Source organism: Chryseobacterium echinoideorum (genome assembly GCF_007474535.1).
Taxonomy (GTDB): Bacteria; Bacteroidota; Bacteroidia; order Flavobacteriales; family Weeksellaceae; genus Chryseobacterium; species Chryseobacterium echinoideorum.
Genome location: NZ_VKNW01000003.1, coordinates 1 through 395,936, shown reverse-complemented (window position 1 = coordinate 395,936; position 395,936 = coordinate 1). Strand labels below are relative to the sequence as shown.

Sequence of the window (395,936 nt, the reverse complement as noted above, 5' to 3'; positions counted from 1 at the left end):
AGTTTTTTTACAAACCTCATACAATAATGTATGAGGTTTTTTTATGCCCTTACTTTTTTGGCTCCTCATTCAAAAAATACTCCAACTCATCATCAATTCATCATCAAGTCACAACTCATTAAGCAGAACTCGTGACCCATCTCAATTACAGGATCAGTGATCAGGAATAAATAAAAAATGTTCACTATAATGATAATTGTGATTTACATTATATCATTGTTTAAAGTAAGAAATTTGTAAATTTGCAACATGATTAAAATTGGCACTATAGAATTGCCCGAGTTTCCATTACTATTAGCACCAATGGAAGATGTCAGTGATCCACCATACAGACGCTTATGTAAAATGCATGGCGCAGATTTGATGTATTCTGAATTCATTTCTTCTGAAGGATTGATTCGAGATGCAATAAAAAGTAGAAAGAAGCTGGACATTTTTGATTATGAACGACCAGTCGGAATTCAGATTTTTGGAGGTGATGAAGAAGCAATGGCTATGTCCGCAAGAATAGTGGAAACGGTAAATCCTGATCTTGTAGATATTAACTTTGGTTGTCCTGTAAAAAAAGTGGTTTGTAAAGGAGCTGGAGCTGGTGTTCTAAAGGATATTGATCTCATGGTTAAGCTCACAAAAGCTGTTGTCAACTCTACAAGCCTTCCTGTGACTGTTAAAACTCGTTTGGGTTGGGACAGTCATTCAATTAATATTGATGAAGTAGCCGAAAGACTACAAGAAACAGGAATTAAAGCTTTAACTATACATGCCAGAACAAGAGCACAAATGTATAAAGGTGAAGCTGACTGGGAACATATTTCCCGTATAAAACAGAATCCGAATATTGAGATCCCAATTTTTGGAAATGGTGATATAGATTCTCCTGAAAAAGCATTAGAATATAAAAATAAGTATGCTTGTGATGGTATTATGATAGGAAGAGCAGCCATTGGATATCCTTGGATATTTAATGAAATTAAACATTTTTTTGCTACTGGAGAGCATTTAGCTCTGCCTACAGTTACTGATCGATTGCTTGCCGTAAGACAGCATGCAGAATGGAGTGCCGAATGGAAAGGCGAAAGGTTAGGATTGGTTGAGATGAGACAGCATTACAGTAATTATTTCAGAGGAGTTCCTCATTTTAAAGACTTTAGAAAGAAGTTTTTAGAAGTTTTTACACTTCAGGAAATGGACGCTGTTATTGCAGAAACTCAAGAGTTTTACAAAGAATATCAAGCACAGATATAAAGGAAAAGAAACCCATCGTAATGATGGGTTATTTATTAATAATCTTTTTGTATCATAGTTCTGTCAGACAATAAATTGAGTGCAGAAGAAGTGCCGATTCGCTTTACTCCTAACTGAATCATTTTTTCCGCTTCTTCCTTTGTTCTGACTCCTCCGGCAGCTTTTACAGATAATTTTCCTGCATTTTTCAGCATTATTTTGATCCCTTCTACCGTTGCTCCGTTTGGTTTACCTTCACTTGTTTCAAAAAAGCCTGTTGACGATTTTATAAAGATTTTTTCTAAAGATTTTTCGGGAAAATTAGTCTCAGCCCACTCAGATATTTTTTTTGTAAGATCAGCAATTTGGTCATTGTTTAAAGCCGCAATTTCAATAATCCATTTAGCCACTTTATGATGTTCAATACACCATTGAGTACAGGTTATGAATTCGTTTTCTACATTGCTGATTTCGCCTTTAAGATAAGCCTTATAGTTGATGACAAAATCCAATTCATCAGCACCATCTTCAATAGCTTTAGTAGCTTCAGCCAGTTTTTCATCAGTTGAATCACTCCCTTCATGAAAACCGATTACAGTGCCAACAAATACTTCTGAATTTTTTTCGGTAATCATTTTTTTTACTTCAGCAACATAATCTGGTCTTATCATCACTGCAAAAATATGATGATCTATAGCTTCCTGTGTAAGCTGTTTTACTTTCTTTAAAGTTTCATCTTCTGAAAGTCCTGATTGGCTTGGAGTTTTTAAATACGTAGAGTCTAGATATTGAGCAATATTCATATTATTACACTTTGAGTTGTCGGTAAATACCTTGTTCCAAAGATATGAAAGTTTCCGTTCTTGTCACACCTTTCATTTTCTGTAAAATTCTTAAAATCTCCATCAAGTGATCGTTATCTTTGCATAAAACCTTCAGGAAAATAGTATAATTACCTGTTGTGTAATGTGCTTCAACTACCTCATTTACCTCATTTAAAGATTTTACAACATTAGAGTAGTGACTTGGCTGATCAAGAAACATCCCGATGTAGCATACGACTTTATAGCCAATCATTCTTGGGTTTAGAATTGAAATAGCATTTTCAATTACTCCTGCATTTTCAAGTTTTTTGATTCTCTGGTGGACTGCGGTAGTGGAAATCCCTACTTGTTTAGATATGTAAGCAAGTGAGCTTTTTGAATTGTCCATCAGCATATAAATTATCTCTTTATCAAGAGGATCGAGTTCATAAGTAGTTGTGCTTGTGTTTTTCATATTTATTTTTATCTCAAATTTTCTTTTAATGTAACTAACACAGGATAATGATCGCTGAAACCTCCCAGATATCTTGTTCCGGCAAATGTTCGGAAAGGTCTTTGATCTAATCCTTTTTGTTTAACGCTTATATTTTCAGAGTTAAAAACAGTTGCTTTTTCAAATTGTAGAGAAGAATCATCCCGGAAAAAAGAATCTGATAACAAAATCTGATCAAATAACAGTCCTGATTTATAATGAAAATTAGAATATTGCCTTTTTGAATACAGTTTCTGAAAAGGATTATGCATTATTTTGTTATGATTTTCGTCGTATAAAAATTTGACCAGGCTTTCCTCGTCAGGATTTTGATTAAAATCACCACAGACCATTACTTTTTCATGATCGGAATGCAAAATTTTCAGCACTCTGCTTTTTACTTCATTCATAATGAAAGTTCGCTTAGGAAGGTTGATATCTTTCTCTCTTTTAGAAGGAAGGTGAGCCACAAAAACATTGATTATTTCGTCTTTGTACTTCAGTTTTACAAAAAGAATATCTCTTGTGGTATCATAATTATCCGGTTTATGATCTATAATTTCGAAGAAAAAAGTAATCGCCTCAGAATCTAAAATTTCAATTTTTGAACGATCAAAAAGCAAGGCAACATCTACCTTTCTTTCATCTAAAGAGTTGTAATGCACAATTCCGTACCGCGAACTGAAAGGATCAAGTTTTACCAGATCTTCCAGAACTTTTCTTCCGGAAATCTCACAAAGACCAATAATGCATGGAAGAATACCTTGTTCTTCTTTCATCAGGCGAAAAACATGAGCAATTTTTGAGAGTTTTATCCGGTATTTTCTTTCATCCCAGTTTCTTAAACCCGAGATGGTAGGATCCAGCTTATGAGCCGGAGCCGGATCAGGAAGGAATAAGTTTTCAACATTATAAAAAGCAAAAAGTTCCATCCTTATATTTTCTAATTACGATCATTTATTTAGTTGAATAAATTTATTAAAAAAATAAGTTAAAAACTAATAATCTGATAATTTTGTACAAGAAATTGTAAATTATTATTGTTATAATAAATCAAAATTGAATTTACAGCTAAAAATTATTGTAAACTTGATTATGTTATACTCAAAAATAGTTGCCTGTCATTTATTTTTTAAGTTTAATGACGGATTTTTGAATCTATCAAACTCTCAAAATATTCTTTATAAGATAATTTAAAGTCGTATGAAATAAATACTTCTAATACCCATGCAATTTATTGCTAATAATTCTTGAATGTAGTATGTTCACAAATGAAAATCAATCATAAGAATAATGATTAAAAATCTATAAAACTTGAAAGTTTAAGTGACTTCGTTACAAATTAAAAGTATTTTTGCAAATATATTTTTGAAGTAAGATAAAAGCATTTTCAATATGATTACAAGCAGTAATCATAAAATTTATTATCTATTTTAAAACCTCATCTTGAATTTTTAAAAAAACATATCAGCTTTGAGATATTTTATAGAATTTTCATACAACGGCAAAAATTATTTCGGTTATCAGATTCAGCCAAAAGACATTTCTGTACAGGAAGAACTTGAAAAAGCACTTTCTACCATTCTTCGGCAACCCATCAAAACCACCGGAGCAGGGCGTACTGATACGGGAGTTCATGCCAAGAAGATGTTTGCTCATTTTGATACCCATCAGGAGTTATCTCATCAGCTTACGCATCAGCTCAACAGTTTTTTACCAAATGATATTTCTGTCTATAAAATATTTAAAGTAAAAGATAATTTCCATGCCCGTTTTGATGCTACTTTCAGAACGTATGAATATTATATTTCATTAGAAAAAAATCCTTTCACGCAGGATTCCGCATGGCAACATTGGAGAAGACCTTTAGATATCAATAAAATGAATGAAGCCTGCAGGATTTTATTCGATTACGAAGACTTTACAAGTTTTGCCAAGCTTCATACCGATAACAAAACCAATCTTTGCAGCATCTACAAAGCCGAATGGGAGGAGAACAGAGCAGAACTAAAATTTACTATTTCAGCTAATCGTTTTTTAAGAAATATGGTAAGAGCAATTGTCGGAACTATGGTAGATGTAGGTGCAGGAAAAATTCAGCCTGAAGATCTGAGAAATATAATAGAAAATAAAAACCGGAATTCTGCGGGTACATCAGCACCTGCTCATGGACTTTTTTTGGTAGATGTAGGATATGATTTCGAATAAATTCTTATATTAGTTTATTAAAAAACTTAATCATGTTATCTATTTTTATTGTTGTCGCAGCGTACAGATATTATGCCCGATTAGCCGAAAAGTTCGGTAAAACAAAATGGCATTTCGGACTTTTAGCAATCGTTATTTATTTTGGATTTCAGATATTATTCCTTTTTTCTTACACATCTTATTTAGCTATTTCCAATCCGGATTCATTGGATGACAATAATTACGCAGGGTTTTCTTTAATGAATATGATAAGCTGGATCTTTGCCATCGCCGCTGTTTTTGGTTTTTATAAAGTTCTTGAAAATAAATTTGAAAAAGAAATAATAAAACCAAATATAGCTGAAATTGAAGAAATTGGATCTGATCAGGCTCAAAACTTTCATTAAGACACATTCACAAGGTCAATAATCATCATCTGTAATTTTCTATCCAACTTCTTCGGGCATTCAATTTATAAAGCCGTATTTTTGCAAAGATTTTTTTGATATAATTCCTTGCGAACCTTCGTACAATGAAAAAACAAGACACCTGGGCAATCATTAAACGGCTTTTTTTTATCGGAATGAAATTCCGGTCATGGTTTATTATTACCCTTCTCATTTCTATTATACTATCTGTAGTTTCTACCTATAGACCCTATCTTACAATGCAGATTGTAGATAATGATATTACCAAACTAAAAGATAAAGCTTTGATGATGAAGCATATTTATATGCTTATCGGATTGGTTTTTGCTGAAACTGTTTTAAATTTCTTTCTGGTTTATTTTTCCAATTATATCTCACAGAACGTTATCCGCGACATCCGTGAAAGGCTTTATCATAAGCTGATTTATTTCAGGACAGCTTTTTTTGATAAAACTCCCATCGGACAATTGGTTACCAGAGCCGTAGGTGATGTTGAAACCATTGCTACCGTTTATACAGATGGATTTCTGATGGTTTTCGGTGATGTACTCAGAATTGCCTTCGTGTTATTTATGATGTTTCAGGTTGATGTACATCTCAGCTATATTTCTTTGGCAATTTTACCGTTGATGGTGGTGATTACAAGATTTTTCCAAAAAAGACTTAAAAAAGCCTTTGGAGATGAAAGATCATGGACTGCCACACAAAACTCTTTTGTACAGGAAAGATTAGCAGGGATGTCTATTATTCAGGTTTTTAATAGACAGGAATCAGAATTTAAAAAGTTCGATGACATCAATGTTACCTTGAAAGGAGCATTATTGCGGACTGTATTCATTTTCTCACTATTTTTTCCTGTCGTGGAACTTATCTCATCACTTTTTATCGGATTTGTTCTGTTTTACGGCGGATATATTACCATCAGTGCAGGGGTTGTGATCGCATTTATTCAATTTATTTCAATGTTGATTCGCCCTTTGAGACAGATTGCAGACCGATTCAACAACATACAGCGCGGGATTGTAGGTGCAGAAAGAGTTTTGGGTATAATGGATGAAGATTATGCGATGACCAATACCGGAACGGTAAAAAAAGAACATTTTGCCGGAAAAATCGAATTTAACAATGTTCGTTTTTCTTATGATGACAAACAGGAGGTTTTGAAAGGAATTGATTTTAAAGTAAATCCCGGAGAAACCGTTGCTATCGTCGGCGCAACCGGAGCAGGAAAATCTACCATTATCAGTTTAATTACAAGATTGTACGACATCAATTCCGGAAAAATTCTTATTGACGATATTGAACTAACAGATTACGAACTGTACAACCTGAGAAGTCATATTGGCGTAGTTTTGCAGGATGTATTCCTTTTCCACGGAAGTATTTATGAAAATCTCGCCTTTGGAGATGAGGAAATTACTTTAGATAAAATAAAAGCGGCGGCTAAAGAGATTGAAGTAGATCATTTTATTGAGCAACTTCCGGGAAATTATGATTATGTAGTAAGCGAAAGAGGATCTTCAATTTCTCTGGGTCAGAGACAACTGCTGTCTTTCCTAAGAGCTTATCTTTCTGATCCTAAAATATTGATTTTGGATGAAGCAACCTCATCTATTGATCATGAAAGCGAAAAATTAATTCAGCGTGCAACTGAAAAAATTACCCAAAACAGAACTTCCATTATTATCGCTCACAGACTTTCTACAATAGAAAAAGCCGATAAGATCATTGTCATGGAACATGGTAAAATTGTTGAAGAAGGAAAACATCTGGAATTGTTAGATCAAAACGGTTATTATGCGACTTTATACAAAGCACAATTAAGACAGGAAGTTAATGAAGAGAAATAAAAAACGGGAAATAAAGCATGATAATTACGTAGTGTTTTGATTGTCAGTGTCTTTTGGTTTTGTTAAAGTTTTATTATTGTAACATTAAATTGATTTTTGGTTAACATTTAGTTCACATTAGCCTACTTAGGTATAACTTTTGCATATAGTAAGAGTCATTGCAATACCCCATTAATTATTTGGAAAAAATATGGTAATTTTATTTAAAATTACATCTTACCGTATATTTTAAAGGGTAAAAGTAATCATAAATCAATTTTTAATTAAAACCAATAATAAGATGAATACTACACAAGACGAATTTTCAGTTTTCAAAGAAGAGCTTAAAAAACTAAATATTGAAGTTAAAAAAATCGTGAAAATAGGAAATGGAAGCATGGATTTCCATGAGGTATTTTATAAATCACCACGATATGAAGATGTAAAAACTGTATTTGTACAGCGACACACTCTTGATAATCTTATTTCAAGATTCAGAGAATGCTACACTTAAGGAAAAACAGCGGTAAATAGTTTAACCGCTGTTCTTATTTAATGCCTAAAAACGATAACCTAAAGAAAAGCCACTTCTGAATCCTGCCCAAGGACCATCTATATTTATTTTGGCACCGGAAGGATTTGTTTCCACAGTGTAGTCTATAAAAGGAATATCAAGATTTTCAATTTCCTGTTTCAGCTGAGCCTGCATTTCAGGGGTAAGCAATACATCGCCGGTAAGCACAAAATCTCCTTTTCCTTTACCATAATGCGCTCCTGCAATCCAGAAATCCAAAACGAGATTATGCTGTCTGGTAAGGAAAAACTGAGCTCCGATCATCAATCCTCCACTATTTCCACTTGCATTTCCATTTCCTTTTAAAGGTATTGGAAATACGGTTCCCAATGCATTATAATCATAAGTAAAACCAAATGTATTGGAAGAAACTTTTGAATACCTGTAATATGGAGCAAAATAAAAGCCTTTTCCGTAACCTTCACCAATGTAAAATCTTGGCTCTATGGTGAAATTGTTAGCTTTAACTCTTACATCCTGAAAATTTTTCTCATCTTTTTCATCCAGGAAAGCATTCATAAAAGGTACTCTTCCTTCTGTAACAGTTCCAAAACCTACATTAATGGCAAACCATCTGTTGATGGATCTTTCGTATGACAGATTGATGTTTCTGAAAGCAAATCCCGTAACATTGGTTTTGATGATATTCATTTTATCTTCGGGAACAGAATTTTGTAAAGAATTTTCAAGAAGATTCTGCGCGGAAATCTCAGACATATATACTGCTGAGATTAAAAGTAGTAATTTTTTCATAATAATTAGTGAATGGTGGTTAATCCAAAGAAAACAAAAACCGTTCTAAAAAATATTCTTTTGTAAAATTATAGATCATTTTATTAATTTATTTCCAATCTAAACTTCCAATAGAATTTGTTTTAAAAACAATAAAAATCCGGCTTTGAGACCGGATATAATTTATTTCTTGAGATAAAGATCAAAGTAATCTGTTACTTTCTGCATCAAATGCACTCTGTCTTTTCCTATTACATTATGCGGATGTCCAGGGTAAACAAAATAATCTAACTGAACTCCGTTATCAACAGCAGATTTTAAGAACTTTACTGAATGCTGCCAAACAACTACATCATCCTGAGCTCCATGAATCATTAACAGTTTACCTTGAAGGTTTTGCACTTTATCCAGAAGATTGGCAGTTTTATAACCTTGAGGGTTTTCTTCAGGTGTATCCATATATCTTTCAGTATACATGGTTTCGTACATTTGCCAGTCGATAACCGGTCCGCCTGCAACTCCTACTTTGAAAACTTCCGGATGACGAAGCATAAAGCTTGTGGTCATAAATCCTCCGAAACTCCAGCCGTGAATTCCCATTTTACCTGCATCTACATAAGGCAATGATTTCAGATATTTTACCCCTTGCATCTGATCATTCATTTCAGTAGTTCCCAGATTTCTGAAAACCGCCTGCTCAAATTTCAATCCTCTGTTGGATGATCCTCTTCCGTCCATGGTAAAGATGATATAACCATTCTGAGCCATATATTCATACCAAAGGTTTCCTGATGCCGGGAAAGAGTTGGTAACAATCTGCAGATGCGGTCCGTTGTACAAATAAACAATCGCCGGATATTTTTTGGTGGGATCAAAATTTATCGGAAGAACAATCTTACCATACAATAATGTCCCGTCATCTGCTTTCAGAGTAACATTTTTAATTTCCGGACGCTGATAATTTTTCAGCGTATTTTCTGAAGTCAGAATATTGGTAGATTTTAAGTTAGCCGTATTGATGATATTGGCAACTCTTGGGGTAGTGGCGTTACTGTAAGTATCGTATAAATAATTGCCATCATTACTCAGAACAGCAGAGTGCATTCCTTCAGTATTATCTATTCTCTGTGTTTTAAAAGTATTCCAGTTGATTCTGTAAATATGTCTTTCCAAAGGTGTTTCCTGAGTAGAGACGTAATAAATTTCTTTTTTCTTTTCATTAAAGCCTAAAACATCCGTAACCAGCCAGTTTCCTTTTGTGATCTGAGCAATCAGACCTTTTTCCAAACTGTAATGAAATAAGTGATTGTAGCCCGTTCTTTGACTTTGCCAGATGAAATCTGTGTTTGAATTCGGGAAAAACATTAGCGGATGCTGTGGTTCTACATATTTGTCATTGGATTCTTCAAAAAGAGTTTTTATAAGATTCCCTGTTGCAGCATCATACTGATTCATTTTCAAATGATTCTGACCTCTGTTGAGAACTCCCACAAAAATATATTTGGAGTCCGGACTCCATGTTACGGCAGTTAGATACTGATCTTTTTCACCGTCAATTTTAAGAAAAGTAGTGCTTTGATTTTTAATATTGTAAACCCCTAAAGTTACTTCGTGGGAAGTTTTTCCTGCCATCGGATACTTGATGTTATGATTTTCAGCAGGTGTCACAGACCAGTCTATCACCGGATAATCTGCAACCATTGTCTGATCCATCCTGTAAAATGCAATGTTTTCTGAGTTTGGAGAAGCAAAAATACCTTCATTAATTCCGAATTCATTTCTGTGCACCGCCTGTCCGTTAACAATATTTTCATTTGAATCTTTTGTAATGGCAGTAACTTTACCATTTTTATTGATAAAAAGATTGTTTTTCACCGTATAAACAATCGTCTGATTATCTGCTAAAGTTTTTACGTTGGCTGTTTCGGGATCAAGTGTGTAATTTCTTTTTACTTTCCACTCGTTTCCTGATTTTTCTACCCAGAACATCTGATTATTTGCTGTGAAGTAAGCATTGCTGTTACTGATAAATTTTACAGGAGGAAGACCTTTCAGCTTTTTATCCGGAAAATTTTTATTCACCTGATAAATTGAAATCAATGTATCTTGCTTGTTGGTTTTAAGATCGGTAACTAAATACCCGCCTTTTACTCCCTGAATGTATGATTTGCTGTCCACAGACCACGAAAACTGAGATATATTTTTCACAGCTAAGTTGCTTCTCATTCCGTTGACTGCTTCAGCCATGGTAAATTTCTGAGTCTGAGCCAAAGATGTTCCGCCCAAAACTACCATTAATAAAGAAAACTGATGTAATTTCATTGTATAAACTTGAATCTGCCAAAAATAAGAAATAAATGCGAAGTGATGATCTCAAAAAAAGAATTATCACTTGAGAAACTGATGCTTGAAAGTGTAACTGTTATGGCTTTCCAGCCCGGATAGAAGCGGTTACCCCGCAGTGAGGCGGCGGAGCGAAGCGGAGCCGACCGAGCGAGGAGTATGAGCGGATAGCCGGAATAGCTGCATAATATAAAAATGATCCTCCAATTTTATTGTATTTTTAATATAAATCGTCTTTCTTATCCTAAATCAATGTTTTAGGTATCAATCTTGCGGTAGATTTGCATTATAATTAACAACAAAAAATTACTACAATGGCAACAAAATGGAATTTAGACCCAGCTCACAGCGAAATTACTTTTAAAGTAAAACATATGATGATTTCCAACATCAAAGGAAGCTTTAGAACATTCAATGCGGAAATTGAAGCGGAAGACGACTCTTTTCAAAATGCCAAAACAACGGCAACTATTGATGTAGATTCAATTTTCACCAATAATACCGACAGAGACAATCATTTGAAATCTCCCGAATTTTTTAATGCAGAAGCAAATCCTAAGATTACTTTTGAAGCAGATTCTTTAAATGATTCTGTTATCGGTAACATTACTGTAAACGGCGTTACTAAACCGATTACTCTGGATGTTGATTTTGGAGGAATCAATGTAGATCCTTGGGGAAATACTAAGGCAGGGTTTTCTTTTGAAGGGAAAATCAATAGAAAAGATTTCGGTCTCAACTGGAATGCAGCTCTGGAAGCAGGAGGTGTAATGGTTGGGGAAGATGTGAAAATTGCAGGCGAATTACAGTTTTTAAAAGCATAATCAAATAATTTAAGCCAAAAATGGCATTTAATTAAATGTTTTTTAATCGGAAAGGTTCGGATTATACTATAATCTGAACCTTTTTTTATCTAAAAAACCGATAGTATGCAAATTTCTCTATCACTATAATTTTTAGTAATATTGTGTCATGATGAAACATTTATTATTACTAGTTTTATTCTGTGCTTTTCCTTTATCGGCACAGATGATCAAAGGAAAAATCGTAAATGATCTTGAAAAACCGATTGCCAATGTGAATATCTATCTTGACGGAACTACAACAGGAACCATTTCTGCACAAGACGGAAGCTTCAGCTTGAGTTTGCCTTCAAAAAATAACAATACGCTTGTTTTTCAGAAAGATTATTATGAGACTTTCAGAATAAACAGTTCAGAAGTAGCCGGTAAAACACTGAAAGTTGTTCTCCTTAGAGTTCAGGAAATTGAAGAGCTGAAAATTATTCCGTTTACAGAAAGAGCATACAAAGATTACATCAATTATTTTCTAAGAGCTTTTATCGGAGAAGACCGAGAAAATGTAAAAATAAAAAATCAACGCACTCTGAAATTTTCCTACGATAAAGAAAGTAAAATTTTAAGAGTGAAAGCGCCTCAGACCTTAATTATAGAAAATAAAAAACTAGGCTACACTATTGATTATAACCTTCAGGAGTTTAAAGCAGATTTTGAAAATAAAACTACACTTTTCATTGGAACATCATTCTTTAGAGAAACCAAAAGCTCTGATAAAATAAAAATTAACAGACTCAATGCTTTCTACGGAAGTCAGGTTCACTTTTTCAGAAGTGTTTATAAAGGAAATACAAAGGAAGAAGGTTATACTGTAAATGCATTAAGCAAAATTCCTAATGATAAATACCCCAGTGAAGAAGAGCTTGATCGTCTGAAAAATTTCCATAAAAATTTTAAACCAAAAGAGACCTTATCACTTCCTGAAGACATAAAAGACATCAGCCAAAGAAAAGCTAATGAAATGCCGTATAAAACAGTAATTTCAAAAATGAATATTCCCGAATCAGACTACACTAAAAAAATAGATGGTGTATTGCTGTTGGATTTCAAAGACATTCTTCAGGTCAACTACCACAAATATACCTACATACTCAAAAAGGGGAGTTACGTAAAAGATGAATATCCTATAAAACAGACCTCTTATCTTCATTCTAATGACAATATTTCTGAGATTTATAGCAATGGAAACACTTCAGATCCTGCCGGACTGATGAATCAGGGAAGCTTTTCTACCGATAAAATAGATAAACTGCTCCCTCTTGATTATGAGCCGGGAGATTAATACGAAACATACTGCTGTTATCTGAACTTGTTTTTGTAAATTTGTGATTGAAATTTTTTAACAAATGAGAGATAGTGCTGTAAAAAAAATTGCAGTTTTTACTTCAGGAGGTGACTCTCCGGGTATGAATGCAGCATTAAGAGCAGTTGTAAGAACTGCTAATTATTATAACATAGAATGTTACGGAGTGAGAGAAGGCTATAACGGTCTTATTAATGATGATTTCCTCAAAATGGGACCTCGTTCTGTAAAAAATATAATCAACCAAGGCGGAACTATTCTGAAATCTGCCCGTTCCAAAGAATTTATGACCAAAGAGGGTCGCCAGAAAGCTTACGATAATTGCGTAAAATATGGAATTGATGCTTTGGTGTGTATTGGTGGAGACGGAACTTTTACCGGAGCAAAGATCTTCAACGAAGAATTCGGAATTCGTGTAATCGGGGTACCGGGAACTATTGATAATGATATTTTCGGAACAGATAATACTATTGGCTATGATACGGCTCTGAATACCGCAATGGATGCTATTGACAAAATTCGTGATACGGCAACTTCGCACAACAGGGTATTCTTTGTTGAGGTAATGGGGCGTGATGCAGGCTTTATTGCGTTAAATAGCGGTTTGGCAACAGGAGCTTTAGATATTTTGATTCCTGAAAGAAAGGACAGTATGGATGAGCTTTTTGCTACTTTTAGAAATGCTGAAAAAACTGGAAAAGCATCAAGTATCGTTGTTGTGGCAGAAGGTGAAAAGCTGGCTAATATTTATGAGTTGGCAGAGCAAACTAAAACAGAATTTCCGGATTATGATATTCGCGTAGCGATTTTAGGACACATCCAAAGAGGTGGCTCACCAAGCTGTGCAGACAGAGTTTTGGCAAGCAGATTGGGCTATGGTGCAGTAGTAGGGTTGATGGACGGACAAAACAATGTAATGGCAGGAATGCGATCTAATGATATTGTGTTTACTCCTATTGAAGAAGCCATCAAAAAGCATAACGAAATCAATAAAGATCTTTTGCTGATTTCAGAAATTTTAGCAATCTAATATTTAATATAATTTTTAAAAAATCAAAACACTATGTCAACAATTAAAGTAGGTATTAACGGGTTTGGTAGAATCGGTCGTCTTGTTTTCAGAGCAATGACGGAGAGAGACAACATTGAAGTTGTAGGGATCAACGATCTTATCAATGCAGAATACATGGCTTATATGCTTAAATATGATTCTGTACACGGAATTTTCCCGGGAGAAGTATCTGTAGATGGCAACGACCTTGTCGTAAACGGAAAAAAAATCAGAGTAACCGCTGAAAAAGACCCAAGCAACCTAAAGTGGGACAAAATCGGTGCAGAATATATTGTAGAATCTACTGGTTTGTTTTTAGATAAAGAAAACGCTGCAAAACATATTACCGCAGGTGCGAAGAAAGTAATTCTTTCTGCTCCTTCCAAAGATGATACACCAATGTTTGTAATGGGGGTAAACCACAATGAATTGACGGATGATGTAAAAATCTTATCCAATGCTTCTTGTACAACCAACTGTTTAGCTCCTTTGGCTAAAGTTATCCACGATAACTTCGGAATCGTAGAAGGATTGATGACTACAGTACATGCTACAACGGCAACTCAGAAAACAGTTGACGGTCCGTCAATGAAAGACTGGAGAGGAGGTAGAGCTGCTTTAAATAATATTATTCCTTCTTCTACTGGTGCTGCAAAAGCTGTAGGAAAAGTAATCCCTTCTTTGAACGGAAAACTAACGGGTATGTCTTTCAGAGTACCAACTGTGGACGTTTCTGTAGTAGATTTAACGGTAAGAATCGAAAAGTCTGCTTCTTATGAAGAAATCTGTTCAGTAATTAAGGCTGCTTCTGAAGGTGAATTGAAAGGTATTCTTGGATATACTGAAGATGCAGTGGTTTCTCAGGATTTTGTAGGAGACAAGAGAACTTCTATCTTCGATAAAGATGCAGGAATCATGCTTTCTCCAAATTTCGTGAAATTGGTTTCTTGGTATGATAACGAAATGGGTTATTCAAACAAATTAGTTGATATGTTGATTCATTCGGCTTCTTTGTAATTGATTAATCTTTTATGATATAGAAAAACCTTCCGATTGGAAGGTTTTTTTGATAGAATGTTACCTTTTTCATAATATTAAACTAGTCACTCATCAAAATGTTATTAAATCAAAAATGCGAATTTTTTTAAAACTTCTTTTTTGATTAATTATTTGAAAGAATATGATGAATAGCATTAATGGAGTTTTATATATAGATATTAGTTTGTTTTACGAGTTAATTTTATGAAATTATAGCCAAATCCTAAACCTAACCAAGGAATATTATTGAATTGCCAACTTCTTCTGTTACTTGTAGGAAAATCAAAACCGCTTGCAATTAAAAATGTAAAATCCTGATAATGCACTCCAAACGAAATACCTGTAGAAATTGCGGCAATACTTCCCTTGATAGAATCTTTTTTTACTGTATTACTTTCGTCAAATGATAATTTTGACATTCCAGCAAGAAGATTAAATGAAAAGGTTCTTTGATATTGGCGTACTTTTTTCTCGTGAGGTAGTTTTACAATATGTGTTTTCCCAAATTTCCAACCTCCACTAATCATCGCATTGATATCTGTTGTAACATTTCCTAACTTACTGTTCATATACCATTTCATAGGAATGGTAACCACACCCAGTTGTCGGGTTCTATATTTAAAAGAATAATTCTGTCCTTTTTCTAAGGATAGATAAACATTATTCTCTTTAAAGAATACATTAGCATCTTTTTTAGTATTATAAGTAAATGGATAAATAAAAACTTTATCATCTCTCACTTCTATACTTGCTTGTGTCCAACAATTTCCTTCCAAACCTAAAGAATTCAAAATATTATTATCTAATTCATATTCTTTTTTGCCTATCTTTTTTTGTATTTCATTGTAAGAAATAGTATCTCTGTTTTTATTAAATAATACATTGTTTTTTGCATTTACAATTATCGAATCTTTTGGTGAAAATTTAAATGATTGTTTGGAAAAACCTAATAAATGTATTCTATGTCTTTCTTTAAAATTTCCAAATTCCTGTCCCAAAACGATTCCTGCCCAAAATAGCGTAAGTAATAATAATTTTGTTTTCATAGTTATTTTGTTTATTAGTTAGTTCCTTATAAGTGAAAAAATCAACCCAACAAAATATTGATAGTCGAGTTTTCAAAGTTTATAATTTATCTCAAATTTTAGAAATTTTAACAAATAAAAAAATCACCCTTTTGGGTGATTTATAATGATACTTTAAAACAGAATCAATCCAGCGTCAAACTCTTCAGCGACCAGATTCCGCCATTGTAAATATTGAGATCAATTTTAGAATTGATTCCGTAGACAATTCCGTTTTCGGTAAATTGCCAAAAATGCCATTTGTCTTCCGGCGAAGGTTCGGGGACGTCATTGTAATTGGCAAGCCAGATCGTGTAATCATCAAATTCACCCCTTAGAAAATCTTTATAGTAATAATAATACGTATAAATAATGGGTTTTTTACCGTAAGTTTCTTCCACAATTTTACACCAGACTTTTAAATCTTCGATCAGTTTTTGTTTGGATTTTTTTCTGGAAATTTTTTCAATATCTAAAACAGGAGGCAGATCTCCGCTTTCCAGTTTTACATTTTCCAGAAAATTATTAGCCTGAATTACCGGATCTTCGTCTGCTCTGTAAAAATGATACGCCCCGCGAATCAGGTTGTGTTTTTTCGCTGATTCCCAAAACTCGTCAAAATTTTTATCTGCACTGCGGTTTCCCATCGTAGCTCTCATCACCACAAACTCTAAAGGAATGGTTTTGTTACCAATACTCAGGCTATCCCATTGTATATCTTCTTTATTCTGATAATGAGAAATATCAAATCCAAAAGTTTTATCAAGATTATCTGAAAGTATTTTCTGAATTCTTAAAGTTTCGCTTTCACTGTTTTGCAGCTTCTTATGAGTGAATTTATTAAAATACATGGCATAATAATAAGAAATAGACTGCTTCAGGTAAAAACCCGTCCCGATAAGAGCAATGATAAGTATAAATAATAAGATTCTTCGACGGAGAAAATAGTTTTTCCATCTCTTTTTGTGTACTTTTTTGGCAGTTTTTTTGGTGTATTTTCCGGAACTCATAAAGTTTTACAAAACTAGCTTTTTAAGCCTTAAAATACTAAATAAAATCAGTAAATTTGTTTACTATGGAGACACGGGAAAAGATTATTATCATTGGCGGAGGCTTCGCCGGACTTCAGCTTGCTAAATCTCTCAACAATAAAAATAAAAAAGTCATTGTGCTGGATAAAGTAAATCATCACATGTTTCAGCCACTTTTTTATCAGGTTGCTTGCGGAAGAATAGAGCCGTCCAACATTTCTTTTCCTTTCAGAAAAATATTCCAGCAGTCCAGAAACACGCAATTTCGTTTAACGGAAGTAAAAGAAATTATCCCTTCACAAAATAAAGTGATTACAGATGATGCAGAGTTTACTTATGATAAATTGGTGATTGCTACAGGATGTAAAACCAACTTTTTCGGCAACAAAGAATTAGAAACTAAAGCTTTCGGTATGAAAAATACGCAGGAAGCCGTCAGCATCAGAAATCATGTTTTGATGACTTTTGAAAAACTTATTCTTGAAAAAAGCCGCAGCGATGACGGAAACTGGAATATTGTCATCGTAGGAAGCGGACCTACCGGAGTAGAATTAGCCGGAGCTTTTTCTGAAATGAAAAAAGAAATTCTTCCGCGTGATTATCCTTACATGAATTTTAACCAACTCAAGATTATTCTGGTAAGTTCTACCGAAAAGCCTTTGGCGGTCATGAGCAAAGAAGCGCAGGACAAATCCGAACAATATTTAAAAGAACTTGGAGTAAATTTTATGAGTGGTGAAGTGGTTACCGACTATGACGGTGACAAAGTTTACCTAAGAAGCGGTAAAGAGATTCCTTCTAATAATGTTATTTGGGCAGCAGGAGTTACAGGAAATGTGATTGATGGTTTTCCTTCCGAAAATCTTGTAAGAAACCGGTATATCGTAGACCGCTTTAACAAAGTAAAAGGTTACGAAAACATCTATGCCATCGGTGATATTGCTTACATGGAAACTCCAAAATATCCACAGAGTCATCCACAGGTTGCCAATGTAGCCATCAATCAGGCAAAAAATTTGGGCAGAAATTTTCTCCGGAAAAATAAATCCGAATGGGTGGAATATGAATATAAAGATCAGGGGTCTCTGGCTACAATAGGGAAACACAGAGCTGTTGTAGATCTGCCTTTTATAAAATTTCAGGGACTTTTTGCATGGTATTTTTGGATGTTTCTCCATTTAATGCTTATTTTGAGCGTTCGAAACAAACTGGCAATATTTTTTAACTGGATGTGGAGCTATTTTAATAAAGATTCTTCATTACGATTAATAATTGCCCCCAACAAGAAAAACAGCACACAGCAATGAGAATTGATATCATAAGTGTACTTCCTGAACTGATGGAAAGTCCTTTTAAAACTTCTATTTTGAAAAGAGCAGTAGACAAAGGCATTGTAGAAGTACATTTTCATCAGTTGAGAGACTGGTCAATCAACAAACACAGGCAAATTGATGACGAACCTTATGGAGGAGGTGCAGGAATGGTGATGATGGTAGAGCCTTTAGACAAGTGTATTTCTGAGCTTAAATCTCAGCGTGATTATGACGAAATCATTTATCTTACCCCGGATGGTGAAACTTTACATCAAAAAATGGCTAATTCTTTATCCATTAAAAAAAATCTGATCTTTTTGTGCGGTCACTATAAAGGAATTGATCAGCGTGTAAGAGACCTCCATATTACTAAAGAGATTTCTATCGGAGATTTTGTTTTGACGGGTGGCGAATTAGCAGCTTGCGTTTTAGCTGATTCCATCATTCGTTTAGTTCCAGGTGTTTTGAATGATGAGCAAAGTGCATTAACAGACAGTTTTCAGGACAATCTGCTTTCTCCGCCAATTTACACACGTCCTGAATCTTACAAAGGATTGGAGGTTCCTAAAGTTCTTCTGAGCGGAAATTTTGCAAAAATTGAAGAATGGAGACATGAGCAGGCTGTCAAAATTACCACTGAAAAAAGACCTGATCTTTTGTGACATTTTTAAATTGTTAAATGGATTGTATTTCACAAGAGATTTAACTCCAGTCTTTTAGTACTTTTTTTGTAAAAAAAACTTCAATATTTTCCTTTAAATAATGTTTATTTGAAGACGAATATTTAATATTCAAATCTATTAACTTTTAATCATTCTGAGAAATGAAATAGAGAAAGCTGTTTAATAAAAAGCTTATATAGCTTCATTTATTGGTTACTTAAATTCAATTCAAGATTGCTGATTTCTCGGAACTTATTTATTTTATTAGAATGATAAATAAAATGTTTATTGGAAATTATTAATTTATAATGATTTACGATAGTTTTTTCTGCATTTTATTATGAAATAAATTGTAGATTTGCCAAAAATAAACTAGTAGCACTTTAATGCAATCTTTTTACAGAAATGGCATAAATTTCAGAATAAGGTTTTTATCAACTTTTATTCTCATTTTGTCTTTTTTTAGTGCTTCAGGACAAATTTATGTCTTTGGAAATGCAAAGATTATAGCAGCAAAGGCTACTGTTGTTACTACAAATTTAGAAAAGTCAGGTTCTTTTTCATCAGTTATAGTTTCTACATCAGAAGAAAAAGAGATCTACGATTCCAATACCAGTAAAAGTAAGGGGAGGCTTTACAATAAAAAAGTCAAGATTCTCACCAGCACCAAGCCTGATCATAAACCAAAAAAAACTAGGCAGGATAATCTTAACGCATCACAGAACTTCTGTAAAAATACTAATGATAATTATTATTTCAGGCAGTGTGATTCCTCAACAAAATCTACTGTATTACAGAATAATCATTCGAAACCTGAAATTATTGCAAAAAGCTTTGAAAGTTTTTGTGCAGTTGTTCTTTCAAAAAGAAATAAATTTCTGTATAAATTTATACCAATTCTTTCTATAAACGGAGAATGCTTTTTCACACGACCGCCACCAATACTTTCTTGAGCAGCTATCTTGATAAATTTTTTTAATATTTTTTACTGTGGAAAGTTTGTTACAAATATCATCCAAAGTAGTTTGTATTTTTCATATTAAACAAATGTAAAGCGTTCTCTTATTTCAGGCTTAAAAATTATTGCTCTCCGACATAATTTTAATTATTACTTAAAAACTTTTCCCGTCAGAATACTTTTTGATTAAAAGCAATTCTGATATTATCAATTTTATAATGAAAAACTATATTTTTAAAGATCCACTGAAATACTTCAGGCGGTTAATAACAGTATTGCTGTTAATAATCAATTATTTTACAGTTGCGGCACAACAATCCAGCTCATTTGTTTTGGCTATTCCTGGTCAGAATCTCAACTTCCTAAAATCTAACAGAACACTGATTACTAATACAGGAAATGGTGGTCTGTCTGCAGGTTCTGTCTGGCGATATGATAATCTTATTACGACCAATGGTATCACAATCTATGGGATGCTTACAATAAAAGAGCTAAATGGAACCAGTATTACTGAATTGGATAATGAAACAGTGGGACTTCCGTCAAGACTGCAACCATTTATTTCTACAAATTCCCCGGGTGGTTTTGCTCTCTTCGAACTGGAATTTTATGAAGTAACGACCAATAACAGAGCTTATATTTCGGAGTATTATTTTACTTCGGTAGATATTGACGGAGGTGAGTTTGTAGAAATCGGAGGGTATTCTACTTATCAGGTAGACGCCTCCAGCGGATTAACGATCAGTCAGCAACCGTCCGGAAGAACAAGATTCGGTGGAATTACAGGTGATTTATCAAATATAACATTTGAAAACACCGCAGCATTTATTGCCCAGTATAAATTTCCTTACACAAAGGTTACTTTTGCCTTAGGTAAAAGCAATACAGGAACTGCTCGTCAGTATTCAGTACAATTTGGTACTGCGGGAGGCACATTTACCAATCCTACAAGTGTTAGAAACCCTGTAAAATTGATGTACATCAACAAAACTGCTGATAGCAATTATTTTGTAGGAGGTGAAACGAGAAAATACACGATGGTTTTAGACAACTTAGGAAGTACTTCTGAAAATGTAACACTCACAGATCCTCTTCCAGCAGGACTTACTTATGTTCCAAACACTACGACTATTTCCGTTCCGGCTGCAAGCGTCAATGAGAATGTGGCGGATAATTTTAACTCAGTTTCTTATGCCCGTAACAATGGTACCGCTTTATGGAAAAATGAATGGGCTGAAATAGGAGAGACTACAAATCCTGCCACGGGACAAATAACAATCACAGGAAATAGACTAAATTTGGTGACATTACCCAGCGGCAGAGGTATTGAAAGAACAGCCAATCTTACCAGAGCAACAAGTGCCACACTTTCGTTTGCCTATACTCAGAGTGCTACTGGCGGAAGTTTAGATGTTCAGGTATCACCGAACGGATCAAATTATTTTTCTATCGGAACAATAAGTGGTACGGCAAGTGGTACTTTCAGTACACCCATTAACCCTTCATATTTAACAAATGATACGCGTATACGATTGGTAAATAGTGGGACGGCATGGGGAACCAGAACTGTAACTGTAGATGATATCCTTTTACAATATACTCTTTCTCAGGCAGCACAAAATAAGACCAATGCTGTTTCAGGAGGAACCTTGCTTAATGGCGTTCCGTCCAATGTTATTGTAAGCGGTGATAATATAACATTATTGCCGGGAGTAAAGGCTACAATTACTTTTGATGTTACAGTAAATTGCAATGCACAGGGTACAATTACCAATACTGCCACTGCTGCAACACCCGGACTTTATGAAGATACAATATCTGCTTCCCATACGGCTTATGTAGATCCGGTAAACGTAACTGGAGCAAGCCGCTGTGAGGCAGGAACGGTTGTTCTTACTGCATCAGGAGCACAAGGCAGCCAGCAATACCGATGGTACTCAGCTCCTACAGGTGGAAGTCCTCTTGCAACGGGTCCTTCTTTTACAACACCGAGTATTTCCGGAACTACAACTTATTATGTTTCATTCTATAATCCAAATAATGGATGCGAAACAGGTCGTACACCGGTAACTGCAACAGTTTCTTCGGCAAACAGCATTATGGGAACAGGAGTAATAAACAGTTCAACAAGTGCTAACGGTACAAATGCAAATACGGGGGCGGTAGCCGCACCTAATACGGCTGTGAATAATGCTGCTGCAGGAAATACAGGATGGGCAAACCCAGGAAATGTAGTTAGCAGCAATAATGTTAATACCACATCAGCTAATATTGCTGCAAATGGCGGAACATCACAATATTTGGAAATTCCTTTTCCTTCATTGACTATTCCTACGGGATATACAATAGTGGGAATTGCTGTGGGGATTGAAAGAAATGGAAGTGTTGTTAACAGTATAAGAGATAATATTATTCAGCTTCTTAGAAATAACATTCCGGTCGGAGCTAACAGGGCATCCACAGCAGTTTTTTGGCCAACAGCTGATGCTACAGTTTCATACGGTGATGCCTCAGATCTTTGGGGAACTACATGGACAGCCGGGGATTTTGCAAATACTAAACTCAGAATTCAGGCATTTAACAATAGTGCATCTGCTGCAACTGCAAATATTGATTATGTTACGTTTACTGTCTTTTACGCTGCTTTCGGGGATGACCAAAGTAGTGTGAATTTTAAAATAACAGGAATTTCAGGAGCTACCGGATATACCTGGACGGTTCCTACGGGTGCAACTATTACTTCCGGACAAGGTACCGATTCCATTTTAGTGAATTTTAATAATGCGGGACAAAGCGGAACTTATAATGTTTGTGCTACTCCCACAAATTCTTGTAGTACAGGAACACAGGTTTGTCGTACTATTGCCATAACCAATAATGTAAATAACGAAATTTCTGGAACTGTTTATAATGATCAAAACGGATCTGTTTCACCACAGAAGGTAGATGGTATTCCTATTTCACAGATTGGAGGACAGCAGCTATATGCGGTATTAACTTCAAATACATCTCCTTTCAACGCTATTTCATCTATAACAATAGCTCCTGACGGAACATATAAATTTAGTTATCTTCCTAATACTACAGCTAACTTTTACAGAGTCAATATTAAAACTACACCTTATGGTGATGGTATTGCGGTGCCAGCGACATCAGATCTTCCATCTGGTGCTACATTCAACGGGGCAATTGATAACGATGCATCAAACTCCTTAACAGGCGGAAATACAACTAATGGATTCCTTGCAGTAACCGCAGGCAACAATACCAACAATACCAATGTTAATTTTGGAATTCTAGTTAATAATCCTGTTGCTAATCCTGATACAGCAAATACTTTAGAAGACAATCCCGTGACATTTAATATTATATCAAATGATACGGTTCCTACCGGAAGTATTAATGCAGCATCAGTAGATCTTGATCCGTCAACAGCAGGACGTCAGGTTTCAATGACCACAGCAAACGGAAGCTGGAGTATTGATAACAGTGGAAATGTTACTTTTACACCTGTTGCTGACTATTTTGGTACTGATTCTATTCTTTATACTGTAGAGAGTAATGGAGGATTTATATCTAATCCCACTTCCATTACGGTTACCGTAGTTCCAGTAAATGATGCGCCGTCGTTCACGAAAGGAGCAGATCAGACTCATTCACAAAGCGGATCTCCGACGGTTTATACAGTTTCCGGATGGGCTACCAATATTCGCAGGGGACCTGTTAATGAATCAGTACAGAATGTTAGTTTTATAGTTACCAATAGCAATAATGTACTATTTAGTGTACAGCCTTCTGTAAATGCAGCAGGTCAGCTTCAGTATACGGTTGCGGCAAATGCGGCAGGAACTGCTGTTGTAAGTGTTAGAATTCAGGATGATGGTGGAACGGCTAATGGGGGAATTGATACTTCGCCTATTCAGACATTTTCGATTACAGTAAATTCTACACATTGCTATAAACCAGCTGTGATTAATGCAGGATCTACATATCCTGCAAAGCACGGTATAACAGCATTACCTGCAGCCGGAACCGATAACGGAAACTGGCCGATGGTACGAGAAAGTGCATGGAGCGTCATTGAGTCAAAAGAAAAGGGATTTGTAATCAACAGGGTTCCTGATACGGCATCACTCAGCAATATTACCAATCCTGTTGTCGGAATGATGGTATATGATATTCAGGCAAAATGTCTTAAAATTTATGCTTTGAAGTCTGGGGAAGCTAATCCTGCTTGGCATTGTTTTGAAAATCAGGCTTGTCCGGATTAAACTTATTTATACAATATATCCTCATCGTAAAAGATTTAAGATAATTTAAAATGAAAAATATTAAAAATATCATCACTATAATTGTTTTTGCAGCCTTTCTTCCTGCAAGAGCGCAAATTGCTATTGGGAAAAGCGAAATTTCCAAAATACAGCCGGGAAATACAATCACCAATACAAGTATTTCTTTAGAGTTTTATGATTCAGGCGATAATAAATATGGGATTGTTCTTCCTTGGACTTCTACGGTAAATAATCAACCTGTAGCATACAACACAACAACCGGAGCAGGTTATAGAGGTATGCAGGGAACCATTCAGAACGGAACTCTCATATTTGATCTTTCTGACAGCAATGTAAAATACCGAAAAGACGGAGCATGGTTTAATCTTACCAATGTAACCTACCCTGTGACGGTTACAAAAGCAGATAATTCCACCCAGACGATTACGGCAAATAATGTAGTAGATAGCTCTCTACAGGATAACAAAAGAGAAAACACCACTGCGAAAGTAGCAATCGGGACAAGTGCTGCTGCAAATACCACCAATGGTATTCTGGTTTAAACTTAGAATCCATATCTTTGTGATATGGATTCTTCTTTTCCCATCCGAAAAATAATTCATGTGGATATGGATGCATTTTATGCTTCTGTAGAGCAGCATGATCATCCTGAATTAAGGGGAAAAGCCATTGCGGTTGGTGGCGGTCATCGGGGGGTAGTTTCTGCAGCAAGCTATGAAGCCAGAAAATTTGGAGTAAGGTCTGCCATGCCAAGTAAAACTGCGCGTGAAAAATGTCCGCATCTCATATTTGTTCCGCCTAGATTTGCAAGATATAAGGAGATTTCAAGAAAAATCCGCGAAATTTTTTATGAATATACCGATCTGGTAGAACCGCTTTCTCTAGATGAAGCGTACCTGGATGTTACCGAAAACAAAAAAGGAATAGAATCAGCCAATCAGATTGCTAAAGAAATCCGCCAGAAAATTTTTCAGCAAACGGGCTTAACGGCTTCTGCAGGTATTTCGGTAAATAAATTTCTCGCCAAAGTTGCTTCGGATATCAATAAACCAAACGGGCAGAAAACAATTCACCCTGATAAAATTGAAAGTTTTCTGGAAGAACTTCCTGTCGATAAATTTTATGGTGTAGGAAAAGTAACTGCCAACAAAATGTTTAGCCTGTCAATTTATAAAGGTAAAGATTTGAAAAACAGGTCTCTGGAAGACCTAACTAGACTTTTCGGTAAATCCGGAAAATATTATTATGATGTAGTAAGGGGAATTCACCATTCTGAAGTAAAGCCAAATAGAATCCGAAAAAGTGTAGCGGTAGAACGTACTTTTTTTGAAGATCTTTCTGATGAGCAGCAAATTGATGAAAAGCTGGAAAATTTAAGTAACGAACTTCATCAGAGATTAACCAAAAACAACATGATGGGAAGATCTTTAACACTGAAAATAAAATATAAAGACTTCTCTCTTTTTACAAGAAGTTTTACCAAGGAAGAATATTTTAGTTCAGGCGAGCAATATTTTTCCACGGCAAAAAAACTTTGGCAACAACGTCCTTACGATAAAGCGGTACGATTATTGGGATTATCATTATCACACCTCAATACCGAAGAAAAAAAGCAGATCTCTGTACAGCTCAAAATCCGGTTTGAAGAATTTGAGGATTAATTATAACGACAGACTATTCACAAAATTTACTTGTAAACTATGAACCCAACTATGATTCAGTTCTTCCACTGGTACACAGAAGGTGGAGGAAAACTGTGGAAACACGCCGGGCAACAATCATCATATTTAGCAGAATTAGGTATTACTGCCATTTGGTTTCCTCCTGCCTACAAAGGGACAGATGGAGAAAACTCTGTAGGTTATGATGCTTACGATTTATTTGATCTTGGAGAATTTGACCAGAAAAACTCTGTTTCAACAAAATACGGGACAAAAGAAGATTATCAGAAAGCCATCAAAAATCTTAAAGAAAAAAATATTCAGATTATCGTTGATATTGTTTTAGGGCATAAAGCAGGAGGAGATGAGCTTGAAAAGTTCAGAGCAGTAAAAGTTGACGAAAATAACCGTGATAAAATTATTTCGGATGTTATTGAGATAGAATCTTACACCAAATTTACATTTCCGGGACGCAGGAAAAAATATTCAGATTTTGAATGGAATTTTACCTGCTTCAGTGGGGTAGATTATGCAGAGGGAAAAGATTCACATATTTATAAAATCCTTTCTGAGTATGGTGATGACTGGGAAGAAATGATTGATAATGAAAAAGGGAATTACGATTATCTGATGTTCAATGACGTAGAACATAGAAATCCTCATGTGAGAGAGGAGCTGAATAAATGGGCAGAATGGTATTTTGAACAGACCGATTTTGATGGTGTTAGACTGGACGCTCTAAAGCATATTTCATTTGATTTTTATAAAGAATGGCTTACCCTTTTGCGTTCCAACTCAGGAAAGAATATTTTTGCAGTTGGTGAATATTGGGCTCCCGGATATCTTAATCTTCTTCAAAAGTATATTGATGCTACAGAGGGTTGTATGAGCCTTTTTGACAGCTCTTTACAAAATAATTTCTTTACTGCATCAAGAGAAGGTAATTCTTATGATCTTCGAAGAATTTTTGATGAAACGCTTACACAGGCAGATCCTATGCATTCCGTAAGTTTGGTTGATAATCATGATACACAGCCTTTGCAAGACTTGGAGGCTCCTGTAGAATATTGGTTTAAACCTCTTGCATATGCACTGATTTTACTGAGAGAAAACGGTTATCCGTGTGTTTTTTATCCGGATTTGTATGGCGCCCATTACAGAGATTTTGACCGTGAAGGAAACGAGCAGGATATTTTTATGGATAAAGTAGATGGAATCGAGGGTTTATTGAAAGCAAGAAAGGAAAATGCCTACGGAATTCAGCGGGATTATTTTGAAGATGCCAATTGTTTAGGCTGGGTAAGAGAAGGGGATGATGACCATTCCGGCTGTGCTGTGGTTCTGAGCAATAAAGATGCGTATGAAAAACCTATGGAAATGGGTGAGAAATATATTGGAAAAACTTTTTATGATCAACTTGGAAGAAGTGAAGCTAAAGTAATTATTGACGAAAATGGATGGGGAAACTTCCCGGTTCCTGCAGGAAATGTAAGTGTATGGATTGCAGAATAATCTGAGAAGAGAAGATCAGTTTAATATATGATAGATGTATACAAATCATTTTGAATGAAGCGCTTCAACTGTTATTTTTTATGTGCGTTGTCAGCCGCAGGTTTTTATTCCGTTTTCAGGTGCTGCTTGAAATAGACAAAATGATACTCTATAGATTTTGTTCAAAAATTTTACTTGTGACTAATCCGGCGACTGGAAAACCATAATACAAGCAATAAACTGCCACCTTTGTTAGTGACAGTTTTTTCTTCGTGTAATAGTCTATGCTAGCTTTTATATTTGATTGAAAATAATTTATGCAATGATAAACTATATAAGGCAACAACTCCAAGAGTTATAAATGTCCTTATCCAATTGGTGATTTCCCATTCTTTTAAAACTTTAGTGAATGTTTGAATGTTGATCGTACTATTTGGGTTGAATATTATGTCGTTTCGTGGAAAGAAATAGGTAAACGTCAGCAGATCTATAATGAGAATTAAAGCAAGAGCAGAAATGTTAAAAAAACGTATTTGCTTATCAGTTTTCCAAAAACGGATCACGCAATTGATTCCAAGAATATGAATAACGATGCCAATTGTTTTAAAAAAGTCTTGCGGACTTTTTTCTGCGAAATAATTCCTTGCTATTTCTATTGATTCGGGAATATTCGCTCCCCAATTGGGTGCATCTACAATTGAATTGTAAATGTTTACGAATAACACACCACTATTTATAATAATGGCTGAATAAAGAGCGATAATTTGTATCCGACTTTTCATAGAACCAATTTTACTGGTCAAAACTCTTAAACATATCCAGAATGTATTGCAATCCGTTGGAGCCATGCAGCTCAACGGTATTTTGCATTGTGATGGCGGTCACTTCTTTGGCTCTTTCAAGCATTTTTCTTTCATAATTTTCGAAAGCAGATTTTATATTTTCGATATGTAGAAGTTCTTCGCTCAATTCCAAAGCATCAAGCATCGCCATATTTACGCCTTCGCCTGCGTAGGGCGGCATTCGATGGGCTGCATCTCCAATGATGGAAAGATTACTTTGAGTTGCCCAATATTGATCAGATGAATAATGGAATAATGGTCTCGGCACAATACTGATGTTGTCTGTAGCAAATAGTTCCTGATACATACTGTCCCAATTTGAAAAATGAGTCTCGAACCATTTCTTAACAGCTGCCAAATCCCCAAAATCAATTCCGCTTTCTTTTACCCAATTGGAATCGACTTTTTCGCCGGTATAAAAAGCAATGCTTCCATCGCCTTTAGTGCTTAAAATTATGGATTGCTCATTTCCGAATGCAAATATTTTTCCGCCTTTAAGTACGTTGAAAATATGAGGTGCGTTTTTTTCAGCGTCATAAATATTTCCTTCAATGATAGTAACACCTGAATAAATTGGCTTTATGTCTGTTAAATAGGGTCTTATTTTCGAGTTTGCCCCATCTGCTCCAATTACAATGTCAGCATCATATTCCTTTCCATTTTTGAACAATAGTTTCCAGCCCTCATTTTCCTTTTTCATGGAAACGAATTGGCTGTCCCAAACAACAGTCCCGGTTTGTAAAGATTCCAATAAAATCTTCCTTAAAGGTCCCCGGTCAATTTCCGGACGATGTTCTGCACTATGCTCATCTTTATGGTCGTCCAAATAAATTTTTCCATCATTGTCCATAATTCGTAATTTCCCTGCGTCAGGTAAATAATTAGCATAAAAAGCATCCAAAAGATTTGCTTTCCTGAGTGCGGCTATACCCGATTCTTCGTGTAAGTCGAGATTGGCACCTTGTACCCGGAAATCTTCGTTAATGTCCCTTTCGTAGACCGTTACGTTACAACCCCCTTGTTGTAAAAGTCTTGCCAAGGTTAAACCACCGGGACCACCACCAATGATTGCGATTTTTTTGTCTTTGATATTCATTACCGTAAAATTTTAATTACGGCACAAAATTATTGGTCTGGCAAAGTTGAAAATTGTATAAATCGGTCGTTTTGATTTTGTGTTAATTGTTTGGGGTTAACTCCTGCCAACTTTTTCACTTCTTTAATAAAGTGGGGTTGGTCAGCAAAGTTTTGCTCCGGGAAAAGTTGCCCATCTTTAATTTGTTGAAAGGAAGCTCTGAACCGAAGAATATTGCAGTAAGCTTTTAAAGAGATACCATATTGATGATTGAAATACCGATTGATTTGTCGGTTGCTCCAACATACTTTTTCCGATAGTTCGGCAACGGAAAAGGCTCCGTTTGAGCTGTATATTAAGTCAAAAAGTTTTTGTTTTCTGTTATCAAGTTCATTGGGGAGAAATGCTTTGATTTGTCGGGTTGCTTTTTGGCAGAATGAATTAAAATCCTTCAGGTCTATTGCGCTAAAACTCCAAAAATCATCGGGCAAATTTTCTCCTTTGTTCAGTAAGTGTGAAACACTCTTCCTCAATATATATTCTGTCGCAAGTGGTTTGAAACTTATAGCAAAAGTTGTCCTTTTAGCTCGGATTATAGACTGTTCCGGGGTTGTTCCTATTCCTAAAAGTGTAATATGAAAAGATTCGGATGCCGATTCAGTAAAAAATATATCAACTCTGCCGTCTGGTAAAATTACAACTTGTTTGTCGGTGTCGGTTGGATTGTGCAGCATCCAAAAACTTTCTACAAAGTCGCATAACGATTCGTCTGGTTGTATAGATTGATATTCAATGTTGCAACTATTCAATTTATGTTGTATTTTGTAGATTGAATGATGGTTAAACTTGCCACTAACGGAAGTGCGGAGGAAAATGAACTTGTATTCAGTTTCCAACAAAAGGAGACGATGATTTTCAGATTGACTAAATTAAATAAAAAAAAACAATATGAAAATTAGCGGTGGATAAGTTTGTATAGGTTTGTTTTTAGTGACAGTACTGGTTAGTTGATCAATTTGGTTTGATATTTTTCTAATTTGTCCCAGATGCCATAAAATGTATCGTTCCCTTTCTTGTCAGAAAAAGAAGTGTTCACGATCAAAATTCGACCAATATTATTTTTAGGATCAAAAAACATCATTGAGCCAACTCCCGGGTCGCCACCTGTGTGTCCAATAAAACCGGTGTAACCAAAGCCAATAAAAATTCCAACATTATAACTTTCGCTATAGGGGTTTTTATCGTTACGTTCGATAAAATTTTTTGCTTGCAATTGTGGTTTAAAGTATTCTTTGAAACTTTCTTTAGTTAATATGGATCCTTTACCATTGTATCCTTTGATGAGTTCAGTTAAGTACAAACTTAAATCGTTTACTGAAGTAATAAAATTTCCGTCCGGATAAGAAACCATACTGTAAAATGGCAAAACGGTTTTTGGATTTTCATAAAGATTGGAATAATTGGCAAAGTCAACATCTTCAAAATGCCAACCCGAAGCATTCATTTTTAACGGTTTCAGTATATGTTTTGTCGTGAATTTATCAAACATTTCACCTGTAGCTTTTTCAATTACAAAAGCGGCTAAAGTTGTGGCAGTATTTGAGTATTCATACATTTCACCGGGTTTGTTTTTTGTATAAATTTCTTTGGTGTTCCATTTGCCTTTTTCGGTTAATAAATTATTTAGAAATACTTCCATAGAAACGATAGAATCTTTTGGGTTAAAGATTTGTGTTTCATCAAAAACTAAATGTCTTCCCTTTAAGTCTTGATTTTCTTTCAAAAAATAGTTTTTAGATAAGTAAAAGTCATTGTCAACAATACTCGAAGTATGCGTAGCCAAGTGTCTTATGGTTATTTCCACGTCAGGAAAATTCGGATTGACGACCTTAAAAGGTAAATATTTATTGATCGGGTCGTCTAATTTTAGTTTTCCCAATTCTTGTGCTTTTAACAATGCCAATCCAACAAATGTTTTAGAAATTGATGCAATATTTTGAATTGTAGCGTCTGTATACTTTTTCTGGTTTTTAATGTCCGAAAATCCAAATCCTTTTTGATATAAAGTACCTTTATCATTGACTATTGAAACGGTAAAACCATTAAAAACATCAGTTTTGCTAACTGCTTTAATTTCGTTTGTCAATGAGTCTTTCTGTAGTAAATTTTCTTCCTGGATTGATTGTTTACCGCTTTTACAACAGGTCAAAGCCAAGATAAAAAGAGTTGCTATTAGTGCTCTTATCATGTTTATTGTTTGTAGAGTTTCACGATGTATTGTAGTTAAAGGTCTCGGCTACGTTCAGCGGGATTTTATGCCCTAACTTTTTGGTTTTACATTGTCCTTTATTTATTCGCTTTCGTTTAATCTAAAAATATAAAGTCAATTACTTATATCCTTTTATAGTGACTGGTGTTTTTATTGTCATTCATCCATTGGTGTGCAAACTTCCAATAAAAACCCGTCAATATCTCTCAAATAAGCAACTGTTTGCCCCCAAGGTTTTACTTTTGGTTCTTCTAAAATTGTTGCTCCGTTTTGTTGAGCAAGTTTAACAATTTCATCTACATTGTCCGTTACCAATCCTAATTCAGTTGCAAAAGGTTTTTGGTTTAAATTACTTTCTGTAAAACCAGTTTTTAAGTTTGAATTTGCAAGTTCAATTGAAGCAAAAGAAATTGTTGTCTGTCCTGTTTCTAATTCGCCATAGTCATTCTCTGGCGTTATAAATATTCTTTCAAAACCAAATGTTTTTTCGTAAAAACCAATTGATTTAGTTACGTCTTTTACGTAAAGGATTGTGTATTTGAATTTTACCATTTTTTTTACTGATACAGATAAATAATTTTCAACTTCTGAGTTTTCTCTCCATACACTTCAAAATCATAGTTGTATTTTTATTCTACGCTTGTATCCAATACCTTGTTAACAGCAGAATTTATTTTCTTTCAATTTTCACTAATCCTTGTCGTGTTGCTAAATATAAATTTCCTTTGTCGTCAAAAACCATTTTCGAAATATACGAAGTTGGAATGTCAGAGTTTTCATTGTGATAATTTTCCCAACCATCTTTTAGGTCATATCTTATTAAACCAGCTCTATCTGTTGAAATCCAAAGAACTTTTTCTGCTTTGTCGTAAAGTACACAGTTAGTATGATTGAATGGGATTCCTGAATTTTCAGTTGTGAACTGCTTGAAAGTTCCATCTTTATAACGAATTGCAATTCCTTCGTTATTGTTTACCTTTCCTTTCTCTTTTCTGTCAAACTCATAAAGCGTAAAAAAAAGATTGCCATTTTCATCTTCGTCCATTGAAGTAATACATTTTCCTTTCAAAACGGTATTTATGTTTTCAAAGTTTGTTATTTGGTTATTTTCGTCAATCATAGCTGTACCGCTAAATGTCCCAATCCAAATTCTGTTTTTTGAGTCTCTCTTGGCGAATGTTACTCTATTTGATGGCAGGTCTTTGAGTTTGCTTTTATTTAGATTTGTCCATTTTCCGTCCTTGTAGATTGTCAAGCCTTCATCGGAACAGAAAAATACTTCTCCGGTTTTTGGGTTATTAACAATTTCATACGCTCCATCTATTCCGATATCTGCTGAGTCATACTTTGTCCATTTAACATTATCAAAACTGTAAATGTTTTTAGTTCCATATACCCACTTAATGTTAGCATTGTCTGTAGCTAATGCATAATAAGAAAAGAATTTGCCTTTGTCAGTAATATTCTGTTCAGCATTTTTAAATTCTTTGCCGTCAAAAGTCACCAGTCCTTCATCAACGGTCAACCAAATAAGTCCGTTTTTGTCAATACTGATATTGTCGTTCATATTGTTTGGAAGATTTGAATTATTCGAATTCCAAACCGTCATTTTATAGTTCTTTAAACTTTCGTTTTTATACTCGTATGTCTTATTGTAAATCTCGGGACTGTTTGGCTTATCAAACGATTTATTAAAAGCCTTTATGTCAACCCGTTCTATTTTCCCCGAAATTTTATTTTCGTTAACTACAAAAATTAAATTGATAGAAGATTTTTCTTCATTCTTCCCATTTGTTACAGCAGGTGTCCATTTTTTAAACTTGTTAAGTTCTTCAATAATTTTTAAGGAAATTGGATTGTTCGATTGATCAGTATGGCTTAAAACACAAGCCCTGCCTTTTGCATCGACAAGAATTTGAAATTTGACTGCACCTTTTATTCCTTGTAAGTTCAACTCCTTGCTGAGTTTATCCTGTAGTTTTAAAAATTCGTTTTCATTATAACCAGCCTTTACATCTCCACAATCAAGGCAAAATCTTTCAGTTTTGCAGTTGTTTAGTTTTACCGGAAACAGGTTTTGTGCATTCGCCTGGAAAGTCACGATTGCGAAAAGGATAAAAAGTGTTTTTCTCATTTATTCTATTTGTTTATTGAAGAGTGTCGTTTTACTATTGCTGTTAACACCCAAATTTACGCATTACTTCAATAATGACAAATATATATTGCGCCAATTCTTTTATATGTTTTGCTGATTGATATTTTTTGGATAGACAAATTTTTTACTAAAAAACATACCTGGAAATTATTTCACTCATAGATTCTTATAAAGAAAAACTAACCATTCAAAGATACAGTTCTTGCTCTCAGAATTATAAAAGAACTTTTAAAAATCGCTCAGATTTTATGAATGGTTTGTTTAGGTAAGCCTCACGAAAGGATTGGTGCGGGAGTGAGAGGCCCAGTTTCCGAACTTATGTCCGGCATACGCTGTAGAATAAGTTTTAATATAATCCGGAAGATGGGTTGCGGCTAAAAAATAAAGATCATTTTCGTTAAATTTATTCTGCATGGTATTTCCTGAAAAGTCTCCGGGAAATTTTTCTATAAATGGCTGTCTGATATTTTCAATATTCATAACTCAAAGGTATTACTTAACGTGAGTTCGATTTAAGCCGCAATCCATCTATCTTCATCAATAATGTCGCCCTTGGTGTTTATTGATGGTTTTTTATCAAAGAACGAATAAGCTGCTAAAGCCGACAAAATATTCAGAATAAAGTTATCAAAACTTCTGTGATGGGTATGTTCTATTTGACAAATATTCTTGAGTTCATCGTTGACAGACTCTATCAAAGCTCTTTTTCTGAGCATAATTTTGTCTTGTAAAAGCATTAAAGAATTTTTCATATTCTTCTTTATTCTCGTGATGAGATGAACTCCATCAATAAAAAGCTGTTCAAACAAATCCTTCCCAATATAACCTTTGTCACCAAATAGTTTTCCAAAAATCCATTTATGCAAATCCATACTTTTCAGTGGTTCTCGGTCATCTACATTTCCTGTTGTTAGGATAAAATCTAAAACTTCTCCTCTGTCATTAATAATCAAATGAAGTTTAAATCCATAAAACCACCCCAGAGAACATTGTCCTTTTTGGGCAATGTTTTTAAAGGTTTTATGTACGTAGCCCTGGTAAAAGTGCTTGAGGTTTTTGAATGCACCGTAATGAAACAGGATCATAATAGTCATTACTTCACTTTGAGACAGGGGCAGATGTTCGGTTTCGGATCTTAATTTTCGGATCTTTCAGAGTATAATCTTTCAGAACACTATTAAATTCTTTAAAAAACTCATCAACAATGTAATAAATAGTTGTAATTTTATCATCAGAAATCATAGCAGAAATTCTAGTTAAAAATTTGAATTTCAATACCTTAAATATACTGATTTTTCTGCTTTTTTGTATCATAAATTTATTTATTCTTATCCCGAACTCACGTTATTTCAAATGTATTTATTTGTTTGATAAGTGTCCTTGGTCAACAAACAGTGATCAAAAGTTACACTATCATTTTATCAATGTTCCGATTTCTGTTAAGCAATTTCTTTTTTTAAATAAAATGACAAAAGTTCTCACATGCCAAATGTAGTTTGACGGCGTACAAACTAATCCATGATAAACTCTCGCTCTCTTAACCCATAAGAGAATGGTTATTTGGGAGAATCTTAATATTCATAAATTATTACCAATAATTTTAAATGTTTTGTAGATTTCGAAATGAAACTAAACCATTATCATAATAATTTCAGAATAAATTAAATTTTTATATACGAGTTGTTGTTTCTAGTAAATTGTTATTACAAATCTTATTCTTTTCAGACAATTTTTGAATTAATCTTAATGGTTGAGCGATATTTTGAACTACTTTGAATAGAAATTACAAGTGCATTAGTGAAATGATTTAATGCGAAAATCAAAAATGTAGTTTATATGAGTTGTCAACAAAGATTTTCATTATATAAATAATTTTCTATTTTAAAAAAAATTAATTTATATTTGATATTGTGTTATTTTGTGTTAATTTGATATAATTTTACAAATCTCACAACTATATAATTTATTTTCTATAAAAAAATATCGAAAATTTGGTAGTGTTAATATTTTTTAACATATTTGCACCAAATAATATTAAAATTTGTTAATATGAATGTTAAACTCAAGTTACTAAGTACTGGTGTGCTTTTTTTCTTAGGAGGTGCAATGGTAATTGCACAGGAAAAACAAAGCGATAGCGTGAAAAATGGGCAAGAAAGAATAATTGAAGAGGTTGTTGTTGTTGGATTGAAGTCTACAACGAAGAAAGAAGCTGTTATTTCGACAGCAAAAATTGAAAGTGAACAAATTAATAACAGACCCAATTCTAATCTAATGAATATTGCTCAGGGTCAGTTAGCAGGTGTTAATATCTCTACTGGAAGTGGGCAGCCTGGAGCTAAACCAACAGTAATTATTAGAGGATTTAGTACTATTAATGGTAACTCAGATCCTTTGTATGTTATTGATGGTTTTCCAACAAACGCTGATAGTTTTAGATCTTTAAATCCTAATGATGTTGAATCAATGGAGGTTTTAAAAGATGCTTCGGCTACAGCAATGTATGGTAATAGAGGAGCAAATGGTGTGATTGTTATTAAAACTAGAGGGGGTGGATTTAATTCTAGAACGACTTTTAATTATCGTTCTCAAGTAGGGGTTTCAACTTTGCAGTCTAACAGATATAATATGGCGGATGCTCAGCAGATGCTTAGGATTGAAAAAATGTTTGGTGCTGGTAGGGGTTCTACCATGACCGATCAGGCTATTAATAATTATAGTGGAACAAATACAGATTGGTTGAATTATTTCTTTAATCCGTCTCTTTTGCAAAGTCATGATTTTTCAATAACAACTGGTGCTAAAAATATAAGTTCCTACACAAATGTTCATTATTTGGAACAGGCTGGTATTTTAGCAACAACAGGTTTGAAAAGATTTGCCCTAAGAACAAATGTTAATGGAAAGTCAAATGATAATAAACTGACTTATAGAGTTGGTGTTTATGCGGGATTCTCTAGGAATAATCAAGCTGCTGGTCTGGGTACAGGAGGTGTTAATAATAATTTAGTAATCGGAGCACTTAGAGGTGCAAGATATATTTCACCAGATGAATGGGCAGCAAATGGAGAAATTTCCGCTAATTTAGTTAATTCGCCTTTATTTTTGATTGACAAAGTCAAAACATATAAGACTTATGTTGATGATTTAAGATTAGATTTAACATCTGAGGTTAATTATAAGATTACAGACGATTTGACGGCTACGATGAGAACAAATGCTCAATTACTATCGCTTGACGGAAATACTTATGAAAGACCTGAATCTTGGAATGCAAACTATTTCAGAGGAGATGGTCAGACTTGGATCGGATTTGAAACAATGTCTGCATCAAGACAGTTTAATTTCAATAATTTATATCAATTAAATTATGTAAAACGTATAGGTAATCATAAATTTGATGTTTTAGCAGGATACGAATACAATAATTATATGATTAGGACACAAAGTCTCACCCAAAACGGTTTAAATCCAAAATTATGGGTTCCGGGTGCTGGAACAGGGTACCCTGCATATGTCCCAGGAGATAATTATAATGTTCCTGATATAAGTGCAGGGCAATCTAGACTTAATATGTATTCTTTTTTTGGTAATTTAGATTATGATTATAATACTAAGTATGGTGTCGTAGCAAATGTTAGAAGAGATGCTACGAGTAGATTTAGTAAGGATAATAGATGGGGGACCTTTTGGTCGGTAGGTGCAAGATGGAATATTAATGAGGAGGATTTTATGGAGAACTTGGATTTTATTAATATTTTAAAGTTTAGAGGTTCTTATGGAACGGCTGGTAATCAAAGGGTTGTTGATGGTTCGGTTTTTGCGGGTTTAAATCCCCCATTATATAAAGATTCATTTGTAGGAGTAACAAACGTTTATAATGGTACTCAAGGTCTGAATGTGAGTTTAGGAGATCCTGATTTACGTTGGGAAACAACAAAGCAATGGAATGTAGGTTTTGACTTTGAACTGTTAAGTAGAAGATTAAGAGGTACGTTCGATGTGTACGAAAAGAAAGGGGTTGAAATCTTCTATCCATGGCCACAAAGTTTACTTGTTGGACAAGCAGCAGTAAATACAAACTCTCCTATTGATTTAAAAAACAATGGTATAGAAGTTAATTTGGCTTATGATATAATTAGAAATAGTAATGTCAAGTTTACTTTAAGAGGTAATGGAGCGTTCAATAAAGAGAGGGTGTACAATTTACCTACAGAGATTTTAATTGACGGAGAAATCCCACAAGTTTATAGCGCTAATGGTCAGCTTTATCAAGCTCCATATGTATATCACTATTTAGGAGTAAATCAATCAAATGGTAATCTTTTGTTTGAAGATGCTAATGGAAGACCAACCGAAAGCCCAACTACAGCTGATTTGAAACCTCTAAAATATGGCTTTAATCCAAGGTATCAAGGAGGGTTCGGGTTCGATTTTACTTATAAAGGTTTGTTTGTAAATACAACATTTACTTATGTGGCTCAAGTATATAGATATGATTATGACTGGTCATCAGTTATGAATCCTAGTAGTATTGGTAATTTTAACATGAGTGCTGATATGCTTAATGCTTGGACACCGAACAATACTAATACTAATGTTCCTTCTTTAAAAGCATCAAATTTAAACGCTCAAGGTCTTTCAGACAGATTTTTAGTTGATGCCTCTTATTTGAGATTAAGAAATTTACAGGTTGGATATAATGTGCCAAAATCATTACTTAGTGGTACTTTTGTAAATAGTGTTTCTATTACTTTACAAGCCGAAAATCTCCTAACATGGAGTAAATGGAAGGGGTTTGATGCAGAAAGTAACATAGCATCAGATCAAGGAAGGTATCCGACACCTAGAACATATACCCTTGGGTTTGATATTAAATTCTAATACTTAAAATTTAACTAATGAAAAAGATATTATATATTACTGCTGCAGTTTTTAGCTTAAGCTTCATTTCTTGCAGCGAAGAACTAATGGAGACTTACGCACCAGGTGCCTTGGTAGAAGAGACTGCTATCCAAAACGCAGATGAACTACAACTATTTTTAAATACAACTTATACTGGATTAACTAGTCGTAGTCAATCAGCATTTGTGTCAGTTTTTACTGATGAAGCGAGCATAGCCTTTGATAATGGAGGTCAAGGTCTAAATGATGATTATGTATTCTTTCTTAATCCTCTTTCTAATGGTCCAGAGAGTATTTGGGCTAATAATTATGCAAATTTAGCTAGAATCAATCGAATACTTATTCTAGCAGATAAATTACCTTCTACAACCGCTGTAGAAAAAAATAAAATTAATAAGATTAAAGCTGAGGCACTTACTCTAAGGGCTTATTGTCACTTAACAATTCTTTCGTATTTTACAACGGATATGAAAAATCCCAATGCATTAGCAGGAATTTTGGCTGATAGAGTTTTTGTTGTAGACGATAACGATTTTCCTAGAAATACTAATGCACAGTTCTATAGCTTAATTCAAAGTGATCTGACTACTGCAATTACATTATTTGACGGCTTGACAAGTAATCTTTTTTCAAATATTTATGCTAATAAGTTTTTTGCTCAAGGATTAAAAGCTAGAGCTTATGCTTATGCTGGAGATTATTCTGATGCTGAAACTTGGGCTAATACTGTCATTAATAATTCTGGTTTAGTACTTGCTAATTATAATAATTATCCGAGTGTTTTTCTTACAGAATCAAATAGTATTAACACTGAAGTAATATTTAAGTTTAAAAGACTAGCTACGCAAAATGCACAAGCTAGCAATCTACATAATGCTTGGTACAATGGATCACCATCTGTTGCTGGTGCACCTTTCTTTGAATTAAGTAGAGCATTATATAATAAGTTGGACCTAAACGACACTCGTTACAGAACTCTGGTGCATCCTAATTCAATTATAGATCCTAACTATGCAACATCTTCAAATGTTAGATCTTCAGATAGACTACTATTAAATAAACATGGTGGTACATTAACTTTAAATGGTACTCCTTGGGCGAGTACAGCATCTAATGCAAATAATAACGATATTAAAATAATGCGTTTATCTGAAATGTATTTAATCAAAGCAGAAGCTCGAGCTAATTCAAATGATTTAGTAGGTGTTGCTACTGCGATCAAAGCTTTAAGAGATAACAGATTTATTTCTCCACAAGTACTTCCTACTTATGCAACTGTTACTGAGGCTTGGAAAGCAATATTAGATGAAAGAAGAATCGAATTTGCTTTCGAGGGTTATAGGTTTATTGATATAAAAAGATTAGGTACTTTAGCTAATTCTGGTATAGATAGACATCCAGCAGATTATCAATCGTCAACGGCTAATTATCCTGCGGCAAATCCTTCAAATTTACCATTAAATAGCTATAAGTGGGCATTGCCAATTCCTACTATTGAGACTAAAGTTAACTCTGCGATTCAGCAAAATCCAGGTTATTAATTTTTAATATTAAAGTTTTTCTTATGAAAAAAATTCTGAATACATTATTTTTAGGCATAGCAATATGTAGTTTAAATTTGTCATGCGAAGCAGAGCAACCTTTTACAGAGGGCGATAGTGAATTACATTTTAATACAACTTCGCAAAAAGCATTAGTTACTTTGAATACGGGTAGTTCTGACAATGTAATTACTTATGGTGTAACAAAATCAGTAGATTCTGATAATACTGTAGAAATAGTATTTAACTCTTCTAAATCTACAGCCGTTTTAGGAACTGATTTTACCATTGTTGAGGGAACTGACGTCTTAAAAGCTGGAACATCTATTGGAGATTTTAAAATAAATGTTAAAGAAGCTGCAGCAAAGTCTGGTAAAAAAGCTTACTTCACAATTAAATCTGCTTCTTTACCTCTAGCAACATTTAATAGAGAAGTTGAAGTTGCATTTGATTTAGTTTGCCCGGCATCAACTTTCCCAGGAATATTTTCTGTTAAAAATGTTTTATTTGGAACATATGACACTCAAATAACACTTGGGTCTTCTCCAAATACACTTATTTTAAAAGATTATATAGAAACTGGTTTTGATATTGTTGTTAATTTTAATCCATTAACTGGAGAGGCTTCATTGCCAACTACTCCTCAACAAACTGGATATGTAAATGGTGCAAATGGAATGATCATGATTAAACCAGCTGTTGATGGTACAAAAGGAAGTATAGCTTTTTGTAATAAAAAAATGATTCTAAGACTATCTTATGGTACACCAACAGGTGCAACTTACACTTCTGGAGGAAAGACATCTTATGACGATGTTTTCACAGGTTATTAATATGTTTAGTTTAAATTAATAAAGGATTAATAACTTCCAAATAATCAATTTAAGAATCCGTCTCATAACTTTGAGGCGGATTTTTTTGTAATTCACTCTAGTAATTTGTGTGTTTAGTATTGAGAACCTGTTAGTTTTACTTATCCTATTTTGTTTTTAAAAACAAAATTTTAAACAGATGCTTTATATAGATATGGTAATACAATTTAATTATTCAATTTATTTGTCTGTAATATACTTTCTTAATACCTAACCATATTTATTTCTTATTTTTGCCTTTACAAAAAAGATTCATGAAATACTTATTTCTCATTATATTTTTCCTTAGTCTTTCTGCTAATGCACAAGTTATAAGGAATAAAACAGATTCAAACAGACTTGAAAAAAAAATGTCTGATACCTTAGTCGTAGATTCGGGTAACAAAGACTCATTGAAAATCTTTAAACCGACGATTAATGATTACCAATATCAAACACAGTTTTCTGAAAAGAAGATCTTTGATACGGTCATGACGTTTAATAAAACCTATATTTTTTCACAGTATAACAATAGAGATAATTTTGGAAGAGTGCAGTTTGCCAATATCGGAGCCGGCTTCAATCCATTATCTTACGAAGTAAATCCTGAGCAGAATCTTTCTCTTTTACCTGCTAATAAATCGTACGGGATTATTGGGATCAATGATGTAAAATATTATGATGTTAAAACCCCGACAGCAACATTTATTTATCATACAGCGATGAGAAACGGCGCTGCATTGCAGTCTACCTACACTCAGAATATTGGAAAGCAATTTAATTTTTCACTGGATTATATGGGACTTCGTTCGCAAGGTTTCTATAGAAATTCTTTGGCAGCCAATAATAATACTTTGTTTTCTGGTCATTATACCTCTAAGAAAGGAAATTATGAATTATTTGCCCATTACCTTCATCAGAATGTTAATAATCAGGAAAATGGAGGAATAATTGATGACGATCTTTTTTTATCTGGAGAAAGACAATTTAGAAACAGACAAAATGCACAGGTCAATTTGCAGTCATCAAGTTCACAGTTTTCATATCGACGATATTATTTGAGTCATCAGTTTACGCCTTTTAATAGTGAAAAATTTCCATTTAGAATCAGACACACAATATTTAACCAAGGAAATAAATACTACTACGATCAAAACGCGGTAGAGAATTATTGGTTTGAATTGCCTACAGATATTATTGGCGGATTTCCACTTTCTACAAAAAAATATTCAAACAATTTAAGCAATACAGTGAGTCTGGTTTTCGATAATGAGCGTTTTAAGCTAGATGCAGGAGTAAGATATCAAAATTTAAAATTTGGGATTACAGAAAATGTTTTACCCTCTTTAAATATACCTTCTGAAATTAAAGAAAGCAGATTGGGTGCAGTAGGAAATATCCAGATAAAATTATTTGAGAAATTCCAATTAAAATCTTTTCTCGAATTTTCAAACGGAAGTAAGTTTGGCAGTTATATTAAATCAACCAATAATGTAAAGTTTGAACCAATCAAGGATTATTTTGTTGACGCAAAAATTAATTTCCAAAGTGCATATCCGTCATTCAACTATTTAGCAAATACTTCAATTTACCGAGGATTCAATTATTTCCTAGAAGATGCAAAAAATCAATCGGTGACAGAAGTAGGAGGAAGTGTTAATTTAAAATGGTTTCAGTCTCAATTATTTGCTAATTATTTCAGAATAGATAACTATACTTATTTCAGTGCGGATGCACAGCCCAAGCAAAGCAATAACTCCTTAAATATTTCTCAGATTGGTGGTGATGCTACATTTTCATACGGTAAATTCCATCTGAATACGAGAGTTCAGTTTCAGAATGCACTTACTAATAAAGAATTGCTTCCGATGCCATCAATAATCGGAAGAGCCAATTTTTTCTTTCAGTCTAAAGCATTTAAAAATGCTGCGGAAATTCAGACAGGTTTAAAAGTGTATTACTTTTCAAAATTTGCATCAAGAGAATATTTTCCTATTCTTAATGAATATATTTTGCCTGGGAATGACTCTTTCTCTATTGGCGGACAGCCAATCGCCGATCTATATTTTAATATGAAAGTAAAAAAAATGTTTTTCTTCATAGAAGGTCAGCAGATAGGAACTTTGATTTCTCACAACAAAGCGTACGCATTTCCACATTACCCTGTATATGATTTCAGATTAAACATTGGTATAGTGTGGTATTTGTTCAACTAAAAAATCAGTGAAAGTTGAGAACAGTAAAAAAAATAGCATTCAGCGATATAGAAAGTATTCCCCAACTGATCAAAGATTTTTTGAGTAAAAATATTGATGGTTTTGAAAATGTTACCTTTTCAAAAGAAAATTTCGCCGAACAAATTAAAATAAAGCAAAATTTTTCTGAAAAGAAAAGACAGATTCTTGCAGAAACAATTGGGCAGCAGCTTTCGGAGTACAAATTTTCAGCAAAACAAACAGAGAATTTAGAAAAGCTTACATTAAACAATACTTTTACAATCACTACAGGACACCAACTCAATCTTTTTTCAGGTCCTGTATTTTTCATTTATAAAATTTTGCAGACCATCAAAACCTGCGTTTATTTGAAAGATAAATTTCCGGATTTTAATTTTGTTCCTCTCTATTGGATGGCATCGGAAGATCATGATTTTGATGAGATTAATCATTTTAAAACTGAAAACGGTTTCTACGAAATCAATGAAAAAAGTGGCGGAGCTGTAGGAAAGATAAAAATAAATGATGTTTTTTTTATTTCTGAATTCGAAAAGGAATTTAAAGACACCATTTTCGGAACTGAATTGATTTTGATGCTGAAAGAAGCTTATAAAACGGGAAATACTTTAACGAAGTCTATTCAGACTTTAGTTCAAAGGCTTTTTTCTGAATTTGGACTGCTAATTGTGGATGGCGATTCAAAAGAGCTGAAAAAACAGATGGTTGATATTTTTAAGAACGAACTTACCCATTTCAGCCTTGAAAAAGCATCCAAAGAAAAAGTAGATTTCCTTACAGAAAAGTACGGAAAAGTTCAGGTAAATCCCCGTAATATCAATTTATTTTATTTTACTGAAACACGAAATAGGATTGATTATGACGGAACAGAATATTTTATTGTTGATAAAGATATAAAATTCAGCAAAAAAGATCTTATTTCTGAACTTGAAAAGCATCCCGAAAAGTTCAGTCCCAATGCGCTTATGAGACCGGTATATCAGGAAAATATTCTTCCCAATCTGGCTTATATCGGAGGAAATGCTGAAATAATGTATTGGCTGGAATTAAAAGATTATTTTTCTGAGATCAACTTACCTTTTCCGATTTTAATACCCAGAAATTCAATGCTTTTTTTGTCAGAAAAAAAATTGGACAAGATAGAAAAACTTCATCTCAGTATTGAAGACTTTTTTGGTAATTTTACCAAACTTACGAATGAAAAGATATTATTTGGTAACGAAATTCAGGATTTGCTTCAAAGTAAAGAGGAAGAACTTCGACAACACTTTGCTGAGTTAAAAAATTCAGCACAGCTTACAGAAAAATCTTTTGGAAATTTAGTGAAAGCCGAAGAAACCCGGCAGCTGAAATCTTTCGGAAGAATGAGAAAAAGACTATTAAAAGCAGAGAAAATAAAACAAAAGGAACTTTTAGAACGTCTTGAAAAACTTTTTTTAGACATACATCCTGCTAAATCATGGCAGGAAAGAATTTATAATTTCAGTGTGTTTTATTCAGATTTTGGTAATCAGTGGGTAGAATTTTGTCTGGAAGAAATGTCTGTTGAAGATTCAAATCTAATAATAGTTGCCATTTAATTTTAAAGAAGTATTTTTGTAAACTATAATGTCAAATATGATAAAGAGGTTTTTTGTACTATCTGGTTTATGTATGTTTCTGAGTATGTCTGCACAGAAAACTCATACGGTTGTAAAAGGCGACACTCCCTACAATATTTCTAAAAAATATGGTCTTACAGTGGATGAATTGCTGAAACTTAATCCGAAATCTAAAGACGGAAAAATTGCTATCGGTGACATTCTTGTGGTGAAACCAAGTGGCAGTACAGCTTCGGGAATTTCTGCAGGTTCATATAAAAACAGTCAGCTGGCGAAAATTATTCTTCAGCCTAAACAGACTATTTACGGAATTACCAAACAATATAAAATTTCAGAAGCCGAATTAAGAAAATTGAATCCTGAATTGGATTCTCACATGAAAATTGGTGACGAAATTACGCTTCCTCTTGATAATATAAAAAAATATGGCGGTTCATCCGTCATTGCATCAGCAACACCCATAGATGCTGCATCAGCTAGTGTTACCAACAGTAAATCTAAAATAGATTCGGATAACCAAAAATCTTCTGCTTTATCTAATGATTCTTCTCAGGATGAATATGCAACATATACTGTAGAACAAGGAGATACTGTTTTTTCTATTGTGAATAAATTTGGTATTTCTATTGACGAGCTTATTGCGCTCAATCCGGATTTATCTAAAGGACTAAAGACCGGAATGATTTTGAAGATAAGAAAACTGGATCCGGCTTATGTAAAGAAAAACGGTGATGCTTTAAGTGTTGTTTTGATGCTGCCTTTTGGATATAGCACCAACGAAACACAGTATCGTTCAATGTCTGTTGATTTTCTTACAGGAGCCAGATTAGCAATAGAAAGAAACGCTTCAGGAGGTCAGAAATTAGATATCAAGATTGTGGATTCGGGGAATGAAGCTTCTTTTAAGAGTTCTCTTTCTCAAATTAATCCAAATAATACAGATTTAATAATCGGTCCGTTTTTCAAGTCGAATGTTATTGATCTTTTAGATTTTACTAAAACTCAGAAAATACCTGTTGTGGCACCTTTTGCCAATTCTGCAGAGTTATATGGATACAGCAATCTTATTATTCTGGAAACTACAGACCAAACTTATGCAGACAAAATAGCTGAAGAAGTAAAGGCTGCATATTCTGATCAGAAAATATATATTGTAGCAGATGCTAAAAAAGATAATGCTAATTATTTGAAATCAGCTCTGGAAAAGAATCTCAAAAATCCAAATGTTATTATTGTAAACTCTGCCGCAGATATACAGTTAGATAAGAATATGATGACGGGGCAGTCTGCGCCGGTCATTGCCATATTGGCAAATGATAATGAAAACGTGGGAGAGGCTTTCTCGAATAAAATGATTGCTCTTTCTAAAGAAGTCTCTGGTATAAAAGCATTCAGTATGTATTCTGTTTCTAGTTTTGATAAAAAAGTCGATGAGTTGAGCCAGGTAAATTTGGTTTATCTGATGGATAGAAAAATTGATACTGATGGAAGATTTGAAAAAGAAATTTTAGCAGCTTACAGAGAAAAATACTGTAAAACTCCCGGTAAATATGCAATTATTGGCTTTGATATCGTAAATGATATGCTGACTAGAGAAAACAAAAAAGGAGAAATCTTTAAGCAGATCAATAAAGTACAGACACAGCTTGCCACAAAATTTGAATTTGTGAGAACAAAATCTAATGGTGCTTACATCAACAAAGGTTTCCGTATCATAAGACTTGTTCCATAGTTTGGACGTATTTTTCTTAAATATTATATTTGTACTAATTTTTAAATTAATAAATGAAAGCACTTGTATTTCCTGGGCAGGGGTCACAGTATGTGGGAATGGGGAAAGAACTGTATGATTCTCGCAAAGACATTAAAGATTTGATGGAATCTGCCAATGAAATTTTAGGTTTTGATATTCTTTCGCTTATGTTTAGTGGAACCGATGAAGATCTTAAAAAAACTGAGGTTACTCAACCCTCAATATTTATACATTCTGTCGCTGCTCTAAAGGCTGTTAATGGCTTAGGTGCAGAAATGGTTGCGGGACATTCTCTAGGAGAATTTTCAGCATTGGTTGCCAATGGTGTTCTATCTTTTGATGATGGGCTGAAGCTGGTTTCAGAAAGAGCTAAAGCAATGCAGGAAGCCTGTGATGCAAACCCAAGTTCTATGGCTGCAATTTTAGGTCTTGATGATGCTAAAGTTGAAGAAATCTGTGCTTCAATCAGCGGAATAGTTGTTCCTGCAAATTACAATTGCCCGGGACAGCTTGTGATTTCTGGAGAAACAGCAGCAGTAGAAGAAGCTTGTGTAAAGCTGAAAGAAGCAGGGGCTAAAAGGGCATTACTTTTACCGGTAAATGGCGCTTTTCACTCTCCTCTGATGCGGCCGGCACAAGAAAGACTGGCGACAGCAATTGAAAACACCAGGTTTAGAAAACCTACTATTCCTGTTTACCAGAATATTACTACCACGGCAGTTACAGATCCGGATCAGATTAAAAATAATCTTATTGCACAATTAACAGGTCCTGTAAAATGGACACAGTCTGTACAGAATATGATCAAAGATGGTGCTACTAATTTTGTGGAAGTAGGACCAGGAAAAACTCTTCAGGGACTCATTAAAAAAATTGACAGCGAAGCAATGACAGCTTCTGCCGTATAAAATATTATCATGGGCGAGCTATATTCATCAGGAAAGCTAATGCTTACTTCAGAATATTTCGCTGTAGATGGAGCTCTTGTTCTGGCTGTACCCACAAAGCTGGGACAAGAGTTTTTTTTTGAAGAAAAAGCAGATGGAAAATCAATGATTTTCTGGGAAGCGTATCATCAAGATAAATTATGGTTACAAGTCAAAATTGACTATAATAATTGGCAGATTTTACAAACCAATATCTCTTCAAGTGCTGAGTTTGTTCTAAAAACTCTCAGAAATGTTCAGAAACTTTCTGAAACAAAGTTTAAAAATTCCCAAACTTATTTTCTAAAAACAAATCTTCAATTTCCGTCTGATTACGGATTAGGAAGCAGTTCAACACTGATGAATAATCTTGCAGAATGGTCGGGAATAGATCCTTTTAAATTAAATCATGTCAGTCTAGGCGGAAGCGGTTATGATATTGCGGTCGCTCATTCAAATTCCGCAGTGCTTTTTCAGAATAAACCCAATATTCATTTTGAAAAGATTGTTTACAGTCCTGAGTTTAAAAATGAACTCATCTTTATACATCTTAATCAGAAGCAGGATAGCCGTGAAGGAATTCATCTTTATCAATCAAAAAAAAGATCAAAATTTTTGGTTGATGAATTTTCTGATCTTACAAGAAAAATTTTATTATGTAACGAATTGGAAAATTTTTCTCAATTAATGATGATACATGAGCAAAAAATATCAGATTTTATTGAAATTCCGACAGTTAAGTCGAGGTTTTTTACAGATTGTCCGGTTTTTATCAAAAGTTTAGGTGCTTGGGGAGGAGATTTTGTAATAAGTACAAAATTTAGAGGTTATAAGAACTATTTTTGGGGCAAAGGTTTTACCACTATTTTTAATTGGGAAGATTTAATTGTTTGATTTTCAGAATTATAAATCTTGTATTTTTTATTTGTCATTTTCGCTTATATGTTTATATTTATCAACGTTTAACAATTAGTTAATATTAATTTGTGTAAACAGCAAAAAAGAAACAGAAAATATAAGTAAAATGAAAAACGCTAAAATCATCCAAGATTTACAAAAATTAGGGATTAAAGGAGATTACGAATTAATTTATAATCCTTCTTACGAAGAATTATATCAAGCCGAAGTTTCACCTGAAAATCAGGGTTTTGAAAAAGCTGAAGTTACAGAATCGGGAGCAGTATCTGTAAAGACAGGGGTTTTCACTGGCCGTTCGCCTAAAGACAGGTATATTGTGAAGGATGATGTTACAAAAGATACTATTTTCTGGGATGGAAAGGTAAATCTAGCTACAACTCCTGAAATTTTTGAATCTTGCAAAGATTTAGTTTTGGATCAGCTTTCATCTGCAAAAAAAATCTATGTTGTAGATACTTTTTGCGGAACTAATGCAGATACAAGACTTAAAGTGAGATTTATTGTAGAAGTAGCTTGGCAGGCACATTTTGTTACCAATATGTTCATCCGTCCTTCACATTATGAGCTTGAAAATTATGGAGAGCCGGATTTTACTGTAATCAACGGGTCAAAAACGACCAACCCTAATTGGGAAGCACAGGATTTGAATTCTGAGAATTTTATCATGTTTAATCTTTCACAGAAACTTCAGATAATTGGAGGAACATGGTATGGTGGCGAAATGAAGAAAGGGATGTTTGCGATGATGAATTATTATCTTCCTTTGAAAGGAATGGCATCAATGCACTGCTCTGCAAATGTAGGAGAAGATGGAGATGTTGCTCTTTTCTTCGGACTTTCAGGAACAGGGAAAACTACTTTATCTGCTGACCCTAAAAGATATTTAATTGGTGATGATGAGCATGGTTGGGATAACAATGGTGTTTTCAACTATGAAGGCGGATGTTATGCAAAAGTTATTGATTTATCTGCCGAAAAAGAACCGGATATTTTCAGAGCAATTAAAAGAGATGCTCTTCTTGAGAATGTGGTAGTAAATAATGGTGTTTGCGACTATTCTGATGGCTCTATTACTGAAAATACAAGAGTTTCCTATCCTATTTATCATATTAATAAGATTGTTCTGCCTTCAAAGGCAGGCCATGCTAAGAAAATTGTTTATCTTTCTGCTGATGCTTTCGGGGTCTTGCCACCGGTTTCTATATTAGATGAAAATCAGGCGCAGTATCATTTCCTTTGCGGTTACACTTCAAAGCTTGCAGGAACTGAAAGAGGGATTACGTCACCAGAACCATCTTTTTCACCAGCATTTGGAGAAGCTTTCCTTACACTGCACCCTACAATGTATTCCAAAACTCTTATTGGTAAAATGAAAGAACACGGAGCCAAAGCATATCTTGTAAATACAGGATGGAACGGAACCGGAAAAAGAATTTCTTTGAAAGATACAAGAGCGATCATTGATGCGATCATAGACGGATCAATTGAGAACGCAGAAAAAGCAACATTGCCTATCATGAATCTTGAGATTCCTACATCATTACCCAATGTTTCTGAAGGAATTCTGGATCCTAGAGATACCTATGCTGATGTAACGGAATGGGAAGAAAAAGCAAAAGATTTAGCAGCAAAATATATCAAAAACTTTGAACAGTATTGTGATAATGAAGAAGCAAAAAAACTTATTTCTTCAGGACCTCAATTACAGAAACAAACGATTTAATAATTGTAAAATCCGCTTCAGATGCTGAAGCGGATTTTTTTTGGTCAATTTCGAGTATTGTCAAATAGCGACTTGCGCAGGAAATAATGCTGATGAATTTGAATAATTAATTGATTTTCAGTCTGGTTTGTTTGTAAATTTTATACGTTTTTTATAAAATCTGTTTTATTTAGAATTGATTTAAATTTCAATGTGAATTATTTTAAAATCAATAATTCACATTGTGATTATTTAATCATATTTTAATCTGAACGATAATCTGTGATATTTACTTATTCCGTATTTTTTTAAAGCTTCCTGATGTTTTTTTGTAGCATATCCGAAATTGGTATTCCACCCATATTCAGGATGTTCTTCATGAAGTTGCATCATCAGTTTGTCACGATAATTCTTTGCCAATATGGAAGCAGCAGCAATGGATAAAAATTTGGAGTCACCTTTAATAATGCATTGATGAGGAATATAATGATAAGGGTGAAATTTATTTCCATCCACTAAGATTAGCTCAGGACGAATCGTAAGCTGGTCTAAAGCTTTATGCATCGCATGTATACTAGAATTCAGTATGTTATGTTGATCAATGAAAGAAGGTGGTAGCTCGGAAATTGCAAAGCATTTTACGTTATCCTTTATATAGCTATCCAGTTCCATTCTTGTTTTAAATGTTAATTTTTTAGAATCATTAACAAGTCTTTGCTCGAATTTTTCGTCTAAAATAACGGCTGCAGCGACAACCGGTCCGCTCAGACACCCGCGTCCTACCTCATCACAACCGGCTTCTATATAATTTTCTGACCATTTTCTTAATAATTCCATAAATTTTAACATTTGTTATTTAACATAATTCACCATGCTATGTGATAAATAATAATAATTTGAAAATTTAGCAGTTTTGTAGATAAAGTTTTTACAACTTTGTTAACACAAAATTAATATTAATTATGAAGAAACTAACAACAGGAATACTAGTTTTAGTATTATCTTCTTCTTTCGTCATTGCCCAAGCGCAAGAAACAAAATCTGGCGATAGTTTAAAAACTCAGGAAATTGAAGGTGTAGTTGTTACTGTTTTGGGAGTTAAGCGACAAGAAAAGGCAAGTTCTTATGGAAAGACAATTGTTTCAGGTAATCAATTAACAGAAATAGTAAATACAAACGCTTTCGAAAGTTTATCTGGAAAAGTTCCAGGTGTTGACATTTCTGCGCCAGCTCAGCCAGGAGCTACACCAAAAATCGTAAGTAGAGGATTTAAGTCATTGGGCTCTTCGCAACCGTTAATTGTAATTGATGGTACTCCAATGCTTAATAATGCTACTTCCAGTAAAGTAGGATTTGACAACACATTCGATTCTGGATCAACTTTAAATGATATTGATCCTAACATTATTGAATCAATGAATTTCCTTAAAGGTGCTGCAGCAACTGCGTTGTATGGTAAAGACGGCGCAAATGGAGTTGTATTAATTACCACAAATACACTGAGTTTATCTGGTGGGAGTGAAAATGCAGATGGTGCATTAACACTTAGTAATATAAACTCTGACGGAGTTTATCCTACCGATAACGATAAATTTGTTCGCCGAACAATTGGTTTTAATGGAGGTCTTAACTTTGATAAATTGAAAATAAAAGTTTCTGCTAATTATTCAAATAGAAAAACTAATGCTGTGCCAACAGGACAAGGAGATGATGCTTCATTTGGTAAAACTGTTTTTCAGGAACTAATTCAGATGCCCAATGATGTAAGTTTAGTGGATATGCAAGATAGAAACAATATCTTCAATACCCCGTCTTACTTTTTTACTCCATACGCTGCAAATCCATATACTTCTTTAGAAAACAATGTGGTAAGAGCTAATTCAGACAGACTCTTTGGAAATATCAATTTCAATTATGAGATAACGAAAAATTTATCTGCAACATTTCAAACAGGTGCAGATGTTTTGAATGAAACTGTTAAAAGATGGGGAGCTATTGTTAAATATTTACCGGGTTCACCACAAGATTTAGCTAATGCAAATGGTGTGGTTGGTGCTGTTAGAGAGCAAAAGCTCACTAGTAAAAAATATGATTCATATTTCACACTTAATCATAACGCCGAATTCTCAGACGATTGGAAATTAAATACAGCTGCCGGTATTGGATTCACAGAAGAAAGTTCAAATGCTTTGGCAGCGCAGGTAACCAATCTTGATATTCCATACTATTATGAGCTTTCCAATTCTGCGTCTACTCCTATATTGACACAAAATGATATGAAGAGAAGATATACATATGCATTTGGTTCTGCAGAATTAGGATTTAAAGATCGTTATTTCTTAACTGTTACAGGAAGAAATGATTGGACTTCTACTTTGCCACAAGGCTCTAATTCCTACTTCTATCCTTCAGTTGGGCTTTCAGCAATTGTTTTAGGTTCAAGTAATAAATTCTTGAAACTAAGAGGAAGTTGGGCACAAGCGGGAACAGATACTGATCCTTATCAAGTATATACGAAAGCTGTGTCTTCTGTTAATGATGGTTATTTTGGACAATTACTCTTTCCTTTTGGCGGGGTTAATTCATATGAAATTGGTGAGTTAGTAACTAATGATAAGTTGGTCAATGCACTTACTACAGAAGTTGAATTTGGCGCAGAGGGTAGATTTTTCAATAATCGTATAGGTTTTGATGTTTCTTTATATGACAGGTTAACAGATAATGTTATACTTCCTAAAGTTCTTCCTAGATCAACAGGCTATGCGTCTATTTTAGGTAATTTCGGAGATGTCAGAAATAGAGGGATTGAATTAATGATGGATTTTACACCTATTAAATCAAAAGATTTTCAGTGGAATCTTACTTACACATTTACAAAAAATAAAGGTAAAGTAGAAAATATTGTAGGAGATGATAATCAAATTACTGTTCAAAGTAATTATGGTGTTTCATTTAAGTTTGTAGAAGGGGAAGAACCTGGAACTTACTATTCGCTTGTGCCTAAAACTAATGCCAATGGACAATACATAGTTAATCCAGATACCGGTTTTTATGAAACGACATCACAGGAAGAAAAGATTGGTTCCTCACAAAGAGATTTTATTATGGGCTTTAGAAATGAGTTTAAATATAAAAACTTTTCGTTAACCGTAGGAGTAGATTGGAAGCAAGGCGGTAAAATGTATTCTTATACCAAGAGATTGAGTCATTTCGTAGGAAATGGTATAGAGACACTATATAATGATAGAAATCCATTTATAATTCCTAACTCGGTTATAGATAATGGTGACGGAACTTATTCGGAAAATACAACTCCGGTTGCTTATGAAGAAATTGCAAATTTTTACAATACTCAAAGTAATCCTGGAATTGAAAGAACTCATATTATAGATAAAACATTTGTAAGATTAAGAGATGTATCTTTATCTTTCAAATTTCCAAAGCAATGGCTTTCCGGTGTAGGAATAGAAAATGCTACTTTCACCCTGTACGGAAAAAACCTTTTCTTGTGGACACCTAAGGATAATCCTTATGTTGATCCCGAATCTACTACTTATGGAGCAGACGGATTAGTAAGTGAGTTTGGTGAATTTAGTGCCAATCCTACCCAAAGAACTTATGGAGTAATGTTTAAATTTAATTTCTAAAAGTAATTACAATGAAAAAAATAAAATTAGTTATTCTACACTTATTGACAGTCTTTGCAATAGTTTCATGTAGTGACTTAGATATAAATAGAGATCCTGATTCACTATTACCTGAGCAGATTCCAATGAACAGAGAGTTTCCTGGCGCAACAACAGGAGTAGCAACTTCAGCAGGCTCTTACTATGCATTAATTGGCGGGTTTTGGAGTCAGTATTTTACGCAAAGCTCTGCGGCTAATCAATATAAAACAATTGATAATTACTCAATCAGCGTTCTAGACTATAATGGTGCTTGGAATTCGATGTATGATGCAATTCTTGATTTGAGAAATATTAAGAAAAATGCGGAAGCAACGGGACATTGGGATTATTATTTAATGAGTACGGTAATGGAAGCTTATGCCTTTCAGGTGCTTACAGATTCTTATGGAGCTGTTCCTTTTACACAAGCTACTAATCCAGAAATATTGGCACCATCCTTTGATCAACCAGAAGTTATATATGATGGTTTGGTTGCTAATTTAAAAGATGCGCTTTCAAAAGATATTAGCACTTCACCTACTGATATAATACCAGGAAATGATGATCTTGTATTCGGTGGTAATATGGATAATTGGAAAAGATTTGCTAACACCATGCTTTTAAAATTATATTTAAGACAAACTAACTCAAGACCTAATGTTGCTCAACAAGGTGTTCAACAACTTTTATCGAATGGAGCTCAGTTTTTAACTTCAAATGCGGCTATCACACAGTATATTAATGAAGCTAACAGAAGTAATCCATTATATGAAACTGATAGAAGACAGCTTAATGTTGCAACAAATTTGAGGGCTAGTACAACACTTTATTCATATCTGGATACTAGCAATGATCCTCGGTTTTCCTATTTCTACGAAAATGGTTCTTCACAAGATCAGGGAGATTATGACAACTCTGCTAACAGTACTGCAGCTGTGATTAAATTATCGGCAACTGATCCTGTGTACCTTATTTCGACTGCGGAAAGCTATTTTTTACAGGCTGAAGCAGCATTAAGATATAATGCAGGAACAAATGCCCAAACTTTATATGAAAGTGGTGTTAAAGCATCTTTTGCACAATGGGGTATAATTGATAATCCTACTGCAACTCCGCCGAGTACTCCAGTATCTAATCTTTTATCAGGAGCTTATGCATATCCTAATTCAACAATGAATGATAATCTGAAAGCAATTATCACACAAAAATGGATATCTTTTTTTCCAGGTAAAGGATATGAAGCTTTTTTCGAACAGAAAAGAACAAATATTCCGGCAATTAGCAGTGTTGCACAATCTGATGCTGCCTATATCCCGGGACAGTTTGCATATTCGATAACAGGAAAAACTGGAGGTAAGTTTCCAAAAAGAATTCCTTATCCAGTGTCAGAAAGCCAGACCAATCCAAGTTTTCCAGGCATAAAACCAATTACTGAAAAACTATGGTATGATGCTAATTAAATTTAATAATTATGAAAAATATTTTAAATAAATTTTTGATATTATTGGCTACAATAAGCTTTATAATATCTTGTTCTTCAGATTCAGATACTATCGGTGTATCAAGAGTAACACAGTATCCCGATTTTAATTATAATCCAGTAGTTGCTGTACCTTTAGGAGGAAGCTTTAGCACTGGTGATGTTACTGCTTTTGAAGGTTCTACAGAATTAACAGTAAATGTTGATGGTAGCGTAAATACTAATGCTATCGGTGCATACGAAATTACTTATAGTGCTCAAAATAGTGATGGTTTTAATGCCATTGTAACTCAAACGGTTGTAGTATATAATCCAAGTGGTTCGGGAATTGATGTATCAGGAAAAATTAAAGATGTTAATAACGATAAAAGAACAGGTGTTATTTCTCTGGTTCCTGGAACTCCAAACATCTATTACTGTACTGATTTTGGCTTTGCAGGTGCTTTTCCGGTGTATTTTGAAATGAATGGAAATGTTCCTTCGGCTATACCGCAAGCATTTAATGGATATGATCCTACAACATCTGTAAGCATGGACTATAATCCTACAACTAAAAAATTTACAATAGATATTTTGCCTTATGGCTATTCTTATGGTTTCGAGTATTATGATTAAAAATTGAAAAAATGAAAAAAATATTAAATTTATTTTTGCTTTTGTTAGTCTTTGGTGGATTGTTGCTTTCTTGTGATAGAACAGGTGATGGCGATCTTTCAGATGATCAAGGTGAAACGTCTACAAAAGAAATGTCTGGAGATTGGTTTGTTACAACGAGTGTTGGAGGAACACAAGTAGCGGATTATGCTAAAATTACCACATATAATACTTCAGCCAATAATGGGCAGGAAATGTGGATTGATGATAATCACAATATTTGGGATTTTAAAGTTAAAACTCCAATAAATTATACTGCAAAAACTTTCGCAGGAAGTGGATTACAGAGTTCTGTTGACGGGTATGATATAACTGTTAATATTACCAACGGAAAAATCATTAAAGGAGGAGCTACCACTACTGGAGGGAATAAATCTGATGCCATTGAATTCGATGCTGAATTTTCTGATGATCCAGGAACAATTTATAGGATAAGTGGATATAAGAGAACTGGCTTCGCCGAAGATGAGCATTAAGCATATTACACATTCATATTAAATACCGCCTTAGTGCGGTTTTTTTATTTCCGTATATTTGCGTATCAATATAGACCTAATATGAATATTAAAAATATAATAGAACAAAAACTGGAAGAGGTTATTCTTAACGTCTATCAGCTGAAAGATATATATCTTGAAATTCAGGAAAATAAAACTGAATTTGAAGGAGACTTTACCATCGTTACCTTTCCTTTGGTAAAACAGCTCAAGAAAAATCCTGAAAGTATCGGGGTTGAACTGGGACAGGCATTGACTGAACAAACCGATCTGCTGGAAAGTTTCAATGTTGTAAAAGGATTTTTAAATGTAAAAATTAAGAACAATTTTTTTGTTGATCAGCTTAAGGATATAGCTCAAAATTTTTCAAATATAGAAAAGAAAAATGCAACAGTAATGGTTGAATATTCTTCGCCGAACACCAATAAACCATTGCATTTAGGACATATAAGAAACAACTTGTTGGGATTTTCAGTTTCGCAGATTCTTGAAGAAGCAGGATATGATGTAGTCAAAACTCAGATCATCAATGACAGAGGAATTCACATCTGTAAATCTATGCTGGCTTGGGAAAAATTCGGAAAAGGTGAAACTCCCGAATCTACCAATACAAAAGGAGACAAGTTTGTCGGGAATTACTATGTTGAATTTGATAAACATTACAAACTGGAAGTTGCAGAACTTGTAGCTCAGGGAATTTTGGAAGATCAGGCGAAGAAAGAGGCTCCTTTGATGAAGGAAGCTCAAAAAATGCTTTTGGATTGGGAAAACGGAGACGAAAAAGTAAGAAATCTTTGGAACGAAATGAATTCGTGGGTGTATGATGGTTTCAACGCAACCTACAAAAGACTGGGAGTAGCATTTGACCAGATACAGCACGAAAGCAATACCTATATTTTGGGAAAAGATCTTATCAAGGAAGGCTTGGATAAAGGAGTTTTGTATCAGAAAGAAGACGGCTCCGTTTGGTGTGATTTAACGGATGATGGTTTAGATCAGAAATTGTTGCTTCGTTCAGACGGAACTTCGGTGTACATGACCCAAGATTTGGGGACTGCTGTTGAGCGTTTCAAAGAAAATAATATTCAGAAGTTAATTTACACGGTTGGAAACGAACAGGATTATCACTTTCAGGTTTTATTTAAAATTTTAGGTAAGCTTGGCTATTCATGGGCAGATCAACTGTATCATTTATCTTACGGAATGGTAGAGCTCCCTAATGGAAAAATGAAGTCTCGTGAAGGAACGGTAGTTGATGCCGATGATTTAATGCAGGAAATGCACCATATTGCCAAGCTGAAAGCTGAAGAGTTGGGCAAGCTGGAAAATTTATCGGATGAGGAAAAAGAGTCTAACTACGAAAATGTTGGTATCGGTGCATTAAAATATTTTATGCTGAAAGTTGACCCTAAGAAAAAAATGTTGTTCAATCCTGAAGAAAGTATTGATTTTAACGGGAACACAGGTCCTTTCATTCAGTATACATTTGCGCGCATCCAGTCGTTGTTAATTAAAGCCAACTATCTTCACAGAGAAATTTCTGATGTCGAACTCAACCAGTCTGAAAAACAACTAGTGATGCAGCTCGCCAATTATAAGCCAACGGTGGAAAAAGCAGCAGAGGTTTTAAGCCCGGCTTTGATCGCCAATTATGTTTATGATTTGGTGAAAACCTATAATTCTTTCTACCAAAGCAACCCTATTTTGAACCAGGAAGATGAAAACATAAAGCAGATGCGTCTGAATTTATCTAATCTCACTGCACAAACCATAAGAAAATCATTAAATTTACTCGGGATACAAACCGTAAACAGAATGTAACAAATAATCCTCCTGAAAAATTCGGGAGGATTTTTTGATTTAGAAGTTGTTTAAATTTTTAATTTTATGATTAGTCTTAAGGAGAATGCTAAAAAGTGCATATTCTTCCAAGTGCTATCCAATGTTTCAAATCTTATCAGTAAAGCCTTGAAACCGTCTAACCATGCATTTGCCTGTTCTATTTTAAATCTGTTTTCGTACAATTTTTCATCAAAATAGTAATTATTGTCTACTGTTTTTCCATTTCGGGGATTGGTTTTGATATTGCCCATTACTTCCTCCATTTCTAATTGATGCCTTAAATTTTCACTGTCAAATCCCAAATCTGCATTCAAAAAAAGACCTTTATGAGAGATTTCTGCTTCGGACAAAATTTCAATAATCTCGCCCATAACATCTTCTATTTCATATAAATCGTGATGATTGCCGCTTCTGGGATTTCCCATCGAAAGCATTTGACCACGATTGTCGCAAAGAAAAATCATATTGCTGGTTTTCGCAGATTTCCTGCTTTGATATGCTGTTGATTCGCCGCCCATTCTGCTCCGGGTTTGGCTTCCGTCGAGTTGAACACACGAGAGATCCAACAACCTCTTGTTTCGATTCAAAAGATGAACCCAAATATTCCTGAAACTGCCGTCTTTGCTCCATTTATTGAAATAATAATATACATTCTGCCAGCTTATTTTTTCTTCCCCGAAATAGTCTTTTACCGAAATCTCACGCCACTGGCAACCGGTTTTCAGCCGTTTTATAATGGTCTGAATTATTTTTACCAAATCAAACTTCGTAGAAAACCCTCTTTTTCCTTTGCTTAAATGGGGTAAAATCCATTTCTCTATTTTATCTTTGCTGATGAGTTCCAGATTATTAGTCTTTTAAATTGCAATCCAAAATTGCTAATTTTCTCGGAACTTTTTTTTCTAAATAAGTTTAAACAACTTCATGTATTACTAACCAAAGAATCAATAGTTTTTTTGTCAGTTATGTAAAAATTATATCGCTCATATATTTTGTTTTCATCCCAATTATAATACATCCCTAATATTTTTAGTGAATCAGAATTTTCATTCTTTACACTTTCAAAAAGTTTTGTTTGTGAAAATACTTGACAAAAAATAAATAAAAGAATAACAAAAGTGAATTTGAATTTCATGTATAATAAAATGTTTATTTAAAGTTATCTGTAACAGAGAAGTATAGCCAGCAAGCCTTTAAGTAAGAATTTAAGTTAAAAGACGGAGTGGAAACCAATATTTCTATCGGACAGACTTAATCAAAAATTTGAAATGAAAGAATAAAAAGAGCAAAACAATTGTCAAGTTTTTAATCTTATAAGTAAACCCTTATTTTATATGAAAATATGAATGTGATTAATTTTTTAATATACAAGCGAGTTCTTGATAATCAGTTCTATACACCTATAAACTACAAAGGTCTTGCGTAAAACCAAATATAATTTCAGAAGGTTACAAACACACTTGTTTTAAACCACCGGAGAATGACGGAGGTCTTGCGCAACTTGCAGGAAACAAAATGCAATCGCAGAAAGTTACAAACAGGTGTGTTTATAATAAAATGCAATTGCAGGAGGTTACGAACAATCTTGTTTTAAACTTCCGGAAGACTACGGAAGTCTTAAACACCTTGCGTGAAATAATTAATCTTACCTAATTTCCAAGCAAAAAAATACAGATTGATGTTCTGTGATTTAAAGTTGTTGTTTAAAGCCGGGAGACTTTGAGTAGCGGAAGATGTTTTTAATAACATTGAGTAAACCTTTTTCGCAGCTGTAAAGTTATAGATTGGAAAATCCGCAATATTTGGGAATCCGGAACATCTTGTGTGAAATGTGAAAACCGTTCGGAAGATATGAATGGTTTTTGTTTTATATGAGCCACACGAAAGGATTCATGCGGCAGTGGGAAATTCGTCTTGAGTTTATTTAGCAGAAAGCACTTCTCCGCTAATATCCGCAACCTGAATGCTTTTAAGAGCTGATTTGGTTGAGGATGCTGTACTTCCGCCCATGATGTATAATTTATTATTATAAATTTCCGCAGCAGCATGTCTTCTGGGAATCATGTTGGATGATAACTTATGCAGCTTATTGGTTTCTGTATCGAAATATGCAAGAAAATTCTGATTATTATAACCGCCTGCAATAAAAATCTTATTCCCGGAAACCGCTAATGAATGACCGGATATCGCAGCAGGCATTGTGTATTGCTCAGTCCACTCATTTTTGGTGAGATCATACACATTAACCAAGCGGGATGATGTACCATTAAAACCGCCAATGACATAGAGTTTATCATTCACGATTTTGCCCCTTGCTTCTCTGGCGTTGGGCATATTCGGTAAAGGATGCCATGTGTCCGAAGCAATGTCATAGTATTGGAATCTATCAGAAAATACAGTGGTGGCGGCATTGTTTAGCCCGCTTCCTCCAAACGTATATATTTTTCCGTTGTGGATGGCAGAACCGGCATTTCCGGTATAAGCACGATTGACGGCTCCCTTCGTTTTCTGATGCGTTTCAAGGTCTATAATTTCAAGATTGCTGTTTCCCCAACCGTTAAAAATATAAATTTTATTACCGTAAGTCTCCGAATTGGCAAATCTCTTAGGAACAAGACTGGAGTTGATAACACTCCACCGGTTGTCTTTAATGCTGTATTTCTCAATAATCGTGGCATTACCATCCGAATCTTTATAGCCATTGCTTACATAGATATTGCCATCTGCAATAGCACTGGTTATCGCTCCTCTTTTCATCGACATATCCGAAAGGTGTTTAAAATTTAGGGTTTGTGCATTGGCTAAGCATAAACCGAAAAGTGAAAGGAGGAATGATTTTGTTTTCAAGGGTGTGGAGGTTTGGGTTGAAAAATATGTTTTAAATATAGGAAAAAATGGAGGATTGGAAATATGTGACATTTGGAAAAGTGAAAACCGCTTGTGTGAAGCGTTTTTTTTTGTTAATTACTCAAAGTCGGGAGAATCTTTGCGGAGCGGAGCGAGACGCTCGCATTATCTGGGGATTATTTTTTTATGTTTTTCTCATCCTTTATTTTCCAAAGTAATATTTCTGTATCATTTATGATTTCATATTGATAGTTTATTTTATTCCAAAAATCAATTAGAATTTCCTGATGAATCTTATCTTTTAAGACTACGACAGAATGCGTTTCAATACTATAACCAGAAGGAGAGTATATGTCAAAATCAGTATAACCCCAACCGTTAGTTATAATTTGACATAATCTATCAATATCATCAGTATTTACATATTTTCTTCTTAAAATTCCAGCTTTAATACTTTCAAAAGAGTTGATAACCCTATATTCTTCAAAAAGATTCTTAGGTAAGTGTTTGTAATAATGCTCGTTATTGGATCCAGAACCTAATATTGTATAATCTTTTTTTTCTTTATCGTAAACGATCGGTCCAACTCCAATTAGCATTCCTCTCTCATCATCCTTATCATACTTTTTGTGTTTCCAAAAAATAAATATGTAAGGTTGTGTATCATAGAGCTTGAAGATTTTATAATCGGGATGTATTTTATCTTCAATCATTTTTTGTACTAAAATTTCATCTATCATGATTATCTTATTTGAAAACCTGTAAACTTAAGAATTTGTTTTGAAATGGAAAAACCGCTCGGATGGGAGCGGTTTGTATGTTTGTGGTTACGAGCGAGACGCTCGCACCAGCGGGGGAATCTGATTAGTAAAGGTTGTTTTTTATACAAAGACCACACGAAGGGATTCGTGCGGCAGCGGGGTTTGTTTTGAAATGGAAAACCGCTCTGGATTGAACGGTTTTTATATTTGTGGGTACGAGTAAGACGCTTGCTCTAGCAGGAGATTCTTAATCTATAAGTGATATATAATATACTTTGTAGAGAATAATTTACCTTCTATTTTTGCCTCTGTTTTGTATATTTGTTGGCCAAAATTTATGTTCTTCATCTAAAAAAATTATATAAAAGACATTTTCATCAATATATCCTGCTACAACTTCTTTACTGTTGGGAGTTATATGTATTACAGCCCAATATTGCGGATTAACATGGGTCGGTGGCTTAAATTCAGATTCAGGTGGAAATCCTACTTTTGTATACTGTTTTATTAACTTATTAGCTAAAGCTTCTTGGTATAAATAATTTCCAATTTGCTGTGTTCGGGTTATGAATATTGATAAAAGCCCTTTTTCCTCCCATTGCTTGACAGTTTGCCCTTGATTTCTATCTAATTTTGAAAAACAGAAAGAAATTGTTGGCTTTTTTTCGACTGCAGATCGATTACCCTGTTTACGATTTAGCTTTGTCATAGAGTAAATCAATTAGTTGTTCCGAAATATCAATTGAATCTGCAGCTCCAAAAGTAAGCTCTAAATATTTTTTTCTGTAATCAGATGTACTTCTTACAACTGACGAATCAAAGTCCGATAAAGAGTAAAGTTCTGATGAGCCAAATTTATTTTTATCAACAAACCATATTTGATCACGCCTAAATATTTTTTTATCCAAAAGACTGGAATCATGCAATGTGAAAACAAATTGTGAATTATTATTAAACTCATGAAAAAAATTAATTATTTTTTTAGTAAGGTTCGGGTGTAACTTTGAATCTAATTCATCGATAAATAATATCTCATTGTTAACAAGAGTATGATAAATAGCTCCTAATAAGTAAATTAATTTTATGGTTCCTTGACTTTCATCATAATCTAAATCAAAGGCAACCGAGTCAATAATGAAATCATTGTTATCAAATTTGTTATGATAAGTTACAATATTGTTTTCATTATCTAATTCAACATTTGATATAGACAAAAATTTAACTGCATAACTTAGCCAAATTTTAAATTTAGAATCTTCTTTAAGTAGAGATTTTGTCAATTTTTCATAATTATCATTACTGAGGGCATTTGTGGCATTAATTCCATAAAACCACTCAAATATTTCTGAGGAAACGGGTGCATTATTCTGAGCCAAATAGCTTAAAAATAGTACATTATTATTTATATTTTTTTTGTATTTATTTCCTTCTGAAAAACTATTATTATTTATTTGAAAATCATTTAAATATCTTTCAAATAAACGGGTTTCAACCTCTTTTTTTTGAAAAAGCCATTCTTTGATAATTATATTGTTGTTAACTTGGAATCCGTATCTGTAAATTATATTGTTTTTAATAAAAACAACTTCCATTTCAATCGGAGCTTTTTCAGATACATTATTAAGTCTGAATTGAAGATCATAATCAAACCTATCTTCAGGCTTTTTTAAAGAATCGGCAAATGAATTATGAATTAACTTATTCATGAATCCCATTGCTTTTATAAAATTACTTTTACCTCCACCGTTTGAGCCATAAATAGCGGCAGTTTTGAGTAATTCAAAGTCTTTTTTAATAAATACATTGTTTTTTTTTAATTCTTTAAATGCTTTTACACTACTCATCAAAAGTTGAACTTCATCTTTATATGAAAGAAAATTTTTAAATTTAAAAGATATAAGCATATAGATTTTTTTCAAAGGTATAAATTAAACTTGATTTTTGCAAAATATTGGTAATTTTTCAATTTTATTTATGGTGTTTTGTTTGATAAATTATTAAAAAAAATTAACCGCTCCACAAAAGCAGAACGGTTAGTATATTAAATTGTCTCAGCGACACGCTGTTACATCATTCCCGGCATTCCACCACCCATTGGCATAGCTGGTTCGTCTTTTTTCACTTCAGTGATTACACATTCAGTTGTTAAAAGCATTCCAGAAACAGAAGCTGCATTTTCAAGGGCAACTCTTGTTACTTTTGTAGGGTCAATGATACCTGCTTCAAGCATATTTACATACTCGTCAGTTTTAGCATTGTAACCGAAATCTCCGCTTCCTTCTGCCACTTTAGCAACGATTACAGAACCTTCACCTCCTGCGTTGGCAACGATTTGTCTCAATGGCTCTTCGATCGCTCTTTTTACGATTTTGATTCCTGTATTTTCGTCAGAATTAATTCCTTCAAGACTGTTTAAAGCTTCAATGGCTCTTACCAAAGCAACACCACCTCCTGCAACGATACCTTCTTCTACAGCAGCTCTTGTTGCGTGAAGGGCATCATCTACTCTGTCTTTTTTCTCTTTCATTTCCACTTCAGAAGCTGCACCTACATACAATACAGCAACACCACCGGCTAATTTAGCCAGTCTTTCCTGCAATTTCTCTCTGTCGTAGTCAGAAGTAGTGGTTTCCATCTGTGCTTTGATCTGGTTTACTCTACCTTTGATTTTAGCTTCTTCACCGCCACCGTTGACGATGGTCGTGTTGTCTTTATCAATAGAAACTTTCTCAGCAGTTCCTAGCATATCCAGAGAAATGTTTTCCATGGTGAAACCTTGCTCTTCAGAAATTACCTGTCCGCCAGTTAAGATTGCGATATCTTCCAACATTGCTTTTCTTCTGTCACCAAATCCAGGAGCTTTTACCGCAGCAATTTTAAGAGAACCTCTTAATTTGTTTACCACTAAAGTTGCCAAAGCTTCTCCTTCAACTTCTTCAGAGATGATTAATAAAGACTTACCTCCTTGAGCGATTGGTTCAAGAACAGGAAGCAATTCTTTCATCGAAGAGATTTTTTTCTCTACTAAAAGAATGTATGGGTTTTCAAGTTCAGCCAACATTTTTTCAGGATTCGTCACAAAATAAGGCGACTGATAACCTCTGTCAAACTGCATCCCTTCAACAACGTCTACTGTCGTATCAATACCCTTCGCTTCTTCTACCGTGATAACTCCTTCTTTACCTACTTTTCCGAAAGCTTCAGCGATTAAAGCACCGATTGTTTCGTCGTTGTTCGCAGAAACTGAAGCCACTTGCTTCACCATTTCTGTAGAATCACCAACCGTTTTAGATTGAGATTTAAGGTTTTCAACAACTGCAGTTACTGCTTTGTCGATCCCTCTTTTCAAATCCATTGGGTTTGCTCCTGCAGCTACGTTCTTAAGACCTTCTCTTACGATAGCCTGTGCTAAAACAGTAGCGGTAGTTGTACCGTCTCCTGCAATATCATTAGTTTTAGAAGCTACTTCTTTTACCATTTGCGCTCCCATGTTTTCTACTCTGTCTTCAAGTTCGATTTCTTTTGCAACTGAAACACCATCTTTGGTAACGTGAGGGGCACCGAAAGATTTTTCGATCACTACGTTTCTCCCTTTTGGTCCTAAAGTTACTTTTACTGCATTTGCCAATGCATCAACCCCTCTTTTTAAAGAGTCTCTTGACTCGATATCGAATTTTATTTCTTTTGCCATAATATTAAAGCTTTAAGCTTTAGGCGATAAGCAGTAAGCTTTTCACCTTTAAGCTGTTAATTATTATTTAATAATTTTTTCTAAGTTGTATAAGTTTCTGTCTGATTAAATTCAGTTTAGGATTAAGGCTTTGTAAGTTTTCTTCGGTTGTGAAGCCTAGCTCGCAAGAAAGAAGAAGCAAATATTCTGTTTCATTTGTTGAACCAATACTTATTTCTAAAAATCTTGCAAATTCTTTATCGGTAGACCTTCCGCAACCTTCGGCAATATTTGTTGGAATAGAGACTGATGCTCTTCTAATTTGAGATGTTAAACCAAAAAGTTCAGATTTAGGAAATTTTTCAGAAATAATATAAATTTCTTTTACCAGCTCATGGGCAATTTTCCAAGTATCATATTTTTTGTAGTCTCTCATTGCTTACTGCTTACTGCCTAAAGCTTACTGCTTTTATCCAATTATTCCTAAAAGATCTCCTTCTTTTACAATTAAATAATCCTTTCCTTCCAATTTCAATTCAGAACCTGAATATTTCCCGTAAAGAACTTTATCACCCACTTTTACAGTTGTAGGCTCATCTTTTTTACCAGGACCTACTGCTACTACGGTACCTTCCTGAGGTTTTTCTTTTGCAGTGTCCGGAATAATAATACCTGAAGCTGTCTTTGTTTCTGCAGCGATTGGTTCTACCAAAACTCTGTCTGCTAATGGTTTAAAGTTTACTGACATAATATATTTAATTTTTTAGTTATTCTGTCTTGTAACTCTCTAATTGTATGCCACCGGTTTGAATTGTTTAAAAATGGCAGATTTTTAACCTTAATATGAAATTTTGGCACTTTTTTATTTTTGAATGAAATTAATTTATATATTTGAATTAAAATATTAAATGATGAAATACAAATTTTTACTACTTATGGTGTGTCCACTTTTATTTTATTCACAAGTGGGAATTAATACCACCAATCCAAAAGGAATTTTTCACATTGATGGAGGTAAAGACAATGCGTCCTCCTCAACTCCTACTCAGGAACTCAATGATTTCACTGTTAAATCAGATGGCAAGGTAGGGATAGGCACAACAAATCCTACGGAATTGCTTACGATGATCGGACAAGGGGATGCCGATATAGATATTGCATTATTCTCAGGGACTAATACGGCACAATCTATTGCTTACCATAATATGATGTTTGGAGGAACACCGTCCGCTCCGACAATTGTATGAAACGGCAGATCAATCTCTGCATTTGAAGGTTATGCGTATAATGTTTTTGCAACCGCACCCAATTTATTAGGATCAATGGTTGTAAGGACAGGCAGAACTGGAGGAGGTGAGCTTTGGTTTGGAACTTCACCCACCAATACAAGTAATTACGATTTTCATTATAACAGTTCAATTGATAAAAACGGAAATTTCGGTATTGGAGTAGATCCAACGGTGAGAACAGCAAAAACAAAGCTGGAAGTAAATGGAGTAATAAGTTCTACGCCTCAAACTTTGGCTGTAAATGGAGCGAATATTACCAGTACGTTGTGAATGTAAATCCTTCCAATAATGATGATGATTTTATTTTACCCGATCCAACTGCTGCACCAGGCGCAATCATTTTTATACGTAATATTTCAAATTCAAATACGGCTGAAATTATAACGCCTGTAGGAAATATTATTAATGCATCCAATGTTGGAGGAGCAAATAATTTTTATATGATTGGCTTGGATAACCATACCTCCAAAACCAAGACATTAATGTTTATCAGTGACGGTGCCAACTGGACGGTTTTTAAACCAGGCAATTAAAATTGGGTAAACATAAAAAATAAATCCCTCACAAAAATTCATTATGATTTTCAGGAATACATCTGCATCATATTATAGTTAAAATAAACTGTTATAATGCTGTTCTGTATTTCATATTGATTCTTACGGTCTCAGATCCCCCCTTTGTCTTTACTATTAATTTTCTATTTGTAATATGAAATTTTGGCAGATATTATTTTCTATGTTTTAGTGAAATAATTTTACATAAAATATATTTTCATCTCGAATTAAATGATATTTTTGCATAAAAATTAAAGAAAATTAATATAAATGAGAAAACTTTTATTATTGGCTGCGGTTGGATTGTCATCAATCAGCCTTTATGGTCAAACGGCAGTTGAGCCGGAATTTATTGGAGAATGTTTATTACTAAAACCTGATCAAAGTACATTGCTTCTGGAAAAACATATGACCCAAACCCGTTCTGCCATGAATGCGGGAATGGTGATTACCGGTTTTGGAAGTATAAAATCTAAGCTCCAGATTGAAGGTTGCTGCTCTGCAACGAAGCTAAAGTCTGGCGATGATATTCAGTTTATTGTGCGTGCTGTAGACAATAATACAGATCCTATGGCAATTATTAAAATTTTTGAATTAGACTCAAACAAAAAATTCAGAAGAGCAGAAATGGCTTCTATAAATACTTTTGGTACTACTAAAACCAATAAGCTTCATTACCTTAATTTCACAGGTAAAAAGTATGGGCAAAATTCTTATTTAATAACACTGAAAGACAAGTTGCCGGGAGAATATGGGATTACGGTTACTAATCCCAACTCATTGGACGAGAAAAGTACAATCATATCAACTTTTTCTATTTTGTAATATAAAATGGCTGATTTTAATTTAATCAGCCATTTTTTTAGTTTCACTTTCCTGCAGCCTGCATCGGATTTACTTTTCCATTGGCGCCTCCTCTTACGGTAGCTTTTTGTTTTTCTTTAAATATCTGAAATTTTGAAGTTTCGGATGCACTTCCGTTATGGCTCCAGAAGTTGTTAGAAGTATCAATATCTGCCGTTTCACGCATTGGGTCAAGCTGTATTGACTTTAATTTTTTATCAAAATAAAAAGTTTTGGACACTTTCTGTTCATTGTGTCTCCAGATCTGGGCTGATGATTTGTCTCTTAGTTTTGAGCCGTCTTCAAAAGTAAACTCAAGAATAATCGGCATAACAAGACCGCCTTTGTTAACGAAATCAATCTGATAGGCGGTTATATTTTTAATTTTATCCTGCTCTTTTTTGTCCAAAACTTCGTTCTCGTCTGTTTTGATGGTATATTCTTTATTAGTATCTACTTTTTCCTGACCACGATCATATCGGTAGTAAAAGTCCTGAAGACTTTTGTCTTTTTCTACTTCAAAGGCAATGCTCTTATCTTCTCTGTTTCTTATTTTAGAAATATCTTCAAATTCGTTTTGCAGAGGTTTTTCAACGTTATATTTAGTTTCACGTTCCTGTTGGGAAACTGCGAAGTCCGGAGTTGCAACTGTAACTTTATCAATGGCAATATCTACAGGATCTGTTCCGTAGAACCAACCTCTCCAAAACCAATCCAAATCTTCACCACTTGCATCTTCCATTGTTCTGAAAAAATCTGCGGGTTCAGGGTGTCTGAAAGCCCATCTCTTAGCATACATTTTAAAAGCTTTATCAAAAAGTTCTCTTCCCATGATGGTTTCACGAAGAATATTTAATCCTGTTGCCGGTTTTGCATAAGCATTCGGTCCAAACTTAATAATATTTTCAGAATTGCTCATGATGGGCTCCAACTGATCCTTTGGAAGCTTCATATAATCAACAATTGTCCATGCCGGTCCGCGTTTTGAAGGGAATTTGTTGTCCCATTTTTCTTCCGTTAAATATTCGGTGAATGTATTCAAACCTTCATCCATCCAGCTCCATTGTCTTTCGTCTGAATTGATGATCATTGGGAAAAAATTGTGACCTACTTCATGAATAATAACGCCGATCATCCCATTTTTTGTGCCTTCGGAGTAGGTTCCATCTTTTTCTGTTCTTCCGAAATTAAAGCAGATCATCGGATATTCCATTCCGTTGGAAGCTTCTACAGACTGCGCAACAGGATACGGATAGGGAACGGTATATTCCGAATATGTTTTTATCGTGTGTGCAACGGCTTTCGTAGAAAACTTTCTGTACAAACCATAAGCTTCTTTGGGATAAAAGCTCATGGCCATTACTTTATTATTGTTCTCCGGAATTAATACTCCCATTCCGTCCCAAACAAATTTTCTTGACGAAGTCCATGCGAAATCTCTTACATCATTCGCTTCAAAAACCCAGGTTTTTCTTTGTTTTGAATGATTTTTTTCTGCTTTTCTAGCTTCGTCTAAAGTGACAATTTCAACAGGCTCAGTTGATTTTTCTGCTTTTCTGTATCTCGCAAGCTGCTCCGAAGTCAAAACCTGTTCATAATTTTTACATTCTCCTGTACCACCCACAATATGATCGGCAGGAACATTCATCGAAACTTTATAATTTCCGAAAACTAAAGCAAATTCTCCTCTTCCTGTAAATTGATGATTTTGCCATCCTTGAAAGTCACTGTAGACGCACATTCTTGGAAACCATTGCGTAATGGTATACAGATCATTACCGTCTTCTGCGAAATTTTCATAGCCACCACGACCGCCCATTTTCATCCGGTTGGGAATGTTATAATTCCAATCAATTTTAAAAACAAACTTCTCTCCCTTTTTTAGGATTTTAGGAAGATCAATACGCATCATGGTTTTGTTGACCGTATATTTTAAAGGTTTTCCTGAAGCGTCAGCAACCTTTTCCAAATTTACTCCGTATCCGTTATCTTTTGCGGGAAGTTCTGAAACTTTGAGTTGTTGATCGTTTAAGTCTTTGGGTAAAGTGGAAGAAAAAGGATAGTCAGCCTTTTTTACTGTGGATTGCTGGTTTTCGTCTAGCTGTAACCAGATGTAATCTAAATCATCCGGCGAGTTGTTGTAATAAGTGACGGTTTCGGAACCTCGTAAATTTCTTTTGTCTTCATCAAGATAAGCTGAGATTTCGTAATCTGCCCTGTTCTGCCAATACGCATGACCCGGCGCTCCGGAAGCTGTTCTGTACACGTTCGGAGTCGGGAGGATGGTTCCAAGCTGCTCAAATTTATTTCCGTGATTGCTTCCCGGATTGTTTTGAATTTGCTGCGCAGAAATACCAAAATACAAAAATACCGAAAGGGCAGTAACCTGTAGTTTCATGAGAAGAAAAATTTAATAATTATCAAATATAATAATAAGTAGTTGAAAACTTTAAAATGTTTCGGCCTTAAAAAGGAATTCTTTCCAAAGTCATCTTTAAAGCCAAAGCAAAAACTCCTGAAGAAATAAACAAAACCCAGTCCTTTTTATTGATTTTAAATACATTTAAAAGAATAAAAAGCAGAACTAAAATTCCTAAAACAATAAGGATCTGTCCGAGTTCCAAACCAATGTTGAACCCCAGTAGTGGAACTGCAATGCTCTGGCTTTTGGCTATCATCACTCTTGCAGTATTGGCAAAACCCATCCCGTGAATTAATCCGAAAAATAAAGCCATATAATAATTAAACTGATTTTTTGTCTGATTTTTATTTTTATTGAGAATATTAGCCAAAGAAGTTAGAACGATAGTCAACGGAATTAAAAATTCTACCCAGTCTGAGGAAACTCTTACGATATCTAAAATGCTTAAAGCTAAAGTGATGGAATGCCCAATCGTAAAAGCAGTCACCAAAACCAGAATTTTTTTCCAGTCTTTGGACGTGTATACAGCAATTAAAACTAAAACAAAAAGTTGATGATCCAGTGCATCTAGTGAAATTATGTGTTCCCAGCCGAGATTGAGATAGAATAAAAAGTCCTGCATTTCTAATAATTTTAAGGAAATGCGATGATACAAAATTTATTTTAACTTTGTATAAATTTCAACATCATGATTGTTAATATAGAACTGGAAAACTCTGAGGACTTTGCGTTTATCAAGCAACTTTTAGAAAAAATAAAAGGGGTGAAGTCTGTTTCTGTGCAGAAAGAAGAGTATGAAATGATTGAAGGAGTTCCGGCTCATGTTTTTGATGCGATTGAGCAGTATGGAAAATCTTTGAAAGATGAAGATATGATTTCCCAAAAAGATTTTTTAAAATTTATTGATGAGGAAATATGCAGGTTGAATTCTCAAAAATAGCCAAACAAACATTAGCCGAAAATATTCAATTTCTAAGAAAGCTGTGGACGAATCGTGAAGTTGTAAACTTTTTGGAAGATGTAAAAAGAATTACCACTGATCTTGAAAATGGAAAATATGCTCAATTTCAAAACTCATCGCAGTTTACAAAGAGTGTTTTAATCGGCAAAAACACGTCAGAATGTACTTCCGAAAAGAAGATGAAAACCAGATAAAAGTTCTTTTATTCTTTGATATAAGGCAAAATCCTGAAAAAATTATTGATTTACTGAAATGAAAAATACAATTCTCTTTTTAACTTTTCTTTTTTTTCTTTTGTCTTTTAATAAATCAAAACATCCTTATCATGTGGGTTCGGTAGAAATAAATTACAATTCAAAATCCGAAAAATTTGAAGTTACGGGACGATTTTTTCTGGATGATTTGGAAAACGGATTATCAAAAAAATACGGAAAACCTTTTCATTTTAATGATGCTGCATACAAAACCCAACTTAATGAAGCATTAAAAAAATATAGTTCAGAATATTTTAAACTAAAAACAAATAATCAGTTTGTAAAAGCAAATTATATTGGTTACGAAGAAGATAACGAATCGGTAAATATTTATCTTGAATCTGAACAGGTGTCCAATCCTCAGAAAGTAGAAGTTGCCGTAAGTTTTTTATATAATTTATTTGATGACCAGATTAATTTGGTTCATATCATTGTCAATGGAACACGAAAAAGTGTAAAACTTACTTATCCGAACCGATATTTGTATCAGCAATTTTAAGTTATCTCTCCAATTGTAAAAGCGCATTTTCTGCTTTTGCATGCGCCATTAAATCAGAAAAGAAATCATTATAACATTTCTGAAGTATCTTTTTGTTATCTAAAAAAGCCTGAAAAACAGGAATGTTTTTATCTAAATATTTTGCTTTGTTTAAAACATTTTGAATGCTGAATTGTATTGCCCAATCTTCCCGGTAATTGAATAACCAGTCATCGTGCTCCATTTTTACGAGCATCCTTTTGAAAGCATCCGGAAAATATTCTAAATTCTCATTAAGAACTTGGTAAACTTTATGTGAATGATCTTTCCAGCTTTTTAAATCATTCAAATTAACATCTTTAGCCAAAAAATAATCCATCGAAACATCTACAAAAGCTCCGGCATACAGTCTCACAAGCGGACTGAATACTTTTTTAGCTTCATGAATTACGGGATGGGCGTCGGTAAAAGTATCAATGGCTCTGTGCATGGTAATTCCGTCCTGGATTTCCTTTGGAAAATTATACCGCTCATTGTTCCGTATAAAATCTTCTAGAAACTGCCCGACAATTTGTCCGTCAGAAAAGGAGAGAAAAGAATGGGCGAGAAAATTCATATAATTTTTATAAAGGCTTAAATTTAAAAATCCTTTATCTTTCAGACTAAGATAAAGGATTTTTTTTGATTTATTTAAAAACAAAATTTATTTTACGATAAACTTTTTGCTTGCAACAAAAGTATTTTTGTCTGTGTAAACATTTAGAAAATATTCTCCTGAAGACAGCCCTTTTAAATTGACAGTTTTTTTATCACTCGAAATAACGGTTTGTCCGAGAATATTAACGACTTTATAGGTATAAGTTTCATCATTTTTAATCCAGATATTAATTTCATCTTTTGCAGGATTAGGAAAAATGGTAAAATCTATTACATCTCTGTTTCCCACTTCAAAAGTGCCAAGGCTGGATGTAGGCATAAACTGCGATACAACACATGCAAATCTTGAGAATCCCACAGCTTCATTGGCAGGATTTGGATTTCCTACATCAACTCCGGTAGGTTCAGAATTGTAGTTGACATTCGGATTTGCCCATCTGTTGATTCTTGAACAAGAGATTCCGCTGTTGGTACACTCGTCATTATATGCCATAATTGTTCTCCAACGCTGTGATGAGGTGCTTGATGTACCTAAAAGTACAGCAGTCTGATTCACATAACCATGATGATTGCTGCATGGCGTTGTACTAGTATCCACAAACCAGTCATGTCTCAGTCCCATATTGTGTCCCATTTCGTGTGAAAGACTGTAATTACTAACCACGCAGTTAAATAAAGTTACCGAAAATGCTGCGTTAGCAGAATAATTAGTAGGGTTTGTATTGAGATAACCCAACCCGCAAGTATTGGTTGGTGTTGCTGTTACTAAAGCGCAAAGATCTGCTCCATAAGTGCTTCTTAAAATATGTACATCATCAAGTTCCCCATCGCCGTTATTCCTGAAACTGGATAAATCTGTAGAAATACTTCCTGATTCGTTATAAAAAATTTCCCCGGAATATACTAAGTTAATAAAGGTATTGGTCACTCCTGAGTTGATCAGTGCAGTATTGAAGTTGGTAATAGCCGTTGCTGCAAAAGAATTGCTTTGTGAAACACCTCCCCATGATGCTCGTGCGGCAGGGGTGTAGACAATAAGAACGTCTATTGTTGTCGAAGGACAAATAGGTGTGGTATTGAGACAGACATTAGAGTTTACCTTTTGTGAAACTGCAGAATTGTGTAAAATAAAATCCTCATCAGAATCTTTCTGAATCAATGAACCTTCGTTTACCACAGAAACGGCAAATAAATTGCTGTCTAGCTGATGAAAAATTATTTTTTCTCCGGAAACCGAAACATACATTCCTGTAATAGCATTTCCTGCTTTAGATAAAACTAATTCAGATTTTGGTTCGTTTTGTATGGTAAAAACTGAAGATTCGCTTCCGTTGCTGTATTTGAAACTTCTGGCAAATTGTGCTTTGATTTCTTTGTTTGTGGGTAAAAGTATCGTAAGATCAGTCTTTAAACTAAAAGAAGGCTGCAAGTAATATTTTGTTGAAAGATAAGTTGAGGCAAGATCTTTATTTATTTTTTGTTCTGAACTGAGGCTGTTTTCACTGATGTTGTTCTGAAATATTTTATGCTGTGAAAAAATAATGATACTGCAAAAAAGCATCAAAAAAGTAATTCTGTTTCTCATATTTGGTATTTTAATATGAATTTATATTGTTTTTTTCTTAAATCGAATTTCTTCTAAAGTTTATAAATAAAGCTTTTACAATGGTAAATATAATCTTTTTTAATCAGATCTTAAATTTTTTAAAATAACCTTTCGTGGAAATCCTCAACCTTACTTACTTCTTCAATCTTGATTCCGAATTTTCTTTTAGGGATTTTATTGAGATTAGAAACAAAAATCTTCTCATATCCCAATTTTTCGGCTTCAGTAATTCTTTGCTCTACCTGGGCAACCGGGCGTATTTCTCCGCTTAAACCAATTTCTCCTGCGAAGCAAAACTGTTCGGAGATCGCAATGTCTTCATTAGATGATAATATGGATGCAACTACGGCTAAATCCAAAGCAGGGTCATCTGTTTTTATTCCGCCTGTAATATTCAGAAAAACGTCTTTTGCTCCCAGTTGAAAACCTGCTCTTTTTTCCAGAACTGCCAAAAGCATATTAAGTCTTTTAGAATCAAAACCAGTGCAACTTCTTTGCGGTGTTCCGTAAACTGCCGTGCTTACCAAAGCCTGAATTTCTAAAAGCATCGGACGGTTGCCTTCTAATGTTACCGCAACAGAATTTCCGGACAGTTCTTCAAATTTTTTAGTGATTAAAATTTCGGATGGGTTTTTTATCTCTTTTAAACCTTGCGAAATCATTTCATAAATTCCAATCTCGGAAGTAGAACCGAAACGGTTTTTATTAGCTCTCAACAATCTGAAAAGATGATTTCTGTCTCCATCAAAATTCAAAACGACATCTACCATGTGTTCCAGTACTTTGGGACCTGCAATTTGTCCGTCTTTTGTGATGTGACCCACCAAAAATACAGGCACATTATTTTCTTTGGCGTATTTGATAATCTCATTAGAGCATTCTCTAATCTGAGAAACAGTTCCGGGAGAACTCTCGATTAACTGCGATTGTAAAGTCTGAATAGAATCAATAATGACAAAATCAGGTTCCAGTTTTTTGGCTTCATGGAGGATTTTTTCCAGATTGGTTTCTGTGAAGAGAAAGCAGTTGGGGTTTTTAATCTCCGCCAGACGATCGGCTCTCATTTTGATTTGTGAAGCACTTTCTTCCCCGGAAACATAAAAAACTTTTTTCTTCATTTTCAGGGCAAGCTGGAGAAGCAGGGTAGATTTCCCAATCCCGGGTTCACCACCTATTAGCGTTACTGAACCCAAAACAATTCCGCCTCCTAAAACGCGGTTTAATTCATCGGAAGGAGTTTTTATTCTCGGCTCTTCAATGGCTTCAACTTCAATGATGTTGATAACGTGTTGTTTAGATTTTGAAAAAGGGGGAGTTTTGGATGAGGTTTTTTCAACGACTTCTTCTACTAAAGTGTTCCATTCTCCGCAGTTTTTGCATTGTCCTGTCCATTGTGGATATTGTGAACCACAGTTCTGACAGAAATATGCCGTCTTGAGTTTTGCCATACTGCGAATTTCAATATTTTTTTTGAATTTTTCAGACTGAAAATTGCTTAAATTTTAAACATGAATATTTTTAGAGTAATGTCATTTTTACATACTTAATTTTAATGCACATATTTTAAACGCAAAGTTTTTTAAAAAATAGAAACTATATAAGGAGCAAAGATGATCAACAGGTTGATTGATGAAGCCATGTTTTCATGCTTTGCGAAGCAATTGATTTGCCTTTGCATTTTAAAATAAAATGTTTTCAAAAATAAAACTTTGCGTTAAATAATCTTCAATTCAAAGTAAACTAAATAGTAAAAAAAACAGGAGTTTTTGTGTTTTAAAAATGATTGTCTGCCTTTAATCATCTTTTTGAAAGTTCGCAAAAGAGATTGATGCTTATTATAGTTTAAAAAAAAATTTACGATGATTGATTGCAGACTCAAATTAATTTAACTTTTGTAATCATTTTTAATCTATATGATGTAAGACTTTTAAAAGAGTCGTTGCAACAATAATTTTCATATATATAATTTGGTTTAGGTTAAGGCTTCTCAGTTTTGGGAAGCCTTTATATTTATAATATTTGTCGATTAAAATCATTCTCTTTTTCATCTAAATCAAAATCTTTTATGATTATACAGTTTTTAATTATTATGTCCCGAATATATGCTTTTACTGATTTAGGCTTATTGTCTGTAATTCTTATGTCGTTTTTGAAAACTAACACTTCGCAATGAGGATACATACATTCTGTAGGAGAGTGTAAAACTCTAAATGTAAATATGTCTGAAGACCCATGGGGTGTTATTGACTCTGATAGAATATGATTTGAATTTATGCTAACTATTCCAAAATTGAGAAAATGCTCATCACAGTTTTTCGCATTAATATTGTATAAAACATCATTTGCAGAAGAATATTTTTCTCTATTACAAGAGTCATCTTTTATTGGAAAAATAATTGCTGAAATTTCTTTTTCTTTGATTTTATTTTCATTTATTGGCACTTTTACTCTTCTAAACAAGATTTCATTGTTAAAGTCATCATCAATTGGCTTTGCTTCCCAATGTAATCTTTTTGGAATACAAATTTCATCACATTTATTCATTTGTGTTAATTGTATTTTCTTCTATTACTTGTAATAGTTTAATAATTTCATCTATTGTAAAATCCCAAACTTTTCTGATGTTATTTTTGTTGTTGCGAATTAGTAAAACTACATCATTATCATAAAAAAATTCAATTAAAAAATAGTTTTCTTGATATAGAAACTCAATTAAATAACTTTCGTCAGTTTCCTTATATGTGATTCTATCAATATCTAAACTTAAAAAGTTAATATATTTAGTAATGAATTTAGCCGCAGATAAAGGTCTATTTTCTTTAGCAGGCATTCTTAAGATTTCATTTTTACCGAATTTAATCTTACCTGATTGTATACTTGCTGGAAATATAAACTTATTTCTTCTTTTTCTTCCAAAAGTAGCTTTTGAAAAAACACTTTTTCTTGCTTTCTGTACGAAATATTTTGAACTTCGATAATGTAAACTATCAACAGGAATATATATACCTTGTTTAGAAATGTAAGAAAGGTTTTGTTGTTTTCTCGAATCTTCTATGGATTTATTAATGTTTTCTCTATCTATAGTTGACATTTGATTATAAATGATATTTATAGTAAATATAATAATAAATTTATTGATGACAAAAAAATTGACTTTTGTTTCTTTTTCCCCTAACTTTGCACAAACCTAATCTAATGAGTAAAAAGAATACAAAGTACATCTTTGTGACAGGAGGTGTAACTTCATCTTTGGGAAAGGGAATCGTTTCTGCTTCTCTTGGTCTATTACTAAAATCACGCGGCTTCAACGTAACTATTCAAAAGCTTGATCCTTACATTAATATTGACCCGGGAACTTTGAATCCTTATGAGCATGGAGAATGCTATGTAACTGAAGATGGTGCGGAAACGGATCTGGATTTAGGACATTATGAGCGTTATCTTGACTCGCCGACTTCTCAAAACAACAATGTTACTACAGGGAAAATCTACCAGACTGTCATCGAAAAAGAAAGAAAAGGAGACTTTCTTGGAAAAACAGTTCAGGTAATTCCTCATATTACCAACGAAATCAAGCGTAGAATTAAGATTTTATCCAAACAAAACTACGATATCATTATTACTGAAATCGGGGGTACTGTAGGTGATATCGAATCTTTACCTTACATCGAAACTGTGCGTCAGTTGAAATGGGAATTAGGTGAAAATAACTCTATGGTCATTCACTTGACATTATTGCCTTATCTAGCTTCAAGTGGAGAATTAAAAACAAAACCTTCCCAACATTCTGTTCGTCAGTTAATGGAAAGCGGAATCATGGCGGATGTTTTGGTTTGCCGTACTGAGCATAAAATCCCGAAAGATCAGAGAGCAAAACTGGCTCAGTTTTGTAATGTTCCTTTAGATAATGTGATTGAATGTAAAGATCTGGAAACCATTTATGAAGTTCCCATGTATCTTCAAAAGCAAAATTTTGATGATGTAGTTTTAAAAGAATTAGACCTTAAAAGTGATAAAGAGGCAGATCTGAAAGACTGGAAAACATTCCTTAAGAAATTTCAGAATCCTAAAAAGTCTGTGGAAATTGCACTGGTAGGAAAATATGTTTCTCTTCAGGATTCCTATATATCTATTGCTGAGGCTTTCAAACATGCCGGAGCCGATCTGGAAACTGAGGTGAAAATCAGATGGGTGTACAGTGGAGATTTGACTTCTGAAAACATCAAAGAAACTTTATCCGGAGTGAGCGGGATTTTGGTTGCACCTGGCTTCGGGGACAGAGGAATTGAAGGTAAAGTTCTGACTGCTCAATATGCAAGAGAAAATAAAATTCCGATGTTGGGAATTTGTCTGGGAATGCAGATCATGACCATTGAATTTGCAAGAAATGTTCTTGGATATTCTAAAGCCAACTCTATGGAATTTGATACTTCTACAGAGCATCCGGTAATTTCTTTAATGGAAGAGCAGAAAAATGTAGTAGATAAAGGGGGAACTATGCGTCTTGGAGCATGGAAATGTTCTTTGAAAAACGGTTCTAAATTAAACGATATTTACGGAGCGAAAAATATTATGGAAAGACACCGTCACAGGTATGAATTCAACAGTGAGTACATCGGGGAATTTGAAAAAAACGGATTTTCCGCAACGGGAATAAACCCTGAAACAGGTTTGGTAGAAGCGTTAGAAATGCCTGGTCACCCTTTTTACGTTGGGGTACAGTATCATCCAGAGTATAAAAGTACAGTTGCAACACCACATCCTTTATTCAGAGCATTTATTAAAGCTTGTACAGGGAAATAATTTAAGTTTAAATAAAAAAAGTAATTCTGAAATTACGAACGTCATAGATAAACTCAGACTGATTATTCTCAGCCTGAGTTTATTATATAGTAACACATTATAGTATAGAGTTTTGATAAAAAAACAGTATTTTTGTCGACTCAAAAAGCATGGGATTGCCATGTTTGTTTAAATTTAAAAATTTTAATAAAAATAAAATGCAACAGAACAACGGACTCGATAAAAGTCAGATTATCAGTTTTGCGGTTTTATGTTTGGTTCTTTTCGGATTTATGTTTTACTTCCAGAAAGATCAGCAGACAGAAGAGGCTTTAAATGCCGGAAAACAAAAAACAGAGCAAACGCAAAATTCTGTAAAACCTACCCAGGCAGTCAATATCAATCCTAATGTAACCCCCAATTCTATTCAGACGGCAACACTTGCCAATAACGAACTGAAACTTGAGTTTTCAAGTCTGGGAGGTCAGGTTTCCAAAGTGGAACTTCTGAAATACAAAGCTTACGATCAAAAGACCGATAAAGCAGATCTGCCGCTGTATCTGATCAATAAAAATAATTCGAGCTACGGTTTTCAGTTCAAAGACAAAACAGGGAAAGTTATCAATACCAAAAATTTAATTTTCTCACCTGCTGTTAACGGAAATGCGGTGACTTTAACAGCCAATTACAACGGAGCAGCCATCCAGTTTATTTATACTCTAAATACGGCGGGAGAGCTGAAAGATCAGTACACTTTAGATTTTAAAGTGAGATCTCAGGGATTGGCAAATGTTTCTTCTGATAATAAAGCAGATTTTATCTGGGATTACAGTGTGAGAAATGTTGAAAAGGGAAGAGCTCAGGAACAGTCGCATTCAGAATTTTCGTATGCATTCAATAATTATAATGATTATGATTATGACGGCAGAACGACAATGGATGAAAAAGATGAAACCCTTAATTGGATTGGGGTAAAACAGCAGTTTTTCTCATCCGTTATTGAATCTAAAAGCGGCTTCACACAAAGCAAAGGAAATCAGGAAAATATAGAAGAAGGCGAATACCTGAAAAAATTAAATTTTGAAGGTTTTGTTCCAATGACAGGAAGCGAACTTAATCAGGATTTTACATGGTATTTTATGCCGCTTGATTTACCTTTATTAAAATCTTATGACAAAAATTTTGACGAAATTTTACCTTTAGGATGGTCATTTATTGGTTCTATGAACCGTTATTTCTTCATGCCGATGTACAACATCATTGCAGATTGGGGAATCGCAGCAGGCTGGGTAATTTTCTTAATGACGATTATTGTGAAACTGATCTTGTCACCCATCATGTACAAACAGCACAAGCTGAGTGCAATGATGAAGGTAATCCGTCCGGAAATTGATGAGGTGAATGCTAAATTTAAGGATGCAGATCCAATGAAAAAGCAGCAGGCTACCATGGAAGTGTACCGAAAAGCAGGAGTCAATCAAATGGCTGGCTGTTTACCGGCATTGGTTCAGATTCCAATATTTTATGCTTTATTCAGATTCTTCCCGAATTTTATTGATTTAAGAGGACAGGGATTCTGGTTTGCAAAAGATTTAACAGCGTATGATGATTTGATTAAATTACCATTCAATATTCCTTTCTTGGGTGATCACTTAAGCGTTTTTGCGATTGCGTGTACGGTTGTGATTTTAATTTATACCATAATGACTTCCGGAAATATGCAACAGCCACAACAGGAAGGAATGCCGAATATGAAAGTGATCATGTATATTTTCCCGATTACTTTCCTGTTTTTCCTTAATACGTCTGCTTCAGGTCTGTCTTGGTATTATTTTGTATCCAATGCGATTAATATTTTAATTATCCTTATCATTAAATATGTTATTCTGGATGAAAAGAAAATTCATGCACAGATTCAGGCAAATAAGGCGCAGCCTAAAAAAGAAGGCAAGTTTCAGAAAAGAATGAGAGAAATGATGGAGAAAGCACAAGAGCAGCAGAAAGCTCAGGAGCAACAGAGAAACAGAAAAAAATAATTTTTATAACACAGTCTCATCAATTTTGGTGAGACTGTTTTTTGGTACATGTTATTTATCTTTTGGCTAAGAAATCAAGCTTAATACAGCCAGTCTGTAACCATTCATGCCAAAACCAGAGATAACTCCGTCCATGTTGGCTGCTGTCACTGATTTCTGACGAAATTCTTCTCGTTTGTAGATGTTGCTTATATGAACTTCTATTTTTTGCTTCTGAATGTTTTTTAAACAATCAGCAATTGCATAAGAATAATGTGTAAAAGCTCCCGGATTTACAATTAAAGCAGCAAAATCGTCTTCCTGAATACGGTTAATGATTTCCCCTTCAATGTTAGATTGGTAATAATCCAGTTCATGAGAAGAAAATTCAGTTTTCAGATTCTCCAGATAATCTTCCATAGAAACAGTACCATAGATTTCAGGCTCTCTTGTTCCCAAAAGATTAAGATTGGGACCGTTAATGATTAAAATTTTCATGACAGGGAAGTGGTTTTTATATTCATTTAATAATGAAGAAATGATTTTGCAAATATAATGACATTCATCATTATGCTCTCAAAATAAAATTTTGAATAGTATATTTGTAGTAAAGATTTTATAATTGAAGCTTTTCATATCTTTTTTTATCATTTTTACTATGGCAATCCGTCCTGTTTTGCCGTTGATCAATTATGTGGTAAATTATGATTATATCGTAGAAAATCTTTGTGAAAACCGAGCTGTAGAAAACTCTTACTGCAAAGGGAAATGTTATGTAGCAAAAGAGTTTTCAAAAACAGAAAAACAATCTTTGAACAGCCAGAATATCAAGATTGCTGGTTTGGATGTTTTTGTTTCTAATGAAATTTTAACACTTACTGAAACTCATTTTGTAGCTTCAGAGTCAGTAAAATTATATATCAATAATTCTTTTTTATACCATTCACAATATTTTTCAAGAATATTCCATCCTCCATTGTCAGTTTAAACTCCCGCTAATCTGTTAGTCATTTTTAACGATCAATTAAAAAGCATATTTCTATAGTGAATTTTGCTTATTGGATTATTTTAATATTAAATTTGACTTCCCAACAGATTTTGAATCAAACAATTTCTAATTTAAATTTAAATAAAATGAAATCTAAAATTTTATTCACGGCATTATTGTCAATGTCACTATTTGCCTGCGCTCAGGAAACTCCGAAAGTAAAACAGAAAAAAAATAATAAGTCAGCTAAAACAGAAACTAAAAATGTAAAGTTTGCCAATGCAGTAGACCCTATCTGTCACATGAGAACCGAAAGTGATATGAAAGATACTGCGGTTTATAAAAATAAAACCTACGGTTTTTGCAGCAGCTATTGCAGAGACGAATTCAAGAAAAAACCTGAAAAATATGTCCAAAAATAAAAAGGCAGGGAATAATAAAACGAAAATTATTATTCCCATTATCATCATTGCTTTGCTTTTCTTTGGGATAGGATTTGGGATGAGTTATTTCAAAAAAAATCTTTACACGGTAATGAAAGTTCCTGATTTTGAGCTTACAGATCAAAATAATAAAACAATTACCCAAAAAGATATGCTGGGAAAGGTGTATCTCGTAGAGTTTTTTTTCAGTAAATGTCCAACAATCTGCCCTGTAATGAATACCAATATGAGAGCGATAGAGGACGAAATTAACAGTAAAGATTTTGGAATGATCTCTATTAGCATTGATCCGAAAAATGATACGCCCGAAGCATTAAAAGAACATGCGAAAAGAATAGGTGTAAAATCTCCCAACTGGCATTTTCTTACAGGAAATCGAGATTATATCGGTAAATTAGCGGATGAATTTGATATTTATGTAGGAGATAAAGAAGATGAAAGCGAAAACCTCAATCACAGCGGAATGATTGCTTTGGTTGATAAAGAAGGAAACATTCGTTGCCGGTATGATAAACATAATATGCCTATTCTTTATTATTCAGGATTGAATTATGAAGATGCTGAAGGAAAAAATCCTAAGCTCAACGGAAAATATCATCCAGACCGGGAAATATTAATTGAAGATATCAGGAAATTATTGGAATGATTTTGGAAGATAAAGAGAGTGAATATATTTAATGTTCTTTAAATAATCCCTTGATTTTCAATTTCATTTGTAACCATAAAATAATAAAGTATGAAAATTTTTAAAATCGCAGCACTTACTGCTGTTATGACTGCTCAGTTTGCATTTTCCCAGTTTAAACAGACTCCTTTGCCTTATGCCTACAATGCTTTGGAAGGGAATATTGATGCGCAGACTATGGAAATCCACTATTCAAAGCATGCGGCAGGATATGTAAATAATCTTAATAAGGCGATTGCCGGGACTCCGCAGGAAAAGCAGAGTTTATATCAAATACTTTCTAATGTATCAAAATTGAGTACAGCGGTAAGAAATAATGCAGGTGGACATTACAATCATGAATTGTTTTGGACGGTACTTACTCCACAAAAAAATACCCAGCCATCAGCAAAATTATCAAAAGCCATCAATGATGCGTTTGGAAGTATGGATGCTTTTAAAGAGAAAATGGGCAAAGCCGGAGCGGAACGTTTTGGTTCCGGATGGGCTTGGCTTTCAGTAGATAAAAAAGGAAAGTTATTTATTTCTTCAACACCGAATCAGGATAATCCTTTAATGGATGTTGTAGAAGAAAAAGGAACGCCTATTTTTGGAATTGATGTTTGGGAACACGCTTATTATCTGAAGTATCAAAATAAAAGAGCCGATTACCTTACTGCCATCTGGAATGTTACCAACTGGAACGAAATCAGCAGAAGATACGATGAAGCGTTAAGTAAGAAAAAGTAACGCTGCTTATAATTTTTAGCAAAAATTTATGATAACAAAACCTAGCAGATTTTCTACCTGTTAGGTTTTTTTGCATTGGTGAATAATAAGCAAAAAAAAGAGATTTCAAAGCACTGAAATCTCTTGTAGCCCGTAGGGGAATCGAACCCCTCTTACCAGAATGAAAATCTGAGGTCCTAACCGATAGACGAACGGGCCCTCTATCTTCCATAATCCGAAAATTACGTGTTAGATTTTGTTTTTATAAGTTTCAACTCTTAATTTAGTAGCCCGTAGGGGAATCGAACCCCTCTTACCAGAATGAAAATCTGAGGTCCTAACCGATAGACGAACGGGCCAACTATATAATTACGCTAATTTATTAACGTGCTTAGTCAATTTACTTTTCAAGTTAGCTGCTTTATTCTTGTGAATAATGTTTTTCTTCGCCAACTTATCCAATAAAGAGATAACTTTTGGCAATTGCTCGCTTGCAGCTGCTTTATCTTCTTCATTTCTCAAGACTTTCATTGCAGTTCTTGCAGTCTTGTGGTAGTATCTGTTACGAACTTTTCTAACTTCGTTTTGTCTTATTCTCTTAAGTGCTGATTTATGATTTGCCATATCGTTCAAATGTGAGTGCAAATTTATAACCTTTTTTGTTACCCACCAAATTTATTTTTAACTTTTTTTAAAATTCTTCAGATTTCCTCTGAAAGGTACTTTTTGAGCTTATCCAGTGCTTGTTGCACTTTAATATTTTCAGTTTCTTTAGCTATCTTTTTGATGATGTTTTCTAACATGATCATCGCATTGTTCCATTCTCCTGTGGAGTTGGCGAAAGTAAGTCCGTCGATGGTTACTTCAAAAACACTTCTTTCCCCGTTCCTGTAAATTCTGAAACTAATTTTTTCATCGTTGCCTGTTATTCCTTCTGTACTAGTTTTTAAATCATAACTTTTTGGGTTGGAGCGAATTTTATTAAAAAGCAATTTTGCTTCCTGAATTTTTAAATCCGGCATGATATAAAATTTTGTAGCCTGAAAAGGAGTTTAATATCCTTTAAATTATCTTTATAAAGAACGATTAAGTTACATTAACCACAACTTTATAAGTTTTGAAATTTAAAAGAACATAATACCTCCTCTTTAAGGAATTGCAAATGTAAGATATTTAATATCTCCGGCAAAAATAATTTTAAACCTGAATAAAATTTATTTGCGGCAGAATATTTTATTTCATCCGATCAGGATTTTGTTTAAGGAAACTTTCCCAGCCTGTGTAAGACTTAGTATCTGTAATAGATCCGGAATTAAAGTGATGACATACCGCAACCGCCAGTCCGTCAGAAGCATCCAGATATTTCGTAGGAAACTCTTTAAGATTTAAAAGGTTCTGCAGCATTCCTGCAACCTGTTCTTTGCTGGCGTTTCCGTTTCCGGTGATTGCCATTTTTATTTTTTTAGGAGAATATTCTGTGATGGGAATATTTCGGTGTAAACTTGCAGCCATTGCCACTCCTTGTGCTCTCCCCAACTTGAGCATTGACTGTACATTTTTCCCGAAAAAAGGAGCTTCAAGGGCTACTTCATCAGGGTGGAATTCGTCAATAAGTGCTAATGTTTTGTCGAAAATATATTTCAGCTTGGTTTCATGATTAGGATATTTCTTTAGAATCAATTCATGGATAGAAATCATTTCCATTTTACCTTTTTTCACGGAAATCAGCCCAAATCCCATGATAGCGGTTCCGGGATCAATGCCTAAAATTATTTTTTCTGCTGCAATCATTTGATGCAAAGATAAGACTTATGAATTGACAGAAATGATTATAGGATCAATATAAATTTAAAATAATTTTATACATAAGAAAATTATGCATAGATTTGTAAGGTATTAAATCCGGAATGAAAAAAAACAGTCTATATAAAGGAACGCTTCAGAATATTATTTTAAAACTGCTTTCAAAAGAAGTGAAAATGTATGGTTATCAAATCACACAACGTGCAAAAGAATTGACAGAAGGCGAACTTGAAATGACTGAAGGGGCACTATATCCTCTTCTCCACAAATTAGAAGCAGAGGGCGTGATTACCTCCGAGGTTCAGGAAATCAACGGGAGAAATCGCAAATATTATCTTCTCACTGAAAAAGGTAAAAAACAGCAGGCAACTCAGGAAGATGAAATGAGATCTTATTTGTTTAATTTGAAAACAATTTTTGATATATGATTTCACCGGAACAAAGATTGGAAATTGAACAGTTTTTAATGTCTAAAAAATTGCCTTTAGATATTTTGCTTGAAGTTAAAGATCATATGATCTTGCAGATAGAAGATTGTATGAGTAATGAAAATATAAGTTTTGAAGAAAGTTTTTCAAAAGTTGAAGTGATGTGGAGAGAAAATTTTTCTTTAACAACATATTGGATGTTTTATGGTCACGAAAAACTTCCGAAAATTGCAAAGAATATTATGAAGCAAAGGTTTAGTATTCTTCTTTATAAGTCTTTTTTATTCGGATTGTTGTTTTTTGGATTAAGCTTTTTGATGATTCGTTTCTCAGGAAATTTGGAGTCTTTCACAATATATTTTGTAATAAGTCATGCACTATTTTTATTAGCTGGAGCTCTGGTGTATATTTTCAATTTAAAGTTTAAAAACTATTTTAAAAGAGATTACCAATACAAAGGACGAGTTAATTATACACTTTATCAGCAAAATCTTACTTTATTAATGATTTGCTTTTTTGGAATGAGCCAGATAATAATGAATGGGGGCGAATATTTATATAATTTTTTTGAATCAAAACAAAACCAATCAGTAATCACTTTACTACTGTTGTCTGCTTATCGTTTATTTCTTTATTCATTCGGAATTTTTGGCATCCTGAATTTTATTGAGCATACAAAAGCAATAAAAAAACTTCAGTTATTAAATTAAAATGTCATGCAAAAAAAATATTCATTAGAAATAGAAAAATATTTGAAAAGTAAAAATCTCAGCCATGAAATATTTGATGAGTTGTATGATCATTTTGTGTTGCAAATAGATGAACTTATGAAAGAAGGCATAAGTTTTCAGGAAGCTTTTCTTAAAGTGAAAATCAGATGGCAGCATGAGTTGAAAATGGTGCGGTCAGATTGGTTTTCTTTCAAAAAAATTGCAAAAATTGAGAAGAATATCTTACAAAACAGATTCAGGAAAATTACTCAGCTATCTGTTTTAGTTTCTTTTCTTACATTACTGCTTTACTTTATTGTGCCAGAATCACTCTTATACATTGTTATTTTGATTGCGATGTGTAATGTTATCACAATGGCTTATCATTTTGTTTGTAAAAAAATAACTTTTCGTGAGTATCTATTTCTAAGTTATCATCCTTTGATTGTCAGAAATCAAATTTTAGTGTTGGTCATATTTTCTGTGGTTTATCTTTTTGATGGAAATATGAATTTTTGGGAGCCTGCTCTAAATCAGATTCTGATAGTTTTTATAATGATGATTCAGCTTCAGCTTCTTTACTTTAAAAATAAAAAGATAAATATCCTTCTTGCCTAATGAACGAATTTCAATCCAGAGAGATAAGAAATTATCTGCTTTCTAAAAATCTTCCCATGGATCTGCTGATGGAAGTTGAAGATCATTTTGTAGCCCACATCAATGAATTATCTTATAGAAAGGCAATGGGTTTTGAGGATGCTTTTGCTAAAGTAAAAGAATTTTGGAAAGAAGATTTGACTGAAACACATTATTATAACGGAAAAAGTATTGCTCAGTTTGTTAAAGAGATAAAAAACCGACAGATGAATAAAATTCTTTTTTCAAGTCTTGTCGTGACGTTTTTTTTGATTTTTTTGTTGTATTTGTTTGCATTTTCGGTTTCAAAAGAGACTTTCAGTGAAATATTAACCTATTTGATATTTGTTTTTTTATCAATAGCCGGAATACATTACCTTGTCAATTTTAGTGTTTTCCGATTTTCAAAAAACAATCCTAAAATCAAATTAAACATCTATCAGAATGGTAATATTTTGGTGTTTTTTGCAGGCTTCACATCTATTGTTTTAGGAAATACTTACAACACTTTGTCGGGAAGAATACAGGCTTTCTTTACGGGAGATTTTTCCTTAGGATTTGCATCATTTCTTCTTTTGCTGATTGTCATTTGGTTTTACATATTTGGTTTTTTAATGCAGATAAAATTTGTAAAATCAGCAAAAAAAACAATGAAAGTGATCAGGTTTTCAGAATTGTCAATTTAAAAAAAGTATAAAATCAATTTAATATGAATGAATTTCAAATACGACAGATAAGAAACTATCTTTTATCTAAAAACTTACCGATTGATTTGTTAATCGAAGTTGAAGATCATTTTATGATGCAGATCAGCGAAATGATGAGAAGTGAAGATATTAATTTTGATACTGCATTTTATCAGGTGAAAGTTATATGGGAAGATGAATTGAGTTTTCCTAAGTATAAAATTCAGTTTAATCTGAATGACGTGACTCGTTTCGTACGCAGAATCAACAGGAGTATTTTGAGACAAACCCTGAAAACAACTTTCCTTTACAGCACAGTTATAGGGGTTTTTGTATTTGGTGGAGTCTTATTTTTTAATGAAAATGTATTTAAGAATTTTTCATTTATAGTTTTTCTTGCCGTTTTTCTTGCTCCTTTGTTGGGATATTTTTTTAAGTGGAAAGATTTTCAGTTGGCTAAAAGGTATGACCGTTATGTCTTAACGTACTATCAGAATTTTATTTTGATTGTTGCCGGTGGATCAGGAGCTTTTGGTCAGATGTTGTTTCGTTACAATGAAATTTCTCCTGAATTGTATAAGGTACTCAACGGAAATTTTACGTGGGAAGGTTTATTTGTTTTTTTTAGTTGTTTTATGATGATTGTATGGTCGGTTTTTAATGTCATTTGTCAGCGCAAATATCTTGGTCAGATCAACAAAGTGAAGCCTTACCTTTATTATTTAAAAGAAAGTTCGTAATTCAGTCTAATTCTTCATTTTCCAGAATGTCTGCAATTTCTTTGATCCTTTTATGAGGATTGAAAGCTGAAAATTTACCTTTTTCTTCATCGGCAATATTAGATAAAATAATAACCGAAGTTTGGGTCTTAGGATAATAAATGTTGAGTGAAGGTGCCCCCTTTATATAACCACTGTGAAAATAAGAAACCGGCTTGTTGTCATTGATCATAATTCCTAATCCGTAACCCATCTTTCCCAGAATAGGATGCTGTCGCTCTGTACTTTTAGAAATAAATCTTTTCAGAGTTTCAGGTTTGATGATTTTTCCGGTGTACAGTGCATTGTTCCAGATGTGTAAATCATTGATAGTAGACAAAACGCCGCCTGCGGGAATTCCGATTCCTGTATTATTTAATCTTTTTGGCATACCTTCAACAGCTGTTTGCGACTTAGAATTACCAACATATGTTTTAGCTAAGTTTTTACCGGCAAATGAAGTTCCTGTTGATGAGTTTTTCATTCCTGCTTTTTTGAAAAGTTCAAGTATATTTTCATCGTACGACCTTCCTGAAATGGCTTCTATGATTTTTCCTAAAGCATTATATCCGTCGTTAGAATAATTAAATCCTTTTCCACCTTCAAACAAAAGCTTTTCATCAAAATTATTGAGTCCTGAAGTATGATTCAGAAGTTGTTGTATGGTAATATTCTCGTATTCTTTCTTCTGAAATTCTTTGATGTATGCTGATGCCTTGTCATTAAGGTGAAGTTTCCCCTGTTCTAGGAGCAGTAATATTAAAACTGATGTAAATTGTTTGCTGATAGACGCAACCGAGAAAACGGTAAGGTTGTCAATTTTTGTTTGATTTTTAAAATCCGAATATCCGTTGTCTCTTCGGTAAAGGTCAATACTGTCTTTGAAAATGCCCACACTTCCGTTAAAATGGTACGTATTGAAAACCGAATCCATTTGGATCTTATAGATTCTTTTCTTTAGAGAAAGCTGTACAGAATCTGCAAAAGCTTTTTTGTCGACTGTTTCTCGTGTCTGTTCTTGTTTCTTGCTGCATGAGAATAGTAATAATAGGAGGAGAGGAAAGAAAAAACTTCTAATCATGAATGTATTTTTAACTAAAATATAAAAATTAACTTTAAAAATTGTGTGAAGCAATAATTTTTTAACCCGGCTGATGACTAAATTATTGCCGGATGAAAGGATTTAGCTATATTTTTCTTAGATTGCAAAAAAAAATAAACACATATGTCATTGATTAGTAATTTTCTCAATTTACATCAGGGAGAAGAGGAGAGAGGGAAGGTTTTGGATAATGTAATTAAGAATATTTCCTTTCGTGGTGCCAATCTCTGGATTCTTGCATGTGCTATTCTTATTGCTTCTATCGGACTCAATGTAAATTCTACTGCCGTGATTATCGGGGCGATGTTGATTTCGCCTTTGATGGGACCAATCGTAGGAGCGGGCTTTGCACTTGCAACCTATGATTTTGAGCTTCTTAAAAAATCGGGTAAAAACCTGCTTGTGGCAACCGTTGTGAGCTTGCTTGTTTCTACGCTGTATTTTTATCTCAGTCCTTTTAAGGATGTACAGTCAGAATTACTTTCCCGTACTTCACCTACAATCTATGATGTGATGATCGCATTTTTCGGAGGAATTGTGGGGGCAATATCTATTACCAGAAAAGATAAAGGAAATCCTATTCCCGGAGTTGCTATTGCAACAGCTTTGATGCCTCCGCTTTGTACGGCAGGATTTGGTCTGGCAGTTTTTGATATGAAATTTTTTGTCGGAGCTATGTATCTGTACACGATCAACTGCTTCTTTATCGGGATTTCTACTTTTGTTATTATTAAATACCTCAAATATCAGCCAATTGTTACCGAAAACAAATCATTTGATAAAAAACTGCGCTACATTATTACCTCACTTATTTTGCTGATGACAATACCTAGTTTTTACCTTGCCTATGGTCTTTTGCAAGAGAAAAGGTTTTCGCAGAATGTTGAAGATTATATTAAAAATGAATTTACAGACAATGGTTATACTCTGATTTATAAAAAAATTAATTATAATGCAGCACCCAAAACGGTAGATCTTGCTTTTTTATCAAGAAACTTTGACAGTCTGGAAATTTCTGATTTTAATAAAAAACTTAAGCTTTTCGGATTGGAAGATACCAAACTGAACATTAAGCAGAATACTTCAGATATAAAGGCTGAGATTTTAAACGAAATCAATAAAAATACCTCAAGTGTTTCTGAGAAAGACCTCCAGATCAATCTTCTGAATAAAGAATTGAATGAATATAAAATTGAGGATAAAGATCTCATCAATGAGGTGAAAATTCTTTTTCCCGGGATCAGTGAGATTTCTTTGGGTAGAGTGAACAGTAGTTTTACGAAAAATGATTCCACATATCAGAAAACAGTTGTTCTGTATTCAGCAGACGAGTCTGTTGATGAAGAAAAGCTTAATCAGTGGCTTGTTTCGAAACTTAAAAATAAAAAACTTGAAATTCTGAAAAAGTAATTTTAACACAAATAGAAGATGAAAGAAGATTATATAAACATTTTTGAAGTCTTTACAAAAAAACTCACCAACTGGGTCAACGAACTGATAGAAAAGACTCCCAATATAATTATTGCAACAGTCTTATTTATTCTCGGTTTTTATCTTTCGGGAGTAGTCAAGAAATTGGTTGTAAGACTTTTGGAGAAAAGAAAAGTAAAACTTTCTGCCCGAATGATGATTGGGAATATCATCTCAATCATTACCGTCTCGGCATTTATTATGTTTTCACTCAATGTTCTGAGTCTGGATAATATGCTGAAAACGGTACTTGCCGGAGCGGGAGTGGCAGGTTTGGCAATTGGTCTTGCTTTGCAGGGTACACTTAGTAATACTTTTTCGGGAGTTGCCTTGTCTTTTGTAAAAGATTTAAGCATTGGTGACACGATAGACAGTAACGGTTACACCGGTGTCATTCAGGATATTAATCTTCGGGTTGTTAAACTAAAAACTCCCGATGGAAATTTAGTAATGATTCCGAATAGAGCCATTATAGAAAACCCTTTGAAAAATTATTCGAGAAACCCAATCACTATTGTTGCAGTAAATTGTGGAATAGAATATGGGGCAAATCTTGAAGATGTGCAAAATATTATTGTTGCAGCTGTAGCTTCTCATAATGAAAACCTCAGAAAAGAAGATATTGTATTTTTTTACAAAGAATTCGGAGACAGCTCTATTAATTTTGAAGTAAGATTTCCCATGCCTTCACAAAATCTGGTAGAAACAGCTGTTGCAAAATCTAAGGCAATTATTGCTATTAAAAAGAGCCTTGATCAGCATCAGATTTCCATTCCGTTTCCGATCAGAACTCTTGATTTTCCAGTTGATTTGCTTCAAAATAACAAAGAAAAATAGTTTTGATTTAAAAAAAACATCATCGTCCCATTGTCTTCCTTATATAAAATGTCTTAATTAAAACTTACAGAGCTTTTTAATAAGATTATTTTACCGTAAAAGGTTTGGAATATTTCAGAATAAAAAATCCTAGAATACCAGCTAATATTGAACTCAGCAATACCGAAAGCTTAGCTTGCGAAACATATATAAGATCATCAAATGATAATATTGATATAAAAATCGACATTGTAAAACCAATTGCAGCCAGAAAAGAAACACCAAGAATGTGAGACCAACTGCTGTTTAATGGCAATGATCCCCATTTCATTTTAACGCAGATCATTGAAGCCAGCATAATCCCTACAGGTTTACCTAATAAAAGCCCAAATGCAATTCCGAGTCCTAAAGGCTGCGTTAGTCCGCTTGTCATTTCTGTTTCCCAGGTAATATTGGTATTGGCAAATGCGAAAATGGGAATAATAAGCAGGTTGACAGGTTTTGCTATTGCATGTTCAAGTCTTTCTAAAGGCGATTCATCTGCCGTTGCATTAGTTGGAATTGTCATCGCCACCAAAACTCCGGCAATAGTAGCATGAATTCCTGAATGATGAATGAAATACCATATAAAAGCTCCCGGAATGAGATAGAGCCATGGATTTTTTACATTAAAACGGTTCATAAGCAACAGTACAATCATTCCTGCTAAAGCATAACCAAGATAAAGCAATTCGATTCCTGAAGAATAAAAAACAGCAATTACCAGAATAGCAATAAGATCATCTACAATAGCAAGTGCAGCTAAAAATATTTTTAAACCAGGAGGAACTCTTCGATCTAAAAGTGATATAACAGCCAAAGCGAATGCAATATCTGTTGCCATGGGTATTCCCCATCCCTGTGAAGAATCTGAATTTTGATTAAAAGCTAAGAAAGTAAGGGCGGGAATCAGGGCACCTCCGATGGCACAGACAATAGGAAGCGCAGCTTTTTTAGGGGATGATAATTCCCCTTCAATAATTTCTCTCTTTATTTCCAAACCTACAAAAAGAAAGAAAATAGCCATTAATCCATCGTTGATCCACATGGAAATGGAATAGTTAAGATGAATGCTGCTATTTTCAAAACCTATTTTTTTGTCTAAAAAACTTTGCAGATCTCCGGCTAAAGATGTGTTGGCAACGATAAGTGAAGCTATAACAGCAAAAAATAGCAGGAAACCACCAAAATTACTTGATTGTACAAATGTTTTGAAAACACTAAGATGTATATTTTTGCTCATAATCTGGTTTTAGATAAAAAGGAAAAAGAAAGAAAAATATTGCAGATCACAAAACTGGAAATATCTTTCCCATCATAGGTTTGATTTCGGATTATTCTTTCTTACAATTCCAGCTATTTTAAACTTTATAAGTGCTTCAAAAATAAGACCATCAAAAAGTAAAAGTGTAAAATTCTTCTTTCTCATCAAAAGGATTTTCATTTTGCGCAACTAAACTATTAAACTTAGTCTCTTGTAAATATAAAGCATCTGCTACTTCAAAAGCAAAGATATCTTGGGTGAAATTGAGGCAATCTGTATTTCGATGATTTTTCATTTTGAAACCAAATCACAAAACCAGAAAATATATTCTCCGTCTTCTTGGTTTTCATCAGATTTAGGTTTGGGATATGTTTTCTTTATAACGTCTCCAATTTCAAAACCAATCGGTTTTTTAAAAATAGGACCGTCAAAAGTGAACGTGTGAAATTCTCCGTTTTCTCCGCAAGGATCTACATTCTTGGGTAAATCTTTAATGAAACGTTCATCAATAATTCTTCCGGCAAAACTTTTATCAAGATAAGTTTCGTTAACGCTAGTTACAATTGTTTTAAATCCTAAATGCAAAAACTCATGAATGAGATCTGTTGTATTGATATTCCAAAGTGGAAAAACACCTTTCATTCCGATTGTTTGTAACTGATCTTCCCTAAATTTTCGTAAGTCTTCCAGAAAAATATCTCCGAAAATAGAATGAGTAACACCTTGAGATTTTATTTTGCTCATCGTGCTGTTCATCAATTCATAATATTCTTCCATTGACGGTTCTTTTGGGAGTTCCAGCTTAATTAGAGGGTAACCCAGACTTTCAGCCTGTTTTTCTAATAAAGAAACAGAAACACCGTGCATGGAAATTCTTTGAAATTCTTGGTTGATGCTTGTTAGCAAAGAGGTGATTTCAAGTTTTTCTTCCTGTAAAGTTTTGTACAAAGCGAGTGCAGAATCTTTTCCGCTGCTCCAGTTGAAAATAGCTTTTGGTTGCATTTGCATATTCTACCTTATAAAGGTTTTGAATCGTTTAATATTTATTATCAGATTTTCCGAAATTGTTTAGTTCATGAGGTTCAAACTTGCTTTTCATCAATTTATTTTTTAGGGTTAAAAATACGTCATGAATATTCAAAAACACAAAAAAACCTCAAAGAAAATTCCTTGAGGTTTTTTATAACTTATGAATACGTTTAGTAGTCAATAATTGTCTACGGCACAGCCGTTACATATTTCTTCTGTACTTACCACCCACTTCAAAAAGAGCATTCGTAATCTGCCCAAGCGAACAATATTTCACGGCATCCATCATTACATTAAATAAATTTTGTTGGTTGATGGCGGCATGTTGCAATGTTTTAAGAGCGGCTTCTGATTTGTCTTCATTGGATTTCTGGAAATTATGAAGCATTTCAATCTGGAATTGTTTTTCTTCCTCAGTCGAACGGATCACTTCTCCCGGACGAACCGTTGGTGAACCGTCTTTACCTAAGAATGTATTTACCCCAATGATTGGGTATTCTCCGGTATGTTTCAACCATTCATAATGCATAGATTCTTCCTGAATTTTTGAACGTTGGTACATGGTTTCCATTGCACCCAAAACGCCACCTCTTTCTGTAATTCTGTCGAATTCTGCGTAAACAGCTTCTTCAACCAAATCCGTTAATTCTTCAATAATAAATGAACCTTGAAGCGGATTTTCGTTTTTCGCCAGTCCTAATTCTTTATTGATAATCAACTGAATCGCCATCGCTCTTCTAACAGACTGCTCAGTCGGCGTTGTAATTGCTTCGTCATAAGCATTCGTATGAAGTGAATTACAGTTATCATAGATCGCATACAATGCCTGAAGAGTTGTTCTGATATCATTGAAATCAATTTCCTGTGCATGAAGCGAACGTCCCGAAGTTTGGATGTGGTATTTTAACATCTGGCTTCTTTCATCGGCTCCGTATTTCAGTTTCATGGCTTTTGCCCAGATTCTTCTCGCTACACGTCCGATTACTGAATATTCAGGATCGATACCGTTGGAGAAGAAGAAAGATAAATTCGGTGCAAAATCATTGATGTTCATTCCTCTTGACAAATAATATTCCACATACGTGAAACCGTTTGCCAAAGTAAATGCCAACTGAGAAACAGGATTTGCGCCCGCTTCTGCAATGTGATAACCTGAAATAGAAACCGAGTAGAAGTTTCTCACTTTTTCTGTGATGAAATATTCCTGAACGTCACCCATCAATCTCAAAGCAAATTCAGTAGAGAAAATACAGGTATTCTGAGCCTGATCTTCTTTTAAAATATCTGCCTGAACGGTACCACGAACGGTTGCGATGGTTTTAGCTTTAATTTCAGCATAAGCTTCCGCAGGAATGACTTCATCTCCGGTAAGTCCTAATAATTTTAAACCTAAACCATTGTTTGATGGTGGTAATTCGCCGTTATATTTTGGTCTTTCTAAACCTTTATCATCGAATTTTGCCTTTAAAGCTCTTTCAACATTCGCTTCCAATTTATGTTCAGCGATATATTTTTCAACATTCTGGTCGATGGCTGCATTCATGAAGAATGCCAACAGCATTGGAGCAGGACCATTAATGGTCATCGAAACCGAAGTCATCGCATTCACCAAGTCAAAACCTGAATATAATTTTTTTGCATCATCCAGTGTGGCGATAGAAACTCCTGCGTTTCCGATTTTACCATAAATATCTGGTGGAAGAGCTGGATCCTGACCGTATAAAGTTACAGAGTCAAAAGCGGTAGACAGACGTTTTGCATCCATTTCCGCAGAAACATAATGGAATCTTCTGTTCGTTCTTTCCGGTCCACCTTCTCCGGCGAACATTCTTGTTGGATCTTCTCCGGTTCTTTTGAAAGGATAAATTCCCGCTGTGTAAGGAAATCCTCCAGGAAGATTTTCCTGACCTTTCCATTTAATCAAATCTCCCCAATCAGTATATTTTGGAAGAGATATTTTTGGAATCTTTAAATGAGATAAAGATTCTGTTGAGGTTTCAACTTTAATTTCTTTTCCACGAACGAAATACGAGTAAAACTCTGCTTTGAAAGCCTCTTTAGTATCGTCCCAGTTTTTAAGGAAATCGATATTTTCCTGTTGAAGGTCTTTTTCAGCTTTTTGATATTCAGCGTCTAAAGTTTCGTTGGAAAGGAATTTTTTAACACCTTCAATATGATACATTTTTCTTGCTAATTCTGCTTGTTTTTCAATATTAGCATCGTATTGTCTGTTGTTTTCAACGATTTCAGAAAGGTAACGAACTCTTTTTGGAGGAATGATGGTTACTTCGTCTGTAATTTCCTGCTCAACAAAACCTTGTAGATTTAAACCAGTAAATTTATCGTTTACTTTAGAAATTAATCTGTTGTATAATTCTGTTGTGCCGTGATCGTTGAATTGTGATGCTTTTGTTGCGTAAACCGGCATTTCATCCAACGGACTTTCCCACAGCAAATGGTTTCTCTGGAACTGCTTTCTTACGGCTTGAAGTGCATCTAAAGCACCACGTTTATCAGATTTATTTAAAGCAACCAAGTCTGCATAATCTAACATATCAATTTTTTCCAACTGCGTAGAAGCTCCATATTCAGGAGTCATTACATACATTGAAACATCCGCAAAATCAGAAACTTCCGAACCAGATTGTCCGATACCCGAAGTTTCCAAAATGATAACATCAGGATGAGCTAATTTCAAGACATTTAAAGCGGAGTGAATGAACGGAGAAACAGAAACGTTGTTCTCTCTCGTCGCCATCGAACGCATATAAACTCTCGGATCATTGATCGCATTCATACGAATTCTGTCACCCAAAAGTGCACCTCCGGTTTTCTTTTTCGAAGGGTCAATCGAAATAATGGCAATCTTTTTACCAGGATTTGAACGAAGGAAACGTCTTACCAATTCGTCTGTCAAAGAAGATTTTCCCGCTCCACCTGTTCCGGTGATTCCGACGATTGGAATATTTAAGTCTTTTGATTTTTCATCAATCGCTTTTACCAATTCCGGTTTTTCTTCTGAAAAATTTTCAACTGCGGAAATGATTTTGGCAATGCTTGTAGAATTTTCAAAACTGATAGCATCCAAATCCTCTACAATCACTTCTTTTCCTGTCGGGAAATCTGATTTTTTCACCAAATCATCAATCATTCCCTGAAGACCAAGCTCACGACCGTCATCCGGAGAATAAATTCTGTCGATTCCGTAAGACATGATGTCTTCGATTTCTTCAGGCAAGATTACACCGCCACCGCCTCCAAAAATTTTGATTTGTGGGGAGTTTTTCTCTCTTAAAAGGTCATAGATGTATTTGAAATATTCGTTGTGACCGCCTTGATATGAAGTCAGGGCAATGGCGTTGGCATCTTCCTGAATGGCGGTATTTACCACTTCTTCAGCTGATTTGTCGTGACCAAGGTGAATGACTTCGCATCCTGTTCCCTGGATCACACGGCGCATAATATTGATGGCAGCATCGTGACCGTCAAATAGTGAAGCAGCTGTTACAATTCTTACTTTATTTTTAGGGGTATATTTTTGGGTTTCCATAAAAAAATTACAAAATTTCTGAATCCCAAATATAATAATAAAAAGAAGATTGTTTTTTTTGCTTCAATGGGTTGTATTTCAGTAGTTTGTGTTTTTGGAGGTATTTTTGTTTTTACAATTAACTAACGTTTGTTCTGTTTTGTATTTTGAGCTAGCCAAATTTTCTGTGACGAATTAAAATTTCTATTTTTGCACTATAAAATTTAGAATGAAAAGAGCATTAATCTATTTCGGATTAGGAACGGTTATTAGTTTTTTAATTAATTATCTCTTTATTGACGGGGAAAATATTGGTCTGGAATTATATTATGCCATTGCTTTCGGTCTTGCATGGGGACTGGCTTATTTTCTGGATAATCCTAAATTTTCTTTGTTTCAGAAAATGGGTTCGTCTTTTGGGGTGATGGCGCTCTTGGTGGCTGTTGGAGCTGTGATTTTCAATCTTGAACTGGCTATTCCTTCGATCTTGAAATTTTCTACTGTTTTTGTAGCTTATTATTTAATTGCAAGTTTCAGAGCTACTAAATCGTTACGCAATTAATGTTTTTCTTTATTTTGATTTTATCATTTTTACACTTTAAAAATCAATTGTAATTGCTTTATTAATTTGATAACTCACTTATTATCATTATTTCCAATACTTTAATTTAAATATATTTTCAGAATAGAAAAATATTCGTACCTTTGCACACCCTTTTAGGGGGAAATTATGTTTAATCTTTAACTAAAACGTGTGAATACATTAAGTTACAAAACTGTTTCAGCGAACAAAGCTACTGCTAATAAAGAATGGGTTGTGGTAGACGCTGAAGGACAACCTTTAGGAAGACTTGCTTCTAAGGTTGCAAAGATTTTGAGAGGTAAGCACAAAGCAAACTTTACACCTCACGTAGATTGTGGTGATAATGTTATTGTTTTGAATGCTGGGAAAGTTACTCTTTCCGGAAACAAGTGGAACGATAAGACTTATATCTGGCATACAGGATATCCTGGTGGTCAGAAGTCTATGACAGCTGCAGAACTTCAGAAAAAAGATTCTTTAAAAGTATTGGAAAAATCTGTAAAAGGTATGCTTCCAAAGAACAGATTAGGATCTGCATTGTTGAAGAACCTTTATTTGTATGAAGGAACTGAGCACAAGCATGAAGCTCAACAGCCAAAAACAATTAATGTTAACGAAATTAAATAATTAATTATGTCTATAGTTCACAAAATTGGTAGAAGAAAAACTTCTGTAGCAAGAGTTTATGTAAGACCAGGTTCTGGTAACATTACTGTAAACGGTAAAGATGCTAAAGAATATTTTTCTACAGACGTTATGGTTTACAAATTGAACCAGCCGTTTATCCTTTCTGAAACTGTTGGTCAGTATGACGTTACTGTAAACGTATTCGGAGGTGGAAATACAGGTCAGGCAGAAGCTATCAGATTAGGTATTTCAAGAGCACTTTGCGAAATCAATGCTGAGTTCAGATTAGCTTTGAAGCCAGCTGGTTTACTTACAAGAGACGCAAGAATGGTGGAAAGAAAGAAGCCAGGTCAGAAAAAAGCAAGAAAGAGATTCCAATTCTCAAAACGTTAAGAATTGCTATAAGCTTAAAGCAATATGCAGTAAGCTTTTTGAAAAACTTATTAAATTTTTTTATCCGCTTGAAAGCTTAAAGCTTATTGCCTACAGCCTAAAGCAAATTGCCCGTTACGTTTAGCATCCAAACGCTTCTCCCATCTAAAGAAGTTGTTGATTGTTTAAAAAACGGAAAGTAAACTAACAAAAACAGAAAACATGGCAAAAGCAAATGTAAAAGACCTTCTAGAGGCTGGTGTACACTTCGGTCACATGACTAGAAAGTGGAATCCAAATATGGCTCCATACATTTTTATGGAGAAAAACGGTATTCACATTGTAGACTTACATAAAACAGCAGTTAAATTGGACGAAGCTTGTAACGCTTTGGAAAAATTAACTTCTGCAGGTAAAAAAGTTCTTTTCGTAGCAACTAAAAAGCAAGCGAAAGAAGTGGTTGCTAAGCACGCTGCTGAACTTAATATGCCTTATATCACTGAAAGATGGCCGGGAGGTATGTTGACGAATTTCGTTACGATCAGAAAGGCTGTAAAGAAGATGAACTCTATCGACAAAATGAAAAAAGACGGTACGTTCGAAACTTTATCTAAAAAAGAAAGATTACAGGTAGACAGACAAAGAGCTAACTTAGAGAAAAACTTAGGTTCTATCTCTGACATGGTGCGTCTTCCTTCTGCAATCTTCGTTGTAGATATTATGAGAGAGCATATCGCTGTAACTGAAGCTAAGAAATTAGGTATCCCGGTTTTCGGTATTGTTGATACCAACTCTGACCCAAGAAAAGTAGATTTCGTTATCCCAGGAAACGATGATGCTTCTAAGTCTATTGATATGATCCTGAGCGTTGTTTCAGATTCTATCAAAGAAGGTCAGTCTCAGAGAAAAGCTGATAAAGAAAAATCTAAAGAAGAAGGAGAAGTAGTATCTGCTGATAAAGACGCAGATTTCGATTCTGCTGAATAATTGAAGATTATTCTTTTAAATATAAAACCGCTGAATTTCAGCGGTTTTTTTGTTACTTTCTTTTTTTGGATTTAGATAATTTTTTCTTTTGACTGATATTTTTTAAATCCCTATCTGGGTTTGTGTTTTCCTTTACTATATTTGGCTGACTGTCTTTATAACCGGGGTTATTCAAAACCATCATCAGGGTTTTACTAATTTCTTTTTTATTTTGGTATACCACATCACAGAGACTTCCCGAAAGGTTATACTCATCCTTATTCAAAACAATAGAGTTTTCTCCTTTTGCTGGAACAGGAAGATGATAAAACTTTTTCCCGGAAATTTCCAGTACTAAATTGCAGTCAGAGTTGTTCTTTATAAGCAGAATGGCTTCATTACTGCTGATATCTTCATTAAATAAAGCATTCAGCAATTTTACAGTTTTTTCTTTGTGTTGTTCAGAGTTTTCTGACATTAATTTTTTGAAAAGCAGCTCTTTTTGCTCATTATTTTTTTTAGCTGAACTTATGTTGGGCAGATCTACGAAAACAGGTCTGGCTTCCATGGGTTTGGCATCTTTTTTACCTTTTGTCCATTCAGCATTTTTTAGGGCTATGATGCGCTGTTTCAGGAGCCTTCTTTTGGGGTCTTCAGGGTGAGCCTTAGAAATATATTCTTCAATCTCATTGATGTTCGTACTTTTAAGTATTTCTTCTCTCTGACTGTTGACAGTGCAGGAAAAACTGATGAGACTGAAGAACAAAACAGTAATCCATTTTTTCTTCATCAAATTGTGTTTTTTATTAGTTAATTCTGAATTTTATATAGGTAATCGTTTTTCCTTTTGCTGAAAAGAGTTCTTCATAATGTGTCTTTATATCGCGTAAATGTGGTGTGTCCGGATCATATTCCAATGCTCCGTAAATGTCGTGATGAGCAGTGATGATTTCATAACCTGCACCCTGCAAATATCCTAACGTATAGCCATGTAAGAATTCGGAATCTGTTTTAAGATGAATGATTCCGCCAGGTTTCAAAAATTTTTTATAACGCTCAAGAAAATCAGGATGAGTAAGTCTATGTTTTGTTCGTTTAAATTTTATTTGCGGATCCGGAAAAGTGATCCAGATTTCGTCAACTTCATTTTCAGCAAAATAATAATGAACCAGCTCAATTTGAGATCGCAGGAAAGCAACATTATTCATCTTGTTTTCTACAGCTTCTTTAGCACCAAACCAAAATCTTGCACCTTTAATATCAATTCCGATGAAGTTTTTGTCAGTAAATGTTTTTGCGAGACCTACAGAATATTCTCCTTTTCCGCAGCCCAGTTCCAAAACGATTGGCTGATTGTTTTTGAAGAAACTTTCTCTCCATTTCCCTTTGAGTTCAAACCCGCTAAGTGCCTCTTCTCTGGTTGGCTGAATGACATTTGGTAAAATTTTATTCTCTGCGAATCTTCGTAGTTTATTTTTGCCCATGAATTATAAATGAAAGCTGCAAAATTACGAAAATTATGCAGCATTGAGATTTTTATTTAATGATGAGAAATGATTATTTTGGAGAGCTTCCTAAAGCAATCATTAAAGGTTTGCGAATTGTTTTTTGAGAAGCATATTGTGCACCGCAAACGATACTGGATAAAAGATAATCACCTTTGTCTATTACAATTGAATTATCTCCGTTAGCAGGAACGGGAAGCCTGTATTTCGTATGTCCTACACCTTCAATTCTTACAATGATGTTGCAGTCTGATTTGTTCTGAATTAAAACGATGCATTCTTTTGAGTTGGGATCATTGTCAAATAATGAATTGAGAATCTTTACAGTTTTATTTTTGTGTTCAATAGGATTTTCAGACATAAGCATATTAAACTCGGAGGCCTCTGTATCAGGAATTGCAACAGCCGGAGCTTTTGCTGATGCGGGAGCTGCTACATATACATTTTGTGGAGTACTTGGTGTATATACTATAGCTGCCTGTCCTACCTGAAGCTGTTGCTGATATTTCTGGATCTGTTTCTGTTTAATTATAGCATTAAATTCTTCAAAAGAAATTTTTGTAGAAGGCCCTCTTTTGAGGCGTGCCAGATTTTCCTGCATTTCTTTTACCTTTCTGTCACCAGGTGGAGCATCTCTGATGTATTCTTTCATCATCGTCATCACTCTTGGCTTGAGAACGGATCTTTTGGGGTCATCAGGATGGGCATCCCTCAGAAATGCATTAATTTCGTAAATGTTTTTGCTTTTAAGAATATCACTGTAATCCTTATTTTTTCTTTGTGCAGAATAAGATACAAAAACCAAACTGGTAAAAAGTAAAACTAACTTTTTCATTGATATTTTAAATTGGTGAAGCGAAGTTAATTTTTCAAATATTTAATTTAATCAAAATAATGAATGATTAGTTTTCATTAAAATTAAAGAAAATGTGGAAAAATACATCACTTTTAATTAATAATTTTTTCTTTTTTTTTGTGTTTTTAATAAATACTTAAATAAAACAAGTTAATTAATAACTTCCTGTAAATGTGAGTTTTTAAGTCTCCGCTGATAGATGGGCAGATATTTTTCTATGGGTAGCTTTACAGCATCAAAGTTGCCTGTTTGTACATATACTTCAATGTTTTCTGAGGTATAAACGAAGTGCAGAAAATTGTCAATTAAATTTTCAGGAATTTTAAATCTTATAAAATAGTCTGTTCCTAAATAATTTTTAATCTGTGTTACAGAATTTTGCATTCTTTCGTAAGCTACAAGTCTCTGTTTTTTCTTTCTTTCCCCAGATAGAATATCAAAAATACTATCTATACTGAAGGTAAGACCCCCATCTCGTAGTCCTGCAACCGGAAGCTCCGGAGGAGTGCCGTCACCTTTTGGTTCGGGCAAGCCGATTGCTTTTTTAATGGCAAGAGCTTTATCTTCTTTTCTGATGGAGTTTACATCGTATCTTAAATTTCCTGTAGGTCTGAATCTGCTGATGACTACTTCCTGAATGTCATGATATGCCACTTTAAGTTCAATCAGATTTTTTGAATTCATCATTTGTGACGTAATCTTAATATCTTTTCTCTCAGTAACAATGGAGGTAAATCTGATCACGTCACCCGGCTCAGCATACAATTGAAAATCTCCATTGTAACTTGTAAGCACAGTTTTGTGCTTGTTGATATTGGTAACGTAAACCTGATTAAGATACAGCACCGAATTGTCTCTTAAAAAAACTTCTCCGGTAAAAATCTGCCCGTGAATTTTACTTACAAATACCAGTAAAAAAATTGTAATGAGTTTATTCATATCTTATGCAAAAGTACATAAGATTACAGTAGTCTTTACTGATATTCTTCAATTGAAGGGTTAAAATTTTATTAAACTTTAAAATAAACTGTTAAGGAATGTTATAAATTTACCTATCCCAAAGACTATTGTTTCTATGTTTTACCAAAAGCCAGCTTGAATATTTTACGGTGGTTACGTCTCCAAGTTCTGTCCAGCTGATGAAATACCAGTAGGTTGCAGTAGGGACCGGTCTTCCTTTCATATTTCCATCCCAAGTAAATTTATTGGTGGGTGTACCTCGGAAAACTTCTGCTCCGTATCGGTCAAAAATTCTAAATTCCAGATTTTTCTTATTCATTAAAGAAGAATAATTGATTACATCATTTCTGCCATCATCATTTGGAGTAATCGTATTAATCAGGTCAATGATCACAAATTCTTCTTTTACGATTTCACATTTCAGAGAATCTCTTACATACACGTTGTACGTTCCTCTGGTTACATTCGTAAAAACATTTGAAGATTGCCAAATAAAGCCATCAAGCGAATATTCGTAAGCAGGATTTCCTCCGCTCACACCTATTGTTACGGTAGAGCCGTTAATTTCAATAGTAGTAATCACCGGTAATATAGATTCTGATACATTTACAAATTGTTTATAGACACATCCGTCAAACGTCAGTTCTACCCAATAATTACCTGCTGCTACATTTGAAATAGACTGAGTTGTTGCTCCCGTACTCCACAGATAAGCAGTAAATCCGGAACCGGCATCTAATGTTGTTTGTGTTTTTGCACAAATGATCTGGTCTGTGAGAATATCAGATTTTTTCGGGGTTTTAAGAGTGATTCTTAATGTTGCGACATCGGGACAAAGTCCTGCTTTTTCAAATCTAATAAAATAAGTATGTGTTCCGGTAAGAGTGACAGTTCCATTAATAGGAGAAACATCATTTTCTGCATCTGCTAAAGTTGCGTGATAGCTTACAGAAACCTGCGGATCTGTAGTAAACTGACTGATGAATTGAGAAAGATTGACTTGTTTGCTGCCGTCCAAGTCATCATCACAATAAGTGGTCACCAACAGGTTGGTCAACAGGCTTAGTTTGCTTCCAAACGTAAAATTTATAGGTTGAATGACAGGTGCACATCCATCAGGAGAATCTACGCGAACATATATTGTTGTATTTGTGTTAAAGCTCCAGTTATTTGGAAGTGTATTGTTGTTGCCAAGATTAGCATCCGAAAGCTGAGCATAATATCTAACGGTTGTAAAATAGGTTGGATTATTAAGAATTTGCTGAGTAATATCTGATAAAACAACATTCACTGTTCCATCTAAATTCTCATCACACTGAATTCCTATGTTTGCAGCGCTTACAACAGCTAGGGGAAATAAATTTAAAGTAATCTGAGCAATATTTTTGCATCCCGTAGGATTTTTAACAACAACATAAACAATAGTTCCTGCTGGTGCAGGATGAATAGTCGGATTGGTAATTTCTCCGGCAGCATTTTCTGTTTGTGCAGCCAGCAGATTCGTATAATAAGTTTTCACAACAGGAGTGTTCGTAGTTACATTTGCTGAAGTCAGATCAAATATTCCCACATTATTGACATTACATGCTGTTATTGTTGCATTGGTAACTGTTACCGGCTGTATGTTAATGGTAACTGTTATAGATTCACAATCAGGGAAATCGGGATCATTACCGCAGAATGTATAAGTAAAGGTATCTGTTCCCCCGGCAGAAGGGTTTGTTGCATTATAGGTAATAACTCCCGTTACGGTATTTATTGTAGCAGTTCCTAATGAAGGTGGAGCAGTTATCGCAACGGTTGAAGCAACCGGAGTTTGTGTAGAGGTACTGAAGGTAGGGACGATAGTCTTTACATCACATATATTTAAAGTTTCAGTAGTTTGTTTTAAACAATTTAGGACTTTGTATTGCGCTGTAACAAGCGGAGCACAGCTTCCCATCGTTACGGAGCATGTATAAAACCCCGATTGTGTTGGAGTAAAAGTAGGAGAGGTGGCACCAGTAATTATACTTCCATTTCGGTACCATTGATAAGCTTCGTAAATAATAGGATCTACAGTAAGGACAATTCCCGGAACGCAGTCGCCACCTGATTTTATAATAACAGGTTGCGTTGGAAACCCTGCAAAAAATCCCCCATATCCTACGGCATCACTTCCTGCATTGATTCCGGCTGTAATGGCTTTGGTTGAAGTAATTGTTATGGTTCCGGTGGTGTTTGGGATACCATAAGTAACCCAGTTGTTTGTTCCTGTCATATCGAAAGGTCCTGTTCCTGCAGGCGGAGGAGCTCCGTTTACATTTACTACGGCACCTTTTTCTGTAATTAAATTGAGCTTGGTCGGTATATTAAGAATGCCTGAAGGATTTACATTAGTATGAACAAAATTTTCATTAATGAATCCGAGCTCATCAATTTGTTTGGGAAGATAGCAGTTGAGTCCGGGAATAAAATTAAATCCGCCGGTTGCCACTTCATTTCCTGTAGTAGAGGCCCCTGCAAGCATTTGATAAACATAAGCGTTTTTGTTGCTTACAATATACATGTTGTAATGACCGTTTCCCTGCAGTATATACTTAGAATCAGGAATAACAAAATATTGTCCTGTATTGATGGTAGCAATAGGCAAGATTTCGTTGTTGACAAAGATGGTTGTATTGTCTTCCGTTGCGATAACCAGCGCACCTTCCATATTGCTTCCGATATTGCCGTTACCTTTTACAAGAGCAAAGGTATTTCCCAACTGGGCTACAGATACCGACTGATCCATCAAAATATCTGAGCTTAAAGGCTGATTCCCGGCATATTGACCATTAAAATTTCCATTGGTGACATTTATTGGTTTTGTGGAAACTATTTTGGCACCAATAAACCCATCAAAGTTTCCTGTAATATTACCGATTCCGTCCAGAATGTAGGATTGTCCTTTATTTAGGGTGAAAGTTAAAGTAGGATTGGTAATGCCGGTTGTTCCGTTAGAAAACTGTACGGTTGGTTTATAGCCTGAAATAGTAACAGTAGTATTATCTTCTGTTGCCAGTATACTGGTCATGAAATTGAGAATTCCATTACTTACCGTGATAGGAGCAGATGCCGCATAAAAAGAAGTCCCCTTTGCAGCTGTACCTTTTGAAGTGATAATTTCGGCATGATTAAACACTGAAAACCTGAGATTGGCATAAAAAGGAAAATCTGCCTGAAGATAAAGCCCTTTTGTACCTGGGGTAAATAAATCTGATTGCTGAGTCGTAATGATGTAATCTCTGAGAACATCAAATTTTTGCGGATTTGTTTTGCTGATGGTTACCGTTCCTATTAAGACGTTATTATTGTAGATACTTACCGGAAAGGGAGTTGTCCGGTTGGTAGACAAGTATAGTTTTTGATATGGATTGGGATTTCCGGTTCTATCTACCATAGGTGCAAACCAGTGTTCTCTATCCAACTGAGCCAGAGTAGTAGAGAATATATAAAAAATAAGAAAAAAAGATAGAATTTTCTTCATATCGAATTTGAGTTTATCACAAATTTAACAATAAAATGTAGTATTGTTTTTAAAATAATAAAAAAACCGCAAAAAATATTGCGGTTTTTATGTGAATAAAAATTTTAAACTGATTATTCTCTGTTTTTTACCAAGATCCAACCCTGGAATTTAATTGGAGTCTGGTTTTTGTTATTTTCGTTCCAGCTGATACTGTACCAGTAATTTCCTGTAGAAACTCTCTTTTTGCCATTCGTGGTACCCTCCCATTTGTATCCGTTTTCTTTGTTACCCTGATGAATTCTGTTTCCGTATCTGTCAAAAATATCAAACACAAGATTGGGTTTGTTTGACAGCGAAGAATAATCTAATACATCGTTTACTCCGTCAGAGTTTGGTGTAATTACATTAACGATATTTGGAATCGTAATATTAACCTCAATTGGAACGCAATTGAATGTGTCTCTTACATATACCTTTAGATCTCCTCTTGATAAATCGGTAAATACATTAGATGTTTGCCAATTTATATTGTCGATAGAATATTCGTAAGGAGCAACACCTCCCGCAACATTCACGGTAATATTATTGGTTGAAATATCAATGCTTGAAATGACAGGCTGCTCGGAAGCATAAACTTTTACCATTTGTTTGGTTACACAATCTCCGGTTTTTAGTTTTACCCAATAGGTACCTACTCCAACATTACTGATAGTTTGTGTCGTTGCACCTGTACTCCATTCATAACCGTTAAAGCCAGGTCCTGCATCCAGAGTAGTTGTAGTTTCCATACAAATTACTTTATCTTCTAAAACAGTAGACTGAGTTGGCGGAAATACAATTAAAGTTACTTTTGCAACCCGGTAACATCCGTTTGCATTGCTTACTCTTATATAGACAACACCATTTGGAGCAATATAATTGTCTGCGTTAGTTATTTCGTTGGTTTGGTTGTTAGCATCAGTTAACGAAGGATAATAACTTTTCGTAACCCCAGGCTGTATAGTCACATTTGCCTGAGTCAGATCAAATAATCCTGTAGCAATATTATCTTCAAGGAAACATACTCTTAAAGTCGCCTCATTTACCACTGGGCTTTCGCTTACTGTTAAAGTAAGAGTAATTTCCTCACAATCTACAAATTCAGGATTGTTTCCACAGAATTTATATACAATGGTATCATTACCTGCAAAACCAAAATTTGGTGTATAAGAAATCACTCCTGTGGTGGAATTTACCAATGCTGTTCCATTAGCAGGAGGTGTTACAATCTGTACTGTACTTGGAACAAATGTTTGTGATGATGTGGTGAATTGCGGGACGATATTCAGATAACCTTCACAAACTGTTTTAGTCTGCGTTGTTTCTTCTAAACAAGTAAATACTTTATATACGGGTGTTGTTGCAGGCAAACATGATCCTACAGTAATTCTTACGGTATAATTACCAGATTGCGTAGGTGTGTATGAGTTGCTGTTGGCTCCCGGAATAGGAACATCATTTCTAAACCATTGATAAGTATCATAGCTGTCATCCACTTCAAGAACCAATCCAGGAATACAGTCCCCGGTTTGTTTTGCAATCAAAGGAATTGATGAGAATCCTGCAAAATATCCACCATATCCCGCAGTACTGAATCCTCCGTTGATTCCTGCCGTAACTGCTTTATCAGATACAACCGTTACATTTCCTGTAACTCCTTCTAGACTATATGTAACCCAGTTTGTATTTCCGGTTACTGTAAAAGGACCTTGTGCCGGTGTAGGGGCAACATTGTTTACCGTTACTGTTGCACCTGCTTCAGTAAGAATATTTAATTTAATAATTGTTCCTGATGGGGTTGTACTCGTACCTCCTGTTCCGGCAGGCATTTCATTTATTTTCCCAATTTCATCAATTTTTCTAGGTAAAAAACAGTTTAATGGCGGAATATAATTGAAACCACAGGTTGCATTACTGTTATTTACAGAAACAAACTGGTATAGATATATATTTTTCGTTGAGCTGATAAACATATTGCTGTGACCTGAACCCTGATTGATATAATTACTTCCGGATATTCTGTATGACTCACCCTGATCCAAAGTAGCAGCAGGAGTTAGAGATCCGTTTAAATAAACTTGAGTGCCATTCTCTGTAGCAATAATCAGTCCTCCTTCAATATCATTAGCGGTAGCAGATCTGGTTCTTACCATTGCGAAAGTATTCCCAAGTCTGTCTAAAGGAACAGACTGATCTAGAATAGAATCCGAACCACTGGATGATCCTGTTCCGAAATTACCATTAATGTTTCCATTAGTTAAGGTAATAGGTTTATCTGAAACAATTTTTGCCCCGGTAAAAAGAGACATGTTGGAGGCGGGATTTCCTGAACCTGCAAAAATAAATGACTGACCTTTATTTAAAGTAAAGGTATGAGTATTAGTTGCCGGAGTTGCGCCAATAAATGTAATATTTGCAGTAGGGCTCCATGTAACTGTAACATTGGTATTATCTTCTGTCGCTAAAACGCCCGCTGTGAAATTGTTGCTTGAGCTGTTGAAAGGTGAAGGAGTCGTAGCCACAAAAAATTCTTTTCCGATACCAGCTTTTCCTTTACTGGTAACAATCTCAGCGTGGGTAGTGCTGCTTGCAATTCTCAGAGTACAGTAAAATGGTTTTTCACCTTTTAGATAAAGCCCTTTGTTGATTACCGCAAATGCTTCACTTGTACTTGATGCGCTAATAAACGCTTGAGATACGGTAAAGGTCTGAGGTGATCCTTTACTGATGGTTACTGTGCCACGAGCGATATTATTACTGTATATAGTAACATCGAAGGGCTGTACTGAATCTGTTGAAAGATACAGCATTCTTCCTGAATAGGAGGTAGATTCATAATAAGGCGCAATCCAGTGATCTGTATCTCGCTGAGCGAAAGCTAAATTGCTCCCTAAAATAAAAAGTAAAAAAATAAGTAGAAATTTTTTCATAATGTAGAATTAGGATTATTGCAAAAATAAAAGAAAAATTTAGATATATTACAAAATAAGTGTACAAATATTCAGTCTCAATCAAAAAAATACCACAATTGTTATATTGTGGTATTTTGAAGATTTAATTATTCAGTATCTATTCTCTATTTTTCACTAAAATCCAACCAGTGTATTTTATTGGAGTTTTCGCAGCATTTGGCTCATTCCAGTTAATGTGATACCAATATGTACCTGTAAGGATTTTTTTGTCCTGATGAGTTCCGTCCCATCTGTAATTATTAAACTTGTCACCTTTGAAAATAAGGTTACCATATCTGTCATATACTGTAAACGTAAGGTTTTCTTTATAAGCTAATTCTTTATAATCAACATAATCGTTTACTCTGTCACCATTTGGTGTGATTGCATTTACTAAGTTTGGAATTGTAATTTCAACCGAAATAGGGGCACACTCGAACGAGTCTTTTACAAAGAAAGTGTGCTGACCTCTTGATAAATTAGTAAATACATTAGAATCCTGCCAATTAGTAGTTCCGTCTACAGAATATTTGTAAGGTGCAGTTCCGCCATTTACCATTACAGTAGCGGTATTGTTTGAAATCTCAATAGATGTAATTACCGGATCTTCTGCTTTTTTAACGCTTACAGGCTGTGTTACATAGCATCCGTTACTTTGTAACATTACCCAGTAATCACCAACTCCAACTCCCTGAATAGACTGAGTGGTTGCTCCATTGCTCCACAAATAAGACTGATAGCCAGGTCCTGCGTCTAAAGTAGTTCGGTCATCAATACAGATGTATTTATTTTTTAAAACTGTAGATCTGTTCGGTGGAGTTACCACAAGATTAATTTTTGCTATTGCATAACAGTCATTAGAATTGAAAACTCTTACATATACAGCTCCATTTGGAGAAATGTAGTTGTCTAAAAATGTTGTAATTTCATTCGTACCATTGCTTGCATCTGTAAAAGTAGGATAGAATTTTTTTGTTACCGGACTTTCTGCCGTTACATTCGCTGCTGTTAAATTAAATTTACCCTTAGTTTCATTATTTTCAATAAAGCATTCTGTCAGAGTTGCTTCATTAACAACTGGTGTAGGATAAAAATCTAATGTGATTTTTGCATTTCCAACACAACCTTCAGCAGTAGTTACATTTACATATACAGATCCAGCTCCCGAAAAATAGTTGGTAGGGTTACTAATCTGATTGCTTCCGGCATTAAGGTCTGCCAAAGTAGGATAAAATTTCTTTGTAGTCTGTACTACACCATCGGTTACCGTAGCGGTTGTAAGATCAAAATATCCTTTACCGGCATACTGACAAGCGTAAATAGTACGATCGTTTACTACAAACGGCACCAGATTTAAGTTTAGAGTCACTTGCTCACAGTCAACAAACTCAGTAGAGTTTCCACAGAATTTGTAAACAATTACATCTGTTGTTCCAGGAGGATTTCCAGGATTTGGAATATAAGTGATAACACCTGTATTTGGGTTCAAAGTTGCTGTACCATTGGTTGGTTGAGTCAGAATTTGTACAGAACTTGGCTGTAATGCCTGTGATGAGTTGCTAAAAGTAGGGGTAATTGTTTTGGCACCGCAAATAAAAAGTGTTTTTGTTGTTTGTTGTAAACAGCTAAAAACTTTATAGACAGGTGTCGTAACCGGAGGACATGTACCCATCGTTACTTTCACGGTATAATTACCGGCCACTGTTGGTGTAAGTGTATGCGATGTAGCTCCTGCAACCGGAGCGCCATTTAGATACCATTGATAAGTTTCATAACTGTCATCTACTTCAAGCACAATTCCCGGTATACAGTCTCCTATTTGTTTAGCAATAATAGGAATAGAAGAGAATCCTGCGAAATAACCTCCGTATCCTGAGGTTGAATAACCTCCGTTGATCCCTGCAGTTACAGCTTTTGTAGATTCAATTACCAAATTTCCTGCTACGCCTTCTATAGCATATGTTACCCACGCTGTGTTACCTGTAAGTGGATAGGGTCCCTGGGCTGCAGTCGGAGGTGTATTATTAACTAAAACAGTAGCACCAGTTTCGGTTAGAATATTTAATTTAATTAATGTTCCGCCAGGAGTAGAACTAGAATTATTCAGCGGCATTTCATTAATAAGAGGAATCTCATCAATTTTTCTTGGAAGAAAACAGTTTAATGGCGGGATATAATTAAAACCGCAAGTTGCGCTGTTGTTATTCACAGAAACGAGTTGATATAAATATACATTTTTAGATGTTGATACCAACATATTATAATGATCAGAGGTTCCCTGTTGTAAATAGTTGTCTCCTGAAATTCTATACCATTGTCCTTCGTTTAAAGTGGCTACAGCTAGTCCGGATCCGTTTAGAAAAACCTGAGTGTTATTTTCAGTAGCAATAACGATGGCTCCTTCCAAATCAGAGGTGCTGGATCTTGTTCTTACCATTGCAAAAGTGCTTCCTAGTCTTTCTACAGGAACGGATTGGTCTAATATGGCGTCGGATCCTGCAGCAGTACTGGCACCGAAATTACCGTTCACATTTCCGTTTGTGAGTGTTATAGGTTTATCAGAAACAATCTTTGCTCCCATAAATGGAGCAGTTCCTGTTGTATTTCCGGCAAATATAAAAGACTCTCCTTTATTTAAAGTAACAGTATGTGTATTTCCAAGACCTGTAGGAGCTCCAATAAATGTAATACTTCCGTTCCACGTAACGGTTACCACAGTATTGTTCTCTGTAGCAAGAATTCCGGATGTAAATGTGTTAAAGGTAGCGGTAGATGGAGTATTAGCAACATAAAATAATTTTCCAATCCCAGCCTTTCCTTTACTGGTTACAATCTCTGCGTGTGTGGTCAAACTTACCATTCTCATAGTACAAAAAAATGGTTTTGTTCCGTTCAGATACAATCCTTTTGATATTACATTGAATGCATCTGATGCAGAGTTAGTTGCGATATAAGTATTGGGTACCTGAAAAACAACAGGGTTACCTTTACTGATCGTTACAACTCCACCAGGCAAAACAGCATTATTGCTGTAAATTGTTACGTCAAACGGTGTAACAGAATCAGTAGATAAATACAGAGCCTGTGTATATGTGGCAGAATAATAATAGGGTGCAATCCAGTGTTCGGTATCCCTTTGGGCAAAGAGAGAACTGAATGACAAAAATATTAATACTAAACTGAGTAGAAATTTTTTCATAAGTTAAAAGAATTAGGATTTCTACAAAATTAGGATAATATTTAATATATTCTTAATAAATCATAAATAAATTTGAAAAATTATTCTCTATTCTTAATTAAAAGCCATCCGGAATGAGAAACTGGTAATTTTGTATCAGGCTCAATCCATTTTATTATATACCAATAAGTTCCTGTAGATAAATTCCGACCTCCGGATTTTCCGTCACATATGTAGTTTTTCCCTGAAGATTGATAAACAACAGCACCATATCTGTCAACTACTTCTATACTGACCTGATCTTTAATTTTCAGATCAGAATAATCTAAAACATCATTTTTTCCATCATTATTAGGAGTAATGGTATTAATTAAGTTGAGAAGCAAAAAGTCTTTAGTAACCGGCTGACATCCGTCTCGTCCGATAACATATACTTTATAAGGACCTCTTGTCAATCCTGTGAAAATATTGGAACTTTGATAATCAACTCCATTTAAAGAATATTGATAAGGAGCTGTTCCTCCTGTTACGTTCACGGTGGCTGTATTTCCTGTAACCGTAACGCTGGTTATAATAGGAAGTGGGGCATTGGTTACTGTAACTGTTTGCCTGTACACGCAGCCATTAAATCCTAAGTCTACAAAATAAACACCTTCTCCTGCACTGATTGACTGCGTTGTTGCTCCTGTACTCCATGAGTAAGAAGTAAAACCTGCTCCTGCATCCAATAAAGCTTTTTGATCTGCGCAAACCAACTGATCTTTCAGAACCTCAGATTTTTTCGGGGCTTTTAAATTAATAGTTAAAATTCCTGTATTCGGACAGGCATTGTTGCTTGTAAATCTGATGTAAAATGTTGAAACAGAAGTAATATTTTGATTAGGTGTAATCGTATTTGTGCCTGATTGTGCATTAGCTAAAGTGCTGTAAAACGTCAATACAACAGAAGGATCTGTACTGAATAAATTTTTATAATCATTTAGATTAACCGTTTGAGTTCCATTCAGATCACTGTCACATACATCTGTAGTTGCATTGGTTGCCAATAAACTTATTCTGTTGCCTATTTGAAAATTGATCTGCCCAAAAGCAGGCGTACAATTGGTACTAATTCCGTCAACTCTTACATAAACTGTTGTATTTGCAGTATATGTCCAGTTTCCGGGAAGTGTATTATTGTTTCCGGCATTTACGTCTGTTTGGTTCAGATAGTATCTTACAGTAAAACTTCCTGAATTGGTAACGATTTGAGGTGAAACGGTTGAGAAATTTACATTGATTATTCCATCAAAATTATCATCGCAAAGTGCAGCGTTGTAATTAGCTGTATTGATATTAGGTAAAGGATTGATGGTTAAATTAATTTGTGCTGTTTTTGTACATCCGAAGCCTGAGCTTACCTGTGCATAAACTATTCCCCCTGAAGAATTGTAATTTGTAGGCGTTGCAATAGGAGCAGTGAGCAAAGCATCTGAAAAGAATGAAACTGTTGCTCCCGGAGTTGTGGTAACGGTAGCTGTAGTCAGATTAAAATTTGCTGTTCCGTTAGCATTGGCACAAGCAGATAAAGTAGCATTGGATGTTGAAAGCTGATCTAGTGATAAGGTAAGCTTAGCTATATTAGAGCAACTTCCTGAATTTTGAAATCTAATGTAAAATATTTGGGAGGGAGCGATGATTTGATTTGAATTAATAGCATTGGTCGCATTTTGGGCATCCGCAAAAGTGCTGTAAAAGCTTAATGTAACAGCAGGATCTGTGGTGAAATTATTTTTGTAAGTATTTAGGTTGACGGTTTCAGTTCCATCCCAATTGGTATCGCAAACTAATGTGGAATAATCTAATGTGGATAAAGGTATTTTTGATCCAACAGAAAAATTGATCTGCCCAAAAGCAGGAGAACAATTGGTATTAATTCCGTCAACTCTTACATAAACTGTTGTATTCGCAGTATATGTCCAGTTGTTGGGAAGTGTATTGTTATTTCCGGCATTGGCATCTGTTTGGTTCAGGTAATATCTTACAGTAAAACTTCCCGAATTGTTTACGATTTGAGGTGTAATCGTTGAGAAATTTACATCAATATTTCCATCAAGATTATCATCACAAAGATTTGCATTAAAGCTGGAAGTATTGATATTGGGTAACGGATTTACGGTCAGTGTAATTTGTGCAGGTTTAGAGCATCCGTAAGCAGAAGTTACATTAGCATAGATTGTTCCTGCAGGACCTGTGTAATTGTTTGGAGTATTGATCTGACCTGTCAGATTAGAATTGGTATAATACAAAACAGAAGTTCCTGTACTTGTGGTAAGATTAGCCGTTGTTAAGTCAAAAGTTCCGTTGCCTGCATTGTCGGCGCATGAAACCAAACTTGTATTATTGGTCTGAAGAACATCTGTATTGATAATAATTTTAAAATATTCAAAATCAAACGGATTACCATTTCCCTGAATATAATAAATAAAAGTATCTGTTGTATTGCTGGTTAAAGTTGAGTTGGGAGTATAGGTAATCTGACCATTTGCCGGATTTACAGTTGCTGTGCCGGAAGTTGGTTGTAATATAATTCCTGTAAGTGAAGGAACAATATTTTGAGTTGAATTGGTAAATGAAGGAGTAATCACCTTAGTGTTACAAGAGCCGATCGTGTACGTTGTTGTTGTAATTGGCGGACACAACGTGTAGTTATAAATTTCAGTCAGCTTGCTTTCGCAATTGTTTTTTGTAATCTGACAGGTATAATTTCCTGCTCCGTAAAGTTCTGGGTTAATGGAGTAAGAAGTTGCCCCCGAAATAGGGCTTCCATTTAAAAACCATTGATAAGAATCATAAGAATTATCTACCTGTAAAAGAATTCCCGCATAGCAGTCTCCGGTTTTAGAAATTGCAGGAACGGAGGAGAATCCTGCAAAGTAACCACCGTATCCAACGGCACCGCTTCCGGCTGCAATTCCTGCAGTAACAGATTTGGTAGAGTTAACAGAGATGATTCCTGAAACATTGGGTACAGAATACGTTACCCAGTTAGGGTTTCCGGTTACAGGATAAGGTCCGTTGTTGGCAGCAAGCGGATTTCCATTTAGAGTAACCACGGCTCCGGTTTGGGTAATGATATTCAGTTTTGTATTAAATGACTGTCCGCCAATCATATTGATGAAACCAATTTCATCTACTTTATTGGGCATAAAGCAACTTAAAGGCGGAATAAAATTCATACCACCGGTTGCATATTCATTGGCACCGGGACCCCCCATGATTCCGGCTAATAATTGATAAACATAAACATTCTTGCTTGTAGTGATGTTCATATTATAATTTCCGTTCCCTTGATTGATATAAAAATTACTGGGAACCATATAATATTGTCCGGTATTTAATGTAACAGCAGTTCCGGCTCCGTTGAAAGCGACCTGAGTATTGTCTTCTGTGGCAATGATTAGCGCCGTTTCCATTTCATTGGCTACGTTACCGTTTCCTTTTACCAGAATAAAATCTTTTCCCAATCTGTTGACTGGAACAGCCTGATCCATCAAAACATCATTGTTGGTAAAATTAAGATTGGTATAAATTCCGTTAAAATTACCGTTGGTTACCGAAATAGGTTTTGTAGCTTCTATCTTTGCTCCTACAAGTCCGGTAGGATTAAATTGGCTATCTGTACTTCTTGCATCTACAATATAAGATTGTCCTTTGTTTAAAGTAAATGTTTTTGTAGGTGAAGATGAGCCGTCAGAAAACACTACATTAGGATTATATCCCGAAATTACAACAGTGGTGTTGTCTTCGGTTGCTGTAACTCCAATAGTAGAGTTTACATAGGTTGCGATGCCTGTAATAGGTGCTGTGCCGGCAAAAAAAGTTGTTCCAAGTCCTGCCAATCCTTTTGAAGTAATAATTTCTGCGTGATTTTGCAGTGAAAATCTGTAATTCGCAAAAAATCTTTTAGGTCCTTTTACATTCATTCCCATAGAGTTGGGTGTAAAAAGGTCAAATTGATTTGATGTAATCAAAAAATTGTTTGGTATAATAATCTGTGCAGGATTTCCTTTGCTTATCTGCGTACTTGTATATAAAGTATTGTTATTAAATATCTGAACAGTAAAAGGAACAGTTTCATCGGTTGAAAGGTAAAGGTAACCCTCAAGTCCGTTATTTCCTGCTTTGGATGCCATTGGTGCAAACCAATGATCAGTATCAAGTTGGGCATTAAATAATAAACATAAAAATGTACCTATTAATAATAAAATTCTTTTCATACAGAAATTTCAGGGCGACAAATTTAAGTATTAATAATCAAATTTTTACGTTATTTTTTTAACATTATGTTAATATTTTTGAAATTGTAAATAATGAATCAATATTGTTATGTTATTCATATTATGTGAAATGCGATGCAAATAAAAAATCCCGATGAAAAAATCACCGGGATTATATTTTAAATCTGAAGAAATTATAAGCTAACTCTTACAAATCCTGTTACTTTAAGATCTGAGTTTACAGATTTTACGTAATCTGCAACAGAAATACCGTTGTCTTTAATGAAAGATTGGTGTACTAAAGTATTGTCTTTGTAGAATCTCTGCATTTTACCTTTCAAAATATTATCAATAATATTTTCTGGCTTACCTTCTTTAGTTAACAATTCTCTTTCAATTTCCAATTCTTTATCAATTGTTTCCTGAGAAACCTGAGTTTCGTCAAGAGCGATTGGGTTCATCGCAGCAACCTGCATAGAAACAGATTTTGCAGCCTCATCAGCTCCGTCTACTTTTGCAGAAAGAGAAGTGATAGCAGCGATTTTGTTACCAGCGTGGATGTAAGCTCCAAGGAAAGGTCCTGTAATTCTTTCAAATGCACCAATTTCAATTTTCTCACCGATAACACCTGTCTGCTCAATTAATTTCTCAGCAACCGTCATTCCGTGAAAGTCTGTAGCCAATAATTCTTCTTTAGTTGCAGCGAAAATTGCCATTTCAGCCAATTCGTAAGCCAATTCAACGAAAGCGTCGTTTTTAGCAACAAAGTCAGTCTCACAGTTTAGAGAGATGATAGTACCTAAAGTATTATCTTCGTTTACTCTCGCAATTACTGCACCTTCTGCAGATTCTCTGTCAGCTCTGTTAGCTGCAACTTTCTGACCTTTTTTTCTAAGGATGTCAACTGCTTTTTCAAAATCTCCTTCTGCTTCAACTAAAGCTTTCTTGCAGTCCATCATACCTGCACCTGTTTGGTTTCTTAATTTTGCTACGTCTGCAGCAGCTGGTGTATAAGACATAATATTTATTGTTTATTTATTTAAAATTTATGATTAACTTTAATAGTTTATTTTTAAGTTGTGCAAAGATAATGATTTTAATGATAAACTAAAAAATGACTTTTAGCGTTATAGTATTTATTTAATAAATTTTTAAAGATTAATTTGATGAAAAAATTTTTTCTTATTATATTTCTAAGTATTTTCAGTTTGGGTATTGCCCAGAAAAAGAAAAAAAGCGGTTCTAAAGCAAAAGTAGTAGCCGAAAAGGAAACGGTAATTATCTACACTTTAGAAGAAGCTGAGAGTACTTCAGAACCCAGAATTATTGCCGGCTTTATTAAGCAGAATCCTGGTCACGAAAAAACAGATGCTCTTAAAAGGAAGCTGGTGAATATTATCATGGCAGACAATTCTATTGAGGCGAAGCCTAAGATAAAGCCTTTAAGTAAAAGCAAAGTTGAAAAAATTGTCAGTAATAATGAATTTAATAAAGGTAAAAATTTGGCTGCCAATGCATCTTCTTCCGGTAAGAATGTGAGTTTAGCCTCTGCAGGGAGCAGTAAAAAATCTGAACCCAGTGAGCATGCCAAGAAAACGGCTTCCATGCTGAGTCATATTTTCAATAATGATCCCAATGATAAAGAAGCATATATTAATATCAAGAATAAATCAAAATGCAACCTCATCGTTAAAATAAGCGGAAATAAATATTACAATATAGATGTTCCGGCGAGAGGTCAGAATTTTATTATGGTAGATAAAGGAGAATATGTTTTGACGACCCAAGTCTGCGATGCAAAATATTCTTCTCTCAAGAAAATCCAGCGCGATATCCAGATTGAGCTGAATGTACCGGATTAAATATCATCAGTCAGATAATTTTAGATCAAAAAACCGGTACGCTGCTTAAGTGTACCGGTTTTATTTTTATTATCCTTTAAATTGCCCCATGGCAATAAATTTTTCCTGTCTGTGAGTTTCAAGCTCTTTTCCGGTAAATTTTGAAAAGGCTTTGATGTTTTGCAAAATCGAAGCTTTTAAATTCAGATAAGCAACTTCTGGGTCGTAATGAGCTCCACCAAGAGGTTCTTCAATAATTCCGTCGATGAATTTTTCTCTCAAGGCATCTTTCGGAGTTAGATTTAAAGCATTCGCTGCATCTTCTTTATGATCCCAGTTTCTCCAAAGAATAGAAGAGCAGCTTTCCGGTGCAATTACAGTATACCATGTGTTTTCCATCATATATACTTTGTTGCCTACACCAATTCCTAAAGCTCCGCCACTTGCTCCTTCACCAATAATGTAGGTGAAAATAGGAGTTTTCAGCATCGTCATCTCAAAAATATTTCTTGCGATGGCTTCTCCTTGTCCTCTTTCTTCAGCTTCAAGACCAGGATAAGCTCCCGGAGTATCTACTAAGGTAACTACAGGAATTCTGAATTTTTCTGCAAGCTTCATCAGTCTTAAAGCTTTTCTGTATCCTTCAGGATTCGGCATTCCGAATCTCCTGTGCTGTCTTTCTTTTGTCGTTCTTCCTTTCTGGGTTCCGATGATCATTATTTTCTGACCGTCTAAAGTTGCCAAACCGCCAATTAATGCGGGATCATCTGCAAAATTTCTGTCCCCGTGAAGTTCCAGAAAACTGCCTTTGTCTACCATTCCATTGATATAGTCCAAGGTGTAAGGACGATCCGGATGACGGGAAAGTTGTACTCTTTGCCAAGGGGTAAGATTTCCATAGATTTCTTTTTTCTTTTCTATGATTTTATCCTCGATCTGGCTGCATGCTAATTTTACATCAACACCACTTTCTTCTCCTACTAAAGAACAGGTTTGGTATTGATCCATTAATTCTTTTATAGGAAGTTCGAAACTTAAATATTCCATTCTTGAAGTAAATTAAATCTTTCAAATTTATGAAAAATTATCAAAATCTATTTAAAATTATTGATAGCATTGTTTATTCTGGAGGTAGTTTCCTCTTTTCCAAGAAGTTCCATGATCTCCGGGACATCCGGTCCTTTAAGTTCTCCTACTAAAGACAAACGTAACGGCATCATCACTTTACCCATACCCAAACCTTTATTTTCTGCGAAATTATGAACAATTTGCTTTAGATTTTCAGCATTAAATTCAGCTTCCTCAAGATTTGAAACTAACTCCTCTAAAATTGCTGAAGTTTCGTCATTCCATGCTTTTTTTGATGCTTTTTCATCATAAGAAGTTGGAGCTTCGAAGAAGAATTTTCCGTTGTCGTAGATATCTTTCGGGAAAGTAGCTCGTTCTTTCATCAGCTTGATCACTTTTAAAAGTTTATCGTCTGACAATGTTAAATTTAAATCTGAATTTTTAAGAATATTCAACAATGCTTCATCCGAAGTTTTCTGGATGTACTGATGGTTGAACCATTCTGCTTTTTCTTTGCTGAATCTTGCTCCGGCTTTATGAACTTTATTGAGATCAAATTCTTTTGCCATTTCATCCAAAGATAAAATTTCTTTATCGTCTGCAGGAGACCATCCCAAAAGTGCCACCATGTTGATGAATGCTTCAGGAAGATAGCCGCTTTCTCTATACCCTTTAGAAACATTTCCTGTTGCAGGATCTGTAAAATTTAAAGGAAAGACAGGGAATCCGAATTTATCTCCGTCTCTTTTGCTTAGTTTTCCTTTTCCTTCAGGTTTTAAGATTAAAGAAAGATGCGCAAACTGCGGCGCTTCCCAACCCATTGCTTCGTATAATAAAGTATGTAAACCTAAAGAGGGCAGCCATTCTTCACCACGGATCACGTGAGAAATTTCCATTTCGTGATCATCAATGATGTTGGCGAAATGATAAGTCGGCATTCCGTCATTTTTTACCAGAACCTTATCATCTAAAGTGTCTGTATTGACCGTGAAATTTCCCCTGATAATATCTACCAGACCTAAAGTGCGGTCAATAGGCATTTTGAATCTTACCACATACGGAGTTTTTTCATCTAATAATTTCTGAACTTCTTCTTCAGAAAGCGTTAAACTGTTTCTAAGCTGATTTCTTGTTCTGTTGTCATAAGAAAAAACATCTCCTCTGGCTTCGTATTCCGTACGGATGGCATCCAGTTCTTCAGCAGTATCAAAAGCGATGTAGGCATAATCTGTTTTTAAGATCTGTGCGGTATATCTGTCGTAGATGTCTCTTCTTTCAGATTGTCTGTATGGAGCAAATTTCCCGCCTTTTTTGGGGCTTTCATCGGCAATAATTCCGCACCATTCGAGGGCTTCCTCAATGTATTCTTCTGCTCCTTCCACATATCTTGCGGTATCTGTATCTTCAATTCTCAATACAAACTCACCTCCCTGATTTTTAGCAAAAAGATAATCGTATAATGCAGTTCTTACGCCTCCTAAATGTAAAGGTCCCGTAGGACTTGGAGCAAAACGTACTCTTACTTTGTCCATTTTAAATAAAAATTTTTTACAAATTTACTTAAATTAAATGTTTTTGATAAGCTTTAACCGAATTGAGATTTGGATTTTTAATCTTATTATCTACATTTGTAAAAATTTAGAATTCACAGATTATGCTAGAAATAGGCGAAAGACCTTGGGGGAAATATTATGTTTTGGCAGACGAGCCCAACTATAAACTGAAAAGAATTGAGGTAAATCCGGGACAGAAACTGTCTTATCAGTACCACTATAAAAGACAGGAACAATGGACAATCGTAGAAGGAGATGCTACTGTGGTTCTGGATGATAAAGAAATCCATTTAAAATATGGAGAAAGTATTTTCATTCCTTTGGGAGCCAGACACAGAATGATGAATCTTTCTCAGAAGTCGGTTGTTTTTATTGAGGTTCAGACAGGAACCTATTTCGGTGAAGACGATATTGTGAGATTGGAGGATGATTATGATCGACAATAATCTGATAATATAGTATAAATGAACTGTAAAATATGCTCTTCAGCCACTGAAACTATTTTTTCTAAAATGATACTGCTTAAATATAAAGTAGATTATCATCAATGTCAAAATTGCGGATTTATACAAACCGATCATCCTTTTTGGTTGGAAGAAGCATATAGTAATGCAATTACTTCTTTAGATATTGGGATACTAAAAAGAAATAATGAATTAGCTGAAGCGATACCAAAATATATAGATACATTTTTCCCAAAATCTCAGAAATATTTAGATTTTGCAGGTGGTTATGGTATATTTGTACGTCTGATGAGAGATTTAGGTTATGAATTTTACAGACAGGATTTGTATTGTGAAAATATTTTCTCGAAACATTTTGACATTACAGATACGGAGTTGAGACAATTTGATGTTGTTACTGCATTTGAAGTTTTTGAACATCTTGAAAATCCTTTAAAGCAAATTGAAGAAATTTTTGAGTATTCTGACAACCTTATTTTTTCTACGGATATAGTTCCACAGTCACAATCTGTTGAAGATTGGGTCTATATAGCCAATGAAACGGGGCAGCATATTGCTTTTTACACTGAGAAATCATTAAAGATTATTGCAGAAAAATTCAACAAAAATTATTACAGATACAAAAATTACCATATTTTTTCTAAAGAAAAATTTTCTCAGAAGCAGATAAATTTTGCGTTTTATGGTATTACAAAGTACAGGAGTTTTTTCGGATTGAAAAAGAGAAGGGTTAATTTCAGGATTACAAGGGAAGGACTTTTAGAAAAAGATTATGCTAAAATTCAGAAAATTCTGGAAAACAAAAACGCTTATATTCAGAAATAATTTCTGGGTATATAAAAACCAGTCAAATCCAATTGATATTTAATGAAAATATTATTAGATCCACAGATCTTTGATCAGCAAACTTACGGCGGAATATCCCGATATTATACGGAAGTTTTTTCAGTGTTGTCAAAAAAGAATGACGTTGAGGTAATTCTGCCTATTTACAGTTCTGATAATGCATATATAACGGAAACTGATTTGATGGTAAAGAATAAAAGTCTTGATCTTCTCTACAGAGTGTTAGCTTTTTTTAAAATAAGTACCAGAACATTAAGACGAAAAAAATCTGAAAAATTACTCAATCAGGCTTTTGAAAATAAGAATTATGATGTATTTGTGCCGACTTATTACAATCCTTATTTTTTAGATAAAATCGGTGACAAACCATTTGTTCTTACTGTTTATGATATGATCCACGAAATCTTGCCTGAATATTTTGTTGATGATCATTTTAAAGTTGTGGAACGTAAATTATTATTGATGGAAAAAGCAGCCAAAATTATTGCAGTTTCACACAATACCAAAAAAGATATTACCAAAATATATCCTCATATTGATCCGGCAAAAATAGAAGTGGTGCATCACGGAAGTTCTATAAAAGTGCACGCAGATGTAAAGATTAATTTACCTGAAAATTATATTTTATTTGTTGGATCGCGCGCAAACTATAAAAATTTCCAGTTTTTTCTAAGAGCGACAGTTCCCTTGCTAAAAAAGAATCAGGATTTAAAGATTATTGCAGCAGGTGGAGGAAAATTTGAGGAAAATGAAGTTGAGCTTTTAAAAGAACTTGGCGTTGAAAAACAGGTTTTACAGAGAAAATTTGATGAAAAAGAATTGGGGAAATTCTATCAGAAAGCCAAATGTTTTGTTTTTCCTTCACTGTACGAAGGCTTTGGAATTCCCGTTCTTGAATCTATGGCATGCGGATGTCCGATTGTTTTAACAAAGGACGGTTCTTTTCCCGAAGTTGCAGGAGATGCCGGAATTTATTTTGATTCTGATTCTGAAGAAGATTTGCGCACAAAAATAGAAATGCTTCTTTCTGATGAAAACCTTAGAAAGCAGTATGCCCAAAAAGGATTGGATCATGTAAAGAAATTTGATTGGAAAGATGCTGCAGAACAATGTTTGAAGGTGTATTCTGATGCTGTAAAACAATAATTTAATAATGCAATCAATGAGCATAAAGTTAACCATAATTACAATCAATTTCAACAATAAGGAAGGGTTGATCAAAACTTTTGAATCTGTCAAAAGCCAGACATGGTCAAATTTTGAATATATTGTTATTGACGGCGGAAGTACAGATGGAAGTAAGGAGATTATTGAAGAGAATTCTCAGGTGAATTATTGGATCAGCGAAAAAGATTCGGGAGTTTATAACGCCATGAATAAAGGCATTCGTAAAGCTTCAGGAGATTACATCATCTTTATGAACAGCGGTGATTTTTTCTATGATGCACAGGTTTTGGAAAATGTGCAGCATGAGCTTAACTCTGATGTAGGTATTTTCTATGGAAACTCAATATACTTTAATGATGAAGGCTATCGAAGAGAAGAAATTCCACCAAAAAAGCTAACGTTTAGTTTCTTTTATTATGGAGGAATCAATCATCAGGCTGCATTCATCAGACGTAAACTTTTTGATGAGTATTTTTATTACAGAGAAGATTTTAAAATCTGTGCAGACTGGGAGTTTTTTATTATTCTTATATGCCTGCACAATGTGAGCTATAAACACTTAGAACAAAAAATCTGCTATTATGATTATTCAGGAATTTCTGCAAAACCTGAAAATTTAACCCTTTATCACACTGAAAGAGAGATCACATTGAATCAGTATTTTGGTGCGTTTCTTGAAGATTTGGCGTTAAGTCATGAAGCTAGGGCAAGAAGAATTCAGCATGTACTTCATATCAAAAAATTTCCTGCTGCCTGGAGAATACTGAAATGGATGATCAGCCTTGTGTTGCTGTTTGTACCCAAATTTAAGATGAAAAAAGAATGATTTTTAGCTAAAATAATATTCTTTAATACAATTAATAAATAACAAAAATTGACTTACAAGCTTTCCATCATTACGATCAATTACAATAATGCAGAAGGTTTAGAAAAAACTTTGCAAAGCGTTATCAATCAGAGTTCTAAAGATTTTGAATATATCGTTGTTGATGGAAAGAGCAGCGACAGCAGCAAAGAATTAATTGCTAAAAATAATTTATACATACATAATTGGATAAGTGAACCTGATTCTGGCGTTTACAATGCGATGAATAAAGGGATCAAAATGTCAAGCGGAGAATATCTCTTGTTTCTGAACAGTGGAGACCAACTTGCAGATGGAAATGTTATCGAAAAAATTCTTCCTTTTCTGAGAAATGCAGATCTTATTTCGGGAAATTTAATTTACAGTTTAAACGACACTCCTCAAACAATTTTTACGCCGCCCCAAAAAATTAATCTGGCTTATTTTCTTCATTCTTTTTTACCACATCCATCTACTTTTATCAAGAGAAATCTCTTCGAAAAAACAGGTTTTTATAATGAAAATTTAAAAGTTGTTTCAGACTGGGAATTTTTTTTAAAAGCTTCTGTGATCTATCAGGCAAAATATATGCACATTGATGAAGTAATAAGTGACTTTGATAATTCAGGTCTTTCCAGTAATCCCGAGAATGAGCATCTTATTCAACAGGAAAAGCAGTGGGTATATGAAAGCCTTTTTCCTAATTTGAAAGAAGAAATTGAACTGATTAAATTTGCTGGTTCAAAAAGAATGCAGCAGATTCAATATATCAGTAAGAATCATTCTTTTTTGTGGAAATTACTGAAAGGATTTCTCAATATATTAAATATCTTTTCTTCACAGAAACAATCGGAAGCATTTCGGAAAATTCAATGAAAACCACATCATTTATTGATAACCTCTGTATAATAGCTCATTGTTTCCTCAATCATTTTCTTCAAAGAAAATTTTTCAACGATTGTCTTTCTTGCGTTTTGAGAAAGATGAAGGGCAAAAGGTTCATCAGAAAATATTGTAAGGATTTTTGCTGCAAAATCATCTTCTGAGTTGGCGATTAGTCCATTTTTACCATCGTCTACAATTTCTTTGAAAACTTCGATGTTAGAACACACTACAGGTTTTTCCAAAGCCATTGCTTCGGTAAGGGCTAAACCAAAAGTTTCGCCCTTAGATGGAAATATTACCGCTTCAGCTTCCGAAAGCAGCTTTATGACTTCATTTTTATCTTTTCTTCCGTAAAAAATAACTTTATCCTGAAGATGATTTTGTTTGATTTTTTCTTTCAGCTTTTCAGCAATCTCAGTTTCTCTTCCAATAAAATGCAGGGTAGATGAAGGTAGGCTCTGATTAATTTTTATAAAAGCATCCAGTGCTGTTTTTGCACCCTTTTCCGCAGAAATATTTCCAATATAAAATATAGATTTTGGCTTGGTAGGAATATTTTGCTGAGGTTTAAAAAATTCCGTATCAATTCCATTGTAAATAAGATGATAATTTTTGTCTCCAAAAATCTGTTTTACTATCTTTTCATTGCTTTCAGAAATCGTAATGATGTAATCCGCTTTTTCAAAAGCCTTTTTCTCATTGTAAATTTTGCCTTTTGAAGCACCATATCCGAAAAATTTGTGTAAAACCGACCAAGAACCGTGACAGCGAATGATATAAGGAATTTTTAAATTTTCTGTTACCCGACTCATTCCTTCCCAGTCATGAGTTTCGATTACATCAATTTCTTTATTTTTGATGAACTTTGTGAGTTCTTTTTGTAAATATTCTATTTCCCAATCATAGATTTTGTAATGTAAATTCTGCAAAAAAGAAATTTTTCCGGTAACAGACCGTAGAAGTTCTGCCAGTTTATTTTTCTTAAAATAATCTTTTACAAAAAGTAGTGAGAAGTTTTCATCTTTTTGTTCAAAAGCCTTTTTAGATGAACCAAATACAGAAACCTTTATTCCTTTTTTAATAAGACTTTCGGCAAGGTTTTGGTAGAAAACACCCGTTCCTCCGCTATTCGATTGAAATTCTGACTGAAATTCTTTTGTGACAATCAATACATGCCTGACTTCTTTCATCTGTAGCTTTTTATTGTTTTTAAAGGTCATCATTGCCAACGTTGGGCAGTCATGGTGATTTTATAAACTGAAAACAGTGTTTACCCAATGATCCAATGTGTATTTGTAATAAATTTCATCCGGAAGTTTTTCATAATCGGTTTCAAAAAAACTTTTATCAATATTGCTGAAATCTTTGTTGAGTATTAAAATATTATTAGGATTATAAAAATCGTAATTTTTAATATTCTCGTTGTCGGCAATAATTTTTTTCTCTAAAGCCATTGCTTCAAATATCCGGAAGCTCAGTCCGCTCTGGTTTTCACGCTGCAAATCCAAAATTACTTTAGAATTGCTGTAGAGCTTTGGTAATGATTTCTGAGGAATATTGGTTCTTCTGAACTTTAGAATATCAATATTATTTTGGTTAATAGCCTGACTGAAGTGATTTTTCCACCCTTTCTTACCGGCAATAATAGTCTTAAATGAAATCTGAAGCGGCTCCAGTTTTTTTATCAGCAGATCAAGCTTTTCCAGTCGCAGTTTGTCATACGAAGTAATATAAAATAAATCCAGTTGAGGATTCTGATCTTCTGCACGTAAATGGCTCAGATAATTATAGTTGGTGATTTTTTTAAATCCAAACTGTTTTACATCTTTATCATCAAAAGAATAAATTTCGTCAAAGAAATGCAGAATGTGTTCTGCAGGATTTCTTGACATACTGTCATAAAGGTAAGCAATATTTTTTACGGTATATTCTCTGATTACGTTATGTACACGTTCTTCAATAGCTTCAGGATTAATCACCAGAATCTGATCCTGCTTGCCTATTTTTTTCAAAGATTCTATAATGAAATTCTGTCTTTTTTCATGTTTTGGATTTTTACCTGTAAAAACCTTGCTCATCGTATTTTTTACTCTTGCTCCGAAATCTTTATGAGTGAAGGCTCCGATATTGATGTGATGAGCGTCTATACCTTTTTCTTTTAGTATTCTGACGATATGCTCATCATAATGCCAAAAATCAAAACTTATTAAACAAATTTTCATATAGCAAAAGTAAAGATTTTAAAGATTAAATTTCTATTTTTGACAAATAGCCATTTTTTAGTGAAAAAAAATATTTTAATAGATGTTGAAAGATTAAAATATCCTCGTTCGGGTATTGCTAATGTCTGCATTGCACTTATAAAGGGATTAGACAAAAAACCGTGCCGTTTTGATTATACTTTTTTTGGTCCCCAGCATAATATTCCTTCTACTGAGAAATTTTTCAATACTATAGACTGGCATTTTTGGCATAAATTTTTTCCGGTAAATACAGCTCAGTTTTCTCTTATTCATGTAACGCATCAGCTTTCAGATTATTTTCATTCAATTACTAAAAAGCAGAAAAAAATCGTTACCCTTCATGATTTGAATTTTCTTCATGATAGCAGCTCAGAAAAGAAAATCAGAAAATCTATCAGGAAGGTTCAGAAAAACATTGGTAATGCAGATGCAATTGTCTTCATTTCGGAGTTTGTGATGAATGATTTTTTGAAAAATAAACATTTGTTTAAGATAAAGGATGAGGTGAAATTTCAGGTAATTTATAACGGACTGACTTTTCCTGAAACGGAAGACTTTCGTTCCCGGCATCAATATAGTTTCATCAGCAAAAAATATATTTTAAACATCGGGGTACTTTTTCCTAAAAAGAATCAGGAAGTTTTGCTGGATTTAATTTCGACTAATGATCGTGATCTTGTTTTGGTCACATCTTCTGCAAAATCAGATTACAAAGAGAGATTTTTAAAGAAAATAAAAGATTTGCATCTGGAAAACAGGGTTCATATTTTGGAAAATTTGGATAATGAAGAGAAATATTATCTTTTGCAGAATTGTGAATCTTATTGTCACCCTTCATTAGCAGAAGGTTTTGGAATCCCACCTGTAGAAGCAATGTTTTTCGGCAAGCCGGTATTTCTGAGTAATCTGACGAGCCTTCCTGAAATTGGCGGAGATCTGGCTTTTTATTTTAATGATTTTTCTCCCGAAACGATGCAGAAAGTCTATAACACCGGGATTCAAAAATTTAATTCCGATAAAAAATATTTTAAAATTAAATTAAAAGAAAGAGCTTTGGGGTTTAGCTATAAAGCAATGGCAGATTCTTATGAAAAACTTTACGATGATATAATTGAGTAGGAGATTCAAACGTATTATTGTTTTGAAAGCTTTTGATATTCATAAAGCTTCATGTATTTCATAAAAGTATAAAAAGAAGCGGTTTTGGCTGCGTAGTACCCTACAAAACCATCTAAAAATCCAAGTTGGAACAGGTAAGATTTTAAAAACTGATAAACGGGCTTAATCAGAATTTGCAAAACATCAGTTCTCTTACCTCTTTTAAACATTTTTTCTGCCATCATAGAAGTATATTTATTAGACTTTTCTATGTGATGATGTATATCTTTATATGTATAGTGATTGATTTTTCCTTCTATTATGCCTTTTTGGCTAGAAGTGATAAATTCTTCATGTACAATATCTTTTGAGTATTTTCCATAGCCTTTTCTAAAAAGTCTTTCTCTTTTAATGTTTCCCCAACCTCCATAATTCAGTGTTTTTCCAAGAAAAATATTGTTAAACTCAATAAGATAAACATCGTATTCATGGTATTGTGAAGAAGATATTTCAGTAATAGAATCTTTAAGTTTTTGAGTAGGGATTTCATCTGCATCCAAAAATAGAATCCAGTTGCCATTACAGTTGTCAAGCACAAAATTTTTCTGCTGTCCGAAACCTTCAAATTTTTTCTGTATAAATTTTACTTTTGAATATTTTTCGCAGATTTGTCTTGTTTTATCTGTAGAAAAGCTGTCGACAATAACGATTTCATCTGCCAAATCATGAATGGCTTGCAGATTTTTTTCTATTATCCTTTCTTCGTTATAGGTAATTATTGCTACAGAAAGATTCATATACTTTTTATTGTAAATGCAAAAATACTGTTTATTTTAAGATTGCAGAATATGTTGTAAAACAGTTTTTCTTACAATGAAAAAGCATTCCGGTTGATAGTGGAATGCTTTAGTTTATCATCAAAATTTTAGCTATTGTATTCTAAAACTGTTTTTTCAATAATTCTTACACAGTCAAGAAGCTGTTCTTCGGTAATCACCAATGGAGGTGCTAACCTGATGATATTTCCGTGAGTAGGTTTTGCAAGAAGACCGTTTTCTTTTAGTTGTAGGCAAAGATTCCATGCGGTAGAACTTTCCGGTGTATCATTGATGAGAATAGCATTTAATAAACCTTTTCCTCTCACTTTAGTAATCAGATCTGTTTTTGCAATTATCTTTTCTATTTCGCTTCTGAATAATTTTCCTAATTCTTCCGCTTTTTCAGAAAGATTTTCTTCTTCCACAACATTCAGAGCTGCTACAGCAACCGCACAGGCAATAGGATTTCCACCGAATGTAGAACCGTGCTGTCCAGGTTTTATCACATTCATAATTTCGTTGTCTGCCAAAACTGCTGAAACAGGATACATTCCGCCCGAAATTGCCTTTCCTAAAATTAAAATATCAGGCTGTACCTCTTCGTGAAGACAGGCAATTAATTTGCCGGTTCTTGCAATTCCTGTTTGAACTTCATCTGCAATGAAAAGAACATTGTGGTTTTTACACAATTCAGAAGCTTTTTTCAAGAAGTTTTCATCCGGAACATAGACTCCTGCTTCTCCCTGGATTGGTTCCACTAAAAATGCAGCAATATTTTGAGCATCATTTTTCAGAACTTCCTCCAAAGCATTCAAATCATTATAAGGAATTTTCACAAAACCTGGCGTGAAAGGACCGTAGTTTTTATTCGCATCAGGATCATTGGAGAAAGAAACAATAGTAGTGGTTCTTCCGTGAAAGTTGTTTTCACAAACGATAATTTTTGCTGCATTTTCAGCAATTCCTTTTACTTCATAACTCCATTTTCTGGCTAATTTTACAGCGGTTTCCACTGCCTCAGCACCGGAATTCATCGGCAGAACTTTATCAAAGCCGAAAAGGGTAGTTATTTTTTTCTCGTATTCTCCTAAACTTGAATTGTAAAATGCTCTTGATGTTAATGCTAATTTTTTAGCCTGATTAACTAAAGCTTCAACAATTTTTGGATGAGAATGTCCTTGATTTACAGCAGAATAAGCTGAAAGGAAATCGTAATATTTTTTACCTTCAACGTCCCAAACAAACACACCTTCACCTTTATCTAAAACGACAGGAAGCGGATGGTAGTTGTGTGCACCGTACTGATTTTCAAGATCAATAAAATATTGTGAATTTTTTGTTTGTTCTTTTGTTGACATATCTTTTTTACTTTTGACAAATTTAATAATTCCTGATTAAATGTTATGACAGAAGATTAAGATTGAATGTTTCCAGATTGTAGAAGGATATTATATTAAAAGCTTATAAATCAGTAATGTTTTGTAAGGTGCTGACCAATGATAGTTTTTATATCTTTTTTTATTCTGATATTTTTTAACAAAAAAACCGCCTCAATTTGAGACGGTTAAATTTTATCAAAATATAATCTTAATGATTATCATATTTTTTGTCCATTACAAAATCTTCCATGAATTTTGTAGTGTAATTTCCTGAAAGATATCTTTCGTCCTCCATCAACTGTCTGTGGAATGGAATAGTGGTTTTCACGCCTTCAACATAGAACTCTTCCAAAGCACGTTTCATTTTTGCAATCGCTTCTTCTCTTGTCTGAGCTGTTGTGATCAGTTTTGCAATCATGGAATCGTAATTGGAAGGAATTGTATATCCCGAATAAACGTGAGTGTCAACACGGATTCCGTGTCCTCCCGGAATATTTAAGCCTGTAATTTTTCCCGGTGAAGGTCTAAAATCAGTATAAGGATCTTCCGCATTAATTCTACATTCGATTGAATGTAGTTTCGGATAATAATTGATTCCTGAAATCGGAGTTCCTGAAGCTAATAAAATTTGCTCACGGATTAGGTCATAATCTACAACCTGCTCTGTAATCGGGTGCTCTACCTGAATTCTCGTATTCATTTCCATGAAATAGAAATTTCTATGTTTGTCAACCAAAAATTCGATGGTTCCCACACCTTCATAGCCGATAAACTCAGCAGCTTTTACAGCCGCTTCACCCATTTTTTCGCGAAGTTCATCCGTCATAAATGGGGAAGGAGTTTCTTCTGTCAGTTTCTGATTTCTTCTCTGAACCGAGCAGTCTCTTTCAGAAAGATGGCAGGCTTTACCGTATTGGTCACCTGCAACCTGAATTTCAATATGTCTTGGTTCTTCAATAAGTTTCTCCATGTACATACCTCCGTTTCCGAATGCGGCAACTGCTTCCTGAATTGCAGACTCCCAATGTTCTTTAAGATCTTCTGCTTTCCATACGGCTCTCATTCCTTTTCCACCGCCACCTGCAGTTGCTTTGATCATTACTGGATATCCGGTTTCTTCAGCAATTTTTACAGCGTGTTCGTAAGATTCAATCAATCCGTCAGAGCCAGGCACACAAGGTACACCCGCTGCTTTCATGGTAGCTTTAGCATTAGCTTTATCTCCCATTTTTTCGATCTGCTCCGGAGAAGCACCAATAAATTTGATGCCGTTTTTCTGGCAGATTCTTGAAAAGTTGGCGTTTTCTGATAAGAAACCGTAACCTGGATGAATCGCATCTGCATTGGTAATTTCTGCAGCTGCAATAATATTTGGAATTTTCAGGTATGAATCTTTACTCATTGCAGGACCTATACAAACCGCTTCATCAGCAAATCTTACATGAAGACTGTCTTTATCCGCAGTTGAATAAACTGCAACGGTTTTGATTCCCATTTCTTTACAAGTACGTAAGATACGCATTGCAATTTCGCCACGATTGGCAATTAATATTTTTTTGAACATCTTCTTTAATTTGAAAATTAGATAATTTGAAAATTAGACATGAGTACGAAACTTAAAAGTTAGCTATCTAACTTCTAACTTCTAACTTCTAACTTCTAACTAAATTATGATGGGTCTACCAAGAATAAAGGTTGATCGTATTCTACAGGAGTAGCATCGTCTACCAAAATCTTAACAATTTTTCCGCTTACCTCAGATTCGATCTGATTGAATAATTTCATGGCTTCGATAACGCAAACTACTTTTCCGTTAGAAACTTCGTCACCAACATTTACGAAAACATCTTTATCTGGTGATGGCTTTCTGTAGAAAGTTCCGATCATTGGAGATTTGATGGTTACATATTTACTATCATCTGCAGCAGCCTCTGTTTTTTCTACAGCAGCAGGAGCCGCCGGAGTGACAGGAGCCGGAGCAGCTTGTTGTGGAGCGGCCTGATACATTGCCGGCTGAGCAACATAGCTTACCTCATTGCCTCCAAGTGGAGTTTTAATAGTAATTTCGAAATCTTTAGTTTTATATTTTACTTCTGAAACTTCAGCTTTAGATACAAACTTGATAAGATTCTGTATGTCTTTAATGTCCATAAAATTGATATTTGATTTGCTGCCAAAGATACCAAAAAAACATAAAAAACAACAAAAAACCGCCAAATTTTATCAAAATTGAGCGGTTTTTGTATTAAATTGAGCGTTTTTGATGAAATCAGCTCTTAGTTTTCTTCAGTAGTTGCTACTTCTTTTTCCAATACTACTTTTCCTCTGTAGTATAATTTACCTTCATGCCAGTGAGCTCTGTGATAAAGGTGAAGCTCACCTGTTGTAGCATCTTTAGCTAATTGAGGAACTACAGCTTTGTAGTGAGTTCTTCTCTTATCTCTTCTTGTAGACGACTGTCTTCTCTTTGGATGTGCCATTTTCTGATAACTTTTTTAATTGATGAGCGATGAGATTCATCATCTCATCATTAAACTATTTAATTTTTATTTTTTAAATTTTTTAGTGCGTCCCATCTTGGGTCACTTTTGGGTTCTTCATTCTCTTCAGGTTCTTTTGGACTGAATTTTTCAAGAATTTTTAAATCTTCTTCGCTGAGATCAGGAGATATTTTTTTCATAGGTATTGCCAAGGCTACATTTTCGTAAATAAGCTGTGCTACGTTGAAATCGTGATCGCTGGCAGGAATGGTAATCACATCCTCTTCGCTGTCATCGTACTCTTCTCCAAACTTTACCAGAATATCAATCTGATTTTCTACAGGATGGCTGAAAATTTCACTTGAAATATCACATGTCAAATCTACTGTACCATTCACCTTTATCTCAAATTCTAAAAAAGTAGTATGCTTATTAAGCAAAACATCTACTGCTACTTTAGGATTTGTAAATTCCTGTTCAGTCTCAAATAATTGAAAGAACTCTTTATCTATCTCAAATTTGAACTCGTGTTTTCCGGTTTTTAATCCCGAAAAGCTTATGTCATAGTTTCTTAACTTGTCCATAAAATGAGTGTGCAAAAATATGCATTTTTTTTAATATTACAAATAAATTCAAACAAATTATTTTATTTGTTTTTCATATTCAAATTTCTGTTTCTATAGGCAGATCTTCGTCTACACCATTGTCTGAAGGCATTCTTCTTGGTTGCAGTCTGTTGCTCATCAAATCTTTATGGTCATTTCTGTTGTTAAAGATTTTGATAGCAGTAAAAATAGCCTCCATAAAACTTTGTTCATCGGCCATGTTTTTTCCGGCAATATCATAAGCCGTTCCGTGATCGGGAGATGTTCTGATGAATGGAAGTCCTGCGGTGTAGTTTACTCCTTCTTCGTAAGCAAGCGTTTTAAACGGAGCCAGTCCCTGATCGTGATACATGGCTAAAACAGCGTCGTAATTTCTGTATTTTTCCGGCTGAAAAAAGCTGTCAGCAGGAAACGGACCGAAAGTAAGGATTCCATGGTCGGAAAGTTCTTTGATTGCCGGAGAGATGATTTCAATTTCTTCATTACCTATCACACCACCGTCTCCGGAGTGAGGATTGAGTCCTAAAACTGCAATTTTTGGTCTGGAAATAGAGAAATCTTCTATCAGGCTCTGATTAAGAATTTTAATTTGTTTCTTGATTTTTTCTTTCGAAATGTTTTCTGCAACCTGAGAAATAGGAATATGATGTGTGGATACAGCAACTTTCAAATCTTCAGTTACCAAAAACATCAAACCTTTTTTATTGAATTTTTCTTCAAAATATCCGGTGTGTCCTGCGTGTTTGAAGCCCATTTTTACCATTTCATCCTTATTGATGGGTGCTGTTACCAATACGTCAATTTCTCCTTTAATCAAAGCTTCGGTTGCGGCTTCCAGAGAATCTATAGCCATTTTGGTAGACTCCTCGGTGGGATTTCCGAGTTCTACATTCACGTTTTCTTTGGTAAGATTTACCATATTCAGCTTTCCGTTTTGAGCTTGGGAAGCTTCTGTAATATAGTTAAAATTAATATTTAACTTAAAAATGTTTTTCTGATACGTAAATAATTTTCCCGAGCCAAAAATAACCGGAGTAAAAAAATCTGTAATGGTTTTGTCTTTCAGACATTTCATAATGATTTCCGGACCGATGCCGTTAAAATCACCTATTGAAATTCCTACTTTTACTTTATGGTTTTTTGAGCTCATTTTGATTATCTTTGAAGATTATAATTTACAAATTTAGCAAAAATAATATGTTCACAGGAATTATTGAAGCAGTAGGAGTTATTGAAAAAATACATGAGAACGGAACCAACATAGATTTTACACTCAGCTGTCCTTTTACGCAGGAGCTAAAAATAGACCAAAGTCTTGCTCATAATGGATGTTGCCTAACGGTAGTTGATATCAAAGCTAATCAATACGTAGTAACAGCCATTAATGAAACTTTAGAAAAAACCAACTTAGGAAAATGGCAGGTTGGAAGCATTGTGAATCTAGAGCGTTGCACAATGATGAACGGAAGGCTTGATGGGCATATTGTGCAGGGTCATGTAGATAAAACTGGTGAGATTATCAGTATTGAAAACAAAGATGGCAGTTATTTTGTTACTGTAAAATATGATTCAGAAGGTAACTTTGTTACGGTTCCCCAAGGTTCAATTACCATGAACGGAATTAGCTTAACGGTGGCAAAAAGTGAGGATTATCAATTTTCAGTAGCCATCATCCCTTACACTTGGGAATTTACCAATATGAAAACATTAAAAGTTGGAGATAAAGTCAATCTTGAATTTGATATTATCGGTAAATACATTACAAAACTAATTGGCAGGCAGAATGGCGTTTAATATTTATAAAGGATATAGTTTAAGAAACCGGGTTTTTTTCGGTTTTTTGCTGGTTTGCCTTTTGAGTGTTGCTGCATCTTCTCTTGTTCCTTATTTTGTTTTGCGAAATAATGCGCTTCAGCAAAGTAAAATTGATATGCAGGAGAAAACCAATGCTGTAATACGTTTTCTAGATTATGCCGTAAGTTCCTCTACTATTCAGACTAATGATCTGCAAACCGTTTTAAAGAATAAAATCTTTGAAATTGCTGATATTAATCAGCATGATATTGCAATCTATGACCTTCATGGGAACTATCTTGTTTCTAATAAAGATAATGATGTAATTTTAAGAAAAAAAGTTCCGCTGAAAATCGTCAATAAGATTTTATCAAACGGGGCAAGATATGATGTCCGTGGATATGATGAATCTAAAGATGCGGTATACACTTCATCGTATTTGGTTCTTAAAAATAATGTTCTTGAGCCTATCGGTATTGTATATATTCCTCTGTATCACAATGAGTCAGCGTATTTGGATGTGCTTCATAAATATGTATTGTACATTTTGATTGTAGATCTTCTTCTTATTGTTTTTAGTATATGGCTCAGTTGGGTAACCTCTAATAATCTTGCTAAAAATATCACCAAGTTTTCTGATATGATTACAAGAATCACTCTGTTTGAAAACGAAATGCGCCCTATTAAATATTATAAAAACGATGAATTGAATGCTTTGGCGCGTGCTTATAACCGAATGATTCTCCAGATTCAGGATCAGAAAGAAAGACTTCGCTTTAAAGCATCTGAAGAAGCATGGCGTGAAATGGCGAAACAGGTTGCTCACGAAGTAAAAAATCCGTTAACACCAATGAAGCTTACCATTCAGAATTTCGAAAGGAAATTTGATCCTGAAGATCCGAATGTAAGAGAAAGAGTAAAACAAATGAGCAAAACCATGGTGGATCAGATAGATGTCATTGCAACGGTAGCTTCTGCATTTTCTGAATTTGCCAAACTTCCGGAGAAAAATAATGAAGTAGTAAATCTTAATGCAGAAATTGAAGATATTCTGAGGGTGTTTAATGATGATCAAATTTTTATTCATGCGAATAAGAACAACATCATGATGACGATTGATAAAGTTTTTCTTTCAAGAATCATTACCAACTTGGTTACCAATGCAAAACAGGCAAAAAGTGATGATAGGGAACTCATGATTAATGTTGATTTGGAACAGCATCAGAGAAGAGTGATCATTTCTGTTCAGGATAACGGAACAGGCATCCCGGAAGATGTTTTTGAAAGGATTTTTGAACCCAATTTTACATCTAAAAACAGTGGAATGGGATTAGGGCTTTCTATGGTTCGCAAGATGGTGGAAGATTACAAAGGGGAAATTACTGTGAAATCTGAAGTAGGAAAAGGCTCTACATTTACAATTACTTTACCTACGAATTTATAGTGAAGTCTTTTCGTTTTAAACAATTTGAAATTCAACAATCTAAAGATGTTTTCCGGGTGGGAACAGATGGAGTGCTTCTCGGAGCTTTTTCCGATGTTGTTAATGCTTCTCATGTTTTAGAAATTGGAACCGGTACCGGTTTGATTTCTTTGATGCTCGCTCAGAGGAATTTGTCTGCGCAATTTTTAGGAATTGATATCAACGAAGAAGCTGTAAACCTTACCGAAATTAATTTTGAAAGATCACCTTTTGCATCAAGATTAAAAAGCAAATGTCAAGATTTTAAATCCTTCGAAACGGAAAATAAATTCGATTTGATTGTTTCAAACCCTCCCTATTTTGAAGCTTCTGATTCTGAAAGAGACAAATTGGCAAGACAGACGGTCGAGTTAAATTTTATTCAACTAATATCCGGCTCTGCGAAATCATTATCTGAAAAAGGAATCTTATCGGTCATTATTCCGGTAGAATCTGGAGAGGGCTTTATAAAGACAGCAGCAGAATATGATCTACATTTAGTAAGGGAAATTAATATCCGAGGAATAAAAAACTCAAAAATTAAAAGGGTGATTCTGGAATTTTCTTTAGCTGAAAAAATATTGCAGCAGATTGATTTTACTATAGAAAAAAGTCCGAGAATTTACTCGGACGAATATCTTGAACTCACCAAAGAGTTTCATGTTTTTAAAAAAGAATTTTGAAGTTAGATTTTAGTAAGATCATAAACTCTAAATTTCTTAATTTTTTATTATTCAAATAATTCTGAAGTATCTAAAACTGAAACCTTCCCGTCTTCGCATCTTATGGCTTCTCCCGGGAAATTTTGAATCATGTGATAATCATGGGTTGCCATTACTACTGCAGCATGATTGTCTTCCGCTACTTTTTTCAGAAGGGTCATGATTTCATTAGAAGTTTCAGGATCAAGATTTCCTGTAGGCTCATCTGCAAGGATCAGATCAGGATGATTCAGTAAAGCTCTTGCGATGGCAATACGCTGCTGTTCTCCGCCTGAAAGCTCGTGTGGCATTTTGTGTTTCTTTCCTTTCATATTTACGCTGGATAGAACCTCATTGATGCGTTCGTCAATTTTATGCTTATCGTTCCAGCCTGTTGCTTCCAAAACAAATTTCAGATTTTTTTCTACCGTTCTGTCTGAGAGAAGTTGAAAATCTTGAAAAACAATACCTAGCTTTCTCCTTAGATTCGGGATGTCTGAAGCACGAAGCTTGGCAAGATCGAAGCCTACCACTTCACCTTTTCCCATTGCTAAAGGAATATGACCGTAAAGCGTTTTCAGAAGAGAGCTTTTTCCGGAACCGGTTTTGCCGATTAGGTAACAGAATCTTCCTTTTTTTATATTTAGATTCACATCGGAAAGCACCGTGAAATTTTTTTGGGCAATTTTTGCATTCTGCAGGTGGATGATGCTGTCTCCGGAGATATTTGTATGTGGCATAATCTTGTTTTTAAGAAGCTTTTCAAAAACTTTTTTTAAGATTTTAAAAGTAAAAAAAGATACTTTAAAAACCTAAATAATTAGCAAATTTTAACAACAAAAAATGCCTGAAAAAGTACTTTTCAAGCATGATTTGTATATTGTAACTAAAGAATTATCTTTTAGCTCTTGCAGAACTTACAGTAAGGCTTTTTCTGCCTTTAGCTCTTCTTGCAGCCAAAACTCTTCTTCCGTTTGGCGTAGACATTCTTTCTCTGAAACCGTGTTTGTTTCTTTTCTTTCTTTCTGATGGCTGGAATGTTCTTTTACTCATTACTATATGTTTAAATCGTAATTATCTATTATTTTTTCAGGTTGCAAAGATATAGAATTTTTTATAAGATACAAATTTCTTTACTTTTTTTTTAAAATTCTCATCTCTTTTTTATTTGAAGTTAAATTATTAAAAATGAATATTATTCTGTGTTGACGGACGATTATTTAAAACAATAGTTCTATAATTATAGAATCATTTGTAAAAGTTTTTAAGTAAAAACATCTCTTGTTTTTAAAAACTTTATCTTTGGAAACTCAAATTTAAAGAAAATGTTTACACCTGCAGAGCTTTTAGAAATCAATACACTCCTTGTTCCGAAAAATAAAATCGTGATTCTCACTCATTATAATCCGGATGGTGATGCAATTGGCTCAAGTTTAGGATTAAAGCATTATCTGAAAGTAAAAGGTATTGAAGCGGATGTAATCGTCCCCAACGACTTTCCGAAATTTCTCAAATGGATACCCGAAGCTAAAAAAAGTATTATAGGAGAATATAAAAGGAAATGGGCTTCTGATCTTATTTATGAGGCAGATGTTATTTTCTGTCTAGATTTTAATTCACCTTCAAGAATCGGACTTTTAGGGGATTGGCTGATGAAAGCCAAAGCAAAAAAAATTCTTATTGATCACCATCAGCAGCCTGAAGATTTTGATTTTGTTTATTCTGATACTGTGATTCCGGCAACCTGTCAGATGATTTATCATTTTATTGAGGCAATGGATGACGAAAAGCTTGTCAATAAAGATATTGCAGACTGTTTGTATACCGGAATTATGACTGATACAGGTGGATTCCGCTTTCGCTCTACCAGTGCGGATACACATAGAATTGTCGCAAATTTGATCGAAAAAGGAGCAGATCCTTCTGTTATTACTTCCAATACATGGGATACCAATACAGTTTCCCGACTTCATTTGCTGGCTTTGATTTTAGGTAGGATAGAAGTGGTAAACAACGGAACAGTTGCCGTTTTATACCTTACCAGAAAAGAATTACAGGAATACGGTTTTCAAAAAGGTGACACGGAAGGTTTTGTCAATTACGGTTTGAGCATTTTAGGAGTGAAAATGGCAGCTTTTTTCATGGAAGACCTATATGAAGACTTTATAAAAATATCTTTCAGAAGCAAAGATGATATGGATGTTAATCAGTTTTCGAGAAAGTACTTCAACGGCGGTGGTCACATCAATGCAGCAGGAGGGAAATCTTATGAAAATTTAATGGATACTATTGAAACTTTTAAAGAGAAAATAGAAACTGAAGAAAGTTTGTAACTGACAAAGAAAGTTGAAATATGCTGAATCAGTAAACTCGTTGATATCCTTTTTCTTCCAATTCCTTGCAAGTGTATTCGTAAACTTCCTGAAACATGACATCCAGAAATTTTTTATTAAAAAGACTGAATTTGGTCATTTTAGGCGGATCCAGAAATATGTCGCATGATTTAGCTTTAGAATAAACAGATTTGGCGATGGCAAGATGCAGGATCCTATCAAATTCTTTCATCAGACTCATGTTTTCAAGTTTGTCATAGTTGATGGAATTTACATGTGAGCCAATCAGAAAATCGCATTTATCAATGATAGGTTCTATAGGAAGATTGTCTAAAACTCCGCCGTCAACATAAATTTTCTGACCGATTTTTACAGGTGGTAAAACAAAAGGAACACTTGATGAAGCCAGAAGCGGAGCAAACAATTCTCCTTTTGAGAAAAAATCTACAATCCCATGCGTCATTTCCGTAGCGGCAATATAGATGGGTATTTTCAAGACTTTAAAATCATCTTCGGGAAAATGATCTGTAAAAAGTTTAAGGATAAATTTGGAACTGAAAATTCCGTTTTTTGAAAGTTTTAGATAAGATCTGGAAAAAAAAGTAGTTTGTTTTACGATTTCAAACATTTCGTCCGGTGTTTTACCTAACGAATAAAATGCGGCAACAATAGAACCTGCGCTCGTTCCTGAAATAATATGAGGTTTCAGATTATATTCTTCCAGAGCTTTCAGGACAGCAATATGGGCAATTCCGCGCATTCCGCCACCCGATAATGTAAGACCAATAACTGGTTTCTTTTTTTTGAAAGAGAATAATCCCATTTAAAGAATAAATTTTTTCGGAAGATGATGAAGCAGTTCTGTATTGATGATTTCAGCACAGATTGATGGTTTTTCCCAGTGACCATTGTGTCCGCAATCCAGAATATAGGATTTTATGTTGGTTCTGTCCGGAAGATTTTTTATCATTGTTTCGGTTTTGACTGCATTGTCATGTTTTCCGGCAATCACCAAAATTTTAGAATCAAGTTTTTCAAGAATCTGTTTCCTGTCCGGTCTTTCTACCATTCCTTTTACACAGGCTAAAGCTCCGAGGTTATTGGTAGAAAGGGCAGTTTCAAGAGCGGTTTCTATTTTGCCTTCAAGCACGTCTCTTTCGTTGGGATTAAATAAATTGGGAATTCCCGCTTTTGCATAATGTGTGAAAGCATCTTTTATGATACGGTAACTTTTTCTGCGCTGCTCTTTCTTTTCTTCGTCATCTGCTAAAAAAGTTGAGAAAAATAAGGTTAAAGTTTTCAGGTATTCAGGGAACTTTTCAGCAAATGCAAGGGAGACATATCCTCCCATTGAATGCCCTAGAAGATGAAAGCTTTTTATGTTTTCCTGATCCAGAACTTTTTTTACCTCATCTGCCATCAGTTCCATAGTGTGTACTTCTGCAATGGTTTCAGACTTCCCGTGTCCGGGAAGATCTACTTTAAATAAAGTAAAATCTTTGGAAAGGTTTTTTTCCAGATCATTCCATATAGAGATATTTTCCATAAAGCCATGAAGCAAAACAAGGGTTTCTTTTCCTTCTCCCTTTTTTTCAAAATTGAGCATAAGTTACAATTTAAAAGTGAATGTCAATGTAGTCTACAAATCCCGAACCGTTTACCATATCCTGCAGACGATAAGTTTTCCCTCCATTTTTAGACATAAAGGTTTTAGTCCCTTTTCGGATGTAAGGTTTACCATTATCATTTACAGAGATTTTTTGTATGATTTCTCCTGTGAAATTCATGTGTTTTGGCGAAACAACCTGAACAAAACCTTTAATATTGACCGAATTTTCTCCTGATTTTATACTTCCCGACAGGTTATAATTATCCCTTTCTCCCTCAATTTTATCAAAAGTTACAGTGCCTGAAATGGGATTGAATGCCTGAGTTTCATAAGTGAAACGGTGGTTTCCGCTGAAATCTCTGAAACGATTTTTGCTGTTGAGCATTCTGATGCTGTCATTACGTTTTGCTATATTGATTGAATCAGAAATTTTCAGGCTGTCTTTTTGTTGATTAAGGTTTTCGTTTGAACTTTTTTTTGAGCATGAAAAACTAATGGTAAAAATGATTGCCGAAATGATTATTTTTTTCATTCGAAATAAAAATTATTCTCAAATTTAAATAAAAAAAAGAGCATTCTGAAAAATGCTCTTATAATTTTATTTTATCATGTCTTCGTAAACTTTCTTTTCCCAGTTTTTGATATCGGCAATTCCGTACCGGTCTTTTTTTGCGAGCGAAATATTATCCATCATATCCACAAAATTTTTGTAATTAGCTTCATCGGTGGGTTTGACAATAATGGTGAAAATTTCTTTTTTCGGAGCATTTTCATACGCCTGAGAAATGATTTTGGCAACCTTGATGCCATTATAATCGGTTTCTGTTAAACCTGATTTTTCAATGTCCTTTTCATTGCTTTGATGATAAAAAATACGGTTGTTTTTACCGATAATAAAAGTGATTTGATTTTTATCACCAATTACATTGGTCGGTTCAACAGGACCTTTTGCGGGTAAGCCAAGATCCATCACATTAGGTTTTGTAAAATTCGTGGTAAACATAAAGAAAGTAATCAGGAGGAAACCTAAATCTACCATCGGAGTCATGTCTATACCGATTCTTTTCTTTCTCTGACGGGATTTTCCGCCTTGCTTTTCTTGGGCAATAACTTCAGCCATAATTCAGTTTTTTAATGTTAAATAAATTTTAATGAAACACAGTTTCATCTGAATTTTGAGCAAAGTTTATACCTAAATTTTATTTTAAATGTTAAATAAATGATTTTATTGAATTTTATAAAATATTTTAAGTTTAAAATTAAAAAAGCCTTATCAAATAGACTGATAAGGCTGTAAATGTGTAAATCGGAAAAATTATTTTTTATTTTTAAAATAATTAACTCCGCATTCAAGGAATTTCTTGAATTTCTCTTTTTCCATATATCCTGAAACAGGATTGTTGATCACTTTTCCGTCAGGAGTTAAAAGAACATAATGAGGCTGGGAATTGTTATTGAAATTAGCCGTCTGAAATAAGCTCCATCGGTCACCAATGGTTTTTACTTTCTTCACTTGTCCGTCACCCAAATCAATTTTGGTTTTCTGATCTTCAGGAAGTTCTTCTTTGTCATCTACATATAGCGATGCAAGAACAACATCGTTCTGTAGTATTGGAAGAATATCGGGTTCGCTCCATACAAACTCTTCCATTTTGCGACAGTTTTCGCAACCATAACCGGTAAAGTCAATTAAAATTGGCTTGTTTTCTTTTTTGGCTAATTCTATGGCGTTAAAAAAGTCATGTTCAGGCTTCATTCCCAAAATTCCGTCTTTTTCATCATGGAAATAACTTACATTCAGCGGAGGTAAAATTCCGCTCAGTAATTGTAATTTTGGTCTTTCAGCAGGAATTAATCCTTGAATGAGATAAATTACGAAACCTATTCCTAAAACTCCGATAATCTTTCTTGTTGTAGAAATTTTGGGCTTCTTGTCATCATGTGGAAATCGTATCAATCCGAATAAATAAATGACTAATCCAATTGCAATGATAATCCAGATCGCAATGAATAACTCTCTTTTGATAAGGAATGTTTTAGAAACCAAGTCAGCTTTTGATAAGAATTTTAAAGCTAAAGCGAGTTCTACAAATCCTAAAACTACTTTTACAGTATTCATCCACCCTCCTGATTTTGGAAGGCTCTGTAAAGCTTGCGGGAATAATGCCAATAATCCAAAAACGATTGCCCAAGCTAATCCGAAACCTGCCAAAGCAAACGTCAACAGCATAGGAACATTTGCAGAACCTGTAATTGCACTTCCCAGTAAACTTCCCAAAATAGGACCTGTACATGAGAAAGAAACGATCACCAAAGTAAGAGCCATAAAGAAGATACCGATCATTCCGCCTGCTTCTTCTGCCTTTGAAGATTTGTTAGCAATTGAACTTGGTAATGTAATGTCATAATATCCGAAAAAGCTTCCGGCAAAGAAAATGAAAATCAAAAAGAAAACAATATTCAGCCATACATTGGTAGAGATTTCGTTGAAAATATTTCCTGCAATTCCATCGATCAAATGAAAAGGAACACTCAATAAAACAAAAATCAAAAGAATAAAAAATCCATAGATGATGGCATCTCTTTTTCCTTTTGCCGGATTTTTATTTCCTTTGGTGAAGAAAGAAACCGTAAGCGGAATCATTGGAAAAACACAAGGAGTAAGCAAGGCAATCAGCCCTCCGATAAATCCTAACAATAAATAAGTCCAGTAATTTTCACTGATTTTTGACGAACCTGTTCCGCAATCGGTCAAAGGATTGGCAATGTCAATTGAGGAAATCTTTAATTGTTTTGGGTCGAGTTTAGCTGTTTCAATGGGAGTGATTTCCGTTGCTGCAGATTTTTCAGGCAGAAGTTCCGTTGCTACTATGGAGTCTTTTGCAGGCTCCGTTTTTTCCTCGTCTACAGCTGTAACAGCTACGTCTTTTGGAGTGATTTTTTGATTAAATTCTAATGTATTAGGAGCTAGACAAACTCTGTCGTCACAGGTTTGATAAGTAATCTCTGCAACAACATCTCCGGCTTTTGCAGGATCTTTAAGCTTAAATTTTTGCTTAAAAGCAACATTTTTAGAATAATATGCAATTTCGCCACCAAAAGCTTCGGAAAATTCCTGAATTTTTTTTCCGACTTCCACTACTTTTCCTATAGGAACAATATTCTGTCCGGACAATATTACCTCTGTAGGAATTGCTGTATCATCGGGAATATCCTTTGAATTGATATGCCATCCGCTTTCAAGTGTGGCGTTCAGAACGGCTTCGTATTGGTTGTCGCCGAGTTCGTTGATTGTAAATTTGAATTTGACAGGGTTTTTGATCTGTGCATTAATCACTGTTGCGAAGAACAGAAAAATTAATAAAAACCAGTTTTTGAATTTCATGCTACTTTTCATAAAAAATGGTGAGAATTGTCTTGGTTTTCTCGTCTTTTGCGTATCTTTTATCTTGTCTGAAAGGAATTATTCCTAATACATCATCATTGCCGTCAGTCAGAAGCCAGATTTTTTGCTTGGCTAAATTAGACAATTTTTCATCTTTAAAAAACTTGGAAACTTTCTTTTTTCCTGAAAAATGAACAGGGTAGAAGAGATCCCCTTCTTTTTTCTTTCTTAACTTAAGAGGAAAACTTATTTTTTCAGCATCAAACAACCATGTGAAATGTTTATTAATCGTCTCTGTCTCTGAAATTAGATGAAAAAGATCAATAGCTAAATCTTTTTGATATTTATTTACAGCATTGGTTAAAATGATTTCTGAATTTTTTTGTGTGTTACAATCTAGATTGATTAAAATCAGCTCATCCCTGTTGATGAGCAATTGATAATTAGAAGAAAAGAAATAGCTTCCTGTTTCTGCAGTAAAAATTTTATTTATTTCATCAGGTTTATTGAAACCATATTTTTTCAGAATTTCAAATTTTACAAAATCACTTTCTTGATGTAGTTTTTCTTTATCTAAAATTATATTTTCTTTAGTTGAAACTAAAATTTGACTTTCAATCTGCTCGATCTGCTGCTGAACAAAGTCTTTGGTTTGATTCAGATAGAATAATGATTTCTGAAAGTTTTTCAGAAAATGATGATGAGTTTGCAAAAGTTTGGGAACAATTTCATTTCGAATTTGGTTTCTAAGATAATCACTCTTTTTGTTGGAAAGATCTTCCCGAAATTGAACCTTATTCTCTTTGGCAAAATCATAAATTTCTTCTTTTGTAAAATTTAAAAGAGGTCTTATGATGTTGTTGTCATTCATTGGAATTCCGGTCAAGCCATTTATTCCAGAAGCTTTAGATAAATTAATAATAAAAGTTTCCAGCTGATCATTCAGATGATGTGCCGTAACTAAAAAATTGAGATTTTCTCGTTGTTGAATCTGTTTAAAAAAATCGTATCTCAGTTCTCTTGCCCAAAGCTGTATAGAATTTTCGGGCTTTTGATCTTTTTCTGAAACTTCATATAAATGAAATTTAATATTGTTTTGTACACAGAAATCTTCCACCGTTTTTTGATCAAGGTCAGAATCTTTTCCACGTAATTTATAGTTAACATGAGCTACCTGAAAAGAGTAGCCGGAAATTTGTAAAGTTTTAAACAGATACAATAAGACCATAGAGTCTGCACCTCCACTTACGGCTAAAAGATAGCTTCCTTTCCCGGGAGTTTTTATAAAACTCTGAAGCTGGTTTTGGAACGATAATTGTGTAAGCATAGTGCCTGGGATTTCTTTTTAAGCAAAGATAATCCTTATTATTAAAATGAATTTTGTTACCTTTGAAACCTTTAAAAAAGTTTATTTATGAAGATTTTTAAAATTTTAGCGGCTTCGGCAGTGGTGTTGGGAATGACATCTTGTGTAAGTAAAAAACAGTATGACGCATTAAGCGGAAATTACAAACAATGTATTGAAAATATTGGGGAAAGACAAAGAGAAATTCAGGATCTGAAGTCTCAGAATTCAGCTTTGACCAGCGAAAATAGTTTATTGAAAAGCCAGCACGATGCTTTAAAGTCATCATTGGATGCTTGTCTTTCAAACACAGGAAAAAGTTCTGCAAATATTGATAAGCTAGTGGGAGAAATCAATGCTTCCAATTCTTACATCAAGCAGCTTATCTCTGCCAATGCGAAGAATGATAGTCTGAATCTTGCATTATCAAACAAATTGAAAAGATCTTTGGATAATGTAGCTGATCAGGATGTTCAGGTAAAAGTGCTTAAAGGAGTGGTTATGATCTCATTATCAGATAAAATGCTTTACAAGACAGGAGATTACAATGTACTGCCTGCAGCGCAGGAAGTTTTAGGTAAAGTGGCAAAAGTAATCAACGATTATGATAAATATTCTGTTTTGATTGAAGGAAATACAGACAATGCACCTTTAAATTCACCAAATTTACCAAGAGACAACTGGGATCTTTCTGCATTAAGAGGTACGGCAGTTGCTAAAGTTCTACAGACTCAGTTTGGCGTAGACCCGGCAAGAATTACTGCGGGTGGACGTTCAGAATACAATCCTAAAGCGACAAATATGAGTGTTTCAGGAAGAGCTGAAAACAGAAGAACGGAAATTATCATCATGCCTAAACTGGACGAATTTATGAAGTTGATGGATATTACTCCTAAAAAATAATCTGCAAATTTTAAATAGTTATAAAAAAATCCCGGAAATTTCCGGGATTTTCTCTTTTCTAAAATTAAAAATAAGCTAAAAGAAATAACTGCTTTTTCTTTTTTAAAATTAATCCGTCATAAGGTTAGCATAGATATAAGTCTCTGCAATAAATTTTTTCCCATCATCTTTATTTTGTTTTTACCTCATATTGACGTTGCAGTATTGCAAATGTAGGGGCTTTTCTATTGCTAGGCAATCCGTGTTTTTACGGAATTATTTGTTCTTTTAAAGCAAACAATATTTTTAATTAATGTAAATTTGAATAATAAATACTACCATGAGTTTTTTTGAAGAAAAAAATCCTGAAATGGATCGTTATTTGGAAAATCATGCTTCTTCCGAACCTGATATTCTGAAAAAACTGAGAAGAGAGACATTTCAGAAAACAACACAGCCACACATGATTTCGGGATATCAGCAAGGGAGACTTCTTACCATGATCTCCAAAATACTGAATCCTGAAAAGATTTTGGAAATAGGAACTTTTACGGGATATGCAACGCTTTGTCTTGCAGAAGGGTTGTCAGATCAGGGGAAAATTATTACACTTGATGTAAACGAAGATCTGGCATATCTTCCGGAAAAATATTTTGCTGAAAGCAAATTTTCTCATCAGATTGAGTTTAAAATTCAAGATGCCAAAGAGTTCCTGAGAAATTCTGAAGAATTTTTTGATCTTGTTTTTATAGATGCTGATAAAGAAAATTATGCAGAATATTTCAGGTTAATCAAGCCTAGAACAAAATCTGGTTCTGTAATCATGTTTGATAATGTTTTGTGGTATGGTAAAGTTTTAGAAGAAAATCCTAAGCAAAAATCTACTCAGGTTATTAAACAACTCAATGATTTGATTGCAAAAGATGAAGATTTTGAAAATCTTATTTTACCTTTGCGAGATGGAGTAAATTTTCTTAGAAGGAAATAATTAAATATAAATGAATAAAGGAATTTGTATTGTAACAGTGGCGCCTGTGCGTGCGGAAAATTCGGATAAATCTGAAATCGTTACAGAGATTTTGTTCGGTGAAAGTGCTGATATTTTGGAGGTTAATAAAAACTGGACCAAAATAAAAATGCATTATGATGGCTACGAAGGCTGGATGGACACTAAACAGATAAAACCTGTTTCTGATGAGTATCTTGCTGACAGAAAGACGACTATTATCACAGAAGATTTTGCTTCAATAATGACCCATGACGGGAAAACGCTTCTTTCGATGGGCTCGGAAGTAGAGTATCCGGCTGTAGCCTCTCGCAGAAGTCATGATGTGAGAGAAAGTATTGCATTAACGGCAAAAGAGTTTCTTAATATTCCTTATTTGTGGGGTGGCAAAAGTTTTTTTGCAGTTGACTGTTCCGGCTTTACACAATTGGTATACAAAATTCATAATATAAAACTTCCCCGTGATGCATATCAACAGGCTGAAGTGGGAGAGCTGCTCAGTTTTGTAGAAGAAAGCCAGCCGGGGGATCTTGCATTTTTTGAAAATTCTGAAGGAAAAATCATTCATGTCGGAATTATGCTTGATAATCAAAAAATTATTCATGCATCAGGAAAAGTGAGAATTGATACGCTTGATTCCAGTGGGATTTTCAATAAAGAGCTTAACAAGCATACCCATAAACTGAGGGTTATCAAAAGTCTTATTTAAACAATGAAAACTTCGTCTCTATTATTAACGATTAATAGTATTCTGCTTATTTTCATCTGGGTTTTTATAGGTATAAACTACGCAGATTTACCGGATATAGTTCCTTCTCATTTTACAGTAAATGGAAATGTTGACGGCGAAAGCGAGAAGAAAGCAATCTGGATTTTGCCGGTAATTGCCACTTTTATGTTTTTGCTTCTTACAGGTGTTTCGAGAAATCCCGATTCACCATTGTTAAATGTACCTAATTCTTACAGAAACAAAGAAAAGTTACAGTTTTTAGCAAACACTTTGTTATTGCCAGTCTTGCTTTTTCTGGCAGATACCGTAGTAGAAAGTGTTCTTATTGCTCAGGGTAAATTACAGGAGATGAGTGATATTGTTTTTGTGCTGTTAGCCCTTGTTTTCGTAGTAGCAGCGATTCATATTGATAAGATGATCAAAGAAAGTAAATCCGAAACATCAAAAGCTTAATATTGAATTTTCTTTACAACATATTTATTCATTTTCTCATTTTCGGAATGAAGGTTTTTTCGTTATTTAATGATAAAACTAAAAAAAGCGTTGAAGGCAGAAAGCATTCTTTAAAAAGGGTTCAGGAAAAATTTTTATCATCAGATAAAGTTATTTGGATGCATGCCGCAAGTTTAGGAGAATATGAGCAGGGGTTGCCTGTTTTAGAAAAACTGAAAGAAAATTTCCCCAATCATAAAATTCTGATTACTTTTTTCTCTCCTTCAGGATATGAAAATGTAGTGAAAAAAAAGCATATGGCGGATGTTGTTTGCTATCTTCCTTTTGATCGCAAGAAATCTGTTAGTGAATTTCTATCTCAATTTGACTGTGAAATATTTTTTACCGTAAAGTATGACTATTGGTATCATCTTTTAGCTGAGCTTAAAAATAGAAATATAAAAACATTTGTCGTTTCTGCGCTGTTTTATGAGAGCCAGTCTTTCTTTACCACTTATGGAAAATGGTTTGCCAAACAGCTGAAAAAAAACATCACATGGTTTTTTCATCAAACAGAGCAATCTTATGTTTTAGCGAAAAGCATTGGTCTACTAAATTCTTCGGTGAGTGGGGATACTCGTTTTGACAGGGTAAGGCAATTGAAAATTAGGAACAATCATTTGGATTTCGTAGAAGATTTTATTTCAGGAAATAAAACAGTTGTTTTTGGAAGTTCTTGGCAGGCTGAAGAGAAAATTGCTCAAATGGTTTATGTTAAAAATAATGATGTTAAATTAATTATTGCTCCGCATGATTTAAAAAGAGTTGAAAACCTTAGAGGAATCTTTCCGGAAGCAATTTTGTACAGTAATTTAAAAAATTCGTCAATCTTAAAATCTTCCAACTCTCAAACGCTTATTATTGACAGTATTGGTTTACTTTCAAAGTTGTATTCTTATGCAGATGTTGCCGTTGTTGGCGGCGGATTTCATGATGCAGGTCTTCATAATATTTTGGAAGCGGCAACTTTTGGTGTTCCTGTAATTTTTGGGAATCAATACAAAAAAAACCCTGAAGCGGATGGCTTGATCCTGGCAAACGGAGGAAGATCTTTCGGTGATGAAAAGTCTGCTGCAGAATTTGTGTCAGAATTGCTGAACAAAGGAAAAGAGCTAAAGGAAATGTCCGAAAACGCAGAGAGATTTGTCAATGAAAAACCCAATTCCACAGAATTGATCATTAATAAGATGTTGTCACTTTAAAAATCCCTGACTTTTAATCTCTTTAATAATCAGATCAAAATGTTCCGGAATTCTTTCTACATTCAGCCAGTTAAAATCGATGCCATTGTTGATGAAAAGTTTTTCTAAATAAATATTGCCGGTGATTTTATCGTAAACTTCAGAAAGGTATTCATCAATTTCCATCCAGTAATCTTCGTCTAATTTTTTAGTTAAAATTAAAGCTTTTACCACTTTATTGATGAGATAAAGATACAGTTTATAAATATCATTAAATCTCAATCGACTGAGTTTATCGTTAAATTTTAGAATCTCAGTCACTAAAACAAGATTAAGAGAAACGTCACCAAATTTATCAGAAGTTACCTTCACATGTTCTGTAATTTCTGCGCTGATTTTTCTGATCAGAATAAGAAAATATTTTTGATTGCTGAGATATTTAGATGCATATTCAACTTTGTCTTTTACCGTTTTTTCCATTTGATCCCGCTTTTGGTCAGCGGTTTCTTCATCTATTAATTCAAAGAATAATTTTTTTGAGAGAATTTTGTCTTTTTTAAGCAATCTGAAAATAAGCCGGTCTTTTTCAATGCCGGAAAGCTGGCTTAGCGCAGTTTTAAACTCTTTAGAATATTCCATCAGTTAAATATTTTTGAATATTTCAGAAATCCGTTCAAAGCCCAGTTTCCTGTATAATACAAAGATTTTATAGTAGAGAATTTCATAAAATCCTTATAAACAAGATATTGATCTTTTACGATATTTTGTTTTTTTCTGGAAATACTTGTTGGGTGCATTCTGTACTTTGCCATGGTTTTTGGAAGAGGTTTTCCGACCGGAATTTTTTTCAGCAGGTTGAGCCACATCACATGATCTTCGCGTTTGCTGCCTTCCGGGAAAAACTCTTTTCCCACTCTTTGAGAATCATACATAGACGAAAGTAAAGAAAGTCTGCACGTTTTTAATAAATTATTGAAGGTAACTTCTTTATCTGCTTTAAAGTCTTCAATTTTCGGAATCAGATTCTCATCACATCTTGCATAATTGGAGTAGGCAATTTCGGCATTATTTTTTTTCATAAAATTCACCATCTCTTCCAAAAAATTTTCTTCCCAAAAATCATCAGCGTCCAAGAAGGTGATAAATCTCCCTTTGGCTTTTTTCAAAGAAATATTTCTTGCATGTCCTGCACCTCCGTTTTTTTCGGCAATGGTAAGCTGTATTCGCGGATCAGGAATTTTTTGGATGATTTCAACAGAATTATCGGTGGACTGATCGTCGGTAATGATCCATTCCCAGTCAGCAAAAGTTTGATTCAGAACAGAGCTGATTGTTTCCTCCAAAAATAGGGAAGAGTTGTAACAAGGTGTAATGATAGAAACTTCCGCCATGTGTTTTTTTTTGCAAATATAAGGCTTTGAATTGGCACTGATGAGTACATATTTTTAATAATTTGCAAATTATAGTTTCAAAATGTAAAAAAAATAGTGTGATTTTTAAAAAAAGTCATAATTTTAAGCCTTGAAAAATTAGATCTATGAAGAAATTAACCTTAATATTTGCCGGATTATCATTATTAGCTTTTACAGGATGTAATGATGACGAAACTCCAGAGCAGGTATTTCCCCTTGTAGGAACATGGTCTCCTACCAAAGAAGTGAGAACGCAGGTTCCTGCTGATGGTGCAGGATTTTCAGATGAAATTGCATATACAGATTGCCAGAAAGAATCAAGATGGGTTTTTAACGAAAATTCTTCAGGGCAAAGAACCAATAAAGATCTGGCGGGCTCAACTCCTACATGCAGTACTATTTCACAGCGAAATTTTTCGTATGTATACAATGCATCAACCAAAGATCTGGAAGTCAAATACCAAGGAACGGTAGTGACAGAGAAAGGCAAAATTATTTTGCTGGATGCTCAAACTATGAATCTTAAATTTGAAGATACAACAGATCCTACAGTATATAAATCTACAACTTATACTTTTAAAAGAATTGTACCTTAATATCTGAAGATATCCAACATATCATCCCGTCTTTCTGGCGGGATTTTTTTATGCTAATCTTGGTATTTAATTTTAATTCTATTTCCATTTCTTTTAAAATCATTATTTTTGTGAAAATTAGAATTGGAATTAATGATAAAATTAAATCTAATTTCTAAAGTCTAACATCTAACATCTATTATAAAAAGTGTTTTACGATCATCAGCAGATAGAAAAAAAGTGGCAGAAATACTGGGAAGACAACCAAACGTACAAAACTTCCGATAACACAGACAAACCGAAATTTTACGTTCTCGACATGTTTCCGTATCCTTCCGGAGCGGGTCTTCACGTAGGGCATCCACTCGGTTATATTGCTTCTGATATCTATGCACGATATAAAAGACATCAGGGTTTCAATGTCCTTCATCCGGTTGGTTATGATAGTTTTGGACTTCCGGCAGAACAGTATGCAATCCAGACAGGAACGCATCCTGCGATTACAACTGAGCAAAACATTACGAGATACGAAGAGCAGTTAAGAAAAATTGGTTTTTCTTTCGATTGGAGCAGAGAAGTGAGAACTTCTGACCCTTCTTATTATAAATGGACACAGTGGATTTTCATTGAGCTTTTTCATTCATGGTATAATAAAGCTACCGATAAAGCTGAACCGATTTCATCTTTGATCAAACATTTTGAAGAAAAAGGAACAGAAGGTTTAATTGCCAATCAGAATGATGAATTAAATTTCACAGCAGAAGAATGGAAATCTGCTTCTGAAATGGATAAAGAGGATATCTTATTAAATTACCGTTTGGCGTACAGAGCGGAAACGACTGTGAACTGGTGTCCTGCTTTAGGAACAGTTTTAGCCAATGATGAGGTAAAAGATGGAAAATCCGAAAGAGGCGGTTATCCGGTATTCCAAAAGAAAATGATGCAGTGGAGCATGAGAATTTCTGCATACTCTGAAAGATTATTGCAGGGTTTAAAAACTCTGGACTGGCCACAACCGTTGAAAGATTCTCAGGAATACTGGATCGGAAAATCTCAGGGAGCACAGGTGAGGTTTAATGTTGATGGTCATGATGAAATCATTGAGGTTTTCACGACAAGACCTGATACCATTTTCGGAGCGACCTTTATGGTATTGGCTCCCGAAAATCCTTTGGTTGAAACAATCACGACTGCAGAACAAAAGGCTGAGGTTGAAAATTATATAGAAGAAACTTCCAAGAAAACGGAACGTGATAGAATGGCAGACGTGAAAAATGTTTCAGGAGCTTTCACGGGAAGTTATGCTTTAAACCCTTTCAGCGGAGAAAAAATGCCGATCTATATTTCAGATTATGTTTTGATGGGCTATGGAACAGGTGCAGTAATGGCGGTTCCTGCACACGATGAGCGCGATCATAGATTTGCAAAGAAATTTAATTTAGAAATTAAGAAAGTCGTGGAAACTGACGAAGATGTTCAGGAAGCTTCTTTTGATTCTAAAGATTCGGTTTGTGTAAATTCTGATTTCCTAAATGGTCTGAATTATAATGATGCAAAAGCATTGATTATTTCTGCAATTGAGAAAAAAGGAATCGGTCAAGGAACAACGAACTACAGACAGCGTGATGCGATTTTCTCAAGACAAAGATATTGGGGAGAGCCGGTTCCTATCTATTATAAGGATGGAATGCCTTACACATTGCCGACTTCTGCTTTGCCTTTGGAGCTTCCTGAAGTTGAAAAATATTTACCGACTGAAGACGGAGATCCGCCATTGGGAAATGCAAAAACTTTTGCGTGGGACGAAGCAAATCAAAAAATTGTTGATACAAATTTAATTGACGAAAAAACTGTTTTCCCATTAGAATTATCCACAATGCCGGGTTGGGCGGGAAGCTCATGGTATTTCCTAAGATACATGGATCCGAAAAATGATGAGGTTTTTGCTAAAAAAGAATTGTCAGATTATTGGGGACAGGTGGATTTGTATATCGGAGGAAGCGAACACGCAACCGGACATTTGTTATATTCCCGTTTCTGGAATATGTTCTTAAAGGACAGAGGATATATTAATAATGATGAGCCGTTCCAAAAGTTGATCAATCAAGGAATGATTTTGGGGATGAGTGCGTTAATTCATAGAATTGATGGTACTAATAAAATTGTATCTAAAAATCTCGCAGATAAATATAAAACGCAGAGAATTCCTGTTGATATCTCAATGCTGATTGGAACAACAGATGAAATTGATGTTGAAAAGCTTAAAGTTTGGCGACCTGAATTTAATGAAGCGGAATTTATTCTTGAGGATGAAAAATTAATCACGGAAAGGGAAGTGGATAAAATGTCCAAAAGAACATACAATGTAGTAAATCCTGATGATATCTGTAACGAATATGGAGCAGACGGTTTAAGATTGTATGAAATGTTCTTAGGTCCATTGGAACAATCCAAGCCTTGGAATACTCAAGGTTTAAGTGGGGTTTATGGTTTCCTTAAAAAATTCTGGAACTTGTATTTTGACGGAGATACTTTTTCTGTCTCCGATGAAGAGCCAACCAAAGCAGAATACAAAATTTTACATACTTTGATCAAAAAGGTTGTTTACGATATTGAAAACTTCTCTTTCAATACTTCAGTGTCATCCTTTATGATTGCGGTAAACGAATTGCAAAAAATAAAATGCAATAAACGCAATATTTTAGAACCATTAGCCGTTATAATCTCTCCGTATGCTCCACACATTTGTGAAGAGGTATGGAATTTGCTGGGACATCAGTCATCAATAGAGTTTGAAAAATTCCCTGATTTGAATGAGGAGTACTTAATTGAAGACGAAATTGAATACCCTGTAAGTTTTAACGGTAAAATGAAATTTAAATTGGCTCTTCCTGCAACATTATCACCTAAGGAAATTGAAGATTTTGTTATGGCTGAAGAGAAAACAAAAGAAGTATTAGGAGAAAATTTACCTAAAAAAGTGATTATTGTACCAAAAAAAATTGTTAACATCGTAATTTAAAAAAAAATTAACAGTGATAAATTAAAAAAATTAGATAGTTATTTTTTTTAATTTTTTAATGTATTTTCTGATTGAGACAATAATTAATAATTTTTTTTAATTTAATTACAATATCGAAAACGAATTAAATTATCCTTATCAAAAAAAGGTAAAATCTTATTTGCTTCTATTGCATTTTAATTAATTTTGCCTTTATTTTACAACTTTAAAAATTTAAAACAATATAATTTAGTTAAATATGGAAATGAATGTTTCAAAAAGTGATGAGCAAGTAGTTGCTAAAAAAGCAGGAGGTCTTAACCCTGCAATTATTTTACCAATTCTTTATGTTATTGCAGTAGCAATTTACTTATTCCTATTTGGTAATCCAAGTAATTTTAAAGCAGATCCTAATATCAATGGAGCTTCTGTAGCATTTGCAGATGTAGAGTCAAAGCAATTGCATCCTGAATCTTTCATGGGAATTATTTACATGGGAGGTCCTGTAGTTCATATTTTGGTTTTGTTTATGATTACTGTAGTAGTTTTCTCTTTAGAAAGATTCTTTATCCTGGGTAAAGCAGCTGGTAAAGGTAACTTAGACAATTTTGTTGTAAAAGTAAGAAGTCTTCTTAACCAAAACAAAATCAATGAGGCTTTAGAAGAGTGCGACAGACAAGAAGGATCTGTAGGTAATGTGGTGAAAGAAGGTCTTACGACTTACAAAGCTTTATCAACAGATACTACGCTAAACAAAGAGCAGAAAATGGTGGCTTTAAACAAAGCTATTGAAGAAGCTACTACCCTTGAAATGCCAATGTTGGAGAAAAACATGATGATTCTTTCTACATTAGGTACTGTAGCAACTTTAGTTGCGTTATTGGGAACTGTAATCGGGATGATTAAAGCATTCTTCGCTTTAGGTTCTGGTGGTGGTACTCCGGATGCAGCAGCATTATCAATTGGTATTTCTGAAGCCTTGATTAATACAGCTTTAGGAATTGGTACTTCTGCAATTGCAATTATACTTTATAACTACTTTACTTCTAAGATCGACGGATTAACTTATAAGATTGACGAAATCGCTATGAGCATCCAACAGTCTTTTGCTGAATTCAACTAAGATTCAGAATTGTAAAAGTATAGTAATAAAGTTCAATTTAAAATAAGTAAAATAATGGCGAGAGTCAAACCAAAAAGACACGGAGTAGTAACCGACATGACAGCGATGTGTGATGTTGCGTTTCTTCTGCTCACGTTCTTTATATTGACCACTCAGTTTAAAAAACCTGATGTGGAGCAGATAAAACCGCCATCTTCAATCTCTGAGAAAATTCTTCCTGATGCCAGTTTGATGACCATCAACGCAACACCAGACGGAAAGTTTTATTTTCAGCCTGTTGACAATGCTACAGAAAGAGTAGAGCTGTTGGAAAAAATGGGTGAAAAATATAATATGACCTTTGACAATAGTCAAAAAGCAGCATTTCAGAGAGTTCAGGCAATAGGTGTTCCTATGAATCAGCTTAAAAGCTACTTAGCATTGCCTGAAGATGAGCAGAAAAATTTTAAGAGTCCCACTGGGATTCCTATGGATAGTGTGAATAGACAATTAGTAGATTGGGTACAACAAAGTTTAAGCGTAAATCCGGATTACAAATTAGCTGTGAAAGGAGACGTTACAACAGAATATCCTAAGGTTAAAAGTCTATTTGAGGGTTTAAGAGACATAAAATTCTTAAACTTTTGGTTGATAACGTCACAAGAAGGTAAACCTAATGAATAATATCATTTAGAAATGGCAGAAGTACAAGTACAGGAAAAAGGCGCCAAAGGCGGCAAGGTACGCTCCAAGAAGCAGAGTACCAGAGTTGATATGACTCCGATGGTGGACTTGGGTTTTCTATTGATTACCTTCTTTATGTTCACAACCACATTCTCTAAACCGAATGTTATGGATTTAGGACTTCCGGCAAAACCGGATCCAAATGCGCCTAAACCACCTCCTACAGAAATTGATTTATCGAACTCGGTAACAATTTTACTCGGGAAAGACAATAAAATTTTTTGGCACCAACAAGATCAAACTTCCCTTAATGATGAAAATCTACAGGAAACAACGTTTGACAGAGATGGGTTGAGAAATATAATAAAGCAAGCTAAAAGTAGAGCAAAAAAACAGGATTTATTTACTGTGATTATTAAGCCTACTGATGATGCGGTATACAAAAACTTTGTGGATGTTCTTGACGAAATGGCTATTACCAAAAGTGAAAGATATGGGGTAACCGATCTTAAGCCTTGGGAAAAAGCAATCTACGACAAGAAAGTTGGTAACTAATAAGTCCCAACAGCAAAGTAGTTTTAATTATAAAATTTGCAAGAAAATGGCAGATGAAAATGTTTACAATCAGAATCTTAGCTTAGACGAGATTGTATTTGAAAATAGAAATAAAGAATACGGTGCGTATGATTTGAGATTCAATTATTCCAGATTGCTGACTAAATCCTTTATCATCGGAACTTCAGTTTTCTTGGTTGCTGCTTTAACTCCTTTTATTTATATCACCATTCAGAAAATGAATGAACCGCCACCGCAAGAGGTAAAGGCTGATTTGGTAGAAATATTAGAAGATGATCCAATCATTGAAGAAGTAAAACCTGAAGAACCACCTCCACCACCTCCACCAAAAGAAGAAGAGCAGATTGAGATTATTCAGAATGTTGTTCCAGAACCGGTGAAAGCTCCTAAAATTGAGACTCCACCACCTCCAATCTCTAAGCAGATAGAAACAACAACTGGTTTGGTAGCGCAGGAAGGTATCAAAGCTCCGGCTTATACACCGCCACCGCCACCTCCGTCTACAGGAACAAAAGCTTCGACTGCTGAAGTGAAACCTCAGGTTACTAATGATGTATATGAGTCTGTTGACCAGTCAGCTGACTTTACAGGAGGCGGACTTGCCGGTTTCAGAAAGAAATTTGAGAATAGTTTTGATCCAAGTTCTGTGGAAGGAGAAGGCTCTCTTAAAACTCAAATCACATTCGTTGTTGAAAGAGACGGAACAATATCACAAATTAAGGCGACAGGTTCCAATTCTGATTTTAACAGAGAAGCTGAAAGAGCTGTAAAGAGTATTAAGACTAAATGGACGCCAGGAAAGGTTAATGGCCAGCCTGTTCGTTCAAGATTCAGATTTCCTGTTTCTATGAATTTTGAATAATAATTTATTATTACAAATTATAATAAAAAAGAGAAGCAATTGCTTCTCTTTTTATTTTTTTTGATATTTTTGTTTTATGATGTTTAATTGGTTGTCTATAATTACGGGATTGTTTTATATCGTTTTAGGGATTGTTGTGATTACCTATAAATTTTTCTTTATTGTGCTGGAAGCTTCGGTCGCCTATGCTCTTGGAGCCATATTGGTGTTTTACGGTATTTTCAGAATAGTAAGAGGTGTATTAAGGTTAAAAAAATCTAAAGATGAATAAGTTTTTTATAGCAACTATTCTGTTTCTATGCACAATAGGCTGTTCAAAAAAAGAAGAGTCTGATTCATCTTATCATAAAGGTGAGATGAACATTCTCACAGATGAGGCTTTTAAAAGTGTAGTTGAGGCTTTGGCAGATGGATATATGATTAGTTATCCGGAGACAAAAATTAATATTATTACGAAAAAAGAAGATTTAGGATTCGTAGATTTTCTTAATGATAAAGCTAAAATTGCTGTTATGTCGAAAGAATTAACAGATGAAGAGATAAAAGCGTACGAGGATAAAGTAGATTTAAAATTTTTACCTGCGAAATTTGCCGCTGATGCAGTTGTGTTTTTTGTGCCAAAAGATTCTGATAAATCACAAATTACATTTGACGAAATAAAGCAAGGATTACAGTCTGAAGAAAAAAGTTTTGTTTTTGATGGTACCAATTCAAGTAATCTTAATTTCGTTGCTCAGAAAATTAATAAGAAACCTGGCGAACTGAAATTTTCTATTATTCCGGGAAGTATCAATGTTATTGAAGAACTTAATAAATACCCTGATAAAATTGGTATAATTGGTCTTAATACAATAAGCCGCCCTTATGATAAAGATGCTGAAAAATTGAGATCTATGATCAAAATTTTACCTGTGGTAAAAGACGGAAAATCTTTTTTACCCGATGCTGGAGGTCTGCGTGAAATGAAGTATCCATTTACAAGAGTTTTATATTTTTTAACAAATGAAGGTAGTTTTAACATTGCTAACGGATTTATAAGATATTCATGCACCCAACTTGGACAAATGATCGTTGAAAAAGAGGGGCTTCAGCCGTATAATATCTACAGACGCGAAGTACAGATGCGTTAAAAATTCTTAATAATACCTTTTAACAAAAATAAAACCCTTATTTTGGTCTGAAAATTGTGTAAATATATTTCGTTCAACGAAATAAAGTTATAAATATAAATGAAAGATATAATGATTATGAATGTTAGAAAGCTTGCTTTAGGAGCTTCGGTAGTTTTTTTTACCAATTTTGCATTTGCTCAGACTTTGCAGGATGGTATCATTAGTTTAGATAGTGATAAATATGCGGCAGCCAAGAATAATTTTTCCCAAATGATCTCAAAAGAGCCATCCGCTGAGAATTATTTTTATTTAGGGAATACATTCTTGAAACAAGGTGAACCCGATTATGCCAAAGCTATAGACAACTTTAATAAAGGTTTGGCAGATGATAGAAAAAGTTACTTAAACCAAATTGGTTTGGCAACAGTTAAACTTGGTAAAGGAGATAAGTCTGCTATTGCAGAAATTCAAAAAATTGTAAGTGATTCTAGAGAAAAAGATGCGGAAGTACTGTATAGAGCGGCAGAAGCATTAACGATGTTTGAAAAAAATAACTCTCCCGATCTTGCGATTCAGTATCTTAATAAAGCGATAGAAAGAGCTAAAAAAGATATCCCTGCTTATTATTATTATACATTAGGAGATGCTTACAGATTGAAGAGAATTCCTGGTGATGCAATGACAGCTTATGATAAAGCACTTCCTTTGGCTAAAAATAAAGCATCTGTATATACAAGAATGGGAACTCTCTGGATGGCAGCTCAGCAATGGCAATTAGCAAAACAGAATATTGATAAAGCTATAGCAACTGACCCTACCTATGCTCCTGCATATAAGGCATTAGCTGCTTATGATATTAAATATCAGGAAAATGCAAAGGCTACTCAGGATTTGATAAACTATACTAAATATGCTGATGAGGATCCTTATACTCAATTGGAAATTGCAAAATTATATTTCACAAATGAGGACTATGCCAACTCTAAAATAACCTTAGATAAAATTTTTGATAAAATTGATGATCCTATCAAGTTCAAGTTGAGAGCGTATGTAAATTATGCTGATGGTCAATATGCTCTTGCTAAACAAAATATGGATACATTTGTATCTCAGGTAGAAAAAACAAGAGTTCAGCCTGCAGATCAGGGTTTAATGGGACTTATTGCAGCAGGATTAGCAAAAACAGAGACAGACGAAGCTAAAAAAGCTGCATTAAAAGCAGAAGCTCAGCAAAAAGTGGGATTAGCAAAAGCAGCTAAGGATGAGACTTTAAAATGGGATATGGAATTGATCAAGATCAATGGTGGAGGAGCAAGTCAAGCTGCTGTAGACTCAGGACCAACAAGCCCCGAAGTGGAAGCACTGAAGAAGCAAGTTGCTTCAAATCCTCAGGATTCAGATGCATTATATAAACTTGCCAATGCTTATCAGGATGTGAAGAACTGGAATGGAGCTATCTTAACCTGGCAAAAGATGAGCAACCTGCTTCCTGATTGGGCTCCTGCATATTACAGTCAGGGATACGCATATCAACAGTCAGGAGATAACGATGCGGCAAAGTTAGCCTACGAGAAGTATATCGCAACCTTAAAACCAGCCGATGTTCAAGCCAATAAAAAAACATTAGCGTACGCTTTGTTTGCTGTGGCATTTCTGGAAAAAGATAACGATGTAGAGAAAGCAAAAGGTTATTTAATAAGATCATTAGCATTAGATCCTACATATCAGGATGCTATTAATCTAAATGCAGAGCTTAACAAGTAATAGATTTTTTTGAATAATATACTTCCCATTCATGAATGTTTGGGAAGTTTTTTTAAATAACGGTTATATGAAAATAGATATACTTGCTATCGGAGCTCATCCTGATGATGTTGAATTAGGATGTGGAGGAACTCTGGCTAAATTAATTTCGGAAGGAAAAACCTGTGCAATTGTAGATTTAACAAAAGGTGAACTTGGAACACGAGGAACGGAATATACAAGGAAAGAGGAGGCTGAAAAGGCAGCTGAAATATTGGGAGTTGCAGCAAGAGAAAATTTAGGATTTAAAGATGGTTTTTTAGTTAATTCCGAAGAATATCAATTAGAAATTGTAAAAGTTATCCGTAAATACCGTCCTGATATTGTCTTGTCTAATGCGATAGATGACAGACACCCTGATCATGCTAAAGCTTCAAAATTAGTCTCTGATGCTTGTTTCCTATCAGGCTTAATGAAAATAGAAACTCAATTAAATGAGTCTAAACAGGAAGTTTGGCGACCAAAACAGATTTTCAATTATATTCAATGGAAAAATGTTGAGCCTGAATTTGTTATTGATATTTCTGAACATTTAGACAAAAAACTTGACGCATGTGCAGCCTATAGGACACAGTTTTACGATGCTAATTCCGAAGAACCAGTAACTCCTATTGCCACTAAAGATTTCTTTGAAAGCTTAACTTATAGAGCACAAGATTTAGGAAGATTGTCTGGAGTAACCTATGCAGAAGGTTTTACATCAGAAAAACTGATAGCATTGAAAAATTTTGACGGAATTGTTTTGTAGATAAAAAAATATTCCTATATTTGCACTCACAAAACGGTGATTGTAGCTCAGTTGGTTAGAGCGTCGGATTGTGGTTCCGAAGGTCGTGGGTTCGAGACCCATCATTCACCCAAGAAGTACACTTTTAAGTGTACTTTTTTTATGAATTTATGTCTCATTTAGATAAATAAAAAAGCATCTGTAAAGATGCTTTTTTTTGTTATTTCATTTAAACTTCATCGTCAGAATCTATTGTATAAGATCTGCTTTTGAAATCTTTATCGTGTCTTTCCGATATCACATCTTCACCTTTTTCATTAATAATGAAATCTGTAGATTCATTAAACATCTCCTGAAAGCTTTTAAAATCTTCTTTATAAAGATAAATTTTATGCTTTTCGAATGTAGCCTCTCCGTTTTCTCCGAAATTCTTTTTACTCTCGGTAATTGTAAGATAATAATCTCCCGCTTTCGTCTCGCGCACATCAAAGAAATAAGTTCTTCTTCCCGCTTTTAGCACCTTCGTGAAAATTTCATTTTCATGGCGTTCCTTGTATTCACTCATTATTAGATAATTTTTAATCTTGTTAAGAACAAATATAAAATTTTTCTTTTAATCACAAAATTTTTTTTATGATTTATTTAACAATTCCGAAATTTTTTGTTAAGCCGTTGCAGAATCGTCAATATCACTCAGGTTAAGTATTTTATCTGCTCTTTGTGCGCTAGATTCTCTGTGGGTTATAATGATTGAAGTGGCATTACTTATTTTTGAATCTATATTTTCGAGGATATTTTGCTCAGTTTCAGTATCTAAGGCAGAAAGAGAATCATCAAAAATAATAATATTTGGTTTCTTGATCAAAGCTCTTGCAATACAGATTCTTTGCTTTTGTCCACCAGAAAGCATTACACCGCGTTCTCCTACTAAAGTATTGTACTGATTTTTAAATTCAACAATATTTTTGTCTACATCTGCAATTTTTGCGTATTCAACAACCTTTTCATGAGAAGGATTGTCAATAGAAAAACCAATATTATGCTCAATAGTATCAGAAAAAAGATAGCTTTCCTGTGGTATATACCCAATAAACTTTCTGTAGTTGGTTAAATTATGATCTTTTAAATTTTTACCGTCAATTAAAATTTCACCTTCTGTAGGGTCAATCAGGCGACAAAGAAGCAGTGCAATGGTAGATTTTCCGCTTCCGGTTTTTCCCATAATCGCTAAAGATTTTCCGGCTTCAATTTTGAAACTTAAATTATCGAGTGCTTTAATTCCTGTATTGGGATAAACATAGGAAACATTTCGGAACTCAATATTTCCTTTTATTTCATACTCTTCAAAGTTCTTATTATAAATTTCAGATTGTTTATCTAAAAATTCATTGATTCTCTGCATAGAAGCTTCTGCTCTTTGATTGATAGAAGTTACCCAGCCTACCATAGAGAAAGGCCAGATCAGAATATTGATGTACATAAAAAAATCTGCGATTTTACCAACAGATAATTCTCCCTGAATATATTTCTGACCACCGATGAAGATCACAACGACATTTAGCAGACCGATTACAAAAAGTATGATGGTGAAAAAATAGGCTTCTGTTTTCGCTAAATCTAATGCCTTGTTTTGGTAATCACTTACTTTTATTCCGTAATTTTTTTCAATATATTTTTCTTTTGCAAAATATTTTACCACCCGAATTCCTGAAAAACTGTCCTGCACAAAAGTTGAAATTGCAGACTGGCTTTTCTGCATTACTTTTGATTTTTTATTGATGATGGAGCTGACTTTGAATATAACATACGATAAAACCGGAAGCGGAAGCAATGTCCACAAAGTCATAGAAACATCGGTTTTAATCATATAAACGCTGGTGATCAGCAATAAAACTAATAAATTGACAACATACATCACTCCTGGACCAAGATACATTCTCACGGCAACAACATCTTCGCTGAGACGGTTCATCAAATCTCCTATGGTTGTTTTCTTATAATCCGTAAGCGATAAATCCTGATAATGTCTGTAGATTTTATTTTTCAGCTCATATTCAATCCTTCTGGATGCTACAATAATAGTCTGCCGCATCATAAAAGTAAAAAATCCGGTAAGAAGCGAGCATCCCACAATAATGGCAACATATATCAAAACCTGCCTGTTGAAACCAAGGTTTCCCTGCTGCGCCAGCTCGTCTACAGACTTTCCGACAAACTGTACTTTGTATATATTAAAAAAATTACTGGCGATGATAAATAGTAACCCCCAAAACAATAATATTTTGTGCTTCCAAAAATAAGGGTTGAGTGTTTTCAGTGCTTTCATAAACTTTCACAAAATTACAAAAATTGAAGCATATCGGGAATTTAGTAAATTTTAAATTTCATATCTTTGCACCCATAAAAAAGCTCTTTGAATGTTAGGAAGAAGACAAATCCGTGAGAAAGTGGTAGAAACCGTTTATTCGTACTACCAAAATCCTTTAAAAACAGATATTTTAGAAAAGAATATGTTTGCAGGAATAGAGAAAATCTATAATCTCTATATCTTTCAGCTTAATTTTCTGGTAGGTTTAAAACAACTTGCAGAAAATCAAATGGAAATTGGTAAGAATAAATATATCAAAACAGATTCTGACGAAAATCCCAACCAGAAATTTATCAACAATCAGGTTCTGAAAAAACTTGAAGAAAATCCTGAAAGATTGTTTTTCACAGGTCAGCACAAAGATCTTAAATGGGATCTGCATGATGATATGCTGGTAAAAACATTTCAGAGAATGACTGCAGGCAAGCGTTATCAGGATTTTATGAAAGAGGAAGGCTATTCTTTTGAAGAAGACCAGAAGTTTATCGGAAAGCTTTTTCTACGCTATGTTGCAGAAAATGATGATTTCCACGATTACATCAGTGACAGAGAACTTACTTGGGCAGATGATATTCATATTGCTAATTCAATGATACAGAAAACGATTGGCTTTATGAAAGAAAATGAAGAAAGTCGTACCCTGATTAAAATCATGAAAGATGAGGAGGATAAAAATTTTGCAGGCAAGTTGTTGAGAGATACTCTTAATAATTGGGAAGCCAACGAAAAGAAACTCTCTGAACGTCTGGAAAATTGGGATCTTGAAAGAGTTTCACTGATGGATAAAGTGATTTTAACCACCGCTTTTGCCGAACTGGATCATTTTCCTTTAACACCTTCAAGAGTAATCATCAACGAATATATTGAGATTGCCAAAGTTTTTGCAACCGACAGATCCAATATATTCATCAACGGTATTTTAGACAAATATTGTAAAGATTTAAATAGAATTTAAACAAAATAAAAAATGAAAAAGACGTTATCAATAATAGCTTTATCCGTAATCGGATTCGGATTGGTTTCTTGTAAAAAGGAAGAAAAAAAAGAAGTAGAAAATGCTGAAATCATGAATGTAGATTCTACGAATGCTCCTTCAGATACAGCTTCTATGCAGCAGATGAATACTGCAAATGCTGAAATGTCTGCCAATACTGCTGTTACCGGAGATGCTGCAGCTGCAAAATCGAACCAGCCTACTACGACAGTAGCTCTTTCCGAAAGTAATTTTGATTTTGGAACCATTAAAAAAGGTAAAAAGGTAGATCATGTTTATGAAATTACCAATACAGGTACTAATCCTTTAATTATCTCTGAAGTAAAGCCTGGTTGCGGGTGTACTGCTCCTGATTTTACAAAAGATCCGATTATGCCGGGTAAAAAAGGAAAAATTACATTGAGTTTTGACTCTACCAATTTTGATGGTGCTGTTAACAAATATGCAGATGTTTTTGCTAATGTAGATAAAGCTCCTATTAAATTAACATTCACTGCGAACATTCAACCATAATATAATGAATTTACAAACAATATTTTTGCAGGCTGCGCAGGGAGGAAGCTCTTCAACCATGCTAATCATGATGGGGGTAATGTTTGTCGGGTTTTATTTCCTGATGATCAGACCACAAATGAAAAAACAAAAGCAAGAGAAGAAATTTCAGGAAGAGCTGAAAGTAGGAAGCAGGGTAGTGCTTACTTCCGGTCTTCACGGCAGAATTGCTCAGGTTCAGGAGGACGGAGTTGTTATCGAAACGCTTTCAGGAAAACTGAAGTTTGAAAAAGCTGCTATTTCAAGGGAGTTTACAGAAAACCGTTTTGGTGAAAAGGCAACGAAAGCTGCTGCAGAAAAAGCAGCTGATAAAAAAGAAATCGAAACCGAGAAAAAATAACTTTTCTTATTTTTAAGATATTCGTTTCGGCGGGATGAGCTTTGCTCATCCCGCCGAAATTTTTTTATACTGATTATTCATTAAATATAATTGTAAGATTCTTCATTTAAAGATCAAAAAAAATATCTTTGCTTCATGAATCAAAACAAAGACAAGACAGTTCTTATTTTGGGTGCTAATTCTGATGTTGCAAAAGAATGTATCAGACAATATGCTCAGAAAGGCTTTGCTATTATTGCAGCATCCAGAAACACGATGTCTTTAGAACAATTTACTCATGAAAATAATCTGAATGCAAAAATTAAGATATTATATTTTGATTCAGCAGATTTTGATTCTCATCAGAAGTTTTATGATGAGCTTCCGATAAAACCTCATATCATCGTTTATGCTGCAGGTTTTTTAGTTGATAACGAAAAAGCTTTAAGAGACTTTAAAGGTGCTCAACAGATGATGCTGGTCAATTATATGGGAGCTGTTTCTATTTTGAATATTATTGCAACGGATACAAGCAATCAGAATTTGGAAAGAATTATTGGTTTGTCTTCGCTTTCGGGGGTGAGAGGACGAAAAAGTAATTTCGTTTATGGAAGTACAAAAGCTGCTTTTACTACTTATTTAGCCGGGTTGAGACAAGAGCTGACCTCAAGAAACATCCAAGTAAATGTTTTGGTGAGTGGTTACATCAATACTAAAATTAATGAAGGATTAGATCTTAATCAAAATCTTTTAATGGAACCCGATTATGTGGCAAAACATATCGTAAATGCAGGAAATTCTTTTACCATCGTTCCTAATTTTAAATGGAAAATAATTTATTTTATTTTGAAAATTCTGCCAGAGAGTTTAGTGGCTAAATTACCTTGATTATTTATTATTAACTTTCACTTTTGGAAATCTTAAAACAGTCATTAAAGTATTATAATTATCCAAGAGTAACGATTGATTTCCGAATTGAGATATTTTAAAATCTTCTTTTGTGTTATTTACAGAAAAGACATTTCCGGAATGAGACATTTCGTGGTCTAAAAATTTGAATTTTAGTAAATTATTGATGTAATTCATTAAAGCTTCTTGTTGAGGGTTGGTTAGTAAAATTTCTATATTTCTTTTTTCTTGTTGAACTATTAAACTAACGGAATCTCTCATTTCACAATCAGCTTCAAATTTTACATAACTTAGTTTTATTCTTTTTTCTGAACGATAAACTTTAATTAATTCTTCATGACCTCCCCATTCACCACAATCGGAAAATTGGGATTTAATGAATATTGTATCTTCATTATTGTAATTTAATATATGCTCAAATGAATATTCTGGCTGATCAGAATTTGATATTTCGTGAGGTCTTTTTTCGGAACAGTTTAAAAAGAAAAACACTGTGAGAAATAAAAAGAATGTTTTCATTTTAGTATTTATTTCTAAAATTATCAAATTACTCAACATCTTCCAACAATTCCAAAGCCTTCATAATATCAATTCCTTTTCCCAAAACGGGTTTGAAAAGATCTCCTTTTTCCTTAATTCTTTCCAATGTATTATGAATGTTAAAATCAGTAGGTTTCAGATCAGGTTTTAGTTCTTCCCATTCCAAGGGCATTGAGACAGATGCTCCTTCTTTCGGTCGGATGCTGTAAACGCTTGCCAAAGTCTGTCCGGATCTGTTTTGAAGATAATCAAGATAGATTTTTTTATCGTCTCGTTTCTTTAAACTTCGTTCTAAAGTGGTAAGCTCTGGAAGCTGGTCATGTACTTTTTTCATTAAAATATGTGCAAAATCTTTTACCTGATCAAAATCGTATTGTTTTTTCATTGGTATATAAACATGAATCCCTGTACTTCCGGAAGTTTTGCAGTAACCTTTAATTTTAATTGATTTTAAAACTTCATTTACCTTTAAAGCTGTTTCTATGACATCATCAAAACTATTTTTCTTTGACGGATCCAGATCCAGAACCAGAAAATCAGGATTTTCTAAATTGGGAACAGAAGCATTCCAAGGATTAAGATCAATACAGCCTAAGTTATTGAGATACGCCAAAGTTGCTTTGTCATTACAGATAACATAATCAATATATTTATCAGTAGAATCTGAGTGTACTTTGGTTGTTTCGATCCAGTCCGGAAAAGAATCTCCGGCATCTTTCTGATAAAATCCGGATTCTTCAATTCCATTGGGAAAACGATTGAGAGAAAGAGGGCGGTCTTTCAAATGCGGTAGAATATATTTTGCGACAGACTGATAATAGTCAATCACATCGCCTTTTGTAATGCCGTCTTTTGGAAAATATATTTTATCCTGATTGGTGAGTTTTACTTTATGTCGGTTGAGGGTAATTTCTTTATCAGATTCAGAATCAGACTTTTTTACGGTTTGTTTTTTGGACATTTTTTCAGGTTTTTGTGGTTTAGTGGTTTGAAGGTCTTCAATTGTTTTATCTTCTCTGATGGCAACAAAAACAGGATGGCGGAACATCCCGTCTTTGGTGATTTCAGAAAACTTTACTTCACAGATAAGCTTTGGTTTTACCCACGTGACAGGCATATTTGTTTTCGGAACAGTTTTAAAAGGAGATTCTTTCTGTTCTATTTTTGTTAAATTAGAATGAATTTCTTTCAGTAATTCAGTATTGAATCCGGTTCCGGTATGTCCTGCGTAAATTAATTTGCCATCAATGTATTTCCCTAAAATCAAAGCTCCAAAGCCAGTTCTGGATCCTTTAGGCTCTGTAAAACCGCAAATAACTGCTTCTTCGGTGTTGGTAAATTTTATTTTCAGCCAGTCTGTGCTTCTGCTGTTTTCAGTATAAATGCTGTCTGCTTTCTTAGCGATCATTCCTTCCAGATTCATTTTTTTCATTTGATTGAAGAAATCAACACCTTTTTCCGGAACATGATCACAGTATTTGATCAGATCTGTTTCAATCAATGCTTCTTTTAAGAGTTCTTTCCGTTGAATCAAAGGAAGTTCTTCGGTTGAATGCCCATTCAGCCACAATAGATCAAAAACCTGATAAGTTAAAGCCAAATCAGGATTGTCGCCGATCTGCTGAAGCAATTGAAAGCTTGGTTTTCCATTTTCATCATAAGCTACAATTTCTCCATCAAGAATCATTTGGTGCTTCTGTGCATTAAAATCTTCGCTAATTTTTTTGAATTTGCTTAAAAAAGAAATTCCGTTTCTGGAATAAAATAAAGGTTCTTTCTTGCTGAGATCTGCAACCGCTCTGTAGCCGTCCCATTTTATTTCAAAAATCCAGTCGGGATGATCGAAGGCATCATCTGAAAGTTTGGCAAGCATCGGTTTGATGAAGCTTGTCAGCTTTTTCTCATTGCCTAAAGTATTGAATTTTCGGTAACGGGATTCACTGGTGGTTGAACTTACTTTTTTTTTATTTTGGGGCTTTTTTTTTCCTCTAAAAATTTTGAAACCTGAGAATTTTTTGCAACATTTTCCTCAGCATCATATTCTTCTTTAGCGAATTGATCTTTGTGCTTAATTAAAAGCCAGGCATTATTTTCTGCATTTTTCATTTTCACTAAGGCAAATTCTCCTTTCAGTTTTTTACCATGCAAAACAAATTTTAGTGAACCGTCTTTTAATTCTTTTAATAATTCTTTTTCGTCTGAAAGTCTGCTTTTTTCATTGATCGGTTCGTACGTTCCACTGTCCCAGATTTCCACTTGTCCCGCTCCGTAATTTCCTTCAGGGATATTTCCTTCAAAATCTTTGTAATCATAGGGATGATCTTCCACCATCATTGCCAAACGTTTGTCATCAGGATTCAGAGACGGCCCTTTCGGAACTGCCCAGCTTTTTAAAACACCTTTCATTTCAAGCCTGAAATCATAATGAAGTCTGCTTGCGGCATGTCTCTGAACTACAAAAATTAACTGATTTTCGCTTTTTTTTGTGGTGCCTTTCGGTTCGGTGGTTTTATCGAACTTTCTTTTATTGTGGTAATCTTTTAAAGCCATAATTATGAAGCATTTTTAGATTTAGACGCTTGCAGACTGGCTTTTAACTGAGCCATCAGATCTATCACTTTACCTTGTTTTGCAGGTTCAGATTTTTTGACTTTTACCGTTTTTCCTTTTGCTTTTTTCTTAATAATTTTCAAGAGTTCAGCGGAATAAGTGTTTTTATAAACAGTTGGATCAAAGGTTTCTGATAATTGTTCGATTAAATTTTTTGCCATTTTGAGCTCGGCAGGTTTGGGGGCTTTTTTAGCCGGAATTTTAAGATCTTTATAATCCCGTATTTCCTCAGAAAAACGAAGACGGTTCAAAACCAGAACCTCATCGTTGTAAGGACGGATCAGACCAATTGCTTCAGTATCACGAAGAACAAAAGTCCCGATTCCTACCATTTTGGTTTGTTGTAATGCTTTGATTAATAATCTGTAAGCATTCTCACCATTTTTTTGTGGCTCAAGAAAATAGGGGGTTTCAAAATAGACCGAATCAACTTCGGCTTCCTTTACAAAATGTTCAATGGAGAGAATTTTTGTTTTTTCCGGACTTGCCGCTTCATAATCTTCGTCATCAAGCACAATATATTGATCATCCAGTAAATAGCCTTTTACAATGTTTTTCCATTTGACTTCTTTACCTGTTTTTTCGTTGACTCTTTTGAATCTGATATTAGAATAATCCGATTTGTCAAGCATATCCAAATCCAGTTTGCTGGTTTCGGTAGCAGAATAAATTTTTACAGGGATGTTGACAAGTCCAAAGCCTATGGCGCCGTTCCAGATTGCTCTCATTATTGTACTTTTATGTAAAAGTTGCAATGATTGTGCCGTATGATTATTAAGTGAATAGTGATAAATGATTATGGATAAATGATAGGATTTTAAAACTATATATGACTGTATTTCGTTCTTTTTAATTTTATTACCTTTGTTACTTCTTTTAGGAAAGAATCACTTTCTGTTAGCATATACATGGTTTCGGTGCATATTTTGCCATTAAAAAAGACCGTAATTTTTCTTAATTCAATTTAAAACTAAAATATTTTATGAAAGAATTAAATTTGACTAATGTACAAGACAATTGGGAAAACTTTATTTCATCAGCAGTCGCAATGGCTCCACGATTGATCACGGCAATTGTATCTGCTATTCTTATATTTATTGTAGGGCGATGGCTCATCGGAATTTTGAAAAAAATCGTCAGAAAAGCTTTCATCAAAAAAGGTATCGAAATTTCTTTACAAAAATTTATGCTCAATGTTATTACATGGGCGCTGAATATTTTACTGTTTATCATTGTGGTTACTCAGCTTGGAGTACAGACCTCAGCTTTTGTAGCGATGATTGGTGCTGCAGGTTTGGCAATTGGTTTAGCTTTGCAGGGGTCGCTTGCTAATTTTGCAGGCGGAATTTTAATATTACTGTTAAAGCCTTTTAAAGTAGGGGACTACATTGAAGTGAAATCCGGAGAATCCGGAACGGTACAAGAAATTGATATTTTCCATACGCGGCTTATTACACCTCAAAATCAGATGGTGGTCATCCCAAATGGAGATGTTTCCAATAATAGTATCACAAATTACACGCATTTAGGAACCCGTCGTACTTGGTTTAATATTGGAGTTTCTTACAATGCGGACCTGAAACAGGCTAAAGATATTCTTCTTGATGTGATTCAAAACAATCAATATGCTTTTGATGATCCTGCACCACAGGTTGTGGTTACAGAATTGGGAGACAGTGCAGTAAACCTTTCTGTAAGAGCTACAACTTCTCTGGATAATTTTTGGACAATGAACGAAGAATTAATCATTAGCTGTAAAAAAGCATTGGATAATGCCGGTATAGAAATTCCTTTTCCGCAGAGAGATTTGCATGTTTATCAGCGTTCTTAGGATTTGAATTAAGATAACTTTTTAATTGTTAAAAAAGCGGAGAAAAAATCTCCGCTTCTAATTTATGATTTTAAATTTAATTTCAATTCCAGTTCATCAAGCTGTTCATCAGCAATTGCAGAAGGTGCATCAATCATTACATCGCGTCCCGAATTATTTTTAGGAAAAGCAATATAATCTCTGATTACCTCGTTTCCATCAAGAATAGCTACTAAACGGTCAAACCCGAAAGCCAATCCACCATGAGGCGGTGCTCCGTATTTGAAAGCATTCATTAAGAAACCAAACTGTGCTTCCGCTTCTTCTTTGGTAAAGCCTAAAAGATCAAACATTTTAGATTGAAGATCTTTATCGAAAATTCTGATAGAACCTCCACCGATTTCGTTTCCGTTCAACACCATATCATAAGCATTGGCTCTTGCTTTTCCCGGATCTGTTTCCAATAAATGAATATCTTCCGGCTTCGGAGACGTGAAAGGGTGGTGCATTGCATGGTAACGTCCGCTTTCTTCATCAAATTCCAGTAACGGGAAATCAACTACCCAAAGTGGCGCAAATTCGTTTCCTTTTCTTAACCCTAATCTGTTTCCAAGCTCCATTCTCAATGCAGAAAGTTGCGTTCTAACCTTATTTTCGTTTCCGGAAAGAATCAACATTAAATCGCCTTCTTTAGCCCTGAATTTTTCAATGATTTTTGCTAAGTCTTCCTCGTTGTAGAATTTATTTACAGAAGAAGTTTTTACCCCGTCATTCTGGAATTTTACCCAAACCATTCCTGAAGCTCCGATTTGCGGTCTTTTCACCCAATCAACAAGCTCGTCGATTTGCTTTCTTGTGTATTCTGCACATCCTTCAACATTGATTCCGACAACCAATTCAGCTTCATCAAATATTTTGAAATCTTTACCTTTTACTAAATCGTTCAGTTCGACGAATTCCATTCCGAAACGAATATCCGGTTTGTCGTTTCCGTACTTCTGCATTGCATCAGCAAACGTCATTCTTGGGAAATCTCCAAATTCCTGCCCCGTAATATCTTTCAGTAAAGTTTTGGTCATTCCTTCAAAAACATTCATGACATCTTCCTGTTCTACGAACGCCATTTCACAGTCGATTTGTGTGAATTCCGGCTGTCTGTCGGCTCTCAAATCTTCATCACGGAAACATTTTACGATCTGGAAATATTTGTCCATTCCACCCACCATTAAAAGCTGTTTGAAAGTCTGTGGAGATTGCGGTAAAGCGTAAAACTGTCCCGGATTCATTCTGCTAGGAACCACGAAATCTCTCGCTCCTTCTGGAGTAGATTTAATTAAAACCGGAGTTTCCACCTCAATAAATCCGTTGTCAGAAAGATAATTTCTTACTTTCTGAGCCATTTTATGGCGGAAAATCAGTTTGTCTTTTACCGGGTTTCTTCTGATATCCAGGTAACGGTATTTCATTCTTAATTCTTCGCCACCGTCCGTTTCGTCTTCAATGGTAAAAGGGGGAAGCTGAGATTCGTTAAGAACTTCTAATTTCTCCACCAAAATTTCAATTTCTCCTGTCGAAATATTTGGGTTTTTGCTTACTCTTTCAATGACGCGTCCGGTAACCTGAATGACAAATTCACGTCCTAAGTTTTTAGCATTTTCCATCAGTTCCGCGGTAGAACGATCCTGATCAAAAACCAACTGCGTAATTCCGTAACGATCCCGAAGATCTATCCAAATCATAAATCCTTTATCGCGGATAGTTTGTACCCATCCTGAAAGTGTAACTTCTTCATTAAGATTTTTCAGAGACAATTCTCCGTTGGTGTGCGATCGAAACATAATTATTTGTTTAAAGTTCAATGTTTAAGACCCAAAGTTTTGAGTCTTGAATTTTCGTCTGCAAAGATAAGATTTTTGAAGGTTTTTAAAACAAAAAAACTCCCCGAAGGAAGTTTTGAAATATTTTTTAGACAAAATGATTAAAGAATCATTGTCATTGCTGACTGTTTGTGTTCTACTGCATAGTCTTTTGCCGTTTTACCATTATTATCCTTTGCATTTTTATTAGCTCCTCTTTTCAAAAGATTTTTCGCAGCGTCCATATTTCCGTATTTTGCAGCAGTCATCAAAGGAGTGACACCGTCACACGCTTTATTTACATCAGAATTATTATTCATCAAAAAATTAGCAATATTGTTCTTCTGATATTTTATACTGTAAGCAAGCATTGTTGTAGAAAGTTCTTTTACACTCATGCATTTGTCATATTCTGCTTTTGTGAAAGCTTTTTTGAAGGTTTCTACATTGTCTGTCTGAATTGCTGCTCTTTGGTTTTTATTTACTTGCTGTGCATAAGTTAAACTTGTAAAAGCAATTAATCCGAATAGCAACGTTGAAGTCAATATTTTTTTCATGAATTTTTATTTTTAATTTTATACAAATCTAAATAATTTTTTTGCAAAGTTTATATAATATTGTATAAATTGTGTTCTAAAATAGAATTTGAGAATGTAAATGTTATTTAACTGAGTATAGTTTTCTGCTCCGAAGCTGAATAAATTTATTGATGCGAAAATAATGAAAGGAAAGGAGAACAATTTTGGAAGAACTCATATTTTATGAGGATATATGTTGGGTTTATGAAATTTTTAACAAAACAGTTTTGGTTTTTTAAATACTTCTTTATAATTTAGTCATCAATCATCAAAAGAAATTTTTTATTATGGGAAAAGGAGACAAAAAATCAAAAAGAGGAAAGATCAACAATGGGAGCTATGGTAAAAGAAGACCAAGAAAAAGTACAAAATCCCATAAACCTTCTGAAAGCGAAAAAGCTTAAAAAACAAAAGACCGAAGATCAAACTTCGGTCTTTTTATATATTGTGGGCTAATTTATTTGAAGAGTCCTCCAAGTAAATCGCCAATTCCGCCACTTTGCTGTTTCTGCTGTCCGCCGCCGAGTACGCTTCCTAAAATATCATTCAGAGGATTTCCTGAAGACTGCGATTGACCGCCACCCAGAACACTTCCCAAAATATCATTTAAAGGACTTGATTCCTGTTGCTGAGCCTGATTTTGTGCGCCGCCTAAAATTCCGCCTAAAAGATCGCCAAGACCACCTGCTCCGACATTATTTTGCTGTTTTTCTTTGCCAATGTACCCCATAATGACAGGAGTAAGCATTGCTAGAATCGGTCCGATTTTGTCGATAGAAATTCCTGTGTTTTGAGACAATTGGTTTTCAACAGTCGACTTTTGGTTTCCGAAAATGTGTGATAGAATAGAGCCTCCTTCATTTTGTCTGGCTTCAAGCTGTGCGGTGTCATCCAGAATGCTTCCGTCATGATCTTTATCCAAAGCATTATTAAGCGCTTCGGCTTCTTTGGCATCCTGAGATTTGTTTCTCAGATAAGAGATGATCAAAGGTGTAGCTACAGCCAAAAGTGCAATAATCTGGTTTTTGCTGATTCCGAATTTGTTTTCAGCCTGTTGTGCTACCTGATTTCCTGTGTTTCCTGTTAAAAGGTCAATTAAACTCATTTTGTGTTTATAATTTATTTGTTAGAAAATCAAAGGTATAAAATTTAATTCATTAAAATTTAAATATAAAAAAAACTGCGTTTAATTTTTCAGGATAGGAACATTAGAACAGGCTTCGCCAAACATCAGAGATTTTACGACGGGCTTTAATTTTTCTACCAATTCAATGTATGCATTTTCAGGAATAAGCTTGTCTGTGCATCCTTTTACCAAAACCCGTTTTCCGTTCATTTCAGAAAAATCATAGTTTTGTATGGCATCGTGCATGAGAATGGTTTCAAGATTTTGTACATCTCCGAATACCATTTTTTTTGTAGTATCTGCAAGTTTTGCCGTGATAAGAAAATATGCCCAAAGAGGCACAATAGCATCTGCAGAATTATAGATGTAAACGTAGCTGTCTTTATATTCTTCTAAATTAATGGCGGCTACTTTTTCGCGGAAATCTTTTTCTTTTAAAACCATCTCCATAAAGAGAAAATCTTTTAGGTCGATACCTTTTCTTGCTCCTTTTGGAAGCAGATCAGCAATATCAAAATTGATCAGTCCGCTTTCTGCAACTTTGTTTCTGATTTCAAATTCTTCTGCCATTTTTATCATTATCTTTGGAACAAAATTAATTAAATATAATTTTAAATCTGAAGTTTGATAGTCAGAATTGATAAAATCACTTATCAAGCATCACTTATCTTTATGAAATATTATATCATTGCCGGTGAAGCTTCCGGAGATTTGCACGGAAGTAATTTGATGAAAGCTTTAAGAGAGAAAGATCCTGCTGCCGAATTTAGATTCTGGGGCGGAGATCTGATGGAAAAACAAGGCGGAACTTTGGTAAAACATTACCGTGATCTGGCTTTTATGGGATTTCTTGAAGTGGCAATGAATCTGAGAACTATTCTTAATAATATTAAATTCTGCAAAGAAGATATCAGAAGCAGCCAACCTGATGTCTTAATTTTGGTAGATTATCCCGGCTTCAATCTGAGAATTGCAAAATTTGCCAAAGAACTGGGAATCAAAGTGATTTATTATATTTCGCCTCAGCTTTGGGCATGGAAAGAAGGTCGTGTAGAAATCATCAAAAAATATGTGGATGAAATGATGGTCATTCTTCCTTTTGAAGAAGAATTTTATAATAAACACGGCGTAAAATCTCATTTTGTAGGACATCCGTTATTGGATGCGCTTTCTTCGCTCAAGGAAATCAATACAAATGATTTTAAAACTGAAAACGGCTTAAACGAAAAAGAAATTATTGCGCTTTTACCAGGTTCCAGAAAACAGGAAGTAGAAAAAATGCTGGAAATAATGCTTGCTGTTCGTCCGCATTTTGAAAATTACCAGTTTGTAATTGCAGGAGCGCCTAGTTTGAATAAAGATTTTTATCAGAAATATGTGGATGAAAATGTGCATTTCGTTTCCAACAAAACGTATGATTTGCTGAGGTGTTCGAAAGCTGCTTTGGTCACTTCGGGAACGGCAACTTTAGAAACTGCTTTGCTGAATGTTCCGGAAGTCGTTTGTTATCGCGGAAGTACAATTTCTTACGCCATTGCCAAAAGGCTGGTGAAAAATATCAAATATATTTCTTTAGTCAATTTGATAATGGATAGGGAAGTGGTGAAAGAATTGATTCAAAATGACCTTACTACACAAAATCTCACCAACGAATTAAATTTAATTCTGAATGGAGAAAAAAGAAATCAGATGCTCAAAGATTTTAATCTTTTACGAGAAAAATTAGGAGGAAAAGGAGCGAGTGACAATGCTGCCCAAGTAATTTTGAATCTTAAATGAAAAAACTGTTTTTTGTTTTCATAAAAAATTTTTAATTTAGTTTATTCAAACACAAATGATTTGAACAAACAGCCATTTCTCATTGCGGTTTTCTGTTTTATTCTTGGGATTTTTTTTCAGGATTATCTTTTTCTGCGGGATAAGTATATTTTCTTTATTGTTTTTATTGCTGTTGCTCTTGCAGGATTATTTTTTATCAATCATTCTACTCTTTTTAAAATAAGAACTTTCATTTTTACGGTCTTCTTCTTTTTGGCAGGAATTGTTCTTCATAGTTTTAATATCCATTATTCTCAGTCTTATCAATTGGAAACTAATGAGTTAATTGTGTTTAAAATATCTAAAAAGCTCAATTCAAATCAAAAATATAAAAAATACGAAGTCTTAGCTGAGGTTGATAATCGTTCATTTAAAGCGATTGTAAATATTAAAAAAGAGTTAAATGATTTAGATTTCAAACATTACTATAAAGCTCAGGCTTATATTGTTCAGCCTCAAAATCCGGAGCATTCTTTTCAGTTTAACTACAAAAAATATCTTAGTCGCAAAAATATTTTTCAGTTGTGTTATTTTAATGAAGAAATTTCTGTTGCTGCAAGAAATGACCTGAATTTTGCTGAAAGATCAAAGCAGAAAAGACTGGAAGTTTTGCAGAAAATCAATGCATCTGACATATCCCCCAAGAGCCGTGAATTTTTAAAAGGAATTATTCTTGCTGACCGCACCGAAATTGATGCTGAAACGGTTCAGGATTTTAACCGTTCAGGGTTGGTACATTTACTGGCAATTTCGGGAACTCATATTGCAGTTATTTTTGGGATTTTTTATTTTCTGCTCACTAGATTTTCGTCTGTTAGTCTCAGGAAATATGTGGTTCTTTGCAGTTTAGTCTTTATATGGATTTTTGCTTTTTTTATTGGTTTTGGAAACTCGGTAGTTCGATCATGCATTATGCTGAGTATTTATTTCATTTATGTAATTCTGCAAAGAAAGCCTGATCTGCTTCATTCTCTTTCGATTTCGGCTTTCATTATTTTGATTGTTGATAGTTATCAAATCTTTGATGTTGGTTTTCAGTTGAGTTTTCTTGCAGTTTTAGGTATTTTTTGGCTCAATCAGCCTATTCTAAAATATTTTCCCAGACAGGATTCTTTTCTGAAAAAGTTATTATTCAATACTGTTTCTATTTCTTTGTCTGCACAATTGGCAACTTTACCTTTGGTCTTGTATTATTTCCATCAATTTTCGTTTGTTTCTTTTCTTGCTAATGTTGTCATCGTTCCTTTTTCTCAGGTAATTATTGTATTTTCTTTTATTATGACGGGCTTAATTGCTGTTAATCTGGAGTTTTCTTTATTAGACATTCTTTATGACAGTTTGATCAGAATTTTATTGAAAGTCATCCATTGGTTTGCAGAATTTGATATGGTTTTTTTTGAGAATATTTCTTTTAACCTTGCAGAAGTTTTTGCATTTTATTTATGTGTTTATTACGGAAGATTTTTTCTAAATAAAACGAGTCTGAAAAATCTTTATCATCTTGTTTTTTCGATTTTTATTTTTCTTTTTGTGAGAATTTCCTATGATATTTATGGTGATTTTCAGAATGAAATCCATACTTTTACATATAAAGAAGCAAAAGTTATAGGAATCAGAAATGGTGAAAATGCTGTTTTTCTGATGAAAAATTCTGCGGAAGAAAAAAAGATCAGGCAGTTTATTATTGATCCTTATCTTTCATCCGAGAGAATAAATAATTTTGAAATAAAACATATTCGTGATTCCATAAATAAAGTTAAAATAGGACATGATTTGTACGAAATAAATTAAACACACTGTTTTCTGATCTGTTCATTTCACGATGTTTTCTTCTTATTTAGAAAGATTACAAACTGTCTAATAGTGAGATTTCTCAGTTTCTTGTATTGTTAACATTTCCTAATTTTGTGGAAAATCAAATTTAAACTTAATATGGCAGGTTTAACAAGTTCTACAATTGGTAGAAAATATGCAATGGCATTGTCAGCAATGTTTTTGCTAATATTTCTGGTAATGCACCTTTCTGTAAATCTATTATCGGTTTTCGGGCAGGATGCTTACAATAATGCTTCTCAGTTTATGGGGTACAATCCTCTGATTCAGTTCTTAATGCAGCCTATTTTGATGTTTGCTGTGATATTCCATTTCGTGATGGGGTTTGTATTGGAAATAAAAAACAATAAAGCACGTCCTGTAGGTTATAATGTAAACAACGGATCAGCAAACTCTACATGGATGTCCAGAAATATGGTGATTTCAGGAGCTGTAATTTTAGCTTTTATTTTTCTTCATATGTATGATTTTTGGTTGCATGAGATGAATTATAAGTACATCAACGGATTGCCTGTAGAAGAGACACGCTTTTGGGGAGATTTGCACGCTAAGTTTGCTGATCTTTGGAGAGTGGTACTATATGTAATTTCTTTTATTTTATTAGGATTACACTTAGCTCACGGTTTTCAGTCTTCTTTTCAGTCGGTGGGAGCGAGACATCCAAAATATACTCCGGTAATTAAGGCTTTCGGAAACTGGTATTCTATTCTGATTCCGCTAGGTTTTATTTTTATTGCAATTTTTCATTACGTAACTCAATAATATCACTATACTAATATGAGTAAATTAGATTCAAAAATTCCAGCAGGTCCTCTAAAGGATAAATGGAAAAATCATAAAGACCATATGAACCTCGTTGCACCAAACAACAGAGATAAGATTGATATTATTGTTGTTGGAACAGGTTTGGCAGGTGGTTCTGCCGCAGCTACTTTAGCTGAGCAGGGGTATAACGTAAAAGCATTCTGCTATCAGGATTCTCCAAGAAGAGCGCACTCTATTGCGGCTCAGGGAGGGATCAACGCAGCTAAAAATTATCAGGGAGACGGTGACTCTACCTACAGATTATTCTATGATACCATCAAAGGTGGTGACTATAGAGCGAGAGAGGCCAATGTTTACAGATTGGCTGAAGTTTCTGCAAATATTATCGACCAGTGTGTTGCTCAGGGTGTTCCTTTCGGACGTGAGTATGGAGGTCAGTTAGATAACCGATCATTCGGTGGAGTTCAGGTAAAAAGAACTTTTTACGCAAAAGGACAGACTGGTCAACAGTTATTATTAGGAGCGTATTCTGCAATGAGCCGTCAAATCGGTAAAGGTAGAATCAAAATGTACAACCGTCACGAAATGATGGATCTTGTAATCGTAGATGGGAAAGCAAGAGGTATTATCGCAAGAAACTTGGTGACAGGTGAGATAGAAAGACATTCCGCACACGCAGTTGTTATTGCTTCTGGAGGCTACGGAAACGTATATTTTCTTTCTACGAACGCAATGGGTTCCAATGTTTCTGCAGCCTGGAAAATTCATAAAAAAGGAGCGTATTTCGCAAATCCATGTTATGTACAGATTCACCCGACTTGTATTCCGGTGCACGGCACACAGCAGTCTAAATTAACTTTGATGTCTGAATCACTAAGAAACTCAGGAAGAATCTGGGTTCCTAAAAAGATTGAAGACGCAGTTGCTATCCGTGAAGGAAAACTCAGAGCGGAAAACATTAAAGAAGAAGACAGAGATTATTATTTGGAAAGAAGATATCCTGCATTCGGAAACTTAGTACCCCGAGACGTTGCATCAAGAGCTGCTAAAGAAAGATGTGATGCCGGTTTCGGAATTGAGAATAACGATACTCAGGAAGGGGTTTACCTTGATTTCTCTACCGAAATTATGAAAAAAGGTAAGGAAGCCGCTATCGAAAAACATATTCATAACCCGACAGATCAGCAAATTTATGATTTGGGTAAAAATTGGGTTGAGGAGAAATACGGTAACTTATTCGTAATGTACGAAAAAATTACAGCAGATGATCCTTATAAAACACCGATGAAGATCTATCCTGCAGTTCATTATACCATGGGTGGAGTTTGGGTTGATTATAACTTGCAATCTACCATTCCGGGATGTTTTGTGATTGGTGAAGCAAATTTTTCTGACCACGGAGCCAACAGATTGGGAGCTTCTGCCTTGATGCAGGGACTTGCTGATGGATATTTTGTACTTCCTTATACTATTGCAGACTATCTTTCTGCGGATATCAGAACAGGACAGATTCCGACCAATTCTGCAGATTTTGAAATGTCTGAAAAAGAAATTAAAGAAAAAGTTGATTTCTTCTTAAATAATAAAGGAACACATTCAGTAGATTATTTCCACAAAAAATTAGGAAACATTATGTGGAATAAAGTTGGAATGGGTAGAACTCCGGAAGGCTTGCGTGAAGCGATTAAAGAAATTGAAGAAGTAAGAAATGATTTCTGGAAAAACGTCAATGTTCCTGGTGATAAAGAAGGAATGAATACTGAGCTTGAGAAGGCTTTCAGAGTTGCAGATTTTCTGGAATTAGGACAATTGATGGCGATTGATGCACTGCACAGGAATGAATCTTGTGGTGGTCACTTCCGCGAAGACCACTCAACTCCGGAAGGAGAAGCAGAAAGAGATGACGCCAATTTCAAATATGTAGGAGCTTGGGAATATAAAGGTGGAGACATTAATCACGAAATTCTTCATAAGGAAGATCTGATTTATGAAAACATCGAAGTTAAAACAAGAAGTTACAAATAATCTCCAACCTATAAATATATCATTATGAGTGCAAAAAAAGGATTACATCTTACACTGAAAATTTGGAGACAAAAAAATAATAAATCTAAAGGTCAGTTTGAGACTTATAAAATATCGGATGTTTCTACAGATTCTTCATTTTTGGAGATGTTGGACATGCTTAACGAAAATTTAATCAACGAAGGTAAAGAACCTATCGCTTTTGATCACGATTGTCGTGAGGGAATCTGCGGAATGTGTTCTCTTTACATCAATGGTAGAGCTCACGGTCCGGATACGGGCATTACAACTTGTCAGCTTCATATGAGAATGTTCAAAGATGGAGAAACCATCGTTATTGAACCTTGGAGAAGTGCAGCGTTCCCAGTGATTAAGGACTTAATTGTTGACAGAAGCGCTTTCGACAGGGTAATGGCTGCAGGTGGTTTTATTTCGGTGAATACTTCAGGAAATACCTTGGATGCTAATGCTATTCCGGTTCCGAAAGAAGATGCAGACAAAGCAATGGATGCTGCAGCTTGTATCGGATGCGGAGCTTGTGTGGCTTCGTGCAAAAACGGATCAGCAATGTTATTTGTAGGCGCTAAAGTCTCTCAATATGCCTTATTACCACAAGGTAGAATAGAAGCGAAGAGAAGAGTTCTGAATATGGTGAAAGCTATGGACGAGGAAGGTTTCGGAAACTGTTCAAATACCGGAGCTTGCGAAGTTGAATGTCCTAAAGGAATTTCTTTGGAAAACATCGCAAGAATGAATAGAGAGTATATGTCGGCCTTTGTTGACAGAGGATAAAATTATTTGTCAAAGTTAAAGCTTTGACAAAAGTATATAAAAATCGTCTTCACAAGCTGGAGACGATTTTTTAGTTAAATCTTTCATAAAATCAAACATTGTTTGGTCATTAATATAGTATAAAAACCTATTTTTGCTAAATTATTTAAATTAAAAATGAAATCTAAAATTCAGTTATTCAAAAAAAATATTAATACAATAATGATTAAAAAATATCTTTTGTTGTTTGGCATTGCACTATTTGTAATGTCTTGTTCAAAAAAAGTTGAAGTAAAAGGAAAAATTGCAGGAAGTTCTCCATTAGAAAGGATAGAATTTGTAGAAGCTTCAGGAGTAGCAACTTTACCTCTTATAAATATGAGTCTTGATAAAGACGGCAATTTTGCAGGTGAATTTGAAGCTCCTAAAAACGGGATGTATGTGATGAACTATGCAGGAAAGCAGAATCTTATTTTCCTGAAAGGCGGTCAGAAGGTAAACATTTCCGGTTCTGCAATGACTTTCCCGAATGAGTATGTTGTAACTGGTGATGCTAAAAATGATAATGACTTCTTTCAGGCAAGTCAGAAATTCCTTACCAGTTATGGGCAGACTCTAAATATTCAGGAGCTTATCTCTGGAGATGAGGCAAAGTTTGTAAAAGGAATGCAGAAGATTGAAGCAGATATCAATAAAAATATTGATGAAAATGTAAAAAAATTCAATCCGGGAAAAGAAGTAATAGACTGGAAAAAAACAGATGCGAAAGTAGCAATTCTTAATTTGATGGTAAATTATGAAATGAGTAAAAAGCAGACTTCAGGAAATCCCTCTTTCAAAATGGGAAAAGCGTTTACGGATTATGAGAACAAGCTTCAGGAAAATAAGGATGAGATGATAAAAAAGAGTCCTTTTTACAGACAGTATCTGTTGACAAAAATGAGCAGCGATTTCCAAAAATTTGCAGAATCTAAATCAAAAGGAAAAACAGATATTACTACTTCAGAGTTATTCAGTCAGTTTTTAAAGGATAAAAAAGAGGTTTCACAGACAGAAAAAGACTATTTGCTGGCTTATGTGATCGCTCAGTCTGATATTCATCCGCAAACTCCTGCAAAGACATCGGATAAAATTAAAAAAATTATTGAAGAGGATATTAAAGACTCCTCAATAAAGTCTGATCTTAAAAAAATGCAGTTCACGATCAACGGATTTAAAGTTGGAGACGATGCTCCTGAAGCGTCATTGGCAAAACAAGACGGGAAATCTTATAAACTTAGTGAGAACAAAGGCAAACCTTATATGTTGGTTTTCTATGCATCATGGAATCCTTACATTGCTGAAGGTACAGTTCCTGTGCTAAAGGAAGTAGCAGATTTTTATAAATCAAAAATGAACTTCGTTTATGTGAATCTTGATGATACGAAAGAGCAGTTTGTAAAAACAAGTAATGCAATGCTGAAAGGAATTCCGGGAACCAATGTATATGGAGAAGGAGGTCTGAACTCTGATATTGCTAAGAAGTACGGGATTTACGGTTTTAAACTACCTAACTTTATTATCGTTGATAAAAATGGTAAAATTGCGAGCAGACCATTTGTAAATCTTGGCGATCCTGAATTGGTAACTATTCTGGATAAGCAAACAGGTCTTTCTGCTCCAAAAGTAGAGCCGCAGGCACAGCTTCAGCTTGATCCGTCAGCTTTTCAGCAGGGTCCGGAAACAACAGAAGCTCCAAAAGCCCCTCAGACAAAATAATTATTAAAATGCTATAAACAAAAACCTTGTCTTCGGATAAGGTTTTTTTTATTGTACTTTTGCAGTCAGTTGAAAACTGATTTTTAGTTTAAAATTAATTTATTTAAAGTAGGTTATAACCTGATATCATCAATGAAAAGAAATAAAAAGAACATCATTCTTGAAAATATACAATTAGTTTCTGCAGGCGCAAAAGGAATTGCCATCGGAAGAACGGAAGAAGGTAAAACGGTAATGGTTTCCGGAGCAATTCCTGGAGACATTGTGAATGTAAAAGTAAAAAAAGCAAAATCAAAATATTTTGAAGGAGAAGCTTCGGAAGTTATTCAGCGGTCTCCTTACAGAGTTGAGCCTAAGTGTATCCACTTTGGGACTTGTGGAGGCTGCAAATGGCAGAATATGAGCTATGAAAAACAACTTGATTTCAAACAGGAAGAAGTTTACAATAATATTAAAAGAATTGGCGGAATAGAGAATTTTGAGACTTTACCGATTTTAGGTTCAGAAGAACAATATTTTTACCGCAATAAGATGGAATTTTCATTTTCTAATTCACGCTGGCTTACACAGTACGAAATCAGCTCTGAAGAAAATTTCGGAAACCGTGATGCGCTTGGTTTTCATATTCCCGGAATGTGGAGCAAGATTTTAGATTTAAAAGAATGTTTTCTGCAGGAAGATCCTTCCAACGCCATTCGTTTAGCGGTAAAAGAATACGCTGTTAATGAAGGATTAGATTTTTTTGATGTAAAAAATCAGAAAGGTTTTCTCAGAACTTTGATGATGAGGCAAAACTCAAAAGGAGAATGGATGGTTCTTTTTCAGTTGTACAGAGAAGAAAAAGAAAACAGAGAAAAATTTTTTACTTTTTTGCTTGAGAAGTTTCCGCAGATTAAAACATTAGTTTATGCCATCAACCCGAAACAGAATGACTCCATCTATGACTTAGACATCAATATTTATTTTGGCGAAGGCTTTTTAATGGAAGAAATGGACGGTTTGAAATTCAAAATCGGACCTAAATCTTTTTTTCAGACCAACTACAAACAGGCTTTGGAACTATACAGAAAAACGCTTGAGTTCGCTGATCTTAAAGGGGATGAAGTAGTATATGATCTGTACACAGGAACCGGTACAATTGCGCAATATGTTGCAAAAAATGCCAAACAGGTAATCGGCATCGAATCGGTGCAGGAAGCCATCAATGCGGCAACAGAGCACGCACAGTTAAACGGACTCACTAATACAACATTCTATTGTGGAGATATGAAAGATGTTTTCACCGAAGAGTTTTTGGCAAATCATCCAAAAGCAGATGTTTTGATCACCGATCCGCCAAGAGATGGGATGCATCAGAAAGTAGTAGAGCAGATTTTAAAGCTGGCTCCTGAAAAAATTGTCTATGTAAGCTGTAATTCGGCAACTCAGGCAAGAGATTTGGCACTGATGAAAGAGCAGTATACATTGGTCAAAATTCTTCCGGTAGATATGTTTCCTCAAACGCATCATGTGGAAAATATTGCGTTGCTGATAAAGAAATAATTTAATTAAATTTGACTTTAATTCCAATTCAAAAATTACATATATGACCCAATTCGGCAAAACTATTTTACTTTTTGGTGCTTTATTGTTTTGTCAGCAAAATGTTTTTTCACAAACTAAAGATTCTGCTGCGATAAAAAGCGATACAACTAAAGTAAAAAAAGATGATAAAGACAAAAAGAAAAGTCCTGTAAAACCCTTCAAAGAGATTATTACTGATAAAGCGGTTTCGGATCAGGGAGTTTTTACAGTACACAAAGTAGATGATAAATATTATTTTGAAATCCCTGATGCTATTCTGAAAAAAGAATTTCTGTTGGTAACAAGGCTTACAAAAGCAGCTGCCGGAATGCGTTCCGGTACTTCAGGATATGCAGGAGACCAAATCGGTCAGCAGGTTATAGCATTTGAAAAAGGTCCGAAAGATAAAATCTTGCTGCGTTCAATTTCTTTTGTAGACTATGCTAAAGATTCCACATCAGATATGTACAGCTCAGTAACAAGAAACAATGTACAGTCAATTATAAAATCTTTTGATGTAAAAGCTTACGGAGTCAATAAAAATTCATCGGTAATTGAGGTGACAGATGTATTGAATTCTGATAACGAACTGACTTCTTTCTCTGTTTACACAAAAGACAACTATAGAATTGGTGCTTTTCAAAAAGAGATGTCATTCATTAATTTTGTGAAATCTTTTCCTACAAATGTAGAAATCAACACGACCAAAACTTTTGCCAGAACGGCAGGCAAACCCAATCCTTTAGTTAAAAGTCCGCCTAAAGTAAGCGGAAATTATACCGTAGAGATCAATTCGTCTTTTGTGCTGTTACCAGAAAATAAAATGCAGGCAAGGTATTTTGACCCGAGAGTGGGTTATTTTACGGTTGGTTACACAGATTTTGATTTGGATCCTCAAGGGGTGAAAAAAATTTCCCTGATTAAAAGATGGAGACTGGAGCCAAAACCTCAGGATATTGAAAAATATAATAAAGGTGAATTGGTAGAACCAGCCAAACCTATCATTTTCTATATTGATCCCGCAACTCCTAAAAAATGGATTCCTTATTTGGTGCAGGGAGTGAATGACTGGCAAAAAGCTTTTGAAAAAGCAGGCTTTAAAAATGCTATTTATGCTAAAGTTCCTGATCCTAAAGTTGATAAAGAATGGAGTCTGGAAGATGCAAGATTTTCTGCCATTGTTTATAAACCTTCGGATGTGCCGAATGCTTCCGGACCTTCAATTTCAGATCCAAGATCCGGAGAAATTTTGGAAAGTCATATCAATTGGTATCATAATGTTATGATGCTTTTGAGAAACTGGTATTTTGTGCAGGCATCTCCAAACGATCCAAGAGCCAGAAAAATGGAATTTGACGAAAAACTGATGGGCGAGCTGATTCGTTTTGTTTCTTCACATGAAGTAGGGCATACTTTGGGGTTAAGACATAATTACGGTTCCAGCTCTACAGTTCCGGTTGAAAAACTGAGAGACAAAAAATGGCTGGAAAAAAACGGACATACCCCGTCAATTATGGATTATGCACGATTCAACTATGTGGCGCAACCGGAAGACAACATCGGTGACTCAGGAATTTTCCCGAGAATTGGAGATTACGACGATTGGGCAATTGAATGGGGATATAAAAGATTTCATCAATTTAAAAATCCTGATGCTGAGAAAGAGTTTTTAAACCAGTGGGTGATTAAAAATCTTAAAAATGAAAGATTATGGTTTGGAACTGAAACTAATCCTTTAGATCCGAGATCACAAAGCGAACAGGTGGGAGATAATGCCATGATTGCAAGTACATACGGAATTAAAAACCTGAAAAGAATTGTTGACAATCTGAATGACTGGACAAAAACTCCGAATGAGGATTACGACAATCTGGGAATGATGTACGATCAGGTAACTACACAGTTTAGAAGATATTTAGGTCACGTTTCAAAATATATTGGCGGGCAGATGGAAACACCAAAAACCGTTGAGCAATCTGGAAGTGTGTATGAAGTGGTAGCAAAAAAAGATCAGCAGGAAGCGATGAGATTTTTATCGGAAAATATTTTTGTAACACCCCAATGGTTACTCAAAGATGATATTTTTGAAAAAACAGGTAAAACTCCAGTAAAAACTGTTGAGGAAATTCAAAATGGGGTTTTGGGAAGGATTTTGAATCCTATGGTGCTTCAAAGTCTTTATCAAACATCGGCAGTTGATGCAAAAGCATATTCATTGATTGATTTGTTTTCGGATCTGAATAATTCAATTATCAAAAAAGAGAATCTTGATATTTATGGAAGAAATCTTCAAAGAAACTACATAGAGCATCTTCTGAAATATTCAGATTTAAAGAACATGGATAAGTCTGATATCTCTTCTATTGCAAGAGGGAATTTAAATGCCATTAAGAAAGATCTTTCAGCTAAAATCTCTTCAGGTGATTTGGTTAATCAATATCATTACGAAGATTTGATTTTTAGAATAGAGAAAGCTCTGGATCCAAAGTAGTCAATTGTCGGTTTATTGGGTAAACCAAAGAAAAATTTTGTATTTAAGTTTATGAAATATTTAAAATTTATCATATTGTTTTGTGCTTTTACATCTATGATTTCCTGCGGAGGAGATGATGACATCTGTGAAAGCGGGGAAGGTACGCCTCGAATGAAAATCATGTTTAAGACAGGCGGAAAGATTACCGTTGTAGATTCCATAAAAATCTTTGCAGATCTCGGAACTGCTGTTGTGGATTTTGGATGGAACAGAAATGTGGATTCGGTTTTTGTACCTCTCCGGGTAGATGATTCTCCTTTTACAGATATTTACATAAAAACTTCTGCCAAACAAGACTCATCAAAAATCAGGGTAAATTACACGACCAAATCTATTTATGTTTCTCCGGGGTGTGGTGTTAAAAGAAATTATGAAAATCTGAACTCCGTATTATTATTGCCAAATTCAGTAACTAGTGTTGAGCAGGGACAAAATTTTATTCAAGATGAAGAAAAGACCAATTTATATCTTAATTTTTAGCATTTTAGGTATTTTCAATGCTTTTGGGCAGGAAAAAGATGAAGCTGCAAAAGCAAAATGGAAATATGAACCCAACTTTATGGTCGGGGTGGATGTTCTGAATACAGGAGTTTCTTTTTTCTCAGACAGACAGCTTTTTCAGGGATTTATTTCATCAAAAGTTAAAGATAATTTACACGGTATTATTGAGGCTGGTTTTGAAAAAAATGTTTATCAGAATAATGGTTACGATGCAAAAGCGAACGGACCTTTTATGAAAATCGGAGCATTTTATATGTTGGCTCGTGATCGTGAAAATGATTTTAACGGCTTTTACGGAGGAGGGAAAATTGGAGGATCTTTCTATAATCAGGAATATATGGCGATACCAGTTCGTGGTTTTGGAGGAAATAGTTCATCGGTTTCTATGCCTGCATCTTCCCAGTCTTCTTTCTGGCTTGAAGCCAATTTAGGAGGTAGAGTACAGCTGTTTGAAACCAATTTTTATATTGATGTGAATATGCAGCCACGTTATTTGGTATATACAACCAAACAGGACGAAGTCGTACCTATGATAGTTCCGGGATTTGGAAGAAGCTCATCAAAATTTAATATGGGCTTTGCCTGGAATATTGCCTATAAATTTTAATTAAAAAATAAAAAAGAGCAGTTTTTAATTGCTCTTTTTTGTTTTTATCAGCTTTTTCAATTCAGAGTAGAGATTTTTTAGTTCTGCTGGAGGATTTCCTTCATCAAAAGAGGCAGATTCAAATTCTTTATCTTCCTTACCAATCTGTATGATAGACGCTAAAGCAGCATCAGTAAATCTTTTGGTTGTAGGAGCTTTGTAAGTAGATATTTCTTCCAGATTAATTGTATTGGCAGCTTCTGCTATTTTTTTCCAATCGGCAGAAGATATTTTGTAGAAAGACTTGTTTCCGTTGAGCGAAATTTCTAAATTTTCATTGTTAATGATGAAAACTCTTTGCGTGCCTCTCGTTCTTTCAGACAGGGTAATATTGTCAACCATTTGATGTTTTTTTTGAAGATTGTTTTTGCAGCTTATAGAAGAGAGTGCGATGAATAATGCTAATAATGATTTCATTTTGAAAATTAATATTTTATGTATTGTAAATAACAAAGTAAAGATTTTTTATGAAATTTTAAGATGATGTTCCTTAAAAAAAACTTTATTTTTGGAAACTTTAACGAAATATATCTAAAATGAAAAAAGTAATTACAACTTTATTTTTCAGTATGCTTGGAGTTGGCACTTTTGCGCAATGGACTCCAACTACTGTAAAAAGAGATGTTGAAGGCTCATTTACTTCCGAATCTTATTATAAACTTGATTTGAATAAGATAAGAAATGATCTTAAAAATGCACAGGAAACAGGAACCAATGCAAAAGCTGTGGAAATTTTGGTGCCGACTTTAAAAGGTAAACTTGAAAAATTTGCTGTATATAGTTTTCCGGTAATGGCAAAAGATCTTGCGGATCAATATGAATTAGGATCTTATGTAGGGGTGGGAATTGATGACCCATCTAAGCAGATTAGGTTTTCGGTTGCTCCGAACGATTTTCAGGCAATGGTGATTAAAGACGGAATATATGAATTTATTGATCCTTTAGCTTCAGATAAAACCATTTATGCTGTACATCCAAAAACAAATAACACCCATGGTAAAAGCTTTGTTTGTAGTACAGAAGAGGGGTCTCAAATGGCAGAACAAATTGAAAAGTTAGCAGAAAAGGGTAATTTTTTCAGTAATCAGTCTAACAATTATGCAAAAAGTTCTGATAGAAAATATAGAACAATGAGATTGGCTATCTCTGCAACAAGTTCTTACGTATCTTATACGGGGGGAACTTTGGCAACAGCTTTAGCTCAGATTAACGCAACAATGACCAGAGTAAATGGAGTATTCGAAAAAGATTTTGCGTTGCACCTTAATATTATCAACGCCCCTGGAATTATATTTGTGAACTCTGCTACCGATCCTTATCTTACTTTGCCAGGATCGCTAAACTCAAAAGTTCAGCAGGTTCTTACAACAAATGTAGGGGATGCGAATTATGACATAGGGCATGTGTTTAATGCAGCGGGTAATAATGGTAACGCTGGTTGTGTAGGATGTGTGTGTATCGCTCCTACATCTTCAGCACCTTTGGGTAAAGGTTCCGGATTTACACAAAGTACAGCTCCTTCGGGTGATGCTTTTGATATTGATTATGTAGCCCATGAAATGGGGCATCAATTGGGAGCTAATCATACTTTTTCATATTCTATTGAAGGATCAGGTGTAAATATGGAGCCAGGATCAGGCTCAACAATTATGGGGTATGCAGGTATCACGAATGCTAATGTACAAATGAATTCTGATGCTTATTTTCATGTGGCAAGTATTGTTCAGGTTCAGCAAAATTTAAATGCAAAAAGTTGTGATACAGAAGTTTTAGTGGCAAATAATCCTCCGGTAATTGCTGCGCTGCCAACTTATACAATTCCAAAAGGGACTGCATTTGTTCTTACGGCATCAGCAACCGATCCTGAAAATGATCCTTTAACATATACATGGGAGCAGTTTGATGATGCAGGTGCTATTGTAAATGGTCAGATTACAGGAGGAACAATTACATCTGCTAATTTAGGAAACACTACCTATGGAGCTTCGTTCAGATCACTGATGCCGTCTACAAGTCCTACACGTTATTTTCCTAAACTTTCCTCAGTATTGAATGGAGTTTTGAGTTCTGGTTCACAATGGGAATCTGTTTCTAACGTTGCAAGAACATCACGTTTTGCAGTAACGGTTAGAGATAATAATCCTAATTCAGATCAGCAGCAAACTCAATCTGCTCTTCAGATAATTAATGTCGGTAATAATGGTCCGTTTAAAATTAATACACAGTTTGCCAATATCACTGCGCCAACTCCAATACAGTGGGATGTTGCAGGAACTACTGCAGCTCCCTACAGTGTTGCTAACGTAAAAATTGATTATACGACTGATAATGGAAATACATGGACATTGCTGGCTGCGTCAACTGCAAATGACGGTTCGGAAAATTTTACTTTTCCAGCTTCTATGAATGGACAGGTGATAAAAGTCAGAGTTTCATCAATTGGAAACGTATTTTATGCTATTAAAGCGGTGACTGTTACTCAATTTGGAAATTGCGGATCTGCTCCAACAGGAATTACGACGGCTAATATTACTTCAAGTTCTGCTGATGTTTATTGGGTTCCTGTGGCAGGCGCTTCATCCTATGTAGTAAGATATAAAAAAGTTGCAGATGCATCTTGGCTAATTATCAATACAAATAATAATAGTGTGGTTCTTCCAAATTTATTAGATAATACAGCTTATGAAGTGCAGGTTGCTGCAGTTTGTTCTGGAGTAACCGGATCTTTTTCTTCTTCATCTAATTTTAATACAACGCCGATGGCTACATATTGTCCTGTAAGTTCTGGAAACGCATCGGATGATTATATTTCTAATGTTACCCTAGCGAATGTAAATAATTCTTCAAGTGCAAGTACGTACACAAGCTATGTTGCCAACCCTTCTTTACAGATTAATCTTAATGCAGGTGCTAGTTATACCCTTTCTGTTTCTCGTGCTTATTTGTCAAGCCCAGGAGGACCTTATCCGGCTGCAACTTCAGCTTGGATAGATTTTAACAGAAACGGAGTGTTTGAAGCTTCCGAGAGAATTTTAACTTCTCCCGTTGCAAATGGAACTCCAAATCCTGTTACCATTTCATTTACAGTTCCTGCCAATGCCGTTCAGGGGCTTGGGCTAAGAATGAGAGTGGGAATGCTTTACTCCACTAGCGCAGGAATTTCTCTAATTGATGGCTGCGGTAATTATATAAATAACTTGGGTGAATTTGAGGATTACAATGTGGTAATATCAGCTGGTGCTTTATCTACCAATGAAAATACCACAAAAAATGCTGAGATCAGTATATTCCCTAATCCTGCTACAGATGTATTAAATATTACAAAAGTATCAGATAAAGCTAAGTATGAAATATATAACGCTGTGGGACAATTGGTGAAAGTTGGCGAAATCAAAGGAAATCAGGTAAGAGTAAATGAGCTTGTAAAAGGCACATATATAATTATTATTAAAGACAAAGAAATTTCAGGAAACTTTAAGTTTATCAAGAAGTAATCTTTTTGTTTAATTTCAATTAATCCCCAGAATCATTCTGGGGATTTTTTTATATTAAAAAAGAATATTGAAATTCATGAGATTATAACAAAAAAATAAATAGATATATCTGAATAATTACAAAAAATTATTAGATTTGTATTTAAAATAAAAATTTAATCTGCCTATGAAGGAATTTTACATTATCAACACATTGTCTGTGTTAAAATATAATTATTCTTTAATAAATCTTTTAAATAGTATTTGTGGAGTTAATTATAAATACTTGTAATTTAGTTATTTAAATGATAAAATCAATGAATTTGAATTTAATTTTAATTGTATAATATGAAAAAAATATTACTGATTTGGGGCTTACTTATCGGTTTGTTAGTTCATGCACAGGTAGTTCAGATAACTACTGGGACAGCAGGAACACCAGCCTATAATGCCGGTCCCATTTATCGATCAAGCGCATCTAGTTCTTATGATGCCAGCAGGTATTCTTACCTTTATACTGCGAGTGAACTTGCAGCAGCAGGTATAACCTCTGGAACGATCATTAATGATTTAGGCTGGATAAAGGATAATAATGCTACTACTAACGGCGGAGGAATTTTCAGAATTTATATGAAAAATTCTACTACTGCTACGTATGCAAGTGCTACAGAAACTTGGGCTAACCTTAATACCGGAACAACTCTTGTTTATGAGAATTTAAACCAAACAATCCCCGCAACACAATCCCCTAATTATATTGTTTTTACACTCAACACACCTTTTACATATACAGGTGGTTCCTTAGAGATTTCTGTTGAATGGGATATTAATCAAGTAAGCGGAAATCCTACAACTGGGACTTTTAGTTGGTTGTGGAGTACGGTTCCAAATACTATTTATGGTACTGGTCAAACAAATTTAGCGGGAAGCGGTACTCTGTCATCAACTACTAATTCTATTAGTACAATTGATGATAGAAGACCTTTTTTACAAATTGGATATACACCTGGGACAGCTTGTTCAGGTAGTGTAACTGCAGGTACAGCTTCGTCTACTGCTTCAGCGGTTTGTGCAAATATTCCTTTTAATTTAGTGCTTACCGGCGCAACATCCGGAGGAGGAATAACTTATCAATGGCAGAGATCTCCTGCCGGAGCAGGTACGTTTACGAATATTCCGGGAGCTACAACTTTATCTTATTCTGTAACAAATCATACCGCAGCGAGCGATTATAGATGTGTCGTAACTTGTACCAACGGAGGTAGCACTCAAACTTCTAATATTGTTACTGTTGGTCTAAATACAGGTGCTCAATGTTTAAATTATTGTACTCCTATTTATGTATACAATTGTGGTAGTGGAGATGATTTGAACAGTTTTGTAATTACCGGAGTAGGGGGTTCTACAATCAGTGATCTTAATACCGGTTGTAATGGAGCTTATTACGACAGAACAACTGCATTTACTCCTGTAGATCTTTTGCCGGCTCAATCTTATCCTGTACAGATTAATACAACTTATTCGTCACCTGCTACTGAAAAAGCAAGTATATGGATTGACTTTAATGATAATGGAGTATTTGAGGCTTCTGAGAAACTACTTACGGATCTTCCGTTACAACAAAGTCCTGCTTTTGCAACTGCAAATATTGCTATTCCGTCTACGGCACCTGTTGGTGTTCACAGAATGCGTGTTCGTGTAATATACAATACTTTAAATGTTGACGCTTGCAGCTCTGCAAGTTATGGGGAGACTCATGATTATAACGTGAATATACTTCCTCTTGCTCCATGTACTACTTCTGCTCCTACTGGAGTTACAGTAAGTAACGTAACGCCTACAACTGCGGTTGTATCGTGGGTGCCGTCTATTGGAGCTACTTATGTTGTAAGATATAGAGAATTACCAAGTGGTGCATGGATTACTGCAAACGTTACCACTCCATTGGCAAGTAGCTATACAATTCCAGGTTTGGTTGAAAGTACTCAGTACGAAGTTGAGGTTGCTACCATATGTGGAGGAACGCAAGGTGCTTTCTCTACGGCTGTACCATTTACGACTCCTGCATTAAGTTACTGTACTTCAAATCCTACAAGTACAACTGTTTATGAATACATTTCAAATGTTACAGTTAATCCTACAGGAGGAACTCCTATGGTAAGTAACTCGGCAACTCCGCCTCCTTTTTATTCAGATTATACAACTGACCCTGCAAGACTTATTACATTGTATAGAGGTACAGCTAATAATTCTATATCTGTAACAAAAACATATCCGAACTCGCTTTGGAATGCTTCCGCAAGAGCATGGATTGATTTTAACAGAAATGGTGTTTTTGAAGACAGTGAAAGGATTCTAGATACCCCATCTAACCAGACAGCACTTGTGAACGGTACTTTCTCAGTACCAGGAACTGCAGCGCAGGGTGCTTATATGGGGAATCTTCCGGTTAGAATGAGAGTAATCTTGAGAGAAAGCGGTCTACCTGATCCTTGTGGAACTTTCAGCTATGGAGAAGTTGAGGATTATAATGTTAAATTAGTTGATCTTCTGCCTTGTACAACAGCTGCGCCTACTCCAATTACTGTAACAACTCCAAGCCACAATACGGCAGTAGTTTCCTGGACACCTACTTTAGGAGCCAATTATGTTATCAGATGGAGACTGAGTCCAAACGGACCATGGCTGCCATCTGCAACGGGACAGGCTTTACCAACAGGAACTCCTACCGGTCAGAGTTCTTATACAATTACAGGACTTACCGAGCAGACGGCTTATCAGGTTCAGGTTCAGACGATCTGTAACGGAACAACGGGAGCTTTTAGTCCTTCTGTCAACTTTACGACTACGCCAATATCTTACTGCCCAATGGTAGGAACAGGCACCAATGATTATATTGCTAATGTAACGGTAACGCCTGTTAACTTCCCAGTGGTAAGCAATACGACACTTCAGACCAACTATGCAAGCTATACTACTCCGGTGATTAACCTTGAAATAGGTTCTATCGGAAACCAGATTTCTGTTGGAAAAGGGTGGGACGGCACCACTTACAGTGATGCGGTAACGGCATGGATTGATTATAACAGAGACGGAGTTTTTGCCAATGATGAAAGAATTTTAATTTCAGCAGCAAGCACTACTACTCCTGTAACGGCCAACTTTAATGTTCCCAATACAGCTTATACGGGACCTTACACGACTACCATGCGAGTTGCGCTTCGACGTACGAGTGCTCCGGTTATGTGTACAGGACCTGTTAATGGAGAGGTAGAAGATTATGCGGTAAGACTCAGACCATGTAGCAACGCTACACCCGGAACGCCTACTTTCAATACGATTACGCATACTTCAGCCAATATTGTATGGACACCTGCCACCAATAACCTAAGCTACGTTATTCAGTACAGACCTGTAACAACTCCTGCTTCAGCATGGACTTCAGTGAACGTATCTTCAATCAACGGTATTCCTCCTTATCCGCTGACAGGTTTAACGCCTGCAACGCAGTATGAGGTACAGATCGCAGCTATTTGTAACACTTCAGTAGGAACTTTCACGCCAATCAGAACCTTTACCACGCGTTGTGATCCTACCCCTCCAAATGTAGTGGTGAGCAATGTTACCGCCAACTCGGCAGTGGTAACTTGGAATCCTTTAGTAGGAAGTGCGAATTATATTTTAAGATACAGAGAGGTGGGTACAGGAACCTGGATTACGGTTTCAGCTCCTACATTGCCACAGCCACCATTGAACTCTTACACCATTACAGGTTTAAGTTCATTTGTAACGTATGAAGTACAGGTAGCGAATATCTGCGTTGGAGAAACCACACCAAATAACTTCTCCAATCCACAGGTGTTTACTACGGTAAGATTGTGTGAAGTACCGCCACCGGGACTTACCATTACCCAGCTGAATCCTACCAGTGCAGTTGTAGTTTGGGATGCATTTACAGGACCTGGAGCAACAAACTCTTATATCTTCAGATACAGAAAAGTTGGAATTCCTGGTTGGAATACGATCACGGTAAACACCAATACGTATACCATTACGGGTCTTCTTGAATTGACGAAATACGAGATGCAGGTAGCCAATGTATGTAGTGGTACACCGGGTAATTTTACCCCTCCATACTACTTCACAACACCAACGGTTACTTACTGTCCGATGCAGTCTGCTAATTCAACGACTGAATATATTTCACAAGTTACAGCCAGACCAACGGGCAAACCTGAGATGACTAAAGTTTCTTTGGCATCCACGTATACAAATTATACTAATGATCCTGATGCTTTTATAGAAATGGTTCAGGGTTCAGTAGGTAACCAGATTGTGATCAATAAAACTCAGGCGTCTGATTCCGGTGTAGCCGTTTGGATTGATTTCAACAGAAACGGAGAGTTTGATCTTAATGAAAGAATTCTGGCAGACGGGCCGAACTCTAATCCTACAGCAAGTGCTACATTTACGGTTCCTGCTGATGCGTTTGTGAGCATGACGGACTACAAGTATGTGGTGATGAGAGTGGCAATGTCTAAAGGTTCTATACCGGTAAACTGTACAAGTTTTGCAGACGGTGAGGTAGAAGATTATACCGTAAGAATCTCTAAATTACCTGTAGACAATGCGGTAAACCAGACAGATATTCTTATCTATCCGAACCCTGTAAGCACCGTACTGAATGTTAAGAACATCAGCAAGAAAGCCAATTACAAGATCTACAGTGCTTCAGGTCAGTTAATCTCCAGCGGAATCATCTTAAACAATAAGATCGACGTAAGCAGACTGATCAACGGGCTGTATGTAATAGATATTGACGATGTAAAGGGCACTGCTCAGAAGAAATTCATCAAGGAATAAAATATATTATTCTTCATTTGAATTGAAATATAGAATAAGCTCTCAGATATGAGAGCTTATTTTTTTTAAGAGATGTATTTGTTACTTTGATCATAAATTATAAGTAATTTTGATAAATTATTAAACTGATTTATAGCTTATTATTTAATTAAGTTAAAATTTGAGGATTAAATATTTTGGATATATATAAAAACACTTTATATTTGCACCACTGAAAACAACGATATAATCGAAGTTTAAGGAGAGTTGGCAGAGTGGTCGATTGCGGCAGTCTTGAAAACTGTTGACTGTAACAGGTCCGGGGGTTCGAATCCCTCACTCTCCGCCAGTTGGGAAACCAAAATAAGCTAAAACGCTGTAAACATCAATGTTTACAGCATTTTTTGTTTTAGCTCTGTATCAAAAAAAATCAAAATAGGTCACGATTTATATGACCTATTCCGTGACCCATCCTGAAAATTTGAAAATGGGTCACGAAAAATCAAGGAAACCCCGACCAATAGGTAGTCTAATGATTGTACATCTTGCAAAAAGTGGTAACAAAAAGTAAATTATTAAACCATTAAAGTTATCACACAATGAACAAAATATTCCATCTGTTATTCAAAACACAACTCCCCAATCATTGATTGACATTTCTGTAGAAAATTTAATTATAAAACATTGTCTCATGATTTACCATTCACACTATCGTGGACTGAGTATATACAATTGCTTAAAACCGAAAAGGATGACGAAAGAAACTTTTATGAAATAGAAGTTTCTCAAAACAACTGTAGTGTAAGATAACTGACCATACAATATAATTCTGCAATTGATGAAAGATTAGCACTTAGTAGAAATAAATAAGGCGTAAAACAGTCAACATCAGTTTCATATTTTTGGCTGGGAATATTAATCGTATTAATTCTATTTATTGGTATTTCTGAACTTATCTGTCGTAACAACTATAACTCGAAATTTTAAACATCACATATTTATTGTCCTGCTGTCTTTTTTATAAATGGATCGAAAGACAGACCTAAATTCACATAGAATGCTGTCTGTGGTTTTGCCTGGAAAATATATGAGCCATACGATGCAGATTTCTCGAATATCCGGCTCCTCATCATACTTTTCGCTCCTCCTTTCAATGTTGCAACAAAAGAGTTTCCAAGATAATGTTCATACATAAGTCCCGAATTGATCTCTATTTGTCGGAATTCATATTTTTTTTCTTTATCGTCGATATTGTAAAGATATAAGGAGGTCATGTCAAGCTCGCTACCGATGGAGAGCCTGCTGTTTTCAGTTATTTTTTTTCTAAGGTAAACACTCTTTGGTAAAATTATGTCGGCAACTAAACCTTTACTGAATCTATGTTCATATGTGAATGTCGGAATCACCGGTGTCTGAACGGTAGGATCTATAGCAACCAAAAGTCCCACGGTCATTTTGGTCTTTGCATTGACTTTCAAAATCATCGTTGCGGTTGCGATCCCACGTAGTCTTTCAAAATGCTGCTCACTTCCGTCCAATAAAGCACTCGCCGAATAGATCATCATCCTGCCAAACAATTTTGAAAAATAAGTTAAGCTCAAACTCTCCGAATGATAGTGATAGTCTTCGTTGCTCATGAAATTTAAAGGAGCTATAGAACCGTTCATTTCAGTGCCTGCAGAAATGTAACGGTAATTAAGGTTTGTGCTGAGTACCCATTTCTGTTTTTTGATTAAATTGAGATTAGCACTCATCTTTGCACGATAGAAATCTTTTACTTTTGCTTGCGGTAGTTCCTGATCCCTTAATTTTGAAGAAAAAGCGTAAGGGCTTAACCGGTTATACTCTACATTCAGGACACGTGTAATTGGAAATTTCTCAGCAATATAAGCCATCGTTTTTGTGGATGTGCTATCCTTTACCTGTGAAAAATTGACTGTGTTGATGATAACTGTTGCTAATAAAGTTAGTTTTGCTTTCAAAATATGAATGTTTATTTAATGATTTGTACCTCTGATCGTAAGAAATCAAGGCTGAATATTTTATCATAGATGTTATCCGGTGATTTATTTTCAATAATATCTCTGAACAATTTGAGCTCTTGAGATGCAGAGTCGATGATCAGAACAAGCCATAGCTCTTTTAGTTGCTCAAGTTTTTTTATTTCAGCCAGACTAGCATTGAAATAATATGCACTTTCTGAAGATCGGTCTGTATGATCGCAAAAGATAATTCCTTTATTCGTTCCGGAATGGTTAATAATAGTGAACTTATATCGCATCCAATTGATGATCTCAATGGATGGATCAAAGGACTGTATAAAACGGCTCAGATCTGCAATCTTTTTGATCATCTCTTCTTGGTGCTCGACCGGGAGATAAGAATCCTCTATTTCTTCTACAACTTTTAAAAAACTTTCAACCTTCATAGATCATGATTTACACAGCAAAAGAAAGGTTTTTTGATCTCCGTTTTTGTTTTTTTATACCAAACACCCATGAACTTCTACCAAAATCCGGTTATTTTTTTTGGTAGCCTAAAACATTTGTTTTGTATAAATTTTTAAAAGGACTATTACAAATGATCTATTTTTGTAATGAATAAATTTTTTATGGAAACCTATCAGTACAATAAGACCAGTGGCATTATCACTTTTTTAGTAGATGCACGATATCGCTTTTTCAGACACATTCTACTTTTGCTGTGGCTGTTTTTGCTATTGGCCAATGTTAACTTTATTTCTGAATTTACTCAAAACTCAAGGTATTTTCTGTTCCTAGCGGTATTTTTAACCTTTGTGATGATGATTTACATCAACATGTATGTTATTGTCCCTTTATTTTTTTTCAAGGGAAAATACATGGCCTATCTTTTGACCGTATTCATGCTCTGTATCCTAGGTCTTAGCTTTCTTATTTTCATTATTGGAAACCTTTTTAATGATTATCACATTAATAATCTACACAAGTCTTTTGAAATCAGTGAATATTTTGGAAGTATGAATTTTGTTATGCTATTCATTTTATTGACCACGACCATAAAACTTCTCCAAAGATGGATTATGGACAGTACCAGAATGTCTGAGCTAAAAACCCTGACAATGAATCTGGAACTAAACGAATTAAAAAATCAGATTACCCCGCATTTTTTGTTTAATATGCTTAATAATATAAAGGCACTGATCAGAAACAATCCTTCAAAAGCCACTGATATTATTATACGGTTATCGGATCTGCTGAGATATCAGTTGTATGAGAGTAGCAATGAGAAAGTAAGATTAACTTCCGAAATCAAATTTATAACCAATTTTTTAAGCCTGGAGAAAATAAGGAGAGACCACTTTGATTTTACAATTCAAACAAATGATAAATTGTCAGATTTGAGAACAGTTGAAATACCTCCCAATGTCTTTATGCCATTCGTAGAAAATGCGGTCAAGCACAGCGCAGATATTACAGAAAATGAGAGTAATATTAATATACAGTTTTCCATCACCGAAAAAGAAATATTTTTTTGCTGCATCAATTCTGTATCTTCAGATAAAGAGAAGATTCAAAACCTCTATGGCGGTCTGGGACTGAAAAATATTACCAGAAGACTACAGCTTTTATATGCTGATAATGAATATAAATTTGAGATATCATCGCAGAACCATCAATATACTGTTAAATTAAAAATCCCCATATGAACTGTATCATAATAGATGATGAGCCATTGGCCAGAGAAGAATTACAGTCTATGTTACAAGAAATTTCCGGTCCTAAGGTCATCGGAAGTTTTTCAAATACATTGGCTGCAGAAAAATTCCTTTCAGAAGGTGAGACAGACGTGGTATTTCTTGATATAGAAATGCCTAAAGTGACAGGATTGGAATTTGCTGAAAAAATACCCAAAAGCAGTCTTGTTATTTTCACGACAGCATATCCTCAATACGCATTGGAAAGTTATGAACTGGATGCCATAGACTACCTTCTGAAGCCTTTTAATAATGAACGGCTTAAAAAAACAGTTGACAAAGCCCAGCATTACTACGATTTACTGTCAGATAACAAAGAAAACAGCCTGGAAAAAAGTACATTTGAGTTTCTGATTATAAGATCTGAAAAGAGATTTTATAAAGTTAATTTTGCAGATATCCGATATATTGAAGGTTTAAAAGATTATGTTCTGATCCATACCACATCGCAGAAAATAATAGCCTCAATGAATCTTAAGACTATCCATCAGAAAATTCCTTTGCCAGGTTTCATAAGAGTCAGTAAGTCATATATTGTAAATAGCGATCATATTATCTCATTTGACAGTTATTCAATCAGCTTGCATGATGCAGAGGTTCCAATCGGTGAGATCTACAAAGACAATTTTCTTAAGATATTTACAAAAGGAATGTTATAAGGACTTTTCACTATATTTAGTTTCACGAGTAGGTTAGTATCATAAAATAAATACTCTTTTAAGTTTGCTGGTCTAAATGAAATTAATTAATGAAACCGATAATGAAAAAAATATAAATTATTGTCTATTGGAATTGTAGACTATTTGTTATAAATTTGCACCAGATTCTCATGTTTAATTTGAGTTTTCATGGTTATTAGTTTTTATCCTCGACTTTGTCGGGGATTTTTTATTCGCATCAGTCCATTCCAAGATTAGCTACTAATATTTTTGACACTATTATTAAATATTGGATCTAAATTGAGAACATAGTTCTTACTACTGATACCCGTTCTCAAAGTTGAGTTTTAGTATTATTTCGATGAACAATAATAACTACCTTTGCATTACAATTTTTTCATCCATTGAACAAAATCCTAATCATAGACGACGAAGAAAAAATCAGAACACTGCTTTCCAGAATTATTTCTCTGGAAGGATTTGAAGTGTTCCAGGCTTCTGATCTGAAGAATGCCGGAAAAAGGCTTGAAGTTTCAGAGATTGATGTCATTATCAGCGATGTGAAGCTTCCGGATGGCAGCGGTGTCGAGTTTTCTAAAGTCATCAAAGAAAATCATCCGGCTTCGGAAGTGATTCTCCTGACAGCTTTCGGGAATATCCCGGATGGTGTGCAGTCCATAAAAAATGGGGCTTTTGATTATATCACGAAAGGCAATGATAACAATAAAATCATTCCACTGGTGTATAAAGCTTTGGAAAAAGTAAAGCTTAACAAGCGTCTTGTCCAACTGGAAAAGCAGTTGGGCGACAAGCATTCTTTTGACAATATCATAGGGAAATCTTCTCCTATCAAATCGGCGATTGATTCTGCAAAAAAAGTAGCCGTTACCGACGCTACCGTTTTATTAAATGGCGAAACAGGAACCGGAAAGGAAGTTTTTGCACAGGCGATTCATAGTGCCAGCAACCGCAATAAACAGAATTTTGTAGCGGTCAACTGTTCGGCTTTTGGCAAAGAACTACTGGAAAATGAACTGTTCGGACACAAAGCCGGAGCATTTACGGGTGCAATGAAAGATTCTAAAGGGATTTTCGAGGAGGCAAATAATGGAACGGTTTTCCTGGATGAGATCGGAGAAATGCCTTTGGATTTGCAGGCTAAGCTCTTGCGGGTTTTAGAGTCCGGTGAGTTTATGAAAGTTGGTGACAGTAAACCAACGAAAGTCAACGTGAGGATTATTGCAGCCACAAACCGGGATTTGCAGAAGGAAATTGATAACGGAAACTTTCGGGAAGATCTGTATTACCGGATTAATATATTTAATATCATTCTGCCGTCTTTGCGGGAAATAACTTCTGACATTGAGGAACTTGCAATTTTTTTCCTTAGAAAATTTGCAACCAAAGTCGGAAAAAAAATAACAGCCATTTCCGATGAATATCTGAATGTACTCAAAAAACATTTCTGGAAAGGCAACATCCGCGAACTTAGAAATATCATAGAGCGAAGCGTTATTCTGGAAGACGGTCAGGAATTGACGGTCGACAGTCTGCCATTTGAACTTCAGCAAAATAAGGAATCTAAGGATTCCGATAGTAAAATCTTATCCGCTTTCTCAATGGCAAGTGCAGAAAAACTTCACATTCAGAAAATTCTTAATTACACCAAAGGCAATAAAGCGGAAGCGGCACGGTTGCTGGAAATCGGCATTGCAACACTTTACCGCAAAATTGAAGAATACAAAATATCATAAATCAGCTTATCATTCTGATAACGAGCCTATCATTTTGATAGGCTTTTTTATTTGCTTAAATCTCTTTTTTTAATATATATAATTGAAAATCAATTTATTGTATTCGATTTAATTGAATCGGAATATATCTTGGCATAATTGATTCAAATAATTAAAAAATGAATCATCGTAAAACATTACCTCAAATCACAAAATTTACACCTCAATCTTCTCGAAAAGAGACTGAAAATCAATTAAAAATTGTTCCGTGGAATCTGCTAATTACATTTTACGGAATGATTATCTGTTTTGGAATTATTTACAGAACATTCAATCCATAAAATGATGATACTTGTAATCACCTTATCGGGAATTTTCCTTTTTTATCATCTTTTTTAACGATTAAATATTTAAAAAAAATATGACTGCATTATTCATCATTGCCATTGCCGTATTTAGCTATATGTGCTATGTGCTAGTAAAACCAGAAAAATTTTAAGAGAATGAAAAGTAGGAATGAGCGTGCCACTTTTTACCTCTTACTTCTCAATTCTGACTAATCCTCTAACTCAAAAAAAAAATGAATACAGAAATTTTAGGAATTATCCTGATGTTTGCCATCACCATTTCTCTGGCGATTCCGTTAGGAAAATACATCGGCAAAATATTCACCAATGAAAAAACTTGGCTGGATAAAATTTTAAATCCTGTTGATAAGCTTTTTTATAAGCTTTCAGGCATTGATCCGGAAAAAGAAATGAATTGGAAACAGCATTTGGTTGCTTTGTTAACCATCAATTTAGTCTGGTTACTTACCGCAATATTTGTATTAACCAATATGAGCTGGCTTCCTTTGAATCCTGACAGCAATCCCTCAATGAGTAGTGATCTCGCTTTTAATACCGCTGTAAGCTTTGTGACCAACACTAATCTGCAGCATTATTCCGGTGAATCAGCTTTATCCTATCTGGGACAACTAACCCTAATGTTGTGGCAGTTTATTAGCGCAGGTTGCGGAATTGCCATTGCAGCAGTAGTTTTTATGGCGATGAAGGAAAAAACCACTGATAAAATGGGCAATTTTTATTTCTTCTTCGTGAGAAGCTGCACAAGAATTTTATTGCCGATTGCTATTTTGGTGGCTTCATTACTGGCATTGAACGGTGTACAGATGACCTTTGAAGGAAAAGATACAATCACCAATTTGCAGGGCGATAAAGTAGAAGTCAGCCGTGGTCCTGTTGCCGCATTCGTAGCGATCAAACAGTTAGGAACCAATGGCGGTGGTTTTTTTGGTCCTAATTCTACACATCCTTTGGAAAACCCCAATTATTTTACCAACATCGTGGAAACAGTGTCTATTATGCTCATTCCTATAGCATTGGTTTTTGCAATGGGACACATGATCAGAAGAAAAAGGCTCTCATGGACGATTTTTGGAGTAATGACCGTAGGATTTTTATTATTGTTAACCCCGACAGTTTTCAACGAAATGAACGGAAATCCCGGAATATCAAAAATGAATATTTCTCAGACAATGGGAAGTATGGAAGGAAAGGAAGTCCGTTTTGGATCTGCAGCTTCAGCGTATTGGGCAATTAATACTACCGTTACCAGCAACGGATCAGTCAATTCAATGCACGATTCTCTCACTCCGCTTTCAGGAATGAATGCAATGCTCGGAATGATGGTTAATGCTTTTTACGGAGGAGTTGGCGTAGGATTTCTTAATTTTTACATCTTCATCATTCTGGCGGTTTTTATCAGCGGATTGATGGTCGGCAGAACACCTGAATTTCTAGGAAAGAAAATAGAAGCCAAAGAAATGAAAATTGCGATGATGATTGCATTGCTTCATCCCTTCCTGATTCTTGCAGGAACAGCTATTGCGAGTTATACTTACACCAATGATCCTCAAACTTATGCCAGTTGGCTCAATAATCCGGGCTTCCACGGATTTAGCGAAATGTTATACGAATTCACCTCATCCAGTGCCAATAACGGAAGTGGTTTTGAAGGGTTGGGAGATAATACGCCGTTTTGGAATATCGCTTGCGGAATCGTGATGCTGATGGCGAGATATTTACCAATTATAGGTCCGGTTGCTATTGCAGGAAGTTTGGCAGCTAAAAAATACATCCCGGAAAGTGCAGGAACTTTAAAAACCGATACTTCTACTTTTGGACTGATGATTTTTGCAGTGATTGTCATTGTAGCAGCACTTTCATTTTTCCCAGCTTTGGCTTTAGGTCCTATTGCAGAATATTTTTCACTTTAATTTTATTCATAATGAAAGAAAAAAACAACAATTTGTTTCAACCTGAGCTGATGAATGAAGCCTTGAAACAATCTTTTATAAAACTGAATCCTGCCAAGATGTTCCATAATCCTGTGATGTTTATGGTTTGGGTTGGCACCTTGGTAATGGCAGGTGTTTGCGTCTGGATTGTGTTGGGAGAACAAAACCAAGGAAGTTTGGTGTATAATCTTGCCGTAACATTGATTCTTTTTCTCACTTTATTATTTGCCAATTTTGCGGAAGCCATTGCGGAAGCCAGAGGGAAAGCGCAGGCAGATTCTTTAAGAAAAACGAGAGAAGAAACGCCTGCAAAAAAAAGTAATGGTGTGAATACTTCTGATTTTTCACTTATCACATCCAGCCAACTCAGAAAAGGTGATATTTTCATCTGCGAACCGGGAGACATTATCCCAACAGATGGCGAAATTATTGAAGGTTTAGCTACGATTGATGAAAGTGCGATTACCGGCGAAAGCGCTCCCGTAATTCGTGAAGCTGGTGGTGACAAGAGTAGTGTAACAGGCGGAACTAAAGTTTTGTCGGATTTTATCAAAGTTAGAGTAACCACAGAGCCGGGCGAAAGTTTCTTAGATAAAATGATTGCTCTGGTAGAAGGCGCTTCCAGACAAAAAACACCCAACGAAATTGCTTTGACTATTCTTTTGGCAGGTTTTACTTTGGTTTTTATCATTGTGACCGTCACTTTGAAACCTTTTGGTGATTACGCTCATACGCCAATTACCATTGCAGCATTTATTTCCCTTTTTGTTTGTTTGATTCCAACGACGATTGGCGGTTTGCTATCCGCTATCGGAATTGCAGGAATGGATAGAGCTTTGCGTGCCAACGTCATTACCAAAAGCGGTAAAGCTGTAGAGACAGCAGGAGATGTGGATGTTCTTTTGCTAGACAAAACAGGAACAATCACCATTGGGAACAGAAAAGCAACACATTTTCATCTGGCAAAAGGCGTAGAAGAAAAACATTTCATAAAATCTGTAGTATTGAGTTCTATGGCAGACGAGACACCTGAAGGAAAATCAATTATAGAATTAGCTGGCGTTAATCCATTGAATTATGAAGTCAATAATCCTGAATACATCACTTTCACAGCAGAAACAAGAAGTTCAGGTATCAATCATGACAATATCAGGATCCGAAAAGGTGCTTCTGATGCCATCAGAAATATTGTTGAAAAAGCGGGAAATGCTTTCCCAAAAGAAACAGAGGAAGCAGTAAGAATTATTTCCAGCAACGGCGGAACGCCTTTAGTGGTTTCCGAAAATGAAAAAGTTTTAGGGGTTGTAGAATTGCAGGATATCATCAAACCGGGAATTCAGGAGCGTTTTGAACGTTTGAGAAAAATGGGAATTAAAACTGTAATGGTTACCGGTGATAATCCGCTTACTGCGAAATATATTGCAGAAAAAGCAGGAGTGGATGATTTTATTGCGGAAGCCAAGCCTGAAGACAAAATGAATTACATCAAAAAAGAACAATCTGAAGGAAGATTGGTCGCAATGATGGGAGACGGAACCAATGATGCGCCTGCTTTGGCTCAGGCAGATGTAGGCGTAGCGATGAACAGCGGAACGCAGGCAGCCAAAGAAGCAGGAAATATGGTGGATCTGGATAATGACCCAACCAAATTGATTGAAGTGGTAGAAATTGGGAAGCAATTATTGATGACCAGAGGTACACTTACAACATTCAGTATTGCGAATGATGTGGCAAAATATTTTGCGATTGTTCCTGCATTGTTTATCACCTCAATTCCGGCTTTGCAAGGATTGAATATTATGAAATTAAATTCACCAGAAACTGCTATTCTTTCGGCTGTTATTTTTAATGCGATGATCATTCCTATGCTGATTCCACTAGCGTTAAAAGGTGTAGCTTATAAACCAATAGGAGCCAGTGCATTGCTCAGAAGAAATCTTTTGATTTACGGTTTAGGCGGTGTTTTAATTCCTTTTGCCGGAATAAAAATTATTGATTTAATCGTGTCTAATTTTATTTAGAGTAAAAAGTTTGTTGATAAACTTCTCACCTCTAACTTACAACCTAAAAAAAAAAATGAAACAAAATATTTTATCAGCAATCAGGCTCACTGCAGTATGTTTGCTTCTATTTTCAGGAGTTTATACGTTAATTATTTTTGGGATCGTTCAATTTTCCCCAAATAATGGAAAAGGCGAAGTCATAACTGAAAATAACCGAAAATACTATGAAAATATCGGTCAAAAATTTGACCAAGACCAATATTTCTGGTCTCGTCCATCCGCAGTAGATTACAATGCTGCAGGTGCTGGAGGAAGCAATAAAGGTCCATCAAATCCAGATTATTTAAAAACCGTAAAGGAAAGAATTGATAATTTCACCAAACATAATCCTGGTATTAAAACATCTGAAATTCCTTCGGATCTTGTGACAGCAAGCGGAAGCGGTCTTGACCCGAATATTTCTGTTCAGGCAGCAAAAGTTCAGGTGGAAAGAATTGCGAAAATCAGAAATGTAGAGAAAACAAAAATTGAACAGATCATTGTCTCAAACACAGAAAAACCGCTTTTCGGACTTTTCGGGACAGAAAAAATAAATGTGCTGAAACTCAATATTGCTTTGGACGGCTTGAAATAATTTAAACTAATTGAAAATGAAAAATACTATATTAATGGCTTTATTGATGCTTGGATTATCGAATATGATCTTAGCGCAGGAAGTAAGTAATCCACTTAAAATCAGTGGATATGCAGAAGTTTACTATCAATATGATTTTAATAATCCTATTAATAATAACAGACCTTCTTTTACCTACAGTCATAACCGAAACAACGAGGTCAATCTCAATCTGGGACTAATCAAAGCCAATTATGAAACTGAAAAACTGAGGGCAAATCTGGCTTTGGCAGCCGGAAGTTATATGAATGCCAATTATGCCGCAGAACCAGGTGTGCTGAAAAATATCTATGAAGCCAATGTTGGAATCAAAATTTCAAAGTCAAAAAATCTATGGATAGATGCGGGAATTTTACCCTCTCACATAGGTTTTGAAAGTGCTGTCAGCAAAGATTGTTTTACCTTAACCAGAAGTATGTTGGCGGATAATTCCCCCTACTTCGAAAGTGGTGCAAAGATCTCGTACACCAGCGAAAGCGGAAAATGGTTCATTAGCGGACTGGTGCTGAACGGATGGCAGCGAATCCAAAGAGTGGATGGTAATTCTACGGTTGCCTTCGGACATCAACTGACTTATAAACCAACTGAAAAAATAACACTAAACAGCAGTTCGTTTATCGGGAATGATAAGCCGGACAGCATAAGACAGATGCGGTATTTTCATAATTTGTACGGTATTTTCCAGCTGACAGAAAAATTTGCTTTGATTACAGGTTTTGATATGGGTGCAGAACAAAAATCTAAAGGAAGTGAGCAGTATAATGTCTGGTATTCGCCGGTAATTATCGCTAAATACAGTGCTACGGAAAAGATGAGTTTTGCAGTACGAGGAGAATATTATCAGGACAAAAACGGTGTCATCATAGCCACCGGAACAGAGAATGGTTTTCAAACCTTCGGATATTCGCTGAATGCCGATTACTGGATTCTTCCGAATCTTGTTTGGCGAACAGAAATCAAGAATTTGAGCAGCAAAGATGCCATTTTTTTCAACCAGGAAATGAATACCCGACAAAATGATTTTTCTGCGGTTACATCACTGGCTGTTAGCTTTTAACACTTTTCACTTCTGACATCTCACCGCTTACAATAATGCTATGGACGAGAAAAAATCTGCACAGGATTTCCTCAATTTGATTAAAAAATCAAGAAAGGGAAAATTCAAGATCTACATCGGGATGAGTGCCGGCGTAGGGAAGACCTATCGTATGTTGCAGGAAGCGCATTCACTTTTATCAAACGGAATTGATGTAAAAATCGGCTATATCGAAACGCATCATCGAAAGGAAACACACGCTTTGCTGGAAGGCCTGCCAATCATTCCCAGAAGAAAATTATTTTACAAAGGAAAAGAGTTGGATGAACTGGATGTACAGGCGGTAATTAATCTTCGTCCGGAAGTGGTGATTGTGGATGAACTGGCACATACCAACATCGAAGGCAGTAAAAACCAAAAACGATGGCAGGATGTGATGGAAATCCTGGAAGCCGGCATCAATGTCATCAGTGCCGTGAATATTCAGCATATTGAAAGTCTGAATGAAGATATAAAAGAGATTACCAGTATTGAGGTGAAAGAGCGGATTCCCGACAGTGTTCTGGCTCAGGCTGATGAGGTGGTAAATATCGACCTTACTGCTGAAGAACTGATTGACCGTTTAAAAGCAGGTAAAATTTACGATAACTCCAAAATCAATTCTGCGCTGAGTAATTTTTTTAAAAGCGAAAATATCCTTCAACTCAGAGAATTGGCGCTGAAGGAAGTCGCGTCTCAGGTTCAGCGAAAAGTAGAGACCGAGGTTTCGTCTATCAAAAATATCAGGAAAGAAAAATTTCTCGCCTGCATCAGCTCCAATGAAAAAACAGCAAGAAATGTCATCCGTAAAGCGGCAAGACTTGCAAATTACTACAACAGTCAATGGTATCTGCTGTATGTTCAGATTCCAAAGGAAAAACCCGATAAAATTGCATTGGACAAGCAAAGACATCTCATCAATAATTTTAAATTAGCCACTGAGCTGGGCGCAGAAATCATCAAAGTGGAAGGCTCAAATGTTGCCCATACAATTATGGAACAATGCGAGGAACGGAAAATCACAACCGTCTGCATCGGAAAACCGCATCTCAGTCTCTGGAAAATTATTGCTGCAACGGATACGTTCAACTCTCTTCTGAACAAATTATCAAATGAAAATATAGATTTGGTGATATTAAGTTAGAAGTTAATAAAAGTAAAAAGTGAGAAGTTTGATGAAAAATATTTAATTTTACTTCTAAAATTAATCCCTTATTTCTTACCTGCAATTTCTCACTGCTTACTCCAAAATCCTTTCAAATGAAAATAAAAACAAAACTCAATATTGGTGTAGGCTTACTGTTTATGATGATTTTTGTATTGTCGGTTTTGAGCGGCTGGTACATCAATCAACTGAAAAAAGACACCAACAATATCCTGAAAGCCAATTACAACACGCTGGAATATTCACGAAATATGCTTTTGGCTCTGGAGGAAATCAATACCGATCCGCTTGCATTTGATGTGTTTGAAAAACACCTGGAAAAACAACGCAGAAACGTCACCGAGCCTGGAGAAAAGGAAGCCACGGAGAATATTGCCGTGCATTTCCAGGCTTTGAAAAAAAATGATTCAAATATTTTGCTTCAATCGTCCATCAGAAAAGACATTGCAGAACTGATGCAGCTGAATATGAGTGCCATTGGACACAAAAGTGCTATTGCAGATTCTACTGCTGAAACTGCGATAATGGTAATTTCCATCACGGGAATGCTGTGTTTCATTGTTGCGTTTATTCTTTTGGTCAATCTGCCTTCCAATATTGCAGATCCTATCAGAACGCTCACGGGAAGTATCCGACAGATTGCAAATCAAAATTATAAAGAAAGAATTCATTTCGAGAGCAGAAGCGAATTTGGCGAACTGGCAAAATCCTTCAACACAATGGCGGAAAAACTTCAGGAATATTCCGAAAGCCGTCTGGATAAAATTATTCGCGGGAAAAAGCGTATCGAAACTTTAATAGATAATATGCACGATCCTGTGATTGGGATTGATGAGAACAGAAAAGTACTCTTTGTGAATGATGAAGCCTTGAAAATCACAGGACTAAAAAAAGAAGTTTTTGTCGGAAAACTGATTCAGGATGTGGCCGTAACCAATGATCTGATAAGAGATTTGATTAAGGAGCTGATTCAGCCTGCAACCATTGATCCGCATAAAGAACCAGTGAAAATCTATGCTGACGGAAAGGAAAGTTATTTTGAAAAAGAAGTCATTGACATCAATGTAATCCCAACCGGCGAACAGGAATCCCGTTTTATAGGACAGGTGATTATGCTGAGGAATATCACGCCTTTCAAAGAGCTGGATCTGGCCAAAACCAATTTTCTGGGAACAGTTTCGCACGAATTCAAAACACCCATTTCTTCCATCCAGATGGGATTGCAACTCCTGGAAAACCAACACATCGGAAATCTGAATGATGAACAGAAAAATCTGGTCAATGGAATCAAAGAAGACTCGAACCGCCTGCTTAAAATCACCGGCGAACTTCTGAATATCACTCAGGTTGAAAGTGGATCAATACAGCTTAATATAAAACCTTCGGACATCAAAACAATTATAGATGATGCCATAAATGCCAACAAGTCTGCAGCAGAGCAGAAAAATATTCATATCAATATTGAAATTGATGATCATATTACAAATGTATTGGCTGATAGTGAGAAAACCTCCTGGGTTTTGAATAATCTGTTATCCAATGCGATCCTTTATTCTTATGAAAACTCCGATATTGATGTTGCAGTGTACAGCGAAAGCGATAAAGTCAAATTCTCTGTGAGAGATTACGGTTGTGGTATTGAAGAACAATATCGGGAAAAGATTTTTGACCGTTATTTCAGAATTCCGGGAACAAAAAAGGAGGGAACGGGACTGGGATTGAGTATCAGCAAACAGTTTATTGAAGCACAGGGTGGAAAAATTACTGTTGAAAGTGAATTAGGAGCGGGTACTATATTTTATTTTTTCCTGAAAAATGATCATGCGTGATTGTTTTATTGACCCAAATAATAACTTTACAAACCTCAGATTATTTAGGTATTTAGAGTAGTTTCTAATAGTTTTACTTTGTTCATTCTATTTTTATTTAAAAAAATTTTAAATTAGCACTACTATTACCCTATATGATCATATCTGAGGAACTTTTGCTTAAATATGGAGCAATTATGAAATGCTACCAAGAAAACGAAATTATTTTTAATGAAGGCGGCAGTTCAAAATATTATTTTCAGATAAAGGAAGGAGCCGTAAAAATATGTAATATGTTTGATGAAGGAAAAGAATTTGTACATGGTTTTCCTTTTAATGGTCATTGTTTTGGCGAATCGTATCTGCTGACTGATAAACCTTACGCAATTTCTGCTATTGCACTTACAGATTGTACAGTTATTTTGTTATCAAGACAAAATTATCTGGAATTAATTGACAATAATCCCAATATTTTGATTAATGTAAATCAGTACACAGCCGATCGTCTTCACTTTCGGTATCTTATATCATCTTTTTTGGCTGTAAGTGATCCTTCAGTGAGGATTAAAAAACTTTTGGATCATCTCAAAGATTATTTCGGACACATTGAGCCTTATACTTTTCAGGTTCCCTTTACACGTTATCAATTGGCAAGCTTAGTTGGTCTGCGTGTAGAAACTGTGATCAGAATTATCAAAAAAATGGAGGCTGCGAAGCTGCTTAAAATTAATCAAACCAAGATTTATTATTGATAATGCCTTTCAGGGAACATTAATTGCACTACCATTTTTACATTCATAAAATAATAATTATGAGTTGTGCATTGAGGTATAATTATTAAATCACAAATAGTTTGTTATTAGAGTGCACATCTAATGGTAACCTGTTATAAAAAATTATTATGGAAAATTTGTTTTTTGATAATTGGGAAAGTCTTGTCAGAACTTTTATACTGGGATTATTAGGCTACTTCGCATTGATATTGATGCTTAGAATATCCGGTAAAAGAACATTATCGCAAATGAAAGAATTTGATTTTATTGTTACCGTTGCTTTAGGTTCTACATTGGCAACAGTTTTATTAAGCAAAGAAGTTTCACTTGCAGACGGTATTTTAGCTCTTGTAATGTTAATTTCATTACAATATCTTTTGGCATACTTGTCTTTAAGATCCAATAAAGTTTCTAAACTCATCAGCTCAGATCCAACATTATTGTTTTACAAAGGAGAATTTCTTTGGAATGCTTTAAAAAAAGAAAGAGTAACTGAAGCTGAGGTGCGATCTGCCTTGCGGAGCAATCAAATTATTTCCTTGGAGCAGGTTGAAGCTGTTGTTATGGAATCAAATGGTAAATTTACAGTAGTAAAAACTGGTTCGCTCTCAGATAAAGATTCGCCTTTATTTAATGTCAAGAGAATTGATTGATTGTAGTATTTCCAGAAAAAAACAATTTTGTGATCATAGATAATTTAAGTTTAAATCATTATGGGTAAAAATATATTCAAGTCTGTGAGAACGATATATAAAAATATTACCAACAGTATCGCATTTATTCCCGGAACGGTAGCATTTGCGTTTTTAGTGCTTTCGTTTTTTATGGTTCAGTTTGATTTTTCTGATGCAGGAAAAGAAATAAAAAGTAGTGCGCATTGGCTTACGTTAAAGGATGCGAGTACTGCAAGAACGATCATTTCCACCATCACAGGAGGAATTATATCTCTGACTGTTTTCAGTTTCAGTATGGTAATGATTTTGCTCAATCAGGCGGCATCGCAGATGAGCAACCGTATTTTAGACAAACTCATAGGGAATCGTTTTCAGCAGACCATATTAGGATTTTATATCGGAACAATTGTATACGCACTTTTTTTACTGAGTACTATAAGAGATATCAATTCGGGTATTTATGTACCCGCTATCAGTACTTATTTTTTGATTGCTCTCACGGTTGTAGATATTTTTTTATTTATATATTTCCTGCACTATGTTACTCAATCAGTGAAATATGATACGATTATCCATAGAATTTATGATGCTACATGTAATTCATTGAAAGAAAATTGTGTTTCGGAAGATATCTCCGATCATAGCTTCTCTGTAAATGACTACTTGCCAATCAATGCGTATAAGTCCGGTATATTTCAGGGATTTCTGCGTGACAGCATGTTGAGAATCTGTGAAAAAGAAGATATCATTATTGCCTTTAATTATCCTGTAGGAACCTTTGTTATACAAGATACACCATTGATGAAGGTTAACAGAGACGACATTTCTGAGGATTTGCTGAATGAGATCAATAGTTTGATAGACATTCATCGGGGTCAGAATATTGATTCATCATACCATTACGGATTCCGGCAGTTAATGGAAGTTGCCATCAGAGCTTTAAGTCCGGGAATAAATGATCCGGGAACTGCTGTTTTGAGTTTACAATCACTAAGTCAGTTGTTAGCATTTCGGTTGAAAAACAATCCGTCAAATCAAATTAAAGGTGACAATGGTTGGGTAAGAATTATAACCAAAGAACGTTCGTTTACTGATCTTTTTAATGAATATATCTATCCTATATGGGATTATGGTAAAGATGACCGTCTTTTGATCAGCGAGATGCATCACATTCTAACTCAGCTGCAAGAATTGCACGATACAAAAGCAATACGTGAACTTTTAGCGGTTGTAAAGGAGGCTAAAATTAAAAAGGGTATTTAGGCCGCTCGCAATAAAAATTACACAAGCCGTTACAAAATAATTTTTTTTGAAAATAAAAATTCAGACAGAATTTAAAGTCTGTTAAGAAAAATATTGGATATTCCATTTAACTTTTTTGTTTTTTCCTCATAAATTTAGTCAATGAATATTTTAAAAAAATATAAAATAAGAAGCACTCTCAAAAAAGGGATCATTGTTCCCAGTATGATTTTTATTGTCGGAATCTGCCTGATTTCGGCAATATATCCTAAAATAACAGACGGTTTATTAACAATCGTCAAAAATTTTATCTTTGTCAATCTCAACTGGATTTACGTTTGGGCGGTGACTATATTTGTCATCTTTCTGGTTTATATCATGACAAGTTCCTACGGAAACATCCGTCTCGGAAGAAACGACAGTAAACCGGTTTATAGCTTTTTTTCGTGGCTCTCTATGCTTTTTGCGGCAGGAATGGGAATAGGTTTGATGTATTTTAGTGTAGCAGAGCCCATGCAGCATTATTCTAATGATATATTTTCAGGAAAATCTGCAGTTCAAAGAGCTCAGAATGCTCAGCTTTATACTTTTTTTCACTGGGGTATTCATGCTTGGGCAATTTATGGTGTTGTGGGGCTGGCTCTTGCTTATTTTTCCTACAGGTACAGGCTTCCATTGTCACTGAGAAGTTGTTTTTATCCATTACTGAAAGATAAAATTAAAGGGAAGTGGGGAAATGTTATTGATGTTTTTGCATTATGCAGCACTTTTTTCGGAATTACGACAACTCTAGGCTTTGGTGTGGTTCAAATTAATTCTGGTCTTGTAATGCTTAATATTTTGCCTGAAACCAGCTTTTTATATCAAATTCTGATCGTAGCTGTTTTGGTTTCACTTGCCATATTATCTGCGGTAACAGGTTTAGATAAAGGTGTTAAGATTTTAAGTAATATCAATATTATTTCTGTCGTAGTTCTGTTGATTTTTGTATTAGCATTGGGACCAACGGTTTATCTGATCGGAAGTTTTACGGAAGGAATAGGAACGTATATTAATAGCTTTTTCAGCCTTACGTTTAATACTCATGTTTATGAAGAAAATACACAGTCATGGTTTTATGATTGGACGATTTTGTATTGGGCGTGGTGGATATCATGGTCACCATATGTGGGACTTTTTATAGCAAGGATCTCAAAGGGAAGAACGATAAGAGAATTTGTTTCTGCCGTGCTGATTTTGCCGACTCTTTTTAATTTTATATGGATGTCTGTTTTTGGTAATAGTGCGATGTGGTTTGATGCCAATGTTGCCGATGGATTCTTAAGTAAAATGGCAAAAGATCCGGACGGATTGATGTTTCAGTTTCTTGAATATCTCCCTTTTACAGAGTTGGTAAGTTTCTTGGTGATAGGTATTATTATTATTTTTTTCATAACATCTGCAGACAGCGGAATTTATGTGATGAACAGCATTGCTACAAAAAATTCCAGAGTTTCGCCGAGGTGGCAAACAATTGGTTGGGGAGTGCTGCTTGCAGTGTTATCATTAATGCTTCTCAATGCTGGTGGACTTTCTGCTTTGCAAAGTATGACACTCATTACTGCGCTTCCTTTCTCAATTATTATGCTTTTATTTATCATAAGTCTTACAAAAGCGTTGATCATTGATAAAAATTATTATGAAAAAGATTTCTCGTCAACTACGGTTCCCTGGTCGGGTGAACACTGGAAGGAAAGATTGAAACAGATTATATCATTTAATGATTCTCAATCAACAGAAATGTATATTAAGACCACTGTACAGCATGCTTTTGATGAGCTTTTGTCAGAATTTGCCGTGAATGGAGTAGAGGCAAAGATCAATACAGAAAATATCCCACAGAGTATTGAGATTGAAATTAAATATGATATCATCAACAACTTTATCTATGGTGTAAAGAGTGAATCTAAAATTGTTTCGGAATATCTGCTGAACGAAGAAAATCTTCCCGGTTCTGAAGAAAATCTAATTTATTTTCCAAAGTCATATTTTGGTGACAACAGGGAAGGGTATGATGTAAAATTATTTACAAAGAATGAACTTATTTCGGATGTTTTAAAACATTATGAACGTTTTATAGAAATAATTTCCGAAGAGAAAAATACAATGTTTATCAGTAGTGATGCAAATCACCGTTTTAAATAAAAATCTGTCAAAATAAATTTCTAATTCTATAATCTTTAATAACATAAACTAATACCATTTCAAATAATTATTTTAATATGTATTTTTATTAATGAAAAAAATGTATATCAAAACAGATTATATATTATACCTTTGTCCGAAACCATATATTAAAATATTTCGTATATGATATAAGTTGTCGGGCAATTTTATGTTTAGATATTTCTATTGCACTGCTGACCAATATTCAGTTCAATTGATATATAAACAAAAATTTCATGGCTATATTCATTTTCATTATCATTCATTGGTATACATCACTTTTTTTTCAGTCAGTATTTCACCACAGATATGCAGCGCATAATCTTTTTACAATGTCAAAATTTTGGGAGAGAGTATTTTATTTTGGCTGTTTTATAACGCAGGGATCATCTTACATCAGTGCGTATACTTATGGGCTTATGCACAGGCTTCATCATGCTCACACAGATAAGGCAGAAGATCCGCATTCTCCGCATAATGATCCGAATCCTTTTTTGATGATGTGGACTACAAGAAACAACTATTTCAATTTACACATCGGAAAAACCGGCGCTGAAGATAAATACAAAAAAGACCTTCCTGATTGGGAAAAGTTTGATAAAATCGCTCACAACTATATCACCAGATTTGTCTGGATCGGCATTTATATTTTTATTTATTGGCTTTTAGCCACAGCTTGGTGGCAATGGTTGTTTTTGCCGGCTACAATTATTATGGGTTCTCTTCAGGGAATGGCAGTTAACTGGTGGGCTCATAAATTTGGATACGAGAATTACAAGATGAAAAATACTTCAAAAAATATTCTTCCATTTGATTTGATTTTCTGGGGTGAGGCCTACCATAACAATCATCACAGACATCCGCAGAGACCCAATAATGCATCAAGATGGTTTGAATGGGATATGGGATTTCAGACTATGGTTATTCTGCACAAACTTCGTGTGATCAGAATTAAATAATTTTCAGACTAATAAAATTAAATAAAAAACCTACTGAAATCCAGTAGGTTTTATGGTGTTAAATCAATTAATTAGAAACTGATTTTGTTTTGTTGATCAGATTTTCAATTTTTACCAGAACATCATCAATATCAAATGGTTTACCGATAAACTCATCTGCTTCACAGGCATTGATTACTTGTTCGGCTTTAGCATGCGCACTGATAATCATTACAGGAATTTCAGAAGTAGCGGGATCTTGCTTTATTTCATTGCATAAATCTGTGCCTAATCCATCGGGAAGTTTTACGTCTAAAATAAAAATATCAGGAATCACCGATTTGTCTCTACTGTTAAACAACGCTGCAGTCGAAAAAGAGCGTACATCATAATTCTCAAATGACAGGAGTAGCTGTAATGCATCTCTGATGCCTGTCTCATCTTCTACGATAAATATTGTTTTCATATCACCTTCATGACAAAAACGAAGCCAAATTTTGTTAAAAACTCAAAATTCACCCAAAATTTATAATGCCATTTGCGGTTTAGAATAAAATATAAAGATCTCTCCAAAGACTCCGCATAAAATGATTTTTATCATAAAATTGAGTACATAATGCGTTTTCATGCATTTTGGAGAATCTGGTGGATTTAATTGTGAGTTAAATTAAAGTTTTGTACAATTTTTGCTTGTAAAACAGGGTTAAATTTTAAGGATATTATAATATAGATTAAAATATATTATTCGTAATTTTTTATTTGCTAATTATAAGTACTTTTGGAAATTTATACTCTATAAACTAAAACTGAATTATTTTCTGTTATGATTTTAATTGTTGACGACAATCCAAGCAATCTTTATTCACTAAAAAAACTTTTAGAATCCAAAGATTTTGAGGTTGATACAGCAGATTCCGGTCAGCAAGCATTAGGCAAAGCATTGAAAAATGATTATGCATTGATTATTCTGGATGTTCAGATGCCCGAGATGGATGGTTTTGAAGTGGCTGAAGCTTTGGCGGGGTACAGTATGACTAAAGATATTCCCATTATCTTCTTATCGGCAGTAAATACTGAAAAAAGATTTATCACCAAAGGATATGCTTCGGGTGGTAAAGATTATGTTACAAAACCGGTCGATCCGGAGATCTTGATGTTGAAAGTAAAAACTTTCTACAATCTTCAGGAGAAAAATCTAGAGATGAAAAAAGCTCAACAAAATCTTGAGCTTGAAGTAAAAGGAAGAAGAGAATCTCAGGTTACCATGAAGTCACAGATTGATCATTTTCATCTGATGCTGGAGTCTCTTCCACAGATCGCTTTTACAATGAATGAAGAAGGAATTGTAGATTTTGTCAATGGCAAATGGTACCAATATTCTATATCCGAAAAAGATTTTCCGGAAACTCATCCTGATGATCTGCTAATACAAGAAGAACTCGAGCGATGCAGAAAAAAAGCAAAAGCACTAGATCTGGAAATCAGGATTAAAAATATTGAGTCTGATGATTTCAGATACCACCTGCTCCGTGTAACTCCTGTACTTGAAGATAATGTTGTAAAGAAATGGGTAGGAACTTTCACTGATATTGATGCCCAGAAGAGAGTAGAAAAAGAAAAAGATGAGTTTTTAAGCATTGCAAGCCATGAACTAAAAACACCATTAACGAGTATTAAAGCGTACATTCAGTTATTAGACAGAAAACTAAAGCTCAGCGAAAGCAGTGCAGAATCCGGTTTTATGGTAAAAGTACATGATCAGATCGAAAAGCTGAATATGCTCATCACTGATCTTTTGGATGTATCTAAAATAGAAAATGGTAAGCTTAAAATCAGTAAACAGCCAACCAATCTGGAAAACCTTATTCAAAATACCATAGAAAATATTCTTCAGACTAACGAAAACAAAGTAAAGATTGAGCGTCATGGTATTATCCCGGATATTCTTATTCCTTTAGACGCGATAAGGATAGAACAGGTTCTTATCAATTTTTTAACCAATGCCATCAAATATTCTCCGCAGAACAATCAGGTGATTGTCACTACTTTTGTGGATGAAGAAGAGCAGGAAGTGAAAGTAAGTGTTACTGATTTTGGAATCGGTATTCCAGATTACAAACAAGAGTCTGTTTTTCAGAAATTTTACAGAGTAGACGAGTCCTCGCTTCAGTTTCAGGGCATGGGAATCGGTCTTTATATTTGTTCGGAAATCATCAAACAACATCACGGAAATGTAGGAGTTTCCAGTATTGTAGATGAAGGTTCAACATTCTATTTTACATTACCACTAAATTAATTTTATGCCGAAAAAAATACTTAGAAATTTACAGTTTGGGGTAGGTTTTTCTCTGATTGTTTTAATTGCGAGCTCAATCTCGTCTTATCTCAGTATTCAAAATCAGATGGATCACCGTGAAAGCGTAGGAAAAAGCAGACGGTCTGTAACAGCCGTAAAAGATATTTTGGTATCGCTTCTGGACGCTGAAACAGGGAATCGGGGATATCAGCTTACCGGCAGAGAAAGCTTTCTGGAACCTTACAACCGAAGTATGCGGGAATATTCGCAGGCTTTGGAACGTGCAGAAAGTCTTGATATTGATGATCCGAAACAGGATGAGAGACTGGTGAATCTCAAAAAAAATGTTGAAACGAATATCAGTAATATCAAACTTTTCGTAGAAAACAGAAAAAAAGGTATTATAATGACTCAGGATCAGATTTTACAAAGTAAAATCTATATGGATCGTTGTCGGAAAATGGTGGAAGAGTTTGTGAAATATGAAGATCTTAATCTTGAAAAGAAAACGACATCGCTCAATAGTTCTTCCAATACAACGGTTCTTTTCATCATTTTCTCAGCACTCTCTGCCATTGCTGTTACTGCCTTTTTTTATTTCAAATTAAGATCAGATTTAATGAGAAGAGAAAAGCTTGAAAATGCATTAAAGCTTAAAGATATTGAAATTACCAGACGTGTGAGCGCCATCCAGCAGATTGCCAACAGAGTTGCTAATGGAGATTATAGCCAGAAAGCACATGATGATTCACAGGATGATCTTGGTGATCTTGCAGAATCCTTAAATCACATGACAGAATCTCTGAAAATCTCTTTTGATAAAATTAATAAAAGTGACTGGAGGCAAAAAGGACTTGCTATTTTGAATGAAACTTTGGTTGGAAATAAATCGGTAAAAAATGTATCCGAAAAATCTCTTCAGCAGCTTCTTGAATACGGAAATTGCATCAACGGTTCGCTGTATTTATACGATGATGGTATTCTCAGACTTTCTGCTGCATTTGGCTTAGAAAACAACATGAAGAAAACCTTTGACCCGGGCGAAGGAATGGTGGGACAGGTTTTTATGACAGAGAAGATGAAGATTTACAATAATCTGCACCAGGATGACTTTGTGGTGACTTTTGCCAGTAGTACCATCCAGATTTACGGAATTATGCTGTTACCTGTGTTCGGGGACGGATTTTGTATTGGCGTTATTGAATTAGGGTCTACCGTAAATTTTGAAGAAGACAGAATTGATTATTTTGTAGAATGCACCAGAAATATAGGCATTGCTCTGAGTGCTGCAAAACGAAGAGAAAAAGAACAACAGTTGCTTGAGGAAACGCAGGCGCAGTCAGAAGAATTACAGGTACAGCATTCTGAACTCGAAAATCTGAATACAGAACTGGAAGCGCAGACACAGAAGCTCCAGGCTTCGGAAGAGGAACTGAAAGTGCAGCAGGAAGAATTAATGCAGGCAAATGCTGAGCTGGAAGAACGTTCAAGATTACTGGAAGAAAAAAATCATCTTATTGCTGAAAGAAATATTGAGATTCAGAAGAAAGTAGAAGAACTTGCACTAAGCACAAAATACAAATCGGAGTTTTTGGCAAATATGTCCCATGAACTGCGTACTCCGCTTAATTCTATTCTCTTGCTCTCAAGATTGATGGCAGAAAATCCTGAAGAAAACCTCAATGAAGATCAGGTTGAATCTGCCAAAGTTATCCAAAGTTCAGGAAGCAGTTTGCTTACACTGATTGACGAAATTTTAGATTTGGCTAAAATTGAATCCGGAAAAATGACTTTGGAATATGAAAATGTGAATGTTGCTGATGTTGTAAAAGACCTTCAGAGTCTGTTTAATCCTGTTTTCCAGGAGAAAAAACTTCTCTTTAATATAGAAATTGAAGATAATTTAAACAAAATTATCAAAACAGATCGTCTGAGAGTAGATCAGGTTCTAAGAAATTTACTTTCTAATGCGCTGAAGTTTACTAAAAAAGGCAGCATCAGTCTTTCTATTAAAAAAGATACAAAAAAGAAAGATTTTATCGTCTTTTCAGTAAAAGATACAGGGATCGGTATTGCGGAAGATAAACAGAAGATCATTTTTGAAGCCTTCCAGCAGGCAGACGGATCTACAAGGCGAAAATTCGGAGGTACAGGTCTTGGTTTATCAATCAGTCGTGAGATTGCAAGGTTACTGGGTGGCGAACTGGTGCTGGAAAGTAAAGTAGACGAGGGAAGCGAATTTAGCCTTATTATTCCGGTAAAAGAAATTAAGGAGATTGTTCATCTTGAAACTGATCAGGATATTGTAGAAATTATCCGCGAAGATGTGGAGCAGATACAGCATATTTTAAAAGAAGATGAGCATAAAGATGTGGTAAATACTTTAGAAATCCCTGAAGATGTGGAAGATGACAGAAATGATATTGATGAAGACGACAAAGTTATTTTAATCATTGAAGATGATACTAATTTTGCTAAAGCTCTTTTGAAATATTCCAGAATGCAGAACTACAAAGGAGTAGTGGTTGTAAGAGGAGATTACGGACTGTCTTCTGCTTTGAAATACAATCCGAAGGCAATTTTATTGGATATTCAGCTTCCTGTAAAAGACGGATGGCAGGTAATGGATGATTTGAAATCCAATCCTAAAACGAAACATATTCCGGTACACATGATGTCGGCGCTTCATGTGAAAAAAGAAAGTATGATGAGAGGAGCAATTGATTTTATCAACAAACCGATTGCTTTGGATCAGATGGATAGTATGTTCAGAAAAATTGAAGATGCGCTTAAAAAAGCTCCGCAAAAAGTTTTAATAGTGGAAGAAAACGCCAAACATGCAAGTGCACTTTCTTATTTCCTCAGCAATCTTAATATTTCTTTATCTGTAGAAAACAATGTGGAAGACAGCGTACGAGCTTTTAAAGAAAATCAGATAGACTGTGTCATTCTCGACATCAGTGCCTCTAAAGGGAATGAATATCAGATCGTAGAATCTATAAAAAGTTTTGAAGGACTGGAGAATCTGCCGATTATTATTTTTAAAGAAAATAATTTGTCTAAATCTGAAGAACTTAAAATAAAGCAGTATGCAGATTCTATTGTTGTAAAAACGGCACATTCTTACCAGAGGATTTTGGATGAAGTGGGCTTGTTCCTTCATTTGGTAGAAGAAAAAAACAGCACGCTGGAAGTGGTAAGAAGTAAAACATTAGGCTCATTAACAGAAGTTTTGAGCGGTAAAAAAATACTGATTACCGACGATGATGCCAGAAATATATTTTCTCTCACCAAAGCTCTGGAAAAATATAAGGTAGAAGTTGTCGTGGCGATGGATGGAAGACAGGCTTTGCAGCAGATAAAAGAAAACCAGGATGTAGACGTAGTATTGATGGATATGATGATGCCTGAAATGGATGGCTACGAAACGATAAGAGAAATACGTAAAATGCCTAAGTTTACAAAACTTCCGATTATTGCCATCACCGCAAAATCTATGATTGGTGAAAGAGAAAAGTGTATTACGGCGGGAGCATCAGATTATATATCAAAGCCAGTAGATATAGATCAGTTGCTATCCTTGCTTCGTGTTTGGTTATATGAAAGTTAAACAGCTAAAATTCTGATGAATAAGAAAGTACTCATTGTGGATGATGATCCACGTAATATATTTGCTCTGAGACTTACGCTGAAGGCGAAAGGATATCAGATAGAAAGCTGTACAATGGCGCAGGAAGCGATTGACATTTTAAAAAAAGACAATCAGGTTTCTATTGTTTTAATGGATATGATGATGCCGGAAATGGACGGTTATGAAGCGGTAAGAATTATCCGCAATACTCCGGAAATCAGCCAGATTCCTATTATTGCCGTCACTGCACAGGCAATGCCGGAAGACAGGCAGAAATGCATTGATGCCGGAGCGCAGGATTATGTTTCAAAACCGATTAATGTAGATCAGTTGATGACTGTAATTCAAAAATTTTCTTAAAAAAATGCTGGAACCAAGTATTGTAAAAGATGAAGAGATTGAATATCTTATAAAAGATGTTTATGACCTGTACGGATATGATTTTTCAGAGTACAGCAGAGCATCTTTTAAAAGAAGGGTCAATCGTATCTGTCTGATTGATAAATTTACAAGCTTTGCCGAACTTCGCTATACTTTGATCAACGAGCCCGAATATCTGAAAAGATTTATCGAAGAAATTACGGTAAATGTAACTGAGATGTTCAGGGATCCTCATTTTTTTAAAGCATTACGAGAAAATATTCTTCCTCAGCTGGGTACTTATCCGCTGATTAGAATTTGGGTTGCAGGCTGCTCTACCGGTGAGGAAGCCTATTCTATGGCAATTCTCCTGAAAGAAGCCAATCTTTATCATAAATGCCTACTGTATGGAACAGATCTTAATCCTTCAGTTCTGGAATCTGCGAGAGCAGGAGTTTTCCCATTGCAGCAGATGAAACAGTATTCCGAAAACTATATTCTGTCTGGAGGCAGAAAGGATTTCTCAGATTACTACACCGCCAATTATGACAGTGTCGTTTTTGATAAAAGCCTGAAAGAGAAATTAATTTTATCCACACATAATCTCGTGTCAGATAGTTCATTCAACAGCTTTCAGCTAATCATTTGCAGGAATGTACTGATTTATTTTGACAGAGGTTTGCAGGAAAGAGTTTTCCGTTTGTTTGATAGTAGTTTGGAAAATCTTGGGTTTTTAGCTCTTGGAGCAAAAGAAACACTCAGGTTTTCTAAGCTTGATAAACATTATCAACAAGTAGATGATCAGAGAATCTGGAAAAAAACCGATTCATAAACTGTATGGAAACAAAATTCAATGCCACAGAATTAGTATTAATAGGAGGATCTGCAGGAAGTCTGCAGGTTATTCTGGAATTCATTAAAAATCTGAACAGAAAATTGTCGTTTCCTATCGTTTTGGTGCTTCACAGAAAAGCTCATTCAAACAATGTATTACAGGTTCTGCTTCAGCAGTTTACTTACTCCGAAGTCATTGAGATTGATGATAAAACAGAAATCGAACCCAATAAAATTTACATTGCTCCTGCCGATTATCATTTATTATTTGAAAACAAAAAAACCATGTCTTTAGACGGTTCCGAAAAATTGAATTATTCCCGGCCTTCAATAGATGTAACTTTTAAATCAGGTGCAGAAGTATTTGGGAAGAATCTTCTGGGAATTTTGCTTTCAGGAGCCAATGCTGATGGAGTGGAAGGATTAATTTACATTAAAAAAAATAATGGAAGAGTTTGGATTCAGAATCCGGATACAGCCGAAGTAGAGTATATGCCAAGACAGGCAGCAGAGCAGATTGAGTATGATCTGCTGATTACTCCTCAAAATCTTGCAGAGCAAATTAATCTTCTTGATATAAGCTAATAACTAAACAATTTTCAATTCTATGAATAAAAAAATATTGATTTTTGATGATGACAAAACCATTTTGGAGGTGATAACAATCATTTTTGAAGAAAATGGATATCAGGTCGAAATTTCTGAAACTTCTCACGATATTCTGGAAAAAGTTTCCGAATTCCGTCCGGATGTTATTTTAATGGATAACTGGATTCCGAAAATCGGTGGAGTAGAGGCAACCAGATTGCTAAAGAATAGTGCCGATTTTAAAAATATTCCTGTGATTTATGTAACAGCAAACAATGATATTGTAGCACTCGCAAAAGAAGCAATGGCAGACGATTATGTTGCCAAGCCATTTAATCTTGATGACCTTGAAGAAAAAGTGGCACAATATATTTAAGAAAAATCCTGCAATCGTATGCAGGATTTTTTTTGGTTAGCTAATCTCTTTTAAATGGTGTGAGTTATTTTGCATTTCTTTGATGCGGGCTTCAATAATAGTCTTTTCACAGTTTTCAAGATTAATTTCGTTAATCATTGCATTGAAAAACTGTTTCAAATCTGAATTTTCTGTAATCTGGTCACTAAAGGTAGGTGCGACAATTACTTTCTTAGATACCAGATTTTCAATAAGAGAAAACTCACATTCTGTATTCAGGTCTATATTGAATTGTTGTTTTATACTCAGCTTAAAATAATCATTCAGTAAATCTTTTTCCATTTCGTATTTTTGTTTATATACATATAACTTTTATGCCACAAATGGTATTTTTCAGTTATTTGTTAAAAATAATTGGTTTTTCGCCAAAAACGATGGAATTGGATTTTAAGTATTTTGTTTAATAATCGGATACATTTTATCAAATTCTGAATACGTTAAGTTCTATGCATATTCTGGTGTTTGCCAAACTGCTGTTATATGCCGTTTTTTTTGTTAGTCTTTATTTCCTTTTTTTGCGTTTTCGCTTCTTGTTAATAATTGTAAGTTTTCTAAAATTGTCAGTCCGCCATTGTGCATTGATTTGATGTGATCAACTTGAAAGTCTAATTTGTTTTTGCTTTTGTAGCCACTTTCTGCACTAAAGAAAAATCCGTCTTTGTCTGTAAACTTCTTAAAAACTTCGTCACGCAACCATTTTTCATAAATTGGGTCTTGTTCTCTCAATTCGTGAAGTTTCAGTTTTTCGTAACCTCTCAATTCTTTTTCTTCGGTCGGTTTAATGCCTTTTCGTTGAAAAAGTTCAGGATGATTTATTCTTGACTTTGCTAAATTAATTTCTCTTAAAAATCCTCGTTTGTCAAAGTTGAAAAACGTTTGCCATTCCAATTCGTTGCTGTCCCAAATTGTATTGATAAGTTCGGTTTGAGATTTTTCGCCAAGGTCTTTTTCGATAATTTCCGAAGCAATTTTGTCGATGTCGTATTTTTCTCTGTCTTTCAATTCGATGAAAACAGGAACTTCGTCTTGAATGGTGTAATACTGTAAAATGTCTTTAATGTCTTGCAAATGATACGCAGGATATTTTAAAGTTCCTTTGAAAAATTCTTCTTCAATTTGTTCTGCAAATTCTTCCAATTCGTCTTCGTCCAAAACATCTCTTTCGGTCAAATTATTTTGCTCAAAGAAACTTGGTAAAGCGTTTACAAAATCGGTGTATGATTGTAAAATATTGTCATAAACCAAAACTTCACAATTTCTTTCTATCGGTTCTTCGTCATTGTGTTGTTCCAAAAATCTGAACTGATAAATTCCCAATGGAAAACGCTCGATAAAATTTAGTTTTTCAAGTTCTTCACGTTTTTCTGGGTCAATGATTTTGTTGGTTAAAATTGCAAATTCTTCCACTTTGTTGATAGCAACAAGTCGCAAAATTTGTTTTTTAGTTTCTCTGTCAACGTCTTTGAAGTTGATATTATCTTCAATAAATAGTTTTTCAGGATTAACCCAAGAAACTCGATTTTGCCAATCATCAATGAAACTCACGATGTACGCTTCTTTTGTTCCGCCTGCTTTCAAACCACGCAAACCACGCCCAATCATTTGTGTCATCAAGATGGACGAAATTGTAGGTCTTGCCAAAAAGATAGATTGAACGTTAGGAACGTCAGTTCCTTCGGTCAATATATTTACGTTGATTAAAACTTCAATTTCCTCATTTCTGAATTTTGCAATTTTATTTTTATTGTCTTTGCTCGAAATTGTTACGCCAGTTACTTGGTCTTTTACGGTGGAAATTACATAATCGGATTTTACGCCAGCTTCTTTAAACAAAGCGTTTAGAGCAATTGCATTATCAATGTTCAAAGCAAAAACAATTGTCTGTTTGTACTTTTCTTTGTTGAGTAGATATTTGTTGACAATCGTTAAATTTCTTTCGTCATTTTCGGCTATCGTTTTTGCAATTCCTGTTCCGATGCTATCGATGTCGAAGTAATTCAGTTGTTCAATTTGTTCTTCGGACAAATTTTTGATGAAATTTAAACCCGTTGCAACTTCTTCAAAATGTGGCTCGGATAAAATTCCTAAACGAATTAAAGTCCGCAAATCTATTTTATAAACGATGTCGTCTGGAAATACTTTTTTCAATAATCCTTGTTCACTTTCCGCAGTTCTGAAAGGTGTTGCAGTTAATCCAAGCATTAGAAAATGTTTCACATTTTCTTGAATATTTTGGATTAATTTTCTATACGTTTTTGCAGTTGCATGATGAGCTTCGTCAATAATTAAAAATATTTCTTCGGTATTTCCTTTAATCCAATTGTTGTACAAATGATTAAAACCTGCATTCAGACTGTCTTTGCTTGAAATAATTAAATCGTCTGTTGGTCTTATATTAATTGGTTTGTCGTGAATGCCCGAAATGATGCGATAGTTGAAAGAGGTTTTTGTTTCAAAAATATCATTGAAAGCAAGTTTGTCAGCAAATGTACTTTTTGCTTGCTCCAAAAGCTCGTGTCTGTGAGCCAACCAAAGTACCTTTTTGCCTTTGTCTAAATAATTTTTCGCAATCCAATGTCCAGCCGTTAATGTTTTTCCGCCACCTGTCGGCAAAACCAATAAACCTGCAAACGGATTTTTGTTGGTCTTAATAATTTTTTGGTTTAAATTGTAAAATGCTTTTTCTTGATGTTCGTAAGGAACAATTCCGCTTTCCGCATTTAGAATGTTTATTTTTCCTGCAAAATCATATTTTACGCTTTTTTCTTTTTTATCCATTTTGTTTTTAGCTTCTGAAATTTCAGCCATTCTAAAAGTTACCGTTTCGCCTTTCTTAAACCAAGATATTTTTTTGACTTCTTCCTTACCGCACCAAAGCGTAAGATTTTGCTTTTTGAATTGATAGTCAAATTTTGTCAGAATTTTGAAATTCCGCTTTTTGCCCATTCCAATTCTTTCCAAGAAAGTTTCATAATTTCTGTAAGTCAGATTGAGTTTGTTTTTCTCAATGTCAAAAATGATTTCCTTAACAATTTCTCGGATTTCTTTTAATTCCATAATTTAATTTCAGTCGGTTTTGTCTTGTGGATAACGGTCGCCCTAAAAATGGCATATAATCATTTACATTGACGCATTGTGTCAAACTATCAGTAAACTCAGGTATTTACGAAATGCGTCAATCCAAATTATCAATTCTCAAATATAAAAAACAATTTAATAAAGAATTACGGTTTTCCGTAATTAATTTTAACTTCAAACTTCTTTTTTAATGTTTAGAGTTAATGATGTAAAGGAATAAATGATGATTCCTCAATCCCGATGTTTTTTATCAGAACAAAAAAAGAGCAGTAATACTTGATGATTACCGCTCTTTTGAACAAGATAAAATAAAATTTATTTACCGCCGCCGCCGTTTTTCTCGACATCGGTTTTTGAGTTTTCCTTAACTTTTTGGTTTCCAAATCTTTTTACAAAGGTTAAAGAAAATCCGTACCAGTCTGATCTGACAGAATTTCTGAAAGTTCCCGCTTGGCTGAATGTTGTTGCGTCAAAATTTGGTCTCTGGAAAATATTCATCAGCTGAAGACTGATTTCCATTTGTGTTTTAGGGAAAATTTTGGTTGCTGAAATATTGTGAAAAACATTGGTGCGGTTGGCATAAGAGTTTCCGTTATTCTGATTAGAAACTTCTACCCAAGCACTCAAATTGATGTTTTTATTAAATAAATTGGTATATGAAACATTGGCAGAGCTGCTCCAGAAGCTGATGTAATCTCTCGCTCTGAGATCATTTTTCTGATTAAAATCACTGTTGTCAATATAATTCCATCCAAATCCTACATTTACATTGAGTTTATTTTTGAAAAAGGTCTGATTGGTGTTGGCATTGATAAAGTATTTATACACTTTTCCATTAAAATTTTGTGGTTGTGCAATGGTTTTATCAAATTCGGGAGTGGCTCCTTTTTCAGATACATAAGCCGTCCAGTAATCCTGATTGGTAAATGAATATCTTGCTGAAAGGAAGTATTTTTTAAGAATACCGAGTTTCATATAAAGTCTGTCACTCGGATTGGGATTGAGATTCAGATTGCCTCGGTAATAAATTCCGTCATTATTGGGAATAAGGAAAGGATTAAATTCCGAATACCATGGTCTCCAAAGATATCTGTTGTATGTTAAACTCAGATCATAGTTTTTTGAAAAAGAATATTTCAGCAACAAATTGGGTAAAAAAGTTCCGTATGATTCTTTTCTTTTTGCTCCTGAAACATCCTGGCCTACAGAATAATCAATATATTCGTAGCGCAATCCGACTCTGGCTTCTAGCTTCTCAAAAAATGTTTTGCTGAAATTGGCATAAAGCGAATTGATGTTATCCTTATAACGGAAGTTATCATAAGTCGGCAGATTACTCAGATTGTTGCCATAAAGCTGATAGGGAATAACATTATTATTAAAAGCCATTTTACCTCCAACTTCCATATTTCCTCCGGATTTTCCCAAAGGTTGTGTGTAATCTACTTTAAAATAATAATTTCTTGATTGCTGGTCAGATAAAATTCCTATTTCGTTAGCCTCAGTAAGTGCTGAAGATGTCTTGATGAATAAATTGTCTTCATTGGACCCATCATAATTTGAACCGATATTGATGTCTAAAATTTTATTTTTTTCTTTATCGTAATATTTATAGAAAAGATTGGTTCCTAAAGTCTTATTTAATACGGATGCGTTTTGGCTCTGACTGTATGAACTATTGAACACGCCGTCTAAAGATCTTATTCCATCTGCCTGAGAATAGCTGTTTCTATTACCCTGATATGCTTCAAGAATGATTCCTACAGAGTTTTTATCATTGAGCTCGTATTCTGATGTAGAGGAAAATGACGGATTTTTTCCTTTAAAAACATTTTCTGAATCTATTTGGGTTACATCATTGTTTTCGTACAAGGTATTGACGATAGAGTTTTTCTGCACGTAAGTATTATCACTATAGCTTCCAATAAAGGTTTGTGTAAATTTATTTTTATGATAATTCAGGTTAAAATTAGTGTATTGCGAATTTTTGGTATTCTGACGATTATTGAAGGTTACACTTCCCTTAATGCCTTCATCATCACGTTTCTTGAGTACAATGTTAATGACAGATCCAGAGGTTTCGTATCTTGAGGAAGGACTTGTGATTACTTCAATTTTCATTAGATTATCAGCTGGGATTGTTTGCAGGTAATCTTTCAGTTCCTTTCCTGTAAAAACAGATTTTCTGTCATTGATATAAACAGTAACCTGTTCGCCTTCAGCTTTTAGAGCATCGTTATTATCAATACTTACCAATGGAGTCATCCTCAAAACGTCCCATGTAGTATTCCCTGCAAGTATAGAGCTGTTGGCAACATTAAAAACGGTACGGTCTACTTTAGATTCTACAGTCGGTTTACGGGCGGTAAAGGTTACTGCTTCAATTTCTTTTTCTTTAGTTTTTATTGTATCAGTTTTTGCCTGTGCAAAAGTGAATGTACCTGCCAATAATGCAATAGGTAAGAAAATGTTCCTCATGAAAAGTTTATTTTTATAAATAAGACACTTTGAAGGGAATATTTGTTACATGAAAGAACTCATAAAATTTTGTTAAATTTTTATATGCATCCAAAATGGTGTGGTATGTATTCGTTTTCAGATAGATGCTATTTTCAATTCAAATCATAGGGATAAATTTTAAAATAATAATTCACTATTACGAATTGTTAAACATATTGCATTTTTTGTATGACATATATCATATAATCATAATATGTATGATAAATAATATGTATTAATTATCAATTTATATATTTTTACGATTCCTAGAAAACTATTGTGTGATGATAAAGTCTCTCTCAGCCCTTATCGGGCTAAGCATATCTGTGTGCGTCTATTCTCAAAAACCGGTTTCAAAAATTTATTCTGACTTTGGCGGCTTTTGGCAAAGTACTACTTCTCCGGTTACTCCCAACAACAATCATAATCTACTGGCATTCACATGGGATGCTGATGGAAGCGGAACCGTTTATTCGCCAATTACTTACAGTACTGGCGTTAATGATGCTGTTCTTAATACAAATGGAGTAACATTTCAGGCCGGAACTTTCATCTCTTTACCAATTTACAATATTCCGACTCCGGGAAGCAACACCTTCATAGGAGTGGGACAAGCATTTGGCGGGAATGGCAATGTTTCTCCTGTTCCTGTAAACAATAATCTTGTGGAGTATCTCTCTGACGGATTGAACGGATTGGGTCTCGGAACTGCCATTTTTAATATTCCTCAGGGTTCAAGCATCAGCTTAAACACAATGGGAATTGTACCTTCATCAATTGGTGACGGAGTACCAGATCTTATTTTTACACAGATGGGTGAGCCTTCCGGAGCAAATGATACTTTTTATTTTACAGATGCAAATAATAATATTATAGGTAATACCTATTCTGTTGCATTTAATAGTGTACCTGTAATAGGTAACGCCTGCTGGAAATTTTATAACGCCAATACAACTCCTCCGTCTTATAACTCTAGTATTTCAAGCAACTGTACACGTGCGATAAGAGTATTGGCAGCTGACTGGTCAGAATTTGGTATTACGAATGCAAATTATTCTCAGGCGATAAAATTGATACAGACTTTTTCAGGTACCTCAGATCTTGCTTTCATTGGAGCTTATAATGAAGATTCTATTACTTTTGCAGCGAGCATCAATGGTTCTGTTTATAATGACAATAATGGTGGAGTTCCTGACGGAAATGCTTATCAGGGTGCAACGGTGAAGTTGTTTAATAATGGGACTGAGATCAGATCAACGGTTACTGATGTCAACGGATTTTATTATTTTGATAATATCAACACCAATACTTATCAGGGACCTTATTCAGTAACGCTTACTATACCTTCAGGATTTGCTGTTGTTGGTAATAAAAATGGCACGACAAGTAACAGTATCAATGTAAATCTTATCAATAGCTCCTCCAGTGGGAATAATTTTGGAATCAATCGACCACCGGTAGCGGTAAACGACAATTATTCTGTGCCAAAAAATACGCCGAAAACCTTTAATATTCTTGCCAATGATTATGATTTTAACTCAGGTTTATTAGTCGCTTCGACGATTAATTTAGTGCCACCTTCGGGAGCTTCATCAATCGTGAGCCAGAGTGGTGCTGTGAAAAGTTTTTCGGTATCCGGACAAGGCTCCTGGAGTGTGGATAATAGTGGCTTATTAACCTTTACACCAGAAAATAATTTCTTCAATAATGCTTCTGTGGTAAACTATACAGTGAAAGACAATGCGGGACTTACAAGTAATATTGCTGCAATTAATATTGCTGTTGATTACTGTTTTAAGCCTGGAATTGGCGGTACTCCCGATGCTTATACTAATGTGGGTATTTCTACACTTTCTCAAAGATACAGAAACTGGCCTGAAGGTCCGGGATTAAATCAGGGTGGGGTTCCAAATGGATTTTTGGCATTAAATTCTACCAACAAAAGAATGGTAATTACCCGTGTAGCGAATACAGGATTGATTAGCCAACCTCAAAAAGGAATGATTCTTTACGATATTTCTGCTCAATGTGTAAAACTGTATGATGGTAATGCGTGGAAATGCATAAAACGAAGCTGTAATGATTAATAACTTTAAATTTTTATGATGATTAAATATATTCTTCCTTTATTGGTTGCAGGATTTGCAAACGCACAGGTAGCGATAGGTAAAACTGAAGTATCTGGAAATAGTTCTATTCTGGAATTTGCCGGAAATGTTACCAATACTACAAATTTTCGGGGAATAATTCTTCCGGCAGTAAACTCTTCACCTGTTTTTCCGGTGGTTTCACCATCTACCAATAATCCTCAGAATGGCACATTTATTTTTGACAAGCAATCAAGAAAAGTCAGAATGTTTGAAAATGGAAATTGGGTAGACTTGTCTGATGAAGGAAATTCTGGCAGTATTATTCCTGTCACTGGTACAGAAACAGGATCTGGTGCTGTGATAGGTGCTCAAAATACCAACGCGCAAGGTGTTCTGATACTCGAGTCAACAAACAAAGCTCTTATATTGCCACATATCAGCAATCCACATCTTACAGTGAAAAGTCCGTATCCGGGAATGATGTGTTACGATATCGTAAGTAATTCTCTGGCTGTGTACGATGGCAGCAATTGGAATTTTTGGAAATAATAATTCTTAAATTTAGTTCAGGTTATTTTAAAAGAAAAAACCCAGCCGAAGCTGGGTAAAAACTAATAACCATGAAAACTCAATTTAAACATGAGAATCGCTATGATAGCAACAATTTGTATGCCAAAAAATCAATCTTAAATTCATAAATAATGTTATAATTTGTTAAAATATTTTAAAATTATACTTTTACAAAATTTCAGCTGTTATTAAGAATTATTTCTTTATTCTTGTTGACTTTCATTAAAAGAAGTTTGGGTAAATTTTTATAGCAAGATTGTAACAGATAAAAACAAAAAATTGGTAAATTTTTCTTTCATTATTTTTTGTACTTTTGCGCCATTAAAAAACATTCATATATGTCAAATATTACATTTACAATGATTAAGCCTGATGCTGTTGCAGATGGTCATATTGGTGCTATTTTAGGGAAAATCGCTGAAGGTGGCTTTAAAATTAAAGCGTTAAAACTTACACAGCTTACGGTAGCAGATGCAAAAAAATTCTATGAAGTACATGCTGAAAGACCTTTCTATGGTGAATTGGTTGATTTTATGAGTTCAGGACCAATCGTTGCTGCTGTTTTAGAAAAAGACAATGCTGTTGAAGATTTCAGAACGCTAATTGGTTCTACAAATCCTGCTGAAGCTGCTGAAGGTACTATCAGAAAAATGTTTGCAAGAAGTATAGGAGAAAATGCCGTTCATGGCTCGGATTCTAACGAGAATGCATTGATTGAAGCTCAGTTTCATTTTTCAGGTAGAGAAATTTTCTAAGAAGATTGTTAATCTCACATATCAAAGACTGTCCCACGGATAGTCTTTTTTTATTCAATTAATTTTTGGAATTGAAAATTTTATTTTTGCTTAACTTTAAAACAGGTTTTTAGAGGTAATCACAATAAGAAATAGACTGCCGAAACTTTTCAGACGGCATTTTGATATTATTATTTTGTATATCTTTGTAAATAAATTATAATTTCCAAATGGATTCCGACATAGTCAGGCTTTTGCTAGCCTTGTTTCTTGTATTACTCAATGGCTTTTTTGTAGCCGCAGAATTCTCAATTGTTAAAGTTCGTTACTCACAGATTCAGCTGAAAGCAGCAGAAGGTAATTCTATGGCAAAGCAGGCAGAGTTTATCATCAAACGTCTTGATGAGTATCTTTCTGCAACTCAGCTCGGGATTACTTTAGCTTCTCTTGCATTGGGGTGGGTAGGTGAAAGTGCAATGCACCATGTTATAGACAGCCTTCTTCATTCAATGGAGATCAATTTTTCCGAATCTACTGTTACTACAATTTCACTGGTTATCAGTTTTTTAATTATCACAGTTATGCATATTGTTTTTGGTGAATTAATTCCCAAATCAATTGCTATCAGAAAAGCTGAGGCTACCACTATGGCAACAGCGGTACCTTTAAGGGTTTTTTATACGATTTTTAAACCATTTATCTGGTTGATGAATCTCATGTCAAACGGAGTATTAAGGCTGATGAAAATTCACCCGGCTTCTGAACAGGAAATTCACTCTACAGAAGAATTGCAGCTTTTAGTAAAACAAAGTGCTGACAGTGGGGAAATTGAAGAGGAAAATTATGAAATCATTAAAAATGCTTTTGATTTTACAGACCATTCTGCCAAACAGATTATGGTTCCGAGACAAAATATAACTTCCATTGATTTTTCAGATGATCTGAATGATATTATTACTAAAATCATGGATAGCGGTTATTCCCGAATTCCGGTGTACGAAAATTCAATTGATAATGTAATCGGAGTTTTTTATACCAAAGAGATTATCAGAGAATTTGTCAAGAGAAAAGGAAATCTGAGCCACGATGATTTAAGAGAATTAATGCGTGAATCTTTCTTTGTGGTAGGCAGCAAGAAAATTTCAGATTTGCTCAAAATATTTCAGCAAAAAAAACAGCATTTAGCTATTGTAATTGATGAGTTTGGAGGAACTGAAGGTATTATCACACTGGAAGATATTTTAGAAGAATTGGTAGGCGAAATTCAGGATGAAGAAGATGATGAAGAAAAGCTGGTCGATAAAATTGGCGAAAATATTTATTGGATAAAAGCTACACAACCTTTGGACGAAATCAACGAATCTTTGCCGAAAAAACTCCCGATTGCGGAAGAGTATAATACTTTGGCAGGATTTATTTTGCATAAGTTAGAAGAAATTCCTGAAGAAAATCAGGAGTTTGATTTGGAAGGTTATCATTTCAAAATACTTAAAATGAACAATAAAAGTGTTGAAATGGTTGAGCTTGAGTATATAGAACCTAATGTTTTAGATGAATTAGTTGACAAAATAGAAGTTTAATATCAGATTAAAAATGTTTTTTAGTAATTCAGTGAAAAATTATGAAAATCCGAAACGTCAATATGAAGAAGAAGTATTGGTTTTGGATGAGACAGATGAAGTATACAAATTAGTGCTTCACAACGACGATATCCACACATTTGATGAGGTTATTGAAGCTCTTATTCAGATTTGTAAACATGAGCCGATACAGGCTGAGCAATGTACAATGCTTATACATTATAAAGGCAAATGCACAGTAAAAACAGGCTCTATTGATTTATTAAAGCCTATGCATGACAAACTTATTTCCCGAAGTTTAACCAGCGAAATAGTATAATATCAACTCCGGCAATTGTGCCGGTTTTTTTTGATATTGAGTTGTGAAAATGCAGTAAATCTCCATTAAAAAAACTTCCGTATTCCAAATTCCCATTTTAAGCTTCTAAATAAAATACTATATTTGTAAAAATAAAAACAGACTCAAAAAATGCTTGTAATAGGAATTGCGGGTGGAACGGGATCCGGCAAAACTACTGTTGTTGATAAAATTATACAACAACTTGATATTGAGGGAATGAATATCCTTTCTCAGGATAATTATTATCATGATAACCATAATCTCACTTTAGCTGAAAGAGAAGCTCTTAATTATGATCATCCCAAATCCATAGATTTTGACTTACTGATAAAGCACGTAAAAGCCTTAAAAAACAATGAGTCTATTGAGCAGCCTATTTACAGTTTTGTAACCCATTCAAGAACAGGAGATCATGTGACGGTAGAGCCAAAAAATGTTTTGGTCGTTGAAGGGATTTTAGTTTTAACCAATAAAGAACTTCTTAAAGAATTTGATCTGAAGGTATTCGTTCACGCAGATTCAGATGAAAGACTCATTCGAAGAATCAGAAGAGATACACAGGAAAGAGGAAGGGATCTAAGTGAGGTTCTGCACCGTTATCAAACCACATTGAAACCGATGCATCAGGAATTTATCGAACCTTCAAAAAATGAAGCTGATTTGATTATTCCTAATATGAGACAAAATTCTGTAGCCATTGATTTTTTGACTACTGTTATTAAAAATTCACTCAGAAAACATTGAAAATGTCAGAAAAAGAACTTATCAAAGACATTAAGCCAAAGTCTGAAACTTTGAAGTTTATTCAGAATTATATTCTGAACAAATATGTCATTACCATTGTTTTATTTTTGGTCTGGATGATTTTCTTCGATAAAACTTCTTTTTTGGTAATTCATGAGCTGAATGGCGAAATCAATAAATACGAAGAGCAGCTGGAATATTATAAATCAGAGTACGAAAAAAATGATAAATTCTACAAAAAGCTGATGAATAATAAATCTGAAAAAGAAAAATACGCCAGAGAAAATTACTTCATGAAAAAGCCGAATGAAGAGATTTTCATCCTTGTTGCGGATAGTGCCAATATTGCAAAGAAATAATTTTTAAAGTAATTGTCAACGGCTAATTTTTGCTAAACAAGTGAATCGTTAAGATTAATAAGCAAAACCAATTGACATTTCACAACTGACTCAATCAACATTATTTATGTCAAATACTGAAACCTTCTCAAACTGGGAAAATCTCGTTAAGAAACAACTTAAAACGGAAGATATCTACACGCTTCTGAAAAAAGAAAATCTTGAAGGAATTGAAGTTAAGCCTTTATATCATTCAGTTGAAAAGCAGCTTCCCAATCTTCCGAAGATAGAAGAAAGTACACATTTGGTTGCTCATTATCAGGAAAATCTGGAAGACGATGTTTTTGCTTTTTTACTCGATGAGAATGTTGAAAATTTGGCAGAAAAAACCATTTTTATCAACAATAAAGATTTGGCAGAACATATCAGTCCGCAAGATGAAGATCAGTATTTCTCTTTGATTGATGTGTTTGATGAAAAAAATGCTGAAATTAACGACCAACTGGTTAAAGAACTTCTGGCAAAAGATTTTAAAAGAAATATCTGTGTTGATGTATCACTTCATCAAAATGCGGGTGCAGCCATCTTTCAACAATTGGGAATTGCTTTGGCTAAAACAAAAGAGCTTGTTGAAGCATACGGAGCCGAAATTTTAGGCAAAATACTCTTCAGATTTGCTGTAGGAGGAAATTATTTCTTTGAGATGGCAAAGATCCGAGCTTTTAAATTGGTTTTCAATCAGCTTTCAAAAGAATATGATTTGAATGACATTCCATACATTTTTGCTGAGACATCTTTGAGAAATAAGTCTGTTTCGGATAATGAAAATAACCTTATTCGTTCAACTCTGGAGCTTGCTTCTGCGATGATTGGAGGTGCAGATGCAGTATATAGCAGTAATTATCTTGTAGATCAGTCTACAGAAAATTCTGAAGAAATTTCTTTCAAACAGCAGATTGTTTTGGCTTATGAAAGTATCATCAATGTCTTTGAAGATGCTTCTAATGGGAGCTATTATGTTGAAGATCTGACTCAGCAGATCGCTGAAAAAGCATGGAGATATTTTGTTGAAATCGAAGAAAAAGGAGGGTATCTGTTTCTTTTGAAACAAGGTTCTATTCAAAAAGAAATTTATACCCATGCAATTGAAGAGCAAAAATGGGTAGAAGAAGGAAAAATCAAGCTAATCGGCGTTAATTTATATCCAAAACTGGATGTTAAAAAAACGATTGATAATTTATATAATGAGAAAGAAATAAAAGCAGTTCGTTGGGCAGAAATGTATGAATAATGAAAGAGAAAATCATTGATCTATTTGATTACACTTATCATTTTAACAAAGAAATTATTCTTATAATCTTAGAAAATATTTCTAAAGTAGATGAAAAAACTCTCAGTTTAATCAATCATACTCTCAATGCGCAGCAGATTTGGAATTCAAGAGTATTAGGAGAAAAAGCATTTCAAGTCTGGCAAATCAATCCTCTTGAAAATCTTAACGAAATTAATCTCCAAAACTATCAGAAAAGTATTGAAATTATAAAAAATTCTGATTTGGATAGAACTGTTGAATATCAAAACTCAAAAGGAGAAAAATTTAAGAACAGTATTTTCGAAATACTTTTTCATGCAATTAATCACTCCACATACCATAGAGGTCAAATAAATACTTTACTCAAACAAAACGGTATAAAACCAATACTCACTGATTATATTTTTTACAAAAGATAATTTTGGGAAAGAAAATTTTAAATTCTGAGATTCAAAAATTTATCAATGCAAATCTAAACTCAGATTTACATAAGTTATTATTAAGAAAATCTCCATTTCCAGACGTTTCAATGCAGGAAATTGTACATCAGATCAAGGGAAAGCAAACTGCACAAAAAAAGTTTCCGTTTTTACTCAAAGAAGGAATTATTTTTCCTCCGCAGCTTAATATTGAGCAATCTTCATCTGAAACTACCGCAAAATATAAATCTGCAGCTTTAAATGGAAAAAGCTTCATCGACTTAACAAGCGGTTTCGGAATTGATGCTTATTACTTATCAGAAAATTTTGAACAAATTACTCTTATTGAAAAAAATGCTGAACTTTTAGAAACCGTACAGCATAATTGGAAAATCTTAGAAAGAAAAGCAACATTCATCAACAAAAAACTTGAAGATTTCTTAGAAGACAATAAAGATGATTTTGAGGTAATTTATCTTGATCCTGCAAGAAGGGATCAGAATAAAAACAAAGTTTTTCTGCTTGAAGACCTATCTCCTAATATTTTAGAAATTCAGGATAAACTTCTTTCAATTTCACGAAAGGTCGTGATAAAATTATCTCCGCTTATTGATTTGAAATATCTTGTTTCTGTCTTGAAAAATGTTTCACAAATTGATATTATCGCCGTTAAAAACGATGTGAAAGAAATCGTGATTACTCAGAATAAAGATTTTTCCGGTGAAATTATTTGTCATTGTGTGAATCTCGAATCGGAAGAAACATCGCTTAGCTTTTATTTTAATGAAGAAAAAACTGCTGTAGCAGAATATGATGAAGCTCATAAATGGATCTATATACCTAATAACGCTGTGCTGAAAGCAGGAATTTTCAATTTAATTTCAAAAAAATTTGGACTAAAGAAACTGCATCCAAATACTCATATTTATACATCAGATACTAAAATTAAAGATTTTCCGGGAAGGATTTTGGAAATGAAAACTGTTGATTCAAAAGAAATTAAGAAGAAAGAGCAGTTGAATATTATTTCTAAAAATTATCCTTTAAAACCGGACGAAATTAAGAAAAAATATCAGCTGAAAGATGGTGGAGATCGCTATCTTATTTTTACACAATCAAAAAAAGGCAAAATAATATTAAAATCAGTATAAAAATGTTGCCGAAAAATGCAATATTTCTTACTTTTGGGCAAATTAAAATTCAGGAGTTGATTGATTGGTAACAATTCCGTAATATCCTAAAAAATAAAAATTTACATATGAAAAAATTAGTTATATGTTTAGCTTTGGCAACGGTGGCGGTAAGCTGCAAGAAAATTCAGGCAGGTGGAAATAAGAGTACTTTAAAGCTTGAGGAGGGTGTAGAAAGATATTCTGATGATCATCAGGGCGGAGCAGAGCATCACGGAAACGCTCATGAAACAACTCCTGTAAACGGGCAGCCAACTCATGTTGCTCATGAAGCTGAAGCAGCAAAAAAAACAGATAGTACTGAAGTAAAGCATGAAGAAGCGGCTAAATCTGAACACTAATTTTTTTCTTAAATAAAACATAAATCCTGCAAATTTTGCGGGATTTTTTGTTGTAAACAATTTCTCCCCTATATTCACAAAAACTCCGATCATAAATAAATATTAGCTTTATTCCTTGTCATCACAGACAAAAATTTTTAATTTTATCAAAATTTAAAATCATAATGCAAGAAACATTAAAGTATATCAGCGAAAATAAGAACCGTTTCGTTGACGAATTGTTTGAATTACTCAGAATACCGTCTATTTCAGCTGATCCGGCTTATAAAAACGATGTGTTAAAATGTGCAGAAGTATGTGCAGAACATCTTAAAAATGCAGGAGCAGACAATGTTGAAGTCTGCGAAACCAAAGGTTATCCTATTGTTTTTGGAGAAAAACTGATTGATGAAAAGCTTCCCACTATTTTGGTTTACGGTCATTATGATGTACAGCCTGCTGATCCTTTAGACTTGTGGAAAAAACCACCCTTTGAACCTTATATTGAAAAAACTGAGCTTCATCCTGAAGGAGCTATTTTTGCGAGAGGTTCAGCGGATGATAAAGGACAGTTTTTTATGCAGATCAAAGCTTTTGAAGCAATGATGAAAACCAATTCTTTACCTTGTAATGTGAAATTTATTTTGGAAGGTGAAGAAGAAGTGGGATCTGTAAGCTTGGGAAGCTGGGTTGAAGAAAATAGAGAAAAACTTTCCTGTGACTGTATTTTGATTTCGGATACCCATATTTATAGCAATGAGCAACCAACGGTTACAACGGGCTTAAGAGGCTTGAGTTACGTGGAAGTTGAAGTTGAGGGACCCAACAGAGATTTACATTCCGGATTATATGGCGGAGCAGTTCCGAACCCTATTCATGTTCTTTCACGAATGATTGCCAAAATGATTGATGACGAAGGGCATATCATGATTGACGGCTTTTATGACAATGTTGAAATTGTTTCAGAAAAAGATAGAACCGAGATGAACAAGTTAAAAGACAATCCTGAAGAATTCAAAAAATCAATCGGCTTGAATGATGTAGAAGGTGAGAAAGGTTATACAACTTTAGAAAGAACATCTATTCGTCCGACTTTAGACTGCAACGGAATTTGGGGTGGTTACACAGGAGAAGGAGCAAAAACAGTGATTCCATCCAAAGCTTTTGCTAAAATTTCCATGCGTTTGGTTCCTTACCAGACTCCTGAAGAAATTACGGAGAAGTTTACAAAATATTTTGAGAAAATTGCTCCGGCTAATGTAAAAGTTAAAGTGACTCCGCATCATGGAGGAATGCCGTACGTGTTACCAACAGACACAAAAGAATTTTTAGCGGCTAAAAATGCAATGCAGGCTGCATTTGGAAAAGAGGTTTTACCTTACAGAGGAGGAGGAAGTATCCCTATTACAGCAATGTTTGAGCAGGTTTTAGGAGCAAAATCAGTATTAATGGGATTTGGTCTGGATTCTGATGCTATTCATTCACCAAACGAGCATTACGGTTTGTTTAATTTCTATAAAGGAATTGAAAGTATTCCGTTGTTTTTTGAGAATTATTCTAAATAATTTAGTGATTATATTATAAATAAATGATCCTCAATAAAAAATATTGAGGATTATTTTAATTTTAACAAAAAAAATTATCATTGATATGTGATGTTTTTTTATATTTACGCTATTAAAATTTAAAATTAAAATAATTATGAAAAAAGTTTTACTCTCATTGGGATTTGCAATTTTTTCGCAATTTTCATTTGGTCAAGCAAATTGTGCGGGTGCTTTAGCTGTAACTTCTGGTAGTACAACTACTGTTTCAAGTTATACTGGAAGTTATGTAGGAACTTGTGCTGGTAGCGGACAGGCTACAACTCCTTTTGCAATGTGGTACAAATTTACTGCTACTGCAAATGGGGAACTTACGGTTTCTTCTGATTTACCCCAAAATGATGGTCTTCTTAAAAGTGATGACACTAGACTTTCTATTATAACGGGAACTTGTACCGCTTTATCATGCTATGGTGGAAATGATGATATATCAAGTGCTAACTATCTGTCAGCTACTACTATACCTGTTGCGGCTGGCACAACCTACTATATTGTATGGGATAACAGATGGAGCAATTTAGGATTTGATTTTACAGTAAATTTTAATGCTGCGTCATGTATTAGACCTAATGAATTTGGTATTAATACACCTTATGCTACAAGCACTACAAATGCAACTGTTAGTTGGAGTGCTGCTATTGGCACACCAGCGTCTTATGATGTAGAATATGGACCAGCAAGCTTTACTCAAGGTACGGGTACTATCGTAAATACAACAACCCCTACTGCAAGTATTAGTGGTGCTGCAGGATCTGCTATTTTTTATTATCTTAGAAGTAAATGTTCAAGTAGCTCTCAAAGTGCTTGGATTGGACCATACAGAGCTTTTGCGGCATTAGATGCAACTACAGCAGGATATCCATATGGTTTTGATAATACAAATGGATTTGCTGCTGATGGTTGGTCGGGTAGTTGGTCTACTAATAATGCTGCCGGTAATCCTCAGGCTGGTGCGCAAATGGTATTTTCAAATTCGAGTACTGTAGTAGCTACTCCAACCGACAGATGGCTATATTCACGACCAATTTATTTAACTGCTGGAAACTCTTATCAAATCACATTTTATCTGAGAAATTTCACAGCTGCAACTCCAGTACCTGCACAAAGTTTGCAATTAAAAGTAGGTAATCAACCGAATCCTACTGCTCAGACAACTACGGTTTGGTCTACCACAAACTTCTCGGCATCCACTTGGACGCAGATGACAACATTATTTAGTCCGAATACTAGTGGAGTTTATTATTTTGGATTTAATCATAATACTCCTGGTGCTGCTGGTGCTGTTTCTCTTGCTCTTGATACATTTAATATTGCTGCTGGGGTATTAGGTACCAATGACATTGTGTTTTCTGACAATAAAGTTTTAATCTCTCCTAACCCAACTTCAGACATCCTAAACATCAAAACAGATTCAAAAATCAATGCAGTATCTGTAGTTGATATGACAGGAAGAAAAGTTGAAGTTAGATTAGATGGTAATCAGGTAGATGTAAGAAGTCTTCCTACTGGAACATATTTGATCAACATTGAAACTAAAGATGGTATTTCTACTGAGAAATTCATCAAAAAATAATAACTGATAAATGTTATCTTATAAAAAACGCTCCAATTGGAGCGTTTTTTATTTTTCACCAGAGTATGAATATTTTTTTGTATATTAGTGATCTATAATATAAAATTTTAACCATGAAAAAAATCGCTTTACTGGTAATCTGTGCCTTATTTTCAAATTCCTTATTTTCTCAGCAGTGGGATGGTGCCGCAAATTCAACAGATAATATTTTTAGAAATGGAAATGTGAGTATTGGAGCTAATTTTGCTAACACAAGAAGTAAGTTAGTTATTAATGGAAACACAAGGCTAATAGATAATAGCAAGATTTTATTTGGAAACGACCCTGTTACAAGACCAACGTATTCCCATTCTTTTTATACGATTATGTATAATTATGACCCAGCCTATTATGTAGATTTTCCGCCTTCAACGGTTGTTAAAAGAGGCTTATATATGCATCCTACTTATGAAGAAACAAACGGAGTTTATCAGACAATACCTACTGATAAGATAGCTTTATATTTATCGGATTCAAAAAAAGTGGGTATAGGTACAGATAATGTTGATTGTTCCAATTGTTTAGATTACCGTCTCTTCGTTAAAGACGGTATCAAAACCGAAAAAGTAAAAGTAGAAATTGCTGCGAATAGCGGTTGGGCTGATTATGTATTTGAAAAAGATTATAAGTTGATGCCATTAAGAGATTTACAATCTTTTATTGATGAAAAAGGTCATTTACCGGAAATTCCTACTACCGATGAAGCGATTGCTAATGGTATTGAACTGAAGGAAATGAATATTCTTTTATTAAAAAAGATTGAAGAACTTACTTTATACACTTTACAGCAACAGAAGAATATTGAAGAACAGAATAAACGTATTGAGGGATTAGAGAAAAAACTAAGTAAATAATTGTTAATATTTTGATAATCTATTTATGAAAAAGTTTTTTTTAACAATAAGCATATGTTTATCTTTTTTTGGATATTCACAAGGGGAGAATGATCATTGGTATTTTGGAGACAAAGCTGCGGTTAACTTTTCAGGATTAGGAACACCGTTAATAGACAGCCAAATGTCTGCCAATTCTCAGCCGGTTGGATCTATAAGTGACAGTTATGGTAATCTGCTTTTTTATACCGATGGCAAAAATATTTGGAATAGACAGCATCAGATTATGCCAAATGGAAATTTAAATGTATTTGGTGCTTGGTCTCAAGCCAATCAATTAGCAATTTTAAAACACCCGGGAAATCCTAATTTATATTATATTTTTACTCCCGTTCCTGTTTATTATAGTAATGGCACCATTTCAAATGGGATTAGCAGCTATACGATTGTAGATATGTCTTTAGGTAGTATTGGAAATAATAATTTACCTTTAGGAGATGTGTTGCCAAATAATAATTCAGTACCTCTTACCGGAGCAAATGAATTGCCTTTTGCAGCAGCCAATGTAAATGTAGTTAAGCATTCTGATAATAAATCATTTTGGGTAGTTATTCCCAATAAAGCAAAACTTTATAGTTATCTTGTAAATAATCAAGGTCTGATAAACTCTCCCGTTGTAAGTGATATACCTGCAAACATTCCAAATTATTCCCCTGTTAGCCGCTCTTCATATCTTAAAATTTCTCCTCAGGTAAATGTGAGTAGTAATTTTTCAAATTACCTATATGTTGTATATTGGGGAGGTGTAAATGCTAATGATTGGGCAAGTGGTAAAGTATTATCATTTAATAATAATACAGGAAAAATAACAACTGACTTTGTTTTAGACATCACTACAAATCCAGGTTCTGGATCGTGTGCAGAATTTACGAATAATGGCTCAATTCTTTATGTAGGGTCAAATAGTAGCTCAATTGTACATGGTATTGATATGGTAAATATTTCTCCAGGTTCCATCAATTATTATAATTTACCAATAAATTATTCCTCATCTTCTGACGGTCCTCTGGATATGCAGAGAAATAAATACGGTAATATATATATGCCATTTGATAATAGTAATCAGTATTTGGCTAGAATTATTAATCCAAATAATTTTAATAATGCAAATATTGATATTTATAATCTTTATCTGAACGGAAGAACTGCCGGAAAAAATCTTCCCCAATTAGTCCAGTTTAAAAGTATAATAGGTGAGTGCATTCAAGATATCTCGCTTATATCACCAGAAACTAATAATGCTTTCATTTACAGAGCTTCCAATTCAATTACAACTACAAATTATTCAGTAAGTATAAATCAGAATATTGAAATGAAAGCAGGTTCTTATATATTACTTACTCCGGATACAGATATCAAAGGTAGTTTTTTAGCTAAAATTGAATGGTGTAGAGTTGGTTCTTCAAAGGAAAGTTCTTCAGAGAATTCGACATTTGATAAACCAATGAGATTATCTTTGGATTTACGAACAAAAACTGTTTCTGACAATAAAGTTTTAATCTCTCCAAACCCAACTTCAGACATCCTAAACATCAAAACAGATTCAAAAATCAATGCAGTATCTGTAGTTGATATGACAGGAAGAAAAGTCGATGTAAAATTAAATGATACTCAGGTAGATGTAAGAAGTCTTCCTGCTGGAACATATTTGATCAACATTGAAACTAAAGATGGTATTTCTACTGAGAAATTCATCAAAAAATAATAACTGATAAATGTTATCTTATAAAAACGCTCCAATTGGAGCGTTTTTGTTATTTTAGGGTTTTAAAATTTAATAAATGTCAGAAAATAAAGTTGCGTATATTACTGGTGGTACTAAAGGAATTGGTTTTGGAGTTGCAGAAGTGTTATTAAAAAATGGCATTTCCGTAGCCTTTTCAGGTAGAAAAAGAGATGATGTTGAAAAAGCTGAAAATCAGTTAAGAAAAATTTCAGAAAATATTTTGGGAATAGTCTCAGATGTAAGAACTCTGGAAAGTGAAAATGAAGCGGTAAAATTGATTAAAGAAAAATTCGGGCGATTAGATTTTGTCATTGCTAACGCCGGACTTGGTGTTTTCAAACCAGTTGATGAGCTTACTTCCGAAGAATGGAATTCTATGATTGATACCAATCTTACGGGAGTATTTCATACTCTAAAAGCTTCAGTTGCTGAACTCAAGAAAAGTGAGGGCTATTATATCACAATTTCAAGTTTGGCTGGTGCCAATTTTTTTGAAAACGGAACAGGTTATAATGCTTCAAAGTTTGGTGTTGTAGGATTTACGCAAGCTGCAATGATTGATTTAAGAAAGTATAATATCAAATCAACAGTAATCATGCCTGGTTCGGTAGCTACTCACTTTAACGGAAATACTCCCTCCGAAAAAGATGCATGGAAGATTCAGCCTGAAGATATGGGAAACCTCATTTTAGATGTTTTAAAAATGAATCCGAGAGTTTTACCAAGTAAAATTGAATTCAGAGCTGCTAAACCTAAGGTATAATAACTTATAATGCACTGAATAATAATTAAATAACTGTTATGCATGCATAATATTTTTTTTAATTATATTTACAAAATTGAACTCAATAAAAATTTACTTCATCAATCTTTTGACTAATGGAGTGAAATGAAGACAATAACCAATAAAAAGATCGCATCAATTGGTAAATAAAAAAAACATTAATAAAATGTGTTTCTATATAATTTTAAAACAATAAATATCTACATATGAAAATATTAGTTTGTATCAGTAGTGTTCCCGATACTACTTCAAAAATTAATTTCACAGCAGATAAATCTGCGTTCGACAAAAACGGTATTCAGTGGGTGATTAATCCTTTGGATGAATTTGCTTTAACAAAAGCTATCAAACTACAGGAATCTCAGGGCGCAACTGTTACAGTCATTAATGTTGGAGATGCTACTACAGAACCTGTAGTAAGAAAAGCTTTAGCAATTGGAGCCAATGATGCGGTAAGAGTAAATCTTGATCCTAAAGACAGTTTTTCTACAGCAAAAGAAATTGCTTCGGTTGCTCAGAACGGAGGATATGACTTAATTCTTTGTGGTAAAGAATCTATTGATTACAATGGTGGTTCTGTTCCGGGAATGATCGCTCAATTGTTAAACCAACCTTTCGTAAACGCTTCAGTAGGTTTAGAGGTAAATGGAAGTGAAGCTACTGCAGTGAGAGAAATTGAAGGAGGTAAAGAGACTATTTCTGTGAAATTGCCGGCTGTAATTGCTGGACAGAAAGGTTTGGTAGACGAAAAAGATTTGATTATCCCAAACATGAGAGGAATTATGTCTGCAAGAACAAAACCTTTGCAGGTGGTAGAGCCTACTTCTTCCGAAGTAAAAGTTCAGGGAGTTTCTTATGATTCAGTACCGCCAAGAGCTGCTGTTAAAATGGTTTCTCCGGATAATTTAGATGAATTGGTAAGACTTCTTCATGAGGAAGCAAAGGTTATATAATCTTTTAATCTTAAATTTTTTAATCTTTAAATTAATTGTAAAATGGCAGTATTCGTATACGCAGAAAATATAAACGGAGTTTACAAAAAAGCGGCTTTTGAAGCAGTTTCGTATGCTAAAGCAGTAGCCGATCAGGCAGGAGACACCGTTACGGCGATCTCGGTAAACCCAACAGACTCTTCAGATTTATTGTATAAATATGGAGCGACCAATGTAATCAACATCAAAGACGAAGGTCTTAAAAATTTCTCAGCAAAAGCTTACGCACAGGCGGTAAGTGAAGTGGCAGAAGGAAATATCATCGTTTTTCCTCACACAACAGATGCTTCTTCTGTGGCGCCAATGTTAGCGGTGATGAAGAATTATTCTTTAATTACCAATGTGTTGGAAGCTCCGGAAAGTCTCTCACCATTTCAGGTAAAAAGAAAAGCTTTTTCAGGAAAAGGTTTCATGCATGCAAAATCAGAAGCAACAGGAGTAATTATTACAGTTTCTCAGAATGCATTCGGTGTAAAAGAAAATTCAGTTGCCGGTTCGGAAGAAGTAAAAGAATTGGCTGTTGCTAATGAAGATACAAAAGTGATTTCTCATGAACAAAGTTCAGGGAAATTAGATCTAAAAGAAGCTGAAATAGTTGTTTCCGCAGGAAGAGGGCTCAAAGGTCCTGAAAACTGGGGAATGGTAGAAGAATTAGCAGGTGTTTTAGGTGCAGCAACAGCATGTTCCAAACCTGTTTCAGATATTGGATGGAGAGGTCATAACGAGCACGTTGGACAAACAGGAAAAGCAATTGCTCCCAACTTGTATATTGCAATCGGTATTTCCGGTGCCATTCAGCATTTGGCTGGTGTTAACTCATCCAAAACAATTGTGGTCATCAATAGTGATGCAGAAGCTCCGTTCTTCAAATCAGCCGATTATGGTGTTGTAGGAGACGCTTTTCAGATTGTTCCTGCATTGACAGAAAAAATAAAGGCGATTAAAGGCTAAAAAGTTTTTATCGATAATTAAGCTTCCGGGATAATTATTATTCCGGAAGTTTTTTTTCATTTTATTTTTTATTCTTTCACAAATAATTTTATTTATTATGGCAGCTTTTTCCGTCTTCCGCTCCCGCTTTTTTGCCGCTCCCTCCGGTCGCGACCAAAAGAGCTCCGCTCAAGCCAGGCTGCGTGACCATTATATTAAAGGATGCAGATAAAGCAAAATACTCATAAAATTTAAAAAATTAAAAGTATAGATAAAAAAATACATTTATCTTTGTAGTCATGGATTATAAACAGCTCATCATACGCGGAATATCGTACAGCCAGACACAATCTGGAGCTTATGCATTGCTCTTGGAACATGAAGAAACTCATATAAAACTGCCCGTTGTCATCGGCAACTTTGAGGCACAATCCATTTCTTTAGGTCTGGAAAAAGACATTCATCCACCGCGTCCTCTTACTCACGATTTATTTTCAAAATTTATAGTTTCGGCAAATTACCAGTTGGTTTCCGTTATTATTTATCAGATTGTAGATGGTGTTTTCTTCTCCAATATCAATTTCAAAAATTCCGAAACACAGGAAGAGCTTATTTTAGATGCAAGAACTTCCGATGCAGTTGCAATGGCAGTGCGTTTTGATGCACCAATTTTCACTACACAGCAGGTTCTGAATGAAGCAGGAATTCTTCTCGAACTGGAAGAAGTTGCCAAAGAAGATGATGCATTTTCAGAGACAGCATCTTCGGAAGAAGGGCTGAAATCTATTTCAATGGAAGAATTACAGAAATTGCTGGATGAAGCGGTAAAAGAAGAAGATTTTGATACAGCTCTTGAGATTCAGGAAGAAATAAAGAGACGTAAAAAGAAAATAGATTAGATTAAAAAAGATTGATCAATTAAATATGAATTTAAAATTACGATTAACCATTCTCAGCTTCCTGCAATTTTTTGTTTGGGGAGCATGGTTGATAACCATAGGTGTATATTGGTTTGGAACCAAACAGTGGGGTGGTTCAGAGTTTGGAGCAGTATTTTCTACTCTGGGTATATCTTCAATCATTATGCCTGCTTTAACGGGCATCATTGCAGACCGCTGGATGAATGCGGAAAAACTTTACGGAATTCTCCATATTCTGTATGGTATTACCTTATTTTTTCTTCCTCAGGTTGCAGATCCCAATCAGTTTTTCTGGATTATGTTAATAGCGATGTTTTTTTACATGCCTACTATTTCTTTATCCAATTCTATTGCCTATTATATTCTTAAGAATAATAATTATGATGTGGTAAAGGTTTTTCCTCCAATCAGAGTTTGGGGAACCGTAGGATTTATTATTGCCATGTGGATCACCAATCTTACAGGGAATAAAGAATCAGGAAATCAATTCTATATTGCTGCCTTTTTTGCAATAGTTTTGGGTATTTATGCTTTCACTTTGCCTAAATGTCCGCCTCAAAATACAATACCTAAAAATGCAACCGTTTTAGAAAAACTGGGCTTAAACGCATTATCTCTTTTTGGAAATGGAAAAATGGCGATGTTTTTCATTTTTTCAATGTTTTTAGGAGCTGCTTTACAACTTACCAATATGTACGGTGATGCTTTTCTCTCTGACTTTGGAAGAATGCCGGAATATGCAGACAGTTTGGTGGTAAAACGATCAACATTGATCATGTCTATATCACAAGTATCTGAAACATTATTTATTTTGGCAATTCCGTTTTTTCTCAAAAGATTTGGAATTAAAAATGTTATGCTGATTTCGATGTTTGCGTGGGTTTTAAGATTTGGCTTTTTTGCTTATGGAGTTCCGGAAGGATTTGGTTTGTTACTGATAATATTATCATGTATTGTTTATGGGATGGCTTTTGATTTTTTCAATATTTCGGGATCCTTATTTGTAGAAACTACTACTGACTTTAAGATCAGATCTTCGGCGCAGGGATTATTTATGATGATGACAAATGGTTTCGGAGCAATGGGAGGAAGTCTCGTAAGTGGTTGGGTGATTCAGAATTATTTTACACTTCCGAACGGTGATAAAATGTGGCACGAGATATGGCTTTATTTTGCAGCCTATGCATTAATAATAACTATACTTTTCGGATTGTTTTTCAAACATAAACATGATCCTGCACAAATAAAAGAAATTACACATTAATTTTTGTTAACATAAAATCAAAAAAAATGCATTCTTGATAGGATGCATTTTTTTATTTACACAAATTCTAAATTTAATTCACACTTGTTTTTTATTAATTTTTAATTATTACATTTGTAACAGAATTGCAATTTATTTAACAGATGTATTTTTTTTTAACCTAATTTATAAAATATTATTATGAAAAAGAAACTTTTTATGCTATGTATAGCAAGTGCTTTTTTGATCGGATGTGAATCTGATGAAAAGATTGAATCTGAATCTGCAGGAGTTGAAACAACGAGTGTTTCTGCTAAAAGAAAGTGTGCTTCAGATGATGTATTAAAAGATCAGATGGCAACAGATCCCGGATTGTCTAAAAGAATTTCTGATATAGAAAACTTTACCCAGCAGAAAATTCAGCAAAATTTTCAGTCGAGATTGGTAAATGGTGTCATCGAAATACCTGTTGTAGTAAATGTTTTATACAAAACAGCATCCGAAAATATTTCACAGGCACAGATTCAATCCCAGATTGATATTCTTAATCAGGATTTCAATGCAACTAATAGTGATTTCAACAATGTTCCTAGTTTATTTTCGGGAGTAAAAGCAAATGTCGGAATCCGTTTCGTTTTAGATCAGGTAGTAAGAAAATCTACCAAGAAAACATCTTGGGGAACCAGAGATGCAATGAAAAAAACAAGTCAGGGAGGATTAAATCCTTTGTCTCCAACAACAAAACTTAATTTGTGGGTTTGCACCATTGGTAATGGTATATTGGGTTATGCGCAGTTTCCTGGTGGCTCATCAGCTACAGACGGCGTAGTAATAGACTCAAGATATTTTGGAAGTACGGGTACAGCAACTTACCCTTATAACTTAGGAAGAACAGCAACGCATGAAGTAGGACACTGGATGAATCTTCGTCATATTTGGGGAGATGCTACTTGTGGAAATGATTTCTGTGGTGATACTCCTTCTCACAATACTGCTAACTATGGCGCTCCGGCTTATCCGCATTATAGCTCTTGTTCCGGAAATCCTGTAGAAATGACTATGAATTACATGGATTATGTGGATGACCGTGCTATGTTTATGTTTTCCAGTGATCAGAAAAGCAGAATGTTAGCAATATTTCAACCGGGAGGACCGAGATATTCTTTTGCTCAGTAATTATTTTTACAAATTAAAACAGAATTTGCACTTTAGAGATAAAGTGCAATTTTTTTTTATTTTTAGGCAACTATTTCAAAAATGTTTCGTCTTATAATCAGAAACTAAATTCATGAAGGGACTGGAAGAAAGCTTTAAGCTTGCAAAAACACAGGATCGTAAAGCTCAAAAAGAGCTTTATGAAATGTTTTCTGCAAAAATGCTTCTGGTTGCCAATTCTTATACCAATAATATTCATGATGCGGAAGACATACTGCTCAATGCATTTCTAAAGTGTTTTTCTAAAATCAACGAATGTAGAGAATGGAAAAGCTTTCCGTTTTGGCTTAGGAAAATTGTAGTGAATGATTCTATAACTTTTGTCAGGAAAAATAAAAATATAATGTATGTGGATGTTGAAATTGCAGACGGCTTGCCGGAAGATGAAGAAGATGAGAAACTGGCAGACATCAATATAGAAGAGATTTTCTCACGTATGCCTGCAGGTTATCGTTTGATTTTCAATCTTTACGTTTTTGAAGAAAAAAAACATCAGGAAATTGCAGAAATACTCAATATTTCTGAAGGAACAAGCAAAAGCCAGTTCAGTAAAGCAAAAAAATGGATTTCAGATTATTTAAAAGAAAAGCAAAATGAAAAAAAATATACTGACACAATTAAAATCTGAGTATGAAGAACTCGAAATAAAACCTTCTGATGATCTTTGGAATCAAATTGAAAATGGATTAGACGGAAACGAAGGAACTGTTCAAAAACCGTTGTTACAATGGTGGAAATACGCTGCTGTAGTTATTCTTTTGATCTCAATTGGAGGTTCAGTTTATATAAATTTTGATAAAAAACCAAATGTTAATCAAAGTATTGCCATTAAAGATAAGTCAGAAATTATAAATAATAAAACTGACAACTCCCAATTGATTAATGATTTCAAAAATAATATTAAGGATCCTAACCCTAAGAACTCTGAAATTATTTTTAAGTCTGAGAAAAGAGAAATAAAATCAACCGAAAAAGTAGCACAAACTTCGATAGATATTTTAAAAGAAGCTCCATTAGCCACAAACATTTCTTCTCAATTGAATTTTGAATCTGAAATGGATACCAAAATTATGAATAAGGAAGCTGAAGAGTCTTCAAAATTAGTTCTGTCGGAAAAAGAGGAGAATAAAAAAATAAAATACATTACAGCAAATGATCTCATTTTTCAAAGAAAATACAGCAACGAAAAGAAAGATGGTGCCAATGAAAATGTAAAGAGACTCGGTATTATTAAAATCAACAAAATCAATATTAGTACGGAATTTATTACTCCTTTCGACAGTAATACTAACGATCAATAAAATCCATAATTATGATACAGAAAATAGTATTTACAATGGCTTTTACGCTATTGTTCTCAATTTGTCGTTCTCAAACGAAAGAAACCCTGAGGAAACAAATGGAAAGATATACCAATAAAATTGACAGTTTGGTAATTCATGAACGTAATAAAATGAATGCTGAATTTGATGAGCTTGAAAAGAAAATGAAAGATGGCAAAATCTCAGAAAGTGAAATGAATGAGCAGAAAAATTTAACCGCCATTCGTTACGAAGCCATAATAAATGATGAGATTGCAAAGCAAAAAGATGAATATGAAGACATCACCGGAAAAACAGTAAAAAAAGCACTTTTTAAATCTAATATCAATTCAAAAAACAGTCTGTTCAGAACCTCAAGAGGTGCTTTACTTGACTTAACTTTCGAGCAGCCCGATTTTGATGATCCCGAAGACCCCAAAAATTATTTACAAAGCTTCGGATATGTTGCAGGACTTTCGTTGATCAACTTTACTAATAACAATAAAATCTTTAATTTTTCTGAAGGTAATGAGCTGAAAAACTCTACCTCAGGAAACTTTACTCTGCGTTATGAGAATCAGCTGGGTAAAACAACAAGCCCTGTTTTTTATCGTGTAGGACTCGGGTGGAGAATTGAAACGATTATACCTAACGGAGATAAAATTTTTGCGCAGGATGATAAAAATCTTTATATCACAGATTTTACAGGTAATAATTTTAAAAATGCATGGCTGAGAACAGACTATATTTATACACCGTTAGAAGCTATCTTCGTTCTGAATCCTAAATATAAAGAGTATAAAGGAACGAAATATATAGATAATACAAAAAAGCAATTGAGAGTAGGTTTGGGGCTTTATGGAGGTGTTAAGATTAATGACAGGATTCATCTTCAGTACAAAAATGATTTCGGAGATAGAGTATACATTCGCGAGGCTGTGTCAAAAGGGTTAAATCCTTTCATATTCGGAGGAAAAATATCTATAGAATATTTCGGGTTCAATATTTATGTAATGAAAGATTTTTCACCTATATTTAATAATCAGGCACTTATTCGTAACAAAAATGGTGTACAAATAGGAATTGATCTTTGGGCATTGACATTTTAATTTTTAGAATTTCTATCACCCTTAATGATAATTATCTTCTAACTAGTTGATATGGATCGAAGATTGGGTTATAAATAATATTTTTAATTTTTTAAATCAACAAGATAATTAAATTAAGATTAAATAATTAATAAATTTTAAACCTACATTTTGATTAAAATATATTTGCAATTTAAATTAATTGATTTTAAAACATACTTATGAAAAGTATGTTTTTTTTCGTATTTTGGCATTTTAAGACTTATGAAAAATATTCAGATTATTGGGTTGGTTTTGGTTATCGTTGGAAGCTTTCTTCCTTTGGTTCACATCCCTGTTATCGGAAGCTGGAATTACTGGCAAGTAGATCATTATCTGGCAATTACCTGTTGGGTCTTGAGTTTGTTGGCCTTATTTGGAATTATAAACAACAACCAGAAATTTGTCAGGATTATTGCTGTTTTGCTGATCGCCCTGTTTGTATTTACCATTTTTGCCACCAAATATCAGGCATTTAGTTATTTCAGTTTTCTTCCCTTTAAATCGTGGACAGAAACCCTTGCAGCAACAGTAAAGCTCAAATGGGGATGGATTGTGGAATTTGCAGGAGCCTTCACATTGTTTTTTGCGTCTAGAAAACTAAAATATTAATTTAATTAAAATAAAAATAAATATCATACACATGAAAGAAGTATTCATTGTTTCCGCAGTAAGAACGCCAATGGGAAGTTTTATGGGAAGTTTATCTACTGTACCTGCAACCAAATTAGGAGCTACAGCTGTAAAGGGAGCATTAGACAGAATAAATTTAGATCCTAAAAATGTGCAGGAGATCTATATGGGAAATGTTTTGCAGGCAGGTGAAGGACAGGCTCCGGCTCGTCAGGTAGCATTAGGAGCAGGACTTCCAAATGAAACACCTTCTACTACCATTAATAAAGTTTGTGCTTCCGGAATGAAAGCAGTAATGATGGCTGCACAATCTATAAAGGCAGGAGATTCAGAGGTAATCGTTGCGGGAGGCATGGAAAATATGTCGATGGTTCCTCATTATTATCATGCAAGAAATGCTGCGAAACTTGGCGATGTAAAAATGCAGGACGGAATGGTACTTGATGGACTTACAGATGTTTACAATAAAGTACATATGGGAGTCTGCGCTGAAAAATGTGCAACCGACTACAGTATTACAAGAGAAGAGCAGGATCATTTTGCGATTGAATCTTATAAAAGATCTGCAAAAGCATGGAGTGAAGGGAAATTTGCAGAAGAAGTTGTTCCTGTAAGTATTCCTCAAAGAAAAGGAGAACCTGTGATTTTTGCTGAAGATGAAGAATATAAATCAGTGAATTTTGACAGACTTCCTACACTTCCTACAGTTTTCAAAAAAGAAGAAGGAACGGTTACCGCAGCAAACGCATCTACGTTGAATGACGGTGCATCTGCATTGATCCTCGTTTCTAAAGAAAAAATGGAAGAATTAGGGTTAAAACCTCTGGCTAAAATCGTTTCTTATGCAGATGCAGCTCAGGAACCTGAAAACTTCACAACAGCTCCTGCAAAAGCTTTACCTATTGCTCTTAAAAAAGCAGGTTTGGAAATTTCAGACATTGATTTTTTCGAGTTCAACGAAGCGTTTTCTGTAGTTGGCTTAGCAAATAATAAAATTTTAGGATTAGATGCTGCTAAAGTAAATGTAAACGGTGGAGCAGTAGCTTTGGGGCATCCACTGGGAAGTTCTGGTTCCAGAATTATTGTGACACTAATCAATGTTTTGAAACAAAATAACGGTAAGTACGGAGCTGCAGCAATCTGTAACGGTGGCGGTGGTGCTTCTGCAATTGTTATTGAGAATATGTAATTATTGTTTTTCAATAAATCTTTGAAGTCCGGAAGCGTAAGTTTCCGGATTTTTTAATTTGAACCACCTTTAAAATTAAACATTAATAAATTTCAAAAAGAAGGACATCTGAAGTTCAGATAAAAAATGGAAAAATGAAATTAAATATTTTCAGGCTTTATGACATAAAATTATTTAAAATCAAATTTATTATTACTTCAGCTTTGAATTTGGATGATTTTGTATCAGAATCAATAAAATTTCATCATAAAAAAATAAAAACCTCCGAATGTTCAGCGGTTTTTCTATTTTTGTGAAACTAATTGTTTTGAAAATGTCTCAAACTGAAATTCAACCGACTCAGAATATCAAAAATAATCCGAAAATAATGAAAGCCTGGGCGGTCTACGACTGGGCAAATTCAGTATATTCTTTGGTAATTACCTCCACTATATTTCCAATTTACTATTCGATCATTACCACAGCTTACGAAAAAAAAGAGTTTGTGCAGGAAACGGGCAGATGGATAGATGTTCCGGTAAGACACATGATTAAAATCTTTGGAAAAGAATATCAGCCTGATGCAGTTTACGGATATTCTCTTACCATTTCATTTCTGATCGTTGTATTACTTTCACCATTTCTGTCGTCATTAGCCGATACGATCGGAAACAAGAAATCTTTTTTGCAGTTTTTCTGCTATCTGGGAGCAACTTCTTGTATGGGATTGGCAATGTTTACAGGAATGCATAATGTCTTTCTAGGTTTACTGTTCAGCATTACTGCAAGTGTTGGTTTTTGGGGAAGTCTGGTGTTTTATAATTCGTTTCTTCCGGATATTGCCACAAGAGACAAGCAGGATGCGCTTTCAGCAAAAGGTTATGTTTATGGGTATATTGGCTCAGTAGTTTTGGTCGTTCTCTGTTTGGTTTTAATCATGGTTTTAGCTAAAGGAGAAGAGCAGAAGCTTATTTTCACAAGAATTACTTTTCTCTTGACTGGAGCTTGGTGGTTCGGATTTTCGCAATATACTTTCAAACATTTACCACAGTTTGGTGATGTTAAAGAAAAGCTGCCCAAAGATCTGGTATTATTAAATTATAAAAACATCTTCAAAAGACACGAAGAGCAGGGTGGATTTTTTGAAGTTTTAAAGGATAATATAAGTTTCTATAAAGATATTGCAAAAGAAAGTTTTAGAGAACTTTTCAAAGTTGGGAGAGGACTTTTTAAAGACAGAAGCTTAAAGTACTTCCTATCAAGTTTTTTCTTTTACAGTGTGGGAATGCAGACTATTTTCCTTATGGCAACACTATTTGGTAAAAGTGAGATCAATCTGGCTCAGGACAAACTGATCGGTACTTTATTGATCATTCAGATCGAAGCGATTATCGGTGCAATTATATTCTCAAGGCTTTCAAGAAGAATCGGAAACAAAAATGTGATTTCTATTGCCATAATCTTATGGATTGTTGCCTGTATTTGGGCATTTTTCCTGAATAAAGAAAATCCTACCGTAGAATATCAGTTTTACGGTGTTGCAGCGGTTGTTGGTTTAGTAATGGGCGGGCTTCAGGCGATGTCAAGATCTACGTACTCTAAATTGCTGCCTGAAAATTCAATGGAAAATACTACCTTTTTCAGTTTTTATGATGTTCTTGAAAAAATGGCAATTATCGTTGGGACATTTGTATTTGCTTTATTTATAGATAAATACGATGCACTCATCAGGATATTTGCAAAAATTGATGTTGCGTTACCTTCAGCTTCAGGGATGAGGTTTGCCGCATTTTCGATGGCGATATTTTTCTTTATAGGATTAATTTTAATCCGTTTTCTTCATGTACCAAAAATAAAGGACAGGGAAACTTTATAGTTGGCTTAAAATTTGTTAAATATTCGGCAGAATATCATAACTTTGCAAAAACGTTTTAACACAATATGACGAACCCTTTATTTTACGCTAAAATTATTCTTTTTGGAGAGTATGGAATGATAGAAGACTCACAAGGTCTTGTTGTTCCTTACAGTTTTTATAAGGGAACATTAAAGTTTTCAAAGCAAAATTCCGATTCAGAATTCGAAAAAAAATCTAACGATCATTTATATAAATATGCAGATTTTCTAGGAAATCTTGTACTTCCTGAAAACTTTAGATTAGATGTCAATCGTTTTAAAAATGATATTTCAAAAGGTCTTTTCTTTGATTCTAACATTCCGCAAGGCTATGGAGTAGGAAGCTCAGGAGCTTTAGTTGCTGCAATTTTTGAAAAATATTCATTCATAAAACATAATCCTGAAACCATTTCTAAGGAAAATTTAAAAAACATAAAAGCTGTTTTTGGTGAAATGGAAAGTTATTTCCACGGAAAAAGTTCTGGAATGGATCCTTTGATTTGCTATATGAACCTTCCTATTCTTATTGAAAATAAAGAAAACTTGGATAAAGTAGCAATCCCGAATGGAGAAGAAGGAAAAGGAGCAATTTTTCTTATAGACTCAGGAATTACAGGTGAAACGGGACCGATGATTCAGATTTTCTTTGAAAAAATGAAGACTGAAGGTTTCAGAAAGACTCTCAAAGAAGAGTTTATACGATATAATAATGCCTGCATTGATTCTTTCCTGAAAAAAGATATGAATCCTTTTTTCAGAAATCTTAAAAAACTTTCTCACTGGGCTTATGAGCATTTCCGCCCGATGATTCCGGAAAGCATTTTCAATATCTGGAAAAAAGGTCTGGATTCTAATGCATACTATCTTAAACTTTGCGGAAGCGGAGGCGGAGGTTACATTCTTGGATTTACTAAAGACTACGAAAAAGCAGAAAAAATGCTTGATGGCTTCCAGAAAGAAGTAATCTACAGATTCTAAAAATATTCCGGAAATGAATTCTGAAAAAGATAACTTCAGGGATAAAGATTTTGTATCTAAATCTCTGCTTTACAGAATTTCACAGTTTGTAGGTTTCCTTTTGGGTGCGCGTTTTTTTGTTGCTGCACTGCTGACGTTTGCGCTTTATGTTTCCACCTATTTTTTATTTAACCAAGACGAAACATTCAGAAATTTTGTTTTTGATTTCAAAGTTCACGGGATCATTTTTTGTACAGTTCTTTCCATTTTGGCGGGAGGAATCATTAATCAGTTTTACGATCTGGAAAAAGATCATCTTGTTAAACCATTCAGAACCAGAATTCAAAGTTTTATCAAGCAAAAATATTTTCTATATTTCTATTTAGTACTCACAGTAATTTCGCTAGGTGTAGCGACTATTATTTCGTATCGGGTCTTGATTTTTTTTGTCATTTACCAATTTTTTATGTGGTTTTACAGTCACAAACTGAGCCGTATTCTCATTCTTAATAATCTGACTTTTGTTAGCCTGACTTTATATCCTTTTTTTGGAATGATGGTGTATTATGAAACCTTTTCAAAAAAGGTTTTTCTCATGGCTATTTTTCTTTTTTTGGTTTTGCTTTGTATTGATATCGTGAAAGATATGCTGACTAAAAGTGTTGATAAAACTTTTGGATATACTACAATACCAAATTTTTTTAATGGTAAAAAAACAAACACAATAGTCATTTCATTGTTGGTTTTAATCATGGCAGTTTCAATGAGATTAGTTAATAAATCGGGTGTCTCAGGTTATATGTCTTATTATTTTGTGGCAGGATTATTCGTTGTAATTTTCTGCATTTATCTGTTGATTAATTCTTCAAGACAAATTAAAGTTCTAGTTCTCAATATTTTACGATTCTGGGTATTGGTTGGAATTTTTGCGATGCTTTTTACAGGAATTCAAGGTAAATTATGAAGAAAAAATTTTAAAAAAGTGGCGGTTATTCTTACATTTGCAGTAATAAATTTAACATAAAAGAATGCCCATTTTTAACGATACTAAAGTTGCTTTTGCAGATAAAACAGATGCACAGCTTAGAAAAGCGTATTGGATGTTTAAAATGATTGAACAACCTGCATTAACCAATCTTGGTACCTCTCTCCTAAATTTTACTGTCCATAATGATTTTCCTTTTGTAAAAGGAATTGTTAAAAATACACTTTTTGAACAATTTGTAGGCGGTGAAACGCGTGAAGAAAGCATGAAAGTGGTTAAACAGCTTTTCAAAAGGGGGGTTGGAAGTATCTTTGATTATTCCATTGAAGGAAAAGAAGATGAAGAAACTTTTGATGCTGTTTGCAATGAGATCAAAGATATTGTTAAATTTTCTGTGGGAAATCCGGCTATTCCTTTTATTGTTTTTAAACCGACTGCGTTTGGAAGAATTGATCTTTATGAAGCTGTAGGAAAAGGATCTGAGCTCACTTCAAGTCAGAAAGAAGAATGGCAAAGAGTGGTAAATAGATTTGATGCAGTCTGTAGACTATGTTATGAGAACAACAAAAAAGTAATGATTGATGCGGAAGAAACTTGGATGCAGGACGCAGCAGACCAGCTCTGTGAAGAAATGATGGAAAAGTATAATCAGAAAAACCCCATTGTATGGAATACGATTCAGATGTACAGAACAGGTCGTCTTGAGTATATGGAGCAGCATCTTCAGAGAGCAAAAGAAAAAAATTATTTTATTGGATATAAAATTGTTCGTGGCGCTTACATGGAAAAGGAAAGGGCAAGAGCTGCCGAAAAAGGGTATGCTGACCCGATTCAGCCGACAAAAGATGCTTCTGATAAAAATTACAATTCGGGGATAGATTTTGTGATGAATAATCTTGATAAAGTTTCTGCATTTTTCGGTACACACAATGAAATCTCTTCTGAGCTTGTCATGGATAAAATGAAGGCAAAAGGTCTTGATAATGACCACGAAAATATCTATTTCGGACAGCTTTACGGAATGAGTGATAATATTACCTTCTATTTAGCGGATAAAGGCTACAATGCTACCAAATATCTTCCTTACGGACCTGTAAAAGATGTTGTTCCGTACCTTACCAGAAGAGCCAGAGAAAATACTTCTGTCGCAGGACAGACAGGAAGAGAGCTTGGTTTAATAAAAAAAGAATTGGAAAGGAGAAAAAAATAATTGTACTTCCATAAAAATATTTTCACAAATAAAACTTCATCATTGGATGGAGTTTTTTATTTGCGATATTCAACTACGGCTCAAAACTTTCAAATTTTCCGTTTTCATAGAATAAAACAATCCTTTTTACCTTATTGTATTGGTTTTCAGTGTTTTTAGTTGTGTTTTCTGAAATCTTGTCTTCTAATCGCTGAGAATCGGTTATTTTTCTTTCTTCCGCATCTTTATAAGTTTTATCCGATTCTGAAGAGGCATCAAAAATTGGTAATGGCTCATCTTTTTGTTCTTCCAAATTTGTTTCTTCGTTAATCAATGTAAAAAGATCGGGTAGAGAAGTAGGTCTTGGTTTTTCGGATTCAATAATTTCTTCAGTTTCTTGATCTTCTGATACATCTGATTTCAGCATTTCACCATCGCCGTTAACTAACCAGTCCCATAGAATTTCAGGAAATCTGGATTTTATTTTTATAATAAATTCAAGAGATGGTTTATTTCGGCCAGAAGTTATATGGGAAACAGACGAACGCTGTACATCAACTTCGTCTGCAAATTCTGAAGGAGTATATCCGGAATATTCTATAATTTTTGAAATTCTCTCGTTTAAACTCATAATTTTTGTCTTATCAACCTAATTACAAATGTAAAAAAATAATTTACATTATTAAAATACATTTGTATATAAAATGAAAATCATAAATATACAAATGTAAAACATTCAAATAATTGATTATCAAATATTTAAGTAATACGTTGTAATTTTAAGTTATTTAGTTGTTTAAAGTGATTAATCAATATTTAACTTAAAGTGATAGATTAGATAAAATACTGTAATAAAAAATGCAGCTTTTTTATAAACAGCTCATTTCGTAATCTTATAACTATTCGCTATATAATAACGATTGTAAGACAGATTTAAGTGTGTAGGGTAGGATAGTGGATACATTCATTATAATCCATGAATAAAGAACTTTCTCGTAGATCTATTCAGATTAAATTTTAAACTTTAAAAATTGCACACAACTTTCTCGGCAATATTAAGTATAAAAAATTACAGTAATATACAGTAGCAGAATGGAAAGTTATAGCATCAAAATTTAAGATAAGCAAAATTACTAAAAAGATCAAAAAAAGAAAATTAACAAATGTATATTCACCCATTATAAGACTTTTTCCACATTTTATATGTTTAGTTTATTTACGCTCAAATGTGCAATACTAAGGTTGGCCACACTTAAAGTAAATATAATAATTAACTTTACATAAAAAGTATAAAATGTTGATTTGTATATGTTTACTGTATTATAATTAAATTATTATTAATCCACAATTTTATCAACAGACAATCTGACAATTACAAATGTTTAATCATTTCACAAATGTTAATTTCTTTTTTGCTTCTAAAATTCTTAAATTTGAAAAATGTAAATTATTATTCAATGAATTTTGAACATTTCTATACAGTAAATTCTAACTTTCCTACACGGTATATTTCTCCTAAAAAATTATTCAATTACCTACAGGAGAATTTCAGCAATTATATTCAGGAGATTGGAAGATCTTTTTTAGATCAGCCTGTTTATCAATTTTCAATTGGAAATGGAGAGACTAATGTATTAGCCTGGTCGCAAATGCATGGAAATGAATCTAATGCTACGCACGCTATGCTAGACTTATTAGAAACTTTAAAAAAAGACTCACTGCTTCAAAAAGAATTGTTCGATAAGATAAAACTTGATTTTATTTTTATGCTTAATCCTGACGGTTCCGAAAAATGGACTCGTCTGAATGCTTCGGATATTGATCTCAACCGTGATTTTCATAATGAAGCAAGTGTGGAAATAAAAATTCTGAAGAAAATAGCTTGTTCTAAAAAATATGACTACGCATTAAATCTGCATGAGCAAAGAACAATTTTTACGACCGATGGAATTCACCCTGCAACACTCTCTTTTCTGGCTCCTTCTGAAAATATAGAAAGAACAGTGACCGAAAATCGTAGAAAATGCATGGCTGTAATTGCCGAAGTTTATCAAAAATTAAAAAAAATGATTCCCAATCAGATTGGTAGATATTCTGATGAGTTTTATCCGGCATCTACCGGCGATAATTTTATAAAATCAGGAATGCCGACCATTTTGTTTGAAGGCGGACATTTTATTGATGATTATTCCAGAAAAGAAACAAGAAAATATTATACAATTGCACTTTATTATGCATTGGAAGCAATGGGTAAACTCCGTTCAGGAACTGAAGGCTGGGAAATTTATAATGATATTCCGGAAAATAAAGAAACTCATTATGATATAATTTACAGAAATGTAAAGCTAAATACTGATCACGAATGTATTTTGGATATTGCTGTTCAGTACCGGGAAATTTTTGAAAATAGCAACGATGATATTTCGTTTATTCCTTTTGTAATGGAAGCAGGGAATGTAAAAGGCAGAAAAGGCTGGATTGAGATTGACTGTACCGGAAAAAAATTCGTTTCCGATAGCAAATATCCAAAATTGGATGCTGAAGTAAATTTTACAATAGAAGATTAAAAAAAAGCGGAAATCAATTTCCGCTTTTTTTATTTAGTTAACCACTTTAATTCCGTTGGCTACAAATCTTATTTCTTCTTTTGGTGTCTTAATCGCATCAATTTCAGACTGTGGTCTTTTTGCATCCTGAGCATAATGTTTTTGCTCATCTACAGAAGTTACTTTTTTCTCTGCGCTGCCTTCCAAAACTACATTTTTTCCCTTTAAAGCAGTAGGAACGAAAAATCCGTAATCCTTCATTTTTACGAAGAGCTTAGAATTATCTTCGGTTTCTATAGTCAACCAGCATCCTTTTTTATCGCAAACATCAGTTACTTTTCCTTTAATAGCTACATTTTCAACTTTTTTATTTGCTTTTTTCAGCTTCTTACCCAGTTTTTCTGTGCTAATGGCTTTAGATTCTGTTTTAGTATCTATACCTGCTCCATAAATATCCCCTACCAAAGCACTTCCTTCAGGTGGTCCCATTTTTTGTGTTTCCTGAGAAAAAGCTATAGTAGATAAACTTAATGATGCTAAAAGTAATATTGCTTTAAATTTCATGTGTATATTATTTATATGGTATCGTGTTATATTTATGGGGGTTATATTTCCCAATCATCGAAATTTCATTATTGATATTTTTTTCAAAAGTAATAATAAAATTTTAATTGTAAACAAAGAAATTAGATGATAAATCACATTCATTCGTTAAAATATCAAACAAATTCAAAAAGCAAACTGTTATTTTTCTATATTTGATGCAATACTATATTATGCAGAAAAAACTAAAACTCTGGGATGCCATCATGCTCGTGATGGGCTCAATGATCGGCAGCGGAATTTTTATTGTAAGCGCAGATATGATGAGAAATCTGGGGTCAGGTTACTGGCTGATTGTAGTTTGGATCATTACCGGAGTAATGACGGTTGCTGCTGCCATAAGCTACGGAGAGCTATCAGCAATTTTTCCAAAAGCTGGAGGGCAATACACATACCTTACAGAAATTTTCGGTAAAAAAATGGGCTTTCTTTATGGATGGGGATTGTTTACCGTAATTCAAACCGGAACTATCGCAGCCGTTGCTATGGCATTCGGAAAATTTACCGCTTATCTCGTACCGTGGCTCAATGATGCGGCTCCGATTTTTCAGAGCGGAGAATTTCAGATTACATGGATTCAGATTCTGGCAATTCTCGTGATTATTCTGCTCACCTATATCAATACGAGAGGTGTGGAAAGTGGTAAACTATTACAGAATATTTTTACGGGATCAAAAATTCTCGCTTTATTAGGTCTTATCGCTTTAGGATTTATTCTGGTAGATTTTTCTCATCTGGCAGAAAATTTCAGTTTTGGGACAGAAGCGTTTAATAATCTGAATAAAGACATCAAAGGAAACTTTCTTCAAACAGGATGGGAATCTATTACCGGAATGGCGCTATTGGGCGGAATTGCTGCAGCAATGGTGGGATCGGTATTCAGTTCTGTGGCTTGGGAAAGCGTGACATTTGTTTCAGGTGAAATTGAAAATCCTAAAAAAAATGTGGTGAAAGCTATGATTTTGGGAACTTCTGCGGTGATGCTGCTTTATATTGCTGTTAATTTTGTCTACCTCAACGCTTTGGATCGTGATGCAATTGCTTTTGCCGCCAACGAAAGAGTTGCCGTTTCGGCTTCACAGAACATTTTTGGAAACGCAGGTACAATCATCATTGCTGTTTTGGTAATGGTTTCTACTTTTGGATGTAATAACGGACTGATTTTGGCAGGCTCAAGAGTTTTCCAGACGATGGCAAAAGACGGATTGTTCTTTAAATCTGCTGTTAAGAATAATAAAAATCAGGTTCCTGAAAATGCACTTTGGATGCAGGGAATCTGGGCATCTGTTTTATGTTTGAGCGGACAATATGGTAACCTATTGGATATGATTTCGTTCGTTATTGTATTGTTTTATATGATTACTGTATTTGGTGTAATCTATCTGAGAATTAAAAAACCAGAATTAGAAAGACCCTATAAAACTTGGCTATACCCAATAACTCCACTTACTTACCTTCTGATAGGAACCGCTTTCTGTGTACTGCTTCTTATTTATAAACAGCAATATACATGGCCCGGATTTTTATTAGTACTCGCTGGACTTCCTGTGTATTATTTTATTAATAGAAAGAATAATTTTTAACAAAAAAATAAGCGTTGCAAAAAACAACGCTTATTTTTTTTTATCTAAATTTCTGTCTTCAATTCAGCTTTTCTGCAATATATTTTGCAGTATGCGATTTTTTATTTTTTGCTAAATCTTCGGGAGTTCCGGCAAAAACTACTTCTCCGCCATGTTTTCCTGCTTCGGGACCGATGTCAATGATATGATCGGCGCATTTTATAATATCGGGTTGATGTTCGATAACAATGACAGAATGTCCCAGATCAATCAGAGCTTGAAGAGATTTCAGCAATTTCTGTATATCGTGAAAGTGAAGCCCGGTTGATGGTTCGTCAAATACAAATAAAGTTTTGTCGGTGGTAACCCCTTTCACCAGAAAAGAAGCCAGTTTTACACGTTGCGCTTCACCACCCGAAAGCGTGGAAGAGCTTTGCCCGAGCTGTAAATAGCCTAAACCTACATCCTGAAGCGGCGTAAGTTTGGTCACAATTTTATCTTCTTTATTTTCTCTGAAAAATTCCAAAGCTTCATCTACAGTCATGTGAAGAATATCCGAAATATTTTTTTCGTCAAATTTTACTTCAAGAATTTCGTTCTTAAAGCGGGTTCCTTTACAGACTTCGCATTCCAGCTCAATATCTGCCATAAACTGCATCGAAACATTGATAACGCCCTCTCCTTTACACTCGTCACATCTTCCGCCATCAACATTGAAAGAAAAATGTTTGGGTTTGTAGCCCATCAGTTTTGCACTTTTCTGCTTAGAAAAGAGATCACGGATGTCGTCATAAGCTTTAAGATACGTTACAGGATTGGATCGTGAAGATTTTCCGATCGGGTTTTGGTCAATCAGTTCAATATGCTTGATCAGTTTTTTTGGAAATTCCACAGAGTCATAATCACCCTTTTTTCCGCCCATTCCCAACTGAATCTGAATATCGTTGGTGAGAATTTCTTTCATCAAAGTAGATTTTCCGCTTCCTGAAACTCCCGAAATAACCACCAGACTTTCCAATGGAACATCTACATCAATATTTTTCAGATTATTGGATCTTGCTCCTTTAATATGAATAAATTCTTTGGCCTTTCTGCGTTTTTCGGGAACTTTTATTTCTAATTTTCCGGTCAAATATTTTGAAGTCAGCGTATCGGCATTTTTAAGTTCTTTAAAATCACCTGCAAAAACCAATTCTCCACCCAAATATCCTGCTTCAGGACCAATATCAATAATGTAATCGGCTGCTCTCATTACATCTTCATCATGTTCTACAACAATAACCGTATTCCCGATATCACGGAGGTTTTTTAGAACTTCAATCAAATTTTCTGTATCTCTTGAGTGTAAACCTATGGAAGGTTCATCTAAAATATAAATAGAACCAACCAAAGAGCTTCCTAAGCTTGTTGCCAAATTAATTCTCTGGCTTTCACCACCGGAAAGTGTATTGGAAGTTCGGTTTATGGTAAGGTAACCTAAGCCTACTTTCAGTAAAAACTCTAGTCTTGTCGTGATTTCATATAGCAATCTTTTGGCAATTTCTTTATCGTGATCCGAAAGTTTTAAACTATTGATCAAAGGTAAAAGTTCGTCCAACGGAAGCTCAATCATCGACTGAATGTTGTGCCCGTCAATTTTTACCCACGCCGTCTCTTCACGCAGACGTAAACCTTCACAAGTCGGGCAAAGTGTTTTTCCGCGATAACGGGAAAGCATTACACGATACTGAATTTTATACAAATTTTCTTCCAGCATCTTGAAGAAGTTATTCAGAGAGGGGAAACTGCTTTTTCCGTCACCTTTCCAGAGATAGTTTTTCTGTTCTTTAGTGAGCTGATGATACGGTTTGTGAATAGGGAAATCATTTGCTTTTTTGATGAAATCTTTCTTCCATTCGCTCATACTTTCGCCTCTCCATGCTGCAACGGCATCTTCAAAAACTGATAAAGCTTTATTCGGAATCACGAGATCTTCATCTATTCCGATCACTTTTCCGTAGCCTTCACAAGTAGGACAGGCTCCGTAAGGATTATTAAAACTGAAAAAATGAACATTCGGCTCAAGAAATTCAATTCCGTCAAGCTCAAATTTATTAGAAAACTCTTTTACTTTTCCGGTTTCGGTATTTTTAAGTGTGCAATATCCTCGTCCTTCATAAAATGCCATTTGGATAGAATCTGCCAGTCTCTGAAGAAAACTTTCGTCATCTTCGTAAGTAAAACGGTCTATCACAAGATTGATGATCATTTCTTTCTCAGGAACGAAACCAAAACTTTCCAGATCTTCAATTCCTGCAACATTTCCGTTGACTTCCAGTCTCGTGAAACCTGCAAGCTTAAGAATATTCAGTGTTTCCGTAAAATTTTCGATATCAAAACTGAGAGGAGCCGTCAATAAAAATGGAGTTTCTTTTTTGGAATTTTTAATAAAATCTACAACATTCGTCACCGAATCTTTTTTTACTTCCTCACCGGAAACAGGAGAAAAAGTTTTTCCGATTCTGGCAAAAAGAAGTTTCATGTAATCGTAGATTTCAGTAGAAGTTCCAACTGTTGATCGGGGATTGGATGAAATTACTTTTTGCTGAATAGCGATGGAAGGAGCCAGACCTTTAATATCGTCAACTTTTGGTTTTTCCAGTTTACCTAAAAACTGACGTGCATAAGAGCTCAAACTCTCCACATATCTTCTTTGCCCTTCTGCATAAATAGTATCAAATGCCAGAGAAGATTTTCCGCTTCCGGAAACTCCTGTAATGACAATCAATTTATTTTTCGGGATAAGAACATCTATGTGTTTCAGGTTGTTAAGATGTGCATTTTTAACGAAGACCTGTTTTTTTATATCTATTTCTGTTGTTGCAGCCATATTCATATTAAGACCTACAAAATTACGAATTTTTGATGGTTTTTCTTATTATTCAAATCTTAAAATACAAAAGGTGTCGTAAAAATTATATAATTGATCTTGCTGTAATATATTAAAAAAATAAAATTATTCAATATTGATTTTATTAGAAATAAAATTTGTTTAATAATTAATTTTAAATTAAAATTGCAGTGATAAAATTGTAATTGAAATGGGAAAACTGCTCAGAGATTTAATTACACATTTAATGAGAAAAAGGTAGATCTCACATGTTCTTTAAAGATGCAAAACTGCATCTTTTTTTTATGATAATTATCACGTTTTAATTTAACGAAAGTCTGCTAATTTTGAAAGCTTCAAAATAATAAAGGTTATGAAGAAAAAATTAGGAGCTATTTTTTTGTTAGCAACATTTTTTTTTGCTGAAGCGCAGATAAAAACATCAGAAATAGATTCGGTGCAGATTCAGGGGAAATTTATAGCAACTACTTATAAAAATGCCAACCAGAATATTTCAATTATTACAAGAGATGAAATTATCAATTCTCCTGCAGTAAGTATTGATGAAATTCTTCAGCAAATTCCGGGAATGGATATAAGAAGAAGAGGAGCCAACGGAGTACAGAGCGATTTAGGATTCAGAGGAAGTTCTTTCGAGCAGGTTCTGATCCTCATCAACGGTATCAGAATGAATGATTCTCAAACAGGGCATAATTCTCTTAATATTCCTGTTGATCTTGATGATGTCGAAAGGATAGAAGTGATTAAGGGGCCTGCTGCAAGAAGATTCGGACAAAATGCTTATGCAGGGGCTATCAATATTATTACCAAAACTCATGTAGGCAAAAATGTAAAAATAAGTGCCAATGCAGGAGATTATGAAACATACGGTTTTGGATTTAATGCCAATGTAGGAAACGAGAAATTCTCAAATTCTTTACAGGCAAATTCCAATTCATCGCAAGGGTACCGCTATAATACGGATTTTGAAGTCAGAAATGTATTTTACCAAAACCACCTGAATATCAAAAACGGGAGCCTTAAAATGCAGGCAGGATTTTCAGAAAAGAAATTCGGAGCCAATGGTTTTTACGCTTCGCCACTTGCGACAGAGCAGTATGAAGAGTTGCAGGCTTCCATCATCAGTATTGCTCACCAGCAGAGTTTTGGGAAATTTAAACTCAATTCTAATGTTTATTGGAGAAGAGGACAGGATATGTATCTTTTCAACAGAGAAAAGCCTGAAATTTACCGAAATATGCACATCGGAAATAATGTGGGAGGAGAGGTTAATTCGAGTTATATTTCAAGTTTGGGAACGACTGGTTTAGGAATCGAATTGAGAAAAGAATTTTTATCCAGCAATAATTTAGGAGACAGAGAGCGTTTTGTTACGCAGGTATTTTTTGAGCATCATTTTTCATTTTTTAATAAAAAACTAAATATTTCTCCCGGAGCTTCCTGGGCAAATTATTCTACGAACGGAAACTTCTTTTATCCGGGAGTTGATGTGGGGTATACCTTTTTTGAAAATAACAAAATCTATGGTAATATCTCAAAAGTTCACAGAGTACCGACTTTTACCGACTTGTACTATACAAGTAAAACTGAGCAGGGAAATCCTAACTTATTGCCGGAAAGTGCTGTTTATGCAGAGCTGGGCTATCAATATCAAAACGCAAATGTTTTAGCCAAAGTAAGCGGCTTTTACAGAGGCTCTAATGATGCAATTGACTGGACTAAAATTTCTTTGCAAGATCCCGTTTGGTATTCCAGAAATATTGGAGATACCGAAATTAAAGGATTGGAAGCAGAAATAAGCCACCAGATTTTAAGCTGGATGAAATATACATTAGGTTATACATATTTGGATAATAAGCTTAAAGATATTAACGGGCTTAATTCTCGCTATGCTCTTGATAATCTTAAACATCAGTTTGTAACAAAACTTCAGACCAGATTTCTGAAATATTTTACCAATGAACTGGTATACCGATATAATGACAGAATAAATCTCGGAAGCTATCATCTTGTAGACGAAAAGATCAGTTTCAATAAAAACAACTTTTCCGTTTATGCTTTGATTAACAATGTTACCAATACAGAATATACAGAAACATTTGGTGTACCAATGCCTCAAAGATGGTTTCATTTGGGAGTATCTTACAATATTAATATTAAGTAAACTTAACATTACGGTACTGTTAATTGTTCTATTTTTGCAAAAATTTTTTTGGATGAAACTTATTTTAAGTTTGGCTTTATTAATGAGCCTTAATTTGGTTAAATCACAGGAACATATTTCAAGTTTCAATGCTATTACACTTACTTATAAGTTTCATCCGAAATTTTTCTTGTATGGAGAAACCCAGCTGCGCGGAATTGAAGAATATTCTTACCCAGATTATTACGAAATAAAAGGAGGCTTAGGATATAATCTTACCAAAAATCATAAGCCTTTCATAGGAATCGGAAGATATGTGACTTATAAAGACCACAGACTTAGTAGAGAAGAACTGAGGATTTGGTTGCAGGATGTAATCGATGTAAGAAAGGGGATCGTAAAGTTTGAAAACAGATTTCGTGCTGAGAAATCTTATTTTTATGATCCCAAAAAAGATGTAAAAACAGAAAGAATGCGTTACAGATACAGGCTGAATATCTCTGTGCCGCTCAATTCCCAAAAAATAGAGCCAGGAACTATTTTTGCCAATGCATTTGATGAAATGTTTGTTGTAAGCCCAAATAAACCGACTTTTGCAAGAAACAGGGTGTATGGCGGAATGGGGTATCAAATTGACAAATATTTCGGAATCCTTTGTGGTTACCTATGGCAAAGAGAGTTTGAAGCAAAAGGAAACCGCAATCTTCACTTTGTTTATTTTGCACTCAACATTAATATTGACGACAGCGGAAGTGAGAAAAAAACTTATCACTTCCCGGGACTTGATTAATATTTTTCTGAAAGATAGCGGTACGCTTTCAAATATTTGTTGAATCTGTGAATATCTTTTTGTGTCAGCTCACGGTTTACCCTTCTCAGATCCATATTATCCCGCAGATCATTAAGTTTTACAGCGACAGCAAGAGGAGATCTTTCAGTACGTTTGATAAAATCATCATACACTTCATCAGGATCAAATTTGGTAAGGCAGCTTACTGCAAATAAAATATACTCGGGAAAACCTTCTGACCGCAAATATTCAAAACTGAATTCTTCAGGATGATCCTCAACAACATCATGCAAAACCCCAACGATTTTTTCGTCAAGTGTTTTTCCGTATTCCATTACCCGCATTACATGAGCGATGTATGGAGCATGATATTTATCTTTTTGACCTTTATGTGCTTTATCTGCTATTTTTATAGCCTTATTCAGAAGTTCTTCTTTTGTCATTTTATGTAAAAGTAAATTACAAAAATAAAAAACATAAGAGATAAACTTAATGATTCATGAGATAAATCTCAGAATTTTATCCACATTCTTGTATGGTTCTGTTTTTATTTAGATGCAATTTTAGATTTTAAAGCCGGTTCCAGTGCGTTTGGCATTTTATGTTTTGTGCTGTCTGTTGGTTGAGCTTTAAAAGCTGAGTACAAATGAGTTTTTTCAGGTTGATGAACAGGCATTTTGTACAGTTTTGCTATCGAACTGTCCAGCGGTTTTTTAGAAATAGAATCAAAAACTACCGTATTTTTCTTATCAAGAAATTTTGAGCGATCAATCGGAAGCGGTTTAATTTCTGTTTGTGCTGAAAGCAAACCTGAAAAAGTAAATATCCCAACAATTAAAATTTTCATTTATCAATATTTATGTTAAACTTTTATTTTTAAATCTCTAATTCAGGACTAATGTACAAATTATCTCCATATCTAAGGATTTATCAGAATGTTTTAACGAAAATTTAACCGGATTATTATACTTAAATATCCACATTGTTTATTTTTAGAATAACTCCATTATGACCGTCAAAATCAAAATCTTTGTCGTACTTCATTCCGATTTTTTCTAAAACTTTAACAGACGCTGTATTTTCTTTCATTGCTCTTCCGATAATCGTTTTTAAATTTAATTTTTTAAAACCATAATCAATACAGGCTTTAGCACTTTCGGTAGCAAATCCCTGATTCCAAAAATGTTCAAAAAATCTGAATCCTATATCGGTTTCATCTGATTTTTCATCATATTTCAACCCACACCATCCTAAAAATTGATTGCTAGATGAATTGATAACTGCCCATCTTCCGTAACCATTCCTTTGATAATCAGAGTAATTTTTGAGAAAATCTCTGGCTTCATCAATATTTTCAAAAGCAGAATTTCCGGTATATTTGATAACTTCTGGATTCAAATTTAATTCATAAAACCTTTCTGCATCGCTAATGTCCAATTCTCTTAAATAAAGACGTTCAGTTTTTATTACAGTTTTCATAATTTTTATAGTAGGCTCAAATTTATAATAAAAAAAGCGATCAAAAGACCGCTTCATTTTTATATTGGATTTGTTTTAATTCTTTTTGCGGATAAATTAAGGAAACGTTTTACCAGCATCATCGCAGAGATCGTAAGTCCCAATCCAAGTGCAATCCACATTCCGAGTGCGCCCATTTCCATCGTCACACAAAGAAAATACCCTAAAGGCATGGTGATTAACCAATATGCAATAAAGGTATAAATAGAGGGGATTTTCACATCCTGTAATCCTCGAAGCATTCCTAAAGCAGTGACCTGAATTCCGTCAGATAGCTGGAATAAGGCTGCAATAATCATCAGTTTTGATGCCAATATAATAACTTCTACTTCTTCAGGTTTTGTGAAAAATGTAGGCAAAATATTTCGCCCCAAAATGAAAAGCAATCCGCAGAGACACATGAAAAGAAAAGCAATTTTGAGATTGTTGACCCCGATTTTTCTGAGTTCTATAAAGTTTTGTTCGCCCAGTTTTCTTCCTATCATTACAGTCGAAGCTACGCTGAATCCAATACATAAATTGAAAGTGAATGAGGCCATACTCAGGGCAATCTGATGCGAAGCGATATCGTGAGCAGAAATCAATCCGCAGATAAATGCAGCACCGGCAAATGCAGTGACTTCAAAAAACATCTGCAATGCGGTAGGAAAGCCCAATCTTACCATTTTTTCAAACATTTTTTTAGAGAAAACCTGTAATTTCAGGGAAAAGTCTTTGATATATGTTCTGGTTTTAGGTTCTTTTAACAAAACATAATAGAGAAAAATAACCATAAAAATTCTTGCGATTAAACTTGCCAAAGCAGATCCTTTTACCCCCATTTCTGGAAAAACCCACAGACCTTTGATGAAAACATAGTTTAAAACAATATTGATAACATTGGCAATAATTGTAGCTTTTGTTACCCCGATTGTATATGACAAACCTTCCGATACTTCCCTTAACGTCTGAAAAGCCATAAAAGGAATAATACTGATTGCCATAATCGTAAGAAAATCCACCGTATCCGGAATAATTTTTTCGGGTTGACCAGAATGATAGAGCAGTGGCATTCCTGCAAGTAATAATGCCATGAGGATAATTCCTACAGTCATGTTGATGATAAAGCCATGACTGAAAACGGAATTAATTGTTTTATGGTCATTCTGAGAGTGCGCTTCCGAAACCAAAGGCGGGATAGCAAAGGAAAATCCTAATGCCAAAACAAACATTGAGAAAAATACTCCGTTACCCAGAGAAACAGACGCCAACGCATCTGCTCCCAGAAGTTTACCTACAATAATATTGTCAAAAAGATTTACAGAAACCTGCCCAACCTGCGTAAGCATCACGGGAAGAGCTAATGTAAGTACTTCTTTGGTGTAGTTTTTATTTAAAAAAGCCATATAGTTTTACAAAAAAAATTTGCAGTATAGTTTACTGCAAATTTTTAGAATTTATTTTAATTTTTGATTAAATTATTTCCTTACAAAATTCGCAACATCCTCTTTAGAAACAGTGTTTCCACCAAGAATGATCAATCTTTCTACCACATTTCTCAGCTCTCTGATATTTCCAGTCCAGGAAAGCTCTTTCAATGCGTCAATAGCAGTAGCATCAAAGCTTTTCAAAGCAGTTCCGTGCTCTTCAGAAATAAGTTTTGCAAAATGCTCAACCAGAAGTTTGATGTCGTCTTTTCTTTCATCCAAAGGCGGTACATAGATCTCAATTACAGAAAGTCTGTGATACAAATCTTCTCTGAATCTTCCTGCTTCAATTTCTGTCTGCATATTTTTGTTGGTTGCAGCCAAAACTCTTACATCTACTTTTATTTCTTTATCACTTCCTACCGGCGAAACTTTACTTTCCTGTAATGCTCTTAAAACCTTTGCTTGTGCAATAAGGCTCATATCACCAATTTCGTCTAAGAAAATAGTTCCACCGTTTGCCTGCTCAAATTTACCCTGTTTGTCTTTAATAGCTCCTGTAAACGAACCTTTTACGTGTCCGAAAAGTTCAGATTCTATCAATTCGGAAGGAATTGCGGCACAATTGACTTCCACCATAGGTCCTTTTGATCTTTCACTCAAGTTATGAATAGCATGAGCAACGAGTTCTTTTCCTGCTCCATTAGGTCCGGTAATCAAAACTCTTGCATCAGAAACTGCAACTTTTTCAATCATGTCCTGAATCTTTTTCAAAGGAGCAGATTCACCGATCATCTGATACTTTTTGCTGACTTTCTTTTTCAGGGTTTTGTTTTCAGACTGAAGATTTTTATTTTCTTTCTTTAATGTCTCTTTTGCTAAAGCATTTTTAACGCTGGTAATTAATCTGTTGATGTCGATAGGCTTAGAGATAAAATCATAAGCACCATCTTTCAGGCAAGAAACCGCAGAATCAATATCAGCATGACCAGAGATCATAATAAAAGTAGATTCGGGTTTCAGATTTAAACTTTGCTTTAAAAGCTCTGTGCCGGAAAGTTTCGGCATTTTAATGTCTGAAATTACCAATGCAAAATCTTCTTTTTCAACTTGTTTGTAGCCTTCCAGCCCATCATCGGCAATTACAAATTCATAATCAGTGAGTTCATCGGAAAGGATACTGTGAAGTACTCCCGAAATTGCTTTTTCGTCTTCTACTATAAGGATTTTTTGCATAGTTGCAAATTTAGTTAATTTTTGCTTGATTATTAGCAAATATCATTCCTAATCTTTATTTTGAATAATCTCTTTTTCCAAAAATTGCTGAGCCGACACGTACCGAATTGGCACCGCATTCCATGGCAATAGGAAAGTCGTCACTCATCCCCATTGATAATGTTTCAAGTTTGTGAATCAGGCTCAGTTTATTAAAAAGATTTTTTAGTACTAAAAATTCTTTTCTGATCTGATTCTCATCATCAGTAAATGTTGCCATACCCATTAATCCTGTAATTTCAATATTTGAGAATTCACCATTGGTAAACTTTTCAAACAAAGATTCAGCATCAGAAATTTCAAGACCAAATTTACTTTCTTCTTCGGCTATTTTCACCTGAAGTAAAACTTTTATTTTGCGGTTGTATTTTGCAGCTTCCTTATTAATTTCATTGAGAAGTTTTTCCGAATCAACACTCTGAACAGTATCAATAAATTCTGCAATATATTTGACTTTATTGGTCTGAAGATGCCCGATCAGATGCCACTGAATATCTTTCGGAAGCAATGGCTGTTTTTCTGCGAGTTCCTGTACTTTATTTTCACCAAAAACTTTTTGTCCGAGATCATAAACCTCCTGAATTGCTGAAACCGGATGCGTTTTAGATACCGCAACCAACTGTACATTTTCCGGAAGTCTGCTTTTTATTTGTTTGTAATTTTCCTGAATACTCATAACTGCAAATTTCTGAATTTTAAATTTAAAATAATGCTAGATTTTACAGAAGTTTAGAACCATTAAGGTTGAGTAAGAAGTTAAGCTTGTTTTAATTGCCTGTTTAAAAAATTAGTTCTTCGACAAAAAACTATGGAATTGAATTTCATTAACTTAAATTCTCTATTCTTTTGTCCTGAAACAAAAGAACCAAAAATTCAAGACTTGGAAACTCGGCTAAAATTTTGAGATCTTTTCTAAAATCTCCAAAAACTCGTGCGGAAATAAGGCTTGTCATTCAAAACAAGATTATTGCCGCCACTCAAACAATGGAGATTTTCTAACGGAAATGTTTAAAAATTTCTAAACGCCTCCGTTTCCTATGTCGAGATAAATCCAATTCATAATAATTTAATTTTCACAATTAATTTAATGGTGAAGAGCCAAAATTTTCTTGATGACGCTCAATTTCTTATTTCATTTAATGCTTCAGTTTCTAAAAGCGATTAGACTAAATTTATGTAAAATAAAATCAGTTCAGAACCTCGTTGATTTTCGGATATGACGAAATCTTTCTGAAAATAAACCTGTTGGATTTTTGAAGCTTGGCAATAAACTGATCCAGCTCTTCCACAGAATCTGCATCAGTAAGATACTGATCATGCGTAAGAAATACCAGATGTCTTGATGTTTTCTCAAGATCGTTAAAGAAAATACTGTCTACTTTTTTCAGCATTGCTTCGTGATTTCCTTTTAGCGTCATTTTAGGGGTAGGTTTCCATTCAAGATCCCAACCGATGATTTTATATCCCGCTTTCTGTAATTGGTTGGCAGCTTCTGAAGAACTTTTAATATCTGTTACGTTGATATTATTGAGTCTCCAGATATTTCTTCCGGGTGTTCTTGCAATTTTTCCCGGAAGTTTGAGGCTGTCTTTTGCTCGGTCAAAATCTTTTACAACCGCTTCGGGAATTTTGTAATATTCAGAATATTTATGATGAGCATGGGCATAGCTGTGATTAGCAAGTTCTATCAAATCATTGCTTCTCATTTTTTCTACATCAGCTGTCTGTTTTTTGCTGTCTGATGCATGTTTTCCTATTAAAAATGCTGTAGCACAAACATTTCTTTTTTGTAAAATTTTCAGGAGGTTTTCGGTTCCTCGGTTAGGACCATCATCAAAGGTAAGATAAATGACTCTTTTATCTGCCGGAACTTCTTCATCTTCCACGGTGACGGGTACTTTTGCGAGGGGAGGCTGTTTGCTAAGAATCTTCTCAGATTCTCTTGTTTCATACTTTTGGTTACAACCAGTTAAAAATACTGATGCTGCACTCATCACTGCAAGCATCCCAAGAAAAGACTGTTTTAAAGACTTTTCCGCAAAAGTTTTGTTCATAAAAATTAGTGGAAATTAAATTGTTAAAAATTGTTAAATTTTACAAAATAAAGTCAACAAATTCCATACCACATTATTAATTTATTTTCACTTTTTAATGAAATTTTAATAAAATTATTTTCGCATGATTTTTTTCAAATAAATAGCATTTTTAACGGCTGCTGTTCCCCATGTATTATTAAAAAAAACAAACCCTTTTCTTTCTGATCTCATAATACTTTCGGCTAAAGCTTCCAGTTCATTTTCAGAATATTCAGATTTGTAGAGGACAGGTCTTCCATGGAGACGATAATAAAAAAGTTTGGGATGATTGATTATAAACTCATCAGAAAGATTTCCAGGAAAGCTTACGCCTGAGAAAATGACATTTTTTGACTGAAGAGCCGAATAAATGTCATCATTCCACCAAGAATTATGACGGAATTCAATAACATTTAGGTAATTAAAATCTAAATTATTTAAAATTGAATCTAAATTTTCATTTGTATTTTTGAATGAGGGCGGCAGCTGATAAAGAAATCCCGCAAGTTTATCTTGTAAATGAGTTTGAATGTGTCCACAAAATTCCTTAATTTCATCTTTACAATCTTTCATGCGCTTTTCATGCGAAATAGTTTTAGGAATTTTAATGAAAAATTTAAAGTCTTCCGGTGTTTCGTCAAACCATTTCAATAATGTTTTCGCGGTAGGTTTTCTATAAAAGGTTGAGTTGATCTCAACGGTATCAAATTCTTTAGAATATAAAGTCAGAAAGTCTTTACTTTGGGCATCTTCGGGATAAAAAGAACCTTTCCAGTCGTTGTTGTAGAAACCTGAACAGCCGATGTAAATATTTTCTTCTTTCATATCTTATTGTCATTGATAATCAACAATTTATTTAATATCCAAATCCACAGAATTCAGTCTTAATGAATTTAAAATCACAGATAAAGAACTGAAACTCATTGCTGCTGCTGCAATCATTGGTGATAAAAGGATTCCAAAAAAAGGATACAACAACCCTGCCGCAACCGGAATTCCCAAGACATTATAAATAAAGGCAAAGAATAAATTTTCTTTGATATTTTTCAATAGTTTTTCGCTTAAAATTTTAGCTTTTGCTATTCCTGTAATATCGCCTTTTAGTAAAGTAATTTCTGCTGTTTCAATCGCCACATCGGTTCCGGTTCCCATTGCGATCCCAATATTTGCCTGGGCTAGAGCGGGAGAGTCGTTGATTCCGTCGCCGGTCATGGCAACAATTTTCCCTTGCTGCTGCAGTTTTTTCACTTCATTCAGCTTATCTTCAGGAAGGCAACTGGCTTTAAAATGTTTGATTCCCAGCTCATCAGCAACTGCTTTTGCGGTATTTTCATTATCTCCGGTCATCATGATCACATCAATTCCTTCATTCATTAAATGCTGAACGGCTTTTTTAGAACTTTCTTTAATTTTATCAGTAAAACTTAAGAATCCTAATACTTCATTTTCTTGAGAAATGTAAGAAATTGTGTGCGCTTTAGACTGTACTTCTGACGCTTTTATCTTTAAATTTTCGGGAATCTGAATAGAACTAGACATTAAAAGGTTTTCATTTCCTAAATAAACAGTTTTTCCATTGATAATTCCTTTTACTCCTTTTCCGGAAATGTTTTCAAATTTTTCTACTTTTTCAGCGTTAATATTTTCATTTTTGGCTTTTTCAATCACGGCATTCGATAAGGGATGTTCTGAATTCTGATTTAACGAATAGGCAAGTTTTAAAATTAAATTCTGATCAGACTGACTGTTGGTTTCTATATATTGTAAAGAGGGTTTACCTTCCGTTAAAGTTCCTGTTTTGTCCGTAATCAGAACATTTACTTTATTCATCTGCTCCAAAGCTTCGGCGTTTTTGATGAGAATTCCGTTTTTGGCACCTTTACCGATTCCCACCATTAATGACATTGGTGTTGCCAAGCCTAAAGCACACGGACAAGCCACAATCAAAACTGCCACAGCATTGATAAAAGCATATAGCGTTTTTTGATTTTCCGGTCCGAAAATCTGCCACAGAACAAAAGTGATGAAAGCAACTAAAATGACCGCAGGAACAAAAACTTTTGCCACCTTATCCGTCAATTTCTGAATCGGGGCACGGCTTCTGCTTGCATCATTCACCATTTTAATGATTTTGGAAAGCAAAGTCTCATCGCCAACTTTCTCCGCTTTCATGATGAAAACCTGATTTCCGTTAATGGTTCCTGAGGTTACCAGATCGTCTTTACTTTTTTCAACAGGAATGGGTTCTCCTGTAATCATACTTTCATCCACGGTAGAATTTCCTTCAATAATTTTTCCATCAACAGGAATTTTTTCACCTGGTTTTACCTTTAATATATCTCCGATTTTTACTTCTGAAAGCGGAACTCTTTTCTCTTCGTTGTTAATAATCAGATTTGCTTCATCGGGAGAAAGATTCATCAGTTCTTTAATGGCGTTTCCAGTTTTTTTATGAGCTAAAGCTTCCATCAGCTGCCCAAGAATGACCAAAGTCATAATCACACATACTGCTTCAAAATATAGAGGTATTTCATGATTGTGTCCCCGAATTTCGTGCGGAAGCAAATCAGGATAAACTAAAGCAATAACACTGAAAATAAAAGCTGCAGCCACACCTAAAGCAATCAGGCTAAACATATTTAAGTTCCATGTTTTGAATGAAACCCAACCTCTTTTCATCAAAAACCAACCGGAATAAAATAAAACGGGAAGTGTAAGAATCAGCTCAAAAATGCCCTGAATCTGATGAGAAAAAGGAAAATTAATAAACATCCCGCCCATTGATAAAATGAAAACCGGGATGGTAAATGCTAAAGAAATTATAAATTTTCTTTTTAAAATGCTGTAAGTGTCATCGGTTTCTTTCTCGCCTTTTTCAGGATATTTTACAAGATCCATTCCGCAGACAGGGCAGCCTACATTGCTATCATAAGTCTTATTTCCTTCACAAAACATCGGACAATAATATCTTCCAGCCATGTCTTCTGTAATTTTTGGAGTTTCATGTTGGTGGTTGTGATGGTGATGAGAATTTGACGAGGAATTTTTAACCAAATCTTCCGTAATTTCTTCCAAATGCATATGACAAACAGGGCAGTCGGTTTTCTCATCGTATACTTTATCATCTTCACAAAACATCGGGCAGTAATATTTACCGATATTGTGTTTGAAATTTTCTGGTAAGTTTGTAGAAGAATAGGTGGGTTTGTAATCGGGATCTTTTGCTAATTTTTCCTCAATCGGAACCAGATACATGTTACAGACCGGACATCTTTTTCCCTGCTGAAAATAGACTTTATCACCTTCGCATTCCATCGGACAATAATACACTGATGAAGGAGAAATGCGTTCTTGCGGTTTTACAAAAGTGTGATCGGGATTTTTTGAATCTTCAAGCTTATAATTTCCAATTTCAGAAAGTGATTCATTGATTTCCGATAAATTGATTTCGTTATCTGAATGGATTTCTACTGTGCTGTTTTCAAGGTTGACATCAGCGGAAATTCCTTCCAGGCTATTAAGTTTTTCTGAAATTTTTTTCTGACAACCCGAACAGGTCATCCCTAAAACTTTATATTTTTGGTGCATAATTATAAATTTTATATTACAAATCTCCGAAAAGGATTTTGTAAGCTGTTATAAATTTAGGGATAATGTTTATAATATTCGGATTACAGAGTCGGAGAATATGAGCGTTTAAGAGCTGTAAAATTTAAAATTATAATTTTTTACATTAAAATACTCCAGCTCTCAGATCTGATCCAACGGTTTTCTGTTGTGAGCTTTCATTTTTTTAAATTCAGTAGGGGTGAAGCCTGTAATTGTTTTAAACTGGGAAGATAAATGCTGAACGCTTTTATAGCCTAGTTTTCCGGCAATTTCTGTTAAAGAAAATTCATTGTAAAAAAGCAGTTCTTTTACTTTCTCAATTTTTTGAAGAATAAAGAACTGTTCGATCGTTACATTTTCGTTTTGCGAAAAGGTTTTGGAAAGTAAACTGTAATCTTTGTATAATTCGGAACTCAAAAATTTTGATAACAGAAAATTTTCCTCAATATCAAGATTGCTGATTTTCAGAATGATAATGTTTTTAATTTTACCAGTTAATTGATGCGAAGAATCTTTGATTCTTTCAAAACCGGTTTCCAGAAGACGGTTTTCAATAAGTTCAGTATCTTTCTGTGAAATCTCAGATTTTGTTTCTACTTCACCGAGATTAATAGATTTTATTTTAATATTCAATTCCTCAAAAATAACTGAAACAGCTGCAATGCACCTTCCGCAAACCATATTTTTTATGAATATTTTCATTCTTTTAGCTTGATTCTGTCTTTTACAAATTCAACCTTAGTTTTTCCATGCGGAAAAGGGTTGCCGTTCTCATCAAGGTTTACCATGACAATTTTGTCAACCGTAATAATGGTCTGATGAGTCATTTTATTTCTTACTTCACATCTCAAAGTAAGAGAAGTAGAGCCAAAACTGGTTACTTCAATACCGATTTCGATAATATCTCCCTGTTTTGCGGAACTTACAAAATTGATTTCTGAAATAAATTTTGTAACCACTTTTTTGTTTTCCAGCTGGATTACTGCGTACAAAGCAGCTTCTTCATCTATCCACTGTAGAAGTCGTCCTCCAAAAAGGGACTGATTGGGATTTAGATCTTCAGGTTTTACCCATTTTCTTGTATGATAATTCATAGTTGTAAAATTATACTACAAATTTAGACTTTAAAAGCTGCATTTTCAACTTAACTGAATTTAGTAATCCTAAAACAGCAATTTATATTCTCAATAAATTTTCCTTTTAGAATATATGATTTTAATTTATTTACTGATTGTTATGAAATAAAAGTTACTTTTTAGGAAGATATTTATGCTTTAAAGACAAGACTGTTAAAATTCAGAAACTCAAAGGACTATAGTAAATATTTATTCCGAACCGAAGTTATTTAAATTTTATTCATGGAAATTTGATGATGAATTAATACTTTTTATTAAAATAATCCTTTAGTTGAAAAATTAACTAAAATAAATTTAAAAAAATATTTTGCCATGCAATTATTAATTGTATCTTGCAGGCGTTTATATTTGGAATCAATATTATGTTCATTATTATGTTGCTTTTCTTTTATATCCCCAATTTTTATTAATTTTTTAATTTTTTTTAAATGAACATTTTTGTTTCAAACATCAACTACGCAACTAAAGAGTATGAGTTGCACGATTTATTTGCAGAATTTGGCGATGTATCATCAGCTAAAATCGTAACAGACAGAGAAACTGGTCGCTCAAGAGGTTTCGGATTCATCGAAATGGGTGACGCAGAAGGTCAGCAAGCTGTTGACGCGCTTAATCAGAAAGAATTCAACGGAAAAGTTCTTAATGTTTCTGAAGCTAAGCCAAGAGAAGAAAAACCAAGAAGAAGTTTCGATAATAACAGAAGCGGAGGTGGTTATGGTAACAATCGTGGTGGAAATGGCGGTGGTTACGGAAACAGCCGTGGCGGAAACGGCGGTGGAAACCGTTGGTAAAAAAATGAAGCGGCTTTCGAGCCGCTTTTTTTATATTTTGTTCTGATCTTTTTTCTTCTTTTTCTTTTCTTTACTTTTTTCTTTTCCCTTCTTAATTTTCTTGGGATTCAAAATTTCTTCGGCATATTCAAGCCTAGGCTCTTTTATTTTTACAGGTTTCATCTCTATTTTCAAATCAAAATAAGATTGCAGGTCTTTTTGCGAGATTAGATTTTCTTTGAATAAAAAGTCTAAAATTTCTTTTCCCGAATCATCAAAAAACTGATGAGAAAGTTCTTTCAGCAAAAACCTTTTATATTCATCAAAAGGAACTATAACGGAATATCTGAAAATTCTGCCTTCTTTGTCTGTTGAAAGGTAGCCTTTTTCAACAAGGATTTTTAGATAAGTAGAAACGGTATTCTGATGAGGTTTAGGCTCAGGATGGTGCTCCATTACATCTTTCAGGTAAAATGTTTCCAGTTTCCAGAATAACTTCATTAGATTTTCTTCAGCAGATGTAAGATGGTTGATTTTCATAAGATATTCTTAGTGTTGAAATTGAATATTGCAATAAAGATAGACAAAAGATACCATAAATGCGATACCGGCTCCCATAAATACTTCTTTTACGGTATGTCGCCGCAAAATGACTCTTGTAACGCCTACCAAAGCCGCAATAAAAAGCCAGAATAAGCCAGCTTTCCAATCAGAATCATAAAACAATGCCGCAACAAAAACATTAAAAGCAGTATGCATAGAGCTTTTGATATACAAATTGCTGTACTGTAACGCAAAGAGGAGTATGAGAATAAAAAGCATCACAAAATCTACAAAACCATTCATTATATAATGATACAGCTGATACAAAATTATGCAGACCGCTATAAAAATGTATAAACTTTTTCTTTGAACCCGGTTAGACACATCCATATTAGTATACCTTCCTGTTTTTACCTTCCAGTAAATCCAAATAATAATCGGCAGAATTGTTATCAATAAAATAGGAAGAAAGTGCATAACTGCTTCTTTAAGCGTGTAAATTTTAAAGCTTAAATACACAAAATAAATAAAAAGCGAAACAAGAGGATTGAAAAAGTCTGAGATTAATCTTGATATAATTTGCAGTGATGAAGTTCTTTTTTCTTCCATAAATAATTCTGAAATGTAAATATAACATTATAACCAAAAAAACAATTACTCTGTATATAATAAAAACAAAGTTTTTTTATATTTTTGCTCAACTATTTCATTATAAATAAGCAAGAGCTAACACATGAAAGAATTTTCTAAAGAAGTGTACCTGAAGTGGTATGAAGATATGACAATGTGGAGAAGGTTTGAAGACAAATGCCGTTCTCTTTATTTAAAACAAAAAATCAGAGGTTTTTTACATTTGTACAATGGTCAGGAGGCAATTCCTGCAGGTTTTACACATGCAATGGATTTAACCAAAGATAGTATGATTACTGCTTACAGATGTCATATTCACCCAATGGCGATGGGAGTAGACCCTAAAAGGATTATGGCAGAGCTTTGCGGTAAAGCAACCGGGACCTCCGGAGGTATGGGAGGATCTATGCATATTTTCAGCAAAGAACATCGTTTTTACGGAGGACATGGTATTGTGGGAGGGCAAATTCCGTTAGGTGCGGGGATTGCTTTTGCAGATAAATTCTTTGACAGAAAAGCAGTAAATATCTGTTTCTTTGGAGATGGTGCTGCAAGACAAGGTTCTCTTCACGAAACTTTTAATATGGCAATGAACTGGAAACTTCCTGTGGTATTTGTGGTCGAAAACAATCAATACGCAATGGGAACTTCTGTAAAAAGAACTGCCAATCACGAAGATATCTATAAACTAGGCTTAGGGTACGAAATGCCGTGCCTTGCTGTAGATGCGATGGATCCTGAAAAAGTGGCTGAAGCCGCTTATGAAGCTATAGAAAGAGCAAGGAGAGGAGAAGGGCCAACATTTATTGAAGCAAGAACGTACCGTTTCAGAGGTCACTCAATGTCTGATGCAGAGCCATACAGATCAAAAGATGAAGTTGCTATTGCAAAAAAGGATGATCCTATTGAATTAATCAAAGCAAGAATCTTAGAGAATAACTGGGCAACAGAAGAAGAACTGGAAGCCACGGATAATAAATCAAGAGATTTCGTTGAGGAATGTATCGAATTTATGGAAAACTCTCCATATCCTGATGCTGAAAAAGTGTACGAATACGTTTATGCTCAGGAAGATTATCCATTCTTAGACAAATTAGAAAATTAATAAAATTAATTAATTTGAAGTTTGAATTTGAGTTCTTAATCTCAAATCTCGAATCTCAAATCTCAAATCAATATTAAATTATGGCAGAAGTAATTACAATGCCACGTCTTTCCGATACAATGACGGAAGGAAAAGTGGCGAAATGGCATAAAAAAGTAGGCGATAAAGTAAAAGAAGGCGATATTTTAGCCGAAATAGAAACGGATAAAGCGGTTCAGGATTTTGAATCTGAAATCGAAGGAACACTTTTGTATGTTGGAGTAGAGGAAGGTAACGCTGCTGCTGTAGATTCTGTTTTGGCAATTATTGGAAAAGAAGGAGAAGACATTTCCGGATTAACCGATGGAAGTACTCCCAGTAATGATTCATCTGAAAAAAAATCCGAAGAAGGAGCTAAAGATGAAGATAATACTAATGAGATTGAAGAAACTTCTTCAGAAATTCCTGAAGGGGTAGAGGTCATCACAATGCCACGTCTTTCTGATACAATGACGGAGGGAAAAGTTGCAAAATGGCATAAAAGCGTAGGTGATACTGTTAAAGAAGGAGATCTTTTAGCTGAAATAGAAACGGATAAAGCTGTTCAGGATTTTGAATCTGAATTCAATGGTGTTTTGTTGAAGCAAGGTGTAGAAGAAGGGGGTGCTGCACCTGTTGATTCAATTTTAGCTATCATCGGACCTGAAGGTACAGATGTTTCTAATGTTGGAACTTCAAAACCAGCTCCAAAAACCTCAGAAAAATCTGAAGAAAAAAAATCCGAAACAAAAGAAGAAGATAGCAAAGAAGAGATTTCTGTTAGTAACTCATCTTCTGATAGAATTGCTATTTCTCCTTTAGCTAAAAAAATGGCTCAGGAGAAAGGTGTAGATATTAGCTCAGTAAAAGGATCTGGTGAAAACGGAAGAATCGTTAAAAAAGATATTGAAAATTATCAACCATCTGCAAAATCATCCGCTTCGGTTCAGAATTCAAGCTCAGCAACAGCTCAGGTTGCACTGAATTTTGTACAGGGTGAAGATTCAGAAACAACGAATTCTCAGGTAAGAAATATTATTGCTAAAAGACTTTCTGAAAGCAAATTTACTGCCCCTCATTATTACCTGATGGTGGAGATCAATATGGATAAAGCAATTGAGGCCAGAAAAGAAATCAATTCTTTACCAGACACAAAGATTTCTTTTAACGATATGATTATAAAGGCAACAGCAATTGCTTTAAGAAAACATCCGCAGGTAAATTCAAGCTGGGCGGGAGATAAAATCATTCACAGAGGAAATATCAATATTGGTGTTGCAGTAGCTATTCCTGATGGTTTGGTTGTTCCTGTTTTGAAAAATACCGACCAGATGACTTACACTCAGATTTCTGATTCTGTAAAAGATATGGCAGGAAGAGCAAAGTCTAAAGGTCTTAAAGCAAATGAAATGGAAGGTTCTACATTCTCAATCTCAAACTTAGGAATGTTCGGAATTGAAACTTTCACCAGTATCATCAATCAACCAAATGCTGCAATCCTTTCAGTAGGAGCAATCATTGAGAAACCAGTTGTGAAAAACGGACAAATCGTGGTTGGAAATATCATGAAGCTTTCATTAGCTTGTGATCACAGAGTGGTAGACGGTGCGACGGGTGCTCAGTTTTTACAAACATTGAAGACATATTTGGAAAACCCTTTAAAATTACTTCTGTAAAAGAAAGTTTGCAGATTATTATAAATATAATACTAAACCTTCCAAATTTTTGGAAGGTTTTTTAATGTTTATAATAAAAAATTCAGGCTTAATTAAAAAGCAATCAGTAATATAAAATTTCCTATCAGTAAAAGAATGAGAAATTTTTTATTACAAAAAAAAACTACTTTCCTATTATAGAAAGTAGTTAGTTATTAATTAAAAATATTTTTTACCTTGTTCTCCAGTGTGTACCATTTCTCGGAGGATCGCCGCCGCCATTACCATCATCAATAATTTCTGTTGAACTATTTAGGCTGTCTCTTTGTACGACTATTAGATTTCCTTGTTCAGGAGTATCTTTTGGATGATCTTTCGGATTATCTTTGTTTTTACCTGCTGTTCTCCAGTGTGTACCGTTTCTTGGTGGATCTCCAGGGATCATTCCTGTTGCTGAAGAGTCTCTCGCTGTCATTTGAGGTTCCTCAACATTTTCTTTAGAGATTTTAAAATCTTCTTCAAAACTTTCATCAGATTGCCTGCAGGCAACTGTACAAATTCCGATAATTGCTAAGCTAAATGCTATAAACTTGTTTTTCATTGTACTAGGATTAATGATTAAACTTATTATTTGATAATTTTAGATGGGTCGAAAGTAATCAAAAACCGTACTCAATGCAAGAAACAGGGGGGCTGATTTATAAATTTTTACGTTTCTTAACAAATTATTAATCATAAAAAGGTGTTTAAAATTTAAACTGATCAACCTAAAATAGCGTATTATAAATAGTTTTTACGTATTTTTGATGAAAATTTGTCAGGAGATATCTAATGATTAAAAAATTTTTTACTTCTTTCTTTACGTTGCTTACCGTATTACTGTACGCACAGGATTATTATTCTAAATTGAGAGAGAAATATTATGGTTTTGAAGAAAATGATTCAAAAGCATTTGTATATATTGATCAATATATAAAGAAAGCGAAGTCAGATAATAATTACAAAGAACTTTTTCAAGCATATAAAGATGCAATATTATATTCATCAGATAATAAACTGAAGTATGCGGATAGTGCAATAGTAATAGCTAAAAAATCCAGGAACGACGATTTAATTGGTGATGCATTTCTCAGTAAAGGAGCAATATATTACTTTAATCAGAGAAAGTTTCAGCTGGCTTTAGAAGAATATTTAAAAGCCTACGAATATCTAAAAGATTCGAAAGATGATTTTTTAAAATACCAAAACTTATATCACATTGGTGTTGTTAAAAGTTATTTAGGATATTATGATGAAGCTTTGGAAATTTTTACTGAATGTATTAAATATTTTGAAACAAGACTGAGTGATAAATTGCACAAAAATCTGTTATTTAATAACCGAAAAGGTTATTTTAATTCTCTACATCAGGCTATTGTATGTTATCAGATGCTTAAAAAGAACGGAGAAGCTGATAGATTATTAAATGATGCTATCACCACTTTGCCCGATTCTAAAGATTTTTATTTGGAAAAAAGTTATTTCAATAAAAGTATAGGCATTTCAGAGTTTAGAAAAAAGAACTATAACAGGGCTATTCAGTATTTTGATCAATCTCTGCCCGAATTAATTAAAGTCAATGATTTTACATGGATTTCCTACATTTATTACTATAAAGGAAAAAGCTATGAAATTTTAGGAAATCATGACAAAGAGGTTGAAAACTATAAAAAAGTAGATTCAATCTTCAATAAAAATACTTTTATTCTTCCAGAATTAAGAACGAATTATGAAGAACTTATAGAGTTTTACAAAAAAAGAGAAAATCATAAGGAAGAACTATATTATACCAACCAGTTACTAAAAGCAGATAGTATTATTGCAGCTGATTTTAAATATTTATCTACTCGGGTTTATAAAGAATATGATACCAAGAGGCTTTTAGAGACAAAAGAAGACTTAGAAAAAAGCAATTCTTTCAGTAAAATTTTGCTTTTGTTTTGTGTGATTGTGATTGGTTTTCTTGCTTTTGTAATTTATATGAGGCTCAAGAAGCAGAAAAAAATTCAAAAGAGCTATGAAGAATTGCTCAGAAAAATGGAAGAAAAGCAGCAGCAACAACACCAGCCTGTACAAATTCCTGTAAAACAAGAACCAGCAGCAGACTCCGAGAAAAATATTAAATTTGATAATAGTATTGTTGAAAAATTATTAAAAGACATACAAAATTTTGAAAATAATCAGGGTTATCTTGAACAAGGTTTAACATTGAAAAAACTTGCCGAACAGTTTAAAACAAATACATCTTATCTTTCACAAGTAATTAATGAATATAAAGGAAGTAATTTTAATACTTACATTAATGTTTTGAGAATTAATTTTGCTACCGAAAAAATTTATCATGACAAAGAGTGGAGAAAATACTCAATAGAACACATTGCTTCTGCTGCAGGTTTTAGTAACAGACAAAGCTTTTCTAATATTTTTCTGGAACAGAATGGTATAAGACCGGCAGATTTTATTAAAAAAAGAGTCAGCGAACTGGAAGATCAAAAGAATAATTCTTAAAAGTACAATAAGACAAAAAATAAAATCTAACCTTCTGAGAAGGTTAGATTTTTTATTAATATAATGTGGTGGTGTTAATGGTGATTTTCATCAAATTTCTCCTTGAATTGTAGAGAACAGGGTTCTTGTTCCTAGCTTGTCCGAACCCTGATATTCTACATGAAAACTGAATGATGAAAAGTTATATATAAATGATTAGTGTCTCATGTTTTTCCTGTAACAAATATAGAATCATATATTTTCTTTGGCAAACAAGTGTGGGTAGCATTTATAAATGTTAACGTAAAAATTTATAAAACGGATCAATTATATTGTTTTTAAGTGTTTGATTTTAAGTTTTTTATGATAAAAATTATTTTTATTTTAATTATAATTGAAGCTGATAGGGTTATAGCTTAAGAAAATTGATATTTTGTTACTTTGTATAAATTTTTCTGCATAAACATGAAGAAAGCCGGATAAAATCCGGCTTCTATTTTTTGAAATTATAAAGTCTAGTCCAGCGGTCTTCTGCCGGATATAATATTGTAGAGCACTACAATAATTGCAATAACTAATAATACATGAATCAAATAATTTGTACTGATTCCCGGAATTATATTTAACATTCCCAATAACCATACAACAATGCAGATTACTGCCACGAGCCATAATACACTTTTCATAATAATATATTTTTTAAGGTTGATTTATTATTTGTTAGCATATTTTATGCCTTTTTTAATTATTATGCGTTTTATAGGAGATATTAATTTACGCTCACTTCTTGTAGCTATATAAAAATTAAACCCCGCCAGTGTTGGCAGGGTTTAATAAAAACACAAATGATGAAAAAAAAATTTTCGGGTCAAAAATACTATCTTTTTTTGTGACCTGCAATATTTTATCAATAAATATTACAATATTTTTTAAAAATATTTTTCATAAAACTTTAAAATCAATAAAAAGTGATAAATTATCCTTCCCATATTAGTTTGGCAAGATTTATGATAGCTGTTACAGGCCTATAAAAGGGGTAATAGCTTGTTTTTGAAAGTAGCACAGCTTACATAATATTTTTATCTTTTATAAATGATTTATTGTATACCAAATTTTAATTAAATTATTTAAAACACAAATTTTTTTAATGAAACACAAGAAAGTTCCCGGTGTTCCCAATCAGATTAAAGGGGGATACCATGATACAGAAACTAAAGTTACTTATTCAAATCCTGAAGATTTAGAAAAAAGTTTTACTATATCGAAAAAGAAATTTTTTGATATTAATAACTGGTCAAATTATACACCTGAATTTAAAATCCAGTTTGTACTATGCGATCATGAGGGACATTCAGTAACGAGAGATCCTCAAATTGGAGACTATGTAAAAATCCTTTTGCATGCAAAGCCTAATCCTCAAAAAAAAGATTATATCTGGGTAAGAATTGATATGATAGATCAGAGTAATCCCAATTCTTTGATGATGCAGATGAGACCTTCAACATTACCCGGAAATCAATTCGGAGGAAATATTATGCATTTTTACTCTTCGGGTTCTACCTCAACTTTTATAATTTCCAAAGGAAATAATTATATAAAAGCAGCGGTTTATGAACGCAACGAAAAAACAAATATGAATACCGATTTTTTATCAGGAATAAAAAATAAGCTTATTGCATTAGGTACGAGATTCGGTTCCCCGAAAATTCAATGGAAGAGTTTTACAAATGCACTTCTAAGCGACAAATAAAAAATACCACATTTACTTTATTAAAAGGTTTTAAGCACAAGTTTTGCTTATTCATTTTTGAAAATAAACCAAACAAGAAAAATATGAATAAGTTGCAGCTTTACGGAAAAACAGCATTAATTACTGGTGCAAACAGCGGCATAGGAAAAGCGACTGCTTTACTTTTTGCACAGGAAGGAGCAAATATTGCTATAATCTACTACAGCGGTGATGAGGATGCAGAAGAAACTAAAAATGAAATACTTTCTTTGGGAAGAAAATGTGTCATCATAAAAGGAGACATTAATGATAATGATTTTTGCGAAAAAGTGTCTAAAGAAGTTTCGGATAAATTTGAAGGGATAGATATTCTTATTAATAATGCAGGAACACAGTTTCCATGTGATGATATATCAAAACTGAAAGAAGAAAATGTTAGAAAAACTTTCGATACCAACATCATAGGAATGATTCTTCTCACAAAAGCCGTTTTTCCTTACTTAAAAAACGGAGGTTGTGTTATTAATACAACATCTGCAGTGGCATATCAAGGTCACGAAGAGTTGATTGATTATTCTGCTACAAAAGGAGCTATCGTTTCTTTTACGAGATCGCTTGCTTTGCAATCTAAAGATAAAAATATCAGAGTCAATGCTGTTGCGCCAGCATCCGTAGCCACCCCTTTAACGAAAAAAACTTTTGGTGAGCAAGAGGCAGATAAAAGCAAGCCACCCCTTGAAAGAAATGCAACTACCGAAGAAATTGCACCCACTTATTTATTTTTAGCCACAAACGCTTCTGTACAGATTACAGGTCAGGTTCTGCATCCCAACGGCGGAATCATTATTAACGGATAATAATCAACTTATGAATACAGATATCTTGGGTTTGATTGCGGGTGGTCTTACGTCGATTGCATCTATGCCTCAACTTATAAAAGCTATTAAAACCAAAAACGTGGAAGATCTTTCCTGGCTGATGCTCGTTATTTTGATTACAGGGCTCTCTTTATGGGTTTGGTATGGTATACTGCAGAATGAATTACCTATCATATTATCAAATGCGTTTGCTGTATTAGTCAATGTAAGTTTATTTTGTTGTTATCTTTTATTTAAGGAAAAGAATAAAGTTGATAAATCATGAATCATGATTTCAATCATAAATTGATATGAGAAAAAAACTTTAGCTTTGAAGTATAGATTATTACTAATCCATATTTGTCATATCTATGTTTTTAACTCAAGTTTTACAACTGTCTGATTTTATCAGGCAGTTTTTTTATTAATATGTGAACTTTTTTCTTCAATGGCAATAGTTTTGTTTTAAAACATAAAACAAAATATCCGCTTGAAATCGTCTGATTGAAATCATACTAATCAAGATGACCTATGACATATAATCCAACAAAAATTTATATATGAAAAATTCAGTAAAAATCGCATTAGGCGTAGCTGCAACAGGAATTTTAGTATTTCTTCAAAAAAAATTAAGAAAAAGAAGTTCCGAACAATTTATTGCTCCGGATGGAAACCGGTACAAGACGAATGAAACCTATCGTACTGCCAATGGTGAGCTTTACAGAAACGGTAAGAAATTGAATCTTAAAACACCGGGAGATTCTTTTCAATCTGAACAGCATTTTGATTCAAATCTTAACACTCAAAAGATTAATCAACTACAAGAGGTTCCAAATAATGTTTCATACCATCAAAAAGGTAACAGACATCACTAATTTTCAAAATCATTCAAGGCAGAAAAGAAATATTTTTTCTGCTTTGTTTTTTCAACTTAATAAGATTAATTTAATTTGAATTGAAAATTTATTTTAAGTACGATGAATTTAAGCTATTCATATTCTTCCCTAAAATTTTTTGTTTTTACGGTCATTCTGCGTGTAACTTTTCACCTATAAACAAATAAATATTATCTGCAATGAGATTTTACTATTTCATTCTCTGAATTATAAACGAATATTTCAGTTAACTATAGATGATGATATGGCTTATTTTTTGGAATATCATTTTTAAAATTAATTGTGAATTTATCAACTATATTAACTATTGAATGGAAGTCTTTATTTTTTGGGAGTGAAGACTGGTCATTTATACCTGAAGTTGCGGTAAGAACGGTAATAATGTTTCTTACCATTATTATAGGATTAAGATTATTAGGAAAAAGAGGCGTAAAACAACTTTCAATATTTGAGCTTGTTGTGATCATTGGTTTAGGTTCGGCTGCGGGAGATCCTATGTTTTACAAAGAAGTGGGAATAATCTCTTCAATAATAGTTTTTATCATCATCATTCTCTTATATTCTGCAATAACGACTTTAATAGGAAGTTCAAAAAAACTAGAAAATCTTCTTGAAGGGAAGCCTATCTGTCTCATAGAAAACGGAGTTTTCGCCATAGAGAATTTTAAAAAAGAAAATCTCGGAAGTGATGAGTTTTTTGCCGAACTCCGATTAAGAGGCGTTTCTCACTTGGGACAGATAGAATCTGCAATTGAAGAAGTGTCGGGAGAGATAAGCGTATTTTACCAGGATGATAGGCACTTAAAATATGGTCTTCCGATTATGTTAAATTCTTTAAAAAATCCTCTCACTTATATCCATGAAACAGGGCATTATTCATGTACATTTTGCGGATTTACGGAAGAGAAACATCAGGGTAATGCAGGTAAATGTCCCAATTGTAACAGAGAGAAATGGGTAATTGCAAGTAATAAAAAAAGAATAAGTTAAGTTCGTTATTATAATAATGGTTTTGCGTTGATAGTAAACTTCAAATTTTTTATTGATATTTACGAATGAGCCATAAAAAAATCCCCACCAAAACTGGCGGAGAAAGTTTAAATATATATAATTTGATTGGTCTTTGAGATTAGCAGTTTTTAAACTGCTGCTTGGTGGTAAGAGCTAATGAAATGGTTGGTTTCTTTTCCAAAAAGACATGAAAATATATTTTGGAACTCATGAATGTATTTACATTTGATATTGTTTCCATAAATTTTCAATCCTTCTACGATTTTTTTCGAGCTCAGATCAATATCATACTTGATAAACGCTTCCGGTCTTTCGTAACGAATCTGGTGTATAGATGCATAAGTTTTAGCAAATCCAAATTTTTCCAGCCAATCTTCTGTAATTCTGATCGGACTAATTTCCTCCGCTGGAAGCGAAATCGTGTGATTTTCATTTTCAATTCTCACAAAATAATCATTATTATTCTGAAAAATTTCGGCAATGGTAAAAATCTCGTTATTGTATTCAACCAGATTTTTAATTTTTAAATCTGTAACTTTCATAATATCTTGGTGTGTGGCGTTAATATTCATACTTCAACAGTATTTACAAATACTATGCCCGACATTAGAAATTATACACTCATATTCATATTTTTTTTCATATTTTTCTAATCCCTTGAGAATTAAGCGAAAATTTTTCTTACTATTTAATGAGTAACAGCTTTTTTATACGTGGCTAACGCCCTTTCCCTTGCAGATTTATGTTCAACAATAGGAGAGATATTCATATCTTTTTCAGACAGCCAGGTTTTAATATATTTTTGGTCTTTATCAAATTTTTTGGTTTGCTCGTACGGGTTGAAAATTCTGAAATACGGAGCTGCATCACATCCGCATCCTGCTGCCCATTGCCAGTTCCCGTTGTTGGAAGAAAGTTCGTAATCTAAAAGTTTTTCTGCAAAGTAGGCTTCACCCCATCGCCAGTCAATGAGAAGATGTTTGGTAAGAAAGCTTGCTGTAATCATCCGAACTCGGTTGTGCATAAATCCGGTTTCGTTAAGCTGTCTCATTCCTGCATCTACAATCGGATATCCTGTTTTACCTTCACACCAGAGTTGAAACTCTTTTTCGTTATTTCTCCATTCTATGTTTTCATATTTTTCCTTGAAACATTTTGTAGTGACTTTAGGAAAATGATAAAGAATCTGCATGAAAAATTCTCTCCAGATTAATTCATTCAGCCAGATTTCGTTGTGTTCTGCTGCGTATTTTACACATTTTCTTGCAGAAATTGTTCCGAATCGAAGCGCAATTCCCAGTCTGGTTGTATCATCCAAAGCAGGAAAATCTCTGTTTTTGTCGTAAGATTCTATTTTTTTCTTATTTAATACAGGTTTTACAAAGCTGTAATCTGTTTTTTTAAACCCAATATCTTCTAAACTGTGTATTTCTTTAAATTTTTTAGTCTGAAAACTTTTATAATTAGGAGAAGATGTTTTTATTTCATTTTTTTTCAAAAGCTGTTTCCATTTCTTTGAATAAGGAGTGTAAACCGTATAAGGAAGCCCATCGTCTTTTACCACCTCATCTTTCTCGAAAATTACCTGATCTTTATAATCCTTGAAATCAATATTGTTTTCCTCTAAAAGTTCCGAAACTTCCTGGTCCCTTTTCCTACCATAAGGTTCATAGTCACGATTGTAGAAAACGGTTTCGATATCAAATTCGCCAATGATTTTTTTGAAAATTTCCAGAGGTTTACCGTGATAGGTTGTAAGACAAGTGTTGTGTTCTTTCAGTTGGTTATTGATAAGATCTAGTGACTGATGAATATAATCAAGTCTTTTGTCTTCTTTATTTTCCAGCTTATCCAAAATTTCTGTATCAAAAATAAAAACCGGAACTACTTTCCGGTCAGTTTTTAATGCTTCATTTAATCCTGTATTGTCGTTAAGACGAAGATCTCTTCTGAACCAAAATATATTAATCTTGCTCATTTTTTTTAAATTTATAAAAGAAAAATAGATTCCATAAAATCATTTCATATCCGTAAACTGTATCTTCCACAGGAATGGTCATCATTCTTAATCCTATAAAATCATCAGGATTATAATTTACAATAGGAGACTCCAGTCCTGTTCCGGTAAGTATTCCGTTCACTGCGAAAAAACCGGGCATCAGAATAAAATAAACGAAAGATGCTTTGCCAATCCACCTTGCTTTTAAAATAAAATAAAGAATTAATAAGCTTGCTCCTGTTGTCATAAATGTGACAAGGGTATAAATTCTGTCTTTAAATAAATAAGCAATAATAAAACAGGCAATTGCCGAAACAATGACAAATATTATTTCAATATTTACGTTCCAGTCAAGGTTGAAAAATTTATCTAAGCAATGATAGGTAAAGATACAGGAAAAAGGAATACAGATAAAAAAAAGCAATTCTTCCAGCGGTAATCCGAAAAGCCTTGCACCGATGAGATATCGGTCATTGAACCACCATACTCCGTTGGCTGTAAACCAGACATCCCATGCTATGAAAACCGAAGCAACCAGAACCGAAGCCAGCATAAATGCCTTAAAATGTCTGTTAAATTTTATCTTTGGATGAAAAGAAAAAATGAAACAGATAACGATGGTAAAAAAATTAATTGCTAAATAGGTATACTGCCACATTTACACTTTACTTTTATTGAAAAACATTTTAAAATATTTTACCGGAACCCACAGAAAACCAAAACATTCTCCTTCTTCTTTTCCGGTATGCTTGTGATGCTGTTTGTGTCCTCTTCTTATGGCAAGCAGATAAGGATTTTTTGTATTTTTAAGAATCTTGAAACGCTGATGGATAAAGATGTCATGTACAAAAAAATAAGCCATTCCGTAGAGCGTGATTCCTATTGCAATATAGAAAAAGGCATTGAAGTCATTGATGGTTCCGTAATACATCAATGCAATGGTTGGAATTGCAAAAATCACGAAAAAATAGTCATTTCTTTCCATTTTCCCTTCGTTGCTGTGATCGTGATGGTCGCGGTGAAGTGACCACAGAACACCATGCATAATGTATTTATGAACCAGCCATGTAATTCCTTCCATAACGAAGAAAGTGGTAATAACAATCAGAAAATTCATACTTTATTATTCTGTTTTTGGTTAAACATTTCCTCTAAAACTTTGGTGCGGTAATCAAAAATATGCTCAAGTTTCTTTTTCACAAAAAGACCATGAGCAATCTCTCCTAAAAAGCCCAAAGGCAGCTCATAATCTACAGTGTCTATCATAAGAACACCATTTTCGTTTTCGATAAAATCATGGCGGTGATTCCATAGTTTATAAGGACCTTTTTTCTGAAAATCTGTAAAGCTCTTCTGAAAATCTACTTCGGTGATTTCCGTTTGCCAGGGCATTTTGATATTCAGCATGGGTGAAACAAAGTAATCAATGATCATTCCTTTGTAGATGTTGTCATCAGAAAGTTTGGTGCGTACAATAAAATTCATTTCTTTCGGTGTGATTTTAGAAAGATTATTAGCAGACGAAAAAAAACGCCATGCTTCATCTATTGTACAGTTAAGTTGCTGTTTGCGATAGAGTTGATGAATCATTGTTAACTTTTTAAAATTTGGATAATCATATCTTTCAGAAAAGAATTACTTATATTGTTTATATTTCGTGAAAGTAAATTTTTGTCATCCTGAAGATTGTTTTTATATCCCAAAAATGCGGGGCTTTCTTTCTGAACCGAATATCTTAGGAAAATTGTTTCCAAATGACCGGGTTCCTGTTGTATAGCTTTTTCTATGTTTTTTTTAGCTTTATTAAAAGTACTTAGTTTTTCAAAAGGGTTATTGGTATGTTTTGCCCATACTGCCTGAAATGCACCGAAATACGCAAGTTCGATTCCGGTATTATTTTTCTTCTCAAACTGAAAAATCATTTCTTTACAAATTTTTTTGTCCTCTACCGCTTTCTGATAATTCTTTCTGATCAGATCAAGATTTTGGGCAGAAGCAAAAGTAGTTACAGAAAAAACAGCTGCAGATATCATCTTTTTCATAAGTACATTTTATTGTTATATAGTACATAATCTACAATGAGGTCAGCCTTATTAATTAGGCTTTCTAATGGTTTTATGCTTTGATTACAGTAAAGACATTTTATATTGCAAATAGCTGCTCATCATCAGAGAAAATTTTCTTCCGTTAGAAATTCTTATTCTTTGATTGATAATCCTATGGGCAGAAGTTCTTTTAATTTTTCTGAATAATGAAATGTAATAGCGGTACGCAAGATAAACTCCGAATCTTGATGAAGGCGGAAGTTTTTTGATCCCTTCCAAAGCTTCTTTAAACTCATCATAAATTTCCTGCTCAATCTGAGCTTTCACCATATTATCAAAATAAGAAATGTCAACATTTGGGAAATAGCATCTTCCCAAAATCTGATAGTCATCTTTCATATCCCTAAGGAAATTCACCTTCTGAAAAGCAGAACCAAGCTTCATTGCAGAAGGTTTGAGCATCGCAAAAAGTTCTTTATCACCGTTCACGAAAATATGAAGGCACATTAATCCCACTACTTCAGCAGAACCAAGAATATATTCTTTGTAAAGATCAGAATCATAATCAATTTTCTGAAGATCCATTTCCATACTTTTCAGAAATTGGTTGATAAGCTGCCTGTCAATATCATACCTGTGAATAGTCTCCTGAAAGCACTGTAAAATAGGATTGAGAGAAATTTTTTCTTCCAGAGCCAGATTGGTCTGCTCACGGAATCTGGCGAGAAGAGTAGCACGGTCGTAGTCGTGAAAGCTGTCAACAATTTCATCAGCCAATCTTACGTAGCCGTAGATAGCATATATGGAATTTCTGATGTGAGGAGACAGAGCTAAAATCCCAAGAGAAAAACTCGTACTGTACTGTTTGGTGGTTTGTTTGCTGATCTTGTATGAAAGTTCATCGAAAAGTTTTTTCATAATTCTATATTTTATTTGGAGGCTTCTGTTGCTGCAATTTTTCCTGAAATAATGGATGGTGGTACCCCTGGTCCCGGAACAGTAAGCTGACCGGTGTAAAAGAGATTTTTTATTTTTTTGTTTCTTAATGAAGGTTTCAGTACTGCAGTTTGGTTCAGTGTATTTGCCAAACCATAGGCGTTTCCTTCATATGCATTATAATCTTCTACAAAATTTTTAATACAATAGCTCTTTTTATAGTCAATCTTATCCATAAGACCTGAAGTTTTCGTGTGTTTTTCAAGTCTTTCAATCATTTCTTTAAAGTATCTTTCTCTTATTTCCTCGCTGTCGTTAATTCCTGTTGCAATCGGCATCAAAAGGAAAATATTTTCACAGTTTTCAGGCGCTACACTTTGATCTGTCTTAGAAGGACAGCATGCATAAAAAAGAGGTTTTGTAGGCCATTTTTTGTTGGTGTAAATTTCTGTTGTATGAAGATCCAGATCATTTTCAAAAAACAATGTATGATGTTTGAGGTTCGGAATCTTTTTTTTAAAACCTAAATAGTATATAAGACACGAAGGTGCAAATGTTTTATTTTTCCAATAACTTTCGGGATAATTTTTATATTCTTCAGGTATTAATTTTTCTTCTGTGTGATGATAGTCTGATGATGCGATGATGGTATCAAAACAGATTTCTTTTCCATTGATTGTAATAGATTGAGCTTTAGAATTGCTCACGTTGATTTTCTCTACGTTTGAATTGAGGTGAATACGCACGCCTTGTTCAATGCATACTTCAGACATTGCTTCTATTACTTTATAAAAACCGCCCATAGGATACCACGTTCCGAGTTTATAACCTCCGTAATTCATCAGGCTGTAAAGCGCAGGAATATCTTTGGGAGCAGCACCTAGAAAGATCACAGGAAATTCCATGAGCATTATTAATTTAGGATGCTTGAAATACTTTCTGACAAAACGGTGAAAATTTGAAAGCAAGTCAAGCTTCAAAGCACTTTTGGCAATTTTCGGAGACACAAATTCCATCCACGAATGGCAAGGTTTTGTAACGAAATCTTTCATGCCTACTTCATACTTATACTGTGCATCACTCATAAACTCATCAAGTTTTTTACCTGCACCTTGTTCGGTCTCTTCAAAAAGATTCCTCATTTCTGAATAAGATTGAGGTAATGACATATTTCCATCCTCAAAAACCATTTCAAACTGCGGATCCAAAGAAACCAGCTTGTAATAATCTGAGCTTTTTCTGTCAAAATCTTTAAAGAAATTTTCGATAATATCGGGCATCCAATACCAGCTTGGTCCCATATCAAAAACATAGCCATTGTCGGTAGAAAATTGTCTCGCTCTTCCTCCGAGACTGCTGTTTTTCTCAAAAACATGAACTTCATGACCATTTTTAGCTGCATAAGCCGCCGCTGAAAGTCCTGAGAATCCCGAACCGATAATTGCTGTTTTTTTAATCATATTAATTATTGTTGAATGAGTATTCTGAGAATATGGTATCTAATAGCTTTTTTGTGTCAATATTTCTGCCAAAAATTTCATTATGGAAATGATCAAGCTTATTTAGAAGCCTTATAAGTTCATGCTTTTCTGCTTCGGTAAGATTTCCGCTTACAATTTTTGTAGCCTGACGAATTTTGTCCATTTGTTTTTCTAAAACGGCAATACCTTTTGGAGTAATGCGGATTAATTTGGTACGTTTATCATCCGGTGAATGTTTCTGCTCTACCCATTGTTTTTTGATAAGTCTGTTGATGGTAAGAATGCCAACTGGTTTTTCGTGTACATTTCTTCTGATAAGTTCTGTCTTAGACATCTCACCGAATGATCTGAGATTGATGAGATAAATAAATTCTTCCTGTGTAGAAAATTCTGAATCAGCGATAGCGGACTTTGAATACGTTTTTGCATATCTGTTGAGGTGAACAAGTAACGTGCTTATTACGCTTTCGGAGCTTCTCCCATTTTCTTTTCCTATCCATTCTACAGATTGATGATCTTCTGTTTTTTGATGATTGTCATAAATCCAATCCTTAAAACCTTCAATGCTATTAGTGTATTGATGGTTTTTGTTTTCAGAGTCAAACTTTTCCAGTAGATGAATAATATCTTTAGTCAAATCGTAATTCATTTTCAACTTATATGTATACAAATATACTAAAATTTATAAATAAAGTATATTTATATACTATTATTTTAATATTTTATTTATTGCATAATTTATATAATCGTTGTAGTTTTGTTGCGAGTTATAGGTTTTTTCAGATCAAATCAGTTTCATGGCAGCATGAAGCTATAATATTATTTTAATAATGATCAAAAAACCATTACACACCTTTCATATTCCTGTTATGGGATTAGCTTATACTATAGATAGTCCCATTCGAGTTGCACAATACGGCATATCTTCTGTTGTTTCAATCATTGATGATGAAATTATTGAGAAAATGAAAAATTTCTACAACAGAAAATTTAATTTGTCTTATCAGGAAATATCCAATAAAACCGAAGATTACCGAGCCAGAAGAATAACAGATTATCTTAATCTGATGGATGAGGTAATTAGTAAAAAGGTTGAAATATTCAAAGACGATGTTTCTAAAAGCAGGGAGTCTTTGCAACAGTTTATGTCATTAATTCCACAATATTCAGATTTAAAAAAAGGCTTGGCTGAGTTTCTGAATCAAGGAGATTTTTTGAGTTCACATATTAAAAATTTCCTTGAAGAAAATTTTTCACCCGGAAATATTGATGTTAATATTATGACGAAAGTTGATAAAGACAACTTTAAAAATGATGAACAGCTTCCTGTAATTTTCAATGATGCTCATGCCTCGCTCCGTGGTTTTGCAAAAAGTACATTATCGTCATCACTTGTGCTTTCTGCAGGAATGAACCCTCGTTTGTACAGCTATATTGAAGAATTTGATGATTTTTACCCTGATGGAAATAATTTTATAAAAAAGAAAATAATTCTCAAGGTAAGTGATTTTCGCTCAGCAATGATTCAGGGTAATTTTCTGGCAAAAAAAGGATTATGGGTTTCAGAATACAGAATAGAATCCGGGCTAAATTGCGGAGGTCATGCTTTTGCAACAGATGGTTTACTTCTAGGACCAATTCTTGAAGAATTCAAAACAAAAAAAGAAGAGCTTATTTTTTCTGCTCACTCTCTTATGATAAAGGCTTTAGAACAAAAAGGCAGATATTTACCTTCCGTGCCGCTTGATTTACAGGTTACTGTGCAAGGAGGTGTAGGAACTGCTGACGAACATCAGTTTTTATTAGATAATTATGAAGTCAACAGTGTAGGATGGGGTTCTCCGTTTTTACTTGTTCCTGAAGCAACTTGTGTAGATCAGGAAACCAGAAATCTTTTGGCAGCGTCTAAAGAAGAAGACTATTATCTGAGTAATATTTCTCCTTTAGGAGTTCCATTTAATACGGTAAAAGGTACTTCAAACGAAGTGATAAGAAGGCGAAAAGAATCTAAAAATAAATTCGGCAGCTCTTGTCCTAAAAAATTACTGGCCTTAAGTAAAGAATACTCTTCGAAAGGAATTTGTACTGCTTCAAAAAAATATCAGGATATCAAAATCAGTGAACTTGAATCTCAGAAAGAAACTCTAAGCAACCCACAGTTTGTAAGCAAAAAAAGAGAAATTACAGAGAAAGCGTGTCTTTGTGTAGGACTTGTGAATTCTGCTTATATGGATAATAATATAGAAGTGAAAGGAGAAAATCAAGGGGTGGTCATTTGTCCGGGACCCAATTTGGCTTACTTTGATAGAGAGATTAGGCTTTCTGAAATGATACAGCATATTTATGGAACAGAAAATGTGATTTCAGACAAAAACCGTCCGAATGTTTTCATCAATGAACTCAAAATGTATATCAGACATCTGGAAAAAGAAATGGCGGATTTTCCGGAACCTACTGTTTCTCAAAAAAAGAAATGGAAAACATTTAAAGCAAATATTCTGGACGGGATTACTTATTATAAGATTCTTTTTCAAAAAACATCGTCCTTTAAGAAAGATCGTGAAAAAATAATGAATCAATTAAACAATTTTGAAAATGAATTTTTGGTCTTAACTTCGAGCTTATAATTAATCAACAAATAAAGCTGTGTTTATATGAATGCAGCTTTATTTTTTATAAAGAAAATTATAAATCGCTCACTCTTTTTCCAATATCACTGGTAAATCTGCTGTTTTTCGGTTCGCCAATAATCTGGCTTTGATAAATACTGTTCTTTCCTGAAAAAAGATAGGATACCGTGCAGGCAATGGCTGCATAAATTCCGCATTCTATTCCAAACAATTCTATAGCCATGATTGTACAGGCAATCGGCGTATTGGTCGCTCCGGAAAACACCGCTACAAATCCCATCCCTGCTAAAAGTGCTAGAGGTAAAGGGATTATAATTGCTAAAGCATTACCAAGAACTGCACCAATAAAAAAGAGAGGAGTGACTTCACCGCCTTTAAATCCTGCAGCCAAAGTAATGATAGTGAAAATCATTTTGACTGCAAAATCATATACAGGCAGCTGTTGATCAAAAGATTCTAATATCGTCGGAATTCCTAATCCGATATATTTAGTTGTGCCTATAATAAAAACAGCAGAAGCTACAATAATTCCCCCGAAAAAAGGTCTTAATGGTGGATAAGGTATCTTAGACTTAAAAAATCGGCTTGTTTTATGAAGAGATTTACTAAAAATAGCTGCGCAGATTCCAAACAAAATACCAGCTGAGATAGCATAAATAATATTGATAAAAGTAATCTCCGGAACAAAATTAATGTGGTAATGTGTATGATGAGCTTTCCAGAGTCTGGTTACCAGATCAGCAATGACCGATGCTGCAACGGCAGGAAACAGAGAGTTGTATCTTATTCTTCCGATGAGGAAAACTTCAAGTCCGAAGATTGCTCCTGCCAACGGAGTTCCGAATACCGAGCCAAATCCGGCTGAGATGGAAGCAATAATTAAAATTTTTCTTTCATCTTTTGTTAATCTGAAAGGTTTTGAAAACTGATCTGCAATAGCAGCTGCCATTTGAAGAGCAGTTCCTTCACGACCAGCTGAACCTCCGAAAAAATGAGTGATTATAGTTCCAAAATAAACAAAAGGAGCCATTTTAAAAGGAATGGTTTTACCAGGCTGGTGAAGATTATCAATCAGCAGATTATTCCCTTTTTCTACATCTTTTCCGCAATAATGATATAGTAGACCTACTGAAAGACCTCCTAAAGGCAAAAGGAAAATAATCCATTGGTTATTTTCACGGAAATCAGTTGCCCATTCTAATGATTTTAAAAAAAATGCAGATGCACTTCCGATTAGAATTCCTATTACAAGAGTTATAAGCAGCCATTTTAATAAAAAGAGGGATGATGGGTATTTTCTGAAGAAAGTATGAATATAAATTCTGAGAATTCTAAAAAGTGTCTTGTTATTTTTAATCATATAATTCCTGATTAAATGTTTAAACATTCAATTAATCAGGCGCCATCAGCTTTGTAAAGCGGTTGGGTAAGGAAGACACCATTTCCCTATAATTTGCAAAATTAAAATAAATTTCCCAAAGAGCAATAATAAATTTCTGCTGTGAAATATTTTTAGACAGGTGAATTATTTTATCGTAAAATCCTATGTATATTATGTTAAAACCATTTTTGTAAAAAATTCGTATATAAGTGATAAACAAAATCAATTCTCATATTTGAGATGTACGTTTGTTATATTAAAAAAAAATAGCTAATTTAGAACCCAAATTGAAAACGATGCCTAGAAAAGTTGTACAAGGTCCTATCAGGGACAAAGAAAAAACAAAGCAGAAACTGCTGAATGCAGTTGGTAAAATTCTGAAAACAAAAGGTTATTCAGGATTGATGGTTAGTAAAATTGCTGCTGTTGCAGGTTTTGACAAAAAACTTATTTATGAGTATTTTGGCAGCACAGACAAGTTGATTGATGAGTATATCAAATCGCAGGACTATTGGAGCAGAGTAGATCAAAAAGATATGGAAGTTGATTTTTCAGACGGAGGAAAGGAAATGTCTAAAATGGCACTAATCAACCAGTTTGAGACTCTGAAAAAAAACAAAGAACTGCAGAAAATTATCGTGTGGGAATTATCTGAAAGCAGACCTGCTTTAAGAAAAATCTTTGAAAAGAGAGAAGAGGTAGGAGAGGAATTATTTACAAATATTACCGATCCGCATTTTGGTGATGACGCAAAAGATTTCCGCGCAATTACCGCACTTTTGGTGGGAGGTATATATCATCTTAATTTATACAGTGCTTATAACGGAACCACATTCTGCGGTTTGGATTTGAAGTCTGAAGATGGCAGAAGCAGAATCCAGAAGGCCATTAGAGATATTATAGATTTCGCATATCAGAAAAAATAATATCACTATAGACTGTACATTTATTTTTGAGTAATAATATAAAATTTGAATTTTTTATACTTTCAGATTAAAACTATATTTCTTACTTTTGACCAATGGAAAATTTTATCGTATCTGCAAGAAAGTACCGTCCGCAACAGTTTGATACCGTAGTTGGGCAATCTCATATTACAGATACTTTAGAGCATGCTATTGAAGAAAATCAGCTCGCACAGGCTCTGCTTTTCTGCGGACCGAGAGGTGTCGGAAAAACAACCTGTGCAAGGATTTTAGCAAGAAAAATCAATGAAAAAGACGGTTCTGTTTCAGAGGATGGTTTTGCTTACAATATTTATGAGCTCGATGCCGCATCCAATAACTCTGTAGACGATATTCGTGAACTTATAGATCAGGTACGTTTTGCACCTCAAGTCGGACAATATAAGGTGTATATTATTGATGAGGTTCATATGTTGTCTTCAGCAGCCTTCAATGCTTTTTTAAAAACATTGGAAGAACCTCCTGCACATGCAATTTTTATTTTAGCGACTACTGAGAAGCACAAAATTATTCCTACAATATTGTCAAGATGTCAGATTTACGATTTCAAAAGAATTACCATTCTTGATATTCAGGAACATCTTAGGAAAATTGCCGAAAAAGAAAACATAAAGTACGAAGATGATGCTTTGTATCTTATTGCGCAGAAAGCTGATGGTGCTTTGAGAGACGCACTATCAATTTTTGACAGACTTTCTACTTTTTCCCAAAAAAATATTACCTTGGCAAAAGCTGCTGAAGTACTTAATATTCTTGATTATGATCAGTATCTTACCATTGCTGATCTGGCAAAAGAAAGCAAGATTCCTGAAGTTTTGGCAGCCTTTAATGAAATTGTAAAAAGAGGTTTTGATCCACATTTATTTATTGCCGGTCTGGGTAATCATTTCCGTGATTTGATGATGGCACAAAATGCTTCTACGATTGATTTAATTGAAGTAGGAGAGCAGACTAAACTTAAATTTGTAGAACAGGCAAAAAACTGGAGTCCTCAAAATCTTATTGACGGAATTGAAATCTGTAATCACGCCGATATCAATTATAAAAATTCTAAAAATCCGAGATTGACCGTTGAAATTGCATTGATGCAGCTGTCATCAATTTCTGCTGGTTCAGATGCTAAAAAAAAAAGTTTATAATATTAGCGCCGTTTCTTGATGAAAAACAGGAAGTTGTTCTAAAGCCTGCAGCAATGCAGGAAAGCAAAAAGGAAGAAAAATCTCCTGCTGATTCTCTTGGTGAAAAGGTCGTGGAAATTAAAAAAGTATCGAAACCTTTATCAAAAACTACTATTTCATCGGGTTTCAGTATAAACTCATTTCTTAATAAAGAAGAAAAAACCGAAAACACAGAAGTTACAGATCATACAGTTTCAGAAAAGCTTCCTGAACATCATTTTACAGAAACCGATCTTCAGAATGAATGGAATACGCTTTTGAAGAATTTAAGGTTGAAAGATCCTGTCGTTTTCAACGCTATTAAAGCTTTTAAGCTAACCAAAATAGAGGAAAAAGTCATTCTGATTTCTTATCCGTCTGATTCTGCTAAAAATGAGTTTGATAAAATAAGTATTGAGTTTTTTAACCATTTCAAGCATAAGGTTAATAATCATTCTATTGATTTTCAGTTTAAAAAAGACCATGAAAATTTAAAGATTGAAGTCGTTACCAAAAAGAAAATTTTCGAAAAATTTGTGGAAATGAATCCGCTTCTGAAAGATCTTGATGATTTAATGAGGTTTGATTTGTCATAAATTGATATATTTGTACAAGATTTATCAAATTTTAGATACAATTCAGTTGAAACTTACTAGAGTTTTTTATTATTATTCAGATCATTCTGCTTATTGGCGGGATGGTAATCTCTTTTTTGCAAATACATATTATTGCAAAAATATTAATGATTATTGTTATCAATAAACATTTTTCCAAAAGATATTCAATATCTTTTTACTTATTAATCTTGATTTTTACATTCATACAACAGGTATCTGCTATTGATACTGCTTATAATATTAAATAAATACTACTTTATAATGAACTTAGGAGATTTAAAGAACACTTGGATAGAGCAATTTCAACAGCCACTGATTATTGCAGGACCTTGCAGCGCCGAAAGTGAACGGCAAATGTTGGAAACTGCAAAAAGAATAAAAGAAAATAATGTAAATGTTCCGATTTTTAGAGCCGGAATATGGAAACCCAGAACAAAACCGAACGGATTTGAAGGGGTAGGAGTAATAGGTCTCAACTGGCTAAAAAAAGTAAAAGATGAATTCGGGTTTCTTACAGCAACAGAAGTTGCCAATGCACATCATGTAGATGCAGCTATTAAAGCTGATGTTGATATACTCTGGATTGGAGCGAGATCAACTGTTAATCCTTTTACTGTACAAGAAATTGCTGAGGCCTTGAAAGGAACAAAGAAGATTATTCTGGTAAAAAATCCTGTGAATCCTGATTTGGCATTGTGGATTGGTGCATTAGAAAGACTTTTAGGGCAAAATATTATGAATCTCGGAGCTATTCACCGTGGGTTTTCTACTTATCAGAAAACAAAATACAGAAATAACCCCAATTGGCAGATTGCTTTAGATTTTAAAAGTCAGTTTCCCAATATTCCGTTGATTGTAGACCCTTCGCATATTTGCGGAAACCGCACCGGATTGGCTGGAATTACTCAGGAAGCTTTTAATATGGGATATCAGGGTGCGATGATCGAAAGCCATTGCAATCCCGATGAAGCATGGAGTGATGCAGCTCAGCAAATTACTCCTGAAGTTTTGAGCGGAATGATTTCTGGCTTAAAACTTAGAAATCCGGATCTGGCTGGTTTTGAAGAGGAAATGGGCAGACATAGAACATTAATTTCTGATCTGGATTTCCAGATGATTGAGCTCATCTCTCAGAGAATGAAAATTTCTGAGAAGATCGGAAAGCTCAAAAAAGAAAATGATATTGCGATATTTCAGCCGGATAGATGGAAGATTATCAAAGAATATGCAGTTCAGAAAGCCTCAGAGACGGGTTTGTCAAAAGAGTTTATTGAAAAAATCTTCAAAGCCATTCACGAAGAGTCTATTGATGTGCAGAATAACATCATGATTGACCAAAAATAACAAAGATTTTATCAATATATTATTTTCCTGAATTGTCTATATTTGTAGCTATAATATGAAAGGTAAAGTCATAAAATCTACAGGAAGCTGGTATCAGGTTTTGGAAACAGAATCAGGTAAAATTTTTGAAGCAAGAATTCGGGGAAAATTTAAACTGATTAAAACCAGACTTACTAATCCTCTGGCTGTAGGTGATTTTGTAGAGTTTCAACTGGAACAGGATGATATTGCCTGGATTACCAAAATAGAACCCCGCAGAAATTACCTGATCAGAAAATCTGTGAATCTTTCTAAAGAAGCTCATATTATTGCTTCCAATATAGATTTGGCGTGTTTTATATTCACATTAAAATTTCCTGAAACATCGTTGGGTTTCTTAGACAGATTTTTAGCGTGTTGTGAGGCTTACAATATTATTCCGCTTATCTTATTCAACAAAATGGATGTTTTGAATGACGAAGAGCAGGAGCTGGTAAAAGATATTGAATTTTTGTATCAGGAAATAGGATATGAAACATTAGAGATTTCTTCTTATTCTCAACTGAATCTTGATGATCTTACAGAAATTTTAAAAGATAAAACATCGGTATTTTTCGGTCATTCCGGATGCGGAAAGTCTACTTTGGTGAATGCTTTGCAACCGGGGCTTAATCTTAAGACTTCTGAAATTTCAGATACCCATCTTAAAGGAAAACATACGACTACATTTGCACAAATGCATTTTTGGGATTTTGGAGGAAATGTGATTGATACTCCCGGAGTGCGTGAATTTGCTATGATTGATATAGAAAAAGAAGAAGTACAACATTATTTCCCGGAAATTTTCAGGAAAAGAGAAGAGTGTAAATATCATAACTGTCTTCACATTAATGAGCCTAAATGTGCGGTAATAGAAAGCCTTGAGAGCGGAGAAATTCAGCATTCAAGATATTCTACCTATCTCAAACTGATGGAAGAAGCAGAAGATCTTCCTTTTAAATAATATTTGATTTTAATACTTCAAAAAAGAATTGTTAGTTTTAATTAATAATATAATCAAGTTTTGCTAATCATTGTCGAATTATGTATTTTCGCAACAGTTTTATGAGAAAAATAATATTCATATCGCTTTTGAGTCTCATTGGCTGCAAAAGAAATAATCTGGTACATCCACCTGTTGGCGGTATTTTGAATCAAAAAGATCTTGATGTTTCAAAAAACCGTTCCAAAAATCTTAATACAATAGAGCGACAACAGATTAATGATTGGATTAAAGATCAAAAAAAAGAATACTTTCCCACACAGCTTAATTACTGGACAGATGTTTCTGGTTTTGATAAAAGAGAAAGAAGACAGGACGAAACTCTGATTTCTTATTCTTACGATTTATATGATTTTGATCAAACCAAAATTTATGAAAAGCCAATCAGCAGAAATAATGCAAGATTTGGTCATTTTGATGAACTTAAAGCTGTTGAAAATGCGCTTAGATATATGAAACAAGGAGAAGAAATCACGCTTCTGGTCCCATCTTCACTTGCATACGGAACATATGGCGATGAAAATAAAATTGATAATGACATTCCTTTAATTATAAAATTAAAAGTTCTTTAAATGAAATTTTTAAACAAAAATATAATCTTTGCAGCGGCAAGCATTTCGCTTATAAGCTGTACTCCAATTTATAAAAAAATGAACGTAGACAAAGAAACTTACGCTGGTCTTAATGATGGACTATACGCTAATCTTCAGACAACGAAAGGGAACATGATCGTAAAGTTTGAAGATAAAAAATCACCGGTAACTGTAGCCAATTTTATTGGTCTTGCAGAAGGTAAAATTGATAATAAAGCAAAAGATAAAGGAGTTCCGTTTTATGACGGAACTATTTTCCACAGAGTGATCAAGGATTTTATGATTCAGGGAGGTGATCCGAAAGGAACCGGAATGGGAGATCCTGGATATAAATTTGAAGATGAAAAAAACGATTTGAAGCATACAGGAAAAGGTATCCTTTCTATGGCTAATTCAGGACCTAATACGAACGGTTCTCAGTTTTTCATTACAGAAGTTGCTACCCCTTGGTTGGACGGAAGACACACTATTTTTGGTAAAGTAGTAAAAGGAGAGGAGGTGATTGATGCAATTGCCAATGTAGAAAAAGGGGCTCAGGATAAGCCTAAAACAGATATAGTGCTTGAAAAAGTTTCTGTTTTCGGAAAAGGTGATGAATACAAAAACTATGATGCCGCAAAAATTTTTAATGAAGGAAAAGGAAAGATAGCTGCCAATAATAAAGCTATGGCAGAAAAAGCTGAAGCTGAAGCTAAAAAAGCATTAGAAGACCTTAAAGCAGGAATGCAGGTAACCGAATCTGGTCTTTATTATAAAATCACCAAAAAAACTGATGGCAAAACTCCAAAAGCAGGAGATAATGTTCAGGTACATTATGCAGGAAAACTCACAAACGGAACTGAATTCGATTCTTCGTTTAAGAGAAACGAGCCATTAGAGTTTCCTGTAGGAATGGGAAGAGTAATCAAAGGCTGGGACGAAGGAATTCTATTATTAAAAGAAGGTGAAACTGCGACTTTACTGATTCCGCCGGCAATGGGTTACGGAGAAAGAGGAGCAGGAGGTGTAATTCCGCCTAATGCATGGTTAATTTTCGATGTGGAATTGGTAAAAGTTCCTTAATCATTATGATCAATAAAATTGAAAAGCCGTTTCTTTGGAGACGGCTTTTTTACTGAAAATAGTTCTGTTTTCAGTAAATATAAAAATTACGCAGTTTTTATGTACATTTGAAAAAATTAAAATTTAAAATGAAAAATAAAATATTCACATTAGCTTTAGTTCTCTTATTTGCATTTTCTTTCGGACAGAATGATGATCAGGCAATACGGAAATCTGTTGTTTATTTTGCCAATACGATTAAATATAAACAGCTTGATAAAACAATAGACTGTATTTATCCCAAATATTTTACTGTCGTTCCCAAAGAGCAGATGACGCAGCTTCTCAATATGACTTATAACAATCCTTTTGTGAAAATTGATGTAAAAGATATGAAGTTTGCTTCTGTGGGAAAACCTGAGCTGGTAGACGGAGAATACTTTTCTTTGGTAAGCTATTTTTTAAAACTAAGGGCAGATGTAAGTTCGATGAATGATGATATGAAGAAAAATATCAATCAGATGCTTTCATCGAAATATGGTAAAGATAATATACAGTATATAGCAAAAGAAGGTGCATACATCATCAATGCACCTATGTCTGTTTATGCTGTTTCTAAAGACAGAAAAAACTGGAAAGTTGTCTTAGCCGAAAAAGAACTCAAATCTCAGCTCACAAAAGTTCTGCCCAAAAAAATTCTTGAAAAAATGTAAACTATTTTTCGATAAGAAATTTTCTTATCACTTTTCCTTCTTCCGAGTTTACTGTACAAAGATAAGCTCCGTTAACTAATTTTGAAACATTGATGCTTCTTTCGTTTTCGTAGGATGAAATAAGCTTCCCTGTCATATCATTGATTTCAATACTGAAATGTCGGAGTTCTTCAGGAGTTTCTATATAAAGAATATCTTTAGCCGGATTAGGATAAATTTTGATTGATTCAAGCTTACTTTCCGCAGCTTCATGGGTTGAAAGTGTAGAAGATGCTACTGCAAAATGCTGTAAAGCACCAACAGCAGCTTTCCCAACATTGAATACATACACAGGATCTACATTGGCAAAAGTATCATTTGCCGTATGCTCATTATTACTTCTTACTGTTTCATAAAAACCGGTAATGATATCCCCTTTATTTTCAAAAGGAATGTAATCTGAAGCAAAAGCATTGGAAAATGTAGTCTGCAACGGAGAATACAATGCTGTACAGGCAGCAAGCTGCTGAGTCATCGCTAGAGAAGGTGCATTATTGGCTGTTTGTCCGCTCTGGTCGCTTTCGCAGGTAATGGTATTGTTGTTATTTCCAATCTTTCCGCCTACCTGATCAATATTAAAAACAACTTTCAGATTAAGCTGTCTTACATTATTTTGGAAAACAACATTATTCACATAATTTGTACTTCCTATTAAGCCCTGTTCTTCCCCTGAAAAATGAATAAATTTTACCGAATATTCCGTTGGGACATCTTTCAGAATTCTTGCTGCTTCCAGAAGAATTGAAGTTCCGCTTCCATTGTCACTTACACCGGATCCCGTAATGGTATCATAATGTCCGCAGATAATGACATAGATATTGGGATAAACAGTTCCTGTTTTAGTAACCACCAGATTTTTGGAAGTTATACTCCCGAAAGTAAAAGTATCTTCTGTAATCTGACTTGCGTCATATCCGTAAGATTGATATTTTGCCTTAAGCCAGTTCAAGGTATTAGTATTGGCGACAGAGCCTGTAGTTTTTACGCCTAAATTGGCAAACTCCTGAAGAAGTGTTGTTACATTGGTTTGGGTAACCTGATTGGCTCTTGTCTGGTAAGCCTGTATAAAACTTTGTGCATTAAGGCTGTATGTCGCTATCGAAAGAAGCAGAAAACCTGTTATTTTTTTCACTTTGGATGATGATTCTTTAATAATATTAGACAAATGTAAATAATAAAAAAATCCCGAGCAAAAAACTCAGGATTTATATTGATAACAAAAAATTTTACATTATTTTACTTGATCTACAACTGCTTTGAAAGCTTCAGGATGATTCATTGCTAAATCTGCTAAAACTTTTCTGTTAAGCTCAATGTTGTTCTTTTTAAGAGCTCCCATAAACTGAGAGTAAGACATTCCGTGCTCTCTTGCACCTGCGTTGATACGCATGATCCAAAGTGCTCTGAAGTTTCTCTTTTTCTCTTTTCTTCCACGGTAAGCATATTGCATTGCTTTTTGTACCGCGTTTTTAGCAACAGTCCAAACGTTCTTTCTTCTACCGAAAAAACCTTTAGCTTGTTTCATTATTTTTTTTCTGCGAGCTCTTGAAGCTACGGCATTTACTGATCTTGGCATAATTTAAATTGTTTTTTTTGAAAAGGGCGGAACTAAAGTAAATGATAAATGATATGAGATTTCTCTACAATTCAAAAACTTCCAGACTTTATTCTCTTAGGTGCTCCGTTTCAGGGTTAAAATGTTGAATTTTTTTGAATTCTTATAAACCGGATAAATGATTTATAAAAACTACTTAATGGCTAATTGACGTTGAACGCTTTTCTCATCCACTTTAGCTACATAAGAAGTAGTCGTAAGATTTCTCTTCTGCTTCGTTTCTTTTTTAGTTAAAATGTGGCTTTTGTAAGCGTTTTTTCTTTTGATTTTACCAGTTCCGGTAAGAGCAAAACGTTTCTTAGCACCTGATTTCGTTTTTAATTTTGGCATTGTTTGCTTTTTTATGTTTTTGTTATCAATATATTTTAATGTATCAATAAATCAATTTACCAGTTTACCAATATTGTTACATTGATACATTGTTAAATTGCTACATTGATTTTGGGCGTGTCCCTCATTTGCTCATTCCGCTGCGCTGCATTCGCTCATTCGGGTCGGGCTATTCATTGCAAGTCCTCGCTCATCAGCATTTCCTGCGCTTGCTGTGGGCTTTTCATTACTATCCCTCACGCAGAGAATTGCGTCTGCAAAATTACAAAAAATAATAATACGAAAAGAGACTTTCATAGAAAATCTCTTTTATATATCGTAAATCATCAGGAACTAAAGTGTAATTTTTAAAATCCTGATAATGAATTTTAGATTATTTCGCCGGTTTTTTAGGACTCATCATCATAATCATTCTTTTCCCTTCAAGCTTAGGAAGCTGATCTACTTTACCAACGTGCTCCAATTCCTGGGCAAGCTTCAAGAGTAAAATTTCTCCCTGATCTTTAAAGATGATAGAACGCCCTTTGAAAAACACATAAGTTTTCAATTTGGAACCTTCTTCTAAAAATTTTTCGGCGTGCTTTTTCTTAAACTCATAATCGTGATCATCGGTCTGAGGTCCGAAACGAATCTCTTTTACCACCACTTTTACCTGTTTAGCCTTAAGCTCTTTTTGTTTTTTCTTTTGCTCGTACAAAAACTTTTTATAGTCTAGTACTCTGGCAATAAAAGGCTCTGCCTTATCTGAAATGACAACCAGATCCAGCTCCTGATCTTTGGCAATCTGTCTTGCCTTATCAATAGGATATACACCCGGTTCTACGTTGTCTCCCACCAAACGAAGTTCTCTTACACGGATCTTATCGTTAATCATGTGAGCGTCCTCCTGTTGTGGACGTCTTTGTGGGCCTCTGTTGTTAAATCTTTGTGCTATTGTATTAAATTTTATTGGTTAATCTTTACTTATTGTGACCAGCTTATATTTTAGCTGATCTTATTGATATCCGGAGATTATTGCTTTGAAATTATCCGGCAAATTCAAATCCTGTTTGTGAAGCTTCTTTAAAGTAATTTACAAAATCATTAATGCTCATTACTCCCAAATCACCTTCGCCACGTCTTCGTACAGAAATTGTGCCATCCTTTTCTTCATTTTCGCCTACTACAAGCATAAAAGGAATCTTTTTCAACTCTGCATCACGGATCTTTTTACCCGTTTTTTCGTTTCTGTCATCAATTAATCCGCTAATATCGTGATTTTCTAAAAGTTGTGAAACTTTTTTTGAATAATCTACATATTTTTCACTGATCGGCAGGATAATGAATTGATCCGGAGCAAGCCACAACGGAAAATCTCCTGCCGTATTTTCTAACAGAATGGCAATGAAACGTTCCATTGAGCCAAATGGCGCTCTGTGAATCATTACCGGTCTGTGTTTCTCATTGTCATTTCCTGTATAGGTAAGGTCAAATCTTTCCGGCAAATTATAATCTACCTGAATCGTTCCCAACTGCCATTTTCTTCCTAAAGCATCTTTCACCATGAAATCTAGCTTAGGTCCATAGAATGCAGCTTCACCATATTCAGTAATAGTATTTAAACCTTTTTCGGTTGCAGCGGTTACAATTGCATTTTCAGCCTTCTCCCAGTTTTCGTCACTTCCGATATATTTTTCCTTGTTTTCTGGATCTCTTAAAGAAATTTGTGCTGTAAAATCTGCAAAACCTAATGAGCCAAATACATAAAGAACCAAATCAATCGTTTTCTTAAACTCGTCCATCAGCTGATCCGGAGTACAGAATAAATGCGCATCATCCTGAGTAAAACCGCGAACTCTCGTTAAACCGTGCAGTTCACCACTTTGCTCGTATCTGTAAACCGTACCAAATTCTGCATATCTTTTAGGAAGGTCTTTATAGCTCCATTGCGAAGTTTTATAAATTTCACAGTGATGCGGGCAGTTCATAGGTTTCAGCATAAATTCTTCACCTTCATTCGGAGTTTTAATTGGCTGGAAACTGTCTGCACCATATTTATCCCAGTGTCCTGAAGTAACATATAATTGTTTTGCTCCGATGTGGGGAGACATTACAAATTCGTATCCTGCTTTTTTCTGAGCTACTGAAAGGAAATTTTCTAATTTTTTTCTTAGAGCAGTTCCTTTAGGCAGCCACAATGGCAAACCCTGACCTACTTTTTCAGAGAAGGCAAAAATTCCTAATTCCTTACCTAATTTTCTATGATCTCTTCTTTTTGCTTCTTCCAGTCTTTCAAGATATTCTGTAAGATCTTTTTGTTTCGGGAAAGAAATACCATATACTCTTGTAAGCTGAGGATTGTTTTCATTTCCTCTCCAGTATGCTCCTGCTGCGTTGAGAACTTTGAAAGCCTTTACTATTCCTGTATTCGGAATATGACCTCCACGACAAAGATCTGTGAAGTTATCATGCGTTACAAAAGTAATTTCTCCGTCATTCAGATTAGAAATCAATTCAACTTTATACGGATTATCTGCATAGGTTTTTAAAGCTTCCTCTTTAGAAACAGGATATAAAGAGAATGTTGATTCTTTTTTAGCGTTTTCTAAAACTTTCTTTTCGATTTTCTCGAAATCTTTTTCAGATAAACTTTCGTCGCCGAAATCTACATCATAATAGAATCCGTTTTCGATGGCAGGACCTATCGTTAACTTAGCATGAGGATAAAACTCAAGGATAGCCTGTGCCAAAAGGTGGGCTGAAGAATGCCAGAAAGCCTTCTTTCCAAGATCATCATTCCATGTCAGAAGCTGCAACGTAGAATCTGTAGTTATAGGTGTGGTCGTCTCTACTTGTGTACCGTTTACAACTGCGGAAATGGTATTTCTAGCCAATCCCTCGCTAATAGATTTTGCCACATCTAAAGGAGTAACTTCTCCTTCAAATTCTCGGACGCTTTGGTCTGGAAGTGTAATTTTTATCATTGTTTTACTAAGAAATTTTAAGATGCAAAAATACGCTTTTTTTTATAATTCAATATTATATTTACACTATATTTGAGTACGAAAACGTATACTTTTCTGCTAAAAATCCAGTATTTTATTATGACAAAAAGAAATATTGACCTTCACTGTGACTTATTGGTATATCTGATGAATCCCGATTCTAAAATTGATGATAGAGAAATAGGCTGTTCGCTTCCGTTTTTGAAAGAAGGAAATGTAAAGCTTCAGGTGATGGCAATTTTTACTCCTACAGTAAAAGGAAGCACACAATTTGGAAATAAGCAAAGCCAGATTTTTTCTGATCTTATAAAAACGGAAAATTTCTATTTGTTTAATACTTTAGAAGATTTAGAAAATCATTCAGAAACAGGCATTGTTGCTGCTATTGAAAATGCATCAGGATTCTGTGAAGAGGATGAAAATCTTGAACAGGGATTCAGAAATTTAGAAAAAATTATTGAGAAAACCCAAAAGCTGCTGTATATCGGAATGACACATCATACAGAGAACCGTTTTGGAGGCGGTAATTTTTCTGAAGCCGGATTAAAAGAGGACGGAAAAGTTTTACTGGATTATCTCTCAGATAAAAATATTGTGGTTGATCTTGCTCATACCAGTGATGCGCTGGCTTTTGGAATTATGAATTATATTGACCAGAGAAATTATAAAATTCCTGTTTTTGCCAGTCATTCCAATTTTAGAAAAATCTGCAATCATAAAAGAAATCTTCCTGATGAACTGGTGCAAGAAATTATCAGCAGAAAAGGTCTCATCGGGCTTAATTTCGTTAAAGATTTTGTAGGAAATGATAATTCTGAAAATCTTTACAGACACATCCAATACGGGATTGAAAATGGTGCAGAAGATTGTCTTGCGTATGGGGGAGATTTCTTCTATGATAAAAACCATCCCGACAAATCACGTTACCCTTTTTTCTTTGATGAATATAATAATTCAACGGCCTACAATTCTATTAATGAAAGACTTTCGAAAGATTTTTCAGTTGAAACAATGGAGAAAATAAGTCATCAGAATGTTGAAAATTTTTTAAAAAGTTTGGGGTATTAAATAGTATTTTTTTAGCTGGTTTAAGGATGTTTAAAATAAAAAAATACTAAGTTTTCACTTAGTATTATCTGTTTTTCCTGTTTTTCCTTTTGACGATTTTTGCACATCTTCTTTATCTACATCCGAAGGATTTTGTTTTTCCGAAGATGCGGGAATATCACGGAAATCTTCATTTTGTTTCTTGGTCTCTGCAGTATTGGCAGATTCTGTTGTCTTTTTTTCTTTTGAATCCATAGCTTTGAATTTTTAAAGTCCGAGAATACCGATCTTTCCGGTTTTATCTTCTATTGTGTAGTTCAAAGCCTTTGCCAAAACAAAAATATTGTTCAGATTTTCCATTAATTGTGTACGACCTTCGTTTCTCAGCTTATTTTGATCTACTGATTTAATGGCAGTTTGTTTGGCTTTCTGAGTAACATTTTTAATGTCTTTTTCTGAAATTCTGTTAAAGAAAGAATCATCCAGTGACTGAATTTCTACACTCGGCGTAATTCGTATCTGTGCATCCGGAAGTTCTGTAATAACAAGTCTTTTATTAATAGAATCTACTTCTATTTTCATTTTATTGAGATCATAGGAAACCTGCGCATTAGTTTTGGTATACGTTATAATGCTGCTGCTGGTCATTTCTTTACCAAAAAACTCGTAGCTCATTTTGGTTTTCTGCATGGCTGAAAAATTTTGTTCCAGAACCACCATTTTATTCATTTTTGAAATCTGATTGGTCAGGATATAGTAATCTGATTTTTCTTTTTTTTCAGTTGCATTAAAGCATGATTTAAAACCAAAAAACAGGAGCAACATTAGTAGAACTCCTGCAAAAAACGGTATAATGATTTTTAAATTTCTCAATTCTCTTTTTTAAATATTTCTTTGATTACCGATCGGTCATCTTTTTCAAGGATTTGTACAAGATCTCTTTCTATATATCCTGTAGTCGGCATTTCAATAATTCGTCCAATTTCCTTGCCATATTTTTCTACAATGATGGTAGGAACTTTCTGTACATTGTATTTTACCTCGTCGCCAGTTGGAGATTCTTTTTTTCTATTGACGGCAATGATCGTAAGTCTTGTGTCGGGATATTTTAATTCATCCAAAATCTTCATTAATCTCGGGAAATCTCTATGAGAATCTTCGCACCATGTTCCCAGAAAAACGATGAGATTATAAGAATTAAACTTATTTTTTTTAAGCTCACTGATGGCTTTCTGGTCTAAAGCGTACTCGTTGAATTCTTTTGTATACCATTCCGCATAAGGTTCTTTGCTAAACTGCTCTTTCAATTGGTGTCCCAAAAGCATTTTTCCATCATTGGTGGTTTCTACTTCACGGTTAACGATTACTTTCTGAGCAGATAATTGCTGTGAAGTAATAGTCAAAACTGAAAGTGCTAAAATCCCGGTAATAATTTTTTTCATCCTAATTGTCGATTATTGATTTTAAATCAGCAGGAGAGTAGTATTTGTTTTTCAAAACCTTATGATCAGATTTTCTGTATACATTAAACTTTTCTCCCGATTTTTCGTAGAAAGATTCTACTTCTTTTTCTTTATAAAATTCAACGGTTTCCTGTGCCTGTTCTTCGTTGTCGCATGCTTTAGACATATTGGAACGCTGAACTTCGTTGAACAGCTCTACAAATTTATTGCCAAGACCAAATTCTAAAACAGCTCCACTCAAAACATACTGCAAATCGCAAAGAGCATCTGCAATCTCAACAATATTATGATCTTCAATAGCTTGTTTTAACTCGTTCAGCTCTTCCTGCAAAAGTTCAACTCTTAGGTTGCATCTTTCTTTAGAAGGAATCTGAGGAGTATCTAAAATTGGTGCTTTAAAGGTGGTGTGGAATTCTGCTACTTGGTTCAGGCTGTCAATTTTATCCATGAAATATTTTAATTTTAAGCAAATATAAAAAAATGATAACAGAATTACATCTGCCGTTATCAATTAGGCTTAAAATATCATTAAAAAAGCTGTCTTATCTTGACAGCTTGTGATTATCTAGTTGAACTGCAAAAGCAATTCTTTTATTCTTCTCATAGCTTCTTTCAAATCTTCTTCGGAAGCAGCATAAGAAAAACGGATACACTCCGGACTTCCGAAAGATACACCGCCTACACATCCTACATGAGCATTCTCCAGCAAAAACATAGCAAAGTCATCAGCATTTTTTATTTCGGTTCCGTTTAATGTTTTTCCGATGTAAAAAGAAACATCAGGAAAGAAATAAAATGCGGCTTTTGGCAAAACTACCTTGAAGCCCGGAATTTCTTTCATTAAATCATACATCAGATCTCTCCTGCTTTTAAAGGCATCAATCATGTAACGGTATTCTTTAGGATCGGTTTTCAGTGCAGTGATAGAAGCTCGCTGTGCCATTGTATTGGCTCCGCTGGTCATTTGACCCTGAATTTTTTCACACGCTTTTGCGAGCCATTCCGGACAGGCAGAATAACCGATTCTCCAACCTGTCATTGCAAAAGCTTTAGACATCCCGTTGATAACGGCTGTCTGCTCATAAACTTCAGGAAACTGCGCAATGGAAGTTGTTTTTGTCTCGTAATTGATGTATTCGTAAATTTCGTCTGATATTAATGTTACGTGTGGATATTTCGCAATAACTTTCGCTAAAGATTTGAGTTCATCATACGTATAATATCCGCCTGAAGGATTGCAGGGTGAGCTGAATAAAACAGCTTTTGTTTTTTCATTAATTGCTTCATCAAGCTGCTCTGCAGTGATTTTAAAATCAGTAACGTAAGATGTAGGAAGCATTACGGATGTTCCGCCCATCATTTTTACCATTTCGTCATAACTTACCCAAAAAGGAGTTGGAAGAATTACCTCATCACCATCGTTGATAATAGAAGCTAAAATATTGATGATAGCCTGCTTTGCACCGTTGGAAACACAGATCTGAGTAGGTTTGTAATCTAAATTGTTGTCTCTTTTTAATTTTTCAGAAATTGCCTGTCGCAGCTCCAAAAAGCCGGGAACAGGAGAGTAGTGGCTGTAATTTTCATTAATGGCATCAAAAGCTGCCTTTTTAATGTTATCGGGAACATCAAAGTCGGGCTCGCCCAATGTTAAACTAATTACATCTATTCCGCTGGCTTTCATTTCTCTTGCTTTATTAGACATTACGAAAGTCTGAGAATATCCTAACCTTTTTACTCTTTCTGAAAGTTTATCCATATAGTTTTGTCTTTTGAACAAATATATAAAAACTTAGTTTGAATCATAGGAGAATTTTATGAATGATTTTATCTATAATTTAGGTCAGACAATAATTACACTGAATTGACTATAAGCAGTCCGGGTTTTTATTTTTGTGACTCATTAAATTGCTGAATGTTTTCATCAATTCTTTATCAGAACAGTTTTTATTTTCAATGTTTTTAATATTTTCAGGATTGAGTTTGTTTTTTTTGGCAGAACGGACAGTATATTTTTTCTCAAGACATTTTTCCAGTTTGTTGTTGATGTAATACAACCTCTTCTCATTGATTTCATCTTTCGTTTCGGGCTTTTCTGCAGTTCCGCCGTCAAAATTCCAGACCGTTTCTTGTTGAAAAATAAAGAAAGGCTGATCATCATTTACAAAGTAATTTTCTACGGATGAATAATGGCTGTATTCTGAAAAAGAATGTTTTATAGATCTAAGTTTACCGTTTTGCGAGTAATAAACAACTGTTCCTGAACGCTCGTTGCATTCGTAATTAAAGCTTGTCGAATCCAGCTTCTTTGTATTTATCTCCTGATTGATTTTGGTATATTCTGCTTTTATCTCATCTATATTTTGTAATGAAATTTTTGAAGAATCTGAGACTTGAGATGTTTTGTTTGATTCATTTTCGGAAATGGAATTTGCTTTCTCTGAAGTTTGTTTTTCACAGGAAAAAACCAAAATAAGGCTAAGTGATAGGATTGCATTTTTCATATTAAATCGGATTATATCACAATTCAACCAAAAAATATGCAAATCACACATATCAAAACAAAAACAACCGCAAAAAGCGGCTGTTTTATTTATAATCAATAAAATTTATTGACAATTTTCGTTATAATCCAGAATAACTTCATCAATGATTTGCGGAACATCAGACATTACATCATCAACCTGATTTTTGATAAATTTTCCCAGACCAGTTCTTTTTTTAGTATCATTTTTCATCGAAGCGTATTCTCCTCCGGCAATTTTACTTTTTATTACGGGACAGTCTGCAGTGATGATCTTTGCTTCTTTCAGATTAAATTCTTTTAGTTTGCTTCCTTTTTTTGTATAAATATAGGAAGGATTATTTCGCATTCTTTCTGTTTCTCTCTCTGCTTCTTTGATTTGACTGTCTCCTGCAGCAAAGCTTGTTGGAAAACCGTACAATCTGTAAATTTTGATTTTACCATCTGTTACAACTTCTGCAAACTGATTGGTTTTGGTAAGATTATTAAATGCTTTGATGTTTCCGCTTAATCCGCTTGTTGCAGTATTTAAGCCTTCTTTTACATTAGTGTATTTTATTACCTCAAAATGTCTTTCGTTATTGTTTTCATCGTAAGCAACATATTCTTTGAGGTCATCAGAATCCATTGTTTTAAATTTCTGCTTCTTTTTAGACTTGTCAATATCCGAAACAGCGACAAATTTTACTTTTTTTTGATTGTTCCAAGGATTACGGGCGTCACCAACCATTCTTACAATACCTTCGGTTTTTTTGCCGCTTTTATCAATGATAAAACCAAATTTCTCGTTGCTTTTAAGCTCATAGTCTGTGGTGTCATCCTGTCCGTATAAAGATGCACTCATAAGACTCAGTACACTTAATAATAAAATTTTTTTCATGTTTTTTTGAATTAAATTAAGGCTGTAAATATGAGAATTTTTTTTGAATGTTAAATATAATTCATAAAAAAACCGAAACTAATACTTGCTTCGGTTTTTTATTTTCATTTACTGATATCTTTTATGTTCTTTATTTTTGACAAATAGCTTGATTACAGGTTTAAAGAATGCCTTGTATTTCTCAGAATCGAATAGCTGAGAATCGGTAAGCGCTTTATAAGTCATTAATACTCCAAAAGGAAAAAGTATAATATTAGGGAGCCATGCCGCAAGATAAGGATTCATCTTTCCTGACCATGCTACGTTTTCAAAACCCACATTAATAATGTAAAATACAATGAATATAATGATCGCAATAATTACAGGAACTCCCATTCCTCCTTTTCTGATGATAGAACCAAGGCTTGAACCAATCATAAAAAATATGATGCAGGTAAAAGAGTAGGTGAGCATTCTCTGTTGATAAAGAATGACCTTGCTAAAGTATTTTTTGCTGGGATCTATCTCTTTATCTTTGGATTCTAAATTCAATTTCAGTGTCTCCAGCCTAGAGTATGCATTGCCGATTGCCTGAGTTTTTTTATCAGATTTTATGGTATCAATTTTATACTGCTGTTTAACAGGGGCTTTTGTTTTGTTTTTATCCATATAGGTTACAACAGAGTTCACCTGATTCATCATTTCATTACCGATATTTTCATTGATTCTTGCATTTTCCTTTTTGGTTTTATCAATGGTAGCAAACAGTTCATTAAAGGTTTGGAAACGGTAATCATCTGTGATTTGCTCTTTCTCGATGGCTTTATCAATCAATTCACTGATGTCAAAGTGTGTAATCAAAGTATCAAATTTTGTTCTCTGATCTGGTTGTTTTAATCGTACATTTTCAGATTTACCGGCATGAGAATCTTCAGTTACATATCCGTTGTATAAGATCAACTGCATGTATTTTCTGTTTTTAGCATTGGCAAATTTGCCTTTTTCTGCAACAATGGTCTGCTGATTTTCAAAATTGTTTGCTTTTTTATGAATAAATATCCCTTCCAGATCTCTGCCTTCATCACCTTTTATTTTATCAAATTTTACCATATATCCGGGAATCTGATCAATAAACTGTCCCGGAGTAAAATTGAGAGCAGGCTTTGTCTGTGCAATATTATACAGCATATTTTTAGCCTTCCTTTGAAAATCAGGAATGATATTATTAGAGAAAATATAAAGCAAAATAGCGAGAACAACGGTTACTCCGAAAAGTGGCATCATGACCCGGGTAAGAGAGATCCCGGCAGCTTTCATGGCGGCAAGCTCATATCTCTCACCCAGCTCGCCAAATGACATGATACTTGCCAGAAGAATAGTGAGCGGTAATACCATACTTACAACATTTACTCCGAGATAAAAAAGGAGCTTCATGATCTGAAATGTAGTAAGACCTTTTCCCATAAACTGTCCCAGCTGAATCCATACAATATTGACAATAAAGATGAAAAACAGTACACTGAATATGAAAAAAAACGGACCAAAAAAGGTCTTGATGATATATCGGTCTAATATTTTTAACATTCGCCAAAATTAATGAAAAAGCCACAAAGTTTTCTTTGTGACTTTAAATTTTAATATTTATTTAGAACTATAATTCTGTAACAAGATAATTTTTGAATTTATTTTTATCGAACACAAACATATTTGGGTCTAATTGCTGATTTTCTTTATATTCTTTGATGGAAATAACCGAAATGTCTTTGTTGTTTCCAAACTGTTCTAGCTTCAGCATCTGTTTTCTGGCGGAATCTACATAGAGGTAAATATATTTCAGTCCGTTTGCTTTTACAGGAGTTAGTTTAATCAAATCTGCGCTTACTCCATCAACAGTTTTCTTTCCGCTATACATTACATTATAATCTTTTCTGTAAGAAGTCAGATAATTGATCGGAGAAAACATGGCGCTGTTTTCGTTAGGTTTTGCAACCGTTACTTCTTTGTCTTCCTCATTGATATTATATATCTTGCTCCCATCAAATATCTGTTCGGTTTCCATGATTTTCAGTTTGTATTTATTACCTGCTGAGTAATAAATTCCCGGTTCTGTTTTAGAAATTTTTCCATTGGTTCCGCTTCCGAATGCAAATTTAAAATAAGAGTTTTTCTTGGCATTGTAATTAGCCGTAATATCATCTAATATTTTTTTTGCTTTAGCATCAATTTTCTGAGCCTGTACAAAACCAATGCTTCCTACTACCAATGTTCCTAAAACTATCTTTGAAATTATTTTTTTCATGTTAATTTTTCTAATATTTCTTTTCTTTAGACTTTCTCAAAAGGGATAAGTTAAATTTTAGCTTCGCAAATCTTCCAAAAACTGTTCCAAAGAATTAGTGTGAAAATTAAGAAATTTAAAAATCAATGATCTATTTGTTATGCTCAATTCTATATCTGTATTTATCAAAATTTTCAGGTAGAATATTAGTTACAGTTGCTTTGTTCGAAGTGATTGTAGGTTCTAATTTTACCACTTTTGTATTTTCATCGACATTAATCTGATGGGTACTTCTCATATTTACCATGTCTATATGGAGAATTTTAAATTCGTGATTTCCTTTATTAAGATCAACGATCAGATATTCTCTGGCTTTTATTTGTCCGAGAGATTTACCGTCAACCCAAACATTCAAACGTGCTGTATTGTCTACAGAATGTAATACTCCGGCACCATTATAAATTAAAACTTTTCCATCGCCTAAGTTTTCTGTATTGACGATGTCTAATTTTATTGTATTATAATCACTTGGAATTGATTTCAATGCACACGAAGACAGCATTAGTACTGCCGAGATCAGTAAAATTTCTTTCGTGAATTTTAAAATTTTCATTTTTTAGTAATGTTTTAAAGTAGTTATTAATTTTTTAAATCATCTAAAAACTGTTCCAAAGAATGCAGATCGCTGATGAGAACTTCTCTTGCTTTAGCTCCGTTGAATCCGCCTACAATACCGCTTGCTTCCAGCTGATCCATAATTCTTCCTGCTCTGTTGTATCCCAGTTTCAGTTGTCTTTGAAGCATAGAAGTTGAACCTTGCTGGGTTGAAACAATAATTCTAGCAGCATCTTCAAACAAAGCGTCTTTTTCGTTAGGATCAAAAGCACCCACTGAGCTCGCAGCATCTTCAGAAACATATTCAGGTAGCAGAAATGCAGAAGCGTAACCTTTTTGTTCACCGATAAATTCAGCCAGTCTTTCAACCTCCGGAGTGTCTACAAAAGCACATTGCAATCTCAAAATTTCATTTCCATTGAAATAAAGCATATCTCCTTTACCGATCAGCTGATCAGCTCCCGGAGAATCTAAAATCGTTCTGGAGTCTACACTAGAAATTACACGGAACGCTGCTCTTGCAGGGAAATTGGCTTTAATCATACCGGTAATGACATTTACCGATGGTCTTTGTGTAGCAACAATCAGGTGAATTCCTACCGCTCTTGCCAATTGAGCCAATCTCGCAATCGGAAGTTCTACTTCTTTTCCGGCAGTCATAATTAAATCTGCAAACTCATCCACTACCAAAACGATATACGGTAAATAGCGGTGTCCGTTTTCAGGATTTAATTTTCTTTCGCTAAACTTTTTATTGTATTCTTTTAAATTTTTACAGAAAGCGTTTTTAAGAAGGTCATAGCGCTGATCCATCTCAATACAAAGCGAATTGAGGGTATTGATAACCTTATTGGTATCGGTAATAATCGCCTCTTCAGCATCCGGAAGTTTAGCTAAATAATGTCTTTCAATTTTTGAATATAAAGAAAGTTCCACTTTTTTAGGATCTACCATTACAAATTTCAGTTCGCTCGGATGTTTTTTATAAAGAAGTGAGGTCAGAATAGCATTGATTCCCACCGATTTTCCCTGTCCGGTTGCTCCAGCCATCAAAAGGTGAGGCATCTTTGACAAATCTGCCATAAAGACTTCATTAGAGATGGTTTTCCCGAAAACAACAGGCAAGTCCATATCTGTATTCTGAAATTTTTGAGAAGCAATCACTGATCTCATAGAAACCATGGTAGGATTTTTTCTCGGAACCTCAATACCAATGGTTCCTTTTCCAGGCATTGGTGCGATAATCCTGATTCCCAAAGCAGAAAGATTTAATGCGATATCATCCTGCAGTTTTTTGATGGAAGCTACTCTGATTCCCGCTTCCGGAACAATTTCGTATAAAGTGACAGTAGGTCCTATCGTTGCTTTTATTTCGGCGATTCCGACATTAAAGTTTTTAAGAAGACCTACAATTTTATTTTTGTTTTCTTCTAATTCTTCTTTATTGATTGAAATTTCTTCGTTTCCGTAATCTTTCAAAAGATCCAAAGTTGGCATCTGGAATTTGGCTAAATCTAATCTGTGATCATATAAACCGTGTTTTTGCACCAACTCTTGAGACTGCCTGTCAGAATCTTCAATGAGATCAACCATCGGTGCTACTTCTACATTGAATTTTATATCTTCAGCAGGTTCGGAAAAATTGTTTGAAACATCAAAAGCGTCTTCCGGTTTCACTGAGGGAATAGGATTTTCAACAGTCAAGTTTAAAGAGGGCGAGGTTATTTTTTCTTCTTCAAAAGATGTCTGATTGGGAGTTACGATAGTTTCAGCATTTGATACCGGCTTCGATTCCTTAAATGGAGATTCTTTTTTAGGTTTTTGAATTTTAATTTCAGATTCATCAGTTACTGTAATATTGAAAGAATTAGCATGATTGATTTCTTCTTTCAGCTCTTGATCTGCTTCAAAATTTTCATCAGAATTAGGCATCATATATCTTACTCTTCCGATAGTGTTTTCGTTAATTGTATTAAGTTTTGCCTTTACCGAACTCGGACGAAGATTAAATTCAAGGATAAAATAGAGTGCGATACTCACAATCAAAACGACCCAAAGACCAACAGTTCCGATGATGGCAGAAAGAGAATCCATAATCTGATAGCCGTAAACTCCGCTTAAAACTCCTTGCCCTTTTGTAATGGCTCCGAAAAGAATGGGAAGCCAGCAAATGAAAAATAGTGAATGACCGAAAGTCATCCATGGTTTGAAAATTTTCTTTTTCAGAATCATGGTCCCGAAAACCACAAAAAGAAATGCGATAATAAATGAAGCTACCCCAATACTTTCAAAAATAAAAAGATTACCCAGCCAGTCTCCCAGTTTTCCGAAAATGTTTGATGACTGTATACTCTTGTCCAGCATGGTTCCAGCCTGGCTTTGATCTGCCTTCCAGTTCATCAGATAAGAGATAAAAGACAGAGTAAGAACACCGGCAAAAACAATAAATGTTAAGCCGAAAAATATGCGGGGTTTTGATAAAATTTTACCTGCTTCAGGTGTTTGAGATGGTTGTTTTGGTAATTTCTTTTCCATAATGTAAGTCTGGCAAATTTAATGTTTTTTTTAGATTTTAGTAATTTTTTAGAAGAAAAGAGATTTGTTTTTTGTATTCATATTTTACAGTTTAAAATCTGATTGCTAATTGATATTTAAACATTTTGAATTTTCTTATTAAGAATCATTCAAAATAACCAAAAAGACAGTTGGAATGATAAAAAACAGCTTTTTTTACCGTCCTTTCGGTTTATCATCCTTATTTTTGCATGTCAAGTAATATAAAATCATGAAGAAGCTGCAGGATATTCTTATTTCCACCAGAACAATGGCTGTTCTACTGCTCGTTTATGCATTTGCAATGGCTTATGCAACTTTTTTAGAAAACGATTATGGTACACCTACCGCAAAAGCATTAATCTACGAAGCCAAATGGTTTGAGCTGATTATGCTTCTGCTCATCCTCAATTTTGTAGGAAATATAGGACGATACAGACTTTGGAGAAGAGAAAAATGGCCTGTATTAGTTTTTCACCTTGCTTTCATCTTTATTTTTATTGGCGGAGCTATTACCAGATACATCAGCTTTGAAGGACAAATGAGTATCCGGGAAGGGCAGACTTCAAACGAAATTGTAACCGATAAACATTTTTTTAAAATTAAAATTGAAGAAAACGGTGAGACTCTTGATTATCAGGACGTACCATATCTGATGTCTCCGCTTCATAAAGATTTTAAAGCAACATATGATTTTAAAGGAAAAAAAATCAAAGTGATAACGCTTGATTATGTTCAGAGAAAAAAAGATAGTCTTGTTGCAGATCCTAATGGTGCGGAATATCTTCATTTGGTATCTACTGCAGAAACAGGAAGACAGAATATTTATATTAAATCAGGAGAAACAAAATCAATCAACGGAACTTTGGTTACTTTCAACAGGGCTATTGACGGTGCCGTAGAATTTAAACAGGAAAACGGACAGATTTTGATTAAAACTCCTGTAGATGCTTCTTACATGACGATGGCAACTCAGGCAACAGGAAATACAGCGAAAGACCAATATCAACCTTTGGTTTTGAGAAGTTTATACACGATTAACGAACTAAAACTGGTTGTCCCTGAAGGTTTAAGAAAAGGAAAACTGATGGCTTTTGAAGGTGACAAAAAGAAAGATCAGAATGTACCTGATGCAATGACGGTTGAAATTGAAGGTCCAAAAACCAAACAAATTGTTGAGCTTTCTGTAGAACGAGGAAATCCAAACGCCTACAAACAGGTTGCTATGGATGGTTTGAATCTTATGGTGGGTTTTGGTCCTAAAATTTATAATACTCCTTTCGCTTTGAAACTAGATGATTTTGTGATGGAAACTTATCCTGGAAGCTCTTCTCCGAGTGCTTACGAAAGCCATGTGAAAATTATTGACGAAGGAAAGCAGACTCCGTATAAAATTTATATGAATAATGTTCTGAATTATAAAGGCTATCGTTTCTTTCAGGCAAGTTATACGCCGGATAGAATGGGAACTTTACTTTCTGTAAACCATGATTATTGGGGAACTTTGATTTCATACATCGGTTACGGACTGTTGTTTTTAGGGATGTTTGTAATCTTCTTCTGGAAAGGAACCCATTTCTGGAAGCTTAATAAGATGCTGAAAGACATCAATCAGAAAAGAGCAGCGATGATCGTTTTACTTTTATTAAGTTTAAATTTCAGCGCACAAAAAATTGAAACGCACGGAACAACGGATGGAAGCAGAGAACACGTTCATACAGAAGGGGATGGTCATGATCATGTTCCCACCTCAGAAGCTGTATCTGAAAGCAGCCCGCAGCAAAATTCTATGGCGGCTCCGCTTTCAAAAATGAGAATAATTTCGCCAGACGAGATTATTGCTAAAAATAAAATCAGCAGAGAGCATGCAGATAAATTCGGGTATCTTTTGGTGCAGAACTATGAAGGTAGAATTGTTCCGATCAACACCCAGGCTTTAGATGTTTTAAGAAAACTATATAAAAAAGACAAGTTCAAAGGAAGTGACGGAAATTATTTGACAGCCGAACAATGGTTTCTTTCAATCAATACAGACACTCCAAGCTGGACGATGGTTCCTTTGATTAAAGTAGATGCAAAAGGAGGTAAAGAACTTTTGAGAAAGACAAAAGCTAATGAAGATGGATATACTACTTTAATGAGTCTCTTTCCTGCAGATGCCAACGGAAATCTTACCTATATTTTGGATGAAGATTACAATACAGCGTTTCGCAAAAAACCGGCAGAGCAGTCAGAGTATGACAAACAGGTGATCAAACTCAACGAAAGAGTACAGATTTTCAATGAATTTTTCAGTGGACAGTTTTTAAGAATTGTTCCAGTAAAAAACGATCCAAATCACACTTGGCATTCATGGCTTGACCAAAAAATGGAACCAGACATGGAATCCCAAAAAGTGATGGGACCGTATTTTGCAGAGGCACTTCAGGCACAGAATACAGGAAATTGGGCAAAAGCTGATATTGAACTCAAAAAACTTTCTGATTTTCAGCAAAAATGGGGGAAAGCAGTGGTGCCGTCCCAGTCGAAAGTTGATCTGGAAGTTTTTATGAATAAAGCTGATATTAACTTTAAGCTTTTAATTTTCTATACGATTATTGGTGGTCTGCTTTTTATTTTAGGTTTTGTAGAATTATTCAAGCCTAATAAAATTTTAAACAGAATCATCAAGGCGATTATTTATATTGGAGTTGTGGGCTATATCTGTCATTTCTTCGGATTAGTAGGAAGATGGTATATTTCCGGTCATGCTCCGTGGAGTAATGGTTACGAAGCCATTATCTTTATTTCATGGGTCGGGATTTCTGCCGGATTGATGTTCTATTTTGGATTTGGAAAAAATAGGAATTATCCTTTGGGTGCCAAAGCTCTTACATTGTCCACAAGATTATTTGGAGCTACAAATACATCCAATGCATTGATTCCTGCGGCAGGATTTATGGTGGCTGTCATTATGATGGGATTTGCACACGGAGGTTCTGCTCTTGATCCGCAAATTACACCTTTGGTTCCGGTTCTAAAATCATATTGGCTGATTGTACATGTTGCCATTATTGTATCAAGTTACGGCTTCTTTGCATTGTCGATGATTATAGCCGTGATTTCATTGATTTTCTATATCATTACAGATAAAAATCAATTCAAATTGCATAATGATTCTACATTAAAAGAATTGGCAATTGTTTCTGAAATGTCTTTAACAATAGGACTTTTCGCATTAACTGTCGGAAACTTTTTAGGCGGGATCTGGGCAAACGAATCCTGGGGAAGATATTGGAGCTGGGATCCGAAAGAAACCTGGGCTTTTATTTCAATCATGGTATACGCATTTGTTTTACACATGAGATTGGTTCCTGGATTAAGAAGCAGATGGGCATTTCACGTAGCTACGATGTTTGCATTCTGCTCAATGGTAATGACATATTTTGGGGTAAATTATTACTTAAGCGGATTGCATTCTTACGCAGCAGGAGATCCGGTTCCAGTTCCTGTTTGGGTTTACATTGGTTTAGCAACAATGCTTACATTGGCTATAGCCTCTTACGTTAAGTTTGTTGCTTTAAAGAAAAAATAAGATTCAGTTTTATGCATACACAATCCCGAAAATTACTTTCGGGATTTTTTTGTAAAAAATAAATTAAAAAATGAAATTTATATCTGTTTTTTGTATATCTTTATGATATCAAAATGATATCAATTTAAAATTAATACTATGGAAAAAGTTTTAAAACCTATGTCTGGCTATTTGGCACTTATCATCAGTCTTTTATTGCTGGGTTTTTGTATTTATCTTTTCATTCTCGGGGTAGATGATAGGGTAGACAATAATGTTACTTATCTTATTGTTTCGTTTGTATGTTTTGTCGTAACTTTCTTTTTTATGAAAGGTTTGATGATCATTCAGCCTAATCATTCCAGAGTACTGAATTTTTTTGGGAGGTATGTAGGGACGGTGAAAGAAAACGGTCTTTTTTTCATCAACCCATTATACTCTTCACAAAAAATGTCTCTCCGTTCAGAAAATTTGCAGGGACAGACGTTGAAGGTAAACGATAAGATGGGAAATCCAATAGAAATAGCGGTAGTTATGGTCTGGAAAGTAGGAGATACTTACAAGGCAGCTTTTGATGTTGAAAGGTATGCCGATTTTGTAAAAATGCAGAGCGAAGCCGCAGTTCGTCATTTGGCAATGAGCTTTCCTTATGATAATCTGGAAGACGATCATGCTCCGATAACTTTGAGAGAAGGAGGAGATAAAATCAATTCTATTCTTGAGCAGGAACTTACAGACAGACTTTCCAAAGCGGGTATCATTATTCAGGAAGCCAGAATTTCGCATTTGGCTTATGCTTCCGAAATAGCAGGGGCAATGCTTCAGAGACAGCAGGCAACAGCAATTGTGGCGGCCAGAACAAAAATTGTTGAAGGAGCCGTAGGAATGGTAGATTTAGCTTTAAAGAAACTTTCAGAAGAAAATATTGTAGAACTTGATGATGAAAGAAAAGCAGCAATGGTAAGCAATCTTATGGTAGTTTTATGCGGTGAAAAAGCAGCAACCCCAATTTTAAACGCAGGAACATTGTATAATTAAGGTTAATTTTAAGAATAAATATTAATAATAAAGCATAAGTCTTTGCTGAGTGAAATCGAATATTCGATGTAATCAAATGCCTTTGCGGACTTAAAAACAAACAGATTATAAAAATCTTTGCGCCCTTTGCGTTAAAACAAAAAGCAATAAGAAAAACCAAGCAACAAAATGAAATCAGAGAAAGCCCAGAGTTCTTCAGAAAATAAAACAAAAAAATCTTTTGTGATAAGAATTGACGAATCTACCTACAAGCTTCTGGAAAAATGGGCAAATGACGAATTTAGGAGTGTAAATGGTCAGATTGAATTTCTACTGAATCAGAATCTGATTAATTCGGGAAGAAAGAAAAAAGAATAAAAAAATAAAAATATAGCTACAGCAGAGATTTTTTCTCTGCTTTTTTTTATTCCAGACAGCTTTTAAGACTATCAGCTCCAAAATAAAAAATTACCAGCCAGACCAAACCTTTTATGGTAAAAAATGCCAATCCTGCCCATCCGACACGTTTAAACCATTTTTTAAATTTGGATTCTTTTTCCTGTGAATTTTCCATTTTTAAATTTTTTGCTCTTACAAAGATAATATGTTTATAATTAGTCCAAATAAAATAAGCCTGAAAAAATTAAAATTTTTCTGTTGGATAATATTTTTTTATCTTAGGCGAAACGAAAAGTTAAAATTGTATGTCAAAAAAAACCAAAGATTTCGGAATTGAAAAATCATTAAAAAGTTTAGGAATCAAAGATGACAATAAAGGAACTTCTACAGGAGGGAAATTTTTTGCATCAGGAAAATCTATCGAAAGTTATTCTCCTGCAGACGGAAAACTTATTGCCAAAGTAAAACTGTCACAAGAAAAAGATTATGATAAAGTAATAGAATCTGCACAGAAAGCATTTATAGAGTTCAGAATGATTCCGGCTCCGAAAAGAGGAGAAATTGTAAGACAATTAGGATTAAAACTCAGAGAATATAAAGACGACCTTGGTAAACTGGTTTCCTATGAAATGGGAAAATCTTTGCAGGAAGGTTTGGGAGAAGTGCAGGAAATGATAGATATCTGCGATTTTGCAGTCGGTCTTTCTAGACAGCTTCATGGTTATACAATGCACTCAGAAAGACCGGGACACAGAATGTACGAGCAGTATCACCCTCTCGGAATTGTAGGAATTATCACTGCGTTCAATTTTCCGGTTGCAGTTTGGGCTTGGAACACTGCTTTAGCGTGGATCTGCGGAAATGTTACCATCTGGAAACCTTCAGAAAAGACTCCGCTTTGTGCTATTGCCTGTCAGAATATAATGAACGAAGTGTTAAAAGAAAATAATCTGTCTGAAGGAATTTCAAGCGTTTTGGTTGCAGATCACGAAATCGGACAAAAATTGGTAGATGACAAACGTGTTGCTTTGATTTCGTTTACAGGATCTACGAGGGTAGGAAGAATGGTTTCTTCAAAAGTAGCTGAAAGATTTGGGAAATCAATTTTGGAATTGGGCGGAAACAATGCAATCATCATTTCTAAAGATGCAGATTTGGATATGTCGATCATTGGAGCGGTTTTCGGAGCTGTCGGAACTGCCGGACAAAGATGTACTTCCACAAGAAGGTTGATTATCCATGAAAGCGTTTATGATGAAGTGAAAAACCGTTTAATCAAAGCTTACGGTCAGTTGAAAATAGGAAATCCTCTTGATGAAAGCAATCATGTGGGTCCTTTAATTGATACTGATGCGGTAAAACAATATGAGAAAGCCATAGAAAAATGCAAATCAGAAGGTGGAAATTTCATTGTTGAAGGTGGCGTTTTATCAGGGAAAAATTACGAATCAGGATGTTATGTAAAGCCATGTATTGCTGAGGTTCAAAACTCTTACGAAATCGTTCAGCATGAAACTTTTGCACCAATTTTATATTTAATAAAATATTCAAGTCTTGATGAAGCAATTGCTATTCAGAATGATGTGCCGCAAGGTTTATCATCAGCAATTATGACTCAGAATCTGAGAGAAGCTGAGTTATTTCTTTCACATGCAGGATCAGATTGCGGAATTGCCAATGTGAATATAGGAACTTCGGGTGCAGAAATCGGCGGTGCTTTTGGTGGTGAAAAAGAAACAGGAGGTGGTAGAGAATCAGGGTCTGATGTATGGAAATATTACATGAGAAGACAAACCAATACCATCAACTATACGACCAATCTTCCTTTGGCACAGGGAATTAAGTTTGATTTATAATTTTTCAATTTAACAACTTTAGTTATCAAAGGTTAATTTAATTATTATTTTAAATCTTTGAATTTTTAATTTTTCAATCACAATTATATGGACAATACACTTGAAAGTAAAACAAATAAAATAAAAGAAACCGTAGGAAAACACGTTTTGGCAGATGGGTTTGACTTTGTAATGGATATTGAAAACTCTCACGGATCATGGATTCATGATTCAATTTCTGGAAAAAACTTTCTGGATATGTTCTCTATGTTTGGATCTGGTTCTATCGGTTACAATCATCCATATCTGCTGGAAAAAACAGACTGGCTTGGAAAAATGGCCGTAAACAAACCTACACTGGCAGATGTTTATCCCAAAGAATATGCTCAGTTTATTGAAGTATTTGAAAGGGTAGTGATGCCCGAGGAACTACAGTACGCATTTTTTATTGAAGGCGGAACTTTGGCGGTAGAAAATGCTATGAAAGCCTGCTTTGACTGGAAAACAAGGAAAAATTTTGAAAAAGATCTTGATATTGAGGCCGGCATATGCATTCATTTCAGACAGGCATTCCACGGAAGAAGCGGTTATACTTTAAGCTTAACCAATACTTCGGATCCTAGAAAATATCAATACTTCCCAATGTTTGACTGGCCAAGAATTCTTAATCCTAAATTGCATTTTCCAATAACGGAAGAAAATCTTGAAGAAACCATTAAAAATGAAAATTTAGCATTGATCCAGATTACAGAAGCTATTCTTGCCAACCCGAATCAGGTTGCATGCATCGTTATAGAACCCATTCAGGCGGAAGGCGGTGATAACCATTTCAGAGATGAGTTTTTTCAGGGTTTAAGAAATATCTGTGATGAGCATGAAGTATTACTGATTTTTGATGAAGTGCAGACAGGAATAGGAATTACCGGGAAAATGTGGGCATTTGAGCATTTCAGCGTGAGACCGGATATTATTTCTTTTGGTAAAAAAACGCAGGTTTGCGGAGTCTTGGCGAATAAGGAAAAATTCGACGAAATCCCAAACAATGTATTCAGGGAGAGTTCCAGAATCAATTCTACATTCGGAGGAAATTTTATTGATATGCTTCGTTTCCAGCTGGTAATGGAAGTGATTGAGAAAGAAAATCTTGTAGAAAATGCTAAAGTTGTAGGAGAATATCTTTTGCAAGGCCTTCAGGATTTAGCTCAGAAATATCCCGAAAAATTATCAAATCCAAGAGGTAAAGGATTGATGTGTGCTGTTGATTTACCTACAGGATCACAGAGAGATCAATTGAGAAACCTACTGTATCAGGATTATTTAATCATTCTTGCTTGCGGGGATCAGTCAATACGTTTCAGACCACATCTTAATGTTACAAAAGAAGAAATTCAGATCGCTTTAGATAAAATTGAAAATAATATTAATAAAATTTAAAACTTCGTAATTTGGAATTTTAAATAAAAATTTCTATATTTAGATACTCAAAATGTAATGAATATGGACAGAAATACTAGAGTATCAGTTTTTGAAAGTGATAAACCTGCTGAGATACAGCTGATTAAATCTAAATTGGATGATGCGCAGATTACGAATGACGTGGAAAATAATTATTTGACATTCACAACGACTCCCACTGCAACTACTCTTAAAGTGATGGTTGATTTACAGGACGAAAAAAAAGCATTTGAAATTATTGATGCTTATCTTCAGCAAAATGAAAATTAATTAAAACAAATTCATAATTTTAAATTTTACTACTTCAGAAACCGAAAGTTAATTATTAGCTTTCGGTTTTTTATGAATGAAAATTAATCAAAAGTATTTGGTATTAATTATGATATTTGAAATTTTAAAAGTTTTAGTAAAAAATATGTATGACTGATAATAATAAAATTCATTTTAGAAAAGCAGATTATAGAGATATAGACAATATTTGGGAAATTATTCAACAGGCTATAGAAAGAAGAAAGAATGACGGAAGCTCGCAATGGCAGAATGGTTATCCTAATCTTAATACTATTCAAAGTGATGTTTGTAAAGACTTCGGATATGTATTAACAATTGATGACAGGGTTGCCGTTTACACTGCGCTTATTCAGAATGATGAACCCGCTTACAGTAATATTGACGGTGAATGGTTAAGTAACGGAGAATTTGTAGTTGTACACAGAGTAGCCGTGCATAATGATTTCTCAGGAAAAGGATTGGTAAAAATTTTGTTTGATCAAATTGAAAATTTCACAACTTCCTGTGGAATTCAGAGTGTAAAAGTTGACACTAATTTTGATAATACTGCAATGCTGAAAATTTTAGAATCAAAAGGTTATATCTATTGCGGGGAAGTATTTTTAGCAGGTGGAGTGCGTAAAGCTTACGAGAAGATTATTTCTTAAAGTAAAAGTTAAATCAGATTTCATTGATTCTTATAGAAGCTTATTATTTATAAACTCTATTAAGTTTGTTCGTTTTGTTCCGAACTAATCAATATTTTTGGAGAAAATATAATTGATGAAGCAAACATTAGAGGTAGATAAGAAAATTTTTCAGGATGCCGTAAAATTTTACGGAACTGTTCTTAATCTGCCGCCATTAGCGTCCAAAATATATTCCTACCTCATTTTCGATTTTGATAAGGTGGGAATTACTTTTGATGAATTTGTAGAAGTTTTTTCGGCAAGCAAAAGCTCGGTATCTACAAGTTTAAGCCTTCTTCTCAATCTTCAGCTCATAGTTGATATCAATAAGATGGATGAGCGTAAAAGATATTTTTTTGCCAATGATGATTATAAAAGAATCAGGTTCGAGAAAATTGTTCAAAAGATGAAAGATGAACTTAGACTGATGCAAGATCTAAAAAACTTCAGAAAAACTGAAAATAAAGAAGCAGAAGAAAGAAATGAAGCTTATAAAGCGCTCTTAAATAAAAGTATAATTACAATTCAGGAATCTCTTAATAAACTATAATATGACAAATAAGCTTATACTATTTTCTGCGGGAGCATTATTGCTTACTGCCTGCAAAGAAGAAGCTCCTAAGCAGGATGGTGCTAAACCGTATCCTGTAGTTTCTGTAGAAAATAAAAATATAGTGGGATATGATACATTCCCTGCAACCATTCAGGGAAGAATAAATAATGATGTAAGAGCTAAAATTCAGGGTTATATTACTCAGGTTTTGGTAGATGAAGGGCAGTATGTAACCAAAGGACAGCCATTATTCCGGCTTGAAACCAATATTCTGACCGAAAATGCCGCCGCCTCAAAAGCAGGTATTGCCGCTGCAGAATCCAGCATTGCGGCAGCTCAGGCTCAGGTAAATGCTGCTGAGGTTGAAGTAAACAAACTGAAACCTTTGGTACAGAAAAATATTATCAGTAATGTGCAGCTCCAGACAGCGCAGGCAAATCTTGCACAGGCACAGGCAGGATTACAGCAGGCTATGGCTGCAAGAAAACAGGCGGTTGCCAATTATAAAGGTGTGGCAGCCAATATTGATTATTCAGTAATACGTGCGCCCATTTCAGGAGTTATTGGTAAACTGCCGTTGAAAGTTGGAAGTTTGGTAGGTCCAACAGATCAGACTCCGCTTACGACAATCTCAGATACATCCGAAATTTTCGCATATTTTTCAATGAATGAAAAATCTTATTTTGACTTTCTGGAAAAATCTGTTGGTGCAAGTCTCCCTGAAAAAATAAAAAATCTGCCGATGGTTGAGCTTCAGCTTGCCAATGGAAGTATTTATCCTGAAAAAGGCACAATTGAAGCTATAACAGGTTCTATTGATGAAAATACCGGAACTATTCAGTTTAGGGTTGTTTTCAAAAATGCAGAAAAGCTTTTAAGCAACGGAAACAGCGGAACCATCAGGTTTCCTAAAAACTTTGACAATGTTCTGGTGGTTCCTGAAAGTTCTACTTATGAACAGCAGGGTATTGTGTATGTTTATAAAGTAGATAAAGACACTGCTAAAAGTGTGGTTGTCAATATAATTGATAGGATTGATAATCTTGCACTCATTAAAGATGGTGTGAAACAAGGTGATAAAGTAGTTGCGCAAGGTACAGGAAGTCTGAAAAACGGAACTCCCGTAAAACCACAGCCGACCACAACCGATGAAGTTGTAAAATCTATAAAACCGAAATTCTAAAATGATAAAAAACTTTATTAACAGACCGGTTTTATCCACAGTAATCTCCATTATGATTGTCATTCTGGGAGTTCTGGGACTTACTGCTCTTCCTGTTACACAATATCCCGATATTGCTCCTCCCACAGTAAGTGTGCGTGCAAATTATGCAGGTGCCAATGCTGAAACGGTGATGAAGAGTGTGGTGGTTCCTTTAGAAGAACAAATTAATGGCGTTGAGGGGATGGATTATATTACTTCAACAGCAGGGAATGATGGTTCAGCACAGATACAGGTATTTTTTAAGCAGGGAATAGATCCTGATATTGCTGCGGTAAATGTTCAAAACCGTGTTTCAAGAGCAAGTCCGTTGCTTCCGAGTGAGGTTACGCGTTCCGGAGTTGTAACACAGAAACAGCAGACAAGTGCATTGATGTATCTTTCTTTCTATTCAGAAAATAAAAACATTGATGATGTTTATCTTCAAAACTTTTTGAATATTAATATAATTCCGAATTTACAAAGAATAAACGGAGTTGGAGAAGCCAATGTTTTTGGCGGAAAAAATTATTCAATGAGAGTTTGGCTTGATCCGGCAAAATTAGCAGCTTATGGAATCACTCCGTCTGATGTAACAACAGCAATCAACGAACAGAGCAGGGAAGCTGCAGCGGGCTCTTTAGGACAAAACAGTGGAAGCTCTTTTGAGTATATCATTAAATATGTAGGTAAATTCAGTGACAAAGAGCAGTATGATAATATTATTGTAAAAGCTTTGCCGGATGGGCAAAATTTAATGCTGAAAGATGTAGCAAAGGTAGAGCTTGGCGGGCTTTCCTATTCTGGTGTTGGGGAAAACGGCAATAATCCATCCATCAGTATGGGGATTTTTCAGACTCCCGGATCAAATGCGCAGGAAATTATTGAGAATATTAAAGCTCAGCTAAAGGCAAATGAAAGCACTTATCCTGAAGGAGTAAAATATACCTTTAACTTTGATACTAATGAATTTCTGGATGCATCTATAGAAAAAGTAATTCATACTTTAATTGAAGCATTTATACTGGTATTCATTGTAGTCTATATATTTTTACAGGATTTCAGATCTACATTGATTCCGGCTATAGCAGTTCCGGTTTCTATTGTGGGAACATTTTTCTTCCTGAATCTTTTTGGATATTCATTAAACCTTCTTACACTTTTTGCTTTAGTACTGGCAATCGGTATTGTGGTAGATGACGCTATTGTCGTCGTTGAAGCTGTTCATGCCAAGATGGAAAACGGAATTTCCAATGCTAAAAAAGCAACCATTGAAGCAATGGACGAGATTACAGGTGCAATTATATCTATTACACTGGTAATGGCAGCGGTATTTATTCCGGTAACATTTATTACCGGTCCTACAGGAGTTTTTTATCAGCAGTTTGGTATAACGTTGATTATTGCCATCATCATTTCGGCGGTTAATGCACTGACTTTAAGCCCTGTTCTATGTTCATTATTTTTAAAACCTCACGATGCACATCATGAAGACTATAAAAAGAAAAACTTTATTCAGAAATTCTTTTATAAATTTAATATTGCTTTTAAAGCAGCTACAGACCGCTATGCAAGAGGATTTACGTTTCTTATTAAGCATAAATGGGTAACTCTGGTTATTTTCGGAATAACAGCCGGAATCATTTACTGGACGAGTGCAACAATGAAAAAAGGTTTTGTACCGACAGAAGACAGAGGTATTATATTTACTGATGTACAACTTCCTCCCGGAGCGTCTATGGAAAGAACTTATGATGTACTGAAAACCTTACAGGCAAATGCGCTCAAAATTCCCGGAATTCAGAATGTAACTATTTCTACAGGAAGAGGATTACTTTCTGGAAACGGAAGTAACAACGGGCTTGCCTTTGTAAAGTTGAAACCTTTTGACGAAAGAAAGGGTGAAGGACTTTCATCTGAAGAAATAACGAAAAAACTTTTCGGGCTTACAGGAAAGGTTCCGGATGCAAAGGTAGTTTTCTTCCAGCCTGCAAGTGTACCGGGCTTTGGTAACAGTGCAGGTTTTGAAATGGTTCTGCTGGATAGAGCAGGAGGAGAATTTGCAGAACTGGATCAGAAGACCAATGAATTGATCGGAAACCTGATGAAGAGACCTGAAATTGAATTTGCACAAACGTCATTCAATACCAAATATCCTCAATACCAAATGGAAATAAATGTTCCGTTGGCTAAACAAAAAGGAGTTTCTATTAATTCTATTTTGGAAACCATGCAGGGATATATCGGAGGAATTTACAGTGCAGATTTCACAAAATACGGAAAGCAGTTTAGAGTAATGGTTCAGGCTTTACCCGAAAACAGGCAAAATGCAGAAAGTCTCAATCAGCTTTATATCAAAACAGCACAGGGAGAGATGGCTCCGATTTCACAGTTTGTAACTCTCAATAGAACATACGGACCTCAGTCTGTGGGACGATACAATCTGTTTACTTCTGTAAAAATAACAGGAGCCAATGCTGCGGGTTATAGTTCAGGTGATGCCATTGCTGCCGTACAACAGGTTGCCGGAGAAACTCTTGATCAGAATTATTCTGTAGAATTTACAGGGTTATCAAGGGAAGAATTATCTTCCGGTTCGCAGACAGTACTTATTTTTGCTTTAAGTCTTGTTTTTGTTTACTTTATTTTGGCAGCACAGTATGAAAGCTATATTCTTCCTTTGGCAGTGGTTATTTCTCTTCCTTTAGGAGTAATGGGAGCCTATTTTGGTCAAAAAATTATGGGATTGGAAAATAACATCTATTTTCAGATTGCATTAATCATGCTTGTAGGATTACTTGCCAAAAATGCCATTCTGATTGTGGAGTTTGCCGTACAAAGAAGACATCATGGCGAAAGTATCGTAACTTCTGCTATTAACGCTGCTAAAGCAAGATTAAGACCTATTTTGATGACCTCTTTAGCGTTTATTTTCGGTTTATTGCCTTTAGTTTTAGCAAGCGGAATCGGTGCGGTTGGAAACAGATCCATCGCAACCGGAGCGGCAATAGGTTTATTGATAGGGACTCTTTTAGGAGTATTTGTAATTCCTGTTTTATATGTGGTTTTCCAGACTTTACAAGAGAAAATTAAGCCTATAAAACATGAGGACATCAATTTAGCAGAATAAAAAATCTTTAAGATTTAATTGAATGAAAAATTTATCTATTATAATAAAAGGAACTGCTTTTTCTGTTTTTACAGTGGCTGTTTTGTCTTCTTGTATGGTAAGAAAAGAGTACGAGAGACCTCAGTCGGTAGTTGATGAAAAACTTTTTCGTACAGATATGCTTCCGCAGGACAGTATGAGTATCGCTACTGTTTCATGGAAAGAAATTTTTACAGATCCTATCCTTCAGAAACATATCAACACCGCTTTAGAAAATAATCTTGATGTACGAATTGCAGTACAGAATATCGTATCGGCAGAAGCATACCTTAAACAGGCTAAAGCAGCTTACGAACCAACTTTATCTGTAGGTCCCAACTATACTTTTCAGACCCAGTCAATCAATACACAATTTGGGCAGATTATTGGCGAGCGTAGATACATCAATCAGTTTGATATTACAGCAACAATAGGCTGGGAAGCAGATATATGGGGAAGATTAAAATCTCAGCAAAAAGCCCAACTTGCCACTTATCTGGGAACTTTAGCTGCTCATAAAGCTGTAAAAAGCGATTTGGTAGCGTCTGTTGCTTCGGCTTATTTTCAACTCTTGACTTTTGATGATCAGAAAAGAATTATTCAGGAAACTATAAAAATAAGAGAAGATAATTTAGAAACAACTAAAGCTTTAAAAGAAGCAGGCGTACTTACAGAAGTTGCAGTGCAGCAAAGTCAGGCGTTGGTTTACAATGCAAAATCTTTGCTTATTGATATAGATACGCAGATTGCATTGCTGGAAAATACGGTAAGTCTTTTGATGGGAGTTCCTTCTCAGGCTATTGAAAGATCTTCATTAAAATCACAGCAGATTCCCAATAGTTTAGCGGTTGGTTTTCCTGCTAATCTTTTATCAAACCGTCCGGATGTAATGCAGGCAGAATTTAACCTGATCAATGCATTTGAATTGACCAATGCAGCAAGGGCACAGTTTTATCCCACGTTAAGACTTACCGGAAGCGGGGGAGTGCAATCGGTAGACATTGATCACCTCTTTAGTGTAAACTCACTTTTTGCCAATGTTGTAGCTGGATTAGCACAACCTATTCTGAATAGAAGACAGATAAAAACCAATTATGAAGTGAGCCAGGCAAACAAAGAAACGGCTTATCTCAATTTCAGAAAAGCAGTTTTAAATGCCGGAAAAGAGGTTTCTGATGCCATCAAAGTCTTTTCTGTACAGGATTCTTTTATTGATTTAAAGAAAAAAGAGCTGGATTCTTATAAAAAATCCGTGGATTTTTCTCAGGAACTCGTCAACTACGGCATGGCAAATTATCTGGAAGTACTGAATGCAAGTGTTAATTCTTTGAATGCTGAGCTTAATATTTCAAACGCAGAATACAGTAAGATGAAAGCTGCAGTAGATTTATATCAGGCTTTGGGCGGCGGATGGAAATAAAAAGTAGTTAGTTATTGATATATTCAATCTTGTTAGGACGTGTATCGTGTATTCGGTACACGTTTTTGTTTTGAAATTTTAAATTAACTAAATTGATTTGATAATTATTAAGGAAAAAATACTATTGAGCAAAAGTTCTTATTGTAAAAATTAAAAAAAATTTGCAAATCTGTGATAAATACTTACATTTGCAAAGTTATTAAGAAATAGTCGGGGAATTAGCTCATCTGGCTAGAGCGTTAGACTGGCAGTCTAAAGGTGACGGGTTCGATCCCCGTATTCTCCACAACTTGAAACCCTCTCCCACAAAGGGTTTGCAAAGAAAACAACTTTTTGGAAGCGTATTAATCAGTAACAAAATCAGTAACAAAATTAATACGCATGATAAATCTTAATTTCGGATGCAAAAGATCCGAGTTCCTTGTGACCTCATCAAATGATGATTGGTTTATCCAATGTCGTTTTTACGAACCGGGCAGAGAAAGACCATTTACTTATCGCCGCCGCCTGAATCGTTTCAAGTCTGAAAAAGAGCGAAAGCAGATTGAAAAACTTCTCCTAAAACAAATGACTTCTTTGCTGGATGAGAAAGATTATAATCCCAGAACAAAGCAGTTTATGTTTTTGGATGATGATCTCAATCCAAATCTTTCAATGCTTGATTCCCTTGATCTAGTACTAAAGAATAAAATTTACACTCCTGAGCATCGTAAAATTGTTGAAAGCTGCTTGAAAAAATTCAGATCCATTGCTTGTAAACTTGAACTCGACTATCTTAAAATAAAAGATGTAGAGCTAATTCATGAAAAAAAAATATTGATTATATTTACACTTGCCGATAAAAAACTTTTTATATGAATAAAATAGTATTTATGTTTCTATTTTTAGCATTAAATCTAATGAATTCCCAGTCTAAGAAAAATGAAGTATGGTTCAATTGTTATTTACCAAATGGTTTGAAATGCCCAAACCTCAAACCTACAGATAATAATATTAATAAAGTAAGCTTGCATTTTGAACCAAAAGCAAGAATATGGTTCGCAACATCCGAATATGACGAATCTATAATTGTGATATTTAAGGCGCTTTCTAATCAAGCTTTATTCGTTTTATCTACTAACAAGAACCCATATTCTTCAGATAAAATTAAATATTTGATTGATGGAATTAACGAAGATAATATCAATTATCGTTATTATTTTGGTAAACAAATATATGGACATCATTCAGGATTGAGAAGCGATGTGAAACAATTGATCAAAGAAAAAACCTTAGATTTAGAATTTCTTTTATCTACATTGGGAAGCCCTGCAGAAATTAAAGATTCATTATATGATGGATCACCCTCAAAATGCTACATCTATTTAAAAGAGGGTATTAGAATTTATATAGTAGACAATCAAGCTGTAGGAGTGGAAGAAATTTAACTAATCAATACGAATCATCAAAAGATTGATAAGAGTATAAAAACGAAATTGAACCGTTTACTTGACATTTATCTCAATATTTGGAATTAAAAACTATATATCATTCTATATCCTTAAATGAATTTTGTTTACTGTATTCTAACACAGTTAAAGTAAAAAATACATCATAATAGTGCTTTACCATATTTTTTTAAAATCTGATTGTAAAATGAAAAACTATAAAATTAAATTGATATATTTGTCCAATTCAAAAATGCACACAGATAGACGTAATTTTGAAAATGATATTTAAAATTTTGAGCGTGTTTTTGAAAATAAACTGAATAATTAAACATATTTCATAAACTATTGCAAACTATGAAGAAACTTTTTCTCCTTTTTTTGACTACTTTTTTATTAATTGGCTGTAGTTCAAACGACGAAACAATTTATGATTACATCGGAACCTGGTCAGGAACCTACGAAGGAACCCAAAAAGGTCTTTGGAACTTCGTAGTAGCAAGCGATGGAAAGGTAACCGGAACGATGTACTCTGAAAATACAAATGAGAATTACAATATCTCTGGTTTCTTAAATAATTCGGGACAGTTGACAGCAGAATTGGTTTTACCTGCTGACGGACAATTTTCAGGAACATTAACTCTTGATAAAACAGCAACAGGAACTTGGGTAAACGAATCTCCAACTCCTGTAAGATCCGGAACCTGGAAAGGTACAAAAGACAAAAAATAGAAAACTGATTATATATCTGAATCGCCTGACAAAGTATTGCAGGCGATTTTTTTTTACACAAATCCCATTTTTACAATTTTACCGCCTTTCTTAAAGCATACAAAATGCAGAACCTCTTCTTCGTTAAAATGATTTTCAAAATTAACTTCATACTGATGCTCCTGCAATTTAATGTTTTCTTTAAAAGATTGGGATGTATAATTGCTGTAATCCATTTTTAGGGTTACAATATCCATTTCATCTGCATCTGTTTCCTTGCCCAAACTTAGGTTTTTATCCCATAAACCAAGAAAAATCTGTATATTTTGAGGTACAGAAGCAATACTTCCAAACTGAAATTCCTGCAACACCCTTTTTCCTGGATTGGTCTTCAAACCTGATTTTACAGTCCTGCTGCCTTTATCAGAAGTGATGTCGCAATCTTTAATAGCTGTCATGGTTTTCGCAAACTTTTGATAGAGCAGGGGATCGTGTGCTTCAGAAATATATTCAGAAAGACACGCACGTATAGCTTTTCCTACTTTTGAACAATGTCCGAATTCAGAACTGTTTTGTCTTACTTTTTCGTAACTGGGACTTTTTTTATAAGCTGTTTTATTGAATCCGCTTTTTCTGCGGACAATATTTTTACCATTAAGGTTATAAAAAACCAAATCTCCGATCGTTCCGTTAAGTTTAATAAAGCTCTCGTATGTTGCCATAATTTTTATAATCCTGCAAATTTAAGAATAATTTAGTTTAAAATATATTTTATAGTATAATTAATATATAGTTGTAGTATAGTTATTGCATAGTTATAAAATTTAATATATCTTTGTTGTAATTAATTACTTTACTGATTTTCAAATCAATATGCGGCAGTTTATTTTCAAAAAAAAATATTTCAAAATTTCATTACTTGCAGTGATGATTTCTGTGTTTTTAATTTCATGCGGAAGTTCTAAAAGTGTTTCATCCTCAAAAAACGCTAAAACAAATTCTGTAAAGAAGGAAAATTCCAGAGTATTGCTTTCAGAATTTGAAGGAAAAATTTCAGGATCTGTGAAAGAACTTTTAAAAGATGCTGAGAAATATTTAGGTGCTCCATATAAATTCGGAGGAAATACTTCTGCAGGATTTGACTGTTCAGGATTTGCCCTAAAAGTTTTTCAGGAAAATAATTTTCAGCTTCCGAGAAGATCAGCAGATCAGGCCTTGGCTGGAAAACCGATTGAAATAGAAACCGTAAAACCGGGTGATTTGCTTTTCTTTGCTACTTCCGGAGGAACCCGTGTTTCGCATGTAGGAATTGTCCATACCATAGAAAAAGATGGAGAAATAAAATTTATTCATGCTTCTACTTCAAAAGGGGTAATCATTTCTTCCCTCAGCGAAAATTACTGGAACAAAGCATACTTGCATGCACAGAGAGTTTTATAAACCTTTTTTTTATTTCAAGACACTTTTCTTATTTCCATTTTATATTATAAGCAAGCTCTCTCTTTAAGCTAAACTTTTGTATCTTTGAGGGCATTTATTTTAACAAAATTTAAACATCATTATGTCGTTACAGCAAACTATTGAAAATATTTGGGATAACAGAGAACTATTGCAGAATGAAGACAGCCAGAAAGCCATTAGAGAAGTAATTTCTTTGGTCGATAAAGGTGAACTTCGTACTGCAGAGCCTACCGAAAACGGATGGCAGGTCAACGAGTGGGTAAAGAAAGCTGTTGTAATGTATTTCCCGATCCAGAAAATGGAAACTATTGAAGTGGGACCGTTTGAATTTCACGATAAAATGCCTTTAAAGAAAGGGTATGCCGAAAAAGGGGTAAGGGTAGTTCCTCATGCAGTTGCCAGAGAAGGAGCTTATATTGCTCCAGGTGTAATTATGATGCCGTCTTATGTAAATATTGGTGCTTATGTAGATTCAGGAACGATGGTAGATACTTGGGCAACGGTAGGAAGCTGTGCACAAATTGGTAAAAATGTTCATTTAAGTGGAGGTGTAGGAATTGGTGGTGTTTTAGAGCCGCTTCAGGCTGCACCTGTTATCATTGAAGATGATTGCTTTGTAGGTTCAAGATGTATCGTGGTAGAAGGCGTTCATGTTGAAAAAGAGGCTGTTTTAGGAGCTAATGTTGTTCTTACAGCATCTACAAAAATTATTGATATTACAGGCGAAACTCCGGTTGAAATTAAAGGAAGAGTTCCTGCTCGTTCGGTAGTAATCCCGGGAAGTTATACAAAAAAATTTCCTGCAGGTGAATATCAGGTTCCATGTGCATTGATTATCGGAAAAAGAAAGGAATCAACCGATAAAAAAACTTCTCTGAATGATGCGTTGAGAGAGAATAATGTAGCGGTTTAAATTTTTGCAGATGGCAATTCCGAAACAGATATTTCAGACATTTAAAACAGATAAGCTTCCCTGGCTTACAAAATTTCATATTAAAAGAATGCTCAGAAAAAATCCTGAGTATACTTATCATTTTTACGATGATAATAGGATTCAGGCGTTCTTTAGAGATGAGTTTCCTCCTGAATATCTGAAATCGTACAACAGACTGACGATTGGAGCTGCCAAAGCAGATTTTTTCAGATATGCCATTCTTTACAAAAAAGGAGGAGTTTATTTAGATATAGACAGCGGAATCAATATCCCTCTGCGAAATCTAATTCGTGAGGATGATGTGGCTCTGGTCACCGATGAAATTCCGCCAACATATTATGTACAATGGGGTCTGGTTTATGAAGCCGGACACCCGTTTTTACAGAAAACTTTAGAAAATATTCTTGATAACATCCGAAATAATCCTTATCCTCATAATGTACATAAGACTACAGGACCCACGGTTTATACGGAATCTATCAAACAATGTCTTTCCGAAAATCCGGATATTCCGCATCGGTTTCTAGCACCGCATTACGAAAATAAAATGGTGTTTAAATATAAACTCGGGAAGTTTTTTCTGTACAGTAAAAAATCAGAACACTGGAAAAGAAAACAACTTACACAGAACATTATAAAATCTGAGGATGAAGATAGCATTTGATGCCAAAAGATTTTTCCATAATACCTCAGGTTTGGGTAACTATTCCCGCGATTTGGTACGGATTTTAGCACAATATTTTCCTGAAAACGAATACATTCTCCTGAACAAAAATAAATCTGAAAGAGGTTCTGGTATTTTAGAAAACTCCCATGTTCATTTTGTGGAAACTTCTAAGGGAAAAATGTCCCGGCAATTTAAAATGGGGAAGGACGCACAAAGGCAAAATGCCGATATCTTTCATGGATTATCCGGTGAATTGCCTTTGAAATGGGATAAGAAACCAATCAAAAAAGTAGTGACCATTCATGATCTTATCTTTGTACGTTATCCGCAATATTATTCCTTTTTCGACCGTAAAATTCACTTCTGGAAATTCAGAAAAGCCGCAAATTCTGCCGATAAAATCATTGCTATTTCAGAACAGACAAAGCGCGATATTATCCAGTTTTTAAAAGTTCCCGAATCAAAGATCGAAGTCATTTATCAGGGATGTCACCAAGCTTTTAAAGAACAGCAGTCTGAAGAATTCATTCAGAAAACCAAAGAAAAATTTTCTGTTCCGGAAAGATTCATTCTCAATGTTGGAACCATCGAAGACCGAAAAAATCTGCTGAATATCGTTAAAGCATTAAAAGACACCCAAATTCCGTTGGTTGTTGTCGGAAAAAAAACAAAATATTTCAGGAAAGTAGAACGGTTTGTTAAGCAGCATAAAATCAGCGTGCAGTTTCTCGAAGGAGTTTCCATGGAAGAACTCGCGGCGGTTTATAAGCTTGCGGATATTTTCGTCTATCCAAGCTTTTTTGAAGGTTTCGGAATTCCTGTCATTGAAGCATTATTTTCAAAAACAGTAGTTATTACAAGCAATACGAGCTGTCTTCCCGAAGCGGGCGGACCAGATTCTGTATATATTAATCCTGAAAATTATTTAGATATTCAATCAAAAATAAAATTTCTCTGGGATAATGAATCTGAAAGAAAGCGCCGTGCTGATAAGGGTTTTGAGTTTGTTCAGAAGTTTAATGATGAGCCGATTGCCGATAACCTGATGAATCTGTACAGGAAAATTATTTTGTAAATTTTTTGGCAGTTTAAAAATAAGCTCTACATTTGTATCACAATTTTCAACAATGAAACCGAATTTTTTAACAGTACATCATTATCATCATCTCTGCTAAGACGGAATTGATTGATATGTATTTATGTTAAAAATCAAAATAATTAAACCGTCTGAGTAAACAGGCGGTTTTTTGTTTCTAAATTCATCCCGGGAAATTTATTTCAATTAATCATTTTTGTTTACTCAGATTCAAAATAATCAAAATGAGTAAATTAAAAATTGCCATACAAAAAAGCGGACGGCTTTACGAAGAATCTCTTCAGCTTCTCAAAGACTGCGGGATTTTCATCAACAACGGAAAAGATCAGCTGAAAGTTTCTGTAGAAAATTTTCCTATCGAAATTATGTATCTAAGAAATTCTGATATTCCTCAGTATCTGGAAGATGGAGTCGTTGATATTGCGATGGTCGGCGAAAATCTTTTAGCCGAAAAGCAAAAAAACATTGAAATTATACAACCTCTCGGATTTTCAAAATGCAGAGTTTCTTTAGCCATTCCAAAGGAAATTGAAACTGATGATATCTCTTATTTTCAGGGTAAAAAAATTGCAACCTCTTATCCGAATACCCTTAAAAACTTTTTGGATAAAAACAATATTTTTGCAGACATCCATATCATTTCAGGTTCTGTGGAAATTGCACCAAACATAGGATTGGCAGATGGAATCTGTGATATTGTAAGTTCGGGAAGTACTTTGTTTAAAAATGGTCTGAGAGAAACCATAACACTCTTAAAATCTGAAGCCGTTTTAGCAAAAACATCTCGGTTAGATACAGAAAAACAAAATATTTTAGAGAAATTACTTTTCAGAATTAAAGCAGTTTTAAAAGCAAAAAATTCAAAATATATTCTCATGAATGTTCCGAATGAAAAGATTGGAGAAATCTCCAAAGCCCTTCCTGTCCTGAAAAGTCCGACTGTGATTCCTTTAGCGGAAGAAGGATGGAGCAGCATTCATTCCGTAATAGACGAAGCACGTTTCTGGGAAGTGATTGATGAACTGAAAGACAAAGGAGCGCAGGATATTTTAATAATTCCAATTGATAAAATGGTGATTTAATATGCAAGTAGAAAGATATCCTGAAAGAGAAAAATGGTCTGAATTAACAAAAAGACCTGCCATAAAAAGGCAACAGTTAACAGAAATCGTTGCCGAAATTTTCGAAGAAGTAAAGAAAAATGGAGATCAGGCGCTGATTGATTTTGCTAAAAAATTTGATTCCGCAGAAGTAAATAACATTAAAGTTTCTGAAGAAGAAGTTGAAGCCTCTGAAAATCTAATCAGTAAAGAACTGAAAAAAGCCATTCAGGAAGCAAAATCGAATATTACCAGATTTCACGCTTCACAAATTCCGACAATCGAAAAAATAGAAACGACAAAAGGAGTAGTTTGCTGGAGAGAAAACCGTGCGATCGAAAAAGTAGGAATTTATATTCCGGGAGGAACAGCTCCATTGTTTTCTACGGTTTTAATGCTTGCCATTCCGGCTCAGTTAGCGGGTTGTAAAGAAATTATTCTCTGTACGCCGCCCGATAAAAATGGCAACATAAATCCTGCCATTTTATATACGGCAAAATTGTGCGGAGTAACGCAGATTTTCAAAATTGGAGGCGCTCAGGCGATTGCAGCACTGACTTTCAGAACAGAAAGTATTCCGAATGTCTATAAAATTTTCGGACCGGGAAATCAGTATGTTGTTGCCGCTAAAGAATATGCGCAAAATTACAATATTGCCATTGATATGCCTGCCGGACCGAGTGAAGTTCTTGTGATTGCCGATGAAACGGCAGTTCCTGAATTTTGCGCTGCGGATTTGCTTTCTCAGGCGGAACACGGAAGCGACAGTCAGGTGATTTTCCTTTCCACAGACGAGAAAATTCTTAATAAAACTATTCTGGAAATCCAAAAAAAGCTTGGATCACTTCCAAGAAATGAAATGGCAGCAGAATCTTTGAAAAACAGCCACTTTATTTTACTGAATTCAATAGATGAAGCTTTGGAATTCAGCAATTTGTATGCTCCGGAACACTTGATTTTAGCCGTTAATGATTTTGAAAACTATATTCCGAAAATTGAAAATGCAGGTTCTGTATTCTTAGGAAATTATTCATGCGAGAGTGCAGGAGATTACGCAAGCGGAACCAATCACACTCTTCCGACGAACGGTTTTGCAAAAAATTACAGCGGGGTTTCTCTTGACAGTTTTGTGAAGAAAATCACTTTCCAGAATCTGTCGGAACAGGGATTGAAAAATTTAGCAAAAACCATTGAAGCAATGGCGGAAGCAGAAGGATTATTCGCTCACAAAAATGCGGTAAGTATCAGATTAAAAGAACAAAATGAAAGAGCTTAATATCAAAAATTTAGTAAGAAAAAATATTCTGGAATTGCAGCCATATGTGAGTTTCAGGGACAACAATACATTTGAAAATCCTGTTTTTCTGGATGCGAATGAAAGCACATTCGGAGAACTGAACCGTTATCCGGATTCCACTCAGAAAGAATTGAAAGAAAAATTAGCAGTACTGAAAAACGTTTCAGCAAAACAGATTGCAGTCGGAAACGGAAGCGACGAACTGATTGATCTTATGGTGAAAGTTTTTTGTGAACCGAAGAAAGATGCCATTCTGATGATGAATCCTTCTTTTGCGATGTACGGATTTTACGCCTCAGTTAATGAAAATAAAGTATTAAAACTGAATCTGAATGAAAATTTTGGGATTGATAAAGAAGAGTTTTTAAAAATTTCAAACGAAGAAAAACCTAAAGTTTTCTTTTTATGTTCGCCCAATAATCCTACCGGAAATTCAATCGAAGACATTGAGTTTTACATTCAGAATTTTGATGGGATTGTTGTGGTTGATGAAGCTTACATTGAATTTTCCGGAAAGAAATCATGCATTGAACTGTTGGAAAAGTACCCCAATCTTATCGTTCTTCAAACCTTCTCAAAAGCGTGGGGAATGGCAGGAGCGAGAGTCGGAATTGCGTATGCTTCAGAAGAAATTATTCAATTGATCAATACGGTAAAACCTCCATATAATGTTAATTCTTTAAGTTTAAATAAAATATTGGAACTTATTAATAACAAAGAGTTTATAAAATTAAATATAGAAAATATTTTAAATGAATTTTTTTGGCTGAAAAATGAATTGATAGAAATAAACTGTATCAAAAAAATATTTCCGACCGATGCTAATTTTTTTCTGATTCAGTTTGAAAATGTGGATAAGGTCTACCAAAAATTGCTGGAAAATGAAATTCTGACGAGCAAAAGAAGTCCTCAGATTCAGGATTGTATACGAATTAATGTTGGAAATAGAGAAGAAAACAGCAAACTAATCAACATCTTAAAAGATATTTAATTGGAATCTGAAACCTAACAGGTTTTAAAAACCTGTTAGGTTAGAAAAAGTAAAAAGAAAGAAATTAAAAATGAAAAAAGTATTGTTTATTGACCGTGACGGAACTTTAATCTTAGAACCACCAACAGATTTTCAGGTTGATTCTCTTGAAAAGCTCGAATTTTATCCCGGAGTTTTCCAGAATCTTGCCCGAATTGCCAGAGAACTTGATTTTGAACTGGTAATGGTAACCAATCAGGATGGTCTGGGAACCGAAAGTTTTCCTTATGAAGATTTCATCAAACCACAGGAAAAGATGCTGAGAGCATTTGAAAATGAAGGAATTGTTTTCAGTGATATTTTGATCGACAGAAGTTTTGAGAGTGAAAACCTGCCGACAAGAAAACCGGGAATCGGAATGTTGGGAAAATATATTTACGGAGATTACGATCTGGAAAATTCATTCGTGATTGGAGACCGGATTACAGATATTCAGTTGGCAAAAAATTTAGGATCAAAATCTATATTAATCAGTAAAGTTCAGAATGATGAAGCAGATTTAACAACGGAAAACTGGAGCGAAATTGCACAGTATTTAACGAATATTCCGCGAAAAGCCAAAGTTTCGAGAAAAACCAATGAAACAGAAATTGAAATCGAAGTCAATCTTGATGGCAGCGGAACCTCTGAAATTTCGACAGGATTACACTTTTTTGATCACATGTTGGAGCAGATTTCAAAACATGGCAATTTAGATTTAAAAATCAACGTCAAAGGTGATTTACAGGTGGATGAACACCACACGATTGAAGACATAGGGATTGTTCTTGGCGAAGCTGTATTAAAAGCTTTGGGAAAGAAAAAAGGAATTGAACGTTATGGTTTCCTGCTTCCGATGGATGATTGTTTAGCGCAAGTTGCGATTGATTTCGGAGGTAGATCGTGGTTAATGTGGGAAGCGGATTTCAAACGCGAAAAGATTGGTGATGTTCCGACCGAAATGTTTTACCACTTCTTTAAATCATTTACTGATTCTTCAAAGTGTAATCTCAACATTAAAGTAGAGGGTGGCAATGAACATCACAAGATCGAATCTGTATTTAAAGCATTTGCCAAAGCGGTAAAAATGGCAGTGAAACAGACCGATAAGAATTTTAATTTACCATCAACCAAAGGAAGTTTATAATGATTGCCATCATCAAATACAACGGCGGAAATGTCAGTTCCGTACAGAATTCATTGAACAGACTAAAGATAGAGTCTGTCGTGACTGATGATTTTGACCTGATAAGAAAAGCCGACAAAGTGATTTTTCCGGGAGTGGGTGAAGCGTCTTCTACCATGAAATTACTAAGGGAAAAAGGTCTAGATCAGTTAATTCCCACTTTAAAACAACCTGTTTTAGGCATTTGTCTGGGAATGCAGCTGATGTGTAAAAACAATGAAGAGGGAAACACAGTCGGGATGGGAATTTTTGATATCAATGTAAAAAAGTTTCCTGCAAAGAATATTGTTCCGCACATGGGATGGAATACAATTTCAGATTTTAAATCCGAGATATTTGCAGGGATTGAAGAAAACAGCGATATGTATTTTGTTCACAGTTTCTATTGCGAATTATCGGAAAATACGACATCGGTCTGTGATTATATTCTGCCGTTCAGTGCATCTCTGCAAAAGGATAATTTCCATGCGATGCAGTTTCACCCTGAAAAATCAGGAGACGTTGGAAGCCGTTTACTGGAAAATTTTTTAAAACAATAAAAACTGAATATGAAAATTATTCCTGCTATAGACATCATCGACGGAAAATGTGTTCGGTTGTCGAAAGGAGATTACAATACCAAAAAAATATACAATGAAAATCCACTTGAAGTCGCCAAAAAATTTGAAAGTTTCGGTATCCGATATCTTCATCTGGTGGATCTTGACGGTGCAAAATCTAAACATATTGTTAATCAGAAGGTTTTGGAAATCATCACAAAAGAAACTTCTCTGGAAATTGATTTTGGAGGTGGTCTGAAGACTTTGGAGGATATTGAAATTGCTTTCAATTCGGGAGCAAAACAGATTACCATCGGAAGTATTGCTGTTCAGAATCCCTATTTCTGTTTTGATCTGATTGAAAAATATGGTTCGGATAAAATTATTTTAGGAGCCGATTGCGAAAATCGAAAGATAAAAACTTCAGGCTGGCTGCAAGAAAGCCAACTTGATGTGATTGATTTTATTCTCAAATATAAAAATAAAGGAATTAAAAATGTGATCTGTACGGATATTTCAAAAGACGGAATGCTTCAGGGCGCATCGGATGAACTGTACAGAGAAATTATAGAAAAAACAGCAGTTCAGCTGATTGCAAGCGGCGGCATTTCGTGTATTGAAGATGTAGAACAGATGAAAAACATCGGCTGTTCCGGAACAATTATCGGAAAGGCAATTTATGAAGGAAGAATAAGTTTGCAGCAACTCCAAAATTTTATTGAAAATGCTTAAAAAAAGAATTATTCCGTGTCTGGATATCAAAGACGGAACCACGGTAAAAGGAATTAATTTTGAAGGATTAAGAAATGCAGGTGATCCTGTAGAACTTGCCAAAAGATATGAAAAAGAAGGCGCAGACGAATTGGTTCTCCTGGATATTACAGCAACCATCGAAGAGCGTAAAACATTTGCGGAGCTTGTACAGAAAGTTGCGGCGGAACTGAGTATTCCGTTCACAGTCGGCGGCGGAATTTCAATCTTGGAAGATGTAAGGAAACTCCTGGAAGCAGGAGCAGATAAGATCAGCATTAATTCTTCGGCGGTTAAAAATCCGGCATTAATTTCGGATTTATCAAAAGAATTTGGAAGTCAATGTACTGTGGTTGCGATAGATACTAAATTTGTCAATGGATCAGACTGGGTTCATATAAAAGGAGGAAGAGAAATAACGGATCTGAAAACATTGGACTGGGCAAAGAAAGCAGAAGAACTGGGAGCGGGAGAAATTCTTTTGACTTCGATGGATGGCGATGGTACAAAAAACGGTTTTGATCTCCGAATAACGAAGTTAATTTCCGAAAGTGTAAATATTCCCGTGATCGCTTCCGGAGGTGCAGGAAAAAAAGAAGATTTTGAGGAAGTTTTTAATCAGACAAAAGCAACAGGAGCTTTGGCGGCAAGTATTTTCCATTTTGGAGAAGTACAGATTCAGGATCTGAAAAATAATTTAAAATTTAAAAAATTGGCAGTACGATGAATATTGATTTTAATAAAAGTGAAGGCTTGGTTCCGGTGATTATCCAGGACGACAGAACATTACAGGTTTTAATGTTGGGGTATATGAATGAAGAAGCTTTTGAAAAAACCAAAAAAGAAGGAGTTGTAACTTTTTTCAGCCGTTCCAAGAAGCGACTCTGGACAAAAGGTGAAAAGTCCGGAAATTTTTTAAAGGTTAAAAATATTGCCATAGACTGCGATCAGGATACGATTTTAGTTCAAGCAATTCCCGTCAATGTCGTTTGCCACACCGAAAGTTTCAGTTGTTTCGGAGAAAAAGATTCCAAAGGTTTTCTGTATGAACTTGAAGAGAAGATTAACCAGAGAATTGACGAAAAAATAGAAGGCTCTTACACGTATTCACTTTTTCAGAAAGGAATTAATAAAATAGCTCAGAAAGTGGGAGAGGAAGCCGTAGAGGTTGTGATTGAGGCAAAAGACAGCCATGAGGAACTGTTTAAGAATGAAGCGGCAGATTTACTATATCACTTTTTAATTTTACTGAAAGCTAAAAATTTCACTTTAAAAAATATTGAAGAAATTTTGCTGAAAAGAAATAATCTTTCTTCGTAAAGTTTGCTCTTTCATACCTACCGAAATCTCTCATCAATTCCTTATCTTTGAGGAAAAATTTTAACAAAATGATCGAGTGGAAAACCGTAAAGGAATACGAGGATATTACTTATAAAAAATGCAATGGTGTTGCAAGAATTGCATTTAACAGACCAGAAGTGCGAAATGCATTCAGACCCAAAACTACTTCAGAATTATATGATGCGTTTTATGATGCTTCAGAAGATTCTTCAATAGGCGTTGTTTTGCTTTCAGGAGAAGGACCAAGTCCAAAAGACGGTGGCTGGGCTTTTTGCAGCGGAGGCGATCAGAAAGCCAGAGGACACCAAGGTTACGTAGGAGAAGACGGAAGACACCGACTGAATATTCTGGAAGTGCAGCGTCTCATCCGTTTTATGCCAAAAGCAGTGATTGCGGTAGTTCCGGGTTGGGCTGTTGGAGGCGGTCATTCTCTTCACGTAGTTTGCGACTTAACTCTTGCCAGTAAAGAACACGCAATTTTTAAACAGACCGATGCTGATGTAACAAGCTTTGACGGCGGTTACGGTTCTGCTTATCTTGCAAAAATGGTGGGACAGAAAAAAGCCCGTGAAATTTTCTTTTTAGGAAGAAATTATTCTGCGCAGGAAGCTTTTGAAATGGGAATGGTAAATGCCGTAATTCCTCATGATGAGCTGGAAGATACAGCGTATGAATGGGCGCAGGAAATTTTAGGAAAATCTCCGACTTCTATCAGAATGCTGAAGTTTGCCATGAATCTTACGGACGACGGAATGGTAGGACAGCAGGTTTTTGCAGGCGAAGCAACTCGTTTAGCCTATATGACCGAAGAAGCCAAAGAGGGCAGAAATGCTTTTCTTGAAAAAAGAAAACCGAACTTCGGAAAAGATCAGTGGATCTCGTAAATATAAATCAGGAGTAATAGGTAATGAATACTAAGTCATTACCTATTATTTTGTTAATGAAGTCAAGCGAGCTGGTTTATACAATCTTGCAGAATATTATAAAATTTATATAATCAATTAAAATAGAAAAATCACTGAAATATGCAGCAAAAATTTCAGAACCCGCAGGTTTTTGATATAGAAATTCCTGATTTTGAGAATCTGGAGATGGTTTCTGTTTCACCAAAATATCTCAACATTATTTTGTTTAATAATGCTTTATTCTCGGGATTTATTGTCTCTGCATTTTTTATTTCTTACTATTTTTTTGGTGAAAATTTTTCAATTACCCCAATTATTGCTTTAGCATTAGTTATTCTTATTTTAATTATATATATTTTTTTGAGTTCAGTTATCGGTTTTAAATTCAGGAAATATGCAGTTCGTCAACATGATCTGGTTTATCAGTACGGTTGGCTCAAAAGAAGTATTATAATCATTCCTTTTACAAGAATTCAGCATATAAAAGTGGAGCAGGGATGGTTTTCAAAAATTTTAAATTTAAAATCAGTTTCTGTTTATACAGCAGGCGTAAATGGAGGTGATATTTCTATTCATGGTTTGCCGCAAGAAAAAGCTGAAGAAATCAATCATATGATTATGAATACCATTTCATCCGAAAATAATGAAGATGGAGGAGAAATATAATTCTTTTTTTACTCCTCAAAGGCAGTCAAAAATCGGGATTGCTTTGTTATTTCTCTACAGCACGGGCGAAGTGATTAAAAATTCGTGGATTTTTATCTTCTTGTTTTTTTTCAGAGATAAAAAATTTGACCTTTGGATTATTTTTTTAATCGTTTCTGCCGTATTTTTTATTCTCAGCACATCTGCTGTTTTACAATATTACAATTTCAGATATTATATTGATGCTAAAAATGAGGAATTTATTATTCATAAAGGAATCATCAATAAATCTTCTACCAAAATAAAGATCAGGAATATTCAGGAGGTTAATATTTCTCAGTCGTTTGTTCATAGACTGTTTAATATTTTTAAACTGGAAGTAGACAGCCCAGGAAGTTCCGAAAAAGAAGTTTCTATTTCTGCTTTATCCAGACAGAACGCTTATGATTTGAAAAAATATCTGCTTGAAGAGAAAAATATTGAAATAGAAAATGGGCATATTGCTCCAGATGATACAGCAGAAATTTCCACCAAAAAGCAGCTCAGTATATCCAATCTAAGTATCTTAAAGTATGGATTGACTGCTAATTATGTACAAAGTTTTTTCGCATTGATTAGTTTGGTGATTTATGGTATTACGCAGCTCAATGATCTTCTCAAAAAAGCTGAATTGGATGCTCATATTGACTATGATGAAATTGAGAAAAATGTACTGAGCTACTCATTTCCGATTTTGCTGGGAATAATCCTATTGGTTTTAATTCTTGGTGTCATAGTGAATTCTGTACGGGCAATCATCCGTTATTTTAATTTCAAAGTAGAAGAAAATTACAGAAACTTTTCTTTTGAATATGGCTTATTCAGTACAAAAAATGCTATTGTAACCAAATCAAAAGTTCAGGTGGTGACCGAAATTCAGAATTGGGTGCAGAAAAAAATGAATGTTTCTCTGGTGAAATTTCTGCAGATAGGCAAAAGTGAAAATGAAAAAAATGTTTCTTCGGTTCTGGGAATTAGCCAAAAAGAAAAAGAACATTTGATCTGCTCAATATGGGGTGATATACCTAAGTTTAATAATGTTCTTAAACCTAATTACAGGATGCTGATTGTTAATCATTTAATTTGGATTGTATTTCCTTTTTTAATAGTATTTTTTATTGATAAAAGCATAGTAATTAATTACTGGGAAGCTGCCATAATGATTTTTATCATTATTGAAATCATTATTATTTTTTCTTATCTGAATCTCAGATTGTTTTATAATGAGAACTTTATCAGACTCCGTTCCGGTTTCTGGGATGTTCATTACAGAACTTTTGAAATAGACAAGATTCAGACTGTGAAAATTTCTCAGTATTTTTGGCAAAAGAAAAGCAATCTGGGAAGTATAACATTTTATACTTCTGCCGGAAAATTCGGGATTTCAGTTCTGAATTTTTCTGAAGTTAAAAAGCTTTTTAATAATATTATTTATAAAATAGAAACTTCCAAAAAAAGTTAAAAAATATTTATGTCAGACTGGATAAAAGCCGCAAGGCTGAGAACTTTACCACTTTCTTTAAGCGGAATCATTATGGGATCTTTCATCGCAAAATGGAGACTTTGGGAACAGGGCGGAACATGGGACTGGAAGATTTTTGCGCTGGCTATTCTGGTCACATTACTGTATCAGATTCTGTCAAATTATGCCAATGACTACGGTGACGGTATCAAAGGAACTGATAAAAACAGAATTGGAGAAGCTGAAGCAAGAGCAGTAGCATCCGGTAAAATTACGGCAAAACAGATGAAAAATGCAGTGATTATTTTTTCGGTTTTATCTTTTGTGGCAACCGTTGCACTTTTATATACTGCATTTATTCCGGATTATATCAATGAATTTTATATTTTCATCGGATTGGGATTAGCAAGCATTTTAGCAGCAATTGGTTATACTGTAGGCAAAAAACCTTATGGTTATATGGGATTGGGAGATTTGTTTGTTTTTATATTTTTTGGATTGGTTTCCGTGGGCGGAAGTTATTTTCTGTTTACAAAAACTTTTTCTTGGGATATTTTACTACCGGCAACGGCAATCGGAATGATGAGTATGGCAGTTTTAAACCTAAATAATATGCGTGATATAGAAAGCGACAGACTTTCCGGGAAAAACAGCCTTGCTTTACGAATAGGATTCAGAAGTGCAATGATTTACGAAATTGTGTTGCTTCAGCTTCCATTGATTCTGATTCTTATTTTTTTGGGAATCAATGGCTTTATAGAATCCGGTAATTATAAAGTGTTTATTGTAATGATATTATTCCTGCCTCTAATGAAGATCCGTCGTCAGATTATGGCAGTAAAAGAACCGAGAGAGCTTGATCCGTTTCTTAAACAGGTCGGCATTATGACCTTAATGATGGCGGTTTTAACGGCTGTTGGATTAAATTATTTTAATTAAATTTTCTATTATGGAATCTAAAGTTTTTGTAAAGGCTCAAATGTTAATCAGAAAACCAATCAACATAGTTTTCGAAGCATTTATTGACCCAAAAATCACTACTAATTTTTGGTTTACAAAATCTAGCGGAAAACTAGAGGAGGGCAAAACTATTCTTTGGGAATGGGATATGTACAATGCAAAAACTCAAGTAAAAGTTCATCAAATCATACCAAACCAACTTATAAAAACAGAATGGGAATTATTTTTCAATAAAATAGATTATGAATTCAAAGAAATGGAAAAAGGGACTTTAGTTATCATTAAAAGCTATGGCTATTCTCAGACTGGAGATGAGCTTTTAGAGCTAATTAATGATAACACAGGAGGCTTCACAACCGTTTTAGATGGCTGCAAAGCATATCTTGAACATGGGATAAATCTAAGATTAATAGAAGATAAATTTCCTTTAAAATAGATTATAAAAAAAACGGTTTTACAGACATCATAATAATTTACACTGATCTTTGAAATATTGGTGTGGAAAAATAAAAAATAAATTAAGACTAAAATGAAAATACAATTCTTAGGACAAAACTGTTTTTTGTTTACTTATAAAGACAAAACAATTCTTTGTGATCCTTTTTACAACTATCAAAAGGAGCAGTCAGGATTTGATATTGCTGCTCAGAAAATTGATTATATTCTGCTTACTCATGCTCATGGAGATCATATTGCAGATGTTGGGCAAGTGCTGGAGTATTATCCGGAGGCTACCATTATCGGTCAGCCGGAAATTTGTGCATATTTCGATCATGCAAAAAATAAAGATGATGTGAATCTTGGCGGATCAGCAAAAATAGATGATCTGAAAATTTCTATGGTTCCTGCGCATCATACAAGCTCATTTCCGGACGGAACTTATGGCGGTGTTCCTGTAGGATATATTTTCAGACTTCCTGAAGGTAAAAACGTATATCTTGCTGGAGATACGGGAGTAATGGCAGATATGCAGCTCTTTCCTCAGCTGTATGGGAATTTAGACTTATCTATCCTTCCGATCGGCGGTCATTACACGATGTGTGCAAGAAAAGCAGCTTTTGCAGCAGCCGAATTACTGAAGACTCCCAAAGTAATCGGATGTCATTTTGATACATTTCCTCCGATCAAAATTAATCATGAAAATGCAATGAAGCATTTTGCAGATAAAAATGTTGAACTGGTTTTACCAAAATTGGGAGAAACATTTGAATTTTAATAAATGTTGAAAGATAATTTGGAAATTTTGATAAAAATGTTGAAGCATTCAGAAACAAAAAAAGATAATTTTCAAATTACTTCTCTTCAGTTAACACCAATAAAAAATGGCAAGCTACCTAAATCACACCGCTACAACCGATTACCTTTGCTGCGTTCCCACCCTGGAGGATTCTCAGGAGCTGGTTGTTTAGGACTTGCCGTTGCAAAGATAGGAATTAATTATAAACTTAAAAATATTATTAAAGAAAAATCTTCTAAAAACGCCATTAAGACAGCTAAAAGGCTGAAATTTAGAGCAATATTTTTTAAGATTTTTTCTAAAAACTGAAATTATGACGAAAAGTCCGGTAACCTTAGGAATTTTGCTTTTTGCAGCTACGATGTTGATCTTTTTTGTAGTCTATTTTTTCTTTTCAGGAGTAAATTATTTTGATATTTCATTGAAAACCAATGCTTTTATACTTCCTGTCTTTTATGCTTTAGCTGCATTCTGGTCAGTAAAATCTCACTGGAATAAGCATAAAATGGGTTTCAGAGAAGCTTTCAAAAGAGCTTTTGTTCCCATGTTTGTAGGTGGTTTTTTATCCGTTATAAGTATTTTTTTATTTCTTAATTATGTTGATACTGATGCGAAAAAGCTGCTTAATTATCAGTATGTTACAAGACAAAAATCAGAACTGGATAAAGAATATTATTCAGCAAAAAAAATTCTGAAACATCAAAAAGATATTGATGAGCTTGAAGAGAAATATAAAGAAAGTCTTCAAAGATTCAGCCCGGAAATCATCAAAGGAAAAGATATGCTTACCGCAAGTCATTTTTCAGGATATTTTGCGGCAATTCTTATATTTTACGTAGTTTTGTCGTTGTTTTTCGGAGCTTTTTTCAGAACAAAAAAAGTATACTCTGAAGAAACCAATCAAGAATAAATTGTTATAAAAATTAAATGAATTTATCTATCGTTATTCCGTTGCTCAACGAAGAAGCATCTCTTGAAGAATTGTTTTCAAGAATTGATAATACCTGCAAAACCAATCAGTTATCTTACGAAGTCTGGTTTGTAGATGACGGAAGTACAGACCTTTCCTGGAGCATTATTGAGAATTTAAAAATTCAGCATCCGCAGATTCACGGGATAAAATTTTCCAGAAATTACGGGAAATCTCAGGCTTTACATGCTGCTTTTGCAAGAACAAACGGCGATGTTATCATCACGATGGATGCTGATCTTCAGGATTTTCCGGAAGAAATTCCAGAATTGTACAGAATGGTCATTGAAGATAATTACGACATTGTTTCCGGCTGGAAAAAGAAGCGTTTTGATAATGTGATGACAAAAAATATTCCTTCAAAACTTTTCAATGCAGCAGCGAGAAAAGTTTCCGGAGTATATCTTCATGATTTTAATTGTGGTTTAAAAGCCTACAAAAAACAGGTGGTAAAATCTATTGATGTGTACGGTGATATGCATCGTTACATTCCTGTTTTGGCTGCAAATGCGGGTTTCAGGAGAATTACCGAAAAAGAAGTGCCGCATCAGGCAAGACCTTACGGAACATCAAAATTCGGAACCGAGAGGTTTATCAGAGGCTTTTTGGATCTGGTAACGCTTTGGTTTGTGAGCCGTTTTGGAGGCAGACCCATGCATTTTTTCGGTGCGGTAGGAACTTTAATGTTTATCGTTGGTTTTCTTTCAGCATTTTGGCTGGGAATTTCAAAATTAATTGATGTAGCGAGAGGAATTTACGGTCATTTGATTACCAATAATCCGTGGTTTTTTATTGCATTAACGATGATGTTGATGGGAACTTTACTCTTCATTGCAGGCTTTTTGGGTGAAATGATCATCAGAACCAATAGAGAGCATAAGAATTATAATATTGATGAAGTGATATAAAATCATTAAAATTTGAATGGAGCTTAATAAATTCATTTGGAATAACTATAAGGAAAGTAAAGACGGACAAGAGATCATAAACTTCTTTAAGTATAAAGAATATTATGAGATTTTATCAAAATTCATTGATGAAAAGAATAAAGATTTAGAAGATTATAATAATATTTTAAATATATTTTTATATTGTGATCTAGAATTTGATGAATCTAAAAATGTAGGTGAAAGAGGAAAAAAATTATTTAATTATTTTATAGAAAATGGATTAATTTTAAAAGATGAAAAAGGGGAGTTTTCATATTTTGAAAAGGAAGAGTTTGATTTTCTTTTAGATATAATTGAACCGTATTCTTTATACTTATTTGATGCCATCCCTGATTATTTTTTTCCATATTTTTTTAAATTAGAATTTACAAAACTTCAAAAAATATGTGATACTTTCAACATAAACATTCCAAAAGTTCCTCTAAAGAAATTTAAAAAAGAAAGACTGAATTATTATATAGAACTATGTGATATTTTTCTTGAATTTAGAACAATCAATAATTTAACTAAATTTGAATTTTGTGCATTTCTTTATGATTTTGCGCCAAAATATATAGGATTTGAAGAAATAAAAGATTTACCTGAACCTACTAACATTTGGCTTTGTGGGGCTGCAAAAGATGATTATTCTTACTTATTAAAAGCTACTTCAAAAACAACTTATTTTTGGCAAGGAAACGAAGATACAAAGAGAGGAGATATAATTGTAATGTATTGTCTTTCACCCCAAAGTAATATCGAATTTATTTGTAGAGCTGTGAATGACGGAATTAGAGATCCTTTTTTCCATTATTATGGAAGTATAACTTTAGGTAATATACATAAAATTCAACCAATTCATATTTCTCAAATTAAAACTGATGAACATTTAAAAAATATTGCAATCGTTAAAAAAAATCTTCAAGGTGTAAACGGAACACAAATTAGTAATGAAGATTATAAAAGGATTTTATACTTATTAGAAGAAAAAGGCGAAAATACGTTGAGATTGCCAAAGATTTCAACTATTGATTTTAAAGTTAATCTTGACTGTAGAAATGAGAGGGATGTAGAAATTAAAATCGTAGAACCATTTTTACACAAGCTAAATTATTTTGAGAATGATTGGATTCGCCAACTTTCTGTGAGGATGGGAAGAGGGGAACGAAATTATCCCGATTACGTTTTTTTTGCGGAAACAAGAAAAGGCTATGAACAAGCTAAAATGCTTCTAGAAACAAAATTTATCATTAAAAACAATAGAGACTTAGAGGAAACTTTTCAACAAGCTCATTCATATGCTTTAAGGTTAGAAGCGCAGAAAATTGTGATTTGTGATAAAGATTTTATTTGGATTTATTCAAGAAAAAATAATAGTTTCGATAGAACAAAATATTTGAAATTTAATTGGCACGAAATAAATAATCCTGATATTTACAGCCAAATCAAGAAAATAATTGGTAAAGACTTTATTAAATGAAAAAGCTTATATTCTTATTTTTAGTTTTAACTATTATTTCCTGCGGAAAAATTTCTCCGAAAGGAAATTTAGATAAAAAAGAAATGGATGTTGAAGAATTTGTTAATCTAGATTTAGAGGGCAAATTCCGCGTATTTTATGCAAAAGGACCAAAAAATTTCGTTGAAATAGAAACATATCCCAACATTGCAGATAATCTGGATATTGATGTAAAAGATAAAACATTATCCATTAAAGAAAGTAGAGAAACCCAAAAAGTAGATTTTTACAATGTAACGATCTATTCAAAATATAACTTGGAGAAAGTTTCGATTTCAGATTCTGTGGAAATGAATATTTCCAGTGAAATTAAGACGGATAATTTTAGATTAAATTTAAAAAATTATGCTACTTTTATGGGGTCAATCAACACCAGAAGAGCTGAAGTTGATATGAAAAACAGAAGCCGTGCTAATTTTTTGGGTAAAACTGAAAATGCGGTAATTAAGATTTCTGACACGGCAAGTCTGATAGCACCGTATTGGAAGATCGTTAATCTGAATTTGGATTCCCAAAATGGAAATTATGCCGAAGTGAATGTAAAAGACTCCCTAAAAGGAAACGTGAAAAATACAGCAAAATTTGTGTATTATAATGATCCGATCAGAGCTTTTAAAGTGGAAAAAACAGCCAAAGTTGAGAATAAGAAACTTCAGTAGTATAAATTTTGAAATGAGCAATTAAACTTTTTTGGAAATTTTATTTTTGTATTAAATCATTTACAATTGAAAATAAACTCTTTAAAGAAAAAAATGCCAAATTTAACACTAGAATTAAACACACTATAAAAAACTACAAATACAAATATGACAACATTAGAAAAAGCCCAGCTTTGGCTTGCAGATACATTCGATAAAGAAACAAAAGATGCGGTACAGCTATTAATTGATGGCAATTCACCTGATCTTGAAGATTCTTTTTACAGAGAATTAGAATTTGGAACGGGAGGAATGCGTGGAATTATGGGTGTAGGAACCAACCGATTAAATAAATACACGCTAGGACAGGCAACTCAGGGACTTGCCAATTATATGCTACAGCAGTTTCCTGATGACCAAATAAAAGTTGCGATTGCTTATGATGTAAGAAACAACTCAAAAGAATTCGGAAAATTGGTTGCAGATGTTTTAACAGCAAACGGAATTAAGGTTTTGCTTTTCAAAAACCACAGACCGACTCCTGAATTGTCTTTTACCGTTCGTGACAGAAAATGTCATGGAGGAATTGTGTTAACGGCATCTCACAATCCGCCGGAATACAACGGTTATAAAGTATACTGGAATGACGGAGCGCAGATTGTTCCGCCACATGATGAGGCAATTATCAATGAAGTGTATTCTGTAAAATTTGAAGACATTAAGTTTGACGGAAATGATGATTTAATCGAATGGATCGGAGAGGAGCAGGATGATGTTTATATTGATGCCTGTATCGAAAATTCTACCTACCAGAATGTTGGAAAAGGAAATTTGAATATCGTTTTTACTTCCATTCACGGAACAACCTATACAACGGTACCGAAAGCTTTGGAAAAAGCAGGTTTCAAAAAAATTGATTTGGTAAAAGAGCAAATGATTCCGAGTGGAAATTTCCCAACAGTAGATTCTCCCAATCCGGAAGAACCTGCAGCTTTGGAAATGGCAATGGATTTAGCTAAAATTACCAATGCAGATATCGTTATCGGAACAGATCCCGATGGAGACAGATTGGGAATAGCTGTAAGAAATCTGGAAGGTGAAATTCAGTTGTTAAATGGGAATCAGTGTAATACAATTTTAACGTATTATATTTTAGATCAATGGAAAAAGCAGGGCAAAATTACCGGAAAAGAATTCATTGGTTCTACGATTGTAACTTCTGATATTTTCTTTGATATTGCAGAAAAATTTGGTGTTGACTGCAAAGTGGGATTAACGGGCTTCAAATGGATCGGAAAAATGATCCGCGATTTTGAAGGTCAGGAAAAATTTGTTTGTGGGGGTGAAGAGAGTTTCGGTTTTATGACCGGAGATTTTGTTCGTGATAAGGATTCTTGCGGAAGTATCGTTTTAGCTTGCGAAATTGCAGCCTGGTGCAAAGAGAACGGGAAAACGATGTACGAATACCTGATCGAAATTTATCAGGAAACCGGGATGTATTACGAAGGTTTGATCAATATCGTTAAAAAGGGAAGAGACGGAGCAGAAGAAATTCAGAATATGATGAAGAATTTCCGTGAAAATCCTCCAAAATCATTGGCTGGCTCATTGGTTGAAGAAGTAAAAGACTTTAAGGAGCAGACTAATTTTGTAGTTTCTGAAAATGAAAAGCACGTCATGGATGATATTCCAAAATCAAATGTATTAATCTATTACACACAAGACGGAACAAAAGTTTGTGTAAGACCTTCAGGAACAGAGCCTAAAATCAAATTTTATGTTTCTGTGAAAGAAAATTTAAACTCAAAAGAAGATTTTAAGTCAACTCTAAAATCTTTAGAACAAAAAATAGAAGAAGTAAGAAAAGATCTTCAGTTGAATTAATAAAAGAATTTAGAAATTAGATTTTATTGCGCTTTTCAGAATGCTTTACATCTAATTTCTAATTTCTAAACTCTAATTTCTAATAATAAAAAAGTGAAAGTTTCAAAATTAGCGGCGAACCTTATTGGTTCTGAAATTGTAAAAATTGGTAATGAAGTAAATGATCTGAAAGCGAAAGGAGCGCAAATTGCCAATCTTACCATTGGAGATCTGAACTCCAATATTTATCCGATTCCTGTAGAGTTGAAAGAGGAAATTCAGAAAGCCTATCAGAATAATTTAACCAATTATCCGCCGGCAAACGGACTTTTATCTTTACGTACAGAAGTTTCCAAAGATCTTAAAACAAGATGGAATTTAGACTATTCCCCGAACGATATTTTAATTACAGCTGGTTCAAGACCATTGATTTATGCCGTTTATAAAACTATCGTAGATGAAGGAGATAAAGTAATTTATCCTACACCTTCTTGGAACAATAACCATTATGCATACCTTACTTCTGCCAATATGGTTGAGGTAAAAACTACCCAGGAAAACAATTTTTTACCTACTGCCGAAGAGTTGAAACCACACTTAAACGGAGCAGTTTTATTGGCTCTCTGTTCGCCATTAAATCCTACAGGAACGATGTTTACAGAAACTCAGCTCAGAGAAATCTGCGAAATGATTCTGGAGGAAAACAGCAAAAGAGGAGCAGATGAGAAGCCTCTATATTTAATGTATGATCAGATTTATTCTAATCTTACTTTTGGTGAAAAGCATGTAGATCCTGTTTCACTTTTCCCTGAAATGAAAGAATATACTATCTATATTGATGGTATTTCAAAATGTTTGGCAGCCACCGGAGTTCGTGTAGGATGGGGATTTGGTCCTTCCCATGTTGTTGATAAGATGAAAGCTTTGCTGACTCACGTTGGAGCTTGGGCACCAAAGCCGGAGCAGGAAGCAACAGCAAAATATTTTCAGAATCCTGAAAATGTAAATGCTTTTATTACTGATTTTAAAAATAAACTGGAAGCAAGCTTGAAAGTTCTTCACAACGGAATTCAGAATCTGAAAACAAAAGGTTTATCAGTAGAAAGTATTGAGCCGATGGGTGCAATGTACCTTACGATAAAACTTGATTACATCGGAAAAGTAAAACCTGACGGAAACAAAATTGAGACTTCATCAGATCTTGTATTTTATTTAATCAATGAAGCGGGAGTAGCTTTAGTTCCTTTTTCTGCTTTTGGTGAAGAAAAAACAGAACCATGGTTCAGAGCTTCTGTTGGAGGTTTGGCAACTGATGAAATTGAAGTAATGATGCCGAAATTGGAAGATGCATTAAATAATTTAAAATAATATAAATTTTTTTTAATTTTACACAAAAGTTGATTCTTATCTTAAGAATCAACTTTTTATTATAAAAAAACCAATTAATTTTAATACAAAAACATAAATGGAACATGAAAAAAAAGATTTCAGCCAGAAGCTAAATCAGGATTTACCACATCAAAAAAATAATTTGCATTCTGATGATTTTTCAGCACTGCAAAATTCAGAAACAGAAAATACAGTTTCTGAAAATCACTCAAATGAAATGCAGGAGCAACCTTTAGAAAAGTCAGGAGCAACTTTGGTTGCAAAAGGACAAAAGAAAAAAAATCCATATAAAATTGCATTTTTTAGCTTAGGAGGAATTATTCTTTTAGGAGGCGCTTCTTATTTCGGATATAAATATTACAAAGATCATCAAGTTGAGCCTATTGTTGAAAATACATGTTTAGATACCGAGACCAAAATTTACGATGCATACAAAGATGCTGTTGTAATGGTGAAACACAGATATGCTTTTGTTGCAAAAATTAAAGGAAAAGAAATTCAGCTCAATATTCCTGAAGCTTCAGAGCAGACGCTTACAGGAACTGCATTTTTTGTAGACAGAAAAGGGAATATGATTTCCAATAGTCACGTTTTACAGCCTTGGCTCTCTTCTGAAAATACAGAGAACATTGAAAGAGAAGCTTCAAATATTCGCAGAAAAATAGCCTCACTTCTTACAAAAGATATTTCTTCAGATGGTTACGAAACTTTTATTGCTTCTAACTGGGGAAATGCTTCATCCGAATTTAATGAAGAAGGCGAGTATAGCGAAATTGAAAATGAAGAAGGAAATGGCGAAGAATTCGTCAGTTCAAATGAATCAACAGTAGATTCGGCTGCCGAAGCTGTTGATATTGCAGCTTCTATTCCACATAAAGAATATGTATCGGAAGACGATATCCAGGTATACATGAAGACAATTGATATTTCTATTGCGCTTCACAATTCTTCTGAAGAATGGCTTCCTTGCAGCGTTGAAAAAATTTCAGAAGAATCTGATATTGATCTTGGTGTTTTGCAGCTTATCTCAAAAGAAACACCAAATACAGTTGTAAATGTTATCAGTTTAAATAATGCTATTATTGATGATACATCTTTGAAACCAGGCGAAAAAGCTGTAATGATTGGGTATCCTTTGGGCGAAGATTTGGCTAAGACTAATGCTGGTGTGAAAGTTCAGTTATATAACGGACAAATCAGTAAAGAATCTGATGGAACAAAAATTCAATATAGTGTAACTTCTACACACGGAGCCAGCGGATCACCTATTTTTAATCAGTGCGGACAATTAATTGCAGTTAATTTCAGTGGAATTGGTACGGTTCAAGGGTTCAACTTCGGAATTGTAACCAAACAAATTCAGTCGGTTTTTCCATTTATAGTGGTAAAAGCAGCAGATGAATCAGCTGAAGCTGCTTATTAAAAAGTGATGAAAATTCTCAATACAATCATTTATTTTTCTCTTTTGTCTATTATTAATTGTAATGACAAAGAAAGCGTTGTAAAAAAGACCGAAATAGATAACTTAAAATCTCAGGAAGAAGTTCAGAGTTTTATTAGAAAAACCGATTCAACTTTTAATCATTACGAAGTAAAAAAGATAGAGGATTTTAAAACAGACGACTTAATCTTTTTAGAAAACCAAAAAATTGCAAAAAAAGAAGGCGTAAATAAAAGTTTCTATAAAACAGATTTCGATAATAATGGATATACTGACCTTTTAGTTTTAGGAGATGCTTACCATTGTATAAGCTCCGGAAATCAATCATGCAGCTACGATCCTATTGTAATTTTAAGTTTTGGAAATAATAAGTACCGTTTTATTAATTTTTCGCTTGGTTTACAAAATTATCTTACTCCGAAAATAAAAAAAATAAATGGTAAAAACTTATTGTCTATTTATAAACCTATTATAAAAAGTTGGGAGGAAAAAAAATTCGAAGAAACGCCTTTTGTTCAGAATTTAGAATATAAATTTGGAGAATTTGTCGAGTATAATTCAAATGATAAAAACTATATTCCTATACAGAAGATTGAGCTTTTAACTTCGGGATGTTTTGGAACCTGTCCGGTTTTTCAATTATCAATTGATCAAAACAGAAATGCACATTTCATTGCAGAACATTTCAATTTTAGTAATAACATGGAAAGCTGGTCTGAAAATATTGAAGGTAAATTTCATACAGTTATAGATGAGAAACAATATGAAAGTCTAACCGGAACTTTACAATACATAGATTTTCCGAATTTAAAAGACAATTATGCAGTCAATTGGACAGATGATCAAACAGTAATATTAAAAATTACTTATGCTGGCAATAAATTGAAAGTTATACAAGATTACGGCGCAACAGGAACTTATGGTTTGAGAAGTACTTACAAAAAGTTGTTTGATTTGAGAAAAAATCAACATTGGAGTAAAAACTAACTGAATATCCGTAATTTGTCATAATTAAAATAGAGTAAACTTTTATAAGCTTAGCATCTTTATGAACTTTAAAAGCAGTCGATTATACAAAACTTTGTGAGCTTGGTATTCAAAGAACTGCATTATCATTAAAAGCGGACAATCAGTAAAAACTAACAATATTTTTTAAAGAAAACAAAAATACAATTATGAAAAAAATTACCACTCTTATCGCATCGCTGGTTTTTAGTGTGGCATTTGCACAGATTCCTTTATTGGAAATTTCTGGTGAGAAGAAACATTCTGTTATTCTTCAAAGCGCAAAATTTGAAACTAAGATTTTGGGAAATCTTGCTACAACAACGGCAACGTATACTTTTTACAATTCAGGAAACAGAATTCTCGAAGGCACACTTACTTTTCCGCTTCCGGATGGAGTAAGTGTGAGCGGTTATGCCTTAGATATCAACGGAAAGCTTAGAAATGCAGTTCCTGTACCTAAAGAAAGAGCAAAAGAAGTTTTTGAAAGTGTAGAAAAAAGAAATATTGATCCAGGAATTATTGAGAAAGTTCAGGGAAATAATTTCCGAACAAGAATTTATCCTTTACCTGAAAAAGGAAGCCGAACCGTTCAGATTACCTATCATCAGGAACTCAAAAACTCAGCTTCAGAATATCAGTATTTTTTGAGTTTTGCCAATGCGACAAATATTCCCAAATTTGATCTGAAAGTCTGGATTAATGATGGAAATTCAACCCCAAAAATTGTTGAGAATCCGGACGGAAGTTTTTCTTTTCAAAAACAAGGAAACCAATGGGTTGCTGAGCTTTCAAAACAAAACTTCACACCACATGAAAGTCTGAAGATCAATCTTCCTAAAACCAACCAGACTTCCAATGTTCTGATGCAAAAAGCTTTGGGAGATCAGTCTTATTTTGCAGCCAATGTAAATGCTGATTTTCCCGTAAAAGAAAGACCAAAGTCTCAGAAAATTGCGATTATTTGGGATAATTCTTTTAGTGGTTCCAAAAGAAACCGTGATAAGGAAATAGACTTTCTCAATGCTTATTTTAATGACAATAAAAATGTTTCAGTTTCATTTATTACTTTAAACAATACATTAGATAAAGCAGAAGAATTCATGATCTCGGAAGGAGACTGGATTGCTTTAAAATCTAAAATTCTAAATCTGAAATACGACGGCGGAACCGATTTTGGAGCTCTAAAGGAAATCGATGGAGTAGAGGAGTCACTTCTTTTTTCTGATGGAATTTCTAATTTCGGAGACTTAACGGTTAAATTTAAAAAACCTTTAAGCAGCATTACCAGTACACCGACTTCTGATTTTAATTTGCTGAAAACATTAGCCAATCAATCAGGTGGAAATTTTATTAATTTAAACGAAAACGATACACAAAATGCTTTAAAACAATTTAAAAAATTGCCTGTTCTATTTTTAGGTTTTAAAGAAAACCCAAGCATCAAAGAAGTTTTTCCCAATATTGGTTCCGTGGTGAATGAACCCATCAATATTTTCGGAATCGCTTCGGGAAATTTGGGAAAGCTGACTGCTGTTTTCAATATAGGAAAAGAAAAATTTGAAGTTCCGGTAGATTTTACAAATACTTTGTCAACCGAAAACTGGCAGATTGCTCAATTTTGGGCTCAGCGAAAAATTGACGAACTGGAAGTAAATTCCACAAAAAACAGAAACGAAATCAAAAATATCAGTGAGCAGTTTGGTGTGGTAAGTAAAAATACAAGCTTGATTGTCCTGGATGATATTAATGATTATGTAAAATACAAAATTACTCCACCTCAGGAATTATTAGCTGATTATCAGAAAATTGTCAATCAGAACAAAAGAAATGTTTTAGAGCAACGAAAAACTCTTTTATCCAAAGCATTCGACAAAACCAGAGAATTAAAAACATGGTGGAATACGGAATTTAAACCTGAAGAAAAGAAAGTTTATCCTAAAGTTACGAATCAATCTGTTGTTGATGCACCGCCACCGCTAAATGCAGTAAGGGAAGTTCAGGCATCTCCTGTTGCTGATTACGCTATAGATGTTTCGAATTCTGCAAAATTACTAGAATCTGAAACTAAGCCTAAAGGAAAAATCACTTTAGTCGATGTTGAAAGCAAGGCAGAATACATGAAAGATTTCCAGAATTTGCAATCTGCAGAGGTAATTTATCAAAAATATCTGGAAAACAGAGCGAAACATGAAAAACAGGTTACCTATTATTTTGATGTTTCTAAGCTTTTATTTAAAAAAGGTGATAAAGTTTTAGCTTTAAAAGTATTGAGTACACTCGCCGAACTTGATTTGGAAAACGAAGAATTGTATAAAACCATTTCTTACTTGCTGAAACAAAGAGGTGATTATGACAAAGAATTGTGGATAACACAGAAGATTTTGGAGTGGCGACCTTTCGATGCTCAAAGTCACAGAGATTATGCTTTGGCTTTAATTGATAATAAAAAACCGCAGGAAGCTTTAAATATTTATAAATCTTTGCTCTATCAGGAATTTACAGATGAAATTTCGGCTCGTGACAATGGTATTGAAGAAATTTTGATTATGGAAATCAACAATATTTTAAAGCAGAATAAAAATGTTGATGCAAGCAAAATTGATGACCGTCTGAAAGCTGATCTTCCTGTAGATATTCGTGTGGTGATCAATTGGAATAAAGACAATACCGATATTGATCTTTGGGTAACAGATCCCAAAGGTGAAGAGTGCTCATATTCGCATAAATCCACAGCGATTGGTGGAAGACTGAGCAATGATTTTACCCAAGGTTTCGGTCCGGAACAGTTTTTATTAAAAAAAGCGGTTAAAGGAAAATATAAAATCAAAACCAATTTTTTCGGCGAAAGACAGAATATTCTTTCGGGTCCAACTACAATTATGGCAGAAGTTTATCTTCATTATTCTGACGGAAGACAGGAAAGAAAAATTGCCGTTTTCCAAAGCCAGAAAGAAAATAAACGGGAAAAAGACAGCAAAATTCTGATAGGAGAATTTGAGTTTTAAATAAATGATAGTAAATTGCCGGAGATTTGGTCTTCGGCTTTTTATGGCAGCTTTATCCGCCTTCCGCTCCCGCTTTTTTGCCTGCACTTTGTTTCGGCAAAAAGAGCTCCGCTCAAGTCGGGCTGCGACACAAGTGTGAAAACTAATCTGGTTTAATTCAAGAAAGAAAAATATGAAAATCATAGCCGTTATTCCTGCACGCTACGAAGCCAGCCGTTTTCCCGGAAAACTGATGCAGATTTTGGGTGAAAAAACAGTGATTGTAACAACCTATCAAAATGTTGTGGAAACCGGACTTTTTGATGAGGTTTTTGTAGCTACAGATTCTGAAATTATCTTTAATGAAATTCAAAATAATGGCGGAAAAGCTGTAATGACCGGACAGCACGAAACAGGAAGCGACCGAATCGCTGAAGCAGTACAAAATATCGACTGTGATATAGTGATCAATGTTCAGGGTGACGAGCCGTTTTTAAAATTGGAACCCTTGAAACAGCTGATTGAAGTTTTTAAGCAGGATGAAAATCAGGAAATCTCTTTAGCGTCATTAAAAATAAAACTCTACGAAAAAGAAGAAATAGAAAATCCGAATAATGTAAAAGTAATTACCGATAACAACGGTTTTGCATTATATTTTAGCCGTTCTGTCATTCCTTTTCACAGAGAGATTTCTTATGATGTTGATTATTTTAAGCATATCGGAGTTTACGCTTTCAGAAAGCATGCTTTGCTTCAGTTTTCAAAACTGGAAATGAAGCCTCTGGAAATTTCCGAAAAGATAGAATGCATCCGCTATTTGGAATATGGGATGAAAATTAAACTGATTGAAACTAATTTCGTTGGAGTAGGAATTGATACGCCGGAAGATCTGGAAAAAGCCAGAAAATTAATTTGAAAATGTATTAATTAGATAATTTGAAAATTAGATGTTACGGGATCAATTTTCAAAATGTTTCAATTTTAAATTTTCAAATTAAAAAGTCTTATATTTGATTTGGAAAAAATTGATTGAATGAAGAAATTGCTTGTAGCATTTGTCCTTATATTTTCGCAACTGTCGTTTGCTCAGACTGCTAAAGAAATTATAGACAAGAATATAGAATTATCCGGAGGCTTGACCAATTGGAAACTTTTGAACTCCGTCTTCCTTCAGGGAAAAGTAATTTTAGGCATTAAAGATGAATATCCTATCAAAATTTATCAGCAAAGACCCAATTTAACCAAAACCGTCATTACCATAGGCGGAAAAGATACGGCTATTGAAGGCTATGACGGGACAAAAGGATATGCGATGAATTATGCAACCAATAAGCTTCAGGAATATAAAGAATATACTGCTGAAAGCTTTGATAATGATTTTATCGACTGGGAAAATAAAGGTTTTGAAGCAAAATATTTAGGAAAAGAAAAAATAGGAGAGATCTATTGTCACAAAGTGGAACTGACGAAAAATGTGAACAAAAACTACTACTATTTTGATACAAGATCTTACATGCTTTTGAAGGAAGTGAAAAAAGATGAAACATTATCATACTCCGATTACAAAAAGGTAGGAAATTTGATGATGCCTTTTCGGATAGAATCTTCGAGTGCCAAAAAAGACGGAGATTATGTCATGCTTCTCAACAAAGTGGAAATCAATAAGGTCTTCCCTGTAAATAGTTTTAAGTTTTAATTAAGTAAAAAATTTCTATAATGAAAAAGATTTTCATAGTAATGGTTTCATTTGCAATGTTTTTTAACAGCTGCGCGCAGAAAAAAAAGGATATTTCTAAAGTAAAAACCCAACAAGTTATGTCAAAATCAATATATGATTATAAAGTAGATGCATTGGAAGAAGGCAAAACCATAAATTTTGCTGATTTTAAAGGAAAAAAAATTCTGATCGTCAATACAGCATCAGAATGTGGTTACACACCGCAATACGCAGATCTTGAAAAAATTTCTAAAGATTATGCAGAAAAATTGGTTGTGGTAGGTTTTCCCGCAAATAATTTTGGCGGACAGGAACCGGGATCCAATGTTGAGATCGGTGCATTCTGTCAGAAAAATTATGGAGTAACGTTTCCCCTCGCTTCCAAAGTTTCTGTAAAGGGAGATGATACGGCTCCTATTTTCAAATATCTTTCTGATAAGAACTTAAACGGAGTAAAAGATACCGATATCCAGTGGAATTTTACCAAATTTTTAATTGACGAAAACGGAAAACTGATTGAAAGTTTTCCAAGTAAAGTGAAACCAACTGACGAAGCAATTACTAAATATTTTAATTAATATTACTTATATTATAGAGCGGATTTTAATCCGCTTTTTTTATTAATGTTTTACTAGGATTTTTTCAGTTGCCTTTTTGCTTAAAATCTCTGTTTTTCCTGCAATTTCGACGGTTACCGATTGATCAAAATCTTCAATTTTCAGAATTTTTATTTTTGTGTTAAGAAGAATTTTCCTTTCGGTTAAATAATTAAGAAAAGCATCATCAGATAAAGTAACAGAAGTAAATATGACAGTTTCCCCTACTTTGCAGCTGCTTAATTTCTGTAAATCCTGCGAAATGATATTTCCGTCTTTGTCGGGAATAGGTTCTCCGTGTGGATCAAACTTGGGAAAATCCAGAATTTCGTCCATTTTATCAAAAAAAACTTTAGAATGCACATGTTCCAGCTGCTCTGCAATTTCGTGTACATTTTCCCAACCAAAATTCATTTTTTTAACGAGAAACATTTCTGTAAGACGATGCTTTCTGACGACTAATGCAGCTTCGCGTCTTCCTTTCTCTGTCACTTTCAGAGGTTTGTATGTTTCGTAAATAACCCATTTTTTTTCAGCAAACTTCTTCATCATATTGTTGACGCTCGGCATTTTTACGTTGAGAAATTTGCTCAGTTCGTTGATCGTTACTTTTCCCTCATCGTCTACGACATGAAATAAAGCTTTCAGGTAATTTTCTTCTGTGAGTGTTGCTTTCAAATGTTAGATACTTATAATTACAAATCTAACAAAATATTTTTTAAACCTGGTCTTGATTAGCTTTGATTTTATAATTTTGCTGTATGAAATTTTCCTTTAAAAACGATTATTCCGAAGGCTGTCATCCCAGAATTCTGGAAGCTTTGGTGAGATATAATTTTGATCAGCAGCCGGGTTATGGTGAAGATGAATATTCAAAAAAAGCAAAAGAAAAAATAAGAACTGAAATTAACAGTCCATCATCGGATATTTATTTTGTTTCCGGCGGAACTCAGGCAAATCTGATTGTCATTTCTTCTCTTTTAAAACCTTACCAATGTGTAATTTCTGCTGCTACAGGACATATTCTGAATAATGAAACCGGAGCGATTGAAGCAACCGGACATAAAATTTTAGGAGTTGAAAAATCAGACGGGAAGCTTTCTCCATCGGATATTATTCCGGTTTTGGAAGCCCACCGGAATATTCCGCATCAGGTAATGCCTAAATTGGTGTATATTTCCAATTCTACGGAACTTGGAACCATTTATTCTAAAAAAGAGCTTCAAGAGCTTTCTGTTTTCTGTAAGGAAAAAGAGCTTTTACTTTTTATGGACGGAGCGCGCCTCGGACAGGCTATTGCTTCCGAAAATAGTGATTTGGAACTAAAAGATATTGCCGAACTTACCGATGTTTTTTATCTGGGCGGAACCAAAAACGGAGCTTTATTTGGTGAAGCTATTATTATTAATTCCGCAGAATTGCAGCAGGATTTTGCTTTTAATATTAAACAAAAGGGAGCTTTGCTTGCCAAAGGCAGAATATTGGGAATTCAGTTTTTGGAACTGATGACCGGAAATCTGTATTTTGATTTAGCACAAAAAGCCAATCAGCAAGCGATGAAAATTAAAAATTATCTGAGAAGCAATGGAGTAGAGTTTCTATCGGAAACCTATACCAATCAGATTTTTCCTATTCTGAATCATCAGCTTATCTATAAATTATCAGAAAATTTTGAATTCTATATCTGGAAGAAAATAGATGTCAACTATTCGGCTATTCGGCTCATCACTTCGTGGAATACTTCTGATGAAGCAGTAGAAAAGTTTATTGAAACCGTGAAAAATGAGTTATTATAAAAAATGCAGCTTATTGAAGCTGCATTTTATTTTCATTCAGATGAAAGGTTATTTATCAATAGAACCCAAAACTTTCTGTGCGAAAGAATTAAGCGCATCTTTTTCGCTCATTCCGTTCTGTACATTGGTGTGAACTTCCAAAGCCCCGCAAATATTGGTGATAAGCTCACCTGCTACATTAAGATCTTCTTCTGTCGTACCTCTGAACTCAGAGAAGCTCTCCAAAACTTCTAATGTTTTTTCCAGATTTTCCGGAGTCTGATTTTGATAAAACTGTCTTATGATAGGTAACTTCATTATGCTAATTCATTAAATAAATTAATAAGACTTTCTGCCTGATTAGACTGCACCTGATTAACCAGTTCACCGTTTTTGAAGATGGCAAAGGTGGGTAAATTGTCTACTTTAGCTAGTTTTCTGCTTTCAGGAAGTTTTTCTGCGTCTACATATAAAAAAGGGATGCTTTCATTTTCAGAAGCCAGTTTTTTAAATTTCGGCTTCATAATTCTGCAGTTTCCGCACCATGTTGCACCGTATTGCACGACTACTTTTTCGTTGTCGTTTACAATATTCTGCAACGTATCTTCTGCCAATTCTGTATACATAAATTTAATTTGAAAATTTGAAAATTGATTAATTTGAAAATGTCAATCAATAGAAAATGAGATAATTTTTAGATAATCGTGTGATTAAATTTTCAAATTATCTCATCTTCAAATGAACACATTGTATTAGTTCTTAGCCAAATACTCCGCAGTAGAAGTTCTGTCAGCTTTCATTGCTTCTTTTCCTTCTTCCCAGTTTGCAGGACAAACTTCACCATGCTTCTGAACGTGAGTATAAGCATCAATTAATCTTAAATATTCTTTTACGTTTCTTCCAAGAGGCATATCGTTTACTGATTCGTGGAAGATTTTTCCTGTTTCATCAATTAAATAAGTTGCTCTGTAAGTAACATTTGAACCTGTGAAAACTTCTTCACCTTCTTCATTGTATTCAAAATCCTGATCTACAATTCCCAACATATTTGCCAATTGTCTGTGAGTATCAGCCAATAAAGGGTAAGTAACTCCTTCAATTCCTCCGTTGTCTTTTGATACATTTAACCATGCAAAATGAACTTCGTTAGTATCACAAGAAGCACCAATCACTTTTGTATTCCTTTTTTCAAACTCAGGTAAAGCTTCCTGAAAAGCATGAAGTTCCGTTGGGCAAACGAAAGTGAAATCTTTCGGATACCAGAATAAAAGTACTTTTTGATGATTTGAAGCCGCTTCTTCAAAGACATTGATTTTCAAATCATCGCCCATTTCACTCATTGCATCAATGGTTACATTTGGGAATTTTTTTCCAACTAAAGACATAATTTTTTGTTTTTGATTTAATTTTACGAGTGCAAATATAAAATATTTTTGTCTATCATAAAGTAATTTTTGATAAATAAAATCTATAATTATTTAAGCTAAAAAAGAAGACCCAACCATAAGGCTGAGTCTCTGTATAAATCTAATTTTGGAATTTATTTTGTAATATCTCTTCCGATAACCAATCTCTGAATTTCTGAAGTTCCTTCTCCAATCGTACAAAGTTTAGAATCTCTGTAATACTTTTCTGCCGGGAAATCTTTTGTATAACCATAACCTCCGAAGATCTGTACTGCATTATTAGAAATTCTTACACAAGCTTCTGAAGCGTACAATTTAGCCATTGCTCCTTCTTTGGTCATTTTTTGTTTGGTATTCTTTAGGGTAGAAGCTCTCTGGATCAAAAGTTCAGCTGCATCAATTTCGGTAGCCATATCAGCTAACATGAAATTGATTGCCTGAAAATCTGCAATTGATTTTCCGAACTGTTTTCTTTCCTTAGCATATTTCAATGCCGCTTTATAAGCTCCTTTGGCAATACCAAGACTCAACGCAGCGATCGATATTCTTCCGCCGTCAAGAATTTTCATTGCCTGTTTAAAGCCTTCGCCTACTTCACCCAATCTGTGAGAATCAGGAACACGCACATTATCAAAAATAAGCTCAGCGGTTTCTGAAGCTCTCATTCCTAATTTGTTTTCTTTTTTTCCTGAGGTGAAACCAGCCATTCCTTTTTCTAAAACGAATGCGGTAGAATTATTTTTAGCACCTTTTTCTCCAGTTCTGGTCATTACGACAGCAATATCTCCTGAGATGGCATGAGTGATAAAGTTTTTGGCACCGTTGATTACCCATTCGTCACCGTCTTTAACGGCAGTTGTAGACATTCCTCCGGAATCTGAACCTGTATTGTGCTCAGTAAGTCCCCATGCTCCGATTACCTTTCCGCTCGCCAGTTGTGGGAGCCATTTATTTCTTTGCTCTTCATTACCAAATTCATATATATGATTAGTACAAAGCGAGTTGTGTGCAGCTACAGAAAGACCGATAGATGGGTCTACCTGAGAAATTTCATCAAGAATAGCAACATACTCATGATAACCCAGACCAGAACCTCCATATTCTTCAGGAATAACAATTCCCATGAAGCCCATATCACCCAATTGATGGAAAAGTTCTTTAGGGAAAGTCTGGCTTTCGTCCCATTCCATGATATTGGGTCTGATATTTTTTTCAGCAAATTCTTTCGCTGTTTCTGCTATCATTTTAATGTTGTTAATCGTTTCTGTATTCATATTAGATATAGTTATTTTCCAAAGATACTTAAAATGACGAAATTATAAAGAATTTTATATTGTATATTAATTTATTTTGTTTAAGGGATTGTAAATCAATATTAAGTGTGTTTTTATTTTAACATAATATTAATGTGTAACTTTGTAAAGTTAAAAGATATAATAGCTATTTTAGCCGTCCAATTTTTATTGATATGCGAAAAACTTTATTTTCTATCCTTTTTTTATCTGCTGTTGTTTCTGCTCAAATACCTTCCGGTTATTATGATGGAACGGCTGGGCTTTCCGGATATGCCCTGAAATCTAAACTGCATGATATTATTTCGTCAAAAAATATTAACTGGCATTACGGAGATCTTACCAATTATTATAACCAGACTGATCTGGATATTTATTATGATCACACAACCTCAAATACAACTATTTTACTGGATATTTATTCTGAAATTCCTACCGGTCCCGATGCGTATGAATATACAACAGCCAATATTACAGGATCTTCTGGTGCTGAAGGTTTAGGATGGAATAGGGAACACATGATGCCGCAAAGCACTTTTTACAGTAATTATCCCATGTATTCGGATTTATTTTATGTAATTCCTGCTGATGCGAGAATCAATCAGTTAAGAAGCAATTATCCCTATGGAATAGTAGGTTCTACAATATATTATACATTTACCAATTCTTCAAGGATAGGAAATTGTGCAATTCCCGGAGTTGATTATACAGGACGTGTTTATGAGCCTATTGATGAGTTTAAAGGTGATGTAGCCAGAAGTTTGCTTTATTTTGCGGTACGATATGAAGGAAAACTATCGACTTTTAATTTTAATAATAATACAAATCCCGCCTCAGATACCAATCCTTTAGACGGAACTGAAGAAAGGTCTTTTGATCCGGCTTATGTTGCGATGCTTTTGCAGTGGCATCAGCAGGATCCTGTTTCTCAAAGAGAAATCGACAGAAATAATAAGGTTTACAATATTCAAAAAAACAGAAATCCGTTTATAGATAATCCGTCATGGGTCAATGTAATTTGGGGACAGACTCCTGATGCAGTTGCTCCGCAGGCTGTTTCCAATGTAAATGTAGCCCAAAACAGTGCTTATTTTACCACACTGAGTTGGTCACCAAGTACAAGTTCTGATGTTATAGGCTATAAAATTTATCAAAATGGAACATTAATAGGCTCTACAAGGGAAACTGTATTCAGTGCAGATCACCTGACTCCTTCCACAGCTTATACTTACACTGTGAAAGCTTATGATAATGGTTATCTTTTGTCTCCGGATAGCAACATAGTCTCTGTTACAACTTTAGCTAACGATGTTTATGCAAAAGATCTAATGGTTACAAAATACCTTGAAGGAACTTCTAACAATAAAGGAATAGAAATAACCAATAGGACAGGACATCCTGTAAATTTAAGTGACTACAGGTTATCTATACAGTTTCCGAGTGGAAGCAATTATTATTTTCCGGCTCCTTACGAGTTGGAAGGAGTCGTTCAGAACAATGAAAGTTTTGTAGTATTAAATCCTGAGGCAAATTTTTCATGCTATAGTATTACTCAGGCAAAATTTGTTACTGCTGCTCCGCAAATGACTTATACCGGAAGTCAGTATGTTGAGCTAAGATATAAATCTAGTACTGTGGATGCAATTGGTATTCCGGGAACCAATAATTCTTCAGTTTTAGGTAATGTTTCTTTATATCGAAAATCTACCGTTGGTCAGCCAACAACTTCATTCAGTATATCAGAGTGGGATGTTTATCCGAGCAATTACTGTCAGAATTTAGGAACTTTATCTACAGCAGAATCACTTACAGCTATATCAAATGGTTGGAAAGTGTATCCAAACCCTGTTGATGATGGTGTTTTTGTAAAAGGTAATAATGTGGAAAAGATTGCTCTTGCACAGATTTTGGATTTATCAGGCAGAATACTTGTTTCCGAAATCAATCCTTTTAAAAACAAGAAAAGTATTTCTGTAAAAAATCTTTCAAAAGGAATTTTTCTGCTAAACTTAGATGGTAAAGTTTATCAGTTGATAAAAAAATAAGTTTTTTATCCTGTAAATTCATTATTAAAACTGTCTTGCTAAGGCAGTTTTTTATTTTTTTAAACTCTTTTTGATCATTTGTTATTCATCTTATTATTGATTTTAAACAATTATTATTTTAAATTCAAAAAGTAACCCTATAGAAATTTGGACTACTCCAGCTAGTATTATGCACTTAAAATAGAATTGGAAAAAACCGTAAAAATACGGAGTGCCAATTAACGGAATAAGGTTACTTTTGTATAAGACAAGTTGATTACAAAAGATTATTGATAATATAGTTCATAATAACAGTATTGTATAAATTTCACATTAATTTTAATCTGTGGTATGTGATATATTAAAAATAATATTATATTTGTAAAAGATCATCAGTTGATTTTTCAAGCTTTAACCAAATAACCAAATTTATATGAAAACTCTAGAAATAGTTCTTATTTTGTGCATTACTCACGACCCGTGAAGTCACTTTAATCTACAATATTTACTTCGATATAAAATCAAATCCGCAATCATCGTGGATGATTTATAGTACTTTATTTTTAAGAAATAATTACTAAAAGCATTGCTATAAAAATAAATAAGATCGTTATGTTTTATAAAACGTAATGATTTTGAATTACTAATCCTTAAAAACTAATAATTATGGACGGAACAATTGGAGAAATCCGGCTTTTTGCTGCAAATTTTTCACCCAGAAACTGGGCTTACTGCACAGGATCCTTAATGGCAATAAGGTCAAATACTGCTTTGTTTTCTATTTTGGGAACAACTTACGGCGGAGATGGTGTAACAACATTCGGACTGCCCAATCTTGCAGGCAGATCTGCTGTGGGAGCGGGTCAGGGACCGGGATTGTCATATTATGCATTGGGCGAAATGATAGGGGTGAATTCTGTAACCCTCAATACGGGAAATCTCCCTTCACATACCCACTCGGTAACCGGAAATATTTTGATTCCTGCATTTTCTGAAGGCGGGAACTCAGGGTCTCCTGCGGGAAATGTTCTTGCATCGAAAGATAAGATGTACAGTACAGAGGAAAGCGACTCAACAACAAAGGCATTTCCGCTTGCTTTGCAGGTCGGTATTGCCGGTGGAAATGCCCCGCTGGATATTACCAAGCCTTCAATAGGGATGAACTATGTAATCTGTATGTATGGTGAATTTCCTATGAGAAGCTAAATTTTAAATTATTCATAAACTAATAACAATTAAAACAAAATATTATGGAAGGTTATATAGGAGAGATTCGTTTATTTGCCGGAAATTTTGCTCCACGCGGATGGGTTTTTTGTAACGGAAATCAATATAGTATTGCAGAGTACAATGCTGCATACAGCATATTAGGAAGTGTTTTTGGAGGAAATGATCAGACTTACTTCAATGTTCCCGATCTTCGTGGCAGAGTGGCTGTGGGAACCGGACAAGGAAATGGGTTGTCCAATATTTCTTTGGGACAGAAAGGTGGTAATGAGACTGTTGTCATGACAACTTCCCAAATGCCGGCTCATACGCACACAGCTAACGCTACGATTACATTTCCTTCTTTTTCTGAGGGAGGTAATTCTGGTTCTTCTCAAGGAGCAATCCTGGCAGGGTTACAGGGTGCATACTCTACAGATGCTCCGGATACTTTTATTGCACCAGCTGCTAATTCCGGTACTTTAAGTCCTACAGGGGGTAATTTACCTTTTGGAATTGTACAGCCAATTATGGTAACCAATTACATCATTTGTCTTGAGGGAATTTATCCAAGCAGAAACTAATCTTAATACTACAAATCAAAAAAACAAACCATTATGGAAGGAACAATGTCAGAAATAAGACTTTTTGCCGGAAATTTTGCTCCTAAATATTGGGCTTTTTGTCAGGGTCAGACACTAGCTATCAATACTAATCAGGCATTATTTGCACTTTTAGGAACCATGTACGGCGGTGATGGCAGAACGACATTCATGCTGCCAAATTTTGCAGGAAGAATGCCTATGGGAACAGGTCTAGCAGCGGGTGTCAAGAGTTTTCAACTTGGACAGGTTTCGGGACAGCCGACAGTAACGTGTACAATACAAAACATGCCAATGCATACCCATTTGCCAATTGGAGAAAATGTTTCTATTAAAACTTTTTCAGAGGGAGGAGACACTGGCTCTCCTACCAATAATACGCTGGCTTCGGTACAGGGTTTATACTCTACTGAGGAAGCCGACAGTACGCTGAAACCTATAGCAAATGCATTTAATCTAAGTGTGGCAGGACAGACTCAGCCGATTAATAATCAGCAGCCTTATTTAGGAATGAATTACATTATTTGTACCATGGGAATATTCCCTTCAAGAAGTTAACAATTATATACCAAGCCTCTAGCAAATCTGTTAGAGGCTTTATTAAAAAAATGAAAATAGCTTTACTTTTACCAAAATCGGTTATTTATCCTTCCATGTCTTTTGATATTATGGATGGTTTTAAACAAGGATTGAAACATATCGGTCTGGAAGGCAAACATGAAATAGTTTCTGCAGGCATCGGAGTTGCAGCAAAGCATGAAGAAATATACGAACGCTGTGAACAGTTCTTATTGGATGGAGCTGATATAATTATTGGCTACATCAATCCTCTGGCAGCAGAATTTATACACAGTCTTTTTGAAAGCTCAGGAAAAACTTTATTGGTTTTAGATACGGGATACCATTTTCCTAATTTTCATGGAAGGCTTTCAAATGCTTATTTTATTTCATTGCAAGGCTGTCTGTGCGCAAGAGTAGTGGTTAATAAGGCTTTTGAAGACGGATATAGGAAGTTTGCGTTTACCTGTTCTTTTTATGATGCCGGTTATCGTCCATCGTATGTGTATCCTGCAGCGGTAGAGGAAAAAGGAGGGGAGATTGTTTTTAATCATATTACGCCCTTGAAGCGATCAGATTTCACTCTTGCTCCGCTTTACAATTATCTTCAGGAGCAGAGAGAAACTGCAGTACTGGCAACTTTTTGCGGAGATATGGCAGAAGATTTCTTTACAGAAAGCAAAGATACGATCAGCGGTCAGAAAGTGTATGTAACCGGATTTACTTCTGATGAAACATGGCTGTCTAAAATTCCGTATCCCGGAACTGATTTCAGCTCGGCAGTAGCGTGGTCACATCATCTGAATATTCATCAAAACGAAATTTTTGTTAGTACTATGAACAGTATTAAAGACGGAAAAGCAAATCTTTTTTCTCTTTTAGGCTGGGAAGCTGCATTATTTATAGAAAAAGGAAATACTGATTTTGATAATGTTATTATTGATTCTCCTCGAGGAAAGGTATGGATGAATCCTGAAAACAGATTTACGGAAGCACAGGTTTATCTTGCAACTGTTACCCAAGATCAAAATACTGAAAACTGTATGCTGAAGGATATAGAACCGTCTTCTGTAACTGAATATGAGCGAGAGACCCTCAATAATGACATCAAATTTGTGCAAAGTATTGAAGCAAACACCTGGCTTAATGCTTATGCCTGTTTAGAATCATAAAATGATGGCAAAAGTAGCAGTTTTGTGTAACAACAGGATGGCAATTCCCGCTTTACAGACTTTGTATTCGCAAGGAAAACTGTGTGCAGTAGGGGTGCCTGTTGATAACTCAGATGTAATAGATTTTTGTATGATGCTTGAGAAACAATCACAAATACCTTTCATAATGATTCAAAAGGAAAATCTCTTTGATAAAATTGATGAATTTGTGACTCGTTATGACGCTCAGTATGTTTTTACAATGACATTTCCATGGAAAATACCTGATATGATTTTAAATAAATATCCGAAAAAATTCTACAATTTTCATTATGGACTTTTACCTGAAATGCGCGGAGCGGATCCTGTTTTTGAATCAATACGAAGCGGAGCTGGAGAAACAGGAATTACCGTTCATCATATTGAAAATAAGATTGATACAGGAACAATTATTTTAAAAAAAACCATACCGCTGACTAATGGTATCACACACGGTACACTTTGTACGAATCTGGCATGGTTGGGATCCGGTATTTTGCCTGAGCTTTTAAATTCTCTTCAGAGTAATAAGGTAGGTCAGGAGCAGGACGAAACAAAAGCGAGATATTATAAAAAACCTGGACTTGATGATGTGTGTATTTCTTGGAATAAAAGCGATGCACGAACTATTGAGTCTTTATCAAGAGCATGTAATCCCTGGAATAAAGGTGCATATACCCAATGGAACGGATGGAATATAAGAGTGGTTGAAGCAACAGTCGTCAATCATGAAACAGATCAGTCGCATCCGCCGGGAACAATCATCACATTAGACGAAAAAAACGGATTAATTGTGAAATGTAATAATGAAACTCATCTTCGGGTTGATATTATCTATACAGATGAAGGATTTATGAGTGGGTACAAGCTGCTTTCTTTTGGTGTAAAAAAAGGGAGCAGTTTTGTCAGTTTAAAATCTGAAAATTAATTAATATGAAACATATTTATTTTAAATTAAAAAAAACAGCAAAAATTGTGCTTTCAGCAGGTATATTTTTGCTTGGTTATCTTGCCAATGCACAGACATCAATGGCTGCGGGAGATATAGCATTTACAAGTTATGATTCTACACCTCTGTCAAGTGTAGGAGATGGTTTTTCTTTTGTTTTGCTTGTTCCCATATCCAGTGGAACATCTATAAGCTTTACAGACAGAGGATACAATGGGTCTGGATGGCAAAATGCAGGAAGCACTGAATCTACTATTACGTGGACAAGTTCAACTGCTATTCCTGCAGGTACCGAAGTGTATATTTTAGGTTTGGCGGCCTCAACTTATAATCCTATTACAGCTGCTTCTACATCTAATGGTACGGTGGTTCGTACAGAGGGTACATCTACAAATGGACTATCATTATCTAATGTTGGTGATCAGATTATAGCATTTCAAGGTGGTAGTGGAAGTGTTACAGGAACAGGCGTAACCTTTCTTGCAGGAATTAACTATTTTTATACTGCTTCAACTACTACAGCAGGCTGGAATGTCGGATCTCCGTTTCCTAATCCCAATGCATCGTTAATGCCACCAGGTCTTACGGGTGGAACAAATGCCTTTTATACGGGACCGTTTTCGGGAAATCTTACAGCCTCTGCAGCTAAGTTTAATTGTAATGGTGTACCAGCTGCGAATGTTTCGGGTATTCGTACAGCTGTTATGAATACTTCAAACTGGATACTTGATAATGCATCTTTAGGGTTGTATTCGGGATGTCAATTTTTAGGAGGAGCACCGATTATAAATTCGCAACCGATTAATAAGACGACATGTGCGAATGCAACGACATCATTTTCTGTGACCGCTACAGGAGCAACTTCTTATCAATGGTATCAAAATTCAGGAAGTGGATTTACAGCTTTATCTAATACAGCTCCCTTTTCCGGAGTTACTACAAATACACTTACCATTACAGGAGTAATTCCTGCAATGAATGGATATCAATACCGTTGCGTTGCCTCTAATTCATCAGGATCAGCAACATCAAATTCTGCTTCTTTAACTGTAACTAATATTTCAGGAACGACAGTGGTAACGAATGTAGCCTGTAACGGTGGCTCAACCGGAGCGATTAATTTAACTCCGACAGGTGGGACTGCACCTTATACATTCAACTGGGGTGGCGGCATCACGACTGAAGACCGCACAGGATTATCATCAGGAACGTATACCGTAACCATCACTGATGCAAACGGATGTACCGGAACGGTAAACGCCACGGTAACGCAACCAGCCACATCCGTTTCAGGAACTACAGTGGTAACGAATGTAGCTTGTAACGGCGGTTCAACCGGAGCAATTAATTTAACCCCGACAGGTGGGACTGCACCTTATACATTCAATTGGGGTGGCGGCATCACCACTGAAGACCGCACAGGATTATCGGCAGGAACGTATACTGTAACCATCACAGATGCAAACGGATGTACCGGAACGGTAAACGCCACGGTAACGCAACCAGCCACATCCGTTTCAGGAACTACAGTGGTAACGAATGTAGCTTGTAACGGCGGTTCAACCGGAGCAATCAATTTAACTCCGACAGGCGGAACGGCACCTTATACATTCAACTGGGGTGGTGGAATCACGACTGAAGACCGCACAGGCTTATCGGCAGGAACGTATACCGTAACCATCACAGATGCTAATGGATGTACCGGAACGGTGAACGCCACGGTAACTCAACCAGCCACATCCGTTTCAGGAACTACAGTGGTAACGAACGTAGCTTGTAACGGCGGTTCAACCGGAGCAATTAATTTAACCCCGACAGGTGGGACTGCACCTTATACATTCAACTGGGGTGGCGGCATCACGACTGAAGACAGAACAGGATTGGCAGCAGGAACGTATACCGTAACCATCACTGATGCAAACGGATGTACCGGAACCGTGAACGCAACGGTAACTCAGCCAACAGCATTATCTGCAACAGTTTCTCAGAACAATGTAAGCTGTAACGGCGGATCTAACGGTTCTGCAACAATAA

Annotated in this window: 361 protein-coding genes, 5 tRNA genes, 1 other RNA gene, 1 pseudogene and 1 riboswitch; of the genes and pseudogenes, 227 read left to right on the top strand and 141 right to left on the bottom strand. The window is 34.4% G+C overall.

From position 1 onward, the window contains the following. Nucleotides 1–249: 249 nt before the first annotated feature. On the top strand, nucleotides 250–1,245 hold the full coding sequence (gene dusB / locus FOL89_RS05840) for a tRNA dihydrouridine synthase DusB (RefSeq protein WP_144281904.1): 996 nt from the start codon (nucleotides 250–252) through the stop codon (nucleotides 1,243–1,245). A 35-nt stretch (nucleotides 1,246–1,280) separates the two neighbouring features. On the opposite strand, the gene deoC is transcribed toward dusB, so the two are convergent. From deoC to FOL89_RS05825, 3 genes are read right to left on the bottom strand one after another with little or no spacing between them, the layout of a single operon-like run. Then, nucleotides 1,281–2,027, bottom strand: a complete 747-nt coding sequence (deoC, locus tag FOL89_RS05835) for a deoxyribose-phosphate aldolase (protein WP_144281903.1) — start codon at nucleotides 2,025–2,027, stop codon at nucleotides 1,281–1,283. A gap of 4 nt (nucleotides 2,028–2,031) precedes the next feature. Beyond that, nucleotides 2,032–2,502, bottom strand: a complete 471-nt coding sequence (locus tag FOL89_RS05830; RefSeq protein ID WP_144281902.1) for an Lrp/AsnC ligand binding domain-containing protein — start codon at nucleotides 2,500–2,502, stop codon at nucleotides 2,032–2,034. Between the two features lie 8 nt (nucleotides 2,503–2,510). After that, on the bottom strand, nucleotides 2,511–3,452 hold the full coding sequence (locus FOL89_RS05825; protein ID WP_144281901.1) for an endonuclease/exonuclease/phosphatase family protein: 942 nt from the start codon (nucleotides 3,450–3,452) through the stop codon (nucleotides 2,511–2,513). Nucleotides 3,453–3,993: 541 nt separating this feature from the next. Between FOL89_RS05825 and truA the strand changes: the two genes are divergently transcribed. The 4 genes from truA (at nucleotide 3,994) to FOL89_RS05805 (ending at nucleotide 7,478) form a co-directional block, all read left to right on the top strand. Continuing rightward, nucleotides 3,994–4,728: a tRNA pseudouridine(38-40) synthase TruA gene (gene truA, locus FOL89_RS05820; protein ID WP_144281900.1), complete on the top strand. Its 735-nt coding sequence runs from the start codon at nucleotides 3,994–3,996 to the stop codon at nucleotides 4,726–4,728. Between the two features lie 32 nt (nucleotides 4,729–4,760). Next, the gene (locus tag FOL89_RS05815) at nucleotides 4,761–5,114 is read left to right on the top strand and encodes a hypothetical protein (protein WP_144281899.1); all 354 of its coding nucleotides are present in this window, start codon (nucleotides 4,761–4,763) and stop codon (nucleotides 5,112–5,114) included. Between the two features lie 125 nt (nucleotides 5,115–5,239). Continuing rightward, nucleotides 5,240–6,985 carry an ABC transporter ATP-binding protein gene (locus tag FOL89_RS05810; protein ID WP_144281898.1) on the top strand — a complete coding sequence of 582 codons (1,746 nt, stop codon included), beginning with the start codon at nucleotides 5,240–5,242 and terminating at the stop codon, nucleotides 6,983–6,985. 280 nt (nucleotides 6,986–7,265) lie between these two features. Then, entirely contained in the window at nucleotides 7,266–7,478 is a 213-nt protein-coding gene (locus tag FOL89_RS05805) for a hypothetical protein (protein WP_144281897.1), read from the top strand. 45 nt (nucleotides 7,479–7,523) lie between these two features. Here FOL89_RS05805 and FOL89_RS05800 read toward each other — a convergent pair whose 3' ends face one another. Continuing rightward, complete coding sequence (locus FOL89_RS05800) at nucleotides 7,524–8,291, bottom strand: DUF3575 domain-containing protein (protein WP_144281896.1); 768 nt, start codon at nucleotides 8,289–8,291, stop codon at nucleotides 7,524–7,526. Nucleotides 8,292–8,453: 162 nt separating this feature from the next. Beyond that, the gene (locus tag FOL89_RS05795; protein WP_144281895.1) at nucleotides 8,454–10,592 is read right to left on the bottom strand and encodes a S9 family peptidase; all 2,139 of its coding nucleotides are present in this window, start codon (nucleotides 10,590–10,592) and stop codon (nucleotides 8,454–8,456) included. Nucleotides 10,593–10,927: 335 nt separating this feature from the next. On the opposite strand from FOL89_RS05795, the gene FOL89_RS05790 reads away from it, so the two are divergent. From FOL89_RS05790 to gap, 4 genes are all read left to right on the top strand, one after another. Next, the gene (locus FOL89_RS05790; protein WP_144281894.1) at nucleotides 10,928–11,437 is read left to right on the top strand and encodes a YceI family protein; all 510 of its coding nucleotides are present in this window, start codon (nucleotides 10,928–10,930) and stop codon (nucleotides 11,435–11,437) included. 151 nt (nucleotides 11,438–11,588) lie between these two features. Then, the gene (locus FOL89_RS05785; RefSeq protein WP_185146926.1) at nucleotides 11,589–12,752 is read left to right on the top strand and encodes a carboxypeptidase-like regulatory domain-containing protein; all 1,164 of its coding nucleotides are present in this window, start codon (nucleotides 11,589–11,591) and stop codon (nucleotides 12,750–12,752) included. Nucleotides 12,753–12,816: 64 nt separating this feature from the next. Then, nucleotides 12,817–13,803, top strand: a complete 987-nt coding sequence (gene pfkA, locus FOL89_RS05780) for a 6-phosphofructokinase (protein WP_144281892.1) — start codon at nucleotides 12,817–12,819, stop codon at nucleotides 13,801–13,803. Nucleotides 13,804–13,836: 33 nt separating this feature from the next. Beyond that, on the top strand, nucleotides 13,837–14,841 hold the full coding sequence (gene gap / locus FOL89_RS05775; protein WP_144281891.1) for a type I glyceraldehyde-3-phosphate dehydrogenase: 1,005 nt from the start codon (nucleotides 13,837–13,839) through the stop codon (nucleotides 14,839–14,841). Nucleotides 14,842–15,041: 200 nt separating this feature from the next. Here gap and FOL89_RS05770 read toward each other — a convergent pair whose 3' ends face one another. After that, a complete protein-coding gene (locus FOL89_RS05770) occupies nucleotides 15,042–15,908 on the bottom strand; it encodes a hypothetical protein (protein ID WP_144281890.1) in 867 nt (288 codons plus the stop codon). Nucleotides 15,909–16,072: 164 nt separating this feature from the next. Continuing rightward, nucleotides 16,073–16,936, bottom strand: coding sequence for a GH25 family lysozyme (locus tag FOL89_RS05765; protein ID WP_144281889.1), 864 nt, complete (start codon nucleotides 16,934–16,936; stop codon nucleotides 16,073–16,075). A 65-nt stretch (nucleotides 16,937–17,001) separates the two neighbouring features. On the opposite strand from FOL89_RS05765, the gene FOL89_RS05760 reads away from it, so the two are divergent. From FOL89_RS05760 to FOL89_RS05730, 7 genes are all read left to right on the top strand, one after another. Then, entirely contained in the window at nucleotides 17,002–18,264 is a 1,263-nt protein-coding gene (locus tag FOL89_RS05760; protein WP_144281888.1) for an NAD(P)/FAD-dependent oxidoreductase, read from the top strand. After that, complete coding sequence (gene trmD, locus FOL89_RS05755; protein WP_144281887.1) at nucleotides 18,261–18,932, top strand: tRNA (guanosine(37)-N1)-methyltransferase TrmD; 672 nt, start codon at nucleotides 18,261–18,263, stop codon at nucleotides 18,930–18,932. Before FOL89_RS05760 ends, trmD begins: the two co-directional genes overlap by 4 nt. Before the next feature lie 452 nt (nucleotides 18,933–19,384). Next, a complete protein-coding gene (locus FOL89_RS05750; protein ID WP_144281886.1) occupies nucleotides 19,385–19,885 on the top strand; it encodes a hypothetical protein in 501 nt (166 codons plus the stop codon). A gap of 223 nt (nucleotides 19,886–20,108) precedes the next feature. Beyond that, a complete protein-coding gene (locus tag FOL89_RS05745) occupies nucleotides 20,109–24,161 on the top strand; it encodes an Ig-like domain-containing protein (RefSeq protein ID WP_144281885.1) in 4,053 nt (1,350 codons plus the stop codon). Nucleotides 24,162–24,211: 50 nt separating this feature from the next. Continuing rightward, nucleotides 24,212–24,724, top strand: coding sequence for a hypothetical protein (locus tag FOL89_RS05740; protein ID WP_144281884.1), 513 nt, complete (start codon nucleotides 24,212–24,214; stop codon nucleotides 24,722–24,724). Nucleotides 24,725–24,748: 24 nt separating this feature from the next. Next, on the top strand, nucleotides 24,749–25,843 hold the full coding sequence (dinB, locus tag FOL89_RS05735; protein WP_144281883.1) for a DNA polymerase IV: 1,095 nt from the start codon (nucleotides 24,749–24,751) through the stop codon (nucleotides 25,841–25,843). A gap of 39 nt (nucleotides 25,844–25,882) precedes the next feature. Continuing rightward, nucleotides 25,883–27,355: an alpha-amylase gene (locus tag FOL89_RS05730; RefSeq protein ID WP_144281882.1), complete on the top strand. Its 1,473-nt coding sequence runs from the start codon at nucleotides 25,883–25,885 to the stop codon at nucleotides 27,353–27,355. 266 nt (nucleotides 27,356–27,621) lie between these two features. Here FOL89_RS05730 and FOL89_RS05725 read toward each other — a convergent pair whose 3' ends face one another. The 8 genes and pseudogenes from FOL89_RS05725 to FOL89_RS05690 all read right to left on the bottom strand — a co-directional run bounded on the left by FOL89_RS05725 (nucleotide 27,622) and on the right by FOL89_RS05690 (nucleotide 34,917). Beyond that, the gene (locus FOL89_RS05725; RefSeq protein ID WP_144281881.1) at nucleotides 27,622–28,116 is read right to left on the bottom strand and encodes a hypothetical protein; all 495 of its coding nucleotides are present in this window, start codon (nucleotides 28,114–28,116) and stop codon (nucleotides 27,622–27,624) included. 10 nt (nucleotides 28,117–28,126) lie between these two features. Next, nucleotides 28,127–29,272 carry an FAD-dependent oxidoreductase gene (locus FOL89_RS05720; protein ID WP_144281880.1) on the bottom strand — a complete coding sequence of 382 codons (1,146 nt, stop codon included), beginning with the start codon at nucleotides 29,270–29,272 and terminating at the stop codon, nucleotides 28,127–28,129. 29 nt (nucleotides 29,273–29,301) lie between these two features. Beyond that, nucleotides 29,302–30,060: a helix-turn-helix domain-containing protein gene (locus FOL89_RS05715; protein WP_144281879.1), complete on the bottom strand. Its 759-nt coding sequence runs from the start codon at nucleotides 30,058–30,060 to the stop codon at nucleotides 29,302–29,304. Nucleotides 30,061–30,254: 194 nt separating this feature from the next. Further along, nucleotides 30,255–31,499 carry a serine hydrolase domain-containing protein gene (locus FOL89_RS05710; RefSeq protein WP_144281878.1) on the bottom strand — a complete coding sequence of 415 codons (1,245 nt, stop codon included), beginning with the start codon at nucleotides 31,497–31,499 and terminating at the stop codon, nucleotides 30,255–30,257. Between the two features lie 177 nt (nucleotides 31,500–31,676). Continuing rightward, on the bottom strand, nucleotides 31,677–32,072 hold the full coding sequence (locus FOL89_RS05705; protein ID WP_144281877.1) for a VOC family protein: 396 nt from the start codon (nucleotides 32,070–32,072) through the stop codon (nucleotides 31,677–31,679). A gap of 118 nt (nucleotides 32,073–32,190) precedes the next feature. Further along, entirely contained in the window at nucleotides 32,191–33,654 is a 1,464-nt protein-coding gene (locus FOL89_RS05700) for a ligand-binding sensor domain-containing protein (protein WP_144281876.1), read from the bottom strand. A 282-nt stretch (nucleotides 33,655–33,936) separates the two neighbouring features. Beyond that, nucleotides 33,937–34,155, bottom strand: coding sequence for a hypothetical protein (locus FOL89_RS05695; RefSeq protein WP_144281875.1), 219 nt, complete (start codon nucleotides 34,153–34,155; stop codon nucleotides 33,937–33,939). Nucleotides 34,156–34,187: 32 nt separating this feature from the next. Continuing rightward, nucleotides 34,188–34,917, bottom strand: a pseudogene (locus FOL89_RS05690) (IS982 family transposase). A gap of 807 nt (nucleotides 34,918–35,724) precedes the next feature. Between FOL89_RS05690 and FOL89_RS05685 the strand changes: the two are divergent. From FOL89_RS05685 to pckA, 9 genes are all read left to right on the top strand, one after another. After that, on the top strand, nucleotides 35,725–38,559 hold the full coding sequence (locus FOL89_RS05685; RefSeq protein ID WP_144281874.1) for a SusC/RagA family TonB-linked outer membrane protein: 2,835 nt from the start codon (nucleotides 35,725–35,727) through the stop codon (nucleotides 38,557–38,559). A 17-nt stretch (nucleotides 38,560–38,576) separates the two neighbouring features. Next, on the top strand, nucleotides 38,577–40,121 hold the full coding sequence (locus tag FOL89_RS05680; RefSeq protein WP_144281873.1) for a RagB/SusD family nutrient uptake outer membrane protein: 1,545 nt from the start codon (nucleotides 38,577–38,579) through the stop codon (nucleotides 40,119–40,121). 23 nt (nucleotides 40,122–40,144) lie between these two features. Continuing rightward, nucleotides 40,145–40,954 (top strand): hypothetical protein, encoded by an 810-nt coding sequence (locus tag FOL89_RS05675; protein ID WP_144281872.1) that lies wholly within the window; start codon nucleotides 40,145–40,147, stop codon nucleotides 40,952–40,954. A 293-nt stretch (nucleotides 40,955–41,247) separates the two neighbouring features. Then, a complete protein-coding gene (locus tag FOL89_RS05670) occupies nucleotides 41,248–43,188 on the top strand; it encodes a putative porin (RefSeq protein ID WP_144281871.1) in 1,941 nt (646 codons plus the stop codon). 14 nt (nucleotides 43,189–43,202) lie between these two features. Continuing rightward, nucleotides 43,203–44,786: a bacillithiol biosynthesis cysteine-adding enzyme BshC gene (gene bshC / locus FOL89_RS05665; RefSeq protein WP_144281870.1), complete on the top strand. Its 1,584-nt coding sequence runs from the start codon at nucleotides 43,203–43,205 to the stop codon at nucleotides 44,784–44,786. A gap of 37 nt (nucleotides 44,787–44,823) precedes the next feature. After that, on the top strand, nucleotides 44,824–46,539 hold the full coding sequence (locus tag FOL89_RS05660; protein ID WP_144281869.1) for an amino acid ABC transporter substrate-binding protein: 1,716 nt from the start codon (nucleotides 44,824–44,826) through the stop codon (nucleotides 46,537–46,539). Between the two features lie 53 nt (nucleotides 46,540–46,592). Beyond that, a complete protein-coding gene (gene fabD, locus FOL89_RS05655) occupies nucleotides 46,593–47,468 on the top strand; it encodes an ACP S-malonyltransferase (RefSeq protein ID WP_144281868.1) in 876 nt (291 codons plus the stop codon). Nucleotides 47,469–47,477: 9 nt separating this feature from the next. Further along, a complete protein-coding gene (locus FOL89_RS05650; RefSeq protein WP_144281867.1) occupies nucleotides 47,478–48,380 on the top strand; it encodes a GYDIA family GHMP kinase in 903 nt (300 codons plus the stop codon). Between the two features lie 130 nt (nucleotides 48,381–48,510). After that, nucleotides 48,511–50,127 (top strand): phosphoenolpyruvate carboxykinase (ATP), encoded by a 1,617-nt coding sequence (gene pckA / locus FOL89_RS05645; RefSeq protein ID WP_144281866.1) that lies wholly within the window; start codon nucleotides 48,511–48,513, stop codon nucleotides 50,125–50,127. Nucleotides 50,128–50,358: 231 nt separating this feature from the next. Here pckA and FOL89_RS05640 read toward each other — a convergent pair whose 3' ends face one another. Beyond that, entirely contained in the window at nucleotides 50,359–50,943 is a 585-nt protein-coding gene (locus FOL89_RS05640; protein WP_144281865.1) for a ribonuclease HII, read from the bottom strand. A gap of 125 nt (nucleotides 50,944–51,068) precedes the next feature. On the opposite strand from FOL89_RS05640, the gene FOL89_RS05635 reads away from it, so the two are divergent. From FOL89_RS05635 to argS, 5 genes are all read left to right on the top strand, one after another. Next, complete coding sequence (locus tag FOL89_RS05635) at nucleotides 51,069–53,753, top strand: TonB-dependent receptor plug domain-containing protein (RefSeq protein WP_144281864.1); 2,685 nt, start codon at nucleotides 51,069–51,071, stop codon at nucleotides 53,751–53,753. A 125-nt stretch (nucleotides 53,754–53,878) separates the two neighbouring features. Beyond that, on the top strand, nucleotides 53,879–55,234 hold the full coding sequence (locus FOL89_RS05630; protein ID WP_185146925.1) for a SusD/RagB family nutrient-binding outer membrane lipoprotein: 1,356 nt from the start codon (nucleotides 53,879–53,881) through the stop codon (nucleotides 55,232–55,234). A gap of 44 nt (nucleotides 55,235–55,278) precedes the next feature. After that, nucleotides 55,279–55,869 carry an immunoglobulin-like domain-containing protein gene (locus FOL89_RS05625; protein WP_185146924.1) on the top strand — a complete coding sequence of 197 codons (591 nt, stop codon included), beginning with the start codon at nucleotides 55,279–55,281 and terminating at the stop codon, nucleotides 55,867–55,869. A 35-nt stretch (nucleotides 55,870–55,904) separates the two neighbouring features. Next, a complete protein-coding gene (locus FOL89_RS05620) occupies nucleotides 55,905–56,384 on the top strand; it encodes a lipid-binding protein (RefSeq protein WP_185146923.1) in 480 nt (159 codons plus the stop codon). 81 nt (nucleotides 56,385–56,465) lie between these two features. Beyond that, nucleotides 56,466–58,226: an arginine--tRNA ligase gene (gene argS, locus FOL89_RS05615; RefSeq protein ID WP_144281860.1), complete on the top strand. Its 1,761-nt coding sequence runs from the start codon at nucleotides 56,466–56,468 to the stop codon at nucleotides 58,224–58,226. Between the two features lie 50 nt (nucleotides 58,227–58,276). Here argS and FOL89_RS05610 read toward each other — a convergent pair whose 3' ends face one another. The 8 genes from FOL89_RS05610 to FOL89_RS05575 all read right to left on the bottom strand — a co-directional run bounded on the left by FOL89_RS05610 (nucleotide 58,277) and on the right by FOL89_RS05575 (nucleotide 66,273). Beyond that, nucleotides 58,277–59,056, bottom strand: a complete 780-nt coding sequence (locus FOL89_RS05610; protein WP_228444865.1) for a transposase — start codon at nucleotides 59,054–59,056, stop codon at nucleotides 58,277–58,279. 1,111 nt (nucleotides 59,057–60,167) lie between these two features. Continuing rightward, the gene (locus FOL89_RS05605; RefSeq protein WP_185146922.1) at nucleotides 60,168–61,094 is read right to left on the bottom strand and encodes a Kelch repeat-containing protein; all 927 of its coding nucleotides are present in this window, start codon (nucleotides 61,092–61,094) and stop codon (nucleotides 60,168–60,170) included. 176 nt (nucleotides 61,095–61,270) lie between these two features. Then, on the bottom strand, nucleotides 61,271–61,834 hold the full coding sequence (locus FOL89_RS05600) for a hypothetical protein (RefSeq protein ID WP_144281857.1): 564 nt from the start codon (nucleotides 61,832–61,834) through the stop codon (nucleotides 61,271–61,273). Between the two features lie 310 nt (nucleotides 61,835–62,144). Then, complete coding sequence (locus FOL89_RS05595) at nucleotides 62,145–62,564, bottom strand: hypothetical protein (RefSeq protein ID WP_144281856.1); 420 nt, start codon at nucleotides 62,562–62,564, stop codon at nucleotides 62,145–62,147. Beyond that, the gene (locus FOL89_RS05590; protein ID WP_144281855.1) at nucleotides 62,545–63,759 is read right to left on the bottom strand and encodes an AAA family ATPase; all 1,215 of its coding nucleotides are present in this window, start codon (nucleotides 63,757–63,759) and stop codon (nucleotides 62,545–62,547) included. The genes FOL89_RS05595 and FOL89_RS05590 overlap by 20 nt, the downstream gene beginning before the upstream one ends. 161 nt (nucleotides 63,760–63,920) lie before the next feature. Continuing rightward, the gene (gene groL / locus FOL89_RS05585; RefSeq protein WP_144281854.1) at nucleotides 63,921–65,546 is read right to left on the bottom strand and encodes a chaperonin GroEL; all 1,626 of its coding nucleotides are present in this window, start codon (nucleotides 65,544–65,546) and stop codon (nucleotides 63,921–63,923) included. Nucleotides 65,547–65,613: 67 nt separating this feature from the next. Further along, the gene (locus tag FOL89_RS05580) at nucleotides 65,614–65,961 is read right to left on the bottom strand and encodes a four helix bundle protein (RefSeq protein WP_144281853.1); all 348 of its coding nucleotides are present in this window, start codon (nucleotides 65,959–65,961) and stop codon (nucleotides 65,614–65,616) included. 33 nt (nucleotides 65,962–65,994) lie between these two features. Further along, on the bottom strand, nucleotides 65,995–66,273 hold the full coding sequence (locus FOL89_RS05575; RefSeq protein WP_039369684.1) for a co-chaperone GroES: 279 nt from the start codon (nucleotides 66,271–66,273) through the stop codon (nucleotides 65,995–65,997). A 163-nt stretch (nucleotides 66,274–66,436) separates the two neighbouring features. Between FOL89_RS05575 and FOL89_RS05570 the strand changes: the two genes are divergently transcribed. The 4 genes from FOL89_RS05570 to FOL89_RS05555 all read left to right on the top strand — a co-directional run bounded on the left by FOL89_RS05570 (nucleotide 66,437) and on the right by FOL89_RS05555 (nucleotide 68,193). Then, nucleotides 66,437–66,772, top strand: a complete 336-nt coding sequence (locus FOL89_RS05570) for a hypothetical protein (protein WP_144281852.1) — start codon at nucleotides 66,437–66,439, stop codon at nucleotides 66,770–66,772. 75 nt (nucleotides 66,773–66,847) lie between these two features. After that, a complete protein-coding gene (locus FOL89_RS05565) occupies nucleotides 66,848–67,084 on the top strand; it encodes a hypothetical protein (RefSeq protein WP_144281851.1) in 237 nt (78 codons plus the stop codon). Beyond that, on the top strand, nucleotides 67,081–67,347 hold the full coding sequence (locus FOL89_RS05560) for a hypothetical protein (RefSeq protein ID WP_144281850.1): 267 nt from the start codon (nucleotides 67,081–67,083) through the stop codon (nucleotides 67,345–67,347). Before FOL89_RS05565 ends, FOL89_RS05560 begins: the two co-directional genes overlap by 4 nt. 291 nt (nucleotides 67,348–67,638) lie before the next feature. Next, on the top strand, nucleotides 67,639–68,193 hold the full coding sequence (locus FOL89_RS05555; RefSeq protein WP_144281849.1) for a hypothetical protein: 555 nt from the start codon (nucleotides 67,639–67,641) through the stop codon (nucleotides 68,191–68,193). A gap of 43 nt (nucleotides 68,194–68,236) precedes the next feature. Here FOL89_RS05555 and FOL89_RS05550 read toward each other — a convergent pair whose 3' ends face one another. Together FOL89_RS05550 and FOL89_RS05545 are read right to left on the bottom strand one after the other, a co-directional pair. After that, nucleotides 68,237–70,609: a M1 family metallopeptidase gene (locus tag FOL89_RS05550; RefSeq protein WP_144281848.1), complete on the bottom strand. Its 2,373-nt coding sequence runs from the start codon at nucleotides 70,607–70,609 to the stop codon at nucleotides 68,237–68,239. Between the two features lie 67 nt (nucleotides 70,610–70,676). Next, nucleotides 70,677–71,255 (bottom strand): HupE/UreJ family protein, encoded by a 579-nt coding sequence (locus FOL89_RS05545; RefSeq protein ID WP_144281847.1) that lies wholly within the window; start codon nucleotides 71,253–71,255, stop codon nucleotides 70,677–70,679. A gap of 66 nt (nucleotides 71,256–71,321) precedes the next feature. On the opposite strand from FOL89_RS05545, the gene FOL89_RS05540 reads away from it, so the two are divergent. Genes FOL89_RS05540 through FOL89_RS05530 form a run of 3 tightly spaced genes read left to right on the top strand, consistent with a single transcriptional unit; the run spans nucleotide 71,322 to nucleotide 72,347 of the window. Then, a complete protein-coding gene (locus FOL89_RS05540; protein WP_144281846.1) occupies nucleotides 71,322–71,573 on the top strand; it encodes a hypothetical protein in 252 nt (83 codons plus the stop codon). Beyond that, entirely contained in the window at nucleotides 71,549–71,788 is a 240-nt protein-coding gene (locus tag FOL89_RS05535; RefSeq protein WP_144281845.1) for a hypothetical protein, read from the top strand. Before FOL89_RS05540 ends, FOL89_RS05535 begins: the two co-directional genes overlap by 25 nt. 58 nt (nucleotides 71,789–71,846) lie before the next feature. After that, a complete protein-coding gene (locus FOL89_RS05530) occupies nucleotides 71,847–72,347 on the top strand; it encodes a DUF6702 family protein (protein ID WP_144281844.1) in 501 nt (166 codons plus the stop codon). A 1-nt stretch (nucleotide 72,348) separates the two neighbouring features. Here FOL89_RS05530 and FOL89_RS05525 read toward each other — a convergent pair whose 3' ends face one another. The 5 genes from FOL89_RS05525 to FOL89_RS05505 all read right to left on the bottom strand — a co-directional run bounded on the left by FOL89_RS05525 (nucleotide 72,349) and on the right by FOL89_RS05505 (nucleotide 77,680). Next, a complete protein-coding gene (locus FOL89_RS05525; protein WP_144281843.1) occupies nucleotides 72,349–72,942 on the bottom strand; it encodes an acyl carrier protein phosphodiesterase in 594 nt (197 codons plus the stop codon). Between the two features lie 87 nt (nucleotides 72,943–73,029). Beyond that, nucleotides 73,030–74,568, bottom strand: a complete 1,539-nt coding sequence (locus FOL89_RS05520; protein WP_144281842.1) for a zinc-dependent metalloprotease — start codon at nucleotides 74,566–74,568, stop codon at nucleotides 73,030–73,032. Between the two features lie 119 nt (nucleotides 74,569–74,687). Further along, nucleotides 74,688–76,037, bottom strand: coding sequence for a DNA repair protein RadA (radA, locus tag FOL89_RS05515; protein ID WP_144281841.1), 1,350 nt, complete (start codon nucleotides 76,035–76,037; stop codon nucleotides 74,688–74,690). A 562-nt stretch (nucleotides 76,038–76,599) separates the two neighbouring features. Beyond that, nucleotides 76,600–77,133, bottom strand: a complete 534-nt coding sequence (locus tag FOL89_RS05510) for a hypothetical protein (RefSeq protein WP_144281840.1) — start codon at nucleotides 77,131–77,133, stop codon at nucleotides 76,600–76,602. Continuing rightward, nucleotides 77,126–77,680 carry a hypothetical protein gene (locus tag FOL89_RS05505; RefSeq protein WP_144281839.1) on the bottom strand — a complete coding sequence of 185 codons (555 nt, stop codon included), beginning with the start codon at nucleotides 77,678–77,680 and terminating at the stop codon, nucleotides 77,126–77,128. Before FOL89_RS05505 ends, FOL89_RS05510 begins: the two co-directional genes overlap by 8 nt. A 104-nt stretch (nucleotides 77,681–77,784) precedes the next feature. Between FOL89_RS05505 and FOL89_RS05500 the strand changes: the two genes are divergently transcribed. Both FOL89_RS05500 and yidC read left to right on the top strand, forming a co-directional pair. After that, the gene (locus FOL89_RS05500) at nucleotides 77,785–79,392 is read left to right on the top strand and encodes a CTP synthase (protein WP_144281838.1); all 1,608 of its coding nucleotides are present in this window, start codon (nucleotides 77,785–77,787) and stop codon (nucleotides 79,390–79,392) included. 197 nt (nucleotides 79,393–79,589) lie between these two features. Beyond that, nucleotides 79,590–81,407 (top strand): membrane protein insertase YidC, encoded by a 1,818-nt coding sequence (gene yidC, locus FOL89_RS05495; protein ID WP_144281837.1) that lies wholly within the window; start codon nucleotides 79,590–79,592, stop codon nucleotides 81,405–81,407. Nucleotides 81,408–81,473: 66 nt separating this feature from the next. Here yidC and FOL89_RS05490 read toward each other — a convergent pair whose 3' ends face one another. Further along, complete coding sequence (locus FOL89_RS05490) at nucleotides 81,474–81,884, bottom strand: type II 3-dehydroquinate dehydratase (protein ID WP_144281836.1); 411 nt, start codon at nucleotides 81,882–81,884, stop codon at nucleotides 81,474–81,476. A 160-nt stretch (nucleotides 81,885–82,044) separates the two neighbouring features. Between FOL89_RS05490 and FOL89_RS05485 the strand changes: the two genes are divergently transcribed. The 4 genes from FOL89_RS05485 (at nucleotide 82,045) to FOL89_RS05470 (ending at nucleotide 84,231) form a co-directional block, all read left to right on the top strand. Next, the gene (locus FOL89_RS05485) at nucleotides 82,045–82,374 is read left to right on the top strand and encodes a hypothetical protein (protein WP_228444862.1); all 330 of its coding nucleotides are present in this window, start codon (nucleotides 82,045–82,047) and stop codon (nucleotides 82,372–82,374) included. A 146-nt stretch (nucleotides 82,375–82,520) separates the two neighbouring features. Further along, nucleotides 82,521–82,796 carry a YHS domain-containing protein gene (locus FOL89_RS05480; protein ID WP_144281834.1) on the top strand — a complete coding sequence of 92 codons (276 nt, stop codon included), beginning with the start codon at nucleotides 82,521–82,523 and terminating at the stop codon, nucleotides 82,794–82,796. Continuing rightward, complete coding sequence (locus FOL89_RS05475; protein WP_185146921.1) at nucleotides 82,783–83,463, top strand: SCO family protein; 681 nt, start codon at nucleotides 82,783–82,785, stop codon at nucleotides 83,461–83,463. The genes FOL89_RS05480 and FOL89_RS05475 overlap by 14 nt, the downstream gene beginning before the upstream one ends. Before the next feature lie 90 nt (nucleotides 83,464–83,553). Continuing rightward, entirely contained in the window at nucleotides 83,554–84,231 is a 678-nt protein-coding gene (locus tag FOL89_RS05470) for a superoxide dismutase (RefSeq protein WP_144281832.1), read from the top strand. Between the two features lie 126 nt (nucleotides 84,232–84,357). Here FOL89_RS05470 and FOL89_RS05465 read toward each other — a convergent pair. The 5 genes from FOL89_RS05465 to ruvC form a co-directional block, all read right to left on the bottom strand. Then, nucleotides 84,358–84,429: transfer RNA gene (locus FOL89_RS05465), tRNA-Glu, on the bottom strand. Between the two features lie 68 nt (nucleotides 84,430–84,497). Then, nucleotides 84,498–84,569, bottom strand: a tRNA-Glu gene (locus FOL89_RS05460). A gap of 10 nt (nucleotides 84,570–84,579) precedes the next feature. Beyond that, nucleotides 84,580–84,834, bottom strand: coding sequence for a 30S ribosomal protein S20 (gene rpsT, locus FOL89_RS05455; RefSeq protein WP_143885236.1), 255 nt, complete (start codon nucleotides 84,832–84,834; stop codon nucleotides 84,580–84,582). A gap of 77 nt (nucleotides 84,835–84,911) precedes the next feature. Continuing rightward, the gene (locus FOL89_RS05450) at nucleotides 84,912–85,232 is read right to left on the bottom strand and encodes a hypothetical protein (protein ID WP_144281831.1); all 321 of its coding nucleotides are present in this window, start codon (nucleotides 85,230–85,232) and stop codon (nucleotides 84,912–84,914) included. A gap of 211 nt (nucleotides 85,233–85,443) precedes the next feature. Next, a complete protein-coding gene (ruvC, locus tag FOL89_RS05445; RefSeq protein ID WP_144281913.1) occupies nucleotides 85,444–85,998 on the bottom strand; it encodes a crossover junction endodeoxyribonuclease RuvC in 555 nt (184 codons plus the stop codon). 119 nt (nucleotides 85,999–86,117) lie between these two features. Between ruvC and FOL89_RS05440 the strand changes: the two genes are divergently transcribed. From FOL89_RS05440 to FOL89_RS05420, 5 genes are read left to right on the top strand one after another with little or no spacing between them, the layout of a single operon-like run. Continuing rightward, nucleotides 86,118–86,441 carry a PadR family transcriptional regulator gene (locus tag FOL89_RS05440; RefSeq protein ID WP_144281830.1) on the top strand — a complete coding sequence of 108 codons (324 nt, stop codon included), beginning with the start codon at nucleotides 86,118–86,120 and terminating at the stop codon, nucleotides 86,439–86,441. Beyond that, nucleotides 86,438–87,151 carry a hypothetical protein gene (locus FOL89_RS05435; protein WP_144281829.1) on the top strand — a complete coding sequence of 238 codons (714 nt, stop codon included), beginning with the start codon at nucleotides 86,438–86,440 and terminating at the stop codon, nucleotides 87,149–87,151. The genes FOL89_RS05440 and FOL89_RS05435 overlap by 4 nt, the downstream gene beginning before the upstream one ends. A gap of 6 nt (nucleotides 87,152–87,157) precedes the next feature. Continuing rightward, on the top strand, nucleotides 87,158–87,769 hold the full coding sequence (locus FOL89_RS05430; protein ID WP_144281828.1) for a hypothetical protein: 612 nt from the start codon (nucleotides 87,158–87,160) through the stop codon (nucleotides 87,767–87,769). Then, complete coding sequence (locus FOL89_RS05425; protein ID WP_144281827.1) at nucleotides 87,769–88,473, top strand: hypothetical protein; 705 nt, start codon at nucleotides 87,769–87,771, stop codon at nucleotides 88,471–88,473. The genes FOL89_RS05430 and FOL89_RS05425 overlap by 1 nt, the downstream gene beginning before the upstream one ends. Before the next feature lie 23 nt (nucleotides 88,474–88,496). After that, complete coding sequence (locus FOL89_RS05420; protein WP_144281826.1) at nucleotides 88,497–89,213, top strand: hypothetical protein; 717 nt, start codon at nucleotides 88,497–88,499, stop codon at nucleotides 89,211–89,213. Nucleotide 89,214: 1 nt separating this feature from the next. Here FOL89_RS05420 and FOL89_RS05415 read toward each other — a convergent pair whose 3' ends face one another. Beyond that, a complete protein-coding gene (locus tag FOL89_RS05415) occupies nucleotides 89,215–90,312 on the bottom strand; it encodes a serine hydrolase domain-containing protein (RefSeq protein WP_144281825.1) in 1,098 nt (365 codons plus the stop codon). Between the two features lie 144 nt (nucleotides 90,313–90,456). Between FOL89_RS05415 and FOL89_RS05410 the strand changes: the two genes are divergently transcribed. Further along, complete coding sequence (locus tag FOL89_RS05410) at nucleotides 90,457–91,743, top strand: DUF389 domain-containing protein (RefSeq protein ID WP_144281824.1); 1,287 nt, start codon at nucleotides 90,457–90,459, stop codon at nucleotides 91,741–91,743. Between the two features lie 18 nt (nucleotides 91,744–91,761). After that, nucleotides 91,762–92,640: a mechanosensitive ion channel family protein gene (locus FOL89_RS05405; RefSeq protein ID WP_144281823.1), complete on the top strand. Its 879-nt coding sequence runs from the start codon at nucleotides 91,762–91,764 to the stop codon at nucleotides 92,638–92,640. Nucleotides 92,641–92,725: 85 nt separating this feature from the next. Here the strand turns inward: FOL89_RS05405 and nhaA are convergent, their stop codons facing one another. From nhaA to FOL89_RS05390, 4 genes are all read right to left on the bottom strand, one after another. Further along, on the bottom strand, nucleotides 92,726–93,901 hold the full coding sequence (nhaA, locus tag FOL89_RS05400) for a Na+/H+ antiporter NhaA (protein WP_144281822.1): 1,176 nt from the start codon (nucleotides 93,899–93,901) through the stop codon (nucleotides 92,726–92,728). 151 nt (nucleotides 93,902–94,052) lie between these two features. Next, the gene (locus FOL89_RS17520) at nucleotides 94,053–94,217 is read right to left on the bottom strand and encodes a hypothetical protein (protein WP_185146920.1); all 165 of its coding nucleotides are present in this window, start codon (nucleotides 94,215–94,217) and stop codon (nucleotides 94,053–94,055) included. Next, the gene (locus FOL89_RS05395) at nucleotides 94,214–94,924 is read right to left on the bottom strand and encodes a Dph6-related ATP pyrophosphatase (protein WP_144281821.1); all 711 of its coding nucleotides are present in this window, start codon (nucleotides 94,922–94,924) and stop codon (nucleotides 94,214–94,216) included. The genes FOL89_RS17520 and FOL89_RS05395 overlap by 4 nt, the downstream gene beginning before the upstream one ends. 229 nt (nucleotides 94,925–95,153) lie before the next feature. Further along, complete coding sequence (locus FOL89_RS05390; protein ID WP_144281820.1) at nucleotides 95,154–98,501, bottom strand: methylmalonyl-CoA mutase family protein; 3,348 nt, start codon at nucleotides 98,499–98,501, stop codon at nucleotides 95,154–95,156. A 208-nt stretch (nucleotides 98,502–98,709) separates the two neighbouring features. Between FOL89_RS05390 and FOL89_RS05385 the strand changes: the two genes are divergently transcribed. The 4 genes from FOL89_RS05385 to rpsB all read left to right on the top strand — a co-directional run bounded on the left by FOL89_RS05385 (nucleotide 98,710) and on the right by rpsB (nucleotide 101,049). Beyond that, nucleotides 98,710–99,042, top strand: coding sequence for a hypothetical protein (locus tag FOL89_RS05385; protein ID WP_144281819.1), 333 nt, complete (start codon nucleotides 98,710–98,712; stop codon nucleotides 99,040–99,042). A gap of 192 nt (nucleotides 99,043–99,234) precedes the next feature. Further along, nucleotides 99,235–99,690 (top strand): 50S ribosomal protein L13, encoded by a 456-nt coding sequence (gene rplM, locus FOL89_RS05380; RefSeq protein WP_089744155.1) that lies wholly within the window; start codon nucleotides 99,235–99,237, stop codon nucleotides 99,688–99,690. 6 nt (nucleotides 99,691–99,696) lie between these two features. Next, nucleotides 99,697–100,083, top strand: a complete 387-nt coding sequence (gene rpsI, locus FOL89_RS05375; RefSeq protein ID WP_047373582.1) for a 30S ribosomal protein S9 — start codon at nucleotides 99,697–99,699, stop codon at nucleotides 100,081–100,083. Between the two features lie 201 nt (nucleotides 100,084–100,284). Continuing rightward, nucleotides 100,285–101,049, top strand: a complete 765-nt coding sequence (gene rpsB, locus FOL89_RS05370) for a 30S ribosomal protein S2 (protein WP_089744153.1) — start codon at nucleotides 100,285–100,287, stop codon at nucleotides 101,047–101,049. Nucleotides 101,050–101,101: 52 nt separating this feature from the next. On the opposite strand, the gene FOL89_RS05365 is transcribed toward rpsB, so the two are convergent. The 9 genes from FOL89_RS05365 to tsf form a co-directional block, all read right to left on the bottom strand. Further along, nucleotides 101,102–101,818, bottom strand: a complete 717-nt coding sequence (locus tag FOL89_RS05365; protein ID WP_185146919.1) for a DUF6759 domain-containing protein — start codon at nucleotides 101,816–101,818, stop codon at nucleotides 101,102–101,104. Between the two features lie 16 nt (nucleotides 101,819–101,834). After that, nucleotides 101,835–102,512: a tRNA (guanosine(46)-N7)-methyltransferase TrmB gene (trmB, locus tag FOL89_RS05360; protein WP_144281818.1), complete on the bottom strand. Its 678-nt coding sequence runs from the start codon at nucleotides 102,510–102,512 to the stop codon at nucleotides 101,835–101,837. Between the two features lie 73 nt (nucleotides 102,513–102,585). Beyond that, nucleotides 102,586–103,368 (bottom strand): DUF6759 domain-containing protein, encoded by a 783-nt coding sequence (locus FOL89_RS05355; RefSeq protein WP_144281817.1) that lies wholly within the window; start codon nucleotides 103,366–103,368, stop codon nucleotides 102,586–102,588. Nucleotides 103,369–103,539: 171 nt separating this feature from the next. After that, nucleotides 103,540–104,328: a hypothetical protein gene (locus tag FOL89_RS05350; RefSeq protein WP_144281816.1), complete on the bottom strand. Its 789-nt coding sequence runs from the start codon at nucleotides 104,326–104,328 to the stop codon at nucleotides 103,540–103,542. 109 nt (nucleotides 104,329–104,437) lie between these two features. Further along, nucleotides 104,438–107,857 carry a T9SS type B sorting domain-containing protein gene (locus tag FOL89_RS05345; RefSeq protein WP_144281815.1) on the bottom strand — a complete coding sequence of 1,140 codons (3,420 nt, stop codon included), beginning with the start codon at nucleotides 107,855–107,857 and terminating at the stop codon, nucleotides 104,438–104,440. 113 nt (nucleotides 107,858–107,970) lie between these two features. Next, nucleotides 107,971–110,808 carry a T9SS type B sorting domain-containing protein gene (locus FOL89_RS05340; protein ID WP_144281814.1) on the bottom strand — a complete coding sequence of 946 codons (2,838 nt, stop codon included), beginning with the start codon at nucleotides 110,806–110,808 and terminating at the stop codon, nucleotides 107,971–107,973. A 139-nt stretch (nucleotides 110,809–110,947) separates the two neighbouring features. Then, on the bottom strand, nucleotides 110,948–114,028 hold the full coding sequence (locus tag FOL89_RS05335) for a T9SS type B sorting domain-containing protein (RefSeq protein ID WP_144281813.1): 3,081 nt from the start codon (nucleotides 114,026–114,028) through the stop codon (nucleotides 110,948–110,950). 80 nt (nucleotides 114,029–114,108) lie between these two features. Continuing rightward, complete coding sequence (locus tag FOL89_RS05330) at nucleotides 114,109–118,266, bottom strand: T9SS type B sorting domain-containing protein (RefSeq protein WP_144281812.1); 4,158 nt, start codon at nucleotides 118,264–118,266, stop codon at nucleotides 114,109–114,111. A 194-nt stretch (nucleotides 118,267–118,460) separates the two neighbouring features. Beyond that, the gene (gene tsf, locus FOL89_RS05325) at nucleotides 118,461–119,285 is read right to left on the bottom strand and encodes a translation elongation factor Ts (protein ID WP_144281811.1); all 825 of its coding nucleotides are present in this window, start codon (nucleotides 119,283–119,285) and stop codon (nucleotides 118,461–118,463) included. A gap of 147 nt (nucleotides 119,286–119,432) precedes the next feature. On the opposite strand from tsf, the gene FOL89_RS05320 reads away from it, so the two are divergent. Next, a complete protein-coding gene (locus tag FOL89_RS05320; protein ID WP_144281810.1) occupies nucleotides 119,433–120,128 on the top strand; it encodes a DUF6759 domain-containing protein in 696 nt (231 codons plus the stop codon). 69 nt (nucleotides 120,129–120,197) lie between these two features. Here FOL89_RS05320 and FOL89_RS05315 read toward each other — a convergent pair whose 3' ends face one another. Then, nucleotides 120,198–121,154: an acetyl-CoA carboxylase carboxyltransferase subunit alpha gene (locus tag FOL89_RS05315; RefSeq protein ID WP_144281809.1), complete on the bottom strand. Its 957-nt coding sequence runs from the start codon at nucleotides 121,152–121,154 to the stop codon at nucleotides 120,198–120,200. Between the two features lie 47 nt (nucleotides 121,155–121,201). Continuing rightward, nucleotides 121,202–122,707, bottom strand: a complete 1,506-nt coding sequence (gene gltX, locus FOL89_RS05310) for a glutamate--tRNA ligase (RefSeq protein WP_144281808.1) — start codon at nucleotides 122,705–122,707, stop codon at nucleotides 121,202–121,204. Between the two features lie 122 nt (nucleotides 122,708–122,829). Here gltX and FOL89_RS05305 point away from each other — a divergent pair, with 122 nt between their 5' ends. From FOL89_RS05305 to FOL89_RS05285, 5 genes are all read left to right on the top strand, one after another. Continuing rightward, nucleotides 122,830–123,174 (top strand): phosphomannose isomerase type II C-terminal cupin domain, encoded by a 345-nt coding sequence (locus tag FOL89_RS05305; RefSeq protein WP_185146918.1) that lies wholly within the window; start codon nucleotides 122,830–122,832, stop codon nucleotides 123,172–123,174. A 66-nt stretch (nucleotides 123,175–123,240) separates the two neighbouring features. Continuing rightward, entirely contained in the window at nucleotides 123,241–124,017 is a 777-nt protein-coding gene (locus FOL89_RS05300; RefSeq protein ID WP_185146917.1) for a class I SAM-dependent methyltransferase, read from the top strand. A gap of 42 nt (nucleotides 124,018–124,059) precedes the next feature. Next, complete coding sequence (locus tag FOL89_RS05295) at nucleotides 124,060–125,184, top strand: glycosyltransferase family 4 protein (RefSeq protein ID WP_144281805.1); 1,125 nt, start codon at nucleotides 124,060–124,062, stop codon at nucleotides 125,182–125,184. Nucleotides 125,185–125,200: 16 nt separating this feature from the next. Next, nucleotides 125,201–126,031 carry a glycosyltransferase family 2 protein gene (locus FOL89_RS05290; protein WP_144281804.1) on the top strand — a complete coding sequence of 277 codons (831 nt, stop codon included), beginning with the start codon at nucleotides 125,201–125,203 and terminating at the stop codon, nucleotides 126,029–126,031. 48 nt (nucleotides 126,032–126,079) lie between these two features. After that, nucleotides 126,080–126,925 carry a glycosyltransferase family 2 protein gene (locus tag FOL89_RS05285; protein WP_144281803.1) on the top strand — a complete coding sequence of 282 codons (846 nt, stop codon included), beginning with the start codon at nucleotides 126,080–126,082 and terminating at the stop codon, nucleotides 126,923–126,925. An 8-nt stretch (nucleotides 126,926–126,933) separates the two neighbouring features. On the opposite strand, the gene FOL89_RS05280 is transcribed toward FOL89_RS05285, so the two are convergent. Both FOL89_RS05280 and FOL89_RS05275 read right to left on the bottom strand, forming a co-directional pair. Further along, the gene (locus FOL89_RS05280; protein WP_185146916.1) at nucleotides 126,934–128,124 is read right to left on the bottom strand and encodes a glycosyltransferase family 4 protein; all 1,191 of its coding nucleotides are present in this window, start codon (nucleotides 128,122–128,124) and stop codon (nucleotides 126,934–126,936) included. Nucleotides 128,125–128,184: 60 nt separating this feature from the next. Further along, complete coding sequence (locus FOL89_RS05275) at nucleotides 128,185–129,156, bottom strand: glycosyltransferase family protein (RefSeq protein WP_144281801.1); 972 nt, start codon at nucleotides 129,154–129,156, stop codon at nucleotides 128,185–128,187. A 60-nt stretch (nucleotides 129,157–129,216) separates the two neighbouring features. On the opposite strand from FOL89_RS05275, the gene FOL89_RS05270 reads away from it, so the two are divergent. After that, nucleotides 129,217–130,296 (top strand): glycosyltransferase family 4 protein, encoded by a 1,080-nt coding sequence (locus FOL89_RS05270; protein ID WP_144281800.1) that lies wholly within the window; start codon nucleotides 129,217–129,219, stop codon nucleotides 130,294–130,296. Between the two features lie 14 nt (nucleotides 130,297–130,310). Here FOL89_RS05270 and FOL89_RS05265 read toward each other — a convergent pair whose 3' ends face one another. From FOL89_RS05265 to pdxA, 7 genes are all read right to left on the bottom strand, one after another. Further along, a complete protein-coding gene (locus FOL89_RS05265) occupies nucleotides 130,311–131,072 on the bottom strand; it encodes a glycosyltransferase family 2 protein (protein ID WP_144281799.1) in 762 nt (253 codons plus the stop codon). 128 nt (nucleotides 131,073–131,200) lie between these two features. Next, nucleotides 131,201–132,451: an ornithine--oxo-acid transaminase gene (gene rocD, locus FOL89_RS05260; RefSeq protein ID WP_144281798.1), complete on the bottom strand. Its 1,251-nt coding sequence runs from the start codon at nucleotides 132,449–132,451 to the stop codon at nucleotides 131,201–131,203. A gap of 229 nt (nucleotides 132,452–132,680) precedes the next feature. After that, nucleotides 132,681–134,036: an acetyl-CoA carboxylase biotin carboxylase subunit gene (accC, locus tag FOL89_RS05255; RefSeq protein ID WP_144281797.1), complete on the bottom strand. Its 1,356-nt coding sequence runs from the start codon at nucleotides 134,034–134,036 to the stop codon at nucleotides 132,681–132,683. A 104-nt stretch (nucleotides 134,037–134,140) separates the two neighbouring features. Next, the gene (gene accB, locus FOL89_RS05250; RefSeq protein ID WP_144281796.1) at nucleotides 134,141–134,623 is read right to left on the bottom strand and encodes an acetyl-CoA carboxylase biotin carboxyl carrier protein; all 483 of its coding nucleotides are present in this window, start codon (nucleotides 134,621–134,623) and stop codon (nucleotides 134,141–134,143) included. Nucleotides 134,624–134,748: 125 nt separating this feature from the next. Continuing rightward, on the bottom strand, nucleotides 134,749–134,952 hold the full coding sequence (gene rpmF, locus FOL89_RS05245) for a 50S ribosomal protein L32 (protein WP_007843326.1): 204 nt from the start codon (nucleotides 134,950–134,952) through the stop codon (nucleotides 134,749–134,751). Between the two features lie 59 nt (nucleotides 134,953–135,011). Further along, a complete protein-coding gene (locus FOL89_RS05240) occupies nucleotides 135,012–135,536 on the bottom strand; it encodes a YceD family protein (RefSeq protein ID WP_144281795.1) in 525 nt (174 codons plus the stop codon). 79 nt (nucleotides 135,537–135,615) lie between these two features. Then, complete coding sequence (gene pdxA, locus FOL89_RS05235; protein WP_144281794.1) at nucleotides 135,616–136,707, bottom strand: 4-hydroxythreonine-4-phosphate dehydrogenase PdxA; 1,092 nt, start codon at nucleotides 136,705–136,707, stop codon at nucleotides 135,616–135,618. A gap of 47 nt (nucleotides 136,708–136,754) precedes the next feature. On the opposite strand from pdxA, the gene FOL89_RS05230 reads away from it, so the two are divergent. From FOL89_RS05230 to FOL89_RS05220, 3 genes are read left to right on the top strand one after another with little or no spacing between them, the layout of a single operon-like run. Then, nucleotides 136,755–137,351, top strand: a complete 597-nt coding sequence (locus FOL89_RS05230; RefSeq protein WP_144281793.1) for a riboflavin synthase — start codon at nucleotides 136,755–136,757, stop codon at nucleotides 137,349–137,351. Continuing rightward, the gene (locus FOL89_RS05225) at nucleotides 137,341–138,795 is read left to right on the top strand and encodes a sensor histidine kinase (protein WP_144281792.1); all 1,455 of its coding nucleotides are present in this window, start codon (nucleotides 137,341–137,343) and stop codon (nucleotides 138,793–138,795) included. The genes FOL89_RS05230 and FOL89_RS05225 overlap by 11 nt, the downstream gene beginning before the upstream one ends. Continuing rightward, nucleotides 138,795–139,496 carry a tRNA1(Val) (adenine(37)-N6)-methyltransferase gene (locus FOL89_RS05220; protein ID WP_144281791.1) on the top strand — a complete coding sequence of 234 codons (702 nt, stop codon included), beginning with the start codon at nucleotides 138,795–138,797 and terminating at the stop codon, nucleotides 139,494–139,496. The genes FOL89_RS05225 and FOL89_RS05220 overlap by 1 nt, the downstream gene beginning before the upstream one ends. Before the next feature lie 47 nt (nucleotides 139,497–139,543). On the opposite strand, the gene FOL89_RS05215 is transcribed toward FOL89_RS05220, so the two are convergent. After that, nucleotides 139,544–140,254 (bottom strand): cell division ATP-binding protein FtsE, encoded by a 711-nt coding sequence (locus FOL89_RS05215; protein ID WP_144281790.1) that lies wholly within the window; start codon nucleotides 140,252–140,254, stop codon nucleotides 139,544–139,546. A 154-nt stretch (nucleotides 140,255–140,408) separates the two neighbouring features. Continuing rightward, the gene (gene rpmH, locus FOL89_RS05210; RefSeq protein ID WP_034679005.1) at nucleotides 140,409–140,567 is read right to left on the bottom strand and encodes a 50S ribosomal protein L34; all 159 of its coding nucleotides are present in this window, start codon (nucleotides 140,565–140,567) and stop codon (nucleotides 140,409–140,411) included. Nucleotides 140,568–140,839: 272 nt separating this feature from the next. On the opposite strand from rpmH, the gene FOL89_RS05205 reads away from it, so the two are divergent. Then, nucleotides 140,840–141,847 (top strand): DHH family phosphoesterase, encoded by a 1,008-nt coding sequence (locus FOL89_RS05205; protein WP_144281789.1) that lies wholly within the window; start codon nucleotides 140,840–140,842, stop codon nucleotides 141,845–141,847. Between the two features lie 28 nt (nucleotides 141,848–141,875). Here the strand turns inward: FOL89_RS05205 and FOL89_RS05200 are convergent, their stop codons facing one another. From FOL89_RS05200 to tilS, 6 genes are all read right to left on the bottom strand, one after another. Further along, nucleotides 141,876–142,670, bottom strand: a complete 795-nt coding sequence (locus tag FOL89_RS05200) for a patatin-like phospholipase family protein (protein WP_144281788.1) — start codon at nucleotides 142,668–142,670, stop codon at nucleotides 141,876–141,878. Further along, complete coding sequence (locus FOL89_RS05195) at nucleotides 142,671–143,453, bottom strand: alpha/beta fold hydrolase (RefSeq protein WP_144281787.1); 783 nt, start codon at nucleotides 143,451–143,453, stop codon at nucleotides 142,671–142,673. 10 nt (nucleotides 143,454–143,463) lie between these two features. Then, a complete protein-coding gene (locus FOL89_RS05190) occupies nucleotides 143,464–143,988 on the bottom strand; it encodes a hypothetical protein (protein ID WP_144281786.1) in 525 nt (174 codons plus the stop codon). A gap of 66 nt (nucleotides 143,989–144,054) precedes the next feature. Beyond that, nucleotides 144,055–144,576 carry an ExbD/TolR family protein gene (locus FOL89_RS05185; protein ID WP_144281785.1) on the bottom strand — a complete coding sequence of 174 codons (522 nt, stop codon included), beginning with the start codon at nucleotides 144,574–144,576 and terminating at the stop codon, nucleotides 144,055–144,057. 195 nt (nucleotides 144,577–144,771) lie between these two features. Then, nucleotides 144,772–146,841: a protein-disulfide reductase DsbD family protein gene (locus FOL89_RS05180; protein WP_144281784.1), complete on the bottom strand. Its 2,070-nt coding sequence runs from the start codon at nucleotides 146,839–146,841 to the stop codon at nucleotides 144,772–144,774. Between the two features lies 1 nt (nucleotide 146,842). Continuing rightward, a complete protein-coding gene (gene tilS, locus FOL89_RS05175; RefSeq protein ID WP_144281783.1) occupies nucleotides 146,843–148,168 on the bottom strand; it encodes a tRNA lysidine(34) synthetase TilS in 1,326 nt (441 codons plus the stop codon). Between the two features lie 87 nt (nucleotides 148,169–148,255). Between tilS and FOL89_RS05170 the strand changes: the two genes are divergently transcribed. The 5 genes from FOL89_RS05170 (at nucleotide 148,256) to FOL89_RS05150 (ending at nucleotide 152,498) form a co-directional block, all read left to right on the top strand. Beyond that, the gene (locus tag FOL89_RS05170) at nucleotides 148,256–149,089 is read left to right on the top strand and encodes an OmpA family protein (RefSeq protein WP_144281782.1); all 834 of its coding nucleotides are present in this window, start codon (nucleotides 148,256–148,258) and stop codon (nucleotides 149,087–149,089) included. 319 nt (nucleotides 149,090–149,408) lie between these two features. Beyond that, nucleotides 149,409–150,056, top strand: coding sequence for an O-methyltransferase (locus tag FOL89_RS05165; protein WP_144281781.1), 648 nt, complete (start codon nucleotides 149,409–149,411; stop codon nucleotides 150,054–150,056). 10 nt (nucleotides 150,057–150,066) lie between these two features. After that, nucleotides 150,067–150,783 carry a C40 family peptidase gene (locus FOL89_RS05160; RefSeq protein ID WP_144281780.1) on the top strand — a complete coding sequence of 239 codons (717 nt, stop codon included), beginning with the start codon at nucleotides 150,067–150,069 and terminating at the stop codon, nucleotides 150,781–150,783. A 3-nt stretch (nucleotides 150,784–150,786) separates the two neighbouring features. Then, complete coding sequence (locus FOL89_RS05155; protein WP_144281779.1) at nucleotides 150,787–151,257, top strand: DUF1648 domain-containing protein; 471 nt, start codon at nucleotides 150,787–150,789, stop codon at nucleotides 151,255–151,257. A 2-nt stretch (nucleotides 151,258–151,259) separates the two neighbouring features. Next, nucleotides 151,260–152,498: a 3-deoxy-D-manno-octulosonic acid transferase gene (locus tag FOL89_RS05150; RefSeq protein WP_144281778.1), complete on the top strand. Its 1,239-nt coding sequence runs from the start codon at nucleotides 151,260–151,262 to the stop codon at nucleotides 152,496–152,498. Here the strand turns inward: FOL89_RS05150 and FOL89_RS05145 are convergent. Both FOL89_RS05145 and FOL89_RS05140 read right to left on the bottom strand, forming a co-directional pair. Then, nucleotides 152,490–153,116, bottom strand: coding sequence for a DEAD/DEAH box helicase family protein (locus tag FOL89_RS05145; protein WP_144281777.1), 627 nt, complete (start codon nucleotides 153,114–153,116; stop codon nucleotides 152,490–152,492). The genes FOL89_RS05150 and FOL89_RS05145 overlap by 9 nt on opposite strands. Further along, on the bottom strand, nucleotides 153,116–153,868 hold the full coding sequence (locus FOL89_RS05140) for a glycosyltransferase family 2 protein (RefSeq protein WP_144281776.1): 753 nt from the start codon (nucleotides 153,866–153,868) through the stop codon (nucleotides 153,116–153,118). Before FOL89_RS05140 ends, FOL89_RS05145 begins: the two co-directional genes overlap by 1 nt. Nucleotides 153,869–154,014: 146 nt before the next feature. On the opposite strand from FOL89_RS05140, the gene FOL89_RS05135 reads away from it, so the two are divergent. From FOL89_RS05135 to FOL89_RS05085, 11 genes are all read left to right on the top strand, one after another. Next, nucleotides 154,015–154,485 carry a lipocalin-like domain-containing protein gene (locus FOL89_RS05135; protein WP_144281775.1) on the top strand — a complete coding sequence of 157 codons (471 nt, stop codon included), beginning with the start codon at nucleotides 154,015–154,017 and terminating at the stop codon, nucleotides 154,483–154,485. A 187-nt stretch (nucleotides 154,486–154,672) separates the two neighbouring features. Beyond that, on the top strand, nucleotides 154,673–157,486 hold the full coding sequence (gene leuS, locus FOL89_RS05130; RefSeq protein WP_144281774.1) for a leucine--tRNA ligase: 2,814 nt from the start codon (nucleotides 154,673–154,675) through the stop codon (nucleotides 157,484–157,486). Nucleotides 157,487–157,724: 238 nt separating this feature from the next. Beyond that, nucleotides 157,725–158,588, top strand: coding sequence for a MotA/TolQ/ExbB proton channel family protein (locus tag FOL89_RS05125; protein WP_144281773.1), 864 nt, complete (start codon nucleotides 157,725–157,727; stop codon nucleotides 158,586–158,588). Nucleotides 158,589–158,642: 54 nt separating this feature from the next. Further along, nucleotides 158,643–159,251: an ExbD/TolR family protein gene (locus FOL89_RS05120; RefSeq protein ID WP_144281772.1), complete on the top strand. Its 609-nt coding sequence runs from the start codon at nucleotides 158,643–158,645 to the stop codon at nucleotides 159,249–159,251. A 12-nt stretch (nucleotides 159,252–159,263) separates the two neighbouring features. Continuing rightward, complete coding sequence (locus FOL89_RS05115; RefSeq protein WP_144281771.1) at nucleotides 159,264–159,806, top strand: ExbD/TolR family protein; 543 nt, start codon at nucleotides 159,264–159,266, stop codon at nucleotides 159,804–159,806. Between the two features lie 46 nt (nucleotides 159,807–159,852). Continuing rightward, nucleotides 159,853–160,689 carry an energy transducer TonB gene (locus FOL89_RS05110; RefSeq protein WP_144281770.1) on the top strand — a complete coding sequence of 279 codons (837 nt, stop codon included), beginning with the start codon at nucleotides 159,853–159,855 and terminating at the stop codon, nucleotides 160,687–160,689. 76 nt (nucleotides 160,690–160,765) lie between these two features. Further along, on the top strand, nucleotides 160,766–160,960 hold the full coding sequence (locus tag FOL89_RS05105) for a C4-dicarboxylate ABC transporter (protein WP_185146915.1): 195 nt from the start codon (nucleotides 160,766–160,768) through the stop codon (nucleotides 160,958–160,960). Further along, nucleotides 160,953–161,819, top strand: a complete 867-nt coding sequence (locus FOL89_RS05100; protein ID WP_144281769.1) for a PstS family phosphate ABC transporter substrate-binding protein — start codon at nucleotides 160,953–160,955, stop codon at nucleotides 161,817–161,819. The genes FOL89_RS05105 and FOL89_RS05100 overlap by 8 nt, the downstream gene beginning before the upstream one ends. A gap of 99 nt (nucleotides 161,820–161,918) precedes the next feature. Next, nucleotides 161,919–163,565 carry a tetratricopeptide repeat protein gene (locus tag FOL89_RS05095; protein ID WP_144281768.1) on the top strand — a complete coding sequence of 549 codons (1,647 nt, stop codon included), beginning with the start codon at nucleotides 161,919–161,921 and terminating at the stop codon, nucleotides 163,563–163,565. Nucleotides 163,566–163,632: 67 nt separating this feature from the next. Beyond that, the gene (gene bshB1 / locus FOL89_RS05090; RefSeq protein WP_144281767.1) at nucleotides 163,633–164,352 is read left to right on the top strand and encodes a bacillithiol biosynthesis deacetylase BshB1; all 720 of its coding nucleotides are present in this window, start codon (nucleotides 163,633–163,635) and stop codon (nucleotides 164,350–164,352) included. A gap of 35 nt (nucleotides 164,353–164,387) precedes the next feature. Beyond that, nucleotides 164,388–164,463 (top strand) — tRNA-His (locus tag FOL89_RS05085). A 97-nt stretch (nucleotides 164,464–164,560) separates the two neighbouring features. Here the strand turns inward: FOL89_RS05085 and FOL89_RS05080 are convergent. Both FOL89_RS05080 and FOL89_RS05075 read right to left on the bottom strand, forming a co-directional pair. Further along, entirely contained in the window at nucleotides 164,561–164,896 is a 336-nt protein-coding gene (locus FOL89_RS05080) for a DUF3276 family protein (RefSeq protein WP_089744034.1), read from the bottom strand. A gap of 99 nt (nucleotides 164,897–164,995) precedes the next feature. After that, nucleotides 164,996–166,657: an ABC transporter ATP-binding protein gene (locus tag FOL89_RS05075; protein ID WP_144281766.1), complete on the bottom strand. Its 1,662-nt coding sequence runs from the start codon at nucleotides 166,655–166,657 to the stop codon at nucleotides 164,996–164,998. Nucleotides 166,658–166,748: 91 nt separating this feature from the next. On the opposite strand from FOL89_RS05075, the gene nusB reads away from it, so the two are divergent. From nusB to FOL89_RS05055, 4 genes are all read left to right on the top strand, one after another. Then, nucleotides 166,749–167,654 (top strand): transcription antitermination factor NusB, encoded by a 906-nt coding sequence (gene nusB / locus FOL89_RS05070; RefSeq protein ID WP_144281765.1) that lies wholly within the window; start codon nucleotides 166,749–166,751, stop codon nucleotides 167,652–167,654. A gap of 12 nt (nucleotides 167,655–167,666) precedes the next feature. Further along, nucleotides 167,667–168,206, top strand: coding sequence for a DUF1573 domain-containing protein (locus tag FOL89_RS05065; protein WP_144281764.1), 540 nt, complete (start codon nucleotides 167,667–167,669; stop codon nucleotides 168,204–168,206). A gap of 4 nt (nucleotides 168,207–168,210) precedes the next feature. Further along, nucleotides 168,211–168,585: a preprotein translocase subunit YajC gene (yajC, locus tag FOL89_RS05060; protein WP_144281763.1), complete on the top strand. Its 375-nt coding sequence runs from the start codon at nucleotides 168,211–168,213 to the stop codon at nucleotides 168,583–168,585. Nucleotides 168,586–168,720: 135 nt separating this feature from the next. Then, on the top strand, nucleotides 168,721–169,452 hold the full coding sequence (locus FOL89_RS05055; RefSeq protein WP_144281762.1) for an SDR family NAD(P)-dependent oxidoreductase: 732 nt from the start codon (nucleotides 168,721–168,723) through the stop codon (nucleotides 169,450–169,452). Here FOL89_RS05055 and FOL89_RS05050 read toward each other — a convergent pair whose 3' ends face one another. From FOL89_RS05050 to ku, 4 genes are all read right to left on the bottom strand, one after another. After that, on the bottom strand, nucleotides 169,453–169,992 hold the full coding sequence (locus FOL89_RS05050) for a hypothetical protein (protein ID WP_144281761.1): 540 nt from the start codon (nucleotides 169,990–169,992) through the stop codon (nucleotides 169,453–169,455). Between the two features lie 28 nt (nucleotides 169,993–170,020). Further along, on the bottom strand, nucleotides 170,021–171,886 hold the full coding sequence (gene ligD, locus FOL89_RS05045; RefSeq protein WP_144281760.1) for a DNA ligase D: 1,866 nt from the start codon (nucleotides 171,884–171,886) through the stop codon (nucleotides 170,021–170,023). Between the two features lie 80 nt (nucleotides 171,887–171,966). Continuing rightward, the gene (locus tag FOL89_RS05040; RefSeq protein ID WP_144281759.1) at nucleotides 171,967–172,563 is read right to left on the bottom strand and encodes a DNA polymerase ligase N-terminal domain-containing protein; all 597 of its coding nucleotides are present in this window, start codon (nucleotides 172,561–172,563) and stop codon (nucleotides 171,967–171,969) included. Between the two features lie 2 nt (nucleotides 172,564–172,565). Beyond that, the gene (gene ku / locus FOL89_RS05035) at nucleotides 172,566–173,351 is read right to left on the bottom strand and encodes a non-homologous end joining protein Ku (protein WP_144281758.1); all 786 of its coding nucleotides are present in this window, start codon (nucleotides 173,349–173,351) and stop codon (nucleotides 172,566–172,568) included. A gap of 254 nt (nucleotides 173,352–173,605) precedes the next feature. Between ku and FOL89_RS05030 the strand changes: the two genes are divergently transcribed. Further along, complete coding sequence (locus tag FOL89_RS05030; protein WP_144281757.1) at nucleotides 173,606–174,454, top strand: mechanosensitive ion channel family protein; 849 nt, start codon at nucleotides 173,606–173,608, stop codon at nucleotides 174,452–174,454. Between the two features lie 62 nt (nucleotides 174,455–174,516). Here the strand turns inward: FOL89_RS05030 and aspS are convergent, their stop codons facing one another. Both aspS and FOL89_RS05020 read right to left on the bottom strand, forming a co-directional pair. Then, the gene (gene aspS, locus FOL89_RS05025) at nucleotides 174,517–176,271 is read right to left on the bottom strand and encodes an aspartate--tRNA ligase (protein ID WP_144281756.1); all 1,755 of its coding nucleotides are present in this window, start codon (nucleotides 176,269–176,271) and stop codon (nucleotides 174,517–174,519) included. A gap of 140 nt (nucleotides 176,272–176,411) precedes the next feature. After that, complete coding sequence (locus FOL89_RS05020) at nucleotides 176,412–176,846, bottom strand: ankyrin repeat domain-containing protein (RefSeq protein ID WP_144281755.1); 435 nt, start codon at nucleotides 176,844–176,846, stop codon at nucleotides 176,412–176,414. 308 nt (nucleotides 176,847–177,154) lie between these two features. Between FOL89_RS05020 and FOL89_RS05015 the strand changes: the two genes are divergently transcribed. Beyond that, complete coding sequence (locus FOL89_RS05015) at nucleotides 177,155–177,271, top strand: 30S ribosomal protein THX (protein WP_144281754.1); 117 nt, start codon at nucleotides 177,155–177,157, stop codon at nucleotides 177,269–177,271. Nucleotides 177,272–177,324: 53 nt separating this feature from the next. Here FOL89_RS05015 and FOL89_RS05010 read toward each other — a convergent pair whose 3' ends face one another. Beyond that, the gene (locus FOL89_RS05010) at nucleotides 177,325–177,972 is read right to left on the bottom strand and encodes a DUF937 domain-containing protein (RefSeq protein ID WP_144281753.1); all 648 of its coding nucleotides are present in this window, start codon (nucleotides 177,970–177,972) and stop codon (nucleotides 177,325–177,327) included. Nucleotides 177,973–178,053: 81 nt separating this feature from the next. Then, complete coding sequence (locus tag FOL89_RS05005) at nucleotides 178,054–178,563, bottom strand: DUF2480 family protein (RefSeq protein ID WP_144281752.1); 510 nt, start codon at nucleotides 178,561–178,563, stop codon at nucleotides 178,054–178,056. Nucleotides 178,564–178,665: 102 nt separating this feature from the next. Here FOL89_RS05005 and lpxB point away from each other — a divergent pair, with 102 nt between their 5' ends. From lpxB to FOL89_RS04955, 10 genes are all read left to right on the top strand, one after another. Next, a complete protein-coding gene (gene lpxB, locus FOL89_RS05000) occupies nucleotides 178,666–179,772 on the top strand; it encodes a lipid-A-disaccharide synthase (RefSeq protein WP_144281751.1) in 1,107 nt (368 codons plus the stop codon). Nucleotides 179,773–179,832: 60 nt separating this feature from the next. Beyond that, nucleotides 179,833–181,602 carry a ComEC/Rec2 family competence protein gene (locus tag FOL89_RS04995; RefSeq protein ID WP_144281750.1) on the top strand — a complete coding sequence of 590 codons (1,770 nt, stop codon included), beginning with the start codon at nucleotides 179,833–179,835 and terminating at the stop codon, nucleotides 181,600–181,602. Nucleotides 181,603–181,743: 141 nt separating this feature from the next. Then, the gene (locus tag FOL89_RS04990) at nucleotides 181,744–182,406 is read left to right on the top strand and encodes a succinate dehydrogenase cytochrome b subunit (protein WP_144281749.1); all 663 of its coding nucleotides are present in this window, start codon (nucleotides 181,744–181,746) and stop codon (nucleotides 182,404–182,406) included. A gap of 15 nt (nucleotides 182,407–182,421) precedes the next feature. Next, nucleotides 182,422–184,434: a fumarate reductase/succinate dehydrogenase flavoprotein subunit gene (locus tag FOL89_RS04985; protein WP_144281748.1), complete on the top strand. Its 2,013-nt coding sequence runs from the start codon at nucleotides 182,422–182,424 to the stop codon at nucleotides 184,432–184,434. A 24-nt stretch (nucleotides 184,435–184,458) separates the two neighbouring features. Then, complete coding sequence (locus FOL89_RS04980) at nucleotides 184,459–185,226, top strand: succinate dehydrogenase/fumarate reductase iron-sulfur subunit (RefSeq protein WP_144281747.1); 768 nt, start codon at nucleotides 184,459–184,461, stop codon at nucleotides 185,224–185,226. Between the two features lie 156 nt (nucleotides 185,227–185,382). Next, nucleotides 185,383–186,963: a TlpA family protein disulfide reductase gene (locus tag FOL89_RS04975; protein WP_228444861.1), complete on the top strand. Its 1,581-nt coding sequence runs from the start codon at nucleotides 185,383–185,385 to the stop codon at nucleotides 186,961–186,963. Nucleotides 186,964–187,095: 132 nt separating this feature from the next. Further along, nucleotides 187,096–188,505, top strand: a complete 1,410-nt coding sequence (gene rlmD, locus FOL89_RS04970; protein ID WP_144281746.1) for a 23S rRNA (uracil(1939)-C(5))-methyltransferase RlmD — start codon at nucleotides 187,096–187,098, stop codon at nucleotides 188,503–188,505. Nucleotides 188,506–188,548: 43 nt separating this feature from the next. Further along, complete coding sequence (locus FOL89_RS04965; protein ID WP_144281745.1) at nucleotides 188,549–191,017, top strand: zinc-dependent metalloprotease; 2,469 nt, start codon at nucleotides 188,549–188,551, stop codon at nucleotides 191,015–191,017. A 51-nt stretch (nucleotides 191,018–191,068) separates the two neighbouring features. Next, a complete protein-coding gene (locus FOL89_RS04960) occupies nucleotides 191,069–191,539 on the top strand; it encodes a DUF6452 family protein (RefSeq protein ID WP_144281744.1) in 471 nt (156 codons plus the stop codon). Further along, nucleotides 191,505–192,167: a DUF6048 family protein gene (locus FOL89_RS04955; protein ID WP_144281743.1), complete on the top strand. Its 663-nt coding sequence runs from the start codon at nucleotides 191,505–191,507 to the stop codon at nucleotides 192,165–192,167. The genes FOL89_RS04960 and FOL89_RS04955 overlap by 35 nt, the downstream gene beginning before the upstream one ends. 24 nt (nucleotides 192,168–192,191) lie before the next feature. Here the strand turns inward: FOL89_RS04955 and FOL89_RS04950 are convergent, their stop codons facing one another. Then, nucleotides 192,192–192,623: a hypothetical protein gene (locus tag FOL89_RS04950; RefSeq protein ID WP_144281742.1), complete on the bottom strand. Its 432-nt coding sequence runs from the start codon at nucleotides 192,621–192,623 to the stop codon at nucleotides 192,192–192,194. Nucleotides 192,624–192,742: 119 nt separating this feature from the next. Here FOL89_RS04950 and FOL89_RS04945 point away from each other — a divergent pair, with 119 nt between their 5' ends. From FOL89_RS04945 to FOL89_RS04935, 3 genes are all read left to right on the top strand, one after another. Next, nucleotides 192,743–195,700: a reprolysin-like metallopeptidase gene (locus FOL89_RS04945; RefSeq protein WP_144281741.1), complete on the top strand. Its 2,958-nt coding sequence runs from the start codon at nucleotides 192,743–192,745 to the stop codon at nucleotides 195,698–195,700. A 327-nt stretch (nucleotides 195,701–196,027) separates the two neighbouring features. After that, nucleotides 196,028–200,542, top strand: coding sequence for a GEVED domain-containing protein (locus FOL89_RS04940; protein ID WP_144281740.1), 4,515 nt, complete (start codon nucleotides 196,028–196,030; stop codon nucleotides 200,540–200,542). 240 nt (nucleotides 200,543–200,782) lie between these two features. Next, nucleotides 200,783–200,870, top strand: a tRNA-Ser gene (locus FOL89_RS04935). Between the two features lie 649 nt (nucleotides 200,871–201,519). On the opposite strand, the gene FOL89_RS04930 is transcribed toward FOL89_RS04935, so the two are convergent. Both FOL89_RS04930 and FOL89_RS04925 read right to left on the bottom strand, forming a co-directional pair. After that, nucleotides 201,520–202,503, bottom strand: a complete 984-nt coding sequence (locus FOL89_RS04930; RefSeq protein ID WP_144281739.1) for a DUF6268 family outer membrane beta-barrel protein — start codon at nucleotides 202,501–202,503, stop codon at nucleotides 201,520–201,522. An 11-nt stretch (nucleotides 202,504–202,514) separates the two neighbouring features. Beyond that, the gene (locus tag FOL89_RS04925) at nucleotides 202,515–202,949 is read right to left on the bottom strand and encodes a hypothetical protein (protein ID WP_144281738.1); all 435 of its coding nucleotides are present in this window, start codon (nucleotides 202,947–202,949) and stop codon (nucleotides 202,515–202,517) included. A gap of 168 nt (nucleotides 202,950–203,117) precedes the next feature. On the opposite strand from FOL89_RS04925, the gene FOL89_RS04920 reads away from it, so the two are divergent. The 15 genes from FOL89_RS04920 (at nucleotide 203,118) to FOL89_RS04850 (ending at nucleotide 221,525) form a co-directional block, all read left to right on the top strand. Then, nucleotides 203,118–204,209: a sensor histidine kinase gene (locus tag FOL89_RS04920; RefSeq protein WP_144281737.1), complete on the top strand. Its 1,092-nt coding sequence runs from the start codon at nucleotides 203,118–203,120 to the stop codon at nucleotides 204,207–204,209. After that, entirely contained in the window at nucleotides 204,206–204,916 is a 711-nt protein-coding gene (locus FOL89_RS04915; RefSeq protein ID WP_144281736.1) for a LytR/AlgR family response regulator transcription factor, read from the top strand. The genes FOL89_RS04920 and FOL89_RS04915 overlap by 4 nt, the downstream gene beginning before the upstream one ends. Nucleotides 204,917–205,320: 404 nt before the next feature. Beyond that, nucleotides 205,321–206,670, top strand: coding sequence for a sigma-54-dependent transcriptional regulator (locus FOL89_RS04910; RefSeq protein ID WP_144281735.1), 1,350 nt, complete (start codon nucleotides 205,321–205,323; stop codon nucleotides 206,668–206,670). A gap of 158 nt (nucleotides 206,671–206,828) precedes the next feature. Next, nucleotides 206,829–206,990 (top strand): hypothetical protein, encoded by a 162-nt coding sequence (locus FOL89_RS17510; RefSeq protein ID WP_185146913.1) that lies wholly within the window; start codon nucleotides 206,829–206,831, stop codon nucleotides 206,988–206,990. Nucleotides 206,991–207,229: 239 nt separating this feature from the next. Further along, nucleotides 207,230–208,927: a potassium-transporting ATPase subunit KdpA gene (gene kdpA, locus FOL89_RS04900; RefSeq protein WP_144281734.1), complete on the top strand. Its 1,698-nt coding sequence runs from the start codon at nucleotides 207,230–207,232 to the stop codon at nucleotides 208,925–208,927. An 11-nt stretch (nucleotides 208,928–208,938) separates the two neighbouring features. After that, a complete protein-coding gene (gene kdpB / locus FOL89_RS04895; RefSeq protein ID WP_144281733.1) occupies nucleotides 208,939–210,969 on the top strand; it encodes a potassium-transporting ATPase subunit KdpB in 2,031 nt (676 codons plus the stop codon). Nucleotides 210,970–211,024: 55 nt separating this feature from the next. Continuing rightward, complete coding sequence (locus FOL89_RS04890; RefSeq protein ID WP_144281732.1) at nucleotides 211,025–211,585, top strand: K(+)-transporting ATPase subunit C; 561 nt, start codon at nucleotides 211,025–211,027, stop codon at nucleotides 211,583–211,585. Nucleotides 211,586–211,601: 16 nt separating this feature from the next. Next, nucleotides 211,602–212,681, top strand: a complete 1,080-nt coding sequence (locus FOL89_RS04885; protein WP_144281731.1) for a porin — start codon at nucleotides 211,602–211,604, stop codon at nucleotides 212,679–212,681. Nucleotides 212,682–212,721: 40 nt separating this feature from the next. Next, nucleotides 212,722–213,843 (top strand): sensor protein KdpD, encoded by a 1,122-nt coding sequence (locus FOL89_RS04880; RefSeq protein ID WP_144281730.1) that lies wholly within the window; start codon nucleotides 212,722–212,724, stop codon nucleotides 213,841–213,843. Between the two features lie 116 nt (nucleotides 213,844–213,959). Next, on the top strand, nucleotides 213,960–215,693 hold the full coding sequence (locus FOL89_RS04875) for a sensor histidine kinase (protein ID WP_144281729.1): 1,734 nt from the start codon (nucleotides 213,960–213,962) through the stop codon (nucleotides 215,691–215,693). Between the two features lie 176 nt (nucleotides 215,694–215,869). Next, a complete protein-coding gene (locus tag FOL89_RS04870; protein ID WP_185146912.1) occupies nucleotides 215,870–216,424 on the top strand; it encodes a Crp/Fnr family transcriptional regulator in 555 nt (184 codons plus the stop codon). A 149-nt stretch (nucleotides 216,425–216,573) separates the two neighbouring features. Next, nucleotides 216,574–217,098, top strand: a complete 525-nt coding sequence (locus tag FOL89_RS04865; protein WP_144281727.1) for a DUF421 domain-containing protein — start codon at nucleotides 216,574–216,576, stop codon at nucleotides 217,096–217,098. Between the two features lie 84 nt (nucleotides 217,099–217,182). Next, the gene (locus FOL89_RS04860) at nucleotides 217,183–218,382 is read left to right on the top strand and encodes a DUF2254 domain-containing protein (RefSeq protein WP_228444860.1); all 1,200 of its coding nucleotides are present in this window, start codon (nucleotides 217,183–217,185) and stop codon (nucleotides 218,380–218,382) included. A gap of 141 nt (nucleotides 218,383–218,523) precedes the next feature. After that, nucleotides 218,524–220,545, top strand: a complete 2,022-nt coding sequence (locus tag FOL89_RS04855) for a BCCT family transporter (protein ID WP_144281725.1) — start codon at nucleotides 218,524–218,526, stop codon at nucleotides 220,543–220,545. A gap of 257 nt (nucleotides 220,546–220,802) precedes the next feature. Beyond that, nucleotides 220,803–221,525, top strand: coding sequence for a fatty acid desaturase (locus tag FOL89_RS04850; RefSeq protein ID WP_144281724.1), 723 nt, complete (start codon nucleotides 220,803–220,805; stop codon nucleotides 221,523–221,525). A gap of 67 nt (nucleotides 221,526–221,592) precedes the next feature. On the opposite strand, the gene FOL89_RS04845 is transcribed toward FOL89_RS04850, so the two are convergent. Further along, a complete protein-coding gene (locus FOL89_RS04845) occupies nucleotides 221,593–221,970 on the bottom strand; it encodes a response regulator (protein WP_144281723.1) in 378 nt (125 codons plus the stop codon). 357 nt (nucleotides 221,971–222,327) lie between these two features. Here FOL89_RS04845 and FOL89_RS04840 point away from each other — a divergent pair, with 357 nt between their 5' ends. From FOL89_RS04840 to FOL89_RS04815, 6 genes are read left to right on the top strand one after another with little or no spacing between them, the layout of a single operon-like run. Next, nucleotides 222,328–223,800 (top strand): hybrid sensor histidine kinase/response regulator, encoded by a 1,473-nt coding sequence (locus FOL89_RS04840; protein WP_144281722.1) that lies wholly within the window; start codon nucleotides 222,328–222,330, stop codon nucleotides 223,798–223,800. 4 nt (nucleotides 223,801–223,804) lie between these two features. Further along, complete coding sequence (locus FOL89_RS04835; RefSeq protein ID WP_144281721.1) at nucleotides 223,805–227,410, top strand: response regulator; 3,606 nt, start codon at nucleotides 223,805–223,807, stop codon at nucleotides 227,408–227,410. A 15-nt stretch (nucleotides 227,411–227,425) separates the two neighbouring features. Further along, complete coding sequence (locus FOL89_RS04830) at nucleotides 227,426–227,791, top strand: response regulator (RefSeq protein WP_185146911.1); 366 nt, start codon at nucleotides 227,426–227,428, stop codon at nucleotides 227,789–227,791. Between the two features lie 4 nt (nucleotides 227,792–227,795). Further along, nucleotides 227,796–228,623, top strand: coding sequence for a CheR family methyltransferase (locus tag FOL89_RS04825; protein ID WP_144281719.1), 828 nt, complete (start codon nucleotides 227,796–227,798; stop codon nucleotides 228,621–228,623). A gap of 5 nt (nucleotides 228,624–228,628) precedes the next feature. Beyond that, nucleotides 228,629–229,210, top strand: a complete 582-nt coding sequence (locus tag FOL89_RS04820; protein WP_144281718.1) for a chemotaxis protein CheB — start codon at nucleotides 228,629–228,631, stop codon at nucleotides 229,208–229,210. 22 nt (nucleotides 229,211–229,232) lie between these two features. Further along, nucleotides 229,233–229,589 carry a response regulator gene (locus FOL89_RS04815; protein ID WP_144281717.1) on the top strand — a complete coding sequence of 119 codons (357 nt, stop codon included), beginning with the start codon at nucleotides 229,233–229,235 and terminating at the stop codon, nucleotides 229,587–229,589. 36 nt (nucleotides 229,590–229,625) lie between these two features. Here the strand turns inward: FOL89_RS04815 and FOL89_RS04810 are convergent, their stop codons facing one another. From FOL89_RS04810 to FOL89_RS04800, 3 genes are all read right to left on the bottom strand, one after another. Continuing rightward, nucleotides 229,626–229,910: a hypothetical protein gene (locus FOL89_RS04810; RefSeq protein ID WP_144281716.1), complete on the bottom strand. Its 285-nt coding sequence runs from the start codon at nucleotides 229,908–229,910 to the stop codon at nucleotides 229,626–229,628. Nucleotides 229,911–230,123: 213 nt separating this feature from the next. Then, nucleotides 230,124–232,685 carry a DEAD/DEAH box helicase family protein gene (locus FOL89_RS04805; protein ID WP_228444859.1) on the bottom strand — a complete coding sequence of 854 codons (2,562 nt, stop codon included), beginning with the start codon at nucleotides 232,683–232,685 and terminating at the stop codon, nucleotides 230,124–230,126. 336 nt (nucleotides 232,686–233,021) lie between these two features. Continuing rightward, on the bottom strand, nucleotides 233,022–235,184 hold the full coding sequence (locus tag FOL89_RS04800; protein WP_144281714.1) for an outer membrane beta-barrel family protein: 2,163 nt from the start codon (nucleotides 235,182–235,184) through the stop codon (nucleotides 233,022–233,024). A 305-nt stretch (nucleotides 235,185–235,489) separates the two neighbouring features. Between FOL89_RS04800 and FOL89_RS04795 the strand changes: the two genes are divergently transcribed. The 30 genes from FOL89_RS04795 to FOL89_RS04650 all read left to right on the top strand — a co-directional run bounded on the left by FOL89_RS04795 (nucleotide 235,490) and on the right by FOL89_RS04650 (nucleotide 266,038). Beyond that, a complete protein-coding gene (locus FOL89_RS04795; RefSeq protein ID WP_144281713.1) occupies nucleotides 235,490–237,292 on the top strand; it encodes an Ig-like domain-containing protein in 1,803 nt (600 codons plus the stop codon). An 18-nt stretch (nucleotides 237,293–237,310) separates the two neighbouring features. After that, nucleotides 237,311–237,844, top strand: coding sequence for a hypothetical protein (locus tag FOL89_RS04790; RefSeq protein WP_228444858.1), 534 nt, complete (start codon nucleotides 237,311–237,313; stop codon nucleotides 237,842–237,844). A gap of 359 nt (nucleotides 237,845–238,203) precedes the next feature. Continuing rightward, the gene (locus FOL89_RS04785; protein ID WP_089691037.1) at nucleotides 238,204–238,620 is read left to right on the top strand and encodes a nucleoside-diphosphate kinase; all 417 of its coding nucleotides are present in this window, start codon (nucleotides 238,204–238,206) and stop codon (nucleotides 238,618–238,620) included. Nucleotides 238,621–238,829: 209 nt separating this feature from the next. After that, entirely contained in the window at nucleotides 238,830–240,179 is a 1,350-nt protein-coding gene (locus FOL89_RS04780) for a hemolysin family protein (protein WP_144281711.1), read from the top strand. Between the two features lie 13 nt (nucleotides 240,180–240,192). Continuing rightward, nucleotides 240,193–240,498: an ATP-dependent Clp protease adaptor ClpS gene (locus FOL89_RS04775; RefSeq protein WP_144281710.1), complete on the top strand. Its 306-nt coding sequence runs from the start codon at nucleotides 240,193–240,195 to the stop codon at nucleotides 240,496–240,498. Between the two features lie 150 nt (nucleotides 240,499–240,648). Further along, on the top strand, nucleotides 240,649–241,263 hold the full coding sequence (udk, locus tag FOL89_RS04770; RefSeq protein WP_144281709.1) for a uridine kinase: 615 nt from the start codon (nucleotides 240,649–240,651) through the stop codon (nucleotides 241,261–241,263). A 2-nt stretch (nucleotides 241,264–241,265) separates the two neighbouring features. After that, the gene (locus tag FOL89_RS04765) at nucleotides 241,266–241,622 is read left to right on the top strand and encodes an FtsB family cell division protein (RefSeq protein ID WP_144281708.1); all 357 of its coding nucleotides are present in this window, start codon (nucleotides 241,266–241,268) and stop codon (nucleotides 241,620–241,622) included. 106 nt (nucleotides 241,623–241,728) lie between these two features. Beyond that, nucleotides 241,729–242,892 (top strand): methylmalonyl-CoA mutase family protein, encoded by a 1,164-nt coding sequence (locus tag FOL89_RS04760; protein WP_144281707.1) that lies wholly within the window; start codon nucleotides 241,729–241,731, stop codon nucleotides 242,890–242,892. Continuing rightward, entirely contained in the window at nucleotides 242,892–243,332 is a 441-nt protein-coding gene (locus FOL89_RS04755) for a DinB family protein (RefSeq protein ID WP_144281706.1), read from the top strand. The genes FOL89_RS04760 and FOL89_RS04755 overlap by 1 nt, the downstream gene beginning before the upstream one ends. A gap of 2 nt (nucleotides 243,333–243,334) precedes the next feature. Further along, entirely contained in the window at nucleotides 243,335–244,483 is a 1,149-nt protein-coding gene (locus tag FOL89_RS04750) for a class I SAM-dependent methyltransferase (protein WP_144281705.1), read from the top strand. Between the two features lie 107 nt (nucleotides 244,484–244,590). Then, the gene (locus FOL89_RS04745; RefSeq protein WP_144281704.1) at nucleotides 244,591–244,863 is read left to right on the top strand and encodes a hypothetical protein; all 273 of its coding nucleotides are present in this window, start codon (nucleotides 244,591–244,593) and stop codon (nucleotides 244,861–244,863) included. A gap of 164 nt (nucleotides 244,864–245,027) precedes the next feature. Then, nucleotides 245,028–246,407 carry a dipeptidase gene (locus FOL89_RS04740; protein WP_144281703.1) on the top strand — a complete coding sequence of 460 codons (1,380 nt, stop codon included), beginning with the start codon at nucleotides 245,028–245,030 and terminating at the stop codon, nucleotides 246,405–246,407. 136 nt (nucleotides 246,408–246,543) lie between these two features. Further along, on the top strand, nucleotides 246,544–248,019 hold the full coding sequence (locus FOL89_RS04735; protein ID WP_144281702.1) for a T9SS-dependent choice-of-anchor J family protein: 1,476 nt from the start codon (nucleotides 246,544–246,546) through the stop codon (nucleotides 248,017–248,019). A 113-nt stretch (nucleotides 248,020–248,132) separates the two neighbouring features. Next, nucleotides 248,133–248,912 (top strand): hypothetical protein, encoded by a 780-nt coding sequence (locus tag FOL89_RS04730; protein ID WP_144281701.1) that lies wholly within the window; start codon nucleotides 248,133–248,135, stop codon nucleotides 248,910–248,912. Nucleotides 248,913–248,937: 25 nt separating this feature from the next. Beyond that, complete coding sequence (locus FOL89_RS04725; RefSeq protein WP_144281700.1) at nucleotides 248,938–250,656, top strand: T9SS type A sorting domain-containing protein; 1,719 nt, start codon at nucleotides 248,938–248,940, stop codon at nucleotides 250,654–250,656. 76 nt (nucleotides 250,657–250,732) lie between these two features. Beyond that, nucleotides 250,733–251,440, top strand: coding sequence for an SDR family oxidoreductase (locus FOL89_RS04720; RefSeq protein ID WP_144281699.1), 708 nt, complete (start codon nucleotides 250,733–250,735; stop codon nucleotides 251,438–251,440). 227 nt (nucleotides 251,441–251,667) lie between these two features. Then, nucleotides 251,668–252,414, top strand: coding sequence for an electron transfer flavoprotein subunit beta/FixA family protein (locus FOL89_RS04715; protein WP_144281698.1), 747 nt, complete (start codon nucleotides 251,668–251,670; stop codon nucleotides 252,412–252,414). Between the two features lie 42 nt (nucleotides 252,415–252,456). Then, a complete protein-coding gene (locus FOL89_RS04710) occupies nucleotides 252,457–253,404 on the top strand; it encodes an electron transfer flavoprotein subunit alpha/FixB family protein (RefSeq protein ID WP_144281697.1) in 948 nt (315 codons plus the stop codon). Between the two features lie 278 nt (nucleotides 253,405–253,682). After that, a complete protein-coding gene (locus tag FOL89_RS04705; protein WP_144281696.1) occupies nucleotides 253,683–254,282 on the top strand; it encodes a bifunctional nuclease family protein in 600 nt (199 codons plus the stop codon). 25 nt (nucleotides 254,283–254,307) lie between these two features. Further along, nucleotides 254,308–255,567 (top strand): nucleoside permease, encoded by a 1,260-nt coding sequence (locus FOL89_RS04700; protein WP_144281695.1) that lies wholly within the window; start codon nucleotides 254,308–254,310, stop codon nucleotides 255,565–255,567. Nucleotides 255,568–255,747: 180 nt separating this feature from the next. Further along, nucleotides 255,748–256,722 (top strand): zinc metalloprotease, encoded by a 975-nt coding sequence (locus FOL89_RS04695; protein ID WP_144281694.1) that lies wholly within the window; start codon nucleotides 255,748–255,750, stop codon nucleotides 256,720–256,722. 112 nt (nucleotides 256,723–256,834) lie between these two features. Next, complete coding sequence (locus tag FOL89_RS04690; RefSeq protein WP_144281693.1) at nucleotides 256,835–257,389, top strand: RNA polymerase sigma factor; 555 nt, start codon at nucleotides 256,835–256,837, stop codon at nucleotides 257,387–257,389. After that, on the top strand, nucleotides 257,355–258,062 hold the full coding sequence (locus tag FOL89_RS04685) for a hypothetical protein (protein ID WP_144281692.1): 708 nt from the start codon (nucleotides 257,355–257,357) through the stop codon (nucleotides 258,060–258,062). Before FOL89_RS04690 ends, FOL89_RS04685 begins: the two co-directional genes overlap by 35 nt. Before the next feature lie 11 nt (nucleotides 258,063–258,073). Beyond that, nucleotides 258,074–259,171 (top strand): hypothetical protein, encoded by a 1,098-nt coding sequence (locus FOL89_RS04680; RefSeq protein WP_144281691.1) that lies wholly within the window; start codon nucleotides 258,074–258,076, stop codon nucleotides 259,169–259,171. A gap of 243 nt (nucleotides 259,172–259,414) precedes the next feature. Next, on the top strand, nucleotides 259,415–259,801 hold the full coding sequence (locus tag FOL89_RS04675) for a hypothetical protein (protein ID WP_144281690.1): 387 nt from the start codon (nucleotides 259,415–259,417) through the stop codon (nucleotides 259,799–259,801). 31 nt (nucleotides 259,802–259,832) lie between these two features. Continuing rightward, nucleotides 259,833–261,011 (top strand): acetyl-CoA C-acyltransferase, encoded by a 1,179-nt coding sequence (locus FOL89_RS04670; RefSeq protein ID WP_144281689.1) that lies wholly within the window; start codon nucleotides 259,833–259,835, stop codon nucleotides 261,009–261,011. Between the two features lie 313 nt (nucleotides 261,012–261,324). After that, a complete protein-coding gene (locus tag FOL89_RS04665; RefSeq protein ID WP_144281688.1) occupies nucleotides 261,325–262,866 on the top strand; it encodes an MFS transporter in 1,542 nt (513 codons plus the stop codon). Between the two features lie 65 nt (nucleotides 262,867–262,931). Next, nucleotides 262,932–263,864, top strand: a complete 933-nt coding sequence (locus FOL89_RS04660; RefSeq protein ID WP_144281687.1) for a mevalonate kinase family protein — start codon at nucleotides 262,932–262,934, stop codon at nucleotides 263,862–263,864. Nucleotides 263,865–263,877: 13 nt separating this feature from the next. Beyond that, a complete protein-coding gene (locus tag FOL89_RS04655; protein ID WP_144281686.1) occupies nucleotides 263,878–264,807 on the top strand; it encodes a UbiA family prenyltransferase in 930 nt (309 codons plus the stop codon). Nucleotides 264,808–264,871: 64 nt separating this feature from the next. Continuing rightward, nucleotides 264,872–266,038, top strand: a complete 1,167-nt coding sequence (locus FOL89_RS04650; RefSeq protein WP_144281685.1) for a proline dehydrogenase family protein — start codon at nucleotides 264,872–264,874, stop codon at nucleotides 266,036–266,038. Between the two features lie 73 nt (nucleotides 266,039–266,111). Here FOL89_RS04650 and FOL89_RS04645 read toward each other — a convergent pair whose 3' ends face one another. Further along, a complete protein-coding gene (locus FOL89_RS04645) occupies nucleotides 266,112–266,648 on the bottom strand; it encodes a helix-turn-helix domain-containing protein (protein ID WP_144281684.1) in 537 nt (178 codons plus the stop codon). 826 nt (nucleotides 266,649–267,474) lie between these two features. Between FOL89_RS04645 and FOL89_RS04640 the strand changes: the two genes are divergently transcribed. Further along, on the top strand, nucleotides 267,475–268,584 hold the full coding sequence (locus FOL89_RS04640) for a M14 family zinc carboxypeptidase (protein WP_144281683.1): 1,110 nt from the start codon (nucleotides 267,475–267,477) through the stop codon (nucleotides 268,582–268,584). Nucleotides 268,585–268,617: 33 nt separating this feature from the next. Here FOL89_RS04640 and FOL89_RS04635 read toward each other — a convergent pair whose 3' ends face one another. Continuing rightward, on the bottom strand, nucleotides 268,618–269,127 hold the full coding sequence (locus FOL89_RS04635) for a DUF4920 domain-containing protein (RefSeq protein ID WP_144281682.1): 510 nt from the start codon (nucleotides 269,125–269,127) through the stop codon (nucleotides 268,618–268,620). 212 nt (nucleotides 269,128–269,339) lie between these two features. Here FOL89_RS04635 and FOL89_RS04630 point away from each other — a divergent pair, with 212 nt between their 5' ends. Further along, complete coding sequence (locus FOL89_RS04630) at nucleotides 269,340–270,749, top strand: APC family permease (protein ID WP_144281681.1); 1,410 nt, start codon at nucleotides 269,340–269,342, stop codon at nucleotides 270,747–270,749. A gap of 58 nt (nucleotides 270,750–270,807) precedes the next feature. Here the strand turns inward: FOL89_RS04630 and uvrA are convergent, their stop codons facing one another. After that, entirely contained in the window at nucleotides 270,808–273,597 is a 2,790-nt protein-coding gene (gene uvrA, locus FOL89_RS04625) for an excinuclease ABC subunit UvrA (protein WP_144281680.1), read from the bottom strand. Nucleotides 273,598–273,970: 373 nt separating this feature from the next. On the opposite strand from uvrA, the gene FOL89_RS04620 reads away from it, so the two are divergent. Both FOL89_RS04620 and FOL89_RS04615 read left to right on the top strand, forming a co-directional pair. After that, entirely contained in the window at nucleotides 273,971–275,782 is a 1,812-nt protein-coding gene (locus FOL89_RS04620) for a TonB-dependent receptor plug domain-containing protein (RefSeq protein WP_144281679.1), read from the top strand. Nucleotides 275,783–275,834: 52 nt separating this feature from the next. After that, on the top strand, nucleotides 275,835–276,551 hold the full coding sequence (locus tag FOL89_RS04615) for a DUF2490 domain-containing protein (protein ID WP_144281678.1): 717 nt from the start codon (nucleotides 275,835–275,837) through the stop codon (nucleotides 276,549–276,551). On the opposite strand, the gene FOL89_RS04610 is transcribed toward FOL89_RS04615, so the two are convergent. From FOL89_RS04610 to FOL89_RS04560, 11 genes are all read right to left on the bottom strand, one after another. Beyond that, nucleotides 276,548–276,994 (bottom strand): phosphohydrolase, encoded by a 447-nt coding sequence (locus tag FOL89_RS04610; protein ID WP_089744421.1) that lies wholly within the window; start codon nucleotides 276,992–276,994, stop codon nucleotides 276,548–276,550. The two genes, FOL89_RS04615 and FOL89_RS04610, sit on opposite strands and share 4 nt — an antisense overlap. A gap of 104 nt (nucleotides 276,995–277,098) precedes the next feature. Beyond that, on the bottom strand, nucleotides 277,099–277,398 hold the full coding sequence (locus FOL89_RS04605) for a hypothetical protein (RefSeq protein ID WP_144281677.1): 300 nt from the start codon (nucleotides 277,396–277,398) through the stop codon (nucleotides 277,099–277,101). 122 nt (nucleotides 277,399–277,520) lie between these two features. Continuing rightward, entirely contained in the window at nucleotides 277,521–278,030 is a 510-nt protein-coding gene (locus FOL89_RS04600; RefSeq protein ID WP_144281676.1) for a GNAT family N-acetyltransferase, read from the bottom strand. Nucleotides 278,031–278,089: 59 nt separating this feature from the next. Further along, nucleotides 278,090–279,454, bottom strand: coding sequence for an MATE family efflux transporter (locus FOL89_RS04595; RefSeq protein ID WP_144281675.1), 1,365 nt, complete (start codon nucleotides 279,452–279,454; stop codon nucleotides 278,090–278,092). Nucleotides 279,455–279,526: 72 nt separating this feature from the next. Next, complete coding sequence (locus tag FOL89_RS04590; RefSeq protein WP_144281674.1) at nucleotides 279,527–280,711, bottom strand: sigma-54-dependent transcriptional regulator; 1,185 nt, start codon at nucleotides 280,709–280,711, stop codon at nucleotides 279,527–279,529. A 55-nt stretch (nucleotides 280,712–280,766) separates the two neighbouring features. Next, nucleotides 280,767–281,426, bottom strand: coding sequence for a YggS family pyridoxal phosphate-dependent enzyme (locus FOL89_RS04585; RefSeq protein WP_144281673.1), 660 nt, complete (start codon nucleotides 281,424–281,426; stop codon nucleotides 280,767–280,769). Between the two features lie 511 nt (nucleotides 281,427–281,937). Further along, the gene (locus FOL89_RS04580; RefSeq protein ID WP_144281672.1) at nucleotides 281,938–282,804 is read right to left on the bottom strand and encodes a polysaccharide deacetylase family protein; all 867 of its coding nucleotides are present in this window, start codon (nucleotides 282,802–282,804) and stop codon (nucleotides 281,938–281,940) included. A 114-nt stretch (nucleotides 282,805–282,918) separates the two neighbouring features. Next, a complete protein-coding gene (locus FOL89_RS04575; protein ID WP_144281671.1) occupies nucleotides 282,919–283,650 on the bottom strand; it encodes a DUF72 domain-containing protein in 732 nt (243 codons plus the stop codon). Between the two features lie 27 nt (nucleotides 283,651–283,677). After that, nucleotides 283,678–286,413 carry a heavy metal translocating P-type ATPase gene (locus tag FOL89_RS04570; RefSeq protein ID WP_144281670.1) on the bottom strand — a complete coding sequence of 912 codons (2,736 nt, stop codon included), beginning with the start codon at nucleotides 286,411–286,413 and terminating at the stop codon, nucleotides 283,678–283,680. A gap of 162 nt (nucleotides 286,414–286,575) precedes the next feature. Beyond that, nucleotides 286,576–287,136 carry a helix-turn-helix domain-containing protein gene (locus FOL89_RS04565; RefSeq protein ID WP_144281669.1) on the bottom strand — a complete coding sequence of 187 codons (561 nt, stop codon included), beginning with the start codon at nucleotides 287,134–287,136 and terminating at the stop codon, nucleotides 286,576–286,578. After that, the gene (locus FOL89_RS04560; RefSeq protein WP_144281668.1) at nucleotides 287,133–287,528 is read right to left on the bottom strand and encodes an acyl-CoA thioesterase; all 396 of its coding nucleotides are present in this window, start codon (nucleotides 287,526–287,528) and stop codon (nucleotides 287,133–287,135) included. Before FOL89_RS04560 ends, FOL89_RS04565 begins: the two co-directional genes overlap by 4 nt. Before the next feature lie 470 nt (nucleotides 287,529–287,998). On the opposite strand from FOL89_RS04560, the gene FOL89_RS04555 reads away from it, so the two are divergent. Then, entirely contained in the window at nucleotides 287,999–288,361 is a 363-nt protein-coding gene (locus FOL89_RS04555; protein ID WP_089744441.1) for an RNA recognition motif domain-containing protein, read from the top strand. Nucleotides 288,362–288,391: 30 nt separating this feature from the next. Here FOL89_RS04555 and FOL89_RS04550 read toward each other — a convergent pair whose 3' ends face one another. Both FOL89_RS04550 and FOL89_RS04545 read right to left on the bottom strand, forming a co-directional pair. Then, nucleotides 288,392–288,880: a BlaI/MecI/CopY family transcriptional regulator gene (locus FOL89_RS04550; protein ID WP_144281667.1), complete on the bottom strand. Its 489-nt coding sequence runs from the start codon at nucleotides 288,878–288,880 to the stop codon at nucleotides 288,392–288,394. A 9-nt stretch (nucleotides 288,881–288,889) separates the two neighbouring features. Beyond that, nucleotides 288,890–289,492, bottom strand: coding sequence for a phosphatase PAP2 family protein (locus FOL89_RS04545; protein WP_144281666.1), 603 nt, complete (start codon nucleotides 289,490–289,492; stop codon nucleotides 288,890–288,892). Nucleotides 289,493–289,616: 124 nt separating this feature from the next. On the opposite strand from FOL89_RS04545, the gene pdhA reads away from it, so the two are divergent. Beyond that, complete coding sequence (gene pdhA / locus FOL89_RS04540; RefSeq protein WP_144281665.1) at nucleotides 289,617–290,618, top strand: pyruvate dehydrogenase (acetyl-transferring) E1 component subunit alpha; 1,002 nt, start codon at nucleotides 289,617–289,619, stop codon at nucleotides 290,616–290,618. 80 nt (nucleotides 290,619–290,698) lie between these two features. After that, entirely contained in the window at nucleotides 290,699–292,312 is a 1,614-nt protein-coding gene (locus FOL89_RS04535) for a pyruvate dehydrogenase complex dihydrolipoamide acetyltransferase (RefSeq protein ID WP_144281664.1), read from the top strand. Between the two features lie 211 nt (nucleotides 292,313–292,523). Here the strand turns inward: FOL89_RS04535 and FOL89_RS04530 are convergent, their stop codons facing one another. Further along, nucleotides 292,524–292,892: a hypothetical protein gene (locus FOL89_RS04530; RefSeq protein WP_144281663.1), complete on the bottom strand. Its 369-nt coding sequence runs from the start codon at nucleotides 292,890–292,892 to the stop codon at nucleotides 292,524–292,526. Between the two features lie 230 nt (nucleotides 292,893–293,122). On the opposite strand from FOL89_RS04530, the gene FOL89_RS04525 reads away from it, so the two are divergent. Then, nucleotides 293,123–294,838, top strand: coding sequence for a helix-turn-helix domain-containing protein (locus FOL89_RS04525; RefSeq protein WP_144281662.1), 1,716 nt, complete (start codon nucleotides 293,123–293,125; stop codon nucleotides 294,836–294,838). Nucleotides 294,839–295,332: 494 nt separating this feature from the next. Here FOL89_RS04525 and FOL89_RS04520 read toward each other — a convergent pair whose 3' ends face one another. After that, nucleotides 295,333–295,503: a lmo0937 family membrane protein gene (locus tag FOL89_RS04520; RefSeq protein WP_144281661.1), complete on the bottom strand. Its 171-nt coding sequence runs from the start codon at nucleotides 295,501–295,503 to the stop codon at nucleotides 295,333–295,335. 461 nt (nucleotides 295,504–295,964) lie between these two features. Here FOL89_RS04520 and FOL89_RS04515 point away from each other — a divergent pair, with 461 nt between their 5' ends. The 5 genes from FOL89_RS04515 to FOL89_RS04495 all read left to right on the top strand — a co-directional run bounded on the left by FOL89_RS04515 (nucleotide 295,965) and on the right by FOL89_RS04495 (nucleotide 299,289). Further along, entirely contained in the window at nucleotides 295,965–296,567 is a 603-nt protein-coding gene (locus FOL89_RS04515; RefSeq protein WP_144281660.1) for a hypothetical protein, read from the top strand. 83 nt (nucleotides 296,568–296,650) lie between these two features. Further along, nucleotides 296,651–297,403, top strand: coding sequence for an SDR family oxidoreductase (locus FOL89_RS04510; RefSeq protein ID WP_144281659.1), 753 nt, complete (start codon nucleotides 296,651–296,653; stop codon nucleotides 297,401–297,403). Between the two features lie 10 nt (nucleotides 297,404–297,413). Further along, nucleotides 297,414–297,689, top strand: coding sequence for a SemiSWEET transporter (locus tag FOL89_RS04505; protein ID WP_144281658.1), 276 nt, complete (start codon nucleotides 297,414–297,416; stop codon nucleotides 297,687–297,689). A 274-nt stretch (nucleotides 297,690–297,963) separates the two neighbouring features. Next, a complete protein-coding gene (locus FOL89_RS04500) occupies nucleotides 297,964–298,278 on the top strand; it encodes a hypothetical protein (protein WP_144281657.1) in 315 nt (104 codons plus the stop codon). A gap of 303 nt (nucleotides 298,279–298,581) precedes the next feature. Then, the gene (locus FOL89_RS04495; protein ID WP_228444857.1) at nucleotides 298,582–299,289 is read left to right on the top strand and encodes a DUF421 domain-containing protein; all 708 of its coding nucleotides are present in this window, start codon (nucleotides 298,582–298,584) and stop codon (nucleotides 299,287–299,289) included. Between the two features lie 149 nt (nucleotides 299,290–299,438). Here FOL89_RS04495 and FOL89_RS04490 read toward each other — a convergent pair whose 3' ends face one another. The 9 genes from FOL89_RS04490 to FOL89_RS04450 all read right to left on the bottom strand — a co-directional run bounded on the left by FOL89_RS04490 (nucleotide 299,439) and on the right by FOL89_RS04450 (nucleotide 306,420). Next, nucleotides 299,439–299,882: a hypothetical protein gene (locus FOL89_RS04490; protein WP_228444856.1), complete on the bottom strand. Its 444-nt coding sequence runs from the start codon at nucleotides 299,880–299,882 to the stop codon at nucleotides 299,439–299,441. 116 nt (nucleotides 299,883–299,998) lie between these two features. Beyond that, the gene (locus tag FOL89_RS04485) at nucleotides 299,999–301,288 is read right to left on the bottom strand and encodes a cryptochrome/photolyase family protein (protein ID WP_144281656.1); all 1,290 of its coding nucleotides are present in this window, start codon (nucleotides 301,286–301,288) and stop codon (nucleotides 299,999–300,001) included. After that, nucleotides 301,275–301,967: a lycopene cyclase domain-containing protein gene (locus FOL89_RS04480; protein WP_144281655.1), complete on the bottom strand. Its 693-nt coding sequence runs from the start codon at nucleotides 301,965–301,967 to the stop codon at nucleotides 301,275–301,277. The genes FOL89_RS04485 and FOL89_RS04480 overlap by 14 nt, the downstream gene beginning before the upstream one ends. After that, complete coding sequence (locus FOL89_RS04475) at nucleotides 301,968–302,426, bottom strand: sterol desaturase family protein (RefSeq protein WP_144281654.1); 459 nt, start codon at nucleotides 302,424–302,426, stop codon at nucleotides 301,968–301,970. Then, nucleotides 302,423–302,899, bottom strand: a complete 477-nt coding sequence (locus FOL89_RS04470) for an SRPBCC family protein (RefSeq protein WP_144281653.1) — start codon at nucleotides 302,897–302,899, stop codon at nucleotides 302,423–302,425. Before FOL89_RS04470 ends, FOL89_RS04475 begins: the two co-directional genes overlap by 4 nt. Before the next feature lie 2 nt (nucleotides 302,900–302,901). Next, nucleotides 302,902–303,351, bottom strand: coding sequence for a hypothetical protein (locus FOL89_RS04465; protein ID WP_144281652.1), 450 nt, complete (start codon nucleotides 303,349–303,351; stop codon nucleotides 302,902–302,904). A gap of 84 nt (nucleotides 303,352–303,435) precedes the next feature. Beyond that, complete coding sequence (locus FOL89_RS04460) at nucleotides 303,436–304,272, bottom strand: phytoene/squalene synthase family protein (RefSeq protein ID WP_144281651.1); 837 nt, start codon at nucleotides 304,270–304,272, stop codon at nucleotides 303,436–303,438. Nucleotides 304,273–304,283: 11 nt separating this feature from the next. After that, entirely contained in the window at nucleotides 304,284–305,750 is a 1,467-nt protein-coding gene (locus FOL89_RS04455) for a phytoene desaturase family protein (protein ID WP_185146910.1), read from the bottom strand. Between the two features lies 1 nt (nucleotide 305,751). Further along, complete coding sequence (locus FOL89_RS04450; protein ID WP_144281650.1) at nucleotides 305,752–306,420, bottom strand: MarR family winged helix-turn-helix transcriptional regulator; 669 nt, start codon at nucleotides 306,418–306,420, stop codon at nucleotides 305,752–305,754. Nucleotides 306,421–306,601: 181 nt separating this feature from the next. Between FOL89_RS04450 and FOL89_RS04445 the strand changes: the two genes are divergently transcribed. Further along, nucleotides 306,602–308,398, top strand: coding sequence for a hypothetical protein (locus FOL89_RS04445; RefSeq protein WP_144281649.1), 1,797 nt, complete (start codon nucleotides 306,602–306,604; stop codon nucleotides 308,396–308,398). Nucleotides 308,399–308,456: 58 nt separating this feature from the next. Here FOL89_RS04445 and FOL89_RS04440 read toward each other — a convergent pair whose 3' ends face one another. Continuing rightward, a complete protein-coding gene (locus FOL89_RS04440) occupies nucleotides 308,457–309,761 on the bottom strand; it encodes a voltage-gated chloride channel family protein (protein WP_144281648.1) in 1,305 nt (434 codons plus the stop codon). Nucleotides 309,762–309,790: 29 nt separating this feature from the next. Continuing rightward, a riboswitch (Fluoride riboswitch) is annotated at nucleotides 309,791–309,856 on the bottom strand. Between the two features lie 222 nt (nucleotides 309,857–310,078). Between FOL89_RS04440 and FOL89_RS04435 the strand changes: the two genes are divergently transcribed. The 8 genes from FOL89_RS04435 to FOL89_RS04400 all read left to right on the top strand — a co-directional run bounded on the left by FOL89_RS04435 (nucleotide 310,079) and on the right by FOL89_RS04400 (nucleotide 317,233). Then, the gene (locus FOL89_RS04435) at nucleotides 310,079–310,708 is read left to right on the top strand and encodes a TetR/AcrR family transcriptional regulator (RefSeq protein ID WP_144281647.1); all 630 of its coding nucleotides are present in this window, start codon (nucleotides 310,079–310,081) and stop codon (nucleotides 310,706–310,708) included. Between the two features lie 95 nt (nucleotides 310,709–310,803). Continuing rightward, entirely contained in the window at nucleotides 310,804–311,886 is a 1,083-nt protein-coding gene (gene dnaX, locus FOL89_RS04430; RefSeq protein WP_144281646.1) for a DNA polymerase III subunit gamma/tau, read from the top strand. Nucleotides 311,887–311,939: 53 nt separating this feature from the next. Beyond that, nucleotides 311,940–312,500 (top strand): hypothetical protein, encoded by a 561-nt coding sequence (locus FOL89_RS17680; RefSeq protein ID WP_228444855.1) that lies wholly within the window; start codon nucleotides 311,940–311,942, stop codon nucleotides 312,498–312,500. A 282-nt stretch (nucleotides 312,501–312,782) separates the two neighbouring features. Continuing rightward, nucleotides 312,783–313,865, top strand: a complete 1,083-nt coding sequence (locus FOL89_RS04420; protein WP_144281645.1) for a chorismate mutase — start codon at nucleotides 312,783–312,785, stop codon at nucleotides 313,863–313,865. A 55-nt stretch (nucleotides 313,866–313,920) separates the two neighbouring features. Beyond that, a complete protein-coding gene (gene rsgA / locus FOL89_RS04415; RefSeq protein WP_144281644.1) occupies nucleotides 313,921–314,847 on the top strand; it encodes a ribosome small subunit-dependent GTPase A in 927 nt (308 codons plus the stop codon). A 101-nt stretch (nucleotides 314,848–314,948) separates the two neighbouring features. Continuing rightward, nucleotides 314,949–315,458: an FKBP-type peptidyl-prolyl cis-trans isomerase gene (locus FOL89_RS04410; RefSeq protein ID WP_144281643.1), complete on the top strand. Its 510-nt coding sequence runs from the start codon at nucleotides 314,949–314,951 to the stop codon at nucleotides 315,456–315,458. Nucleotides 315,459–315,536: 78 nt separating this feature from the next. Further along, complete coding sequence (locus tag FOL89_RS04405; protein ID WP_144281905.1) at nucleotides 315,537–316,541, top strand: peptidylprolyl isomerase; 1,005 nt, start codon at nucleotides 315,537–315,539, stop codon at nucleotides 316,539–316,541. Between the two features lie 128 nt (nucleotides 316,542–316,669). Then, a complete protein-coding gene (locus tag FOL89_RS04400; RefSeq protein ID WP_144281642.1) occupies nucleotides 316,670–317,233 on the top strand; it encodes a hypothetical protein in 564 nt (187 codons plus the stop codon). 1 nt (nucleotide 317,234) lies between these two features. Here the strand turns inward: FOL89_RS04400 and FOL89_RS04395 are convergent, their stop codons facing one another. From FOL89_RS04395 to thrS, 5 genes are all read right to left on the bottom strand, one after another. Beyond that, nucleotides 317,235–318,404 (bottom strand): M28 family peptidase, encoded by a 1,170-nt coding sequence (locus tag FOL89_RS04395; RefSeq protein ID WP_144281641.1) that lies wholly within the window; start codon nucleotides 318,402–318,404, stop codon nucleotides 317,235–317,237. 99 nt (nucleotides 318,405–318,503) lie between these two features. Then, nucleotides 318,504–318,848, bottom strand: a complete 345-nt coding sequence (gene rplT / locus FOL89_RS04390; protein WP_143885444.1) for a 50S ribosomal protein L20 — start codon at nucleotides 318,846–318,848, stop codon at nucleotides 318,504–318,506. A 171-nt stretch (nucleotides 318,849–319,019) separates the two neighbouring features. Further along, nucleotides 319,020–319,217 (bottom strand): 50S ribosomal protein L35, encoded by a 198-nt coding sequence (gene rpmI, locus FOL89_RS04385; protein WP_034676300.1) that lies wholly within the window; start codon nucleotides 319,215–319,217, stop codon nucleotides 319,020–319,022. 373 nt (nucleotides 319,218–319,590) lie between these two features. Next, nucleotides 319,591–320,091 carry a translation initiation factor IF-3 gene (gene infC / locus FOL89_RS04380; protein ID WP_130913502.1) on the bottom strand — a complete coding sequence of 167 codons (501 nt, stop codon included), beginning with the start codon at nucleotides 320,089–320,091 and terminating at the stop codon, nucleotides 319,591–319,593. Between the two features lie 151 nt (nucleotides 320,092–320,242). Further along, nucleotides 320,243–322,180 (bottom strand): threonine--tRNA ligase, encoded by a 1,938-nt coding sequence (gene thrS / locus FOL89_RS04375; protein WP_144281640.1) that lies wholly within the window; start codon nucleotides 322,178–322,180, stop codon nucleotides 320,243–320,245. Between the two features lie 120 nt (nucleotides 322,181–322,300). Here thrS and FOL89_RS04370 point away from each other — a divergent pair, with 120 nt between their 5' ends. Beyond that, nucleotides 322,301–323,269, top strand: a complete 969-nt coding sequence (locus FOL89_RS04370) for a dipeptidase (protein WP_144281639.1) — start codon at nucleotides 322,301–322,303, stop codon at nucleotides 323,267–323,269. A gap of 54 nt (nucleotides 323,270–323,323) precedes the next feature. Here the strand turns inward: FOL89_RS04370 and FOL89_RS04365 are convergent, their stop codons facing one another. The 11 genes from FOL89_RS04365 to FOL89_RS04315 all read right to left on the bottom strand — a co-directional run bounded on the left by FOL89_RS04365 (nucleotide 323,324) and on the right by FOL89_RS04315 (nucleotide 333,522). Beyond that, on the bottom strand, nucleotides 323,324–323,503 hold the full coding sequence (locus FOL89_RS04365) for a hypothetical protein (protein ID WP_144281638.1): 180 nt from the start codon (nucleotides 323,501–323,503) through the stop codon (nucleotides 323,324–323,326). A gap of 12 nt (nucleotides 323,504–323,515) precedes the next feature. Beyond that, nucleotides 323,516–324,121 (bottom strand): DUF4230 domain-containing protein, encoded by a 606-nt coding sequence (locus tag FOL89_RS04360; protein WP_144281637.1) that lies wholly within the window; start codon nucleotides 324,119–324,121, stop codon nucleotides 323,516–323,518. After that, nucleotides 324,118–324,690 carry a TlpA family protein disulfide reductase gene (locus FOL89_RS04355; RefSeq protein ID WP_144281636.1) on the bottom strand — a complete coding sequence of 191 codons (573 nt, stop codon included), beginning with the start codon at nucleotides 324,688–324,690 and terminating at the stop codon, nucleotides 324,118–324,120. The genes FOL89_RS04360 and FOL89_RS04355 overlap by 4 nt, the downstream gene beginning before the upstream one ends. Before the next feature lies 1 nt (nucleotide 324,691). Continuing rightward, nucleotides 324,692–325,159: a pyrophosphohydrolase domain-containing protein gene (locus FOL89_RS04350; RefSeq protein WP_144281635.1), complete on the bottom strand. Its 468-nt coding sequence runs from the start codon at nucleotides 325,157–325,159 to the stop codon at nucleotides 324,692–324,694. Nucleotides 325,160–325,276: 117 nt separating this feature from the next. Next, nucleotides 325,277–326,470: a pyridoxal phosphate-dependent aminotransferase gene (locus FOL89_RS04345; RefSeq protein WP_144281634.1), complete on the bottom strand. Its 1,194-nt coding sequence runs from the start codon at nucleotides 326,468–326,470 to the stop codon at nucleotides 325,277–325,279. 109 nt (nucleotides 326,471–326,579) lie between these two features. Continuing rightward, complete coding sequence (locus tag FOL89_RS04340) at nucleotides 326,580–327,215, bottom strand: hypothetical protein (protein ID WP_144281633.1); 636 nt, start codon at nucleotides 327,213–327,215, stop codon at nucleotides 326,580–326,582. Nucleotides 327,216–327,320: 105 nt separating this feature from the next. Beyond that, nucleotides 327,321–328,115 carry a hypothetical protein gene (locus FOL89_RS04335; RefSeq protein WP_144281632.1) on the bottom strand — a complete coding sequence of 265 codons (795 nt, stop codon included), beginning with the start codon at nucleotides 328,113–328,115 and terminating at the stop codon, nucleotides 327,321–327,323. Between the two features lie 108 nt (nucleotides 328,116–328,223). Next, complete coding sequence (locus FOL89_RS04330) at nucleotides 328,224–329,678, bottom strand: LptF/LptG family permease (protein WP_144281631.1); 1,455 nt, start codon at nucleotides 329,676–329,678, stop codon at nucleotides 328,224–328,226. Between the two features lie 67 nt (nucleotides 329,679–329,745). Beyond that, nucleotides 329,746–330,393 carry a LolA family protein gene (locus FOL89_RS04325; RefSeq protein ID WP_144281630.1) on the bottom strand — a complete coding sequence of 216 codons (648 nt, stop codon included), beginning with the start codon at nucleotides 330,391–330,393 and terminating at the stop codon, nucleotides 329,746–329,748. 130 nt (nucleotides 330,394–330,523) lie between these two features. Further along, nucleotides 330,524–330,985, bottom strand: coding sequence for a hypothetical protein (locus FOL89_RS04320; RefSeq protein ID WP_144281629.1), 462 nt, complete (start codon nucleotides 330,983–330,985; stop codon nucleotides 330,524–330,526). Between the two features lie 26 nt (nucleotides 330,986–331,011). Then, nucleotides 331,012–333,522 (bottom strand): FtsK/SpoIIIE family DNA translocase, encoded by a 2,511-nt coding sequence (locus tag FOL89_RS04315; RefSeq protein ID WP_144281628.1) that lies wholly within the window; start codon nucleotides 333,520–333,522, stop codon nucleotides 331,012–331,014. A gap of 250 nt (nucleotides 333,523–333,772) precedes the next feature. Here FOL89_RS04315 and ccsA point away from each other — a divergent pair, with 250 nt between their 5' ends. The 3 genes from ccsA (at nucleotide 333,773) to FOL89_RS04300 (ending at nucleotide 338,488) form a co-directional block, all read left to right on the top strand. Beyond that, entirely contained in the window at nucleotides 333,773–337,114 is a 3,342-nt protein-coding gene (gene ccsA / locus FOL89_RS04310; protein ID WP_144281627.1) for a cytochrome c biogenesis protein CcsA, read from the top strand. Nucleotides 337,115–337,252: 138 nt separating this feature from the next. Next, entirely contained in the window at nucleotides 337,253–338,131 is an 879-nt protein-coding gene (locus FOL89_RS04305; RefSeq protein WP_144281626.1) for an SPFH domain-containing protein, read from the top strand. 168 nt (nucleotides 338,132–338,299) lie between these two features. Beyond that, on the top strand, nucleotides 338,300–338,488 hold the full coding sequence (locus tag FOL89_RS04300; protein ID WP_144281625.1) for an Arc family DNA binding domain-containing protein: 189 nt from the start codon (nucleotides 338,300–338,302) through the stop codon (nucleotides 338,486–338,488). 46 nt (nucleotides 338,489–338,534) lie between these two features. Here the strand turns inward: FOL89_RS04300 and FOL89_RS17505 are convergent, their stop codons facing one another. Further along, nucleotides 338,535–338,684, bottom strand: a complete 150-nt coding sequence (locus FOL89_RS17505) for an FAM210 family protein (RefSeq protein WP_089744841.1) — start codon at nucleotides 338,682–338,684, stop codon at nucleotides 338,535–338,537. Nucleotides 338,685–338,814: 130 nt separating this feature from the next. Here FOL89_RS17505 and amaB point away from each other — a divergent pair, with 130 nt between their 5' ends. From amaB to FOL89_RS04240, 12 genes are all read left to right on the top strand, one after another. Next, entirely contained in the window at nucleotides 338,815–340,365 is a 1,551-nt protein-coding gene (amaB, locus tag FOL89_RS04295; protein ID WP_144281624.1) for an L-piperidine-6-carboxylate dehydrogenase, read from the top strand. 87 nt (nucleotides 340,366–340,452) lie between these two features. Next, complete coding sequence (lat, locus tag FOL89_RS04290; RefSeq protein WP_144281623.1) at nucleotides 340,453–341,778, top strand: L-lysine 6-transaminase; 1,326 nt, start codon at nucleotides 340,453–340,455, stop codon at nucleotides 341,776–341,778. Between the two features lie 63 nt (nucleotides 341,779–341,841). After that, nucleotides 341,842–342,069, top strand: a complete 228-nt coding sequence (locus FOL89_RS04285) for a DUF2007 domain-containing protein (protein WP_144281622.1) — start codon at nucleotides 341,842–341,844, stop codon at nucleotides 342,067–342,069. A 149-nt stretch (nucleotides 342,070–342,218) separates the two neighbouring features. Further along, entirely contained in the window at nucleotides 342,219–342,737 is a 519-nt protein-coding gene (locus FOL89_RS04280; protein ID WP_144281621.1) for a GNAT family N-acetyltransferase, read from the top strand. Nucleotides 342,738–342,852: 115 nt separating this feature from the next. After that, nucleotides 342,853–343,308 (top strand): transcriptional regulator, encoded by a 456-nt coding sequence (locus FOL89_RS04275; RefSeq protein ID WP_144281620.1) that lies wholly within the window; start codon nucleotides 342,853–342,855, stop codon nucleotides 343,306–343,308. 1 nt (nucleotide 343,309) lies between these two features. Next, nucleotides 343,310–344,494 carry an efflux RND transporter periplasmic adaptor subunit gene (locus tag FOL89_RS04270; protein WP_144281619.1) on the top strand — a complete coding sequence of 395 codons (1,185 nt, stop codon included), beginning with the start codon at nucleotides 343,310–343,312 and terminating at the stop codon, nucleotides 344,492–344,494. Between the two features lies 1 nt (nucleotide 344,495). Then, nucleotides 344,496–347,642 carry an efflux RND transporter permease subunit gene (locus FOL89_RS04265; RefSeq protein WP_144281618.1) on the top strand — a complete coding sequence of 1,049 codons (3,147 nt, stop codon included), beginning with the start codon at nucleotides 344,496–344,498 and terminating at the stop codon, nucleotides 347,640–347,642. A 22-nt stretch (nucleotides 347,643–347,664) separates the two neighbouring features. Then, a complete protein-coding gene (locus FOL89_RS04260) occupies nucleotides 347,665–349,080 on the top strand; it encodes a TolC family protein (protein WP_144281617.1) in 1,416 nt (471 codons plus the stop codon). Nucleotides 349,081–349,292: 212 nt separating this feature from the next. Beyond that, nucleotides 349,293–349,366 (top strand) — tRNA-Ala (locus FOL89_RS04255). Nucleotides 349,367–349,461: 95 nt separating this feature from the next. Next, nucleotides 349,462–349,938 carry a hypothetical protein gene (locus FOL89_RS04250; protein WP_144281616.1) on the top strand — a complete coding sequence of 159 codons (477 nt, stop codon included), beginning with the start codon at nucleotides 349,462–349,464 and terminating at the stop codon, nucleotides 349,936–349,938. Then, nucleotides 349,935–350,507, top strand: a complete 573-nt coding sequence (locus FOL89_RS04245) for a hypothetical protein (RefSeq protein WP_144281615.1) — start codon at nucleotides 349,935–349,937, stop codon at nucleotides 350,505–350,507. Before FOL89_RS04250 ends, FOL89_RS04245 begins: the two co-directional genes overlap by 4 nt. 357 nt (nucleotides 350,508–350,864) lie before the next feature. Then, a complete protein-coding gene (locus FOL89_RS04240; RefSeq protein ID WP_144281614.1) occupies nucleotides 350,865–351,239 on the top strand; it encodes a hypothetical protein in 375 nt (124 codons plus the stop codon). Between the two features lie 53 nt (nucleotides 351,240–351,292). Here FOL89_RS04240 and FOL89_RS04235 read toward each other — a convergent pair whose 3' ends face one another. Next, nucleotides 351,293–351,940, bottom strand: a complete 648-nt coding sequence (locus FOL89_RS04235; RefSeq protein WP_144281613.1) for a hypothetical protein — start codon at nucleotides 351,938–351,940, stop codon at nucleotides 351,293–351,295. Nucleotides 351,941–352,091: 151 nt separating this feature from the next. Between FOL89_RS04235 and FOL89_RS04230 the strand changes: the two genes are divergently transcribed. The 18 genes from FOL89_RS04230 (at nucleotide 352,092) to FOL89_RS04145 (ending at nucleotide 367,825) form a co-directional block, all read left to right on the top strand. Next, complete coding sequence (locus tag FOL89_RS04230; protein WP_144281612.1) at nucleotides 352,092–352,658, top strand: C40 family peptidase; 567 nt, start codon at nucleotides 352,092–352,094, stop codon at nucleotides 352,656–352,658. A 121-nt stretch (nucleotides 352,659–352,779) separates the two neighbouring features. Next, entirely contained in the window at nucleotides 352,780–353,592 is an 813-nt protein-coding gene (locus FOL89_RS04225; RefSeq protein ID WP_144281611.1) for a 2,3,4,5-tetrahydropyridine-2,6-dicarboxylate N-succinyltransferase, read from the top strand. Between the two features lie 10 nt (nucleotides 353,593–353,602). Further along, the gene (locus tag FOL89_RS04220; protein WP_144281610.1) at nucleotides 353,603–354,277 is read left to right on the top strand and encodes a glycosyltransferase family 32 protein; all 675 of its coding nucleotides are present in this window, start codon (nucleotides 353,603–353,605) and stop codon (nucleotides 354,275–354,277) included. Next, nucleotides 354,261–355,355, top strand: a complete 1,095-nt coding sequence (locus tag FOL89_RS04215; protein WP_144281609.1) for a glycosyltransferase family 4 protein — start codon at nucleotides 354,261–354,263, stop codon at nucleotides 355,353–355,355. The genes FOL89_RS04220 and FOL89_RS04215 overlap by 17 nt, the downstream gene beginning before the upstream one ends. Before the next feature lie 245 nt (nucleotides 355,356–355,600). After that, complete coding sequence (gene hisG, locus FOL89_RS04210; RefSeq protein ID WP_144281608.1) at nucleotides 355,601–356,458, top strand: ATP phosphoribosyltransferase; 858 nt, start codon at nucleotides 355,601–355,603, stop codon at nucleotides 356,456–356,458. Nucleotide 356,459: 1 nt separating this feature from the next. Then, complete coding sequence (gene hisD / locus FOL89_RS04205; protein WP_144281607.1) at nucleotides 356,460–357,752, top strand: histidinol dehydrogenase; 1,293 nt, start codon at nucleotides 356,460–356,462, stop codon at nucleotides 357,750–357,752. Then, on the top strand, nucleotides 357,739–358,764 hold the full coding sequence (hisC, locus tag FOL89_RS04200) for a histidinol-phosphate transaminase (RefSeq protein WP_144281606.1): 1,026 nt from the start codon (nucleotides 357,739–357,741) through the stop codon (nucleotides 358,762–358,764). The genes hisD and hisC overlap by 14 nt, the downstream gene beginning before the upstream one ends. A 70-nt stretch (nucleotides 358,765–358,834) precedes the next feature. Further along, the gene (gene hisB, locus FOL89_RS04195; RefSeq protein ID WP_144281605.1) at nucleotides 358,835–359,929 is read left to right on the top strand and encodes a bifunctional histidinol-phosphatase/imidazoleglycerol-phosphate dehydratase HisB; all 1,095 of its coding nucleotides are present in this window, start codon (nucleotides 358,835–358,837) and stop codon (nucleotides 359,927–359,929) included. Then, complete coding sequence (hisH, locus tag FOL89_RS04190) at nucleotides 359,929–360,507, top strand: imidazole glycerol phosphate synthase subunit HisH (protein ID WP_144281604.1); 579 nt, start codon at nucleotides 359,929–359,931, stop codon at nucleotides 360,505–360,507. Before hisB ends, hisH begins: the two co-directional genes overlap by 1 nt. A 9-nt stretch (nucleotides 360,508–360,516) precedes the next feature. Further along, nucleotides 360,517–361,239: a 1-(5-phosphoribosyl)-5-[(5-phosphoribosylamino)methylideneamino]imidazole-4-carboxamide isomerase gene (gene hisA, locus FOL89_RS04185; protein ID WP_144281603.1), complete on the top strand. Its 723-nt coding sequence runs from the start codon at nucleotides 360,517–360,519 to the stop codon at nucleotides 361,237–361,239. Then, entirely contained in the window at nucleotides 361,232–361,984 is a 753-nt protein-coding gene (gene hisF / locus FOL89_RS04180; protein ID WP_144281602.1) for an imidazole glycerol phosphate synthase subunit HisF, read from the top strand. Before hisA ends, hisF begins: the two co-directional genes overlap by 8 nt. Further along, nucleotides 361,981–362,577, top strand: a complete 597-nt coding sequence (gene hisIE, locus FOL89_RS04175) for a bifunctional phosphoribosyl-AMP cyclohydrolase/phosphoribosyl-ATP diphosphatase HisIE (RefSeq protein WP_144281601.1) — start codon at nucleotides 361,981–361,983, stop codon at nucleotides 362,575–362,577. Before hisF ends, hisIE begins: the two co-directional genes overlap by 4 nt. Nucleotides 362,578–362,645: 68 nt before the next feature. Then, a complete protein-coding gene (locus FOL89_RS04170) occupies nucleotides 362,646–363,482 on the top strand; it encodes a 1,4-dihydroxy-2-naphthoyl-CoA synthase (RefSeq protein ID WP_144281600.1) in 837 nt (278 codons plus the stop codon). A gap of 141 nt (nucleotides 363,483–363,623) precedes the next feature. After that, nucleotides 363,624–364,169 (top strand): PH domain-containing protein, encoded by a 546-nt coding sequence (locus FOL89_RS04165; protein ID WP_144281599.1) that lies wholly within the window; start codon nucleotides 363,624–363,626, stop codon nucleotides 364,167–364,169. Next, nucleotides 364,153–365,649 (top strand): PH domain-containing protein, encoded by a 1,497-nt coding sequence (locus FOL89_RS04160; RefSeq protein WP_185146908.1) that lies wholly within the window; start codon nucleotides 364,153–364,155, stop codon nucleotides 365,647–365,649. Before FOL89_RS04165 ends, FOL89_RS04160 begins: the two co-directional genes overlap by 17 nt. Nucleotides 365,650–365,658: 9 nt before the next feature. After that, a complete protein-coding gene (menA, locus tag FOL89_RS04155; protein WP_144281597.1) occupies nucleotides 365,659–366,588 on the top strand; it encodes a 1,4-dihydroxy-2-naphthoate octaprenyltransferase in 930 nt (309 codons plus the stop codon). A gap of 10 nt (nucleotides 366,589–366,598) precedes the next feature. Beyond that, nucleotides 366,599–367,045, top strand: a complete 447-nt coding sequence (locus tag FOL89_RS04150; protein WP_144281596.1) for an SRPBCC family protein — start codon at nucleotides 366,599–366,601, stop codon at nucleotides 367,043–367,045. A gap of 93 nt (nucleotides 367,046–367,138) precedes the next feature. After that, nucleotides 367,139–367,825: a metal-dependent hydrolase gene (locus tag FOL89_RS04145; protein ID WP_144281595.1), complete on the top strand. Its 687-nt coding sequence runs from the start codon at nucleotides 367,139–367,141 to the stop codon at nucleotides 367,823–367,825. Between the two features lie 104 nt (nucleotides 367,826–367,929). Here FOL89_RS04145 and ffs read toward each other — a convergent pair. Next, nucleotides 367,930–368,027, bottom strand: an RNA gene (gene ffs, locus FOL89_RS04140) — signal recognition particle sRNA small type. A gap of 132 nt (nucleotides 368,028–368,159) precedes the next feature. On the opposite strand from ffs, the gene FOL89_RS04135 reads away from it, so the two are divergent. From FOL89_RS04135 to FOL89_RS04080, 12 genes are all read left to right on the top strand, one after another. Beyond that, entirely contained in the window at nucleotides 368,160–368,756 is a 597-nt protein-coding gene (locus FOL89_RS04135) for a DUF4199 domain-containing protein (protein WP_144281594.1), read from the top strand. Nucleotides 368,757–368,773: 17 nt separating this feature from the next. Beyond that, on the top strand, nucleotides 368,774–369,724 hold the full coding sequence (locus tag FOL89_RS04130; protein ID WP_144281593.1) for a glycosyltransferase family 2 protein: 951 nt from the start codon (nucleotides 368,774–368,776) through the stop codon (nucleotides 369,722–369,724). A 16-nt stretch (nucleotides 369,725–369,740) separates the two neighbouring features. Further along, nucleotides 369,741–371,225, top strand: coding sequence for a restriction endonuclease subunit R (locus FOL89_RS04125; protein WP_144281592.1), 1,485 nt, complete (start codon nucleotides 369,741–369,743; stop codon nucleotides 371,223–371,225). Continuing rightward, on the top strand, nucleotides 371,222–371,923 hold the full coding sequence (locus FOL89_RS04120; protein WP_144281591.1) for a GIN domain-containing protein: 702 nt from the start codon (nucleotides 371,222–371,224) through the stop codon (nucleotides 371,921–371,923). Before FOL89_RS04125 ends, FOL89_RS04120 begins: the two co-directional genes overlap by 4 nt. 147 nt (nucleotides 371,924–372,070) lie before the next feature. Further along, complete coding sequence (locus FOL89_RS04115; RefSeq protein WP_144281590.1) at nucleotides 372,071–373,786, top strand: phospho-sugar mutase; 1,716 nt, start codon at nucleotides 372,071–372,073, stop codon at nucleotides 373,784–373,786. A 93-nt stretch (nucleotides 373,787–373,879) separates the two neighbouring features. Next, nucleotides 373,880–375,133, top strand: a complete 1,254-nt coding sequence (locus tag FOL89_RS04110; protein ID WP_144281589.1) for a pyridoxal phosphate-dependent aminotransferase — start codon at nucleotides 373,880–373,882, stop codon at nucleotides 375,131–375,133. A 97-nt stretch (nucleotides 375,134–375,230) separates the two neighbouring features. Continuing rightward, nucleotides 375,231–376,577, top strand: a complete 1,347-nt coding sequence (locus tag FOL89_RS04105; RefSeq protein WP_144281588.1) for a trypsin-like peptidase domain-containing protein — start codon at nucleotides 375,231–375,233, stop codon at nucleotides 376,575–376,577. 6 nt (nucleotides 376,578–376,583) lie between these two features. Continuing rightward, entirely contained in the window at nucleotides 376,584–377,582 is a 999-nt protein-coding gene (locus FOL89_RS04100) for a DUF6438 domain-containing protein (RefSeq protein WP_144281587.1), read from the top strand. Between the two features lie 188 nt (nucleotides 377,583–377,770). Next, nucleotides 377,771–380,608, top strand: coding sequence for a VIT domain-containing protein (locus FOL89_RS04095; RefSeq protein ID WP_144281586.1), 2,838 nt, complete (start codon nucleotides 377,771–377,773; stop codon nucleotides 380,606–380,608). Between the two features lie 172 nt (nucleotides 380,609–380,780). Next, on the top strand, nucleotides 380,781–381,503 hold the full coding sequence (gene kdsB / locus FOL89_RS04090) for a 3-deoxy-manno-octulosonate cytidylyltransferase (protein WP_144281585.1): 723 nt from the start codon (nucleotides 380,781–380,783) through the stop codon (nucleotides 381,501–381,503). Nucleotides 381,504–381,620: 117 nt separating this feature from the next. After that, complete coding sequence (locus tag FOL89_RS04085; protein WP_144281584.1) at nucleotides 381,621–382,283, top strand: outer membrane lipoprotein-sorting protein; 663 nt, start codon at nucleotides 381,621–381,623, stop codon at nucleotides 382,281–382,283. 20 nt (nucleotides 382,284–382,303) lie between these two features. Beyond that, entirely contained in the window at nucleotides 382,304–382,882 is a 579-nt protein-coding gene (locus FOL89_RS04080; protein WP_144281583.1) for a glutathione peroxidase, read from the top strand. A 42-nt stretch (nucleotides 382,883–382,924) separates the two neighbouring features. Here FOL89_RS04080 and FOL89_RS04075 read toward each other — a convergent pair whose 3' ends face one another. Further along, nucleotides 382,925–383,578, bottom strand: a complete 654-nt coding sequence (locus tag FOL89_RS04075) for a metal-dependent transcriptional regulator (RefSeq protein ID WP_144281582.1) — start codon at nucleotides 383,576–383,578, stop codon at nucleotides 382,925–382,927. A gap of 83 nt (nucleotides 383,579–383,661) precedes the next feature. Between FOL89_RS04075 and FOL89_RS04070 the strand changes: the two genes are divergently transcribed. Further along, entirely contained in the window at nucleotides 383,662–384,696 is a 1,035-nt protein-coding gene (locus FOL89_RS04070) for a threonine aldolase family protein (protein ID WP_144281581.1), read from the top strand. Between the two features lie 48 nt (nucleotides 384,697–384,744). Here the strand turns inward: FOL89_RS04070 and FOL89_RS04065 are convergent, their stop codons facing one another. The 4 genes from FOL89_RS04065 to FOL89_RS04050 all read right to left on the bottom strand — a co-directional run bounded on the left by FOL89_RS04065 (nucleotide 384,745) and on the right by FOL89_RS04050 (nucleotide 387,355). Next, nucleotides 384,745–384,993 carry a DUF6952 family protein gene (locus tag FOL89_RS04065; protein ID WP_144281580.1) on the bottom strand — a complete coding sequence of 83 codons (249 nt, stop codon included), beginning with the start codon at nucleotides 384,991–384,993 and terminating at the stop codon, nucleotides 384,745–384,747. Continuing rightward, complete coding sequence (locus tag FOL89_RS04060) at nucleotides 384,993–385,301, bottom strand: thioredoxin family protein (protein ID WP_144281579.1); 309 nt, start codon at nucleotides 385,299–385,301, stop codon at nucleotides 384,993–384,995. The genes FOL89_RS04065 and FOL89_RS04060 overlap by 1 nt, the downstream gene beginning before the upstream one ends. A gap of 126 nt (nucleotides 385,302–385,427) precedes the next feature. Then, nucleotides 385,428–386,060: a peroxiredoxin gene (locus FOL89_RS04055; protein WP_144281578.1), complete on the bottom strand. Its 633-nt coding sequence runs from the start codon at nucleotides 386,058–386,060 to the stop codon at nucleotides 385,428–385,430. Between the two features lie 155 nt (nucleotides 386,061–386,215). After that, on the bottom strand, nucleotides 386,216–387,355 hold the full coding sequence (locus FOL89_RS04050) for an acyl-CoA dehydrogenase family protein (protein WP_144281577.1): 1,140 nt from the start codon (nucleotides 387,353–387,355) through the stop codon (nucleotides 386,216–386,218). Nucleotides 387,356–387,549: 194 nt separating this feature from the next. On the opposite strand from FOL89_RS04050, the gene FOL89_RS04045 reads away from it, so the two are divergent. From FOL89_RS04045 to FOL89_RS04015, 7 genes are all read left to right on the top strand, one after another. Continuing rightward, nucleotides 387,550–389,418: an endonuclease gene (locus tag FOL89_RS04045; RefSeq protein ID WP_144281576.1), complete on the top strand. Its 1,869-nt coding sequence runs from the start codon at nucleotides 387,550–387,552 to the stop codon at nucleotides 389,416–389,418. 645 nt (nucleotides 389,419–390,063) lie between these two features. Next, nucleotides 390,064–390,603 carry a phage tail protein gene (locus FOL89_RS04040; protein WP_144281575.1) on the top strand — a complete coding sequence of 180 codons (540 nt, stop codon included), beginning with the start codon at nucleotides 390,064–390,066 and terminating at the stop codon, nucleotides 390,601–390,603. A gap of 44 nt (nucleotides 390,604–390,647) precedes the next feature. Next, nucleotides 390,648–391,187: a phage tail protein gene (locus FOL89_RS04035; RefSeq protein ID WP_144281574.1), complete on the top strand. Its 540-nt coding sequence runs from the start codon at nucleotides 390,648–390,650 to the stop codon at nucleotides 391,185–391,187. A gap of 33 nt (nucleotides 391,188–391,220) precedes the next feature. Then, nucleotides 391,221–391,763: a phage tail protein gene (locus FOL89_RS04030; RefSeq protein WP_144281573.1), complete on the top strand. Its 543-nt coding sequence runs from the start codon at nucleotides 391,221–391,223 to the stop codon at nucleotides 391,761–391,763. Nucleotides 391,764–391,813: 50 nt separating this feature from the next. Next, nucleotides 391,814–392,935 carry an ABC transporter substrate-binding protein gene (locus FOL89_RS04025; RefSeq protein ID WP_144281572.1) on the top strand — a complete coding sequence of 374 codons (1,122 nt, stop codon included), beginning with the start codon at nucleotides 391,814–391,816 and terminating at the stop codon, nucleotides 392,933–392,935. 4 nt (nucleotides 392,936–392,939) lie between these two features. Next, nucleotides 392,940–393,881 carry a formyltransferase family protein gene (locus FOL89_RS04020; RefSeq protein ID WP_185146907.1) on the top strand — a complete coding sequence of 314 codons (942 nt, stop codon included), beginning with the start codon at nucleotides 392,940–392,942 and terminating at the stop codon, nucleotides 393,879–393,881. A gap of 5 nt (nucleotides 393,882–393,886) precedes the next feature. Further along, nucleotides 393,887–395,936: beta strand repeat-containing protein (locus FOL89_RS04015; RefSeq protein ID WP_394344711.1), on the top strand; the 2,050-nt coding region annotated here is incomplete at its 3' end.

Excerpts from the sequence above, each read along its gene's own strand:
- dusB (WP_144281904.1), top strand. The coding sequence starts at position 250 with ATGATTAAAATTGGCACTATAGAATTGCCCGAGTTTCCATTACTATTA.
- deoC (WP_144281903.1), bottom strand. The coding sequence starts at position 2,027 with ATGAATATTGCTCAATATCTAGACTCTACGTATTTAAAAACTCCAAGC.
- FOL89_RS05830 (WP_144281902.1), bottom strand. The coding sequence starts at position 2,502 with ATGAAAAACACAAGCACAACTACTTATGAACTCGATCCTCTTGATAAA.
- FOL89_RS05825 (WP_144281901.1), bottom strand. The coding sequence starts at position 3,452 with ATGGAACTTTTTGCTTTTTATAATGTTGAAAACTTATTCCTTCCTGAT.
- FOL89_RS05815 (WP_144281899.1), top strand. The coding sequence starts at position 4,761 with ATGTTATCTATTTTTATTGTTGTCGCAGCGTACAGATATTATGCCCGA.
- FOL89_RS05810 (WP_144281898.1), top strand. The coding sequence starts at position 5,240 with ATGAAAAAACAAGACACCTGGGCAATCATTAAACGGCTTTTTTTTATC.
- FOL89_RS05805 (WP_144281897.1), top strand. The coding sequence starts at position 7,266 with ATGAATACTACACAAGACGAATTTTCAGTTTTCAAAGAAGAGCTTAAA.
- FOL89_RS05800 (WP_144281896.1), bottom strand. The coding sequence starts at position 8,291 with ATGAAAAAATTACTACTTTTAATCTCAGCAGTATATATGTCTGAGATT.
- FOL89_RS05795 (WP_144281895.1), bottom strand. The coding sequence starts at position 10,592 with ATGAAATTACATCAGTTTTCTTTATTAATGGTAGTTTTGGGCGGAACA.
- FOL89_RS05790 (WP_144281894.1), top strand. The coding sequence starts at position 10,928 with ATGGCAACAAAATGGAATTTAGACCCAGCTCACAGCGAAATTACTTTT.
- FOL89_RS05785 (WP_185146926.1), top strand. The coding sequence starts at position 11,589 with ATGAAACATTTATTATTACTAGTTTTATTCTGTGCTTTTCCTTTATCG.
- pfkA (WP_144281892.1), top strand. The coding sequence starts at position 12,817 with ATGAGAGATAGTGCTGTAAAAAAAATTGCAGTTTTTACTTCAGGAGGT.
- gap (WP_144281891.1), top strand. The coding sequence starts at position 13,837 with ATGTCAACAATTAAAGTAGGTATTAACGGGTTTGGTAGAATCGGTCGT.
- FOL89_RS05770 (WP_144281890.1), bottom strand. The coding sequence starts at position 15,908 with ATGAAAACAAAATTATTATTACTTACGCTATTTTGGGCAGGAATCGTT.
- FOL89_RS05765 (WP_144281889.1), bottom strand. The coding sequence starts at position 16,936 with ATGAGTTCCGGAAAATACACCAAAAAAACTGCCAAAAAAGTACACAAA.
- FOL89_RS05760 (WP_144281888.1), top strand. The coding sequence starts at position 17,002 with ATGGAGACACGGGAAAAGATTATTATCATTGGCGGAGGCTTCGCCGGA.
- trmD (WP_144281887.1), top strand. The coding sequence starts at position 18,261 with ATGAGAATTGATATCATAAGTGTACTTCCTGAACTGATGGAAAGTCCT.
- FOL89_RS05745 (WP_144281885.1), top strand. The coding sequence starts at position 20,109 with ATGAAAAACTATATTTTTAAAGATCCACTGAAATACTTCAGGCGGTTA.
- FOL89_RS05740 (WP_144281884.1), top strand. The coding sequence starts at position 24,212 with ATGAAAAATATTAAAAATATCATCACTATAATTGTTTTTGCAGCCTTT.
- dinB (WP_144281883.1), top strand. The coding sequence starts at position 24,749 with ATGGATTCTTCTTTTCCCATCCGAAAAATAATTCATGTGGATATGGAT.
- FOL89_RS05730 (WP_144281882.1), top strand. The coding sequence starts at position 25,883 with ATGAACCCAACTATGATTCAGTTCTTCCACTGGTACACAGAAGGTGGA.
- FOL89_RS05725 (WP_144281881.1), bottom strand. The coding sequence starts at position 28,116 with ATGAAAAGTCGGATACAAATTATCGCTCTTTATTCAGCCATTATTATA.
- FOL89_RS05720 (WP_144281880.1), bottom strand. The coding sequence starts at position 29,272 with ATGAATATCAAAGACAAAAAAATCGCAATCATTGGTGGTGGTCCCGGT.
- FOL89_RS05710 (WP_144281878.1), bottom strand. The coding sequence starts at position 31,499 with ATGATAAGAGCACTAATAGCAACTCTTTTTATCTTGGCTTTGACCTGT.
- FOL89_RS05705 (WP_144281877.1), bottom strand. The coding sequence starts at position 32,072 with ATGGTAAAATTCAAATACACAATCCTTTACGTAAAAGACGTAACTAAA.
- FOL89_RS05700 (WP_144281876.1), bottom strand. The coding sequence starts at position 33,654 with ATGAGAAAAACACTTTTTATCCTTTTCGCAATCGTGACTTTCCAGGCG.
- FOL89_RS05695 (WP_144281875.1), bottom strand. The coding sequence starts at position 34,155 with ATGAATATTGAAAATATCAGACAGCCATTTATAGAAAAATTTCCCGGA.
- FOL89_RS05685 (WP_144281874.1), top strand. The coding sequence starts at position 35,725 with ATGAATGTTAAACTCAAGTTACTAAGTACTGGTGTGCTTTTTTTCTTA.
- FOL89_RS05680 (WP_144281873.1), top strand. The coding sequence starts at position 38,577 with ATGAAAAAGATATTATATATTACTGCTGCAGTTTTTAGCTTAAGCTTC.
- FOL89_RS05675 (WP_144281872.1), top strand. The coding sequence starts at position 40,145 with ATGAAAAAAATTCTGAATACATTATTTTTAGGCATAGCAATATGTAGT.
- FOL89_RS05670 (WP_144281871.1), top strand. The coding sequence starts at position 41,248 with ATGAAATACTTATTTCTCATTATATTTTTCCTTAGTCTTTCTGCTAAT.
- FOL89_RS05660 (WP_144281869.1), top strand. The coding sequence starts at position 44,824 with ATGATAAAGAGGTTTTTTGTACTATCTGGTTTATGTATGTTTCTGAGT.
- fabD (WP_144281868.1), top strand. The coding sequence starts at position 46,593 with ATGAAAGCACTTGTATTTCCTGGGCAGGGGTCACAGTATGTGGGAATG.
- FOL89_RS05650 (WP_144281867.1), top strand. The coding sequence starts at position 47,478 with ATGGGCGAGCTATATTCATCAGGAAAGCTAATGCTTACTTCAGAATAT.
- pckA (WP_144281866.1), top strand. The coding sequence starts at position 48,511 with ATGAAAAACGCTAAAATCATCCAAGATTTACAAAAATTAGGGATTAAA.
- FOL89_RS05640 (WP_144281865.1), bottom strand. The coding sequence starts at position 50,943 with ATGGAATTATTAAGAAAATGGTCAGAAAATTATATAGAAGCCGGTTGT.
- FOL89_RS05635 (WP_144281864.1), top strand. The coding sequence starts at position 51,069 with ATGAAGAAACTAACAACAGGAATACTAGTTTTAGTATTATCTTCTTCT.
- FOL89_RS05630 (WP_185146925.1), top strand. The coding sequence starts at position 53,879 with ATGAACAGAGAGTTTCCTGGCGCAACAACAGGAGTAGCAACTTCAGCA.
- argS (WP_144281860.1), top strand. The coding sequence starts at position 56,466 with ATGAATATTAAAAATATAATAGAACAAAAACTGGAAGAGGTTATTCTT.
- FOL89_RS05600 (WP_144281857.1), bottom strand. The coding sequence starts at position 61,834 with ATGATAGATGAAATTTTAGTACAAAAAATGATTGAAGATAAAATACAT.
- FOL89_RS05595 (WP_144281856.1), bottom strand. The coding sequence starts at position 62,564 with ATGACAAAGCTAAATCGTAAACAGGGTAATCGATCTGCAGTCGAAAAA.
- FOL89_RS05590 (WP_144281855.1), bottom strand. The coding sequence starts at position 63,759 with ATGCTTATATCTTTTAAATTTAAAAATTTTCTTTCATATAAAGATGAA.
- groL (WP_144281854.1), bottom strand. The coding sequence starts at position 65,546 with ATGGCAAAAGAAATAAAATTCGATATCGAGTCAAGAGACTCTTTAAAA.
- FOL89_RS05580 (WP_144281853.1), bottom strand. The coding sequence starts at position 65,961 with ATGAGAGACTACAAAAAATATGATACTTGGAAAATTGCCCATGAGCTG.
- FOL89_RS05575 (WP_039369684.1), bottom strand. The coding sequence starts at position 66,273 with ATGTCAGTAAACTTTAAACCATTAGCAGACAGAGTTTTGGTAGAACCA.
- FOL89_RS05570 (WP_144281852.1), top strand. The coding sequence starts at position 66,437 with ATGAAATACAAATTTTTACTACTTATGGTGTGTCCACTTTTATTTTAT.
- FOL89_RS05565 (WP_144281851.1), top strand. The coding sequence starts at position 66,848 with ATGGTTGTAAGGACAGGCAGAACTGGAGGAGGTGAGCTTTGGTTTGGA.
- FOL89_RS05555 (WP_144281849.1), top strand. The coding sequence starts at position 67,639 with ATGAGAAAACTTTTATTATTGGCTGCGGTTGGATTGTCATCAATCAGC.
- FOL89_RS05550 (WP_144281848.1), bottom strand. The coding sequence starts at position 70,609 with ATGAAACTACAGGTTACTGCCCTTTCGGTATTTTTGTATTTTGGTATT.
- FOL89_RS05545 (WP_144281847.1), bottom strand. The coding sequence starts at position 71,255 with ATGCAGGACTTTTTATTCTATCTCAATCTCGGCTGGGAACACATAATT.
- FOL89_RS05540 (WP_144281846.1), top strand. The coding sequence starts at position 71,322 with ATGATTGTTAATATAGAACTGGAAAACTCTGAGGACTTTGCGTTTATC.
- FOL89_RS05535 (WP_144281845.1), top strand. The coding sequence starts at position 71,549 with ATGCAGGTTGAATTCTCAAAAATAGCCAAACAAACATTAGCCGAAAAT.
- FOL89_RS05530 (WP_144281844.1), top strand. The coding sequence starts at position 71,847 with ATGAAAAATACAATTCTCTTTTTAACTTTTCTTTTTTTTCTTTTGTCT.
- FOL89_RS05525 (WP_144281843.1), bottom strand. The coding sequence starts at position 72,942 with ATGAATTTTCTCGCCCATTCTTTTCTCTCCTTTTCTGACGGACAAATT.
- FOL89_RS05520 (WP_144281842.1), bottom strand. The coding sequence starts at position 74,568 with ATGAGAAACAGAATTACTTTTTTGATGCTTTTTTGCAGTATCATTATT.
- radA (WP_144281841.1), bottom strand. The coding sequence starts at position 76,037 with ATGGCAAAACTCAAGACGGCATATTTCTGTCAGAACTGTGGTTCACAA.
- FOL89_RS05510 (WP_144281840.1), bottom strand. The coding sequence starts at position 77,133 with ATGAATAAATGTGATGAAATTTGTATTCCAAAAAGATTACATTGGGAA.
- FOL89_RS05505 (WP_144281839.1), bottom strand. The coding sequence starts at position 77,680 with ATGTCAACTATAGATAGAGAAAACATTAATAAATCCATAGAAGATTCG.
- FOL89_RS05500 (WP_144281838.1), top strand. The coding sequence starts at position 77,785 with ATGAGTAAAAAGAATACAAAGTACATCTTTGTGACAGGAGGTGTAACT.
- yidC (WP_144281837.1), top strand. The coding sequence starts at position 79,590 with ATGCAACAGAACAACGGACTCGATAAAAGTCAGATTATCAGTTTTGCG.
- FOL89_RS05490 (WP_144281836.1), bottom strand. The coding sequence starts at position 81,884 with ATGAAAATTTTAATCATTAACGGTCCCAATCTTAATCTTTTGGGAACA.
- FOL89_RS05485 (WP_228444862.1), top strand. The coding sequence starts at position 82,045 with ATGGCAATCCGTCCTGTTTTGCCGTTGATCAATTATGTGGTAAATTAT.
- FOL89_RS05480 (WP_144281834.1), top strand. The coding sequence starts at position 82,521 with ATGAAATCTAAAATTTTATTCACGGCATTATTGTCAATGTCACTATTT.
- FOL89_RS05475 (WP_185146921.1), top strand. The coding sequence starts at position 82,783 with ATGTCCAAAAATAAAAAGGCAGGGAATAATAAAACGAAAATTATTATT.
- FOL89_RS05470 (WP_144281832.1), top strand. The coding sequence starts at position 83,554 with ATGAAAATTTTTAAAATCGCAGCACTTACTGCTGTTATGACTGCTCAG.
- rpsT (WP_143885236.1), bottom strand. The coding sequence starts at position 84,834 with ATGGCAAATCATAAATCAGCACTTAAGAGAATAAGACAAAACGAAGTT.
- FOL89_RS05450 (WP_144281831.1), bottom strand. The coding sequence starts at position 85,232 with ATGCCGGATTTAAAAATTCAGGAAGCAAAATTGCTTTTTAATAAAATT.
- FOL89_RS05440 (WP_144281830.1), top strand. The coding sequence starts at position 86,118 with ATGAAAAAAAACAGTCTATATAAAGGAACGCTTCAGAATATTATTTTA.
- FOL89_RS05435 (WP_144281829.1), top strand. The coding sequence starts at position 86,438 with ATGATTTCACCGGAACAAAGATTGGAAATTGAACAGTTTTTAATGTCT.
- FOL89_RS05430 (WP_144281828.1), top strand. The coding sequence starts at position 87,158 with ATGCAAAAAAAATATTCATTAGAAATAGAAAAATATTTGAAAAGTAAA.
- FOL89_RS05425 (WP_144281827.1), top strand. The coding sequence starts at position 87,769 with ATGAACGAATTTCAATCCAGAGAGATAAGAAATTATCTGCTTTCTAAA.
- FOL89_RS05420 (WP_144281826.1), top strand. The coding sequence starts at position 88,497 with ATGAATGAATTTCAAATACGACAGATAAGAAACTATCTTTTATCTAAA.
- FOL89_RS05415 (WP_144281825.1), bottom strand. The coding sequence starts at position 90,312 with ATGATTAGAAGTTTTTTCTTTCCTCTCCTCCTATTATTACTATTCTCA.
- FOL89_RS05410 (WP_144281824.1), top strand. The coding sequence starts at position 90,457 with ATGTCATTGATTAGTAATTTTCTCAATTTACATCAGGGAGAAGAGGAG.
- FOL89_RS05405 (WP_144281823.1), top strand. The coding sequence starts at position 91,762 with ATGAAAGAAGATTATATAAACATTTTTGAAGTCTTTACAAAAAAACTC.
- nhaA (WP_144281822.1), bottom strand. The coding sequence starts at position 93,901 with ATGAGCAAAAATATACATCTTAGTGTTTTCAAAACATTTGTACAATCA.
- FOL89_RS17520 (WP_185146920.1), bottom strand. The coding sequence starts at position 94,217 with ATGAAAAATCATCGAAATACAGATTGCCTCAATTTCACCCAAGATATC.
- FOL89_RS05395 (WP_144281821.1), bottom strand. The coding sequence starts at position 94,924 with ATGCAACCAAAAGCTATTTTCAACTGGAGCAGCGGAAAAGATTCTGCA.
- FOL89_RS05390 (WP_144281820.1), bottom strand. The coding sequence starts at position 98,501 with ATGGAAACCCAAAAATATACCCCTAAAAATAAAGTAAGAATTGTAACA.
- FOL89_RS05385 (WP_144281819.1), top strand. The coding sequence starts at position 98,710 with ATGAAAAGAGCATTAATCTATTTCGGATTAGGAACGGTTATTAGTTTT.
- rpsI (WP_047373582.1), top strand. The coding sequence starts at position 99,697 with ATGTCTATAGTTCACAAAATTGGTAGAAGAAAAACTTCTGTAGCAAGA.
- rpsB (WP_089744153.1), top strand. The coding sequence starts at position 100,285 with ATGGCAAAAGCAAATGTAAAAGACCTTCTAGAGGCTGGTGTACACTTC.
- FOL89_RS05365 (WP_185146919.1), bottom strand. The coding sequence starts at position 101,818 with ATGAAGAAAAAATGGATTACTGTTTTGTTCTTCAGTCTCATCAGTTTT.
- trmB (WP_144281818.1), bottom strand. The coding sequence starts at position 102,512 with ATGGGCAAAAATAAACTACGAAGATTCGCAGAGAATAAAATTTTACCA.
- FOL89_RS05355 (WP_144281817.1), bottom strand. The coding sequence starts at position 103,368 with ATGAAAAAGTTAGTTTTACTTTTTACCAGTTTGGTTTTTGTATCTTAT.
- FOL89_RS05350 (WP_144281816.1), bottom strand. The coding sequence starts at position 104,328 with ATGAATAAACTCATTACAATTTTTTTACTGGTATTTGTAAGTAAAATT.
- FOL89_RS05345 (WP_144281815.1), bottom strand. The coding sequence starts at position 107,857 with ATGAAGAAAATTCTATCTTTTTTTCTTATTTTTTATATATTCTCTACT.
- FOL89_RS05340 (WP_144281814.1), bottom strand. The coding sequence starts at position 110,808 with ATGAAAAAATTTCTACTTATTTTTTTACTTTTTATTTTAGGGAGCAAT.
- FOL89_RS05335 (WP_144281813.1), bottom strand. The coding sequence starts at position 114,028 with ATGAAAAAATTTCTACTCAGTTTAGTATTAATATTTTTGTCATTCAGT.
- FOL89_RS05330 (WP_144281812.1), bottom strand. The coding sequence starts at position 118,266 with ATGAAAAGAATTTTATTATTAATAGGTACATTTTTATGTTTATTATTT.
- tsf (WP_144281811.1), bottom strand. The coding sequence starts at position 119,285 with ATGTCTTATACACCAGCTGCTGCAGACGTAGCAAAATTAAGAAACCAA.
- FOL89_RS05320 (WP_144281810.1), top strand. The coding sequence starts at position 119,433 with ATGAAAAAATTTTTTCTTATTATATTTCTAAGTATTTTCAGTTTGGGT.
- FOL89_RS05315 (WP_144281809.1), bottom strand. The coding sequence starts at position 121,154 with ATGGAATATTTAAGTTTCGAACTTCCTATAAAAGAATTAATGGATCAA.
- gltX (WP_144281808.1), bottom strand. The coding sequence starts at position 122,707 with ATGGACAAAGTAAGAGTACGTTTTGCTCCAAGTCCTACGGGACCTTTA.
- FOL89_RS05305 (WP_185146918.1), top strand. The coding sequence starts at position 122,830 with ATGCTAGAAATAGGCGAAAGACCTTGGGGGAAATATTATGTTTTGGCA.
- FOL89_RS05300 (WP_185146917.1), top strand. The coding sequence starts at position 123,241 with ATGATACTGCTTAAATATAAAGTAGATTATCATCAATGTCAAAATTGC.
- FOL89_RS05295 (WP_144281805.1), top strand. The coding sequence starts at position 124,060 with ATGAAAATATTATTAGATCCACAGATCTTTGATCAGCAAACTTACGGC.
- FOL89_RS05290 (WP_144281804.1), top strand. The coding sequence starts at position 125,201 with ATGAGCATAAAGTTAACCATAATTACAATCAATTTCAACAATAAGGAA.
- FOL89_RS05280 (WP_185146916.1), bottom strand. The coding sequence starts at position 128,124 with ATGAAAGAAGTCAGGCATGTATTGATTGTCACAAAAGAATTTCAGTCA.
- FOL89_RS05275 (WP_144281801.1), bottom strand. The coding sequence starts at position 129,156 with ATGAAAATTTGTTTAATAAGTTTTGATTTTTGGCATTATGATGAGCAT.
- FOL89_RS05265 (WP_144281799.1), bottom strand. The coding sequence starts at position 131,072 with ATGAATCTTTCTGTAGCAATAATTACCTATAACGAAGAAAGGATAATA.
- rocD (WP_144281798.1), bottom strand. The coding sequence starts at position 132,451 with ATGTCAACAAAAGAACAAACAAAAAATTCACAATATTTTATTGATCTT.
- accC (WP_144281797.1), bottom strand. The coding sequence starts at position 134,036 with ATGTTCAAAAAAATATTAATTGCCAATCGTGGCGAAATTGCAATGCGT.
- accB (WP_144281796.1), bottom strand. The coding sequence starts at position 134,623 with ATGGACATTAAAGACATACAGAATCTTATCAAGTTTGTATCTAAAGCT.
- rpmF (WP_007843326.1), bottom strand. The coding sequence starts at position 134,952 with ATGGCACATCCAAAGAGAAGACAGTCGTCTACAAGAAGAGATAAGAGA.
- FOL89_RS05240 (WP_144281795.1), bottom strand. The coding sequence starts at position 135,536 with ATGGACAAGTTAAGAAACTATGACATAAGCTTTTCGGGATTAAAAACC.
- pdxA (WP_144281794.1), bottom strand. The coding sequence starts at position 136,707 with ATGAGCTCAAAAAACCATAAAGTAAAAGTAGGAATTTCAATAGGTGAT.
- FOL89_RS05230 (WP_144281793.1), top strand. The coding sequence starts at position 136,755 with ATGTTCACAGGAATTATTGAAGCAGTAGGAGTTATTGAAAAAATACAT.
- FOL89_RS05225 (WP_144281792.1), top strand. The coding sequence starts at position 137,341 with ATGGCGTTTAATATTTATAAAGGATATAGTTTAAGAAACCGGGTTTTT.
- FOL89_RS05215 (WP_144281790.1), bottom strand. The coding sequence starts at position 140,254 with ATGCCACATACAAATATCTCCGGAGACAGCATCATCCACCTGCAGAAT.
- rpmH (WP_034679005.1), bottom strand. The coding sequence starts at position 140,567 with ATGAGTAAAAGAACATTCCAGCCATCAGAAAGAAAGAAAAGAAACAAA.
- FOL89_RS05205 (WP_144281789.1), top strand. The coding sequence starts at position 140,840 with ATGTTTACACCTGCAGAGCTTTTAGAAATCAATACACTCCTTGTTCCG.
- FOL89_RS05200 (WP_144281788.1), bottom strand. The coding sequence starts at position 142,670 with ATGGGATTATTCTCTTTCAAAAAAAAGAAACCAGTTATTGGTCTTACA.
- FOL89_RS05195 (WP_144281787.1), bottom strand. The coding sequence starts at position 143,453 with ATGCTCAATTTTGAAAAAAAGGGAGAAGGAAAAGAAACCCTTGTTTTG.
- FOL89_RS05190 (WP_144281786.1), bottom strand. The coding sequence starts at position 143,988 with ATGAAAAAAATAATCATTTCGGCAATCATTTTTACCATTAGTTTTTCA.
- FOL89_RS05185 (WP_144281785.1), bottom strand. The coding sequence starts at position 144,576 with ATGGCTGAAGTTATTGCCCAAGAAAAGCAAGGCGGAAAATCCCGTCAG.
- FOL89_RS05180 (WP_144281784.1), bottom strand. The coding sequence starts at position 146,841 with ATGAAATTCAAAAACTGGTTTTTATTAATTTTTCTGTTCTTCGCAACA.
- tilS (WP_144281783.1), bottom strand. The coding sequence starts at position 148,168 with ATGCTTACACAATTATCGTTCCAAAACCAGCTTCAGAGTTTTATAAAA.
- FOL89_RS05170 (WP_144281782.1), top strand. The coding sequence starts at position 148,256 with ATGAAGATTTTTAAAATTTTAGCGGCTTCGGCAGTGGTGTTGGGAATG.
- FOL89_RS05165 (WP_144281781.1), top strand. The coding sequence starts at position 149,409 with ATGAGTTTTTTTGAAGAAAAAAATCCTGAAATGGATCGTTATTTGGAA.
- FOL89_RS05160 (WP_144281780.1), top strand. The coding sequence starts at position 150,067 with ATGAATAAAGGAATTTGTATTGTAACAGTGGCGCCTGTGCGTGCGGAA.
- FOL89_RS05155 (WP_144281779.1), top strand. The coding sequence starts at position 150,787 with ATGAAAACTTCGTCTCTATTATTAACGATTAATAGTATTCTGCTTATT.
- FOL89_RS05145 (WP_144281777.1), bottom strand. The coding sequence starts at position 153,116 with ATGGAATATTCTAAAGAGTTTAAAACTGCGCTAAGCCAGCTTTCCGGC.
- FOL89_RS05140 (WP_144281776.1), bottom strand. The coding sequence starts at position 153,868 with ATGGCGGAAGTTTCTATCATTACACCTTGTTACAACTCTTCCCTATTT.
- FOL89_RS05135 (WP_144281775.1), top strand. The coding sequence starts at position 154,015 with ATGAAGAAATTAACCTTAATATTTGCCGGATTATCATTATTAGCTTTT.
- FOL89_RS05125 (WP_144281773.1), top strand. The coding sequence starts at position 157,725 with ATGGAAATGAATGTTTCAAAAAGTGATGAGCAAGTAGTTGCTAAAAAA.
- FOL89_RS05120 (WP_144281772.1), top strand. The coding sequence starts at position 158,643 with ATGGCGAGAGTCAAACCAAAAAGACACGGAGTAGTAACCGACATGACA.
- FOL89_RS05115 (WP_144281771.1), top strand. The coding sequence starts at position 159,264 with ATGGCAGAAGTACAAGTACAGGAAAAAGGCGCCAAAGGCGGCAAGGTA.
- FOL89_RS05110 (WP_144281770.1), top strand. The coding sequence starts at position 159,853 with ATGGCAGATGAAAATGTTTACAATCAGAATCTTAGCTTAGACGAGATT.
- FOL89_RS05105 (WP_185146915.1), top strand. The coding sequence starts at position 160,766 with ATGATGTTTAATTGGTTGTCTATAATTACGGGATTGTTTTATATCGTT.
- FOL89_RS05100 (WP_144281769.1), top strand. The coding sequence starts at position 160,953 with ATGAATAAGTTTTTTATAGCAACTATTCTGTTTCTATGCACAATAGGC.
- FOL89_RS05095 (WP_144281768.1), top strand. The coding sequence starts at position 161,919 with ATGAAAGATATAATGATTATGAATGTTAGAAAGCTTGCTTTAGGAGCT.
- bshB1 (WP_144281767.1), top strand. The coding sequence starts at position 163,633 with ATGAAAATAGATATACTTGCTATCGGAGCTCATCCTGATGATGTTGAA.
- FOL89_RS05080 (WP_089744034.1), bottom strand. The coding sequence starts at position 164,896 with ATGAGTGAATACAAGGAACGCCATGAAAATGAAATTTTCACGAAGGTG.
- FOL89_RS05075 (WP_144281766.1), bottom strand. The coding sequence starts at position 166,657 with ATGAAAGCACTGAAAACACTCAACCCTTATTTTTGGAAGCACAAAATA.
- nusB (WP_144281765.1), top strand. The coding sequence starts at position 166,749 with ATGTTAGGAAGAAGACAAATCCGTGAGAAAGTGGTAGAAACCGTTTAT.
- FOL89_RS05065 (WP_144281764.1), top strand. The coding sequence starts at position 167,667 with ATGAAAAAGACGTTATCAATAATAGCTTTATCCGTAATCGGATTCGGA.
- yajC (WP_144281763.1), top strand. The coding sequence starts at position 168,211 with ATGAATTTACAAACAATATTTTTGCAGGCTGCGCAGGGAGGAAGCTCT.
- FOL89_RS05055 (WP_144281762.1), top strand. The coding sequence starts at position 168,721 with ATGAATCAAAACAAAGACAAGACAGTTCTTATTTTGGGTGCTAATTCT.
- FOL89_RS05050 (WP_144281761.1), bottom strand. The coding sequence starts at position 169,992 with ATGAAAACATTCTTTTTATTTCTCACAGTGTTTTTCTTTTTAAACTGT.
- ligD (WP_144281760.1), bottom strand. The coding sequence starts at position 171,886 with ATGCTTGCCAAACTTTCAGATGATGCCTTCGATCATCCCGACTGGATT.
- FOL89_RS05040 (WP_144281759.1), bottom strand. The coding sequence starts at position 172,563 with ATGGCTTTAAAAGATTACCACAATAAAAGAAAGTTCGATAAAACCACC.
- ku (WP_144281758.1), bottom strand. The coding sequence starts at position 173,351 with ATGAGAGCAATCTGGAACGGCGCCATAGGCTTTGGACTTGTCAACATC.
- FOL89_RS05030 (WP_144281757.1), top strand. The coding sequence starts at position 173,606 with ATGAAAGAATTAAATTTGACTAATGTACAAGACAATTGGGAAAACTTT.
- aspS (WP_144281756.1), bottom strand. The coding sequence starts at position 176,271 with ATGTTTCGATCGCACACCAACGGAGAATTGTCTCTGAAAAATCTTAAT.
- FOL89_RS05020 (WP_144281755.1), bottom strand. The coding sequence starts at position 176,846 with ATGAAAAAAATATTGACTTCAACGTTGCTATTCGGATTAATTGCTTTT.
- FOL89_RS05015 (WP_144281754.1), top strand. The coding sequence starts at position 177,155 with ATGGGAAAAGGAGACAAAAAATCAAAAAGAGGAAAGATCAACAATGGG.
- FOL89_RS05010 (WP_144281753.1), bottom strand. The coding sequence starts at position 177,972 with ATGAGTTTAATTGACCTTTTAACAGGAAACACAGGAAATCAGGTAGCA.
- FOL89_RS05005 (WP_144281752.1), bottom strand. The coding sequence starts at position 178,563 with ATGGCAGAAGAATTTGAAATCAGAAACAAAGTTGCAGAAAGCGGACTG.
- lpxB (WP_144281751.1), top strand. The coding sequence starts at position 178,666 with ATGAAATATTATATCATTGCCGGTGAAGCTTCCGGAGATTTGCACGGA.
- FOL89_RS04990 (WP_144281749.1), top strand. The coding sequence starts at position 181,744 with ATGGCAGGTTTAACAAGTTCTACAATTGGTAGAAAATATGCAATGGCA.
- FOL89_RS04985 (WP_144281748.1), top strand. The coding sequence starts at position 182,422 with ATGAGTAAATTAGATTCAAAAATTCCAGCAGGTCCTCTAAAGGATAAA.
- FOL89_RS04980 (WP_144281747.1), top strand. The coding sequence starts at position 184,459 with ATGAGTGCAAAAAAAGGATTACATCTTACACTGAAAATTTGGAGACAA.
- FOL89_RS04975 (WP_228444861.1), top strand. The coding sequence starts at position 185,383 with ATGAAATCTAAAATTCAGTTATTCAAAAAAAATATTAATACAATAATG.
- rlmD (WP_144281746.1), top strand. The coding sequence starts at position 187,096 with ATGAAAAGAAATAAAAAGAACATCATTCTTGAAAATATACAATTAGTT.
- FOL89_RS04965 (WP_144281745.1), top strand. The coding sequence starts at position 188,549 with ATGACCCAATTCGGCAAAACTATTTTACTTTTTGGTGCTTTATTGTTT.
- FOL89_RS04960 (WP_144281744.1), top strand. The coding sequence starts at position 191,069 with ATGAAATATTTAAAATTTATCATATTGTTTTGTGCTTTTACATCTATG.
- FOL89_RS04955 (WP_144281743.1), top strand. The coding sequence starts at position 191,505 with ATGAAGAAAAGACCAATTTATATCTTAATTTTTAGCATTTTAGGTATT.
- FOL89_RS04950 (WP_144281742.1), bottom strand. The coding sequence starts at position 192,623 with ATGAAATCATTATTAGCATTATTCATCGCACTCTCTTCTATAAGCTGC.
- FOL89_RS04945 (WP_144281741.1), top strand. The coding sequence starts at position 192,743 with ATGAAAAAAGTAATTACAACTTTATTTTTCAGTATGCTTGGAGTTGGC.
- FOL89_RS04940 (WP_144281740.1), top strand. The coding sequence starts at position 196,028 with ATGAAAAAAATATTACTGATTTGGGGCTTACTTATCGGTTTGTTAGTT.
- FOL89_RS04925 (WP_144281738.1), bottom strand. The coding sequence starts at position 202,949 with ATGAAGGTTGAAAGTTTTTTAAAAGTTGTAGAAGAAATAGAGGATTCT.
- FOL89_RS04920 (WP_144281737.1), top strand. The coding sequence starts at position 203,118 with ATGAATAAATTTTTTATGGAAACCTATCAGTACAATAAGACCAGTGGC.
- FOL89_RS04915 (WP_144281736.1), top strand. The coding sequence starts at position 204,206 with ATGAACTGTATCATAATAGATGATGAGCCATTGGCCAGAGAAGAATTA.
- FOL89_RS17510 (WP_185146913.1), top strand. The coding sequence starts at position 206,829 with ATGAATCATCGTAAAACATTACCTCAAATCACAAAATTTACACCTCAA.
- kdpA (WP_144281734.1), top strand. The coding sequence starts at position 207,230 with ATGAATACAGAAATTTTAGGAATTATCCTGATGTTTGCCATCACCATT.
- kdpB (WP_144281733.1), top strand. The coding sequence starts at position 208,939 with ATGAAAGAAAAAAACAACAATTTGTTTCAACCTGAGCTGATGAATGAA.
- FOL89_RS04890 (WP_144281732.1), top strand. The coding sequence starts at position 211,025 with ATGAAACAAAATATTTTATCAGCAATCAGGCTCACTGCAGTATGTTTG.
- FOL89_RS04885 (WP_144281731.1), top strand. The coding sequence starts at position 211,602 with ATGAAAAATACTATATTAATGGCTTTATTGATGCTTGGATTATCGAAT.
- FOL89_RS04880 (WP_144281730.1), top strand. The coding sequence starts at position 212,722 with ATGGACGAGAAAAAATCTGCACAGGATTTCCTCAATTTGATTAAAAAA.
- FOL89_RS04875 (WP_144281729.1), top strand. The coding sequence starts at position 213,960 with ATGAAAATAAAAACAAAACTCAATATTGGTGTAGGCTTACTGTTTATG.
- FOL89_RS04870 (WP_185146912.1), top strand. The coding sequence starts at position 215,870 with ATGAAATGCTACCAAGAAAACGAAATTATTTTTAATGAAGGCGGCAGT.
- FOL89_RS04865 (WP_144281727.1), top strand. The coding sequence starts at position 216,574 with ATGGAAAATTTGTTTTTTGATAATTGGGAAAGTCTTGTCAGAACTTTT.
- FOL89_RS04855 (WP_144281725.1), top strand. The coding sequence starts at position 218,524 with ATGAATATTTTAAAAAAATATAAAATAAGAAGCACTCTCAAAAAAGGG.
- FOL89_RS04850 (WP_144281724.1), top strand. The coding sequence starts at position 220,803 with ATGGCTATATTCATTTTCATTATCATTCATTGGTATACATCACTTTTT.
- FOL89_RS04845 (WP_144281723.1), bottom strand. The coding sequence starts at position 221,970 with ATGAAAACAATATTTATCGTAGAAGATGAGACAGGCATCAGAGATGCA.
- FOL89_RS04840 (WP_144281722.1), top strand. The coding sequence starts at position 222,328 with ATGATTTTAATTGTTGACGACAATCCAAGCAATCTTTATTCACTAAAA.
- FOL89_RS04835 (WP_144281721.1), top strand. The coding sequence starts at position 223,805 with ATGCCGAAAAAAATACTTAGAAATTTACAGTTTGGGGTAGGTTTTTCT.
- FOL89_RS04830 (WP_185146911.1), top strand. The coding sequence starts at position 227,426 with ATGAATAAGAAAGTACTCATTGTGGATGATGATCCACGTAATATATTT.
- FOL89_RS04825 (WP_144281719.1), top strand. The coding sequence starts at position 227,796 with ATGCTGGAACCAAGTATTGTAAAAGATGAAGAGATTGAATATCTTATA.
- FOL89_RS04820 (WP_144281718.1), top strand. The coding sequence starts at position 228,629 with ATGGAAACAAAATTCAATGCCACAGAATTAGTATTAATAGGAGGATCT.
- FOL89_RS04815 (WP_144281717.1), top strand. The coding sequence starts at position 229,233 with ATGAATAAAAAAATATTGATTTTTGATGATGACAAAACCATTTTGGAG.
- FOL89_RS04810 (WP_144281716.1), bottom strand. The coding sequence starts at position 229,910 with ATGGAAAAAGATTTACTGAATGATTATTTTAAGCTGAGTATAAAACAA.
- FOL89_RS04805 (WP_228444859.1), bottom strand. The coding sequence starts at position 232,685 with ATGGAATTAAAAGAAATCCGAGAAATTGTTAAGGAAATCATTTTTGAC.
- FOL89_RS04800 (WP_144281714.1), bottom strand. The coding sequence starts at position 235,184 with ATGAGGAACATTTTCTTACCTATTGCATTATTGGCAGGTACATTCACT.
- FOL89_RS04795 (WP_144281713.1), top strand. The coding sequence starts at position 235,490 with ATGATAAAGTCTCTCTCAGCCCTTATCGGGCTAAGCATATCTGTGTGC.
- FOL89_RS04790 (WP_228444858.1), top strand. The coding sequence starts at position 237,311 with ATGATTAAATATATTCTTCCTTTATTGGTTGCAGGATTTGCAAACGCA.
- FOL89_RS04785 (WP_089691037.1), top strand. The coding sequence starts at position 238,204 with ATGTCAAATATTACATTTACAATGATTAAGCCTGATGCTGTTGCAGAT.
- FOL89_RS04780 (WP_144281711.1), top strand. The coding sequence starts at position 238,830 with ATGGATTCCGACATAGTCAGGCTTTTGCTAGCCTTGTTTCTTGTATTA.
- FOL89_RS04775 (WP_144281710.1), top strand. The coding sequence starts at position 240,193 with ATGTTTTTTAGTAATTCAGTGAAAAATTATGAAAATCCGAAACGTCAA.
- udk (WP_144281709.1), top strand. The coding sequence starts at position 240,649 with ATGCTTGTAATAGGAATTGCGGGTGGAACGGGATCCGGCAAAACTACT.
- FOL89_RS04765 (WP_144281708.1), top strand. The coding sequence starts at position 241,266 with ATGTCAGAAAAAGAACTTATCAAAGACATTAAGCCAAAGTCTGAAACT.
- FOL89_RS04760 (WP_144281707.1), top strand. The coding sequence starts at position 241,729 with ATGTCAAATACTGAAACCTTCTCAAACTGGGAAAATCTCGTTAAGAAA.
- FOL89_RS04755 (WP_144281706.1), top strand. The coding sequence starts at position 242,892 with ATGAAAGAGAAAATCATTGATCTATTTGATTACACTTATCATTTTAAC.
- FOL89_RS04745 (WP_144281704.1), top strand. The coding sequence starts at position 244,591 with ATGAAAAAATTAGTTATATGTTTAGCTTTGGCAACGGTGGCGGTAAGC.
- FOL89_RS04740 (WP_144281703.1), top strand. The coding sequence starts at position 245,028 with ATGCAAGAAACATTAAAGTATATCAGCGAAAATAAGAACCGTTTCGTT.
- FOL89_RS04735 (WP_144281702.1), top strand. The coding sequence starts at position 246,544 with ATGAAAAAAGTTTTACTCTCATTGGGATTTGCAATTTTTTCGCAATTT.
- FOL89_RS04730 (WP_144281701.1), top strand. The coding sequence starts at position 248,133 with ATGAAAAAAATCGCTTTACTGGTAATCTGTGCCTTATTTTCAAATTCC.
- FOL89_RS04725 (WP_144281700.1), top strand. The coding sequence starts at position 248,938 with ATGAAAAAGTTTTTTTTAACAATAAGCATATGTTTATCTTTTTTTGGA.
- FOL89_RS04720 (WP_144281699.1), top strand. The coding sequence starts at position 250,733 with ATGTCAGAAAATAAAGTTGCGTATATTACTGGTGGTACTAAAGGAATT.
- FOL89_RS04715 (WP_144281698.1), top strand. The coding sequence starts at position 251,668 with ATGAAAATATTAGTTTGTATCAGTAGTGTTCCCGATACTACTTCAAAA.
- FOL89_RS04710 (WP_144281697.1), top strand. The coding sequence starts at position 252,457 with ATGGCAGTATTCGTATACGCAGAAAATATAAACGGAGTTTACAAAAAA.
- FOL89_RS04705 (WP_144281696.1), top strand. The coding sequence starts at position 253,683 with ATGGATTATAAACAGCTCATCATACGCGGAATATCGTACAGCCAGACA.
- FOL89_RS04700 (WP_144281695.1), top strand. The coding sequence starts at position 254,308 with ATGAATTTAAAATTACGATTAACCATTCTCAGCTTCCTGCAATTTTTT.
- FOL89_RS04695 (WP_144281694.1), top strand. The coding sequence starts at position 255,748 with ATGAAAAAGAAACTTTTTATGCTATGTATAGCAAGTGCTTTTTTGATC.
- FOL89_RS04690 (WP_144281693.1), top strand. The coding sequence starts at position 256,835 with ATGAAGGGACTGGAAGAAAGCTTTAAGCTTGCAAAAACACAGGATCGT.
- FOL89_RS04685 (WP_144281692.1), top strand. The coding sequence starts at position 257,355 with ATGAAAAAAAATATACTGACACAATTAAAATCTGAGTATGAAGAACTC.
- FOL89_RS04680 (WP_144281691.1), top strand. The coding sequence starts at position 258,074 with ATGATACAGAAAATAGTATTTACAATGGCTTTTACGCTATTGTTCTCA.
- FOL89_RS04675 (WP_144281690.1), top strand. The coding sequence starts at position 259,415 with ATGAAAAATATTCAGATTATTGGGTTGGTTTTGGTTATCGTTGGAAGC.
- FOL89_RS04670 (WP_144281689.1), top strand. The coding sequence starts at position 259,833 with ATGAAAGAAGTATTCATTGTTTCCGCAGTAAGAACGCCAATGGGAAGT.
- FOL89_RS04665 (WP_144281688.1), top strand. The coding sequence starts at position 261,325 with ATGTCTCAAACTGAAATTCAACCGACTCAGAATATCAAAAATAATCCG.
- FOL89_RS04660 (WP_144281687.1), top strand. The coding sequence starts at position 262,932 with ATGACGAACCCTTTATTTTACGCTAAAATTATTCTTTTTGGAGAGTAT.
- FOL89_RS04655 (WP_144281686.1), top strand. The coding sequence starts at position 263,878 with ATGAATTCTGAAAAAGATAACTTCAGGGATAAAGATTTTGTATCTAAA.
- FOL89_RS04650 (WP_144281685.1), top strand. The coding sequence starts at position 264,872 with ATGCCCATTTTTAACGATACTAAAGTTGCTTTTGCAGATAAAACAGAT.
- FOL89_RS04645 (WP_144281684.1), bottom strand. The coding sequence starts at position 266,648 with ATGAGTTTAAACGAGAGAATTTCAAAAATTATAGAATATTCCGGATAT.
- FOL89_RS04640 (WP_144281683.1), top strand. The coding sequence starts at position 267,475 with ATGAATTTTGAACATTTCTATACAGTAAATTCTAACTTTCCTACACGG.
- FOL89_RS04635 (WP_144281682.1), bottom strand. The coding sequence starts at position 269,127 with ATGAAATTTAAAGCAATATTACTTTTAGCATCATTAAGTTTATCTACT.
- FOL89_RS04630 (WP_144281681.1), top strand. The coding sequence starts at position 269,340 with ATGCAGAAAAAACTAAAACTCTGGGATGCCATCATGCTCGTGATGGGC.
- uvrA (WP_144281680.1), bottom strand. The coding sequence starts at position 273,597 with ATGGCTGCAACAACAGAAATAGATATAAAAAAACAGGTCTTCGTTAAA.
- FOL89_RS04620 (WP_144281679.1), top strand. The coding sequence starts at position 273,971 with ATGAAGAAAAAATTAGGAGCTATTTTTTTGTTAGCAACATTTTTTTTT.
- FOL89_RS04615 (WP_144281678.1), top strand. The coding sequence starts at position 275,835 with ATGAAACTTATTTTAAGTTTGGCTTTATTAATGAGCCTTAATTTGGTT.
- FOL89_RS04610 (WP_089744421.1), bottom strand. The coding sequence starts at position 276,994 with ATGACAAAAGAAGAACTTCTGAATAAGGCTATAAAAATAGCAGATAAA.
- FOL89_RS04605 (WP_144281677.1), bottom strand. The coding sequence starts at position 277,398 with ATGAAAATTTTAATTGTTGGGATATTTACTTTTTCAGGTTTGCTTTCA.
- FOL89_RS04600 (WP_144281676.1), bottom strand. The coding sequence starts at position 278,030 with ATGAAAACTGTAATAAAAACTGAACGTCTTTATTTAAGAGAATTGGAC.
- FOL89_RS04595 (WP_144281675.1), bottom strand. The coding sequence starts at position 279,454 with ATGGCTTTTTTAAATAAAAACTACACCAAAGAAGTACTTACATTAGCT.
- FOL89_RS04590 (WP_144281674.1), bottom strand. The coding sequence starts at position 280,711 with ATGCAAAAAATCCTTATAGTAGAAGACGAAAAAGCAATTTCGGGAGTA.
- FOL89_RS04585 (WP_144281673.1), bottom strand. The coding sequence starts at position 281,426 with ATGAGTATTCAGGAAAATTACAAACAAATAAAAAGCAGACTTCCGGAA.
- FOL89_RS04580 (WP_144281672.1), bottom strand. The coding sequence starts at position 282,804 with ATGAACAAAACTTTTGCGGAAAAGTCTTTAAAACAGTCTTTTCTTGGG.
- FOL89_RS04575 (WP_144281671.1), bottom strand. The coding sequence starts at position 283,650 with ATGAAAGAAGAAAATATTTACATCGGCTGTTCAGGTTTCTACAACAAC.
- FOL89_RS04570 (WP_144281670.1), bottom strand. The coding sequence starts at position 286,413 with ATGCACCAAAAATATAAAGTTTTAGGGATGACCTGTTCGGGTTGTCAG.
- FOL89_RS04565 (WP_144281669.1), bottom strand. The coding sequence starts at position 287,136 with ATGAAAATATTCATAAAAAATATGGTTTGCGGAAGGTGCATTGCAGCT.
- FOL89_RS04560 (WP_144281668.1), bottom strand. The coding sequence starts at position 287,528 with ATGAATTATCATACAAGAAAATGGGTAAAACCTGAAGATCTAAATCCC.
- FOL89_RS04555 (WP_089744441.1), top strand. The coding sequence starts at position 287,999 with ATGAACATTTTTGTTTCAAACATCAACTACGCAACTAAAGAGTATGAG.
- FOL89_RS04550 (WP_144281667.1), bottom strand. The coding sequence starts at position 288,880 with ATGAAAATCAACCATCTTACATCTGCTGAAGAAAATCTAATGAAGTTA.
- FOL89_RS04545 (WP_144281666.1), bottom strand. The coding sequence starts at position 289,492 with ATGGAAGAAAAAAGAACTTCATCACTGCAAATTATATCAAGATTAATC.
- pdhA (WP_144281665.1), top strand. The coding sequence starts at position 289,617 with ATGAAAGAATTTTCTAAAGAAGTGTACCTGAAGTGGTATGAAGATATG.
- FOL89_RS04535 (WP_144281664.1), top strand. The coding sequence starts at position 290,699 with ATGGCAGAAGTAATTACAATGCCACGTCTTTCCGATACAATGACGGAA.
- FOL89_RS04530 (WP_144281663.1), bottom strand. The coding sequence starts at position 292,892 with ATGAAAAACAAGTTTATAGCATTTAGCTTAGCAATTATCGGAATTTGT.
- FOL89_RS04525 (WP_144281662.1), top strand. The coding sequence starts at position 293,123 with ATGATTAAAAAATTTTTTACTTCTTTCTTTACGTTGCTTACCGTATTA.
- FOL89_RS04520 (WP_144281661.1), bottom strand. The coding sequence starts at position 295,503 with ATGAAAAGTGTATTATGGCTCGTGGCAGTAATCTGCATTGTTGTATGG.
- FOL89_RS04515 (WP_144281660.1), top strand. The coding sequence starts at position 295,965 with ATGAAACACAAGAAAGTTCCCGGTGTTCCCAATCAGATTAAAGGGGGA.
- FOL89_RS04510 (WP_144281659.1), top strand. The coding sequence starts at position 296,651 with ATGAATAAGTTGCAGCTTTACGGAAAAACAGCATTAATTACTGGTGCA.
- FOL89_RS04505 (WP_144281658.1), top strand. The coding sequence starts at position 297,414 with ATGAATACAGATATCTTGGGTTTGATTGCGGGTGGTCTTACGTCGATT.
- FOL89_RS04500 (WP_144281657.1), top strand. The coding sequence starts at position 297,964 with ATGAAAAATTCAGTAAAAATCGCATTAGGCGTAGCTGCAACAGGAATT.
- FOL89_RS04490 (WP_228444856.1), bottom strand. The coding sequence starts at position 299,882 with ATGAATATTAACGCCACACACCAAGATATTATGAAAGTTACAGATTTA.
- FOL89_RS04485 (WP_144281656.1), bottom strand. The coding sequence starts at position 301,288 with ATGAGCAAGATTAATATATTTTGGTTCAGAAGAGATCTTCGTCTTAAC.
- FOL89_RS04480 (WP_144281655.1), bottom strand. The coding sequence starts at position 301,967 with ATGTGGCAGTATACCTATTTAGCAATTAATTTTTTTACCATCGTTATC.
- FOL89_RS04475 (WP_144281654.1), bottom strand. The coding sequence starts at position 302,426 with ATGAATTTTCTGATTGTTATTACCACTTTCTTCGTTATGGAAGGAATT.
- FOL89_RS04470 (WP_144281653.1), bottom strand. The coding sequence starts at position 302,899 with ATGATTCATCAACTCTATCGCAAACAGCAACTTAACTGTACAATAGAT.
- FOL89_RS04465 (WP_144281652.1), bottom strand. The coding sequence starts at position 303,351 with ATGAAAAAGATGATATCTGCAGCTGTTTTTTCTGTAACTACTTTTGCT.
- FOL89_RS04460 (WP_144281651.1), bottom strand. The coding sequence starts at position 304,272 with ATGAAAAAACTTTTCGATGAACTTTCATACAAGATCAGCAAACAAACC.
- FOL89_RS04455 (WP_185146910.1), bottom strand. The coding sequence starts at position 305,750 with ATGATTAAAAAAACAGCAATTATCGGTTCGGGATTCTCAGGACTTTCA.
- FOL89_RS04450 (WP_144281650.1), bottom strand. The coding sequence starts at position 306,420 with ATGAATTACGATTTGACTAAAGATATTATTCATCTACTGGAAAAGTTT.
- FOL89_RS04445 (WP_144281649.1), top strand. The coding sequence starts at position 306,602 with ATGATCAAAAAACCATTACACACCTTTCATATTCCTGTTATGGGATTA.
- FOL89_RS04440 (WP_144281648.1), bottom strand. The coding sequence starts at position 309,761 with ATGATTAAAAATAACAAGACACTTTTTAGAATTCTCAGAATTTATATT.
- FOL89_RS04435 (WP_144281647.1), top strand. The coding sequence starts at position 310,079 with ATGCCTAGAAAAGTTGTACAAGGTCCTATCAGGGACAAAGAAAAAACA.
- dnaX (WP_144281646.1), top strand. The coding sequence starts at position 310,804 with ATGGAAAATTTTATCGTATCTGCAAGAAAGTACCGTCCGCAACAGTTT.
- FOL89_RS17680 (WP_228444855.1), top strand. The coding sequence starts at position 311,940 with ATGCAGGAAAGCAAAAAGGAAGAAAAATCTCCTGCTGATTCTCTTGGT.
- FOL89_RS04420 (WP_144281645.1), top strand. The coding sequence starts at position 312,783 with ATGAACTTAGGAGATTTAAAGAACACTTGGATAGAGCAATTTCAACAG.
- rsgA (WP_144281644.1), top strand. The coding sequence starts at position 313,921 with ATGAAAGGTAAAGTCATAAAATCTACAGGAAGCTGGTATCAGGTTTTG.
- FOL89_RS04410 (WP_144281643.1), top strand. The coding sequence starts at position 314,949 with ATGAGAAAAATAATATTCATATCGCTTTTGAGTCTCATTGGCTGCAAA.
- FOL89_RS04405 (WP_144281905.1), top strand. The coding sequence starts at position 315,537 with ATGAACGTAGACAAAGAAACTTACGCTGGTCTTAATGATGGACTATAC.
- FOL89_RS04400 (WP_144281642.1), top strand. The coding sequence starts at position 316,670 with ATGAAAAATAAAATATTCACATTAGCTTTAGTTCTCTTATTTGCATTT.
- rplT (WP_143885444.1), bottom strand. The coding sequence starts at position 318,848 with ATGCCAAGATCAGTAAATGCCGTAGCTTCAAGAGCTCGCAGAAAAAAA.
- rpmI (WP_034676300.1), bottom strand. The coding sequence starts at position 319,217 with ATGCCAAAATTAAAAACGAAATCAGGTGCTAAGAAACGTTTTGCTCTT.
- infC (WP_130913502.1), bottom strand. The coding sequence starts at position 320,091 with ATGATTAACGATAAGATCCGTGTAAGAGAACTTCGTTTGGTGGGAGAC.
- thrS (WP_144281640.1), bottom strand. The coding sequence starts at position 322,180 with ATGATAAAAATTACACTTCCAGACCAAAGCGTCCGAGAATTTGAAGGA.
- FOL89_RS04370 (WP_144281639.1), top strand. The coding sequence starts at position 322,301 with ATGACAAAAAGAAATATTGACCTTCACTGTGACTTATTGGTATATCTG.
- FOL89_RS04365 (WP_144281638.1), bottom strand. The coding sequence starts at position 323,503 with ATGGATTCAAAAGAAAAAAAGACAACAGAATCTGCCAATACTGCAGAG.
- FOL89_RS04355 (WP_144281636.1), bottom strand. The coding sequence starts at position 324,690 with ATGAAAAAAATTATTACCGGGATTTTAGCACTTTCAGTTTTGACTATT.
- FOL89_RS04350 (WP_144281635.1), bottom strand. The coding sequence starts at position 325,159 with ATGGATAAAATTGACAGCCTGAACCAAGTAGCAGAATTCCACACCACC.
- FOL89_RS04345 (WP_144281634.1), bottom strand. The coding sequence starts at position 326,470 with ATGGATAAACTTTCAGAAAGAGTAAAAAGGTTAGGATATTCTCAGACT.
- FOL89_RS04340 (WP_144281633.1), bottom strand. The coding sequence starts at position 327,215 with ATGAAAAATGCAATCCTATCACTTAGCCTTATTTTGGTTTTTTCCTGT.
- FOL89_RS04335 (WP_144281632.1), bottom strand. The coding sequence starts at position 328,115 with ATGAAAAAAATTTTATTATTAAGTGTACTGAGTCTTATGAGTGCATCT.
- FOL89_RS04330 (WP_144281631.1), bottom strand. The coding sequence starts at position 329,678 with ATGTTAAAAATATTAGACCGATATATCATCAAGACCTTTTTTGGTCCG.
- FOL89_RS04325 (WP_144281630.1), bottom strand. The coding sequence starts at position 330,393 with ATGAAAAAAATAATTTCAAAGATAGTTTTAGGAACATTGGTAGTAGGA.
- FOL89_RS04320 (WP_144281629.1), bottom strand. The coding sequence starts at position 330,985 with ATGAAAATTTTAAAATTCACGAAAGAAATTTTACTGATCTCGGCAGTA.
- FOL89_RS04315 (WP_144281628.1), bottom strand. The coding sequence starts at position 333,522 with ATGGAAAAGAAATTACCAAAACAACCATCTCAAACACCTGAAGCAGGT.
- ccsA (WP_144281627.1), top strand. The coding sequence starts at position 333,773 with ATGAAGAAGCTGCAGGATATTCTTATTTCCACCAGAACAATGGCTGTT.
- FOL89_RS04305 (WP_144281626.1), top strand. The coding sequence starts at position 337,253 with ATGGAAAAAGTTTTAAAACCTATGTCTGGCTATTTGGCACTTATCATC.
- FOL89_RS04300 (WP_144281625.1), top strand. The coding sequence starts at position 338,300 with ATGAAATCAGAGAAAGCCCAGAGTTCTTCAGAAAATAAAACAAAAAAA.
- FOL89_RS17505 (WP_089744841.1), bottom strand. The coding sequence starts at position 338,684 with ATGGAAAATTCACAGGAAAAAGAATCCAAATTTAAAAAATGGTTTAAA.
- amaB (WP_144281624.1), top strand. The coding sequence starts at position 338,815 with ATGTCAAAAAAAACCAAAGATTTCGGAATTGAAAAATCATTAAAAAGT.
- lat (WP_144281623.1), top strand. The coding sequence starts at position 340,453 with ATGGACAATACACTTGAAAGTAAAACAAATAAAATAAAAGAAACCGTA.
- FOL89_RS04285 (WP_144281622.1), top strand. The coding sequence starts at position 341,842 with ATGGACAGAAATACTAGAGTATCAGTTTTTGAAAGTGATAAACCTGCT.
- FOL89_RS04280 (WP_144281621.1), top strand. The coding sequence starts at position 342,219 with ATGACTGATAATAATAAAATTCATTTTAGAAAAGCAGATTATAGAGAT.
- FOL89_RS04275 (WP_144281620.1), top strand. The coding sequence starts at position 342,853 with ATGAAGCAAACATTAGAGGTAGATAAGAAAATTTTTCAGGATGCCGTA.
- FOL89_RS04270 (WP_144281619.1), top strand. The coding sequence starts at position 343,310 with ATGACAAATAAGCTTATACTATTTTCTGCGGGAGCATTATTGCTTACT.
- FOL89_RS04265 (WP_144281618.1), top strand. The coding sequence starts at position 344,496 with ATGATAAAAAACTTTATTAACAGACCGGTTTTATCCACAGTAATCTCC.
- FOL89_RS04260 (WP_144281617.1), top strand. The coding sequence starts at position 347,665 with ATGAAAAATTTATCTATTATAATAAAAGGAACTGCTTTTTCTGTTTTT.
- FOL89_RS04250 (WP_144281616.1), top strand. The coding sequence starts at position 349,462 with ATGATAAATCTTAATTTCGGATGCAAAAGATCCGAGTTCCTTGTGACC.
- FOL89_RS04245 (WP_144281615.1), top strand. The coding sequence starts at position 349,935 with ATGAATAAAATAGTATTTATGTTTCTATTTTTAGCATTAAATCTAATG.
- FOL89_RS04240 (WP_144281614.1), top strand. The coding sequence starts at position 350,865 with ATGAAGAAACTTTTTCTCCTTTTTTTGACTACTTTTTTATTAATTGGC.
- FOL89_RS04235 (WP_144281613.1), bottom strand. The coding sequence starts at position 351,940 with ATGGCAACATACGAGAGCTTTATTAAACTTAACGGAACGATCGGAGAT.
- FOL89_RS04230 (WP_144281612.1), top strand. The coding sequence starts at position 352,092 with ATGCGGCAGTTTATTTTCAAAAAAAAATATTTCAAAATTTCATTACTT.
- FOL89_RS04225 (WP_144281611.1), top strand. The coding sequence starts at position 352,780 with ATGTCGTTACAGCAAACTATTGAAAATATTTGGGATAACAGAGAACTA.
- FOL89_RS04220 (WP_144281610.1), top strand. The coding sequence starts at position 353,603 with ATGGCAATTCCGAAACAGATATTTCAGACATTTAAAACAGATAAGCTT.
- FOL89_RS04215 (WP_144281609.1), top strand. The coding sequence starts at position 354,261 with ATGAAGATAGCATTTGATGCCAAAAGATTTTTCCATAATACCTCAGGT.
- hisG (WP_144281608.1), top strand. The coding sequence starts at position 355,601 with ATGAGTAAATTAAAAATTGCCATACAAAAAAGCGGACGGCTTTACGAA.
- hisD (WP_144281607.1), top strand. The coding sequence starts at position 356,460 with ATGCAAGTAGAAAGATATCCTGAAAGAGAAAAATGGTCTGAATTAACA.
- hisC (WP_144281606.1), top strand. The coding sequence starts at position 357,739 with ATGAAAGAGCTTAATATCAAAAATTTAGTAAGAAAAAATATTCTGGAA.
- hisB (WP_144281605.1), top strand. The coding sequence starts at position 358,835 with ATGAAAAAAGTATTGTTTATTGACCGTGACGGAACTTTAATCTTAGAA.
- hisH (WP_144281604.1), top strand. The coding sequence starts at position 359,929 with ATGATTGCCATCATCAAATACAACGGCGGAAATGTCAGTTCCGTACAG.
- hisA (WP_144281603.1), top strand. The coding sequence starts at position 360,517 with ATGAAAATTATTCCTGCTATAGACATCATCGACGGAAAATGTGTTCGG.
- hisF (WP_144281602.1), top strand. The coding sequence starts at position 361,232 with ATGCTTAAAAAAAGAATTATTCCGTGTCTGGATATCAAAGACGGAACC.
- hisIE (WP_144281601.1), top strand. The coding sequence starts at position 361,981 with ATGAATATTGATTTTAATAAAAGTGAAGGCTTGGTTCCGGTGATTATC.
- FOL89_RS04170 (WP_144281600.1), top strand. The coding sequence starts at position 362,646 with ATGATCGAGTGGAAAACCGTAAAGGAATACGAGGATATTACTTATAAA.
- FOL89_RS04165 (WP_144281599.1), top strand. The coding sequence starts at position 363,624 with ATGCAGCAAAAATTTCAGAACCCGCAGGTTTTTGATATAGAAATTCCT.
- FOL89_RS04160 (WP_185146908.1), top strand. The coding sequence starts at position 364,153 with ATGGAGGAGAAATATAATTCTTTTTTTACTCCTCAAAGGCAGTCAAAA.
- menA (WP_144281597.1), top strand. The coding sequence starts at position 365,659 with ATGTCAGACTGGATAAAAGCCGCAAGGCTGAGAACTTTACCACTTTCT.
- FOL89_RS04150 (WP_144281596.1), top strand. The coding sequence starts at position 366,599 with ATGGAATCTAAAGTTTTTGTAAAGGCTCAAATGTTAATCAGAAAACCA.
- FOL89_RS04145 (WP_144281595.1), top strand. The coding sequence starts at position 367,139 with ATGAAAATACAATTCTTAGGACAAAACTGTTTTTTGTTTACTTATAAA.
- FOL89_RS04135 (WP_144281594.1), top strand. The coding sequence starts at position 368,160 with ATGACGAAAAGTCCGGTAACCTTAGGAATTTTGCTTTTTGCAGCTACG.
- FOL89_RS04130 (WP_144281593.1), top strand. The coding sequence starts at position 368,774 with ATGAATTTATCTATCGTTATTCCGTTGCTCAACGAAGAAGCATCTCTT.
- FOL89_RS04125 (WP_144281592.1), top strand. The coding sequence starts at position 369,741 with ATGGAGCTTAATAAATTCATTTGGAATAACTATAAGGAAAGTAAAGAC.
- FOL89_RS04120 (WP_144281591.1), top strand. The coding sequence starts at position 371,222 with ATGAAAAAGCTTATATTCTTATTTTTAGTTTTAACTATTATTTCCTGC.
- FOL89_RS04115 (WP_144281590.1), top strand. The coding sequence starts at position 372,071 with ATGACAACATTAGAAAAAGCCCAGCTTTGGCTTGCAGATACATTCGAT.
- FOL89_RS04105 (WP_144281588.1), top strand. The coding sequence starts at position 375,231 with ATGGAACATGAAAAAAAAGATTTCAGCCAGAAGCTAAATCAGGATTTA.
- FOL89_RS04100 (WP_144281587.1), top strand. The coding sequence starts at position 376,584 with ATGAAAATTCTCAATACAATCATTTATTTTTCTCTTTTGTCTATTATT.
- FOL89_RS04095 (WP_144281586.1), top strand. The coding sequence starts at position 377,771 with ATGAAAAAAATTACCACTCTTATCGCATCGCTGGTTTTTAGTGTGGCA.
- kdsB (WP_144281585.1), top strand. The coding sequence starts at position 380,781 with ATGAAAATCATAGCCGTTATTCCTGCACGCTACGAAGCCAGCCGTTTT.
- FOL89_RS04085 (WP_144281584.1), top strand. The coding sequence starts at position 381,621 with ATGAAGAAATTGCTTGTAGCATTTGTCCTTATATTTTCGCAACTGTCG.
- FOL89_RS04080 (WP_144281583.1), top strand. The coding sequence starts at position 382,304 with ATGAAAAAGATTTTCATAGTAATGGTTTCATTTGCAATGTTTTTTAAC.
- FOL89_RS04070 (WP_144281581.1), top strand. The coding sequence starts at position 383,662 with ATGAAATTTTCCTTTAAAAACGATTATTCCGAAGGCTGTCATCCCAGA.
- FOL89_RS04065 (WP_144281580.1), bottom strand. The coding sequence starts at position 384,993 with ATGAAGTTACCTATCATAAGACAGTTTTATCAAAATCAGACTCCGGAA.
- FOL89_RS04060 (WP_144281579.1), bottom strand. The coding sequence starts at position 385,301 with ATGTATACAGAATTGGCAGAAGATACGTTGCAGAATATTGTAAACGAC.
- FOL89_RS04055 (WP_144281578.1), bottom strand. The coding sequence starts at position 386,060 with ATGTCTTTAGTTGGAAAAAAATTCCCAAATGTAACCATTGATGCAATG.
- FOL89_RS04050 (WP_144281577.1), bottom strand. The coding sequence starts at position 387,355 with ATGAATACAGAAACGATTAACAACATTAAAATGATAGCAGAAACAGCG.
- FOL89_RS04045 (WP_144281576.1), top strand. The coding sequence starts at position 387,550 with ATGCGAAAAACTTTATTTTCTATCCTTTTTTTATCTGCTGTTGTTTCT.
- FOL89_RS04040 (WP_144281575.1), top strand. The coding sequence starts at position 390,064 with ATGGACGGAACAATTGGAGAAATCCGGCTTTTTGCTGCAAATTTTTCA.
- FOL89_RS04035 (WP_144281574.1), top strand. The coding sequence starts at position 390,648 with ATGGAAGGTTATATAGGAGAGATTCGTTTATTTGCCGGAAATTTTGCT.
- FOL89_RS04030 (WP_144281573.1), top strand. The coding sequence starts at position 391,221 with ATGGAAGGAACAATGTCAGAAATAAGACTTTTTGCCGGAAATTTTGCT.
- FOL89_RS04025 (WP_144281572.1), top strand. The coding sequence starts at position 391,814 with ATGAAAATAGCTTTACTTTTACCAAAATCGGTTATTTATCCTTCCATG.
- FOL89_RS04020 (WP_185146907.1), top strand. The coding sequence starts at position 392,940 with ATGGCAAAAGTAGCAGTTTTGTGTAACAACAGGATGGCAATTCCCGCT.